The organism is Blautia sp. An81 (assembly GCF_002161285.1).
In the GTDB taxonomy this organism is placed as follows: domain Bacteria; phylum Bacillota; class Clostridia; order Lachnospirales; family Lachnospiraceae; genus Blautia; species Blautia ornithocaccae.
Map to the genome: position 1 here is coordinate 57672 of NZ_NFHH01000001.1, position 338309 is coordinate 395980.

At 44.2% G+C, this 338309-nt stretch carries 328 protein-coding genes, 4 tRNA genes, 5 pseudogenes and 1 other annotated feature (1 of these 338 only partly in view); of the genes and pseudogenes, 49 read left to right on the forward strand and 288 right to left on the reverse strand.

The window, feature by feature from the left end:
- The 12 genes from B5G33_RS00250 to B5G33_RS00305 form a co-directional block, all read right to left on the reverse strand.
- Positions 1-1339, reverse strand: partial view of a peptide ABC transporter substrate-binding protein gene (locus tag B5G33_RS00250; protein ID WP_087416361.1) — the 5' portion only. 347 nt of this gene lie to the left of the window's left edge; only the first 1339 of its 1686 coding nucleotides appear in the window; the start codon lies at positions 1337-1339; its stop codon lies off the left edge, out of view.
- 221 nt (positions 1340-1560) lie between these two features.
- Positions 1561-3234 carry a M3 family oligoendopeptidase gene (locus B5G33_RS00255; RefSeq protein ID WP_087416552.1) on the reverse strand — a complete coding sequence of 558 codons (1674 nt, stop codon included), beginning with the start codon at positions 3232-3234 and terminating at the stop codon, positions 1561-1563.
- 62 nt (positions 3235-3296) lie between these two features.
- Entirely contained in the window at positions 3297-3767 is a 471-nt protein-coding gene (smpB, locus tag B5G33_RS00260; protein ID WP_087273935.1) for an SsrA-binding protein SmpB, read from the reverse strand.
- A gap of 15 nt (positions 3768-3782) precedes the next feature.
- Positions 3783-5990 (reverse strand): ribonuclease R, encoded by a 2208-nt coding sequence (gene rnr, locus B5G33_RS00265; RefSeq protein ID WP_087416362.1) that lies wholly within the window; start codon positions 5988-5990, stop codon positions 3783-3785.
- Between the two features lie 114 nt (positions 5991-6104).
- Positions 6105-6341 carry a preprotein translocase subunit SecG gene (secG, locus tag B5G33_RS00270; RefSeq protein WP_087273931.1) on the reverse strand — a complete coding sequence of 79 codons (237 nt, stop codon included), beginning with the start codon at positions 6339-6341 and terminating at the stop codon, positions 6105-6107.
- Positions 6342-6396: 55 nt separating this feature from the next.
- Positions 6397-7731, reverse strand: a complete 1335-nt coding sequence (eno, locus tag B5G33_RS00275; protein WP_087273929.1) for a phosphopyruvate hydratase — start codon at positions 7729-7731, stop codon at positions 6397-6399.
- A 15-nt stretch (positions 7732-7746) separates the two neighbouring features.
- The gene (locus B5G33_RS00280; protein WP_087273927.1) at positions 7747-8139 is read right to left on the reverse strand and encodes a hypothetical protein; all 393 of its coding nucleotides are present in this window, start codon (positions 8137-8139) and stop codon (positions 7747-7749) included.
- A gap of 303 nt (positions 8140-8442) precedes the next feature.
- Positions 8443-9984 carry a 2,3-bisphosphoglycerate-independent phosphoglycerate mutase gene (gene gpmI / locus B5G33_RS00285; protein ID WP_087273924.1) on the reverse strand — a complete coding sequence of 514 codons (1542 nt, stop codon included), beginning with the start codon at positions 9982-9984 and terminating at the stop codon, positions 8443-8445.
- An 84-nt stretch (positions 9985-10068) separates the two neighbouring features.
- Positions 10069-10812 carry an amino acid ABC transporter ATP-binding protein gene (locus tag B5G33_RS00290; protein ID WP_087273922.1) on the reverse strand — a complete coding sequence of 248 codons (744 nt, stop codon included), beginning with the start codon at positions 10810-10812 and terminating at the stop codon, positions 10069-10071.
- Positions 10802-11494 (reverse strand): amino acid ABC transporter permease, encoded by a 693-nt coding sequence (locus tag B5G33_RS00295; protein ID WP_087273919.1) that lies wholly within the window; start codon positions 11492-11494, stop codon positions 10802-10804. Before B5G33_RS00295 ends, B5G33_RS00290 begins: the two co-directional genes overlap by 11 nt.
- A gap of 34 nt (positions 11495-11528) precedes the next feature.
- Positions 11529-12329, reverse strand: coding sequence for a transporter substrate-binding domain-containing protein (locus B5G33_RS00300; protein WP_087416553.1), 801 nt, complete (start codon positions 12327-12329; stop codon positions 11529-11531).
- 124 nt (positions 12330-12453) lie between these two features.
- On the reverse strand, positions 12454-13929 hold the full coding sequence (locus tag B5G33_RS00305; RefSeq protein WP_242974376.1) for a L,D-transpeptidase family protein: 1476 nt from the start codon (positions 13927-13929) through the stop codon (positions 12454-12456).
- A gap of 316 nt (positions 13930-14245) precedes the next feature.
- On the opposite strand from B5G33_RS00305, the gene B5G33_RS00310 reads away from it, so the two are divergent.
- Positions 14246-15160 carry a radical SAM protein gene (locus B5G33_RS00310; protein WP_087416364.1) on the forward strand — a complete coding sequence of 305 codons (915 nt, stop codon included), beginning with the start codon at positions 14246-14248 and terminating at the stop codon, positions 15158-15160.
- A gap of 253 nt (positions 15161-15413) precedes the next feature.
- On the opposite strand, the gene tpiA is transcribed toward B5G33_RS00310, so the two are convergent.
- From tpiA to gap, 3 genes are all read right to left on the reverse strand, one after another.
- Complete coding sequence (gene tpiA, locus B5G33_RS00315; RefSeq protein WP_087273911.1) at positions 15414-16166, reverse strand: triose-phosphate isomerase; 753 nt, start codon at positions 16164-16166, stop codon at positions 15414-15416.
- 318 nt (positions 16167-16484) lie between these two features.
- Positions 16485-17678 carry a phosphoglycerate kinase gene (locus tag B5G33_RS00320; RefSeq protein ID WP_087273909.1) on the reverse strand — a complete coding sequence of 398 codons (1194 nt, stop codon included), beginning with the start codon at positions 17676-17678 and terminating at the stop codon, positions 16485-16487.
- A gap of 103 nt (positions 17679-17781) precedes the next feature.
- Positions 17782-18801 carry a type I glyceraldehyde-3-phosphate dehydrogenase gene (gene gap / locus B5G33_RS00325; protein ID WP_087273907.1) on the reverse strand — a complete coding sequence of 340 codons (1020 nt, stop codon included), beginning with the start codon at positions 18799-18801 and terminating at the stop codon, positions 17782-17784.
- Positions 18802-19045: 244 nt separating this feature from the next.
- Between gap and B5G33_RS00330 the strand changes: the two genes are divergently transcribed.
- Positions 19046-19846, forward strand: coding sequence for a histidinol-phosphatase HisJ family protein (locus B5G33_RS00330; RefSeq protein WP_087273905.1), 801 nt, complete (start codon positions 19046-19048; stop codon positions 19844-19846).
- On the opposite strand, the gene mnmA is transcribed toward B5G33_RS00330, so the two are convergent.
- From mnmA to B5G33_RS00350, 4 genes are read right to left on the reverse strand one after another with little or no spacing between them, the layout of a single operon-like run.
- Positions 19835-20929, reverse strand: coding sequence for a tRNA 2-thiouridine(34) synthase MnmA (gene mnmA, locus B5G33_RS00335; protein WP_087416365.1), 1095 nt, complete (start codon positions 20927-20929; stop codon positions 19835-19837). The two genes, B5G33_RS00330 and mnmA, sit on opposite strands and share 12 nt — an antisense overlap.
- Positions 20929-21372, reverse strand: coding sequence for a Fe-S cluster assembly scaffold protein NifU (nifU, locus tag B5G33_RS00340; RefSeq protein WP_087416366.1), 444 nt, complete (start codon positions 21370-21372; stop codon positions 20929-20931). The genes mnmA and nifU overlap by 1 nt, the downstream gene beginning before the upstream one ends.
- Before the next feature lie 34 nt (positions 21373-21406).
- The gene (gene nifS / locus B5G33_RS00345) at positions 21407-22603 is read right to left on the reverse strand and encodes a cysteine desulfurase NifS (RefSeq protein ID WP_087273897.1); all 1197 of its coding nucleotides are present in this window, start codon (positions 22601-22603) and stop codon (positions 21407-21409) included.
- A 56-nt stretch (positions 22604-22659) separates the two neighbouring features.
- Complete coding sequence (locus B5G33_RS00350) at positions 22660-23100, reverse strand: RrF2 family transcriptional regulator (protein WP_087273895.1); 441 nt, start codon at positions 23098-23100, stop codon at positions 22660-22662.
- 128 nt (positions 23101-23228) lie between these two features.
- On the opposite strand from B5G33_RS00350, the gene B5G33_RS00355 reads away from it, so the two are divergent.
- Both B5G33_RS00355 and B5G33_RS00360 read left to right on the forward strand, forming a co-directional pair.
- Entirely contained in the window at positions 23229-24545 is a 1317-nt protein-coding gene (locus tag B5G33_RS00355) for a polysaccharide biosynthesis protein (protein WP_087416554.1), read from the forward strand.
- Positions 24546-24617: 72 nt separating this feature from the next.
- Positions 24618-25676 (forward strand): 3-deoxy-7-phosphoheptulonate synthase, encoded by a 1059-nt coding sequence (locus tag B5G33_RS00360; RefSeq protein WP_275532377.1) that lies wholly within the window; start codon positions 24618-24620, stop codon positions 25674-25676.
- A gap of 49 nt (positions 25677-25725) precedes the next feature.
- Here B5G33_RS00360 and xerD read toward each other — a convergent pair whose 3' ends face one another.
- The 59 genes from xerD to B5G33_RS00660 all read right to left on the reverse strand — a co-directional run bounded on the left by xerD (position 25726) and on the right by B5G33_RS00660 (position 85461).
- On the reverse strand, positions 25726-26610 hold the full coding sequence (xerD, locus tag B5G33_RS00365) for a site-specific tyrosine recombinase XerD (protein WP_087273890.1): 885 nt from the start codon (positions 26608-26610) through the stop codon (positions 25726-25728).
- A gap of 185 nt (positions 26611-26795) precedes the next feature.
- The gene (locus tag B5G33_RS00370) at positions 26796-27359 is read right to left on the reverse strand and encodes a stage II sporulation protein M (protein WP_087416367.1); all 564 of its coding nucleotides are present in this window, start codon (positions 27357-27359) and stop codon (positions 26796-26798) included.
- Positions 27360-27467: 108 nt separating this feature from the next.
- Entirely contained in the window at positions 27468-28982 is a 1515-nt protein-coding gene (gene rny, locus B5G33_RS00375; protein WP_242971376.1) for a ribonuclease Y, read from the reverse strand.
- A 174-nt stretch (positions 28983-29156) separates the two neighbouring features.
- Positions 29157-29786, reverse strand: a complete 630-nt coding sequence (locus tag B5G33_RS00380; RefSeq protein WP_087416368.1) for a regulatory protein RecX — start codon at positions 29784-29786, stop codon at positions 29157-29159.
- 11 nt (positions 29787-29797) lie between these two features.
- Positions 29798-30868, reverse strand: a complete 1071-nt coding sequence (gene recA, locus B5G33_RS00385) for a recombinase RecA (RefSeq protein ID WP_204247315.1) — start codon at positions 30866-30868, stop codon at positions 29798-29800.
- A gap of 389 nt (positions 30869-31257) precedes the next feature.
- Entirely contained in the window at positions 31258-31515 is a 258-nt protein-coding gene (locus tag B5G33_RS00395; RefSeq protein ID WP_087267602.1) for a spore coat protein, read from the reverse strand.
- Between the two features lie 12 nt (positions 31516-31527).
- Positions 31528-31713: a hypothetical protein gene (locus B5G33_RS00400; RefSeq protein ID WP_087267600.1), complete on the reverse strand. Its 186-nt coding sequence runs from the start codon at positions 31711-31713 to the stop codon at positions 31528-31530.
- 66 nt (positions 31714-31779) lie between these two features.
- The gene (locus tag B5G33_RS00405) at positions 31780-33750 is read right to left on the reverse strand and encodes an ABC transporter permease (RefSeq protein ID WP_242974378.1); all 1971 of its coding nucleotides are present in this window, start codon (positions 33748-33750) and stop codon (positions 31780-31782) included.
- Between the two features lie 16 nt (positions 33751-33766).
- The gene (locus B5G33_RS00410; RefSeq protein WP_087416371.1) at positions 33767-34534 is read right to left on the reverse strand and encodes an ABC transporter ATP-binding protein; all 768 of its coding nucleotides are present in this window, start codon (positions 34532-34534) and stop codon (positions 33767-33769) included.
- A gap of 100 nt (positions 34535-34634) precedes the next feature.
- Positions 34635-35654: a sensor histidine kinase gene (locus tag B5G33_RS00415; RefSeq protein WP_087416372.1), complete on the reverse strand. Its 1020-nt coding sequence runs from the start codon at positions 35652-35654 to the stop codon at positions 34635-34637.
- Positions 35651-36319: a response regulator transcription factor gene (locus B5G33_RS00420; RefSeq protein ID WP_204247310.1), complete on the reverse strand. Its 669-nt coding sequence runs from the start codon at positions 36317-36319 to the stop codon at positions 35651-35653. The genes B5G33_RS00415 and B5G33_RS00420 overlap by 4 nt, the downstream gene beginning before the upstream one ends.
- A 209-nt stretch (positions 36320-36528) precedes the next feature.
- The gene (gene glgA / locus B5G33_RS00425; RefSeq protein ID WP_087267597.1) at positions 36529-37974 is read right to left on the reverse strand and encodes a glycogen synthase GlgA; all 1446 of its coding nucleotides are present in this window, start codon (positions 37972-37974) and stop codon (positions 36529-36531) included.
- A gap of 124 nt (positions 37975-38098) precedes the next feature.
- Positions 38099-38893: a sporulation transcription factor Spo0A gene (gene spo0A / locus B5G33_RS00430; protein ID WP_087267594.1), complete on the reverse strand. Its 795-nt coding sequence runs from the start codon at positions 38891-38893 to the stop codon at positions 38099-38101.
- 201 nt (positions 38894-39094) lie between these two features.
- Positions 39095-40288, reverse strand: coding sequence for a SpoIVB peptidase (gene spoIVB, locus B5G33_RS00435; protein WP_087416373.1), 1194 nt, complete (start codon positions 40286-40288; stop codon positions 39095-39097).
- Between the two features lie 79 nt (positions 40289-40367).
- Positions 40368-42053 carry a DNA repair protein RecN gene (gene recN / locus B5G33_RS00440; protein ID WP_087416374.1) on the reverse strand — a complete coding sequence of 562 codons (1686 nt, stop codon included), beginning with the start codon at positions 42051-42053 and terminating at the stop codon, positions 40368-40370.
- An 18-nt stretch (positions 42054-42071) separates the two neighbouring features.
- A complete protein-coding gene (locus tag B5G33_RS00445) occupies positions 42072-42524 on the reverse strand; it encodes an arginine repressor (RefSeq protein WP_087267586.1) in 453 nt (150 codons plus the stop codon).
- A 9-nt stretch (positions 42525-42533) separates the two neighbouring features.
- The gene (locus B5G33_RS00450) at positions 42534-43394 is read right to left on the reverse strand and encodes an NAD(+)/NADH kinase (RefSeq protein WP_087267583.1); all 861 of its coding nucleotides are present in this window, start codon (positions 43392-43394) and stop codon (positions 42534-42536) included.
- A gap of 2 nt (positions 43395-43396) precedes the next feature.
- Positions 43397-44203 carry a TlyA family RNA methyltransferase gene (locus B5G33_RS00455; protein WP_087416375.1) on the reverse strand — a complete coding sequence of 269 codons (807 nt, stop codon included), beginning with the start codon at positions 44201-44203 and terminating at the stop codon, positions 43397-43399.
- On the reverse strand, positions 44204-46060 hold the full coding sequence (gene dxs, locus B5G33_RS00460) for a 1-deoxy-D-xylulose-5-phosphate synthase (RefSeq protein ID WP_087267577.1): 1857 nt from the start codon (positions 46058-46060) through the stop codon (positions 44204-44206).
- A gap of 13 nt (positions 46061-46073) precedes the next feature.
- Positions 46074-46964 (reverse strand): polyprenyl synthetase family protein, encoded by an 891-nt coding sequence (locus tag B5G33_RS00465; protein WP_087267574.1) that lies wholly within the window; start codon positions 46962-46964, stop codon positions 46074-46076.
- On the reverse strand, positions 46954-47178 hold the full coding sequence (xseB, locus tag B5G33_RS00470) for an exodeoxyribonuclease VII small subunit (RefSeq protein ID WP_087416376.1): 225 nt from the start codon (positions 47176-47178) through the stop codon (positions 46954-46956). The genes B5G33_RS00465 and xseB overlap by 11 nt, the downstream gene beginning before the upstream one ends.
- Complete coding sequence (gene xseA / locus B5G33_RS00475; protein WP_087416377.1) at positions 47159-48391, reverse strand: exodeoxyribonuclease VII large subunit; 1233 nt, start codon at positions 48389-48391, stop codon at positions 47159-47161. The genes xseB and xseA overlap by 20 nt, the downstream gene beginning before the upstream one ends.
- Positions 48388-48795 carry a transcription antitermination factor NusB gene (gene nusB / locus B5G33_RS00480; protein ID WP_087267564.1) on the reverse strand — a complete coding sequence of 136 codons (408 nt, stop codon included), beginning with the start codon at positions 48793-48795 and terminating at the stop codon, positions 48388-48390. Before nusB ends, xseA begins: the two co-directional genes overlap by 4 nt.
- 86 nt (positions 48796-48881) lie before the next feature.
- Positions 48882-49262, reverse strand: a complete 381-nt coding sequence (locus tag B5G33_RS00485; protein WP_087267561.1) for an Asp23/Gls24 family envelope stress response protein — start codon at positions 49260-49262, stop codon at positions 48882-48884.
- Positions 49263-49373: 111 nt separating this feature from the next.
- Positions 49374-50966, reverse strand: a complete 1593-nt coding sequence (locus B5G33_RS00490; protein ID WP_087267558.1) for a peptide chain release factor 3 — start codon at positions 50964-50966, stop codon at positions 49374-49376.
- A 96-nt stretch (positions 50967-51062) separates the two neighbouring features.
- Positions 51063-51830 (reverse strand): SpoIIIAH-like family protein, encoded by a 768-nt coding sequence (locus tag B5G33_RS00495; RefSeq protein ID WP_087267555.1) that lies wholly within the window; start codon positions 51828-51830, stop codon positions 51063-51065.
- A 12-nt stretch (positions 51831-51842) separates the two neighbouring features.
- On the reverse strand, positions 51843-52322 hold the full coding sequence (locus B5G33_RS00500; RefSeq protein WP_087416378.1) for a stage III sporulation protein AG: 480 nt from the start codon (positions 52320-52322) through the stop codon (positions 51843-51845).
- Positions 52319-52636: a stage III sporulation protein AF gene (locus B5G33_RS00505; protein WP_087416379.1), complete on the reverse strand. Its 318-nt coding sequence runs from the start codon at positions 52634-52636 to the stop codon at positions 52319-52321. Before B5G33_RS00505 ends, B5G33_RS00500 begins: the two co-directional genes overlap by 4 nt.
- 12 nt (positions 52637-52648) lie before the next feature.
- On the reverse strand, positions 52649-53872 hold the full coding sequence (locus tag B5G33_RS00510) for a stage III sporulation protein AE (RefSeq protein ID WP_242974380.1): 1224 nt from the start codon (positions 53870-53872) through the stop codon (positions 52649-52651).
- On the reverse strand, positions 53869-54255 hold the full coding sequence (spoIIIAD, locus tag B5G33_RS00515; RefSeq protein ID WP_087416380.1) for a stage III sporulation protein AD: 387 nt from the start codon (positions 54253-54255) through the stop codon (positions 53869-53871). Before spoIIIAD ends, B5G33_RS00510 begins: the two co-directional genes overlap by 4 nt.
- Positions 54256-54267: 12 nt before the next feature.
- The gene (gene spoIIIAC / locus B5G33_RS00520; RefSeq protein WP_087267543.1) at positions 54268-54462 is read right to left on the reverse strand and encodes a stage III sporulation protein AC; all 195 of its coding nucleotides are present in this window, start codon (positions 54460-54462) and stop codon (positions 54268-54270) included.
- A gap of 50 nt (positions 54463-54512) precedes the next feature.
- Complete coding sequence (locus B5G33_RS00525) at positions 54513-55031, reverse strand: stage III sporulation protein AB (protein ID WP_087416381.1); 519 nt, start codon at positions 55029-55031, stop codon at positions 54513-54515.
- Positions 55025-55996: a stage III sporulation protein AA gene (gene spoIIIAA / locus B5G33_RS00530; protein WP_087267537.1), complete on the reverse strand. Its 972-nt coding sequence runs from the start codon at positions 55994-55996 to the stop codon at positions 55025-55027. The genes B5G33_RS00525 and spoIIIAA overlap by 7 nt, the downstream gene beginning before the upstream one ends.
- 45 nt (positions 55997-56041) lie before the next feature.
- Complete coding sequence (locus tag B5G33_RS00535; protein ID WP_087416382.1) at positions 56042-56653, reverse strand: 4'-phosphopantetheinyl transferase family protein; 612 nt, start codon at positions 56651-56653, stop codon at positions 56042-56044.
- A complete protein-coding gene (locus tag B5G33_RS00540; protein WP_087416383.1) occupies positions 56650-58512 on the reverse strand; it encodes an ATP-dependent helicase in 1863 nt (620 codons plus the stop codon). Before B5G33_RS00540 ends, B5G33_RS00535 begins: the two co-directional genes overlap by 4 nt.
- Before the next feature lie 28 nt (positions 58513-58540).
- Positions 58541-59989: a glutamate--tRNA ligase gene (gene gltX / locus B5G33_RS00545; RefSeq protein WP_087267528.1), complete on the reverse strand. Its 1449-nt coding sequence runs from the start codon at positions 59987-59989 to the stop codon at positions 58541-58543.
- 156 nt (positions 59990-60145) lie between these two features.
- Positions 60146-60904 (reverse strand): AIM24 family protein, encoded by a 759-nt coding sequence (locus B5G33_RS00550; protein WP_087267525.1) that lies wholly within the window; start codon positions 60902-60904, stop codon positions 60146-60148.
- 25 nt (positions 60905-60929) lie between these two features.
- Entirely contained in the window at positions 60930-61349 is a 420-nt protein-coding gene (locus B5G33_RS00555) for an NUDIX hydrolase (protein WP_087416384.1), read from the reverse strand.
- 1 nt (position 61350) lies between these two features.
- Positions 61351-63048 (reverse strand): AAA family ATPase, encoded by a 1698-nt coding sequence (locus B5G33_RS00560; protein ID WP_087416385.1) that lies wholly within the window; start codon positions 63046-63048, stop codon positions 61351-61353.
- A 120-nt stretch (positions 63049-63168) separates the two neighbouring features.
- A complete protein-coding gene (locus tag B5G33_RS00565; protein ID WP_087416386.1) occupies positions 63169-65109 on the reverse strand; it encodes a glycoside hydrolase family 127 protein in 1941 nt (646 codons plus the stop codon).
- Positions 65110-65124: 15 nt separating this feature from the next.
- Positions 65125-65943: a response regulator transcription factor gene (locus B5G33_RS00570; protein ID WP_158229555.1), complete on the reverse strand. Its 819-nt coding sequence runs from the start codon at positions 65941-65943 to the stop codon at positions 65125-65127.
- A complete protein-coding gene (locus tag B5G33_RS00575; protein ID WP_087416388.1) occupies positions 65924-67678 on the reverse strand; it encodes a sensor histidine kinase in 1755 nt (584 codons plus the stop codon). The genes B5G33_RS00570 and B5G33_RS00575 overlap by 20 nt, the downstream gene beginning before the upstream one ends.
- A gap of 16 nt (positions 67679-67694) precedes the next feature.
- A complete protein-coding gene (locus tag B5G33_RS00580; protein WP_087416389.1) occupies positions 67695-68714 on the reverse strand; it encodes a family 43 glycosylhydrolase in 1020 nt (339 codons plus the stop codon).
- 13 nt (positions 68715-68727) lie between these two features.
- Positions 68728-69555, reverse strand: coding sequence for a carbohydrate ABC transporter permease (locus B5G33_RS00585; RefSeq protein ID WP_087416390.1), 828 nt, complete (start codon positions 69553-69555; stop codon positions 68728-68730).
- A 12-nt stretch (positions 69556-69567) separates the two neighbouring features.
- A complete protein-coding gene (locus B5G33_RS00590) occupies positions 69568-70455 on the reverse strand; it encodes a carbohydrate ABC transporter permease (protein WP_087416391.1) in 888 nt (295 codons plus the stop codon).
- A gap of 71 nt (positions 70456-70526) precedes the next feature.
- Positions 70527-71894, reverse strand: a complete 1368-nt coding sequence (locus B5G33_RS00595; protein ID WP_143276484.1) for an ABC transporter substrate-binding protein — start codon at positions 71892-71894, stop codon at positions 70527-70529.
- A 14-nt stretch (positions 71895-71908) separates the two neighbouring features.
- Complete coding sequence (locus B5G33_RS00600) at positions 71909-72682, reverse strand: SDR family NAD(P)-dependent oxidoreductase (RefSeq protein ID WP_087416393.1); 774 nt, start codon at positions 72680-72682, stop codon at positions 71909-71911.
- Between the two features lies 1 nt (position 72683).
- A complete protein-coding gene (locus tag B5G33_RS00605) occupies positions 72684-73577 on the reverse strand; it encodes a sugar phosphate isomerase/epimerase family protein (RefSeq protein ID WP_087416394.1) in 894 nt (297 codons plus the stop codon).
- Between the two features lie 240 nt (positions 73578-73817).
- The gene (locus B5G33_RS00610) at positions 73818-74885 is read right to left on the reverse strand and encodes an NAD(P)H-dependent flavin oxidoreductase (protein WP_087416395.1); all 1068 of its coding nucleotides are present in this window, start codon (positions 74883-74885) and stop codon (positions 73818-73820) included.
- 95 nt (positions 74886-74980) lie between these two features.
- The gene (locus tag B5G33_RS00615) at positions 74981-76723 is read right to left on the reverse strand and encodes an acetyl-CoA carboxylase carboxyltransferase subunit alpha (RefSeq protein WP_087267518.1); all 1743 of its coding nucleotides are present in this window, start codon (positions 76721-76723) and stop codon (positions 74981-74983) included.
- 26 nt (positions 76724-76749) lie between these two features.
- Complete coding sequence (locus B5G33_RS00620; RefSeq protein WP_087416396.1) at positions 76750-78096, reverse strand: acetyl-CoA carboxylase biotin carboxylase subunit; 1347 nt, start codon at positions 78094-78096, stop codon at positions 76750-76752.
- 13 nt (positions 78097-78109) lie between these two features.
- Positions 78110-78538: a 3-hydroxyacyl-ACP dehydratase FabZ gene (fabZ, locus tag B5G33_RS00625; RefSeq protein ID WP_087416397.1), complete on the reverse strand. Its 429-nt coding sequence runs from the start codon at positions 78536-78538 to the stop codon at positions 78110-78112.
- 12 nt (positions 78539-78550) lie between these two features.
- Positions 78551-79018, reverse strand: coding sequence for an acetyl-CoA carboxylase biotin carboxyl carrier protein (gene accB, locus B5G33_RS00630; RefSeq protein ID WP_087416398.1), 468 nt, complete (start codon positions 79016-79018; stop codon positions 78551-78553).
- Between the two features lie 17 nt (positions 79019-79035).
- Complete coding sequence (fabF, locus tag B5G33_RS00635) at positions 79036-80271, reverse strand: beta-ketoacyl-ACP synthase II (protein ID WP_087416399.1); 1236 nt, start codon at positions 80269-80271, stop codon at positions 79036-79038.
- An 8-nt stretch (positions 80272-80279) separates the two neighbouring features.
- On the reverse strand, positions 80280-81020 hold the full coding sequence (fabG, locus tag B5G33_RS00640; RefSeq protein WP_087267504.1) for a 3-oxoacyl-[acyl-carrier-protein] reductase: 741 nt from the start codon (positions 81018-81020) through the stop codon (positions 80280-80282).
- A 9-nt stretch (positions 81021-81029) separates the two neighbouring features.
- Entirely contained in the window at positions 81030-81959 is a 930-nt protein-coding gene (fabD, locus tag B5G33_RS00645; protein WP_087416557.1) for an ACP S-malonyltransferase, read from the reverse strand.
- A 139-nt stretch (positions 81960-82098) separates the two neighbouring features.
- Positions 82099-82332, reverse strand: coding sequence for an acyl carrier protein (gene acpP / locus B5G33_RS00650; protein WP_087267500.1), 234 nt, complete (start codon positions 82330-82332; stop codon positions 82099-82101).
- A gap of 111 nt (positions 82333-82443) precedes the next feature.
- Positions 82444-83625, reverse strand: coding sequence for an FtsW/RodA/SpoVE family cell cycle protein (locus B5G33_RS00655; RefSeq protein ID WP_204247311.1), 1182 nt, complete (start codon positions 83623-83625; stop codon positions 82444-82446).
- 15 nt (positions 83626-83640) lie between these two features.
- On the reverse strand, positions 83641-85461 hold the full coding sequence (locus tag B5G33_RS00660; RefSeq protein WP_087267492.1) for a glycerophosphodiester phosphodiesterase: 1821 nt from the start codon (positions 85459-85461) through the stop codon (positions 83641-83643).
- 169 nt (positions 85462-85630) lie between these two features.
- Between B5G33_RS00660 and B5G33_RS00665 the strand changes: the two genes are divergently transcribed.
- The 3 genes and pseudogenes from B5G33_RS00665 to B5G33_RS22520 all read left to right on the forward strand — a co-directional run.
- Positions 85631-85909, forward strand: coding sequence for a spore coat associated protein CotJA (locus B5G33_RS00665; protein ID WP_242971247.1), 279 nt, complete (start codon positions 85631-85633; stop codon positions 85907-85909).
- Complete coding sequence (locus B5G33_RS00670; RefSeq protein WP_087267489.1) at positions 85906-86178, forward strand: spore coat protein CotJB; 273 nt, start codon at positions 85906-85908, stop codon at positions 86176-86178. The genes B5G33_RS00665 and B5G33_RS00670 overlap by 4 nt, the downstream gene beginning before the upstream one ends.
- Before the next feature lie 3 nt (positions 86179-86181).
- A pseudogene (locus tag B5G33_RS22520) lies at positions 86182-86277 on the forward strand (manganese catalase family protein); the annotation flags it as partial.
- A gap of 147 nt (positions 86278-86424) precedes the next feature.
- Here B5G33_RS22520 and B5G33_RS00680 read toward each other — a convergent pair.
- From B5G33_RS00680 to B5G33_RS00705, 8 genes are all read right to left on the reverse strand, one after another.
- On the reverse strand, positions 86425-86976 hold the full coding sequence (locus tag B5G33_RS00680) for a hypothetical protein (RefSeq protein ID WP_087267483.1): 552 nt from the start codon (positions 86974-86976) through the stop codon (positions 86425-86427).
- Between the two features lie 5 nt (positions 86977-86981).
- Positions 86982-87143: a hypothetical protein gene (locus B5G33_RS21280; protein ID WP_158229556.1), complete on the reverse strand. Its 162-nt coding sequence runs from the start codon at positions 87141-87143 to the stop codon at positions 86982-86984.
- 50 nt (positions 87144-87193) lie between these two features.
- Entirely contained in the window at positions 87194-87916 is a 723-nt protein-coding gene (locus B5G33_RS00685) for a rolling circle replication-associated protein (protein ID WP_087267480.1), read from the reverse strand.
- 146 nt (positions 87917-88062) lie between these two features.
- Positions 88063-88275, reverse strand: coding sequence for a hypothetical protein (locus B5G33_RS00690; protein WP_087267477.1), 213 nt, complete (start codon positions 88273-88275; stop codon positions 88063-88065).
- A 42-nt stretch (positions 88276-88317) separates the two neighbouring features.
- Positions 88318-88512 carry a hypothetical protein gene (locus tag B5G33_RS20965; protein ID WP_140403102.1) on the reverse strand — a complete coding sequence of 65 codons (195 nt, stop codon included), beginning with the start codon at positions 88510-88512 and terminating at the stop codon, positions 88318-88320.
- A gap of 203 nt (positions 88513-88715) precedes the next feature.
- Complete coding sequence (locus tag B5G33_RS21285) at positions 88716-88868, reverse strand: hypothetical protein (RefSeq protein WP_158229557.1); 153 nt, start codon at positions 88866-88868, stop codon at positions 88716-88718.
- Positions 88869-89018: 150 nt separating this feature from the next.
- A complete protein-coding gene (locus B5G33_RS00700; protein WP_087267471.1) occupies positions 89019-89903 on the reverse strand; it encodes a prohibitin family protein in 885 nt (294 codons plus the stop codon).
- Entirely contained in the window at positions 89896-90390 is a 495-nt protein-coding gene (locus B5G33_RS00705) for a helix-turn-helix transcriptional regulator (RefSeq protein WP_242974384.1), read from the reverse strand. The genes B5G33_RS00700 and B5G33_RS00705 overlap by 8 nt, the downstream gene beginning before the upstream one ends.
- A gap of 96 nt (positions 90391-90486) precedes the next feature.
- Between B5G33_RS00705 and B5G33_RS00710 the strand changes: the two genes are divergently transcribed.
- From B5G33_RS00710 to B5G33_RS00740, 7 genes and pseudogenes are all read left to right on the forward strand, one after another.
- Positions 90487-90879, forward strand: coding sequence for a helix-turn-helix domain-containing protein (locus B5G33_RS00710; RefSeq protein ID WP_087267465.1), 393 nt, complete (start codon positions 90487-90489; stop codon positions 90877-90879).
- A 243-nt stretch (positions 90880-91122) separates the two neighbouring features.
- Complete coding sequence (locus B5G33_RS00715) at positions 91123-92202, forward strand: hypothetical protein (RefSeq protein WP_087267462.1); 1080 nt, start codon at positions 91123-91125, stop codon at positions 92200-92202.
- 40 nt (positions 92203-92242) lie between these two features.
- A complete protein-coding gene (locus B5G33_RS00720; protein ID WP_087267459.1) occupies positions 92243-93133 on the forward strand; it encodes a DUF4236 domain-containing protein in 891 nt (296 codons plus the stop codon).
- Positions 93133-93447, forward strand: coding sequence for a DUF4258 domain-containing protein (locus B5G33_RS00725; protein ID WP_087267456.1), 315 nt, complete (start codon positions 93133-93135; stop codon positions 93445-93447). Before B5G33_RS00720 ends, B5G33_RS00725 begins: the two co-directional genes overlap by 1 nt.
- 5 nt (positions 93448-93452) lie before the next feature.
- Positions 93453-93680, forward strand: coding sequence for a type II toxin-antitoxin system MqsA family antitoxin (locus tag B5G33_RS00730; protein ID WP_087267453.1), 228 nt, complete (start codon positions 93453-93455; stop codon positions 93678-93680).
- A 181-nt stretch (positions 93681-93861) separates the two neighbouring features.
- On the forward strand, positions 93862-95304 hold the full coding sequence (locus B5G33_RS00735) for a recombinase family protein (protein WP_087267450.1): 1443 nt from the start codon (positions 93862-93864) through the stop codon (positions 95302-95304).
- Between the two features lie 39 nt (positions 95305-95343).
- Positions 95344-95892: pseudogene (locus tag B5G33_RS00740) on the forward strand (manganese catalase family protein); the annotation flags it as partial.
- Between the two features lie 91 nt (positions 95893-95983).
- On the opposite strand, the gene B5G33_RS00745 reads toward B5G33_RS00740, so the two are convergent.
- Together B5G33_RS00745 and B5G33_RS00750 are read right to left on the reverse strand one after the other, a co-directional pair.
- Entirely contained in the window at positions 95984-96757 is a 774-nt protein-coding gene (locus B5G33_RS00745; protein WP_087267448.1) for a NifB/NifX family molybdenum-iron cluster-binding protein, read from the reverse strand.
- 66 nt (positions 96758-96823) lie between these two features.
- Positions 96824-98005 (reverse strand): iron-containing alcohol dehydrogenase, encoded by a 1182-nt coding sequence (locus tag B5G33_RS00750; protein WP_087416400.1) that lies wholly within the window; start codon positions 98003-98005, stop codon positions 96824-96826.
- 177 nt (positions 98006-98182) lie between these two features.
- Here B5G33_RS00750 and B5G33_RS00755 point away from each other — a divergent pair, with 177 nt between their 5' ends.
- Positions 98183-99331: an aldo/keto reductase gene (locus tag B5G33_RS00755; RefSeq protein ID WP_087267442.1), complete on the forward strand. Its 1149-nt coding sequence runs from the start codon at positions 98183-98185 to the stop codon at positions 99329-99331.
- Between the two features lie 113 nt (positions 99332-99444).
- Here the strand turns inward: B5G33_RS00755 and uxaC are convergent, their stop codons facing one another.
- Positions 99445-100860, reverse strand: a complete 1416-nt coding sequence (gene uxaC / locus B5G33_RS00760) for a glucuronate isomerase (RefSeq protein ID WP_087267439.1) — start codon at positions 100858-100860, stop codon at positions 99445-99447.
- Positions 100861-100962: 102 nt separating this feature from the next.
- Positions 100963-102270: a TRAP transporter large permease gene (locus B5G33_RS00765; protein ID WP_087416401.1), complete on the reverse strand. Its 1308-nt coding sequence runs from the start codon at positions 102268-102270 to the stop codon at positions 100963-100965.
- A gap of 421 nt (positions 102271-102691) precedes the next feature.
- Between B5G33_RS00765 and B5G33_RS00770 the strand changes: the two genes are divergently transcribed.
- Positions 102692-103162, forward strand: a complete 471-nt coding sequence (locus B5G33_RS00770; protein ID WP_087416402.1) for a GNAT family N-acetyltransferase — start codon at positions 102692-102694, stop codon at positions 103160-103162.
- Between the two features lie 77 nt (positions 103163-103239).
- Here the strand turns inward: B5G33_RS00770 and B5G33_RS00775 are convergent, their stop codons facing one another.
- The 5 genes from B5G33_RS00775 to B5G33_RS00795 all read right to left on the reverse strand — a co-directional run bounded on the left by B5G33_RS00775 (position 103240) and on the right by B5G33_RS00795 (position 109345).
- Positions 103240-104202, reverse strand: a complete 963-nt coding sequence (locus tag B5G33_RS00775) for a beta-ketoacyl-ACP synthase III (protein ID WP_087267430.1) — start codon at positions 104200-104202, stop codon at positions 103240-103242.
- A gap of 98 nt (positions 104203-104300) precedes the next feature.
- Positions 104301-105326, reverse strand: a complete 1026-nt coding sequence (locus tag B5G33_RS00780; RefSeq protein ID WP_087416403.1) for a hypothetical protein — start codon at positions 105324-105326, stop codon at positions 104301-104303.
- Positions 105327-105333: 7 nt separating this feature from the next.
- Positions 105334-105870 carry a DUF5662 family protein gene (locus tag B5G33_RS00785; RefSeq protein ID WP_087267424.1) on the reverse strand — a complete coding sequence of 179 codons (537 nt, stop codon included), beginning with the start codon at positions 105868-105870 and terminating at the stop codon, positions 105334-105336.
- Positions 105822-107738 (reverse strand): glycogen operon protein GlgX, encoded by a 1917-nt coding sequence (locus B5G33_RS00790; RefSeq protein ID WP_087416404.1) that lies wholly within the window; start codon positions 107736-107738, stop codon positions 105822-105824. The genes B5G33_RS00785 and B5G33_RS00790 overlap by 49 nt, the downstream gene beginning before the upstream one ends.
- Positions 107739-107767: 29 nt before the next feature.
- Complete coding sequence (locus tag B5G33_RS00795; RefSeq protein ID WP_087416405.1) at positions 107768-109345, reverse strand: ClC family H(+)/Cl(-) exchange transporter; 1578 nt, start codon at positions 109343-109345, stop codon at positions 107768-107770.
- Positions 109346-109544: 199 nt separating this feature from the next.
- On the opposite strand from B5G33_RS00795, the gene B5G33_RS00800 reads away from it, so the two are divergent.
- Positions 109545-109943 (forward strand): DUF1292 domain-containing protein, encoded by a 399-nt coding sequence (locus B5G33_RS00800; protein ID WP_087416406.1) that lies wholly within the window; start codon positions 109545-109547, stop codon positions 109941-109943.
- 83 nt (positions 109944-110026) lie between these two features.
- Here the strand turns inward: B5G33_RS00800 and fabV are convergent, their stop codons facing one another.
- The 39 genes from fabV to B5G33_RS00990 form a co-directional block, all read right to left on the reverse strand.
- On the reverse strand, positions 110027-111217 hold the full coding sequence (fabV, locus tag B5G33_RS00805; protein WP_087416407.1) for an enoyl-ACP reductase FabV: 1191 nt from the start codon (positions 111215-111217) through the stop codon (positions 110027-110029).
- A 110-nt stretch (positions 111218-111327) separates the two neighbouring features.
- Positions 111328-111843, reverse strand: a complete 516-nt coding sequence (locus tag B5G33_RS00810) for a deoxyuridine 5'-triphosphate nucleotidohydrolase (RefSeq protein ID WP_087416408.1) — start codon at positions 111841-111843, stop codon at positions 111328-111330.
- A gap of 108 nt (positions 111844-111951) precedes the next feature.
- Positions 111952-114045 (reverse strand): polyribonucleotide nucleotidyltransferase, encoded by a 2094-nt coding sequence (locus B5G33_RS00815; protein WP_087416409.1) that lies wholly within the window; start codon positions 114043-114045, stop codon positions 111952-111954.
- Between the two features lie 169 nt (positions 114046-114214).
- A complete protein-coding gene (gene rpsO, locus B5G33_RS00820; protein WP_087267405.1) occupies positions 114215-114481 on the reverse strand; it encodes a 30S ribosomal protein S15 in 267 nt (88 codons plus the stop codon).
- A 188-nt stretch (positions 114482-114669) separates the two neighbouring features.
- Entirely contained in the window at positions 114670-116463 is a 1794-nt protein-coding gene (locus B5G33_RS00825; RefSeq protein WP_087416410.1) for an O-antigen ligase family protein, read from the reverse strand.
- 118 nt (positions 116464-116581) lie between these two features.
- Positions 116582-117364, reverse strand: a complete 783-nt coding sequence (locus B5G33_RS00830; protein WP_087416411.1) for a hypothetical protein — start codon at positions 117362-117364, stop codon at positions 116582-116584.
- An 86-nt stretch (positions 117365-117450) separates the two neighbouring features.
- A complete protein-coding gene (locus B5G33_RS00835) occupies positions 117451-118188 on the reverse strand; it encodes a hypothetical protein (RefSeq protein ID WP_087416412.1) in 738 nt (245 codons plus the stop codon).
- Between the two features lie 81 nt (positions 118189-118269).
- Entirely contained in the window at positions 118270-119052 is a 783-nt protein-coding gene (srtB, locus tag B5G33_RS00840; RefSeq protein WP_087416413.1) for a class B sortase, read from the reverse strand.
- Positions 119053-119072: 20 nt separating this feature from the next.
- Positions 119073-120224, reverse strand: coding sequence for an LCP family protein (locus B5G33_RS00845; RefSeq protein ID WP_087416414.1), 1152 nt, complete (start codon positions 120222-120224; stop codon positions 119073-119075).
- A gap of 98 nt (positions 120225-120322) precedes the next feature.
- Positions 120323-121651: a hypothetical protein gene (locus B5G33_RS00850; protein ID WP_087416415.1), complete on the reverse strand. Its 1329-nt coding sequence runs from the start codon at positions 121649-121651 to the stop codon at positions 120323-120325.
- Positions 121648-122385 carry a sensor histidine kinase gene (locus B5G33_RS00855; RefSeq protein ID WP_087267385.1) on the reverse strand — a complete coding sequence of 246 codons (738 nt, stop codon included), beginning with the start codon at positions 122383-122385 and terminating at the stop codon, positions 121648-121650. Before B5G33_RS00855 ends, B5G33_RS00850 begins: the two co-directional genes overlap by 4 nt.
- A gap of 34 nt (positions 122386-122419) precedes the next feature.
- Entirely contained in the window at positions 122420-123130 is a 711-nt protein-coding gene (locus B5G33_RS00860; RefSeq protein ID WP_087267382.1) for a LytR/AlgR family response regulator transcription factor, read from the reverse strand.
- Positions 123131-123413: 283 nt separating this feature from the next.
- Positions 123414-124340 (reverse strand): bifunctional riboflavin kinase/FAD synthetase, encoded by a 927-nt coding sequence (locus B5G33_RS00865; protein WP_087267379.1) that lies wholly within the window; start codon positions 124338-124340, stop codon positions 123414-123416.
- On the reverse strand, positions 124337-125260 hold the full coding sequence (truB, locus tag B5G33_RS00870) for a tRNA pseudouridine(55) synthase TruB (RefSeq protein WP_087416416.1): 924 nt from the start codon (positions 125258-125260) through the stop codon (positions 124337-124339). Before truB ends, B5G33_RS00865 begins: the two co-directional genes overlap by 4 nt.
- Positions 125257-126225: a DHH family phosphoesterase gene (locus B5G33_RS00875; protein WP_087267373.1), complete on the reverse strand. Its 969-nt coding sequence runs from the start codon at positions 126223-126225 to the stop codon at positions 125257-125259. Before B5G33_RS00875 ends, truB begins: the two co-directional genes overlap by 4 nt.
- A complete protein-coding gene (gene rbfA / locus B5G33_RS00880) occupies positions 126206-126601 on the reverse strand; it encodes a 30S ribosome-binding factor RbfA (RefSeq protein ID WP_087267370.1) in 396 nt (131 codons plus the stop codon). The genes B5G33_RS00875 and rbfA overlap by 20 nt, the downstream gene beginning before the upstream one ends.
- Before the next feature lie 21 nt (positions 126602-126622).
- Entirely contained in the window at positions 126623-129298 is a 2676-nt protein-coding gene (gene infB / locus B5G33_RS00885; RefSeq protein WP_087416417.1) for a translation initiation factor IF-2, read from the reverse strand.
- Between the two features lie 14 nt (positions 129299-129312).
- Entirely contained in the window at positions 129313-129663 is a 351-nt protein-coding gene (locus B5G33_RS00890; RefSeq protein WP_191385882.1) for a L7Ae/L30e/S12e/Gadd45 family ribosomal protein, read from the reverse strand.
- A complete protein-coding gene (gene rnpM, locus B5G33_RS00895) occupies positions 129620-129898 on the reverse strand; it encodes an RNase P modulator RnpM (RefSeq protein WP_087267364.1) in 279 nt (92 codons plus the stop codon). Before rnpM ends, B5G33_RS00890 begins: the two co-directional genes overlap by 44 nt.
- A 9-nt stretch (positions 129899-129907) precedes the next feature.
- Positions 129908-131077, reverse strand: a complete 1170-nt coding sequence (gene nusA, locus B5G33_RS00900; protein ID WP_087267361.1) for a transcription termination factor NusA — start codon at positions 131075-131077, stop codon at positions 129908-129910.
- A gap of 18 nt (positions 131078-131095) precedes the next feature.
- Positions 131096-131560: a ribosome maturation factor RimP gene (gene rimP, locus B5G33_RS00905; protein WP_087416558.1), complete on the reverse strand. Its 465-nt coding sequence runs from the start codon at positions 131558-131560 to the stop codon at positions 131096-131098.
- 162 nt (positions 131561-131722) lie between these two features.
- Positions 131723-134593: a serine/threonine-protein kinase gene (locus tag B5G33_RS00910; protein ID WP_087416418.1), complete on the reverse strand. Its 2871-nt coding sequence runs from the start codon at positions 134591-134593 to the stop codon at positions 131723-131725.
- Between the two features lie 29 nt (positions 134594-134622).
- Positions 134623-134790 (reverse strand): hypothetical protein, encoded by a 168-nt coding sequence (locus tag B5G33_RS21290; protein WP_158229558.1) that lies wholly within the window; start codon positions 134788-134790, stop codon positions 134623-134625.
- A 22-nt stretch (positions 134791-134812) separates the two neighbouring features.
- Positions 134813-135589, reverse strand: a complete 777-nt coding sequence (locus B5G33_RS00915; RefSeq protein ID WP_087416419.1) for a PP2C family protein-serine/threonine phosphatase — start codon at positions 135587-135589, stop codon at positions 134813-134815.
- A gap of 12 nt (positions 135590-135601) precedes the next feature.
- Entirely contained in the window at positions 135602-136975 is a 1374-nt protein-coding gene (locus tag B5G33_RS00920) for a DUF6382 domain-containing protein (protein ID WP_087416420.1), read from the reverse strand.
- A gap of 21 nt (positions 136976-136996) precedes the next feature.
- On the reverse strand, positions 136997-138304 hold the full coding sequence (locus B5G33_RS00925) for a WG repeat-containing protein (protein ID WP_087416421.1): 1308 nt from the start codon (positions 138302-138304) through the stop codon (positions 136997-136999).
- 10 nt (positions 138305-138314) lie between these two features.
- Positions 138315-138893: a prepilin peptidase gene (locus B5G33_RS00930; RefSeq protein WP_087416422.1), complete on the reverse strand. Its 579-nt coding sequence runs from the start codon at positions 138891-138893 to the stop codon at positions 138315-138317.
- Positions 138894-138910: 17 nt separating this feature from the next.
- Positions 138911-139546, reverse strand: a complete 636-nt coding sequence (locus tag B5G33_RS00935; protein WP_143276486.1) for a hypothetical protein — start codon at positions 139544-139546, stop codon at positions 138911-138913.
- Positions 139547-139626: 80 nt separating this feature from the next.
- The gene (locus B5G33_RS00940; protein ID WP_087416424.1) at positions 139627-142320 is read right to left on the reverse strand and encodes a DUF5702 domain-containing protein; all 2694 of its coding nucleotides are present in this window, start codon (positions 142318-142320) and stop codon (positions 139627-139629) included.
- Between the two features lie 14 nt (positions 142321-142334).
- Positions 142335-143042 carry a hypothetical protein gene (locus tag B5G33_RS00945; protein ID WP_087416425.1) on the reverse strand — a complete coding sequence of 236 codons (708 nt, stop codon included), beginning with the start codon at positions 143040-143042 and terminating at the stop codon, positions 142335-142337.
- A 75-nt stretch (positions 143043-143117) separates the two neighbouring features.
- Positions 143118-143324 carry a Flp1 family type IVb pilin gene (locus tag B5G33_RS00950; protein WP_087416426.1) on the reverse strand — a complete coding sequence of 69 codons (207 nt, stop codon included), beginning with the start codon at positions 143322-143324 and terminating at the stop codon, positions 143118-143120.
- A 55-nt stretch (positions 143325-143379) separates the two neighbouring features.
- Positions 143380-144243, reverse strand: coding sequence for a type II secretion system F family protein (locus tag B5G33_RS00955; protein WP_087416427.1), 864 nt, complete (start codon positions 144241-144243; stop codon positions 143380-143382).
- Between the two features lie 10 nt (positions 144244-144253).
- Positions 144254-145051, reverse strand: coding sequence for a type II secretion system F family protein (locus B5G33_RS00960; RefSeq protein WP_087416428.1), 798 nt, complete (start codon positions 145049-145051; stop codon positions 144254-144256).
- Position 145052: 1 nt separating this feature from the next.
- On the reverse strand, positions 145053-146291 hold the full coding sequence (locus B5G33_RS00965) for a CpaF family protein (RefSeq protein ID WP_087416429.1): 1239 nt from the start codon (positions 146289-146291) through the stop codon (positions 145053-145055).
- Positions 146292-146304: 13 nt separating this feature from the next.
- Positions 146305-147363 (reverse strand): hypothetical protein, encoded by a 1059-nt coding sequence (locus tag B5G33_RS00970; protein ID WP_087416430.1) that lies wholly within the window; start codon positions 147361-147363, stop codon positions 146305-146307.
- A gap of 177 nt (positions 147364-147540) precedes the next feature.
- Positions 147541-148761 carry a transglutaminase domain-containing protein gene (locus tag B5G33_RS00975; RefSeq protein WP_242974386.1) on the reverse strand — a complete coding sequence of 407 codons (1221 nt, stop codon included), beginning with the start codon at positions 148759-148761 and terminating at the stop codon, positions 147541-147543.
- A gap of 14 nt (positions 148762-148775) precedes the next feature.
- Positions 148776-151025 (reverse strand): DNA gyrase/topoisomerase IV subunit A, encoded by a 2250-nt coding sequence (locus B5G33_RS00980; RefSeq protein ID WP_087416431.1) that lies wholly within the window; start codon positions 151023-151025, stop codon positions 148776-148778.
- A gap of 10 nt (positions 151026-151035) precedes the next feature.
- Positions 151036-152958: a DNA gyrase/topoisomerase IV subunit B gene (locus tag B5G33_RS00985; protein WP_087267357.1), complete on the reverse strand. Its 1923-nt coding sequence runs from the start codon at positions 152956-152958 to the stop codon at positions 151036-151038.
- Between the two features lie 18 nt (positions 152959-152976).
- Positions 152977-153513, reverse strand: coding sequence for a phosphatase PAP2 family protein (locus B5G33_RS00990; RefSeq protein ID WP_087267352.1), 537 nt, complete (start codon positions 153511-153513; stop codon positions 152977-152979).
- Between the two features lie 215 nt (positions 153514-153728).
- On the opposite strand from B5G33_RS00990, the gene B5G33_RS00995 reads away from it, so the two are divergent.
- Both B5G33_RS00995 and B5G33_RS01000 read left to right on the forward strand, forming a co-directional pair.
- Positions 153729-153800 (forward strand) — tRNA-Glu (locus B5G33_RS00995).
- A 104-nt stretch (positions 153801-153904) separates the two neighbouring features.
- Complete coding sequence (locus B5G33_RS01000) at positions 153905-154759, forward strand: PHP domain-containing protein (RefSeq protein WP_087267349.1); 855 nt, start codon at positions 153905-153907, stop codon at positions 154757-154759.
- Between the two features lie 82 nt (positions 154760-154841).
- Here the strand turns inward: B5G33_RS01000 and B5G33_RS01005 are convergent, their stop codons facing one another.
- From B5G33_RS01005 to B5G33_RS01065, 13 genes are all read right to left on the reverse strand, one after another.
- The gene (locus B5G33_RS01005) at positions 154842-156980 is read right to left on the reverse strand and encodes an RNA degradosome polyphosphate kinase (protein WP_087267346.1); all 2139 of its coding nucleotides are present in this window, start codon (positions 156978-156980) and stop codon (positions 154842-154844) included.
- 12 nt (positions 156981-156992) lie between these two features.
- Positions 156993-158537, reverse strand: coding sequence for a Ppx/GppA phosphatase family protein (locus tag B5G33_RS01010; protein ID WP_087267666.1), 1545 nt, complete (start codon positions 158535-158537; stop codon positions 156993-156995).
- Positions 158538-158574: 37 nt separating this feature from the next.
- Entirely contained in the window at positions 158575-159471 is an 897-nt protein-coding gene (locus B5G33_RS01015) for a patatin-like phospholipase family protein (protein ID WP_087267343.1), read from the reverse strand.
- A 226-nt stretch (positions 159472-159697) separates the two neighbouring features.
- Positions 159698-159943, reverse strand: a complete 246-nt coding sequence (locus B5G33_RS01020; protein ID WP_087267340.1) for a hypothetical protein — start codon at positions 159941-159943, stop codon at positions 159698-159700.
- Positions 159944-160027: 84 nt separating this feature from the next.
- A complete protein-coding gene (locus tag B5G33_RS01025; RefSeq protein WP_087267337.1) occupies positions 160028-160678 on the reverse strand; it encodes an SdpI family protein in 651 nt (216 codons plus the stop codon).
- Between the two features lies 1 nt (position 160679).
- Complete coding sequence (locus B5G33_RS01030; protein WP_087267334.1) at positions 160680-160946, reverse strand: autorepressor SdpR family transcription factor; 267 nt, start codon at positions 160944-160946, stop codon at positions 160680-160682.
- A 224-nt stretch (positions 160947-161170) separates the two neighbouring features.
- Positions 161171-161253: transfer RNA gene (locus B5G33_RS01035), tRNA-Leu, on the reverse strand.
- 116 nt (positions 161254-161369) lie between these two features.
- Entirely contained in the window at positions 161370-162647 is a 1278-nt protein-coding gene (locus B5G33_RS01040; protein ID WP_087416432.1) for a diaminopimelate decarboxylase, read from the reverse strand.
- A 128-nt stretch (positions 162648-162775) separates the two neighbouring features.
- Positions 162776-163441, reverse strand: coding sequence for an HAD family hydrolase (locus B5G33_RS01045; RefSeq protein ID WP_087416560.1), 666 nt, complete (start codon positions 163439-163441; stop codon positions 162776-162778).
- A 216-nt stretch (positions 163442-163657) separates the two neighbouring features.
- Positions 163658-165094, reverse strand: coding sequence for a pyruvate kinase (pyk, locus tag B5G33_RS01050; protein WP_087416433.1), 1437 nt, complete (start codon positions 165092-165094; stop codon positions 163658-163660).
- A gap of 48 nt (positions 165095-165142) precedes the next feature.
- Positions 165143-165985, reverse strand: a complete 843-nt coding sequence (locus tag B5G33_RS01055) for a hypothetical protein (protein ID WP_087416434.1) — start codon at positions 165983-165985, stop codon at positions 165143-165145.
- 31 nt (positions 165986-166016) lie between these two features.
- Positions 166017-166958 (reverse strand): magnesium transporter CorA family protein, encoded by a 942-nt coding sequence (locus B5G33_RS01060; protein ID WP_087416435.1) that lies wholly within the window; start codon positions 166956-166958, stop codon positions 166017-166019.
- 175 nt (positions 166959-167133) lie between these two features.
- Positions 167134-168195 carry a lactonase family protein gene (locus B5G33_RS01065; RefSeq protein WP_087416436.1) on the reverse strand — a complete coding sequence of 354 codons (1062 nt, stop codon included), beginning with the start codon at positions 168193-168195 and terminating at the stop codon, positions 167134-167136.
- Positions 168196-168431: 236 nt separating this feature from the next.
- Here B5G33_RS01065 and B5G33_RS01070 point away from each other — a divergent pair, with 236 nt between their 5' ends.
- Genes B5G33_RS01070 through B5G33_RS01085 form a run of 4 tightly spaced genes read left to right on the forward strand, consistent with a single transcriptional unit; the run spans position 168432 to position 173080 of the window.
- Positions 168432-169505, forward strand: coding sequence for an ABC transporter ATP-binding protein (locus tag B5G33_RS01070; RefSeq protein ID WP_087416437.1), 1074 nt, complete (start codon positions 168432-168434; stop codon positions 169503-169505).
- On the forward strand, positions 169498-170313 hold the full coding sequence (locus B5G33_RS01075; protein ID WP_087267311.1) for an ABC transporter permease: 816 nt from the start codon (positions 169498-169500) through the stop codon (positions 170311-170313). The genes B5G33_RS01070 and B5G33_RS01075 overlap by 8 nt, the downstream gene beginning before the upstream one ends.
- Complete coding sequence (locus B5G33_RS01080) at positions 170313-172181, forward strand: extracellular solute-binding protein (protein ID WP_087416438.1); 1869 nt, start codon at positions 170313-170315, stop codon at positions 172179-172181. The genes B5G33_RS01075 and B5G33_RS01080 overlap by 1 nt, the downstream gene beginning before the upstream one ends.
- Positions 172182-172186: 5 nt before the next feature.
- Positions 172187-173080 (forward strand): RluA family pseudouridine synthase, encoded by an 894-nt coding sequence (locus tag B5G33_RS01085; RefSeq protein ID WP_087267305.1) that lies wholly within the window; start codon positions 172187-172189, stop codon positions 173078-173080.
- Positions 173081-173106: 26 nt separating this feature from the next.
- On the opposite strand, the gene B5G33_RS01090 is transcribed toward B5G33_RS01085, so the two are convergent.
- The 7 genes from B5G33_RS01090 to B5G33_RS01120 all read right to left on the reverse strand — a co-directional run bounded on the left by B5G33_RS01090 (position 173107) and on the right by B5G33_RS01120 (position 179996).
- Positions 173107-174333, reverse strand: coding sequence for an ABC transporter permease (locus tag B5G33_RS01090; RefSeq protein WP_087267302.1), 1227 nt, complete (start codon positions 174331-174333; stop codon positions 173107-173109).
- Between the two features lie 18 nt (positions 174334-174351).
- Positions 174352-175944 carry an efflux RND transporter periplasmic adaptor subunit gene (locus B5G33_RS01095; RefSeq protein ID WP_087416439.1) on the reverse strand — a complete coding sequence of 531 codons (1593 nt, stop codon included), beginning with the start codon at positions 175942-175944 and terminating at the stop codon, positions 174352-174354.
- Positions 175919-176668 (reverse strand): ABC transporter ATP-binding protein, encoded by a 750-nt coding sequence (locus B5G33_RS01100; protein ID WP_087416440.1) that lies wholly within the window; start codon positions 176666-176668, stop codon positions 175919-175921. Before B5G33_RS01100 ends, B5G33_RS01095 begins: the two co-directional genes overlap by 26 nt.
- A 149-nt stretch (positions 176669-176817) precedes the next feature.
- On the reverse strand, positions 176818-177285 hold the full coding sequence (locus B5G33_RS01105) for a hypothetical protein (RefSeq protein WP_087416441.1): 468 nt from the start codon (positions 177283-177285) through the stop codon (positions 176818-176820).
- A 362-nt stretch (positions 177286-177647) separates the two neighbouring features.
- Positions 177648-178142 carry a heme-degrading domain-containing protein gene (locus B5G33_RS01110; protein WP_087267290.1) on the reverse strand — a complete coding sequence of 165 codons (495 nt, stop codon included), beginning with the start codon at positions 178140-178142 and terminating at the stop codon, positions 177648-177650.
- Between the two features lie 18 nt (positions 178143-178160).
- A complete protein-coding gene (gene trpS, locus B5G33_RS01115; RefSeq protein WP_087267287.1) occupies positions 178161-179165 on the reverse strand; it encodes a tryptophan--tRNA ligase in 1005 nt (334 codons plus the stop codon).
- A 75-nt stretch (positions 179166-179240) separates the two neighbouring features.
- A complete protein-coding gene (locus B5G33_RS01120; protein WP_087416442.1) occupies positions 179241-179996 on the reverse strand; it encodes a class I SAM-dependent methyltransferase in 756 nt (251 codons plus the stop codon).
- 197 nt (positions 179997-180193) lie between these two features.
- On the opposite strand from B5G33_RS01120, the gene B5G33_RS01125 reads away from it, so the two are divergent.
- Complete coding sequence (locus B5G33_RS01125) at positions 180194-180673, forward strand: S-ribosylhomocysteine lyase (protein WP_087267659.1); 480 nt, start codon at positions 180194-180196, stop codon at positions 180671-180673.
- Positions 180674-180711: 38 nt separating this feature from the next.
- Here the strand turns inward: B5G33_RS01125 and yqeC are convergent, their stop codons facing one another.
- Genes yqeC through B5G33_RS01145 form a run of 4 tightly spaced genes read right to left on the reverse strand, consistent with a single transcriptional unit; the run spans position 180712 to position 183732 of the window.
- Positions 180712-182022, reverse strand: a complete 1311-nt coding sequence (yqeC, locus tag B5G33_RS01130; protein ID WP_087416443.1) for a selenium cofactor biosynthesis protein YqeC — start codon at positions 182020-182022, stop codon at positions 180712-180714.
- Positions 182019-182834, reverse strand: coding sequence for a selenium-dependent molybdenum cofactor biosynthesis protein YqeB (yqeB, locus tag B5G33_RS01135; RefSeq protein ID WP_087416444.1), 816 nt, complete (start codon positions 182832-182834; stop codon positions 182019-182021). The genes yqeC and yqeB overlap by 4 nt, the downstream gene beginning before the upstream one ends.
- 19 nt (positions 182835-182853) lie before the next feature.
- Entirely contained in the window at positions 182854-183471 is a 618-nt protein-coding gene (yedF, locus tag B5G33_RS01140; protein WP_087416445.1) for a sulfurtransferase-like selenium metabolism protein YedF, read from the reverse strand.
- A gap of 18 nt (positions 183472-183489) precedes the next feature.
- Positions 183490-183732 carry a DUF3343 domain-containing protein gene (locus B5G33_RS01145; protein WP_087416446.1) on the reverse strand — a complete coding sequence of 81 codons (243 nt, stop codon included), beginning with the start codon at positions 183730-183732 and terminating at the stop codon, positions 183490-183492.
- A 224-nt stretch (positions 183733-183956) separates the two neighbouring features.
- Here B5G33_RS01145 and B5G33_RS01150 point away from each other — a divergent pair.
- A tRNA-Thr gene (locus tag B5G33_RS01150) sits at positions 183957-184029 on the forward strand.
- Between the two features lie 508 nt (positions 184030-184537).
- On the opposite strand, the gene B5G33_RS01155 is transcribed toward B5G33_RS01150, so the two are convergent.
- The 20 genes from B5G33_RS01155 to gdhA all read right to left on the reverse strand — a co-directional run bounded on the left by B5G33_RS01155 (position 184538) and on the right by gdhA (position 208325).
- Positions 184538-185956 carry a glycoside hydrolase family 32 protein gene (locus B5G33_RS01155; RefSeq protein ID WP_087416447.1) on the reverse strand — a complete coding sequence of 473 codons (1419 nt, stop codon included), beginning with the start codon at positions 185954-185956 and terminating at the stop codon, positions 184538-184540.
- A gap of 16 nt (positions 185957-185972) precedes the next feature.
- The gene (locus tag B5G33_RS01160) at positions 185973-187925 is read right to left on the reverse strand and encodes a PTS beta-glucoside transporter subunit IIBCA (RefSeq protein WP_087416448.1); all 1953 of its coding nucleotides are present in this window, start codon (positions 187923-187925) and stop codon (positions 185973-185975) included.
- A gap of 159 nt (positions 187926-188084) precedes the next feature.
- Entirely contained in the window at positions 188085-189119 is a 1035-nt protein-coding gene (locus B5G33_RS01165; protein ID WP_087416449.1) for a LacI family DNA-binding transcriptional regulator, read from the reverse strand.
- A gap of 47 nt (positions 189120-189166) precedes the next feature.
- Positions 189167-189715 carry a GNAT family N-acetyltransferase gene (locus B5G33_RS01170; RefSeq protein ID WP_087416450.1) on the reverse strand — a complete coding sequence of 183 codons (549 nt, stop codon included), beginning with the start codon at positions 189713-189715 and terminating at the stop codon, positions 189167-189169.
- 64 nt (positions 189716-189779) lie between these two features.
- On the reverse strand, positions 189780-190304 hold the full coding sequence (locus tag B5G33_RS01175) for a GNAT family N-acetyltransferase (protein WP_087416451.1): 525 nt from the start codon (positions 190302-190304) through the stop codon (positions 189780-189782).
- Positions 190305-190333: 29 nt separating this feature from the next.
- The gene (locus B5G33_RS22265) at positions 190334-190507 is read right to left on the reverse strand and encodes a hypothetical protein (protein WP_330396605.1); all 174 of its coding nucleotides are present in this window, start codon (positions 190505-190507) and stop codon (positions 190334-190336) included.
- Complete coding sequence (locus tag B5G33_RS01180; protein WP_330396606.1) at positions 190491-190793, reverse strand: GNAT family N-acetyltransferase; 303 nt, start codon at positions 190791-190793, stop codon at positions 190491-190493. The genes B5G33_RS22265 and B5G33_RS01180 overlap by 17 nt, the downstream gene beginning before the upstream one ends.
- Positions 190794-190813: 20 nt before the next feature.
- A complete protein-coding gene (locus B5G33_RS01185) occupies positions 190814-191443 on the reverse strand; it encodes a DUF3786 domain-containing protein (RefSeq protein ID WP_158229559.1) in 630 nt (209 codons plus the stop codon).
- A gap of 58 nt (positions 191444-191501) precedes the next feature.
- Positions 191502-192008, reverse strand: coding sequence for a GNAT family N-acetyltransferase (locus B5G33_RS01190; protein WP_087416453.1), 507 nt, complete (start codon positions 192006-192008; stop codon positions 191502-191504).
- Positions 192009-192098: 90 nt separating this feature from the next.
- Positions 192099-193178, reverse strand: coding sequence for a S66 family peptidase (locus tag B5G33_RS01195; RefSeq protein WP_087416454.1), 1080 nt, complete (start codon positions 193176-193178; stop codon positions 192099-192101).
- 236 nt (positions 193179-193414) lie between these two features.
- Positions 193415-200467, reverse strand: coding sequence for a VaFE repeat-containing surface-anchored protein (locus B5G33_RS01200; protein WP_087416455.1), 7053 nt, complete (start codon positions 200465-200467; stop codon positions 193415-193417).
- A gap of 456 nt (positions 200468-200923) precedes the next feature.
- Positions 200924-201160 carry a holin gene (locus tag B5G33_RS01205; protein ID WP_087267239.1) on the reverse strand — a complete coding sequence of 79 codons (237 nt, stop codon included), beginning with the start codon at positions 201158-201160 and terminating at the stop codon, positions 200924-200926.
- 213 nt (positions 201161-201373) lie between these two features.
- Positions 201374-201446 (reverse strand) — tRNA-Ala (locus B5G33_RS01210).
- Between the two features lie 187 nt (positions 201447-201633).
- Positions 201634-202578: a D-2-hydroxyacid dehydrogenase gene (locus B5G33_RS01215; protein ID WP_087416456.1), complete on the reverse strand. Its 945-nt coding sequence runs from the start codon at positions 202576-202578 to the stop codon at positions 201634-201636.
- 35 nt (positions 202579-202613) lie between these two features.
- On the reverse strand, positions 202614-203207 hold the full coding sequence (sigH, locus tag B5G33_RS01220; protein ID WP_087267232.1) for an RNA polymerase sporulation sigma factor SigH: 594 nt from the start codon (positions 203205-203207) through the stop codon (positions 202614-202616).
- 14 nt (positions 203208-203221) lie between these two features.
- On the reverse strand, positions 203222-203971 hold the full coding sequence (rlmB, locus tag B5G33_RS01225; RefSeq protein WP_087416457.1) for a 23S rRNA (guanosine(2251)-2'-O)-methyltransferase RlmB: 750 nt from the start codon (positions 203969-203971) through the stop codon (positions 203222-203224).
- On the reverse strand, positions 203946-204395 hold the full coding sequence (locus B5G33_RS01230) for a Mini-ribonuclease 3 (RefSeq protein ID WP_087267227.1): 450 nt from the start codon (positions 204393-204395) through the stop codon (positions 203946-203948). The genes rlmB and B5G33_RS01230 overlap by 26 nt, the downstream gene beginning before the upstream one ends.
- A complete protein-coding gene (cysS, locus tag B5G33_RS01235) occupies positions 204380-205786 on the reverse strand; it encodes a cysteine--tRNA ligase (RefSeq protein WP_087267225.1) in 1407 nt (468 codons plus the stop codon). Before cysS ends, B5G33_RS01230 begins: the two co-directional genes overlap by 16 nt.
- The gene (epsC, locus tag B5G33_RS01240; protein ID WP_087267222.1) at positions 205773-206534 is read right to left on the reverse strand and encodes a serine O-acetyltransferase EpsC; all 762 of its coding nucleotides are present in this window, start codon (positions 206532-206534) and stop codon (positions 205773-205775) included. The genes cysS and epsC overlap by 14 nt, the downstream gene beginning before the upstream one ends.
- A 62-nt stretch (positions 206535-206596) precedes the next feature.
- Positions 206597-206819 (reverse strand) — a binding site (T-box leader).
- A gap of 171 nt (positions 206820-206990) precedes the next feature.
- Positions 206991-208325, reverse strand: a complete 1335-nt coding sequence (gdhA, locus tag B5G33_RS01245) for an NADP-specific glutamate dehydrogenase (protein WP_087267220.1) — start codon at positions 208323-208325, stop codon at positions 206991-206993.
- 286 nt (positions 208326-208611) lie between these two features.
- Here gdhA and B5G33_RS01250 point away from each other — a divergent pair, with 286 nt between their 5' ends.
- A complete protein-coding gene (locus tag B5G33_RS01250) occupies positions 208612-209382 on the forward strand; it encodes an AraC family transcriptional regulator (RefSeq protein ID WP_087416458.1) in 771 nt (256 codons plus the stop codon).
- Positions 209383-209397: 15 nt separating this feature from the next.
- Here the strand turns inward: B5G33_RS01250 and ispF are convergent, their stop codons facing one another.
- The 4 genes from ispF to B5G33_RS01270 form a co-directional block, all read right to left on the reverse strand.
- Positions 209398-209952 (reverse strand): 2-C-methyl-D-erythritol 2,4-cyclodiphosphate synthase, encoded by a 555-nt coding sequence (ispF, locus tag B5G33_RS01255; protein ID WP_242974421.1) that lies wholly within the window; start codon positions 209950-209952, stop codon positions 209398-209400.
- A gap of 13 nt (positions 209953-209965) precedes the next feature.
- Positions 209966-212566, reverse strand: a complete 2601-nt coding sequence (locus B5G33_RS01260) for a heavy metal translocating P-type ATPase (protein WP_087416460.1) — start codon at positions 212564-212566, stop codon at positions 209966-209968.
- Between the two features lie 12 nt (positions 212567-212578).
- The gene (locus tag B5G33_RS01265; protein ID WP_087267208.1) at positions 212579-212839 is read right to left on the reverse strand and encodes a metal-sensing transcriptional repressor; all 261 of its coding nucleotides are present in this window, start codon (positions 212837-212839) and stop codon (positions 212579-212581) included.
- A 98-nt stretch (positions 212840-212937) separates the two neighbouring features.
- Positions 212938-213717: a ZIP family metal transporter gene (locus tag B5G33_RS01270; protein WP_087267205.1), complete on the reverse strand. Its 780-nt coding sequence runs from the start codon at positions 213715-213717 to the stop codon at positions 212938-212940.
- Positions 213718-213964: 247 nt separating this feature from the next.
- Between B5G33_RS01270 and B5G33_RS01275 the strand changes: the two genes are divergently transcribed.
- Positions 213965-214468: a DUF1648 domain-containing protein gene (locus B5G33_RS01275; protein ID WP_087267202.1), complete on the forward strand. Its 504-nt coding sequence runs from the start codon at positions 213965-213967 to the stop codon at positions 214466-214468.
- A gap of 75 nt (positions 214469-214543) precedes the next feature.
- On the opposite strand, the gene B5G33_RS01280 is transcribed toward B5G33_RS01275, so the two are convergent.
- From B5G33_RS01280 to B5G33_RS01305, 6 genes are all read right to left on the reverse strand, one after another.
- The gene (locus B5G33_RS01280; protein ID WP_087416461.1) at positions 214544-215233 is read right to left on the reverse strand and encodes an L-ribulose-5-phosphate 4-epimerase; all 690 of its coding nucleotides are present in this window, start codon (positions 215231-215233) and stop codon (positions 214544-214546) included.
- Positions 215234-216343: a GntR family transcriptional regulator gene (locus tag B5G33_RS01285; protein WP_087416462.1), complete on the reverse strand. Its 1110-nt coding sequence runs from the start codon at positions 216341-216343 to the stop codon at positions 215234-215236.
- A 56-nt stretch (positions 216344-216399) separates the two neighbouring features.
- The gene (locus B5G33_RS01290) at positions 216400-216654 is read right to left on the reverse strand and encodes a PRC-barrel domain-containing protein (RefSeq protein ID WP_087267193.1); all 255 of its coding nucleotides are present in this window, start codon (positions 216652-216654) and stop codon (positions 216400-216402) included.
- A gap of 65 nt (positions 216655-216719) precedes the next feature.
- Entirely contained in the window at positions 216720-217742 is a 1023-nt protein-coding gene (locus B5G33_RS01295) for a sugar kinase (RefSeq protein WP_087267190.1), read from the reverse strand.
- 150 nt (positions 217743-217892) lie between these two features.
- The gene (locus B5G33_RS01300) at positions 217893-218918 is read right to left on the reverse strand and encodes a sugar kinase (protein ID WP_087267187.1); all 1026 of its coding nucleotides are present in this window, start codon (positions 218916-218918) and stop codon (positions 217893-217895) included.
- 40 nt (positions 218919-218958) lie between these two features.
- On the reverse strand, positions 218959-219600 hold the full coding sequence (locus tag B5G33_RS01305; protein WP_087267184.1) for a bifunctional 4-hydroxy-2-oxoglutarate aldolase/2-dehydro-3-deoxy-phosphogluconate aldolase: 642 nt from the start codon (positions 219598-219600) through the stop codon (positions 218959-218961).
- 189 nt (positions 219601-219789) lie between these two features.
- Between B5G33_RS01305 and B5G33_RS01310 the strand changes: the two genes are divergently transcribed.
- On the forward strand, positions 219790-220545 hold the full coding sequence (locus B5G33_RS01310) for an IclR family transcriptional regulator (RefSeq protein ID WP_087416463.1): 756 nt from the start codon (positions 219790-219792) through the stop codon (positions 220543-220545).
- A gap of 176 nt (positions 220546-220721) precedes the next feature.
- Here B5G33_RS01310 and B5G33_RS01315 read toward each other — a convergent pair whose 3' ends face one another.
- From B5G33_RS01315 to aroD, 6 genes are all read right to left on the reverse strand, one after another.
- Positions 220722-221033 (reverse strand): heavy metal-binding domain-containing protein, encoded by a 312-nt coding sequence (locus B5G33_RS01315; RefSeq protein WP_087416464.1) that lies wholly within the window; start codon positions 221031-221033, stop codon positions 220722-220724.
- 23 nt (positions 221034-221056) lie between these two features.
- A complete protein-coding gene (locus B5G33_RS01320; protein WP_087267178.1) occupies positions 221057-221248 on the reverse strand; it encodes a hypothetical protein in 192 nt (63 codons plus the stop codon).
- 20 nt (positions 221249-221268) lie between these two features.
- On the reverse strand, positions 221269-222222 hold the full coding sequence (locus B5G33_RS01325; protein ID WP_087416465.1) for an SPFH domain-containing protein: 954 nt from the start codon (positions 222220-222222) through the stop codon (positions 221269-221271).
- Between the two features lie 201 nt (positions 222223-222423).
- Positions 222424-223137: an RNA polymerase sporulation sigma factor SigE gene (sigE, locus tag B5G33_RS01330; protein ID WP_242971251.1), complete on the reverse strand. Its 714-nt coding sequence runs from the start codon at positions 223135-223137 to the stop codon at positions 222424-222426.
- Between the two features lie 33 nt (positions 223138-223170).
- Positions 223171-224022 carry a sigma-E processing peptidase SpoIIGA gene (locus B5G33_RS01335; protein WP_087267174.1) on the reverse strand — a complete coding sequence of 284 codons (852 nt, stop codon included), beginning with the start codon at positions 224020-224022 and terminating at the stop codon, positions 223171-223173.
- Positions 224023-224251: 229 nt separating this feature from the next.
- The gene (gene aroD / locus B5G33_RS01340) at positions 224252-225013 is read right to left on the reverse strand and encodes a type I 3-dehydroquinate dehydratase (RefSeq protein ID WP_087416466.1); all 762 of its coding nucleotides are present in this window, start codon (positions 225011-225013) and stop codon (positions 224252-224254) included.
- Between the two features lie 133 nt (positions 225014-225146).
- Here aroD and B5G33_RS01345 point away from each other — a divergent pair, with 133 nt between their 5' ends.
- The gene (locus B5G33_RS01345) at positions 225147-226034 is read left to right on the forward strand and encodes a shikimate dehydrogenase (RefSeq protein WP_087416467.1); all 888 of its coding nucleotides are present in this window, start codon (positions 225147-225149) and stop codon (positions 226032-226034) included.
- A 141-nt stretch (positions 226035-226175) separates the two neighbouring features.
- Here B5G33_RS01345 and B5G33_RS01350 read toward each other — a convergent pair whose 3' ends face one another.
- From B5G33_RS01350 to B5G33_RS01515, 34 genes are all read right to left on the reverse strand, one after another.
- A complete protein-coding gene (locus tag B5G33_RS01350; protein ID WP_087416468.1) occupies positions 226176-226667 on the reverse strand; it encodes a MogA/MoaB family molybdenum cofactor biosynthesis protein in 492 nt (163 codons plus the stop codon).
- Positions 226668-226700: 33 nt separating this feature from the next.
- Complete coding sequence (moaC, locus tag B5G33_RS01355; RefSeq protein ID WP_087267163.1) at positions 226701-227177, reverse strand: cyclic pyranopterin monophosphate synthase MoaC; 477 nt, start codon at positions 227175-227177, stop codon at positions 226701-226703.
- Between the two features lie 103 nt (positions 227178-227280).
- Complete coding sequence (gene ftsZ / locus B5G33_RS01360) at positions 227281-228435, reverse strand: cell division protein FtsZ (RefSeq protein ID WP_087416561.1); 1155 nt, start codon at positions 228433-228435, stop codon at positions 227281-227283.
- A gap of 202 nt (positions 228436-228637) precedes the next feature.
- Positions 228638-229501 carry a cell division protein FtsQ/DivIB gene (locus tag B5G33_RS01365; protein ID WP_087416469.1) on the reverse strand — a complete coding sequence of 288 codons (864 nt, stop codon included), beginning with the start codon at positions 229499-229501 and terminating at the stop codon, positions 228638-228640.
- 12 nt (positions 229502-229513) lie between these two features.
- Positions 229514-230773, reverse strand: a complete 1260-nt coding sequence (gene murA / locus B5G33_RS01370) for a UDP-N-acetylglucosamine 1-carboxyvinyltransferase (protein WP_334293379.1) — start codon at positions 230771-230773, stop codon at positions 229514-229516.
- Between the two features lie 72 nt (positions 230774-230845).
- Positions 230846-231937, reverse strand: a complete 1092-nt coding sequence (locus tag B5G33_RS01375; RefSeq protein WP_087416471.1) for an FtsW/RodA/SpoVE family cell cycle protein — start codon at positions 231935-231937, stop codon at positions 230846-230848.
- Positions 231938-231999: 62 nt separating this feature from the next.
- On the reverse strand, positions 232000-233385 hold the full coding sequence (gene murD, locus B5G33_RS01380; RefSeq protein WP_087416472.1) for a UDP-N-acetylmuramoyl-L-alanine--D-glutamate ligase: 1386 nt from the start codon (positions 233383-233385) through the stop codon (positions 232000-232002).
- A gap of 20 nt (positions 233386-233405) precedes the next feature.
- Positions 233406-234365 carry a phospho-N-acetylmuramoyl-pentapeptide-transferase gene (gene mraY / locus B5G33_RS01385; RefSeq protein ID WP_087267149.1) on the reverse strand — a complete coding sequence of 320 codons (960 nt, stop codon included), beginning with the start codon at positions 234363-234365 and terminating at the stop codon, positions 233406-233408.
- A gap of 87 nt (positions 234366-234452) precedes the next feature.
- Positions 234453-236177 (reverse strand): peptidoglycan D,D-transpeptidase FtsI family protein, encoded by a 1725-nt coding sequence (locus B5G33_RS01390; RefSeq protein WP_087416473.1) that lies wholly within the window; start codon positions 236175-236177, stop codon positions 234453-234455.
- 148 nt (positions 236178-236325) lie between these two features.
- Entirely contained in the window at positions 236326-238509 is a 2184-nt protein-coding gene (locus B5G33_RS01395; protein WP_242974388.1) for a peptidoglycan D,D-transpeptidase FtsI family protein, read from the reverse strand.
- Between the two features lie 12 nt (positions 238510-238521).
- A complete protein-coding gene (locus B5G33_RS01400) occupies positions 238522-239004 on the reverse strand; it encodes a hypothetical protein (RefSeq protein WP_087267143.1) in 483 nt (160 codons plus the stop codon).
- Positions 239005-239034: 30 nt separating this feature from the next.
- On the reverse strand, positions 239035-239976 hold the full coding sequence (gene rsmH / locus B5G33_RS01405; protein ID WP_087267140.1) for a 16S rRNA (cytosine(1402)-N(4))-methyltransferase RsmH: 942 nt from the start codon (positions 239974-239976) through the stop codon (positions 239035-239037).
- A gap of 18 nt (positions 239977-239994) precedes the next feature.
- Complete coding sequence (mraZ, locus tag B5G33_RS01410; protein ID WP_087267645.1) at positions 239995-240426, reverse strand: division/cell wall cluster transcriptional repressor MraZ; 432 nt, start codon at positions 240424-240426, stop codon at positions 239995-239997.
- Positions 240427-240672: 246 nt separating this feature from the next.
- Positions 240673-240885, reverse strand: a complete 213-nt coding sequence (locus B5G33_RS01415; protein ID WP_087416474.1) for a Spo0E family sporulation regulatory protein-aspartic acid phosphatase — start codon at positions 240883-240885, stop codon at positions 240673-240675.
- Between the two features lie 132 nt (positions 240886-241017).
- Positions 241018-242115, reverse strand: a complete 1098-nt coding sequence (gene ychF / locus B5G33_RS01420) for a redox-regulated ATPase YchF (protein WP_087416475.1) — start codon at positions 242113-242115, stop codon at positions 241018-241020.
- A 28-nt stretch (positions 242116-242143) separates the two neighbouring features.
- Positions 242144-242794, reverse strand: coding sequence for a thiamine diphosphokinase (locus B5G33_RS01425; protein ID WP_087416476.1), 651 nt, complete (start codon positions 242792-242794; stop codon positions 242144-242146).
- Positions 242766-243449 (reverse strand): ribulose-phosphate 3-epimerase, encoded by a 684-nt coding sequence (gene rpe, locus B5G33_RS01430; RefSeq protein WP_087416477.1) that lies wholly within the window; start codon positions 243447-243449, stop codon positions 242766-242768. Before rpe ends, B5G33_RS01425 begins: the two co-directional genes overlap by 29 nt.
- Before the next feature lie 4 nt (positions 243450-243453).
- Complete coding sequence (rsgA, locus tag B5G33_RS01435) at positions 243454-244332, reverse strand: ribosome small subunit-dependent GTPase A (protein WP_087267125.1); 879 nt, start codon at positions 244330-244332, stop codon at positions 243454-243456.
- 154 nt (positions 244333-244486) lie between these two features.
- Positions 244487-246643: a Stk1 family PASTA domain-containing Ser/Thr kinase gene (pknB, locus tag B5G33_RS01440; RefSeq protein WP_087416478.1), complete on the reverse strand. Its 2157-nt coding sequence runs from the start codon at positions 246641-246643 to the stop codon at positions 244487-244489.
- Positions 246637-247380, reverse strand: a complete 744-nt coding sequence (locus tag B5G33_RS01445) for a Stp1/IreP family PP2C-type Ser/Thr phosphatase (protein ID WP_087267120.1) — start codon at positions 247378-247380, stop codon at positions 246637-246639. The genes pknB and B5G33_RS01445 overlap by 7 nt, the downstream gene beginning before the upstream one ends.
- 1 nt (position 247381) lies before the next feature.
- A complete protein-coding gene (gene rlmN / locus B5G33_RS01450) occupies positions 247382-248428 on the reverse strand; it encodes a 23S rRNA (adenine(2503)-C(2))-methyltransferase RlmN (protein ID WP_087416479.1) in 1047 nt (348 codons plus the stop codon).
- Entirely contained in the window at positions 248416-249780 is a 1365-nt protein-coding gene (gene rsmB, locus B5G33_RS01455; protein ID WP_087416480.1) for a 16S rRNA (cytosine(967)-C(5))-methyltransferase RsmB, read from the reverse strand. The genes rlmN and rsmB overlap by 13 nt, the downstream gene beginning before the upstream one ends.
- Before the next feature lie 52 nt (positions 249781-249832).
- Positions 249833-250765, reverse strand: coding sequence for a methionyl-tRNA formyltransferase (gene fmt, locus B5G33_RS01460; protein ID WP_087416481.1), 933 nt, complete (start codon positions 250763-250765; stop codon positions 249833-249835).
- A complete protein-coding gene (gene def / locus B5G33_RS01465; protein WP_206423765.1) occupies positions 250762-251244 on the reverse strand; it encodes a peptide deformylase in 483 nt (160 codons plus the stop codon). The genes fmt and def overlap by 4 nt, the downstream gene beginning before the upstream one ends.
- A 34-nt stretch (positions 251245-251278) precedes the next feature.
- On the reverse strand, positions 251279-253504 hold the full coding sequence (gene priA, locus B5G33_RS01470; protein ID WP_087416482.1) for a replication restart helicase PriA: 2226 nt from the start codon (positions 253502-253504) through the stop codon (positions 251279-251281).
- The gene (locus B5G33_RS01475; RefSeq protein ID WP_087267104.1) at positions 253505-254974 is read right to left on the reverse strand and encodes a UDP-N-acetylmuramoyl-L-alanyl-D-glutamate--2,6-diaminopimelate ligase; all 1470 of its coding nucleotides are present in this window, start codon (positions 254972-254974) and stop codon (positions 253505-253507) included.
- Positions 254975-255063: 89 nt separating this feature from the next.
- Positions 255064-256203: a Fic family protein gene (locus B5G33_RS01480; protein ID WP_087267102.1), complete on the reverse strand. Its 1140-nt coding sequence runs from the start codon at positions 256201-256203 to the stop codon at positions 255064-255066.
- Between the two features lie 110 nt (positions 256204-256313).
- The gene (locus B5G33_RS01485) at positions 256314-257252 is read right to left on the reverse strand and encodes a tRNA-dihydrouridine synthase family protein (protein WP_087416483.1); all 939 of its coding nucleotides are present in this window, start codon (positions 257250-257252) and stop codon (positions 256314-256316) included.
- 60 nt (positions 257253-257312) lie between these two features.
- Entirely contained in the window at positions 257313-259934 is a 2622-nt protein-coding gene (locus tag B5G33_RS01490; RefSeq protein ID WP_087416563.1) for a YfhO family protein, read from the reverse strand.
- Positions 259912-260895: a glycosyltransferase family 2 protein gene (locus B5G33_RS01495; RefSeq protein WP_087267097.1), complete on the reverse strand. Its 984-nt coding sequence runs from the start codon at positions 260893-260895 to the stop codon at positions 259912-259914. Before B5G33_RS01495 ends, B5G33_RS01490 begins: the two co-directional genes overlap by 23 nt.
- The gene (locus B5G33_RS01500) at positions 260858-262495 is read right to left on the reverse strand and encodes a sensor histidine kinase (RefSeq protein WP_087267094.1); all 1638 of its coding nucleotides are present in this window, start codon (positions 262493-262495) and stop codon (positions 260858-260860) included. Before B5G33_RS01500 ends, B5G33_RS01495 begins: the two co-directional genes overlap by 38 nt.
- Positions 262467-263171 (reverse strand): response regulator transcription factor, encoded by a 705-nt coding sequence (locus B5G33_RS01505; RefSeq protein ID WP_087416484.1) that lies wholly within the window; start codon positions 263169-263171, stop codon positions 262467-262469. Before B5G33_RS01505 ends, B5G33_RS01500 begins: the two co-directional genes overlap by 29 nt.
- A 153-nt stretch (positions 263172-263324) precedes the next feature.
- Positions 263325-265976, reverse strand: coding sequence for an ABC transporter permease (locus tag B5G33_RS01510; protein ID WP_087416485.1), 2652 nt, complete (start codon positions 265974-265976; stop codon positions 263325-263327).
- A gap of 4 nt (positions 265977-265980) precedes the next feature.
- On the reverse strand, positions 265981-266655 hold the full coding sequence (locus tag B5G33_RS01515; protein ID WP_087416486.1) for an ABC transporter ATP-binding protein: 675 nt from the start codon (positions 266653-266655) through the stop codon (positions 265981-265983).
- Positions 266656-267133: 478 nt separating this feature from the next.
- On the opposite strand from B5G33_RS01515, the gene B5G33_RS01520 reads away from it, so the two are divergent.
- From B5G33_RS01520 to B5G33_RS20975, 8 genes are all read left to right on the forward strand, one after another.
- The gene (locus tag B5G33_RS01520) at positions 267134-269035 is read left to right on the forward strand and encodes a hypothetical protein (RefSeq protein WP_087416487.1); all 1902 of its coding nucleotides are present in this window, start codon (positions 267134-267136) and stop codon (positions 269033-269035) included.
- Between the two features lie 2 nt (positions 269036-269037).
- Positions 269038-269943 (forward strand): M48 family metallopeptidase, encoded by a 906-nt coding sequence (locus B5G33_RS01525; RefSeq protein ID WP_087416488.1) that lies wholly within the window; start codon positions 269038-269040, stop codon positions 269941-269943.
- 18 nt (positions 269944-269961) lie between these two features.
- On the forward strand, positions 269962-270234 hold the full coding sequence (locus B5G33_RS01530) for a hypothetical protein (protein WP_087416489.1): 273 nt from the start codon (positions 269962-269964) through the stop codon (positions 270232-270234).
- Positions 270221-270769, forward strand: coding sequence for a zinc ribbon domain-containing protein (locus B5G33_RS01535; protein ID WP_087416490.1), 549 nt, complete (start codon positions 270221-270223; stop codon positions 270767-270769). The genes B5G33_RS01530 and B5G33_RS01535 overlap by 14 nt, the downstream gene beginning before the upstream one ends.
- Before the next feature lie 41 nt (positions 270770-270810).
- Positions 270811-271059, forward strand: a complete 249-nt coding sequence (locus B5G33_RS01540; protein ID WP_087267069.1) for a RyR domain-containing protein — start codon at positions 270811-270813, stop codon at positions 271057-271059.
- Positions 271060-271142: 83 nt separating this feature from the next.
- Positions 271143-274034: a toll/interleukin-1 receptor domain-containing protein gene (locus B5G33_RS01545; protein ID WP_087416491.1), complete on the forward strand. Its 2892-nt coding sequence runs from the start codon at positions 271143-271145 to the stop codon at positions 274032-274034.
- Between the two features lie 70 nt (positions 274035-274104).
- On the forward strand, positions 274105-274911 hold the full coding sequence (locus B5G33_RS01550) for a toll/interleukin-1 receptor domain-containing protein (protein ID WP_087416492.1): 807 nt from the start codon (positions 274105-274107) through the stop codon (positions 274909-274911).
- 704 nt (positions 274912-275615) lie between these two features.
- Entirely contained in the window at positions 275616-276395 is a 780-nt protein-coding gene (locus tag B5G33_RS20975; RefSeq protein WP_143276487.1) for a hypothetical protein, read from the forward strand.
- Here B5G33_RS20975 and B5G33_RS01560 read toward each other — a convergent pair.
- The 3 genes from B5G33_RS01560 to B5G33_RS01570 are packed head-to-tail and all read right to left on the reverse strand — an operon-like array spanning position 276319 to position 281069.
- Entirely contained in the window at positions 276319-277251 is a 933-nt protein-coding gene (locus B5G33_RS01560; protein WP_087416494.1) for a sensor histidine kinase, read from the reverse strand. The two genes, B5G33_RS20975 and B5G33_RS01560, sit on opposite strands and share 77 nt — an antisense overlap.
- Positions 277248-277928: a response regulator transcription factor gene (locus tag B5G33_RS01565; protein WP_087416495.1), complete on the reverse strand. Its 681-nt coding sequence runs from the start codon at positions 277926-277928 to the stop codon at positions 277248-277250. The genes B5G33_RS01560 and B5G33_RS01565 overlap by 4 nt, the downstream gene beginning before the upstream one ends.
- Before the next feature lie 12 nt (positions 277929-277940).
- Entirely contained in the window at positions 277941-281069 is a 3129-nt protein-coding gene (locus tag B5G33_RS01570) for an ATP-binding domain-containing protein (protein ID WP_087416496.1), read from the reverse strand.
- Positions 281070-281313: 244 nt separating this feature from the next.
- On the opposite strand from B5G33_RS01570, the gene B5G33_RS01575 reads away from it, so the two are divergent.
- Positions 281314-282777, forward strand: a complete 1464-nt coding sequence (locus B5G33_RS01575) for an aminotransferase class I/II-fold pyridoxal phosphate-dependent enzyme (protein ID WP_087416497.1) — start codon at positions 281314-281316, stop codon at positions 282775-282777.
- A gap of 24 nt (positions 282778-282801) precedes the next feature.
- The gene (locus tag B5G33_RS01580; RefSeq protein ID WP_087416498.1) at positions 282802-284085 is read left to right on the forward strand and encodes an MATE family efflux transporter; all 1284 of its coding nucleotides are present in this window, start codon (positions 282802-282804) and stop codon (positions 284083-284085) included.
- A 23-nt stretch (positions 284086-284108) separates the two neighbouring features.
- Here B5G33_RS01580 and B5G33_RS01585 read toward each other — a convergent pair whose 3' ends face one another.
- The 3 genes from B5G33_RS01585 to B5G33_RS01595 are packed head-to-tail and all read right to left on the reverse strand — an operon-like array spanning position 284109 to position 287319.
- Positions 284109-285257: an ABC transporter permease gene (locus B5G33_RS01585; RefSeq protein WP_087416499.1), complete on the reverse strand. Its 1149-nt coding sequence runs from the start codon at positions 285255-285257 to the stop codon at positions 284109-284111.
- Positions 285244-286377 carry an ABC transporter permease gene (locus tag B5G33_RS01590; RefSeq protein ID WP_087416500.1) on the reverse strand — a complete coding sequence of 378 codons (1134 nt, stop codon included), beginning with the start codon at positions 286375-286377 and terminating at the stop codon, positions 285244-285246. Before B5G33_RS01590 ends, B5G33_RS01585 begins: the two co-directional genes overlap by 14 nt.
- 12 nt (positions 286378-286389) lie before the next feature.
- Positions 286390-287319: an ABC transporter ATP-binding protein gene (locus B5G33_RS01595; RefSeq protein WP_087416564.1), complete on the reverse strand. Its 930-nt coding sequence runs from the start codon at positions 287317-287319 to the stop codon at positions 286390-286392.
- 201 nt (positions 287320-287520) lie between these two features.
- On the opposite strand from B5G33_RS01595, the gene B5G33_RS01600 reads away from it, so the two are divergent.
- Together B5G33_RS01600 and B5G33_RS01605 are read left to right on the forward strand one after the other, a co-directional pair.
- Positions 287521-288621, forward strand: coding sequence for a sensor histidine kinase (locus tag B5G33_RS01600; RefSeq protein ID WP_087416501.1), 1101 nt, complete (start codon positions 287521-287523; stop codon positions 288619-288621).
- Between the two features lie 13 nt (positions 288622-288634).
- Positions 288635-289255 carry a response regulator gene (locus B5G33_RS01605; RefSeq protein ID WP_087416502.1) on the forward strand — a complete coding sequence of 207 codons (621 nt, stop codon included), beginning with the start codon at positions 288635-288637 and terminating at the stop codon, positions 289253-289255.
- 196 nt (positions 289256-289451) lie between these two features.
- On the opposite strand, the pseudogene B5G33_RS22525 reads toward B5G33_RS01605, so the two are convergent.
- The 6 genes and pseudogenes from B5G33_RS22525 to B5G33_RS21295 all read right to left on the reverse strand — a co-directional run.
- Positions 289452-289592: pseudogene (locus B5G33_RS22525) on the reverse strand (DUF1848 family protein); the annotation flags it as partial.
- Between the two features lie 38 nt (positions 289593-289630).
- Positions 289631-290326, reverse strand: a complete 696-nt coding sequence (locus tag B5G33_RS01615; protein WP_242974395.1) for a DUF5714 domain-containing protein — start codon at positions 290324-290326, stop codon at positions 289631-289633.
- 252 nt (positions 290327-290578) lie between these two features.
- Positions 290579-291259, reverse strand: coding sequence for a vWA domain-containing protein (locus B5G33_RS01620; RefSeq protein WP_087416503.1), 681 nt, complete (start codon positions 291257-291259; stop codon positions 290579-290581).
- An 82-nt stretch (positions 291260-291341) separates the two neighbouring features.
- On the reverse strand, positions 291342-292376 hold the full coding sequence (locus B5G33_RS01625) for a macro domain-containing protein (protein WP_330396611.1): 1035 nt from the start codon (positions 292374-292376) through the stop codon (positions 291342-291344).
- A gap of 45 nt (positions 292377-292421) precedes the next feature.
- Positions 292422-292562, reverse strand: a complete 141-nt coding sequence (locus B5G33_RS21820) for a hypothetical protein (RefSeq protein ID WP_242971242.1) — start codon at positions 292560-292562, stop codon at positions 292422-292424.
- Positions 292563-292687: 125 nt separating this feature from the next.
- Positions 292688-292861 carry a hypothetical protein gene (locus tag B5G33_RS21295; RefSeq protein ID WP_158229560.1) on the reverse strand — a complete coding sequence of 58 codons (174 nt, stop codon included), beginning with the start codon at positions 292859-292861 and terminating at the stop codon, positions 292688-292690.
- Positions 292862-293119: 258 nt separating this feature from the next.
- Between B5G33_RS21295 and B5G33_RS01630 the strand changes: the two genes are divergently transcribed.
- A complete protein-coding gene (locus B5G33_RS01630) occupies positions 293120-294055 on the forward strand; it encodes an Abi family protein (RefSeq protein ID WP_087416505.1) in 936 nt (311 codons plus the stop codon).
- Positions 294056-294219: 164 nt separating this feature from the next.
- Here the strand turns inward: B5G33_RS01630 and B5G33_RS21530 are convergent, their stop codons facing one another.
- The 26 genes and pseudogenes from B5G33_RS21530 to B5G33_RS01755 all read right to left on the reverse strand — a co-directional run bounded on the left by B5G33_RS21530 (position 294220) and on the right by B5G33_RS01755 (position 313782).
- Positions 294220-295464: an FxLYD domain-containing protein gene (locus B5G33_RS21530; RefSeq protein WP_087416506.1), complete on the reverse strand. Its 1245-nt coding sequence runs from the start codon at positions 295462-295464 to the stop codon at positions 294220-294222.
- 706 nt (positions 295465-296170) lie between these two features.
- The gene (locus B5G33_RS22685; RefSeq protein WP_330396612.1) at positions 296171-297712 is read right to left on the reverse strand and encodes a type I restriction endonuclease subunit R, EcoR124 family; all 1542 of its coding nucleotides are present in this window, start codon (positions 297710-297712) and stop codon (positions 296171-296173) included.
- Between the two features lie 7 nt (positions 297713-297719).
- Positions 297720-299390 carry a type I restriction endonuclease subunit R gene (locus B5G33_RS22690; protein WP_330396613.1) on the reverse strand — a complete coding sequence of 557 codons (1671 nt, stop codon included), beginning with the start codon at positions 299388-299390 and terminating at the stop codon, positions 297720-297722.
- Positions 299391-299404: 14 nt separating this feature from the next.
- Entirely contained in the window at positions 299405-299953 is a 549-nt protein-coding gene (locus B5G33_RS01650; RefSeq protein WP_087416507.1) for a restriction endonuclease subunit S, read from the reverse strand.
- 13 nt (positions 299954-299966) lie between these two features.
- Complete coding sequence (locus tag B5G33_RS01655) at positions 299967-301277, reverse strand: restriction endonuclease subunit S (RefSeq protein WP_087416508.1); 1311 nt, start codon at positions 301275-301277, stop codon at positions 299967-299969.
- A complete protein-coding gene (locus B5G33_RS01660; protein WP_242974396.1) occupies positions 301237-301821 on the reverse strand; it encodes a hypothetical protein in 585 nt (194 codons plus the stop codon). The genes B5G33_RS01655 and B5G33_RS01660 overlap by 41 nt, the downstream gene beginning before the upstream one ends.
- Before the next feature lie 37 nt (positions 301822-301858).
- The gene (locus B5G33_RS01665; RefSeq protein WP_087416510.1) at positions 301859-303421 is read right to left on the reverse strand and encodes a type I restriction-modification system subunit M; all 1563 of its coding nucleotides are present in this window, start codon (positions 303419-303421) and stop codon (positions 301859-301861) included.
- Positions 303414-303641, reverse strand: coding sequence for a helix-turn-helix domain-containing protein (locus tag B5G33_RS01670; RefSeq protein ID WP_022150879.1), 228 nt, complete (start codon positions 303639-303641; stop codon positions 303414-303416). Before B5G33_RS01670 ends, B5G33_RS01665 begins: the two co-directional genes overlap by 8 nt.
- A gap of 323 nt (positions 303642-303964) precedes the next feature.
- Positions 303965-304270: a hypothetical protein gene (locus tag B5G33_RS01675; protein WP_087416511.1), complete on the reverse strand. Its 306-nt coding sequence runs from the start codon at positions 304268-304270 to the stop codon at positions 303965-303967.
- A gap of 14 nt (positions 304271-304284) precedes the next feature.
- Complete coding sequence (locus tag B5G33_RS01680; protein WP_087416512.1) at positions 304285-305112, reverse strand: hypothetical protein; 828 nt, start codon at positions 305110-305112, stop codon at positions 304285-304287.
- Between the two features lie 2 nt (positions 305113-305114).
- A complete protein-coding gene (locus tag B5G33_RS20990; RefSeq protein ID WP_204247312.1) occupies positions 305115-305390 on the reverse strand; it encodes a hypothetical protein in 276 nt (91 codons plus the stop codon).
- A 44-nt stretch (positions 305391-305434) separates the two neighbouring features.
- Complete coding sequence (locus tag B5G33_RS01685; protein WP_087416513.1) at positions 305435-305767, reverse strand: hypothetical protein; 333 nt, start codon at positions 305765-305767, stop codon at positions 305435-305437.
- On the reverse strand, positions 305764-306219 hold the full coding sequence (locus tag B5G33_RS01690) for a hypothetical protein (protein ID WP_087416514.1): 456 nt from the start codon (positions 306217-306219) through the stop codon (positions 305764-305766). The genes B5G33_RS01685 and B5G33_RS01690 overlap by 4 nt, the downstream gene beginning before the upstream one ends.
- Before the next feature lie 71 nt (positions 306220-306290).
- Positions 306291-306803, reverse strand: coding sequence for a hypothetical protein (locus tag B5G33_RS01695; protein WP_087266988.1), 513 nt, complete (start codon positions 306801-306803; stop codon positions 306291-306293).
- Between the two features lie 15 nt (positions 306804-306818).
- Complete coding sequence (locus tag B5G33_RS01700) at positions 306819-307217, reverse strand: hypothetical protein (RefSeq protein ID WP_087416515.1); 399 nt, start codon at positions 307215-307217, stop codon at positions 306819-306821.
- A 124-nt stretch (positions 307218-307341) separates the two neighbouring features.
- Positions 307342-308022, reverse strand: a complete 681-nt coding sequence (locus tag B5G33_RS01705; RefSeq protein ID WP_087416516.1) for a PoNi-like cognate immunity protein — start codon at positions 308020-308022, stop codon at positions 307342-307344.
- A 69-nt stretch (positions 308023-308091) separates the two neighbouring features.
- On the reverse strand, positions 308092-308544 hold the full coding sequence (locus tag B5G33_RS01710) for a hypothetical protein (RefSeq protein WP_087266979.1): 453 nt from the start codon (positions 308542-308544) through the stop codon (positions 308092-308094).
- Positions 308545-308560: 16 nt separating this feature from the next.
- A complete protein-coding gene (locus B5G33_RS01715; RefSeq protein WP_087266975.1) occupies positions 308561-309055 on the reverse strand; it encodes a YcxB family protein in 495 nt (164 codons plus the stop codon).
- A 170-nt stretch (positions 309056-309225) separates the two neighbouring features.
- A complete protein-coding gene (locus tag B5G33_RS01720) occupies positions 309226-309459 on the reverse strand; it encodes an Imm74 family immunity protein (RefSeq protein ID WP_087266970.1) in 234 nt (77 codons plus the stop codon).
- A 4-nt stretch (positions 309460-309463) separates the two neighbouring features.
- Positions 309464-310072 (reverse strand): hypothetical protein, encoded by a 609-nt coding sequence (locus B5G33_RS01725; RefSeq protein ID WP_227709045.1) that lies wholly within the window; start codon positions 310070-310072, stop codon positions 309464-309466.
- A gap of 144 nt (positions 310073-310216) precedes the next feature.
- Positions 310217-310408 (reverse strand): hypothetical protein, encoded by a 192-nt coding sequence (locus B5G33_RS01730; protein ID WP_087266967.1) that lies wholly within the window; start codon positions 310406-310408, stop codon positions 310217-310219.
- Positions 310409-310499: 91 nt separating this feature from the next.
- Positions 310500-310817 (reverse strand): annotated as a pseudogene (locus B5G33_RS01735) (23S rRNA (uracil-5-)-methyltransferase RumA); the annotation flags it as partial.
- The gene (locus B5G33_RS01740; RefSeq protein WP_087416518.1) at positions 310804-312540 is read right to left on the reverse strand and encodes a recombinase family protein; all 1737 of its coding nucleotides are present in this window, start codon (positions 312538-312540) and stop codon (positions 310804-310806) included. The gene B5G33_RS01740 and the pseudogene B5G33_RS01735, both read right to left, overlap by 14 nt.
- A gap of 67 nt (positions 312541-312607) precedes the next feature.
- On the reverse strand, positions 312608-312757 hold the full coding sequence (locus B5G33_RS01745) for an SHOCT domain-containing protein (protein WP_087416519.1): 150 nt from the start codon (positions 312755-312757) through the stop codon (positions 312608-312610).
- Positions 312758-313123: 366 nt separating this feature from the next.
- Positions 313124-313363: a helix-turn-helix domain-containing protein gene (locus tag B5G33_RS01750; protein ID WP_087416520.1), complete on the reverse strand. Its 240-nt coding sequence runs from the start codon at positions 313361-313363 to the stop codon at positions 313124-313126.
- Positions 313364-313371: 8 nt separating this feature from the next.
- Positions 313372-313782 (reverse strand): RNA polymerase sigma factor, encoded by a 411-nt coding sequence (locus B5G33_RS01755; protein WP_087416521.1) that lies wholly within the window; start codon positions 313780-313782, stop codon positions 313372-313374.
- A gap of 608 nt (positions 313783-314390) precedes the next feature.
- On the opposite strand from B5G33_RS01755, the gene B5G33_RS01760 reads away from it, so the two are divergent.
- On the forward strand, positions 314391-314756 hold the full coding sequence (locus tag B5G33_RS01760) for a helix-turn-helix domain-containing protein (RefSeq protein WP_087416522.1): 366 nt from the start codon (positions 314391-314393) through the stop codon (positions 314754-314756).
- A gap of 298 nt (positions 314757-315054) precedes the next feature.
- On the opposite strand, the gene B5G33_RS01765 is transcribed toward B5G33_RS01760, so the two are convergent.
- The 5 genes from B5G33_RS01765 to B5G33_RS01785 form a co-directional block, all read right to left on the reverse strand.
- Positions 315055-315387, reverse strand: a complete 333-nt coding sequence (locus B5G33_RS01765; RefSeq protein ID WP_242974398.1) for a winged helix-turn-helix domain-containing protein — start codon at positions 315385-315387, stop codon at positions 315055-315057.
- 186 nt (positions 315388-315573) lie between these two features.
- Positions 315574-316308, reverse strand: coding sequence for an ABC transporter permease (locus B5G33_RS01770; protein WP_204247313.1), 735 nt, complete (start codon positions 316306-316308; stop codon positions 315574-315576).
- An 11-nt stretch (positions 316309-316319) separates the two neighbouring features.
- Positions 316320-317093, reverse strand: a complete 774-nt coding sequence (locus B5G33_RS01775; RefSeq protein WP_158229562.1) for an ABC transporter permease — start codon at positions 317091-317093, stop codon at positions 316320-316322.
- Positions 317077-318000, reverse strand: a complete 924-nt coding sequence (locus B5G33_RS01780) for an ABC transporter ATP-binding protein (RefSeq protein ID WP_087416526.1) — start codon at positions 317998-318000, stop codon at positions 317077-317079. The genes B5G33_RS01775 and B5G33_RS01780 overlap by 17 nt, the downstream gene beginning before the upstream one ends.
- A 71-nt stretch (positions 318001-318071) precedes the next feature.
- Complete coding sequence (locus B5G33_RS01785) at positions 318072-318431, reverse strand: response regulator (RefSeq protein ID WP_087416527.1); 360 nt, start codon at positions 318429-318431, stop codon at positions 318072-318074.
- A 240-nt stretch (positions 318432-318671) separates the two neighbouring features.
- Here B5G33_RS01785 and B5G33_RS01790 point away from each other — a divergent pair, with 240 nt between their 5' ends.
- The 4 genes from B5G33_RS01790 to B5G33_RS01805 all read left to right on the forward strand — a co-directional run bounded on the left by B5G33_RS01790 (position 318672) and on the right by B5G33_RS01805 (position 323676).
- Complete coding sequence (locus B5G33_RS01790) at positions 318672-319421, forward strand: ABC transporter ATP-binding protein (RefSeq protein ID WP_087416528.1); 750 nt, start codon at positions 318672-318674, stop codon at positions 319419-319421.
- A gap of 14 nt (positions 319422-319435) precedes the next feature.
- Positions 319436-321409, forward strand: a complete 1974-nt coding sequence (locus B5G33_RS01795) for an ABC transporter permease (RefSeq protein WP_087416529.1) — start codon at positions 319436-319438, stop codon at positions 321407-321409.
- Positions 321410-321530: 121 nt separating this feature from the next.
- Positions 321531-323096 (forward strand): sensor histidine kinase, encoded by a 1566-nt coding sequence (locus B5G33_RS01800; protein ID WP_087416530.1) that lies wholly within the window; start codon positions 321531-321533, stop codon positions 323094-323096.
- Positions 323074-323676, forward strand: coding sequence for a response regulator transcription factor (locus B5G33_RS01805; RefSeq protein WP_330396615.1), 603 nt, complete (start codon positions 323074-323076; stop codon positions 323674-323676). The genes B5G33_RS01800 and B5G33_RS01805 overlap by 23 nt, the downstream gene beginning before the upstream one ends.
- A gap of 154 nt (positions 323677-323830) precedes the next feature.
- Here B5G33_RS01805 and B5G33_RS01810 read toward each other — a convergent pair whose 3' ends face one another.
- The 17 genes and pseudogenes from B5G33_RS01810 to B5G33_RS01885 all read right to left on the reverse strand — a co-directional run bounded on the left by B5G33_RS01810 (position 323831) and on the right by B5G33_RS01885 (position 335576).
- Complete coding sequence (locus B5G33_RS01810; protein ID WP_087416532.1) at positions 323831-326191, reverse strand: ABC transporter permease; 2361 nt, start codon at positions 326189-326191, stop codon at positions 323831-323833.
- A complete protein-coding gene (locus B5G33_RS01815) occupies positions 326175-326870 on the reverse strand; it encodes an ABC transporter ATP-binding protein (protein WP_087416533.1) in 696 nt (231 codons plus the stop codon). The genes B5G33_RS01810 and B5G33_RS01815 overlap by 17 nt, the downstream gene beginning before the upstream one ends.
- A 60-nt stretch (positions 326871-326930) precedes the next feature.
- Positions 326931-328160: a sensor histidine kinase gene (locus tag B5G33_RS01820; RefSeq protein ID WP_087416534.1), complete on the reverse strand. Its 1230-nt coding sequence runs from the start codon at positions 328158-328160 to the stop codon at positions 326931-326933.
- Positions 328157-328858 carry a response regulator transcription factor gene (locus tag B5G33_RS01825; RefSeq protein WP_087416535.1) on the reverse strand — a complete coding sequence of 234 codons (702 nt, stop codon included), beginning with the start codon at positions 328856-328858 and terminating at the stop codon, positions 328157-328159. Before B5G33_RS01825 ends, B5G33_RS01820 begins: the two co-directional genes overlap by 4 nt.
- Positions 328848-329042, reverse strand: coding sequence for a helix-turn-helix domain-containing protein (locus B5G33_RS01830; RefSeq protein WP_087416536.1), 195 nt, complete (start codon positions 329040-329042; stop codon positions 328848-328850). The genes B5G33_RS01825 and B5G33_RS01830 overlap by 11 nt, the downstream gene beginning before the upstream one ends.
- A gap of 78 nt (positions 329043-329120) precedes the next feature.
- Positions 329121-329378 (reverse strand): hypothetical protein, encoded by a 258-nt coding sequence (locus tag B5G33_RS21535; protein WP_204247314.1) that lies wholly within the window; start codon positions 329376-329378, stop codon positions 329121-329123.
- A 56-nt stretch (positions 329379-329434) separates the two neighbouring features.
- The gene (locus tag B5G33_RS01835; RefSeq protein WP_242974399.1) at positions 329435-329728 is read right to left on the reverse strand and encodes an FtsX-like permease family protein; all 294 of its coding nucleotides are present in this window, start codon (positions 329726-329728) and stop codon (positions 329435-329437) included.
- Between the two features lie 28 nt (positions 329729-329756).
- A pseudogene (locus B5G33_RS01840) lies at positions 329757-330440 on the reverse strand (DNA topoisomerase); the annotation flags it as partial.
- A 74-nt stretch (positions 330441-330514) separates the two neighbouring features.
- Positions 330515-330925, reverse strand: coding sequence for a winged helix-turn-helix domain-containing protein (locus B5G33_RS01845; protein ID WP_087416539.1), 411 nt, complete (start codon positions 330923-330925; stop codon positions 330515-330517).
- Positions 330925-331323 (reverse strand): GntR family transcriptional regulator, encoded by a 399-nt coding sequence (locus tag B5G33_RS01850; RefSeq protein WP_087416540.1) that lies wholly within the window; start codon positions 331321-331323, stop codon positions 330925-330927. The genes B5G33_RS01845 and B5G33_RS01850 overlap by 1 nt, the downstream gene beginning before the upstream one ends.
- Positions 331324-331429: 106 nt before the next feature.
- Complete coding sequence (locus tag B5G33_RS01855) at positions 331430-332044, reverse strand: SdpI family protein (RefSeq protein ID WP_087416541.1); 615 nt, start codon at positions 332042-332044, stop codon at positions 331430-331432.
- Entirely contained in the window at positions 332031-332330 is a 300-nt protein-coding gene (locus B5G33_RS01860; RefSeq protein ID WP_087416542.1) for an autorepressor SdpR family transcription factor, read from the reverse strand. Before B5G33_RS01860 ends, B5G33_RS01855 begins: the two co-directional genes overlap by 14 nt.
- A gap of 33 nt (positions 332331-332363) precedes the next feature.
- Positions 332364-332570, reverse strand: coding sequence for a DUF1648 domain-containing protein (locus B5G33_RS01865; RefSeq protein ID WP_087416543.1), 207 nt, complete (start codon positions 332568-332570; stop codon positions 332364-332366).
- Positions 332571-332614: 44 nt separating this feature from the next.
- Positions 332615-334210 carry a hypothetical protein gene (locus B5G33_RS01870; protein ID WP_087416544.1) on the reverse strand — a complete coding sequence of 532 codons (1596 nt, stop codon included), beginning with the start codon at positions 334208-334210 and terminating at the stop codon, positions 332615-332617.
- Positions 334161-334913, reverse strand: coding sequence for an ABC transporter ATP-binding protein (locus tag B5G33_RS01875; protein WP_087416545.1), 753 nt, complete (start codon positions 334911-334913; stop codon positions 334161-334163). The genes B5G33_RS01870 and B5G33_RS01875 overlap by 50 nt, the downstream gene beginning before the upstream one ends.
- 131 nt (positions 334914-335044) lie before the next feature.
- Positions 335045-335308, reverse strand: coding sequence for a hypothetical protein (locus B5G33_RS01880; RefSeq protein ID WP_087416546.1), 264 nt, complete (start codon positions 335306-335308; stop codon positions 335045-335047).
- A 127-nt stretch (positions 335309-335435) separates the two neighbouring features.
- Positions 335436-335576: a cysteine-rich KTR domain-containing protein gene (locus B5G33_RS01885; protein ID WP_087416566.1), complete on the reverse strand. Its 141-nt coding sequence runs from the start codon at positions 335574-335576 to the stop codon at positions 335436-335438.
- A gap of 524 nt (positions 335577-336100) precedes the next feature.
- Here B5G33_RS01885 and B5G33_RS01890 point away from each other — a divergent pair.
- Both B5G33_RS01890 and B5G33_RS01895 read left to right on the forward strand, forming a co-directional pair.
- On the forward strand, positions 336101-336541 hold the full coding sequence (locus B5G33_RS01890; protein WP_087416547.1) for a plasmid mobilization protein: 441 nt from the start codon (positions 336101-336103) through the stop codon (positions 336539-336541).
- On the forward strand, positions 336513-338138 hold the full coding sequence (locus B5G33_RS01895; RefSeq protein WP_087416548.1) for a relaxase/mobilization nuclease domain-containing protein: 1626 nt from the start codon (positions 336513-336515) through the stop codon (positions 338136-338138). Before B5G33_RS01890 ends, B5G33_RS01895 begins: the two co-directional genes overlap by 29 nt.
- Positions 338139-338309: the final 171 nt, after the last annotated feature.

Genomic DNA, 338309 nt, shown 5'->3' on the forward strand with positions numbered 1-338309 from the left:
ATTTGAAAGGCTGCGGTGTGATCTCTACATCAATACCCAGAACTTCTTTCCACTGTGCCTGGAAGAACTCTGCGTCTCTCTGTCCGCTTGTCTGGTCATCGCAGAGGATAGACAGCTTCAGATCTTCTGCAGAAAGTCCAGTTTCCTGAAGACCCTGCTCAAAATATTTTTTAGCTTCCTCTGCATTATAAGATACTACATCGCCTACAGCGTCACGATATTTTTCACCATTAGCGCCAGCAATTGTAGTAGGTACCAGACCAGTAGCCGGAACAGAACCATTTCTTAAAATATCATCGCACAGGCTCTGTGTATTAATAGCCATACCAAGTCCTCTACGGATATTTGCATTGTCCAGACCTTTGTCTGTTTTCTGTGTATTGAACTGGATATACCAGTTTCCATTATCCACATAGCTTTCTGTCTTGATACCAAGCTGTTCAGCCTGATCCATCTGGTCAGCATTCAGATTGATACAGTCAACCTGTCCGCCCTGGAAAGCGTTCATACGGGTGTTGGCATCATTCATCATTGTATAACGGATGGTTCCAACTGCGCATCTGTCAGGATCATAGAAATCTTCGTTCTTAGTCAGAGTGATGTGATCGTTGTGTGTCCACTCGGAAATGGTATAAGCACCATTTGTTACGATCTTGTCAGCGTCATCTCCATATACATCAGCGCCAATCTCTTCATAAGCTTTCTGATTCACTGGGTAATAGGAAGCGAAAGAGAAAAGATGCTCTGCATATGGAATCGGATTCTCAAAAGTTACTTCCAGAGTATAGTCATCAAGAGCCTTTACTCCTAACTCTGAAGGATCCATAGTTCCTTCATATACTTCATTACCGTTTAACAGGTTGTCGTATACGATAAAGGCGTAGGAAGAAGCTGCTTCCTTACTGCAGATGGTCTGATAAGAGAACACGAAATCGTGTGCAGTTACAGGCTCACCGTTTGTCCATTTTGCATCCTGACGAAGAGTCATCGTATAAGTACGTCCGTCATCGCTGACTTCTGTTGTCTCAGCTAAGTCTGGCTGAGGAGTATCGTTCTCATCCAGCTTGTAAAGACCTACCATAACCTCACGGAGAATATCTCCGGAAGCAATGTCTGTTGTCAGAATACTGTTCAATTCAGGGGGTTCTGCACGAAGGTCCACTACATAAGTATCATCTTCAGCAGTTCCCGGGAAAGCTGAACTAGCTGCTTCTGTTCCATCGCTGGCTGCACTGGAATCTGAACCGGAAGTACTGCCGGAATCAGAGCTTCCACATGCGCCTAAGGACAGAACCATGGCGCTGGCTAAAGCCATTGCTAAGATTTTCTTCATTTTCATCTTAGAATTCCTCCCTTTCTGATGTCTCAATCCTGAAGTCAAAATTAGTCTTCTCTACTTCTTCGCTTTACTATAGAAAACCAAACCATACCAGTCTGCTATAGCGATTGAGCAATCCTCTTTATTATAATTGAATCTGCATTTTTGTCAACCATTTATGACGAAATTGTGTATTTTGTGTGTTTTTACCAAAGACAAATATCTTTTCTTGGCAATATAATTCATACTTCTTTTTCCAGATTTTCCACGATTTTACCTATGGTTCCGTCTGCAAAGGGAGAATCAATTCCTGCTTCCTTGAGAAGCTCTGTATGAAACTTTGAAGCGGACATCCTGCATAATTTCAAATAGCTCTCCCACGCTCTTTTATAGTCTTTGTCCATCCATGCCTTATATTCAAAGGCACAGAGCTGAGCGATCACATAGTCAATGTAGTACAGGGGGAAGCTGTAAATGTGATGCTGTTTCTGCCAGAAACATCCTTTTTCAAAGAAGGGCAGTCCATCATAATCCATATGAGGTTTATAGATTTTTTCCAGCTTTTTCCACACTTCTTTCCGCTCTTTCGGGCTCATTTCCGGATGGTCGTATACTTCATGCTGGAATTCATCTACCATACAGCCGTAAGGCACGAACATCACCGCTTCTTCCAGATGCATTCTGGTGTAGTCCTCTGTAGTGTCTTTATCAAAGAACAGATGGTACCAGGGCTCTGTAAAGAATTCCATAGACATAGAATGGATCTCTGCAGTTTCCATTCCGATATCCGCATGTTCTCTGATAGGATCTGAAGCCGCCAGATAGCCCTGGAAAGCATGGCCGCACTCATGGGTCATAACGTCCACATCGCCGCTGGTGCCGTTAAAGTTTGCAAAGATAAAAGGAGCCTTGTAATCCGGCAGATAGGTCATATACCCTCCCACTGCCTTTGTCTTTCTTCCAAAGACATCCAGCAGTTCGTTCTCCATCATAAAGTCAAAGAATTCTTTTGTTTCCGGGGAAAGCTCTTCATACATCTGCTGACCTGCTGCCAGGATTTCTTCCGGTGTTCCCTTAGGGCTTGGGCTTCCCTCAGGGCCATATACCTGCTCATCGGAATAAGTCATATGAGAAAGCCCCAGCCGCTGCTGCCTTCTTTCATAAAGGCTTTCTGCAAAGGGAACAAAGACCTCTTTCACCTGACGGCGGAGATTTTCCACTTCTTTCCTTCCGTAGCAGTTTCTCTGCATTCGGAGATACCCCAGAGGCGTATATGTCTCAAACCCCAGTTTTTCCGCCTGGAGCGTCCGGTTCTTCACCAGTTTGTCATAGAGCTCGTCCAGTTTCTCTTCTATACTGAGGAAAAATTCATTCTGCTTTTCAAAGGCCTTTCTTCTCACTTCCCGGTCTTTGCTCTTCAAATAGGGAGTAAGAAGAGAGAGATTCAGTGTTTCTCCCTCCCATTCTATTTTGGCTCCCGCCAGCAGCTTTTCGTATTCTGTCACTAATGCGTTCTCTTCCTGCATGAGAGGAATGACCTCATCAGACACAGATTTCATGGCAATTTCGATATTTTTGAAGGCCACAGGTCCGATCTTCTCTTCCAGGACCTCCCTGTACGGGGAAGCAAACAATTCTTTCTGATAAGCCACACATAAATTGGAGTAAGCCGGGGTTTCCTGGTCGTAATAGTCCTGCTCCTCCTGATAAAATTTATCTGTGGTGTCTATGGAATGGCGGATGGAACAGAGGGTAGCCTGGGTGGACACCCGGTCTGTTAATGCATAATATTTTTTATGGATTTCAAACTGCTCCTCTCCGCTTTTGGCCTCTTTTAAGGCCTGGAGCAATCCTGCAAGCTCTTCTTTTGCCTTTTCAAAATCAATCCTCTCATAAGGCATATCCTTAAATTTCATAAATTCTGACTTCCTTTCTCCAGTAGTTTTCTCCACAATATCATATAAAGACCTATAAGGCATCAATAAAGATTTTTCACCTTAAACTCTCTTTCTGCCTCCCGTCTCTGGTCTTTCTTGGCAATATCCTGGCGTTTGTCATAGAGTTTTTTACCCTTTGCCACACCAATCTCCACTTTTACAAGGCTGCCTTTAAAATATACTTTTAAAGGAACCAGGGTATAGCCCTTTTCCCGGATCTTCCCTTCGATTTTCCGGATTTCATAAGAATGAAGAAGAAGTTTTCTCACTCTCAGCGGATCTTTGTTAAATATGTTTCCCTTTTCATAGGGACTGATATGCATGCCCCAGACAAAAACTTCGCCTTTTTCGATCTGGACAAAGGACTCTTTAATACTGCACCTTCCCATGCGCAGGGACTTTACCTCAGTTCCCACCAGCTCGATGCCTGCCTCATAGGTGTCTTCTATAAAATAATCATGATAAGCCTTTTTATTATTGGCGATCAGACGAATCCCTGATTCTTTAGCCATTTTCTAAACCTCCTGTTAATCTGCCAGGACAAAATCCACGGTCCGCTCCCTGGCATCTGCCTGGGCTACCCGGACCTTTACTTTCTGTCCAATAGCAAAACTTCTTTTCTTTTTTTCTCCTGTCAGCGTGTAATGGGCGCTGTCATAGACATAATAGTCATCCATAAGAGAATTTACATGTACCAGACCTTCCACTGTATTAGGAAGTTCCACATAAAGTCCCCAGTCTGTCACGCCGGAGATCACACCTTCAAAAGTCTCTCCGATCTGGCTCTCCATGTATTCTGCTTTTTTCATCTTAACAGTTTCTCTCTCTGCCTCTTCGGCCCGTCTCTCCATGGCGCTGGACTGTCTGGCCACCTCATCCAGGATTTCCTCGTAATGGCTCATCTTAGCCTCTGTCATCTTTCCCCGGAGATTTTCCTTGATGATCCGGTGGATCTGAAGATCCGGATATCGGCGGATAGGAGAGGTAAAATGACAGTAATATCTGGCTGCCAGCCCGAAATGTCCTGTACACTCTGTTGTATACCTGGCCTGTTTCATGGAACGGAGGATCAGACGGGAGAAAAAGTCTTCCGAATCTTTTCCCTCCAGCTCTTTCAATATCTTCTGGACTTCTTTTGGCCGAATCTCCTCTTTGCTCTTCTTTACCTTTACTCCGGCTCTGTGTACCAGTTCCAGTACAGGTTCCATTTTTTCCATATCCGGAGTATCATGGGTCCGATATACAAAAGGAATCCCTGCCTGGGCATACTCCTGGGCAACTGTCTCATTGGCAGCCAGCATAAAGTCCTCGATGATCCTGGTAGCCACATTCTGTTCATAGGGATAAATCCTCACTGGTTTTCCATTTTCATCCAGCTCTATCTTGCTCTCCGGAAAATCAAAGTCTATGGCTCCTCTTTTCTTTCTCCGCTTTCTCAGAAGAGCAGAGAGCTCTTCCATCTGGAAAAACATAGGCAGCAGCTCTCTGTATCGTTCTGCCAGCTGCTGGTCTTCTTTTCGAAGGATTTTTTTTACGTCTGTGTATGTCATCCTTTCATTTACATGGATCACAGTCTCCGCAATCCCATGGGAAACCACTTTTCCCTTTTCATCAATATCCATAAGGCAGCTAAGGGCCAGACGGTCCTCCCCGGCATTTAAGGAACAGATGCCGTTGGAAAGCTTTTTGGGCAGCATGGGAATCACCCGGTCTACCAGATAAACACTGGTTCCTCTCTTTAAGGCCTCCCGATCCAAAGCGCTGCTGTACTGGACATAATTGCTCACGTCTGCAATGTGGACACCCAGATGGAAAAGATTTCCCTCTTTAGAAAGGGAAACCGCATCATCCAGGTCCTTGGCGTCTTCTCCATCTATAGTGACCATAGGCACATCACGGAGATCCAGTCTGCCATAGAAATCTCCCTCGTTAAGAGATTCTCGTATCCTCTCTGCCTGATTCAGTACCTTTTCCGGAAATTCCATGGGAAGTCCGCAGCTTTTGGCCACACTGAGCACATCAATGCCTTTCTCCTCTGAATTTCCTAAAACCTGAATGATCTTTCCTTCGGGAGATCTTTTTCTGGTCCCATAGTCCCGGATCTCCACCACTACTTTATCCTGGTTCCTGGCTCCCAGAAAGTTCTCCTTCTGTATAAAAATATCCCTCAGAAATCTCTGATTATCCGGAACAACAAAGCCGAATCCGGCAGACTCCTGAAAAGTGCCGACGATTTCCCTGGTGCCTCGTTCCAGGATCTTTATCACCCGGCCTTCCCGTCTTTTTCCCGGTTTATTTTCTTTTTTCAGTGCAACCTGCACCTTATCTCCGTGAAATGCCCCGCCTGTCTCTTCCTCAGGAATATAGATATCCTCTCCATTTTCATCCAGAAGCTCTACAAATCCAAATCCCTTTGCATGTCCTGCAAAAATTCCAATAAGATACTTCTGGGTTTCTTTCTTTTTCTTCTCTTTCTTATCTCTTTTTCCTTTTTTCTCTTCTTTTTCCTGTTCCTTTTTGGAACCCCTTACTGCTTCATATTTTCCTCTTTTATTTACAGTGATCTTTCCTTCCTTCAGGAGCATGTCCAGGATTTCATGAAGTTCCTCTCTTTTTCCCGCCGGCACCTGAAGGAGTACGGCCAGATCTTTTGCCCTCATAGGCTGATACTCTTTACAGCATATAAGATCATATACAATTTTTTTTCTTTTTTTAGTCTGTTGATTTTTCTTCAATTTTGCCTCCTAGGGATATCGAACAATAGACAGTACGCCCGGCGAACTGTCTATTGTCGTGAACAAAAAGGCCGCCCCACTAAACCTCTCTCGTTTAATGCAGCAGCCTCATGCTTAAAAATTCAGATTTAATACTAAAGCCAGCACGAAAAACAAAACACCCATGATCCGTGTAGCCTTTACTAAAGCACCTTCCATGGAGCGGCCCTTGTTTTTGCCCCAGTAGGTTTCGGCCATTCCGGCGATGCTTCCAAGTCCCTGAGATTTTCCTTCCTGCATCAGAATGATCACAGTCAGTCCTATACAATCAATAACGAAAAGGATCGTTAATACAATTCTCAATATCTCCACTGTAACACCTCCTACCTGTTAAACATATCAAGTTTAACACATGGCTGGAAGGATTTCAACCGTTTTTCTCAATGTTTTTCCAGGGGCTTATATAGAGGCTGTGACTGCCCAAACGGTCTTCAATGGCCAGAAGCCGGTTATATTTGGCTGTCCGTTCTCCTCTGCAGGGAGCCCCTGTTTTAATCTGCCCTGCTCCCATGGCTACCGCTAAATCTGCAATAAAAGTATCCTCGCTCTCCCCTGAACGGTGGGAGATCACTGGATTCCACCCTGCCTTCTGTGTCATCCTCACAGCCGCCACGGCCTCTGTAAGGGTGCCGATCTGGTTTACCTTGATCAGCACTGCATTACCGGTCTTCTGACAGATACCTTTTTCTATTCTCTTTACATTGGTCACAAAAAGGTCGTCTCCCACAAGCTGTACTCTACTGCCCAGTTTCTCTGTCATCAGTTTCCATCCATTCCAGTCCTCTTCCCACAGACCGTCCTCAATAGAAACTATGGGATATTCCTCCAGAAGTTTTCCATAGTAGTCCACCATTTCCTGGGCAGTCCTCAGGATTTTTTCTCCTGTCATAGAGGATTCTCCCGGGAAATAATATGCTTTTTCCTCTTCCAGATACAGCTCACTGGCGGCTGCATCCATAGCAAAAGAAATATCCTTTCCCGGTTCATAGCCTGCCTCTCTGACTGCAAGGCTCATAAAGTCCAGTATCTCTCTTGCGTCTTTTACATCTGGAGCAAAGCCACCTTCGTCTCCTACTGCGGTGGACAGGTTTCGTTCCTTTAATATAGATTTCAGTTTCTGATAGGTCTCTGCACACATCTGCAGAGCCTCTTTAAAACAGCAGGCCCCTGTGGGCATGATCATAAATTCCTGGAAATCTACCGTATTGTCTGCATGTTTTCCGCCGTTTAGGATATTCATCATAGGCACAGGCATTCTGTCTGTGATACAGCCTCCCAGATACTGATACAGAGGCAGGCGGAGAGCTTTTGCAGAGGCGTCGGCCACTGCCAGGGAGACCCCCAGCATAGCATTGGCTCCCAGATGTTCCTTATTCTCTGTGCCGTCTGCCTCCAGGATCAGTCTGTCAATCTGGCTCTGGTCCAGGGCATTCTCTCCCAGAACAGCGTCAGCCAGCTTGGTATTTATATTGCTCACCGCCTTCTGTACGCCCTGACCTCCATAACGTTTTTCACCGTCCCGGAGCTCAAGAGCCTCAAATTTTCCAGTTGAAGCGCCGGAGGGCACAATTGCTTTCCCCGTATACCCGTCTTTCCCCACAACGCCTTCTCCGACTGTAACTTCCACTTCCACAGTGGGATTTCCTCTGGAGTCCAGCACTTCTCTTCCATATACTTTTCTAATTGGCAAATACCTTTCCATAGCAATACCTCCTGATCATTTTGGACTTCTTTTTTGTTTCCACGCCAGAGCCAGCAGGCATGTCTCACTGATGGTCCACAAAAATATCATCTCCATCCATTGAGCTCTGCCCTCTGCCTCCATAGTCTGTATTTTTTCCGTCTCCTGTTCATCCGGGGTATCTTCCATCCTGAGTTCCAGGGCTGACATCTGTTTTTTCTTATTGATCTGTATTTCTGTCTTATATTTTTTCTGGTCCAATGCATAATATTCCCCGGTTTTTATGTCCCAAACCAGGTATTTTCCTGGAAACTTATCTATGAACCTTCCTCTGACAGCTTTTCCAGCCAGTATTACACAGCACAGGGATAAAAGCAGCAGCAAAAATATCTTTTTGATTTCATTTTTTCTTTTTTTGCTTTTTTTCATACACAGTCCCCTTTCCCAGGGAACAAAAAGGTGCAAACTCCCCGGAAACCGGCTGTTCTCTTTTCCCTGTTCATATTCAGTTTCTCTGTCTGCATTGATTTGGAATTTTGGCCGAATGGCCGGATTTAGAAATTATGATATCTGAAGTGTGATTTTATCTTAGCACTGCCTTCCGCAGAAAACAATACCGGAATACTTTACAAAATCCATTGAATTTTTCTCCTGGAAATTTAGTAAGTATTTTAGATGGAAAAAGGAGCCTTCACACCAAGCAAAAGTGTGAAGGCTCCAGTCCTAAACATCTTATTTTTTGATCAGTAAAGATTTTCCTGTCATTTCAGCAGGCTGCTCCATTCCCATCATCTCGATAAGAGTAGGCGCGATATCTGCCAGGCAGCCTCCTTCTCTTAATGTATAAGAAGGATCTGCATTCACCAGGATAAATGGTACAGGATTTGTTGTATGTGCAGTGAAAGGAGCTCCTGTTTCATAGTCAACAAGCTGCTCTGCGTTTCCGTGGTCTGCACAGATAAACATCTGTCCACCTACTTCTTTCACAGCTTCTACAGCTCTTCCCACACACTCGTCTACAGTCTCAATAGCTTTGATAGCTGCTGCTTCCACTCCAGTATGACCTACCATATCAGGATTTGCAAAGTTGATGATGATCACATCATATTTTTCGGACTTGATCGCTTCTACCAGTTTGTCGCATACTTCATAAGCGCTCATTTCCGGTTTCAGGTCATAGGTAGCAACTTTCGGGGATTTTACCAGGATCCTGTCTTCTCCTTCATTTGGCTCCTCAACACCGCCGTTAAAGAAGAAAGTTACATGCGCATATTTCTCTGTCTCTGCAATACGGGCCTGTTTCAGTCCGTTGGCAGCAAGAAATTCTCCAAAAGTATTCTTAATGGATACCTTGTGGAAAGCTACCTCTGTATTAGGAATTGTAGGATCATACTCTGTAAAGCATACATAGGTAAGGTCCAGTCTCTTCTCTCTCTCAAATCCTGTAAAATCATCTGCGCAGAAAGCTCTGGTGATCTCTCTTGCTCTGTCAGGACGGAAGTTAAAGAAGATAACGGAATCTTTATCCTGGATCCTTCCCACTGGCTGTCCGTCTTTTACGATCACGGTAGGAACAACAAATTCATCTGTCTTTCCTTCTTCATATGAAGCTTTTACAGCGCATACCGGGCACTCAGCCTGAATGCCTTCCCCTTTTGTAAGAGCTTTGTAAGCCAGTTCCACACGGTCCCAGCGGTTATCTCTGTCCATGGCATAGTAGCGTCCCATTACAGATGCAACCTGTCCTACGCCGATTTCTTTCATCTTATCATTTAATTCCTGGATGTAGCCTTTTCCCCCTGTAGTAGGTGTATCTCTTCCGTCCAGGAAACAGTGCACGAATACTTTCTCCAGTCCCTCTCTCTTAGCCAGCTCAAGAAGCCCGTACACATGAGTATTATGGCTGTGAACGCCACCGTCAGAAAGGAGTCCGAAAAGGTGAAGAGACGCATTATTTTCTTTTGCGTTGCGAACTGCTTTTAACAGCGCTTCATTCTTAAAGAAATCCCCGTCCTGAATCTCTTTTGTGATCCTGGTAAGCTCCTGATATACAATACGGCCTGCGCCCATGTTCAGATGTCCTACTTCAGAATTTCCCATCTGACCTTCAGGAAGTCCTACGGCCATGCCGCTGGCATTTCCTTTTACAAATGGGCACTGAGACATCAGCTGGTCCATAACAGGTGTCTTGCCTTCGCATACAGCATTGGCCTCACAGTTATTGTTCAGACCATATCCATCCAGAATCATTAATACGGTTGGTTTTTTACTCATGACGATTTCTCCTTTATCTCAAATTTCTCTTGTTCCTTATGTCCGTTTATTATTTTAACAGAATTGCAGGATTTTTCAATAAATTTATAAGACCTTAGACAGAAATTCCCGCAGTCTTGGATTTTTCGGACAGGCAAAAAATTCCTGAGGCGGAGCGTCCTCCTGTATATTGCCTTCGTTGATAAAAAGCACCCGGCTGGCTACTTCTCTTGCAAATCCCATTTCATGAGTCACCACGACCATGGTCATGCCTGACTGGGCCAGTTCTCTCATAATTTCCAGAACCTCTCCCACCATCTCCGGGTCAAGAGCCGACGTAGGCTCGTCAAAAAGCATTACGTCTGGATTCATAGCCAGAGCCCGTGCAATGGCTATCCTTTGTTTCTGTCCCCCTGAAAGACTGCCGGGATAAGCGTCTGCTTTATCTGGAAGCCCTACTCTCTTTAAAAGCTCTTCCGCTCTCTGAGAAGCTTCTTCAGGAGTCATAAGCTTCAGAGTCACAGGAGCCAGCATGATATTTTCTTTTACTGTCTTATGGGGGAACAGATTAAACTGCTGAAATACCATTCCAATCTTCTGGCGGTGGCGGTCAATATCCACCTTCGGATCTGTAATATCTACATTCTCAAACAGTATTTTTCCCCCGGTAGGTACCTCCAGAAGATTCAGGGAACGAAGAAAGGTAGATTTTCCTGAGCCTGAGGGGCCGATAATGGCAACTACCTCTCCTTTATGTATCTCTGTACTAATACCGTCCAGAACTTTATTTTCTCCAAAATGCTTCTGAAGATTTTCTACCTTTATCAGTACTTCACCTTTAGTGGTCACTTCTGCGCAGCCTCCTTTCCACCTTGCCCATGAAATAGGTCAGCAGCATTACCAGCACCAGATAGAAAATCGCTGCTGAGATCAGCGGTACAAAGGCGCTGTAAGTACGGCTCTGCACTAAAGTAGCTGCTTTTGTAATATCTATTGTGCCGATATAACCAATGATAGCCGTTTCTTTTAAAAGCACGATCATTTCATTGATCAGTGCTGGCAGGACATTTTTAAAAGCCTGGGGCATAATGACCAGTTTCATGGTCTGGCCTGAGCTCAGACCCAGACTTCTGCCTGCTTCCATCTGCCCCTTGTCAATAGACATAATACCGGAGCGGACAATTTCTGCCACATAAGCCCCTGAATTGATTCCAAAGGCAATACCGCCGATAATAATATTATTCAGGGGTATACTGGCAAAAACTACAGAATAAAAAATCAGTATCTGAATCATAGACGGGGTTCCTCTGATGACTGTCAGATAAACCACACATATGGCATTCAGCAGCTTCAGTTTTCCGGTCTGCTCATGGGCAGAACGGATAAGGGCCACCAGAAATCCCAGGACCACACCGATGCACAGGGCCAGAAGGGTTACTAATATTGTGGTCTTTAATCCGTTGATCCACCACTCAGAGGCGCCGTTGTCTACAAAATACCGCTGAAACCCATGCTGGAGATTTTCCCACATAATTTCATATCCTCCTTAGTCAGATATTCTGTCATTATTTTCTTACGATAACAACCTGGGTAGCTTCTGCATAGGTATCTGTAAACTCTACGCTCTCTTCTCTCTCCGGTGTAACTGTCATACCCGCTGCGCCAAAATCTGCTTTTCCTGTATCTACAGAAGTAAGGATAGCTTCAAAAGCCATATCTTCGATTTTCAGCTCATATCCCAGTTTATCACAGATTGCCTGGGCAATATCAGCGTCGATTCCTACAATTTCATCTCCCTCTTTATACTCCCAGGGTTCAAATTCCGCATTGGTAGCCATGGTCAGAGTTCCATTGGAACGGTCCACATCTGCCGGAGACTCATAGGGATGTTCTCCAATCTCATCACCAATATAATTGCTCTGGATTTCATCCAGGGTTCCCTCTTCTTTTAACTCTGCCAGGGCCTCATTAAAGGAATCTCTCAGTTCTGTATTGCCTTTTTTCATACAGATAGCATATTCTTCTGTTTCAAAAATCCCGTCTACGATCTTAAGATCATCATTTGCCTCTACAAACTTCTGGGCAGGAAGGGAGTCGATAACCACACAGTCTACCTTTCCGTTTTTCAGAGCCTGGATAGCGTCTGCTCCCTTATTGAAACGGTTCACCTGGGAATCCTCATTTACAGCTTCTGTAGCTGCTGAGTCTCCTGTGGTCCCGATCTGGACACCAATATTAAGCTCTGCCAGATCTTCTACAGAAGTTACCTCTACAGGTTCTGAAGATGCCTGGTTTCCTCCGGAACAGCCTGCTGCAGTGAGAACCATAGCAGCGGCACAAAATGCTGCGAATACTTTTTTCTTCATCTTTTTCCTCTCCTTTTTATAATTATTCATTTCATCTTCCGGTTTTTCGGAAAACACTGAAATAATCACATGGCAATGCATATTTATTCAGTTTCATGAATTATATCAGCTTTTATAAGAAATATCAATATACCACTACCGGAGTATTTACCTCTATATTTTCATAAATGGTTCTGGCGTTCTCCAAAGGTGTATTAATGCACCCATGAGAGCCATTATAGAGATAAATGTCTCCCCCGAAGCTGCTCCTGGTTGTCAGGTCATGAATACCTACTCCACCGTTAAAGGGCATCCAGTAGTTTACAGGAGTTTCATATTCAATGGAACCGTCAGGGTTTCTGCCTACAAGAGTGGAGGGACTTGCCTTATCTTTCAGTCTCCATACTCCTCCTGAAGGAGTTCCATTTCCTGCATTGGGATTTCCCGTTACCACAGGGGTATCTACAAGAAGCGTTCCGTTTTTATAAAACCACATTCTCTGCTCACTGATGGAAATTTCCACGTAGGTTCCGTCTATATCATTGCCCCCATGCTTTTGTCCGGAATAAAGCCAGGTAGGTTCCACGGCTCCGCTCTGTCCGGCATTCAGCATATTTACCAGGGACTCTGTAGTCTTATCCTGCCACAATCTCCATCCATAATCTCCCTGAGTCAGATGCACTGTGTTTCCATTGGAAGTAACAAAATCCCTGGGCTGTCCAATGGTATTATATTTTTCAGACCAGGCAATGACTGTCTGCTTTACTGTCTCTGTGTCGAAATAATAATTTCCGTCCCCGCCTTTTTTCAGCCAGGATTTCAACTGGTCTCTGGTCACCGTTTCTGTTCCCGTTCCAAAATTCAGGCTGGCCTGGAGGCTTGTAAATTTATTCAGCTGCTCTGCCTCTTTTTTCAGATTTTCATCATCCTGGTATACTGCCGGCTTCACATAACAGTCTGTTTCTTCCAGAGAAACCTCTGTCTGTCGCTGGTCTACTGCAGATTTAATGGCTGCAAGTGTCTTTTCTTTATCCAGAGTCGTTCCCTCTACTTCCGGAATAATTTCATAGGAAGTTCCATTATCCTCCACTCTGGCGTCCTGTACAGGCGTCATGTTGGCATCCTGCATACAGGACAAGGCAGCTACTGCCTGGTTCAGACTTTCTTCATTATAAGAACTGTCTGCATTTACTGTATAATTTTTATCCCCAAAAATCTGTACAGGCCAAAGCCAGGAATTTTGTTCTGCCTTTACCTGCTGGGCTCCGTTATCATCCTGGTAGGACAGCTGGATCGTAGTTCCATCGATAGTCTCTGTCTGCTCTCCTCTTTCTTTAATTGTCAGGGAATAGGTCTCCGCACTGTTTTTCAGAAGTTCTCTGACATATTCCGTATCCTTTCCTCCACAGTCAATACCGTTGATCATGGTCCCGGGATAAAACTTATCCTGATAATAAACTCCTACCCCTGCATATCCTGCAAGAATCACCGCTGCTCCCAGTCCCAGACCAATTCCCAGAGCTTTTTTAGATTTCTTTTTACTCTTCTTACCGTTTCCCTTCTTCAGCTTTTTGTCAGCCTTTTTAAAAGCTTTCAGTTTCTCTTTTTTATTGTCTTTCATTTCTATTTAAACATCCTTGCCTATTTACTTTGGTATATGGAGCTGTGGCGTTAAGCCAAATCAAGAATATTTATACATTTTATTGCTCAGTCTCCGTCGCTTTGAGCCTAAGGTCTCAAAGCTATACTCGACAAATTCGCATAAAATGTATAAAAATTCCTGGCATATCCTTAATGCCGCAGCTCTACTTTTTCACAGGCCCATTCTACTCCAAAAGTCCAAAAAATAAAAGGCTTTTCTTCCTTTCTGTTGAATTTCACCAATTTTTTTACTATCATAAGAAAAGATATGAACATTTTTAAGGGAGAACTTTTTCATGAAATGGGATAATTCTTTGCTGGACATGACCAGCTGCCGGCTCTGCCCCAGAAACTGCGGTGCAGACCGTACCAAAAGAAGGGGATACTGTGGAGAAAAGGCGGTTCTAAGATGTGCCAGAGCCGCTCTCCATCACTGGGAGGAGCCCTGTATCAGCGGTACCCGTGGAAGCGGCACTGTATTCTTTTCTGGCTGTAATCTAAGATGCTGTTTCTGCCAGAACTACAAAATCAGTCAAGAAGGTACGGGAAAGGAGCTTTCGCCGGAAAATCTGGCTGACATTTTTCTCCGCCTTCAGGAACAGGGGGCTCATAACATTAATCTGGTAACTGCCGGACATTTTCTTCCGGCAGTGCTGAAAGCTCTGGAGCTTGCAAAGCCCCGTCTCCATATTCCCGTGGTTTATAACTGCGGAGGCTATGAAAAACCAGAAGTCATTGAAATTTTAAAGGATTATGTGGATATTTACCTGCCGGATCTGAAATATTTTGATCCGGTCCTTTCCGCCAGATATTCAGGGGCCGGAGATTATTTCTCTGTAGCTTCCCGGGCAATCGCCGCCATGATATCTCAGACAGGAAATCCTGTTTTCGATGAAGAGGGACTTCTGAAAAAAGGTGTGATCATCCGCCACATGGTACTGCCTGGCTCCAGGAAAGATTCTTCTGCTATCCTTCACTGGCTCAAAGACAATCTTCCGGAAGGCAGTTTCCTTCTCAGCTTATTAAGTCAGTACACGCCTTTTTACAAAAGCAGCCAATATCCGGAAATCAACCGGCGGCTCACCACCTATGAATATAACAAGGTGTTGGAAGAAGCAATTTCTCTGGGACTTACCCAGGGATTTATGCAGGAAAAAAGCAGCGCCAAAGAAGAATACACCCCTCCATTTAATCTTGAAGGTCTAGAATAAAGTGGGCAAGCCCACTTCAGCTCCCCCTTTCCTCAATCTTGAGGGGCTTGAACACTTTGTGCGCCGCCGCAATACCGCAAGGCGGTAACACACCTTATTGCGGCGTGTGCATCCCGCCCAGCGGGCTTTATATTCTATAGGGCAGTCCGGAGGACTTTCCTATAGAATATAAAGGACTGCCTCCGGAGCAGTGGGGAAATTCCTGCAGGATTTTCCCTTAACTGTCCCGGAGGCAGTTCTTTTTCAATCACTTTTATTTATTGTAGTTTACAATGGCGCCAAAGTCTGGTTTCAGAGCGGCTCCACCTACCAGTCCGCCGTCGATATCCGGCTGAACAAATAAGTCTGGAGCTGTTTTAGCATTTACAGAACCGCCGTACTGAATACGGATAGCATCTGCAGTTGCCTGATCATATACCTCTGCGATACACTCACGGATAGCCTTGCATACTTCCTGAGCCTGTTCTGTTGTAGCAGTCTTTCCTGTACCGATAGCCCAGATAGGCTCGTAAGCGATAACTGCTTCTTTAGCCTGATCTGCTGTGATTCCCTGGAATCCAACTTTTACCTGCTGACGGATAAAGTCCATGGTCACGCCCTGCTCTCTCTGCTCCAGTGTCTCACCGCAGCACATGATAGGTGTTAAACCATGCTCAAAAGCTTTCAGCATTTTCTTATTGATATCTTCGTTTGTCTCACCGAAGTATTCTCTTCTTTCAGAGTGGCCCAGAATTACATATTTTACTCCTGCGTCTACTAACATGTTTGGAGAAATCTCACCTGTGTAAGCGCCTTTTTCTTCAAAGTACATATTTTCAGCGCCAACCTGGATATTAGTTCCCTTTACAGCTTCCACTACAGGAACAATGTCAATAGCTGGTACGCAGAAAACTACGTCTACTTCTTCGTTTGCAACTAATGGTTTTAAAGTGTTTACTAATTCCACTGCCTCGCTGGGAGTCATGTTCATCTTCCAGTTTCCGGCAATAATTTTTTTCCTTGCCATGGGAATTACCTTCTTTCTTGTTCTTTATAACTTGCAGGTGCAGACGGAGGGGTATGTTCACCTTACTAAGTTCGGGCTAAGCTCTGTCTGCGCCTGCGGCTTGCCAATCGGGTATCTTCCCTCTACTAAGCTCAGACTGCGCCCTGAAGGGCTTGCTTCGCTAAGGATCGGGAAGGACCTCGCACCGCTATACAGCAGGAGGGGTATGTTCACCTTACTAAGTTCGGACTGCGTCCTATGGACTTGCCTCACTAAGTGCGGTGAACTAAGTGCGCACTAAGCTCTGTCTGCGCCTGCGGCTTGCCAATCGCTAAGTGCTTACTTATCATTTGCAGCTGCTACGCCGGGGAGTTCTTTGCCTTCCAGGAATTCCAGGGAAGCGCCGCCGCCGGTGGAGATGTGGGTCATCTTGTCGCCATATCCTAAGATGTTTACTGCTGCTGCAGAATCACCGCCGCCGATAATGGTGGTAGCATCTGTTTCAGCCAAAGCTTTTGCAACGGCTTCTGTACCATGAGCAAAGTTTGGCATTTCAAAGCATCCCATTGGTCCGTTCCATACAACAGTCTTGGCATCTTTTACAGCTTCGCAGAACAGCTTCTCTGTTTCTGGTCCGATATCCATGCCTTCCCATCCGTCAGGGATCTGACCGGTAGGCACTACCTGGATATTGCAGTCATTAGAGAAAGCATCACCGATTCTGTTATCTACAGGAAGAAGCAGTTTCACACCCTTCTCTGCTGCTTTTTTCTTCATATCCAGCGCATACTGTAAATAATCATCTTCACAAAGAGATACACCGATCTTACCGCCTTCTGCTTTAGAGAAAGTATAGGCCATACCGCCTCCGATGATCAGAGTATCTACCTTATCCAGCAGGTTATTGATAACAGAAATCTTACTGGAAACTTTCGCACCGCCCAGGATTGCAACAAATGGTCTCTCAGGATTGTTTACAGCATTTCCCAGGAAGTCGATTTCTTTCTGCATCAGATATCCAACTACTGCGGTATCTACATATTTTGTAACACCTACATTTGAGCAGTGTGCTCTGTGGGCTGTACCAAAAGCATCATTTACAAATACATCGCAAAGGGAAGCCAGTTCTTTAGAGAATTCATCTCCGTTCTTTGTCTCCTCTGCACGATAACGGGTGTTCTCCAAAAGGATTACATCTCCGTCTTTCATGGCCTCTACAGCAGCTTTTGCATTAGGACCTACAACTTCCGGATCAGCAGCAAACTTTACTTCCTGTCCCAGCAGTTCAGTCAGACGTTTTGCAACAGGAGCCAGGGATAATTCCGGTTTCGGTTCTCCCTTTGGCTTTCCTAAATGAGAGCAGAGAATAATCTTCCCGCCGTCAGCGATCAATTTTTTAATAGTAGGAAGTGCAGCTACCAGACGGTTCTCATCTGTGATCTTTCCATCCTGAAGAGGTACGTTAAAGTCACAGCGCACCAGCACTCTTTTTCCTTTTACGTTGATATCATCTACTGATTTTTTATTAAGCATTGGAAATGCCTCCTTTTCTTTATATAGCCGAAAAGGGCCCGGTCCATACCGTAGTAGACCGGACCCTTAAATGAGCCTTTATAATACTTTCAGCAGCAAATTATTATTTGTTTAATAATTTACCGAAGTATTTGATTGTTCTAACCATCTGGCTTGTGTAGGAGTTCTCGTTGTCATACCATGATACAACCTGAACTTCTGTTGTTCCGTTGTCCAGAGGCAGAACCATTGTCTGTGTAGCATCGAACAGAGAACCATATCTCATACCAACGATATCGCTGGATACGATTTCATCTTCGTTGTATCCGAAGGACTCTGTAGCTGCTGCTTTCATAGCGTCATTGATCTGCTCTTTTGTAACGTTTCCTTTAACAACTGCTGTTAAGATTGTTGTGGAACCTGTAGGAGTAGGAACACGCTGTGCAGCACCGATCAGTTTTCCGTTTAATTCAGGAATAACTAAGCCGATAGCTTTTGCAGCACCTGTGCTGTTTGGAACGATATTAACTGCTGCAGCACGGGATCTTCTCAGATCGCCTTTTCTCTGTGGTCCATCCAGAGTCATCTGGTCGCCTGTGTAAGCGTGGATTGTACACATAATACCGGACTGGATCTCAGCTAAGTCATTTAATGCTTTAGCCATAGGTGCCAGGCAGTTTGTTGTACAGGAAGCTGCTGAAATGATGTTATCATTTTCTGTTAATGTTTCATGGTTTACATTGTAAACGATAGTTGGCAGGTCATTTCCAGCTGGTGCAGAAATAACAACTTTCTTAGCGCCGGCATCGATATGAGCCTGTGCTTTTGCCTTAGATGTATAGAAGCCTGTACACTCCAGAACAACGTCTACACCGATTTCTCCCCAAGGAAGTTCAGCGGCATTAGCCATTGCATAAATTTTGATTTCTTTTCCGTCTACAGTGATAGAATCTTCGCCAGCTGTAACTTTATCAGCTAACTCATATCTTCCCTGTGTAGAGTCATATTTCAGTAAGTGAGCTAACATTTTGGGAGATGTTAAATCGTTGATTGCTACGATTTCAAATCCTTCTGCTCCAAACATCTGTCTGAATGCAAGACGTCCGATACGTCCAAAACCATTGATTGCTACTTTTACTGCCATGATTTTCATTCCTCCTAAAAGTGATTGATTTTCTGTGAGTTCTTTAACTGTTGTAAGCTACATTGTTAAAGAAACATCAACCTTGTCCATATTGTACTCGTTTTTGTCCAAAAATTCAAGCCTAATTTCATATTTCCTAAGCGTTTTAACTCTAATTTAACCTCTTTCCTCTTGCTAGAGCCCTAAAATTTCCCTTATAATGCTTATATTAGGTAAAAAACATCTACAAAAAGGAGTTGCTTTTATGTATTGTGATTATCATCTTCATTCTTCTTTCTCCGGGGACAGTGAAGTTCCTATGGAAGAAATGATACAAAAAGGAATCCAGCTGGGCCTTCCCGCCATGTGCTTTACAGAGCATCTGGACCCTGATTTCCCCGAAGGGGATTATTCCTTTGACCTGGATCTTCCTGCCTATGAAAAAAAGCTGAGAGAGCTGAAAGAAAAATACCGGGACCGTATCCAGATTTATTTTGGCATGGAAATGGGGCTGCAGCCCCATCTGACAAAGGTAATCCCAGAGATTGCATCCTCTGCTTCCTTTGACTTTCTGATCGGTTCCACCCATGTAGCAGATCACATGGATCCTTATGACCGGACATTTTTTGAAGAAAGGAGCGAATATCAGGCTTATCACCGCTATTTTGAAGTGCTCCTGGAAAATCTGAAGACTTTTTCCTGCTTTGACACCTGCGGCCATATCGATTATGTTGTACGCTACGGTCCAAATCAGAACCAGGATTATACCTACGAAAAATATCAGGATATCCTGGACGCCATTCTGAAAACGCTCATAGAAAAACAGATAGGGCTGGAATGCAACACCGCAGGCTTCAAATATGGCCTGGGACATCCCAACCCTACAGAAAAGGTACTGGCACGCTACCGGGAGCTGGGAGGAGAAATCCTGACACTTGGCTCTGACGCCCATGCTCCAGAACATATTGCCTATAATTTCAAGGAAACCGGCGAGCTCTTAAAAGCCTGTGGTTTCCGATACTATACTATCTTTAAAGAAAGAAAGCCAGAGTTCTTAAAGCTCTAGTGCAGGCCCTAATATAATGCCGCCGCCAGCTACATACTCTCCCCGGTACAGGACTACAGCCTGTCCCGGGGTTACAGCTCTCTGGGGCTCCAGAAAGTCTACCTGCACTCTGCCATTTTCCAGTTTTTTTAGGGTACAGGGGGCCCCTGGATGATTATATCGGATCTTACCAGAAAGGATTTCCCCTTCTTTAATCTCTTCCATTGCCATGTAATTCATCCGGTCACAGACCAGACTTTTCACAAAGAGCTCTTCATTTTCCCCTATGACCACCTCATTTGTTTCTGGCCGAATTTCTGTAACAAACACCGGATGCCCCATAGAAAGATTCAGTCCCTTTCTCTGACCAATCGTATAATGGATAATTCCTTTATGTTCCCCAATAACAGTCCCGTCTTTTTTCACATAATTTCCCCGAAGGATTTTTTGTCCTGTACTTTTTTCGATAAAACCCGCATAGTCATTATCCGGCACGAAACAGATTTCCTGACTATCTTTTTTATGTGCTACAGGAATTCCCGCTTCTGCGGCAATCTGACGGATCTCCTCTTTTGTATATGCTCCTACAGGCATTAGAGTATGAGCAAGCTGTTCCTGGGTAAGATTATACAAAGCGTAGGTCTGGTCTTTTCTGGCAGTTACCGAATTACGAATGGCATAACGTCCGTTTTCCAGCTGTTCTACTCTTGCATAATGTCCTGTGGCAATATAATCTGCTCCTATATCCAGACTCCGCTTCAGAAGGGCCTCCCATTTCACATAACGGTTACAGGCAATACAGGGATTTGGTGTTCTTCCCTCCTGGTATTCCCTTATAAAATAGTCGATGACATTTTCCTTAAACTCTTTCCTGAAATTCATCACATAATAAGGGATTTCCAGCTTCGCCGCCACTCTTCTGGCATCGTCTACAGCGCTGAGGCCGCAGCAGCCCCCGTTTTCTTCCTGAAATTCAGGCTCTTCTTCCTGCCAGATCTGCATGGTGACTCCAATGACCTCATATCCCTGCTTCTTCAGCAGATAGGCTGCCACTGAAGAATCTACTCCTCCTGACAGACCTACTACCACTTTCTTCTTTTCCATCAGTACTCTTCCTCTTCTTCCTCTTCGCCTTCATGGATATCAGACTTTGGTTTAGAAAGTCCTTCGATTTTAATCCCATTCTTTTCTGCATAGTCCCACAGAGCTGCATGAATGGCTTCTTCTGCCAGCAGAGAACAGTGGACTTTTACTGGAGGCAGGCCATCTAAAGCTTCCATTACTGCTTTATTGGTAACCTGAAGGGCCTCCTGTATGGTTTTTCCTTTTACCAGTTCTGTAGCCATGCTGCTGGTAGCTACGGCTGCGCCGCAGCCGAAAGTCTTAAATTTACAGTCCTGGATAATCTGATTTTCATCAATATCCAGGTAAATTCTCATAATATCTCCACATTTTGCATTTCCTACTGTTCCTACTCCGCTGGGATTTTCAATCTCTCCTACATTTCTGGGATTCTGAAAATGATCCATAACTTTTTCACTGTACATTATTCCTTCCTCCATTTTTCTTTTATGAACTTTTTTATTTATTTTCCGCTTTTTCCTGTTTTCTTATAAAGTCTTCATATAAGGGAGACAGATTTCTCAGTTTCGCCACAATCTCTTTAATCTGCTCCAAGGTATAATCTAAGTCCTCTTTAGTAGTGTCTGCTCCCAAAGTCAGTCTCAGAGAGCCATGGGCAATCTCATGAGGCAGTCCAATAGCCAGAAGTACATGGGAAGGATCTAAAGACCCTGAGGTACATGCAGAACCGCTGGAGCCTGCAATCCCCTTCATATCCAGCATGATCAGGAGTGATTCACCTTCAATAAACCGGAAGCTGAAATTGGCATTATTGGGAAGACGTTTTACCGGGTCTCCGTTCAGGCGTACATAAGGCACTTCCTCTAAAACCCGGCGGATAAAGTAGTCTCTCAGCTCCTTCTCCTTCTTTGTCCTCTCTTCCATGGTCTCAGCTGCCATCCGTGCCGCTACCCCATATCCTACGATTCCCGGAACATTCTCTGTGCCGGCTCTTCTCTTTCTCTCCTGAGCTCCGCCGTGTACGAAAGAACGTATCTTTACCCCCTTCCGGATGTAGAGACAGCCAATCCCTTTGGGGCCGTTGATCTTATGAGCGCTGGAGCTTAACATATCAATATTCATTTCATCTACATCTATAGGCACCTGGCCAAAGGCCTGGACAGCGTCTGTGTGAAAAAGAATCCCATGCTCTCTGGCAATCATTCCGATTTCCTTTACTGGCTCAATGGTACCGATCTCATTATTTGCAAACATAATGGTAATCAGTATGGTCTCCGGGCTAATGGCTTTCTGAAGCTGCTCCAGATCTACCAGTCCATTCTCATCTACATCCAGATAAGTGACCCGGGCGCCCTGTTTTTCCAGATATTGACAGGTGTGAAGGACTGCATGATGCTCGATCTTGGTAGTGATAATATGATTTCCTTTATTCTTATAAGCTTCATAAGCTGCCTTTATGGCCCAGTTATCCGCTTCAGAACCCCCTCCGGTAAAGTAGATTTCTTCTGTCTTTGCCCCGATAACCCGGGCAATTTCTTCCCTGGCATTAGTGATAGCTTCTTTGCTTCTCTGTCCCAGCTCATAAATACTGGAAGGGTTTCCATAACTCTCTGTAAAATAAGGGAGCATGGCGTCCACTACTTCCTGAGCGGTTCTTGTAGTTGCTGCGTTATCTAAATAAATCCTTGTCTTCATAGCTTTCCTCTCCTATTTTCACATTTTTCAAAGAGTTCAGATATATGACTGAACTGCTACATATCAGATCCGGTTTTTTCCTGGATGCGGCGGCTTTCTTCCACCAACTGGCTGATCATAATAGAATCTACGGTCTCCTGAATGCTTTTATTCACTTTCTCCCAGACATATCTGGCTACACAAAGGTCCTGCCCCAGGCAGTTGGCGTTATTCTCGTCTCCGCAGGAAACCGCCTCAATACTGCCTTCTAAAGCCCTGAGAACATCCCCCACGGAAATCTCCTGGGCAGGTTTTGCCAGCCTGTAGCCTCCCTGGGCTCCCCGGACGCTGGTCACAAGACCTGCTTTTTTCAGTTTCCTTACCAGCTGTTCCAGGTAACTGTCTGAAATCATCTGTCTGGCAGAAATACTCTGGATGGAAACGGCTTCTTTCTCACCATACAGCGCCAGGTCAATAAGGGCCCGCAGTCCATATCTGCCTTTTGTAGATAGCTTCACTGTTATCGCCCCTTCTTAATTCCGACTATTTTACTCGGATTTCTATTCTGGATGTAGAATATCACCTTTAGCATGTTCTGTCAAGGAGAATTTTGGAATATATTATGGAAAAAGCAAAAGGAAATCTTATGGAAAATAAACACGTGCTTCTGAAAGGAACTCTCCTTCTCACAGGAGCAGGATTTATCACCAAAATCATCGGCTTTATCTATAGAATATTCCTCTCTCAGACAATTGGTGCAGAGGGCATGGGAATCTACCAGCTTATCTTCCCTATCCACACCCTCTGCTTCGCCCTGTCTGTAGGCGGGATACAGACGGCCATCTCCCGCTTTACCGCTGCCAGGGCAGCCTTAAAAGACGAACAGGGCGCCAGGGACATTTTTGTTCTCTCAGGAGCCCTTTCCACAGCCATTGCCCTGGTAGTTTCTGCGGTTCTTTATCAGAATGCTTCCTGGTTTGCCCTTCATATTCTTCTGGAAGAAAGATGCGCTCCTCTGCTCCGGCTCATGGCTTTTTCTATTCCCATGGGCACTCTTCATTCCTGTGTAAACGGTTACTACTTTGCCCGAAAAAAACTGGTCATTCCTGCTGCTGCCCAGCTTCTGGAACAGAGTGCCAGAGTCGGTGTTTCCTATGGCATGTTTCTCATTCTGACGGAACAGAATGTGCCGGTAACTCCTATGCTGGCTGTGGCAGGCTTACTGGGAGGCGAGCTGGTTTCCATGATCTTTTCTCTCCTGGTAATCCTCTGGGATTATCAAAAGCATGGCTACCGTCTGAGGAGTCTCCGCTCTCCTGTAAAAGACCTAAAAGAAATACTGGCCCTGGCCTTTCCTCTGACCTGCAGCCGGCTTCTTGTAAATGTCCTTCACAGCATAGAGTCTGTACTGATTCCTGGTCATCTGCGGCTTTTCGGTATGGACAGCGGCTCTGCTCTGTCTGTTTATGGCGTCCTCACTGGTATGGCCCTTCCTCTTATTCTTTTTCCTTCCGCCATAACCAATGCCGTATCTACAGTCCTTCTTCCCTCTGTGGCAGAGAATCAGGCCGTAGGCAATCGAAAGGCCATACGCAGAGCTATCCTTCTCTCCGTAAAATATTGCCTTATTTTAGGATTCTTATCCACAGCTTTTTTCTTTTTTGCAGGAGATTTCCTGGGACTGATTCTTTTTAAAAATGAATTTGCAGCCACATTTATCAAAACCCTGTCCTTTATCTGTCCCTGCCTCTACCTTTCCGGTACTTTAAGCGGGATTCTAAACGGCCTGGGAGCTGCTAACCAGTCCTTTATCCTGAACACTCTGGGACTGGGTGTCCGGATCGCCTTTGTCTTTTTTGTCATTCCCGAATATGGCATCCTGGGATATCTATGGGGACTTATTGTCAGCGAAATCCTCGTCACAGGGCTTTCTCTCTGCTTTTTAAGGGAATACTTTTCCTGACTGCTGAGAAAAAGTATCGACAACCGGGATTTCTTGTATTATAATTTTTCTGTTAGAGAGACTAAGTAAAATATTTATAAAAATACAAAGGAGAATACTATGAGTTTTAAATTTGTCAGACAGCTGCCTTCTCCGGACCAGGTCAAGGAACAGACCCCTATGTCCGAAGAAATGAAAAAAATAAAGGAGCAGAGAGACCGTCTGATCCAGGATGTGATCACCGGCGATTCTGATAAGTTTCTGGTAATCGTAGGACCCTGTTCAGCGGATAATGAAGATTCTGTATGTGAATATACAAACCGCCTGGCAAAAGTCCAGGAAAAAGTAGCGGACCGTCTGGTCCTGGTTCCCCGGATCTATACCAACAAGCCCCGGACAACAGGAGAAGGATATAAAGGCATGCTCCATCAGCCGGACCCTGAGGCCCAGCCAGATGTTATGGCAGGAATTTTAGCCATCCGTCACATGCATATGCGTTCCATGGAAGAAACCGGCCTGACCTCTGCTGATGAAATGCTTTATCCCGACAACTGGCATTATCTTTCCGACTTGCTCTCCTATGTGGCCATTGGCGCCCGTTCTGTGGAGAATCAGGAGCATCGCCTTATGGTCAGCGGCCTGGATATTCCTGCTGGAATGAAGAATCCCACCAGCGGTGACTTTTCTGTTATGCTGAACTCCGTCGTAGCAGCCCAGGGAGGCCATGACTTTATTTCCAGAGGCTGGGAAGTAAAGACAGAGGGAAATCCCCTTACTCACACTATTTTAAGAGGCGCTGTAAACAAACATGGAAATACCATTCCCAATTATCACTATGAGGATCTCCAGCTTCTTCTGGAAATGTATGAAAAAAGAGATCTGAAAAATCCGGCAGTCATCATTGATGCCAATCATTCCAATTCCGGTAAAAAGTATGAACAGCAGATCCGTATTGTCAAAGAAGTCCTCCACAGCCGTCTGGTGTCCCCGGACATCCAGAAACTGGTCAAAGGCGTCATGATTGAAAGCTATCTGGTAGAGGGCAGTCAAAAAATCGGCCCCGACCATGTATATGGAAAATCCATTACCGATCCCTGCCTTGGCTGGGAAGATACAGAAAAGCTTCTTTACACCATTGCGGAGCTGTGTTAAATTTCCTCAGAGCAAAAAGACTTTCCCTGAACTTTGTGGGAAAGTCTTTCTATTTTCTGGGATGCGCTTTCATGTAAACATCCCGGATTTTATGGATATTCATATTCATATAAATCTGTGTAGTGGAAATATCAGAATGGCCCATCATTTCCTGTACGCTCTTCAGGTCTGCTCCGTTCTGTACAAGATGTGCCGCAAAAGAATGCCGAAGGGTATGAGGTGTGATATCTTGCTGGATTCCTGCCGAAGCAGCGTATCCTTTCAAAACCTTCCAGAATCCCTGCCGGCTCATAGATTTTCCTGAACAGTTTAAAAAGAGATAGTCACTTTCCTGTTCTCCCAGAAGTATTTTCCGAGCACCCTCCATGTAATGCTCCACTGCCTGTTTTGCCGTAGTTCCAAAAGGAATCACCCGTTCTCTTTCTCCGCTGCTGCAAGTCAGATAGCCTAATTTTAAATTTATATCTTTTACCTTCAGGCTGATCAGCTCACTCACCCTGATACCAGTGGCATACAGCAGTTCCAGCATTGCCCGGTCTCTGATCCCCTTAGCCGTATTTTCTTTGGGCTGTTTAAGGAGCAGTTCCACTTCCTCCACCGAAAGAATGTCCGGCAGTTTCTTTTCAATCTTCGGCGCTTTCAGCTTCTCTGCAGGATTTTCCTTCCACCTGTATTTCTGCGTCAAAAACTGAAAAAATGCACGGATAGACGCGATGCTTCTGGATATTGAAGAAGCCGCAAAATTTTTCCGCTCCATATAAAGGACATAAGAATTCAAAACCGTGGAAGTTATCTGTTCCGCGGTTTCGAATCCCCCTTCTGTTAAATACTTTTCTAACTTTTTCAAATCACGCTCGTATGAAACTTCTGTATTTTTTGAAGTGCCCCTGGTTTTATGTAAATAATCAATAAATTCTTGTATCTCGCACTTCATTCTTTCTTTTCCCTTCTGTAAACATAGTTCGATTATATATCAAGACTTGGTAAAAAATCAAACCCTAAATTTAACAAAAACCTTTATGTTAACAGATATTTTGACATTTTCCACAAGATATCGAAACCCCTCTTTTCATTTTCCACTACATGTGGTAAAGAACCATTTGTAAATTTTTTGTGAACTCAAAGAATTTTTTCTAAAATCCAGGCAAGAATTTTTTGATTGACATAACTTTCTGTCCAGATTCCCAGCAAAAGGAGAACCCCTGCCATGGACATAAAGAAAAAATAGGACTTATAGTCCTCCCGATAGCGCTTTTGTCCTGAAAGAGATTTCCTGCTCATCTGCATGATAGAAAAGAAATAGAGGAGCCATCCCGGAATATAGAAAAGGATCTGAGGAACCATACAGAGGATTCCTGCCCCCATCCCTTTAAGTCCCCATTCCGTCAAAAAAAGAGCGGCAAGATTTCCTCCCAAAAATCCTGCCCACAACAGACCTCCTGCTGCAAAAAATGTTCCCAGAACAGTAACTCCGCACACAGCTCCTACAAAGAAAAAACTTCCCCTTTGAAAAAGGAGCTCTTGAAACAGCATGCTTTCTTCCCAGTCAGGAGGCTTATTTAGATATATGGGAAGCAGTCCCGTCTGATACCCCGTCTTTCCCAGAAAAAGAGCCGCTGTCAGAACTCCTGCCCCAAATCCTGCCAAATACAGCAAAAGAAACAGCCGCAGATTTTTTTTCATTCATTTCACCCTATACAGTTTATGTCTTTGGACCTGAAAATAGTCTCTGAATTAGAAAAAGACCCTTACTTTCGTAAGAGTCTCTCTCTATTAGATTCAAAGTCGACTTTATTTTGCGTAATCCACTACTCGTGACTCGCGAATTACATTTACCTTTATCTGGCCCGGATATTCCAGCTCAGCTTCAATCTGCTTGGAAATATCTCTTGCCAGGAGTACCATATCGCTGTCGCTGACATGCTCAGGTACAACCATAACACGAATTTCTCTTCCTGCCTGAATAGCAAAAGATTTGTCCACTCCTTTGAAAGAGTTTGTAATATCTTCTAACTGTTTTAATCTGTTGGTATAAGTTTCTAAAGTTTCTCTTCTTGCTCCGGGCCTTGCCGCTGAAATCGCATCTGCAGCCTGGACCAGACATGCGATCAGGGATGCAGGCTCTACGTCTCCGTGGTGAGCCTCTACCGCATTAATGACTGTCTGGGATTCTTTATATTTTCTACATAAGTCAGCACCAATCTGAATGTGGGATCCTTCCACTTCATGGTCGATGGATTTTCCGATGTCATGGAGCAGTCCTGCTCGTTTTGCCATACGTATATCCGTTCCGACTTCTCCTGCCAAAAGGCCGGCAAGCTGGGCCACTTCAATAGAATGTTTCAAAGCATTTTGACCGTAGCTTGAACGGAACTTCATACGTCCAAGAAGTCTGATCAGTTCGGGATGGATTCCGTGTACCCCAACTTCCAATGCTGCGGCTTCTCCTTCTTCCCGCATCATGGTCTCGACTTCTTTCTGTGCTTTTTCAACCATTTCCTCAATTCTGGCCGGATGGATACGGCCATCTACAATCAATTTTTCCAAAGCGATTCTGGCTACTTCTCTGCGGATTGGATCAAATCCGGAAAGCACCACTGCCTCCGGCGTATCATCAATGATCAGATCCACTCCCGTCAGAGTTTCCAGGGTTCTGATATTACGGCCTTCACGACCAATGATCCTTCCCTTCATCTCATCGCTTGGAAGCTGTACAACAGAAATTGTAGCTTCTGCCACATGGTCTGCTGCACATTTCTGTATAGCAGTTACTACATATTCTTTTGCCTTTTTGTCCGCGTCTTCTCTTGCCCTGCTCTCCAATTCCTTGTAAAGCTTGGCGGTGTCAATTTTCACTTCATCTTCAACAGTTTTCAACAAATAATCTTTTGCTTGTTCGGAGGTAAGACCTGAAATTCTTTCCAGTTCCTGTATTCTCTGTCCCTGCAGTTCGTCGACTTTTTTCTCTTTTTTCCTTAAATCTGCTTCCTTTGCTGCATATTCGGCTTCTCTTTTTTCCAGGGCATCTGCCTTTTTATCGAGAGCCTCTTCCTTTGACAAAACACGCTTTTCATACTTCTGAAGCTCGTTTCTTCTCTCCTTTGTCTCCTTCTCCAGTTCATTCTTGGTACGAAGGTTTTCTTCTTTTGCTTCCAGGAGAGCTTCGCGCTTCTTTGTTTCAGCAGTCTTCAATGCTTCATCTATAATGTTTCTTGCTTTCACTTCTGCGGTTCCGATAGTCTCTGCGTCTTTCTCTGTCTTTTTCTTAACAGAAATATTGGCAGTAACAGGAACTGCGATCAGCAATGTAACAGCTACAGCAACGATTGCAATGATTACATTGATTGCCACAGGAGCACCTCCTTATTAAGTTTTCATTGTACGAATACAACAGTATAATTTTATACTGATTTCACAAAAAAGTCAACATAAAACCAAGAAATAGAATGGGGGTCTATGTATATTTTATACAAGGGAACCCTATGTCAGGTTCCCTTCATCATCTTCAGAAAATTCTCTCAATACACAGAGGATATCTGAAGTAGAAAATCCCCGGCGAAGGAGAAATCCGTAAAGCCTCTGCTTCTCTTTTTCATCCATGGGCCCCTGCCCTCTTCGCTTCTTCTGAACAAGTTCCCGGATCACAGCTTCCGTGTCCGTCTCTTCTTCCATTTCCTGAAAGGCCTGGTCAATATATTCCTGAGGAACACCTTTTCTGCGAAGCTCCATCTGAATCCTGGCTCGGCCTTTCCTTCCGCTCTGGTTCTGAATATAAGACAGGGCATACCTTTTATCATCAATATAGTGGAAGGATTCTACATAGGCCAGCGCCGCTTCTGCAGCTTCCGGAGGATATCCGTTTTTCAGAAGCTTTTCTTCCAGATCTTTTTTTGTCCTGTCTCCCTGTTCCAAAAGATGCAGAGCTCTGAGCTTTGCTCTCTTTGTCAGCACTTCTTCTATAATCTCCCTGTATATTTCCGGGGAAATTTCCCGGTCTTTCTCTATATGGTACCGGAATACTTCTCCTTTATACAGGACAAAAGGCGAATGGCCTTCCACTTCTATCTGATATTTCTGTTTTGTCACAGGTCTGATCTCTGTAACAGTCATCTGCATTCTCCTTATGCTTCTTCTGTATCAAGAGGGAGAGTTTCCTGAGCCGGCGCTTCCTTCCCTGCTGTTTCAGTTCCTTCCTCTACAGCCAGTCCGTAATGCTCTCTCACCTTTTTCTCAATCTCTTCGCGAACAGCAGGATTTTCTTTCAGATATTTCTTTGCGTTTTCACGTCCCTGTCCGATCTTGGCATTATCATAAGCATACCAGGCGCCGCTTTTATTTACGATACCCAGATCTGCTGCCAAATCCAGCACATCGCCTTCTTTGGAAATGCCTTCTCCAAACATAATATCAAATTCTGCCTCTTTGAAAGGAGGAGCAATCTTATTCTTCACGACTTTGATCCTGGTACGGTTTCCTACCATCTCTCCGCCCTGTTTCAGTGTCTCGATCCTTCTTACATCCATACGGACAGAAGAGTAAAATTTCAGAGCCCGGCCACCGGTAGTTACTTCCGGATTTCCGAACATCACGCCTACCTTCTCACGAAGCTGATTGATAAAGATCACGATACAGTTTGACTTGCTGATATGGGCAGTCAGTTTACGCAGAGCCTGAGACATCAGTCTTGCCTGGAGTCCCACATGGGAATCACCCATATCTCCCTCAATCTCTGCCCTGGGTACCAGTGCGGCAACAGAGTCCACGATAATGATATCCACAGCTCCGGAGCGGACCATAGTCTCTGTAATCTCCAGGGCCTGCTCTCCGTTGTCCGGCTGTGATATATACAGGTTATCAATATCTACGCCGATATTTTTGGCATAAGCCGGATCAAGAGCATGCTCTGCGTCAATGAATCCGGCAATGCCTCCTCTTTTCTGCACTTCTGCCACCATATGAAGAGCTACTGTGGTCTTACCGCTGGACTCCGGTCCGTAAATCTCGATGATCCTTCCCTTTGGAACCCCGCCCATGCCCAAAGCGATATCCAGGCTCAGTGAGCCTGTAGGAACTGTCTCCACGTTCATGTTGGCTGCAGAATCTCCCAGTTTCATCACAGAGCCTTTGCCAAACTGTTTCTCTATCTGTCCAAGAGCGGCATCTAATGCCTTTAATTTATCTTCTTTCACCATCTGTGCCATTTTTCTTCTCCTTTTATTTCGCTGTTTCCTTCTACGAACTTATGTTCGCCTATGTATCCAATAATAGTATAGTTTTCAGGGATTGTCAACTGTTTCTTTTACTCTTTACCTGTGTTAAAGCGGTCTTTATCTGGGGAACCGGAGGAATCCGGAAAGAGCCTGAGCTGTAAGGAAGAGGTGCTCTGTACCTTCTCTGAGAATATAGAATGTATTTCTCTGATATGTTTATGAAAATTATAACACGTCCCAAAGGCCCCTGTAAATCCCAGGAAAATCACCAAAAATCCTCTTTTCAATCCTGTTGAAAACTGTGAAAAAAGCCCTCTCCCCCCGAAAAGAGGAAAGGACTTTTTCTTATCCCTATGGTTTTCGGATTTTTCTTACTGAACAGCAGGCTGGCTGAGCACAGAACGCACATGGGCCACTTCTTCAGGCTTTGCACAGGCTGCGGGAACATAATAGCTCTTGGCTCTGGCAATCTGATAGATTTCCTCCTGAGACATTTCGCACTGGTTCCGCATCTGTTTCAGCACCTGTTTTAACTGGGAATTCTCTGTCTGAGAGATCATCTCTCCGTAGCGTACCAATTCGCCGTTGATTCCTGCCAAAGTATCTGCCACCATTGTCTTATCTGTCATCTTCTCTACCTCCTACTGTAAAAACTTCATAAGCTGCTGCTTGCTCTCCAGAGCAGACTGGGCTGATTTCTGGAAAAACTGCTTCACCTGAGGGTCCTGGGCCTCATGGGCGTAGTCCTGCATTTTACAGTGGGTAGTGTCAAAACCACCAATGAGATGACGAAGATTCTGAAGGTCTAATACCGAAATTTCTGTCATGATCTTTTCCTCCTTAAATTTAGTTTCCACAGTTAGTATGACAAAAATCCGGATTTTTATGTGGCATTAAGGATTTCGGATAATCCTTTTGCTGCCAAAATAGGTAAGTAAAAAATAGGCTCCATAAATCAGGATAAAAATCACTGCTGCGGCAAGAACAGAGGAAAAGTAGTCAATCCTTCCCAAACTCTGAAGAGCGATTTTTATAAAAATCATGCCGAAAACAGAGTGGACAGCCGCCAGAAGCAGGGGAATAAAGAAGAATATTCCAATCTGACGGAAAAGGGCCTGATTGATCATTTTCTCGTCTGTACCCAGCTTTCGCAGCATAGCATAGCGTTCCTTATTATCAGAGCTTTCAGAAAGCTCTTTTAACGCCAGTATGGCTGCACTGCAGATAAGGAAAATAATACCCAGATAGATGGATACAAAGGTAACTGAAGCAGAAAGTCCTCCGCTGACTGCAATAATATCTATTTTTGTGTTGATCAGAAGGCCATCTGACATATTGGTCACATCATACTTCATGACTTCCTGGTCAATCTGCTCTTTTTCTTTCTGGGTATCTGCCCGGTAATCCCCTGCCAGAAAACTGCTGCCTCTCCATTCTTCCCGGACCTGATCGTCTGCCAGGATAAAAATTCCGGTATTTCCATGATTCGCCATCATTTCTACAAATCCATAGACGCAGTTTTCGTAAGCTGGCTCATAAGTTTTTCCATTAAGAGAAATGGTCTTTCCGGCCTTTAAAAGCTGGTTTCTCAGTTCTTCTGTGACTTCATAATCGCTGACAATAGCATAGGTATCTTCTTCTACCTCTACAGGCTCCATACCGTACAGAGCAGCCAGACGATTATACTCAGATTCTTTCATAATAGTTTCCTGAATTTCATTCCCCTCAAGATTCACCGCCAGTCCTGAGATATCTACATCTAATCCCGTTCTGTCCAGAGTATCCTTTAAAGTAAGCTCAGGAGTGTTGTAAAAGCTGACTTCCACATATCCATCTTCTAAAAGGGACATGTCAAATCCCTTTTCTTTCAGCTTGGTACTGGCTTCTGCTCCGGAAATATCTGTAAAGTTCACATCCACAGGCGTCAGTTCCCGAAGCATTTTCTGAAAGCTGAAGTTAATCCCCAGACCGCCTCCCAGAACACAAATGGTGAGAAACAGCATCAGACAGATAAGGGTCATAGAAAAAACCATAGTATTTACCTTGCTGTGGATCTGTCGAAGGATAAAAGCGTTCAGATCTCTAAGATAGTATTTCCTGCTTTTCTGAAAAATCTGCAGAAGAAAGCCGGAAAGAGACCAGAAAAAAAGAAAAGTTCCCACACAGCCTGCCAGGATAATGACCAAAATACCGGAAGTTGTGATTTCCTCTGGATGGCTTACCTGATAATACTGATAAGCCAGGTCTGCCACAGCCAGCAGAAATACCACCACACAGCGTATGGGATTTTTCATCCCTATCTTTTCATTTTTCCTTCCTGCTGCCAGAAGTTCCGACAATGTATACCTGGAAAGACTTATAACATTAAACACTGCTACGATCAGGAACATAATGCCAAAATATAAAATTGTTTTCCAGAATGCATCTCCGGAAAAAACAAACTGATAGCCGTCCATAACGCCGTTAAACATCCGGACTACCAGAAGAGACATAAACTGGGCTCCAAATATTCCTATAAGCAGTCCCACTGCCAAAGACAGCAGGCCTATGAGAAAAGTTTCTCCTAAAAGGATCCTGGAAATCTGCATCTTTCCCATTCCCAGAGTCATGTAAATGCCAAATTCTTTATTCCGTCTCTTAATAAGAAAGTTGTTGGCATAGACAATGAGAAAGCCCAGGATAAAAGAAACGAACACAGACACGCCTCCCAGCATCTGGATCATGAAATCTATGATCTCATAGGTAGAGTTTCCCATGACTGACATGGCCTGCTGGGAATCCAGGGAGTTAAAAATATAGAAGATAGCCACACCCAGGATTAAAGTAAGAAAGTAAATGGCATAATCTTTAAAACTTTTTTTCATATTTTTCAGAGAAAGCCTAAAGAACATCGTTCAGCTCACCTCCCAGCAAAGTGACCACCTCGATGATCCTGCCAAAGAACTCCTTCCGGGAATCCTCCCCTCTGTGAAGCTCATTAAACAGCTTTCCATCTTTAATAAAAAGTATCCTGTCTGCATAACTGGCCGTAAAAGCGTCATGGGTCACCATAAGGAGAGTGGCTCCCAGTTTCTGGTTCATATACTGAAAACTTTCCAGCAGCATCCTGGCAGATTTGGAGTCCAGAGCTCCTGTAGGCTCATCTGCCAGCACCAGCTGGGGCTGGGTAATGATCGCCCTGGCACAGGCCACCCTCTGTTTCTGTCCTCCTGACATTTCATAAGGATATTTATGGAGGACCGAAGAAATATCCAGCTCCTTTGCAGTCTTTTCCACTTTTTCTGCGATTTTTTCCGGCTTTACCCGCTGGATGCTGAGAGCCAGTGCAATATTCTCATAGGCAGTCAGAGTATCCAGCAGATTAAACTCCTGAAAAATAAATCCCAGTTCTTCCCTGCGGAATCTGTTCAGATGGTTTCCTCTGAGCCGTGTAATATCCATATCATTAACAATAATCTTCCCGCTGGTAACCCGGTCAATGGTGGAAATACAGTTCAGAAGGGTAGTCTTTCCAGACCCGGAAGCCCCCATGATCCCTACAAACTCTCCCTCCTGTACTTCAAAGCTGATCTTGTCCAGAGCCTTGGTTAAGCTGCCTTTATTCCCATAGTATTTCTCTACATTTGCAACCTCTAATACTGTATGCATGATTCTGCTCCTTTCCTGTTGATACTTTTATCTTACAGGAAAGACTTATTTTCTCCCATGGATTTACCTTACACTTTCCTTTCATTTTTGTAACCTTTCTTTACTGGAAAATCTCTTCTGTCATACTTCCTAAAGGGAAACGTATAATGACCATGCAGCCTCTCCCCCTGGCCGAGACAATTTCTATCCTGTGTCCCATTTTTTCACAGAGTTTTTTGCACAGATACAATCCAATTCCCGTAGATTTTTTCCCGATCCTGCCATTTTCTCCAGTAAAACCTTTGTCCCAGATTCTGGGAAGATCTCCAGCTGAAATTCCTATGCCCGTATCCCTCAGATACAGCTTCACCTGTTCCCGCCCCTTTTCTGCATACCATTCCAGAGTCCGCTCTCCCTCTCCCATATATTTGATACTGTTAGAGAGGATCTGCTGGAGGATAAAAGCCAGCCATTTGCTGTCTGAGAAGACTTCCACATCCAGATCATGGCACTGTATAGAGATTTTTTCTTCCAGAAGGAGTTTTCGATTCTTTTTCAGTACCTCTGACGTAACCTTTCTCAGAGAAATTTTTTTCAGTACATAGTCTTTTTCCACATAACTGCTTCTGGCATAGAAAAGGGCCTGTTCCGCATAAGCATCAATTTTATCCAGCTCTTCTATCATACTCTCATCGTAAAACTGACGGTTATTCTCCACCAGCAGTTTTCCTGTGGCTATGGGCAGCTTGATCTCATGTACCCAGAGTTCAATATACTCTTTATATTCTTTCTGCTTTTGTTCATAACTGCTAACCCGTTCTGCCATAGAGCGTCCCATTTCCTTCATAGCCTGGCAGGCAAGTCTTCCTTCCAAAAATTCCGGCTCGCTTAAAATCTCCGGCAGAAGGTATGCCTTGTCCAAATCCCGGACTTTCTCCCGAAGTTCCTCATAAAATTCTTTTTTCCGTCCATAATCCCAGCAAAGGAGCCCCAGGCCCAAAAGAAAACTTCCGACTCCTGTTATTACCAGGAAATAAAGAGGAATTTGGGTAAGTCCTCCGAAAATAAGGAGAGTAACAAGAAAAAGGGCTTCAATGCATATGGAAAGCCAGTGGTCTTTCAGATAATCTTTATAGTTCATTCCAGAAGGTATCCCTGTCCTCTCTTAGTTTTTATAGCCTGGGCTTTTCCCAGAAGTTCCAGCTTAGCCCTGAGCCTGGTCATATTTACTGTAAGAGTATTATCATCTACAAACAGTTCGCTGTCCCACAGGTCGTTCATGATCTGGTCCCGTGACAGAATTTTCCCCCTGTTTCTGGCAAGACTGAAAAGTATCCTGCTTTCATTTTTGGTAAGCTCTGCTTCCTGTCTTCCGTCACCTATGGTACTTCTGGATACATCCAGCCAGAATCCTCCGCATTCTATCTTGTCATCTTCTCTGTTTCCTGCCATGGTCCGCTTCAGCACAGCTTCTACATGGGCCAGAAGAATCTGGGGATTAAAGGGTTTTGCCATAAAATCATCTGCCCCGTAATTCATACAGAGGAGCTCATTCATCTCTGTATCTTGGCTGGTAATGATCACAATAGGCAAAGAAGTCTTTTTTCTCAAGCTCCGGCAGAGGAATTTTCCATCGTTCACCGGAAGACCTATGTCCAGGAGAAGCAGGTCTCCATGGGCTTTCAGGACACTTTCCTCCAGATTTTCATAGTCCGTAAGTTCTTCCGTCTCATATCCCTCCATAGAAAAAAATCTTGCCAGTTCTGTTCTCAGTTTATCATCATCTTCTATGATCAGCAGTTTCATTATTTCCTCCATGTTTTTTTCTAAAATACCGCAAGGCGGTAACATACCTCATTGCGGCGTGTGCATCCCGCCCGGAGGGCTTTTATACTATAGGAAAGTCCTCCGGACTGCCCTATAGAATAAAAAGAGCTGCCGCCTTTAACAAAGTTCCAGAGTCCTTCACTCTTAACATATGTTAAATGCAGCAGCCCATTTTTAATTTTCTATGGTCAACCTCCGATCAGCCAATTGTACATCTCCTCGTACTGTTTTGCAGAATTATTCCAGGAGAAATCTTTTGCCATGGCCCGATCAATCATTTTATTCCATTCTCTCTTCTTATCGTAGTATACGCCTTCCGCATAACGAATGGTTCCCAGCATCTCATGAGCATTGTAATTTTTAAAGCTGAATCCGGTGCCGGTGCTCTCATATTCATTATAAGGCTCTACGGTATCTTTCAAACCTCCGGTCTCTCTTACAATAGGAAGGGTTCCATAACGAAGGCTCATCAGCTGGCTCAGGCCGCAGGGCTCAAAAAGGGACGGCATAAGGAAAGCGTCACAGGAAGCATAAATCCTGTGGGAAAGTGCATTGTCATAGAAAATATTGGCAGATACTTTGCCCTGATACTTCCATGCAAAATGACGGAACATATTCTCATAACGCTCTTCGCCAGTTCCCAGAACTACGATCTGTACATTATCCTGGCACAGTTCATCCATTACATAAGCCACCAGGTCGAATCCTTTCTGGTCTGTAAGCCTGGATACGACACCGATCATCATAGCTTTTGGATCTTCGTTTAATCCCAGCTCTCTCTGGAGGGCCGTCTTATTCTTTACCTTTTCCTTCCGGAAGGTCTTGGCATTAAAGTTCTTTGCGATCATAGGATCTGTTTCCGGATTCCACTCATTATAGTCCAGACCATTGACAATACCCCTGAGGTCATTGCTGCGGGCTCTCATCAGTCCGTCAAGGCCTTCTCCGTAGAATTCCGTCTTGATCTCCTCTGCATAAGTATTGCTTACAGTGGTAATGGCATCTGCATATACCAGACCGCCTTTTAACAGATTGGCATCTTTGTATGCCTCTAATTTATCTGGTGTAAAGAAGTAAGCCGGCAGTCCTGTCAGCTCACGGATGGTCTTAATGTCCCAGGTTCCCTGGAATTTTAAGTTATGTATGGTCATAACTGTCTTAATTCCCTGATAGAAGGGGCTGTCCTGGAATCCGTCTTTTAAGTATACTGGAATCAGTCCGGTCTGCCAGTCATGACAGTGGATCAGGTCCGGTCTGAAGTCAATGGTAGGCAGAATAGAAAGAGCTGCTTTTGAGAAAAAGGCAAATTTTTCAATATCAAAACGGATGTCTCCGTATGGCTGATATCCTGAAAAATAATATTCATTGTCAATGAAATAGAACTTAATACCGTCATATTCCAGCTGCATAATGCCTACATATTCTCTTCTGTAGCCAATATCCATATAAAAATGGGTAATATACTGAAGCTGGTTTTTATACTCTTCCTTCATGCATAAATATTTCGGAATAATAACCCTTACATCAAAATAGTTTTTGTCGAAACACTTGGGCAATGCGCCTACAACGTCTGCTAATCCCCCGGTCTTTATAAAAGGCACTGCCTCTGAGGCCACAAATAATATCTTTTTCACCTTAAAATACCCTCCTTGCCAGACATTCTGATTCTTTGTCCTTTTCGGACTAAATCTAACGATATTATACCCCATTTTTTATGCAAAGAAAAGTGATTTTTTAAAGGAATCCAGGTATATTGTGTTATTTTTTATATTCCAGCCTGATTTTATCTGCAATCAGGGCGATAAACTCTGAATTGGTAGGTTTTCCTTTTCCTGTACTTACCGTATATCCGAAAAGTTCGTCGATAGTGTCCATTTTCCCCCTGCTCCAGGCCACTTCAATGGCATGGCGGATTGCTCTTTCTACCCTGCTTGGTGTGGTCTGATGCTTTTTCGCTATGGTAGGATATAAGATTTTTGTGATGGAATTGAGCATTTCCATATCGTTTACAGAAAGGATAATGGCATCTCTGAGATACTGATATCCTTTTATATGGGCGGGAACGCCGATCTCATGTATGATATTGGTCACATCTGCTTCCAGATTTCTCTCATAATAACTGGTACTGTTTTCATAGGCATTTACTTTCCGCAGGTCTTTCTTTCTGCCTTCTTTCTCCTGGCGGATATGTTTGATCCTGGACAGAAGCATGTCATTGTCAAAGGGTTTGAGGATATAATAATTGGCTCCCAGCTGGAAAGCGTCCTCTGTAATCTGTTCCTGTCCTACTGCAGAAACGACGATAAAGGCCGGATGCTTTTTCAGTTCAACATCTTTGCTTACCCGTTCCATAACAGTCAGACCGTCCACTTTGGGCATTATAATGTCCAGAAGGACTACATCGGGCTCTTTTTCCTTAATAATATCGTATATTTCGGCGCCGTTGCTGGCATGTCCTACTAACTCCAGCTCCTGGTCTTCATTTATCAGGTTTCCAAGTAAATCTAACATTTTTTCATTATCATCTGCTATAGCGACATTTAACTTCTCCATTACTTATCCTCCATATATTTGTTGCCATATTCTTCAGGAAATGACGGGCGCCCTCTAGAATCGCCATTCCTAAAGACTATTAGTATTATATTATTTGTGGTTTTCAGAATCAAGCTAAATCATACTACAATTAGCGATATATTCTGATAACTTTTCTTCTTTTTCGACATATTTCATATTTTCTTCCCAGAGTGTTTGGATTTATTCCAGCATATTTTCAATGAAAATCCCGTATCCTTTTGAAGAATCCTGAACAAAAACATGAGTTACCGCGCCGATGAGTTTTCCATCCTGAAGGATCGGGCTGCCGCTCATTCCCTGAACGATTCCTCCTGTCTTTGCCAAGAGCTCAGGATCTGTCACCTGTATCTGGAAAGATTTATTGGTATCCTGCTGACTGCTGTATATATCTGTGATCTCTATATCATAATATTCCACCTTTCCCTCTAACTGCATAAGAATCTGGGCTTTTCCTTTTTTTACTTCCTGTTTGTATCCGATCTTCACCTTTTCACCAGAAATCTGGGTGTCAGAAAAAATCTGGCCGAAAATCCCGATATCTGTATTTTTCTCTATGGTTCCGATTTTTTTCTCGTCTTCATATTCAATATAACCAGAAAGTTCTCCCGGAACGCCTTGGGCTCCCCGGATTATAGAAACGATCTGGGCCTGATAAAGTTCGCCTCCCGATACATCCAGAAGTTCTCCTGTGTCTGTGTCGCTGATACCGTGTCCCAGGGCTCCGAATCTGCCTTTCTCATCCACATAGGTCATAGTACCGATTCCCTGGGTATTATCCCTTACCCAAATTCCCAGCTTATAATTTTCTTCCTGGGTAAGCACAGGCTCCAGAGACAGGGGAATCTCTTCTCCCTTTCGATTTACCACCAGCTCTACATTCTCCCCCTGGCAGTCTTCAATTTCTGCAATTAGTTCTCTTTTTCTGGAAACTGTTTTTCCATTTACCTCCAGGATATAGTCTCCTGGCTGGACAATGTTTGCCGCAGGTTCCAGGGCTATACCATTTTGGTTTGTAATCTCTCCCGTATCTACGATGAGCACACCCTGAGTCTCCATGTACAGTCCAACAGGATTTCCTGAAACGCAGACCCACTGATCCTCTACCGTCTCTACCTGTACATTCTTCAGGGGGAGCATTCCCAAGAGCGAGCAGGGAATCTGATAGCTTCCTCTGTCCGACACGTCAATGGTCTCTGGATAGGTTATCAGAGGAATATCCAGAGAATCCCCCAGGCCTTCCTCCTGTCCATACCGGATATAGACCGTATCCGGTATCCTGTCTTTAAGTTCTTCCAGAGAAAGAACTCCCGCAGCTATCAGGTCCGCTAATAAAAATCCGAAAAGAAAGAGACGATAATTACGTTTTTTCGACAAAAAATCACATCCTCTCTTAATTTTATACGAAAAAAGGATACACACTACTGTGTACCCTTTTTATTATGTGACCTTTTGTCTATTTCAATCTTGTATTTTTTTGTTGCTGTGCCAAATCTTTCATTTCTGCAGCATTTTGCAGAACCGCATCGGTTATCTTTGCGCCGCCCAGCATTCTGGCCAGCTCTTCTACAGAATCATCATAAGAAAGTCTGCGGATCCTGGTACTTGTTTCCATATTTTCCACATTTTTCTCTATAAGATAATGGTAATCCGCCTGAGAAGCAATCTGCGGAAGATGGGTAATGCACAGAACCTGATGATTCTCTCCGATAACCTTCATTTTCTCTGCTACCTTCTGGGCAGTCCTGCCGCTGATCCCGGTGTCAATCTCATCGAAGATCAGGGTCTCCGTCTGGTCTTTATCTGCCAGCAGAGTCTTGATTGCCAGCATGATCCTGGAAAGTTCTCCTCCTGATACCACCTGCTGCAAAGGCAGCACCGGTTCTCCCGGATTGGTAGAGATCATGAACGTTATACTGTCTTTTCCCTGGGCTGTATAACTTTCTTTTTCCCTGAAAGAAATATGAAATTCCACATTTAAGAAATTCAGGTCCTGAAGGCTCTGGATAATCTTCTCCTCCAGCATAGAAGCCCAATCTTTTCTGCATCTGGTAAGTTTCTGGGAAGCTTTCTTTAAAAGCATCTCCTGCTCCTCCAGCCTTCTTTCCAAATCTTTTTTTCTGGCCTGGAAATTTTCCAGTCTTTCCAGTTCTTTCTCTTTTTCACCCTGGTAAGAAAGAATTTCCTCAATAGTATGTCCATATTTGGATTTTAAATGATTAATAAGGTCCAGACGGTTCTCCGTTTCCTGAAATTCTTCATCTGAAAAAACAAATTCCGAAAGATAAGAGGACAATTCCCGGTTCAGATCGTTGAGAAGACTGTCCATGTCTTCCATAGAGCTGTAAATATTTTCCAGTTCACTGTCATATTCCCGGATCTGGGAAATTTTCTGCATGGCTCTTCCCATCTGGGCTCCCATCCCTTCTCCTTCATATCCGGTAATCTGATATACGCTGCCAAGGCCTTCCGTTATTTTCTTTCCATTTGCAAGTTTTCTGTAGACAGTCTCCAGTTCCTGGTCCTCTCCTGGCTTCAGCTGGGCCTGGGAAATCTCCTGGATCTCATATTCCAAAAATCCCATTTCCCGCCGCCGCTGCTCTTCATCTATCTGATAGCTTTCCAGCTCTTTTTTCAGCCTGCTGTATTCTATGTAAAAACCTTTTACTCCTTCTTTTTTTTCAAGAATCTCCCCGCCGCCGAATTCATCCAGAATCTCCATCTGTTTCTCCGGATAAAGAAGGGACTGATGTTCATGCTGTCCGTGGATATCCAGTAAAAGAGCTGCGATCTTTTTAATATTTCCTGCCGTGCTGGCCTCTCCATTGACTTTACTGATGCTGCGATTTTCCATAAGCTTTCTGGTTATGATAACCTGACCTTCTTCCGGAAAAACATCCAGCTCTTTTAGTTTTTCCTCTGTACAGGAATCTACCTGAAACACCAGTTCCACCAGGGCATAAGGTGCGCCTTCCCGGATCATGCCTCTGGACATCTTCTGCCCCAGGGCCAGATTCACGGAACCCATTAAGATAGATTTTCCTGCGCCGGTCTCTCCTGTAAGTATATTCAGTCCCGGTCCAAAATCTGCCTGGACCTCCTGGATCAGCGCCAGGTTCTTCACATGTAAATGCACCAACATCTCTGATCCACCCCGTTTTTACTGATTGATGATTTTCTTTATTTTGTTCAAAAGCTGCAATGTTTCCTCAGGACTTTTGCTGAAGCATGCAATAGTATCGTCTCCTGCAATACTGCCCACTACTTCCCGCCAGTTCATATGATCCAGGGCTACCGCCGCTGCGTTTGCCATTCCCACTCCTGTCTTGATCACCAGGATATTCTGGGCCGCGTCCATAGATACAAAAGCTTCTCTCAGAACCCGGATATATTTTTCTCCGTCAGGAGTTTCCTGAGAGGTTACAGCCATATATTTGGATCCTCCTCCTGGCTTTGCAACTTTTGTCAGGTTCAGCTCCCGGATATCTCTGGAAACAGTGGCCTGAGTCACCCGAAATCCGGCCTCATTCAGCCTGGAAGCCAGTTCTTCCTGTGTCTCGATATCATAATGATTGACCAATTCTATAATTTTTGAATGTCTGGCAATCTTCATATCTGCCTCCTAATCTCTCATTTTGGTGCGGAGCACCTCCAAAAAACTGATGTTACTGATCTTAATGATCCTGGTATCTTTTACAGACCGGCGGATCACGATTCTGTCTCCCACATTCATGGCAATGTTGGTATCTCCATCAAAAGATGCCACTGCCTTTCCATTTCCCCTGTGAGTTCCCTGAGCAATCTCCACTCCAATCTCGTCCTCGCCGGGGAAGATAATGCTCCGGGTATTCAAAGTGTGGGGAGAGATAGGAGTCATGAGCATGATATTGGTCTCCGGGGAAACAATAGGGCCTCCTGCTGAAAGGCTGTATCCTGTAGAGCCTGTAGCCGTAGAAATAATAATTCCGTCTGCCGCATAAGCGTTAAGGAATTCCTGGTTGATATAATTTCGGAACCTGGTCACTCCCATAGGGCCATCTCTTCCGATAACAATATCATTTAACGCCACATCCTCTGCCACCATTTTTCCCCGGTGATATACTTTCCCATTAAGCATCATCCGTTTTTCAATGGTATATTCATCTGCCATAAGATGATTCAGGGCCGGTTCAATAGATCCGCTGTCAATCTCTGCCAGATATCCCAAAGTTCCCAGATTAATCCCCAAAAGAGGAATCTGCCGGCTGACCACATCTCTGGCCGCCTGCAGGAGGGTTCCGTCTCCTCCCAGTACAAGCACACATTCCACTTCCTGAGGAATCTGATTTATGTCCGTATAGTGATGAAGATTATCTCTGGTCCCCGTAGATGCAGGACGGATATAGCAGTTCTTTCCTTTGCTCTTTATGTATCCTGCCACCCGGGAAGCAATCTTCAGTCCTTCGTCTTTATCACTGTTTGCAATAATATAAAAATTATCCATAACTATTTATCCAGTTCTTTGTGGGCCTGGGCCACAATTCCATCTATGTCTATATTTCCATCTTCTGGAACCCCCTCCTGCTTTTTCTGGAGGTGAAGAAGATATTCTATATTTCCCTCTGGCCCCTTAATAGGTGAATACTCCAGATTCAGCAGAGCAAAGCCCGTCTCAGAGGCAAAGGCTGTGACTTTTTCTATAACTTCCCGATGAACTGCCGGATCCCTGACTACGCCTTTTTTTCCCACCTTTTCTCTTCCTGCTTCAAACTGAGGCTTAATAAGACAGACTACCTGTCCCTGGTCTTTCAGCAGTTCATAGACAGGAGGCAGCACTTTGGTCAGGGATATAAAGGACACATCAATGGAAGAAAAATCTGCTTTTTCTTCCAGATCCTCAGGCGTAACATAGCGGATATTGGTCTTTTCCATACAGACTACCCGGGGATCGTTCCGCAGTTTCCAGTCTAACTGCCCATGGCCTACGTCTATGGCGTAAACTTTTACTGCTCCGTTCTGGAGCATACAGTCTGTAAAGCCTCCCGTGGAAGAACCAACATCCATGCACACACAGCCATCCAGGCTCAGCCCGAAGTGGGACATGGCCTTTTCCAGCTTCAGTCCTCCCCGGCTTACATATTTTAAGGTATTTCCCCTTACTTCAATCTGAACCGTATCGGGAAACATAGTGCCGGCCTTATCTTCCTTCTGATTGTCTACAAATACGCTTCCAGCCATGATCACTGCCTTGGCTTTTTCCCTGGAAGCCGCCAGGCCCCGCTTTACCAGCAAGACATCCAGACGCTCTTTCATTTATCTGGCCTCCTTGATTTTCTCGTAAATAGATACCGGGTCCAGTCCCAGTTTTTCTTTCAGTTTTTCCGGATTTCCATGCTCCACGAACTGGTCCGGCACTGCAAAAATCAGTACCTGAACCTGAGGATGGTTCATCCGCATATAGTCAGCTACTGCCATACCAAAGCCTCCTGTCTTCACATTCTCTTCCATTGTAACGATCAGGCTGTGGCCGGCTGCCAGAAAGTCCAGCATCTTTTCATCTAAGGGCTTTACAAATCTGGCATTGATCAGAGTCGGGTTCTCCCCATCCTCCTTCAACTGACGGTACACTTTCTCCCCGGTCTTTACCATACTTCCCACCGGAAGAAGGGCTGTCTTTTCCCCTTCAAAAAGAAATTCGCTGCGTCCCAGGACAATGGGAGCCCGAAATTCTTCTAATCCGTCATAAGCCTCACCTCTTGGGTAACGGATAGCAATGGGGCCCTGATATTTCACTGCAAATTTCAGCATATCGGAAAGTTCCCATTTATTCTTGGGAGCCATTACTGTCATATTGGGGATCATAGACAGATAGGTCAGGTCAAAACAGCCCTGATGGGTTTCTCCGTCGCTTCCCACTAATCCTGCCCGGTCTACGGCAAAAATCACATGAAGTTTCTGAAGACACACATCTTCTATAATCTGGTCAATGGCTCTCTGAAGGAAAGAAGAATAAACCGCCACCACCGGTATCAGGCCTCCCAGAGCCAGTCCTGCGGCAAAGGTCACTGCATGTTCCTCTGCAATCCCCACATCAAAGAATCTGTCCGGGAACATATTACGGAATCTTTTCAGTCCGGTTCCATCGGGCATTGCAGCGGTAACAGCTACCACCTTCTCCTCCCTGTCTCCGAACTTTCGCATAACTGTAGAAAAAATATCGGTGTAGTTGGCTTTTCCATTTTTGTTTAAAGGAATTCCATGCTCCAGGTCAAAAGCAGCGGTACCGTGGAATCTGGCCGGATGGCGCATAGCCGGCTCATAACCTCTTCCTTTTTCCGTCTTTACATGAACCAGCACCGGGCCCTGGATTTTCCTGGCCTCCTGGAATACCTGGATCATTCTGGCACAATCATGTCCATTTATAGGGCCCAGATAAGTAATGCCCATATCTTCAAAAAACATCCCCGGAATGAGCAGCCTTTTCATACTGTCTTTCGCTTTGTGGATTTTCTTCACTGTGGCAGGTCCGATTCCCGGAATCCGGTTCAGCCCTTTTTTCACTTCAATTTTCAGGTCATTATACCCTTCCGCAGTGCGCAGGTTTCCCAGATAACTGGAGATTCCTCCCACATTCTTGGAGATAGACATTTCATTGTCGTTGAGCACAATGATAAAATTAGATTTCAGCTGTGAGGCATTGTTCAGGGCTTCATAGGCCATGCCTCCTGTCAGGGCTCCGTCTCCGATAACAGAAACCACCTGATAGTTCTCTTTATTCAGATCTCTGGCACACACATACCCCATTCCCGCTGAGATAGAAGTGGAGCTGTGTCCTGTGTCAAAAGAATCACAGGGACTTTCACTCCGCTTGGGAAATCCGCTCATTCCTCCCAGCATACGGAGATGTTCGAATCCTTCTTTTCTCCCTGTAAGGATTTTATGGGTGTAGGACTGGTGTCCCACATCCCAGATAATCTTATCCTCAGGGAGACAGAGCACATAGTGGAGGGCCATAGTCAGTTCTACTGCCCCCAGATTCGAAGCCAGATGGCCTCCTGTTTTGCTTAAATGCTCCAGAAGAAAGGTCCGGATCTCCCCTGCAAGCTGGGGAAGCTGCTCCAGAGGTATATTCTTTATATCGTTTTCTTTCTTTATTTCATCTAACAGCATGGGCTATGCACCTCTATTTTCTGCGGGTACACAGAGAAAGAAACAGTTCTTTTAAGAACTCCGTGTCCCCTGGCAGCTCATCAAGGAGCTTCAGGGCTTCCTCTGTCAGATTTTCCACTTCCTGACCCGCTTTTTCCATTCCTTCCAGCGTAACATAGGTTGTCTTATGATTTTTTTCATCACTTCCCACCGGCTTGCCAAGCTCTTCCTGGTTTCCCGTTACATCCAGGATATCATCCTGAATCTGAAAAGCCAGGCCGATATATCTGCCGATAGTTTCTATCTTTTCCAGGTCTTCCATACCTGCCAGGGCGGCGCCTGCCATAAGTGAGGCTTCAATAAGGGCTGAAGTCTTATTAATGTATATATATTCCAGCATCTCTCTCGTTAAAGGCTTTCCGTCATTCTCCACATCTACTCCCTGACCCCCTAACATTCCCCGGATCCCGGTCTTTTTTCCCAGGATTTCCAAAGCTCTGGCCGCCCTTCTAAGGGCTTTATCATCTTTTGCCATGCCAAAAGCCCGGAAGGCCGTTTCATAGGCGTAGTTTAAAAGAGCGTCACCTGCCAGAATAGCCGCAGATTCTCCGAAAACCACATGTGTAGTCTTTTTTCCCCGGCGGTATTCATCATTATCAATAGCAGGGAGATCATCATGGATCAGGGAGTGTGTGTGTATCATCTCAATTGCTGCCATAAAAGGTTCTGCCAGTTCTCCCTCTCCGCCGCAGACCTGATACATCTCTCCCAGGAAAATAGGCCTGAGCCGCTTCCCCCCTGCCTCCATGCTGTAATTCATGGCCTTTATGAGATTTTTTGAAAAACCCTCTTCAGCAGGAAGAAATTTCCCGATGACCTGCTCCGCTCTCTCTGTTCTTTTTTCCAACTCATCTCTAAAATTCACTTAGATCACCATCTTCATTTATTTTCAGCATTTTTTTCTCGACTTTGTCGATTTTTCCACTGCACTGCTTTAAAAGCTCCATACCTTTCTGGTACATAGTAAAAGACTCCTCCAGAGAAATTTCTCTGCTCTCCAGCTTTTCCACGATGTCATACAGTTCTTTGAGGGACTCTTCAATGGTGGTCTCCTGTCTGCTATTTTCTGTCTGTTCCATTTTTTACGCTCCTCTCTTCCTGCTTTTTGCTCTTTACCTCCGTCTCCAGAGAACCGTCTGTGACCCGGATGACCAGCCGGTCTCCTACTTCTGCCTGGGTAATGCTGGTCACTGCATGTCTCTGCTTGTCCTCTACATAGGAAAAGCCCTGATTCAGTTTGTCCAAAGGAGACAGGCCTTTCATCCGCTCGATATAAATATCCAGCCTCTGTCTTGCCAGATAAATCTGGTTTTTCATAGAGGCCTCCAGCTTTTCTTCGATATCCATGAGCCGTGTCCTCATTTCCTGGATCCTGTACCGGGGGCTGCCATGTTCCAGCCGGGTCTGATAATACTTCAGATTTTGTCTCAACATCAGAAGCCTGTTTTCCATAGCTCTGTCCATTTTTCTTTGGTAATTCTCCAGAGAATCAAAAAATGTCCGTATATCTGCTACTGCCAGTTCTGCAGCGCCGGAAGGAGTGGGGGCCCGCAGGTCCGCCACATAATCTGCAATGGTGGTATCTGTCTCATGACCCACAGCGGAAATTACCGGAGTCCGGCAGTCAAAGATTGCTCTGGCCACTGCCTCTTCATTAAAGGCCCATAAATCTTCTATGGAGCCTCCTCCTCTTCCTACAATTATAACATCTACGCCCAGTCTGTCCAGGGTCTGAATTCCCTTTACAATGCTCTGAACAGCCCCATCTCCCTGGACAAGGGCCGGGTAAAGGATAAGCTGCACATAGGGATTCCGTCTTCCTGCAATGTTCCGGATATCCTGTATGGCAGCACCGGTAGGAGCAGTGACCACTCCTACTTTTCGGGCGTATTTGGGAATAGGCTGTTTGTATTCCTGGGCAAACATTCCCATTTCTTCCAGTTCTTTTTTCAGGGCCAGAAATCTCTCATAGAGAAGTCCCGCCCCCTCCAGGGTAATCTCTCTGGCATAGAGCTGGTACTTTCCGTCTCTTTCATAGACGCTGACGCTGCCTCCTGCCACCACCCGGTCTCCGTCTTTCATAGGAAAGGCCAGGCCTTTTCTCTGGCCGGCAAACATCACACAGGATATGGTCCCCGTCTCATCCTTCAGGGAAAAATAAATGTGTCCGGAGGTATGATACTTACAGTTGGACACCTCTCCCTTGATATAGATCCGGTTCAGCATAAAATCCTGGTTAAACATGTTTTTAATATAAGTATTGACCTGTCCTACGGAATAGATACTGTTCATAATGCCTCTCTTGCTACTTTTCCCAGAATTCCGTTAATAAAGGAAGCGGAATCCTCTCCTCCAAAGGTCTTGCTGATCTCCACAGCTTCATTGATAGCCACTTTCACCGGAACATCCTCATCATATTTCATCTCATATACAGCCAGACGAAGGATATTTAAGTCTACCTTGCTCATTCTCTTTGTCTTCCAGCCTGTGGATTTTTCGTTTAATATGTTGTCGATCTCCTCCAGATGTTCCTGTACCTTTCCATACTTGTCTTCCATGTAGGCCTGCTCTGTGGGAGCCAGCTCCTCCATAGCATCAAAATACAGCTTTATCTGCTGAGGCATTTCCTCAGCCTCATTAAACTCCCTTAAAAACAGAAGCTTAAAGATATGTTCTCTCATTTCTCTTCTTCCCATGGTTTCCTCCTTCAAAAGAAAAAGGTGCCTCTAAAAAAGACACCTTACCTCTCTGCTCTTTTAGATGTTTACTTGTCAATGAACTACTATTTGGTCTTTTCGATCTCCACGCTGGCAATGCGTACGTTTACATCGGAAACGGTCAGCCCTGTCATATTTTCGATAGCTGCCTTCACTCTCTCCTGAACAGTCTTGCTTGTTTCCAGGATATTGTATCCATATTTAATATTCAAAGCCAGGTCTACACATACCACATCCTCCAGTACGTCTACCTTCACGCCTTTGGAAAGGTTCTTCATACCCAGCTTTCCTACCAGTTCGTTGGTAATATTTCCAGCCATGGAATCCACGCCCTCTACCTCTGTGGCAGCCAGTCCGGCGATGATGGCCACTACCTCATCGGCGATCTGCACTTCTCCAAGAGAGCCGTTGTCATGTATCTTATATACGTTTCTGTCTTCCGCCATAATCTCTACCTCCTAACAGGAAATATCCTGTGATTTATTATACCAAAAGCCATAGAAAATTAAAAGCGGTTTTTTGCTTTTCCCGCAAAAAACCGCTTTTCCTTCCTATTCTCAGTTTTTCGAAAATTCTGCAAGCTTTAAACCTTCATTTCTGTCTAAGGTCATTCCAATGCTCCAGCTGTTGATAAACAGAAGCAGCGGATTTCCTTTCAGGTCCATAACCTTCTTCATATCAGAGGTTCCTGTAAGCTTCTTCACATCCACTTCTTCCTTATTTTCAATCCAGCGGATGTGCTCATAAGGCAGAGACTCCAGACGGATATCCACATTGTATTCATTTTCCAGACGGTATTTCAGCACGTCAAACTGGAGCACACCTACTACCCCTACAATGATTTCTTCCATGCCTCCCATGATTTCCTGGAAAATCTGGATAGCGCCTTCCTGGGCAATCTGGTTGATGCCTTTTACAAACTGTTTTCTCTTCATACTGTCCAAAAGCCGTACTCTGGCGAAATGTTCCGGAGCAAAAGTGGGGATTCCCTCGTACTGGATTTTTCTTCCCGGAGCACAGACCGTGTCCCCAATAGAAAAGATTCCCGGGTCAAATACGCCGATGATATCTCCTGCATAGGCTTCGTCTACCACATGGCGGTCCTGAGCCATCATCTGCTGAGGCTGGGACAGACGCATTTTCTTATTTCCCTGGACATGGTAAACCTCTGCTGAGGCTTCAAACTTTCCGGAGCAGATCCGCATAAATGCAATACGGTCCCTGTGATTCTTGTTCATGTTTGCCTGGATCTTAAAGACAAAGGCAGAAAAATCCGGATCCATGGGATCGATCTCTCCCTCATCTGACATTCTTGGCAGGGGAGAAGAAGTCATTTTCAGGAAATGTTTCAGAAAGGTCTCCACGCCAAAGTTGGTAAGCGCGGAACCAAAAAACACTGGGGACAGTGCTCCTCTGTCTACCTTTTCCTGGTCAAACTCTGCACTGGCTCCATCCAGCAGCTCGATTTCTTCTAGAAGCTGTTCCTTCTGATCCGGATCAATGACTTCATCCAGACGGGCTTCTTCAATCCCTACTTCTTCCTCGATACCTTCCTTGGTACCTTTCATAGTATCTGAAAAAGTCAGGACTTTTCTGGTCTCCCGGTCATAAACTCCCCGGAATTTTTTTCCGGAACCAATAGGCCAGTTTACCGGACAGGTAGGGATTCCCAGTTCTTTTTCAATATCGTCTAATAGGTCAAAGGTGTCATTGGCATCTCTATCCATCTTATTGATAAAAGTAAAGATAGGAATATGCCGCATAGCGCATACCTTAAAAAGCTTTCTGGTCTGGGCTTCCACACCTTTTGATGCGTCAATGACCATGACTGCAGAGTCTGCTGCCATAAGGGTACGGTAGGTATCTTCTGAGAAATCCTGATGTCCTGGGGTATCCAATATGTTGATGCAGTAACCGTCATAGTTAAACTGCAGCACAGAGGAGGTAACGGAAATACCTCTCTCCTTTTCAATTTCCATCCAGTCTGAAACCGCATGACGGGCAGTCGCCTTTCCCTTAACGCTTCCTGCCAGATTAATGGCTCCTCCGTAGAGGAGGAATTTTTCTGTCAGAGTGGTCTTTCCGGCATCCGGATGAGAAATAATTGCAAATGTACGTCTTTTTGATATTTCTTTGGTATAGTCAGCCACTGTTGGCCCTCCTTCTCTATTTTAAAGGTGTTGTTTTCTCCAAAATTGCACACTGACGCTATTGTAGTATACCCTCAGAAAGGTGTCAAGGGCCTTTTACTCATTTGTCCCGGTTCCTTCTTCTAAAGGTGTGATCACAATATTTTCCACAGGAACGCTGGTCTTCCGCTTTACGATATCCTCGATCTGGGCTCTGCTGGCATCTTCCATATAGGCCTGAGGCACAATTACGTCTGCGCTTTCTCCCGTAAGGTTTACTACCACATCAGTAAAGCCCTGGGCCTCTAAAAGCAGTTCTGCTGCCTCTTCCTGCTCTGCCAGGTCTGTCATATTTACCATAGAGTTTACTGCTTCCTGCTTCTGCTCATCTCCCAGATTTTCATTGTTGATGATTTCTAAAAGGGTCTCCTTATTGGCAGATCGGACCTGTTCTCTGCTCACCTTTGCCTGGGCGGCAAAATTAGAAGCGCCGGTAAGTACTGCTTCTCCGGGAGTCTCTGTCTGGGCAGTATCCCCACTGGAAGCGTCTGCAGTGTCCGTTCCCTCCTGAGCTTCTACTGCCTGGCTTTCTGTCTCCTGGGTGTCGGCATCTTCCTGAGTGCCATCTTCTCCCTGAGCAGCCTGGCTGTTTTCTTCCAGCAGAGCCGTCTCATCTGTCAGGTCATAGTCCAGGCTGTCAATCTCTTCTACAATCCCCTCTGTATCAGAGGCTGTCTGGGCAGTATCCTCCCCATCACTCCCCAGGTTTTCCAGGGCGCTGTCCATTCCCAGATGATTGTCTGAGTAATTAATGTATCCCGCCACAGCGATCATAATGGCCAGGGCCGTAATGATAACCTGATTTTTCTTGAAGATTTTTTTCATAGACATTCTCCTCTAATTCATTTTCATTACTTTAATTTTATGGGCTTCTACCTGAAATAATACCTGGACAGCCTCCTGAATATTTTGGATCACTACCGGGTCATCTCCGCCCTGAGCCACTACCAGAACTCCTGTGACCTGGGGATAGATTTCCGCAGATACATAAGGGGTCTGATTTCCTCTGGAATCCCGCTCATAGACGGTCTCTGTCTCATCCTTTTCCACAACCTTTTCCTGGGTGCCTTCGCAGGTAAGGAATACTTCTGCCTTTCCCACTCCCTGAACCTGCTCCAGCACCTCCACCAGCCGTTCCTCCATCTTGGTCTGCCAATCCTGTTCCTGAAGACTCTGGTCTGTCTCCTGGGTATTCTCCTCTGTAATGGTATTTTCATTTTCCTGTCTGGTGGGGAGGGCAATGACCAGCAGTAACAGCCCAACTAAAAGCAGGACTCCCAGATTTTCCTTCTTCATCCATTTTTCCAAAGGTTTCATGGAATCACCTCCTGCCCTTCTATGACTTCCCCTTCATCGTCTTCATTCCAGGACTCCTCCCAGTCCTGGGCTTTTTTCTGCCACTCTTCCCTGTCTGTCCGGGAATCCTGGAATTCTTTCACAAAGCTGTCAATCTCTTCCTCCAGACCGGTAAACTGGAAAGCCGGGGAGAGGATCACCAGGATCAGCAGCAGCCCCATATAAAACTGCACGTACTTTTTGTAGCTGTTTTCCGGCAGAAAATGCATCACCGCAGAGGCCAGTATAAAAAAACAGGCCAGATTCTGTATCCAGGAATAAATACTTTCCGCCATCTCCGTGCCCCCTTAATGAGATATGAAAGATACTGACAAAATAGCAATGGTGATCAACAAAAGGAGTTCCAGGGTAAGCAGCACTTTCAGAAGGAGCCTGCAGCCTTCTCCCATGGCAGAAAGGCAGCCTGTCATCCGTCTGTCAGAAACCGGCTGGAGCAGAGCCGCCAGGAGTTTATAAACAAGGGAGTTCATCGCCAGTTTAATGACAGGAGGAAGGCCCAGCAGCACTAAAACCACAATTCCCATAACGCCAAGGCAGTTGCGGATCAGTACTGCTGTTCCAAGGGCTACTTCTGTGGCCCCGTTGATCACATTTCCTATACCGGGAATGGAAGCCGCCGTCTTTCCCAGCGCATCCCTCTTCAGTGAATCCAGGGCCGGACTGACCATATTCTGGATCAACTCCATACCAATAACCACCGCTGTAATAGTTCTCATGGTCCATTCCAAAATGGTTTTCAGCAGGTCTGCCAGCTTTGAAAGGAAGTCTTCTTTATGCAGATAGTTGATCAGCTCTATGATCACATAGGCCTGGATACCGGGGATCACTGCTTTTAAAAGAAGTACCTGGGTCAGATAGATGACCCCAAAAACCATTTCGTAAAAGACCATTGCAGTGGCTGTCCCGGAAGCTGCCGTCACTGCCAGAAAATAGGATGGCATAAGGGCCTGCATAAAAGCAGTCAGGTCCTCCAGACTCCCGGACAGCTCTGCACTAAGTTCTCCGAAGGAGTGGATCAGAAGCGCCAGGAAAAGCATATATACAATGTAGAAACTGGCTTCTCCTGCCTGACTGCCGGAAAACACATTGGTAAAATTGGCAAACAGCGCCGCCAGGATTACCAGCAGCACTACCTGAAAAAGCACCTCCCGGTCTGCCAGCAGATGCTCATACAAAAATCCTCTGACTGTTTCCAGAACAAAGTCTGGGGTAAATACTTCTTCTCCGGCAAGTATCTTCTCCAGAGCTTGGCGAACACTAAAAGTCTCCTCTCCCAGCAGTTCATTTACTGTCTCCTGCATCTCTCCCAGTTCCAATCCCTTCAAAAGAGCTTCCTGACTTTCCTCCTGTTCCTGGAGCAGATCTTCTTCTGTCTGGGAGTTGTCACTCTGCTCTTCCCGAAGGGCTCCATCAGCTGCCGAAACAGGTATGGAAAAAAGCAGCATAGCCAGCATTGTCAGAAGAATCCCTGCTGGGAGGTCTGTCCTCTTTTGTCTGTTCTTTCTTCTCATGACAGGAAGCCGTGAATGGCTTCCATAAGTGCCAGAAGCACTGGCATAGACAAGACCATAATATAAAGCTTGGTAAAGATCTCTATCTGAGCTCCTATAGAACCATAACCTGCATCTTTGCAGATTCCGGAAGAAAACTGTCCGATATAAGTAATCCCTATGATTTTCAAAAGAGTAGTAAGATATTCGATATCTACTGGGAGATAATCCTGTATTTTCATCACAGAGGAAAAAAGGTAGGAAAGCTTATCCGTCATATAGAAAAAGATCAGGATTCCTGCTGCCAGGCTGAGATAGACAGAATATTCCGGTCTTGTTCCTTTCAGGAAAAGACCCAAAAGCACCCCTGTCATCCCCAGCATGACGATTCTCACCACTTCCATCCTCAATCCCCCTTACAGTGCAAATAATTCCTGTATTGTCCGAAACAGGTCATAAATATAAGGCAGTATCCAGAACAGTACCAGCACCAGACCTGCCAGACTGGTGAGAAAGGCCAGTTCCTCCCTCTGGCTGTGTTTCAGTATCTGACAGAGCACAGATACCAGAATTCCCACCGCACCTATTTTAAACAGTAAACTAACCTCCACGCTCTTTCCTCCCTGCTCTCACTTCCTTCATCCCCCATCACGACTCCTTTTCATACCAGCATGATCGCCAGAAACATTCCTGCCATAAGCCCCAGGGCCTGATACATTTTTTTCCTGGCCGGCCCTTCTTTCTCTGTTTTTAGGATCTCTCCTTTCAATTCCTCCAGATACAGATTTATGGTATTTTCCTGCATGGTAATATCCATATATCCCAGGTCTTCTCCCAGGCGGATAAATTCCTCCAAATCTGTTTTCATCAAGCTGGTCTCCTTTAGATATTTTTCTGCTTTCTGAGAAAAAATCTTGGAAAACCGCTCTCCCTGGTATTCCTTTGCCGCTCTGGATACTTCTCTGAGAAAATCTGAAAGAGGAGGGCGGATCTTGTCCGCCACCCGGACCATAGCCTCTGGCAGAGCTTCCCTGCGGTAAGTGATCTCCCCCAGAAGAAAATACAGCATTTTCTGTATCTCCTCCAGTTCTCTCTGCCTTTTGGTATAACTCAGACTTTTTCCATAACCCATGGCTCCGCAGGAAAGAACCACCAGAAGGGCTCCCACTGCTTTCAGCATAGGATTCCCTGTTTTCGTTTCCAGTCAAAAAGGCTGGTGCCTCTCTCGTCAAAAATGGCTTTTACCCTTCCTGCCCGGTCCTGATGGTGGAGAACAATATACCTCTCAAAGATTCTCTCCCGGACCAGTCTCTGCATAAGGGGCTTTCTCTTAATGTCCTCCACAGAACTGCCATGGACTGTGGCAAAAAGTTTACAGCCGCAGTGGATCACTGACTCAATGGCGTGGATGTCCTCATAGTCTCCCAGCTCGTCTACTGCCACTACCTCTGGAGACATGGAACGGATAAGCATCATCATGCCTTCGGCTTTTGGACAGCAGTCCAGGACATCGGTACGGATTCCCAGGTCATTTTGGGGGATTCCCTGATAGGAACCTCCGATTTCTGATCTTTCATCTACCACTCCCACAGACACTCCTGGCATATAAGGACTGCCGCTGCTGACCTGACGGATCAGGTCTCGGAGCAGGGTGGTCTTTCCGCACCTGGGCGGGGAAATGATCAGTGTGTGGCAGATTCTGCCGTTTTTGATAATATAGGGAAGTATTGGCGAAGCACAGCCTTTTATCTGGTGTGACAGCCTGAGATTCATATAAGATATGTATTTTACGCTTTTGATCCTGTCCCCTTCCAGGACAGTCTTTCCTGCAATGCCTACCCGGTGTCCACCCTGAATGGTAATGAACCCCTGGCGGATTTCCTCTTCAAATGCATACATGGAATAGCTGCTCACATATTCCATGGTTTCTTTCAGATCTTCTGCCTTTACAAAGCAGCCCTGGGATTCCTCCCGTGAGAATTCCCCATCTTTTCTGAGAAAATACTCCTTTCCCTGATAAATCAGTATCAGAGGAGCATTGACACGGAGCCGTATTTCATAGAGCTGCTCCATGTCAAAATGAGCTGCCAGCAGAGCCTGCCGGATATGGGCAGGAAATAGTTTTGCGATTTCTTCCTGTTTCATTGTCCTCACCTCTTTTTAAGATATATATATGAGGACAATCCTTTTTTATGCCTCTTTCTCTCTCGGATATAGGTGCCGGATTTCCAGCTGAAAAGGTTCTTCTGCGGCCACACAGCCGGCCAGATCTTTTTCCAGCCAGAAGAACTGGTGGCAGGCAGGCGCCTTCAGGGTTCTCATATCCTGACGGAGTCCTTCTCCGGAAAGCTTGATGCAGCTTTCCTTGTAGGTCCAGAGTTTGATAAACTCCTTGGTACTGTCTTCAGCCTCCAGAATTTGTCGCTGCTCCTGGGCGTTCATGGTCCGTTCTATCATTCTCTGGGACCTTACGGCCCGTTTTTCCTGAATGTCTACCCCACAGGGCATAGAAGAAATCGCACAGACTCCATAGCCCCCTGAATGACTGATGTTAAAATGAATTTCCGGATGTCCTGCCAGGTATGGCTTCCCGTAGGGGCCTTTTTCCAGTGAAGCATCCAAGGCTTTTAGCAGTTGTTTCCGGTCTTTATTTCTTGAAAACAACCTGTCATAGCCCAATTCCTGAAGGCCACAAAGGAGAAGAAGCCGGCCACAGAGGCTTTCCCGGTTCTTCTCCTCTTTCCATTCTCCAGTCCACTCTTCCACTTTTCCTGCATAGAGATAAATTACTCCCGGTTTCACAGTTCCTTACTCCTTTCCACCAGACCAGATTCCAGAAGGAACCTGGAAGGCTCCAGCTTCTTCTCATGGCGTTCTCCCACATAGAAAAGGGAGAGTTCTTTTCTGGCCCTGGTCATCCCTACATAGAGAAGGCGCCGTTCTTCCTCCACATCGCTCTCTCCTGCTGCTTTCCGGTAGGGAATGATCCCTTCATTTACATCCATAATAAAAACCCGGTCAAATTCCAGGCCTTTGGCACTGTGAAGGGTAGAGATTACTACGCCTTCTTTTTCTGTATTCTGCTGTCTAGCCTGTTCCTTCAGTTTTTCCGTATACTGGGCAATATGAGTAAACCATTCTTCAAAGGTCTTATATCCCTTTGCACTTTCTGCCAGTTCATCCAATACCTCGTAAAGCTCCTCGGTACGGAGTTTTCGATAGGAGGCATAGTCTTTTAGAAACTCTTCATAGCCTACTCCATAGCGGATATAATTAATGGCTCCATACGGCGTCATAGCCTTTAGAGTCTTCAGATCCTCCTCCATACGGTCAATCCTGTCACACATCCATTCCTTATCCTCATAGAACCACCGCAGTTCTTCAAAGGAAACGGTCTCTGTATCCAAGGCTTCTCTGGATATGTAGCGGTTGGGCCGGTTCATGACCTGGAGAAATTCCTTACGGCTTCTGTCTCCCATAGCCAGCTTCATATAAGAAATCATATTTTGGGCAATCCAGTGGTCGAAAAGATTGGGAAGACTGTCCCGCATCTGAAAGGGAATCTGGTACTCCAGCAGAATCTCCACCAGGAATCTGGCGCCGGAATTAGTCCGATAAAGAACTGCCATCTCCTCGTAAGGACACCCCTCTTTTCTGGCCTTCTGGATACAGTCTTTTACATAAAGCTCTTCTTCCCGTCCCTTTTCAAACTTTTTGATCACCGGCACCGGTCCCGGCTGATTTTCTGTATAAATCTTTTTCCGGAATCTTTTCTTATTCCCGGCAATCACTTTTCCCGCCGCCTCCAGGATCTGTGGGGTAGAACGGTAATTGCAGGAAAGAAGTTCTGTCTGGACTTTAGGGAAATCTTTTGGGAAATTCATCATGATCTCCGGTCTGGCTCCCCGGAAGGCATAAATAGACTGGTCGTCGTCACCTACAATGAAGAGATTGTTCTGAGGCGCTGCCAGCATTTTTACAATATCATACTGAAGTTTATTAATATCCTGGAATTCGTCTACCAGGATATACTGAAATTTTCCCTGCCATCCCCGGCGGATATCCTCCCTCTGGTCCAGAAGCTCATAGCAGTAAAGGAGCATATCGTCAAAATCCAGAAGTCTGCCCCGGCGGCAGCGATTTACATAGGCAATATAAATGCTCCGAAAAATCTCATCAGGGCAGTTGGCAGAGTAATAATGTTCCAGAGGAATCCTGGTATTTTTTACCTGGCTGATCTCCTGGGATAGTCCCTGGAAAAAGTCCTTCTCATCTTCGATTTCCAGGTGCTTTCCATAAGCAATTTCTTTAAGCATCTCATACTTTCGCTCTTCACTGAGGATATTTTTCCCTGTGAGGTGATAAGCATGGCGGAGGATTCCGTAAAAAACTCCGTGAAAGGTACCAAAAGTCACCCGGCGGTAATCCGCCTTCAGCCCGGCCTCTTCACAGAGTTTCTCAAATCTGTCTTTCATTTCTCTGGCGGCGGCCCTTGTAAAGGTCACCACCAGAATATTTCCCGGATTTACCTGATAGTTTTCCAGAAGATACTCAACTCTTCTGGTCATGGTAGCGGTCTTGCCGGATCCCGGACCTGCCAGCAGCATCATAGGTCCTTTAAAATGCCTGACCGCCTTTTCCTGGGCACTGTTCATCTTCATAGTCTGCTGCTTTCTTCCTCCTTACAGCTCAGCGAAGTTTTTCCACGGCAGCCTGCAGTCTCTTAAGGCTTTCTTCTTTGCCCAGAACCTCCAGGATTTCCGTAGCTCCTGCAGGAGTCATCTGCTTTCCGGAAAGAGCTGTACGGATAGGCCAGAGGATCTGACCGTTCTTGTATCCATTCTCCTTGGCAAATCCGCAGAGCAGTTCATAGAGAGCATCATTGCTGTAGTCTTCCTGATTTTCCAGCACAGGAATGATCTTCTCCAGCACTTCTAAAGAAAGCTCCGGATTTGTCTTCATCTTTTTATGGGTATACATGGAAACATCGTATTCCGGCACCTGTTCAAAGAAATCGATCAGCTCCGGAATATCCGGGAATACTTCAATCCTGGTCTTCACCATGGCAGCGATCTTCTTAAGGTCAATGTCTCTTGTAATGGTTTTCTGGATATAGGGCAGCGCCATGTCATAGAACTTGTCAAAGTCCATAGCCTTCATATACTCTCCGTTCATCCACCGAAGCTTCTGTACATCAAAGACTGCAGGAGACTTGCTCATATGACGGTAGTCAAAAGCTTCTACCAGTTCCTCCAGAGAGAAGATCTCACGATTATCCTCAGGACACCATCCCAGAAGCGCCACATAATTTACAATGGCCTCTGTAAGGAATCCCTGTTCTACCAGGTCTTCATAGGAAGAATGGCCGGAACGTTTGGAAAGCTTTTTATGCTCTTCATTGGTAATCAGAGGGCAGTGTACATAGGTAGGAACTTCCCAGCCAAAAGCCTCATAAATACGATTATATTTTGGTGAAGAGGAGAGGTATTCGTTACCTCTTACTACATGAGTGATCCCCATCAGATGGTCGTCTACTACATTTGCAAAGTTGTAGGTAGGATATCCGTCAGATTTGATCAGGATCAGGTCATCCAGCTCATTATTAGGCACAGTAATGTCTCCGTAAATATCATCGTGGAAAGTGGTTGTCCCCTCCACCGGCATGTTAAACCGGATGACATAGGGCTCTCCTGCAGCCAGTTTTGCTTCTACTTCTTCTTTGCTTAAGTGAAGGCAGTGCTTGTCATACATAGCCACTTCTTTTCCTTCAATGTTTGTCTTTAAGGATTCCAGTCTCTCCTTAGTACAGAAGCAGTAATAAGCGTCTCCCTGGTCAATCAGCTGCTTTGCATATTTCAGATAGATGCCCTGGGCGTTTCTCTCACTCTGGACATAAGGACCGCAGCCTCCGTCTTTATCCGGACCTTCGTCATGTTTCAGTCCTGTCTCCTCCAGGGTATGGTAAATGATATCCAGGGCCCCTTCTACAAAACGTACCTGGTCGGTGTCCTCAATACGCAGGATGAAATCTCCTCCCTCATGCTTTGCAATGAGATAAGCGTACAGTGCAGTCCTTAAATTTCCCACATGCATCCTTCCGGTAGGGCTGGGGGCAAATCTTGTTCTTACTTTACTCATTCTTTTCTCTCCTTATCTATTGAATACTGTGAAGCCTTATAATTAAACATGGAAAGGGGGTATGCGGTCCGCAACCATATACCCCACTGCACAAATTATACATAACCTGTTTTTCTTTTGCAAGGTTAAAAAAAGAAAAATCATTTCTGTCTTTCTCTATCTCACCGGAGCAAACAATACCTTACCTGTCCCTCGGTAAACATTTACCAGACCTTCTCCGGACACAGCGGAACCCATCAGGGATCTTCCTGACCTCTCCACAGTAAAGTCCAGGCTGCCGCTCCAGGCCACTGCCATGTTGCCGTCGATCTTGATCACATCATCCCGAAGGGTCACTTCCACCAGTTCTTCCTTGGGACAGGGGGATTCCAGACATAAGACTCCGCTTCCTACGATCCCCAGATTAAACAGCCCCTCATTGCCTGCTGCTGCAGAAGAAAGGGTGGAACGCATTACTGCCTTATGCCGGAGATTCGCGTCGCAGGCCAGGAACATGCCGTCATCCAGGACTACTGAACCGTTCCATTCGTCTACATCCAGAAGGATTATGTGCTTATAGGTTGGCTCCAATACCATAACCCCATCTCCTGTATATTCCGGCTTTATAGCCGACTCTCCTGTCACCTTTCCTCTGACTGCCTTCCCAAGCAGATCGCCAACTCCCTTAATCCCTGTGGTGGCTTTTACATTTCCCACCATCCACTGCATAGCTCCGGACTGGACCGTCACATTTGCCTGGCTCAGATCACACATAACCTGGCGCTTCCGCACATTCATGGCATTGCAGAAATAGGCCGCCATGGCGTTGGTTGGAGCTACGCTGAGATCCCGTGCGTATTCGATCACAGTAAAAGGCCCCATAGAGTCCAGTACATTGATATCATCATTGTTGGTAAAATTACTGATGTGGAACATTATCCATCCCTCCCATGTCTTATATTTATAATTCCAATATATTTGCTTCCCGAAGCTGTCTGATCTGCTCCATAATATGTCCGATATTTCCTTCTCCTGCATACTTCTTTGTATCAAAAAAATCACAGTCTATTTCTGACCAGAACAGTTCATTTCCCTCCCCTAACACTTCCCTGTCTTTATTCAGTCTCCCTACATATACTTCCAGATAGCAGTCTGATAAATAATAAGTAAAATCCATAAGATGAGTAAGCACTATATCCTCTTTCGTAATGCCTGTCTCTTCCCACAATTCCCGATATGCACCCTCCAGACCAGCTTCTCCTTTTTCTATCTTGCCGCCGGGAAAATTTATCATTCCCTGATAAGGCGGTTTACGCCTTTTACACATTAAAACTTTATTTTTATCCACATTAAAAGCAATCAGTAAATTGTAACCCTGCACATTAATCTTTCCTTTCCCTGATCAAACATTCTTTTTTATAAAAACTGATCCCATACTTTCGGATGTCCTGATATCCTTCTTCCTGCAGGGTGCCGGCATACTGCTGTTTCTCAATCTGATCTAAAGCCTCCCTGCACTTGTCTTCCATTTCTTCATAGGTCCCGGCAATTTTCAGTTCCAGGATCATAGCTTTTCCGTTCCGGATTCCCGGTGTTTTCATTACAATATCCGGTCTTCCCAGCCCCTGTTCCCGGTTTGAATAGACACGGTACTTTTCTGAAACATTGAGAAGCCCTGTCAGAAATCCGTGATAATAGCTTTCTGAATAATCGTAAAAGCTGATGGTTTCTAAAAGCTGATGGGAGAGAAAGGCTCCTGCTGATTCACAGTCTCCTTTTTCCAGATCCCGGATAAATGGTTCAATATTTGTCTGGCTGGCTTTCTGCTGAAACCATGTCAGAACACTGTTGCGGTAAATATAAAGGATCTCTTCATTTGGTATGGCAAGCCAGAAATAGATATTTCCCTCTTCATAGACTTCTTTTATCTTTTTTAAATAGCCTGTAAAGAAAAGGAAATTCCAGAGGTTGTCTTTGCTCTCTTCAATATCTCCGTAGGTAATATCTTCGTGAACCGGTTTGCGGATAGCTTTTCCCTCCAGCAGTTCTTCAATTTCCTCTCTGGTAGCCGGATCCGCTTCCTGGATCAGCTTCCGAATAATACTGTTGGAAGATGTATTGGACCAGTAGGGTTTTGGAAAGGCAGCATATTTTCTTACTGCTGTTTTAACGTAGTTAATAATGCTCCAGGGATTATAGATTTCCTCATCTCCGAAAGAATAGCCGTCATACCACTCTTTTATCTCCGGCATTTTTCCTTCCAGCCCATAGTAATCGGTCATTTCCCGGACTTCTTTTTCTGTAAAGCCGAAGCTGTCGGCAAAATCAGGACTTGTGATAGAAAAAATATCCAGATTATTCAGTCCTGTAAAAATACTTTCTCTGCTGATCCTGAGACAGCCTGTGATCACTGCAAATTCCAGATAGGGATTGGTCTTCAGGGCAGATTCCAGCAGTGACCGTACAAATCCCGTCATCTCCTGGTAAAATCCTTCAAAATATGCATTTTCCAAAGGGACATCATATTCATCTAAGAGAATAATGGCCTTTTTCCCGGATTCCTTCCACAAACAATAGGACAAAAATTCCAGAGATTTGGCATATTCAATTTTCTCCGCCTCCCGGTTCAGCACTGCCTCAAAACGCTTTTTTTCTCCTTTAGGAAGACTTGGGGATTCCAGCACATAAGAATGTCTACGGTATTCTTTTGCAATCTCATCAATGAGACTGTCTCTTGCCATCTGAAAATCCGGCTGCCTGGCCGACTTCATGGTCAGAGCGATCACCGGATATTTCTGCTGATGGTTCCTGCAGATTTCCTGGCAGCGGGCAATACCCAGATTCTGAAAAATATAGCTGTTATCTGTCTTTAGCCCTTCCTCATTACGCTCCAGCTCAAAGAAGCGCCGGATCATACTGAGATTCAGGGTTTTTCCAAAACGTCTGGGTCTGGTGAAAAGATTTACCTTTCCTCCTCTTTCCAAAAGCTCACGGATCATCAGAGATTTATCCACATAATACAGATTTCTGTCTGAGATTTCCCGGATATCCTCATAGCCTACCGGCAGTATTTTTTTCATGAAATCACCTACCTCACTTAAAGATAGTATAACGGTTCGGAAAAAGTATTACAATAAAAATACTCTAAATAAAATGGTCATTTTTTCAAACCAAATATTATTTAGAGTATCTCTTTTCTCTTATTCTTTTTTTATCCAGACAAGCATTTCGCCTTCACCTCTATTTCCCCAAGAAAAATAAGGGATTGCAGTTAACCAAGTCTCCTGTTTTGTAGTACAGTATTCATAATATAATCCATCTTGTATGCTGCTGGTTTTTCTGACTGCCTCCACTTTCAGCAAAATTTCTTTTTCTCCATTTTCTGTCAGGATTTCTGCTTTATCTTTAATATATAGCTCGCCCAAGCGAGCACCGTTATCTTTTTCTTCAATACAATATAAAAGAGGTCCTCTCATAATTGCAGCTTTTCCCAGATTATATGCGACTTTAGGATTTGCCTGCATAAGCACAGGCATCATCTCCAGAGTAAGTTCTATCTGAAGCTTTTCTCCCTTATAGGAAAGGTACAGATAACCATTGAGCACCTCTGGGTCTTTTAATGGCTTCCCATTGATCTCTGCCTTCCATTGGCGGCACCAACCCGGGATCCGAAGCGCTATTTTCGTTTCTAAATCTCCCAAGACCTGGATACAGACTTTTCCATCCCAAGGATACTCTGTCTTTGTATCAAGCTTTACCGACTTGCCGTTTCTGAAAAATTCCCCGCTGCTCTGGGCAAATATCTGGACAAATACTGTACTGTCATCCTCCCCGAAAATATATTTGCCAAGATCTGCAATAGTCCTTGCAATATTCGGCGGACAGCATGCACAGGCATGCCATTTCGGACGCTGTGGTTTCAGATGATATCTTTCCGGATTTACTTTTGCAAAATACGGATTCATCTCCATTGGATTTGTGTAAAAGAAATGTCTCCCATCTCTTCCCAGTGCTGCCAAAACTGTATTATACAAACTCTTTTCTATAATATCCCCATAGCATCCTTTTCCCTCTGCCTGAAATAATTCCTGGGAGAAAAAAATCAGGCCCAGAGCTGCGCAGGTCTCCGAATAATTTGTATCGTTTGGCAGATCATAATCCCTTGTAAAAGCCTCCCCGGAAACCGTGGCTCCCACACTTCCGTTTATGTACATTTGCCGGCAGACGATATTCTCCCATAATTTTCTGCATACCTGTAATTTGTCTTCATCTTCTTTCTCTTCGGCAAGGTGCGCCATAGCTGTATACATATAAAGGGCTCTTACCGCATGTCCCACAGCCTTTGTCTGTTCCCATACCGGAAGATGAAATTGATTGTATTCTTTATAAGAAAACTGATTATAGACCTTATTCGGCTCTTTTTCAACAGCATTGGTCCAATGGCTGATGCAGTTTCTGTTTTTAAATTCTTCCTCAAAGAAGTCGTTTCGGCCTCTTTCTTCCAGAAAATATTCTGCAAGATCCTGATAGACTTTATTTCCCGTCAAATCATAAAGCTTCTGCAAACCAAGTTCTATTTCCTGATGTCCTGGATATCCATGAAGTTTCCCCTCTTCTTTTCCGAATTTTTCTACAATACAGTCTGCAAACCTGCATGCGATATCGAGGATTTTCCTTTTCCCGGTTCCTTTAAAATATGCGACGGCAGCCTCCATAAGATGTCCGGCACAGTACAGTTCATGGCATTCCAAAATATTGGTCCACTTTTTTTCCGGTTCTTTTATCTGATAATATGTGTTTAAATATCCGTCTTTTTCCTGGGTCTGCTCTAAAAGGTCAATGGTCCAGTCTGCTGCCTCCTCCATTTCTGGATCTTCCCGTATCTGCAGCATATTTCCCACTGCTTCCAGCCATTTATATAAATCACTATCCTGAAAAACGAAACCTTTATGGGGCCCCTGTATCCTGCCAGCGGCTACGGAAAAATTATAGATGGTAAAGCTTTTTTCTGCTCCCTCTATACGGTCGTTCAGGATTTCCCACTGATAGGGAATAACCTCCTGAAAAATAAGCTCCTGATACTCTTTCCAAAATCCTCCTGTGATCTTAATCTGGCTCAGTCCTGCTCCTTTAATTTTCATACCGTCTCTCCCCTTCTAACTCTTTGTATTCCTGCATTTCATTTCATAAATCCTGTATTCATTAGGCGTACATCCTTGTGTTTTTTTAAAAACCTGGATAAAATAGCTTGGATTGTCAAAGCCTGTCATATCTGCAATTTCTTTTACCTTCATATGGGTCTCCCGCAAAAGGAGTTTTGCCTTTTCTATCCTTACCTCCGTCAGATACTGGCTGAAAGAACAGCCTACCTCTTTATGAAACAATTCGGAAAGATAATTCTTATTTAAGAATACATTTCCTGCAACTTCTTCTAAAGAAATATTCTGTTGATAATTTTCTTCTATATATTGTTTCGCTCTGGCGATGGACAGATTTCTCTGTTGGTTCTCCTCTTTTTCTCCTGTCCACTGATTAAGATATTCCTTTTTTAATTTGCTTAATTCCGTTTCTAAAAGTTTTATTTTCCCTTTTTCTCTTTTCTTTTTCTTCCAGAGTCCATACATTTTTGCAACACACTCCGCCAGCTCTTCTTTCTGGATAGGCTTCAGCAGGTAACCGCCCGCTCCGTTTTTTATGGCCTCCTGAACATAAGCGAAATCTGTATAAGCACTGATGAATATACATAAAATATTCTCATCTATTTTCTTAATATGCTCTAATAATTCCAGCCCTGTCATATAAGGCATGCGGATATCTGAGATCACAATATCCGGCTTATATTTTCTGCAAAACTCCAACGCTTCTTCACCATTTGAAGCATATCCTGCGATCACAATGTCCTTATTGATTTCCTGCAGATATTTGGAAACAAGAAAACGAACATCTTTTTCATCATCAGCAATCAGTACCTTCATAATTTTTCCGCACCTCCACCCGAAAAGATATTTTCGTCCCCAATTCCGGCTTACTTTCGATTTCAAGTTTTGCTTTCTGTCCATAACACATTTGCAGTCGATAATTGACATTTTTCAGCCCTATTCCTTTTGTATGATCCTGCCCGTCCTTGCCGCCTGCCTCCAGGATATTCTGTATCTGCCGCAGTTTATCCGCCTCTATGCCCATGCCGTTGTCCTGCACAGATACATATACTTCAGATTCATGCATGGTACATTCTATAATGATAATTTTCCCCTGCTTTTTCTCAGAAAATCCGTGTTTATAGGCGTTTTCAACTATGGGCTGGATTGTCAGCACCGGTATTTTCTGCTTCATAGCTTCTTTATCGATACGATAGAAGATCTGAACAGAATCTCCAAATCTGAACTCCTGAATCCTGACATAATTTTTGACGTATTGGATTTCATCCTTTAAATATACTTCCGTCCCCATATCGGTTAAAATATACCGATACATCATTGCCAAAGCTTCCGTTATTTTTTCTATCTCATAATTTTGGCTCTGTACGGCCTGACTTCGTATCATTTCAAAACAATTTGACAAAAAATGGGGATTGATCTGCATCTGCAGCACAGCAAGCTTAGCTCTTAAAGTTTCATTTCGAGCCTTTGCCGTGGCCTCGATCATAGTATCCAGCTGCTCCGCCATCCCGTTATACTGTCTTTCCAATATCTGCAGCTCTTCAAATTCGCTTAACACCTGCAGCCGTTTTAACTGGCCGGATCGTTCCATCTCTATAAGATTTCCAGTCAAAACACGAAGAGGCAGCGTAATTCTTTTCGACGCTTTGTAGGCGTAACAGCTGGCGCCCATCGCAAACAAAACAATTAGCAATACAGAGGTCTTCATATTTGATTGAAAATTTTTTGTTGCTGAATCATAACTCATATACACTTCCAGCTTCCAGCCGTTTGGCAATTCGTATTTTTTATGATAGCTTTTTTCGTGTATATTTTTTTCTTTTTTATAGTCTTCTGTTATTTGAACAGATTTTCCAATAGCATTTTGGATCGGAAAAGATACCAGATGGTCTTCGCCATCTGAAATATACGCCAATGCAGCTGCATTGGAATTTATCACATCTAATCTGTTCTCCAGCTCTTCATACTTAAAATCTATCTGAAGGATTCCTCTGATGGTATGGATATCATAAATATTATATATTTTTTTAACATAGGAAAATATATACGGTCCCTGCGTATTCCCCAAAAGATAATCCTGCCGGTGGACCGGGACATAAGGCTGTTCGGCATTCTCATACGCCTGTCTGACGCTTACTCCCGATAAGATTTTCTCTGTATCCAGATCACCCTGAGTTGTACAGATCCACGAATCTTCCGGCAGCCAAAAAATATCCTGTATATATGCATAAGAACGGCGGAGGGCCATAAACTCTTCCTCAATTTCCTTATGCGTATCTAGCGCTTTCTTTTTGGGATTTTGTTCCATGCTGGGATAATCCTTTTCCTGTGTCAAAATATCTACTGCCTGATACTGCACAATATCAATCTGGGCAAAAAGATTTTCCAATTCCTTCAAAGCCTGCTTGGATTCCTTTTCAATCTCGCCGATACTCTGCTCCCTTGTATATCTATAATTCTTATAGATATAAAATCCGCTCATGATACATGCAGTCAGAGATATTAATATCATATAGGATATCAGCATACTATTTTTAATTGTTTTCTTCATTCACAATCTCTTTTCTTTATTCTTCCCACAGATTTTCTCTGTTCAGATACGCAGTGCCGATCTGTTCTCTCACAATTTCATCTGGGTTTTCTATATACATGGCACCATTATACCATAGTTTCCATCCTTTCTCTTCCTTTATCACATAAGGTTTGTAAACTGCCTTTTCGTCAAAGCCTCCTCTATCCGGCGCAATAATAGGATTTTTCCCATATCTTTCCCAGTCCTTGATCCCGTCCTTCGATCTGGCTAATCCGATCGCCGCTCTGTCAACGTGTATAAATCCAATATAAAACATATAATAATAGTCTTTCCATTTTAAAACATGGCAGGCAGCTACTTTTTCTCTTTCCCAGGGAATATCCGGCTCATTTTTTAAAATAGGATTGCTCTTATATTTTTTCCAGTGCATTCCATCTTTGCTCTCTGCATATCCTATAGCATCCGGCTCATGGTTTCCTCCTCCTGAGTACCACATTTTATAGAGCCCGCTCTCTTCTTCGTAGATCACATGGGGACACATGATCGCCTGAAGCTCCCATTCCTGATCTGGTACCATCACCGGCTTTGAAAACCTTTCCCAGTGAATGCCATCTGTACTCTGGGCATATCCGATATAGGAACGTCCCTCATTTTTATAAGGATCCATCTGTCCGGAATACCACATTTTATAAATACCATCTTTTTTTATAACTGAGGGTCTGTTCAGTTCATCTCTATCCCATTCAGATTCCGGGTCCGGTTCTAAAACTTTTACAGGTTCTCCCCATTCTAATCCGTCTTTGCTCTCAGAATATGCAATGCATTCTTTAGGCCGCCAGGAAAACCACATCTTATAGATCCCTTCATCCCACATCACCGAAAGATCAAAGCAGGTTCCATATTTGCCTCCCAGCACCGGGTTCTTCTGATACTTTTCCCAGCCGTCCCGGGTTCCATAAGAATACACTTTCAGATTTTCAGGCGTATCCCAGAAAAATCTGTCTTCATACCGCTGGACAAAATATCCTTTCTTTATCTTGTTATCTTTTTCCATCTGTTAATCCTCCTTATCCTTTTATACTTCCTGCCGTCATTCCTTTTACAACCTGTTTCTGGAACAATACAAAAAATACAAGTACCGGCAGCACCAGAATCATAACCGCCGCTGAAATCAAACCATAATCCGATACATACTGTGCTTTCATATTATAACAAACCTGATTTAAAGTAATATAATCCTGCTTAGATATAATCAGCAGGCTCAGAAAAAGATCATTCCATGAATTCAGCAGCACAAACGTACCTACCGTTGCCAGTCCGCCCTTTGATATCGGAAGAATAATTCTCAGAAATGTCTGTACTCTCCCACAGCCGTCGATCATTGCCGCATCTTCTAATTCTGCTGGCAATTCTTTCATAAACGGTACTAAAATATAAATACTAAATGCAAGGTTGGTAACAACAAAGGCCAATATGATTCCTTGCCGTGTGTTTAAAAGGTCGATTCTTCTGAAAATAAGAATAAACGGAATAATAATTGCATTGATTGGAATCATAATCCCTAGAGAAAAATAGTGATAGATCTTTCTGCCTGTAGAAATCCTCGCTATCACATACGAAGCCATTGCACTGAATATCACGGTAAAAATCACAGCAGATACCGCATAAAGAATACTATTTAACATGTGCAGCGGGACTTCCGCAGTCTCCCATGCCAATGTATAATTTTCCCATTTTGGATCTGTGGGCAGCGCAAAAGGTTTTGCAAAAATATCACTGTTTTCCTTCAGAGATGAAATCCCCATCCAGAACAGCGGATAAAGCATTAAAACTGCCACTGCTATCAGGACGATATATTTTATTAGTATTTCCGGTTTTATTTTTCTCTTTTTCACTGTTTCCGCCCCCTAATCATTCCTGTTGATCCATGCAAACAGAAGATTCACTATAACTGTCACACCGATGGCCAGCAGCAACATACATACAGCAATTGCAGTTCCTCTCCCTATAGATGAATCAATAAAAGCTTCCTTATACATATAGATCGATAAGAAGGTGCTGGATGCCCCCGGGCCTCCCTGGGTCATCATATAGGGGATATCAAAGGTTTTTATCGATCCGGTTAAATTGATCACAATACATACCTGAATCATCCCTTTTATATTCGGAATGATAATTTTATGAAATATCTGCACTGTATTCGCTCCGTCAATCACTGCGCTCTCAATCAGTTCTTTGGGAATCGACTGCATGGCCGCCAGAAGGATAATAAAATAATAGCCCAGGTATTGCCATACCCCGGGTAAAATAACGCTGAACAAGACAATCTTAGGATCTGACAGCCAATTCTGCGTTAAGTTTTCCATTCCGATATCTTTCAGCAATGTATTGACCGGTCCAAAAACGGGATTGAAGAACAATGAAAACATCAGTCCTATAATTGTTGCAGAGATTACCACCGGCACAAAATATGCCGATTGAAAAAAGCGAAAACCTTTTACCGTTCGAAATACCATATAAGCCAGTATCAGAGCCAATGGTAACTGAATCAAAATTCCTGCCAGCATGCTGATAAAAGTATTTCCAAGAACCGTACCAAAGTATCTGTCACTAAATAACAGCTCTGAAAAATTTCCTAATCCGACAAAGATTTTTTCAGAAATCCCATCCCATTTAAGCAATGCATAATAGAGAGAAGCGATCGCCGGAAAGATCAAAAATACGGTATACAAAAATACGGATGGCAGCTGGAAGAAAAAGCTGAATAATTTTCGTCTTGTTTTTCTGCTATTCATAGCCTTCCCTCTCTTCTTCTTTTAGAGCCGGCATATTGCACTTTGCTTTATGCCGGCTCTTGAAATAACAGTTAGTTTCCTTTAGCAGCCGCCAGAGAATTATCGATATTTTCAATCACCTGTTCAGGAGTGGAAATACCGGCAAACAGCTCGTCAAATCCGTCCGCAAAATCTGTCCAGCACTCGGTTTTCGGACAGGTCTGGGGGAAGTTCGGGCAGGATTCCTTTCCTTTGGCATAATTAATAATCTCCGACAACATAGGTACGGTTACCTTGCTTTCGTCTATTTCTACATCCATTCTGGCAGGAATCGTACCTCCATTATATAATGCACTTTCCTGCAGATCTGTAGAATAGAGATAATCCATCAGTGTAATGATCGCATCATGTTTCTGGGGATCTTCCCAGGCGCTCTTTGAGATCATATATCCCATATCGCCTCCGGCTCTTGTAAAATTGGAAGTGTCTCTTGTGCCTCCCGGCATTTTCGGCGCATCAATGATCACTGTCTTTTCAGCCATTTCTTCAGACATATTAGGTATCTGCCAGGTCCAGGCATAGATCATCGCCGCTTTTCCCTCATTATAGAGAGCAAACTGCTGATCCCAGTCTCCTATAGACACTGTGTCAGAGGGAAAGAGTTTATTCTCTCTCATAGTATCAATAATGTCCAGGGTATTTCGGATATTTTCTGTATCAATGGTATAGTTATCTGTAAGATTTTCAAAGTCTTTTTCACAATCCGGCATCTGTCCTAAGATTTCCGCCACAAACTCATGAGCAGGATTTCCACCCTTAGAGCCCATTGCAAAAGGAATGATTCCATTCTCATTAAACGTATCCGACATAGCCAGCATATCGTCCAGGGTTTTGGGAAGTTCTACCCCATACTGGTCAAACAGTTCCTGGTTACATAACCACACTCCATATTCCAATCCGGTTGTGATCGTAACCAGTGTGTCATTTGAAGAGGTTCTGCTAAAAGACTCTTCCGGGAATAAATCTCTTTTTATTTCTTTTGACTCGTCTAAGTATTCGTCAAAAGGAATGATCACGTCTGAATCAAGGAGCATTGTAGAATTTCCACCGCTGCCCCAGTAAATAAAAATATCCGGAACTGTATCGCTTGCAATATCTGTCTTAATTTTTGCTTTCAGTTCGTCGCCCAGTATATTTTCATGTTCCAGCTTAAATTCAGAACTATGTTCCTGGGCAAATTGCTCAATTAATTCGTATGTAGGTTTTGTCTTTGGATCAGAGGACGTCACCCAGCTGATCAGGCGCAGGGTCGGCACCTCACCCTCTGCGCTGCCGTCAGCCTTCGTCTCTTCAGCGACATCCCTTTCCTCTCCGTTTCCCTGACATCCTGTAATTGTGCCTAAAGCCAGCATGGTTCCCAGACCCAATCCCATAAGTTTTCTTAACTTTCTATTTTTCATAAATTTTTCTCCTTTCAAAAAGCAGTATAACCTCCATCGATAAGATAATCTGCTCCTGTAACAAAGCTGCTCGCATCACTTGTCAGATAAACAATCAGCGCTCCTAATTCTTCTGCAGCGCCAAAACGTCTCAGCGGCGTCCATTGTTCAAAATTAGAAGTCCCCACCTCTTCAGGCTTCAAAGGGATATCAGACCAGGTGCGGATATAGCCGGGACTTATGGTATTTACTCTTATTCCATATTTCGCCCATTCAATAGCAAGACTCTTTCCCAGCATGATCACTCCGGCTTTTGAAGAGTTATACGCGCACTGACACTGAGGGATATTGGCAATATGCCCGGACATAGATGCGGTAAGAACGATATTGCCACCTCCATTTCCTATCATCGCTTTTCCAGCCTCTCTTGCAGAAATAAACGCTCCTGTCAGGTTCACCTGAACAACTCTCTGGAATTCTTGTACTTCCATTTTTTCAGCCGGGATGTCCTGAAAAGTTCCCGCATTACAAAAAGCGATATCCAGTCTTCCCCATTTTTCCAGCACTTCATTTACAGCCTTTTTCACGTCCTCCTCTGAAGTAATATCGCCGGTGAAAACAATAGCGTTTCTTCCCCGTTCCCGGATCATATTCCCGGTTTCTTCCAGTCCTTCTGTATTCAAATCCATAAGCGCTACATCTGCGCCTGCTTCAGCCAAGGCCAGAGCACTGGCTCTTCCGATCCCATGGGCCGCTCCGGTGACCCAGGCTTTTTTTCCTTTCACAGAAAATTTTTCTTTTATCCCCATATTATATGCCTCCAAATTTTTCTCTGATATAACGGATACCCTGTTTGGCAAGTAAAATACGGTGTTCCACAGATAGATCGGTATCCAGGTCTCTCCACATTCGCATATCATGTCCCTGCTTACCGCCAAACTTATAAAAAGGTTCCAAAATCACGGTTTCCTCATACCCTGTCTCTCTTAACGCATTTCCGATTTCTATCCAGTTGATATGGCTGCAACGATTCGGCACTTTCCGGTTAGGTTCACTTACATGAAAATGTCCGATATAGCCTTTTGCATTTCTGATAGACTGAGCTATATCATCTTCCTCAATATTCATGTGAAAACAATCCAGAAGGAGTTTACAGTATTTACTGTCCACACGGTCGCATATACTTTTCCCTTCCTCTACTGTATTGATCAAGAAATGTTCAAACCGGTTGACGATTTCCAGGCTAAGTGTTACATCATACATTTCTGCCGTTTTTACTACTCTCTTTAACACTTTAACGCATCTCTGTGTCCGTTTTTCCTTCTCCTCAGGCTCGATAGGCGGTCTCGTATAATCTGCCGGCCAATTTCCGTACAAAATCCCGCCGATCTTTTTTCCTCCCAGGATCCCGATTCCTTCGATCGCTTTTTCCAGATATCGGATTGCCTTTTCCCTGACTAAAATATCTTCAGACAAAATATCCCAGTCCTGGGGATATCCAAATGTAAAGATCGGTTCCATCTCATATTCTTTCAGAAGTGCTCTGAGTTCGTATATCCCCTTCTTATCTCCTTCCAGCATAGCCGCTGTAGGAAAAAATTCAAAAGAATCGGCCCCGGTTTGTTTTATTTGCCCAATCGTTTTTTCTATACTCTGAACATCATAATAATTTCCCCAATGGCCAAAATGAATTCCATATTTCATAGGCTACAATTTTCTTTTTTCTCCTTTCATATTTTCTTAATGTACGTACATTTTGTATATTTATATTTTATTAAAAATTTATTTACAAATAAATCCAAATATTTTCATATAAATATCAATATATTCGGCTTTTGCGAATTTGTCGATCATAGCTTTGGAGCCATAGGCTCAAAGGCGAAAAAAAAGCCCCATACGATGTAACGATATTCTCGTCTGTCGTATAGGACTGTTTCCTTTTCTCTATTTTTCCTGACTCGCCTGGCGAAATTCTTCCATAATATCTTTGACTTTTTCGATCTTCTCGCATCGATAGGCGTTCTCCCCGCAGAAAAGCAGGGCTTCCTCCAGATTTCCTTCCGCCGCATTGACTAAAGCTTGGGTGATACAGTAAGGGATTTTTGCCGGATTACAGGTGGTAATGCAGTGATAGCAATGCTGGATTCTACATTTCTCTTTCCGGGTCTTTTCGATAAATGCATTGCGGATGGCCCGCCCAGGCATGCCTACCGGACTTTTCACAATGCAGATATCTTCCTTCTTTGCTTTTATATATGCTTCTTTATAAGCAGGAGCCGCATCGCACTCTTCTGTAGTGACAAACCGGGTAGCCACCTGGACGCCGTCTGCTCCAAGAGACAGCGCATGTTTCAAATCTTCTCCGTCAAAAATTCCTCCCGCCACCATCACAGGAATATCCCTTCCTGCTTTTTCTTCGTATTCTTTATTTTTGCTGATAATAGACAGGATCACCTGGTCATAGGATTCCGGCGTAAAACTATCCAGCTCTTCTTTAGAAAAACCCAGATGGCCTCCGGCCATGGGGCCTTCAATGACCACGAAATCCGGATATCTTTTATACTTTCTCTCCCACATCCTGCACAAGACCGTATAAGATTTCAGGGAAGAAACTACCGGTGCGATCTTTACATCAGAACCTTCTGTATATCCAGGCAGATCCACAGGAAGACCTGCTCCGGAAATGATCACATCTGCCCCTGCCTCTACCGCTATTTTTACATATTCTTCATAGCGCTGGGTAGCCACCATGATATTAAAGCCTACGATACCGCCGTCGGCAATTTCTCTGGCTGCCGCCAGCTCTTTTTTCATGGCCCTGTAGTTGGCCTCAAAAGGGTTTTGATAAAAATCCGGCTCCCGCCACCCGATCTGAGCGGTAGAGATAATACCGATTCCGCCGTTGGCCGCCACAGTGCCGGCCAGACGTGAAAGACTGATTCCCACTCCCATTCCTCCCTGTATCACAGGGATCCTCGCCTCTAAATCACCGATTTTTAATCCTGTACCCATTTAACTCTCCATTTCCAAAAAGAGCTGCCGTATGGTCTTATCCAGAGAATGTATTCTCCGGCAGCAGAAATACAGCAGCTCCTTTCTACAACTATTTACATTTTCCGAAATCTCTCATAACGCTGGGCTGCCAGCTCTTCTCCTGACATGCCTTCTGCTTTTTCCAGAAATTCCATCATTCTGCTCTTCATATCTTTAGACAGCTCTTCCAGGTTATCCCTGCAGGCAGGAATATCTTCTGGGATTACCTGTTCCACAATCCCCAGCTCCAGCAGGTCTTTTGCCGTGATCTTCATCACTTCCGCAGCTTCTTTGGCCTTCTTGCTGTCTTTCCAGAGAATAGATGCAAAGCCTTCCGGAGAAAGAATGGAATAAGTAGCGTTTTCCATCATCCATACTTCATTTGCCACTCCCAGGGCAAGAGCGCCGCCGCTGCCGCCTTCTCCAATTACAATAGAAAGGACCGGCACTTTCAGATCAGACATTTCCAGAAGATTTCTGGCAATGGCCTCTCCCTGTCCTCTTTCTTCTGCTTCAATGCCGCAGAAAGCTCCCGGAGTATCGATGAAACAGATTACCGGACGGTTAAATTTCTCTGCCTGCTTCATCAGACGCAGGGCTTTTCTGTATCCTTCCGGAGAAGGCATACCGAAATTCCTGGTAATATTATCCTTGGTATTTCTTCCCTTCTGAACACCGATAACCGTTACCGGCTGACCGTCTAATACTGCCAGGCCCCCTACAACAGCTCCGTCATCCCGGAAAGCCCGGTCTCCGTGAAGTTCCATAAAACTGTCGAAAATGGTTTCTATATAATCCAGACTGGTGAGGCGTTTGGAATCCCTGGCCGCCTCTACTTTTTCCCAGGCTGTCATCTCTTTTTCTTTTTTTCTTTTCCTGGATTTCTTTTCTTCCTTATTTTCTTCTGGAAGGCTGATTCTCAAAAACTGGCAATAGCCTTTATTCCTCTGATGGAGTTTCACAAGATTTGACAACGTCTGTTTCAGATTTTCTCTTCTTACGATTCCATCGATAATTCCGTGTTCCACCAGGAATTCAGACCTCTGGAATCCCTCAGGCAGCTTCTGCCCAATCGTCTGAGCGATAACTCTGGGTCCGGCAAAGCCGATCAGGGCTCCCGGTTCTGCCAGGATAATATCTCCCAGCATGGCAAAGCTGGCGGTAACCCCTCCTGTGGTAGGATCCGTCAGCACCGGAATGTAAAGAAGGCCGGCTTCGCTGTGACGTTTAATGGCTGCGGATGTTTTTGCCATCTGCATAAGGGAAATGATCCCTTCCTGCATCCTGGCGCCGCCTGAACAGCAGAACAGGATTACCGGAAGTCTTTCCTGTGTAGCCCGCTCAAAAGATTGTGTGATCTTTTCACCCACTACATGGCCCATACTTCCCATAAGGAATCTGGCATCACAGACTCCGAGGACCACTCTCTGGCCGTCAATTTTGGCTTCTCCGATGCGGACAGCCTCTTCCAGATGGGTCTTGGCCTGAACCTGGGCGATTTTTTCTTCGTACTCCGGATAGTCCAGGGGATTGGAGTTGGCAAGGCCGGTACACCATTCGGTAAAACTTCCCTTATCCGCCACCATCTTGATCCTGGTCTTTGCCTTAATACGAAAATACCCGTTACATTTCGGACAGATATAATAATGACTGACTACGTCCTCTTTATATAAAAGCTCCCCGCACTTGGGACATTTTACCCACAGGCCTTCGGGCACGGAAGGAGCCCCTTCCGGTTCCTGCCTCTGTTCTTCGCCTTGTACTTCCTGTGTCTGTACATTGGCAGACTTTTTAAATAAATCCTTTAATCTGGACATCTCCGTGACTCCTTTATCTTAAATCTTTAATCCATGTCATAGTGCTCTGGAATAAAGTGGGTGGTTACATTTCCCTCTACAAAATCTTTTTGATTCAGAATATCGTATTGGAAATCCAGATTTGTCTGGACTCCCTCAATGACCACCTCTCCCAGAGTGCTTCTCATTTTTGCAATGGCAGAAGCCCGGTCTTTATCGTACACGATCACTTTCATGATCATAGAATCATAGTTGGGCGGAATCTGGTAGCCGTTAAATACAGCGGTATCGATCCGGACACCGTTTCCCCCGGGAAGATGGATGTTCTCAATGGTTCCCGGACAAGGCATAAAATTCCTGGAAGGATCTTCTGCGTTAATCCTGCACTCAATGGCATGGCCTCTCATAACAATATCCTTCTGCTCTACAGAAAGAGGCAGGCCTGCGGCAATGCGGATCTGTTCTTTTACCAGATCTACGCCGGAGACAAATTCTGTCACCGGATGTTCTACCTGGATCCTGGTATTCATTTCCATAAAGAAAAATTCTCCGGACTTGTCCAGAAGGAACTCAATGGTTCCTGCACTCTCATAGCCTACGGCCTTGGCTGCTTTAACTGCAGTCTCTCCCATCTTTTCTCTGGTAGCCTGGTCAATGGCGCAGGAAGGGGACTCTTCGATCATTTTCTGATGACGTCTCTGGATAGAGCAGTCTCTCTCTCCCAGCTGGACTACATTTCCAAATTTATCACCTAAAATCTGAACCTCAATATGTCTGGGCTCCCGGACATATCTCTCCAGATACATGGTATCGTCAGCAAAAGCATTTACAGATTCTCTCTGGGCAGTATTGAAGTTTTCCTCAAAGTCTTCCAGACTCTCAGAAACCCTCATTCCCTTTCCGCCGCCTCCTGAGGAAGCCTTTATCATAATGGGGAAACCGATTTCTTTTGCAGCTTCCAGAGCTTCCTGTACATTGTGCACCGGCTCTTTTGTACCCGGCACTACAGGAACTCCTGCCTCCATCATAGTCTTTCTGGCTTCAGATTTGTTTCCCATCTTATGGATGATCTCCGCAGAAGGACCGATAAAGGCCACATTACATTTTTCACACATTTCTACAAATCTGCTGTTTTCAGAGAGAAATCCAAATCCTGGATGGATAGCCTCTGCCTTTGTGGCTACTGTAGCACTTAAAATCCTTTCCATATTCAGATAGCTGTCCTGAGGAGCAGCAGGACCGATGCAGATTGCCTCATCGGCCAGCTGGGCATGGAGAGCGTCTCTGTCCGCTTCGGAATAAACCGCCACAGTCTTGATCCCCATTTCTCTGCAGGCCCGGATGATCCGCACTGCGATCTCTCCTCGGTTTGCGATTAATATTTTCTGAAACATACCTTTCACTCCTTTACCCGATCATAAAGGTCATTTCACCCATTACGGTAACTTTTCCATCCTGGTTTTTGGCCACTGCTTTTCCAATGCCTACAGGACCCTTTTCCTTAATGATCTCCACTTCCAGAGTCAGTACATCTCCCGGTACTACTTTATTCTTAAATTTTGCATTGTTAATGGCTCCAAAATAAGCGGTCTTTCCCTTGTTTTCCGGCTTGCTGAGAATTGCCACTGCCCCAACCTGAGCCAGAGCTTCAATCTGAAGTACTCCTGGCATAATGGGCTCCTGAGGGAAATGTCCTGTAAAAAATGGCTCATTGTAGGTGACACATTTTCTTCCTACGGCTCTTACTCCCGGCTCCATTTCTTCAATGGTATCCACCAGCAGAAACGGATGTCTGTGAGGAATGATCTCCATAATCTCTTTGGTTGTCAGTTTCATTATCTTTCCCTCCTATTTGATCACGAACAGCGGCTGTCCATACTCAACCACGTCTTCGTTGGATACCAGTACCTTTTCTACAGTACCGTCGAACTCCGATTCAATCTCATTCATCAGTTTCATGGCTTCCACAATAGCCAGTACCTGGCCTTTTTTCACCGTATCTCCTTCTTTTACATAAGGTTCCGCATCTGGTGAAGGAGCATTATAGAAGGTTCCTACAAGAGGGGATTTTACTACATTTCCATCTAAAATCTCTTCCTGGGTCTGTTGTGCGTTCTCCCGGGCAGGGACTGCTGCCTGTACAGTTTCTGTAACCACTGCGGCAGGAACTGCTGCAGCCGCCTGGGGTGCGGCAATAACTTTCGTCTGTTTATCTGTTTTCATGGAGATTTTCAGATTTCCCTCTTCCATGGTAAACTGTGTAAGGTTTGACTCGCTGACTGTATGAATTAACTCAATGATTTTTTCTAATTCCATTGTATCTCCTCCGTCAATCACTCATGATATTTTTTAATCAGCAGGCTGGCGTTGTGTCCTCCAAATCCCAGGGAATTGGAAAGGGCATATTCGATTTCCATTTCCTGTCCCTGTCCTGTTACATAGTCCAGATCACACTCTTCGTCCGGCACCTGATATCCTACAGTTTCATGGATATAACCGTTTTCAATTTCTTTCACACAGGCAATAAATTCTACAGCGCCTGCTGCACCCAGAAGATGTCCGATCATAGATTTTGTAGAGTTTACCTTTAATTTATAAGCATGGTCTCCGAATAATTTCTTAATGGCTCTTGTCTCGAACAGGTCGTTATGATGAGTGCTGGTTCCGTGAGCGTTGATATAAGTTACCTCTTCCAGAGGAATTCCCGCTTCATTGATGGCATATTCCATACATTTTGCAGCGCCTTCTCCGTCTTCTGCCGGAGAAGTAATATGGTAAGCATCGCTGGTAGCTCCATATCCTACGACTTCTGCAAGGATCTTGGCGCCTCTCCTTTTCGCATGCTCCAGCTCTTCCAGAACTACCACTCCTGATCCTTCACCCATGACAAAACCGCTTCTCTCCTTATCAAAAGGAACTGAGCAGCGTGCTGGATCCGGGTTCGTGGAAAGAGCAGTAAGAGCGGTAAATCCGGCGATTCCCAGAGGTGTTACACTGGCCTCTGTACCACCTGCTACCATAACGTCTGCGTCTCCTGCCTGGATACTCCTGTAGGCTTCGCCAATGCTGTGGGTTCCTGTAGCACAGGCGGTTACCACATTGATGCTCTTTCCTTTCAGGCCGAACTGAATAGATACATTTCCTGCAGCCATGTTAGAGATCATCAGAGGCACCATCAGAGGATTTACTCTGTTTGGTCCTTTTTCTACCAGTTTTGTATGCTCTCTCTCTACCGCCTGCAGGCTTCCAATACCGGAACCGATGGAACAGCCTACACGGAAAGGATCTTCCTTCTCCATATCCAGGCCAGCCTGCTCGATTGCTTCCTTTGCGGCTGCCACTGCATACTGGGCGAAAAGTTCCATTCTCTTTGCCGCCTTAAAGTCCATATAATCTTTGCCCTGGAATCCTTTTACTTCTGCTGCCAGATGCACTTTATAATCAGAGGTGTCAAATTTGGTAATTTCTCCAAATCCGATCTTCCCCTCTTTTAATCCATTCCAATATTCTTCTACATTTAATCCGATAGGAGTAATGGCTCCCATACCGGTAACAACAACTCTTTTCATATATCCTCCTACATGCACATACCGCCGTCAACGCTGATGACCTGGCCGGTAATATAATCTGCTTTGTCTGACGCCAGAAAAGCTACCATCTCTGCGATATCTTTCGTCTTTCCAAATCTTCCCAGAGGAATCTGCTTGCAGGCAGCTTCTTTAATATCCTCTCCTAATACTTCTGTCATCTCTGTATCTACAAAGCCGGGAGCTACTGCATTTACGGTAATGCCTCTGCTGGCCAGCTCTCTGGCCATAGTCTTGGTCAATCCGATGACCCCTGCCTTGCTTGCTGCATAATTGGCCTGTCCTGCATTTCCCAGGATACCGGATACGGAAGAGATATTGATGATCTTTCCGCTTTTCTGCTTCAACATCTGGCGGGCACTGTGACGGATGGTGTTAAAAGCTCCCTTTAAATTGGTATTGATCACCGCATCAAAGTCTTCTTCTTTCATACGCATGATCAGATTGTCTCTGGTAATTCCGGCGTTGTTCACCAGGATATCCAGCCGTCCATATTCTTTAATGATACTCTGTATCATTTCCTGGCAGGCATTAAAATCTCCTACGCTGCACTGATAAGCAGCGGCCTGTCCGCCGTTTTTCTCAATGGTCTCTACCACTTCTTTTGCTCTGGCTTCAGAGCCGTTATAATTTACAACAACAAAATTTCCCTGGGCTGCTAAAGTCAGGGCAATCTCTCTTCCGATTCCCCTGCTGGCCCCTGTGACTAACGCTACTTTCTTATCCAGCATATCTATCCCTCACATTTCCTGCTGCAGTTCTTCCACAGCCTTTTCAAAGTCTTCCACAGTCTGAATGTTGATCACTTTCACATTCCGGTTAATCTTCCTCATAAAACCACTTAAGGTTTTTCCCGGGCCGATCTCTACAAAAGTATCCACGCCGTCGGCAATCATAGTCTCTGCACATTGCTGCCAGCGTACAGAAGAAGAAACCTGAGCCACCAGAAGGTCTTTGATTTCTTCCTTATTCTTTACGTACTGTGCAGTAACATTGGTGGTGTAAGGAACCTCCACCTCCTGAAGGACCACATCCTTAAGAACCTCTCCCAATTTTTCCCCTGCACCTGTAAGCATTTTGGAATGGAACGGTCCGGAAACCTTCAGAGGTATCACCCTCTTAGCGCCTGCTGCTTTAAGGGCTTCGGAAGCTTTTTCTACTGACTGAGCCTCTCCGGTGATTACAATCTGTCCCGGACAGTTATAGTTGGCAATGGATACGATCCCTTCTGTCTCCTGACAGATTTTTTCAATCACAGAAGCCTCTGTTCCCAGGACTGCCGACATGGCTCCCCCTGTAGGAACTGCCTCCTGCATAAAGATTCCTCTTTTTCTTACCACTGCAAAAGCATCCTCCATAGTCATTGCTTTAGATGCGATCAGTGCTCCATATTCTCCAAGGCTCAGTCCTCCTGCTGCATCGGGAGTGATCCCTCTTTCCTCCAGAGCCTTTAAGATAGCAGCCTCTACCGCCAGCATGGCGATCTGGGTATATTCTGTAATATTGATCTTCTCATTCTCCTCAAAACAGATTGTCTTCAGATCCAGTCCGGAAATCTCTGAGGCTTTATCTATTACTTCTCTGCATACAGGAAATGTCTCATAAAAATCCCTGCCCATACCCACATACTGGGCACCCTGGCCAGGGAAAATAAATGCTGTTTTTCCCATGTTCTTACCTTCCTTATATCTCCAAATATTTTGATTAACAAAGTATTTATCTAAAAGAATAGGAAGCACGCTGTTGCGGCCTCCCATCTTGTTTTTAATTCCTGACAACAGCCGGTTTCAAAGGATCCCGTCTATTGTTTTATTCTTCTACGCCTTTTGTTTTCAGATAGTCAACTACTGCACCTACAGTTGTCAGATCCTGTAATTCCTCGGAAGGAATCTCAACAGAGTATTCATCTTCCAGAGCCATAACCAGCTCAAACAGGTCTAAGGAGTCAGCTCCTAAATCTTCTTTAAAAGATGTCTCCAGAGTAATGCTTTCTGCGTCACAGTTTAACTGCTCTGCAATGATCTCTTTCATTTTTTCTAACATGATTTCCTATCTCCTTTAAATTACATTATTCAATCCCCAATGGGAATTTTGCTGTCATGAATACTTTGATACTCAAAGTATATCTTCTTTCCCTATATTTGTCAACCCTTTTTATTCCGTAAATTTAATTTGCCTGGAGATGCTTAAAGCAATGGCGATTTCCAGCATCAAAAACAGGATTGACGTACCTCCATAACTGATGAAAGGAAGGGTGATTCCCGTTGTAGGAATCCAGTTCAGTACCACACAGATATTCAATATCACCTGAAGGGCAATATGTATCATGATCCCCCCAACTACCAGGGACCCATAAAAATCCGGAGCATTCTCCGCAATAAAAAACAGACGGTACAGCAGGTAGGCAAACAGGATAAGAACTATCAATCCGCCGAAAACTCCCAGTTCCTCACACACGATAGAAAAAATCATGTCATTCTGGGCCTCGGGCACAGGCCCCAGTTTCTGCACACTGTTTCCCAGTCCCTTTCCAAAAAAACCTCCGCTTCCGATGGCGTACAGAGCCTGCATGATCTGGTATCCTCCTTCACTGGAATACTGTTCCGGATTCAGCCATACCAGGATACGCCCCAGACGGAAACTGCTCAGATTTTCTGTGTCGATCACCGCATCCTTCAGCACTGTCTGAAGGACAACCCTGCCCACAACCACCAGAACTGCCAGAATACCGCCCATAATTATAAAGGGCCTGGTCTTTGGATGTGCAATGAAAATCATAATTACGGTAATCGCCCCTATAATAATTCCTGTACTTAAATTTTCTGTAAGCAGGAAAGCTCCCATTGCCAAAAGACCGCCTGTACACAGAAGAAAAACAGAGCCCCGGAGAGTCTTTACATTCTTTCCCATCTTTATGATCAGACAGGGAATAAAGGTAATAGCTGCGATCTTTGCCAGTTCCGAGGGCTGAAACTGCAGGGCAGTCCCCGGAATAACCGTCAGCCATCTTCTGGCGCCGTTTACCTCTACGCCTAAAGGCGAATATTTAACCAAAAGCATCAATATCAAAGAGAGCACATAAATTCCGCCGCTGATATAATAAAGGACATGATAGTCTAATCTGGATATAAGCAGCGCTCCCAGGATACTGGCTATACTGATTATGGCCTGACGTCCAAAAAAACGCATATCGTTTTCATAGTTTACCTGAGAAGTATAGGCACTGGTGCTGTAAAGCATGACCAGGCCGAAACAGGTCAGCAGAATTACAATAGCAACCAGATTATAATCATAATATCTTGGTTTTGCCGCCTGTTTTTTATTTTTTTTTGGCATTATTTACCCTCCCGCTTAAATTCCAAGGGCATACTCCAACAGTTCTGCAAAACCTGTCTTCGTACCGCTCTCCTGATTCTGCACCTTACGGACCAGAACAGGATCATCTGTGATTATATTGTCAACCCCCATGTCCAGCATCCGTTTTATATTCCCCCTGTAATTTACCGTCCAGGCATGAACCTCTTTTCCCAAAGCATGAGCCTCTCTCACAAATCTCTCTGTCACATAATCATATCGGACACTGAAAAAATCTGCAGCTTCAGCCTGGGAAATACTCCCATAGCTCATTGTCATAATATAGCCTGTCCCGATTTCAGGCGCAGTTTCTTTTATCTGTTCCAGGAACTGATAACTCATAGATGTGACCACGCAGTGCTCCTGAAAATCATTCTCCCTGATCACCTGGATCACTCTCTGAACAATCCCCTTATTTTTACCATTATACTTAATCTCTATGTTTAAGTCCAGTCTTCCATAGCAAAATTTTAATACATCTTCCAAAGTGGGGATTTTTTCCCCTTTAAAATCCTCTCCGAAAGAACTTCCTGCATCCAACTGGCTGATCTCCTGGTAGGTCATCTCCCAGACTTTCTTATCTACGCCTGTAATTCTTTCAAGAGAATCATCATGGAGCAGGATCAGTACTCCGTCTTTCGTTTCCTGCACGTCAATTTCTGCAGAGTCTGCTCCACATTCCCAGGTATACTCCAGGGCACTGAGAGTATTTTCCGGTGCTCTGAGAGCTCCGCCCCGGTGGGCGGTAATATTTGCATCTGCGTTCAGACTTTCCAGAACCGTATCGTGACTCACTGCCGTGGCTGCCAGATATCCCCCTTCCATTCCCACAAATAATATGGTCAGAAAGGCGGCTGCTCTGCGCCGCCCCAGTTTGGAAAGCCAGCTGTAGCTGCGTACCAGTCTGCAGAGGGGAACATCCTCATTTTTCTGCCTGTGAAAGCGGGAATAGACTGCATAAACAAAGGCCAGACTGCCTATCATCTGAAGGCCTCCTGCAAAAACTCCCATAGCCATATGAATGTATTCTTTATAGATCAGCACACTTGTAATCTTTCCTTCTTCCGGCCTGAGCAGCATAACAGCTCCGGTTATGCCCACAGTGGTCAGAAGATAAAATGCCGCTCCAATGACAGCCAAGATCAGATAAAGGATAACGCCTCCTCTGAGAATAAGTTTCCAGCGTTTTTTCAGTAGATGGATTCCCTTTCCGATTCCAGCAAGACTTTTTTCACTTTCCAAAAAACAATAGGGAAGAGCGAATACGGAACAGCCGGAGATCAGAAGCAGGATTGCCAGAAACAGATACAGAAGGCCATGGGGAGTCACTGTCTGATAAATCTCTCTTGCCGTAAATTCCAGAAGCCCTACATAGGAAGCCTCCAGCACCAGAAAACAGGCGCTAAGAAAAGGAACGGACAGAGCTGCCCAGAAAATCCACAGAAATTTTCTCTGTCTGAGGAGTCTCAGAACTCCTTTTAACCCTTCTATAAAAAAATCACTTGCATAAAGTTTTCTTTTTGCTGCTGAATGCTGGAAACCCCAGAGCAGCGCCGAGGCCTCTATGAGAAAAAACAACAGCAGTACCGCAAAAGCTCCAAGAAACAGCAGTATGGTCCAGGGACTTTTAATAAACTCCCCGTAATTTTCCGCAGTAAGATAACTGAATCCCTGATGTTTCAGAGAGATATCCACTGCCTTTTCTATAATCTGCATGGTCAGGAAAAAAGTCAGGATACGATAGCCTGTCTCAAAAAGCAGCAGGTTTCCCAGATTGTGTCTGACTGCTTTCCATGTGTGTTTCAAAATTCTTTTCATAAGTCTGTCCGCCTTTTTGGTATCTTTACATTATTTTAACAAAAACAGACTGGCTTATGCAAACAGAAAGACAGACATCCGATTTTCACATTTTATGCAGAGTCTCATAAAATATTACTGTAATATTCGGGCAGATATATTTCTGCTGATAGATCTGAGAGGTTTAAAAATGGATAATTGCAGAATGAATTATACAGCTTCCCGTTCCTGCCGCATCAGCCCCAGGGAAATGTCTCCCTCCTGGGGCTGCCAACCTTCTTCAGGCAGTTCGGATAAGATTGAAGACACCTGCATTTACACCCATGCAGATGAACTTCCCCTGACAATGGCCTATGTGCCCTGTCAGAAATTTTCCAATACTTTCTCTTTGTGTAAAGGCCTGCAGATGGGAACCATCTTTCCGGAACTGTGCAAACCTTTTTGTGGAAAGCGAGGTGGCTGCAGATGAATAAAAATTGCAGATATTCCAGAGAGCAGCTGTTAAATACCATCAACGAGGTCAGCTTTGCAGTAGATGACATAAAGCTTTATCTGGACACTCATCCTGAGGACGAAAAGGCTCTTGAATTTTTTAAGGAAAAAGTAATGGTCCGGAACGAGGCCCTGAAAGAATATGCCGCCCAGTACGGTCCCCTGACCATTGATACTGGAGATGATGCCTGCAGCAGGCAATGGGACTGGGTCCTGGAACCCTGGCCATGGGAAGGAGTGTGCTGAATTATGTGGAATTATGAAAAACGTTTACAATATCCTGTTCATATTAAAACGCCTAATGCAAAGATTGCCAAGATCATTCTTACGCAATATGGGGGCCCTTACTCCCGTAACCTAGAACGGTTTTTCTACTTATTTTAAATGTGAATGAGAATTGATTAAGAAGATGACACAATATGTACTCCCCGGAGGGCTTCCGGGGAGTTTTTTTTGATATAAATATTTATCATGAATAAAATCTTCCTATATTTAGCCCTTTTTATTTTTTATAACAAATTTTTTCACCTCAAACAATATTGCATTACTTGTCCGTTCTGCTAGTTGTTGTTCTTCTAAAAACTTTTGAGTCTCTTTTTCATCCTCAAAGTCCCTATGTTTTAACAGTGTTTCTGTGACATCTAAATTATCTTTTATTTTTTTAATAAGGCTTCCAATATCTTCATACTTGTTTCTTTCATCTTCAATTTCAAGGATAAGCTGAAGTTCTAAAACTTTTCTATTATATTCCAGTAAATCTGAGAAATATTGTCCTTTATTCCCTTTTACTAATGAAGATATAATTTTTTTAGGATACATATCTAAATAAGTAGCTTCATTTATAATTTTATGAAAAAATTCTAACTTTTCTTGTTGTTCTCTTTCCTGTCGATTTGATACTATAGTCTTCCAAAGAACTATTAACGTAATTGCTCCACCAATAATGGCTCCTAAGTATGAGCCCCAAAATCCTATCCAGTCATTGCTTCCTTCTATTTTAGGCCACGGTATCCAATATGAAGACACACAAAACGCCACCACCATAGGGCTTATTGGCCAAAGTCCGCCGGCGTCTCTGTCACCTGGTTCATGACATAATCAATTTCCTGGAGTTCTTTACGGTGCATTGCCGCCGTCTGCCAGTCATTTATTGCTCCGGATATAGATCGGTGTGTCCCCGGTTCGCCACAGCCCAGGTATTTCAATATCATCTTTTCTTCGTCATCTGTAATCCAGAAGGGCTGTCCATACCTTCCGCATTTTATCCTCCCTCCTTAATCAGCGTGTAATAGATAAATTCGTAGCCGTCCGCCGTAAATCCTTCCCTAAGACTGTCTTTATCCAGATACCAGCCTGGGGGAATTTTTATTTCCCGGGAAAACCTATTCCCCTTCATTGGCTGTTTTTTCGGCACAGGGCGAATCAGGTTCTTGCTGGGATTGTAAGATTTTTTCTGAAGCTGTTCGTCTGTATCTCTGGTCTTTTGAAAGTACTTGATGAAGTATTCCGCCAGCCTTCGATATTGCCCATTTCTCTCCATTGGCTTTAACGTTGTATATCCATATGGCCATACATCCCTTATCTTTCTGGCGTCAATAGGGCTGAGTACCATATGTATATGGGCAGCTCCTCTTGTTCCCACTTCTGCGGTCCAGATGTACTTTAGAATCCGTTTTTCCTTTTTGTATACTTTTCTAAGATCCCGCAGGAGTTTCTGTTCCTGCTTATGCAAAAGCTTCGCATCCTGCGGTCTGTCTTCCTTTCGGTAGCTGAAGGTCACATACCAGCACTCTCCATTAAAATTTGCGTTCAACAGCCTTGTCAGTCTTTTTACCAAGTGCCTGTCGTTGATTTTTCTTTGCTGCTCCGTTGTGGGGTTTACCCGGGGCCTTCTCTTTTGTCCCTTTGGCTGCAGCCAATATGTATAAAACTTGGCAATCTCCTTTGTCTTCCCTGCCTTGCATATCATCTTCATGTACGGCATATTCTGTCCTCCTGGTTGAAACAGTAATAAACTTAGCAAGTCTAAAACGGGCATTCGCCCGTTGTTTTTTTTCGGCCATATATGCTATACTTGTCCTGTGATGAGTAGCCTATATGGCTTGCCCGGAGGTTTCGGCCTCCGGGCTTCTATTTTTGTATGAATGGTATTTCAAGGTTTCCGCTCCTGTCCCGCCGGCGGCATCCCATAAAGTGTTCCTTTCCTCCATGGGAGCCGTAGAACTGATCTATGGTGTGAAAGCTCTCCAGCGACAGAGAAGTGATTCCATATCGTGCTTTTATTTCCTCAATCTTGTGAAATACAGGAATTAAATCTTTGCTTAAATCGGCAAATTCTCCCATTGCATTTTCTCCTTACTCGCCTTATAATAAAGGCGTGCTAAACTATTTAACGTCCGTTTGGGTGCCAGCCCGGCGGACCTCTTCTTTTTTCAATGCTTCTTTGTAATCACATACCGCCATGAAGGCTTTAACGCAGAGTTCCATGGTTTTGTTTCGTGGTAGATTACGATTTTTAATATATTCGCTGCATTCATCACGCAGCATTTCCTCCATTTTGAATACTGTTTTGCTTTTCACACTTTTTTCGCCTCCTCTCTTCCCAGTCCCGGGCAACTTCTATCAACCACAGTATTGCGCCAAATATAATTGTTACTCCTAAAATCTGCGTGAATATTCCGTCCTCCGGCGGGATGCGAAATACTGTGTTGAACGCCAGGGCTGTCAATAATGCTGCCTCCGTGATGCTTGTCCTATGCAATGCTTGTCCCTCCTTTCCCGCCTCAGGCGGTCTTTTTCTTAAGCTTAGTTTCAAATCCAACCGCCCTTCCGGCCCGGCAGATTGTCTCGGCTACAATTTTTGCCACCATTTCTTCCGGGAGCTGGTCTTGATTTACCCATTTTCCATTTACTTTAATTTCGCTGATTATTTGCATTGAATCACCTCTGTTTTAGGGTATGTAATGTACGTTGTCCAGGTTCATATCTAAACACAATATGTTCCTGGAAGTTTTCTGCACTCTGCATTTACACGGGGTTGTGACCGCCCTTGCCTGCATTACAGGCGGAGCTTATGCTCCGCTATCCTATTTTTCAGTTGAATCTGTAACTACTGTGTCTGCTCCCTGGACAGTTACCCAGCCATGTTCCTTCCGGGCTTCAGCTTCTGTCATTTTAATAAGTTCGTCTGTAATAGATGCAGCCTTAATCCGGTTCGCTTCAGCTTCAGCCTCTGCATTTGTAATTGTAACCGCCTTATCCGCTTCCGCTTTTGCTTTGTCGGCTTCTCCCTGAGCAATAGCGGTCTGCTTATCCAGTTCCGCTTTCTCTGCGTCCTGCTTTGCCTGTTCTTTTGCCTGTACCTTGGTCTGAAGCTCCTCATCAAGCTGCACATCTATGATCAGAGCGGAGGAAACTTCCATTCCATACTCTTCTCCTAATTTTGCGTTCAAATATTCAGTAATGGCCTGTCCGACCTCTGCTCGTTTGTCTGAGTAGATGTCCATGACAGAAAACTGTGGCGTGACTTCTTTTATGTATGCAAGTATGGAATTTTTCACCTTAGATTCCACGATCTGGTTTCCGTCCATGCCGTTAAATTTTTCATATACGCTGGTCACTTTTTCCGGTATGAAATTATAGTTGACAGTCATATTCATCTTTACCATTCCGCCATCTGCTGGAGCGTCAACATGAGTATCTTTTTCCAGTTTCTTTTCATTGAAATCTGCTGCATTGTTGCTGAGCACAAGCTGCTGCTGCGATACTGGAAAATTTTCCACACGGTTAAACGGTCCTACAAAATGAATCCCTGGACCAAGAGTTTTTTCCTGTACTCCGTTTTGGACTGACCAGACTACCCCAACTTCTCCCTGATCTACGCTTGTCAACGACATAGCTATATAGATCCCTCCAGCGATAGCAGCTATTCCGATAATGATTCCAGCTATTATTGAAGATTTCTTACTCATTCTTATTCTCCTTTACTTTCTTCTTCATTTTTTTGTAAGCTTCCTTTTCCACATCAAAAGCGTTTTCTCTTCTTTTGATGGATATAAATGCCTTATTCCATATCCACCATACTGCTATCCCGGCTATGGCTAGTGTAAGGACGGCAGCTACGAATACAAGAAACCTCATGTTTTCACCTCCTGCTTCTCTTAATATTGTAATTACATGTAATGTGCCACTTTTTGTCTCATTTCGTGACAATTTAAATAAAAAAATTTCTTGTACGCTTCTTTTATAATATTTTGCCAATTTAATTTTTATAGAATCTCTGGGCACTCGTTTTTCAGTTTCATACATTCCAAGTGTAGATGTAGCTATTCCGATATCTTTCGCTACCTCTTCCTGAGTTTTATCTCCTCTTAACTCAGTAAGTTTTTTCCCGAATCCTTCCATTTGCTCCTCCTTTCTTTTGTCACTTTTTGTGACTAGCCATAATATATCACTCATCTCTCATATTGTCAATATCTTTCTTCACATTATGTGACACTTTTCATTTACTTTTACCACGTTTTGTGATAATATGTATATAAGGAGGTTTCAAATATGGGCGATTTCAGTAAAATATTTAAAGCTTTACGACAGTCTAGCGGATACACGCAACAAGAGTTTGCGGATAAAATAGGTATTTCACGAAGCACTATAGGTATGTACGAAACAGGCGCTCGGGAACCCGATTTTGAGACATTAGAAGCTATAGCTGATTTTTTTAATGTAGATATTGATTATTTATTAGGAAGAACTAACAAGACAACCGTACTACCCGAATCTTCCTACTATTTTAATGATGAAGCTAGAGAAATGGCAGAATTCATGTTTAAACATCCAGAATACAAAGTATTATTTGATGCTTCACGGAAAGTAAAAAAAGAAGATATCGAATTTGTTAAAGAAATGATTGACCGTGTAAGGGGTGATTCCAATGACACCGGTTGTTAATGTATCATTAGCCGACCTACCATGTTCTATAAAAGCATATACCGTGGTTTCACCGGATGGTACATACAATATAATTTTAAGTTCCAGGCATACCCACTATCAACATTTATTATCTTACCATCATGAAATGAGCCATATAGAAAATGGCGATTATGATAAGCAGTGCAGCGCTGATTTAGTTAAATTTTTTGCACACGGCTAAACCATTTTAATACACAACCAATTATATAGGGAAGGAATTTTATGAAAAAGAAATTTTTAATTCTCTTATTGATCCTATGTTTTTCTGCCTCAACAATAGCATGCAACTTCCACGAGTTTGCTCAAAAAGGAGACTATTCTCAATCTAATCTCGACCAAGGGGCATCCAATGAAAGAGAAGGCCCCAACCAAACATCAAATACGGTTTTTCAAAGCAATGCATCTGTTTCGCTAGTGGCTAATATCACATCGCCCAAAGTCGGGGATGCCAAAATGTTCTGTAATAAAATAGCTGCTGGTTCGGACGGTGAGCTTGTTCTTTTTAATACCGATGGAACTGTATATAAAAAATTTTCTAATATTCCTGTAAACTGGCTATACCCATCTGAGGACGATATGATTATTGTCAGTGGTAGTTTTAACCATCAAATTCTTCTCACAGAATTTGATGACGATTTTGAAATTAAGAATAGTAAGGTGTTGTTTGATAATACCAACCTTCTTATCGATCCTACCATAACAAAATATAACGATATATGGATATTAACATATATTGAAATCAATGGAACTGTAAATAATTCAAATCCAGATGCTGAAAATGGATTGTACACAGTACATTGTTATACATCGTCGGATCTTTCAGAATGGACACTTGTTTCTGATATTATCTCTTGTAAAAATAATATAGAAGATGGTGATTTAGTTATTAACAATGACATTTTCTATTATATTTTCGAAAAAGAGTCTTATGACAAGGGTCCTTCCTCTTTAGAAGTAATTTCCTCTAAAGATCATGGCGTAACCTGGGAAAACAAAAAAACAATTATTTCAAATGATTCCGATAATGAACTTGCTTCTGTATTTCCAACTTCTTCAGGATATAGTTTATACTATAGCAGTGATGTACAAAATCCCGGAAAAAGTTATGACGGAGCATCTGTTTATTGTGCAAATCTAAAAAATGATTTTTCTATGGAGAATACATATGAGATTCCGCTTGATGAAACTAATGGGATCCTTTTATATGATGTTGTAAGAAAAGATAGGGACTGCTATTTTCTCTATTCTCAAAATTATATAACAAAAAACAATTTATTGCTTAAGAAAATTTCTTTAAAGTAATCCATATTTCGCCATTTTACAAAAGAGGGGGGAATCTCTTATGGGATTAAGGTTTAAAAAAAGTATCAAAATTGCTCCTGGGGTAAAGCTAAATCTAAATAAGAAAAGTACAAGTGTTACTTTTGGCGGAAAAGGGTTTCATCACACTATAAGTTCAACTGGAAAGAAAACCACAACCGTCGGTGTACCCGGTACGGGAATAAGTTATACGGAAACTTCTTCCAAAAGAAAAGCTTCCACTCCACCGCCGCTTCCTCCAGAAGGCACTTCTGGGTTCAATGCTTTGCCAGAGGATCCTAACAACAGGAAACAACGTGGCTGCCTATTTTATTTACTTGCTCTTTTGGCTATTTGTTTTGCCATTGTGTTATATCCCCTTGTATGGATACCGGCTATTGGATTTTTAGTATACTTTCTCATCAGAAAAGATCTGTACGGCACCAAGAGGCGGAATATAGCAATTTCAGGCGCAGTATTTATAACTTCTTTAATTGTTTTTGCTTTGTTTCCGTCATCTTCTGATTCCCCCGAAAGCATATATGCCGATTGGGGAAAAGATACCTTTGATGTGTCAGAAACAACAGAGGTAAAAATAACAACTTCTCTTTCAGATGCCGATATTACTTCTCTTGAACTCTCTTCGAATGAGATTGCAGAGCTTGATTATACTGATGGCAAAGCGGTTATTACATTTAAGGAGCCCGGAGAGGCTGCATTATTCTTTACTACTAACCATGATATAGATAGCAACACGGTAAAAATCTCTGTAACTGACAAAGTGGCTGAAGAGGCAAAAGCCAAAACAGAAGAGGAAGCAAGGATTAAAGCTGAACAGGAAGCTCAGGCCAAAGCGGAAGAAGAGGCAAGAATTAAAAATTTGTCAAACATGAAAACTACCCCGGTGCGCCAGCACCAGGAAGGATGTATATAATGGAACTAAACATTGAAGATTTAAAAAAGATCTGTACTATAGAAAATCTTGAAATCACTCTCCATGCAGCCAAACGCTTGGAGCAGCGTGGTATAAAAACTTCCGATATCATAAATTGTATAAAAAGCGGCACAATAATAGAGCAATATCCTACAGACTATCCGTATCCAAGCTGTCTTATTTTAGGAATGGCCGTTTCAAATCATTTTCTACATGTAGTCGTTGGAAGTGATTTAAGAACCCTTTGGATTGTAACTGCTTATTATCCAGATCCCGCAAAATGGGAATCTGATTTCCGGAGAAGAAAGGAGTAATTGATATGACTTGTTTTTTATGCAAAGGTGATGTAGAAAAATCCACAACCACTTATATGACGGAATATAACGGCTGCTACATCATTATCAAAAATGTACCTTGTACAAAGTGTACTCAGTGTGGTGAAGAATTCCTAAACGGGGTTACTCTTCAGAAAATTGAAAAAATCCTGGAGGGTCTTAAATCCATGCTGACAGAATTTGCCGTTGTTGACTATAATAAAGCCGCATAATACAATAAAAACCGCCCCTGCGCCAACAGGAACGGCTTTACATACATATCCGAAGATATGCGCTTACTTTGGACGGTAATATTGTATCATCTTCGGGGCAGTCATGCAAGCGGAACAAAAGTTCGCTGGCTGTTATTTTTGTACCTATTTTTACATAGTTTCAAAAGAGGAGATGATAAACATGGCAGAACTCCAAGACAACTACACGGACGGCGCCCTGTATATCCGTGTCAGCACAGACAAACAGGAGGAACTCTCTCCTGACGCCCAGAAGAGGCTACTGCTGGATTATGCCAGGAAACATAAAATTCTAGTAAAGGAGGAGCATATCTTCATAGAAAACGGCATATCCGGGAGAAACGCCAGGAAACGTCCGGAGTTTCTAAGAATGATATCCATGGCAAAATCAAAGCCCGTTCCCTTCCAGACTATCTTGGTGTGGAAGTTCAGCCGTTTTGCCCGGAACCAGGAGGAATCCATTGTCTACAAATCCATGCTTAAGAAACAGTGCGGCATTGAAGTGGTAAGCACCTCAGAGCCCCTCATAGAAGGTCCCTTTGGCAGCCTGATTGAAAGGATTATAGAATGGATGGACGAATATTACTCTATCAACCTATCTGGGGAAACTTCCCGGGGAATGACGGAAAAAGCCCTGCGAGGCGGCTATCAATCTTCACCGCCTCTGGGATACAAAGCTGTTGGCGGCGGAGCTCCTTTTTTGATAATTCCTGAGGAGGCCCGGGTGGTCTCCTATATCTTTGAGCAGTACTGTCATTATCACAGGGAGCCCACAGCCATAGCCAGACAAATCAACGATATGGGGATTCACACCAAAAGAGGCGGCCAGTTTGAACGCCGTAATATCATGTATATTCTCCAGAATAAGTTTTATATAGGGGAATTGGAGTGGAACGGGATTTCTTCCCGGGGCCAGCATGAAACCTTCATTTCCCCGGAAATGTTCCAGGAGGCCCAAAGGCGCATTACTAACACTTATTCTCCCAAGAAGCGCCGCAGCGTATCCACCTGCAGGCACTGGCTGTCCGGTCTGGTAAAGTGCTCTATCTGCGGAGCCTCCCTTTCCTATAACACCGGGAAATACCCCTATTTCGTCTGTCATCGGTACGCTAAGGGATTTCACAAGGGAAGCTCAGCAATCGGCGAAAAGCGGCTGATACGCAGTGTAGAGGAGTATCTGAATAAGCTGCTGAAGGGCCAGGATTTTACTCTTTCTTACATAGAACGTGATGCTCCAGAGATTACCGCCCAGGGCCAGTGTAAAAAGGAGCTGGAGAGCCTGGCCATCCGGGAGAAGCGCATTAAGATGGCCTATGAAACTGGTGTGGATACCTTGGAGGAATACAAAGAGAATAAGGAACGGCTCCTGCAGGAAAGGGAACGCCTTGAAAAACAATTCGCTCAGCTCCAGGAAGCTCCTGCCGCCCCGGACGCAAAGGAAGGTTTTCTCAAAAAGGTGCAGACCGTATATGATATCATTGAAAATCCTGAGATAGGAAATGAAACAAAAGGTGTCTTCATCCGCTCTGTAATAGAGGAAATCATCTATGATAAGGAGCAAGATACCTTGACTTTCCATCTCTACAGTCCCCGAAACCCCGCATAAATACTGGGGTTTCAGGCTTCCCATAGGTTACTGATGTAAGGGGGCCCTGACGGCGAGATGGGTGCCTCTATGCGTTATCTGTCCCAGCGTTACACCATGCCCAACCGTATTGCCATGGGAACCCTAAATGACATTGCCACTGAAGAGCTTGGCCATCTGGAAATGGTATCTACCATTGTCCATCAGCTGACCAGAAATCTTTCTATGGAAGAAATCGAGAAATCCGGTTTTGCCGACTACTATGTGGACCACACCGTAGGAATCTGGCCCCAGGCGGCAGGCGGAATTCCTTTTAACGCCTGTGAATTCCAGTCCAAGGGAGATCCTATCACTGATCTTTTTGAAGATATGGCCGCAGAGCAGAAAGCCCGGACTACCTATGACAACATCCTCCGGCTGGTGGATGACCCCGATGTGCTAGACCCTATCCGTTTCCTCCGTGCCAGAGAAATCGTTCATTTCCAGCGATTCGGGGAAGTCCTCCGTTCTGTCCAGGAAAATCTGGACTCAAGAAACTTTTACGCTTTTAATCCAAGTTTTGATATGCCCTGCAAGGCAAGCTGCAAAGACTGCACTTCCAGGAATTAAAAAGCAAAATCCCTCTGCACACAGATTTTCACTCTGTTCCATATGCAGAGGGATTTCTTCAAAACTTTTGTTCTTACATCGGGAATGCTGCTCAGCCGCAGTTTCCGCCGCCGCAGCCTTCTCCCTGGCTGTGATGATGGCCGCATCCTTCTCCCTGGCCGTGGTGGTGTCCGCAGCTTTCCCCGTCCTCATGATGATGGTGGCTGCAAGTAGTATCAGGGTCATAGCTCAAGCTGCCTTTTAAGAAAGCTTCTACCTGTACATCTGCGTCTCCGCAGGCTCCGGGATACAGACGGATACCGGCCTCTGCGAGAGCGTTTCTGGCTCCTCCGCCGATTCCGCCGCAGATAAGCACCTCCACTCCCAGATCTTTTAAGAATCCTGCCAGTGCCCCATGGCCCTTTCCCGCAGTATCCACGATTTCTGCAGAACGGATTTTTCCTTCTTCTATATCATAGATTTTAAATTGTTCCGTGTGTCCAAAGTGCTGAAATACCTGCCCGTCTTCATAAGTAACTGCTATTTTCATCTTATAAACACCTCTTTCTCCCCTGCCGGCTTTCTCTTTATCCTGCTGCTCCAAACAGTAATTGCCTCCGCAGATATGAAGAGCTGCCCCTTCAATAAGAAATCTGGCGATTTTCTTTCTGGTTTCTGTATACATAGCCTGAACAGTGGCCCGCCCTACTTCCATTTCCAGAGCACAGGCCTCCTGAGTCAGTCCCTGATAATCAATGAGCCGCAGCGTTTCATATTCTTCCACAGTCATCAGGATTTCATGGACGCTGCCCTTTCCTTTTTCAGGATAAAATCTGTCACATAAAGGCAGCTTTTTCACTCTTTTGGGTTTATTTGGTCTCGGCATAGGGGCTCCTTTCTTTTATTATTGGTATATGTTTATTATAAGATGATTATTAGTATATGTCAATAATTAATGATTGGCATTTTTTAATATTTCCAGCACATCTTTTTCATGAAGTTCTTTAAATTTTGCCACTGTGAAAGTGTCGTTTCCCGTTGCCCTTCTGGCCATGTCTTCCAGCTCTTCCACGGGTCTTACGCCAATCTCCAGTTCTCCAATAGAAACCGGCATGTGAATGGAGCGGAAATAATCTACCGTTGCCTGGATTCCCTGGCAGGCAGCTTTTACAGGATCTTCTTCCCGGATGTCCCATACAGTCCTGGCATACTTTGCAAAGCGTTCCGGCTCTTCCATATAGACATACCTGGCCCAGGCCTCCCAGACAGCAGAAAGACTGGCACCATGGGCCACATCATATTTCGCGCTTAATTCATGACTAATCTTGTGAGGCGCAAAGTCCTTTTCTGCACCAAGTCCTGTAATGCCGTTGTGAGAAAGACTGCCGCACCACATCAGTTCGCTCATAGCCTGGTAGTCCTCCTGGTTTTCGAAGGCTTTTTTTCCATTTCTGATCACTGTACGCAGTAGTCCCTGAGCAATCTCATCGGTCATTTCATTTCCCTTGCTGTGGGTAAAATATCTGTCCAGGGTGTGCATCATAATATCTACAATGCCGCAGGTAACCTGATATTTCGGCAGGGTATAAGTAAGCTCCGGATTCATAACTGCAAATTTTACCCGGTTAAACTCTGTACTCAGCCCCTTTTTTCTTCCAATCTTCTCATTGGTCAGCACTGCAGAATCACTCATCTCACTTCCAGCAGCCGAAATAGTAAGCACTACGCCTACGGGAATGCTCTTTTTTAGCTCTACCTTTTCTGTCCAGATATCCCAGAGGTCCAGTTCAGGATTGGCAGCTCCATGTGCAATGCCTTTTGCCGTATCAATGGCGCTGCCTCCTCCTACTGCCAGGATAAAGTCTGCCTGGATTTTCAATGCCTTTTTAGCGCCTTCTTCTGCCAGAGAAAGTCTGGGATTTGGCTGTACCCCTCCCAGTTCCTCCCAGAATATATTTTCATCATCCAGTTCTTTTTGGATTCTTTCCAGAAGTCCGCTTCTTCTGGCGCTGCCTCCCCCATATACAAGGAGTACTCTGGTGCCTCCCCACTTTTTCACAGCTTTACCAGTCTGTGCCTCCGCCCCTTTTCCAAATATGATTTCTGTAGGCGCATAGTATTCAAAACTCTGCATGATCTTCCTCCTCCATCTATTTTATCTACCATCGATTATAGAATATATTTTTCCATTCTGCCATACTGCTGATTATTTTTCGAAATTTTTACCATAATTTTTCTGAATCTATGATACAATAGCAGAAAGAAGAAATTTCTTTATGTATTTTAAAGATGAATATCAGGAGGTGCCGATATGGAATATCGCAAAATGGAAAAATTAGGGGTTTCTACCTCTCTTCTGGGATTTGGCTGCATGCGATTCCCCTTAAATCCAGATGGCTCAATCTGTGAAGAAGAAGCCGAAAAAATGCTGGATACCGCTATTAAGGCAGGGGTAAATTACATAGACACTGCCTACCCTTACCACAACGGAAACAGTGAACCTTTCGTTGGCAGAGTCTTAAAAAAGTATGATCGGAGCAGTTTCTTTTTAGCCACCAAACTTCCTATGTGGGATATTCATTCCATAGATGATGTTAAGAGGATTTTCCAGGAGCAGCTGAACCGTCTCCAGACAGATTACATAGATTTTTATCTTCTTCACTGTCTGGACAAGGAAAAATGGGAAAAAACACTGAATCTGGATGTTATATCTTATATGGAAGAAATGAAAAAACAGGGAAAGATCCGCTTCTTCGGTTTTTCTTTCCATGACGATTTTGAAACCTTTAAAACTATCCTTACCTACAGAGACTGGGACTTCTGTCAGATCCAGTACAATTATGCGGATACTGACATCCAGGCCGGAGACAAGGGTTATGACCTTGCTGAAGAGCTTGGAATTCCCATGGTGATCATGGAGCCTGTAAAAGGCGGTTCTCTGGCCTCTCTTCCCAAAGAGGTCGTCGCTCCCTTTGCAGACTATAATCCGGAAGCCAGCACAGCCTCCTGGGCTCTCCGCTGGGTGGCAAGCAAACCCAACGTAAAAGTAGTTTTAAGTGGTATGTCCACTCCGGAACAGGTAGAAGACAACCTTCGGACATTTCACCCCTTCCGCCCTCTTTCCCTCAAAGAAAAAGAGCTGGTATCAGAAGTTTCCAGACGTATAAAACAGAGGACTAAAAACGGGTGTACCGGATGTGCTTACTGTATGCCTTGTCCTTTCGGTGTGAACATTCCAAAGAATTTCCATATCTGGAACGAGCTGGCCATGTATGGAAACAAGGCCAAGGCAGAGCAGGCATATTTCAAAGATCTTTCTGAAAAAGAACGGGCAGATCAATGTCATGAGTGTGGAAAATGCGAAGAAGTCTGTCCTCAGGGACTTTCCATCCGTGAAAATCTAAAAGAGGCCGCCAAAGAACTGAGTGTTCTTAAAGAAACAGTAGAAAATCCTTCATAAAATCCATAGAAAACAGAAAAGAGAAAGGGCCGCAGCAGCAGTTCTTTCTCTTCTCTGTTATAATTATAATTCAGCGGCAAAGCTCCTTCCGGGAGCCGCCCCCTTTCAAGTCCTTATTTTGTTTCCAGATCAAATCCGAAATATCTCACTGCATTGTTGTAGGAGGTACCTTTCACGATCTTTTCCAGATTCTTCATATCTTTCGGATATTCTCCGTTCTCTACCCATCCCCCGATCAGTTCACACATAATTCTTCTGAAATACTCATGTCTCGGATAGGACAGGAAGCTTCTGGAGTCTGTCAGCATTCCGATGAAGTTGCCCAGCAGTCCCAGGTTTGCCAGAGATGTCATCTGTTTCATCATACCGGTCTTATTGTCATTAAACCACCATGCAGAACCCTGCTGGATCTTTCCGATCGCATCGCTGTTCTGGAAGCAGCCGATAATGGTTCCGATAGTCTCATCATCTGCCGGATTCAGGCTGTAAATAATCGTTTTCGGCATCTTTCCTGTGTCGTTGACTGCATTTAAGAAATCTGCCAGCTGATCAGCCGGTGTATAATTACTGATACAGTCAAATCCGGTATCCGGGCCAAGCTTTGCATACATAGCCTTATTGTTATCTCTCTTACAGCCATAATGGAGCTGCATTACCCAGCCTTTTTCCCCGTATTCCGGGGCCAGGAACAGCATAAAAGCTGTTTTAAACTTGGCAGCGTCTTCTTTGGAAACAGGTGCTCCGGCTAAAGCTCCCTGGAAAATCTTCTCTACCTCTTCCTCAGAAGCAGGCACATACATCACGTAGTCCAGACCATGGTCAGAAACCAGGCAGCCCATGCTGTGGAAGAAGTCAATTCTCTTCTTTAAGGCTTCTTTCAGATCTGCAAAGGTCTTGATCTCTACGCCGGAAACTTCTGCCAGCTTCCGGATATATTCCTGATAGCCCGGTTTTTCCAGATTCATAGCTTTGTCCGGTCTCCATGCCGGAAGAACCTGTACGTCAAAAGACTCGTCCTCTTTAATCACTTTATGCCATTTCAGGTCGTCTACCGGATCATCTGTGGTACACAGAAGGGTAACATTGGACTGTTTAATCAGGTTCCGCACGCTCATAGAATCTTCCTGAAGCTTTGCATTGCACAGATTCCATACCTCTTCTGCTGTCTCGCTGTTGAGAACGCCGGTATAACCGAAAAATCTCTGGAGTTCCAGGTGGCTCCAGTGGAACAGAGGATTTCCGATAGCTTTTTCCAGAGTTTCCGCCCATTTCTGGAATTTTTCTCTGTCCGGTGCATCTCCGGTAATGTAATACTCTTCCACGCCGTTGGAACGCATCTGGCGCCATTTGTAATGGTCGCCTCCCAGCCATACCTGGGTAATGTTCTCAAATTTTCTGTCTTCTGCGATTTCCTGAGGATTAATATGGCAATGATAATCCAATACAGGAACCTGTGCTGCAAAATCATGGTACAGCTCTTTGGCTGTCTCTGTGCTCAGTAAAAAATCCTTATCCATAAATGGTTTCATAATACAAACCTCCTTTTATAATAATTTACAAAATTTTTCAGGTATTTGTCAACATATCCTGTAAGATTTACGAAAAGTTCTAAAAACTGGTTTGTACTGACTTTATACGTAGCCCATCAGACTTGGCAGCCACAGACTGAGCTGCGGGATATAAGTTACCAGCATCAGTACGATAAAGATGGCCAGGAAATACCAGAGAAGCTGGCGGAATACGGTCTCGATCTTCACCTTTCCTACCTTAACACCTACAAATAAGGTAGTTCCCACAGGAGGCGTGATGGTTCCGATACACAGATTGAAGATCATCATAATACCAAAATGGATAGTGTTCATTCCCAGGGCTGTGCATACCGGCAGGAAAATCGGTGTAAAGATCAGGCAGGCCGGTGTCATGTCCATAAAAGTACCTACGATCAGCAGGATAATATTGATAATAAACAGGATCACAAATTTGTTGTCGCTGATAGCCAGCAGGCCCTCAGAAACCAGTGACGGGATATTGGTGAAAGCCATAACCCAGGACATAATGCTGGAAACGCCGATGAGGAAAATAATGATACCGGTCATCTCAGCACTTTCCTTGAGGATCTGGGGGATCTCTTTGAGCTTAATAGATTTATAGCCGAACAGAGACAGGAGCAGACTGTACACCACTGCTACCACAGACCCCTCGGTTGCTGTAAAAATTCCGCCAATAATACCGCCGATAACGATTATGATCAGCAGCAGGCAGGGAATTGCTTCAAGGAGAACTTTAATCTTTTCTTTTCCGGTAAACTTGCTGGTGCTTCTGTAGCCTTTTTTCTTGGCGATAAAATAGATCACCACCATACATGCCAGTCCCCAGAGGATACCCGGGATATAACCGGCCATAAACAGAGCCGCCACAGATGTGCCGCCGCTTACCAGAGAAAAGGTAATCATAACATTGCTGGGAGGGATTAAAAGCCCTGTAGGAGCCGTAGCAATATTGGCTGCTGCAGAAAAGTTCGGGTCATAGCCTTCATCCTTCTCAATAGGACCGATGATGGAACCCATAGCAGAAGCTGCCGCTGTACCGGAACCGGAAATAGCGCCGAAAAGCATATTTGCTACAACGTTTGTGTGTGCCAGTACTCCGGGAGCACGTCCTGTAACTAATTTTGCAAGGTTGATCAGACGGACTGCGATACCGCCCTTATTCATAATATTTCCTGCCAGGATAAAGAAGGGAATGGCCAGCAGACTGAACACAGAGATACCGGAGAAAATTCTCTGGGCTCCTGTCAGAACTGCTACACTGGTATCCATAACAGGCAGGATTGCGCAAATGGAGGAAATTCCAAGGGCAACTGCAATAGGTACACCGGCAATCAGCATGATCACCAGCAGTACCAGAATAATTAAACCTGAAAGTAATGCTGTACTCATATTTTATCTCCTTTCCTATTCTTCCTCTGTCGGCCTGCGGTCAATTCCCATTGCCAGGTCAATGACGATTTCCAGGATTTTCTTCGGAACCCCTGTAAGCTTATCTGCAATAAATCCCATGCGCATATGATCTCTTTCTGACGATCCTTCTGTTCTGGAATTCTATTATCAGCATAGAGACAGCAGTGCAAAAGATCTGGTACATGCTGTCTGCACAAACACAGACTTCTGGGGAAAAGATTTAACAGAAATCCCTGGGTTTGAAGAAGAAGTAACAAGAATCCTGGAGAACATTCAGACCCTGGGAACATATGAGGTAATGAAAAACTGTTTATAGGGCCCCATTCTTAATGACTTTTCTTTTGGAAAGTGCTAAAATGGAAAAGAACTGATGAAACTGAAAGAAAAGAGGTAGAAGCCCATGAAAGTACGTATGGCTCAGGAAAAAGATATAGAAAGGATCCACAGCCTGCTGGCCCAGGTGGCTATGGTCCATCACAAGGGAAGACCAGATTTATTTAAAGCCGGAAAAAGCAAGTATACTGACGAAGAATTAAAAGTCCTTCTCCGGGATGCCAGCCGCCCCATTCTGGCGGCAGTAGATGAAAATGACTGTATGCAGGGATATGCTTTCTGTATTTTTCAGCAATATAAAGACCACAATATTATGACCGATATTAAAACTCTGTATATTGACGATCTGTGTGTGGATGAAACTATGCGGGGCCATCATATTGGGCGGATGCTTTATGAGGCTGCTCTGGATTTTGCACGGGAACATGGCTGCTATAACCTGACACTTAACGTATGGAGCTGCAACGAAAGCGCCATGAACTTCTATCAGTCCTGTGGTCTGAAGCCTCAGAAAGTAGGAATGGAGATCATTCTTTAAAAAGCATGAAAAAACGGCATGAAACAGACTTCTGAAATTTTTCAAAGTTCTGTTCCATGCCGTTTTATACTATTTCTTTACCATTCCAGAAGAGAAGCTCCCCAGGTTAATCCTGCGCCAAATCCAGAAAGGATAATCTTGTCGCCTTTTTCCAACATGCCTTTCCTGTTCATCTCATCTAAAAGAATGGGAATACTTGCCGCTGATGTATTTCCATAAAAATGGAGATTCATAGGGAATTTTTCTTCCGGTTCTTTCATTCTCTTTGCAACGCTGTCGATGATCCTGCTGTTTGCCTGATGGAGAACATAATATTTAATCTCCTCTTTTGAGGTTCCTGTCTTATCCAAAAGAGCTTTGATACACTCAGGGACCTTTTTTACGGCAAACTTGAATACCGGCTGTCCCTCCATATAAATATGATCGGCTTTCTGCTCATTAGGGAATAAAAAGTTGCTGGTTTCCCTTGCCTTACAGGTAAGTACCGGTCCCTGCTGTCCGTCAGAATACTGGACCATATCAATCATGCCAGTCTCTTCTGCCTGTATCACCGCAGCTCCTGCACCATCCCCAAAGAGCACACAGGTACCTCTGTCTTCCCAGTCAATGAGTTTTGACATGGTTTCTGCTCCTATGAGCAATGCCTTTTTATAAATCCCGGCTTTCATATAAGCCTGAATCGTATTCAGCCCGAAAAGAAAGCCTGAGCAGGCAGCACTGAGATCAAAGGCCACTGCATTTACTGCTCCCACAGCCTCCTGGACACAGCAGGCTGTATTTGGGAAAAAATAATCCGGTGAACAGGTGGCCACAATGATCAGGTCCAGGTCCTGAGGGTCCGTCCCTGCATCTTCCAGAGCTTTTTTCGCCGCCGAAACAGACATGGAAACTGTAGACTCTTCCCCGGCAATCCTTCTCTCTTTGATCCCTGTCCGGCTGGATATCCATTCATCATTGGTCTCTACCACTCTGGACAAATCTTCATTTGTTACTTTATGGACGGGAACTGAGCTCCCCGTACCGACAATTCTGGCTGTCATAGCTTTACCTCTATTCTGTTATCGTGTTACTTTTCATTTCAAATATTTTGATATACAAAATATTCTTTTTCTAAGTATACAGTAATTCCTTTTCTTTGTCAATTATCCGGCCCAGAATTCTCGTCATTATATATCTTCTGGATTTCCCGTGAAAGCTCCCGGTTCAGATCGTCCAAGTCAATCCCTACTCCTGGCTGCGCTCCGTAATTATTCGTTGGCTTAGGCCTTTCGTACTGTTTCTGACCCACAACATATTCCTGGGTTCTGTCCATATTCAGCTTCTGCCTTTCCTTTTCTCTGGCCTCATAGATTTCTTCCAGGTCCTCATCGTCATAGTCTTCTGCGTCAAAGTGATCCTTCTTAGGCTTGGTTTTCTTAGAATCGGTTTTCTTAGGATCTGCTTTTTCAGATTCTTTCTCTGTATCCTGGTATCTCCTGCTGCCGCCACTTCTGTGATGTACAGTTTTCTTTACCACCTTTTTCTTCCGTCCCGGCAGACCTCTGCTTCCTCGTCTTGTCAGAGGAGCCTCTGAATTTCTCCGGGTCATGTACGGAAGTGACTGTACAAAGGCCCCAAAAGCCGCCAGTACCAGTCCCAGTAAAAGATGAGCTGCACTGGAATCAACATTTACCATAGACAGCAGCAGCCCCATACCGCCGATACCACCGCATAGAGCCGTAATGACGATCACCATCTGACGCTCATATCCCAGTGCCAGAGTTCCTGCAAAAACACCGATCACAAGAGCGATCAGATGATTCATTGTAGAAGGACTTTCCATGAAAGTAATGACCATGAAATATATAAGGCCGGTACACATTACAAAGACGCCCAGTTTATAAAAAACCCATGCAAGAAAGCAGACGATCAGAGCACATCCTGCTCCGGCTGCCAGAGCCAGCACCCAGTCATTCAGGACATAATAGCCTACTGCAGTGCCTCCTGCCCCTCCTGCCAGAAGACCTAGCAGGCATCCCCAGACCTTTCTTAACCGATATCCCATGAAGCAGTTAAGGAGAGCAAAACCTGCTCCGCCAAAAGTAAAAATGATCAAATATTCTTGAGGTATCTGCTGCCACAGGTTATTTATGATTCCCAAAACCTGTTCTAACTGCATTGTCATAATTTTTCTACTTTCCTTTCAAATAAACATGCTTGATATATTTCAGTGTTTCTCTTTCCCCTCTCTCGGCCAGCATCCGAAGGAGCATCTCCAAATCTCGGTTTGTTTTTTCATGGACAAACCACAGCTTGTCTTTGCTTTTCAGGAAATATTCCAATGGAGCAGCATCTGTATAAGTATCCGGGTGGTAGTTTCTGGAAGCGCTGATACGGTCCATGACCATCTCTGCAATATACTTCCTGGGCATAGGCACTCCCCGGATTACTGTGTCACAGTTAATGCCGTAATCTACCCAATGTTCAAAATGATGCTTATTTCTTCCGTAATGGTGTATCCAGGAGGTAGAAAGGCCTGTGGCCTCTCTCTCTGCATTGTTGGGACTTCTGTTTCCCTGATAATATCTGCATCCCACAGAAAACTCTGTCCAGGAATATTTGGACAGGTCGTGAAGGATTCCCTGCTTATAAAGCCCTATCTTAAAACAGTATTTCATTACTAAAAGCTTGTGCCTTGTAATCGTCTTAAAATGTTGCCAGACCCGCATGCTTTCTCATCCTGCTTTCCTGCTAAAATTATAATGGTTCTTGGTGGAATTTCTATGGTTTTCTCTTTCAAAACTTTCTCTTCCGGTTCAAATTCCCTGCTCTCTTCCTGGTCTGTGGCCATAATCTTTCTCCAGGAAATCTCTTTGGCTGCCCCCGGAAGGGCTATTTCATGGGGCATCCAGTGAAAATTACAGGCCAGAAAGATAAAATCTCTGTCCTGTCCCGCATAATCTCCGCAGTACATAACTCCCAGATATCTCTGACTGCTGCCCCGGTCAAGATACCAGGCCTGTTCTCCATGATAGGAAATATCCGGATATCCCAGGGCCTTATAGTCCGTTCCCTTAGGCTCGGTTTCCATATGGAGAAGGGGATTCTGTTTCCGAAAGGAAACAGCCTTTTTTACAAAGTCCAGAAGCTTTCCGTTCTTTTTCATGCCTCTCCAGTCCACCCAGCCTAATTCATTGTCCTGGCACCAGGCATTGTTATTTCCCCTCTGGGAATTTCCCCACTCGTCTCCCTGGAAGATCATAGGGGTTCCCTGGGAAAACATCAGCATAGCAAAAGCGTTTTTCAGCTGGCGGAAACGCAGCTGCCGGATATTCTGTTTTCTGGTAGGTCCTTCCGCCCCGCAATTCCAGGTGCAGTTGTATTCCAGTCCATCCTGGTTGTTCTCCCCATTTTCTTCATTATGCCGCTCTTCATAGGCCACCATATCTCCCATAGTAAAGCCATCCTGATCCGCCATATAATTGATCACCCCGTTATATGGGGGATTTCTTCTGATACGGAATAAAAATTCTCCCATCATATTCTCATCGCCCTTTAACATATGGCGCATGCAGTAAAGGAAGCCTTCATTATATTCTCCCACATTTTTATAGGTCAGCTTCCTTCCTCCCAATACTGCTTCCCCGTCTACATCATGGAAGAAAAGTTTTGTTCCTGAGAGATAGGCGTCTTTCATAAAGACTTCCTGGCAGATTCCTCTTCCCATAAGATGGAAGCCATCTATATGATATTCTCTCTTCCAGTATTTTAAAATCTCCAGAGCCTCTGAAGGAGAAGTCTCCTCCTCAAAGTAAAATTCCATTAAACATTCCAGACCATTCTGATGGAAAGCATCCACCATATGTTTAAACTCCTGTACAGGATTTCTGGTAGCGCAGAAAGCAGACTTAGGTGCATAGTAACAGGCATCTCCCGTATATCCCCAGCAGTTTATCCTGGGATTTTCTTCTTTCTTTCGCTTCTCTTCTGTATATCCGTACAGATGATCTCTGCGCTTGATCCGCATCCTCTCTCTGTATTCATAGGCCGGCATCAGAAGAACAGCTGTAACTCCCAGTTCCTGAAGATAGGGAATCTTCTGCTCAACTGCCTGAAAAGTTCCTTTTTTCCGTACTCCGGAGCTTCTGTGCATGGTAAAACTCCGGACCTGAAGCTTATAGAGTATAGTATCTGCCAGAGATCTTGGTTCTCTCTTTTCTGCTTTCCATACATAGCGGTCTGTTTTCCATCCACAGCACAAAGTCTCTGAAACTTTTTCTCCGAATCCCTGGGTATTGCAAAGATACCTGGCTCTGGGGTCTTGGATCACTTCTCCTTCTATCTGAAAATTATACCTTATCTCTTCACGGATTCCCTTTACTCTTACAGAGAGGATTTCTCCCTCCCTGCTCTCCTCCGGAAAGGGGATTTCCAGAGTATCTTCTCCCTGCCTGTATAAAAGCAGAGAAGCCTCCATTCCCCGTGGAACTTCTAGGGCAAATTCATAGCCTTCTGATGTCTTCCGGACTCCTGGAAAGCAGGAGCATCCCGGAACAGTCTGTACTTTTTCTTTCTTCTCTCTTTCTGTTGTGTTCAAACCGGCACCTCATTTCTTTTATTCATGGATTACTGATCAGTCTTATTATTTTTTTCTGTACATGCCTTTTCCATATAATCATATACAGCCGGCGCATCCAACTCATCAGCCATGGTGACAATGATGTCCCCCGCCATGAGTATGGTTCTCCCTCTTGGTATCAATTCTGCCCCATTTCTCCTCACCGCCACGATCAGGCAATTTCTGGGCCACTCTATCTGCTGGATCATCTTATTGTGGATCGGGCTGTTATGGCAGACTACAAATTCCTGTAAAATCTTTTCTCCTGTTTTTTCTGTTACCTTCTGTCCCCGTCTTTTCAGCAGACTGTTCAGAAGGCTCTCGTAAATCGGTTCTGACCTTACCCAGGAAGCTACCAGATATGCAGTAATAGAAATCAGGGACATAGACAGCATCTGACTTACCTGCCCTGTCATCTCAAATATCAGTATGATTCCCGTAATAGGCGCTCTTACGATAGCAGTAAAATATCCAGCCATGGCAAGAAGCACGAAATTACTGATATAGGAGGGATCCAGTCCCATATATTGGGCGGCAAAGGTTCCATAACTGCCTCCGATAAGGGCTCCTAAGACCAGAAGGGGAAAGAAAATTCCTCCTGGAGCTCCTGAGCCAAAGGAGATTAAAGAAAACACAAACTTCAGGGCCAGCAGGCCTAAAAGTGTCCCCAGGACCATTTCTCCTCCAGCAGCTGTTTCAATAAGGTCATGACCGCTTCCCAGCACCTGGGGAGCGGCAAGTCCCAGAACGCCGGCCAGAAGAAATGGTATTAAAAGTCTGGTCGTCTCATTCAGCCTCTTAGCCTTATAATACAGGCCCTGGACCCACATTGTCATTTTGTTGTAAAAAGCACCCAGCAGACCTAGGATCACACCAAGTATCACAATATGCCAGTAATACCGGGGCTCAATCTCCAGGCCTATATCAAACTGGAATACCGACTGAAAACCTAAAAGCTGTCCGGAAATATAATCTGCCGTAATCGAAGCTGTCATTACTGAGACCAGAACAGAAACCGAAAAGTTTTTGTGTATTTCTTCCAGAGAAAACATAACTCCGGCCAGAGGCGCGTGAAAAGCCGCTGCCAGTCCGGCGCTGGCGCCGCAGGTGAGCAGATATTTTTCCTCTGTCTTTCCTCTGTCCAAAGCCTTAGACACTGCTTTTCCTGTCATTGCTCCGATCTGGATAGAAGGTCCCTCTCTTCCTAAAGAAAGCCCCGCCAATAGAGAAAGAAAGCCTCCCAGGAATTTAGCAGGCAAAACACGCCACCAGACCTGCTCCAGCTTTCCCATCATCTCCCCTTCCACCTGGGGGATGCCGCTTCCTGAGATCATGGGCTCCCACTTTACAAGTTTTCCCACAATACAGGCCATAACAACCAGCAGAAAAAGCCATGCTGCTGCCGCAGCCGGGTATTCACGGGCATATTGAAGGACCTCTGTCATGGCTTTGCCCGCATACTCCAGCAGAACCCTATACAGCAGCACTACCAGACCGGCTATGATCCCTACCAGAAATCCCTCTGCTGTCAGTATTGTCTTAAAATGCTCTGCTCTTCGGATAATATGGGTGGTATCCTTTTTCACTTTTAAGGACCTCCTTATTAAAAGTATCTGTTGCTCTTTGCCTGTAAAGAGCGGAAATCAGCCTTAATCTCATGTATGATCATTTTCATTATACGTGTCCCCATATGAAAATGCAAATTCTTTTAGCCCCAGGCGCCATTGCATTATCAGTAAGTATCTGATAAAATATTAAGGAAATTCAAAAGAGAGAGGTCCAAACATGAGTGAAGAAAGCTATACAACTGATATCGGGGCATGTAAGCCCAGCGACTGTGCTTCCTGTACTGCCGACTGTTCCAGTGCCGGCGGAAGTAACGGCACCATTCCCAGAGTTCCCAATCCTACCATCAAACTGACTCTGGAAGACGATACGGTACTGGAATGTGCCGTTCTCACTACCTTTCCTGTAGAGGGCTTCGGAGAATATATTGCTCTGGTTCCTCTGAACCAAAATGGAAAGAGTCCTGAGGGAGAAACTTATTTATTCCGTTTTTCCGAAGATGGAGACAACCCCGTTGTCAGCAATATTGAGCGGGAAGATGAATACATGGCGGCTGCTGAAGCCTTTCATGACTTTATCGCAAATTTAAAAAGTGAAAAAGACCTGGAGGAAAACTGATTTTTCCTTCTGCCTAAAAGGGACTGTTGCATTAAATATTTAATGCGACAGCCCCTCTTCTTTTGTTTCTTCATGCTCCTCTACTACTGGGCATCAGCTTTCAGGCTGGGGATTTCCACCTGGACTTCCGTATCTTCTGTATAATCAATATTATCAAAATGGAAACCAAACATATGGTAAAAGTCTTCCCAGTATCCGTCAATATCAGAAACTTCTTCTACGTTTTCTGTAGTGACCTTTTTCCAGCACTCCATTACCTGATTCTGGACCTTATCATCTAATTCCCAGTCATCGATACGAATCTGGTATTTTTCATCTGCAGGCACCTGTTCCACCAGCAGCTTATCCTTGAAAAGTCTGGCGATCTGCTGGATACATCCCTCATGAGTTCCCTGTTCCTTCATCACCTTATATAAAATAGCAAAATACAGAGGCACAATAGGAATTGCTGCACTGGCCTGGGTAACCAGAGCCTTATTAACAGAAATATAGGCCTTTACATCCTCATACTTCTCATTAATCTCTCCTGCAGTTTTTGTCAGATGGCGTTTTGCCTGACCGATGGTTCCGTCATAATAGATCGGATATGTAAGTTCCGGACCGATATAAGAATAAGCCACTGTTACTGCATCTTTTTCCAGTACATCGGCGGCTTTCAGCGCATCGATCCAGTCCATCCAGTCTTCTCCGCCCATAACCTTTACAGTACCTTCCAATTCTCCTTCTTCTGCAGGTTCTACTGTCTTGGTAACAATGGTATTTGTCCGCAGATCCAGACTCTTTTCTGTAAAAGGCTTGTCTGTGGTCTTCAAAGTGGATACCCACATTTTCCCCTGGGCATCAGTCCTTCTGGGCGCCGCCAGACTGTAGATTACCATATCCACCTTTCCCAGGTCTTCCTTTATTATGGAAATCGCCTGTTCTTTTACTTCTTTTGAAAACGCGTCTCCATTAATGGATTTTGCATACACCCCTTCTTTTGCAGCCTCTTCCTCAAAAGCGGCTGTGTTATACCAGCCTGGAGTGGCTGTTCTCTTTCCATTAGATGGCTTTTCAAACATAATTCCCAGTGTAGCTGCATGACATCCGAAAGCGGACGTGATCCTGCTTGCCAGTCCATATCCCGTGGAAGCTCCGATTACCAGGACCTTTTTTGGCCCCCCTGTAATCCCCTGCTCTTTCACATACGCGATCTGCTCTCTTACATTCTCTTTACAGCCCTGGGGATGGGCAGTAGTACAAATAAACTCTCTGACCTTAGGTTCAACAATCATGATATGCTCCTCCTGGATTTCTATAATCACTTCTCAATCTCTTCTGCATATTTACTTTGAGTCTCAAAACATTCTAACACACCCCAAAATAATATGCAAGATTTTTGTTCCTATTTTCCTGTGGTACTGCCCATGCCACCGTTGCGTACTGCTGTAGCATCATCGTCCACTGTAATCCCATACTCCAGAAAAATCCCCTGAGCGAATCCTGTTCCCCCCTCTACCTGAACGGTCTTTCCTTCTTTTGAATCATTAGTTATCTTAATAAAAATATGACCTTCATTATCTGAGTAATAATAATCGCTGTCAATGATACCAACTGTATTATTTAACTGAAGACGGTATTTAAATCCCAGTCCGCTCCGGGGATAGATTTTCAATACCCAGTCTGGTTCCATCCAGGCCCGGATCCCTGTAGGCATTTTCAGAGTTTCTCCCGGTTTCAGCTCAAAATCTACCGGGCTGAAGAAATCATAGCCGGCACTTCCTGCAGTGGCTCTTCTTGGAAGACGGATCCCATCATAAATCTCCCGGATTTTTTCTTCCTCTGTCTGCGGAAAGGCGCCCAGCCATCCTTCCCGGAACTGTTCCCAGGTTACCTTCTGGAATTTTGCGATTCTCCTCATATCTTTCTCCTTACTCATGGCTTGTTCAAAGTTCTTTTCTTATCTGATATCTGTTAAAACAAAAGAGCTGCCGCACATAGTTCATTGCAGCAGCCCCTCAATTTTCTTTTAATTCTCTTTTGGCACGTCTTTCATGCTGAAGCTGATGCGGCCCTGTCTGTCTTTACCCAGGCAGACTACCTTCACAACATCTCCCAGGGAAAGTACGTCTTCTACCTTGTCGATGCGCTCTTTCGCAATCTTGGAAATGTGGACCATTCCTTCTTTGCCAGGAGCAAATTCCAGAAATGCGCCGAATTCCTTAATGCTTACCACTTTTCCTGTAAGAATCTGTCCTTCCTCAAAATCTGTGGTAATGATATTGATGTATTTTACAGCCTTATCCATCATGGCCTGGTCTGTGCCGCAGATAGAAACACCGCCGTTGTCGTCAATATCAATCTTTACGCCGGTTTCATCGATAATGGCATTGATGGTTTTTCCCCTCTGTCCAACAACATCACCAATTTTTTCCGGATCAATCTGGATCTGAATGATCTTAGGCGCATATTTGCTTACAGTCTCTCTGGGCTTGTCAATGCATTTTGCCATAACTTCATCCAGAATATATTCTCTTGCCTCTCTGGTCCGGGCAATCGCTTCCTCAATGATCTGTCTTGTAAGACCGTGGATTTTAATATCCATCTGAATAGCAGTGATTCCTTCATGAGTTCCTGCCACCTTGAAGTCCATATCGCCGAAGAAGTCTTCCAGACCCTGAATGTCTGTCAGTACAATATAATCATCGTCTGTCTCTCCTGTTACCAGACCGCAGGAAATACCGGCAACCGGTTTCTTGATCGGAACGCCTGCAGCCATCAGAGACATCGTAGAAGCACAGATACTTGCCTGGGAAGTAGAACCGTTAGACTCAAAAGTCTCGGAAACGGTACGGATAGCATAAGGGAATTCCTCTACACTTGGCAGTACGGGAACCAGAGCTCTCTCTGCCAGAGCCCCATGTCCGATCTCACGGCGTCCTGGGCCTCTGGAAGGTTTTGTCTCTCCTACAGAGTAGGATGGGAAATTATAGTGATGCATATAGCGCTTGCTCACTTCAAACTCGTCCAGTCCGTCCAGTCTCTGAGCCTCAGAAAGAGGTGCCAGAGTGGTAACAGTACAAATCTGAGTCTGTCCTCTTGTAAACATAGCAGAACCATGTACTCTTGGTACGATATCTACTTCTGCTGCCAGAGGACGGATCTGGCGGATATCCCTTCCGTCAGGACGTTTATGATCCTTTAAGATCATCTTCCGGACAGTTTTCTTCTGGTACTGATAAATAGCATCTCCTAAAACAGCCAGCCATTCTTCATTGTCCGCAAAAGCTTCTTCCAGCTTCTCGGTGATCTGGCGGATATTTTCCTCTCTCACCTGTTTCTCGTCTGTGAAGACAGCTTCTTCCATCTCTTCAGGAGTAACGATTTCTTTGATAGCGGAAAATAATTCTTCCGGAACTGCACAGCTCTCATAAGAGTGCTTCTCTTTTCCACATTCTGCAACAATCTTATCAATAAAAGCAATGATTTCCTGGTTCACTTCATGAGCCTTGAAAATTGCTTCGATCATCTGAGTTTCCGGCACTTCGTTGGCGCCAGCTTCGATCATAATAACTTTTTCTCTGGTAGAAGCTACAGTAAGCTGAAGATCGGAAATCTCCTTCTGTGCCAGAGATGGATTAACTACAAACTCCCCATTGATCAGACCAATCTGTGTAGCGGCACAGGGACCGTCAAAAGGAATATCGGAAATGCAGGTGGCAATAGAAGAGCCCAGCATTGCCACAACCTCTGGATTACACTCCGGGTCTACAGACATGACCATATTATTCAGAGTCACATCATTTCTATAATCTTTTGGAAACAGGGGACGCATAGGACGGTCTATTACACGGGAAGTCAGGATGGCATGTTCACTGGCCTTTCCTTCTCTCTTATTAAAGCCTCCTGGAATTTTTCCAACTGCGTACATCTTTTCTTCATATTCTACGCTTAATGGGAAGAAATCGATTCCTTCTCTGGGCTTATCAGAAGCCGTTGCTGTAGATAATACCGTAGTATCTCCATAGTGCATAAATGCAGCACCATTTGCCTGCTTAGCCACACGACCAACATCTACTGTCAGTGTTTTGCCGGCAAGCTCCATTGAAAAACTTTTATACATATCTTTTCTCCTTTTACTTATTGCGGTCCTGCATCTCTCTCCGAAACAACTGAAAAAAGCACTTGGGGCAAATGTTCTTTTCAGTGGTCTCGGCACAGGGCACGCGGACCGCTGTTTTCATGGCGTAAAACAGGGCGGAATTTCTCCCGCCCCGTCAACCCTGATCTGATTACTTTCTGAGACCTAACCTTTCAATTAAAGAACGGTATCTCTCGATATCTTTTTTCTTCAGGTATGCAAGTAAACCACGTCTCTGACCTACCATTTTCAGAAGACCTCTTCTGGAATGATGATCTTTGTGATTCACCTTTAAATGCTCTGTCAGCTCATTGATTCTTGCTGTAAGAACTGCAACCTGTACCTCAGGTGAACCTGTGTCTCCAGGTGTTCTTGCATATTCTGCCATGATAGCCTGTTTCTTTTCTTTAGAAATCATTTTGTTTTCCTCCATATACTTTTAATAATCGCCGGTGATTAAGAAACGGTTGGAGATTCCAATTCCTGAACCACGGCTGTTTCCAACGTTTTGAGTATAGCATAAGGAGATTGGGTTGTAAAGGGAAAAATCTACAAATATTATACTCCACAAAAAGCACCACCATGTTGTACTGCAGACTGTGAAATCTATCCCTTTAACAATTTTCCCCCTGTATACCCTAAAATAAGCCAGAAAAAAGCTGTTGCCGCTACACAGCTGTTATTTACCAATCCAGCAATCTCATAAGCCAGCAATCCAAAGAGAAGCAGATATTCCAAATTTCCTGAGGGTGTTTCCTTTTTAATCAGTCTTCCTGCTCCTTTAAAAAAGCACCAAGCAAAAATATACAGCATACAGAAAAGGGAAATAAGCCCGCTGCTTATAGCCGTCTGCAAATACCAGCTATGGGCCTGTTCGATACAGTAATCTGCGCTTCCATGTACATTCAGCATACCTGCTACTTCCGACTGAGGATAGTAAAAAGGAAAGGTCCCAATTCCCCTGCCGAGAACCACTACATCCCAAAGAAGCGGTATGGAGGAAATCCAGATATAGCCTCTCCCTGTAAAAAGGGAATAAAACTGTTCAAATCCAGTAATAACCGGCTGAGGAATCCTGGAAAGTAGGGAGCCATTAAAATCCACATAGTACAAAAGTCCATCCTGTACATAGAACTCCACCGGGTCCTGATATCCGAAATCCAAAGAGAGAACTCTTCCCACAACTGATAGAGAAATTTTTTCATATTCTCCTGAAAGTCTTGCTCCTTCCAATGTAGCTTCTAATGGAATCTCCGTATTCTCTTCATCGCTGAATCGAAAGTCCTCTATTGTAAGATCTGCAGCGTCTTTCAGAACTTCTACCTGGAAATCTCTCTGCTTTCCTTCCACAGAAAGAATTCCCTGGTTCAACTGTATTTTTTCTACAGTGAATACTTCTGAAGTTTTCTCATATTGACTATTGACCACTGATTCTTTTACATTCCCTAATAAATTTTCCCCTTTGGTAAAGCTGCCTGGGGCTATCAGTAGAATAAGGACACAGACGGTCATGATGATTGCCGCCTGCAGATAGTTTTTCCAAATTTTCTTGGAAAACAGCAGTATTCCTTCTACGAGCAAAGTAATCACAGACGCATAAAATGCACCTGAAGAATCGGATACAAAAACATCAAAAAACAGACCTCCAGCTAAAATCCCGTCCAAGATTCTTGCACCTGTAGATTTTTCGGTCAAAGCGGAAGCAGTCATTACTCCAAATAGCAGTGCGCAAAATCCCCCAAAGAATCCAGGGTTTCCAAAAGTAAGCGCCACACTCCCATTATAATCCAGATAAATATTTTCCAAAAGATGCTGATATCTTTCTGGTGTAAGAAGCTTTTGGACTGACTCTATATTAAAGGCAGGCCCCCAGACAAGTTCGGCCACTGCTCCAATTGTAAGCAGCAGACTCAGCAGCCGGATGCTCCATATCAAAAGTTTTTCTCCCCATTTGCCGGCAAAAAGAAAAAATCCGCCGATAAATAGCACCATATATCCAAAAATTGCAGCCAGGCCCTCATAGTCAATACTCAGGCCCATAAATCCATACTCCCTATACTGGGAAAATATACAGGACAACACATTCAGTAAGAAATAAAGTCCCAAGGCGGCCCAAAGCTTTCTGCCTTTCCAAAGATCTTCCGGAAATTTGTCTGCAAGAATCCAGTAGGCCAAAAATCCCAAACCCATAGCCGCCAACAAAAACAAGGCAAAAACAAATAAAACAACCTCTTTATTATAGTAAAAAAGGTCTACTGTAAATTTTGACTTTTTAGCGAAGTAAATTAATTCCATTCCTTCCGGTCTCGCCACGTGGAAGTAGATCAAAAAAGGGTAGAACACCATAAACAGGGTTAGGATCACTGCCAGGACTTTTCTATAGTTTTCTAAACGTTTCATAATCTTCCTCTGATACCGAAGAGCCCCATTACATCTTATGAGCGATGTATGGGGCTCTTCTTCATGTATAATCACACAAAATATTTACTTCTTTTATAATATTTTTAATAATAAAAAACTAATTACCTGTCTTTGGAGATTTTTTCTCTGCAGTTGTCTTCACAATCTTGGAGGTTTCTCCTTTTACTTTTTCACCTTTGTTAGCGCTATTTGCAGCATTAACATCAATAGTTCCCTTGTAGTTTTCATTCTTATCTAAAACTACAACTTCACCATTAGACATAACCTTAATGATGGCTACTGGGGAAAGGGTATCAAAGTGAGCGGTTACATAATATCTTGAATAGGTATAATTATCGTAATCATATCTATTAACTTTAACCGTACCTTCCATAACTTCCCAGGTTCCATCATCTTTCTGATGAAGGATATATACCGTATCTCCTTCTTTGAGCCCTTCAATATCACCATTTGTATATTTATAGCCTGATTTATATTCTGTATTATTTCCAAATGTCAAATCAAGGTCAACGCCGCCTTCTGGTACTTCTACTTCTTCCCATCTATCATTTACAAGTTCAAGATCGCTTGCAGCAATAACCTTAACCTCCTGGCCGTCTTCTACCGTATAACCTGCTTCGTAAAGAATATCCTTAACCTTTTCTTCATCACTTAAGATTTCCTTAACTTCCTGGCTAAGATCTTCCATACTGTATGCAGTTACCTTATTTCCGTCTTTGTCGGTACCTTCTGACATCCAAATCGAATTGAAGGTTAACGTTTTTCCATCATTAACAATCTGCTCTGGGTCTGTTGGGCTGGATGCGAATACGCCTATACTCATGCTCATGCAAAGTACGGCTGCTGCAACAACTGCAGCTGCTTTTTTTATTTTGCTCATTGTTTTCTTTCTCCTCTCTATTTTGTGTGACATGATTTATTAAAACATTCCATTACAGAATGTCTTAACCTTAAAAAGCAAAGGTCTTAATTACCTGTCTTCGGAGATTTCTTCTCTGCGGTTGTCTTTACAACTTTTACAGATTCACCTTTTACCTTATCACCTTTATTGGCTTCAGTTGTTGTAATTGTACCTGTTTCATTACCATTTTTATCCAAGACTGTAATCTTACCGTTGGACATAACTTTAATGATCGCTACTGGAGAGAAGCTGTCAAAATGCGCTTTTACTTTATAGGTCGTAACGTCACCAGATGTTTCTACGACTGCTGTAGCTTCCAGCACTTCCCAGGTTCCGTCAGCTTTCTGATGCAGGATATAAAGAGTATCATTATTTTTGATTCCCTCTAAATTCGGGTTGGAAAGTCCACTCCACAAATCAGCTCCCAGATAAAATTCAAAGTCTGTACCCCCTTCTGGGATCTCTACTTTTTCACCATTTCTGGGATCGATAAGCTCCATATCAGAAGCTGCAATAACGGTAATATCCTGATCGTCTTTTACCTCATATCCGGCATTTATAAGGATATCCTTTATCTGGCTTTTGTCCTGTAAGATTGCTTCAACTTCTTCACTAAGATCTTTAGATACCGCTACTGCGCTGATACTTGGGCCATCCTCATTATCCAAAGACATTCCGTAAGAAATACCTGGAATCTGGTCCGGATCTGTAGGGCTGGAAGCCAACACTCCCATACTCATACTCATGCAAAGCACTGTTGCAGCAATAAACGCTGCCGCCTTTTTCAGATTTTTCATTCCCATCTTTTTCTCCTTTCTTCTCCTGGGATTTTTTATAAAAATGTCTTGATATACCAGACATTCTTATACACTTCGTAAATCTTCTCAATTTTCCCCCACCAGTGTAGCATTTACCAGCCATCTCTGATCAGGATACTCTCCGATACAAGTAGACAGCGTCAGAATTTTGCTCTCCTGGGTCACCTGCACATCTTGATTTACATTTCCGTCAATGGAACTTCTCAGCTCGTCCAGATATTTCTGGAAGTCATCCTTATCCTGGAAGTTATAATTTCCTAGTATATAACGGTCATCAAAGGCCACTGCCGCAAAAATTTGGTACTTCAAAGTCTTGTCCGGCAGATAAATATAAATATAGGGATTACTGTCAAAAAATGTTCTGTCCGTATATTTATGAAGATCCGCAAACATAGTTCCTTCCTTCATATTATGTCCATATACCACCGTCACCGGATCCGTGAAGGAAGTTGAATTATATTTTTCAGTATAAATAGAACCTGGATATCCTGCTTTCCCATCAATCGTTGTGTTCAGATAATAGTCATCAGCTTCCGTAACAGACTGCAAAATGGGATAATTCACATTTGTCCCCGGTATCTGGATCCAGGCATAGACATCTGGATTTATTTCCTGAAGCGCTTCAAAATCCACCTGGTTTTGAACAGGATCCTCAGCTTGTGTTACAGCCTCTCCCTGGAGTGTCTGATATTCTTCTTCAGCCTCAACTGGATCTGCTTCTTCCACCTGTTCCTGAACAACTGCCTCAGACGCTTCCTGCTGAAAGAAAAAAATCACCCCTGCTGCCGCTCCCAGAACAATAATCAGCGCTACCACTGCAGCTATCACTATTTTTTTTGTCTTTTTCATCTTTCCTTTCCTCTTTTCCCTTAGTTTGCGTTTTCTGCCGGACCGCCTTCTATAACGGTATTTTCCTCTGTATCAGAATCATTTGTCTGTTCTGCCGGAACCTCTTTATAAAACATCTGGATCACCAGCTGTTTCAGAGCATCTGCATCTACATGATATTCTTCATGCTCTCCGCCAGTAATCGTCTCCCCTGGCACCATACTGATATTTTCCAGGTTTATCTCCATATTCAGCAGTTCCGGTACTAAGTACGTGATATCTGCCACAGTTACATCTGTACACATATTTTCTGTAAGACTTTGGAACATTTTCACCGGCAATGTTAAATCCTTCCCTACAGCCTCCTTTGCCTGTTCAAGGTAACAAGTAATATACTGCTTCTGTCGTTCCAGTCTTCCCATACTGCTTTTGGGTATCGTCTCATCTCTCTGCCGTACATAGTCCAACGCCGCCTGTCCTTCCAAATGCATCTGCTGCCCTTCATAAAAGCTTCCATTCCACCAGTGCACAGTTTCTATTGATACCAGATCCACCCCGCCTATAGCGTCATTTAATGCCGGTAGTGCCTGGAAATTAATTGCACAATACCTCTGTATCGGAAGATGAAACAGCAGATTGGACACTGTATCTATCATAAGTTCGCAGCTTTTTTCTGCCGTCTGCCCATAGGCATACTGCAGTGTGATCTGCTCGTTCTCTGTGCGTACAAAATTTCCCTTTGTATCTATAAGCTTTACAGGTACCATGGTTTCCCTTGGAACGGCAAGAAACTTTAATGTATCTTCCTTTGTATCAATGCTGGCAAGGATTACTACATCCGCAAGCCCTTCGCTTCCGGTTTCTCTTTTCTCCTCTATGGGAATATCTTTGTCAATGCCCAGGCATAGAATATTGATCACATCAGAATTATACTGGTATTGTTTCCCATCATATGTAATATAAAATCCTTCCTGCTCTTCTTCAGATATAGAATCTTCTGAAGTATTTTCCCTATTTTCCATATTTGCATCCATTATCTGAACCTGAGATTTCAGACTTCTTTCTCCCTGAAATCTCAAATATAAAAGGCCCAGACCTGCTCCGGCTACAATCAGCAAAATAGTCCCCAGAACAATTGCCGCCGCTATCTTCAGTCTCGACTTTTTTTTCTTATCTATTTTCTGTTCTTCCACAAAACTCACTCATTCCATTTCGTTTATCAGCAGATTACATTCTGCATAGAGATTTAATCTGTGGTAATTATATCAAATCTGTGTCTTTTGTCGCCCTTTTATTCAGAAACTGTCTTCTGATTGTAATATTCTGTACATGGAATCATAACTTTTACATAAAATCCACCTTCATTTTTCTCAGATTTAACTATCCCCTGATGCTTCTTTAGGAAATATCTCAACTTTCCAATCTGAAATCTTCCTTTACATCTGGTCTCCAGTATCAATACCACCTGATTTTTCACCGTTCCGGCAGTAAGAGAAATTTTTCTTTTTTCCGCCTCCACAGTCAGATTCCCTTCGATGGATTTCTCCAATAAAAGTACTAAAATCTCACTTAGCACTTCATAGTTTAAAGAACCCTTTCGGTAATTTCCAAAGAAAAAGCTGCAGAAAATCTGGTTTTGACTGGCCTTCCTGGCATAATAATACAAGACTGCATCAATTTCCCATTCACTGCAATAAACTCCAGCCTTAATACTGTGGTATTCCTGTTTCAATTTTTTCAGATAGTTTTCTGCTCTTTCTCCAGAAAAGGCTTTTTCCTCAAACTTCTCTATCTCCTTCATTTGGTGATCGATGATTTTTTGATTTTCTTCCATTCTTTGAATCTGTTCATCAATGGCTTTTCTGTGCAGTCCCAGGAATTCCTGCTGTTTTTTTAAAGCCCTGTGTTCCATCTCTATTCTCTTCATATAACCCATCCAGCTTATGACTCCTACTGTTCCTGCGCCTGCTGCCATCAGGAAAAACAACAGCCACGTAACCCAGGACATCTGGCTCATCTTGTTTGCATAGCCATTCCACCAGGACATGATTCCCAAAAGAATATACAGCACTGTAAAGGAAATCCAAAATTTCCTGTGCTTCAGTTCTTTATTTCTATATTTTCTCAATCTATCCCGAAAGAAAAAATATAGAGGAAGAAACACTGCATACATCACCAATGGTATAAAGAGGTCCAAAGGCTGAAAAGGTCCTGCACTTAGAAACAGACTATTCCTGCCTTCTACAAAATTTATCATTGCCAGTATGACGCCGTTTAAAGCCACAGTATAGATTTCTGCTGCTATAGAAACAACCATGATTTTTAAGGCATCTCCTGCAAATGTGTAAAAGGCAACTCCCCACAGGATCACAGATTGAAAAGTAATGAAAAATTCATAACAATTGTTCCAGAAAGGATTTTGAGCAATGTAGTCCTGAAAAACAATTCCGCCTAATAGATTTAGCAGAATATTTCTTCCCAGATAGACTAGAGTGAGAGCCAGAAGTGACCTTCTTCTTTCTAAAGCTGTCAGCTGGATAATAAAAGCAATGGATATATTGGACAGTAAAATCAAGGCAACCCGAAAGGCAATCTGCCAGGGAAGCATTTCCATATTCATAGTCTTCCCTTTCCATAAAGGAGAATCCTGTCAGCTACTATCCTATTCTCCCTGTCTGCTTTAATCACTCTGGTTCCCTGATATTTCTCTACAAGACCGGAAATAATCTTCGTACCAATTCCATGTTCTGTCTTTTTATTTTTTTTCGTAACAAAACTGAACTCTTCCTCTGAAGAAATACAATTTTTAACAGTTATCAATATCTTATCCTCTTTCTTTTCCATATAAAACCAGATTCCTCTTCTCTCCCCCTCACGGCACCGCTGATTTGCTTCTATAGCATTATCCAGAAGGTTACATAGAAGTCCTACCATGTCAGCCTCTTCGATTTCCCTGTAAAGACAGTCTTCAGCACGTATATCTGCAGGAATTTCTAACTCCCGGCACTGCCTGGCCTTCATATCGAGAATCGTCTCCACAATCTCGTCCTTGCAAAACTCCCTTTTCTTTAAATCTGCATATTCTTTTTTCAGCCCCTCCATGTAGCTTCTGATCTCTCCCCTATCCTCCCGCGCTTCCAGAAGGCTTTCCAAGGTCTGGATATGTTTTGCTAGATCATGGCGGTACTTGCCAGAAGCCTCTATACGTTTCTGTATCCCTTGATAAAAATCTTTTGCCGTATCCATATACTCAGACAGCAGGCGATTTTCTTTTTCCAGAGCGTTCACTCGCATTCCAACAAGAATCAAAAGCAGGGAAGCCAGCAAAAGGATTGCACTTCCTAAGATCAGCATATAATCCTCCCCCTTCTTGCGGCAGATATAGCTTTTAGAGCATCTGTGTCATAGCCCAGCGCATAAATGCTGTCTTCACAGCCTTTGTATGACTTCTGCTTATCATGATCTTTGTCCCATTTTTCAAAATAAAGCATCCCTTTCCGAGTTCTCGGACAGCTGGCATATATACGATATAACTGTTGTGACAGCGAACAAAATCCATCTTAGACAATTTTTCCATCACACTTCCCAGCTTATCCCATATCTCATAATTTCCCCACACAGTTACAATCCTGGTAATTCTTCCGCTTCGCTCAAAATACAAAATATCTTCCGGAGCAAGAACCACTTCTTTCCCACCAATGGCTGAAAAGACAAGATTTTCTGACTTCTGCTCTATGGTATGCAAAATCTTTCCAAATACCTCTCCGATCCTATCCTGGAACTGTTCTTTTAAGACAAAAAAAGTATGTGCGGTATGATAAGTTTCCGTAGCATAACTCAGATAATTAGTAAGATATATGATCTGGCAGCTTTTCCATTTTTTATTAATTTTCCCAGCCAGAGCAATTCCACTTTCCTCCCCCAGATCTACATCCATAAAAATTGCTTCCAAGGGAGCTCCCTCATAAACCTCCAGATTTTCTCCCTGTGAAAAATACAGCACGTCTATTTTTATATCTACTTTCTTTCCATATGCCTCAATAATCCCTTTTGCTTTCTGATACCATTTACTGTCATCATCACAAATTCCCACTCTCATTACCGGTCTCTCCCACCTTTATACAAGTTTTTTCAAGGCCGATTTCCTTGACATTTTCTTATAGTATACTCCAAGTAAGTATAGCAAATTCTTACCTATTTATATCCGTCCACGCAAAATCTGTCGCTTTTATGTAATATTTTGTTTAATTTTATACCCTAACCTGGCAGGTATCAATCATTATTATATAAATTCTTTTTTAAACTTGTATTTTATCCATTTTTATATTTCCTTAAGTATATATAGAGAAAGAGACCGGATGAATCGCTCAATCCGGTCTCTTTCATTTTTTTTTCTGCTGAAAATATTCTTTTCCTGTTTGAATATCCCTCATCATCTGAATTTTTAATTCTTCCAGAGAAGAAAACTTTAATTCCGGTCTCAGATAGCGGTAAAATTTCACCTCTGCCTCCTGTCCATACAGGTCTTCATGACAGGAAAACAGGTAGGTTTCCACACCCAGAAAGTTTTCCTTAACCGTAGGCTTATAACCTACATTGGTAATTCCCTGGTAAGTTTTCCCCTGAATGACTGACTCCGTAATGTATACCCCATTAGGAGGCAGTTTTTTTATAGAAGGGGGAATCAGATTTGCCGTAGGAATACCAATGGTCCTTCCCAGCTGTCTTCCATGGACAATCTCTCCTTTTGTAAAGTAGATATACCCCAGAAGACGGTTCACTTCTTCCATATGGCCTTTTTCTAATTCTTCCCGGACATAGGTACTGCTGATATCTCTGTTCCCGTACTTCTCTTTCTCTACAATTTCTGTGTAAAAACCATAGACCTTTCCCAGTTCCTGCAAAAGCTGAGGCGTACCTTTACGCTGATATCCGAAGCGGAAATCTGGTCCTACAGCAAGGTATTCTCCATGAAGCCTGTCCACCAGATATTCTTTTACAAAGGCCTCTGGCTCCATATGCATCAGCTCCTCTGTAAAAGGACACTCCGTAAGAATATCTACTCCCAGACCTTCCGCCAGTTCTCTTCGCTCTTCATAAGTAAGCAGAAATTTGGGAGAGGTGTGAAGCATAAAAGATTTAGGAGCCACATCAAAGGTAAATATCACGGTTCTGCAGTCTCTGCTCTGTCGTTCCTTGATGCAATTTATCAGCTTCTGATGTCCCCGATGAAGTCCGTCAAATTTTCCCAGAGTAATGCCGCTTCTGATTCCCTTCTCCAGATGAGGTACCTGTGTGGTATAAATCATGTTTTCTCCTTTCGGATGTCAGAATCTAAGAAGTCCTGGGGCGAAGAAAAAATTGTTGTGGGACGATACTGGCGTCTTTCTTTCTGCCATTGATAAATTCCTATAAAAATCCCACTGCTGTGATATACCCTGACATTCTCGCCGGGGATCTCCCCCTTCCATGGAAGGGGATTTCCATTTTCCAGCATCTTGTCAAATTTTCTGTCTGCCAGAATCTTCGGATAATCTGAAAACATTTCATCCGGCCCAAGGATATACTTTTCCAGTTCCCCCTGGTTTACCAGTTCTTCTATCTGCGAAAGCTTCAGACTGTTTTCAATGGAAAATCTGTCTACTCTGGTCCGAAGAAGACTCTCCATACAGCCTTTGCATCCCAGTTTTTCTCCGATATCATGACACAGAGTCCTTATGTAGGTTCCCTTGGAACAAGTTACCCTGACAGTGACAAAAGGCAGTTCCATGGAAAGGATCTTTATGTCGTAGAAAGTCACTGGTCTGGGCTTTCTCTCCACTTCTTTTCCCTCTCTGGCCAGTTCATATAACTTCTTTCCCTGAACTTTTAGTGCAGAATACATAGGTGGAACCTGCATCTGTTCTCCCTCAAAGCTCCGGATGCACTCTGCCACTTCCTCAGGAGAAACTTCTACAGGACGTTGGCATTTTACTTGGCCTGAAATGTCCTGGGTATCCGTCTCAATTCCCAGATGGATCACTGCCTCATAAGTCTTTCTTTTATCTGTCAGCATCCCGCAGAGTTTTGTAGCTCTTCCCAGGCAGACAGGGAGGACTCCCTGGGCATCCGGGTCCAGGGTCCCTGTGTGGCCGATTTTCTTCTGCTTCAAAATTCCTCTCAGCTTTGCCACCACGTCATGGGAGGTATATCCCTTTTCCTTATAAACATTTAAAACTCCGTTTATCATGATTTCTGACTTCTCTCTTTAAGCTGTTTTGCAATGGGTCTGGTAAGGTTGTTGATCACATCATATACGGACCCCTGCATAGTACAGCCAGCAGCTTTTACATGGCCGCCGCCGCTGAAATAGGATGCCACAGCATTTACATCAACGTTACCATTTGAGCGAAGACTTACCTTAAATTCCTGCGTCTTTACCTCATAGATAAAAATCGCAACTTCCACGCCTTTGGTCACTCGGAGCTGCTGAACAATTCCGTCCAGATCCTTGGGCTCCACTCCGTAAAACTCCATATCTCTCTTCCTGATATATCCCACGATTACCTTGCCATCCATGATCAGGATGCTTTCCATGAGGCATCTGCCTAAGATTTGATTCTGGACATAACTTTTCTCATAGAAGGATTTATCTATGATCTCAGAAAAGTCAATTCCCATTTCCATCAGTTCCGCAGCAATTCTCATAGTCTGAGGAGAAGTACATGTATACTGGAATACTCCTGTATCATGGGCAATTCCCGTATAAATGGCCTCTGCAGTCTCCTTGGTAATCTTTTCTTTTTCCAGAAGGGTATACAAAAGTTCTGAGGCGGAGCTGATCTCCGGTCTGATCACATTGATATCCCCGAAACCTTTGTTACTTATATGATGGTCGATACAGATAGTCCTGCCTGCACTTTCATATCCGGCAATTGCTACTCCTATACGGTTTTTCTCACTGGTATCCAGGACAAAGAAAACATCGTATTTTTTATTTTCATCATACTCTGTCTTAACCTGGTCCAGACCCTGGATAAAAGAGAATCCTGACTTAGGCTCTTCCAGATATACATCTGTCTCAATTTCCGGATAATTGGTCTTTAAATAAAGATATAAACCCATGCAGGCTCCCACACAGTCTCCGTCAGGACGGACATGCCCTGCGATACCTGCAGTCTTAACACCTTTTAATTCACTGGTTATCTTCTCCATCTCCCTGCACCTCCTGTGCATCTTCTTTTTTGCTCACTTCGTCAATGAGTTTCGACATAGCAACACCATACTCAATGGATTCGTCCAGGATGAAACGAATTTCAGGGGTATTCCGAAGATTTATATTTTTCGCCAGCTGTCTGCGAATATACCCCTCTGCGTTTTTCAGCCCCTGAAGGGTATTCTTTTTTTCTTCTTCATTTCCCAGTACACTGATATAGGCTCTGCATGTCTTCAGATCCGGCGCAACCTCTACAGATGTTACTGAAGTCATTGGATGGATGCGTGGATCTTTGATCCCTCCCCGGATCAGATTGGCCAGCTCATGCTGCACCTCTGCATTGACCCGGGTGTTTTTTATACTGTTTTTTCTCATAACTTCCTTCCCGGTTTCTTCCTACCTTGGCACCTCCACCATGATGTAGGCTTCTACCTGGTCCTCTTCTTTAATATCATTGAAACCTTCAAAGACAAGACCACATTCGTAGCCGGCCTTTACTTCTTTTACATCATCTTTAAACCGCTTCAGAGAAGCCAGTTCTCCTTCGAAAATCTGCTCTCCTTCTCTTGAGATACGTACTTTGCAGTTTCTCTGGAACATACCATCTGTCACATAGGAGCCGGCAATATTTCCTATACCGGAAGCCTTGAAGATCTGACGGATTTCTGCGTGTCCGATAACCTTTTCCTCGAATACCGGATCCAGCATACCTTTCATAGCTGCCTCTACATCCTCGATAGCCTGATAAATAACTCTATACAGACGAAGGTCTACTCCCTCCTGCTCTGCAATAGATTTTGCAGTAGCATCAGGTCTTACATTAAATCCGATAATGATCGCATTAGATGCGCTTGCCAGAGATACATCAGATTCATTGATGGCGCCTACGCCTCCGTGGATCACCTTTACTACCACTTCCTCGTTAGACAGTTTTACCAGGCTCTGTTTCACTGCCTCTACAGAGCCCTGAACATCTGCTTTAACGATAATCGGAAGCTCTTTCAGATTACCAGCCTGGATCTGACTGAACAGATCATCCAGAGACATCTTTGATTTAGTCTCTTCCAGAAGACGGTTTTTATTCTCTGAAACAAAGGTTGCCGCAAAGTTTTTCGCTTCTTTGTCATTTTCAGTTACTACTAAAATCTCACCGGCATTAGGAACATCGTTAAGACCAAGGATTTCCACTGGAGTGGAAGGGCCTGCTTCTTTTACTTTTCTTCCTTTATCGTCAATCATGGCTCTTACTTTTCCTGAGCAAGCGCCTGCTGCAATAAAGTCTCCTACATGAAGGGTACCTTTCTGTACCAGGATTGTAGCCACAGAGCCTTTTCCTTTATCCAGCTTTGCTTCGATCACAAGACCTCTGGCTCTTCTGTTTGGATTTGCTTTCAGCTCGGCAACCTCTGCTGTCAGCAGGATCATTTCCAGAAGGTTATTGATTCCTTCTCCGGTATGAGCAGAAACAGGTACAAAGATGGTGCTACCGCCCCAGTCTTCCGGAATCAGCTCATATTCAGAAAGCTCCTGTTTTACTCTCTCGATATTGGCGCTTGGCTTATCAATCTTATTAATGGCAACGATAATTTCTACTCCTGCAGCCTTTGCATGGTTGATAGCCTCGATAGTCTGAGGCATAACGCCGTCGTCAGCAGCTACTACCAGTACGGCGATATCTGTAGCGTTGGCGCCTCTCATACGCATGGCGGTGAAGGCCTCATGTCCAGGAGTATCCAGGAAAGTAATCTTCTGTCCGTTAATCGTTACCATATAGGCGCCGATATGCTGAGTGATGCCTCCGGCCTCACGGTCTGTTACATGAGTTTTTCTGATACAGTCCAAAAGAGAGGTTTTACCATGGTCTACATGACCCATAACGCAGACTACCGGCGGTCTAGGAACCATGCTGCTCTCATCATCTTCTTCATCTTTCAGCAGTTCTCCGATAACATCTACTTTCTCTTCAGGTTCTGCGATGATATCATATTCCAGAGCAATTTCCTGAGCCTTTTCAAAGTCGATCTCATGATTTACGGTTACCATGATTCCTTCCATGAAAAGTTTTTTTACGATCACAGAAGGCTGCATCTTCATCTTATCTGCCAGTTCCCGGATTGTCATTTTTTCTGGAAGTGTGATTTCTTTTACTTCTTCCTTTTTCTCTTCCTTTGGATGAGAAACCGGCTTCTGAAGCTGAAGAGCCTTGGGAATACGCTGAGTCTGACGGCGTCCGCCCTGATTAGGTCTTCTGCTCTGGTTCTGGTATTCATCTCTTCTGTTATCTTTCTTCTTATTTTCTCTGTTTGCCTTCCGGCTGTCTTTTTCTACAAATTCCAGATTCGGTGTTTCAAATTTATTTCCCTGATCTCTTCTGGAATCTCCTCTTCCCTCATTCTTGCCTCCGAAGCGGCCCTGCTGACGATTCTCGCCGGAGAAACGGGAACGGTTTTCTCCATTGTTAAAACGTCCCTGGGAACGGTCATTTCCGCTGTTTTGACGATTCTGGCGATTGTCGCCACGGCTGTCGTTCCGGTTGTTCTGATGATCCTGTCCGCCGCCAAAACGCCCGCCCTGACGGCCTTCTCCATTATTGTTCCGATTGTTAAAGCGGCCCTGAGAACGATTTTCTCCACCTGCCGGACGGTTCTGACGGTTTTCCCCATTCTGTCCGTTATACCGGTTATTATTGGGGCGGTTGTTTCTGTTTTCCTGTCTTGGACCGCCATTTGCATTTCTGCTGCCCTCTCCCTGACGGTTATCCTGGCGTTTATTCTCTGGTCTCTGTTCCTGTCCAGGTCTTGTATTCTGACGGGGCTTCTGTTTTCTCTCAGGCATATGGCTTGCGTTCTGAGGCCGGAACACCTGGATAAACTTCTTCTTTGGCTTTTCTCCTGCACTGGTGGCTGATACATTCCCCTTCTTAAAATTTGCTCTTACCATCCGCGCGTGGTCATCCTCTACTGTGCTCATATGGCTGGTCAGATCTATATTCTTAGATTTCAGAAAATCCAAAACCTCTTTATTGCTTACATTCAATTCTTTTGCGAGTTCATAAACTCTCACTGTTGACATATATTGCCCTCCTTCTATTGTTCATGTCTTTTCTTTTCAATCTTTTTTATTACGGCCCGGGAAAAGTTTTCGTCGGTCAGCCCAAGGGACGCCCGATATTCCTTTCCTATGGCCCTTCCCAACTCCTCCTTTGATCCGATGATGTAAAACGGCACCTGATAATATGTGCACATATCATGAAATTTTTTTCTTGTATTTTCTGATGCATCCTGGGCAATGATGACCAGGAAAGCCTTCTGAGTTTTTACGGCCTTTTCTGTAGCAAACTCACCGCTTACCACTTTTCCTGCTTTTGCAGCCAGACCTACAAGAGATATTTCTTCAGGTATTCTCAATATCTTCAAACTCCTTTTCAAGATGCTCATAGACCGTCTGGGGAATCTCCATTTTCAGAGAACGCTCCAGGCCTTTGTTCCTGACTGCTTTTTTCAGACATTCTCTGTCAAAACAGAGATAAGCGCCTCTGCCGTTTTTCCGGCCTGTGGCGTCCAGGATCACCTGGCCATCTTCTGTCTTCAGCACTCTGAGCATCTCTTTCTTACTTTTCATTTCACCGCAGCCCACACATTTTCGCATGGGGATTTTCCGCACTGCCGCCATATTTTCCCCCTATTCTTCTGAGGCTTCCTCCTCATAGTCTTCATAGTCCGTATAATTATCAGCTTCCGGAATCTCTGTCTCAATTTCCTGGACTTCCTCATATCCGTTTTCATATTCCTGCTCATAAAACTCGAAATCTCCAGATTCTCTTGCCTGAGTCTCGCTCTTGATATCGATCTTAAATCCAGTAAGTCTGGCAGCCAGTCTTGCGTTCTGTCCCTCTTTTCCAATCGCCAGGGAAAGCTGGAAATCCGGAACAATGACCATAGCATTCTTCTCTTCCGGATCTGCCATAACAGAAATAACCTTTGCAGGACTTAAAGCATTTTCAATCAGAATAGCCGGATTATCGCTCCAGTTGATGATATCAATCTTTTCTCCTCTCAGCTCCTCTACAATAGAGTTAACTCTGGCGCCGTTCATACCTACGCAGGCCCCTACAGGATCTACGTCAGGGTCATTGCTCCAGACAGCGATCTTTGTTCTGGATCCAGCCTCTCTGGCAATGCTCTTAATCTCTACTGTACCGTCTTTTACCTCTGTAACCTCTGCTTCAAAGAGACGTTTCACCAGTTCCGGATGAGTTCTGGACACCAGGATCTTCGGACCCTTTGGTGTATCTTTCACTTCCAGAATGTAAACTTTAATTCTCTCTGTAGGCTTAAATACTTCGGTCTTAACCTGCTCGTTTTCTGTAAGGATTGCATCTGCCTTGCCCAGATTAATGCTGTAATTTCTGCCCATTGTCCGCTGAACGATTCCGGTAACCACATCTTTTTCTTTGGCATAATATTCATTAAAGATAACTTTTCTTTCTTCTTCACGGATTTTCTGCAGGATTACGTTTTTCGCATTCTGTGTAGCAATACGCCCAAATTGTTTTGATTTGATTTCCACATTTACGATATCGCCCAGTTCATACTGAGAATTCATCATCTTAGCATCTGCCAGACTAATCTCTGTCACTGGATCCTGAACCTCTTCTACTACTGTCTTCTCTGCAAACACGCCAAAATCGCAGGTTTCAGGGTTAATATTTACTTTAACATTATCTGCTTTTCCAAAATGATTTTTGCAGGCCTGGATCAAAGACTGCTCAATGGCTTCTAAAAGAGTTTCTTTGCTGATGGATTTTTCCTTTTCCAAAATATCCAATGCTTCTAATAATTCTGTGTTCATTTTACTTCCTCCTAAAATTTAAAAATCAAACGCAAGGCGTATCAGGGCAATGTCTGTCTTTTGAAAAGTCTTTTCTTCTCCTTCACAGTCAATGGTCACACTATTCTCATCATATGCAGTCAAAACGCCGTAAAATTCCTTTTCCCTGTTTATGGGACGGTAAGTTCTGATTTCCACCTCTTCTCCCATGCTGCGTTTAAAATCTTTTTCCTTTTTTAAAGGTCTTCCCAGACCAGGGGAACTTACTTCCATAATATAGGCTTCATCAATAAAGTCCTCCTCATCCAGTTTATCAGAGAATTCTCTGCTCACTGTCTCGCAGTCGTCTACAGTAATTCCTCCCGGTTTGTCAATATATGCCCTAAGATAAAAATTTCCTCCCTCTTTGACATATTCCACATCCACTAATTCAAATCCGTGTCGCTCTACAATAGGGGTTATCAAAGCTTCTGCTTTCTGTTCATAGGTTTCTTTTTTACTCATGTCCTCACCTTCTTTCACAGGATTTCCAAAATCCTCCCGGTATACAAACGATAAGAGTGGACCTCTCGGTCCACTCTTATGCTGAAATAACTATCGTGTTCTTACATAGAATAACACTATTTTCTCTATCTTGCAAGGGGTTTTTCCTGATTTCAGGGGTTTTTAAGGGCTTTCAGCCATTTTTATCAATTCTTCGACGCTGTAAATAGAAGACTCCCTTATCTCACCACCAGAATAATCAAATAGCAATTTTTTCCCAGCAACATCACATAGTCCGGGAAGTTCTGCCAATATCTGTCCTTCTGTATCCAGCAATATCCCAAAAGTACCATTATCCTGATCAGAAAATTGAAGCACCACATAATCTCCTGTCTGAACCGCCTCTGTAAGGCACCCTTCACTTTCTATATCTCTGAGTTTTCTATCTGATCTGGCATCATATATCACAGCACCTCCCTGCTCCAGTGGTTCTATATGAAATTCATCTGTATAAAATTCCTGCTGTATTCCTTCTGCCTCTCCTTCTTCTTCCAGCTGTCCGTCTTCTGCTCTGTATTTCTCCATTGTTCCATCTGAATAGGTAACTTCCAGGTAAGCTTTTCCTTCTACATAAACAAAGTATGCCACTTTAACCTCTTTACTATCTGAAAGCTTTTCTTCGCAGAGCAAATTTCCTGACCGATCATACAGTCGAAAACCCTTGTCCGAAAACAACAGAATCTTTTCTCCTTTACCGCATACCTTGGCAAAATCATGGAGATAATCCGGATCATAGAAAAAGACGGCTGTATCTTTATGCTCTTCATATTTTAAAATACGAATATTTTCAGAATCTCCTCCCCCCGCCAGAACCGTTTCACTGGCTGCTGCCGTCAAATACTCCTGCTTCTGTTTTCTATATTCCGCCATCATAACTCCCTGTTCATTAAAGAACTGAATCTTAGTCTCTGTAGTTATCAGAATATTAGAACCGTTAATTGAGAAATGCTGTATCTTATCCTCAGTCGTTGCAATAGCCTTCTGTTCCCCTGTAGCCGGATCTACCTTTGACAAAATATTATCCATTTGTATATAGATTCCCTTTTCATCAGACTGAACACTTAAAGGAGTTTCGCTGTCAAAACCGCCGGTCTGGCTTTTTGTATCCAGATCGATCACAGCAAACATAGAAGTACTGTCATCTGATGCGGAAAAGGCAAAATGCTTTCCATAAAATCCGCCTTCAAAATGAGTATATCCAGAACCTGTATCCAATACCGTAAGACTCTCTGCTTCATTATTCAGATTAATGATGTGTATGCTTCCATCTGCAAAGCTGACTCCAAGAAGAGAACCGTCTGCATTTAACTCCACAAAATTATCTTTCGCATTAGCAAATTCTGAATTTACTGTAGCACTTTGGTGTTTGCCGGTAAAATCCACAATATAGATTTCTTCGCCATCTGAAGCGTCATATATAGTTGCATAAGTTCCATCTCTATAAATAGCCGCAACTCTGGAGCCGTCCGCTGAGACGCTCACAGAGGTGGCCGGATTTCCTGCCCATAATTCTTTCTTCTCTTTTATATCATATGCACGGATACCGCCGTCTCCTGCATAGATCAGGGTCTCGTTATCCAGATATTTTGCCTCCGATAATTCAGAAACCTCTGCTGGAAAATCTGCAAGAATCTCTCCAGTTTCTGTGTCTAAGATCACAAATTCTTTTCCCGACAGCATCACGGCTGAGCTTCCATCGGGCGCTATCTCCATATAAGAAACTTTCTCCGGCATTTTCACTGCCTTATAAGGCTTAAATCCATCTGACAAGTCATAGATGCCCAGCGCTGCCGTAAGGCTTTTCTGCCCTTCTTCTCCATAACCCGGTGTAAAAATACCATCGGGTTTCGGCAAAGCCTCTGACGCATATGTTACAGCAGCATCAATATCCCCCTCTTCTAATGCATCTTGGGAAAGCTGTGCATATTTTTTGCTCTTCTCCACATTTTGTATCCTGGAATAACCTGTAAAAGCAATGAATACCCCTGCTGCCAAAAGCAGCGGGAATACGATTGCTGCTTTTTTCCGATTTTTCTTCCATTGCAGCAGTCTTATATCGTTTTTTCTCAAAGCCAAAAAATCCGCCTGCATTTCCCGGGCTGTCTGATATCTCAGATCCGGATTCGGTGCCATAGCCTTTGTAATGATCCGAACTACTGCAGGACTGAACTCTTTATCTGAGAGGGGTACCACTTCCTTTGCATTTTTAGCCGGCCTTACACCGCTGAGCAGATGGTATAAAGTAGCACCTACGCTGTAAATATCTGACCGCACATCCACAGAAGCTCTCCGTTTTTCTGAAACAGAAGAAGCTGAATGGGAAGAAAAAGAAGAGAGCATTTCTGTAGGAATATCTCCCTCTGAAGTTTCCTCCTTTTCCATAACTTCTGTTTCTTCGTTATCTTCCTCTAGCATTTCAGATTTTCCACTACCGCTGTGAATGGAATAATCATAGCCATAGTGTTCCGGAGAAGCATAGCCCGGGCTGCAGCCTATCAGATTATCCTCTCCTACAGCAAGGGAAATATTAAAATCTATCAGGCAAATATTTCCTTTTGGAGTAAGCATAAGATTCGACGGTTTTATATCACTGTGGATATAACCTCTTGGTGGCTCTCCATGTATCGGACTGTGGAGATAGGCAAGAGCCTCTAAAAGCTGTATCGCCCAGGCGATCACCTGAGGCTGTGAAAAACGTTCTCCTCTCTTTAACGGTTTATCCAGACTCTCCCCCTCTATATAATCCATGGCCGTATAGGTTATTCCGTTTTCTGTAAAATAATCATATACTCCGGGAATGTATGGATGATGAAGTTCCTTTAAAACATCAACCTCCCTGCACAGCAGCTCCTGCCTGGTAGAGGTTTTTCTTTTATCCGCTTTCAGAACTACCTTTATCCCCAGCCTGAGATGCCTCGCCAGATAGATGTTTCCACCTCCTCCGGAGCCTATTTTCCCTATGATCTCATAAGTTGAACCAATAATCTGTAACATAATAGTTTCCCTCTACCTGCTAGAATTTTTCATATCTTTTTTATGTTTTCAAATATCTCTTCTTTTCCAAACTCTTTGTCCAGCTGTTCTTTCAGCCGGACCAATTTCATCTGGGAAAAAACAAAGTACGCAACAGCCCCTGCTGCTGCACAGATAGTAATACCAATCCCCAGAAAGAAAATAATCTCATTGAACATATTCTCTAACCTCTCTGTCCTGTCAGGAAAGAGTCCTTAACAGGATAACCGAAATATTATCCTTTTCTCCCCGTTCCATAAGTTTTTCTGTTATCTCTTTTCCCTTTTCTGACATCTGCTCTTCTGTGTTCAGCTTTTCAGGAGAAAATTCTTCCAAAAGTTCCTCCTCACTGATCTTATGACGGAATCCATCACTGCACAAAAGATATACCGAATCTTTTTTAATGGATCCACTGTGATACACAGGCCGTATCTTTTCTGATGCGCCAAGTCCCTGAATAAGAATGGAAGAAGATCTTTTACTTCTGTATTTTTCTGTCCCATAACTGCCGCCCATAGATTCCAAACTAGCAAGAGTCTGATCTGCAGTCAGACAAGAAATCTCTTCTTTCAGTTCATAAAGTCTGCAGTCGCCTATATGGGTAATGTAATACTGTTCCTGCATCAAAAGAAAAGCTGTGACAGTCGTCCCTATTTTTATCCCATTCTCTTTTCCATACTGCTGAATCTGCCGATGTGCATTCTGAAGCAGATTTTCCCAGGATTCATAGAGATTGTCTTCAAATTCTTCCTCTTCCTGTTCTTTTATTTGGCTGAATACCTCCTCAAACCATAAGGTAAAATGTCTGACTACTTTTTGACTGGCCAATTCCCCTTTCTCCAGTCCTCCCATTCCGTCGCAGACAACCGCTAATACCGCTTCTCCTTTTTCATATTCTCCTTTCAGTACCAGAAGAGAATCCTGGTTCACAGATTTCCTTCGCCCTTTATCTGTATGGCTAGCTGTTAAATATCTCATCCTTTCTCTCCTCTACTGAATGATACGAAATTCCAGTTCTTCATCAGCCAGCTGTATCTTATCTCCCGGAGAAAGTATCCTTAGATCATCGCCCGGGTTCAACTGTTCTCCGTTTATATAAGTTTTATTCTTAGAATCATTATCCGCAATTCCCACCTGTCCCTTTCTCACATACAGAATTGCATGGATCCGCCCGATTCCCCGGTTCCCTGAGATACAGATTTCGGAGATAGCAGGGTTTCTTCCAATCCTGACCATATCTCCCTGTATTTCAAATACTTCCTGGGTGCTAAGACGATATAAAACCATCTTAGGCTGAGGTCCATTTTGGGCTTTATCCAGAAACAGCGTTTCCTCAGAGGTATCGTCCATAAATTCTGTAGGACCGAAGTCCTGTACTTCTGCATCTTTCAGTTCCATATGTACTCTCTGGGCCGGGATTGGTGTTTCCTGGGGTTTATATATCTCTCCCGGGCTTTCTTGCTTCCAGTTCTGGACTTCACTTCCCGGAATGTTCAGCCCAGCAAAAGGAAATCCTTTCTCTGTATCTGTCTCTTTTTCCTCGTCTTTTTTGGATTTTTTCCAGAAAAATCCCTTCTTTTCCGGCTTCTGTTTTTCTGGTTTTTCTTCCTTTTTCCAAAAAAATCCTTTTTTCTTTTTTTCTGTTTCTACTGCTGGTTCTTCCTTTTTCATATCAGATTCCGGAAAAGGGACTTTTTTATCCCTTTCCTTTTCCAGATACGGGTATATCTGGGCCGGCTCATCCTCCATGGGCTGCAAAGGGGAAGGGATCTGCTGCCGGATTTCCTCCTTTTTTTCCCGAGGCTTTATATTCGGTTTCTTTTCCTTAAACCGCAGGAGCTGTTCTTGAAGCCAGAAAAGAGAAGTCCCCTCTTTTCCACTGAAGAGATTGATAAGTCCTGCCACATAGCTACAGTCCTCAGACTGATCGTAGTGCACCTCCAGCAGCAATTTTTTCAAAAAACTTTCCGGCTTCATTTCCTCTCGCACGAAAGGAAGGATAACCATGAACACTTTTGCCGTGTCTGGCTGGATATAGATATATTCCTCCTCCAGCACATAGGAAGACAGATCCAGAAAGTAGTCCTCTGCTTCAAGAAAAGCCTCTATGATCCCCTCCATTACATTCAGCAGTTTTGTTTTTCCTACAACACCGGAAAAATAGTCTTTCAGACTTTCTAGTCCTGTCACGTTATATTTTAAAGTCAGTGCACCATCTATCTGAATACTTTCAAAAGAAAGAAGACTCCCTATCTGGTTATTGGACATCATCTCCATTGTAACCGGATCTATTTTTTCCTCTGGTTTTTTATTGTATATCAAGTATTTTTTTCCTTCCTGCTCTTCATAATTAAATGTTCCCATTAAACTTACCCTCCCTGTGGTTTATTGAAATAAATTCAACTGCAGGAGCTTCCACACGTTCTCTCCCTGCTGTTCTATCATGACTGCAGCTGTTCCTTCTTCCGATATATGCGTGGCCTCTAAAAATTCCGGCTGAATGACCATCGTACCTTCCTCATTAATGTACCCCCATTTCCCGCCAGAAGACACCGGTGCAAATCCATTCCGAAAAGATTCTGCATTTTCATAAGTATAATCGATAACCAGTTCTCCGTCACTGTCTGCAAATCCCCATTTCCCGTCTTTGCAGACAGCCGCATAGCCTTCCTCCGTAAATGCCCGGGCATCATCAAAGGTCAGTTCTCCAATCTGCTCTCCTTTTGTGTTGATCATCTGATAGCCGTCACCTGTTTTCACAAAGATACGTTTCTGGGCAGAACAGAAGCCAAAAGCATCGGTTATCACATCTTCGTAACGTTCTTCACCCTTGGCTTTTCCTTTTTTATTCACCAGAGACCATTCCCCATCTTTCTGTCCGGCTCCGGTCCCTTCTTTTAGTCCGGTCAGTTCCTCCCACTGGAACTTTCCTGCCGGTTCCATATTTTCGTCCAGATAACCATATTTTCCATCTTTTTCTGCCGCCGTTCCGTCTTCAGTATACATTCCCAGTTTTCCATACTCACTGTCCGGGGCTTTCCGGATCTGGTCATCTTCGTCAATATATATCCATCTGTTATCCTCTGTCCTGGCAAGGGCAAACCCTTCTTCTGAAAAAGGATACAATTCCTTATATTCGCAGGGAATAACTTCGCTGCCTGTGGCATCTGTCAGGCCGTACAGACCGTCATCGGAAACCACCATGGAGTTGTTTACGATCTCGCCCATAGTCTCATAGCGGCAATACAACTCTGTATAGCTTCCCTCCAGCTGTGTAAACCATTCCTGGGCATTCTTATTATCCGGATACTCTTCCAGGAAATCCTTCAGATATTTCACCGCCTCTTCCTCATCTCCATTTTCCGTATAATAATCCATCAGAGAATCCATGGCATGTGTATTGTCCTGATACTTTTCTGCCGTATCTTCACAGATAGAAATAAACTCCCGGCTGTCACCGCTTTTCAGATAAGCTTCCGCCATTTTCATATACAATTCTTCACTATCCGGCTCATATTCCAAAGCACTCTCATACTCTGTCACTGCATCTACATAGATCCCCTTTTCTTCCAGTTCTGCAGCCTTTTCCATGTGTTCTTTTGCCTTTATCGGATCATTTACCATATCTGACCCGGCAGAGAACCAGGCCAGCCCCAGCAAAACTACAAAAAGTAAAATTACATACTTCTTCATTCTCTTTCCCTCACATACCCATTGCCAGCGTCAGGATCGTTCCGATCAGCACAAAAGGAGCAAAGGGTATTTCTTCCTTTAACTTAATCTTTTTGAGAAGCAGCATCACAATGCTATAAACTGCAGAAACCATAACCGTCAGAAACACTAGAGGCATAATGACTCCCACTCCAGTATAACAGCCGACCACTCCAAAAAGTTTCACATCTCCCATTCCTACGCCCCCTCTAGAAATAAAATGGGCCAACAGGAACAAGCCCCCTCCCAATAACATTCCTAGTGTGGAGGAAATAAGAAGAGACAATCCCATACCCGGGAATACCAGCCATTCCAGAAGAAGCAGGAAGATCCGTCCTACTAAAAGGAATAGAAGCAACCGATTAGGGATTTTCTTTTTGTGCTGATCGATCCAGGCGATCAGGAACAACACACCTATCAGCAAAAGATACCGGATAGTCTTCAATATGCTGTAAGAAAAAATAGTAAATTCCGCTGCCAAAGTAATCTCTACCACCAAAGCTGCAAAGATAAAAAGCCTAAACTTTTTATCTTTCATCTGGTCACGAAACCAGCAGACCGCTGTTCCCATATCTTAGTTCTCCTTTCCTACCATATCAGCGTGGAAGCACATTGGTAAAATTCATACTGTCCGAAGTCAAAATCCGGAAAAAGCATATTCTTCATCTTATAAGTCACCACAATTTTCACATTGCCCTTTTCACCGGCATCATTGGATATCCATTTAGATTCTGAAAAATCCAAACCAGACATTCCTCCCACAATTCCCAGATTTTCCAGAAATTCATCGGGGTCATCGGTAAGATTTTCAATAGATTTCTCGATACTGTCTTTAGCCAATTTACCTATGGCTCCGGAGGTAACTTCTTGGGCAACCCCAGATTTCACTACGCTAAAAGCCCCTTCCGCCAGAGCCTCCGGATCTCCTGCTGCTTCCGCCAATCCACTTATGGAAGACATTGCCTTTTCCATAGAATTTGTAAATTCCTGGCTTTTTCCATTGCTATCCTGCATTCTCTGGGCGATTTCCGCCTTGGTCAGCACATAGCTGTATGTAGAAACCTGCTTGGCGGTCTGGGTAATGGCATGATGGATCAGCATCTCTGCCTGAACAAAGCGGGCTGCATTAATAATAGTACAAAATGCCATGATAAAGGGAATCAGAAATACCAAAGCCTCTACAGTAAGGGAACCTTTTTCACTTTTCTGTCTTTTTTTCTCCATTCTCATTTTCCTCTCCAAAAGTTCTGCTGCCCAGCTTCCTGAAGCAGACACCAAACTCCTCTCACCTGCAGATTTGCCTGTCAGTATCCTAAGATACTCTGATAAGTAATGGTATAAGAGTCCTCCGGAAATCCCCAGCTTCCATTTCCGCCCCAGTCGGAGATTTTCCGCATAAATGTGGTCCTGGTGCTCACCTCTGCCTTCACAGCCAGCATGGTATAGCTGTTTCGCAGATCAATCTCCGGTTCATTGACCTGGATACAGTCGGCGATCCTGGCAAGGATCCCTACCTCATTTCCAGCCATAGAAACATTTAAAAATACCCGGAGATACTCTGAATAATCAAAAGTTACACCATCTCTATTATTTCCGCCTTTTAATGACCACGTACTTGAATCTTTCAAAATCGTCACTCCATACCCCTGTTTCAGCCACTTCATATCGCTGGCTGTTTCCGCTCCTGCATAAGCAAGTTTTACTACAACCTTCACTAACGGAACCAGATAGGGAGCATATGTTCCTACCGCTGCAGAAATAAATATAGCCTCACTCTCAATCTGATGGTCAGTAAATGCGTAAAAAGAATTAAACAGCAGACGTATCCCAAAGATCAACATCATGGTATTTCTTACATTTGTCTGTGAATCATCGTTTCCCCACAAGATATACTCACATTCTCCCCGATATCCCGGCCTGTCCTGAAGGCTGTATCCGCTAAGGCTAATAATATCTTCTGCCGGACGGGTATGCCCGTCTTCCACATCTATCGTATAATAAGAAAACATCTGCATAGCATATTCGACCACATAAAGATTCTCCAGCGCCTTTGCTATAATGCCGTCAATCCCGGTAAGGAACGAGTTTGCCGCCTGAATAGATTCCTGAAATTTGGATACAATATTCCTGCGCTGGTCAGCATCCTCCATATTGCTTCCGCCGTTTATATCCCCCACCTTATCGTCTGCATTTGGCGCATCATCGCCTGTCAAAGAAGAAATCAGTTCTCCCGCCTCTCCCCAGTTGTAAGTAGGATATCCATCCTCTTTCATAGCTTCTTCTCCTGCCGCAGCACCTTGACTCAACTTGTTATTCACATCATTTGTTTCATTTTCTAATCCGTCACTTTTATTTCCGGCGCAATATTGCTGCAAACTATTATAAAAAGCATCATTTTTAATGCTTTGCTTAACATAATTTAAAGAAAGGGCCGTATGCTCATATTCCTCATTATAGCTTATCCATGCGGGTTCTATCTCAGGCCAGGTAGTCTCTGATCCATCCAACGCATTTCTTGCTGCATTTTCATAGGTTACTTTTTGATTCTCAGCCGGCTCTGTTGCGATAATTTGATTACGAAACTTTTCTTTTTTCAGTATATCTGCAACTTCTTTAAAGTAATTATGATTCATCTTTACAGCGTTGAGCAGTTCCTCTAATTGTTGTACATCCGCTGCCCCATCCGTAGAGAAAAAGCCTCGGTAATCTTCTATCTGCCGGTCCATATCTCCTGATTTTCCCGTTGTTTTAAGGTCATTATTTTTTTGATCCCATACATTGAATTTATCTGAGGCTGTTTTTAGTAAATCTTTTACATCTTCCAACTCTTTTTCTGCTTTTTTTGCAGCCTCTACTGCAGCTCCCGCAAGGCTATTATAACTATTTAAATTAGCTGCATGAGTATCTACTGCTTGGCCGGCTTCGTCACGAAGATTCTTTATAAAATCATCAATATTCCTGGCCTGGGTATTATAATCTGATTCTATTTGCTGCAGATCATTCCTTGCCTGATCTGGCTGAGGTGCTTCCTGTACTTGCTGTTCCCCCTCTGCTCCTTCTCCATTTTCTGCTTCATCCGCATTTTCTGCCGCTTCCTGTTCTGCTTTTTCTGCATCATATTGCGTCAGAAGCTTTCCGATTCCGCCTAAGTTATTTACTGTATTCATATAGAACTTACACACCATATAGGCGTCAAAAGTTCTTCCCTTCTTTTCATTTTCTGACAGACCAGACAGATCCAGTTTTCCTGCTTCAATACAAGCTTCCGCCATAGCTTTCAGATCCGTACTCTCTCCGCTGCCGTTATAATTCTCCAAAGCCTCGGCCATCAGAAAATTTCTGGAAACAATTTCTGTAAAATCCTTCTGGGTATTTTCCAGTTCCTGCCGGATCCTATCGTCAGACGGATAATTTTCAATTATCTGGTTCAACGCATCAAGAGCATCTTTAGCGTCTTTAAATGCATCCTGACAGTCCTGCATAGCTATGCTGAAATCCATCTCTGCGTTCATTGCCTCTACCATTTTCTGAGTGTCCCGCAGCTGCTGAAACTTCTCTACTACCAGTTCTGTCAGACAGACCGGTGCCCGATATTTCATATATTCAATAATCTGCTGTTTCTCCACATCTGTCCGGTAGATCTCCGATCCTATCACATTAATCGCGTCAAAGTTCTTCTTCATAAGGTCCAGTATCTTCTGATAGTCGCTCTCAGAAGGAAGGGCGTTTAAAGACTGTTCAAAATATGATTCCAGATCCGACTTCATCTCTGCAGGAGACTGATCCATGACCAGCAGGCCATATTCATCATGAAGGATTTCATTATACTGGGCCAGTCCGGCATTCATCGCCATTTCTCCGGCGTCTGAGATTACCACCTTTGACAGATAGATCCTGGAAGCGTCTACCGTCATTCCCCCTACCAGGATCGTAGGCAGAAGGATCAAACAGAGGAATACTGAAATGGTTCCTTTACTCTTGTTAAAAAACCGAAACATTTTCTTCTCCTTTATCAGAGTATATAATTCAAAACCTCATTTGTTTTCTCCAGGAACGCATCATAGCTCTCTGAAAGTCCCAGCTTTTCCATAATATAGTCCACCAGATCTGTGGCAAGGTCCACATTCCGTACAAACTCGCTGGGGTTCACAGAATAGCTGTAGGCTGCCGTTCGGATCGCCGGGCTTCCTTCAAAACCAAGATAGGCCAGTACCCCCGGTACTGGTATGGAGTGGGTAATGGTTACCTCTACCTCAGTCCCCCAAAATCCCGTATCGATCTCCACCTCCGGTTCGCTGACGCTTCCCAGGGCAATGAGAGTAGACTGCCTGGCCGCATCTGCAAATTTCGTCATATACTTTCCGCTGTTTTCCTCGGTAATCCCCGCAATATCCAAGATCGTTTTCATCTCCCGGTACATATCTGTGGTTTTTCTGGAATAAGCCTTATAATACTCCTGAACATTATCAGAAGAAGGCATTCCCTCCCCCCAGTCAAAGTCAATCTCATTGTCTGCACCCATATTAAATTCTTCGTATCCCAGATAGGCCTCTTCCCTGGCCGCTACAGCCGCCACTCTCTGGGATTCATACATCATCATATATTCCTGCATATTAAATAATGCCAGATATAATAAAGCCATCACGGTGCAAAGGACAAGCGGCATATAGATAGTTGCCTCCACCATGATGGCCCCGTTTTCATTTTTTTTATGTTTCATATTTTCTCAATTTACCTTCAAAAAGGGGCAGTAAATATTCTCTTTATCCGCTGCCCCGCTTATCCTATACTAGACTTATTCTTGTTCAATAAACTCTGTGAAATTATCCATAACAGTACGAACCGCACCCATTAAACTCTCTCTGAATATTCCAGCCACGAGAATAATAATTGCAATCAAAACTATAACTGCCACCATATTGGAGTCTCCTTTTTCATCATTCATAAAATTTTGCACCCCAAAATATGCCTTCCACAATAACTCTTCCATTTTACTTTTCATAATTTTAATCTCCTTTTTCTAATAGTTTTATTTAAGTGAATGGTTTCCCAATTACTTACATAGATAAAAATACCGGCACCATGATCATGATCAGGATTCCGATAAAGATCATAGCTGTAGGAACCAGAAGCTTGGAATTGGCCGCCTCTCCTTTTCGTTTTACCAGATGTTTCTTTTCTTCCCACATCTCATCAGACATTTCTTTCAGGAAATAGGAAATCTCCGCATTTCCCTTCTGCATATTCTGGATCACCGTGGATGTGAATCTGCGGATCTGTTTGATGGCGCACCGGTCTGCAAAATGACGGTAGGCGTCTATCTCTGCCACTCCGTTTTTCATCTCCTGAACCGTGGCCTGCATTTCTGTATAGATCACTCTCTCTCCCCCAAAAGCCACCTTTTCCCAAGCTTCCCGCAGGATCATACCAGAGTTTACCAGCAGGGTCAGTTTTGACAGCACCTGGGGAATATCTGCCAAGATCTCATCCCTTCGTGCTGAAAGTTTATCATTTAGAAGCTCCTCTATGTACCACATGGCCAGACCTGCCAGCAACACTCCCATGACAACCGCCATAGGCTCATTAGCCATAGCCCCAAGCACTGCAAAAAATACCAGCACAGTAAAGCCATATGTCCATTTTTCCCCATTGATCACATAGAAATAATATTCTGCATACCGCTTTCCCTGAACCTCTGCGATCTCTTTTACCCTTTTTCGTCCCTGTTTGCTCCTGCTGTCAATCTTCAGGAATTTCATCAGGGCAAATCCCACGCAGAACAATTCGGGATACTTAAATTGCTCCGAATCTATGGTTTTAATCATTGACTCGTAAATTTTCTCATATTTCTTTGCCAGCACGATCCATGCAAGTACCAGAACCGTAGCTAAAATCAAAAGAAAAAGTCGCTGTGTATCCATATCCTACCACCTATATCTTAATATCGATTATCTTTTTGCCGATCACATAGGCAAGCCCGAAAATGCCGATGCAGACCACTTTCACAAGGACTGTCAGCGGAGTATTGGAGCCTGCCATACTGGTTCCCAGCCCTTTCAGCATGACCACGATCACTATCGGCATGACCATCATAATATACAACTCGTTTTTAGAGCCGGAAAGCATAGTTTCAATCTCCATCTCCATCTCAATCTTGTCATTGATGATCTCTCTGGTATCGGATACGATCCGCTTCAGGTCACTTCCCTGGCGGTTGCAGACCTCAAACACATTTGCAAAGCTCATTGCATCATCCAGGCCACTGCGCCTGGCAAAATCCAGCAGCAGTTCCTCTATATTGATATTGTTTTTCAGTCCTGTGCATATAATCTGGACCTCCCGGACAATATCTGCATCTTCACCATAGATGGAGATCATATCTCCAACTGCATCTTTGAAAGCCTCTACAGTATTCTCTCCGGCAGAATAAGAGGAAGTAAGAGATTCCAGCAGATCCTTAAACTGGGTCCGCAGTTCATTTAACTGCTTCTTTTGCTTATGCTCCCGATAATATTTTGGAAGAACAGCAGCACATACAATCCCCCCTGCCAGAGCCACTGCCGGAGTATTAAAAAATGCCAGCAAGACAACAAATCCCGCCACAAATCCCAATATCCATGCCAGTAGATAATCCAGCCGAGTCATGTGATATACATGATAATCTTTCCCTATACCAAGAAGGCCCCGAAGCTCTATATATTCTTCTTTTTTCTGTTTTTTCTGAAACATACTAAATAACCTCTTTAATGCCCGATAATCTCAACTTGTGATCATTAATCAAGGGATTTTCCGTCCGTGTCAGTTTTCCGGACACCTTTTCTAAAGTAGACTTTTCATCCTCCTGAAAAATGTAAAGAGGATTAATCTGTATTTTTCCATCTTTATATCCGGTAATTTCACTGATTTCCATAGTTCTTCTTGTTTTGTCCCGAAGTCTGGATAAATGAATGATAATATCCACTGCGGAAGCAATCTGCTGTCGAATAGCCTCCAAGGGCAGCCCTTCCGCTCCCTGAAGTACCATGGTCTCCAGACGACTGAGCATATCTCTGGTACTGTTGGCATGGCCGGTACTCAGAGAACCATCATGTCCCGTATTCATGGCCTGAAGCATGTCCAAAGCTTCTCCGCCTCTGACCTCACCTACAATGATCCGCTCTGGGCGCATACGTAAGGAAGCCCTAATCAAATCCCGAATTGTCACTGCGCCACTGCCTGATGCATTGGCATTTCTTGTCTCCATTCTGACTAAGTTATCAATCCCCTCTATCTGGAGTTCAGCAGAATCTTCTATAGTGATCACACGTTCATCATGAGGGATATAACTGGACATGGCATTGAGAAAGGTGGTCTTTCCCGAACCAGTTCCTCCTGAAATAAAAATATTATATTTTGCCCGAACCAAAAGTTCCAGCACATGAGCCACCTCTGGCGTGATGGAACCAAACTTCAGAAGCTGTTCAATAGTCATGGGCGTCTTGGAAAACTTTCGGATCGTCACCGTAGCCCCGTTCAGGGATATTGGCGGCAATACCACATTTACACGTGAGCCGTCTGGCAGTCTGGTATCCACGATAGGATTGGCCTGATTTACTTCTCTTCCTGCCTGTCCTACAATCTTCTGAATAATATCTTCCAACTGTTTCTCATCGTCAAAACTCTGTTCCAGCTTATACAGAGCGCCTGCTTTTTCAATAAAGACTTCCTTCGGCCCGTTGATCATGACCTCCGTGATCTGCTCGTCTTTTATGATAGAGTCCAAAAGCCCCAGGCCGCGGATAGAGCTGAAAACCCTTTCTGTAATATCTACCCGTTCTTCAATCGTCAGATATTCATCCCGGACTTCTTCTACGATCATCTGTTCAATAGCGTCTTCTAGAGCGTTATTATCCATCTGGTTCAAATTATACCGGTCAAAGATCCGTTTTTTCAGTTTTTTGGCAATCTGTACTTTCTTATCCTCAGTCATGACAACCTCCTGCTCATAGTAAGCTGATGGTATCAAGCTCCTTGATCTTTTCAATCAAAGCTCTTCCCGTAAGTCCTTCGATACGATGTATCCCTCCTGCTACCGGAACGGCTGTCTTGCCTATCTGTTCGCTGCTTTTCGAACTGTAGCGGTTATACAGCAGGCTCATTTTGCTCAGTATCTTTGTGTCTGTCCTACTCTCCAACACACGAGCCACCTCACAGAATCTTTCAAACTTTTGGTTGCCGGAAGGGGTTCCATCAGATACATATATCACCTTATCTGCAAAATCCTCTATAATCTGCATCATTCTGTGGGAAACGTCTTCCGCATAATCAATTACAATCTCTTCATACTTCTTCACCTGAGCGATTCCGCAGATCAGTTCTTCCACCTCCTGGTCTTCCAGTTCAAACATATCATAAGCATTCTTACAGTCCTTAAGAAAATCCACACCAGAAGAATCTGTCTGGATTGTGCTTTCTAGTTTCAGGAGCAAATTGCTTTTTTTGCTTTTCAAAGAATAGATGATGTCTGAAAAACTTAAATTCCCTTCTCCGGAAAAATAAATTTCTGAGCTTCCAAATTTTTCCAGGTTCAGGAAAAAAACTTTTTTCTTTTCTTCTGCACATCTAATAGCATAGGCTGCTGCTGCTGTAGACACGCCGCTACCTCCCTGGGCAGAAGTGAACAGGACAACTTTAGCCGCCAGATCATTTTTCTTTAAGCTGACTCTTCCTGCTCTTTCCGCATAAAGACTAATCATCTGCTTATAGACTGTCTCCGCTTTCTGATATTTCCCGATAGCTGGAATCCCGTTTATTTCTTCTGCAGCAGCATTTTTACTTAAATATCCTACGGTCAGACCCTGGGGAATCCTGCTTGCGTCAAGCTTTATATCCTGATCGACCAGCAACAGTTCCACCGATGTCTCCTTCATTCCCTCATACAGCAACTCCTCATTGGAAAATAAGGATAACGCTACTCTTTCTCCATATTTTCTCTGGAAAGCTTTTGCCAGCCTTCTCATATATTCTGCATCTTTATCAAAAACCGCTACCTTTATTTTCATATTTTCTCCCCTCTTGTCTACTAACCATTTACTTAATATTATACTGTACTTTCTTGGATTCCTAAAGTCTCTGCGCCTTCATTCACCCTACAATTTATTACAAAAAAAAGACCATTTTTACAATGGTCTTTTTTTAGCATTTTTTCACGTTATTTTCAAGAAGCTATTCAATATCTTTTACTGCCACAAAATAATGATCAGGCAGTCGCTCCCTCCATAATAGGTCTGCCAGGAAAAAGACTGCCCTGGAGCCACTGCAGTGCTGTTCTGCACCGCCTCTTGGATGAGGCTTCCCTGGACCAGCTCCTGAACAGCCAGGTCATAGCTGTCCTGACTGGCAAACCGCAGTTCTGTCATCTCAGCTCCCTGAGCCAGATCGTTTTGTATCACCTGATAAATCTGGTTCCAGTCATAGGTCTCATACCAGCGTCCCTTATTTTTGTAATAATTATAACTGTCATCCTGGCAGGGAGGCAGAGGAATGGTATCATCCGGCGTATGAGTGGGAGCTATGGTATCCCAGTTGCAGCACAGATAGCTGTATGAAATATAAGCATCATTCTCTACAGGATTCAGATATCCCGGGTTGCCCCAGGTCACGTCCATATAATAATACTGCTCCCCTATCCTGACCAGATTCCAGGCATGGCTGGAAGGCCTATCTCCCGTTACCGTGCCTGTGACCAGTGTACAAAAGATCCCCATTCTGTTCAGCAGATACTGGGCAGCTTTGGAATACCCCATGCACACTGTCTTCCCTTCCAGAAAAACACTGCGTATATTCTGATTCTGAGGACTGTTTTCCTCATAAGCCACCTGATCGATAAGGGTTTCATATACATATTTAATCTTATCATAAGTATCACCTTGAGGAGCCGCTGCGATCCACTGATCTGCCTTTGCCTCTATCTGCTCCCGCAGAGAGCTGGCCTCCTGGCTGTCCACCTGGTATTCCGGCTGTACCTCCATGTTCTGAACACCCCCTCCGGGAAGTTCCTGGTAAGTATAGCTGCTGGTGCCGTCAGTCCAGAAATATTCCGGGTGGTCTGCCATTAATACCCTCATCACTTTTTCCAGTTGTTCCTGGGAAATAGAGTCCACCGGAATCTTCTCCTGAAAATTCTCGATTCCTGCTGCAAGCTGACGGTATACTGTCTGTTCCTCTCCATTCAGAGTACTGTATCCATAATAATAGGCTGACTGTTCCTCTGTGATCTCACGTTCTGGAATTTCTGCTGTTTCTTCTTCCTCTGGTTCTTCCTGAGAGCTCAGTGTGTTTTGGACGGTTTCCCGGAAAAGATCCACCGATTCTTCCAATTCCTGAGAACTGCATCCCCATAGGCTGGTAAATATAGCTGTACTCAGCACACAAGCTAATATTTTTTTCTTAATCTTCAACACCTCTTCCGCCTTTAGATTCTTACCTTGGTTCCCTTGGTATCCCTTTTTGCCAGCTTCAGTTTATTCAGTGTTATCTGCTTTTCTCTATAGGTAATCGTATGTTCAATCCTGTTTTCCAGCATATAGGCATGTTCTACCAGATCTTTTTCTCCCATTCGGATTCCCCGGACGCCCATGGCATTTTTCTTCTGCACCGGTATTTCCTCTTTCAGGAATTTCAGGAAATAGCCCTCTCTGGTCTGAAGTACCAGATGTTCCATAGCTCCGGCTGGCTGTACCATAACGACTCTGTCCTCTTCTCCCAGTTTGGTAGCTCCTATGGTTCTCTTAGAGACAGCAAATTCACTGCCCTCCACCTGTTTCACCATGCCTTTTTGGGTAACAAAGCATAGCATTTCTTCCTTTACCTGGGACAGAGAGACCACTAAAACGATCTGCTCTGTCTTGCTGTCATAGTTGCTCACATTGTCAACAGGCGTTCCCTTATCCCGAAATTTCCCATAGGGCAGGTCCATAACCTTTACCAGATGCATCCTTCCTGCGTCTGTGAACACACAGATCTTATCTGTATTCATACAGGTAAATACATATTTATTCTCTGCATCTGCCGTCTCTTTATTCCTCTCATAAACCGAGGTGTCCACAGTCTTGGCGTAGCCGAACCGGTCCATGAGAAAGACTACCGGAGCTTCTTCAATTTTCTTTTCCTCATAGACAACTTCTTCTGCATTTTCCACGGCGGTCTTTCTGGGTGCCGCATATTCCTTTTTGATTTTTTTCAGATCATCCATGATCACTGAAGCCATAGAATCATAATTATTCAAAATATCCTCATAAGCAGCGATTTTCTTCAGGGTTTCTTCATGCTCTGCCATAAGGGTTTCTATTTCCAGGCCGATGAGCTTATACAGACGCATATCCAGGATTGCTCCAGCCTGACGCTCTGTAAAACGAAGTTTTGCCGCCTGTCTCATACTGGTCTTTGTTTTGAATTTAATTCCTTCTGTAACTCCATTTACCAGGCAGTTTTTCACCTGTTCCCGGCTCTTGCTGCCTCTGAGGATTTCAATGATCAGGTCGATAACATCGCAGGCCTGGATCAGACCTTCCTGGATCTCCTGATTTTCTTTCTCCTTTTTCAGCAGGCTGGTATACTTCCTGGTAGCCACTTCAAACTGGAAGTCCACATGATGCTCAATGATCTGCCGAAGCCCCAGGGTTTCCGGCCTCTGCTCTGCCACTGCCAGCATATTCACTCCGAAAGTGTCTTCCAGACGGGTCTTTTTATAAAGCATGTTCTTCAGGTTTTCCACATCTGCGCCTTTTTTCAGTTCCAGGACAATGCGTATCCCTTCTTTGGAAGACTGGTTGGAAATATCTACAATATCTGTAGTCTTCTTCGTCTCCACCAGAGCCGCCACATCATTCAGGAATTTTCCTATATTGGCGCCGATCATCGTATAAGGGATTTCTGAGATTACCAGAAGCGTCTTCCCGTTTTTTCCTTTTTCCGTCTCTACTTTTCCCCGGATTTTAATCTTGCCGGTTCCCGACTCATAAATAGCAGGAAGGTTATCTTTATTTACGATAATCCCTCCAGTGGGGAAATCAGGGCCTTTTATATATTTCATCAGTTCTTTTGTAGTGATCTGATTATTTTTCATATAGGCAATAACACCGTCAATCACCTCTCCCAGGTTGTGAGGAGGAATACTGGTTGCCATACCCACGGCAATTCCATCGGCGCCGTTTACAAGAATGTTTGGGATCCGCACCGGCAGCACTTCCGGTTCCTTCTCCGTCTCATCGAAATTAGGGACAAAGTCCACCACATTCTTGTCCATGTCTTTTAAATATACTTCCTGGGTGATCTTCTGGAGACGGGCCTCTGTATAACGCATAGCCGCCGCCCCATCTCCCTCAATGGAGCCAAAGTTTCCATGACCGTCCACCAGAGGCAATCCCTTTTTAAAATCCTGGGCCATGACTACCAGGGCCTCATAAATGGAACTATCACCATGAGGATGGTATTTACCCATAGTATCTCCTACAATACGGGCACATTTTCTATAGGGCCTGTCATAGCGGATCCCCAATTCATACATATCGTACAGAGTTCTTCTCTGCACCGGTTTCAGTCCGTCTCTCACATCAGGAAGAGCACGGGCAATAATAACACTCATTGCATAATCAATATAAGACTTCTGCATGATCTCCGAATATTCTGTCCGGATAATATTTTCATGAATACCTGCCGCCATACTCTACCTCCTAAACATCTAATTCTGCATCTCTAGCGTGTTCATAGATAAATGCCTTTCTGGGCGGTACCTCTGTTCCCATAAGCACTTCTGTTACCTCTGAAGCCATACGGGCATCCTCAATTTCCACCAGGCGCAGCCTGCGGGTCACAGGATTTAAAGTAGTTTCCCATAGCTGCTGGGCGTCCATTTCTCCCAGACCTTTGTATCTCTGGAGTGTAAAAGGGCCTTTATGGGTCTTTCTGTACCGCTCCAGGGCTTTGTCGTCATAAAGATACTCCTCTTCTCCTTTAGAAGGCATGGCTTTATACAAAGGCGGCATGGCAATATATACATGTCCTTCATAGATAAGCTCCGGCATAAAACGATAAAAAAGGGTCAGCAGAAGTGTAGAGATATGGGCACCGTCTACATCCGCATCTGCCATAATGATGATCTTATCATAGCGGAGTTTGGTAATGTCAAAATCATTTCCATAGCCTTCAGAGAATCCACAGCCAAACGCATTGATCATAGTCTTAATTTCTGCATTGGCAAGCACTTTATCAATAGTTGCCTTTTCCACGTTCAGGATTTTTCCCCTGATAGGAAGGATTGCCTGGAAGCTCCTGTCTCTGGCAGTCTTGGCACTGCCTCCTGCAGAATCTCCCTCCACAATAAAGATTTCACAGACATCAGGATCCCTTTTCTCACAGTTTGCCAGCTTTCCATTGGAATCAAAAGAATATTTCTGTTTTGTAAGAAGGTTTGTCTTGGCCTTCTCTTCGGTTTTCCGGATTTTTGCAGATTTTTCTGCACAGGCCAGGATATTTTTCAGCACTTCCAGATTCCTGTCAAAGTATAGAACAATTTCCTCTCCGGTAACCTTTCCCGTAGCCTTAGATGCATCCTGATTATCCAGCTTTGTCTTAGTCTGCCCTTCAAATCTGGGAGCCGGGTGCTTAATGGAAACTACGGCAGTCATTCCGTTCCTGATATCCGCCCCTGTAAAGTTCGCATCCTTCTCCTTCAGGATACCCAGTTCTCTGGCGTAACTGTTCATTACTGTAGTAAAAGTGGTCTTAAAGCCCGTAAGGTGGGTTCCTCCTTCTGCATTATAAATATTGTTGCAGAATCCCAGTACATTCTCACGGAACTCATTGACATATTGAAAAGCCGCCTCCACAGTAATCCCGTCGCACTCTCCTTTAAAATATACCGGTTCATGGATAGGCTGGCTTTTTTTATTCAAGTCTCTGATAAATCCCACGATCCCTTCAGGCTCGTGATAAACGATTTCCTCCGGTTCCTCTCCCCGGTTGTCCTGAAACAGAATCGTCAGCTCCGGATTCAGATAGGCGGTTTCATGGAGCCTGCTCTTAACCTCTGCTGCTGCAAATCTGGTCTTCTCAAAAATTTCCGGGTCAGGCAGAAAATTTACCAGAGTCCCTGTATTTTTTGTTCTTCCTAATTTAGGGAGAAGTCCGTCTTCCAACTGGATCACAGGGACTCCTCTCTCATACCGGTCATGATGGACATAGCCATCCCGGCTGATCTTTACATCCAGATATGTGGACAGGGCGTTTACCACCGAAGAGCCTACTCCATGGAGACCTCCGCTGGTCTTATAAACCTCTCCGTCAAATTTTCCGCCTGCATGAAGAGTGGTAAACACCAACCGCTCTGCAGACATTCCTTTTTCATGCATGCCTACAGGGATTCCCCTTCCGTTATCCTCCACTGTAGCCGAACCGTCTGGCTCCAGAGTCACACGGATATTGCTGCAGTAGCCGGCCAGATGCTCATCCACTGCATTGTCTACGATTTCATATATTAAATGGTTCAGACCCTTGCGGGAAACACTTCCGATATACATTCCCGGACGCTTGCGCACTGCTTCCAGGCCTTCCAGCACAGTAATACTGCTGGCATCATAAGTATTCTTCTTAGCCATTTCCAGATTCCTTCCTTCCTATAAATAATCCCTGTCTGCCTGTGAACTTTGAATCTTTCTTACAAGCAAAGCTGCCAGAAAGCCGCAGACAAGTCCTAACCCTGCCCCTGCCAATACATCTGTAGGAAAATGTACATAAAAATATAACCGGGATATCCCCATCAGCACTGCCAGAAAAACCGCCCAGATACCAAACCTATGTCCCATAAAGAGCAAGGCCCCTGCTGCCGCAAAAGATGCCATGGTATGCCCAGAAGGAAAAGAAAAATCCTCAGGCACTCTTATAAGCATCTCCACAGAATCATTAATCCAGCATGGTCTGGGTCTGGCCACCAAAGGCTTAAGGATCCGATTTGCCAGGACAAAATCAAAAACCAGGGCGATCAGCACAGCGGCTCCCGAAGCCCTGTATTTCTTCATCAAAAAAAGCAGGAGTCCCAGCAGTATCCAGAACCAGCCTGCCTCCCCCAAAAATGTAACAAAGGACATGAGGCTGTTCAGGACAGGTGAGTGTATACTTTGCAGGAAGTCTAAAATTTCAAATTCCCATTCCATAAATCCTTTTCCTCCAAACAGACTTCAGCAATTTCATTATGTCTTTCTTGACAGGTCTTATGTATCATATCTCATTTTTTCCTGATTTTCAAACCCTTTCTGCATTTCCAATATTATCAAACATATGTTCGATTTTGTCAAGAAAAAATTTTTTTCGATTTTTTTCAAAATATGTGTTGACTTTTAATGGAGAATCATGTATTATAATCAAGCACGGTTCGTTGGTCAAGCGGTTAAGACGCCGCCCTCTCACGGCGGAAACACGGGTTCGATTCCCGTACGAACTGCTCTTCGGGAAATACTTGAAAAAGTATTTCCCTTTTTTCATTATAAAAAAGCAGGAGTCAGACTTTGGCAGCCTGCATATATTTCATTTTTCGGGGAGGTTATTATGGAAAAATATATTGATCTGCATGTTCATTCCTCTGCTTCAGATGGGACTCTCACTCCTTCACAGGTAGTTGCCCTGGCTGAAGAAAAAAAGCTGAAGGCCTTTGCGCTGACAGACCATGATACTACCGCAGGGCTGGAGGAAGCGCTTTTGGCAGCTGAAGATACTTCTGTAGAAGTCATTCCCGGCATTGAGCTGTCTACTACCTGGCTGGGCAGGGACGTTCATATTGTAGGACTGGATATTGATTATAAAAATTATTATTTTCAGGAAACTCTCTCCCGCTTTCAGGATTCCAGAGAAATTCGAAACGAAAAAATCATGGATCTTCTCCGGAAAGAGGGCATTTCTATTACCAGAGAAGCTATGGAAGAGTCCTTTCCTGACAGTGTATGGACCAGGGCTCATTTCGCCAGATATCTGCTGGACCGGGGATTCGTAGGTTCCATAAACGAAGCATTTGACCGTTATCTTGGGGATCATTCCAAATGCTACGTCCCCCGTGAAAAAGTCACACCTTTCCAGGCCGTTCAGCTTATCCACGAAGGAGGGGGCATTGCAGTCTTTGCCCATCCTATCCTCTGCCGCCTGGACAAAGACCGCCTGGAAAGTCTGACTGCGGAATTAAAACAGGCTGGCCTGGACGGCATCGAAGCCTACTATTCCACCTATCGCCATTCTGATGAACAAACGGTAATCCAGATTGCAAAAAGGCAGGGGCTGGCTCTGTCCGGCGGCAGCGATTTTCATGGCAGCAATAAACCTCAGATTGAGCTTGGCACAGGAAAAGGCAATCTGAAAATTCCTTATCAACTTCTGGAAAATCTTCGCCGCCGCAATACGCAAAGACGGTAGGATAACCTATAAAAAGAAGACGCTCCTTCTCTGGTCAGCCCTTTTGAAGGATTCTGACTCCTGAGAAAAAGCGTCTTTTTCTTTATACCTCTTCTGGTGCCTCAGCCGGTATAAAAATACGGTCATGGCCGGAACCTGTCTTTGTTTCTGCTATTTTGTGGGCCTCTTCACAAAAATATTCCTGAGAATTCACAAGCTGTTTTCCTCTCTTGTCAATCTTTTCATATGTACCGTCAGGCTGTAAGATATGGGCCTTCACATTATCCGCAAGCTGGATGTGAAGGATATGTTTTATCTCTTCTTTCAACCGGGGATCCTCTACAGGGAACACGATTTCCACACGTTTATCCAGATTTCTGGGCATCCAGTCTGCACTGCCCATAAACAACTGCTCCTTGCCGTCGCTGTAGAAATAAAAGATTCTGCTGTGTTCCAGAAAATTTCCAACAATAGAGCGGACTGTAATATTCTCACTGACTCCCGGTATTCCCACTTTCAGACAGCAGATTCCCCTGATGATCAAATCAATCTTAACGCCTGCTGCACTTGCTGCATATAAAGCTGCAATAATATCCCTGTCACAAAGAGAGTTCATCTTCGCTACAATCCTGGCCTCTTTTCCTTCCAGCGCTCTTCTCTGCTCCATTTCAATCAGATGAAGAAATCGGTCTCTCATCCAGATAGGCGCTACCACCAGTTTATTCCAGCTCTTTGGCTCTGAATAGCCAGACAGCATATTAAATACCGCTGTGGCATCTTCGCCGATTTTTGCTGAACATGTCAGGATACCACAGTCTGTATACTGCTTTGCAGTAGAGTCATTGTAGTTTCCTGTTCCAAGGTGAACATATCTGCGGATTCCCTCTTCTTCCTTCCGTACTACCAGAGTAATCTTGCTGTGGGTCTTCAGGCCCAGCAGTCCATAGATAACATGGCATCCTGCTTTCTCCAGTTTCTTGGCCCAGACAATATTATTTTCCTCATCAAATCTGGCCTTCAGCTCCACCAGAACAGTAACCTGCTTTCCATTTTCCGCTGCCTGAGCAAGAGCTGCGATAATCGGAGAATTTCCGCTGACACGGTAAAGCGTTTGTTTGATAGCCAGCACTTCAGGATCTCTGGAAGCCTGACGTACAAAATCTACCACCGGGTCAAAACTCATATAAGGATGGTGGAGAAGAATATCCTGCCTGCGGATCTGTGTGAAAATATCCTCATCTGTCATCATCTCTTTTACAGGGGCCGGTACATAAGGCTCCACTTTCAGATCATCAAATCCTTCCAGCTTATACATCTTCATTAGGAATGTCAGATCCAGAGGACCATTAATATAATGGATATCCTCCTCCTTCATGTCAAATTCTATCTTTAAGATTCTAAGCAGTCTGGGATCCATCTTCTCTTCAACATCCAGACGGATTACTTCTCCCCACTGTCTTTTCTTCAGCTGTTTTTCAATCTCAGTAAGGAGATCTGCAGCCTCGTCTTCATCGATAGTCAGGTCCGCATTTCTGATAATTCTGTAAGGGCAGGCACAGACCACAGGATTACTCAGAAACAGCTTTCCGATATTTCTCTCTATAATCTCTTCAAGAAGAACTACCGTAGTTTTGTCTTTTTTATCTCCCGGTATCTCAATGATCCTTGGCAGAACAGATGGTACCTGAACCGTAGCAAACTCCAGTTCTTCTTTTTCTTTCTTCCCTTTTTTGGCGATCAGCGCACCAATATTCAAAGTCTTATTCCGTATCAGAGGAAAGGGTCTGGCACTGTCCATAGCCATAGGCGTAAGAACCGGATAGACAGCCTCCTCAAAATAGCGGTCTACAAATTCCTTCTGCTCTTCACTGAAATCTTCATGTTTTTCCACTACCTTCACTCCCGCCTTTTTCAATGCAGGAATAAGAGATCGATTATAGGTATTATACTGCGCCTGGATCAGACTTTTTACCTCAGGCGCCAGAGCTTTCAGCTGCTCCTTTGGGGTCATGCCGGCAATATCCGGTTTGGTATATTTTGCATGGACCATATCTTTCAAAGATGCTACCCGGACCATGAAAAATTCGTCCAGGTTTGATGCCGTAATACTTAAAAATTTCAGTCTTTCAAATAAAGGAATGTTTTTATCTTTGGCCTCAGAAAGTACTCTCTCATTAAATCCCAGCCAGCTTATTTCTCTGTTCCGGTAATATTCCGGCTTTGTATATGCTTTAAAATCCATTGTCCCAGCCTCCTATTTCTGTTTCTTTCTCTTCAGCACCGGACGGATGCTGAATATTTCTTCAAAGAAATCTGCCGCCTCTGTAAGCAGCACCTTCTCAAGAGTCAGATCTGCTTTGGAAGTCACACGCATAATCAATTCCTGCTCTTTTACAGAAACCGTGATTTCTTCAATTTTCTGCTTATGGCTTCTGTCCAGCACATTTGCCACCCGCATAATCGCTGTCAGTTTTGCTACCTGCATATAGTCCTTTCTGTCGATCATTGCCTTAGAGTCTGCCTCATTATAATATTCAAATGGCAGTTTGATAAATCTGACCACATTGGCGATCAATTCTCTCTCTACATGAGAAAGGCCGATGATCTCCGTAGACATGATGATCTCATAGGCGCACTGGGAAGAGTTACTGGAACTGATAAAGTTGCCGCAGTCATGGAGAATAGCCGCAATCTGAAGAAGCAGCCGTTCTCTGGGGCCCATTCCATGTATCTTTTTCATTCCATCGAAAATGGCCAGTGCATTTTTCAGGACGCATTGGGTATGATTTTTCCCACTCATATACCTCTTTGCAATATTTTTAGCGGAAACAATAATATCATTTTCAAAATTATGCTTGCTCTTAATAAATTTATGCTTCTCTGCATAATCGTAAGAAATACCATCATTCAGCTGGGTTCCCGGCAGCCACATGGTCTGGGCTCCCAGTTCTTCTACAAATACCCGGTATATGATCATGGCAGGGATCAGGATTTCCGCATATTCTAAAGAAACATCAAGAGATACTGAAACTTCTTCCGGAGAATGGCTTATTACCCACTGATACTTCTCCATAAATGCCGTATATCCTACTGTACGGTTTTCCTTCATGCTCTGGGTATTCTCAAAAAGCTTATCCAGAAAAGAATCTCCCATAAGGATAATATTATCGATTTTCCGGTCTTTCAGATGCAGCTTTTTAAATCCGAGAATCTGATTATGTACCAGCTCCTCTACCATTTTTTCGTAATGAACAGTTTCTTTTTCTGCGGGATATAGGATTTCTCTTACACGGAGACTGCCCAGCATAAAACGCTGGGTTGTAAGCAGAGCATCCTTATCAAACAGAGAAATCTGCATATTTCCTCCGCCTACTTCGATAATTGCCGTGCCCTTCTGGATCATTTTTGTAAAAGATTCTTCCTTTGCAGCCACGGATTTATACCCAAAAAACCTCTGTTCCGAATTACTGAGTATCTCTACCCGGATCCCTGTCTTCTGATATACCTGCTCCAAAACAATCCAGACATTCTCCGCCTCCTGCAAAGTGCTGGTAGCGCAGGCTCTGTAGTTTTCTACCTGATAGCCTTCCATAATATGAGAAAAGTCCCTGAGAATATGACAAAGCTGTGTAGCCGTATCGAAAGTAATCTTTCCTTTCCCATAGGTGTCTCTTCCCAATTCGAGTCTCTGCCGCACCTCATCTATCTGGCGGATTCCTATTCTGGGGGACATTTCATATATGTCCATACATACGTTATAGGAACCTACATCAATAGCGGCAAATGTTGTAATTCCCATTACTTTTTTCTCCTCCTGTTTCTTCATTCTTTCTGGGTCAGCCCGGGGAACTGTTTCCCTCCTCGGACATTTCAGGACTGCCGAGAAATTCTTGCAGTTTCTCGTATTCTTTCTCCGCTGTACGGTATCCCTCCTGATAAAGAGCCTCCAGCTTTTCTCTGTCCTTTTCCACTCTTCCAATCTCTACTGGCTTTTCAGGACAGATAATAAATACATTTCCCTTCTCTTCCTCCTGATACAGGTAATCCAGTGTTTCGTTATAACGGATATGCCGATCTTTCATTCGTTCCACAAGTTTTGGAAATTCTTTCTGATATCGAAGCCGGATAAGAGGCATCGCCTTGTTCGGCCCCTTTCTATAGCTTCGGTCTCTTGTAAGAACAACCACTGTCTTTTCATTCCCCAGTTCCTGAGATTTTCTGACCGGTATGGAGTCCGAGACTCCTCCGTCCAGATAAGGCTTATTTTTAATCCAGACTGTTCTGGACAAAAGAGGAAGTGAACTGGATGCCCGGACATAATGGATTCCTTTATGCATGTCATCCAGCTTTTTATATTCTGCCTTTCCTGTATGGCAGTTAGTAACTACCGCATAAAAGTCTGTAGGATTCTTGTCATAGGCTTCATAGTCATAAGGATTTAATTCCTCAGGAATTTTCCTGTAGCACATATCCACGCCAAACATGTCTCCTGTCTTCACCAGGCTTTTAAAACTACAGTAGTTTTCATCATCTAAATAGTCTGTATTTGTCTCAAAACCTCTCCTTCTCTGTTTGGAAAGATAACTGCAGGCATGACAGGCTCCCGCCGATACGCCTATGCAGGTATGAAAAAAAATGTCCTTATCCAGAAAAAAATCCAGCACGCCGGCAGTAAAGGCCCCTCGCATGCCGCCTCCTTCCAGAACAAGACCTGTTTTACTGTACCAATTCATAAAGTCCCTTCTTTCTGTTCATTGTTTTTATTGTAACACGAAAATAGGAAGTAAAAAAGTTAAATCCATTTAAAAATCTTATCTTATGATTACCATTTTCCACTTAAAGTCTATCTTTCTCTCTTAAAAGCAAAAGGAGCAGTCGCATTAGTTCATATATCAAGAATAAACGGTATAAATATTCTCGATTTTGAATAATGCAACAGCTCCCTTGCTGTTTGTATAACTAACGATTCTTACTTTCTTGTTTTTGATTGTATATCTCTTTTAAATCTTCAACAGCCATCGCTGGGTCTAAGGTGTGAAATCCCAGATAACAGCTTCTCATCAACGGTCTGTCAGCCTGAGAATAAATCTGTCTGCTACTTTCACCAGTATAAAAATGCCAGTATCGGTACACATATCCCATCCAGTATACCTCCTCCTGGTCATAATTTTCTCCCAAACAGTTTTCTAAGTTCACTTCGTCCATCAAATTCTCCAGGATATATTCTTCCCCTGCCCATTGCATTCGGTCATATCAGTGATGAATACAACAACAGTATGGACATGTGAATCATATTCCTTTTTTAAATAACCAGAAAGAATACCCTACCGATATGGCAACACAGATAAGCAGGATGCCGATCATTGTAGTGAATATAAGCGTATCGCCCAGCCAGATACCTGCAACACCATCTAAGGCAACTAAAATGCCGCCTAAAATAAAAAGTTTTCCGCCTAATCGGTGTGTCCGGTACCAATTTTCTTCACTACATAATGTCCAAGGTAATTTGATACCGATTGTATAATTTTGTCGGAGCTTTGGCAAATAGTTGCCAAGAAGAATAAATAAAGTCCCCATCAAAATGGAAACTGCAGCCGAAATATTTACTTTTATTCCAAGTGCAATCAAATAGGTTATTCCATTCATTAAAATCGAGATAACGGGAACAATCCAGAATATCAACGTCATTGGTTTTTTATGAATATTTGTTTTTTTAGGATCGTTCAAAGTTAGAAAAACTGAAAAAAGATGTATGATTATCAAAATACATGGCAAAAAAAATACTGTTGATGCTTTACTGGACCATCCATTTGCCTGTCCATTTGCACCCCAGTGAGTCGCAATGGAATCTGGAAGTTTACTCCATAAAATCAGTCCGATCAAAATCGGCAGCCCCGTAAGAAATGTAGTTAAAATAATCGTTCTCCTATATTTTTTCATATCAAGTTTCTCCTTTCAAATCTGACAGCCATACCATAATTTCTTCCAGAACAGTCAGATTCAGCTCATAGAATATAAAATTCTTTTCTCGTTTTTCACGTATCAAATCTGCTTGCTTTAGAATCTTAAGATGATAGGAAACGGTTGCTTGAGTCATATCAAAATGCCGTGAAATATCCCCTGCCGAAAGACACCCGTCTTTCAGCATTTCAAGAATCCGTCTCCTTGCCGGATCTGATAATGCTTTAAAAGTTTCTGCAAATCCCAATCTACCACTCCCTCGTATAGATAATTCCTGATTGCAACTATTTAGAAATATTTCTAAATAATATATATACCTTTCAAATCCTTCTGTCAACAGTTATCACCAATACTTTTTGGCAATTTGAATGATTACTGTTCTTTTCTGTTCAACAATATTTAAATGTCCAGTAGTTTAGGATTTTGTGCAAGAAAAAAGCTCTCTAGCCAAAGGCTAAAGAGCTGAATTACTGCCGGCAGCGGGACTTGAACCCGCACGTGGTTGCCCACAACAGATTTTGAGTCTGCCTCGTCTGCCATTCCGACACGCCGGCATCTTTTGCTGAACCGATAGTTAGAATATCACAAATTCAGGAGAATTGCAAGTGTTTTCTGCAATTCTCCTGTAATCCCTAACAGTTCAGCCATGGAGCTGTCCTCGTCTCTATTCTTACTTATTGCAGTCCAGTTCCTTATAGATATCAAAGCAGTCAAAGGTAGCAAAGTAATCCTTTGGTGTCTCCGCTCTCCTGATAAGCTGGGTAGTTCCGTCTTCTTTCAGCAGGATTTCTGCCGATTTTAATTTGCCATTGTAGTTATACCCCATAGCAAATCCATGAGCCCCTGTATCATGGATCACCAGAAGGTCTCCCATATCAATTTTCGGCAGCATTCTGTCCACTGCGAATTTATCATTGTTTTCACAGAGGGAACCGGTAATATCATATTTATGGTCACAGGGCTGGTCTTCCTTGCCCATAACTGTGATATGATGGTAAGCTCCGTACATAGCCGGACGCATAAGGTTTACCGCACAGGCGTCTACTCCGATATATTCTTTATAGATATGTTTTTCATGGATTGCTTTTGTTACCAGGCAGCCGTAAGGTCCCATCATAAAACGGCCCAGTTCTGTGTAGATAGCCACGTCTCCCATGCCTGCCGGAACCAGAACTTCCTCGTAAACTTTCCGGACGCCTTCGCCAATAGCCCGGATGTCATTTGGCTCCTGGTCAGGACGGTAGGGAATTCCCACACCGCCGGAAAGATTGATAAAGCATACCTTAGCTCCTGTCTCTTTCTGAAGCTTTACTGCCAGTTCAAAAAGCTGTTTTGCCAGCATAGGATAATACTCGTTGGTCACAGTATTGCTGGCCAGGAAAGCATGGATACCAAACTCCTCTGCTCCCTTTGCTTTCAGGATACGGAAAGCCTCAAAAAGCTGCTCCTGGGTCATTCCGTACTTGGCATCTCCCGGATTGTCCATGATGCCATTGCTGATCTCAAAGATTCCACCTGGATTAAAACGGCAGCTGATTCTCTTTGGAATAGTTCCGATGGCTTCTTCCAGGAAAGGAATATGGGTAATGTCGTCCAGATTGATCGTCGCTCCCATCTCATAGGCGTACCGAAATTCTTCTGCCGGGGTATCATTGGAAGAAAACATAATGTCTTCTCCTGTGCAGCCTATGGCCTTGGACAGCATCAATTCTGTATAAGAGGAGCAGTCACATCCGAATCCATACTCCCGAAGAATCTGGATCAGGAAAGGATTGGGCGTTGCTTTAACAGCAAAGTATTCTTTAAAACCTTTATTCCAGGAAAAAGCCTCCTTCATAGCCCTGGCATTTTCTCTTATGCCTTTTTCATCGTATAGGTGAAAGGGCGTAGGAAACTCTTTCACAATTTCATCTAACTGTTCTTTTGTCACAAATGGCTTCTTCTCCATGTTTGTTCTCCTTTTTCTATTTAATCTGTATCTCAGCAAAAGGCTTCTCCGCCTGATAAAATCCAGAATTCATTATACGGAAATATCCTTTGATTTTCAAGTCATTCCTGCAATTCTTTATTAACTTTTTAACGCATTGACGCAATCCAGTCTCGAACTTCCAGCAAAGAGTCCATTTTTCCGTCTAAAATATCTTCTACACAGGAGGAATCCTTCAAAAGATCCGGTACCATTACCGTGATCATTCCCGCCTGATGGGCAGAGCGAAGTCCATTGTAAGAATCCTCCAGGGCCAATACTTTAGATGGAGGCAGCTTCAGACCCTGGCAGGCTTTTAAATATATTTCCGGGTCCGGCTTTGCCCTGGAAACCATATTTCCGGTGATCACTGTCTGAAAATATTCCCTGATTCCCTCTTTCTTCAGATTGCCGACTGCGTGTTCCTGGCTGGAAGAGGTGGCCACTGCCATGGGAATCTGCTCTTTTCTCAGAAAATCCAGCAGTTCATGGAGGCCCTTTTTTGTAGGAAGTCCATTGGCCCGTACATATTCCTGAAAGACACTTCTGTACAATTCCTGAAATCTCTCAAAGGGAAAATTTCTCCCATATTTATTCTTAAAGTATTCCTCTCTGGTCTTTCTGTTAAGTCCTAACGTATGATAGATATGATCTCCCAAAGGTCCATAGCCCATCCTCTCTCCTGCAATATTCCAGGAGTACTGCACAATTCTTTCTGAATCAAACATCAGCCCGTCCATATCAAAGACAACGCCCAGTATCTCTCTTCTGTTCATATTTACTCTCCATTTCATTTCCTGCAGCCTCATTTCTTCCCGTACTGCTCCCCGGAAAATCGAAAAAGCCGCTGTACCGGAGCATCAACTCCCGAGCTGTACAGCGGCTCTCCCCTCTGATTCCGGCTAGCAGCAAGCCGGGCGGACATGAGAGCATGTCCATTCGGCAACTGTCGCAAAGGTCAAAGACCCTAATACCTGCATCTTGGTCTTCGATTAAACTACTTCCAGAACATGAAGCATATTGGTGACTCTTCCTTCTGCCTTGGTATTATTCGTTGCAGGGTCACCTGCAGTAATAACTACCGTCTGCCCCTTTCTCACCAAACGTTTTCTTTTAATCGTTTCCATAGCGTTTACAATAATATTCTCTGTAGTATCTTTAATATAACCTTTCAGCGGAATAACTCCCCAGTATAACTGCATCTTATGCTGCACCATCTCATTAGGAGTTACTGCATAGATTGGCATGGAAGGACGGAAATTAGAAATCAGCCTGGCCGTCTTGCCGGACATGGTAGGAGTCACGATACATGCGGCGCCGATATTTCTGGCAGTACGCACAGAGGCAATACCAATAGCGGAAGAAATTTTGCTCTGCTCATACATGGTCCTGTGGTGAATATATTTTTCATAGTCCACATACTGCTCTGTATTCTCAGCAATCTCATTCATCATCTTCAGAGCTTCAATGGGATATTTGCCTGCCGCAGTCTCTCCGGAAAGCATAACTGCATCTGTACCGTCATAAATAGCATTTGCCACATCTGCTACTTCTGCTCTTGTAGGACGTGGGTTGCGGATCATAGAATCCAGCATCTGTGTAGCCGTGATAACCGGCACATAACGCTCATTACATTTTTTTATGATCATCTTCTGGATGTGAGGTACTTCCTGAGCCGGGATCTCTACGCCCAGATCTCCCCTAGCCACCATGATACCATCGGAAGCTTCGATGATTTCATCAATATTCTCCACACCTTCCGCATTCTCAATTTTGGCAATGATAGAAATATGTTCTGCATGATTTTCCTTAAGAATTTTACGGATTTCTTTAACGCCTTTGGCGCTCCGGATAAAAGAGGCGGCGATAAAGTCAATGTCCTGCTGGATACCGAACAAAATATCGTCAATATCTTTTTCTGTAACAGCAGGAAGTTTTACCTTGACATTGGGCACATTTACACCCTTCCGCTCGCCAAGCTCTCCGCCGTTTTCCACGTGACAGACAATATTGCCGCTCTTGATCTGTTTTACCTTCAGTTCAATCAGACCGTCATCAATAAGAATTCTGTCTCCCGCTTTTACGTCCTTAGCCAGGCCTGGATAAGTTACACAGCAGCCGGCTGCATTTCCGGTCATTTCTTCTGTATAGAGAATGAATTCGCTGCCTTCCTTAAGAGTTACCTTCTTTCCGCCTTCCAAAAGCCCTGTGCGGATTTCCGGTCCTTTGGTATCCAGGAGGATTGCCACCGGACGGTCCAGCTCTTCTCTTACATTTTTCAGGAGATTCATACGCTCTCTCTGCTCTTCGTGGTCTCCATGGGAAAAATTAAACCTTGCCACATTCATTCCGTTTTTCACCAAAGATTTCATAACCGTTTTCTTATCCGTATTCGGTCCCATGGTGCAGATAATCTTAGTACTTCTCATCTCTTTTCTTCCTCCTATTTTTTAATGTAAATGTCACTGTGTATTCTGTCACTTTATATGCTGGTGGGTAAACAGGTGATCCTGACAATATTCATAGTTCCCGTTACATTTTGAGCAAAAACGGAATTCCAGATCATCTCCGTCATTTTCTGTTCTTCCGCAAACTGCGCATTTATGTTTGGTGATTCCAGGCGCCATCTTAGGATGGACCGCTTTCTGAAACTGCTGTCTCCGGCGTACCTCTTTTGGCGAAATCCTGCTGAAATTCCTGGTAGACAGGAAAAAGATAATAAAGTTCAGCAATGAAGCAATGATCACTGTCCGGATGGCCCAGCTTCCTCTCACCAGATCATAGAGAATATAAGCTGCATCCAGCCATGCCAGCCATTTGATCTTAATCGGTATGATCATCATAAACAGCACCTGCATATCAGGATAGCTGAGAGCAAACGCCAGGAAAATAGACAGATTGATATAATATGTGGAGAAAGCAGGCGCATACATTACGCTGGAAGGCCCCATAATGAAATATAGAATAAAGGCGCCAATCACGGTAAAGATCATTCCACTGAGAATATACACATTATAACGAAAGGCCCCCCAGGTTCTTTCCAGAGAACTCCCCAGGGAGTAATAAAACAGCAGCATAATCACTACGAACAGGATATTGGAACTTGATGGCGGTATCAATATCCAGGATACCAGCCGCCAGATCTGAAAATGCAGAATATGATAGGGGCTGAGGTACAGATACCCCATCAGATTTACCCCTGTCAAGGCCTGCATATACACAAGAATATAGCCGATGATGTAACAGCCGATGATATATTTGGTAAGATTGTGGATCGCAAATCTTCCAAATTTCCGTTCCATTTTATTTAAGAAATTCATTTTGTCTCCTCAATTTTCTAAAGTTCTGCTTTCAGAATAAATCCTTTTTGGAGAAGATAAACGCAATAATCAGGCTTAGAAGCAGAGCCAGGACAATAACAATGGCAAACCCTGCAGGATTTCCTGCAAAAGGCATGCCGTCAGCATCCAGATTCATACCATAAGCACTGAATATCATGGTTGGTATGGACAGCACAATGGTAACCGTAGCCAGAAATTTCATAACAATATTCAGGTTATTGGAAACAATAGATGCAAAAGCATCGGTCATGCTGCTCAGGATCCCGCTGTACACATTCGCCATTTCAATAGCCTGCTTATTCTCAATAATAACATCTTCCAAAAGGTCCGTGTCATCGGGATACTGCTTGATCCTCTCTACCCGGAGAAGACGTTCCAGAACCATTTCATTTGATTTCAGAGAAGTAGTAAAATATACCAGAGATTTCTCAAGCTCCAAAAGTTCTATAAGCTCTTCATTTCTGGTAGCCGCCTGAAGCTTTTCCTCTACTTCTTCGCTTTTCTTGTCAATGATCCGCAGATAGTGCAGAAACATACTGGCATTTTTATACAGGATCTGCAGAATAAACCGGGTCTTCATATACGTATAAAAATTCCGCACTCTCCCATCCATAAACCTTCCCAATACAGAAGTATCTTCCAGGCAGACAGTAATGATCACTTCGTCCGTTACAATAATGGACAAAGGAATCGTGCCATACCAGTCCTTCTCTCCCCTCTCTTCCAGAATAGGCGTATCCACGATGATCAAGGTATAATCATCCTCCACCTCGATACGGGAACGTTCTTCCTCATCCAAAGGTGCTCTCAAATCATCCACCTCAATATGAAACTGGTTGGAAACCTCGAAAATTTCTGTTGCGGTAGGATCTGTCAGAGCCAGCCAGCATCCCTCGCTGGCTTCCTCCACCTGATGGATCTTCCCATCCATTGTCTTAAAAATTCTAATCATGGTATCTCCCTTCAACTCCTGCCATGACCAGACAGAGCAAAAGGGCGGTGCCTGAGTCGTCAGCAGGAAACATATTCTGTTTTTTGTCTTATCTTATATTTCTCTCCAGGACGACAAGGCCCGCTTTCCATAATTTTGCACTTCCTTTTTTATAGTTTTATAAATATTTCTTTGGTTATTCTCCACATTCGCATTTTGAAAAAATAATGCTGTTGGGGGTTTCTACTTTCATCGGTTTTCCCTTCATGATCAGCAGTTTTTTCTCATAGTCAATAGCAAAAGTGGTAATCGAATTGGATTCATGGTTTACCACTGCCAGATGTTTTCCATCCGGAAATACATCCAGATCCTTGGGGTAATTTCCGCTGATCGGAAGGATAAATTGTGTCTCCAGAAGACCGGTTTCTTCATCTCTCTTATACATGGCTACCGTATCCTCTCCTGCTGTTGAGCAGAAAAGATACTTTCCATCCGGAGAAAAACACAGCCCGGATGTAGCATCATGAATCTGATCATCCTTGGAAGCCAGGGTGGAGACCGTCTGTATTTTTTCAAATACCGGAGATTTTCCGGTTCCGTCGTATTTATAGACTTCAATGGTATTGTTCAACTCAAAATTCAGATAAGCAAATCTTCCATCCGGGCTGAATTTGATCAGTTTCGGACCGGATTCTCTTTTGCATCTCAAAATATCTACCAGTTCCAGGCGCTTTGTCCTGCTGTTAATTCTGTATATCTTCATCTGGTCAATGCCATTGTCCACTGCACAGAGATATTTATTATCCGGTGTAGGACGGACGCAGCTTACATGGGGGCGGAAATTTCTCTCTCCCACGCTGCCCAGGCCTTTATGGAACACGCCATCTACAACGCTTCCAAGACGGCCGTCTTTATGGGTATGCACTACGGTAACTTTTCCGTCATGGTATCCTGCCACAAAAAGATATTTGCCTTCTTCGTCCGTAGACAGATGGCAGCCCCTCATTCCGTCAATATCCACTTTATTGATAAAAGTCAGATCTCCATCCGGCTCAATGGCAAATACTGCCACTCCTTCATCCGCTATGGAATAAAGATATTTTCCATTTAATGAACGTGCCAGATGAGAAGAATTATTTACCGGAACGACTTTTCTCTCCTTTAAAGTCCCTTCCTCCACATTTACATCGTATACATGGATTCCGATACTGCTTCCATGGGTATAAGTTCCGACATACGCAACATATTTCTCTTTCATTTATGCAATACCCTCCTGTATTTATTGTTTTTACCACATGACAAATCTGTATCCCCTGCGGGATACCTAGTGCCATTCTACCACAAAGTTTTTTTTTATACAACTGAAAAACTGACCCAATCTTACCTTTTACCGGTTCTTTCTGAAGAATTTACATTTCCGGTATATTGACAGGAATTCCCCCTCCTGTATAATAGATGTAATGTCGAAATTTCATTATATAAAGGAGATTTGAAATGAATCATACATTAGTCGATTTGATTGATATATCCAAAAGTTTTGGGGATCAGATCGTCCTGGATAAGTTGAATCTTTCCATCCGGGAAAATGAATTTCTTACCCTTCTTGGGCCAAGCGGCTGCGGCAAAACCACTACCCTGCGTATCCTGGGGGGATTTGAAATCCCTGATTCCGGGAGAGTAATTTTCGATGGAGCTGATATTACCAGTCTGCCTCCCAACAAAAGAAACCTGAACACTGTGTTCCAGAAATATGCGCTTTTTTCCCATATGAATATAGAGGAAAATATTGCTTTTGGTCTGAAGATCTCCGGGAAAAGCGCTTCCTATATCAAAGATAAGATCAAATATGCCCTGAAGCTGGTAAATCTGGAGGGCTTTGAAAACCGTCTTCCGGATTCTTTAAGCGGTGGCCAGCAGCAGCGGGTAGCTATTGCCCGGGCCATTGTCAATGAGCCCCGGCTTCTGCTTCTGGATGAACCTCTTGGAGCTCTGGACCTGAAGCTCCGTCAGGACATGCAGTATGAACTGATCCGTCTGAAAAACGAACTGGGCATCACCTTTATCTATGTAACCCACGACCAGGAGGAAGCCCTGACTATGTCCGATACTATCGTGGTCATGAACCAGGGCTATATCCAGCAGATGGGTTCTCCGGAAGATATTTACAACGAACCTCAAAATGCTTTCGTGGCTGATTTTATCGGAGAGAGTAATATTATTTCCGGCGTCATGCTGGAAGACAGGCTGGTGGAAATCCTCGGTGCTAAATTCCCCTGTGTGGATACAGGCTTTGGAAAAAATAAGCCTGTAGACGTTGTGATCCGTCCGGAAGACGTGGACCTTCTTCCTCCTGAAAAAGGCACCATACAGGGTGTGGTCTCCCATCTGATTTTTAAAGGCGTCCACTACGAGATGGAAGTCCAGGCCAACGGATTCGAATGGCTGGTCCACAGCACGGACATGTTTCCTGTGGGACAGCAGGTAGGCATCCATGTGGATCCCTTTGATATCCAGATCATGAACAAGCCGGAATCTGAGGATGAGGAGGCGCTGGGTGTCAATGAATAAGCGAAAACTTCTCACAGGTCCCTATCTGGTATGGGCGGTGGCCTTTATCCTGATCCCTCTGGCAGTGGTCCTCTATTATGGACTGACCAACAGCGATGGGCAGTTTACCTTTGAAAATATCCTGGCTATCGGGACTGTGGAAAATTTTAAGGCTCTCTGCCTTTCTCTTCTCCTGTCCCTTATAAGCACCCTGATCTGTCTTCTGCTGGCCTATCCCCTGGCTATGATGCTTTCTGATATGAAAGTAAGCCAGACCAGCTTTATGGTGCTTCTCTTTATCCTGCCGATGTGGATGAACTTTCTGCTCCGGACCATGGCCTGGCAGACTCTTCTGGAAAAAAACGGCGTGATCAACCAGATCCTCTCTTTTTTCCACCTGCCCTCTATACAGATCATCAATACGCCATGGGCCATTATCCTTGGAATGGTCTACAATTTTCTGCCTTTTATGGTATTGCCCCTGTATAATGTACTGTCTAAAATCGACAAAGACGTCATCCTGGCAGCCAGAGACCTGGGCGCTACTCCTGTGTACACCTTCCGAAAGATCATCTTTCCACTGAGCCTGCCGGGGGTGATTTCCGGTATCACCATGGTATTTGTACCGGCTCTTACTACCTTTGTTATTTCCGACCTGCTGGGAGGCAGCAAGATCCTGCTGATCGGAAATGTCATTGACCGTCAGTTTCAGCAGGGAAGCAACTGGCATGTGGGAAGCGGACTTTCCCTGGTACTGATGATTTTTATCCTGCTCAGTATGTTCCTCACCGGAAAATATGACAAAAACGGAGAAGGAGGTATGTTCTGATGAAAAAAATTCTGCGAAGAACCTACTTTGGCCTGATCCTTTTTCTCATGTACGCTCCTATCCTGACCCTTATCGTCCTGTCCTTTAATGCTTCTAAGTCCAGGACTAAATGGGGCGGTTTCACTCTTTCCTGGTATGTTTCTCTGTTCCAGGACGAGGCCATTATGTCAGCTCTGTATAATACACTGATCATTGCTCTGGTCTCTGCTGTTCTTGCAACGCTTCTGGGAACCGCAGCTTCTATTGGAATCAGCGCCATGAAGCCAAGAGCCAAGACCATTTTTATGGGAATCACCAACATTCCCATCCTGAACTCGGAGATTGTTACTGGCATCTCTCTTATGCTGCTGTTTATTGCCTGCAGAGTGACCCTGGGGTTTACCACCATTTTGCTTTCTCATGTCACTTTCTGCATCCCCTATGTGATCTTAAGTGTCATGCCAAAGCTGCGGCAGACAGACAAAAGCACTTATGAAGCCGCCCAGGATCTGGGTGCCGGTCCAATATATGCCTTTTTTAAAGTGGTATTTCCTGATATCCTTCCAGGGGTAATCTCCGGCTTTCTTATGGCCTTTACCATGTCCCTGGATGATTTTATCATCACCCATTTTACCAAGGGGCCGGGAGTCGACACACTGTCTACGAAAATTTATGCAGAAGTCCGCAAGGGCATCCGCCCGGAAATGTATGCTCTGTCTACGCTCCTGTTCGTTACGGTGCTGGTTCTTCTGATCTTAATTAATTCCAGCCCCAAAGAACCGGCTGATACAAAGGTTACATCCTCTCGCAGAAACCGGAAACAGGTATTCCGCCTGGCGGTTCCTGCAGTTCTTGTCATTCTCCTTATAGGCGGCGGCATAGGCTACAGCCTGAAAAACGCCGGGAATGCTTCCGGTGAAAAACTGATCGTCTATAACTGGGGAGAGTATATTGATCCGGAAACTCTGGATATGTTTGAGAAAGAGACGGGAATTTCTGTGACCTATGAAGAATATGAGACCAACGAGATCATGTATCCCAAAATCCAGTCTCACGCCATTGCCTATGATGTGGTATGTCCTTCTGACTATATGATACAGCGTATGATTGAAAATGACCTGCTGGCAGAGATCAACTGGGACAATGTTCCCAATATCCAGAACATCGACCAGTCTTATATGGAACAGTCGGAAAGTTTCGACCCGGGAAATAAATACTCCGTTCCCTATTGTGTGGGAACCGTAGGGATCCTCTACAATACCACCATGGTAGATGAACCCGTAGACAGCTGGGACATCCTCTGGGATGACAAATACAAAGACAACATCCTTATGCAGGATTCTGTCCGTGACGCTTTCATGGTAGCTTTAAAAAGAAATGGAGATTCCTTAAATTCCGTAGATGTAAATGAACTGAACCAGGCGGCAAATGACCTGATTGAACAGAAGCCTCTGGTCCAGGCCTATGTAGTAGACCAGGTCAGAGACAAAATGATCGGAAATGAAGCAGCTCTTGGCGTGATCTACTCCGGAGAGGCCGGATATACTCAGCGGGAAAATCCGAATCTGGAATATGTGATCCCAAAAGAAGGCTCCAATGTATGGATTGATTCCTGGGTCATCCCAAAAAACGCCCAGAACAAAGAAAATGCGGAAAAGTTCATTAATTTCATGTGCCGCCCGGATATCGCCCTGATGAATTTTGAGTATATCACCTACTCCACTCCCAACAAGGCGGCCAGAGAACTTATTGAAGACCCGGATGTCCGCAACAGCAAAATCCTTTTCCCGGATCAGGAAGACCTGAAAAACTGCGAAACCTTTCAGTATCTGGGAGAAGAAGCAGACAATTACTATAATGAACTTTGGAATAAAGTAAAATCAAGGTAGTCTAAATGGAACGTATTTTTGAATTTACAGTGAGGCCGGACGAGCTCCCCTGCACTCTGGGAGAATACCTCAGAGCCAGGGGCTTTTCCAGACAGATCATCATTCATTTAAAAAAGACCCCCATGGGTATTCAGGTAAACGGCCAGTGGGCCTATGTAAGAACAGTTCTACAAGCAGGAGATCTGGTCACTATCCATTTATCAGAGACCGAATCCTCTGAAAAGATCCCTCCTGTCCCTATGGAGCTGGATATCCTCTATGAGGACCAGGATATCCTGGTGGTAAATAAACCTGCGGACACCCCGGTGCACCCATCTCTCCATAATTATGAAAATACTCTGGCCAACGGAATTGCCTGGTATTTTCAGCAAAAAGGAGAGCCTTTTGTATTCCGGTGCATCAACCGTCTGGACCGGGATACTACAGGACTTCTGATCCTGGGAAAGAATGCTTACAGCGCTTCTGTACTGTCTTCCCAGATGAAAAAAAGAGAAATCCACCGGACCTACCTGGGTGCTGCCCAGGGCATTCCCCAGCCCCCAGAAGGTACTGTAGCTGCTCCCATTGCCAGAGAAAAAGATTCTGCTATCCTCCGCTGCGTAGACTTTCAGCATGGTGAAGAAGCCGTAACTCATTACAAGACTCTCTGTACCGAAAAGGACAGTTCTCTTATCCGCTTTTCCCTGGAAACAGGCCGCACCCACCAGATACGGGTCCACATGAAGTATCTGGGAACGCCCCTTCTGGGAGATTATCTGTATAACCCGGAGTATTCCAAAATAAAAAGAGTGGCTCTCCACTCCTATTCTCTGGAGTTTCGCCACCCTGTAACCAATGAAGAGCTTTATTTTCAATCGCCTCTTCCAAAAGATATGGCAGAGCTGTTTCCCTCCTTTTAAAGAAGGGAAGCTCTGCCATATCTTTTTTAATTCCGTCTCAAGGCCTCTATGGGACTTAACGCCGCCGCTTTTCTGGCAGGATAGATTCCGAAAAAGATTCCCACTGCACAGGAAAAAAGAGTTGCGATCAGCACCGTACTCACACTGATTCCCGGCGTGATGGTCATTTCCTGTCCTGCACTCATAAGAAAGCACAGCCCATAGCCTCCTGCAATTCCAGTAAGGATCCCCATGATGCCTCCGATTACCGTCAGTATAGCGGATTCCGCTAAAAACTGGAGCATGATAGAGGAGGTTTTTGCCCCCAGGGCCTTTCTTATGCCGATTTCTCTGGTCCTTTCCGTTACAGAAACCAACATGATATTCATAACGCCAATACCGCCTACCAGCAGGGAAATCCCTGCCACAAAAGAGATAAAGGCCGTGATCATTCCCATCATGTCGTTCAGCATACTTACCACATCCTGGAAACTCTGTATCTGATAATAGTCTTCTCCAGACGCCTGATGACGCTGCTCCAGCAGGCGCACCACTCTATCTGAAACCTCCTGGGAGTCCAGGTTTTTGTCTGCCTGGATATAAATATTGGTAAAATTCTCCAGATCATCTCCCAGATAATCCTGTGCCGCTGTGTAAGGAATCGACAGACTTACCGGCATCCCTTCATAAGTATAAGTAACAAAGGTACCATTTTCTCTCTGAGTGCTGACACCTACGATCCGGTAAGATTTTGTCAGATCTGAAGACTGAACCTCAATATCCATTCCCACTACATCATCAGAACCGAAAAGCCTTTTGGCATCTGTATCAGAAATCACACAAACATTTCTGGCTTCTGCCACATCAGATTCACGGAAGTAAGCTCCCCGTTTCATCAGCGTGTTATTAATCAAAGCTGCATCCTGTGTCTCCAGGGACAGGCTTACGTCGAACTCGCCCTTTCCTGTCACAGTCTGCCCTGACAGGCCCATACTGATAGTAACTCCTTCCACGCCTTCCACTCCCCGGATAGCTTCCAGATCCTCTGGTGTAATATATGCGCCTTCGTTCATGGCATCTTCACTGCAGTAAATATAAATCTGTCCGCTTCCCACGCCGTCAATCTCCGAATTCATCTGGTTCCTGGTACCCTCTCCAATAGAGACAATGGCAATTACAGAAGCAATGCCAATGATAATTCCCAGCATGGTAAGGAAAGAGCGGCCTTTGTTCGCCAGAATATTCTGCACAGCCATTTTTACATATTCAGCCATATCTCTACTCCTGTTCTTTTACTCAGCAGCTTCTACTGCTGCAACGCTGTCTCCTACCTCATGATTGCCGATATCACGGATTACCTGGTCTCCTGCTTCCAATCCTTTTGTAATCTCTACATAGGAATCTGAGGTAACACCTGTCTCTATGGCTTTTTCAGTAATTTTTCCATCTTCCACCACATAGCAGAAGGAACCGTCTTTTCCGATATTTACGGCCTCTACGGGCAGGAGAGGCACATCTTTTGCCTGAGCTGCCTGGATACTGGCTTGAGCCTCTACACCGATAAAGATATTGTCGTCGGGGTTATCAATATGTATGGTCACGCCAATAAGGGCAGTTCCCTGTTCATTTGGAATTGCGATCCTGCTGATCTTCTCCACCGTTCCCTGATATTCGGAATCTCCAAGAGTGATAACCGCTTTCTGGCCTTCTTTTACCTTATCAAAATCATACTTAGAAATATTGGCCTCTACACAAACCTGTTCTGTACTCTGGAGTGTAAACAACTCCATACCCTGGGTCACAGTTGAACCCTGAGTCACCTGGGCATCAGATATAACGCCCCTGAACTCTGCCTGAATACCTTTTCTTCCTTCTTCAATAAGTTCCTGGATATTCTTTGCCTCCAGCTCAGCCAGATTGTTGGAAATCACCATCTGCTCCTGAGCGGCAGGCGTAAGACTTCCTGTATCTGCCTCGGCTACAGCCTCCTGAGAGGCCAGTTCTGACTGAAGCTGAGCCAGCTCTGATGAAGCAGTCTCCAGCTGATATTGAAGATCTGAAGTATCTGGAACAGAAGCAGTATCGCTTCCTGTTCCTGCTGTATAGTCTGCAGGATTCACTTCTCTCTTGACTGGCTCTGCCGGCGGGTTGTTCAGTGCATATTCATAATCTGACTGTGCAGAAGCAGGCGCATTTTCTTCATTCATCTTCTGCTGCAGTTCTTCCAGTTTCTTTTGATATTCCGGCAGTGTAACCGTATCATATTCTTCTTTTGCCTGCTGATATTCCTGGTCTGCCTGGGCCAATGCAGCTTCATAAGCCTGCTGTGCCTCCTGGGCGGCCTGCTGAGCTGCTGCCTGGGCATCTGCCGCAGCCTGTGACTGGGCATCTGTTATCTGCTGCTGAAGACTGGCAATCTGGTTTTGTTTTTCTTCTATCTGGTTTTCCAGCTCCGGAATCCTGGCCTGAGCTTCTGCCTGCTTTGACGCCGCGTCGGCTGCCTGCTGCTGGGCATCCTCAAGCTGAAGCTGGCCGGACCTCACATTTAATTCTGCCTTCTGGTTCTCACTTTCCAGGTTTTCCAGATTAAAGCCGATAATGGCCTGTCCCGCTTCCACAGTATCTCCTGTTTCCACAGGCATAGTCTGGATTTCTCCGTTTATAGGAGAAAAAAAGGTCTTTTTCTGTTCACTTTCCACATTTCCGGATGCCTCTACTTCCTGTGTCACATTTCCTTTTGTCACCGCAATAGTCTCTACTGTGGGAACACTTTCATTCCCCTGTCCCCTGACACCGATCACCCCAATGATAATAATAGCAACCGCCACAATTCCCAGAGTAATGAGCATAATACCGTTTTTACTCTTCCATATTCCCTTCTTCATGATTCTCCTCCGTCTTTTCATATTCTGTCTCTTCATATTCCGGATTGAGCATATCCGTCTCTATTTTTCCATCCATAATACGTACTACCCGTTTTGCCTGGGAAGCAATCCCGTCATCGTGGGTAATCAGGATAACTGTTCTTCCTCCTGCATGGAGCTTTCTCAAAATCCCCAGGATTTCTTTACTGGAAGCTGAATCCAGATTTCCCGTAGGCTCATCGGCTAATATTACCGGAGGCTTTGCCGCAATAGCCCTGGCAATAGCTACACGCTGCTGCTGGCCTCCTGACATTTCCGAAGGTTTGTGGGTCATTCTGTTTTCCAGTCCCACCATTGCCAGGGATTCTCTGGCCAGCTTTCTTCTGCTCTTCTTATCCATTCCCCTGTAGATCAGAGGCAGCTCCACATTTTCCTCTGCCGTCAGGTTGGGGATCAGGTTAAATCCTTGAAAAATAAATCCAATTTCCCGGTTCCTGATTTCAGACAGCTGATTATCCGTCATTGTAGACACATCTGTACCGTTAAGGTAGTATTTACCTGAAGTAGGCACATCCAGACATCCCAGCATGTTCATGAAAGTAGATTTTCCAGAGCCAGACTGGCCGATGATAGCCACAAATTCCCCCTCATCGATTTCCAGATTAATGTGATCCAATGCTCTTACTTCATTTTCCCCTGGATTGTAAATTTTACATAAGTCTTCAACTTTAATTAAATGTTCCATAGGCTTTTCCTTTCTCCATATGCTGATTTTGCCAAAACTCTCCCAAAATCAGGAAGAACAGAACAAAACAGAATATTCTTTTCTGTCTCGTCCTGTCCCTTTCTTTTCTAAAATAAACCCTCTGTTTTCAGATTTTCCTTTATTACTGGTTACTGGGCTTTGCCGTCCAGCATTGCCTGACGGTTTTTCAGTGCACCCCAGAAGTACAGCAGCGGCAGGATCAGACCAGCTATCATAGAAATAATACTCACTACATTGACTCCTGCGGAAATTGCGGAGTATGCATCATTTCCCAGCTGCCACAGGATCAGAATAATGCCGCAGACAAAGCATATCCCTGCTTTCTGTATCTTATTGCAGTTAACAATTCCGATGATCCCGATCACTGTATTGAGAAGTGACCCGGCTGCGGTAATGTACACACTCATTTGATATGCTTCTACAGTGATCCCGGAAGCGGTAATGGTCTGCTCAAAAAGTTCTCCCATCTCTCCTTCTCCGATTGTGCCAAGCATGGCAAAGTTAACAAGGTTCGTCAGAAATGACAGGACCCCAAAGACCACCATAATGATCCCCACTACCTTCAGCAATGTTTTTCCAGGTGCTTTTTCTTTCATTACATTCTCCCCTCTCTATTGATTTTCCTCATTGTATAATCCTTGGAGAGAAAAGTCAATTTATTTTACAGAAATTTTCGATAACTATCCTAAAATACAGGAAAATCGGCCTATTGTAAAATACCTTTCATAAATATCTATTCAATACCTCTAAGGTAACCGTTTATTTTTAAATATTTTATAATTTTTATTCTATAGAAAGGAAAAAGGAACTGTCGCATTAATCAAAATCGAAAATATTTATACATTTTCTTGCTCAGTCTGCGCCACATTGAGCCCATGGTCTCAAAGCTATGCTCGACAAATTCGCATAAAATGTATAAATATTTCTGACATATGTTTAATGCAACAGTTCCTTTTTCTTATAAGGCCCGTATCCTTGGTACTTCATCTACATGGAGATATCTGCTTACAGCTCTCACAATAATGTCATGATTTACGAAATGGTTCTGATTTGAAACCAGGATCACGCCGATGACTCCTACCTCCTCTATACGTATGGGAAAGCCTCCGCCCATACAGGAATATTCCCTGGTGTTCAGACCGATGTCTTCCAAAGTCTCCTCTGATTTCTTCATCTCGCTGTAGAGAAGCATGGTACTCTTTTCCATTCTCCGTACTGTATTGTACATCTTCGTCATCCAGGACTCATTATTCAGGTTTGTGCTGTTTCCGGCATATTTGAATACGGTATATCCGTTGTTCAGGCGAATCTCCACAGCCGTATCCAGACCTCTTTTTCTGGCCTCTGCCACAATAATATTTCCCAAAGCCCATGCGTCCTCATTGGTGAAATGTCCAAACTGGAGAATTTCCTCCTGCATTGCCAAAACCGTGATTACTTCTTCGATGGTCATATGAAACACCTCCTGATGTTACCGGATCCTGTCCGGGAAACCAACCTTGCGCTGAACCTTTCTCAGTGTTTTATTTGCAAAATACTGGGCTTTTTCTGCGTTCTCTTTAATAATAGAATCAATATAAGCCTTGTCCTTTTCCAGGCGGGCAACCTCGTCCTGAAGAGGCTTCAGGACACTGACTACTGCCTCTCCTACAGCCATTTTCAGCTCGCCGTAGCCTTTTCCTTCAAATTCTTTTACTGCTTCGTCAGGAGTTTTTCCAAGGCATGCACAATAAATATCGATGAGATTTTTCAGCCCCGGCTGCTCCTCTCTGTAGGCAATGCAGGCTTCTGAATCTGTTACCGCACGCTTGCATTTTCTCATAATGGTATCCGGATCATCCATAAGATAGATGCTTCCGTTAGGATTCTCATCGGATTTTGACATCTTTTTGGAGGGATCCTGAAGACTCATGATCTTGGCTCCTACCTTGCCGATATAAGCTTCCGGCACAGTAAATACGTCACCGTAAATATTATTAAAACGAATGGCAATATTTCTGGTCAGTTCCAGATGCTGCATCTGGTCAATCCCCACCGGCACCACATCTGCCTGGTACAGAAGAATATCTGCCGCCATAAGTACCGGATAGGTGAAAAGTCCTGCATTGATATTATCCGCATGCTTCGCAGCCTTGTCTTTGAACTGGGTCATACGGTTCAGCTCCCCCATATAGGTAAAACAGTCCAGGATCCAGGCCAGCTCTGCATGGCCGGATACATGAGACTGGTAATAAATACAGTTTTTCTTAGGATCCAGTCCTGCCGCAATATACAGAGTCAGCAGCGCCCTTGCTCTTTTTCTAAGCGTCGCCGGATCCTGGCGGACCGTAATCGAATGCATATCCACCACGCTGTAAAAACATTCATAATCATCACTTAATTTTACCCAGTTTTTCAGAGCCCCAAGGTAATTTCCCAAAGTCAGATTTCCTGTAGCCTGCATGCCGCTGAATAAAACCTTTTTATCATTGATCATAACTTATGTCCTCCACTGCTACGTTTTCCTTAGAAAATATTTTAACACGTTTCCTGACCGTCAGCAACTGTAGTTTTATTTCTCTCCTTCCACCAGAAACATAGGCGTAGAATAATAATTTGCTCTTTCTTCCCTGCTCCAGACTTTCTCCCACACATCTTCTTCCACTTCTACTTTTGCACATGCCAGTTTCTCCAGAAGCTCTTTGTCCCAAAGAGGACGGTTTATCTGGCTTAAAGGCACTTTTCTGGCAATATCCTCCATGGCATCGATATCTGTGCAGGTATAATGATCCTCCATATGAAGAGCTTCCACTCTCTTTCGGTCCTCCTCATATTCTCTCCGTTTTTTCTCATCAAAAAGGTGGTGATACCAGTTAGCGTCATAGTTCAGAAGCTTTCCGCCTTTTTTCAATACTCTCAGCCATTCCTCATAAGCTCTGGTGGGATTCTCCAGATTCCAGGTAAGATTTCGGGATACTACTGCATCAAAAGTCTGGTCCGGAAACTCCAGGTTCTGGGCATCCATCTGCATCCACTGGATTTTTTCAGCCAGATTTCCCGCATTATGCCGGGCTTCTTTCAGCATTTCCTCTGTATAGTCCACAGCCGTTACCTGATAACCAGCCTGGGCCAGGATAATGGCAAAAAACCCCGGTCCTGTACCGATGTCCAGGATTTTTGTTTCTTCTGGTTTCTTACCAGGAAGATGTTCTCTCAGATTTTCCAGCCAGACCTGCCTTTGGCGGGTGGCCAGTTCTTCCTGATTTACCTGGGAATATCCCTCCGCTCTTTTTGTCCAATATTCTTCTATCTGATTCAGCAATTCCATATTTTTGTTTCCTTCCCTGTATTTAAGTTCTTGATTTATGCTAATTATTCTGGAAGGAAGTATACCATGGATTTCTTTTATCTCACAAGCCCCCTAAGGGGTTATACTTTGACATTCCACTTTCCAGCGTCTATAATAAAGGTATGGCAGAAACACCCTTTATGCCTATTATTAATTACCTAGAAAGGACTGAAAAAATGGAAAAAATCGCAAGCTTCACCATTGACCATATCAAACTGAAACCAGGTGTTTATGTATCCAGAAAAGACCATGTGGGAACAGAAACTATCACCACTTTCGACCTGCGTATGACCTCACCAAATGACGAGCCTGTTATGAATACTGCAGAAGTTCATACCATTGAACATCTGGGCGCTACTTTCTTAAGGAATCATCCGGTTTTCGGCTCTAAAACTGTTTACTTCGGCCCCATGGGCTGCCGTACCGGCTTTTATCTCCTGCTGGCAGGAGACTACGAATCCAGGGATATCGTAGAGCTGATAAAAGAAATGTTTATCTTTATCCGGGATTTTAAAGATGAAGTTCCCGGCGCCTCTCCGAAAGACTGCGGCAACTATCTGGACATGAACCTGGGGATGGCAAATTACCTGGCCAAAAAATATCTGGACGAGGTTCTCACAGATATTTCTGAGGACCGGCTGGTATATCCGGAATAAAAAATATATCATAAACTACAGTACCGGTACAGAGGCATTTACTTCTCTGTACCGGTATCTTTTTTCATATCCCAGTCTTCTAATTCGCCGAGATTTTCGATTTCATAAAAAAATACTTCTTCCATATGCCTTTTGAGAACTCTTTTTCCTCCTGTATCTCCCTGGAGTTCCATCAGTTCCGGCACAAAGCTCTCATGAAAGATCACCGGATTTCCCGGCGTCTTCTGGTAAGACATACAGCCAATCTTTTTCCCGCTTTTCAGGAACGCCTCCAGAAAATCTCCAATAGTCTTTTTCTGAAGGAAAGGCTGGTCTGCCACAAAAAACATATAATAAGCTTCTCTGCCCTGACAGCTAAATCTTTTGCTGGCCTTCAGGCCAATCTGAAGAGAAGAGGAAATCCCCCTTTCACTGTGCGGATTTTCTACGGCAGTGAGTCCCTGTCTCCTGGCTTCTTTCAGGATCTCTTCATACTGGCTGACCAGCACCAGCGAATGGGCGAAGCCTTCTTTCTGGAGTTCTTCTAACTTTTCCATAGTCCACAGGTACATGGGCTTTCCTTTTACCGGATACAGCAGTTTATTCTCCCCGAATCTTCTGGAAAAGCCTGCTGCCAGAAGGATCATATGGATACATTTCTCTCTTTCTTCTCTGGAATGAAGAAACACCGGCACTGACATCTGAGTTTCTATTTTCTCTTTCACTCTTTCCGGCTCATCCAAAAGATCCTGCTGATTCAAGATCACTGCAATTTTTCTTCCCGGATATTGTTTTTTTAAAGGTTCCACATAACCCTTTTCCAGCAGCCTTCCCAGAAGTTCCGAAGTCAGAATCCAGCTTTGTGAGCCAAGGATTTTCTCTGCAAATTTCAGTCTGTGGCAGACCTCCTCCAGAGGCCTCCCAAGAGCAGAAGCTCCCGCCAGAATTAAGATATGCGTAGTATCCTCTCTAAGCACCGGTTCACCTTTTCCCGGGACTTTAACCGGAAATTTTCTGGAACCGTCAGCCTCTGTGAGTATGGCCTGAGCCTGTTCCCTTACCTGTCTGTAATCTTCTTCTGTAAGTCCTTTGATTTTTTCCGGAGTTTCACTGCTGGTTCCGGCGATTACCACACCTGGAGTCTCCAGAGCTTCCCTGACCTTTTCTCCAGGCTGGTCAATAAGGCCCGTTCTCCCCAGAAGTTTTGGGTGCTCCATATGGACAGTGGTAGTGACCAACACTTTTTTTCCCTGGGCAGCCCACTGGTCCGCCAGTTCCAGTATACAGGAGGTTTTTCCCCCAGCTCCTACAAAGGAAACCGCCGTTTTTGACCCTGTTCCCAGTTTTTCCATGATTTCATCCAGTTTCATCTTTCCAGTACACCCTTCTCATAGGCGCTGACCAGTTCCAGAACACTTCCTGCGATACATCTGGCTTTATCTGATATCAGTGCGCAGTGAGCCTGGGATTCTTTTCTGGGATCTACGTCTGCAATCTTAAAATGTTCCGTCACAGGATAGCCCTCCTGGATAATCCCCCGCAGGACCCCTGAAATCTCAGTATAGACAGAAGCAGGTTCTCCCTCTCTTTCTATCCAGCCGATCCGGCTGCCCCTTTCTACCCAGTCTCCAATCTCTTTTTCCTGGTGAAAGATTCCCTGACAGGGGGAATGGATCACTCTTTCTTTTCCATAGCCGCCGATCACTCCAGGTACTCCTGTATTAGGGATTGCCCCTCCCTGGCCGATGATCCTTCCCAGATAATGGCCTCTCTTGGTCTCTATCACATAATCCACGTCTTCTCCAGCAGTAAATCCAGGTCCCAAGGCTATGGTCAGCTCTGACATATCTCTCCTGGTCCCCAGATTTTTTTTCGCCATGATTCCATCTATGAGGATATCCGGATAATACTTTTCAAGGCATTTTCCCTGTGGGTCTACGATAAGCTGGGGCCGGTTCCATGCCACCTGCTCCAGAGCCTCCTCAAAACATTCTGCCCGACTGCAGGTCAGTCCCTCTACTTCCATGGTTCCCTCATAAACAGCCTGACAAAAGGCCACCAGACGCCGGATAGCAGAAGGACGCTCACATTCCAGGATAATCACCGGATAGCCGCTTTTACAGAGTCTGTGTATGGTGGCAGTGGCCAGATCGCCCCCTCCTCTTACAATAATAGGCTTCATAAGTCTCTCCTCTTGTCACTTAAGGTTTTATGATCAGATCCGCCTTGGCCTGAGTCTCCACGATCACGTACATGTTCACAATGGTTCCCACTGCCAGCTTATCCTTCATCTTATAAAAATCAAGACAGGTGCCGCAGGTACAGATTTTTGTTCCTTCTTTTTCCAGAGTTTTCAGATCCTCCAGGACCGGAGAGCCTTCACAGGTCAGGAATGCCCCTTTATTATAAAAGAGAACTGTATCCGGCAGCTTCTCCAGCTGAGTCAGAGAATAGATAAAACCTTTGATCAGAATCTGTCCCAATTCCGGGTCTCCCTCTCCCATTTTATCGGAAGAAATCACCACTACTGTATTCTTTTGTCCCTGAGGTACACAGGAAATATACTCCGGCTCTTTCTCTTCCTGGGAAGTTCCCGCTTTTTTCACCGTGATCTTCACCTCATAATGTTTGTCCCCCAGTTTTGTCATTTCATAATCTGCTTCCTGGGAATTGGCCAGTTTCCGCAGATTCTCTGTAGCTACTTCATTATCTACCTGGACAAAAACCACATCTCCTGCCTGGCTTTTATCCATTTCTTTCTTTGCAAGTATCACTGGCTTCGGACAGGTCATGCCCATAGCATCCACTCTTTTTTCCATAAATTTTCTCCTTTTCGTTTACTCATAGAGATATACCCGGTGGATTCCTTTGGCCTGGATCCCTCCGTCCTGGATTACCTGACGGATCCGCTCCTCCTCTTCCAGTCCCGTGCACCAGGCAATGCCGCATTCTGCAGAAATCTCACTGGGAAGGGGAATCAATCTCCCCGGTATCTGATTGCTCTGACAGTATTTCTCTGCTGCCATAGCCTGGGTGGTCGTCAGAAAAGAAACCACCAGCTTCTCTTTTTTTTCTCTCATATATTTCTCCCAAAATCAGGTACTATTTTTTCTTTTACTATCATAACAAAACCGGGACAAAAATCAAGTTTTATGATAGAATCGAAAAAAGAGAAAAACTGGTTTTTTCCATCCAAAGGCATCTGGCTGAATAGTTACAATTTTTCAAAAAAATAAAAAAATATGTTGACAGAGATATCTCTTTTTGGTAGAATACATAACTGTGATACGCAACAGCACAGTTTGCTGCCTTGGCTCAGTCGGTAGAGCGTCGCCTTGGTAAGGCGGAGGTCGGCGGTTCAAGTCCGCTAGGCAGCTCTAAAGAACCCTTGGATTTCCAAGGGTTCTTTTTTCATCTATTGGAATACCAAAAGATAAGGAAATTGACGTATTCGTCCGTATTTTAATGGCTCAAGAACGGTTGCATCAACGAAACTCTTATTTTGGACCGTAATTTTACCTCTCAAAAACGGTTATATATCCAAAAACTCAAATTTTATCCGTACCAGACTCCTTAAAAATACGGTTCTAGCCTCAAAAATACAATTTTCAACCGTACCAGGGCACTAAATAGTACGGTTCTATCTGACAAAATCCATATTTTATCCGTACTAGGCCACTAAAAATTACGGTTCTAGCCGGGAAAATGCACTTTTCAACCGTACCGGAACTGTAGAACATGAAAATCTCAGGATTTAAAAGGTATATGTCCTTCCCCAAGAAGAATATTTTCCTTTAACATATCAAAATCATCCCCAAAAAGGTTCCCATAGAGCTTCCGTTTTCCATTGCTCTATAGGAACCTTTTCACCATTCCACACTTTCCTTATTTCTTAGCTGCGATTTCCTTAAACACTATCTCCGCCCCTGGGGCCTTTATGTGGATCACGGCTTTTTCAGGATAATACCGGGTAGAAAAGACATACTCCCCATCATTCAGAAACACTTCTGCTGAAGAAATATCTGCAAGGATCTTCACATTCTCCAGCCTTTCCATATCCACCCAGCGTCTCCCTCTGCCTGCGGAAATCCCGGTTTTTTCCTGGTTTTTAAACCACATTTCAAATTGGCCATCCCGGTATTCCAGTACCAGCTCTTCTCCCAGAACAGCCTGGAACCGGTTATTGCAGATACCGGAAATTTCTGCCTGGTATACAGGATACCCTTCTATTTCCATGTGTCCCTGGTCTTTCCTGAGCAGCCGGCACTTCTCTTCCAGTTCCCGGACAGGTCTCTGGCAGGGTATTCCGTCTTTGACATAAATCTCTCTTGGAAATGTAAAGCAGTGCTGCCACCCATTTTCAATGGTCCGGTTGGTATATTCCTGGCAGTCCGGCATTCCCATCCAGCCGATTTGAATGATCCTGCCGTCTTCTGCCTGGAAGCTCTGGGGGGCATAATAATCAAATCCATAATCCCACAGACGATATTCTCCCAGGTGACAGTTTCCGGTGATCTCTCCTTCCACCAGAAAATATCCAGACTGGTACACATTCCGTTCTTCCCACTGACCGCCTGTCAGTCCCTGGACAGAGGCAGACAGAATTTTTCTGTCCCCGATTTCAAAGTAATCCGGACACTCCCACATATAGCCAAAGGACTCCTCTGTTTTTACACGGTTTGCAAGGACCCAGTGGATCCTGTCCCGGGACTGATAGAGAAGGGCCTGGCCTTCATCTCTCTTCGTCCTGGCCCCAAGGAGCATATAATAATTGTCCTTCTTCTTCCATACTTTCGGATCCCGGACATGAAGGGTCAGGTCTGAGGGATAATCTCCATTATCCATCAGCTTCATCTTCCTGCCAAAGTGGATTCCGTCTTTGCTGGACACCAGAATTGTATTGGCCTGGCGTCCTGTGTTTATGTAGTCATAGTCTCCATCTTCCAGTTTTACATTGCCTGTATAGTACAGAAACATTTCTCCGTCTTCGATAAAGGCTGCCCCTGAATAAACGCCGCTGCAGTCAAAGGGCTGGTCTGGATATAAAGGTACTCCCTGATATTCCCAGTCAATCATGTTATGACTGGTGTAATGGCCCCACATCTTCACGCCGCCTTCTGGATCAAAAGGAGAGTACTGAAAAAATGCGTGGTATACTCCCTGAAACTGACACAATCCATTGGGGTCATTCAGCCACCCCACCGGAGGCATAAGATGGATCCTCTGACGAAAAAAGTCTTTTCCATCTGCCAGTTTTTCTGCCGTCTCTGTTAATCTCTTTAAATCTCCTGTCAATGCAGTCATACCATATCTCCTACTACTATTTTTCCAGTTTCATCACAGGACTGTCTTCCCTTACCTCTCCTGGTTCTGCTTTTTCCACAGCAGAAAAATCCTCCGGATTTGTCAGGATGACCATAGTCGCAGCCGGATAGCCGGCAGCCTTGATAACCTCCAGGTCCGCCTCAATAAGCAGGTCTCCTGCATGGACCTTATCTCCGTCAGAAACTTTCTTTGTGAATCCTTTGCCATCCAGCTTCACTGTATCAATTCCCACATGGATCAACAGCTCCCCTCCTGTTTTTGTGGTAAGACACACTGCATGCCCGGTGTCAAAAATATTGCTTACTTCCCCATCGCAGGGAGCAATGATCTTCCCATCTGCTGGCTCTATTGCAACTGTAGTTCCCAGCATTTCTGAGGCAAAAGTTTCATCACTGACTTCTGTAAGAGGGATCACTTTTCCTTTTACCGGGCTGAATAAAATCTCTTCTTTTCCTTCTTCTCCGTCTGGCGTTTCAGAAACTTCAGGAGACATTTCTTCCTTTTCTTCTATTGCAGCTCCTGCCTCACCGCCCTTTTCCTGACTGTGAGAATCTCCCGCCTGAACAGACTTCTGATCCTTATAGAGCAGGAAAGAAACCACAAAAGCTACGCCTACGGCAATAATCATTTCAATAATATACTGAACAGGCTCATCCAGACAGAGAAGAATTCCAAAGATACCGGTAACTCCGGTTCCCTTGGCTCCAAGATGCACGATAGAAGCATAAAGAGCGCCGCATCCGCCGCCGATACAGCCTGCGATAAAAGGTTTAAAGAACCGCAGGTTCACACCAAAAATAGCCGGCTCTGTAATTCCCATAAAGGCACTTAAAGAAGAAGGAAGGGCAAGAGATTTCACTTTCTTATCCTTGGATTTCAAAGCAACTGCCAGGGCAGCTGCACCCTGGGCGATGTTGGCGGCGCTTGCCAGAGGCAGCCAGTAAGTAACTCCATATTGAGCAATCTGTCCGATATCAATGGCTGTATACATCTGATGGATACCGGTTACTACAGTCGGCGCATACAGAGCTCCCATGATCAGACTTCCGATACCAAATGGCAGTGTCAGCATCCACTGGATACCGTCCAGAATGGCGTTTTCCGCCCAGACAAAAACAGGACCGATCACTGTCAGTGTCAGATACCCGGTAACAAAAACACTTACCAGCGGTGTTACAAAAAGATCCAGAACCTCCGGCACTACTTTGTGCAGCTTTTTCTCAATTACAGACAAAAGCCATACAGCGATCACTACCGGAATTACATGGCCCTGGTATCCCACCATGTCAATGTCATAAAGCCCAAAGAAAACGGACTGGGTCTGAAGAACTCCCTCTGTGGCTACCGTATAAGCGTTCTGCAGGGAAGGGTTGATCATGATCATACCGATAACCGCTCCCAGATAGGGATTTGCCCCAAAGGCCTTAGCCGCTGAGAAAGCGATGAGGATCTGCAAAAAGGTGTAAGCTGTGTTGCTGAACAGGCTTGCAAACACATAGATAGAACTGCTGGTATCCATGTTGATGAACCCGTTGTTGATCATAAAATCCAGGGAGTTCATGATTCCCATAAGGAAACCGCTGGCCACGATAGCCGGTATGATAGGTACGAAAATATCTCCCAGGAGCTTAATCGCTCTCATAAACACATTCTGCTGTTTGGCTGCAGCCTCCTTTGCCTCTGCCTTTGTGCTGGCCGTAATACCTGCGATAGCAATAAACTGGTCAAATACCTTATTGACTGTCCCTGTTCCCAGGATTATCTGAAGCTGTCCGGAAGCTTCAAAAACTCCTTTTACTCCCTCAATATTTTCCAGGGCTCCCTTGTCTGCCTTACTGTTGTCAGCAATAACCAGACGGAGCCTTGTTGCGCAGTGAGCAGCAGAAACAATGTTCTTACTTCCACCCACCTTATCCAGAATTTCCTTAGCGGTCTTTCCGTAGTCCATGATGACTCTCCTTTCTCTTTCTTCTTCATGATTATATGTAATCGATTTCATGTCTTTGAATAAATCATAAAGAAAAAAATGTCATTTGTAAAGATGGCATTTTCACTGATATTTCAATATATTTTTTGTATATTTTTCCTTTTCAATATGATATCGATATCATTTATCTTCATTCACAAGCTGGAAGCCCAGCTTCATCTCAATGGGAATCTTTTCCCCTCTTTCAATTACATCCAGCAGCAGCTCTGCCCCTCGTATCCCACTGGTCTTGTAGCCGAAGTGTACTGTGGGGATCCCTCCAGTGACAGCCTTCAAGAACTGGTTATCTCCAAAACCTGTGATCCGCGTGCCGCTGCTGTCCAAAATATATTTCATCCTTGTTCCAGAATTCTGGATACTCTGGGGAATCCGCTCTTCACTGCAGGCGTGAAGGGCCTCTATGGCTCCTGCGGCTATGGTATCTGTGGCACAGGAAATTATGGCAATATCTTTCTTCTTTTCCAAAAGGTCCAAAGCAGCCTGATACCCAGATTCCATAGTAAACTGAGATTTTCTGGTATACCCCTCTTCCAGTTCTACACCTTCTGCCCGCAGACCTGCACGAAAACCGTCTTCTCTGGCAGCACCTACGGCCTTGTCTTCCCTGGTCACTCCGATATAGGCAACTTTCCCTTTTCCTCTGACAGAATCCGCCACAATCTTTCCCATGGCTTTTCCTGCTCCATAGTCATCATGATAAATACAGTTGGCATATTTTGTATACTGTCCCACTACCACTACCGGAACTTTGGATTCTTTCAGGAATTTCTTATGTTCTCCGGTGATCATCGTTCCAATAAGCACTATACCATCTACCGGATAACTTTCAAAAAGCTTCAGATAGGTAATCTCCTTTGCCGGCTGATTATCTGTACTGGCCAGAAGCATCTGGTAGCCCCGCCGGGACAGGACCTGCTCAATCCCTGCTGTTACCCGGCTAATGGATTCTGAGTTGATTTTGGGCACTACCACTCCTACCAGACAAGCTCTTTTTGTCCTCAGGATCCTGGCCTGAGCAGAAGGCTGATAGCCAGTTTCCTCAATTACCTTTTTTATCTGTTCTTTTTTTTCATCACTTACATAACCGCCGTTAAGGTATCGGGATACAGCCGCACTGGATACCCCGGCAAGCTGCGCAATTTCTTTAATGGTCATTTCTCCATTTCCTTCCCCTTTTATTTTTTGTCAGGTCAGGCGGACATTTATCTGCGGCGTTCCGCCCATTCCTCCTCCAGTATGGACATAAGGATATCATCTCCATAATTTTCTCCGTCTTTCACTGCATCCCGGAGCACTCCTTCTCTTTGGAATCCCGCCTTTTCATAGGCTCTTATTGCTCTGGGATTAAAGGAAAAAACATCCAGCTCCACTCTATGAAGGTTGATCTCCTGAAAAGCAAACTCCAGGGTATTTTCTATGGCCCAGGAGCCGATCCCCTTTCCACATTCCTCAGGATGAAAGATGGCGATCCGGAAGTTTGCCTTTCTTAAATCCCAGTCTATTTCATTGAGTACGCTCTCCCCCATAATCTCTCCTTTGGGAGAAAAAATCAAAAAGTCATATCGATTTTTGTCCTCTACACAGTTTTTCAGGAATCCCACCACTTCATCATGGGAAAAATCTGTCCTGCTGCCTGTGAGCCTGGATACCTCCGGATCAAAAGGCTGAAAGTTATTCCTGTAATATTCCTCTGCGTCCTCTTTTCTGGCCAGGCGCAGGCGATAGCCGTCTTTCTCATATACCTTATCCATATTTCTGTCTCCTATCCTGTTCATTGCTATACTCATGAACTAAGTTTCTCGAAACTTTCCTTATTCAAATCTCATACTCATACAGATTAAAGTCCGCCCAGCCTGTATCCTCATAGAAAATATTTAAAGAACCGGCGTATTGAAATCCCACTTTCTCATAGAGCCTTTCCGCCGGCAGATTTCCCTCTAATACGTCAAGACGAAGGGCTTTCAGCCCCATATCCTCTGCAATCTTCACAGCCTCTTCCATCATCCTTGTCCCAAGTCCTCTGCCTGAAAATCCAGGGTGTACCCCAAAGGTATGTACGGTCATAACCTCACCTGGTCCAGCCTGGGTTTTCCAGGATATTTCCTGATATCTCTCATTGCATACCAGATTCAGGATCATACAGGCGGCAATCTTTCCCTCTGCTTCTCCAATATACAGTTCTTTCTTTTCCAGGGCTTCTTTGAGCATTTCTTCCCTAGGATAAATATCTTTTTTCCATCCCGGCTTATATTCTGCATTCTGTACTTCTTCAATAAGGGAATCATAGAAAGCTTTTACTTTCTCTAGCTCTTCTACACTTCCGATTCTTATGGTAAACATGTCTTGTCTCCTTTAAAAATCCACTTTGGTCACATGCCGAATTCTTCCGGGTAGGTCACTGCTCCGTTGACAGGCGCCCCCTCCTCCCTTAGTTTCATCGCCATAAAATTAGGAGAGGGAATTCCTTCAGGAACCTGGATTCCCAGTTGTTCTGCAGGAATATAGCCGAATCTGGGATAATATTTCTCACTGCCCAGCACCAAAGAATAGGAATATCCCAGCTCTCTGGAACTTAGGTTTTACTGACAGAGGCGCCAGCACAAGTACCGTATCCTCTCCCACCTTTGTTCTGGTAAACAGGATGTGCCCGGCCAGTTCCCCATCTATTTCCGCCACCAGAGATAATTCCGGTACAAAAGCAGAACCCTTTCTTAAAGCTTCTACCAGGTCCTGTTCATTGCCGTCTGCATGTTCTGCCGTTTCAAAAGCTTCCTTGACAAGTTTATATACTTCTTCATAATCTTTCTCAATTTCCTGTCTGATCTCCATAGCTACCTCCAAAATTTCTGTTAAAGTTTATTATCTTCTATCTCTTCCTCCAGTCTTTTTATCACATGGCTCATCATAAAATAAATGGTCTCATAATGAACGTAATCCAGGATATTCTCGTCCCACATAAACTTCAGCATTGCCGGAAACTCCTCATCGGAATACCAGAACTGGAAAACCGCCGGCAGGAAGGGAAAAATTCCCAGACGGAAGCTCACATCTCCAACCCTCTCCGGAATACCTCCCAGCCTTTCACAGGCTCTGGCCAGCTCCCTGGTCTTCCCGTCAAAAAATTCTACTGATTTCTGAAAGATATTTCCTACTGTCCCGGAAGAAAATACCGTTCCCTTCAGACTGGTCAGACTGACAAATTTTCCTGAGAGCCGGCAATCCGGCTTTGAATCGCAGAGCACGTCATAGATGGACATAGCCTCATTATAGCTGGTCTGGTCCCAGTTTCCCTCTGCCTTCTTCTGCACCTGTATTTCTCCGGTTTTCCGATTTATCTGATAGGGACTGTTTACAAAAGTTATATAGATATAATCTGCATTACAGGCCAGCTGAAATTTCTCTATCATTTTTTCCTGGTCATATCGGAGAAATCTCTCTGCCATCTGTTCCTGCATAATCTGGTAATTAGACTTCTGCATTTTCATTCCCTCCCTGGTCTCTTTTCTGTTTCTATCTTTCTAAAATCTTCTGAGTTTATTATCCGTCAATGCATTTCCCATAGATACAAAGATCATAAATTTTGTCACCTTTGGTAACTACCTTTTTCATAATACCTTCCAGCATAAATCCATTTTTCTCCAATACTTTTCTGGACGCTGTGTTAGGCTCATAAACCAGTCCAGTAATACGGATAAGATCCAGTTCCTTATAGGCCAAAGGGCATATCTGTTTCACCGCTTCTGTCATGATTCCCCTGGAATAGTATTCTTTTTTCAGCATATAGCCGATTTCTCCGTCTCTTCTGTAAACGTCTTCTTTTTTCTCCACAGAAATATTCCCTACGATCTTCCCATCTGCCAGGATTGCCCGAAAAACGCCTTCTTTTCCTTCCTGCTTCTCTGCCATGTTGATCCACCACTGGGCGTTGTCCTCTGTATATGGGTAGGGCAGACGGTCAGACAAGAACTGCCGGTCTGCATTGTGGCATATTTCCGCCAGTTCCTTTTTGTCCTCCAAAACCCATGGTCTCAATTCTATTTTCATGAGGTATCCTCTCCTTTTCTTTACTCCATTCGTTAATTTAAGCTGGATTCATCTATCCTAAACGTGCTTTCCGAGTTCATAGGCCTCTTTCTATGCTTCCCCGAACATGCTCTCAAGGAAAAGAATCCTATTGTCTTCTGCAAAAACTTCTGCTTCTACTCCGTAGGGAAGGACGCATCTTGGATAGGCATGGCCGAAATTCACATTATATACAATGGATAATTCCGGATTTCCCACAGCTTCCCGGTATACTTGTTTATACTTTTCATAGAAAACTTCGTCCTGAGGTTTTCCCGCCAGGATTCCTGTGATTTCTTCAAAAACGCCTCTTTCTCTCAGCATTGCCAGCTCTTTTGCCAGAAGTTCCGGTGCAGGCTTTTCCTCACAGGTTTCAATAAAGAGGATTTTCCCTCTCCACTCCTCTCTGTCCGGAAAAAGTCCGTATTTTTCACAGATTTCTTTTTCATCTCCGTATCTGGTTCCAGAAAGGGCATCGTAAATGCTCTCTGCACAGCCTCCCAGAAGTTTTCCCCGGAAATGGCCGCTGCCCTGCAGGATCTCAAATCCTTTGGGATCCTCGTGGGCAGTCCTTTCTGTCCCCAGAGCCGCCTCAGAAAAGTCTTTCCGTTCCTCATACCACACAGGGCTCGGACAGATTTCTTTTTTCTCATGTCCGGCAAAATATCCCTGGAAATGTTCCCTGGTATATGGCAGCATTTCCTTTCCCATATCCGCCAGATCGCAGATAAAGCAAGGGCCGTAATAGGTAGTCATTCCCAGTTTATAAAACATCAGATGGTTAATGGTAGTATCGGAAAATCCGGTAAACAGCTTTGGCTTTTCTTTTACCAGCTCTGTAAATTCCTGGTCTTCCAAAAGATAAGGCAGGAGGCGGTAGGTGTCGTCTCCTCCTATGGCGCATATAACGCCTTTTATAGAATCGTCACGAAAGGCTGCTTTTAAATCCTCTGCCCTTGCCTGGGGATTCTTATTCAGATATTCCATGCCCTTTAAAGTATTTGGCATAAAAACTGGTTCCAGGCCAAATTCCCGAAGTCGTTTTATTCCCAATGTTATATTATGACGGCAAAAGTCCTCTCCCAGCATACCGCTGGAAAGACTGACTACAGCTACCTTATCGCCTCTTCTTAATGGCACAGGCTTTCTCATAATTTCCCCTCCTGTAATCAAAATAATCTGTGTCAGATGTACCTATTTTATCACAGACAGGTTCCTGCAACAACCTTCCCTCTAGACATTAAGGGATATTATACATGTAATCTTATTTCTGCTTTGCAGTATTAGGGGAAGAATAGGTGATCTATGCCAGTGCCATTAACGTACTGACCACTGTAGTCTGTATCGTGACTATGCCCCTGATGGCAGCCCATCTATACTTTGTAATTTTACCTGTTTTTCCGGCCTCTTTTCTTCTTTACTGCTGCGGCTGCCACAGCTCCTGAGAGAAGCAGCCCGCAGCAGATTTTCCCAAGAGGCGCCGGGTCTCCGGTCTTTGCCGGTGCAGCTTCAGAAGTTTTTGCCTTAGCAGGAGCTGTTCCGGAAGTTTTTGTATCTGACTCCGGCACAGCAGGCGTCTGAGTCTTATGCTCCGGATACTCTACAGTCTGGCCTTTATCATCAATGTCTGTATGGGCAGCCACCTCTTTATCGCCTACATACAGCCTTTCAAAAACAACGACAGCAGGATTTCTCAGGGCCGCGCTGTCAAAGATAAATTCCACTTCCACAGCTCCATCGGCTTTTTCGGCTGTAAAAGTTTTTTCCGCTGTTACCTGTTTCTCCTTATCCAACACTGGTTCCCCTGTCCTCTTGTCCATGAGGATGCCCTTTACTGTATATTCCTGACCTGGAATCAGATTCTTATAAGTCACCGTATCTGTAAGTGCTGTCTTTTCCTTCCGGATACCCTCCTGACGTCCAGAAGTTTTATCCTTGGCCTGGGTACTCAGAGCCGGATAATGGACGCTCTGGTCCTCATCATTGACATCTGCATGAGTTCCCACTTCCACACCGTTGTACAGGATATCTTCAAAAACAACTACTGTCTGCCCTGCAAGGAGTGTGGAATCCAGCTCATATACCAGTTCAATGCTGCCCTCTGCCTTCTCAGCTGTAAAAGTCTTCTCCGCTGTAATCTTCCTCTCCCCACTGTCCTTTATCGGTTCTCCTGTCTCCTTATTCATGAGGGTTCCTCTTACTGTGTACTCTTTGCCGGAAAGCAGACCTGTATAGGTCACAACATCTACTACCGTTGCTTTCTCACTGACAGTTCCGGTATGCCCTCCTGCAGCACCATCATAAGCATTTGTCCGAAGCTGCGGAATGGTCACTGTCTGGCCTTCATCGTTAATATCCTTATGTTCCCCAATCAGCTTATCGTTGATATAGAGTTCTTCATATACTACTACCTGACGCCCGGCCAGCATAGAAGCATCAAAGGTATATTTTAGGTCTACTGCTCCATTGGCCTCTTTTGGGGTAAACTCTTTTTCTGCTGTCACAGCTTTATCATTGAGCAGCAGTTCTTTTCCTGTCTCTTTATCCATCAGCACGCCTTTCAGGATATATTTCTGTCCCGAAAGCAGGTTCTTGTATGATACGGTATCTATGAGCGTTACCTTACCGGCACTGGCAATATGATCCTTTGTGCTGCTGTCTTTAGCCATAGTTCCAATAACTGGGAAGCGGATACTCTGATCTTCATCTTCAATATCTGTATGGCTTCCCACCTCCTTGTCCTCATAATACAAACGTTCAAAGGCAACTACCGTCTTTCCGGCCAGAACCCTTCCATCAAAAGTAAAGGTAAGCTCCACAGAGCCGTCAGATTTTTCTGCAGTAAAAGTCTTCTCTGCTGTTACAGGCTTTCCATCCGCCAATAATTCTTTGCCGGCAGACTTGTCCATCAGAGTTCCCTTTACTGTGTACTCTTTGCCTGGAATCAGTCCTTTATAGGTAACGGTATCTGCAATGGTCACTTTGCTGTCCGGATTGCTGTTATGCGTTCCCGTTTCCTTATCAAGGGCAATTGTGCCAATCTCCGGGATATAAATAGTCTGGCCTTTGTCTTTGATGTCTTTATGCTCAGCAATGCTTATTTCGCTCTGGTACAGTTCCTCAAATACCACCAAGGCATGTCCTGCCAGAGAGGAAGCATCAAATGTAAAGGTCACATCTACAGTTCCAGAGGGTTCTTCTGGTGTGAAAGTTGTCTCGGCAGTCACTTCCTGTTCTCCCACTATTATAGCTTTCCCGGTTTCCTGGTCCATCAGGATTCCTTTCAGAGCGTACTCTGTTTTGGGCGTCAGATTGTTATAGGAAACTGTATCTACCAATGAGACCTGTCCTGCTGCTGAGAACTGTGTCCCGGATACAGCGTCTTTTACTGTAGTGCCGATTTCAGGGAAGTAAATGGTCTGGGCCTCATCATGGATGTCTGTATGTACTGCATAGACAGTATCATTTCTTTCCAGGTTTTCAAAGACTACAAGGGTCTTTCCAGCCAGATTGCTTCCGTCAAAGGTAAAAGTCACGTTTACAGTACCGTCAGCAGTTTCCGGCTTAAAGCTGGTTTTTGCAGTCACTTCTTCTCCTTCAGGGTCTTTTACCGGTTCCCCGGTCTCCTTGTCCATAAGGGTTCCGGTAAGCTTGTATTTCTTTCCTGGCTGCAGGTTCTTATAGGAAACTGTATCCACCAGAGTAATCTCTTTATCTGCTTTTGCTATATTAGATTTTGTTTCCTTGACCATAACCTTTGTCTCGATTTTTGGGAAATGGATTGTCTGGTCTTCATCTGTGATATCCCTATGCTCTGCAATCAGACTGCCGTTTAGATACAGCTCCTCAAACACAACAACATCTGCTCCGGAAAGCTTCCTGCTGTCAAAAGTAAATTCCATCTCTACAGTTCCATTTACTTTCTTTGGAGTAAAAGTCTTTTCTGAAGTAATGGGATCTCCTTTTTCATCTGTCACCGGCTCCCCGGATCCTTTATTCATCAGAATCCCTTTTAATGTGTATTCTGCCCCCTTATTCAGGTTGGTATATTCTACCGTATCTGCAATAGTCGTATTTTCTCCTGCCGGGGCATAATGCTCTTCTGTATCACTGTCCACAGCAGCAGTGGAAATTTCTACAAGTTCACTGTCATCTGTCAGAGTTCCCAGTGGAATCGTATAGCTGTCCCGATATACGGTAATTTCAATGGATAACAGTTTGTACCCTTCATTAGCCTCACATCTTTGCTCTTCAAGCAGGTAAATATCATAAGGCAGCGCCCCTTTCTCATCATTTACCGGCACTTCTTTTTCTGTGGTTCCAGAAAACCACAGGCCATCTTCCGAAGTCTCTCCCCGGTTGGTGTTCTGGCTGTGGGGATTCCATGAAGAAGAAGTGTCCACCAGACCATTTTTGTCTGATACTATGATATGCGATTCTCCTGTGGTCTTGCTGGTAATCTTAAAGGGTACATTTGCCAGACGTTCCAGGGTGCTGTCAGCTGCTTTGACAAAATTCAGGTCTCCACGTTTTACCTGGTTTTTTATTGCTCCCTCATTGTTGTCCAGGCTTACCCTCCTGCCGTCTTCCCGAATCTGGAAGGTCTTTGGCTCTTTCCCATCCGGCAGGTATCCGTCCGGTTCCTGAACTTCTTCAACCTCATAGGTACCATAAGGCAGCCAGTCTTTTGCAGACGCCCAAAGGCCCTTTTCGTTGGTTTCCACAGTTGCAATGACTTCTCCTGGAGCATATAACTGGCCCGCTACCAGGACTGTTTTTGCAGACCGGTTGGTAATGGTAAATTTAGCGCCGCCCAGGACCGCATTTCCCTGAGGCTTACGTTCATCAGTCTCCAGGCTCCACTTGGCAATGGTAACGCCGCCGCGGATCACTTCATTCTTGATGGCGGTTTCCCCGGTGTTCATCTGCAGGATTCTGCCATCTTCCCGGATTTCAAAATCCCGGACAATAGTTCCTCCAGAAGTATAACCGGTAGGAGGAACGATTTCTTTCAGCTGATAATCTCCATATGGCAGGAAGTCTGCTGCTGTGCTGGTTTTACCATCCTTATCCGTCTTTAAGACCGTGATGACCTCCCCTTTTTTATATTCCTTTCCACCTATAAGGACTGTACGGTCATTCCTGGAAATGAGTTGGATCTGAGATCCCTCCAGACTTGCATCTCCCTGGGGTACACGCTGTTCCAGTTCGCTGTCCCACTTTTCTACAGCAACGCCCCCACGGATTACTTCATTTTTGATGGCTGTATCTGAAGTATTCATCTGAACGACCTTTCCATCTTCCCGGATTTCAAAATTCCGAGTAATGGTCCCCTCCGATGTATAACCAGTTGGGGGATTGCTTTCTTTCAGCTGGTAATTCCCATAAGGAAGCAGGTCTGCCGCTGTGCTGGCTTTGCCGTTCTTATCTATAGTAAGAGTTGCGACCACTTCATTTTTTGTATAGGATTTTCCATCCACTAAGACTTCATGATCGTTCTGAGAAATAATCTGAATCTTTGCGCCTTCCAAGTCTGCAGTTCCCTGAGGTTCTCTCTTATCTTTCTCACTGTCCCATTTTTCTACAGCTACACCGCCGCGGATCACCTCATTCTTGATAGCTGTACCAGATGCGTTCATCTGGACGATCTTTCCATTTTCTCGAATTTTAAAGCTCCGGATAATGGTCCCTACTGATGTATAGCCAGTTGGGGGAACGCTTTCTTTTAGCTGGTAGTCTCCGTATGGAAGAAGATTTGCTGCTGTGCTGGCCCTGCCATCTTTATCTGTTATAAGAGTAGCGACCACTTCACCTTTTTTATATTCCTTCTCCCCTACAATGACCGTTTCATCATTCTGGGAAATGATCTGAATCTGGGCTCCTTCCAGACTTGCGGCTCCCTGGGCAGCTCTTTTGTTCAGTTCGCTGTCCCACTTTTCTACAGCAACGCCCCCACGGATTATTTCATTTTTAATGGCTGTATCCGACGTGTTCATCTGAACAATCTTGCCATTTTCCCGGATTTCAAAGTTCCGTGCAGTTGTGCCGGCGGAGGTATAACCAGTTGGCGGAACACTTTCCTTAAGCTGATATCTTCCGTATGGAAGATAACTGGCCCCCGTACTGGCTCTGCCGTTCTTATCAGTGGTAAGGACAGTAATCACTTCCCCTTTTTTGTAGGTCTTTCCCTCTACCCGGATCTCCTGGTCATTTTGGGAAATGATCTGGATTTTTGTCCCTTCCAGATCTGCAGCTCCCTGGGATTCTCTTTTATCCTTCTCACTGTCCCATTTCTCTACAGCTATCCCTCCGCGGATAAGTTCTTCCTTGCTGGTCACAGATTTGTAGAACACCTCTGACATAGTATCTTCTGCCGTAAGATCTACTGTGTAAGTCTGAGTATCTATCTGATATCCGGGAGACGCTGTTTTCTCTTTTACTGTATAGGTACCCAGAGACAGTCTGCCGCTTTCCGCCTTTCCATCTTTATCTGTGGTCAGTGTCCCCACCACTTCATCACTGCTGTTTCGGATTTCATACACAGCTCCTTCCAGGCTCCCCTGAGCCTGCGCCCTATTTATTTCTGAATCCACTTTCTGAAGCCGGATAACTCCTTTCTGAGGAGTTTCTGGTACAGTTGGCTGATTATATGTAGCTACTGTCTCGGCTGTTCCCTCAGAAGTTATCTGTCGGATAAAAATCTCATGATTGAGCAGGTATCCTGCCGGAGCTTTTGTTTCCTGAACAGTTACCGTTCCCAAAGGCAGTGTTGTCTGTCCATTGGGCATATAATAGAAATCGTCCCCGGAAACTTTCCCACTGTCTTCTAATCTTACTTCACCATTTTCTTTTGTCTTCAAGACCCAGGTCCTTTCTGGATTTATCCCCTGTTGAGCCGGGTCCGTATCATAAAGTCCCTTGTAATATTTCACTGTAAACTCTGCATCTGCCAAAGAAGCTGTGCCCTGAGGTCTATTCTGGTTTGTTTCTGCATCTATTTTGCTTAACAGCACTGTAACCGGATTGCTCTGAGGGATGTCCTGGCAGCTATAGGTAACTGTCTGGCCTGCTGTAACTGTAACTGTTGCCGAAGCTGTATCCAATGCATATCCTTCCGGGGCTTTCAATTCCCGAATATGGTAATTGCCTTCCGGTATCTCATCAACTCTGGCATAACCCTTTTCATCAGTGACTAATGTTGCAACCTGTTCCTCTGTCCCCTGGATATACACCCCATACTCAGCTCCGGCAAGACTGCCGTATGCCCAGTTGCCCTCTGTCCATTCCGGATTTCCAGAGGACTTCTGAAGTTCAATGGATCCGTTCTGGATATCCCAGCAGCCGCCCATGGTCTGTCCACTGCCATCCATATTGAAGTAAAAAGCTTCAAAAGAAGCCGGCGGATCCGGAAGGCTTTCAATATTACTGATCTCCCACAACAATGCTTCTTTTAGTTCATCTGGAGTTCCCAAAAACGCATCCATATCTCCGGTGTAGCAGTATGCAACAATACAATGGCTCATGGCATACTCGCTCTCTTCGTTCCAGTTGTCAGAGCCCAGATTTCCAAAAGTGGAAGTGTATACCTCATACCCAGGACCTCCAAATACATAATACATAGCCTTACGCAGAAGTCCCTCTCCCATAGCTGTGGTTTCGTAATATCCATCGGAAGGTGCCGCTTCTCTGGGTTCCAGGCAATAAGCATAACGGCCATCTATATGGAACCAGTGAGTATAATAATCATAATAATAGACTCTTCCGCCAGCATCCAGATAAATGGTTTCTCTGGGAGCCAAGAGGTTCATTTCTCTGCTGACCTTAAAATTAGGAGGGGTATTGTTCTCTGCTGCTGTTTCACCACTTTCGTTGCTGTTCTCTGTCTGCTCCCTCTGTTGTTCCACCGAAGACTGGTCTTCTTCCGTTTCTGCCGGAATCTCTTCGACCCGTTCATCCATATCCTGGTTGTCCGCAGGTTCTTCTGTTCGTTCTGATAATTCTTCTTTAAAACCAGCCTGGATACTGCCTGTCTGGTCTGTCTGGAACTGAGTTATATACGTCCCCTCTTCTCCTGGCTGGAAAGATGTAATCTCTTCCTTAACTTCCCCTGTATCTGTCATGGTCTTATAAAAAGCTATCTGATATCCAGGCTCCGGTATTACCCTGATATCCAGAGGATTTCCTGGGGAACAGTTCAGAATAAGGGGCTCCTGTATGGTTGCCTCACTGATATTTCCTCCCTCATCTTCTATCTGTATACTCCCTTTCCCTTCGGTGACTGATATCTGGAGTTCTATTTTCTCTTCTGTTTCCAGTTCTTCTACAATTTCCTCAGCCTCTCCAGTCTCTGCCTCGGCAAAAGCCTGGGCTGTTGGAACGAAAGAAGAAATGCATAAAACTGCAGTCAATAGATATGCCATAGTTCTTTTAAATTTTTTCATATCTGGCCTCCTCTCATTTTCCTGTTTTCAGCTGTAAAAAGACACATAAATACTGTCGCTCTTAGGATCCCCTTCCGGGAATATAAGCCCAATGGAATCACCTCCTTCCCACTGACAAAAAAACATAAGGATTTCGATAACTATTGTTTGGAACATATGGTGCGAACGCACCGCAAGAATAGGCCCGAAGGCAATGAAATGTACATTGAACAGATAACAAATTAAACGGTAATTTTAAAAATGGAAACATCCGCGGCTTTGACCATCCGCAAGGATATGAAATAGAATAAAAAATATGTGTTATAAAGAATTGTACAGAATACACATTCCTGACAAAAAGGCCCCTTTGTCCGCATGAGTATCCGTTTATGTTAGTATATACCGGATTTCTAAAAGAATCAACACCTTATATAACCAAAAAAGGCGCCATTTTTCGGCACCTTTTCCTGGGCGGTGTTACCCGCCCTCTGAACCTCCTACTTCCGGAATACCGGCAATAGAAGTTAATATACTGATCACTCCGGCCATCACTGACGCAGACAGAACATATTTCCAGTCTACCTGCCCCAGAGCTGCCGCTGTTCCGATTCCTGCAATCGCTGCCTGGGCTACGGTCTTTACTGCGCGGATTCCTGCTGCTTTCAGCCATTTTCGGTTATCCACAGATACTTTAAACACACAATTTTTCAGCACTGCTCTTCCCCCTTTCTTTCCAGAGTTTTTTCCGGCAAGAGCAGACTTCTTATCAGGGAAGAAAACCAGCTGTCATTTTAGCCTTCCCGGCTGTCCTCCCTGCTATAACAATATGCAGAAATTAAATATCTGTGACCCCATGGACCAACTGTATACAGGTTTTATGTCACTTAGAGCAAAAGAAAAAAGCCCGTAAATACGGACTTTTTGAAGTGGAGCATACGGGACTTGAACCCGTGACCTCCACACTGCCAGTGTGGCGCGCTCCCAACTGCGCTAATGCCCCATGCACCTTATTATAACACGTATTTTCACAAATGCAAGAAAAATTTCTTCAATTCCAAAACTTCATGTCTCAGTTCAGTCATAAAAATTAGGATAGAAAAAAGCTGACCCAAGCTTCCTTGCAGAAGTTTTTTTCTATCCTAAGGCATATGATACTGAGCTGTATGGCTAAATAGGCAATTTCACAACTACTCAACTTTCACCAGATTCCGCAGTTCTTTCCCGGACAGATATCTCCTCAAATTCTCTGCACAGATATCTACTACATTATCCAGGGTTACGGAAAGATGATAGCCTCCTGAAACATGAGGGGTAATAAAAACCTGAGGCATATCCCAGAGAGGATGTTCCGAAGGAAGGGGCTCCGGATCTGTCACATCTAATGCAGCCCCGGCCAGCCTTCCCTCTTTCAGGGCCTGGCACAGGTCTTCCGCCGATACGGTATCTCCCCTTCCTCCGTTCAGGAAAAAGCTTCCCGGCTTCATTAGATCAAAATACTCTTTGTCAAACATACCTCTGTTCTCTTCTGAACTTGGAAGAAAGGATACCACTGCATCAGCTCTGGGAAGAAGAGCCTTGATATCCTCCTGAAGATGAAGTTCGTCTACATACTCCGGGCAGGGGCTGTAGGTTCTCTTAATCCCAATGACATAGGCCCCGAGAGCATGAGCCAGCCGGGCAAAATGTTTCCCGATATCTCCCAGACCAAGGATCATCACCGTAGCATCACTGATAGAAGTGACCGCTCCCTGATCTCCCCATTTATGGGCCTTTTGATCATCCCGATAGAGATGGAGTTTTTTCTGCATTGCCAGCAGCATAGCAAACATATGCTCTGACACTGTCTGTCCGTAAGCGCCGCTGCAGGATGTAAGAAGCCTGTCTCCCATGATTTCTTCTTTTGCATAAACATCAAAGCCTGCGGAATTAAGCTGCAGCCATTCCAGCTTTTTGGCTTTTTTCACTATTTCCGGAGGAATATTTCCCAGAATGATCTCAGCCTGGTCTGCCAGTTCCTGGGTAACTTCCTCTGGTCTGCAGAAAATAATCTCTGCGTCTTTTGCAATTTTTTTCAGCAGTTCCCGATGTTTTTCCTTTATGGGAATCACTGTAAGTATCGTTTTTCCTTTCATAGAGCACCGCCTCTCTTCACAGCAATCTTTCTATATCAAAGGGTTTCCATAAGATCATGGATTTTATTCCGTATCCTTTGAAGGGCATTGTCAATAGATTTCGGTGACTTTTCCATCTGCCGGGCAATCTGATGATAATCCTTTCCCTCCAGATAAGCTCTCAGCACCTGATTCTCAAAGGGACTGAGCCTTTCTTTAATTTTTTCCTGCATCAGATTTGTACTTTCCCTGTCAATAATAATCTCCTCAGGGTTCTGCTGCTTTGTGTCCTCTGTATTTTTCAAAGGGCTGTTCTCTTCACTTAAAGAAATATAGGAATTCAAAGGTCTGTGCTTCTGTCTTCCTGAAATCTCAATTGCCTTATAAATCTGCCTTTCCACACACAGACTGGCAAAAGTGGCAAAGGAAGCATTTTTAGATGGACGATAGTCCCGCACTGCCCGGAACAGTCCGATCATCCCTTCCTGGATCAAATCCTCCTGCTCGCCTCCGATCAGGAACATGGCATGGGCTTTCTTTCGGACCATGCCCTTATATTTATCGATCAAAAACTCTTCCAGTTTCTTTTCTCCGTTCTGTGCACGGCGGATGAGCTCTTCATCTGGAATTCCTTCATACTCTTTTATCATAACTGAAACCTGTACTATTTACTTAATCTCTGCCTTACGATCTCATAAGCAAGAACCCCCGCTGCCACAGAGGCGTTTAAGGAGTCTATATCTCCTTTCATGGGAATTGATGCAATGAAATCGCATGTTTCTTTCACAAGCTTGGACACTCCCTGGCCTTCATTGCCGATTACCAGTCCTATAGGACCTTTCAGGTCCAGGTCATACATCTGAGTGCCTCCCATGTCTGCGCAGACAAACCAGATGCCTTCTTTTTTCAGGCTCTCAATGGTCCTGGCAATATTGGTGACCTTTGCCACAGGCGTATAATTCAGCGCTCCTGCAGAGGTTCTGGCTACCACAGCGGTAAGTCCTGCTGCCCGATTCTTAGGAATGATCACCCCGTGAGCTCCCGCTAAATTAGCAGTACGGATAATCGCTCCCAGGTTATGAGGGTCTTCAATATTATCCAGCACAAAAAGGAATGGGGGCTCTCCTTTTTTTCTGGCAGCCTCCAGAATGTCCTCTACCTGGGCGTAGGCATAAGCTGCCGTCTGGGCGATAACTCCCTGGTGAGTCCCTGTCTTGGACATCTGGTCCAGACGTTCTTTCTTTACAAATTTTACTATGGTATTCTGCTTTTTCGCTTCCCGAAGGATGGTCCTTACAGGGCCGTCCTCACAGTGCTCCAGCACAAAAAGTTTATCTACAGTCCTGCCGGAACGAAAAGCTTCCAGCACTGCATTTCGTCCCTCGATATTACTTTCCTGGAATCTGTTCTCCATCTTCTTCTCCTTCCTGAATCCCCAGCTTTACCAGCTCCAGTATCCTCTCCTGCTGCTCTGTAAGATACAGATACCCCATAAGAGCCTCAAAACCTGTGGCTCTCCGATAATCAGACATAGTAGCGTTTTTTGCCATGGTATAAGACTTGGCATTTCTTCCTCTCCGGAAGATTCCCAGCTCCTCTTCTGTTAAATGGGGTTTCAGCTTTTCAATCATTTCTGACTGGGCGGAAGCCTTCACCAGCTTATTGGCCCTCTGGTTCAGTTTATTCACCTGGGTATTGCCCTGCTCTACTAAAAGAGTACGGATAACCAGCTCATAAACTGCATCTCCGATATAAGCCAGCGTCAGAGGCGAATAAGTCCGGATATCCGGCTCTGTCAGTCCGAAAAGTTCTCTGAAATATCCTAAGCCCTTTTCCATTGTACGCCTTCTCTCGTATCTTTCAGAATGATCCCCATAGCGGCAAGCTGGTCTCTGATCTCGTCTGCCCGTTTGAAATTCTTTTCTTTTCTGGCAGCCTGACGTTCAGCAATGAGTTTTTCCACATCTTCATCCAGCATTTCCTCTTCTTTATCCACCAGCAGTCCCAAAACGTCGCTTAATCTGACAATGGTGTCGAAAAGATACTGGATAAAACCTTTGCTGCTTTCTCCGCTGCCATGAGTATTTGCAAATTTCACCAATTCGAAGATGGCGGCAATAGCATCTGCTGTATTGAAATCATCTTCCATGGCCTCTTCATATTTTTTTACATAACTCTGAACTTCCTCTGCAAGTTTTGCCTCTTCTTCTGTCATGGTATCCCCCTGGGCAGATTTGGCAAGGCGTTTTAACTGGTCTACGCAGGTGATGATCCTGTCAAGAGCATTCTTAGAAGCTTCCATCAGCTCTGCACTGAAGTTTAAGGGACTTCTGTAGTGGGCATTCAGCATAAAGAACCGCAGGACCTGAAGGTCGTATTTCTCACCAATTTCCCGTACTGTAAAGAAATTCCCCAAAGACTTGGACATTTTCCGGTTATCAATATTCAGGAAAGCATTGTGCATCCAGTATCTGGCAAAGATTTTTCCGTTGCAGCACTCAGACTGGGCAATTTCATTCTCATGATGAGGGAAGATCAAGTCCTCTCCTCCTGCATGGATATCGATTTCTTCACCCAGATATTTTTTAGACATCACGGAGCACTCAATATGCCATCCCGGACGTCCTTCTCCCCATGGAGATACCCAGTAAGGCTCTCCTTCTTTTTTCGGCTTCCACAGAACAAAATCCAACGGGTCTTCCTTCTGGTCTTCTCCGGAAACCTGAAGAGAACGGAAGCCAGACTGAAGGTCTTCCAGGTTCTTATGGGAAAGTTTTCCGTATTCATGAAAATTTTTGACCCGGAAATAAACAGTGCCGTTAACCTCATAAGCATAGCCTTTGTCAATCAGGGTCTGGATCATCTCGATCATCCCGTCAATCTCCTGGGTAGCCAGAGGATGGGTAGTTGCCGGTCTCACATTCATATCTGCCATATCTTTTTTGCACTCTTTGATATAGCGGGTAGAAATCTCCTCAGCGCTGACCCCTTCCTCTATGGCCTTTGCTATGATTTTGTCATCAACATCCGTAAAATTCGATACATAATTTACTTCATAACCTTTGTACTCCATATATCTGCGGACTGTGTCAAAGACAATCATAGGCCTGGCATTTCCAATATGGATAAAGTTATAGACCGTAGGTCCGCATACATACATTTTCACTTTTCCTTCTTCCAAAGGAATGAATTCTTCTTTTCTCTTTGTCAGGGTATTATAGATTTTCATTTTCTTCTCCTTTTTTCTTTGCTTTTTCTAATTGCTGTCTGTGCTCTTCTTCAGCCTTTTCTCTGGCTCTGCGGCACAGCTCTTCTTTTTCCCTCATATCCTGGAGCTCATAGCTCATCTTCTGGATTTCAGAGCGCAGACGCTCATTTTCTCTCTGAAGTATATGGATATCATCCAATGTAGGATCTGGCAGATGTACCTGGTCCATATCAATCCTGGGTACCTTCTTGTTCTCTCTTCTTACTACTCTTCCCGGCACTCCCACTACGGTACAGTTAGGAGGCACTTCCTCAAGCACCACGCTGCCGGCACCGATCTTGGAATTTTCTCCGATGGTAAAGGATCCCAGTATCTTGGCGCCTGCACTGACCATCACATTATCCTTTAATGTGGGATGACGCTTTCCAGTCTCTTTTCCAGTTCCTCCCAGGGTCACGCCTTGATACAGAGTTACATTGTCTCCGATAATGGTAGTCTCTCCTATGATCACTCCTGCCCCATGGTCAATAAATAATCCTTTTCCTATTTTTGCCCCTGGATGAATTTCAATACCTGTCTTTCTGGCTGCTCTCTGGGAAATCCACCTGGCCAGGAAATAGTGACCCTTTTCATACAGCTTGTGGGCCCTTCTATATTGGATCATCACCCGGAAACTAGGATACAGCAGTACCTCCAGAGGGGATTTAATTGCCGGATCCCTTTCCTGGATCACCTGAAATTCTTCCTTAATACGTCCGATGAATCCCATTCTCTCACCTCAATTCTAAGTAAATTTTTCTTATAAAAAGAAAATCCCTATATCCCAAAGGATATAGAGACGAATATTTCCGCGGTTCCACTCTACTTGAAGACATCTGTCTTCCGCTTATCTGCCCATAACGCTGGCCTGCGTGCCCGACTGTGTTCTGATGAACAGTCACCGGACCGGCTCCCGAATGCACTTTCCCGGATTTCTCTATAAAAGGGCTTTCAGCCGGCGGCCCCTTCTCTCTGGATAAATCTGTCCGGTACTCTTTTCGTTCTATGCCTTTCCATATCTTCTATTAGTTTATTCATAAAACCGAATTTTGTCAATAGGAAAGAAAAAGGCCGCTGCATGAAACATATATCAGGAATATGATCATTCTCGATTTCTGTTCCGTGCAGCAGCCTCGCTTCTATATCCAAAATGCGGAGGATAATAGAAATCTGATTTCAAATAGTATTAGCAGATACCCTGTGCCAGCATTGCGTCTGCAACTTTCTCAAATCCAGCTGCATTGGCGCCTACTACATAGTTTCCTTCGTATCCGTATTTCTTAGCTGCGTCAGCCATATTGTGGCAGATGTTTACCATAATGCCTTTCAGCTTCTCATCAACTTCTTCAAAACTCCAGCTTAAACGCTCGCTGTTCTGTGACATTTCCAGAGCGGAAGTAGCCACACCGCCTGCGTTTGCAGCTTTACCAGGTGCGAAAAGAATGCCGTTTTCCTGTAAATACTTTGTAGCTTCAAGAGTTGTAGGCATATTAGCACCTTCTGCTACAGCAAAGCAGCCGTTAGCTACTAACTGTTTTGCATCCTCAATGCCCAGTTCGTTCTGTGTAGCACATGGAAGAGCCACATCACATTTTACGCTCCATACGCCTTTTCCTTCATGGTATTCAGCGTTTGGTCTGTAGTTCTTATACTCTGTAAGACGAGCACGTTTTACTTCTTTGATCTCTTTCAGTGCAGCCAGGTCAATACCTTCCGGATCATATACCCAGCCTGTGGAATCAGAACATGTTACTGGTTTTGCTCCTAACTGATAAGCTTTCTCGATAGCATAGATAGCAACATTTCCTGCACCAGATACGGCTACAGTCTTTCCTGCGATATCTTTGCCGTTAATTTTCAGCATTTCCTCTGTAAGGTACAGCAGACCATATCCTGTAGCCTGTGTTCTTACCAGAGAACCACCGAATGTAAGACCTTTTCCTGTAAGAACGCCTTCATAAGCATCACGGATTCTCTTGTACTGTCCAAACAGATAGCCAATTTCTCTTCCGCCTACACCGATATCACCTGCCGGTACATCTGTGTCAGGTCCGATATGACGATATAACTCTGTCATAAAGCTCTGGCAGAATGCCATTACTTCTCTGTCTGATTTTCCCTTTGGATCGAAGTCAGAACCACCCTTGCCGCCGCCGATAGGCAGGCCGGTCAGAGAATTTTTGAAAATCTGCTCAAATCCCAGGAATTTAATAATTCCAAGATATACAGAAGGATGGAATCTCAGTCCGCCCTTGTATGGTCCGATGGCGCTGTTAAACTGTACGCGGTAACCTTTGTTTACCTGTACATTTCCGTTGTCATCTACCCAGGGAACGCGGAACATGATAACTCTTTCCGGCTCTACCAGACGCTCCAGAAGAGCTTCCTTGCGGTATTTCTCTTCATTAGCTTCTACAACCGGCTTTAAAGACTCCAGTACCTCTCTTACCGCCTGATGAAATTCAGGTTCGCCTGGATTTTTCTTCTCAACTAACTCAATTACTTCATCTACGTATGACATGGCTTTCCTCCTGTTGTTTCACTTTTTTTACTCTGTGTTGTATTATAAAGCCTTTATGAATATTTTGCAAGTTTATTTTTCTTTTCCTGCATATTTTTTAATTATATCTGTTATTCCAGATTATTATAGCATCTTTTTTGAATTCTTTTTATCTCTCCGTTTCATTTACTTTACCTCTCTGCATCGGAGCCGTGAGAAATCCTTTCCAATACCGTTTTTCCCGGTGTTTTTTTCTTGTTTCTCAGCAGCCGGAAAGCTATAATATCCTTTAAAGAGGTATTGTTTTATGATCGTATATGAATATTATCATTTTGGAGACCAGCAGGAAATCTCCCTTTATCATATCCGGGAATTCAGCCATTTTGCCCATCTGCACAGGAGCTATGAGCTTCTCCGCCTGAAAAACGGAAAGCTTATGGCCACTGTAGACGGAAGAGAATTTCTTATGCAGCCCGGAGACCTTATCCTGATTCTACCCTATGAGATTCATTCTTATACAAATCTGGGAGGTGCAGAATGTCAGGTAAATGTTTTTTCCCCGGATTATATCCAGGAATTTTATAAGATGACTGCCAAAAAGGCTCTGAACCATCCGGTCTTCCGTCTGGAAGATCAGGTCTTCTCTTCTATGGAGAAGCACCTGTTCATAGACAGTTCAAAGCCTTTATACTGTAAAGCCTGTTTATACTATATTGCCGCCCGGCTTCTGGAAGAATCCGGGCTTTCTCCCCGGACAGCTCCTTCCTCAGACTTGCTCCATCAGATCCTGATCTATATTCAGGACCATTATCTGGAAGCACTGACTCTTCAGGACCTGGCCGTCCATCTGGGCTACAGCCGGCTGTATATCTCCAGATTTATCAACAGCCATCTGAGTCTCTCCTTTACGGATCTGGTAAATCAGCACCGGATAAACTACGGCGCCCATCTTCTGTGCACCACCGACATGCCGGTCAGCGACATTGCCTTCGCCTGCGGCTACAATAGTCTCCGGTCTTTTAACCGGTGTTTTAAGGATATCCTACATGTCACTCCCAGAGAATACCGCAGCCAGTGATTTTCCCTCTGCGGTTCAATCTTCCTGTCCTTCCGGTGCCTGCTGCCGACAGCATCCCTGACAAGAAGGAACGCTTCTGTCATCTCCCATAAGGTCCTGGATACTGGTAAGGGCGCATATGGCATGAGCGGAAATCCCTTCCATACTGCCGGTAAAGCCTAATCCTTCTTCTGTAGTGGCCTTAATGTTCACCTGGTTTTCCTCCAGGTGGAGAGCCTGGGCTACATTTTTGATCATTGTGTCTATATAAGGGAGAAGCTTCGGCTTCTGGGCGATAATGGTAGCGTCTATATTATTGATCACATACATATTTTCTTCCAGAAGTTTTCCCACGCGCTGAAGAAGAAGAATACTGGAAATTCCTTTATACTTTGGATCTGTATCCGGAAAATGCCTTCCGATATCCCGCAGGGCCGCTGCTCCTAAAAGAGCATCCATAATAGCATGTACCACCACATCTGCGTCCGAGTGCCCCAAAAGCCCCTTTTCCCAGGGGATATTTACTCCCCCCAGGATCAGGTCTCTTCCTTCTGTCAGTTTATGGACATCATATCCCATTCCAACCCGTATCATGGCTCTTCTCCTATTCTACAGATACAACTTCGTATCCAGCATCAACTACAGCCTTGGTCAGTTCTTCTTTACTTACAGAATCTGCCGCCTCCACATAGGCTTCTTTTTTCTCCAGATCCACCTCTGCCTTTACGCCTTCAATACCGTTTAAAGCTTTTGTCACTGCTGCCTGGCAGTGAGGGCACATCATACCTTCGATCTTCATTGTATACATATTCATTTCCTCCTTATTTTCAACCGCTTCTGCGGAAGTATTTACTATCTGTTTTTTCCCTGTCTGTCCATTGATTTTTTCTGTTGTCTGAACAATACCGTCCTCTTCCTTCTGGGGCTTTTTCAGCACATGGAAGAATCTCAGTCTAAGGGCGTTGGATACTACGAAAAGGCTGCTTAAACTCATAGCCGCTGCGCCGAACATAGGACTTAATTTCAGTCCCAACGCCGTATAGAACACGCCTGCTGCCAGGGGAATCCCGCACACATTATAGAAAAAGGCCCAGAAAAGGTTTTCCTTAATATTCCGGATCACGGCTTTACTCAGGCTGATTGCAGTCACTACATCCAGCAGGTCGTTTTTCATCAGAACAATATCCGCGCTTTCAATAGCCACATCGGTGCCTGCTCCAATGGCAATCCCCACATCTGCTCTGGCAAGAGCCGGAGCATCGTTGATACCGTCACCTACCATTGCTACCTTCTGACCATTTTCCTGAAGCTTTGCCACTTCTCTTTCTTTATCCTGGGGAAGGACTTCTGCGATCACCGTATCAATATCCAGCTGCCGCTGAATGGCCTTTGCGGTTCTTTCGTTGTCTCCTGTAAGCATGATAACCTGAATTCCCATTTTTTTCAACTCCCGGATAGCCTGAGCACTGGTAGGTTTTACTATATCTGCAGCTCCCACTACACCCAGAAGCTCTTTCTCATCAGCAAAAAGCAGAGGCGTCTTTCCCTCCCCCGTAAGGGTCTCCAGATAATCTTTAATACCGGTGCAGTCTATCCCCTTTTCCTTCATCAGCCGGAGATTTCCTGCATAATATTTCTTTCCTTCAATAACTGCTTCTATACCCATGCCTGCCACTGCGGAAAATTCTAAAGCCTCCGGCAGGGAAATCTTTTCCTCCTCAGCTTTTGCGAGAACTGCTTCTGCAAGAGGGTGTTCGCTTTTTTTCTCCATAGCCGCCGCAATCTTCAGCAGCTCTTTACTGTCTGTCTTTACACCGTGGATATCTGTGACTGCCGGTTTTCCCTGGGTAATCGTTCCTGTCTTATCCAGGACCACACTCTGAATATTGTGGGTAACTTCCAAGGCTTCTCCTGATTTGATCAGAATGCCGTTTTCTGCTCCTTTTCCTGTTCCTACCATAATAGCCACAGGAGTTGCCAGTCCCAGAGCACAGGGGCAGGAAATGACCAGAACGGAGATGGCGCAGGACAGAGCAAATTCAAACTCTGCCCCTGCCAGCAGCCATACAGCAGCAGTGATCAGAGCAATAGTCATAACAATAGGCACAAAAACTCCTGCAATCTTGTCTGCGATCTTGGCAATGGGAGCCTTGCTGGCGCTGGCGTCTTCCACCAGACGGATGATCTGGGAAAAGGTAGTATCATCTCCTACTTTAGAAGCTTTCATACGGAAGAATCCGGCCTTATTCATAGTTGCGGCGATAACTGAGTCTCCCGGCACTTTCTGGACCGGAATACTCTCTCCTGTAATAGCTGCCTCGTCAATGCTGGTAACTCCCTCCAGCACCACTCCGTCAGCCGGAACACTGCTGCCAGGCTTTACCTGAAGGATATCCCCAATCTGGATTTCCTCTGCGGGAATCTCTACCACTGTTCCGTTCCGCTCCGCGAAAGCAGTCTTTGGCGCCATATCCATCAGTTTATTAATAGCCTCGCTGGTCTTCCCTTTTGACCGTGCTTCCAGATATTTTCCAATATTGATCAGCGCCAGGATCATTACCGCTGACTCGAAATACAAGTCATGAAGATACCGGTTCACCAGATCCATATCCTGAACCCCCAGTCCATATCCCATACGGTAAATAGCGAAAACACCATACACCAGAGAAGCTGCAGAACCAACGGCGATCAGGGTATCCATATTAGGAGCCCCATGGAGTAATGTGCTGAAGCCTTTTGTATAGTAAGCCCTGTTAATATAGATTACCGGAATACACAGCAGAAACTGAGTCATGGCAAATCCCACTGCGTTTAATGTACCGTGGAGAAATCCGGGAAGGGGCAGGCCGATCATATGCCCCATGGAAACATACATCAGGGGAATCAAAAAGATAAAAGACCAGATTGTCCTTTTCTTCATATATTCCATATGCTCCTGTACCGGATTTTTCTTATTTTCTTTTAAGCTCTCTCTTGTATCAGAAGCTTTCTTTTTTCCCCGGACACTGGCTCCATAACCTGCATGGACCACTGCATCTATGATTCCCTGCTCCTGGATCACTGCGTCATTGAATTCCACCTGCATACTGTTGGTCAGCAGATTCACGCTGACCTCATTTACCCCTTCCAGCTTGCTGACGCATTTCTCCACTCTGGAGGAGCAGGCAGAACAGGTCATCCCTGTTACATCAAATTTTTCTTTCATAATGATGTCCTCCTACAAAATTTTTCCAAGCATGGCTACCAGCTCGTCTACTTTCTCTTCCCGTTCCTCATCTGTCTTGGCCCCTGTTACACAGCTCTTCAGATGAGCGGTAAGAATCTCTTTGTTGGCCTTGTTCAAAATAGCTTCTGTGGCCATAAGCTGCTGGGAAATATCCATACAGTACCGGTCTTCTTCCACCATTTTCAGGATTCCGTCTATCTGTCCTCTAGCCGTCTTCAGCAGCCGGTTAATTTTACTTTTATCTGCTTTCATCTTATTCCTCCCTACACCCCAGGGGGGTATTATTCTTGACGAAATTAGTATAGCATACAAAAAAGAGAAAAGCAAGGCGCTTTTCTCTTTTTTCCAATTCATCCTAATGCTACATCTAAGATCATCATCAGGACAAAACCTGCTGCAAAGCCTATGGTTCCTACATTGCTGTGTTCCCCTTGGCCGGTCTCTGGAATCAGCTCTTCTACTACTACATAGAGCATAGCTCCTGCTGCAAAGGCCAGAAGGTAGGGAAGAAGGGGTTCTATAAAACTGAATAAAACTATGGTGAGCAAAGCTCCCAATGGCTCCACTGCTCCTGAAAGAGTTCCATACAAAAAGGCTTTTCCTTTTCCCATGGCCTTCTCGCTCTTCAGGGGAAGGGATATAATAGCTCCCTCCGGAAAATTCTGTATGGCAATTCCCACAGACAGGGCCATAGCTCCTGCAAAAGTAATCTGGGTATTATCAGCCATCATTCCTGCAAATACCACTCCTACTGCCATTCCCTCAGGAAAATTATGAAGCGTCACTGCCAGCACCAGCATCGTTGTCTTTTTCAGATTACTCTTTCGTCCTTCGGGCTTCGATTCTCCCAGATGTAAATGAGGGATCAGACGGTCCATTGCCAGAAGAAAAAAAATCCCCAGGAGAAAACCCACTGCGGCTGGCAGGAAAGCAAGCTTTCCCATACTCTTTGACATATCCATAGCAGGGATCAGCAAAGACCACACAGAAGCGGCTACCATGACCCCGGAAGCAAAACCTAAAAGCCCTTTCTGGACCAGAGGCTTCAGCTCATCTTTCATGAAGAAAACACTGGCAGACCCCAGGCAGGTCCCAAGAAAAGGAACCATAATTCCCATAAAAAGTTCCATGTCCATCTCCTTTATTGTCTTTTTCTGTTTTATTGTTTATCAGCTTACCCCATGATATCATACTCCGGAACAAAACGCATGAACTTTTTGTACTTTATGATTAGGATATGCAGTATTTTAAAAAATGACTCAGAAAGGATTTGTAACTTATGACAGAATTTCTGTTTCTCATGCAAAGGTATTTCTCCACTTATGAAAACCTGCTACAATCTCCTTATAAGAAAGAGATTATTCAGGAGGTGCGCTTATGGCAGAAAAAAATTTTTATGAAAATCCCAGAATCCCCAGATATCCCAATACTGGCTTTCAGAAAGCGCTGAATCTTTTTTCTGTTCTTGCGCTGGTCTTTACCTTTCTATATCCGCTGCTGAAATGGAACCAGCTTCCAGATACCATCATTACTCACTGGGGGTTCAGCGGCCAGCCAGACGGCTGGGGACCAAAAGGCTCTGTCTGGGCCGTTCCTGTAGCCAGTCTGGTCCTTTACCTGCCCCTGACCATACTGGAAAGATTCCCCTCTGTCTGGAATGTACCTGTCAAAACTACTCAAAAGAATGAACAGTGGGTCTATCAGAACATAAAAACCATGCTGATTCTCATGAAATTTCTCATGACAGCAGAATTTGCCGTGATTACATACCACTGTGTCCAGGAAAAAAATCTGAGTAATCTGCATACGGCCCTGTTTCTGATCTTCCTTTTCGGCTCCATGATCTTTTTCATCATAAGAAGTACCAGAAAGTCGCCGTAAAACAGCACACCTGGAAATTCCTGCCCTCTCAAGGTAACAGATATTTTCCAGGTGTGCTTTTTTATTCTTTGACTATTATTTCTGTCCGTAATATGCGTTTGCCCCATGTTTTCTGTAATAATGTTTATCCTGAAGCTCCTGAGGCGCCGGCTGTACTCTGGGGTTGATCATCTCACATCTTGCAGCCATCTTAGCCACTTCTTCCAGCACAACGGCATTGTGGACTGCCTCATGACCGTCTTTTCCCCAGGTGAAAGGTCCATGATTCTTGCAGAGAACTGCAGGAACTGCCTCGTAATCCTTATCCTTGAAATAATCCGCAATAAGCAGTCCTGTATTCTTTTCATATGCAGTGTCGATTTCTTCCTTTGTCAGACATCTCACACAGGGAATCTCACCGTACATATAGTCTGCATGAGTGGTTCCGTAACAGGGGATGCCTCTTCCGGCCTGAGCCCAGCTGGTAGCCCATGGAGAATGGGTGTGGACAACGCCGCCGATCTTTTGGAAGGCTTTGTACAGCTCAATATGAGTAGGTGTGTCAGAAGAAGGATTATATTTTCCTTCGATCTTGTTTCCCTCCAGATCCATGATCACCATATCATCGGGAGTCAGTTTGTCATAATCCACCCCGCTGGGTTTAATGGCAAAATAGCCGGTCTCCCTGTCGATCTGACTTACATTGCCCCAGGTAAAGGTTACCAGATTGTGTTTCGGCAAAAGCATATTTGCCTCGTAAACCGCTTTTTTCAGTTCTTCTAACATTTATTTTTCCTCCTTTTTCCTTCTGTCCTTCACAGAATTCCGCAGGATCAGTTCCGGCTGGATAAGCCTGGGAATCTGGCTTTTCTCTTCAGGAACCTCCCGTATCTTTTCCAGCAGCAGCTCTGCTGCCATTTCCCCCAGCTTCTCCTGGGGATGAACAATGGTAGTAAGAGAAACGTCCCCTCCCGCCATCACCGAATTGTCATAGCCTGTCACAGAAATATCATCGGGCACATTTTTTCCCATTTCCCGCAGAACATGAACCACACTTACAGCAATCTGGTCGTTATAGCACACAATACCGTCCACAGAAAGTCCCTGCTCCAGAAGCAGTCTGGTCATCAGTCCCGGTTTCGTCTTTCTGTCCTCAGTATGGAACCAGATCACCCGGTCCGGGTCATAACTGAAGCCGGCTTCCTGCAGGGCCTTAACATAACCTTTATGCCGCTCCTGTCCCTGGAAATCGTCTGCCTTAAAAATCCCCAGCAAATTTTTATGCCCCATGTCCAGAAGAGATTTTGTCACCAGATATCCTCCCTGGCAGTCATCCATGAGAATATGAGGTTTTTCTTTCATCTGAGAATAGACGCCCTGGATAAATACATAAGGAATCTGATACTTGTCCAGCAGTCCATACAAGTTCATATGTCTGCAGAGAATCTGGCTTTTTGCCGGTTCAATGATCAGTCCGTCAATATCCTTGGTCAGGATATCCTCCAGGACCTTGGCTTCTTTTGTCCTGCTGTTGGCTGTATTTTTCAGGATAATGCTGTACCCATTTTCTGTAAGCACCCGGTCCATTCCCTGAATCAATCTGGGAAAAATATAGTCTGAAATATATGTGGTGATCACCGCAATGTTTTTGGATTGTTTCAGGTGTCCCATCCGCTGGGAACAAAAGGTTCCCCTTCCGTGTTCTGCCACGATATATCCTTCCTGTCCCAGGATAGACAAGGCTTTTCTCACCGTATGCCTGCTGATATGATATTTCTCAGAAAGCTGGTTTTCTGAGGGCAGCTTCTCTCCAGCCTTAATCTTTCCGCTGAGGATGGACTCTTTCAGTTCTTCCATCAGCACATAGTACTTTGTTTTTCCGCTTTCCTGTGTCATAACCTGCTCCTTTGGTAATATTCTACAACTTGTACGCACCTATTAACAAGTTGTTCTTATTCCTTTTTAAGGAACTTTTCTTCCTTGATTTCCACCAGGATAATATCCTCTCCTATCTGCCGAATGCAGGAAAAAGGAATCACATATTCACTGGTAGATCCGAAAAATCCGCACATTTTCCCCGGAAGGGGTACGATCAGGGCCTTTATACATCCGGTTTTGCAGTCAAACTCCACGTCCAGCGGACAGCCCAGGGTCCTGCAGGAACAAATATTGATCACTTCTTTTTGTCTAAGTTCACAGACACGCATAAAAAATCCCCTGTGCCATAACCTGTTAATATAGCTTATGTACACAGGGGTAATTCTGTTACCTTTTATCTGTCCATCTCAAGCTGAACGCCGGTATTCTTATGATTTTTAATGATTCTGTCAATCTCCTCCAGGCCACAGGAAGGCAGGTCTCCCGGAATGGTATTCTTCACAGAGCTGGTAGCATTTCCATATTCCAATGCTTTCTGGCAGTCAAAGTCATGGGCCAGCAGTCCATAGAGGGCTCCGGAAATATAGGCGTCTCCGCTTCCGATACGGTCTACTACTTCAATGTTCCGGTATGGCTCTTCCTGATAGAACTTGTCTTCTTTTGCATTATAGATCACAGATCCGAAAGTATGTACCTTTGGACTGTGAACAATCCTCTGGGTAGAGGCCACAATGGACAGGGGATATTCCTTTGCAAAGCTTCTCATGATCTCATACACATCTCCTTCTTTTAAGAAAGTCAGCTTGGCTGTCTCTTCAGAGCAGAAGAAAATATCTACATAAGGCAGGATGCTTTCAATACACTCCTTTGCCTCCGGTCCTGTCCAGAGATTTCCCCGGAAGTTTACGTCAAATGAGATAAGAGCGCCGTTTTCTTTAAAGCGTTTCATCATTTCAATTCCCACTTTTCTGGTATTCTCAGAAAGGGCCAGGGTAATTCCGCTGGTATGGAAACATTTTGTAGAAGAGAACATGGATTCCGGCAGCTCATCCAGAGAAATCTTACAGAAAGATGCATGTCTTCTGTCATATACCACACTTGGCTTTCTTGGATACGCTCCGTCTTCATAGTAGTAAATACCCAGGCGGGCATCTGGGTCCTGGTCATAGACCAGATAATCATCACTGACGCCGCAGAAACGGACACGGTTCTTTGCGTAAGTTCCCAGGGCATTATCCGGCAGCTTGGAAATCACTCCGGTACGCAGGCCCAGAAGAGAAACTCCTGAAACTACATTCAGTTCTGCTCCTCCTACCTGTTTCTGAAAGGTCTCACCTCTTACAATCCTTTCATTGTTCGGCGGTGAAAGCCTCAGTAAGATTTCTCCCAACGACAGCAGGTCAAAGTCCTTTTTCATTTTTTTACACCTCCACTTTTATTTTCCCCGATTATAACAAAAGGATGTCCTGAGAAACAGTATGAAGATATATAAATGTTTCCCAGGACACCCCTTTCTATTAATAAATGTTCCCCAATGGCATAAGGGTTCTCATTTAGCGATATTTAATTATCTCTGAACACGGCCTGAACCGTCTCCGCCTGCCAGCTTCAGCACTTCGTCCATGGATACCATGTTAAAGTCGCCTTCGATAGAATGTTTCAGGCAGGAAGCAGCTACTGCGAATTCGATAGTAGCCTGAGCATCATAACCATTTAAGCATGCGCAGATCAGTCCGCCGCCGAAAGAATCGCCGCCGCCTACACGGTCTACGATATGCATTTTATATTTTTTGCTGAAGTAGTAATCTTTTCCGTCATAGAGCATAGCAGACCAGTTGTTGTCGTTTGCAGACAGAGACTCTCTCAATGTGATAGCTACTTTCTGGAATCCGAAACGATCAGCAAGCTGTTTTGCAACATCTTTGTATCCTTCATGGTTTACAGTACCCTGAGTTACATCTGTATCTGCTGCTTTGATACCGAATACATCGGCAGCATCCTCTTCGTTTGCGATGCATACGTCTACATATTTGCACAGCTCGCCCATAACTTCTCCAGCTTTTTCTTTAGACCACAGTTTGTTTCTGTAGTTTAAGTCGCAGGAAATAGTAGCACCGGCTTCTTTTGCTGCTTTGCAGGCTTCCAGACAGATTTTTGCCACTTCGTCGTTAAGAGCCGGAGTGATACCTGTAAAGTGGAACCATTCTACACCGTCAAAGATTTTCTTCCAGTCAAAATCAGAGGAAGAAGCAGTAGCGATAGAAGATCCAGCACGATCATAGATAACCTTGGAAGGTCTCTGAGAAGCCCCTTTCTCCAGATAGTAAATACCTACTCTGTCTCCGCCGCGTACGATATCAGTTGTGTCAACGCCATATTTTCTCAGAGAATTTACAGCTGCCTGTCCGATTTCGTGTTTTGGAAGTTTTGTAACGAATTTTGCATCAAATCCGTAGTTTGCCAGAGAAACAGCTACATTTGCTTCTCCGCCGCCGTAGGTAGCGCCAAAAGTATCTGCCTGAACAAAACGATAATAGCCTTCCGGGGCCAGTCTCAACATAATTTCACCAAAAGTAACAACTTTCTTTGCCATGATCATATCTCCTCTATAATTTCTATGCTTGTTATCCTGCTTATTTATTTCTGATCTGAGCAGCCAGTTTTACGGCTTCTTCTGTCAGAGATTTAATCTCGTCAAATTTTCCTGCTTTAACCAGGTCCCCTTTTACCATCCAGCTTCCGCCGCAGGCAACGATCTTGTCGCAGCTTAAGTAGTTTTCCAGGTTCTTTGCATTTACGCCGCCGGTAGGCATGAATTTCAGTCCTACATAAGGAGCTGCCATAGCTTTGATAGTAGCTACGCCGCCAAACTGCTCAGCCGGGAAGAATTTTACAACCTTTAATCCTCTCTTAACAGCCTGAGCTACTTCAGAAGGAGTGATAACTCCCGGGAATACAGGAATGTCTTTGCTCAGACAGTAGTCTACAATCTCAGGATCGAATCCTGGACTTACGATAAATTTAGCTCCTGCTGCTACTGCTCTGTCTACCTGGTCAATAGTCAGAACTGTACCTGCTCCCACGAACATATCCGGATATTCAGAAGCCATAATCCGGATGGACTCCTCAGCTGCTGCTGTACGGAATGTTACCTCTGCACAGGGAAGACCTCCCTCTACCAGTGCTTTTGCCAGAGGCGCTGCGTCTTTTGCATCCTCCAGAACTACTACTGGTACTACACCTAACTCTGCAAATCTTTCTGCTGCTGTGCTCATAATACTTCCTCCTTATACTTTTCGTTTCATATTATAAAACGTTGTTTCGTCATGTGGTATGTCTTTATCTGCATTATACTACTGTGACTTAAAAAGTCAAGAGATTTTTTTCAGTTGCCACAATCTTCTGAAAGTGTTACAATAGCGCCTGAATAATATTAATGATTTCACAAACAGGAGTGTTTGATCATGGAAAATAAAAACCCTATCCAGGTAGCAGATCGACTGTTTCTTGTACTGGAAACTCTGGCGGACACAGGCTCCGTCACACTGGCAGATCTCTGCCGCCAGCTGGACCTAAATAAAAGCACCCTCCATCGCCTTCTCAGTTCACTGATCTACATGGGCTATGTAAAGCAGGACGGTGAAACCGGAAAATACAGCCTCTCTCTGAAGCTCCTTGGCCTTTCCAATAAACTTCTGGTACATATGGACATTCTGGATGCAGTACGTCCCAGCCTGAAAGTTCTGGCTCAGGAAACCGGAGAGACTGTCCACTTCGTCCAGTTGGACGGTGTTGAAGCTGTGTATATCTACAAAGAAGAGTCCACTCAGAATTCTGTTCGTATGGTTTCCAAAGTTGGCAGCCGGATTCCTCTTTACTGTTCCGGTGTAGGAAAAGCCATAGCCGCCGATATGGACCAGTCTCAGATACAGTCCATCTGGGAACACAGCACAATCCGAAAACTAACACCTCATACTATTATAGATTATACCCAGTTTCTGGAGAAAATTAAAGAGGCAAGGGAAAAAGGTTATGCCCTTGACGATGAGGAAAATGAGCTGGGAGTCCGCTGTATTGCCGTAGGTCTTCCAGATTACCGGGGAAGAGCCAAATACGCTTTCTCCATCTCTGCTCCGGCTTCCAGAATGACTGACCAACGCCTGGAAGAACTGGCCCAGATCCTTTTGAAAACCAAACAAGAAATATTGAAAAATATGTGATCCTGCGCCTCCTTCCATATCCGGAAATTTCTGAATATTTTCAGCAGAACAGAAAAAGACTGATGCAAAGAACCTTCCGCCGGAACTTTTTCCGGTCAGGGTTCTCTGCAGACAGTCTTTTCTATTGCTTTCTCTTATGCTCCGTATGTACCTTTATACACCATAAAGCGGTTCTGTTATTGAAATTTCACTGCCGTGCCGTAGGCCATGATCTCAGCAGCCCCCTGAGCTACCGTTGCAGAAGAAAATCTGGCACAGATAATAGCGTCTGCTCCCATGGCCTGGGCATCACTTATCATTCTCTGTACAGCCAGATCTCTGGCCGTGTTCATCATCTCATTGTAGGATGTAAGCTCTCCTCCCACAATAGTCTTAAAACTGTTCATGATATCCTTTCCCAGATGTACAGACTGAATCGTATTCCCCTTTACCAGTCCCAAAGTCTCATATTTCTTTCCCTGTATTGTTTCCGTTGTTGTAATAAGCATATCTTTCTTCTCCTGTCAATATCTTATTCTTCCGGTTTCCTGTGTTTCTTTCTATATTTCACACATTCTGTCAGCAGATACTCGATCTGTCCATTCATGGAACGGAAATCATCCTCCGCCCACTGGGCAATCTCATTCCAAAGAGAGACCGACAGTCTCAGAGGCACCTGCTTTTTTGCCTTTTCTTTTCCTTTGCTTTTATTTTCCTGTTCCAGAATGTGTCACCACCTTATCTTTAATATAGGCTGCCGCTGTTTACAATAGGCTGGGCATCCTTGTTTCCGCAGAGCACTACCAGAAGATTGCTGACCATAGCCGCTTTTCTCTCCTCATCTAACTCTACAATGTTATTTTCATTCAGCTTATCAAGGGCCATTTCTACCATTCCTACGGCTCCTTCCACGATTTTCTGTCTGGCATCAATAATAGCGGCTGCCTGCTGTCTCTGAAGCATGGCAGATGCGATTTCCGGCGCATAAGCCAGATGAGTGATCCGCACATCCAGAATCTCGATTCCTGCGTTCTCTACCTTTTCCTGAAGTTCTCCCTGCATAATATCCGCAATCTCCTGGCTGCTGCCCCTGAGAGATTTCTCATCTCCTCCCTCAGCAGCATCATAAGGATATACTCTGGTAGTATTCCGGATAATGGAATCACACTGAATAGATAAATAGTCGTTGAAGTTCTCCACATTCAGCACTGCTCTGGTAGGGTCCACCACCCGCCATATCACTACTGCAGCAATCTCCACAGGGTTTCCCATAGCATCATTTACTTTCTGCCTGTCATTGTTCAGTGTTCTGGTTTTAAGAGATACTTTTCTGGATTTTCCTGTAGTGGCCGGTATATCTTTTACTGTAGGATTAATTGCCGACACAAAAGGATTTACCCAGTAAAAGCCGTCTTTTTTCAGTGTTCCGTAGTAATTGCCAAAAAGCGCCAGCACCAGTGCTTCATTAGGATTGATCACCTTCAGTCCGCACAGCAGAATAAAGAAGATCAGCAGCAGTACCAGCCCTGCCAGTATCATCCAGCCTCCTGTGCCTCCTCCAGTAGCGGAAAGTCTCATAATCCCGTAGAGCAGCGCTGCTCCTCCCAGGACCAGTCCCAGAATCCCCACAAAAAGCATCAGGTATCCGGACATTGCCTTTAATTCTTTCTCTTCCTGAATCTTACCTTGATTACCCATACAATACCCTCCTTTGCAGGAGCCTGCCATCGGAACTTTTTCCGTAGCTCCCCTCTCATGTGATAATTTAATTTTGATATCATTTTGATATCATCATAATACCTTAGGTTTCAATAATTGTCAATAGTTCTTCAAAAAAACCCGCCGGACAGCATTTATAAAATGCCAGTCCTGACGGGCTTTTTATACCGTTATTATGTCTTATTCATACCTGACGATTTCTTTTTTCAGTCTCTTCATGATCCGCTTTTCCAGCCGAGAGATATAAGACTGGGAGATTCCCAGCAGATCTGCAACCTCCTTCTGGGTCTTTTCCCTGCCATCAGGCATGTTAATGCCAAAGCGGAGCCGTACAATGGTCTGTTCCCTTTTTGTCAGCTTCCCGATAGCTTTTCCGAGAAGTTTTCTCTCCACTTCATTTTCAATATCTTTGTAAATTACATCCTCATCGGTTCCAAGGATATCTGACAAAAGCAGTTCATTCCCATCCCAGTCTACATTCAGAGGCTCATCTATAGACACCTCCAGCTTTGTCTTACTGTTTCTTCTCAGATACATAAGGATCTCATTTTCAATACATCGGGAGGCATAAGTAGCCAGTTTGATTTTTTTCACCGGGTCAAAGGTATTAATAGCCTTTATCAATCCTATGGTCCCTATGGAAATCAGGTCCTCTACTCCCACTCCTGTATTGTCAAATTTTTTGGCGATATAGACTACCAGACGAAGATTATGTTCTATAAGGGCAGCCCTTGCATCCTGGTCTTCCCCTTCTCTGAGCTTATCAATCTGCACCTTTTCTTCTTCCGGAGATAGAGGGGCAGGCAGTACCTCCGCACCCCCGATATAATGCATCTCATTTCCTGCCGGCAGTAAAATTCCTGTAAATCTCGAAAACTGAAATCCTTTTTTCATACAAACATCCATCTTCACAAAGCTCCTCCTTAACTAACTGTCCAGAATCTTGGGACTGATAATTATCTCGAATTTTCCGTAAGGAGACAGAGGGGCGTCAGAAAGTCCTATGGCAGCCTGGGACAGACAGATTTTTTTCCCTTCCCAGAAAATAACCAGCCTGTCTGCCGTTACTACAGGGAGAAGTCCCCGTTCACAGCCCAGAGCCGTATAGATGAGAAACCGCGGTTTCAGATTTTCTGCATCTCCTTCCCCGAAATCTTCCATAGCACAAAAACTTTCCAGCGCATCCTGCTGCTTTTTCTCCAGCATACCGGAAAACCTGCTCTTTTCCATAACACACACAGGTTTGCCTGTGTCTGTATCTGTTAGGCAGTTTCCGGTATCCAACAGTCCTTTTAATTCTATTTTCTGTCCTCCTGTTTCCAGGATCACCCGGCACCTGAGGACAGCTTTTCCTTTTAAGTATTTAAAGAGTCTTATGCCTGTATTTAAAATCCAATAAGCGGTAAATGTGATCGTAAAAAAAATCAGGATTCCTTTTCCTGCCCTGGGAGGCAGGGCATACAACAGTCCTCCCAGCAAAAAAGATATGCCCCAGCAGGCCAGAACGCCTGCCAGCAGTTCCTTTCCTCTGCAAGGCCTACAGTCCAGCCAGACCATTGCAAAGGACATTCCAATGGAAAAAATCAGTATATTCACTGTATTGATCTCTTTTGAAAGCCAGAAAAACAGGGAGATTCCAAGGGCTCCCGCCAAAGCTCCCAGCAAAGCCCTCCAGGGTTTGGCAGACCCCCGGAGTATCCGGTTTGTCAGGCAGAGCACAAGAAAATCCATAAATAGATTTACTACGAAAAACACATCTATGTAAAATTCGTAGTACACAAAACACCCCCTAAACCTCTACATGACTCTCTTACTTATCTGGAATAAGCAATGTTCATTATAGAGGTCAGGGGGTGCTGATTTTGTCAAAACCGCTTGGCTGGAGCCAAAATCTTTTCGACAGCCTGCTCCTGTTTTTTTCTTCTTATGTTACCTGGGTTATGTTACCCTTTGGCCCAGAAGGGCCAAAGGACCTCTCTCTAGACCCGAAAGGCTGTATCTAGGCCTATCAGGATAAACTTTCATGGATATTTTTCAGGATATTACGCATATTCTCCGCCCCGGCCTGGCCTGGAGCAGAAGCGTTCCTTCCTGCTGCAAAAGTCAGAGCCGAACCTGTGATTTCTCCGCAGATACGGCTGAGAAATCCGGTCTCTCCCATAGACATGGTGATCAGAGGCCGGTCATATTTATCCGCCGCCTCTCTGGTCACCTCCAGAAGGGAAAGGAGGTCCTTAAACTGGCCGGGCATAACCGCCATCTTTAAGATATCAGCCCCGCTGTCATACATCCTGTCCAGACTCTCGAAAAGAGCTTCCTTGGGCGGCGTCCCTTCAAAATGATGATTGGAGGCCACCACTTTTACGCCTTTCTCCTGAAGCTGTTTTACCAGCTCCCCAGATGACTCTTCCCGGAAAAATATTTCTACATCTGTCAGCTGGACAAGACCTGTCTCAGCTGCCGCATTCAGGAGCTTTACATAATTTTCAAAAAGAATCTCCCGGCAGCCTCCTTCTCCTGCGGTGCGGAAGGTAAAAAGAAGGGGAATTTGTCCCAGTCTGTCATTTATTGTCCTCAACATTTCCAGGACTTTTTCTACTTTCTCTCCTTCTTCATAACAATCTGCCCGCCATTCTGCCAGGTCTGGTTTCTGTCTCTGGATTTCCTCAATATCCAGAAAGATTTCTTCCCTGGTTTCCCCGGTAATGGGAATACAAATTTTCGGGATTCCCCTCCCGATTTCCATATTTCCTATCTTTACTGTTTTCATTATTCTTTCTTCCTTTCTCTCCGCCCTTTCCTTCTTGACAGCAGAGATATATCATCCTAAACTAAAATCAGCGTCCATAGAGATGAAACCAGGCCTCAAAGACCTGGAATATATACAAACAGGAGGTATTTATATGTCTGCAATTACCGGCAATACCCGTCTTACAGGTCTTTTAGGAAGCCCTGTAAAGCACAGTATCTCTCCCCTGATGCATAATTTCAGTTTCCAGTATCTTGGAATGGACTGTGTCTATCTGGCCTTTGATATAAACGAACAAACTCTGGAGAAAGCTGTTGAAGGGCTAAAAGCCCTTCAGGTCATGGGATTCAACCTTACTATGCCCAATAAAAACAAAATCCTGGAATATCTGGATGGCCTCTCCCCTGCAGCCCGGCTTATTGGGGCCGTTAATACTGTGGAAAATCAGAATGGCTGTCTCATCGGCCACAATACCGACGGAATCGGTTTTATGCGTTCCGTAAAAGAACAAGGCATTCAGATGAAAGGCCAGACTATGACCCTTATGGGAATCGGCGGAGCCGCCACAGCCATCTGTGCCCAGGCTGCCCTGGACGGAGTAAAAAAAATCCATATCTTCGCCCGAAGCACCAGCTCTCATCTTCCCAGAATCCAGCATCTCTCTTCTGAGCTGGAAAAAGAAACTGCCTGTCAGATTTTTATTCATGATACCAAAGATCTGGATACTCTAAAAACTGCAATGAAAGAAAGCCGGCTTTTTGTCAATGCCACCTCCGTTGGCATGGCTCCCCACACAGAGGGCTGCATATTGCCGGATTCGTCTTTTCTCTTTCCGGAACTGGCCGTAGCAGATATCATCTATTCTCCCTGGGAGACCAGACTGCTGACTATGGCCAAAGAAGCCGGCTGTATAGCTTTTAACGGCTATTCCATGCTTCTGTGGCAGGGAGCCGAAGCCTTTCACATCTGGACAGGACAGGAAATGCCTATGAAGCAGCTGAAAGACTATCTCCGGCAGAAAACCGGCATCTCCGGCATCTAAACATTAATCATGTACCAAGAATATTTATACATTTTATGCAAATTGTCGAGGATAGCTTTGAGATCATAGGCTCAAAGCGGCACAGACTGAGCAATAAAATGTATAAAGATTCTTGATTTTGATCAACGTGACAGCCCCATGTCAGTTCTGACCGCAGTTTCCTGCGTCGCCACGGAGGATATCGATTCCATGTCCCAATGCTTCTATCACATACTCCAGACATTCCCTTACCGCCTTGGGGCTTCCCGGCAGGTTTACGATCAGGGTCCTTTTTCGGATACCTGCTGCCTGTCTGCTGAGCATTCCCCGTTTTGTCACCTCCATGCTGCAGGCCCGCATAGCCTCTGGAATCCCCGGTACCATCCGCTGGCAAACATCCTGAGTAGCTTCCGGAGTAAAATCTCTGCTGGAGAATCCTGTCCCTCCTGTAGTCAATATCAGATCCGCCATGTCTTCATCTGCAATCCTTGCCATCTCTGCAGCCAGAAGGGCTCTCTCATCTGGAAGGATTTTCTGATATACCACCTGATATCCCTCCCGCTCCAGTATCTCGCAGATAACCTGTCCGCTGACGTCCTCTCGTTCTCCTCTGAACCCGCTGTCACTGGAGGTAATAACTGCTGCTCGTCTCATATTTTTCTCCTTTCATTTTAACGCCGTCTATTATTAAAAATGGAATTCTCCGCTTTTTCCGCCAGTCTTTTCTACCAGATGTATATCTGTGATCTCCATCCTCTTGTCAATAGCCTTGCACATGTCGTAGATGGTAAGAAGGGCTGTGGTGACTCCCGTAAGAGCCTCCATCTCCACACCGGTCTTCCCCTGGCACTTCACCGTACAGTATGCAGTGATCCGATTTTCCTCCGGTGAAAGTTCAAAATCCACATTGCATTTATCCAGCAGAAGTGTGTGGCAGAGAGGAATGAGAAAAGGTGTCTGCTTCACTCCCATAATCCCGGCGGTCCGGGCTATCCCCAGCACATCTCCCTTAGGGACCTGCTTTTCTCTGACCGCTTCCATGATTTCCTTGCTCACCAGGATACTTCCTCTGGCAATGGCTGTCCTGCTGGAGGGTTCTTTTTGAGAAATATCCACCATCCTGGCATTTCCCTGTTCATCAAAATGGGTAAATCCCTGTTCCATATCTGGCTCCTTTCCCGTTAATAACAAAGAGCTGCCGCATTAAACAACCATCAAGAATATTCCTGACATATGTTTAATACGACAGCTCTGTAATCTTACAGCTTTATCTTCTGTTTTTCAGGAAATCCGGAATCTGAATGTCCTTCTGCTGTACAGTGCTCTTAAACTGCGGCTGCTGGAAGGTTGGCTGCTGGAAAGTCGGCATCTGGTAAGATGGCTGTGGCTGCTCCTGCTGTGCCTGTCTTGGTGCCTGAGCCTTTGCTCCTCTTTCAGATTTAGAAGATTTCTTTTCTCTGGATACGCTGGCTTTTCTTGCAGTCTCATCATCCAGACCTGTTGCAATAACCGTGATCCTTACATAGTCAGCCTCTTTGTCATCATAGAGAGCACCAAAGATAATATTTGTATCCTCGCCTGTAAGGTTCTGAACATAGCTTGCTGCATCGTTGGCATCCATAAGAGAAATATCTCCGGATACATTGACGATAACATGAGAAGCTCCTTCGATGGTTGTTTCCAGAAGAGGACTGGATACAGCCTGCTGAACAGCATCCATGGCTTTGTCATCGCCTTTGCCTTCACCGATACCGATATGTGCGATTCCCTTGTCGATCATAACTGTCTGAACATCGGCAAAGTCCAGATTGATCAGAGCCGGCAGGTTGATCAGATCTGTGATTCCCTGAACTGCCTGCTGAAGAACCTCGTCTGCTTTCTTCAGAGCTTCCGGCATAGATGTACGACGGTCTACGATTTCCAGCAGACGGTCATTTGGGATAATGATCAGTGTATCTACACTTTCTTTTAACTTCTCAATTCCTGCCAGAGCGTTGCTCATACGTGTCTTTGCCTCAAAACGGAAAGGCTTTGTTACAACACCAACGGTAAGGATTCCCATTTCTTTTGCAACTCCTGCAACTACCGGAGCAGCTCCAGTACCTGTGCCGCCGCCCATACCGCAGGTTACAAATACCATATCTGCACCCTGGATGGCCTGTTTGATCTCCTCGATGCTTTCCTCTGCTGCTTTCTCACCAATCTCAGGCTTTGCTCCAGCGCCCAGTCCCTTTGTCAGCTTTTCGCCGATCTGAATGATCGTAGGGGCCTTACACAGGGTCAAGGCCTGCTTATCTGTATTCACTCCTATAAATTCAACGCCGCCGATGGCTTCCTCCACCATTCTGTTTACTGCATTATTTCCTGCTCCGCCTACACCGATAACAATGATCTTTGCAGATGATTCAGCTTCATTTGTCATAATCTCTAACACGGTATTTCCTCCTTTAGCTCCCTTGTATGGTCTGAAATGCTATTTCACATTTTCTTCCTATTTTATGTTCCGGCAAAACCGGTATGTATCAGTCTGTATTATCTAGTTGCTCATTACATATAGATATATAATATCTTTTTTTCTAAAATTAATCAACCGCAAATTTCACTTTTTATAAAAAAATCATATCTTACTGCTCCTGTCTGCTCCTGGTATCCGCAGAATCTGAGCCGTCGCTGTACTCCAGTTCATTCCCTGAAGTCCCAGTATCCGTTCCGCTGCCGGTTCCGTCAGAGGCGCTGCTGCTCTCTTCTTCGTCTCCGGAATCCTCCTCCTGGGTGGCGTCATCAAAGACCACTGATTCTGAATCCTCCGTGGTATTCTCCAGATGGAGGATTCCTGACATATCCTCAAGCTGGGGAAGGATCCCCACAAGACGGTTGATCTTTTCATCCATGTTCTCATCATCTCCCAGCCGGACTTCTATATCTCCGTAATACATTACCAGCTGGTTCAGATCATTAAAAGCCAGCCTGTCCGGTTTTTCTTCCATCTTTTCCAGCATTTTTCCCACACTGAGGATGGTATTCAACTTTCTCGTATTAATTCCAGTCAGCCGCTCTCCCTGAACAGCCTCTTTTACATCAATCCCTTCAATCTGGGGCACATTCTCCAGAGGCTCTTCTGTAATGATCTGTATAATGCCCTGACGGTCAAAATTTACACACTGCCCCTGAAATTCAATATAGCCGATCATTTGTTTTTCTTTCACTTGAAGAAGCAGAGTATTCCTGTTCACTCTGGAAATTGTGATACTGTCGATCATAGTCTCATCTTTTGTGCTTTTCTCTGTATTGATAAATCCCGCTAAAACAGAGTTATTCGCAATAGGCGCGTCCAGAACCATATTTTTTATCTGATCATCAGTATAAAAACTGTTGCCTTCTACCTGTACGCTGGTCACCCTGAATCCCAGGAAAAATACCAGAACAAAAATCAAAAGGATTCCCGCTACAGCTTCTATGATGATCCTGTACAGTTTTCTTCTGCTCATAAAGCGTCTCCCCTAATCTTTCTCAGTTCTTGCCCCGAGACAGTTCAAATCTCTAGAGATGTCCTCATATCCTCTCTCTATAAATTCTCGGTCTTCCACATAAGTTTCTCCCTGAGCACCCAGACCGGCTACCACAAGGGCGGCCCCTCCCCGAAGCTCTTCTGCCCTTACAATATTTCCTGAAAGCCTGCCTCCCCGAATCCTGGCAGTCTGTCCCTCCAGATGAATCTGCGCTCCCATTTTTCGGAGCTGCGGAACCACCTTGAATCGGTCTTCAAATATATTCTCTTTTATCTGGCTCCATCCCCAGGCCCGGGTAAGGACTGCCAGAAATACCGATTGAAGATCTGTGGGAAAGCCGGGATAAACACCGGTTTCCATCCACCGGACAGGCCTGTATGCCCTCTGGCTGCATAGAAACAGTTTACCACTGTTATACGCGTATTGTCCACCTATTTTCTCATATGCCCCAAGGAGGGCTCCCATTTCTTTTATGGGAGGTTCCAGAAGTATTCCTTTTCCTCTGGTAATAGCGCTGGCGCACACATAAGTACCTGCGGCAATCCTGTCTGCCGGTATGGTAAATACAGTATCCTGAAGTCTGGGAACTCCCTGTATTGTCAGGCAGGAAGTTCCTATGCCCCCTATCTTTCCCCCAGCCTGGTTCAGAAATCGGCAGAGCCATGTCACTTCCGGCTCTCTGGAGCCTCCTCTTATAACTGTGGTCCCCTGGGCGCAAACCGCCCCCAGGACAGCATTCTGCGTGGCCCCTACACTAGGTCTGGGGAAAGAAATCTCTGCCCCTTTAAGCCCCCTGGTCCTTCCATAGAGCAGCCCTTCTTCTGTCTCCACAAATTCTCCTCCCAGTTCTCTGAGAGCCTTCAGATGCAGGTCAATGGGCCTGGAGCCGATTACACAGCCACCAGGAAAAGGGAGCACCGCTTCTTTGCACCTTCCCAGGAGGCTTCCCAGCAGTACAATAGACGAACGCATTCTTTCACCCAGCTTTTTTTCTACCTGGCAGCAACTAATATTCCGAGCCCAGATTTCCAGAGTGTCTCCCTGCCAGCTGGTTCCTGCCCCCAGGCTTTTAAGCACTTCTTCCATGAGAAGGACATCGGCTATACGGGGGCATCCCTTCAGCACAGTTGTTCCTCTATTTAAAAGAGCGGCTGCCATAACAGGCAATGCCGCATTTTTTGAACCCTGTATCCTTACTTCTCCTTCTAAAGGAATTCCCCCTGTAATCCTAATTCCGCCCAAGCCACACACTCCTCTTAATACATTCCGTTTTGCAAAACACTATCTGGAATTATTCTATGCAGGGCCTCCTGCATTGGTGATTCAATCCTTTCTCCTCCTGCTTACAGACAGGGCAATCCCCATTTCTCCCAGAAGAAACAATACCGAAGTGCCTCCGTAACTGATAAAAGGCAGAGTAATCCCTGTGTTTGGAATCGTATTGGTCACCACCGCGATATTCAATATCACCTGAATAGCCATATGAGCCATGATCCCTGCAGCCAGCAGGCTCCCGCACAGATCCTGGGCATGGGTTGCTGTGACCATCAATCTCCAGATCAGCAGGCCGAAAACCAGGATTACCAGACATCCTCCTGCAAGGCCGGTCTCTTCACATATAATAGAAAAAATCATATCATTCTGAGCCTCTGGCACAAATCCCAGCTTCTGAAGACTGCTCCCCAGGCCCTTTCCGAAAATCCCTCCGCTGCCAATGGCGTACAGACCCTGGATCGTCTGAAATCCCTTCTCGTAGGCCTCGGGATTTCTCCAGATAGCCAGACGCTCCAGCCTGTAGCTGGCCATTCCAAGAAAAATTCCGATAAAAACCACTCCAACCCCGCCGATTCCCACAAAAGGCAGGTATCTGGGATTGGATACAAAAATCAGGATCACGCCGATTCCCAGAATAATAACGGCAGTACTCAGGTTGTTGGTTCCCACCAGTCCTACGATAGGAAGAAGTATTGCCATCCGCCCTGCCATATAAAGGATTCCCCGGTTTTCTTCTTTTCCCTTTGTGATCACCCAGGCAAGAAGCAGTATCACAGCTACCTTGGCAAATTCTGAAGGCTGAAAAGATAACGGCCCCAGAGACAGCCATCTCTTAGAGCCGTTATATTCATCTCCGAAAAGCAGCACTGCCAGTGACAGCAGCAAAGAAACCCCATAGAGAAAAGGAGCCATTTTCACCAGAAAATTATAATCCATGAAAGATACCAGATACATGCCCATAAGTCCCAGGGAAGTGGCAAACAGTTGTTTTTTGAAGTAGTATGCAGAGTCATGAAACTTTACTCTTCCATTGTAGGCGCTGGTGCTGTAGAGAAAGATCAGTCCGCAGACCACCAGAAGAAGTACCAGGAATATCAGAAGACCGTCTGCAGTCTTCTCTTTTTTCTTCCTGCTTTCCAAACAAGCCTCGCCCCTTTTGCACCTGTTCTTTCTAAATATATGGATTCTTTTCCTCTCTTATGTCAGTTTTCTTCTTTCATCATCCTCCGGACATATTCTTTAAATTTGTCTCCCCGCTGCTCATAATTGTCAAACTGTCCCCAGCTTGCACAGGCGGGAGAAAGAAGAACGGCGTCTCCTTTCTGGGCCTTTTGGGCACAGATTTTCACCGCTTCCTCCAGATCATCTGCCAGAATGGTATTGTAAAATCCACATTCATGAGCAGCCTTCTGGATCTTTTCTCTGGTCTGACCGATCAGGACCAGATATTTTACCTTTCCGTCAAAAGCATTTATCCATTCTTCGTATGAGGACTCCTTATCATATCCCCCTCCGATAAGCAGGGTAGGCCGTTCCATAGCCTGTATGCCCTTAATGGCCGCATCAGGATTTGTTCCTTTTGAGTCATTATAGTAAGCCACTCCGTCAATTTCCTCTACAAACTCAATCCTGTGTGGAACTGCCTTAAAGGCCATGACAGTACGGCGGATAATCTCAACAGGCACTCCTGCATACCAGGCCATAGCTGCTGCCGCCATGACGTTTTCATAATTATGTTTTCCCAGAAGATAAAGGTCTCCTGTCTTTACGATTTCTGTCTCCTCATCCTCTGTCTTCATAATGATCCGGTCTCCCTCCAGGAAGATTCCCTGGGGAAGTCTCCTTTCGCTGGAGAAAAATACCGGCGTGGCAGGACATCTTTCTGCAAACTCTCTCAGTTCTTTATCTTCATAGTTCAGGATACAATAATTTTCTTTTGTCTGGTTCACTGCAATGAGCTCTTTTACCCGGATATATTCTTCCATAGTATGATGTCTGTTCAGATGGTCTTCTGTGATATTCAAAATAGCAGACACCTCAGGAGCAAAGCTCTCTATGGTCTCCAGCTGAAAACTGCTGATTTCCGCCACCACATAGCTGTCATCCTTTGTGGAAAGAGCGGCGCCGGTATAGGCATTTCCAATATTTCCCACCACAAAAACGGAATCACTGTAAGCCTTCATGATCTCTCCCAGAAGAGCCGTAGTCGTAGTCTTTCCATTGGTACCTGTGATAGCCAGGACTCTTCCTTTCCCCATCTGGTAGGCCAGTTCTACTTCTCCCCAGATTGTTATTCCCTTTGCTCTTATCCTCTCTACTGGAGGAATGTCCTGAGGCACTCCCGGACTCATCACCGCCAGTTCCAGGCTCTCTATAACATTATCAGGAAGTTCTCCCAGAATAATCTGACAGTCACAGCCTTCCGGCAGTTTTCTTCTGACCTCTTCTTCTTTCAGTTTCTCATTGCCATCATACAGCAGGATCTGGGCTTCCACTTCTGCCAGAAGTTTCACAGCGCCCATTCCGCTGATCCCGGAACCAAAGACCAGGACATTCTTTCCTTTTAAATTTTCTCTCTGTAATTTCATGCTTTTATCTCCTTATCTGCCTATACTCCCATGAGAGCTATCAGACATAAAATAGCTGTAATTACGGAAAACACTGCTACAACTCTTGTCTCAGACCATCCGCACAGCTCAAAATGATGGTGGATAGGAGCCATCTTAAAGAATCTTTTTCCATGAGTAGCTTTAAAATAAGTTACCTGAATTATTACAGATAAAACTTCCACTACATAAACCAGTCCTACGATCAATATGAACAGGGGCATCTGAAGCATGTAAGCAGTACCTGCCACAAAACCTCCAAGGGCCAGGGAACCTGTATCTCCCATAAAAATCTTGGCTGGATAGACGTTAAAGAGCAGGAATCCCATAAGGGCGCCCACCACTGCACAGGTAATAGGTTCTATACCGCTGTTTGTCCCAATAGCCACCACAGAAAAGAATGTGGCTACGATTATAGTTACAGAAGAAGCCAGCCCGTCCAGTCCGTCTGTAAAGTTTACTCCGTTTACTGTGCCGATCACTGCGATAAACAGAACAGGAACAGCCAGGATTCCAAGATTCAGCTCATATTCCGGGAAAAACGGAATCTTCATAGCCAGAGACACGTCGGTAAAATTCACCAGATAAAAAGCAAAAATCGCTGTCACGATGATCTGGCAGGCCATCTTCTGTCCAGGCATCAATCCGTCAGAACGCTTCAGCACTACTTTCAGATAGTCATCCAGAAATCCTATAATTCCAAAACCCAGAGTTAAAAATAATATGGGAATGATCTTCGGATAATTTCCAACGAAAAAAATCGATGTCACCACTGTAGAAAGCAGGAAAATAATTCCTCCCATTGTGGGAGTTCCTGCCTTCTTTAAGTGGGACTGAACGCCTTCTGTTCTCTCTGTCTGTCCCATTTTCAATTTTCTCAGATAAGGAATGATAATGGGCCCCAAGATCACGCTGATGACAAAAGCCAGCAGCACCGGTAAAACCACGTTAAAATCTGCCATAGTACACCTCATTTTTCTATGTATTTTTTGCTCTTCCTAGTATAATGCTTTTTCTCCCGATTTTCAAGACTTCCTCCAGTATCCCTATCAGCCCTCAATTCCCATGTAGGGCAGGATGTTCTGATAAATATCTTTCATCACCGGAGCCGCTATGGTTCCTCCATAATAAACGCCCTGGGGGTCATAAATCACAACAATACCCAGAATCTGTGGATTTTCCGCAGGGGTAAACCCAAGGAAAGAAGAAATATAGCGGTTTTCGCTTCTCGGCAGAGTCTGGGATGTGGCAGTCTTGCCTCCAATGGTCCTTCCCTCTATAGCGGCGTTTTTTCCGGAACCTTCGGACACTACTTTTTCCAGGATATAGCGGACCTCCTCAGATACCTGAGAGGAAACAATTCCCTCCTGGGTCTCATAAGAAAGTTCTTCTATGAGATTCCCATCATTATCTGTCACCCGGACGCCAAAATGAGGCGTCACCCTTTTACCGCCATTAACAATGGAACTGACTGTAGTCGCCAGCTGTATAGGCGTAATCTGAAAAGACTGTCCAAAAGAAATCGTCGCCAGCTCTACCTGACCGATATCCTCTTTTTTATGCATGATCGTTCCCGCCTCTCCCGGCAGGTCGATGCCAGTCTTTTCCATAAGTCCGAATTTTTCAAAATAATGATAATAGGTTTCCGCCCCCAGGCGCAGCCCGACCTCAATAAACACAGGATTACAGGAGTTCATAGCCCCCTCTACAAAGTTTTCAGCTCCATGCCCCGTTCTTTTATGGCAGTGGATCCTTCGGTCTTCTACAATCTTATAGCCAGGACAAGAAAACTGGTCATCCAGGTCTACCACACCCTGGGACAGACCTGCAGCCATTGTAATAATCTTAAAAGTGGAACCAGGCTCATAAGTATCATTAATAGTAGGGTTTCTCCACATCTGATTACAGGCGTCCTGAAATTCTTCCTCTGTCATCTGGGAAGTATCCTGATCTGTATTCAGTGTAAAAGGGTCGTTCAGATTATATTCCGGCACATTTACATTGGCATAGATTTCTCCATTCTGAGGATTCATAAGAAGTATTGAAACTCCCTGGGCTTCCTTTTCCTCCATCACCTTTAAAGCTGCCTGCTGGGCATACATCTGAATGTTTTTATCCAGACTGGTCTGAAGATTATAGCCTTCTACCGGCTCTATCCGGCTTTCCCCCAGTTCAGACAATTCCACACCTCTGGCATCTGTGGTTGTAAGAATTTTGCCGTCTATTCCCTTGAGAACATCTTCATATTTTACCTCCAGACCTACGATTCCCTGGTTGTCTCCCCCGGTAAAGCCCAGCACCTTAGAGGCCAGTTCTTCATAGGGATAGTCTCTCTTATAATCTTCGTCTACTTTTACTCCATCTAATCCATAACTTCGAATTTTATCTCCCACACTTTTTTCCACATTTGTCTCTATCCTCTCTATAGAGGAAACCGTCTCTACCCGTTTTCTGGCAATCTCTTCTGAAATCCCCAGTTCCTTCACCAGCATGGCAATGACCTTCTCCGGCTCTGTAATCTGGCTGTGGATCACAGATATGGTACAGACTGCCTTATTATCTGCAAGGACTTCTCCGTTGCAGTCCAGGATCTTACCTCTGGCCGCCTTAATATCTCTCTCCCGTTCATGGAGTTCCTGGGCCTTTTCCGAATAATAATCCGAGCGGATCACCATAAGGTAAAACATTCTCCCTGCAAGACCAAGGAGCATACAGACAAACACGCCAAAGACTATTACCGTCTTCTTTTTATGATAAGTTCTGTTTTTCTTCATAAGAGAGCCGCTCCTGCTGTCCGATCCCTGCTATTATATGCAGTTCTCCCAAAAAAAAGAAGGAGCCTGCATTAATCGTATGTCAGGAATATTTATACATTTTAAATGTATAAATATTCTCGATGTTGATTAATGCCGCAGCTCCTTCTTATTCTTGGGCAGCAGAACTGCCGCTGTCATCTTCCTGTCCGAAGTTTTCTAATTCCTCTGTGTCATAGACATCTTCCTCATAGGAGGGATCATTTTCATCAATCTCTGCCTCTTCATTGGTAATGCCGTCTGAATATTCATCGTTCAGCTCTGTTTCCTGAGGATCTCCATCTCCGTATCCCTGATCAAGGACTGTGCCGTAAGGATTGGATACGCCGTCCTCAACAATATCTGTAAACTTAGGCACTCCATAAAAGCCCTGCCACAATACAGTCTCCCCTGTAGTTTCCTCATCCTGAGGGATATTCATATACGGAAGTACTTCTGACAGAATGGCCTGAGCCAGATACTGAGCGTAAGTGCTGGAAGCCTGGCTGTCCACGTTGGGCGTATCCACAACTACATAGATCAGCACTTCCGGATCATCAAGGGGTGCAAAACCAATGAAAGATACCAGATAATTGTCCTTTGTATCATCTGCCAGTTTTTCTGCTGTTCCGGTCTTACCGCCCATGGAATAGCCCTGTACCTTAGCAGACTGGCTGGTACCGCTCTCCACACTCATTCCCATATATTCCCGGACAGCAGCTGAAACCTCTTCTGAAATAGGCTCTTTCATAACGGTAGGCGTAATATTCTCCAACACTTTTCCGTCCTGGTCTGTAACAGACTTTACCAGATGAGGCTGATAATAGGTTCCGCCATTGATCGCCGCTGCCATTGCTGAAATTTCCTGTATCATGGTACAGGTAAATCCCTGTCCGAAAGCAGAAGTTGCCAGCTCCATCTCATTCATGTTTTCCTCTGAGAAAAGGATACCGGTTCCCTCTCCGGGGAGGTCAATGCCTGTACGGGTTCCAAAATTAAATTTACTCTGATACTTAAGAAATTCTGCTGCTCCCATTTTTCTGCCGATAGCCATCATACCGTCGTTGCAGGAATTCTGGATAACCTCTCCCAGAGTTTCTACACCGTGAGCATTAGGATAAACTGCGCATCTTACAAAATCTTCTCCAATCTGCTGTCCGCTGTCGCAGTAAAAAGTGTCATTTTCTGTCACTGCCCCGGATTCCAGAGCACTGGCCACTACAATAGGCTTCACTACAGAACCCGGCTCATAGTCTTCGGTGATGCAGAAATTGTTCCACATAGAGAATAGGGCGTTTTTGGTTTCCTCGTCATTCATCTCTTCGATTTTTTCCTCAGTATAGATACCGGACAAATCTCTGGGATTATTTAGATCATAGCTTCCAGAGCTGGCCATTGCAAGGATTTCTCCTGTATCAGGGTCTTCAATGATAACACCTATATTTTCTGCACCCTTTTTCTGTTCTCCCTCCACATTATTGGGACCTGCGGAAAGAGCCGTGTTTAAGGCTTCAATATACTTTTCAGCAATTCCCTGTATAGTAGCATCCAGAGTCGTAGTAAGATTTTTCCCATCTACAGCCTCTACAATGGTCTGAGCCTGGTCTGTGTCTTCACTGAGATAGCCGAATTTTCTGCCGTTGGTCCCGTTTAGGGTACTGTTATAGTATCCCTCAAGTCCCCAGTCTGCAGTATTTCCTGCGTCAGTAAAGCCAATGACATCACAGGCCAGATCTTCCAGCGGGTAAACTCTCTCATAGTCATCCTCAAAATAAATTCCCTGGACGTTGCTCCTCCTGGTTCTTTCCTCCTCAGATAAAGCAGCACGCTCTTCTTCATCTTCTGGAAGTTCATTGGCGGCTTCAAAAGCATTTTTATCATCCATAGAAACCTCTGTCTCCAGGATCTGATACTGGCTGGAGCTGGTTTCTTCATTGTCCAAAAGGCCCTCTATGGTTTCCCTGTCAATATTAAAATATTCTTCCAGGGCTGCAATAGTAGGCTCCCTGTAATCTTCATTATAGTTTACCGCCTGGCAGTCCAGGATCAGGTTATATACCTTTACGCTATTGGCCAGCACCGTACCGTTCCTGTCTGTAATGGTACCTCTCCGGAATGGTATGGTCGTATTGGTATACTGCTGCTGAGACTGAGAAAGAACCTGTCTGGCATAGCGGTTTCCTTCCCTGGCATTTATTACGGTAATTCCTACCAGTAAACCGGCGAAAGCCAGCAGAGTCACTCCAAATACCCCCGCCAGCTTTCGTTTCATTTTCTTTGTTAATTTTCTTTTCTTTGATTCCTGTTTATTCAATCTTCCACCTGCTTAGTTCTCCGGGACGTCCTGATACTGCCTTACATAGCTGTTATTTCCCGGCGTATAGTACCGAATCTGGTCTTCTGTTGCATACTGCATACCCAACTCATTAATGGCCCTGTCTCTGATCTCGTCCAGGTCAACTCCAGTAATCACTTCGCTGTAATATGCATCGTTGTCTTCTTTCAGCTGATTAAGCTCCAGTTCCCTGCTGGCCACCACACTTCTCTGGGCAGTGACCTGAGCAGTAAGCTTTATATAGTGGACACAGGCTGCAGTGGCAAGGGCGCATACCAGACTTAGGAAAACAATATAACCTCTGCTGATGCTGGTGCTTTTTGCCCGGTTCCTTTTTGCCCGTCTGCTTAGTTCTTTCTTTGGCTGTTCAGGTACCTCCTCCAAGCGGCGCGCTGCATTACCGTCATCATAATACCCGGTATATCTCTGCCTTTTTCGATTATCATATTTGTTTCGGTTCCTTGTACTTGCCATGAAACTCTCCCTTTTCCGGACTCTCTGCCTCTACTTACTCATTCGCTCAAATACCCGCAGCTTGGCACTTTTGGAGCGGCTGTTATTTTCCAGCTCCTCCTGGCTTGGAAGAATAGGCTTTCTGGTAATGACTTTTCCTTTTGATTTCTTCCCGCATACGCATACGGGAAAATCCGGCGGGCAGGTGCAGGGGTTTTCGTTTCTCCTGAAAATCGTTTTTACGATCCTGTCCTCCAGAGAATGGAAAGTAATGATACAGATCCTGCCTCCATCATTTAAAAGGTCGATCATATCATCCAGACTGTCTCTTAAAACATCCAGCTCCTGATTCAGCTCAATCCTGATCGCCTGGAAAGTCCGTTTGGCCGGATGGCCGCCCACAGCCCTCATTTTCATAGGGATGGCATGTTTAATGATTTCTGCCAGTTCTCCTGTGGTCTCTATATCTTTTTCCTGTCTTGCCAGGCAGATATGCTTTGCGATATTTTTTGCGAATTTATCTTCCCCATAGTCACGGATAATGCGGTACAGCTCTTTTTCGCTGTAGGTATTCACAATATCCCTGGCAGTCCGGGGATTTCTCTGGTCCATACGCATGTCAAGAGGGACATCTTCCCTGTACGTAAATCCTCTCTCCTTGTTGTCCAGCTGGTAGGAAGATACCCCCAAATCTAAAATAATCCCATCTACTGATGGAATTCCAATCTTCTGTAATTCCTTTTTCATGTTGCAATAGTTGCTGCGGATGATGGTTACATTCTCCCCGAATTCCTTTAACCGCTCACCCGCAGCTTTTATCGCAGCTTCATCCTGGTCTATACCTATCAAGCTCCCCTTGGCAGATAGCTGCTGACATACCGCATAGGAATGTCCGCCGCCTCCCAGTGTTCCATCTACATAAATCCCATCCGGTTTTACCCTTAAATTCCGGACGGTCTCTTCCAGTAATACGGATTGGTGTTTAAATTCCATTTTTTTCTCCTGGCTTTCTCAGATTACAATGCCCATATCCTGCATACCCTGTGCAATGGCATCCATATCTTCATAGTTGCTGTTCTCCAGCCATTTTTCCTTACTCCAGACTTCAATCCTTGTAAGATTACCAGTCAGCACCACATCCTTAATAAGACCGGCAAATTCCCGAAGCGTCTGCGGTACGAGAATTCTCCCCTGCCTGTCCAATTCACACATTGTTGCACTGGCTACAAAGAAACGTAAGAAGGCTCTTGCATTTTTATCATTAAGTGGTAAAGCTTTCAGCTTTTCTTCAAAGTTTTTCCATTCATCTTTGGGATAGATAGACAGACATCCGTCTAAGCCTTTGGTAAGTACGAACTCCTCTCCCAGTTCTTCTCTGAACTTGGAAGGAATGATCATTCTCCCCTTTGCGTCAATCGTATGACTGTACTCTCCCATGAACATATGAATGTCACCTTCCTTCGTGAGGATACGATTCTCCCCTTCGTGCCCTCCATGGTCCAAATGGACTGCTTCTGCCATCAGCCACCCATTTGCTACCACTTTTCACCACTTTCTACCACTTATATGCCCATTCTATACTAAACTTATAGAAAACGCAAGAGGAACGTATGTTTTCTTTCAAAAACAAAAGGCAGAAAAAGCCCCTGCAAATCGTGACTTTCTCTGCCTTTTTCCCTGTTTTCAGTTTCAGCAGCCCTTCCTGTTCCCTGTATCCATATAGGTGATATCCATATTCTCCTGGCTGTCCGGGCTGTTGTTCCTGCTCAGATATTCTTCGATCAGACCGTCCAAAAGACGGCTGATATCCAGAATCCTGCTTTCTGTCATTCTGCCTGCTATGGCGGCATTCAGATCTTCTCTGGTATTTTCAATTTCTCTTTTTAGTTCTATCTGTGTCATTTATTAACTCCTGCAGTTCTTTCTCTCTACCACTAATCTTTCAGTACCACTACTGCGCTCACGCTGGCCGCAGATAAAACTTACATCTCAGCCTCAGGGGACTGAATGTAGGATTTCTGATTTTTACCTGTTTTATACATTAAACCGGAAAAGGATCACATCTCCGTCCTGAACCACATAATCCTTGCCTTCCATGCGGACCAGCCCTTTTTCTCTGGCCCCTGCATAAGAACCGCAGTCCAGAAGATCCTGATAATTTACGACCTCAGCTTTGATAAATCCTCTTTCAAAATCTGAATGGATCTTTCCTGCCGCCTGAGGCGCCTTGGTCCCTACCTTAATAGTCCAGGCTCTTGTCTCATCCTCTCCTGAAGTAAGGAAGCTTAACAGTCCCAGAAGTCTGTAGCTGGCCACGATCAGTTTTTCCAGGCCGGACTGTTTGATTCCCAGGTCCTCCAGGAATTCCTTTTTCTCGTCATCCTCCAGCTCTGAAATCTCCTGCTCGATTTCTGCACACAGAGCAAATACCTCGCTGCCAGTCTCTGCTGCATATTCCCGTACCTTCTGTACATGAGGATTGGACTGAGCGTCATCTGCCAGATCATCCTCTGAAACATTGGCGGCATAGATTACCGGCTTATATGTGAGGAGATTATACTCCTTCATATATCCTTCCTGATCCTCATCTTCCAGCTCAATAGTGGAAGCTGGCTTTCCATCTTCCAGATGAGCCTTTATTTTCTTTAAAAATTCCAGCTCTTTTGCTGCATCTTTATCCATTCTGGCAGTTTTTGTTGTCTTCGCGATCCTTCTCTCCAGAATCTCCAGGTCAGAAAAGATCAGTTCCAGGTTGATCGTCTCAATATCTCTCATAGGGTCAATGGAACCATCCACATGGACTACATTTTCATCTTCAAAGCAGCGTACCACATGAACGATGGCGTCTACCTCCCGGATGTTAGCCAGAAACTGGTTGCCCAGCCCTTCTCCCTTGGAAGCGCCTTTTACCAGACCTGCAATGTCAACAAATTCAATAACTGCCGGAGTCACTTTCTTGGAATGATAAAAGTCACCCAGAAGCTTCAGCCTTTCATCTGGCACTGCAACAATTCCCACATTGGGGTCTATAGTGCAGAAAGGATAGTTTGCTGACTCTGCTCCTGCTTTTGTAAGAGAATTAAATAAGGTACTTTTGCCTACATTTGGCAGTCCCACGATTCCTAATTTCATAATACTGATTCCTCTCTTTACTGTATATTCAATTTCTGTCTTTCGACATGATCATCAAAACCACCCCTGACCGGAAAGTAATCTCTCCGGTTTCGTCTTCAAGCTCATTGCTGACGCCGATTTCCTCTGAATTCAGCAGAGTATAGTCCTCCAGGGGATACTTAAATCCCTTCAGAGTGACTCCCTCCACCCTGTCTCCCATGGAAAAAAAGGAGATATATTTTCCAAACTGCTGGTCCTTTGTGATTTTTGTTCCCCGGTCCAACAGGGTAATCGCATTCTGACTGTCCAGAATCCATGGCTGGCATCCCTGCTCCAGAGGGATCAGAAGGGATTTTAAATTTGCCATAAAATGGTCCAGCCTTCCTCCTGTTGCTCCCAGCAGAAAAATCTTCCGGCTTTTCAGCTTCAGCGCCAGTTCCAGTCCTATTCTGGTATCTGTGGCGTCTTTTTCCGGCTTATATCTTTCCAGCGGTATATCCCGGCTCTCGTAATAGCTTAAAACTTCCGGGGAAATGCTGTCGAAATCCCCCAAAATATACTGAGGGACAATATTGTACTTATAACAGAATTCCAGGCCCCTGTCAATCCCAATGATATATTCAGGCCTGATTCTGTCAAGAAAAGACAGAGCAAAGCTGTCTTCTATCTCACCTCCGCAGATCAGCACTGTGTTCATATTCTTCTATGATTCCTTTCAAAGCTCTTACATTTTCCGGAATATCTTTTCCAAATACGGCAGAACCGGCCACGATCACATTAGCTCCTGCCTCCAGCACCTGATAGATGGTCTCGCGGTTAATGCCTCCATCCACTTCGATATACAGGTCTTTTTCCCTGCTTTCTGCCATTTCTCTCAGCCGGCGGATTTTCTCCGTACAGTAGGAGATATATTTCTGTCCTCCGAATCCCGGATTCACAGTCATTATCAGAACCATATCTGCCAGCTCAATAACATTCTCCAAAACTGAAACCGGTGTTGCAGGGTTAATGGCAATCCCTGCCTTGCAGCCAAGCTCATGGATCATTCCCAGAGTCCTGTCCAGGTGTGTGCATGCTTCAGCGTGAACTGTTATCATGTCAGCTCCTGCCTGGGCAAATTCTTTTATCAGATGGGTCGGTTCCTGGGCCATAATATGCACATCGAAAAAAAGGCTGGTCCTTTTTCTCAGTGAAGCCACCACTGGAACTCCCATAGATATGGTCGGGACAAAACATCCGTCCATAATGTCAATGTGAAGCCATTTTACTCCTGCCTGTTCCACCTGGGCAACTTCTTCTCCCAGACGCCAGAAATCTGCCGCCAGGATAGAAGGGCATAATTGATATTCCATAAAATCAGTATCTCCTTTTCTCTTCTAATTCTTTGTATATTTCCTGATAATTCTCATATCTCCGGGAACTGATCTTCCCCTCCTGAAGAGCTTCTTTTACTTTGCAGCCAGGTTCATGAGTATGCGTACAGCCCTGAAATCTGCATTCCCCCTCATAAGGAGCAAATTCCGGAAAACAATGTCTCAGCTCTTCCTTTTCCATGTCTTCCACATAAAAAGAGGTGAACCCAGGGGTATCCATCAAATATGTCTCCTCTCCCAGTGGTATCAGCTGAGAATGCCGGGTGGTATGCCGTCCCCTTCCCAGTTTTTTGCTGATTTCTCCAGTCTCCATCTGCACGTCAGGGGCGAGAAGATTTGTGAGAGAAGATTTCCCCGCTCCTGAAGGGCCGGCCACCGCAGTGGTTTTTCCCTCCAGTTCACGGCGCAGTTCCTGGATACCCAGTTCCTTCTGGGCGCTTGTGACCAGCACCTGATATCCACAGGAAGAATAAATCTCCACAATTTCTTTTATCTCTTCCTCATCTCCCAGGTCTTCCTTATTCAGGCAGATGATCACCGGCACATTCTGCCGCTCCATAGTGATCAGAAACCGGTCCAGGAGCATGAAGTTAGGGTTTGGTTCCCTGACTGCAAAAATCACCAGGGCCTGATCTATATTTGCCACTGCAGGACGTATCAGCTGATTTTTTCTCGGCAGGATTTTTACCAGATTTCCTGTTTTCTCTTTTTCATCTATGATTTCAATCTCCCCATAGTCTCCTACCAGAGGCTTCATTTTTTCTTTACGGAAAATCCCTTTGGCCCGACATTCATAAATGTTTCCTCCAGCAGAGGCCACGTAGTAAAATCCCCCGATCCCTTTGATAATTCTTCCCTGCATCTTACCTACCTTGTCTTTTCATTATTCTCAGTCTTGTTCATGGTGTCATTATATACTTTTTTTCTCTGAAAGGCAACAAAACAAAAACTGCCCTGGCAGGCATTTCCGGGGTTTTTCCGGTTCTGTCTGCCGGGGCAGTTCTCAAATTGCTTAATTATTGTTCACTGAATTCCAGTGGATAACTCCAAATAGTTGTGTAATTTCCGCTTTCATCCATTACATCAAAGTACAGGGTACCGGTGGACTCACCGCTCTGTCCTGTGATCTGTCCCACAGAATACTCTCCGTTTTCATCAAAGGTCAAAACCTGATCCTGAAGGATCGTAGTACCGCCCTGGGCATCCTCAGAGCCCTGTACCAGTCTCAGTCTCACCATCTGGCCTTCATAATTATCCGGCTGGCCAATCTTCAGATTGCTGACTGTTGCCCATGTGCCAGAACCTTCAGATGTCTCTGTACTTGTCTCTGTGCTGTCAGACTGGGTATCTGTCTCTTCTGGCTCTGTCAGAACTCTCAGTGTAATAATACTTCCTTGTTCAATACGCTGTCCACCCTGGGGAGACATTTCATAAACCTGCCCGTATCCGACGCCAGCGCTTTCACTGTAGCTGTACTCTACATCTGGAATCAATCCCTGATCTGTTACAATCTGTACCGCCTGTGCTTCTTCATAGCCTCTTACATCCGGAATCCTGGTCATAGTATCTCCCTCGCCAACGCTGACGGTGATAGTCACATCAGAGCCTGTATCTACAGTAGCGCCTTCTTCCGGATTCAGAGAGATTACATTTCCCACTGCCACATCTGTGCTCTTCCGCTGCTCGATAACAGGATTCAGTCCTAATTCCTGGAGCTGGGACTGTACCTGGCTGAGGCTCTGTCCGATAAGTCCTGTAGGAATAGTCACAGTCTCTGACACTGCTTCAGCAGGACCGGTGCTCACATAATAGGTTACCTGTGTATTGGGCTCCACCTGGGTATCTGCTGCAGGGTCCTGTCTGCACACCTGACCTTCCGGAACGGTATCGGAAGCTTCTTCTCCTCCCTTACTGTATCCTAAGCTCAGATTCTTCAGGGCAGTCCTTGCTTCATCTTCTGTCATATTTGTCAGATCCGGAACTGTCACCATTTCCTGGGCATTGCCGGTGTCTTCCTGCTGGGTCTGATTTTCCTGGCCGCTTCCGGAACCGCCAACGATTCCTGCTGCAGATGCCACGAAATAAATGAGAATACAGATGATGACTGCACCGATGATCAGGCCGCCAATGGTCATGGCTTTCTCCAGCTTGGTGTTTATGCCGCCTCTTTCATCATCTTCATCATCGTCCTCGTCATCTTCATCCTCGTCGTAATCCTCTTCTCTTTCCTCTTCTTCCTCATAATCAGGAGTACGGGAGTATCCGCTGTTCTGGATTTCCTTCATCTCCTCCGGTGTGATCATGATCGTCTGGGCATGATTGCTGAGAGGTGAAAGGTTAACAAAGTTTCCATTAGGATCTATTAAGGAATGTTTCAGGTCGTTGATCAGCTCTGCCAGTGTGCTGTATCTTCTGTCAGGGCTTTTCTGGGTACATTTTAAAATAATGTCTTCCAGGCTCCGAGGAAGGTCCGGCACATAACGGGACGGCGGGACCATTTCATCCTGAAGATGTTTAATGGCAATGGCCACTGTAGTATCCCCGTCAAAGGGAACCCTGCCGGTAACCATTTCATACATGGTAATACCCAGAGAATAAATATCGCTCTTAAAATCGCTGTATCCTCCGCGAACCTGCTCCGGAGAACTGTAATGCACAGAACCCATGGCATTGGTGCTGATGGTATTAGAGGAAGCAACTCTGGCGATTCCAAAATCAGTAACCTTTACCTTTCCGTCTGTTGAAATGATAATGTTCTGAGGCTTGATATCCCGGTGTACGATATTCCGGTTATGGGCTGCCTCCAGACCCATGGAAACCTGAATGGCAATACTTGTAGCTTCTTTAATGGTCAGTTTTCCTTTTTTGGAAATATACTCCTTCAGCGTAATCCCTTCTACCAGCTCCATCACAATGTAGTTAACGCCCTGATCCTCCCCTACGTCAAAAACGTTTACCACATTGGGATGAGCCAGGCCAGCCGCTGCCTGAGCTTCTCTCTGAAATTTACGGATAAAATTTGTATCTGCGCTGAACTCCGGCTTCAGGACCTTCATTGCCACAAAGCGGTTCAGCTTATGATCTTTTGCTTTATATACATCGGCCATGCCGCCGGACCCGATCCGGCTCACAACCTCATATCGTTCTCCTATGATTACTCCCACATTTAACATACTTCCACCTCTTTTGTGTCTGGCTGTACCAGTACCACTGCTATATTATCTTTTCCGCCGTTTTCATTGGCCAGAGAAACAAGACGCATGCCCATCTCTCTCAAATCACTGCTTGTCTCGGCAATTTTCCAGATTTCTTCGTCAGAAACCATATTGGATAGCCCATCGGAACAAAGGAGAAGTCTGCTGTTCTCCTTTAGATGGATATCAAAGAAGTCCACTTCCACCTCCGGCCCGATGCCGATGACTCTGGTAATAATATTCTTATCTGGATGATGCTTGGCATCCTCCCTTGTAATCAATCCCCTGCGGACCATTTCCTCTACTAGGGAATGATCCTTTGTAATCTGGACAATCTTGTCCTCGATCAAATATAGTCTGCTGTCTCCCACATTTGCTACATAGGCATAATCATCAACGATTGTAACAAGAACCATTGTGGTCCCCATACCCGACATTTCCTCATGGAGATTTGCCTCTTCCAGAACTTTCCGGTTGGCCTCTTCAATGGCATGCCGGATAATAATAATGGGATTTTGATTTTTATCTTCCAGAATTGAATGAAGCAGGATCTGAACTGCATAGCTGGACGCGAAATCTCCTGCTTTATGACCGCCCATACCGTCTGCAACCACAAAAAGATTCGGAAGATTTCCCACCGGCTCCTCAGAAGAAAATATGTAGTCCTGATTCACCTGGCGCTTCTGTCCCACATCTGTTACAGAATATGATTTCATCCTACGAGTCCTCTTTCTTATCAATGTAACTTTTTCTTAATTGTCCACAGGCCCCGTCTATATCGCGGCCCATTTCTCTTCTAATAGTAACATTTATTTGGTATTTTTCAAGTTTATTTTGAAAATTCGCTATAACTTTTTTGTCAGACTGGACGTAGCTCCGCTCTTTTATAGGATTCACCGGGATCAGATTTATGTGGCAGTTCAGGCCTTTTATCAGGTGGGCCAGCTCCTCGGCATCCTCCTGAGAATCATTTTCTCCCCCTACCAGACTGTATTCAAAAGTCAGCCTTCGTCCTGTCTTTTTAAAATAATTCCTGCAGGCCTCCATCAGTTCTTCCAGGGAATATTTTTTTGCAACAGGCATAAGTTCTTCCCTTTTCTGCTGGTTGGAAGCATGTAGAGAAATCGCCAGGGTGATCTGAAGATTTTCCTCTGCCAGGTCATACATTCTGGGTACAATGCCGCAGGTGGAAACCGTAATGTTTCTCTGGCTGATATGAAGCCCGTTTTCGTCGCTGAGCATGTGGATAAAACGGAGAAGATTGTCATAGTTGTCCAGAGGTTCTCCTGTTCCCATCACTACCACGTTAGAGACTCTTTCCTTTGACAGTTTCTGGATCTTATAGACCTGGTCCAGCATCTCTGATGGCAGCAGATTTCTTGTCCATCCGTCTATAGTTGAGGCGCAGAATCTGCATCCCATCTTACATCCTACCTGGGAAGAAATACACACACTGTTCCCATGGCGGTACTTCATCAACACACTTTCCACTACATTTCCGTCAGGGAGCGCAAAGAGGTATTTCTGGGTTCCGTCCAGCTTAGAAGTCTGTACTTCCACAACTTTCAGAGACATAACAGAGCAGTTCCTCTCCAGCTTTTCTCTGAGGCTTACGGAAAGATTGGTCATCTCCTGAAAGCTGTTCGCCTGTTTTTTATGGAGCCATTCATAAATCTGTTTTGCCCGGAAGGGCTTTTCTGAAAGTCCTTCCATGGTCTTTTTTAATTCCGAAAGGCTCTGGGATTTTATATCTAACTGTTCCATTCGTTTTTCCTCTTTAATCTGGCCATAAAGAATCCGTCGCACTTATGGATTCCCGGTAAAAGCTGCAGATACCCTTCCGCCGTAGTCTCTCCCCTGAGCACCGGACAGATATACGGGTCCAGACTTTCCAGTTCGTAGGGATAATGCTCGGTAAACCACCGGACATTCTCTATGTTTTCTTCCTTTCCAATGGTACATGTACTGTAGATCAGAGTTCCTTCCGGTTTCACATAAGTAGAAGCCTGCTCTAAAATCTTCCTCTGAAGGCCAACTAAGTCCCGGATTTTTCCCGGATTCAGCTTGTATTTAATGTCCTTCTTTTTCCCCATAACTCCCAATCCGGAACAGGGTACGTCTGCCAGAACCACATCTGCCTTTTCCAGAGATTCCCGGTCCAGCTGGGTGGCATCTTTCTCTGTAACCACCACATTCAGGAAGTTCTGCCGCAGAGCATTGTCCCGGATCATATCTGTTTTAGTCTGAGACAGGTCTCTGGCGTCCACCCGTCCTGTCCCGTGAAGTTTGTCTGCAATGTAGAGGGTCTTTCCTCCCGGCGCAGCACACAGGTCAATGACATAGTCCCCTTCTTTTACATCGGCAATCTGAGCCGCCAGCATGGAGCTCACATCCTGTATCTGGATGCTGCCTCTGCGGAAAGCTGTCAAAGCCGGAAGATAATCATAGTGCTTCACATAATAGGCCCGTTCCACATAAGGAGCCTTCTCTACAGTTACCTGCTCCTCTTTCAGGTTCTCCAGCACAGCCTCTTCTTCTACCTGATATTCCCGTATCCGGATAGTAGCAGGCTGCTCTTCCAGAAAGGCTTCCAGCATCTTTTCTGTGGTCTCAAAATCATATTCCTTCAGAAATCTTTCTACCAGCCATACAGGCATAGAGTAGAGCACTGACAGATATTCCACCGGGGAATCTTTTCCCGGAAAATGAATGCTCCCGTATTCTCTGGCAATCTTTCTGAGGACTCCGTTTACAAATCCTGTGAGATTATAGAACCCTCTTTTTCTGGCCAGTTTTACTGCTTCATTACATACTGCGCTGTCCGGCACATGATCCATATAAAGAAGCTGGTATACACTGGAACGGAGAAGTTCCCGTATCACCGGTTTCATCTTCTCTGCAGGAACGGTGGAAAACTGATCCAGAATATAATCCAGGCGTATCCGGTACTCCAGAGTTCCTTCGCATACCCTGGTAATAAAGGCCCTTTCCTGTTTTTCCAGATACTGATATTTCTCCAGGGTACTTCGAAGTACCAGATGGCTGTACTGGCCTTCTTTGTCGATTTCCAGAAGGATATTCAGTATTAATTCTCTTAAATTTACTTTATTTGCCATATTTATCCAACCTTTTATCTGCCTTTTTAGGCAGTTGCTTTTCCTGTGTTTCTCAGCCTAAAAGCTCTCCTGTGTTCAGATGAAATCCCCGCAGAAAGGCTCCTGTATCCATACGCTTCTTCCCCTCAAGCTGGACCTCTTTTATCTTCAACAGACCTTTGCCAGTCTTGACATAGAAAGCATCCTTCTCTACTCGAAGGATTTCCCCAGGCCTTCCCTCTTCTTCCTGTTCTTCCACCTGGGCCTGCCAGAGTTTCAGAGTTTTTCCCTGAAGTTTTGTATATGCGCTGGGCCAGGGATTCAGACCCCTGATGAGCTGTTCAATAGACTTTGCAGACTCATTCCAGTTAACTTCTCCCATCTTTTTGCTGATCATAGAAGCATAGGCTGTAGTGCTTTCCTCCGGCTGTTTTTCTCTTACTGCCTTTCCCTCTTCCAGGTCTTTTAACACTTTCACACACAGTCTGGCTCCTGCCTGACTCAGTTTGTCAAAGAGGCTTCCGCCTGTCTCATCTTCTGCCAGAGGAACAACCACCTTGTCGATCATATCTCCTGTGTCCAGTCCCTCATCCATCTGCATAATAGTCACTCCTGACTCTTTCTCCCCGTTTATCACCGCCCACTGGATAGGCGCTGCTCCTCTGTAGGCAGGAAGAAGAGATGCATGGACATTAATACAGCCATATCTGGGAATCTCCAGGATTTCCTTTGTAATGATCTGACCAAAAGCCGCCACTACGATCACATCCGGCGCCAGTCTGCGAAGGGTTTCTGTAAACTCTGTTTCCCGGACTTTTTGGGGCTGATATACTGGGATCTGATGTTTTAGAGCTACCTCTTTCACCGGTGTGGCCATAAGGGTCTTTCCCCTGCCTTTTGGCTTATCCGGCTGAGTGACTACACCTATGAGCTCATGGCCTGCCTGGATCAGGGCTTCCAGAGTTCCCACGGCAAAATCCGGGGTTCCCATAAAAACTATTTTCATTCTTCCTCGTCCTCCTCATAATTGGTCCGGCGCAGTTCTCCTTCCACCAGTTCTGTGTACATTTTTCCATGGAGATGATCGGTTTCATGACAAATGGCTCTTGCCAGAAGCTCGGTTCCTTCCAGGATGATTTCCTCCATATTTTCGTTAAGAGCCTTTACCTTTACATAATTTGGACGGGTAACAGTACCGCTCATGCCAGGAAGGCTTAAGCATCCCTCATCTCCTGTCTGGGAACCAGAAGTCTCTATAATTTCCGGATTGATCAGCACATGGGGGTCTTCTCCTGTGGTGTCAATAACTACCACCTGTTTTAAAATTCCCACCTGGGGAGCCGCCAGACCTACTCCATAGGCGTCATACATAGTATCAAACATATCCTGGATCAATTCCTGGATCTTGGGAGTCATCTTCTCTATCTTTCTGCATTTCTTTGTCAGGATTGGATCTCCCTGTATTCTGATGTTTCTAAGTGCCATTTTTACGGCCTCCTTTTCTTTTTCGTATTTATATTTACACATTAAAATCAAATTGTATATAGATGTTCCGGAATCCCCGATTGACCTCTATATATTTTTCCAGAGCGTTTTTGATCCTTACCAGGACTTCCCGGTCCTGATGGCGCATGTAGAGGACACGGCGGTACATGTCCTGGACTTTCGCCACAGTTTCCGGTGCAGGTCCGATGAGTATCAGATCCTTTCCCTGATATATCCGCTCGATATATTTTCTGCAGTAGTCCATGGCCTGGTTCAGCAGCTCTTCTTCCTTTCCGGCGCCTCTGACAGCTGCCATAGCTGCCCTTGGGGGATAGCCCATCAAAGATCGGTAATCCATTTCCTCCTGGTAGAACCATTCATAATCCTGGGCTGCTGCAGCCTGGATACAATAATTGTCCGGGTGATAGGTCTGAATCACAGCCTCCCCGGCTGCCCTCCCTCTCCCGGCTCTTCCTACTGCCTGAAGGAGCAGCTGGAATGTTTTCTCTCCTGCCCGGTAATCTCCGCTGCACAGAGAAAGGTCCGCTGCCAGTACGCCTACCAGAGTTACCCTTGGAAAATCATGGCCTTTTACGATCATCTGTGTCCCGATGAGAATGTCCGCCTCGCCATTTCCGAAAGCCGACAGAATCTTTTCATGATCATCTTTTTTTCTGGTAGTATCTGCGTCCATCCGCAGGACTTTCGCCCCGGGAAAACTTTTCCGGACCAGACTTTCTATCTGCTGTGTTCCTGCCCGGAATCCTCCTATATAAGGCGATCCGCATACCGGGCACTGCTTCACATCCATAGTCTCATAACCGCAGTAATGGCAGATCAGTCTGCCGTTTCTATGGGAAGTCAGGGACACGTCGCAGTGGGGACATTTCATTACATGGCCGCAGGAACGGCAGCTCACAAAACCGCTGTATCCTCTTCTGTTCAGAAAAAGGATGATCTGCTCCTTTTTCTCCAGTCTTTCCCTTATTTTTTCAGTAAGAAGACTGCTGAATACTGAACGGTTTCCTGTCTTTAATTCTTCCCTTAAATCCACGATTGATACAGCCGGAAGGGCGCTTCCGCCATACCTCTGGTCCAGGCATACCAGGCGAAAAATCCCTGTTTCAGCTCTGTAATAGCTTTCCACACTGGGAGAAGCAGAGCCCATTACCACATAGGCCCCTTCTGCCTTTCCCCTCTGTATGGCAGTTTCCCTTGCATGATAGCAGGGGTTTTTTTCACTTTTATAAGAATCCTCATGCTCTTCATCTATCAAAATCAATCCCAGTTCTGGGAAGGGTGTAAACAGTGCTGAACGAGGGCCGATCATAACGGAGATTTCACCTTTCTTTGCCCGCTCAAACTGATCATACCGTTCTCCCTGAGACATTCTGGAATGGATAAGAGATACTTTTTCTCCGAATCTGGCGTAAAATCTGGACACATTCTGGTAAGTCAGGGCAATCTCCGGGATAAGGAGGATCACCTGTCTCCCTCTTTCCAGAACATGGCTGATAAGTTCCATGTAAACCTGGGTTTTCCCGCTGCCGGTAACGCCTTTGATCAGACATGGCCGGGGAGCATCTGATTCCCATTCTTCCAGGATATCCTTTACTGCCTGCTGCTGTTCTTCACTGAGGACTGCCTTTTCTTCCGGAGAAATTCTTCTTGGAAGAGGCGTTCTGTAGTCTCTCTCCCTTTCAATGGAAACCAGTCCTTCTCTCTCAAAGCTCTTCACTGCTTCTCTGCTGATCTTCATTTCCTTTACCGCAGCGGAATACTCCAATGTCTTCTTCTGGAGCAAGGCCCGCATAAGGCGTTCCTTTGCCCGGTAGTGTTTTCTCACATACTCTTCCAGCAGGCTGTCGCAGACTTTCGGGTCTGCTTTGAGGCAGATATATTTTTTCTCTCTGGCAGCCGCTTTTTCCTTTACAGGAAGAACTGTCTTCAAGGCCTGGTTCATGGTAGAACCATAGTTTCTGGCTATCCACGCTGCAAGAGAGATCAGCCTGGATTCGATTTCCATTCCCTGTTCTTCCACAGCCAGGATCGGTTTTATTCTTGAAACTTCAATCTTTGGTTCCCGGGAAAGGCCTATCACATATCCGGTAATCTCTCTTCCTCCGTTTCCGAAAGGAATCCTGACCCTTTTCCCTGCCTCAACCTGGGCTGCCATTTCCGGGGGGACCAGATACTGAAAGGTCTTATCTAATTTTTCCTGAGAAATATCTACAATAATATCTGCGTATAAATCCTTCATTTATTTTCTGCTGTCTTCTTCCAGGATCTCCTGGATCAGCACTCTCTCATCCATAGGATATTTTTTCCCTTTGATCTCCTGATAATCCTCATGACCTTTTCCTGCAAGCACGATAATGTCTCCAGGCTGTCCATGGTGAATGGCATAGGCAATAGCTTCTTTTCGATCTATAATCTCCACATATTTCCCCTTGGTTTTTCCGATTCCCACTTTAATATCATCAATGATCGCCTGGGGCTCCTCGTTTCTTGGGTTATCAGAGGTAATAATAGTCAGGTCTGCCAGATTTCCGGAAACTTCTCCCATCTCATATCTGCGGAGTCTGGAACGGTTTCCTCCACAGCCGAAAAGACATACCAGCCGGTTAGGCTTATATTCTTTTAAAGTAGTCAGAAGGCTTTCCAGACTCATGGCATTGTGAGCATAATCAATCATCAGCGTAAACTCATTGGAAACCTTTACCATCTCAATCCTGCCCTTTACATGGGCGTTTTTTAAAGCCTTCTGGATATTTTCCACCGTCACGCCGAAATGACGGCATACGGCGATGGCTGTAAGAGAATTATAAACGCTGAACTTCCCTGGCAGATCGATCTCCACAGGAAAATCCATCAGACCCTTCACATTATACGCAATACCCAAAGTTCCCTTTCCGGTAACCAGACGGGTATCCTCTGCTCTCAAGTCTGCATTTGGTGAAAATCCAAATGTCTCTGCCTGGCAGGTATGTCCCTCCAGTATTTTTTCCAGATGGGGATCGTCTCCGTTAAAGATTCCTACCTTGCACTGTCTGAACAGGAGGCTCTTACAGTGGAGATAATCGTCAAAATCCTTATGCTCGTTAGGACCGATATGGTCCGGCTCAATATTCGTAAAAATTCCGATATCAAAAATAAAACCAGCTGTCCGGTGGAGCATCAGTCCCTGGGATGAAACCTCCATGACCACGCTGTCGCAGCCCGCCTTCGCCATTTTTGCAAAATATTCCTGGATCAGATAAGATTCGGGAGTAGTATTGGCAGAAGGTATTTTCTCCTCTCCGATAACGGTCTCGATAGTTCCGATAAGTCCTGTCTTGTGACCTGCATTTTCCAGAATAGATTTAATCAGATAAGTTGTTGTGGTTTTTCCCTTAGTGCCTGTGATTCCGATAGTTTTCAGCTTGTCGGAAGGATAGTCAAACCATGCCGCCGAGATACAGGCCAGGGCGTATCTGGTATCTTCTACCTGGATCACAGTTACCTCTGGCCCTACCTGGACCGGATCCTGGGCTACCAGTACAGAAACTCCCTTCTCCGTCACCTCTGCCCCATAACTGTGGCCATCTGAGACAGCTCCTTTAATGCAGACAAAAAGGGCGTCTTTTTCTGCCTTTCTGGAATCATATATCACGGCTGTAATTTCTTTATCTAAAGTTCCCTGGATACATTGGTACTCAAGTTTTTCTAACAAATCCCTTAATTTTTTCATCGTTGAATCCCCTTTCCATATACTATCTAGGATACCATAAAAGAGGGAGAAGGGGCAACCCCTTCTCCCTGAGGAATATCCACGGAAAATTAAGTATCCTTTCTTAAAACTTTAAGATACTCTTCATATGCAAAAACACGATTTCTGGAAGCATTCGTTGTTTCCTTTAGAATTCCAAGTTCCACTAATTTTTTTACAGCGGTAGAAACAGTGTTATAGCTTAGCCCCAAAGCCGCTGACGTTTTTTTTATTTCAATAATTGGATACTGCTCAATATAATCAAAAAGTGCTCTTAAATTATCCCTTTTACGGTTTGTTTTCGGCAATTTTTCCAGATTTTTTTCATGAAGTTCTGATAATGCTTCTATAGTCACCAGAGAATCTTTTGCAGCCGCTGACACCGCCTCAAGAAAGAATGCCACCCATTGCTCATAGTTACCACTTCTTCTCACTTCTGAAATCCGGTCATAATACTCTATCTGATTTTTCTTTAGAAAGTAAGAAATATATATAACTGGTTTATCCAGCAATCCCTGCACCATTAAATACAGTAAAATAATCAATCGTCCTACACGGCCATTACCGTCTAAAAATGGATGTATCGTTTCAAATTGATAATGAATCAGTGCAATCCTGATCAATGGATCATAATCATCACCTTCATTCATATATCTTTCCAAATCTGACATTGCCCGATTCATATCTTCTACATTAGGCGGTATATATCTGGCTTCCGATAAAGAACAATTTGCTGCTCCGATCCAGTTTTGTGATTTTCTAAATTCTCCCGGATTTTTTTCTTGTCCACGAACACCAGACAATAATTTCTCATGTACCTCTCTGAATAGCCGCCCACACAAAGGTAATTTTTTTATTCTTTGCAAAGCATAAAAGCATGCATCCACATAATTGATGACATCAATAACATCCAAATTAGCAGTATTGTCCAGCTCTGGATCCAACACATCGTCCAATGTACATTGCGTTCCTTCAATCTGAGAAGAAATAAGAGCTTCTTTTCGAACATACATGGAAATAAAAAGTTCAACATTTGGTATCAGTTTTGAGGCTGTATCCAATTTTACCAGTTCTCGATTGGCTTCCACCAGTTTTTTTACCATATCACTATTTATTTCTAATGCCGGATCTGGCGGTAAAGCTGCAGGCTTAAAAGATTTATACTGTGCACTGCCTGTTAAATTATTTACCCATTCTCCTGAACGGTTCATCAAAATCACCTCTTTTTGAAATATACATAAAATTATAGCCTTCTTATTTCAAAAAGTAAACATTATTTGAAATAAATAACTTTTTGGAAGTTTCTTATTTCAATTTCTCTCTAACTGTTTTCCGGCCAGAGCCGGAACAGTTCCTGCACTGCTGCCCGATACTCCGGCAGTCTCTGGGCCTTTTTTATTTTCTTCATAGCCTTTTTGTCCTCTCCAAAAAGGCTTCCCATATAGAACCACAGTTCCTTCATTTTAAACAGCACATTTTTATCTCCGGACATGACTTTTTCATATTCCTGGCATAAAGCGTCATGAAAAGCCAGAAATTTTTCTTTATCCAGCTTCCCTTCCCCTTTGATCTCCTGTACCAGGGCCGGATTTCTCAGAAGCCCTCTTCCCATCATGACCTTTTCCATCTGAGGGAATCTCTTGCAGAAATCTTCGTAAAGCTCTGCCGTAAACAGGTCTCCGTTATAGCAGACGGAAGCTTTAGCCTTTTCCAGGGCCATTGCAAAAACTTCCAGATTAGGAGAGTTTTTGTAGTAATCTGTCTGGATTCTGGGATGGATGATCAGCTCTTTTAAAGGATATTTATTGTAGATTTCCAGAAGTTCCTCAAACTCTTCCGGCTCATCCTTTCCAACCCTGGTTTTTATAGAAATTTCCAGATCCGTTTCCCCAAAGATCTCTCCTAAAAACCGATCCAGTTCATTGGGATATTCCAGAAATCCTGCTCCCTTTTTCTTGGAAACTACCGTTCCTGAAGGACATCCCAGGTTCAGATTCACTTCTTTATATCCGTATTCTTTCAGATCCCGGCACAGTCTCAGAAAGTCTTCCGACCTGTTGGTGAGGATCTGAGGGATCAGGGTATAGCTCTGGTTATTCTCCGGCAGGATATCCCGAAGCTCCTTCGGGGTCATAGTCTTCTTCGTCCCCGGGGAGAGAAAAGGTGAAAAATATTTGTCTATTCCGGGAAAAAATCTGTGGTGGACATTTCGGTAAATGTATCCTGTAATGCCCTCCATAGGGGCGAAATAATACTGCATTTTCAGAGGCTCCTTCTTCTGCTTTTTCTATGAAAAGCTGGTTTTGACTTTCCCATCTTATCACGGCAGTTTACGATTGACAAGGTTTCTTTCCCAGCATCCCGCCAGCAGTCTCCGGCACAGCCTCCCCATCACCAGGACCGCCAGACAGACCAGTCCCCCTCCAGTGAGAAAAAGACCTGCATTTTTCCCCGGTGCCTGATAGGAAATGGAAATGCTGTGTACCCCTTTCGGAATCTTGGCTCCCAGAAAAGCTGTATTTACCTTTTTCTTTTCCACATTCTCCCCATCCACAGTAATCTTAAAATTCTTATCATAGGGAATACTTGTGATCAGATAGCCCTGCTTCTCTGTCCGGACTGCTCCTGTCAGTCTGTCTCCTCCTTCAGAAAACCAGATACCCTCCAGGGGATTTTCACAGAGTTTTTCTTCCCGCAGCTCTTCCAGATTTCCTGTAAAAATCTGGATATCTTCTATAATATAGCTGCCTTTTCCAAAAATAAAAACCGCCTTGTCTTTCTGCTTTTCTGTGGTTACTGTATAAGAAAAATCCTGATTCTTATTTGCGTATTCATAACCCTTTTCTGCCGAAAGCCGGTTGGTCTGTCCTTCCAGACGGATATACATATCTCTTTGGAGATTTTGATTTTTTACATGAAATTTTACTGCCAGAAGATCATCTGTCTCACCCCTTCCGGAAAGCTGTGCAGTTATCTCTGTCTCTTTTAAGGCATGTATCTCATATCCTTTCTCTGTTTTTCTGATCTGGATATTCTGGTTCTCTGTAACCGGCAGTTCCAGGCTGCAGGCTTTCATGGAAGAAATGGGCTTCTTTTTCCCCGGTTTTTCCTGATCTGCTTTTTCTATTACCCCGTATTGCAGCAGCACGCTCTGATTATCCGGAAAAGAAAGTTCCTGGTATTCTTTCTCGCTGATGACTCTGTCCGTAACAAAGGCCAGAGGAAAAGCCTTTTCATTTTCGTAAAGGCAGGTGTCACCTTTCTTTTTCAAAAGAGTATAGCCTGCCGGAGGCCTGTTCCCGGTCACATATCGCACACCCATCAGGTTTAGAAAAATCGGATTATCTGTTGCCGCCTCCATAAGGCAGTTCCGGAAATGCCGGTTCACCTGAAAGGTTTTATTCCGAAATCCGGCATAATCCTGATTGTAGGCGGAGGAGTATATGCTGGAAATGTTTTGCCCTATATCCCGGATCCGGTTCATATCCGCAAATTCCTGGGTGCCTCCTTCCAGTTCCTCCATACGGTACCAGCCTTTGTCTTTTTCCAATGTTTCTTTTATAAGATCTGTTTTTTCTGGCTTTATGATTTCCTCATAGTCCCCTGCCGGGAGCATTTTCTTCCACTGACTATTCATGGCCCACCCGGAGAAGAAAAGGATCCCAACGGAAAACAGCAGAGGCCACGGGAACCTGGGAAATTTTCCATATATCTTTTGAGATAATAAAAAAAAGGCCATGTCAGCCGCTACTGCCAGACCGATACCCCCAATGAGCCATTTCTGGGAAATTCCCTGGGCAGACTCCCTGAACAGGCTGTATCCAATGAGAAAAATCCCCGGTAAAACCTGAATCAGTAAATCTGCCCAACCTGATCTGTCCCTGCCTTTTCTGAGATTTTCTACATACTTCCCTGTTTCCAGACAGACCAATGGAAGAAAAGGAATAAACACTTTATCCTTCACATACAGTCCGCCGTTTAAAAGATATCCGAATACCGGAACAAACAATATAAGCAGAAGTCCTGCGGGAAGGATTTTTTTCTTCCAGCTTTCTTTTCTAAGAAGATTTCCCATAAGGCCGCCCAGGCTAAGATAGGTCAGGCCCACTCCATAAGGACTGTAAAAGAAACGAAGAGGAGATATAGAAAAGAGTCCCATTCCTTCTGTTGTATTTCCCCCACTTTCCCTTGACAGCAGCACCAGCGCCGTAGGAACCAGAAGTATCCCGCACAGGCAGACAGAAAGTATAAGGGGTCCGGTAAAACCTCCTGCTTTTTTTCCAAAGTCTTTCCAGGAAAATTTTTCTGTCTGGGCTATATAAGTCCCTGCGCCATACAACCCCAGTGCCAGAATTCCTCCCACACTGAAATAAAAGCTGGTCAGTATCATTCCTGTGGTTCCCAGGAGCAGCAGACCTTTCTTATTCTTCTGCAGAAATCTGTCTGTTCCTATAAGGGCCAGACACAGAAAGGGCATATAGTTTACAAACATGATCTGATTATAAGAGTGAAAGATCAGCGGTCCAGCCAGGGCAAACATACAGGCTGTCCAAAAGCCCATATTGCCTCCGGAAAATTTCTTTTTTATCCATTGGTAAAACAATACCGCAGAAGCTCCGTAAGCAGCCATACTGCTTGCCATTATGTACAGGCCCATCGGCACAAAAGGCAGCAGATAGGAGAACAGGATCACCGGACTGAAAAGCCCGTAATAAGAAAAATTATAGATATTCTGTCCCCCGCCCAGGTTCCAGGCTATATCAGGAAAAAGATTTCCTGTAGCATAAAATCTCTGCCGGAAGTAATCCGGAAGCACACTGTGCTGGCTGATCCAGTCTACTCTGGAGCCGAAAATCCCGTACTGGAGGACAAAGAGCCAGCACAGTATCAGCGCAGCGGCCAGTAAGATCCCGGCTTCTTTATCTGTCTGTATTTTTTTCATCTTTTCTTCTCCTGCTTCTCTCTTCATAGTCCTCTTCACTGGATTCTTTCAATAGATAAATGGGCCGGTGCTTCGTCTCCAAATACGTTTTCGCCAGATACTCTCCTAAGATCCCCATGCAGAACAGCTGGATCCCACCCACCAGAAAAATAATACAGGCCATGGACGGCCACCCCCGTACCGGGTCCCCGAAGATCAGCGTCCGAAAAGCAATAAATCCGATCATCAGGAAAGAGATCACACAGAAAACCAATCCTATGACCGCAGCCAGAGAAAGGGGTGCCACCGAAAATCCGGTAATCCCTTCCAATGAATAAGAAATCAGCTTTCTGAAAGGCCACTTGCTTTTTCCCGCACATCGTTCCTGATTAGGGAACTCTATCCAGGCAGTACGAAATCCCACCCATTGAAAAATCCCTTTGGAAAACCGGTTATACTCGCTCATCTGCAGCACACTTTTGACCATCCGTCTGGTCATAAGCCGATAATCTCTGGCCCCGCTGACCAGATGAATCTTTGAGAGCTTATTGATCACTTTATAAAAACAGTCTGACAGAAAGGATTTCAGTTTCGGTTCTCCCTGACGGTCTTTTCGGCGGGTAGCCACACAGTCCCAGTCCTCCTGGCAAAGCTTCCTGTACATTTCCGGAAGAAGCCCGGGAGGATCCTGAAGGTCTGCATCCATAATCCCTATATAATCTCCGGAGGCATGGGAAAGGCCGGCATAAATAGCCGCCTCCTTTCCGAAATTTCTGGAAAAAGACAGGTACCTGCATCTTGGATCCCGTTCAGCCAGTTTTCTCAGCTTTATCAATGTCTGATCTACAGAACCGTCATCTACAAAAAGGATTTCAAAGCAGACTTCCTGCATTTTTTCCATAACTTTTTTTATCTCTGTGTAAAAATATTCCAATGCTTCTTCTTCATTGTAGCAGGGTACTACGATCGTAATCTTGTCCATATGCGCTGCCGCCTTTCTCTTCTGTTACCGGGAACTCCAGGATCACTTTAAATAAGTCCCCGTCAATCTCTACATGCAATGTTCCTCCCATATTTGCCGCATAAGCGGAAGCTATGGCAAGCCCCAGACCATGGCCCTGGGTGGTTCTGGCCTTATCTCCCCGGACAAACCGCTCCGTGATCTCTTCCGGGGCAAAATCCATTTCATAGGAAGCGATATTCTTGATTACAGCCTGGATCCGATTTCCCTGTCTTTTCGTTTCCATATAGACCCTGGTATTCTCTAAAGAATACTTCAGGGCGTTCTCCAGGAGATTCTGGACCACCCGGTACATTTTCAGATTATCTCCCAGGAAAGGAAGGGGCTCCTGGGAAAATTTCCGCCGGATATTTCTCCCGCTGGCTGTAATGGCATCTTCCATATCTCCCAGGGTCTGCTCCAGAAGTCGATTCATATCCAGCACCTCCATATTTAGCTGCTCGGAACCACTGGAAGCTTTAGAAAGATCAAAAAGATCCTGGATCATATCCTTTAACTGCTCCTGCTTTGCAGCAATAGCCTCCACATAATCTCTGGCCTGATCCGAAAGTTCTTCCTGTTTCAGCAGGTCCGTATAGCCCACCATAGAGGTAAGAGGCGTTTTCAGGTCATGGGACATATTGGTGAGAAGTTCCGCCTTCAACCGCTCTGCCTGGACCTGTTTTTCCACACTTTTTTTCATGGCAGACTCAATATTTTCCAGAGAATTTTCTGCTTCTTTTAAGAAAGAATGCTCCGGGATCCGGTACTCTTCGTCCAGCTTTCTACCATCAGATACCTCTTGTATCTGATGGTACAGATAACCGGCGTCTCTTGCCAGCGGATTATTGAAACAGACTCTTAAAAGCAGACAAAACACCGCCAGACTAAAGAATCCTGCCGTTAAAGTCCCCCAGTTGGTATACCAGTTCCAGGGCCCTACTGTCAGCCATAAAACTCCAGCCGTAAGGATTCCTCCTGCTCCCAGAAGGATCCGGAACTTGTGCTGAAACTGTTTTTCCAAAGATGTTCTCTTTTGGTACTGCCAGATCTGCTGCCAGATAAAAGAGGTTTTCTTTCCGATTCCAAGACAGATCTTCCTGACCGCCAGAAAAAGAGACGGGATCAGCAGGATCAGATAGAAAGACAGTCTCGTCAGATATTGAACAATATCATAAGAATCGATCAAAACATATCCCCATATGTAGATCTCTCTTCCAAAGGCAGGAAAAGCCCGGAAATAATTTAAAATGCACACAGCCAGCAGGAACACGTTGATTTCTGTCCAGATTTTGTCCGGCTTTGAAATTTTGAAATTGGATTTTAAAGGCCCTCTTTTCAGATAGTCATGAAATATAAAACCAATCCCGATACTGCAGACCACTGTCAGGATTCCCAGAATCACAGCGGCTTTAAAGCAGGAGTCTTTCAGTTCCTGCTCCACGTAATAATAAGCTTCACTTATACCTGCGTAGCATGCATATATATAGGTGAGATTCAGAAAAATCAGGACTAAAAATAATCCGGCTCCCAACAGGATTTCTTCCTGTCTTTTACTTAATCTTTTCAATTTTGTATCCAATTCCCCACACCACCTTTAAATATTTTGGATTCTTCGGCGTGATCTCAATTTTTTCCCGGATCCGCCGGATATGGACCATTACTGTATTCTCCACTCCATAGGCCTGCTCCTGCCAGACCTGAGTATAAATCTCCTCTGCTGAAAAAACATAGCCGGGATGGCTCATGAGAAGTTCCAGAATTTTATATTCTGTTGCAGTCAGGCGCACGGGCTGACCATCTACAGTAAGCTCTTTGGTATTTCTGTCCAGTATCAGACCGCCGTTTCTAAGCTGGTTTTCGTCCTCCTGTACCCTGGCTGCTCCCAGTGCAAAATATCTCCGAAGCTGCGACTTCACCCTGGCCATCAGTTCCTGGGTATTATAGGGCTTGGTCACATAGTCATCTGCCCCCATAGAAAGTCCCAGAACCTTATCGCTTTCCTCTGTTTTCGCTGATAGTATGATAATCGGTATATTATTTTTTTCCCGGATCTTCATCAGAGCTGAAAGGCCGTTGAGTTTCGGCATCATTACATCCAGCAGGATAAGGTGGATTTCCTCTGTCATGAGGCGGTCCAGAGCCTCCATACCATCGTAGGCTTTATACACTTGATATCCTTCCAGTTCCAGCAGTTTTCCAAGGGATTTCACGATCTCCCGGTCATCATCTGCAAGCAATATATGGTAGTTATCCATTTTTCTGATCCTCCCTTTATTTTTACAGGCACATTGTAGCAAAAGAAACTAAGAATTTATTAAAGGTATTCTTACATTTTTCTTAACATTTCTGAAACAGAAAAATCGCCGCACATCAACCGGCAAAGGCTGTTGTGCAGCGATTTTCTTTCTCTATTCACTTTCCCTGAGCCGTTCCACCACGCTCTTTTTCTGGGTCTGTCGATAGGCTGCCAGGGAAATTCCCAGTCCTAAGACCATACACAGTGGTATCATAAGGATAAAGGGCAGAGCCGTATACCGATACTGGAAACACATGATCACATCGTTCAATGCACTTACCAGATAATAGGCCCCCAGGCTTCCAAAAGCCACACTGATCAATCCTGAGATCAGGATATAATACCCGCTTTCCCAGAGGAGCATTTTCTTGATCTGTCCTTTCGTCATGCCGATGCTCTGCATAGTAGCCAGCTCCTGTTTTCGGGAGATAATCCCCGTAAGCATAGAATTGGCATAATTCAGGATTCCGATGATTCCGATCACCGCACACAGAGCATATCCTACTGTGGCCATAGAATTTACCATGCCGGAAAAGTCTTCCTCCAGACTGGACTTTGAAAGATAGCCCATAGAAGTATTTACCTGCTCTGTATAGTTTTCCAGATAACTTTCAAAAGCCGGCTGGTCTTTCTCATCCACTGTATAGGTTTTCGCAAACATAATGGCATTGGGAGATTTTTTCATATCCTCCAGAGGAACCACTACAGTCAGAGAATTAAGAGAAAAAGCATGCATATTCATGCTTGCAGGCAGCGGTTCAATAACTGCCATGACTTCATATTCTTTCTCTTCCGTATTGGTATAATGCCAGTTCACAACTTCCCCATTCTCATTGTATTCGAAAACTTCTTCTGATTCTTCTGTAGTATAGGAAAGAGTGAGCCTGTCTCCTGGTTTATAAATGCTGTCATTTTCACTGCTGTACCGGTCAAACTTCTGTACCAGTACATAATCTCCTGTGGCAAATTTTCCCAGATCTATGGTTCCTTCCACTGCTTTCAGCTTTGGCAGAAGGGAATCTGAGTAGGCGTATCTTTCCTCATCGATCTGTCCCTTACCGGCAATAGCCTCCAGAGCCTGCTCTTTTGTATCCTCGTATTCTGTATTCATCTTCCCAGCCTGATAAAGAGCCTCATACCTTTGCCGTCCGGTCTCGGTAAGGGTATGTTTCATCCCCCGGTCTCCCCACAGCTCTCCGCTTTCTAAAATTCCTGTCTGGCTGTCCGCTCCGGCAAGGTAGTTTTCATCTATGGTATAGTCCATATTCATTGGAGAAGACCTGGTAAAGTCTACACTTCCCACCATATAGTCTCCGGTAAGCCTGGTCTCCAGATACTGGTCCATACGGAAGCTTCCTACTGCAGTCATAACGATTTCCAGAAGAATCATGCTCAATGATACTGACAATACCACAATGGCCGTTTTCTTTTTATTTCTCCCCAGATTTGCCAGAGCCATCCTGGATATTCTCCCGCCCTTCAGCCCTTTCTTTTTTCTCCGTCGTTTCACTGTTCCATCTGTATAGCGGAGAGCCTCTACCGGGGAAACCTTTCCTGCAATCTTTGCCGGTTTCCTGCAGCTGATAAACACCGTTGCCAGGGAAAACAGAGCGCCGAAGACAAAAATCCAGGGACTGAAATAAATCCCGGCAGGGCCTTCATATCCCGAAAGACTGGTAAGAAGGGGAATCAGCATCTGGCCTGCAAAGAACCCCAGGAGCAGCCCTAAAGGAATTCCCACTGCCGAAAGTTTCCACACCTGGCGGTAAACCAGTTTTTTCAGCTGCCTCTTGGTAGTCCCCACCGTTTTCAGAAGTCCATAAAAACGGATTTCCTTTAGAATAGAAAGCTGGAAAATATTATAGATAATCAGGTATCCGGTAACCAAAATCACCAGAAAAGCCCCGGCTAAAAGGACCACAGTCCCCATATCCAGGTTTTCTGTCCGGGAGGTAAGATACGCCCAGTTTACCCCATAGCTGATTACTTTATCAGGGTCTGTTCCTTCTTCCGCCTGTCCTTCCGGCACATAGCCGGCATCCTGGATGATTTTCTGCACATTTTCCTCTATATTCCTGGCATCAGAAAAGAAAATATTACCGGCAGTGAGGCCGCATATCTCTCCTGTTTCTCTGTAATGCTCCACAAAGTCCTGTTCTGTATAACCCCTGCTCAGCTCTTCAAAATAAGCCTGGGACACATAAAGCTCACTGGCATGGCCGATCTCGTTCCCCTGGTACCAGCCGCAAAGTGTGAATTCCTGTTCTGTTTTCTCCCCCATAAATTCAAATTCCAGGGGAACTTTCTCTCCTATTTCCGCCGGTATTCCCAGAGCTTCCAGAGTAAGGGTATCTGCTGCCAGCTCTCCTTTCTCCCTGGGAAGCCTTCCCTCCTTCAGTCTGGAAAAACTCTGGTCCAGCTCTTCTATTCCGCTTGCTACCCGGATTTCTGCCTGGCGCTGTTTTACATTTTCTGCAATTCCCACATAGATGTTATAGGAGGAAGATTTTACCAGAGGATTATCTGTGATCTTTTCATATTGTTCCCTGGTAACATTCTTTAGTCCGGCGTGAAACTTTCCTCCCACTTCCATCATAGTCTGTTCCTGGAATGCCTGCCCCATCCCGATTCCCATGGAAAATACCGCAGTGAATAAAAGACTGGTCAGGCAGATGGCACCTATGGCAAAAAGGTTCCGCATCCGGTTCTTTTTCATGTTTCTGGAGGAAAGCTTTCCGATGACTTTTCGGTTATTATTACGCATCTCCTCACCCCCTGTTTCCTACAATCCTGCCGTCTTCGATCCGGATGATCCGGTCACAGAGCTGAGCCAGTTCCTCTGAATGAGTAATCATCACAATCGTCTGAGAAAACCGGGAGTTGGTCAGTTTCAGCAGTGCCAATACCTCCTGAGAAGTCTTGGAATCCAGGTTCCCGGTAGGCTCATCTGCTAAAAGGATGGCCGGTTTTGAAGCCAGAGCTCTGGCAATAGCCACCCGCTGCTGCTGTCCTCCGGAAAGCTGGTTGGGAAGGTTATAGATCTTATCTTTGATCCCCAGAGTTTCTATAATCTCCTCCACATATTTTTTGTCCGGTTCTTCCCCGTCCAGTTCAATGGGAAGCACAATATTTTCGTAGACATTCAATATAGGAACCAGGTTGTAATTCTGAAAAACGAAGCCGATATTCCTTCTCCGAAAAATCGTCAGCTTTGTCTCATTGAGTCCGAAAATATCCTTTCCTCTCACAAAAACTTTTCCCTGTGTAGGGTAATCCAGGCCTCCCAGCATGTGAAGAAGGGTAGATTTTCCTGAGCCGCTGGTCCCTGCCACAGCTACAAACTCCCCTTCCTCCACAGACATATCCACGCCATCCAGAGCCTTCACCAGACTGGCGTCTTTTCCATAATATTTTTTCAGGCCTACTGTCTTCAAAATTTCCATATAAGCACCTCGTTTCCATATTTTAATGCTTCTTATATTATACATAAGGTTCCTGACATTTCCTGGACATTTCCCGATATTTTCCTGACAATTTTGTCAGTTTTCCTCGTCCAAAGAACCATTCTTTTACAAGGGAAGAAAATTAAACTCAAAATTATAATCAGTAATTACATAAAATTCTTCTTTAATTATTGCTTTTTTTAATATTTATATAATATTTACAGAAATCAATTGACAAAATAACCAAAAATGGTAAAATAAGCATATTAATATAATTATTTTCTACATGCGGGAGATAAAGGTCAGCATGGTAAAAACAGAGCTGTCGCATTAAATAACGATCAAAATATTTAATGCAGCAGCTCTGTTTTTATTCTTGACAATGAGCCAGACGGACATGCTTGCATCTGTGTCTTTGACCACTCTGCATCCCGCAGCAGTCGCCTGTAAACAGCCGAAACAGTGAGAGGAAAGATTCATGGGAGAAGTGCTGGTTTTTTGTCTGACCTGGATCATCGGGTTGGCTATGATGCTTTTTTTGCTGTATTTTGTATCGAAACATAATCTTTGGTTTCGAAAATACGGCCTGACATTATTTATTGTATTTCTTGTAATTGGATTCAGCGTTTATTTTTGGGGATATTTCTGGGGGTTCGCCGTAGATGACAGCAGTTTGCTCCACGCAATCGGCAGCCTATTTCTTGCTTTATTCAGTTCTGGCCGTATCATGGTAATGGAATTGGATATCGGATCTACAAAGGCTTCGGAAAATATAGAGCTGTATCGGGCAATTTATGGTGTAGTCATGTTTTCTGCAATGGTATTGCTGGCGGTCATGGTAGTCGCTAATATAGGTGGCGGCATTATGGGCAGGCTGCGTCTTCTGTTCCTGCAGACTATAGGAAGCAGACACAATGTTTACTTAATTTATGGCGTTTCCCAGGAGTCTGTTTTTCTGGTAAAAGATATCCACAAAAAAGACCCGAACGGAACCATCCTTGTTCTATGCGGCAGAGATGAATATGCAGATGACACGGAAGACAGAAAGCATCTGGAAAACGATATTTACCGGTATGGTGCATTCAAACTTTCTTTTGCATTGGAGCGGCGAAACCTTTTCCTCTTAAAGATTGCCTCCAGATGCAGAAAACATTCCTACATTATCTGTATGCATTCTAAAAGATGGAAAAACATTAAGCTTCTGAATGAAATATGCCAGGCTGAAGGCAAAAAAATTCCGGACAGGCTTCATTTATATGTATTAAGTGAGCGTGAGAGAATACGCAGGATTGCAGAAAATAATATCTATCAGAAATGGGATATTCATTGGGAGGATCCTGAAGAGCTGGCAGCCAGACAGTTAATCCTATCTAAAGAATATCTGACGGTCTTCCCCAAAAGTGACAATATCCTTGGGCGTGTGGAACGTGATTTCAATCTGGCAGTTATAGGTTGGTCCGGTACTGCGGAAGAATTGTGCAGATATCTGATCCCAGGAGTCCAGACAGCCGGAATGCATATACGAATCCAGCTTTTTGGTGCAGAAGCAGCGGAAAAAACTGCCTATTTTCAGGTCAGCAATCCGGCCCTCGGACAGGCAGTACAGCTTGATCTGTGCAGGGAAGAGCCTGACACAAAAGAGTTTTACGAATATTTTATACATACCTCCCATTGCCCGGACGGGATCTTCTTCACAGGGACTGACGCAGCAAAAAACATGGAGCTGGCTCTGCGTCTCGATGACATCCTGCAGCGGTATCAAAAGAAGGTTCCATTATTTGTAAAAGAAAGAAACATCAGTGAAGACAGCGGTATATTAAAAATCGAAGGGATTGCAGGTTTCGGCTGCCAGGAACAGATTTACAGCTATGATATCCTGATCAACGAAAAACTGGATGGAATGGCCAAGGCGGTACATTGTTTTTATAAACAATACTATGGGGAACAGGGAGATGAGGATACCTTCTGGAAAACTGCAAGTATTTACGAAAAATTTTCCAGCCGTGCCATGGCTGTCCATATTCCATGGAAAGTTTGCGCAGCAGGTTATGTGATCGTCTCCGGCCTTCCCGACGGTTCCTACGAACAGGATCTTGAAAAAAATCCTGTTCTTGTAGAAAATCTGTCCATAGGAGAGCATCTGCGGTGGGAAGCCAGCCTTTTCTGCGAAGGATGGAAAAGCGGGACACCGGAGCAGATGCCTCCCGGCTCCAACAAGGATCCGAAAAAACGGCTCCATACCTGTCTTGTCCCATGGGAAAAACTTCCTGAAGTCGGCAGGTACTATGACACTGACTACCAGTACTTGGATACGCACCTGGTAAAATCCATAGGACATATACTAAAAACTGCAGGATATGCAATGAAGAAGGAGGAGTAAATATGCGGAGCATCAATCCCAGAGATTATTACCATCCCCAGGACCAGAAAGCGCTGTGGGAGCTGCAGCAGATTCCCGGATTTTCCGCTGCACTGAAGGCTTTTATGAAAATGTTCAGCGAGAATATGATCCGGGGGATTAATATGTCAAACAAAGTGCAGATCGGCCCCCGGCAGCTGCCGGAACTTTATGCATTGCTGCCGCCCATCTGTGAAGTACTGGGTATCCGGGAACCTGAATTTTATCTGGAACTGGATCCGGCAGCCAACGCATATACCATGGGTGACAGTATTATCTCTATAACCGTTACCTCCGGCCTTGTAGATCTGATGAACGAAAAACAGATCAGCGCCGTACTTGCCCATGAATGCGGACATATTGCCTGCCGCCATGTCTTATATCAAACTATGGCAAGCATGCTTCTGTCTGCCGGGGCCAATATTCTGGGAGGAAATCTTATTACCAGCGGACTTCAGCTGGCGTTTTTCCACTGGCAGAGATGCAGTGAATTCAGCTGTGACAGAGCAGCAGCTATCTATATGGACGGTTCTGAAACCGTAGCACAGGTCATGGCCCTTCTGGCATCCGGAAGCAGGGAAATGGCTGAACGTCTTGACATGGAACTTTATATGCGTCAGGCGGAGGAATACCGGGATTTTATGGACGATTCTAACTGGAATAAAATGCTTCAGTACTATGCTTTAATGAGCCAGAACCATCCCTTCCTGTCGGTGCGGGCGCTGGAGATCAAAGAATGGTGCTCTTCCCCGGTCTTCAAAAACATTATGGATTTCAAATATGAGCGGGAACCTGCAAAAATCCTGGAAAAGAACCTTTGTCCGGCATGCGGCAAACCTGTGGAAGGCGACTGGGGATTTTGCCGGCATTGCGGAAATAAATTGCATTAAAAGGAGGAAGAAAACTTTATGAAACTATTTGATGCAGAGACAGGTTATTTATTGCTGGATGAAGTTGTGGAAAGCAAAGACAGCTTCAAAAAAATCATGGAAGATGGGATCATTACAGATGAAGAAATGGAAGATCAGGTAAATCGGGTGATCGACAGGCTGAAAACAATGGAGGAAATCCTGTCTGACTATGAGAAAACTCTGGTATTGGATGCCATCAGTGAATTGGCGGTACTTTATGAGATGAATGCCAGAAGAGAAAAACAGGAGGGGGATTATGGGAACATTTAATTCAACGAAATTCGTACCGACACAGATGCAGGACTATTCGGAGGTCATCCGGCAGACCGGAGAACAGCTTTCCCAACAGGGCTATACCTTTACTACCGGGGACAGCGCTCTGGGAAATTATTTCAGCATAACTAAAGGCGGTTTATTCAAGTCGGTTTTGGGTATGAAAACTGCACTTAATGTAGAACTGACGCCTGTCTCAGGGGGCGTAAACATCGAAGCAAAAGTCGGGATTTTCGGTCAGCAGATCGTCCCTACCATGATCATGCTCTTTGTGGCATGGCCGGTATTGCTGACACAGATCGGCGGCATGGTCCAGCAGGCAAAACTGGATGATCAGGTAATCCAAATACTGGAGACCAATATCCGGCTACTGGAAGGCCAGGCTTCCACTGCTGGCAGAACAGATACCTCCGGAACCACTCAGGACAGTCAGACGGCAGGCGGCGGCCAGTCTGAGTTCTGTACGCAATGCGGCGCAAAAGTACCTGTCGGTTCCAGATTCTGCAATTCCTGCGGAAGCAAGATAAGATGATTATTTAAGCCTGGAAATCGAAAACGAAGCAGGAGGAGATTATGGGAATTGGATCTAAAGTCTCGGAAAGGGATATAGAATTTATTGCCAAAGGAGTACACGAGGCCTGGCAGCAGGAACGTACCAGACAGGGCTGGAAATACGGAGAAACAACAGACAGGGCTCGCAAAACACATGAATCCATGATTCCTTATGAGGACCTGACAGAAGATGAAAAAGACCTTGACCGGCGTACTGTAAAACAGGTGATCGAAATGTTGGTTTCTCTTGGATACAGAATAGAAAAATAATGACCGAATAAAGACAGGCTTTGGAAATCCTCCCAAAAGGCAAAGCCTGTCTTTGTCACATATAACCGGGAGGAGGACAATCTTTGACCGAGAAGAGAAATATCACTGATTATCATTATGATGCCTTTATTTCCTACAGACATCTTCCAAAGGATATGGCTGTGGCAGATAAGCTCCAGAAACTTCTGGAAAAACATAAAATCGTTATCAAAGGAGAACACAGTACAGAAAAAAGAAAGCTGCGGATATTCCGGGATCAGACAGAACTTCCTACCAGCGGCGACCTGGGAGAGGATATCCGGCAGGCCCTGGCCCAGTCCCGTTATCTTATCCTCATTTGTTCCCCTAATCTGAAAGAATCCCGGTGGTGTATGGAAGAAGTCAATTATTTTAAACAGATATGGGGTAACAGCAATAACCGGATCCTCCCTCTGCTGATCGACGGTGAACCGGATGAGGTCTTCCCGGAACAGATCCGCTGGGAAAACCGGAGGACTATTGGGAAAGATGGAAAAGAGACCCTGCTGCGTGTAGAAGTGGAACCACTGGGGGCTGATATCCGGGGGGAGTCATTAAAAAAGCAGCTGCACCGCTTGAAAACAGAGTACTATCGTATTGCTGCCCCAATCCTGGGATGCCGGTTTGATGATCTATACCGCAGGGCCCAGAGAGCAAGGCGAAGAAATGTTTCCATTGCCGTTGCTCTGATTCTCTGCGCTGCTCTGAGTTTTTCTGCTTACAGCCTGTTTATGCTGGAGCAGATTTCAAGCAGGCAATCAGCCCTTTACGAAAACGAATCTCTGCGTCTGGCCTCGGAAGCCGAAACCGCTGCAGGTTCCGGCAACCATCGTCTGGCCATACTCCTGGCCCAGGAATCTCTTCCAAAAAATTTGGAAAATCCGGAACGCCCAATACTTCCTGAAGCAGAGGCTGCGCTGAGAAGCGCCGTCACCCAGGAAATCGCCGATGAAGGAAAGCTCCCGCTACTATCCCGGGCCGTAGTCCCTTTTAACGTAGTATCCTGGTGGATCTGCAAACCCTATGATGAAGGAAAAAAAGTCGCACTGACAGATTTCGATAATACCTATCTCTATGACACCTATAACGGCGATCTGATCTTTTCCTGTGATACAGAGCAGGTTTATTTCGACGAAAGTGCAGAAAGAGCCTCCAGACAAGAATGCCTGACAGAAGACGATAAAATATCTCTGCAACTGGATCTGTATTGGACAGACACCGGAGAAAACTATTTTTCCGGACAGTATGAAGCCCAGAATCGGGAAGATGCTTCTGTAAATCTTTTTGCCATATGGGAGGAAGATTCCCGAAACTGCTGGGTGGTAAAACAAACCTTCCCTTTAGGACAGAGAAATGGAGACGCCGTAGAATCGGAAATAGAACTGCTAGACAGAATTGATGAAAAGGGGCAAAGCCATACAGAAGAAACGCTTCCGGAAAAGATCCGGGAAATAGGGGAAAATTATCAGCATTCCTATCTCAATACGGATGACTATATCACAGCGCATTACGATTATATACCTGATAATACCGGAAGCACCGGAAATGAAGAAATTGATATTCTGGCAGAGGCGCTTATGTCTAACGGCTATAAAGTGCATGGGGTCAGAGAAATGAAAAACGGAAATGTACTTGCCTTTTCCTGTGGCTTTGCTGATAATTCTGAAATCACGTATAACGGTTATCCGGAAACCGCAGCCGCTGCTCTTTGGTCCAGAGAAGAAGAGCAATGGCTGACAGTCCTTCCCGGATTTGTCTATGAAGAACCGGAAAGCGGACTTCTTTATCAGCATACCTCCGTAGAATTCCGTACCTATTCCTGGATAGAGGAGAACTTTGGAATTGAATCTCTGGCAGCCGAACAATATCTTATGATCAGTGAAGACGGGGAAAAGTACGCAAATGTGGAGATGGAAGGAGAAAACCTCTATCTGTCTGTCTGGGAAGCCGATAACCTGAAGGAACCTGTGATCCGGGTTCCTCTGAAAAATCATAAGGCATATTATATAACTCCGGATTTCTCTCATGTTTTTCTGCAGACACCAGATGACCGCCTTCAATTATGGTCGGCTGAAGGAAACTGCCTGGCAGAACTGGAACCGGAGGTTGCTTCAGAGGAAATCTGTTTGACCGTTGACCGGGATCACCGGCGATTAGCTGTCAGTTACCACATCGGCGAGGGGGAAAACCATATTGTGATCTACAGCGGAGAAACCGGGGAGACTTTAGATTCTTTAGACATCCATGATCTGGGGAATTACGGGATCTCCCATCTGGAGTTTGAAGGAGACTTACTATTAGCAGCTTCTATGTCCAGATCAGCCGTCATTGATCTGACAGGTGAGAAGGATGTCTCTTTCTTTGAAGATTCCAACTATGGAAGCAGAAAGGACGGTATGCTTACCTCGGACGGTTTATTGATCTGTACCTCAGAAACCAATGTAGGAAATTCCCTGGAAGCAATCTATGATCTGAATACAGGGGAAAAGCTTTTCGATTATGCCAGCGTTTTCCAATACGACGAGTCCACCGGCACATTGGCATATATTAATCATGAGAGCCAGGCTACTCTCAGCGGCTCTGTATATGTCGCACATCGGGATGAAAACGGAGCATTCCGGGAACCCATAGAAATCATTTCCCAGAATGCAAATATGGCCTTTGGCAACGGTGGCCAGAATCTGGATGGCAGTTATCTGCTGCTCAATGGAGAAAACTGCTGCGAGATCTACGATACCGATACCGGTGAGAAAGTACTGGAACTGAATTCCGGAGGTTATGGGCTTGCAAACGGATTGATCTGCGATCTGCAGAAAAACGGAAGTAAAAAGGCTTTACAATTTCCTGTCTTATCTCTGGATGAGTTGTACTTAAAGGCTGATCAGATGTTAACCTCAGAAAACGGTATCCGAAGCCTTTCCAGCAAAGAAAAAGAATTATACTATATTGTTGATTAGTCAAAGACCCCGATGCAAACATGCCCCCTTGACTCGTTGCCCGCAGGAATAAAGAGGTAAAACAATAAAAATGGATAACTATAAATATGATGCATTTATATCTTACAGGCATTTACCCCTGGATATGTCTATTGCTATAAAACTTCAAAAACTTCTGGAAAATTATCGTCCTCCAAAAACTCTGAGAAAAGCAGAAAAAGCCAAAATCCACCGTGTTTTTCGGGACCAAAGTGAACTTCCTACCAGTGGAAATCTCGGAAATGATATTCGTGAAGCCTTGATGCAATCCTGTTATCTAATCGTAATCTGTTCAGAGAAAACAAAAGAATCTGCCTGGTGCATGGAAGAAATACGCTTCTTTAAAGAGATCCATCAGGGAAAAACTGACCACATTTTAACGCTTCTGGTTTCTGGAGAGCCTGAAAATGTATTTCCCGATCTCCTCAGGCATGTAACACAGGAAATGGTCATGGATAACGGCGAGATCCTGGTGCAGGAGGAATACATTGAGCCGCTAAGTGCCGATATCAGAGCCGATACTTTGCATAAGAGCCTGAGAAAATTAAAAGTAGAATTTTTGCGCTTGGCCGCTCCTTTGCTAGACTGCGGTTTTGATGAGTTATATCAAAGACACAGACGGCGTAAGAAAAAGCGGATCATCCGTGCCTCACTTGTCAGCACAGCAATCCTGGCCGGTATTTTTATCCTGGCTTCAGTGTCGGTTTTACGTGCCCGTTATCAGGATATTACGGAAAATGTATTAAAAATCCGTTCTGAAATTCAAATGGACAATATGCTGAATGCCCTTCAAAGCATTAAGGAACTTAATGATACTTATCCCGGTCAGCCATATACAGAATATATCCAGGGCTGTTAGAATCTGAATACTTAAAGGCAAATTACAGAGAGGCATTCTCTCAGCTTGGCACAATCGAAACAAATGGCAGACTTCTCGGGAAAACGCAGGACAGCAGCTGTCTGTTTAGTGCGGCTGTGAAAGAAGATGGTATTTTTCATATAGAAATCTTTAACCGGTTACTCCAGCCTCTGGACAATTTTCTCCTGAAAGGAAACGATTATACAGAGGAGTGGTTCTTTTCAGAATATGTGTCAAAAGATAAGGTTCCTGAAATCGCCTATGATGCTGAAAGACAGCAAATCACCATATGCAGAAACGGACAGAATTATATTTACGGTTCAGATGGAGCGCTTTTAGAAGAAAAAGCTGCAGAAAACCTGGATGAAACGGAGAACTCAAAAGAAAAAGCAACCCTTATTGCCTCCATCAGTGAAAATCCTTCAAACGGCCCCCTGTATATAGAATCTCCGGATGCCATATATTATCTGCAGGCTCAAAGTTCTGCAGAGCCGATAAATCTTTTAAAGAACGCCTGCCTGGTACGTCACCCTTTAACATCCGGGAATCCAGAGATTTTATTTCCTGTTTCCGCTCCGGCTGACGGATATGCATTCAGTAAAATTTATATAACACCCGATAAGGCCTATGCTATCATCCTTGCAGAGCGAGGGATTTATTATACCAATATTTACGTCTATAATCTGGATAGCGGAAAACAGTGTTTGTCTATATCTGAATTTCCGGGTACGGCGAGCATCAGCTTTGATTTTTATAGCAATTCCGGCCAGATTCTAATATATAGTGACAGTATTTTGACCCGGGCAGTTCTCAGCGGTTTTACCATTCCCCATGATAACTCCTTGACCCATTATTCAGAATTTTCTTATGAATCCGCCTCTGGCCTAGCACCGGAATATGTTTTTGACCAAGAATCTGGATTAGCGTATATTTTAGATCATGGCGAGGGAGGAAATCGAATATACGCCGTTACCTTAAAAGATATTTCTCTGTGTGATCAATGGAAAAACTTGTCGGCAGTCCATCCGGACTTTGCTGCAAAAACAGAAGAAACTTATAATGAAAATGTAAGCCTTAAACCGGAGGATAATGACTTGATAAAAAATCCATCATCTTTTTCGGAAGAAAGTATTTCCGAATATTCCCTGACCACAAATTTTTTTCAAATCGAAGCTACCGGCACTGTTCACCGCACAGGACCTTCAGAAGCTGCATTTAGCGGCAGCGATATCGTTTTGAATGTTAAAGATTCCAACGGACAGCCATTGATACAATTCACTAATATGGATTTTGCTCACCCTTATTATAACGAATCAGATGCTATCTTTGGCTTCATAAATTATAGAACAAATAAAGTTTGCGCAGCCTACAAATTGTACACTTATCAGGAATTAATTGACTGTCTTTCTATTGTCGAGACATCTGATCTTTTAGAAGGAACAGGGAAAAACAGCTTCCCTGCCCTTCCCTGGAAAACACCGTAATATAACCTTTCTCTTTCTGCAGGATAAGCTGGGCCAGATAAAGACCCAAACCGGTGCCTTCTTCCTGCTCCACCTGGTTGCCACGGTAAAAACGCTGAAAGATCTTATTGAAATCCTTCTCCGGTATCCCCGGTCCCTGGTCCCGGATATTCACCTGTACATACATCTCCAGAGGCCGGACTTCTATTTTTACAGTGCTCCCGGCAGGAGAATACTTCACTGCATTTTCCAGGATATTCCCCATAGCCTCGGCAGTCCATTTGGGATTATGCACCGGAAAGCACTCGGTAAAAGGCCCTGCCTCCAGCTCTATATCCTTTTCTCTGGCCTGGGCATACACCCCGTTTATACTCTTGGCAATGGTCTCTCCCAGGGGAGCGGGACGGCTCTCAAAGGTCAAAATCCCCTGTTCCAGCCGGGAAGCCTTTACCAGATTTTTCATCAGCCACTGCATTTTCTCTGCCTGTTCCTGATTCCGTTTCAGAAATACTTCCTGTTCTTCTTTTGTAAGCTTTTCCTCCTTTAAAATTTCTGTGTTCAGGAGAATATTTGCCAGAGGAGTCTTTAACTGGTGGGAAAGATCAGAAAGAAGAGAAGCTATCTCTCCTTTCTCCTTTCCTGCCTTCTCCCGCTCCAGAGAAGACCGTCTCAGTACCCGGAACAGCTGGCTGAAAAGTTTGGATTCCATCTCCTCCTTACAGTCCTCATCACCTAAAAATCCTGTCTGTTCATAGGTCTGAAGTGCTCTGGAAAACCGCCTTAGTTCCCTTCGGTAATACAGCATCGTTCCCAGACAGCAGGCCAGACAGAGGAGGATACAGACGCCGCAGATTCCATATAAAATCCTCTCTGTCATGGCCGCTCCTCCCATATATAGCCGATTCCGTGAATGGTTTTAATAAATCTTGGTCTGGAGGGGTCTTCCTCGATTTTCTTTCTCAGCCTTCTGATATTTACCTGAAGGGTATTGGGATTTACAAACTTTCCTTCCCGGTCCCACACAGCTTCCAGGATCTGATTCTGGGTCAGCACCTGGTTCTTATTTTCCAGGAAGTATTTCAGGATCTTGAACTCCGTCACACTACATTCCATTTCCTGCTGTGCCTTCCATACCTTGATCAGATCCGTGTCCATCACTATATCCCCGGAGCTTAAAATATGAGATTTCGCCTTTTCTCCTTTTCTTCCCAGAAGCTTTTCCAGGCGAAGCTTCAGAACCGCTACAGAAAAAGGCTTTGTCATATAGTCATCTGCCCCGCTGGACAATCCCATGATCTCATCTGTCTCCATATCTCTGGCCGTCAGCATGAGAATGGGAACCTGGGAGCTTTCTCTGATCTTCCTGCACAGGTCATTGCCGTCCATATCCGGGAGATTCAGATCCAGCAGGATCCCCTGGGGAGCTTCCTGTAAAAAAAGCCGGTATCCCTCCTTTCCGTTCTGAGCCTGAAGAACTTCATAGCCTTCCTGGGCCAGAGAAAAGGCAAGGCCCTGGCGCAGACCCTGGTCATCTTCAATGATCAATACTTTCATTTTCTCCTCCCTCTATACACCCAGTTTTTTATGCTGTCTTACTACCGTTTCATAATCTCCATAGATAAAATAATAATCTGCCTGGGCCTCTCCTTTTGTATATACATAAGTACCATACATGGGAATATCACAGCCCAGCACCGTATGTCCCGCTCCAATGCTGATGCCATATCCCTGATAAGAATAGATCAATGGCATACGCATCTTTTTCCCGCCAAAGCTGATATATCTGGCCTTATGACTTAAAGGTTCCTGGTTGCCTGCCAGGATACCTTTGGCAAAAATCTTTTCTTCTTTTGGCCATTGAAAATAGGCCCAGGTTCTGGAAATTCCATCCAGCTGCCGGGGAATCTCCGGATTTTCCTCCAGCAGTTTCCGCCCCTGTCTGTCAAAAAAAGTCAGGGCTCCTGTCTTCTTTCGGATCCTTACTATAAGCCTGTCTGTAGCAAGCTCCACCGTATCCTTTCCTGCCCTGGCGCTCCAGTTTACCCCGGTTTCCGGCTCACTGTCCCAGTAGCCCTGAGGGAATTTTCCCTCATTTTCCCTGACAAACTGAATCCGGATCACAGTCTCTCCCAGAGGCGTCAGCCGCAGAGTTCCATATGCTCCCTTTAGTGTCAGCCAGGCTCTGCTTTTCTTTACTTCTGTAATCTCCAGTTCCCTGGGATGTATCCTTTCCTGTATCATCAGATTCTTTAGGACCTGGGTATCCGGAATATCTCCGAAATGCCGTGGAGAAGGATTGACTGGAAGAGGTCTGGGTGCCTTCTGGATCAACCGGATATCCTCTGCCGGTTTCTCCTGACACTCTTTTTCTTTGCGGGAAATCTCTGGGCTTTTTGCTCCTGCCTTCCTACTTTCTTCTGAGGTTCCTGCTCCAGCTGCATCCCTCTTTTTTAAAGCCGGAATCTTACTGGAAACATCTCCTTTGGGCTGTCCTTCCTTCTGTATTCTGTCTGTATCCCTGTCCTGTTTTTTCTCCGGATTTTTTTCTGTTTTTTGAGTTTTTCCTTCCAGGAATTCCATATGTTTTTCTCTGGATACTGGTTTTCCGATAAGCTCTGTTAGGTCTTCCCCATGAACCACTGCCAACTCATGAAGGGCTCTGGTAGCCGCCACATAGAGCAGTTTTACATAGCCGTCTTCCCAGGGATATTTCTCCTTAGAGGGGTCATAGAGAAGCACTGCGTCAAACTCCAGTCCCTTGGTATATTCCACTGGAAGGACCATGATCCCTTCCCCGAATTCCGCTCTTTCCAGGTCGCTCTCTGCTAAAGAAAGATGCTCTTTCAGACAGCCGCTGAGCCAGGAGGCTTCCTCCTGGTCCCGACAGATCACTCCAATAGTTTCATGGCCCTCTTTCTGCCAGTTCTGGAGAATTTTCACTGTCTCCCGGACCATTTCCTCCTTCCTGCAGGGAACCAGGGACACTTCTTTTCCATAGCGCTCCACAGGTTCTACAGGATATACCGGAAAGTTTCCATGACGGAGGATTTCCGTGGCAAATCTGGAAATTTCCACAGTATTCCGGTAGCTTTTCTTCAGTATCCCGAAGGTATCACGGGGGCCGGTAAGAAGCAGTTCCTGAAGCTCTTTCCAGTCATTCAGTCCCCAGCCGAAATGTATATTCTGGGAAACATCTCCCATAACCGTATAGGTACAGCCCCTCAGACAGTAGTCCAGGACTCCGTAGGCCATCATGCCGAAGTCCTGGGCCTCGTCGATGATCACATGGCTGGCTTCCCGGATGCCGTCTGTCTCTTTGATCCGTTTATAAATATAGGCCAGAGCCCCCAGGTCGTACAGGTCAAATGCACTTTCCCGGAAAGGCGCTGTTTTCCCTTTTTCCTGCTGTGTCTGGAGGAACTCTCTATAAAAATCATAGACAGATCCCTTCCAGTTTCTTCCGCCGAAATGTTTCCGGTAGGTCCGGAATAGTTCTTTTCTCTCTTCCAGTGTATAGATAGTTCCCACACAATTCAGTTCATTTTCCAGCTTTGCCATAAGAATTTTATTCAGCATACGGATCTTGCTCTGCATAGACATCAGAGGATTGTCTTTCAGATAATTTTCTATGGCTGTCCCGGACATGATCAGTCTCCTGCCTCTTTTCAGACGGATTTCTTCCCGGGGTATCTGCTGCCTTTCATATTCTCTGCAGAAGTTTTCCAGATCCCGGAACCACTCCAGACTCCCCTTCAGGCAGCTGCTTTTGTCATTCTTATCTGCCGGAATGATCTGGTATTTCTCTCCGTCCCATTCTTCATAGAGCAGCCTTACAAAGAGCTGTTCCATCGTCATCTGGGACACCCCGTATACATCCAGATCCGGCAGGACACTGGTAATATAGTTCAGCAGTATACGGTTGCTTCCGATAATATAAAAGTCCTCCGGACGAAAGGTCTCCTCATAATTATACAGAATATAAGAAATCCGGTGCATGGCCACTGTTGTCTTTCCGGAACCGGCCACACCCTGAACGATCATATTGGTCTTTGGGGATTTACGGATGATCTGGTTCTGCTCTTTCTGTATCGTTGCAATGATCTCTCCCAGAACTGCTTTCTTGCTCTTTGCCAGGTATTTGTTCAGCAATTCGTCTGTAGCTACAATATCTGAATCATAAAAATCTTTTAAATGATCATTTTCAATCTCGTAGGTACGCTTCCGACGCAGGTCAATGTTGTAGGTTCCATGCTCTTTTACCGTATAGCTGCATGGTCCCAGAGCGTTCTCATAATAGACAGAAGCCACCGGCGCTCTCCAGTCTATGACCAGGGGGTCTGTACTATCTTTGGTGATTCCCACTCTTCCCACATAATAGGACTCCTCCCAGGGGATCTTAGAATCTTTAAAATCGATCCGCCCGAAATAAGGTTTTTTTCTTGCCCGCTCATATCTCAGAAGCTCCCTCTGGCTCTCCCTTAACTGAGACTGGGTATTATGGAGAAGAGACAGCCCCTCCTTGTCCTTTGGTCCATAGGTCTCTATCAAATCATGGATATCTTCAGACAGAGTCTGGATATTCTTTCTGGTCTTTTCAAGATTTTCCTGAGCTGTGTCCAGGATCAGGGCCAATTGTTTCTCTTCTGCTTCTCTGGACAGCCCTGGAACAGGGCGGAAAGTCTTCTTTTCATTCATATCTGTTGTCTCCTATTTTTTAGTATCATGCGCAGAAATCCAAGGGTTTTGTACTCTGAGGGTACCACCTTCCTGCATAAAATTCAATAGGCTTCTGTCAGCTCCCGTGTGTCTGGGCTGGCTTTGTAAATTGAACTTTTCCTGTTTTTCTCATATTTATTTTGAACTTTTCATTTTTCTATTGAACTTTTAACTAAAATATACTATAATGCACTCAATCTATTGAACTTTCGGAGGAAAAACCATGTTAAAGGGAACTTTTGCAGAGCGACTAAAGACGGCAATGGACCTTCAGGGCAAAAAGCAGGTGGACCTGGTCCACATAGCTTCTGAAAAAGGGGTCAAGCTGGGAAAAAGCCATATCAGCCAGTATGTAAATGGAAAGACCCTTCCCAGAGGAGATATTCTCCACTTTCTGGCGGAAACCCTCCAGGTAGATGAAGAATGGTTAATGGGAAAAGAAAAAGAAAATCAAACCTTGGGAGAAAGAGAAATGAGAGAATTCAAAAAATCATCAAAATTAGACAATGTATTATATGACGTAAGAGGACCAGTAGTAGACGAAGCAGAGCGTATGGAAGACGCAGGCATGCATATCCTGAAACTGAATATCGGCAATCCTGCCCCCTTTGGTTTTAAGACACCAGATGAAGTGATCTACGATATGCGCCGGCAGCTTACAGACTGCGAAGGCTACTCCTCTGCAAAGGGTCTGTTCTCTGCCAGAAAAGCCATTATGCAGTACGCCCAGCTAAAGAAAATCCCGAATTTATCTATAGAAGACATTTACACCGGAAACGGTGTCAGCGAACTGATCAATCTGAGTATGTCCGCCCTTCTGGACAATGGGGACGAAATCCTGATCCCTTCCCCGGACTATCCTTTGTGGACAGCCTGCGCTACTTTAGCCGGAGGAAAAGCCGTCCATTACATCTGCGACGAACAGTCAGACTGGTATCCGGATATGGAAGATATCAAAAAGAAGATCACAGACCGGACAAAGGCCATAGTGATCATTAATCCTAACAATCCTACAGGTGCCCTGTATCCAAGAGAAGTCCTTCAGCAGATCGTGGATATTGCCAGAGAGCATCAGCTTATTATTTTCTCTGACGAGATTTATGACCGGCTGGTCATGGACGGGGAAGAACATGTTTCCATCGCTTCCCTGGCTCCCGACCTGTTCTGCGTTACCTACAGCGGCCTGTCAAAGTCCCACATGATCGCCGGATTCCGTATCGGCTGGATGATCCTCAGCGGAAACAAAAAAATCGCAAAAGACTACATTGAAGGCATCAAAATGCTCTCCAATATGCGTCTCTGTTCTAACGTTCCCGCCCAGTCCATTGTTCAGACTGCTTTAGGCGGCCATCAGAGCGTAAATGACTATACCCTGCCGGGAGGAAGGATCTACGAGCAGCGGGAATTTATCTACAAGCAGCTTATAGACATTCCAGGAATCACCTGTGTAAAGCCCAAGGCAGCTTTCTACATCTTTCCTAAGATGGATGTGAAAAAGTTCAATATTCTGGATGATGAGAAATTTGCCCTGGATCTCCTCCGGGAGAAGAAAATCCTGGTAGTCCACGGAGGCGGATTCAACTGGCGCCAGCCAGATCATTTCCGCATCGTATATCTGCCCCGGGTCGAGGTCTTAAAAGAATCCATGGAAAAAATGGGCGATTTCTTCAGCTATTATCATCAGTAAAGGCTTTTTAGGAGACACAGACTGATGAAAGACCATAAAGAATTTTTTCAATATGTAATTCCCTCCATGCTGGCTTTCGCCCTGTCCGGAATCTACTCCATCGCCGACGGTTTCTTTGTGGGAAATGCTATGGGGGACAGCGCCCTGGCTGCCATTAACGTGGCCTATCCCCTCACCGCCTTTCTCCAGGCCACAGGCACCGGCATAGGCATGGGCGGAGCCGTAGAATACTCCATTGCCATGGGCAGCCAAAAGCCCAGAAGAAGCCGGGAATTTTTCAGCATGGCCCTTTTTCTCCTTCTGGGACTGGGGATTCTCTTTACTTTTCTGCTTATGGCTATAGGAGCTCCGGTGCTGAGACTTTTTGGAGCCACAGGAGAAATCTATACCCTGGGCAGAGAATATGTTTTCTTTATATCTCTGGGAGCTGTTTTTCAGGTTCTGGGCACTGGGCTGGTGCCTTTCATCCGGAATATGGGCGGCTCCGTAACAGCCATGGCGGCCATGATCGCAGGTTTTCTCACCAACATTGTCCTGGACTATCTCATGGTATGGCGTTTTCCCATGGGAATGACGGGGGCCGCCATTGCCACAGACATCGGCCAGGGAGTTACTTTCCTGGTGTGCCTGGGCTTTTTCCTGAGAAAAAAAGAAAAGCCTGTCTTCTCCTTTGGAAAGCATGCTTTTCTACTTATCAAAAAAATATTCCAGGTAGGGATTTCTCCCTTTGGACTGACTTTTGCTCCCAACATCACGCTGATCCTGGTAAATAAAAGCGCCTCTGTTTTTGGAGGGGCCATGGCTGTAACCTGCTATGCTCCCGTAAGCTATATATGCTGCGTGGTACAGCTCCTGCTCCAGGGAGTCAGCGATGGCTGCCAGCCTCTGTTAAGCCTTTCCTATGGTCAGGGGAAGGAAGAGAAGACCCTGCAGCTTCGGAATCTGGCCTACCGCTTTTCTTTCCTGGTCAGCCTGGTATGCGTAGTGCTGCTTTTTCTCCTCCGGGACCAGGCCGGAGCCCTTTTCGGCGCCTCCCGGTCAGTCACCATAGAGATCAGCCGGATCCTGCCGGTTTTCCTGGCAGGGTACCTCTTTGTGAGCATATCCAGAGTGACTACCTCTTACTTTTACGCCACTGGAAAGGACCTAAGGGCCTATACGCTGATCTACGGGGAGCCCGTGCTTCTGGCCCTGCTGCTTCTTTTTGTGCCTGCTCTGGCAAGTATCTGGGGAACCTGGGCCAGTGTGCCTCTGTCCCAGCTGTTAGCCATGATATTGGGAATTCTGTTTATACGTATAAAGTCATAACCCGGCCAGGAGGCAGGAGATGTTTACTCTTCCTGCCTCCTGGCTTTTCCAACAGTCAGAGCCACCGCTACACAGGCCAGAGCAAAGAGAATCTGGATTCCCATTCCCTGAATCAGTGTGGTCTTCAGAGAGTCCGTCAGGGTTTCGTTAAAGCTGAGGATGGAAATATTCTGAGCATACCAGTAAGTAGGGAAAAACTGGCCGATTCTCCGGACCACTCCTGTTAATAATTCCAGAGGAACAAAAATCCCTCCCAGGAAGCAGAATCCCAGACTCAGCACATTGGCCATTCCATTTACCGCAGCCTCTGTCCTGGCCATGGATCCTACAAAAAAGGCTGCTGCAAGGGCTCCCAGCATAATGGTAAATCCATTAAGCAGGATCAGCCATTTATTAGGGCTGCTCCAGAATTCGGAAAAGCAGGTTGCTATCCCGATCCCCTCGCAGAGTATCCAGGAAAAAATCCCCACTGTGAGAAATGCCAGGAGGCTTTGGATATTCTTATTTTTCAAAGTCATGCTGGAGGCCTCCAGTCTCCGACGGATGTCTATATTCTGATATTCCTTCTGGATAAGTCCCAGGACAAAGCAGAGGATACTAAAGTACAGATAGGGCATAAAGCGGAATACATTGTAGATTCCCAGATCTTCCCTGGAACTTTCCAGCTCTACCTGGGCCTGGATATCTGCTGTATCCAGCACATTCTCGGCGGCTTCTTCCTGGGTATATCCCCCAGCCAGATATACTCTGGCACTGTTGATAAAATTATCTACACGGCTATTCACATAATATTCCCACTGACTTCCAGATTCGGTAACAGATTCTACTTTTCTCTCTCCCTGAATACACTCCTCGTAAAAATTCTCCGGTATGATCACTGCATAGCGGATACGTCTGCCATAAACCGCCTCTGCCAGCTCATCCATGTCATCTTCCATTACCGTCACATCATGATACTGCTCCAGATATTTCTCCAGAGCCTGGGACCACAGGCTGTTGTCCCTGTCTACAATTCCAATAGCAAGCCTTTCCTGAGAATAAGCCCCGGTGTTTTCTCCTCTGTTGGAAAGATATACCATAGAAACTGCCACGCCGAAAAAAATGGTGCAGTACAGAATAACTGTGGATACATTTCTTTTTAAAGCGATCAGATATCCTTTATATACTTTCATATCGCATTCTCCTCATTGATAAGACTGCCGCTCCCAGAAGCAGAATTCCGAAAAAAGTCAGCAAAGACAGGCTTCTGAAATATTTTTCTCCATCTTCGTAGATCAGCACGCTGTAAAAAGCATCAGTGATCAGGGCCCCCGGATTAATCCGGTTGATGACAGGCACATATGTCTCAATGGTCTCTTTCACTCCGCTGATCATCAGATCTGCTGCAAAAGAACAGGCAAGACTTTCTGCTACGATAATACCGTTTTTCAGGTTTGTACTCCAGGTTCCCACTGTTCCTATGACCATTCCGATACTGGAAGAATAAAGGGTCGCAACAAAACAGATCAGCAGGATTTCTCCTCCCTGTTCTCCAATGTGGATATCTCCCAGAACTGCGTCCATGTAAAAAAGCAGTACCAGAACTTCTGCGAAACTTATCAGCCAGGAAGAAAGGAGACTGGCGGTAATGGTCTTATAACGCTTTACACATCCTGCCGCCAGCCTGGCCCCTAAGTCAGAGGTATTTGCCTGGACGCCTACTGTATTATACATTCCCATAAAACTTCCATAGAGGCAGGTCATGGCAATCAGGGCAAAGAAATAATTCTGAGTATAATCCAGGGAATCTCCCCGGAACGTCACTGTTTCTGTATAAGTTCCCCACTCTCCCATGGCTTCTGCTGCTGCCTGGAGATTTTCCGGATGTTCTTTGACAATCTGGGCCAGCATATGTTCATTTTTCTCATAAATCTCCAATGTCTGGGAAAGAATGCTGGTGTATGTAGAGTCCTCTCCGATAACCAGCTTCTTCTCCTCCCCTCCGTAGAAAATCCCCAGAATTTCATCGTTTTTCAGAGCTTCCCTGGCCTCCTCCTGGCTCATGGGAATAATCTGAAACCAATCCTGGTCAAAGCTTTCCAGGTATTTCAGAAAAGCCTCTTCTTCCTGGCTGTCCGCATTTTGGTCTGTGACAAAAGCTGCCCGGATATCCTCCATGGCATGTTCTCCTATGGTCCCTCCCAGGGTAAAATGAAAAAGCGTAGACAGGATCAACGGAAAAAGCATGGTCCAGAAAATATTGGATTTCTCCCGGATATTTACCAGGATCTGTCTTTTCATGATCTGAAGCATTTTACGTCCCTCCTAATCTCTCAGCTCTTTCCCTGTGATCTCCAGGAACACATCGTTTAAAGTAGGCAGCTCTGAAAAACATCTGCCGCAGGTAAGATTTTCTTCCTCCATATAGTGGAGAAGGCCCAGAAGATGACTGCCGGTTCCCTGGAAACGCAGAGTAAGGTCTGCATCTTCATAAACAGTGGAAAATACCTGGGGCATATGGCAGATCACTTCCAGCTGCTCAGGTGTAAGATGGATACCTTCTACATGGACTTTCTCCCCGGTCTTAATCATATTTTTCAGCTCTTCCTTAGTTCCCAGGGCCAGACATCGCCCCTTATCCAGTATGGCGATCCGGCTGCAGATCTGTTCCACCTCTTCCATGTAATGAGAAGTATAAATAATGGTAGAGCCCTGGCGGTTCATCTGGCAGATTCCCTCCAGGATCTTATTCCTGCTCTGAGGGTCCACTGCCACCGTAGGTTCATCTAAAATGATCAGTCTGGGCTTATGGGCAATACCGCAGGCAATATTCAGTCTCCTTAAAAGCCCTCCTGACAGCTTTTTGGGCCGTTTTTTCTCATAACCCTCCAGTCCGGTGAAAGCTATGGCCTCCTCCACCAGTTTTTTCCTTTCCCTTTTATCCGGCACATAGAGACCGCAGAAATAATCGATATTTTCATAGACTGTCAGCTCATGAAATACCGCCACATTCTGCATGACAATTCCAATCTGCCGCTTGATCTCATAGCTGTCCGGCTCCATTTCCTGGCCAAAAATCTTAATGCTTCCTTTGTCAAATTTCAAAAGAGCCAGCAGACAGTTGATCACTGTGGTTTTTCCGGAACCGTTTGGCCCCAGAAGGCCAAAAATCTCTCCCTCCTCTATATCCAAATTCAGATGGTCCAGGGCTACGGTGTCTTTATATCTTTTTACCAGATTTCTGATTTCAATCATAGACATGTTCCAGTCTCCTTTCCTGTAAGGTTTCACAAAATCCTGCTGCGGACTGCTCCGCTGTCTGATTCTGAATTTATCATAACAGACTTCACGGCTCCTTCACAGTGTCTCCTGTCAGAATCCTCCATGACAAATGTCACATAGGCAGTTGGGAAAAATCATGATATACTGATAAAAACGGGAAAGGGGGATTGTATTTTGAACCGTCTTACAGATAAGGCTCTGCTTCTTCTCTATTCGCTGGGCTCCTGTCTGCTTCTCCAGACAGGCCCTGTATATGTATGTTTCTTTTTTCTGGCCGCAGCTCTTTCTGCCCTTTTTGAAGTCTGCCCAAAGAAACCCTTTCCTCTTCTATCTCTGGCCCTCTATGGCCTCATAACCCTGATTTTCCCTCAGGGAGTTTTCTTCTTTCCCCTTCTGGCCTATGACTATTTTTCTGCCCTCTTCTCTGCTTCCGGCAGATTCTGGGCTCTGGTGCCTCTGGGAGTCCTGTTTTTCTTCCCTGCCTCTAAGTATTCTTCCTTTGTCATCTATTATCTTCTCATGGGAATCTGTCTTGGAGGACTTTTGTGGTACCGCAGCACTTCTTATGAAAAACTTTCTCAAAATTACAAGAAAGTCCGGGATGATGGAATTGAACATAATCTGTTGTTAAAGGAAAAAAATAAGACTTTGATCGAGAAACAGAATTATGAGATCTACGCCGCCACCTTAAAAGAACGGAACCGGATTGCCAGGGAAATCCATGACCACGTAGGCCACATGCTCTCCCGGGCCATCTTACTCACCGGGGCTATGAAAACAGTCTTCCGCGATCCTTCTGCCAAAGAACCTCTGTCTCAGTTAGAAGACACCTTAAATACTGCCATGAACAATATCCGGGAAAGCGTCCACGACCTTCACAATGAGGCCGTAAACTTAAGAGAAACTGCCGAAAATCTGGTAGCAGACTTCCATTACTGTCCGGTCTCTCTGGAATACGATATAGACAATCCGCCTCCGCCTCAGATACGTTACTGCTTTATCGCCATTTTAAAAGAAGGGCTTTCTAATATTTCTGCCCACAGTCAGGCAGATAAGGCCTGGGTGACTATCCGGGAGCACCCGGCCATGTATCAGCTCATCATCCGGGACAACGGCACTGGAGGAAACTTCTCTCCCGGCAAAGGCATTGGCCTGTCCAATATGCAGGAGCGTGTGGAAGCGCTGAAGGGTACCATTCATTTTCAGGAAAATAAAGGATTTCAGATTTTTGTTACGATCCCAAAGGAAAAAACGGAGAATTCTATTTTAGAATAACAGGAGATGTATTATGAGAGTTTTGCTTGTAGACGATGATTTTTTAATTACCACTGCCCTAAAAACCATTTTAGAGGCAGATAAAGAGATTGAAGTCTGTGGTTCCGGAAAAAGCGGAAAAGAAGCAGTATCCCTGTATGCCTCCCTGATTCCGGACATTCTTCTTATGGATATCCGTATGGAAGAGATGGACGGTCTGGCAGCTTCAAAAGAGATTCTTTCCAGGCATCCCCAGGCCAGAATCCTGCTCCTCACTACCTTTTTGGATGACGAGTACATAATCCAGGCCTTAAAGCTGGGGGCTAAAGGTTATCTTTTAAAACAGGATTACAACAGCATCATTCCTGCTCTGAAAGCAGTATTCTCTGGCCAGACAGTCTACGGAAGCGAGATCACGGCAAAACTCCCGGGACTTCTGAACAATCAAAAAAGTTTTCCCTGGGAAGATTATCACATCGGTCCCAGGGAATTAGAAGTGATCGATCTGGTTGCCCAGGGGCTGAGCAACAAAGAAATTGCTGGCAAATTATATTTAAGCGAGGGAACTGTCCGGAATTATCTCAGCGCCGTACTGGATAAACTGGAACTTCGAGACAGGACGCAGCTGGCGGTGTTTTATCTGAAGAACAAATAACAGTGCCGGCTCTTTTCCAGATAGAGCAATCGGGGTGCCGCAAAATTGCCAAATTCGGTAATTTTGCGGCACCCCGTCATTTCTGCTAATATTTAATTTTTACAATCTCGCCTGTTTTCCAGGCTTCTGTTGTGGCAAATCCAATCTGTGTAGACTTTGTTCCATCGTACACTGTAACTTCCGGTTTTCTTCCGTTCATTACGCAATCGATAAATTCTTCCATCTGATGTATATTCATGGGATTTCTGACATATAGAAATCCTTCTTTCAATCTATTGATAAACCAGTCCGAATAATAGTTAGGCACGTCTGTTCTTCTGCTTACGCTTAGTATCATAACGGCTCCTCAGCATCGATTCCATCTGCTCTTTTAATTCATCGGCAGAATGGACAGCGTTTCCCAATACATTGATTATTTTGACTGCTGTAAGAACATCGGATCTTTTGCATCTCCATAGAGATCCCCAGATTTTCTTTTACAAAATCAACTGCTTTAAGAATGGAAAGATAAGAATCGCGTTTGCAGCACCGGGGACCGCCGATTTCTCCGATGGCTCCTAAAGCGCTGGCCGTCATTTTATGAGAAAGTCCAAAATTTTCTTTTCCTAAAGGTGTAGAACCGGTAACAATGGAAATAAACATTCCTGTACTGATTCCCGCTCCACAGGCGCCCCAGAATCCACATGCTCCTCCTGGAACAGAACTCCCCCGGCTGTTCATCTCTACCAGCGCTTTTTTCAGATCCAGTTCTCCGCCGGAATTTTTATAAGCAGTCAGAAGGGCCATGCCTACCATGATATGGTGTTCCGGTCCATGCATATGACAAAAAGGCAGCGCCATCATTTCATTGAGGATTACAACCGGATTTTTCGACGGCTGACTCATGCAGAGTCCCACAAGGCTGTCAATCCCCTTCATATGACATTCATTGCAGACATAATGACCATTGATACATCTTGTTTTGCTCTTTTCTTTCTTATGGCACAGCTCACATTCCATTTCTATATCTTCCTGAAGATACTCCAGGGGCGCTTTACAAATTAAACATTCTTCTTTCATATCATCTACCATTCTCCCGATTGCCGGAATCCTTTGCTTTTTTTCTGATTTGATTATAGCAAAAGGGCTCTGATGCTTCAATCAGAACCCCTTTATATCTTTAAGTTATAATAAATTACCGCAGACAATAATCCGAATTGCTGCCAAAGATACGTTCCATTACCTCAACCTGCTCTTTTGGGGAAATCAGTAAAGAGGATTCAATCCCAAAACCTGTTTACATCATCGAACTTTTCTGATCTAAAACAGTCATAAGATATCTATTCATATTCTATCCTGAAATTTTCTTCGCTCATATCTTTTACCAAGTCTTTCTCTGCTATTATAATCGGCATTAATTTTCTTTTTCCAATCAACCGACAATGGTGCTGCACTCGCTCTCACGCTGGTAATCGCCTCGCTGATAACCTCGTAATTGAGAGCAGTTCCAATCTGATCACAGTGATAATTTGCAGCCATAGATTCATCAATACCAAATCTTTTCGCTTCTGCCGCCGCATCAATATTAGCTCCAAGGAAAAGAAACTCCCAGCCATAATGCTCCTTTTGACGTTTAATCATACGGCTGACCTTATCATAAGTGTAATGATGACTTGCATTTTCCATGCCGTCAGTGGTAATAATAAAAAGCGTCTTCTCCGGCACATCTTCCTTCCGGGCATATTTGTGGATATTCCCAATATGATGGATCGCCCCACCCACGGCATCTAAAAGTGCTGTACAGCCGCGGACAAAATAGTCCCTTTCAGTAAGGTTTGGCACATCTGCAATGGCAATACGGTCATGGACAACTTCCGTCTGGTTATCAAACAGCACTGTAGATACTACGGCATCCCCTGGTTCCTTACGCTGCTTTTTCAACATAGAGTTGAAACCACCAATGGTATCCATCTCCAGCCCCGACATGGAACCACTACGATCTAAGATAAATACTAATTCAGTCATTTTAAAATCCTCCTGTTTTCTTTATTGTGATTTTAGTATAAGTAAAATAGGAGGATAAATGGTCGAATGGTATGCGACATTTTTATGCGCCGATCAACGGTTGGTCAAATGCAAACAGGACTTCATTTAATTCAAACACATTGTAATTTCCATTTACAAGAAAATACTCCACGATCACATCAAATTTACTGCTATAAGAAAGAGCAAATCCAGCCCGTCCAATAAAATCCTTTGTTTCATCGATATCTAATTCCAAGGCGAAGGCAAAAGCCAGCGCCGTTGTCTTGGATGGCTTGTATTCTGGGTTGTTCCGGATTTTTGAAAATAATTTTCTATCGACATTAGCCTTTTTGTAAATCTCTGAGTCCTTTTTCCCGGTACGGTCAATCAGCTTTAGGAGCGTCTCGGAAAATCCCGCATCCAAATTATTTAGAAGAGTCCCCCAATCATCAACCTCCGTTGGAGCCGGTGCTCCAACAGACATATCAAAGTTCGCTTTTGATGTCTTGGACTTATCAATCTCCCCAAAGATTTGATTACGACCCTTCAGTCGTTCACTTCTTCTCCTTGTTTTAAGCCGAGAAGTATATACACTCTCCGTACCATACTCACCAAGTATTTTGCTACGAATGTAATTTTCATCAATATAACTGCTTACGGATTTGAACAGCTTCTCTGATAGGGCAAAGGCTTCCCTTTCAAACACAACCAGATAGATCTGCATCTCATTTTCCAAAAGGAAAGAGCTGATCTCACGGACAGCTATTTGCAAGGCCAATGGCTTAGGAAAACCATAATTACCTGTGGATATCAGAGGGAAAGCAATGGACTCACACCCATGCTCCTTTGCTAACGCCAGGGACTTCCGGTAGCATGATGACAGTATCTGTTCCTCACCATGATTACCACCATCCCATACTGGGCCGACAGTATGGATCACATATCTGGCATCTAATTCAAAACCAGGGGTGACAACAGCATCACCAAAGCCGATACAGCCAATCTTCTGTCTAGCTACAAGCAGTTCATGTCCTGCCTTTTTATGTATCCCACTGTCAACTCCAAAGCCAATGACTGGATTAGGATTTGCAGTGTTCACCACTGCATCCACCTTCATATTTACAATATCATTTCGTACTATTTCAAAAGGCATATCAATACTCTATCCTTTCCGTTTCACATATTCCAGTTCAATATCATATCCTAATCCCTCAAGCATCTGCACGAAGGTCTTATTTACAACTCTATACTCACAAGCAAATTGATTCGTAATTTCGTTTCTTAATTCGTCAACTTTCCTCATTGTTGTCTCCACAATTTAATAATTTAATAACGTTATTCTATCATATTTTGTCACCCTTTACTATCCGGAAAAAGTACAAGAAAAAAAGCCGATCAGGACTCTTACATCCCAATCGGCCTCTTTTCTTATGCTTCTTCACTTCTACACTCAATCTCCGATCCGTCCAGAAATATCACCAGCAGTGTCTCATCCTCAAATACCCTGATATGATCCAGCGTTTTCAATATGGCAAGCGACTTTTCCAGTCCGCTGGTATCGCCGCCAATCTCCACTGTAATGCCCTTGATCCGGCTCGACATGTGTCACCACCTCCTGAAAATGGACGTAGAAAAAGCCCGGATCACTCCGGGCGGAATCTTTGCATATTTTCTTTTTTCTTCGAATACAATAATCGAAGGACAAAGCCGCTGGATTTGCTAAAAGCCATTGACTTTTGAGTGGATCCGTGCTAGACTCTGTCTTAGTGATCAGGTTTCAGATACTCGTGAGGACTGAGACCGGGGGAGGACCTGCGGGCCCTCCTTTTTTTATTCTGAAAACAGGAAGAGGGGAAAGCTTTGTCAAAACCGTTTCTTACATATGACCAGCAGCTTGATAAACTGCAGAATGAAAAAAAACTTCAAATTCATGACCGGGCAGCCGCAAAAGAAATCCTAAAAAATATCGGATATTTTTCCTTGATCGGAGGATACAAAACACCGTTCATCAACCCCATGACTCGTATTTACCAGAACAATACTTCTTTTGAGGATATCTATGCCCTGTACCGGTTTGATCTTTCCCTGCGTGAACTTGTTTTCAAATATTTGTGTGAAATAGAATGTAAAATCCGGCAGCTTGTTTCCTACCATTTTTGCAGTCTCCATGGCGAACAGCAGACCGCATACCTCACTCCTGGGAATTATAATCATACAAAAAAGAATGCTGCTGATATCACCCGCCTGATCCAGATCTTATCCTACCAGGCAAATAAAAATACGGAACATAATTATGTTGTCCACCAACGGAAGGTTTACCATAACGTTCCTCTATGGGTGCTGACCAACACCCTGACTTATGGACAGATTTCCAGATTTTACGCCTTGCTCCCCTTCCAACTGCAAAGCGGTATCAGCAAAGATTTTCCAGGCGTAAATGAAAAGAACCTGGAACGTTATCTGAAAATCCTTACCCTGTTCCGGAACGTATGCGCACATAACGAGCGGCTTTATTCTTTCCGGACCCAGATTGATTTTCCAGATACAATGCTTCATCAGAAACTGAATATACCAAAAAAAGGGAATCAGTATCTTTCCGGAAAACGGGATCTGTTCGGTCTGGTCATCGCTTTCCGTTACCTGCTCCCCAAACAGGACTTTCTGGAATTTAAACGCGAATTAATCGGCATTATCAATAAGTACATAAAAAACAGCGGGCAGATCAGTGAATCTTCCCTTTTGGATATAATGGGATTCCCTGCAAACTGGAAAGATATTACCCGATACCGCATTTAAGACGGCCTCACAAGCTAGTAAAAGCACTCAAAACCTGTATCCCCGTCCGGCCACGAAAAAAGGACTTGAAATTTGTACTCCAAGCCCTCGTCTTATTTTGGCAATTCTAATGTTAGCACAGCCGATCTGAAAAAACAGTACACCTTTAGTACACTTGTCATTAATTACGAATAATATGTACCAGACTGATAATGTGGAACATATTTAATAGTATAATCATTGGGATTGATTTCTCCATCAAACCATGCACTAACAGATGCCTCTTGGCCTGGTTGCCAAGAGTTAAGTTGATCTGTGTTTCCAGTTCCTACAATTACCTGCTTCTCATCATACAAATTAATCTCTGCACTAAAATACTCAAAAGTACGATCTGTAGTATTTTTCATAGATATCTTGTAGGTCTTATACCCCCATTCGTCTTCCGTTGTTTCGATTTTGAACTGCTCAGTCATTTTTTGAATCGAATCTTTTATATCAATTTGTTCCTGTGCCGCTGATGCATCCACCAAGAGATCATCCAGAGTATCCTGATATTCTTCTTTTACAACTAAGCCATAATCATCTACAAACTTTTTCAATAATATTGTTCTATTTGCGTATGTATCTGCCCATTGTGTACTAAATGTCGTATAATCCACAGTATAGAATTTAGTTGCTTCTTGAGCCTGATTTAAGTATTCTATATATTGCTTTGCGTCCGCCTCAAGCTCACTATTATCAAACGTCTGATCTGCAAAATCTCCAACCTGTTCTAATTCAAGCTCGCAGTACTTGCTGTACAGATCTGGATCTTCCCCTATAAAACCTTGCTCTGCCTGAGCGTCTGATTCAGCCCATCGAGCCATTAATCCCTTCGAAAGGCTTCTCATAAACTGACCATCTATAGATAATTCATACTCACATTTTTCTACCATCTCTGCCGAATCTTCATAATCACCAAGTTCAGCGAAAATTTCTAACGCTTCTTGAAATTTTTCTTCTTCAAACAGTTCCTTTGCAGAATTATAATTTCTAGAATCCGTGGTCAACACATAGTAGGCAATAGCTGCAACTGCAATCACTACTACTGCAACAATAATTGCAATAACTCCTCCTTTAGATAATTTCTTTCTCTCTTTTGGTTTGTTTTCTTCGGATTTAATTTTTTCTTTATTGTTTTCTTCTTTGTTTCCCTCTGAATCGTTTTTCTCCACAGCAAGTTTTTCTACCAGTTCTTCTGTTCCTGTTACCGGACAGCCACATTGAGGACAACTGCTAGCCTTATCGCTGATTTCTCTTCCACATTCTGAACACTTAATTAGAGCCAAAATGCTCCCCCCTTTATCATTTAATATTGAAATAATTATAACCTGAAGGATTGAAAAAAACAACGAAAAACTTTTTTCACATATACAGTCATGCAGTAACACTTTCACTCTCTTCTATGTACAGGCGAGTGAAAGGATATAGCCCCGTCCGGCCACGAAAAAAGGGCCTGAAGTTTTCACTTCAAGCCCCGTCTTATTTTGGCAATTATTATCATAGCTCAGTGGATCTGAAAAAACAGTACACCTTTAGTAAACCAGTTCTGCGTAACCTACCTCTTTTATAAAGGAAATCTGAACACAACAAATACGAACCGCATTCTCGTGAATAAATCCACATTATTTGTTTTCTTCCGGTTTTCCCAGACATTGTATAAAATGTCTTTTAAAACTAGCATAGCCTCCAAATCGTTATATTAAATTGCAAATATGTATTCTACTATCGCGGTTATTCTTTGAAAGATACTGTTCTGCAGCTTCCCTGGTAGGGAAGATCCGGCTTTTGCGTAACTGGATACTGCCATTGTTGTCAAACCGAACAATATAGAAATCTGAGTTCTTACGAACTATGGTTACTTCTCGAAGAATTCGATTACTTTCAATGATGAAGGCTTTGGATCCTATTTCATATTCCATATAATCATTACGCCTCCTAAGCAAGATTAAACTCAAGGGAAAGTGTCTGTTTAATCTCTTCTCGTTTCGTATCAACGATTCCTACTGTAGCGATGATTATATTATACGAACATACGTTCTATTTGTCAATAGTTCCATTTTCCTTACGAACACTAATATATCATGCCTGCAAGAATTAATCCTTCTTTCCATATGGTGTTTTCGGTTCTGCTACCATCGACAGCGACTCCTTTCCGTCAAGATCATAAGTAATCATGTTATGTCTCGGCTCGATAAAAGATGCTGAACCGCCAATACCAAAATATTTTTCAAAAAATGTCTTTAACTTATCAATGACGCCTTGCTTCTTCTTCGCCCTGGTACCAGTGCCGCCGAAGCGTGAGATCGGGGGCAAAAGTTTATCAATGTCAGTCCCGGTTGTCTTGATTTCCCCGTCCCGAAAAGCGTTCTCCATGAACTTCCGGGTGTCCTCCGGGCGCAGCCTTTCTTCCACGATAATCTCATCAAGATCTTGTTCTCGCCGCTGTGCCACGTAGTTATTCCATTCGTCCATGACGTCATCCACCTCGTTGATCCCGGCAATAAAATTCTCGATCAGTTGTTTCTTGCTCCGCAATTCCGGACTGGCGTCTACGGCTTTACGGATCGTGATCAACACTTCCTTATCCTCACAGTGGGTATCGTGGTATTTTTTCACAAGCATCAGGATATAATCAATATTAATCTCTATCTGGTGAATCAGTTCCACTTCAAAGACCACGTCATCCGTGATATCCGTGCTTTCTCTCCGTTTGTGACTCCACTCGTCTCGTAAGTCCTGATAACGCCCCAGATAATCCTGCAGATCACGCTCGGAGATCCTCTCCTTGCCTTTAAAGTCATCAAAGGATATCAGAAGGTTTCGCATGCGGAGAATAGCGCCAAACAAGGCAATAAACTCTTTCTGGTTCTGCTCCCCGGTGATTCGTGGCTCCGACAATGGAAATTTCTGATTCAGTTCTTCTATCAAATCCACGTATCCCGGCATTGGCTTACCGTCTATGGATTCGTACCCGTAATAATAATCTTTAAAACTTTGTAGGAGGACGATTCCTCCCGCATTCTTATCCCCAAAAAGGGAAATGGCGCTATCCACACGCTTTTGCAGGTTTCGGAAGCACACGACATTCCCAAAGGTCTTAATGGAATTCAGGATACGATTGGTACGGGAAAACGCCTGAATCAACCCATGCATCTTCAGGTTTTTGTCCACCCACAGCGTGTTCATAGTCGTAGCGTCAAATCCCGTGAGGAACATGTTCACAACAATCAATAAATCCAGTTCCTTGTTCTTCATACGCAGTGACACGTCTTTATAATAATTCTGGAATTTCTCACTGGAGGTGTCATAGTTCGTATGGAACATTTCGTTATAATCCTGGATAGCTTCTTCCAAAAACTCCCGGGACGGCTGGTCAAGGGCAGAGGTATCTTCGGAATTTTCCTCATCCAGAATACCATCTGCCTCCCCTTCATTTGCGCCATAGCTGAAGATGGTCGCAATCCGCAGCTTTTTGGTCGGATCTTCCCCCATCTGTTTCTGGAACTCTCGGTAATACAACTTGGCCATCGGCACGCTCGCCACCGCGAAGATGGAATTAAAACCACTGATGCGCTGTTTCCTCTTGATTTCTTCCACTTCGTCACGCTTGGCAGATACCACTTCCTTGATATTCACCAGTGTATTATATTATGTAGGTTTTATCGCCACGGTACGTCTTCTGGTCGAAATGCTCCAGGATATAGCTGGTCACAAGCTGGATGCGCTTGGGCGCCATCATGGCCTTCTCCCGGTTAATATCCCAGACCATCTCATCCGTGATTTCTTCCTCAGCCTTCATCGTCTGGACATAATCTACCCGGAATGGGAGTACATTCTTGTCATTGATGGCATCCACAATAGTATAGCTGTGAAGCTGGTCGCCAAACGTCTGCGCCGTAGTAAAGAATTCCGGGTTTTTCGCCCTGCCCGAATTCACGGAAAAGATTGGTGTACCGGTGAAGCCGAACAGATGGTATTTCTTAAAGTGTTTCACAATCGCCGTATGCATGTCCCCAAATTGGCTCCGATGGCACTCGTCAAAAATGATGACTACGTGTTTCGTATACACCTCATGAACAGGGTTCTTCTTGATAAAGGTTGCCAGTTTCTGGATGGTTGTGATAATGATATGGGCTTCCACGTCCTCCAGTTGCTTTTTCAAAACCGCAGTGGATGTATTGCTGTTCGCCGCCCCCTTTTCAAAACGGTCATATTCCTTCATAGTCTGGTAGTCCAGATCCTTACGGTCTACCACGAACAGTACTTTGTCAATATACGGGAGCCTTGAGGCAAGCCTTGCTGTCTTAAAAGAAGTCAGGGTCTTGCCGGAACCTGTAGTATGCCATATATAACCGCCGCCTTCAACGCTGCCATATTTTTTATAATTGTTGGCAATCTCAATCCTGTTAAGGATGCGCTCCGTAGCTGTGATCTGATAAGGGCGCATGACCATCAGCATATCCTCGGACGTAAAGATACAATATTTTGTCAAGATATTTAAAATCGTGTGCTTTGCGAAAAACGTCTTCGTAAAATCGATCAAATCAGGGATCACACGATTATTGGCATCTGCCCAGAAACAGGTAAACTCAAAACTGTTACTGCTCTTGGTCTTACTTGCGCCTTTCTTTTTATGCTCCCGCTCTGCGTTCCACCGGGTACTGTTAGAATAATATTTCGTATTTGCTCCATTGGAGATAACAAAAATCTGGATGTATTCATACAGCCCACTGCCCGACCAGAAAGACTCTCTCTGGTAGCGCTCAATCTGATTGAAAGCCTCCCGGATGGCCACGCCCCTGCGTTTCAGTTCTATATGTACTAACGGGAACCCGTTGACCAGCACTGTAACATCATACCGGTTGTCGTGCTTTGCCCCATCTTTTGTACTAACCACATACTGGTTGATGACCTGCAGACGGTTATTGTGGATATTTTTCTTGTCGATCAGCGTGATGTTCTTAGTCGATCCATCGTCACGGCGCAGATTCTGGATATGATCCTCCTGTATCTTCCGGGTCTTTTCCACGATGTGTTCATTCGGGTTTGCTATGGCATTGTGGAAGAAGTCCTCCCATTCCGTATCAGAAAAGGTATAATGGTTCAATTCCTCCAGTTGCTTGCGGAGATTACTGACCAGATCACTCTCCGTGTGAATCGGAAGGTATTCATACCCTTGCTCACACAGCATGCGGATGAATTCCTGTTCCAAGGCGGCTTCGCTCTGGTAACTGTCGGAACGCTTCTTTACCGGCTCATATTCCGTGACAACGGTATTTTCTGACGTTTCCGCCACGATATTAAAATATGGCACAGCATTTCGCCTCCTTACTTTTTCTGTAGTTCTTCAAAGGATAATAACTTATCCCGATAGTATTCATACTGCTTCCGGCGCGCCTCAATTTCCGCCGGAAGGCCTTCGGACAGGTCGTTGCAAAGGGTATCAAATCGGTCGAGTATATTTACAATCTTATTTTGTTCTTGCAAAGCTGGTATAAGCAGCAGCACATTAGAAAGTGTCTCCCCACTAACATGTGGGACACCTGCCCCTCTTTTCATTGCATTCAAAGCAGGCTCCATATTTTTTAAAACATAATATAAATATTTTGTAGTGACCAGTTCGTTTCTTCCTTCATATCCAAAGCCATCTGTAACATATATTTTCCGATTCCAATAGGAAACAAAGCCAGCAGAAACTCCACTCCTGGCAATAACTACAATTTCCCCATCATGGTTATATTTATTGATATAATAAGCTGGCTCTTGACCACCAAGGATCACTGGAATATCTCCTTTTGTAGTACTTTTCTTGGTGATGTATTCCCCTCTGAATACATTTGCAACTTTTCTGAGCGGTAAGACAGCATAGCCAAACACATACTGAATAAGCCTAATTGCGTTCAGTTCTGTCTGTCTCTCTGTCTGTCTGTCTGTCTGTCTGTCTGTCTGTCTGTCTGTCTGTCTGTCTGTCTGTCACGAGCGTGCTTCCCGTTTCAGCAAATGTCAAGAGCAAATCTCGATAATATTCATATTGTTTTTGACGTGCTTCGATTTCTGCCGGCAGACCAATGTTGAGGTCAGTACATATAAATTCAAAGTTATCAAGAACCTGCACCAGGCGCTCCTGCACATCTAAAGGTGGAACTGGAACCTTATATGCAAGCACCTTTTGAAAATCTAAAGAATCTACTGTTCCTCCTTGCTTTTTCGTTCTTGTTAGAATATCCTGGCCTTTCCCCTGAATGACATGAAATGCATAGCGTGGCAAAACCTCCTTATTCACAACCAAAATTTTGATATCCTGATTAATAGTCGTTTTAAAAGGAACGTATGCAACTGGAAAAGTGTGTTTTAAAATTCCAGATCGAGTCACTATTGCAATACTATTTTCAGGGAACAAAGTCATAGAGGCTTCATTTATAGCCTTTTCTGTAATATGATCCTGGGTATCCGCCAAAGTAGAGACTTTCATATCTTTCGATGAGATCCAAGGAATTGTTCCACCTTCCCAATAACTTGTATTTGCCATAGATGGAGTTTTTCCACCAGACCATTTACCTAAGTCAGCAAGTGGCTTCATTGGATATTCCTTATTATGAGTAAGTAACTTATTCCTGTAAAAATCATATTGCTTTTTCCGAGCTGTAAGCTCGGCTGTAAGCTCGGCTATAAGCTCGGCTGTAAGTAACGTGAAAGAGTCCAGCACGCGGACTATTTCACGTTGTACCTCCAACGGAGGTACAGCGATCTTCAACGCCTTAAAATCTTTTCCTGTCAATTTCGGGATGTTTCCATGGATCAACGAAGTTACATCTATCGTCTGAATATAATGATATAAATAACGCAACATTACTCCTTCTTTCTCTTCAATAATGTGTGCGTGATTATTAACCCATATTTTTCCTTCTGCCCATGTTACCACAGGTGTTCCTGACTTTGTAATGACACTTCCATCTTCACCGACCAAAACAAAAGTACCATCAAAAATGTAGTTTGACACATAATCCTGAATACCATTAGCACCGTAATAAGGATATTCTCCGGCTTCACGAGATGCCTTTGTTACAGGCTTTCGCTTTTTATCAAGCAAATTGCAGCAATCCTCAAGGCAACGTATTTCCACACCATCTGGGCAATATTCTTTTATTAATTCATTTATTCTATTCATTTTCGCCCATATCCCTTCCTTTGTAAAATTCATCACCGCTTTTAGCTAGCTCTGCAAAAACCTTTTCCATGTCTATTGGTGGCAAATGCGATGTAACTTCGTCCCAGTCAATAATTTCATAATTGAAATGAAATTTATCTCTATTATCTCTAAAATAGGATTCTGCCACATTACACAAAATCATACATATTCTTCTAACATTCATCCTATATTCACGTTTCTGTTCATTTCCAAATCTAGTTATCGTACTAGCATCTGAATAAATATCAAATGGTTTAGCTTTTTCAATGACCAATGAAAAATGATCTATAGGTTGATTAGTCCGTAAATTATCATTTTTCATATTTGGATTTCCCTCATGCAACAAAGAACAGCGTAAACTATAAATTACCTCTCCCGACAAATATGGCATATCATCCTTATCTTCTGGATTCTTTTCATATTTTCCTATTTCCTCATCATACCATGAAATATATCTTTTTCGACTACTCCGTTCATCTGGATAAGCAGCCTTTCCACAAATATCTGGTAATGTCAAAGCCGAACTCAGCGCAACAAAATACAATTCGTTTTCCAATGCCTTTCTTATGTCCTGAACAAGACGAACAACCATTTTACACCTCGATTTCTGCAATGATCTTATCGATCTCATCTCGAAGCATCTGCTCCCGAGCCACGATTTCCTTGATCTCCGCATTCAGCTTCACAATATCTATTTTCTCTCTGGTATCTTTGGCTTCCACATAAGTGGATACGGACAGGTTATAATCATTTCCAGAAACTTCTTCATAGGTAGCCAGATGAGTGAAATGTTCCACTTCCTCCCGTTTTGTGAATGCATCGACAATGTGGTCAATATTCTCGGGAGTCAGTTTATTGTTATTCGTCACCTTAATACACTCATCCGTTGCATCAATAAACAGGGTTTTGTTGTCTGTCTTATTTTTCTTCATAACCATAATACAGGTTGCAATAGAAGTCCCGAAGAACAGGTTACTCGGAAGCTGAATGATACAATCCACATAGTTATTATCAACCAGATATTTACGGATTTTCTGCTCGGCTCCGCCACGGTACATAATACCTGGAAAGCATACAATTGCAGCGGTACCGTTTGAAGCAAGCCATGAAAGACTATGCATAATAAATGCCATATCCGCCTTACTCTTTGGTGCCAGAACTCCGGCAGGAGCAAAACGGGGATCATTAATCAGCAACGGATTATCGTCTCCCACCCATTTGATAGAATAAGGCGGATTTGAAACAATCAATTCAAACGGCTCGTCATCCCAATGCTGCGGACTGATCAATGTGTCCTCGCAGGCAATATTAAATTTATCAAATCCCACATCATGTAAAAACATATTAATACGGCACAGGTTATAAGTGGTAATATTGATTTCCTGCCCATAAAAGCCATTTCTTATCGCATCTCTGCCCAGAATTTTTTCTGCCTTTAGCAGCAGGGAGCCGCTCCCACAGGCCGGATCATAAACTTTATTGATCTCTGTTTTTCCCACAGTTCCAAGCCTTGTGAGCAGTTCTGAGACGTCTGCAGGGGTGAAAAATTCCCCTCCTGATTTTCCCGCATTGGAGGCATACATCATCATAAGGTACTCATATGCATCACCAAACGCATCGATGGAATGGTCTTTCACATCACCAAGTTTCATTTCTCCCACGCCATTCAGCAATTTGACCAGTTTCTCATTCCGCTTGGCTACCGTAGAACCTAATTTATTACTATTCACATCATAATCATCGAACAGTCCAGCAAAATCGTTCTCTGCCTCGCTGCCTTTCGCGGATTCTTCAATATGGCGGAACACTCGTTCCAATGTCTCATTTAAGTTTTCATCATTCGCAGCATTGGCACGAACATTGCAGAATAATTCGCTCGGCAAAATGAAAAAGCCTTTTTCTTCCACTAATCCGTCACGTGCTTCTTCTGCATCCTCGTCAGGCATTTTTGCAAAGTCAAAATCAGAGTTTCCTGCTGCTGCCTCTCCACTGTTTATGTAATTACACAAATTTTCAGAAATATATCGATAGAACATCGTTCCAAGAACATAATTCTTAAAGTCCCATCCGTCAACTGCTCCCCTCAATTCATCCGCAATTGCCCAAATAGCACGATGCAGTTCATCACGCTCTTGTTCCTTTTTAGTATCAACCATTCTCTTTTCCTCCGTTATCTTCCGGTATAAATTCCAGAATATCGTCCACACCACAATTCAAAACACGGCAGATACTTTCCACACTTTCAAGGGAAATATACCCGCCTCGTTTCAATCGCGTGATAATATTTGCGGAAAAACCCGCTTCCTGCTGCAGCTGTGCATTCGTCATGTTTTTCTCTATCAATAAATGGAATAATTTCTTATAGCTAACTGCCATATCGCACCTCCATTTTTCTGCCAGAAAATATAAGAAAAGTATATCACGCAAAAGTGAATTTTTCAATTCAGGAATACCTTTTGAAAAAGAAATTTTCTTTCAAATAAACTGTTATTCATAACAAAACGGCATTGCACTTCCAGTTAATTAAAGAAAATGCAATGCCACTTTTTTCTGATTTTGTGAAAATATATCCTTTCGTCAAAATGTATATCACTTGTTTCCTATGTCTATCCCCCTGGGTAAATCAATTTCCCTATACCCATTCTACGGAAACAGAAACACACACCTATTTTCGCTCCAAATCGGCAGAAACCTTTGATTTACTGGGCTTTTCTCGTGAGCAGAGCGACCGTCTCGTCTTTATTCACAATATCCAGACTGTACAAATCCGGATCGCTTTTGATCTGGCGTATGATGGCCGCCCATTTCTTTCCACCTGTATAGTCCTTTGTGCTGTCAGGATTTCCCGGATCTTCAAGCCTTTGCAGCGCATCATCATCAAACTGCTGGAGCAGATCCTCCACGCTGTCATACGGGCCGAGGAGCACCCCGGCTGCATCCGCCACATCGTCTGTAAGATAGGTCAATTGCTCGAGCAGCATGATTTGTTCATCTGTAAGATACATGATCATTTCCTCCGTCAGTAAACCGTAACCTTGCCGGAAGCCGAAATTGCACATTCTGCCTCAGCCGTAAATATGTCCGCTCTCAGCTTGTCCTCATATCCGGTTGCATCGATCAACTCCCACTGAGCTGCATCTGTCAGTCTCAGACAGATCTGTGCCGCCACACCCTGGCACTGGCTTTCCATCCACTGCGCACACTCTTCTGTAAAATCCCGGAACTGCGCCTCCGTACACACGCTTTCAGAAATGAAGATATACGTGACTGCGGATACGGTGTGCAATACATTTTCCTCCGTTACACTTTGTCCGTCTGTACCCTGTCCTAAGTTCCGGATATCGCTGAATACTTTGATCCCGCTCTCCGGAAAAGACTGTACGGCAAATTCTCTCACCCTGCTCTCATAAAGAGGTCTGACTCCGATATTGCCGTAATCATCTTCGTAATGATATTCTCCGTCCTCATATGTCCGATATACGGTCACCACATCTGACGGTGTTCCCGACGCTGGATATGCCTCCAGGTGCTCCTTCTCCAGAGTCCCCGCTTCTGCATAAGACAGATAACAGAATTTCTCCTGATATTTACTCTCCAGATACGAAAGCATCGCCTCGATCGACGTGACCGCGTTCTTCTGAGTGTCGGTAAGTTTATCATAATCAGCCGGCAGTCCCATCTCTTCCAACAGTTCTCTCTGCCTCTGTGTCAGTTCTGTGCTCACCTCTTCATCCTCCCTGTCCATTCCTGTTCCCGCTCCTGCGCATCCGGCTGCTGACCACAGACAGGCTGATGCAAGGAATACAGCAAACGTTCTCTTCCAAAAGGTTTTCCTTCTTATCCCCACTCTCATTCTCCTCCCCTGTAGAATCCTGCGGTACGTTCGTCCGCGGCGGTGAATTCCGTCTCTGCACTGTCAAGGCGTTCCGCCGTCACAGCCGCCAAGGCGCCAAGAGCATTTCCCACGCTTTTAAGCTCGGCGGCCATTGCTTCTAACTCCTTTACGAAAGCACCTTCCCCCTGCTCAAATTCCAGACGGTACGATCTGGAGCTTATCTTTGATGCAAGTTCCCGCATCCTCTCCGCCTGTATCTTCAGCATTGCCCTCTGTACTGTAATCGTCATCTCTGATATCACTGTATTTCACCCCATTTCCGCCTGCCGGGAATTTATAAAAATCCTGCAAGAGTGCTCATGATGTCCCCAAACGATATGTCCGGGTATGTAAAGTTATCCGTGTCCTCAATGTCCTGGATCTCCCTGGCGACAGCCTCCGAAATGTCCGGAAGCACTGCATCCAGCTCTTTCTTTATCTCTGACACCTGCCCTGAAAGCCGTGCAAGCTCCGTGCAGACCAACACGTCGTCGATCCCGATGCCTGCCGTATCAGACAGGATCTTGTTATATTCCCGGATACACTCATCCAGGAACTCGATGTAACGCTCTGTCTTATTCAATGCTGCGGACAGTTCCCCGTCCGCACATACAAGTTCTCTGCTCATTGTTGTGCCTCCCGCGCCGCGCGCTCCTGTTCTTCCCTGGCAGTATCGATCATGCTGTTGATCGAGTCTATGGATCTCTCGAGTGATGATATCCTGTTCTCGCAGTTCTGTATCTTCAGTCTGTACTCCGCAAGCTTCAGCCGTATCATCACATCCAGTCCGGTAAATGCCGCCCCTACGATCTTTGCCCCGAATCCGTTCAGAGTTCTCTGTGAGCCCTCCAGATAAAGCTGTGCTGTACGGCACCTTGAAGTTATGGATGAAAGTTCTGATGTACGGTTCAGTTTTACTGTATTTACATTGTGGAAATTACTCTGAGCCGTATCTACAGCTCCATCAAACCTGCGCAGCGACTCATACGCCCTTTCGTATTCCTGTATCTTCCGTTCCTGCTCCGCGATCTCCTGTTCGCAGGCCGCGCGGCGCCTGATAAGGTCATTTACAATATCCATCTTCTTCTCCTTCCGCTCTCCAGACTACAGTTCCTCAGATAGTCCGGGATGTTCCGGACACTGCTCGCACGCTATAGATACCTTACGATCCGCCCGGTATGTCTGTAATATTCAACCGTGACGCTGCTGCTTCCCGACAGTCTGGTGTAGTCGTCTCCCGATATCTCCAACCGGACACGTTCTCCCCGGCTGTCCGTTCCTGTCAGGTAGTAGTGGAGCGAAAAGATACCTGTATGCGCCTGGGATCTGCTGACCTGTATATCCGTCAATTGCGCCGTCTCCGGTCCGGACACAAGATCCAGAGCCGTGCTCCTCGTAAACAGTACGCCGATCACCACACATGCGGCTATGACAAGGATCCGGGCTGCTTTCACGGAAGCCTGGAACCGCCCTCTGGACTGTATGATCCGCACGATCACATAGATGCATACAGTCCAGATGGCAACTATGTCGCAGATCTCATCGATCATTACAAGAGGGCCTGTCTTCGGCATGAGCAGTCCCGCCGCGACCACGGCAAGTACAAAAATGCATAAAATAATCTCATAAGTCTGTATTTTTCTTTTCACCAACTTGTTATCCATTTGAAACTAGTCCTCTCATCTCTTGATCCACTTGTACTCTCCATTAATCTCCTGATAGGGTTTTCCGTTTATGGATCTATAAAAAACAATATCGCCTTTTAGTACATTCTTCAGTTTTTCTATGGAATCACATATATCTTTCTCAGTAAGATCATTGCTGTAATCAGTCAGTTTCTTCAAAGCAATATAAGCGTCATCGTCTTTCGTTATCCTAACATTAAAACAGTTAAATTCTCCTTCAAATTGAATCATATATGGTTTCGGTATATACTGGAATTTCAACAAAAACCATCCATGATGCTCCCAGGCGTGCTTTTCCTCCTCCAGCAATATTTCGTCTCCAAACTGCCGGTGCATTTCTTTCTTTACACAGGACATTGTCGTATGCCCTGACATATATCTGCCTGACCGCATGCCATAAATCACCTTCTTTTATAAACTTTCGGTATCACAGAAATATTTTATCTCTCGTCATCAAACCGAAAAGAAAACCGCCTGTTTCTTCCGCACGTTCACGGACATATCCGTTCAGGATTGATTACTTATAATGGACCAGATCGTACGGGTAATAGGGCACATGTTCCATGCCTGTATCGTCTATATTCAATATTTTTGCCACAGCCCCGGCTTCAAAACTCCAATACCCATAATATATCTTCTGGCTGCTCTTATGCGCTTCGTAACATCCGCAGTCTTCCCTGTACCAGCAAGACAAGTATTCCTGTAGAGATTCTCTTCTATTATGAGTCAGTACCACCTTCTGCAGCAAAGAAAAATCTTTCGGAAAGATCAGATCAACGTCTTTATTATCAATTCCACTCCCTGTCCATGAGTTCAACAGAAAACCCAAAAGCCAATCGTCAATGTTTGCAGCATCCAGCATAGCTTTCGTCTCTTTTGCCAATACGATATCTCCCTCAAACAAAACTCCCAGTGAGATCATTTTCAGGTTTTTATTATAATTATCCAGTTCCCCTACTTCTCCCCAGCTTTTCAATAATTCTGCATATTCACCTTCCAAAGCCGAAAGTTCGTCCCCTCTGGAATATCTGGCTGTTAATATTCCCAGCTTTAAATCATGTATTTTTGTTTTTACTGCCAGTTGCCTCTCCGGTTTTACTTCACCATTTGCCAGCTTATCTGAGAATCTGGTTATCCTCGCCTGCTCCTCTTGCAAAAATTCATTAAAATATTCTCGATCTTTTATCTGATCTCTCATTTGCAGTCCTCTGTTCCATTCTGAAAAACTTCGGCAGCTTTGACCCTTATGGGCATCAGAAGCATCGTCTCAACAAATTCTTTTTCTCAACTGTCCTCTCCTGACAAAAGCAAGAATAAGCGCGATTACCTGAAATGCTATAGCAAATACAAGTAAAATACAACTAAGTGTCAGGTTCTCCTCTGAAATGATAGAAAACGGTGTCATAACCGCAGAATCACCTGTAAGGCTTCCGCTTGCAAGCATCCACACCCCGATCTCTACTATTGCAGTTATTATTGTAAAAAAAGCAGTGAGAACACATTCTGCTGCTGCAAGAACCTTTCCTGATTTCTTCAGCCGTTCCGAGCGGGACAGATTTTCCGCAGATACTTTATGGCTCAATTTGATCCTGACATTTGCATTGATGTCAACACAAAGGATAATAATTATTTCTACTAGTGTGAATATACCAAACAATCCCACATAAGGATTCACAAATGAACACACTACTGACAGTATTAATGGAATAAGAATATACATGAACACACCTTCCGCTTTATCTGCTCCCTATCTGACTCCTGAGATACTTAATACAATGTTCCGCATCCCCCTGTATAAATCCAGTCTTTTTTACCGGCAGGATAAGATTCCCCCGCAAACATATCACTATCATATCAGGGGTTTCCAACACTTTTTTAATATCCGACAGGGATAAACATTTTTCTTTGTCCTCTATTCTGTAAAGAATATCCTGACCTATTTCGATATGCATCAGAGGTACCGTATTCCTGTAATTTACCTGATATCTTTCTTTTTCTACTTTAATTGCCCTGCTGACCTTGAATCTTATGAGCAGCAGGAGCAGGACCGGCAGAAGTTCCAGAAACAGATAAACAAGATTTCTCCGTATGATCAACATCAAGGAAAAATACAGGAAAACCAGCGCTGTTAAGATATGCGATACTATCAGGTTTTCTCTCCACCACCGTTTCAGATATTCCGGAATACATTCTTCTGTGTATTGAAATTCACTTACAAAAAAGTTATCCATTTCTGATTTTCCCCTCTCTTAATACGCCTGTAGCCCCTGCTAATCTCCTGATAAACTTTCTGTTTATGGAGAACTTTCTGCTTATGGATCTATAAAAAGCTACGGCAAAATGTCGATATCATATCTGATATTTCATGTTTCCGGCAAATGTTCTGCAAAAACATATTTTTTTATTCAAATATAATCTGAACTGTATTTTCACTCATACTTTCCTGCACTTCCCGAATGATTTCTTCTATTTGTTCTTTACTGAGTTTCTCATTCTCATGCGGTGGCTCCCATGTTTTCATAGTGTCTGTATATACTACAAATTTTCTCCCTACAAGCATTTCTCCTTCCGCTTTTATGATATAACCATTTTCCAAATCAAATTTAACATAGTTCATACTACCTGTAATTTTCATTTTCTCACCTCTCAAAAATAACATGCTCTATACCTGTTTTCGGGTCAATTGTTGTTATCTTTGTAACATTAGGATTATTCTTAAGACGTGGCAGCTCAATATTTTCCCATATATTGCCCGGTCTTAATTCTGAACCAATGACCGCTCTTATTTCTCCTGATACCTGTTCGGCATATGCTCCAGATGCCAAGTCCCAGGCTTCCATTGTACTTGGATTATTAAAATCCCATTCCGGCATAACAATTTTTTGTTTTTCAATTGTAGATTCTAATGTAACTCCACCTCTACTTTTAGCGATATTTGCTGCATTCTCAGCTCCACCTATTCCGTCTGTTCTTCCAGACCAGAAAAAAGCCGTATCAGGTTCAGTTTTTAACTTAGGACGTATTGCATCAATATCCAGCAGTGACGAACTGCTGATTTCATCTATACTATTTTTTGATGTAATAAAACTATCGTACGCGGTAGCCTCATTTGCCCTCAATTTAACCACGGCATCCGTATCCACCTTACTGATAGCGATATGTTCATCGAGTTTAATATCCGCTAATTTCCACGCGTCTATATCCGCCTGTGTCAGTCCAGGATGATCTATATGTACTCCCTTTTCCAACTCATCCCAATACTGATTATACCGCTTTGCATCAGCAAAATTCCTCCTGATAGGTTGCGTCTGCTTCCAACAGCGGAGTGATCGTCTTTTCCCTCAGTGTTTCCACAGCTGCCTTGAACAGTTCTTTAAATTCTACGCCATCCATCATACCCTCCCGCAATCGTGTTGTACTTTGAGTTTTTTCAGCGGTGCGCCCGTAACCTTAAAAATCAGTTCGTCAACGCAGTCCGCATATCTGCCTTGCGCAAGGAGCTGATTTTTCAGTTCCACAAGGCTATGTAGCAGGATTGTCCTTTCGTGGCTATCCAGATAAATGTGGAATTTCTGTTCTCTCATACAAGCCACCTCCGTTTCTTCACTTTCATTATATGTAGGAACGGAGAGCAGCTCAAATGTGCAAAAATGTATAACTATTTCCGAGATAGCGTCAGATCATACGAAAATATTCCAATGCCTCTTTTATAGCTTTTTCTTTTTCTGGCGGGCATTTCGGCTGTCTGGAGTTTTCTGATTTCGGTAGGTTATAATTTACCCTCTCAATAATACCGCATTTCTGCTTTACCTGTGCGATATATAAATTACTGACCTTTAATCCCGTATACTCCAGTACATACTTCTTGATTTCCTCATAAGTGGCTTTGCTCTCCGCAGCCGTCAAATCAAGCTCGTCCATTTTCACTTCTACCTCGATATGTTGGTCTGAATGAAGTTTGGACAATAAACATACCGTCTCAACATGTGTTGTCACTAATATTGGAATACACATCCTTCACCTTGTCACTGACATCGGAACACATTTTTTTCGCTTTGTCCCCGACACCAACGGACTTTCCAAAACGCTTCTTTGCATTTCCAATTCCGTTTGTAAATCCTGTTTTATATATGAAAGTGATTTTATAGGGATCTTTTTCTCCATTTTCATCGTAACCGCCAACGATTACCTTTTCAATTATACTCTCAAAGATACCTCTGTCAAATTCCTCCAGCACCTCATTTTGAGACAGTGCTTTCTTAAAATCTGTAATTCTCCTTTGCAGCGAACTTTCTTCATCTGCCTGCTGTTGGAAATACTCCAGCTTAGCTTTTGTATTACTTAAATCTGTTTTGAGACTTACGTCTGTTTCTTCATAAATATCCTGCTCCACAATGCCGCTCAAATAATTATCCAACAGCTTTTTTCTCTTATATGAAAGATTATCAATCTTTTTTTGAAGCTTGTTCAACTGATCCTTTGCAGAATTTTCTCCAAGAGCTTTTTCAGTACGCTTCAAAAATTCTTCCAATACATCCTTATTGTCTCTGCAAAGCATCCGGTATGACTCCACAAAGGCTTCCTCTATTACCTGCTCTGGGATTCCTTTACTATCCGGACAAAAACGCTTACCTTTTTTCGTAGCTTTCACGCACTGCCATATTGTTTTTTTATACTTTGAATTGCTGTGCCAACGTCTGCGTGAAAGATTGGCTCCACAAAATCCACATTCCAGCAAACAGCTAAACGCATACTGACGACTGAATTTTTCTCTTTTTCCAGGTGTAACGCCATGCTTGCGGTTTACGTTTCTGCGCCTTCTGATTTCCTGCGCTCTGGCAAACATTTCTTCTGAAATAATCGGTTTGTGATGATCATGTATATAATACCGATCTTCTTCCCCCAAATTTTGCAACCGCCTTTTTGAGATCGGATCAGCCGTAAATGTCTTTCCCTGTAAAATGTCGCCCTTATACTTTTCGTTATTTATAATTCCCATGACACTAGATGGCACCCAAAGATTTCCTTTAATCGTCATTATCCCTTGTTCATTTAGTTCTCTGGCAATCATAGTGCTTCCGGCTCCCGCTACATACCGCTCAAATATATAACGAACAACTTCTGCCCCTTCTTCGTTAATAGAAATTGATTTTGTTGCCACATCATAATCATATCCAGTACAACCCTGAAAACCAACAAGTTCCCCACGTTTCATTTTCATCTTTAATCCTTTTTTCACATAGGCAGAAGTATTTTCAACCTCCTGCTGCGCCACAGAACTTAAAATTGTCATAAGAAATTCGCCGTCTTTTATGGTATTGATTTTTTCTACTTCAAAATAAATTGCGATATTTCTCTCTTTCAGCATGCGAACATATTTTAAAGTATCCAGCGTATTTCTGGCAAAACGTGGGATACTTTTTGCGATGATTAGATCAATCTTCCCGTCCATACAATCCTGGATCAGCCTTTGAAATTCGTTTCTCTTATCCGTTTTAGTTCCTGTAATAGCTTTATCAGCATAAATGCCTGCAAAAACCCACTCATTGTTATTTTGAATGAGATCCGTATAATATCTCACCATAGAATTATAACTTTTAGTTTGATCCTCATCGTCCGTACTCACACGACAATAAGCGGCAACTCTCAATCGCTCAACACGTTTTCCGGCAGAACCTTTGGAAAAGTCATTTGCCTTAATCAATTCTATTTCCATTTTCCGCTCCCTAATTTGTATCCCTATCATAGTGTTAATTTTATTATATGTTGACACAAATGATTCGTCAAGCGGTAATATTGGAAACGATACCATAATCTTTCATCAATCTTTTCTGTATCAAAGAATACTCATTTTCATCAATCAATTTCTTTGTTAAAAGCTGTTTTAACATAGCCAACTGCATTGTATATCGCAGTAACTTTTTTGTATCCATTTCATTCTCCCCTTTCATCACTGCAAAAGAATCCTGCAGGTGGCTGTCGGGGGAACAGCCTCATTGGTATCTCACCATCTTTTCAGACCGGAGTAGCCTCTCCGGAAGTATCCTCGCCACAAAGTTCCCACACTCTGCCCGCAGCATGATATTTCTTCGCTCCTATCCATCTTCAAATTCCCTATTTGTATATAAACCTAAACTTTACGTCACGATGTCGCAAAGTGAAAATTGATGCTGAATCATCCTGGCGTATCTGCCGCCCGGCTCCACTGTTTCCTTACGTCCTGCAGGATAAAATATTCAGTTTTCAAGGTACAGTACGTTCAGGATCAGAAATAGAAAGGGAATATTCCTGTCCTTAGCTTATAGCCGGATCTTAAAATCCAGAATTTTTGTAATCAGCTTTGTCTCCATCCGCCTTTTCATATATTCATCCGTCACATAGTGAACTCTCCCAAAATCATCCTTGTATTCTCTCTTACACTCACTCTTGATAAATGACTGAAAATAGGAAAGCACCTGATTGATTGCTTCGGCGTCACCTTCGATAGCCGCCTGGATGGTTTCAAACTCCGGCGGTTCTCTATGCTTCTTAGATTTCATATGTAGATTCACTCCATCAATTTTCTCATAAGTCTTAAAGAATCATCTTTGTGATAATGCACGGTACTCTGCACCAATTTCAGGCAGGCAGCGATTTCTTTCTCCGTCATATCCAGGAAATAAAGCATCAGAATAATTTCCCGTTTTTTTATGGGAAGTTTTTTCAGTGCTTTGTATATCCATTCATTACGGACTGGAACCTGCCTGCCCATAACGGTGAAATAATCTGCTATATCATAATCATCACAGCAATACAGAGCGTCTAGGTCTTTCTGCAGAAGTTCTGAAAAATTCACTTCCCGTTTTCTCTGCCGCTCCAATTCATCAAGATAATTCAGTGCCTCACCATGCAGAACTTTAATGCAGTAAGCACAAAATTTTCTCCGCACGATTTCTTTTTCCTGACGGTTCAATTTCAAAAGGGATCACCTCCCTTCTGCTTAAAGCCGTAGTAAAAGACGCCTGATCCTCCCTTTCACAGCGAGGACAGGAGGGAAACTGACAAAAAATCGAAAAAGCGGAAAATTTTTTTAAAAAACTTTTCTCCAACTTCTCCAAAACCTTTCATCAGAATCTTCCTCTGATGATCGGTGGCCCTCGATTTCGAGGTTTGTGGAGAAAGTTCCACAAAATTCGACAAAAAATAACGCCAGGGAGTTTTTTGAGCTTCCTGACGCTGCTTTTTAGCTTTATGCCATATGGAATTTTATACCAGTGAAATAGGTATGATAATACTCTTTGAAGAGTGTACGGTAGCCCATCTGCAGATAAAATTTTTTTAACTGATCACCTAGACCAACCCTTTTTCTTTTCTTCAAAACAAAACCATCCATGTTTCTCCTGACGGCAGAACACAGATGGGAAACGCAAATAAGCCCTGCTGTGAAAAGCCGTTTTTTTTAATTGGCTTTTCACCAAGGCTATAAATTCATTTATATATCGGCATAATATTGCCTATCAAATATGCACGATAAGGTTATGCAAAAACCTTAATCGGCAAGATAGAATATATGTGAGGTGAATAATTATGCCTAAAGACAGGTTACTATATCTGGGCAACTGCATACGGAATGCCAGAATTTCTTGCGGTCTGACGCAACAGGAACTGGCCGATCAATCCAATGTGGCCATCAAAACAGTCCAGATGATTGAAAAAGGACAAATGAACCCTTCCTATGAAATTCTGTATCCACTCATCAAACGTCTGGGAATCTCCGCCAATACTCTGTTCGAGCCGGAAATTTCTGATACAGACGAGAAGATTCAGCGCTTCATCGGAAAGTTCCAGTCCTGCAGTCCTCAGAGCCGCCAGATTCTTTTAAACACACTGAACTATCTGGCTGAGCAGCTCCTGGCTCTCCAGAGCAATCCAAAAAACAAAGATTCTGAATAAAACCAGTAGGGTTAATAAGTTTTTATGCCCTGCTGGTTTTACTCATTTTATATTATTCTATCCTTAAAAAGAAACGGCGGCTAAATTTGTCATTCGTTCAAATGGACTGCAAAGCTGCCGTTCAATCAGAACGGGTTCCTACTTATGGAATCTAAGGAAATTATATCGTTGTCAAATCATGGGGAAGTTTGTCTGCGATAGGAGCGCAGTCAGAATAGTCGTCAAATCTCGACAGAATAAGTCGAGCGGGAAGAAAAAGGAGCCCGGCAGCCGGTGAAGGTCAGCGGGTTCCCGTGTTTTATTCCTTTGGTACGACAAACTTATATCCGGTATGAATCACGGTCTGGATATAAACCGGCTGCGCCGGATCAGGCTCTACCTTCTTGCGGAGCTGGTGAATGATACTGACAACAGAATGTTGACATGTTTCACTGTCCTCATTCCAGACAGCTTCAAAAATCTGCTGCTGGCTGAACACCCGTCCGGGCTGCTGCGCCAGATAAAGAAGGACGCTAAATTCCAGATGGGTCAGTGGTATTTCCGTTTCTCCCCGGAACACCTGACGCTGATAAGGGTGGATTGTGAGGCCGGGGAAGGTGAACACTGGAGCAGTATCATGTTGAACAGTCATAAACTTTGGTTCACCAGATAACAAGGTCAATACTTTATTCAAAACCTGATCCTCGTCATCCTTGAAAGTTAAAATCATTACTTTCCCATGTAAACACCTCCCTTTCAATTTGTGGTATGCTGATTGCATTTAAAATAAGAGCATATTTTGAATCTTTTAATTATCCCCAATATTCTATTTTTAGGATTATTTGCTTTTATTTTGGATAATCAAAATTAGCAATGATAGAAATAGTGTGGACAATAACACAATACCCACAATTTCTGGCCGGAAGTCGGTTGTTGTACTTCCTGTATCTCCTGAATATTGAATAATCGACAATCCTGCGCTTATAGGGTAATAATCCTGAAATCCGTGTCCAGCCAATGGGATTCCTAAGAATCCATACACAAATACAAGAACTGTCCCTACCCAAAAACGGTTTTTAGCAGCCCCGCACCAACAAACAAACGGCAGTATGGAAATACAGATACAAAGTCCCATCCCGCAGATTTGAATGAGTGCCTTTATTACTGCCATACCGTTCAAACCACCGGGATAAAAAATCGCACTTATTCCTGTCGCCAGAAGAAAGCTATAACAACTGTAAAGAATAGATAATATAAGCAAAGCGCCGATTTTCCCCAGCATCAATTTCTTGTAAGAAATGGGGATCGTAAATATTTCTTTCAGCGTATCGTCCGTGTATTCCCGGTTTATCATGTAACCGCCCAGCAGCATCAGTGTAACAGGAAGGAAAAAGCCCATATTGTTCCAAATTACCCCGTTTACCAAATTGGCATACCCATAATCAGTAATAGGGGCGTTTAAGGATTCCTGCTGCAATACGGACAGCAGAGGCGAACACAACAGCGTTATGATCCCTACCCAAAGGATGTTACACCGCTTTAATTTTATAAATTCATCTTTTATCAAACGCATACCATTCACCGCTAATTATCCCATTTTCTAAAGCGATTACAGATGATCCAACCAAATGCCACCGTATATATCAGGAGATATATCACACAGAAGATTGTGCTTACCGAGCTTGGCCCTATATCAAATGGGTAGCTTGCCGTATCTAAATTTTGAAAAAAAGGAAGGAGCCATCTGTTAATTACGTTTACAGGTAATATCATAAAAACATTGGGAGCAGCCGTCCGAATGGTTGCATTAGTAATGATGAATCCCATAACCGCATACAAGAAAGAACATAATACAGAGAAAATGTAATTCCTATTGAATACGACAATAAGGGCAATGCAAGGAAGGGAGGCAACCCATACCATAATTCCCGCAGCAATACAGAACAATAATTTAATTGCAAACTGCTCCACCGTCATGTGACCGATCAACGAAAATACTACCGTTGATACGAACGCCAAAATTGAATAGAGAACAGAAACAACTAATAGCACGATCAGTTTTGAAGAAGCCAGCATATTCATCGAAACAGGAACGATCTTCAATGATTTCAATGTGTTGTTATCGCGTTCTTCAAAAAACAGCATTGCCGCCACAATACAGAGGACAGGGATCAGAAGCATAAGCTGTCCCAAGTTGATAACAGACTTATATAAAAAATCGTACCCTTGCCCGGTTCTTGCCGCCAAGAGGGAGATAGGCGCAGGCAAAATCACCGCAGCCAAAGTAGCAATCAGGATAAACGGACGCCGCCGCATCTTAGAAAATTCTATCTTGAGCATTTTAAGCAATCCCAACACCCCCTGTGATCTCCTTGAAATAATCCTCCAGGGTGTCATGGCAAAGCTGGGAGCCGATAACCGCCACATCCTGCATTACCAAAAATTTATTTATTGCCGCCACATCAAGGGCAGTGTCATAAAGCCGCAAAGTATGTTCATCCTGCATGGCATAATCCTTCACATGAAATTCATGCTCTAAAAGCAGAGAGGCCTTTGACGCATCAGACACTTGGAGCAGGATATACTTGCGGTTTTTCTTTTCCAGTTCTTCCATGCTGCTTTCTTCCAGCAATACACCGTGGTCGATGATTCCGATGTCGTCTGCCAGCAGAGAAATTTCAGAAAGGATATGGCTGGAAATTAAAATGGTCTTACCGCGCTCGACACTTAAATCCTTGATGAAATTGCGTACTTCGGCAATACCAATGGGATCAAGCCCATTGGTTGGCTCGTCCAATATCAGCAATTCCGGATCATGCAGGATTGCGTTGGCTATGCCAAGGCGCTGTTTCATACCAAGAGAATATTTGCTGAATAGCTTTTTGTCCCGATAAGGAAGCCCTACAACCTCTAAGGCGCTTTTTACCGCATTATGGTGGTAGATCCCGCGCATTTCAGCGAAAATTTTAAGGTTCTCTGTACCGGTCAGATTGGGATAAAAACCGGGATTTTCAATGATTGCGCCAATGCGGGGATAAATTTGTTTCTCTCGGCCCTTGATGTTTTGGCCGAACACATCCACTTCGCCGGAAGTAATCGGCGCGAGTCCCAGGATCATCTTCATTATCGTGGTTTTTCCTGCTCCATTGCGGCCAAGCAGCCCGTATATACGGCCTGCTCTAACATGGAGATTAACAGAATTGACAGCCGTTTGTTCTCCATATACCTTTGTCAATCCCCTTGTTTCAATTACAAAATCACTCATGTGATTACCTCACTTCTAATTTTATTGAACAAATTTCCTGATAAGCCATAGACCGACCAGGTAAAACAAAATTATGTTTCTGATTTGACTAATGCCTTTATTCTTTCGATAAAATCACAATCCGTTTTACTGCAAAAATCTCCGCCATAAAGCCTTGCCTTTTGTTTAAGTACATGGTCGTCATCACCGGACATAAGCAGAAATGGAATGGTTATGCCCTCTTGACGGACTTTTTCAAGCAAATCTAATCCTGTGCCATCCCTCATGTTGTAATCAGAGCAGATCGCCTCAATTTCTTTTTCTTTGTCGCCCAACACCCGCAGGGCGTCTTTTACCCCTGTTGCCTCGTAAACCTCAAAATACTTTCCCAGAACAGAGGCCAACAATTCCAGGTAATCTAAATTATCATCTACAACAAGTATTTTTCTCACCCTTGTTTCCTCCTTACCGACAACTATCTATTTGCAATTTTACAGGAACCAGCTTACATTCAGGTGAATTTTAGCTTACAGTTTAGTAAGGAACTCTTGATATAGTTGAGTTCTATTTTATCGCTTTGCAAAGGAGAAGGCATGAGTAATTCACGCAAACAATAACTGCGTGAATTACTCATGCCTTATTCTTTCGAGTTCTTTATACTTAAAGAGGAACTATGAAAGGAGCGAATGTATATGAGTACACTATTACAAGTTATGGATGTAACCAAAATTTATAAGAACCAACCCAAGCCCGGCCTCGATCATGTATCTTTTGAAGTTAAGCAGGGCGAATTCTTAGGCATCATGGGTGCTTCCGGTTCTGGAAAAACAACCCTTCTGAATGTTTTATCTACAATCGACATTCCGACCAGCGGCCATATTATCATGGGTAAAACCCATATTGAAAAGCTGGGACAGGGACAGGCTGCGGATTTTCGCAAAAACAATCTGGGCTTTATCTTCCAGGAATATTATCTTTTAGATAGTCTGACAGTACGCGAAAATATTGCCGTCCCGTTGACTTTGCTTCACAAGCCAGCGCAGGAAATCGACAGGAAAGTTAAGGAGCTGGCTGAACTGTTTGGAATTGACTCCCAGCTAAAAAAATATCCCAGCGAATTGTCCGGCGGCCAACGGCAGCGTGTGGCGGCAGCTCGCGCAATGGTGAAACGGCCTCCGCTGATCTTTGCTGACGAACCTACCGGCGCACTGGATTCCAGCTCCGCCACCGAACTGCTTACTGCATTAACAGAAGTCAACCACACCTTGGGAACCACAATTCTCATGGTTACGCACGATCCCTATGCTGCCAGCTATACAGACCGCATCCTTTACTTCAAAGATGGACATATCATCTCTGAACTGCAACGCCACGATGCTGAACGGCGGCACTTCTATGAGGCTATCATGCAGGAATCTGCCCGCCAGGACGAAAAGCGGTAACTGGGGGTGAGCGTATGAATTTAACGACAATAGCATTAAAAAATCTGAAACGGAACTTTTCTTTTTATTCCCTGTATCTTATGTCCGTTTCTTTCGTTTTGATGGTTTACTTTTGCTTCACTTCTTTTTCCATGAATGAGATTATCATGGAAAAGATCTCATCGGATGGCCGTGTAGAAATGATGTGCAGCGTAGTCGCTGTATTTATCATGGTGTTTGTTGTGTTCTACATGTTCTACTCAAACAATTTCTTCATGCGCCGCCGAATGAAAGAATTAGGCATTTATGCTCTGCTTGGATACCGTAAAGGGGATATGCTCTGCCTGCTGACCATAGAAAATATTTTCGTCTGCCTTGGCGGTACGATTGTCGGCATTTTAGCTGGAAGCCTGTTGCACATCGGCGTAACTGCGGGAATTGTTGCTTTGCTTGATTTAACGATTGATATGGGGGCCATTCCGTTTATCAATCCCCAGGCTGTCGGCTCAATCTTCCTGTTTATCCTTGCTGTGCTGCTCACCCTTACACTTTCCAATGCAGTATTGCTCCTAAAATCAACCCTTTTGGATCTGGTGCGCTTGGAAAAAAAGGTGGAAAAGCCTGTCCGCCCGAATATCGTTTTCTCCATCATCGGAATTGTTTTTCTGCTCGGTGGGTATGCCCTGGCACTGGACATGGTTCGTGGTACTCAATCTGTTTGGACAACGATTGGCTTTTCGCCTATTGCATTGCTGACTCTGGTACTGGTAGTAGTTGGCACAGTATTATCCGTTTATTCCTTTGTCCCCTTTGTATGCCAGTGTGTCAAAAATCGCCACCGTATTCTGTACCGGGAAAATACGATTGTTGTTGTTCCCAAATTTATGCACCGTATCCGATCCAATGCAAAGTCACTGATCCTTTTGATTTTGCTGGTTGCCGGAACACTTTCCGTTTTTGGGGCAACCACGCTTTCGGTTTGGTATCCTTACAGAGCTGTGGAACGGATTATTCCGTCTGCAATCGAATACCGGGTTGAGGACGAACAGCAAAGCAAGCAAGCGCAGGCAGCATTAGCCGAAGAATTAAATAGCCAGGAATATCAGGTACAAGAAACTGACTTGCTAAAAATCACGGCCACATCAGATCACCTTCCCGATGAATACAGCATTAGCGGCGAAGAAGTGCGAACACCCGGATTTGAGTGCATGAGTCTGACCGACTACAATACTTTACTGAGCAGCCAGGGAAAAGAAAGTTCGATTTCTGAGCTTAGTGATGACGAATGTGTTTTGGTGAAATACCGGCCTGACCCTGAAAACTCTGATGTCGGTGCTGTTTATCATCTGAACATTGGTGATGGAGCTACAACAGATGTAACGGTTGTTCAGACCACCTTGGATAATCCGATTGGGTTTGCAAATAGTGTTGCTACGCTTCTTGTCTCCGACCAGCTTTATCAAACCATAGCAAACGGACAGCCTGAACAGATCACGGTTGTCAGCATCAATGGTGGAACGACCCGTACCGATGGGGCTGCCTATACGATTTTGAAAGACGCTATGCCTGAGAACATCTATCTTGCAAGCGCATGGCAACGGCAGACTGAAATCATCCAACAGAACAGCTCTACCTATCTGCTGATCGCATTTGCCACCATTATCTTCCTGATTGCTACCGGCAGCATCCTCTATTTTCAAAACCTGTCTGCCGTCACCTATGATCGGGATGATTACAACATCCTTCAGCGCATGGGATATAATAGGAATATGATAAAACGCTGTGTCCGGCGGCAGATTCAGATTTATTTTGTGATCCCTTATATGATAGGTATGCTGCACAGCATTTTTGCCATTATATGTTACAAATCGGCATTGATGGACGATGTGCTGGGACGGGCAAGTGAGGTTATCCTGCCCATAGCCCTGGCCATTGGAATTTTCTCCATCGTTTACTTTATCTATTATCAGGTAACAAAACACTCTTGCTATAAGGCAGCGATAAACTAATAGTGCTGCAGGCAGCCGGCATCCAGTATGGGTACCGGCTGCCTGCGGTTGTCAGGACCTTTCACTTCCTTGCGGATATGGTGCAAATGAAGTAAAATATATTAGGATAGGAGGTGCTTCTTTGAAACGAAAATATATGGTACTGCAAGGCTTAATGATACTCAATCAGCTATTGCTTATCGCATTTCTATGCGTAATGAATACTATCGGAGCTACAATACCAGCAGAAAATATCGTTCATATTGTACTTCTGACATTTCTGTTTTGGGACGGATACTATATATCCGGTAAAAACGTAAAAGGGAATCCTGTCTTATCACAATTTGCAATTCTCCTGATACTATTTGGATGGCATTTTGGATTGTCGCTATTTGGTTCCTATTCCCTTGCAGATACGGCATCCGTTGTTATTCTTCCGATTTGTTTGTATCAACTGATGAACTTTGTGCAGGCGTTTCTTTTTCAAGGAGCCAATTACAAGGGAAGAAGGATATTCCTGTCCGGGACAGCCATCCTCTGCTTTACAGCAACCCTCAGTTTTTTTATTGACAGAGAATCTTTTTACATTCTCTACAACATTCAATTTCTGGTTTCCTTTGCCTGGTGCATTGCTATATCTGTAATTCATCGAAAAAGAGTATGGTTTGTTTTAAGAAGTCAAAGAAAGCAACTGCTATTTTCAGCAATCTTTGTCCTGCTTCCATTTATCTGCTATGTGATAGCTTTTTCTCGGAAAGAAAACTATGTTGAGCAGATGGGACTATACCTCATCGTCATGCTTACATTTGTCAGTATCCACAGTATCATTTTTCGGACGGATCATCAGCAAAAGCCATTTTTTTCATTAAGCTGGCCCACAACTGCTATTTTTCTTTTATTCTGCATTGCCAGCTTCGTACTAATTGTATGGTTGTTTGGTTTGCCCATTTTAACCGCGATTACGCTGCTTTACTTGCTCGTTTTTTGTGGACTGCTCTATCGCCTGCTGTTATTTTGGAAAGCGAGCAGATCAGAGAATAACACCTCCGAAGCCGTTCCTTCATTTTATGAATACACAATAGCGCAGCTTAAACATGAAGAAGCACTGCGAAAAGAGTTTACCAATTACCTGCACGATGATATTTTACAGGATCTTCTTTCCATGAAGAATCTGGTGCGTAAGGCTGGGCAGCTCGAAATTCAGCAGCTATTGGAAGATACGCTGCGAAAACTCACATCTTCCATACGGTCCCAGATGCAGGCATACCATCCAAAATTATTAAAGAACTTGACATTCAAAGAGAACCTTCAAAGCGTCCTGGACTCTATTACCAATGATAGTGATACCTTGATTGCCCTGGATTGTAAAGACGATATTTTTTTAGTGGAACCGTACACAATGCTGATCTGTCGGTTTGCGAGAGAGTTGGCTGTAAACGCCCTCAAACATTCCCATGCTGCAAGAATTGATGTGAGGCTGCAACAGGAAAATGACATGATTATCCTGCAAGTGTCAGACAACGGAGCCGGATTTTCAACCCCTCCCGAAGATCACTCCATTCATCACGGACTTGCCTCGATTCAGGAGCAGGTATCCTTTTTGAATGGCAAAATGACGATCAAAGAAAATCCAAATGGAGGAACCAATGTCAGCATCTTTATTCCCATGAAAGGAGATGAATCCTATGCGAGTTTTGTTGGTCGATGACCATGCGCTTTTTGCTCAAAGTTTGGCGATTGTATTATCAGACTTCCCATCCATTGAACAGTTTTCAAATATCAAATCCGTTGATGAAATAGAGGCAAAGATTGGAAGGGACAAGCCGGATATTCTCCTAATGGACATCAATCTTGGAAAACTGTCCGAGGAAGATGGCCTGCTCCTGGCACAGAACCTTTTACAAAAATATCCCGACCAAAAAATTGTAATTTTGTCAGGATATGATCTGCCCGTTTACAGAAAAGAAGCTGAAAAGCTGGGGGCAAAAGGTTTTATCAACAAAGATATTGAACCCGAAGAACTGCTGCATATTCTGGAAGCAATAAATAATGGCTCCACCTACTTTGAAAAAGATGGAACCTATATAGAGGAACTAACAGAGACCGAAAAGCAAGTTCTGCTTCTGCTGGCCGGAGGAACTAAAAGGAAAGAAATTGCCGAACAGCTTTTTATGAGTGAGAGAACGGTATCCAATCATTTGCAGCACATATTTGAAAAATTAGGGGTTTCTTCAGCAGTAGAAGCTATCACAAAAGCTATTCAATTAGGGTATATTCCACCACTTTAAGGACGACGCAATGAGATAATCTTCTGGTCAAAATAGTCCGAAGTTTGCTTATGCCTTAGCCGTCATCGCCTTCCAAAGATAAAGAAAGGGACTGCCGCATCTATGATTTCCCATTGATGTGGCAGTCCCACTTATATATACTGTTGAAAAGCTATTACTGTGCGCTGATTGTATCTACAATGGACATCTTCTGCATCTTTTTGATCGGCCCGCGAACAGCCAAAACCACAGAAAGTACCATAATCAATACGATAATTCCAAGTTCCACCCAGGGAATAGCCCAGGGATCTCCCCACTTAGAATTTATCAGCAGGGCAAAGAGGACTCTATTGCAGATCAATCCCAGCACAGTACCAACCACACAGCCGGTTATCGCATAGGTGGATGCTTCGGCAATTACCATTCTGGAAAGCTGGCGGGTACTTAACCCAATCGCCCGGAAAGCGCCGTACTGCTTTGTTCTGGCTGAAACACTCAACGCAATGCTGTTGATCACATTGAATACGGTAATTAACGCAATCAGCGCCAAGAAACCATAGAGGAACAGCCATACACAGTAATAAACGCCTAATGTGCTGCTATTATCCATCCGTTTGTCTACGAAATCAAATCCGGCTCCGTAGGTGCGATGAATCGCATTCACATCTTCATCTGTCGCGTCAGAGGATAACTGCATATCAATGATGGTATAGTTTTCTTCCCCGGTGATCTGACGGAAGGTATCTTCGGAAACAATGATAATGCCGGAATCGCCGGTATTATTGAACGGGCTGGTTGAGAGAAGCCCTGTAATTTGTATTTCCACAGGCTGGCCGCCAATTTGCATTGTAACCGTGTCGCCAACCTGCATACTGTTTTGTGTATCATATACGGTCAGCCCGGTATTCAATTCACTTTGTACCGTTTCCAATGAGCCGGATTGCAAATAGTCAGAAGCCCATTCAAATTGCTGCTGCTCATACGAAACTAAGATGGCGGTCCTTTCTGCCCCATTCACCGTAACAGGCACATCATACGCAAACATCCGGCCATAAACCGCATCCACAGCAGGATTTTCTTTCAGCTCGTCGATAAATGCCCTGTCAACGGAGCAGGAATTGTCCGAGCTTACAATAGATAGATCCGGCGCCCACGGATACAACGGGGTCAGGGTATGGTTCATAAATGTGATCGTTACAGAAAAAGCCAGGAAAAGGACAATGCTCAAGGCAAAAGAACACACCGTCAGCACAAAATTCTTGCGGCTTGCCTTTGCGTGGTGAATACCGAGAGCGGTATCCACTTTGAGGCGCTTTGTATTTGCCGCTTTCCGAATCGGCTGCAAGTCATTCGCATTGCCGGAAACTGCCGCCAGCGGGGAAACCTTTGAGGCTTTCTTTGCGGGAGACCGGGCGGCCAAAAGCACCGTCAGCAATCCTACAATAATTCCCGCCACAATACTTGGCACACTGATACTAAATGCAGGCATCTCTCCGAAAAATTCAGGGCTAAGGAGCCGAAGGATGAAGCATAAGATCCATATGACGACCATACCGCTTAAAACGCCCACAGAAATTGCGAAACGGCACCAACTGAGAGCTTCTTTCCGTACCAACCGCATAACCTGTTTGGGTGTTGCCCCGATACAGCGCATCAATCCGAAAAACTCTGTCCGCTGGGCAACATTGCTGTTCAGGCTGCTTGCGATCATCATAGTGCCTGCAAACAAAACCAGTACAAACAGAACGGCAGCAGAAATATAGACCTGCACCATAAAGGAATCACTGCTCTGTCCAAGCAATCCGAGAAGTTTTGTGTTTTCTGAAACCTGTTCATCACTTAATCCAAATTGAGATTTCAATTCAGATATCCTATTTTGGATATTCCCTGTATTAGAAAACTGGACATAAAAAAATGTATTATTTTCAGATGGCTCACCATCCGCAGCAGTGGAAGTGATCGTACGGTACTTTTCTGTTGTGATAAACACGCCATAAGAATCACTGCTCATAAGATTTGCAGTATTCTCAACAAAACCGGATATGGTAAATGCAAGTTCGTTTCCGTCAGGCAGGTTGACGGCAATCTGATCTTCAATCGACAAGCCAAGCATTTCTTTTGCATTTACCGATACCATAGCCTCGTTATCGTTCTGCGGGAAATTGCCCTCTGCGATTATGTCAGAGAGAATTTTTGTGAACAGCCCTTCATCACTTCCGCAAATAAGTGTTTCTGTTCCATTCAGGGTATATCCCTGATCGCCGCGAAAATTTAAGACATCATAAGCAACAACCGCCTCTATATCAGAGCGCGCAGCGATAACTGCCGCATCTTCATCCGAAATATTGCGTAGTGCAATATGCCAATTTCCCGTTTCCGCCTGCGTTTTCATGATCTGGCTGCGGACAAACATATCTGCCATGCCAAAAATGGTCGTCACCAGAAACACCGCCAGCACGATACAGAAAATGGACATCCGGCTTTGCTTGCGATGGACTTTTGCTGAAATAGGAACAAGGTCAAGATAATGCTTCATCCGTATTCCCTCCTAAATCTGTAAGCACGCCATCTGTTACCCGGAACACCCGATCCACCGAAGCGGTCAGATTTTTATTATGGGTAATCATTAAGATTGTCTGCTGAAAGCGTCTGGAAGCCTGTGTGAGCAGATCAATCACATCCTGGCTGTTTTTACTGTCCAAATTTCCGGTGGGTTCATCCGCCAAGATCAGCTTTGGCTTTGTAATCAAAGCGCGGCCAATCGCAACCCTTTGCTGCTGCCCGCCTGAAAGCTGGTTTGGCAGATGGTGGCGGCGCTTTGTTAGACCAAGCAGCTCCAGGATTTCCTTAACGGCCGCCGGATCAGGTTTGCGATAATCCAGAAGCAGCGGAAACATGATATTCTGCTCCACATTCAGCTCGGAAACAAGCTGGAAGGATTGAAAAATGAATCCGATATTCCGCCGTCTGAAAATGGTGCGTTCTTCCTCCTTCATAGAAAAAAGATTTTGCCCATCCATCAATACTGTGCCGGAAGTAGGAAGGTCTAAAGCACCAATACAATTCAGCAAGGTGCTTTTTCCAGAACCGGATTCACCAACAACGGCAGCAAATTCTCCCTTTTCCAGAGAAAATGAAACATTTTTTAAAGCGTCAACTTTTGCTTCGCCCTTACCATAGGTCTTACATAAATTTTGTACTTTCAAGATTTCCATATCATCAGCCTCCTTTCCTAAAGGATAACAAAGCCAGCTTACAATCAGGTGAATTTAATCTTACGATTCAGTAAGAAAGGAAACTGTGAATGTTGTGCCTTCGTTCAATTCACTTTGAACGGAAAGCAGGCCGTTTTGACCGGTGATAATCGACTTAGCCAACGGAAGCCCCAAACCAATCCCCGGTGTTTCAAGGGAATGTTTACTCCGATAGAAGCGTTTGAAAATATGGTGTATATCTTCTGGTGCAATCCCACTGCCACTGTCAGCAATAAAAATACGAAGTATCGCCGGTGTACATTCCCATGAAATTTGAATCGTATCTCCCGGCTTTGTATGGTCTAAAGCGTTTTTCACAATGTTTCCAATGGCTTCACTCGTCCATTCCAGATCACAAAAAACTGTCTGCTCTGAATTACCTTTCAGGATGATTTGCTTATTCTCCGTTATGGCCCGGTCTGTTAATTCACTGATGGAACGGGAGATCAATTCTGTCACAGGGCAATTCCTTTTTTCAAAGACAATATTCCCTGTGTCCAGACGGGTGATTTTCAGCATGGATTGGATCAATTCTTCCATTCGCTTTAGTGATACCCCGATTTTCTCTGAAAACTCTTTTACGGTTTCCGGGTTTTCCGGTTCATCCGCAATAATTTCCTGATACATTGTAATGGCGGCCAATGGCGTTTTTAGCTGATGGGATATATCAGAAATCGTACTTTTCAAAAATTCCTTTGCTTTATGGTCTGTATCACTTTTGGCTTGAAGCATTGTGGCAAGCTGCTCAACAGAAGCAAAAATATAAAAAATTGCTCCCTCGCTGTTTTGTGGAAGGTGAAAGGAAAAATCACCATTGATATAGTTCTCTATTACTTTCCCGGCCTGCTGATATAGGTTTTTCCTTCTCAGGAAGAAAATAAGCGTTCCGGCAAAAAGAAAAGTAAGCAAAACAGCCAAACCAATCAATACCGTTATCAGCGTGTCCCTTTGAAATTGAGAAAGATAAGGCAGAGAATTAGCTGCTGCTTGGCTTTCAATTCCCAATTCCGTAAGCAATTCGATTCCGCCTTGACTTGTTTCGGTACTTGTCAGGGCATTGGCGATTACGTCTTTCGGAACGCCTTGTTCCAAAAGCGAAGAAGCAATAGCTTCATCATGTGCAATATAGCTGCTTCTGACAGCATCACTCTGATCTATGAAAAACAGACCGCCCGCACATAAAGTCACAAGCGCAAAGATCGCCAAAAAAATGATATATCTGCGTATCTGCTTGTCTTGAAGGAAACTCATACAGACACCTCTTTCCATTGATACCCAAACCCGCGAGCAGTCATTAAATGTTTGGGATGGGAAGGGTCTGTTTCAACCTTCTCACGGAGCCGCCGTATATATACAGATAAGGTATTATCATCCACGAAGTTACCGTTATCATCCCACAGCTCATTCAGGATCATTTCTCTGGTGACAATTTGATTTGCGTTCCGCACCAAAAGGCAGAGCAGACGGTATTCCACATTGGTTAGATCAAGTAGCTGCCCATTCAGCAGAACTCGATTGCTCAAAAAATCTATGGAAATATCGCCACATTCAATCTCCGATCTTTTTTCTCTCTTAGAAATTCCGGCGCGGCGCAGTAAGGCTCGAATACGGGAACACAATTCTCCAAGTTTGAAAGGCTTCGTAATATAGTCATCCCCACCAGAATCCAAGCCTCGAATGACATTTACTTCTTCATCGGAAGCAGTAAGAAAAATGATTGGAATTTGTTCGTTCCTATTGCGGACCATCTCGCATATTTCAAAACCTGTGCCATCCGGCAGGGTAACATCTAAAATCAGCAAATCATATTGGTCGATGTTCTGCAGCAATCTTTTTGCCTCTGATACAGTACGGGCAACCTCAACAGCATACCCGTTCTTTTTCAGAGAATATTGCAGTCCATCTATCAAACTCATGTCATCTTCTAACAGCAGAATATTATTCGCCATTCCCTTTGCGCTCCTTTCCAAGTTTGGTTCTGCCATCAATCGGCTTTTTTGCATCTTTCGGGATTAACCAAACCCGTCCCATTTTTTCGGCTCCAGGAATACGGCCATCAGAACAATAGCTATTGATCTGCCGGGGAGAGATCCCCCATTTTTCGCCAGCTTCCCTTAAAGTCATATAATCCATAGCACATACCTCCAGCATTTATTATACTTCGCTTTCTCGAAGAATACAAGCTATGGAGAATAAAAGTATGCCCAAAAATCATCTGGGGTGCTTTTCCTGCGCTCTTTCCGCAGATGGCCTCAGCAGATAGTCAATATTGGCCTTCACATTCTGCAGTTCCCGCATTTCTTCCCGTACCTGCTTATATTCCGCATAGGCTTTTCTTTTGGCCTCCAGCACTTCGGCATATTCTTCCCGCAAAGCCTTTGAGATATTTTTTAGGTGGAGTTGGCGATAGAGCGCAAAAAAGCCGAGAGACTTTCGTAATGAACCTCTCGGCTTTTTTCGATTTGGCATAGGATAAGGATTACTGAACGACAGTTTTTTACTGTTAGCCGACAGGATTTCTGTACTTACTCAACTCGAAGTCGTTCTACAATGCTTTTCTTGCAGATGCTTTTGTAGAATGTCAGTGGAATAGCAATCGCCACTAAAATCAATAACGGCAAACACACGATTACTGGTACCAATGTGAAGTGATAAATGAAAGCCCACTGATTTTTTACTATTTCAGCCTGACAAATTAGCCATCCTAACAAATTACCCATCGTCACAGTTAAAACTATTGCGCCACCGATATATGTTGCGCTTTCCCAGATCAGCATTTTTTTCATTTGCTTTCCACTCATGCCAATGGCATTAAGCAACCTTCGCCTCCTATTCCTGTCGGAAGGGTTCGCTGACCGCCTCAATTCCATCACAGCCGATCCGTACCAAATAGTATTTTTCTTTCTGGAAAGAGCGGATGGCCTCATCCCTTTGTACCAGCATGAACAGGGTCGGGGTCTGGACACGGCCAACATTCAAAGTATGCCGGTACAGGACAGAAAAAAGGCGGGTGGCGTTGATCCCGATCAGCCAGTCCGCTTTTGCCCGGCACAAGGCAGAATGATACAGGCTGTCATAAGCATGGCCGTCCATTAAAGTCTCAAATCCTTTGCGGATAGCACTTTCCTCCATACTGGAAATCCACAGGCGCAGGAAGGGCTTTTCACATCCGGCCATGTCATAGACAAACCGGAAGATCAGTTCCCCCTCCCGGCCTGCGTCCGTGGCACAGATGATCTCGGAAATATCAGAGCGGTGCATAAGGTCTTTCAGAATTTGAAACTGTTTCTGCTTATCCGGCGTAACAATATACTGCCAATGCTCCGGCAGGATAGGCAAATCCTCATAACGCCATTTCTGGTAGTCTCCATAGTGTGCCGCGTCCGCCAGCTCTACCAGATGTCCGACACACCAGCTCACCAGATACCCGTTGCCCTCGGTATATCCGTCTTTCTTGTCGGTTGCGCCCAGCACAGACGCGATACTCATAGCCACACTTGGCTTTTCCGCAATGACTAATTGCATAATAATTTCCTCCTTTTTTTGCATAAGAAAAGAGCAACCGGGGATTCGATTGCTCTAGGTAAATGTGTGTATTTGATTGTCTATTCCTTTGGTATGACGAACTTATAGCCGGTATGGATCATGGTCTGGATATAAACCGGCTGCGCCGGATCAGGCTCTATCTTCTTGCGGAGCTGGTGGATGATACTGACAACCGCATGGCGGCATGTGTCGCTGTCCTCATTCCAGACCGCCTCAAAAATCTGCTGCTGGCTGAACACCCGTCCGGGCTGTTGCGCCAGATAAAGTAGGACGCTAAATTCCAGATGGGTCAGCGGTATTTCTGTCTCTCCTCGGAACACCTGTCGCTGATAGGGATAGATTGTGAGGCCGGGAAAGGAAATGACCGGTGCTGCCTGTGGTTGCACGGGTCTGATTTCCGGTTCATCAGACAGAATGGATAATATTTTCCGGAAAACTCTTTCCTCATTTTCTTTAAAGGTCAAGACCATTACTTTCCCATGTTATCACCTGCCTTTATAGTCTTTACGGGTTCAATAATCTGCGGGGGTTTTAATAAAATATTTAATAACGATTGTTTGTCAATTCCGATTTTGTATAAGATATTTATTAAATTACATATTTCTTTTTGTGCTAGTGCATATCTTCTGTCCTCAATATTTTCCACTACAAAATACCCTTTAGTCCGGTAAGTATATATAATATTTTCATTCTTCAAAAGATTAAGTGCATTACTAATCGTATTTGGATTGACACAATATTTCTTAGCATACTCTCTGATACTAGGTAATGGCGTATTGCCTTTCATGCGGTTTGAGAATATGTCTATTTTAATATCCTCTGCAATTCTCTGGTATTTGTATTGTTTAGCATACGAATTATTATTCATTTTTTCGATCCGGTTAATAATTTTTGAATAGTTACAATTAGTTGATATCTGTATTTTCCGGCTAACAAATATCAATGATTATTTTTTCACGATTTTGATAGAGCTATTATTTGTGCTTACGGTTGGTATTTACACAAAATAATGAATAAACACACACAATTATAATCCAAAAGCCAACACCAAACATAAAGATTATGTTATTATCGGGAACAAACAAAACAAGTAAGCATTGAATGATACCAAATGGAATGGCTGTATATCCAGCAAATCTATGTGTTTTTTGCCAGCATAGTTTGTCTTTTAAAATCCAAGGCAATTTAAACCCGATACGGCTGCGGTAAGGCATTTGTGGTAACAAATTTCCGACTAATACCATTAAGCCTCCCACGATAAGCACAATGCCTCTCATGTAATTCATCTTTAACCCGCAATATTTAGCTATCGTGACAAAATAGAAAAGAAATATCCCAAGCCCCAAGAAGTTAATCGCAGTTAGAGTAATATCATTTCTTACTTCATTGTCACTTTTGGAGATTTTGTGAGGGAAAAAGGCTACAATGGCTAATAAAAGTAGAATAGCAAAACAAATTCCAATAAAAACCCAACGGGGAGGACTTTGCATAAACAAAGGGATTTCACCGGGGAGATAATTAAAACACAGAGCCGTCCCTATGATGAATATAATCAAGAATATCATATTTAGATTTTTATATAGTTTCATTTTCGTTTCCCTCTTTTCCTGTCGCTTTGTTTGTATCAAAAAACTCCAAAAAAGCGCCTAAAGTTGTTTGCAATACCGAAGCATTAAGAGAATAAGTAACGGACATTCCTGTTCGTTCACTTGTCACTAATCTTGCTTCTTTCAAAATATCAAGATGTTTTGATATGGCAGGCTTTGAAATGGTAAAATTTTCAGAAATTTCTTTTGCTGTCATATCACCGTTTGCAAGTAACTTCAGGATTTGTCGTCTGGTATCATCAGATAGTGCTTTGAATACAGTGGTCATCTAAACTAAGCTCCTTTCTACATAATACTGTATTCATTTTTTCTTGTGTGTAAATTGATGATAGATCAAATACGGAACAGGTGTAAGCAGCAGGATAAAATACTTACTCGCATACCAGCCAGCTTCACCATTTACATCGAAATGAAACGGTATCTTGTCTGGAAGGAAAAATGTTGCCACAAACAATATGACAAAGGTTCCAATCAATAACACCGCGGGGATCAAATTCTTTTTACTCATAGTTTCTTCCTCCTTTTAATTGTCTAACATATTTTGAAAGGTAATTACTCTTGATTAGATGTAATTCCTATACACATAAGTAAAATTAGAACACTTACACTGCATGATAGAAAGGTTATAATGCCTCCGGCAGCGAATCCTTTCTGAAGCATTTTTGCTACCGCAAAGAAATACCCTATTGAAATTGCGATACAAAGTAAAATGGACAAAACCACATTAACATTTTGTTTGATCGCTTCTGTTTCATTCGTCCAGTCTAATTTTGGACGTTTCATGTCTATAAATACTCCGATCAAGTTCCATAACGTTGCAAATAATATGCCAACGAAAGCGATTATTCCTATCTGTATAAAACCATAATTAAAATAAACCTTGAATATTAAGCAATTTATGATAATTCCCATAATTGAGATACTTGTAGAAAATAGGGCTTTCACAAACGCCTGCCACTTTAATGAATAAGGAATGATTTTCGTTATCCAAAAACTTGCCCCCTCTCTGGAAAAACTGCTTGAAGCCACTACATTGATTGCGGACGTAAGTACAATTACCGCAAGCGCAAACAATACTGCATAAAAGGAAAATTCCGGTGCTGATACTAAGGCTCTTATTTGTTCTATGCTCTCTGCGGTTGCGCTGATCCGAAAAGACAGAGGCAATAAAAATGGTGTAATAAAAATTCCAAACAATCCATTTATAACATACGCCGGATTACGGAAAAAAGTTTGATACTCTTTCTTAAGATAGCTTCTCAGCTTTGACGATGAATTGTATTTCACTGCCTTTAAGCGAGTCCGCCCCTCTTTATCATAAATGGCATAATTCTTTCCAATCACAAAATTACTCAAATAGTAATATCCGGCAATGAATACAGCCACAAGTATAATGCAGAACAGCTTTAATCCGGGATGAAAGCTGACATACTGATTATAGAACGGGAATGGTACAATAAAATCATTATCCCAGTTCAGCAAGTCTTGTTCTACGCCGATTTGCCCGTTTGATAATAGAACTCTGATTACACCGCCTGCGAAATACACCGCTATTCCTGTGACTACCAGAATTGTTCTCATACGTTTAAGAAGCATGGCAATTTTCAAGCAAAGTGTGACAAGAACCGCCAGAGGGAACACAACAATATGAGGGAGTATCGCTGCCGCAGAGATATATGTGATGATCACAGAAAATTCTCTCATGTATTGCATTTGAATTATACACATGGGAAACAGCAGTAAAATTTCAATTCCGTAGCAAAACAAGATCACTGTAATGTACTTACCGGTGAAAATGTCGCAGGGCCTTAATGGAAATAATTGCAAGCGTTCTATATCCTTTGAAAAGCAAAAAATATTTATCAGTAGGAAGGCGCTCACTACCGAGAGTATCATCGCTACCGCAAACAGTACAAGCCGTAAAAACAAAGCCTCCAACCCAAGCTCGGATAGTCCAGCATAAAGTTGGCCAAGCATTTGAAAATAGTAATAATAGAACACACCTACAATACTTAAAATAAAGCAAGTCAGCACGATAAAGTAAGTATCGGGGCGTTCTTTCAATTTATACCGGAAGTTCAAAAAGCTGAAATTGATCTTACTTATTGTTTTGCTTAATTGAAAAATCTTTGTCCATCGGTACATCATTAACCACCTCCATATAAATATCCTCCAAAGAAGTATCGGAAGGGTTATCTCGAAGCTCGATTGTTTTCTTAATTGTTCCAGCTTGCATAATAACAATTTTATCACACAAATTTTCACAAATTTCCAATATGTGAGATGAGAACAGAACAGATTTCCCATAAGCCGTTCTGGATTTAATCAATTCCTTTAATACCTGAACAGCTTCTACATCCAGTCCAGTCATCGGTTCATCTAATACCCAAAGCAGGGGATCATTAACCAACGAAGCTATAATAGCAATTTTCTGCTTTGTTCCATGAGATAATTTTTTAATAGGGCTGTTCAGATATTTTTCAACCTGAAACGCTTTTATCAGCGGAGTATAAATTTTATCTCTTGTTTCAGAAGGTACTTCGTACATATCGGCTATGAAATTCAAATATTCTTTTCCCGTAAGATTGTTGTATATGTCATGGTTGTCAGAGACATAGTTAATTTGTTTCTTGTATTGCATGGGATGTAGATTCAGTGAGTAATTGCTAAGGCAGATAGAACCTTTTTCAATCGGTAACAATCCTAATATCAGCTTTAAGGTTGTAGTTTTCCCAACCCCGTTCTTTCCTAACAGACCAACGATTTCTCCATCTAATACAGAAAAAGTAAGATCGGTCAGCACAGGAACATGAGGTTGATAATGAAAAGACAAGCCGGACACTTCTAACACTGGAACCACCACCTTTCACAGCTTTTAACCTTTTGGTTAATTGGTTAATTATAATATATACTTTTCCCTGCGAAATGTCAATAGAAACCATAGGCAAACTAATTCCTTTTCTATTGGTCATTGAGAAGATACTATTTTCCAGAACACATCCCGCCCTGACAGGGATATTTCAACGCCCGGATCAGATAAGCCGGTGTCTTGTATTCCGGCGGCGTGTACCGGCTTTCCTGTACCGGTGCGGTCGGGTCAGTGTGCGGACGGTTAAGGATCAACATTTCCGCTGTCGGTTTCCCTGTTTTGGTGCGGATAAAATGATAGCCTTTTAGCTGCGCCCACTGTTTCTGATAGACCTTACAGGGCAGGTAGATACTGCCGCAAGTCGGGCAGCGTTCCACCTTTAAGATCAGCTTTTTCCCACGCCGGTTCAGAAATACGCCAAGATAAGGAATCTTCTGTGCCGCACAGCAGGCGTTCTTTGGCTTTCCCCTTTATCCAGCGTCAGGCTCTCGCCCTCGCCAATGATCAGATAACGAACATATTCAGTTGACGTACTGCTATCAGCGTTTCATGTTTGCATTTCAGACAGTATAGTGGGAAATTTTCAAGAACCGTATCTTCCCGGATTTTTAACCGGATTTTACAGCCACAGACTGGACATAAAATCCATAAAGTTTAAGTAACCTTCTGTAAGCTGGCATTACCGTATACTGTACGGTACATCCATTAAAGACAATGCCGCTGTCTCCCTAAATAGAAAGACTGTTACTGGAATTACGAGCAATGCCTCCGCTTTTCGCATCCACAACAGCATTGTTAGCACTTTCTAAATTTAGTTATACGGCATTTTATTTCTGCCACAAAAAGTTTTATTAAATAAATCCTCCCATAAACTTCCGCTAATCAGCTTTATGATGGGGACACTTTTTCAGAGCAAGTTTCGCCTGCGTAACTCAAAACCCACTTCTTGGCTTTTGCTTACCCGGCAAACTTGATGGGGATTCCGCTCCCCATACCCTCGGTTCCAGCGCATTTATTTAATGTGTTATTACGGCTCCTGTGAAAGACAGTCGCAGCGTGATCGGTTCCCATCACGAAAAAAAATCATTTTAAAAATATTCATTTCGTTCTCTTTATGCTCTTTAAATCGGCTTATAGTATGAATACAAGTTTTAGCAGAAAGGAATTTTATGGCTAGACCGAGAAAACAAAAGGAACTGAGGCGCACCCACCCCGTCATGCTCCGTTTCACGGACACAGAGTATGAACGCCTTTTATCCCTTGCAGAATCCGCAAGCCTTCCCCTCGCAGAGTATATCCGGAAACAAGTCACAGGGAAACAGGTGAAAATCAAATATGAGATTGTGGCAGATCTGCCGGAACTTAAAAAGCTGATCGCAGAGTTTGGCAAGATCGGAAGTAACCTAAATCAGATTGCCCGCCACTTTAACAGCGGCGGTATCCATTCACAGGAAATGCGAACAAGAATTAACCAGGGGATTTCTGATATTTATGAGATGAAGTACGAAGTTTTGAAAATGACAGGAGACTTCCTCTCCCTCTCTCCGGGAGATGCTTCTGGTCAGAAAGGAGACTCCTTCCATGGCAATCCTGAAGCATATCGCCAGTAAAAATGCCGATTATGGGGAGGCACAGCGTTATCTGATGTTTCAATATAATGAAGATACCATGAAGCCGATCCTGGATGAGAATGGCAGGCTGATTCCCCGTGAAGAATATTACCTGGACGGCATCAACTGTGATCCTTTTACTTTTGATATGGAATGTAAAGAACTGAACGCACAGTACCGTAAAAATCAGACCTATGATGAAATCAAATCTCATCATTACATTTTGAGTTTTGATCCAAAAGATGTGGAAGAAGGCGGGCTGACCGGAGAGCGGGCGCAGCAGCTCGGCCTGGAGTATGCCAGGAAAAATTTTCCCGGTCATCAGGCTCTGGTCTGTACTCATACGGACGGGCATAACAGAAGCAGCAACATCCATGTACATATTGTAATTAACAGCCTGCGGAAACTTGATGTGGAACGCCGGGACTTCATGGAACGTCCCTGCGATTCCCGTGCCGGTTTTAAACATCATCTCACGAATGATTACCTCTCCTATCTGAAACAGGATGTGATGGATCTGTGCCATCGGGAACAGCTCCACCAGGTTGATCTGCTCTCTCCTGCGGAAAAGAAAATAACTGACCGGGAATATCACGCACGGCGCAGAGGGCAGAAAAAAATGGACAAGTTGAACCGGGAAATGACTGCCGGCGGCATCACCCCACGCAAAACAAAATTTGAAACACAGAAAGATTTCCTCCGCAGCGCCATTGAAGAATCTGCCGCTTCCGCTCACAGTCTGGAAGAATTTCAGAAGCTGCTCACTGAAAAATACCATATTTCCCTCAAGGTCAGCCGTGGACGATTCAGCTATCTCCATCCGGAGCGTGGGAAATATATTACAGGGCGAAGCCTGGGAACACGATATGAAAAGGAATATCTACTGTCAGTTTGGGAGAAAAATGCCAGACGCCTGCAGCACCTGCCGCCTGGAGCAGCCATATCCGACGAGCGCTCTGCCTTTGCGGATCAGAATGATCTACCCGCTTTCGTCTTTATCAAATCCGATCTCCGGCTTGTGGTTGACCTGCAAAGCTGCGCTAAAGCGCAGGCCAGTTCTGCTTATGCCCGGAAAGTCCGATTGTCCAATTTACAGCAGATGGCAAAAACTGTCGCATATATCCAGGAGCACGGATATGACACCGAAGATGATCTGAAAAACGCATTTACAGAAGCACAGGCACAGACCGCCGATATGCGAAAAGCGCTCCGCTCTACGGAAAAGAAATTGCGGCAGGTGAATGAACAGATCCATTATACAGGACAATACCTGGCAAATAAATCTGTATACCGCCAGTATCTTAACAGCAGGAATAAGAAGAAGTTCCGCCAGGAACATCAGACAGAAATCACTCTTTATGAAACTGCCCGTAAGGTACTGAAAGGATACTCGGAAGATGGAAAGCTGCCGTCCATGAAGCTCCTGAAAGCAGAAAAGGAAAAACTGACTGCACGGAAAAACAGCCAGTATGACGCATACCAGAATCTCCGGAAATATGTAAAAGAGTTGAATACTGTCCAGGCAAACCTAGCAGCTTTCCTGGGGAAAGACCGCTCCCGGCAGAATGAACAGGAAAAAGATAACGCACGTTCCTGACCTTGTGTCCTAAAAAAAGGAAGATGCCTGCCCCCATGAGCAAAACATCTTCCGAGGGCGTAAAATTTTCTGTGTCTATGGGAAAAATTCTTCTTTGATAAGAAACGGATATGTATAATTGCCTTGTCGGAACTTCTGCTTTTTGGCTGTCGAATTACTTATCTGTTTATA

Coding starts and splice junctions, on each gene's coding strand:
- rsmH (WP_087267140.1), bottom strand. CDS start 239,976: ATGGAATTTAAACACCAATCCGTATTACTGGAAGAGACCGTCCGGAAT.
- B5G33_RS01625 (WP_330396611.1), bottom strand. CDS start 292,376: ATGAAGGTGGATGCAGTGGTGAACACTGCAAATCCTAATCCAGTCATT.
- B5G33_RS01250 (WP_087416458.1), top strand. CDS start 208,612: ATGATCGTATATGAATATTATCATTTTGGAGACCAGCAGGAAATCTCC.
- B5G33_RS00310 (WP_087416364.1), top strand. CDS start 14,246: ATGAAATGGGATAATTCTTTGCTGGACATGACCAGCTGCCGGCTCTGC.
- B5G33_RS00890 (WP_191385882.1), bottom strand. CDS start 129,663: ATGAGCATCTTGAAAAGGAGTTTGAAGATATTGAGAATACCTGAAGAA.
- B5G33_RS00925 (WP_087416421.1), bottom strand. CDS start 138,304: ATGAAGAAGTATGTAATTTTACTTTTTGTAGTTTTGCTGGGGCTGGCC.
- B5G33_RS01155 (WP_087416447.1), bottom strand. CDS start 185,956: ATGACTGCATTGACAGGAGATTTAAAGAGATTAACAGAGACGGCAGAA.
- B5G33_RS01170 (WP_087416450.1), bottom strand. CDS start 189,715: ATGGATAAGGTATATGAGAAAGACGGCTATCGCCTGCGCCTGGCCAGA.
- fabV (WP_087416407.1), bottom strand. CDS start 111,217: ATGATTGTTGAACCTAAGGTCAGAGAGTTTATTTGTACTACTGCCCAT.
- B5G33_RS01710 (WP_087266979.1), bottom strand. CDS start 308,544: ATGTATATTCTTATTCCATTAATACTGTCAGTAGTGTGTTCATTTGTG.
- B5G33_RS00300 (WP_087416553.1), bottom strand. CDS start 12,329: ATGAAGAAAAAAGTATTCGCAGCATTTTGTGCCGCTGCTATGGTTCTC.
- B5G33_RS01265 (WP_087267208.1), bottom strand. CDS start 212,839: ATGAAAGCAGATAAAAGTAAAATTAACCGGCTGCTGAAGACGGCTAGA.
- B5G33_RS00485 (WP_087267561.1), bottom strand. CDS start 49,262: ATGGCGGAAGACAGAAACGTATATAAGATACATGACAACGGCTCTCTT.
- B5G33_RS01165 (WP_087416449.1), bottom strand. CDS start 189,119: ATGACCATTAAAGAAATTGCGCAGCTTGCCGGGGTATCCAGTGCGGCT.
- B5G33_RS00540 (WP_087416383.1), bottom strand. CDS start 58,512: ATGAAGATGAACAGTGCCCAGGAAAAGGCGGTCAGGCATTTTAAAGGA.
- B5G33_RS00395 (WP_087267602.1), bottom strand. CDS start 31,515: ATGACAGATAAGACAATGGTGGCAGATACTTTGGCAGGAATCAACGGC.
- B5G33_RS00985 (WP_087267357.1), bottom strand. CDS start 152,958: ATGGCTAAGAAGAATACTTATGATGCCAGCAGTATTACTGTGCTGGAA.
- B5G33_RS01010 (WP_087267666.1), bottom strand. CDS start 158,537: ATGGGAATTACAACATTTGCCGCTATTGATGTAGGTTCCTATAACGTA.
- B5G33_RS00955 (WP_087416427.1), bottom strand. CDS start 144,243: ATGGATACACAGCGACTTTTTCTTTTGATTTTAGCTACGGTTCTGGTA.
- B5G33_RS00450 (WP_087267583.1), bottom strand. CDS start 43,394: ATGGATAATTTTTATATTATTGCAAACAGTGATAAAGACGAAGGACTG.
- B5G33_RS00815 (WP_087416409.1), bottom strand. CDS start 114,045: ATGTATAAAAGTTTTTCAATGGAGCTTGCCGGCAAAACACTGACAGTA.
- nifU (WP_087416366.1), bottom strand. CDS start 21,372: ATGTACAGTGAAAAAGTTATGGATCATTTTCAGAATCCCAGAAATGTA.
- rpsO (WP_087267405.1), bottom strand. CDS start 114,481: ATGATTTCTAAAGAAAAGAAACAGGCTATCATGGCAGAATATGCAAGA.
- B5G33_RS00700 (WP_087267471.1), bottom strand. CDS start 89,903: ATGAGTAAGAAATCTTCAATAATAGCTGGAATCATTATCGGAATAGCT.
- rbfA (WP_087267370.1), bottom strand. CDS start 126,601: ATGAGAAAAAACAGTATAAAAAACACCCGGGTCAATGCAGAGGTGCAG.
- B5G33_RS00320 (WP_087273909.1), bottom strand. CDS start 17,678: ATGCTTAATAAAAAATCAGTAGATGATATCAACGTAAAAGGAAAAAGA.
- B5G33_RS01290 (WP_087267193.1), bottom strand. CDS start 216,654: ATGCGTGTCTGTGAACTTAGACAAAAAGAAGTGATCAATATTTGTTCC.
- B5G33_RS01765 (WP_242974398.1), bottom strand. CDS start 315,387: ATGACTGTTCAACATGATACTGCTCCAGTGTTCACCTTCCCCGGCCTC.
- B5G33_RS00445 (WP_087267586.1), bottom strand. CDS start 42,524: ATGAAGATTGCCAGACATTCAAAAATTATAGAATTGGTCAATCATTAT.
- B5G33_RS20990 (WP_204247312.1), bottom strand. CDS start 305,390: ATGACGATTACAGTACAGAGGGCAATGCTGAAGATACAGGCGGAGAGG.
- B5G33_RS01020 (WP_087267340.1), bottom strand. CDS start 159,943: ATGGACGAAGTGAACTTAGAAAACTGTTTGGGAGAAAATTATGACCAG.
- B5G33_RS00510 (WP_242974380.1), bottom strand. CDS start 53,872: ATGAGAAGAAAGAACAGACAAAAGAGGACAGACCTCCCAGCAGGGATT.
- B5G33_RS00370 (WP_087416367.1), bottom strand. CDS start 27,359: ATGAAAAAAAATCTGCGGCTGTTTCTTTTGCTGTATTTGGCAGGATTT.
- B5G33_RS01790 (WP_087416528.1), top strand. CDS start 318,672: ATGAGTACACTATTACAAGTTATGGATGTAACCAAAATTTATAAGAAC.
- B5G33_RS01100 (WP_087416440.1), bottom strand. CDS start 176,668: ATGGAACATTTAATTAAAGTTGAAGACTTATGTAAAATTTACAATCCA.
- B5G33_RS01855 (WP_087416541.1), bottom strand. CDS start 332,044: ATGAAACTATATAAAAATCTAAATATGATATTCTTGATTATATTCATC.
- B5G33_RS01890 (WP_087416547.1), top strand. CDS start 336,101: ATGGCTAGACCGAGAAAACAAAAGGAACTGAGGCGCACCCACCCCGTC.
- B5G33_RS21285 (WP_158229557.1), bottom strand. CDS start 88,868: ATGCAAATAATCAGCGAAATTAAAGTAAATGGAAAATGGGTAAATCAA.
- B5G33_RS01485 (WP_087416483.1), bottom strand. CDS start 257,252: ATGCAGTATTATTTCGCCCCTATGGAGGGCATTACAGGATACATTTAC.
- fabF (WP_087416399.1), bottom strand. CDS start 80,271: ATGAAAAGAGTTGTTGTTACCGGTATGGGAGCCATTACTCCTATCGGA.
- B5G33_RS00525 (WP_087416381.1), bottom strand. CDS start 55,031: ATGCTGAAAGCAGTGGGAGCCCTTCTGGTGGTTCTTTCCTGCGGAGCC.
- B5G33_RS01190 (WP_087416453.1), bottom strand. CDS start 192,008: ATGAAAATAGAATTGAGACCATGGGTTTTGGAGGACAAAAAGGAACTG.
- B5G33_RS01720 (WP_087266970.1), bottom strand. CDS start 309,459: ATGAAAATTACAGGTAGTATGAACTATGTTAAATTTGATTTGGAAAAT.
- B5G33_RS00745 (WP_087267448.1), bottom strand. CDS start 96,757: ATGCCGAGACCAAATAAACCCAAAAGAGTGAAAAAGCTGCCTTTATGT.
- B5G33_RS00590 (WP_087416391.1), bottom strand. CDS start 70,455: ATGAATAGCAGAAAAACAAGACGAAAATTATTCAGCTTTTTCTTCCAG.
- B5G33_RS00595 (WP_143276484.1), bottom strand. CDS start 71,894: ATGAAAAATAGAAAGTTAAGAAAACTTATGGGATTGGGTCTGGGAACC.
- uxaC (WP_087267439.1), bottom strand. CDS start 100,860: ATGAAACCATTTATGGATAAGGATTTTTTACTGAGCACAGAGACAGCC.
- B5G33_RS00850 (WP_087416415.1), bottom strand. CDS start 121,651: ATGAATATGGAAATGCTTCCCTGGCAGATTGCCTTTCGGGTTGCCTTG.
- xerD (WP_087273890.1), bottom strand. CDS start 26,610: ATGAAGTGCGAGATACAAGAATTTATTGATTATTTACATAAAACCAGG.
- cysS (WP_087267225.1), bottom strand. CDS start 205,786: ATGAAAATCTATAATACCCTGACAAAGAGAAAAGAAGAATTCATTCCT.
- B5G33_RS00945 (WP_087416425.1), bottom strand. CDS start 143,042: ATGAAACATAAAAAAAATGAAAACGGGGCCATCATGGTGGAGGCAACT.
- spo0A (WP_087267594.1), bottom strand. CDS start 38,893: ATGGAGAAGTTAAATGTCGCTATAGCAGATGATAATGAAAAAATGTTA.
- B5G33_RS01895 (WP_087416548.1), top strand. CDS start 336,513: ATGGCAATCCTGAAGCATATCGCCAGTAAAAATGCCGATTATGGGGAG.
- B5G33_RS00415 (WP_087416372.1), bottom strand. CDS start 35,654: ATGAACTATAAAGATTATCTGAAAGACCACTGGCTTTCCATATGCATT.
- B5G33_RS00600 (WP_087416393.1), bottom strand. CDS start 72,682: ATGGGGATAAAAGAAAAATTTTCTGTGAAAGGAAAAAAAGCCTGGGTC.
- B5G33_RS21535 (WP_204247314.1), bottom strand. CDS start 329,378: ATGCCAAATCGAAAAAAGCCGAGAGGTTCATTACGAAAGTCTCTCGGC.
- B5G33_RS01685 (WP_087416513.1), bottom strand. CDS start 305,767: ATGAGCAGAGAACTTGTATGTGCGGACGGGGAACTGTCCGCAGCATTG.
- B5G33_RS01605 (WP_087416502.1), top strand. CDS start 288,635: ATGAGAGTTTTGCTTGTAGACGATGATTTTTTAATTACCACTGCCCTA.
- B5G33_RS00770 (WP_087416402.1), top strand. CDS start 102,692: ATGAAAGTACGTATGGCTCAGGAAAAAGATATAGAAAGGATCCACAGC.
- rlmB (WP_087416457.1), bottom strand. CDS start 203,971: ATGGAGAACAGATTCCAGGAAAGTAATATCGAGGGACGAAATGCAGTG.
- gpmI (WP_087273924.1), bottom strand. CDS start 9,984: ATGAGTAAAAAACCAACCGTATTAATGATTCTGGATGGATATGGTCTG.
- B5G33_RS01065 (WP_087416436.1), bottom strand. CDS start 168,195: ATGAAAGAGAAATATGTTGCGTATGTCGGAACTTATACCCATGGAAGC.
- B5G33_RS01815 (WP_087416533.1), bottom strand. CDS start 326,870: ATGGAAATCTTGAAAGTACAAAATTTATGTAAGACCTATGGTAAGGGC.
- B5G33_RS01295 (WP_087267190.1), bottom strand. CDS start 217,742: ATGAAAAAGGACTTTGACCTGCTGTCGTTGGGAGAAATCTTACTGAGG.
- B5G33_RS01315 (WP_087416464.1), bottom strand. CDS start 221,033: ATGCTTATTACAACAACGGAAACAATACAGGGAAAGAAATATGAGACT.
- B5G33_RS00355 (WP_087416554.1), top strand. CDS start 23,229: ATGGAAAATAAACACGTGCTTCTGAAAGGAACTCTCCTTCTCACAGGA.
- B5G33_RS01585 (WP_087416499.1), bottom strand. CDS start 285,257: ATGAAAGTATATAAAGGATATCTGATCGCTTTAAAAAGAAATGTATCC.
- B5G33_RS00780 (WP_087416403.1), bottom strand. CDS start 105,326: ATGACAATGCAGTTAGAACAGGTTTTGGGAATCATAAATAACCTGTGG.
- B5G33_RS01025 (WP_087267337.1), bottom strand. CDS start 160,678: ATGAAAAAATATAGGAGAACGATTATTTTAACTACATTTCTTACGGGG.
- B5G33_RS01565 (WP_087416495.1), bottom strand. CDS start 277,928: ATGAAAGTATTGATCATTGAAGATGACCAGGGTCTGCGCCAGGGCCTT.
- murD (WP_087416472.1), bottom strand. CDS start 233,385: ATGAAATTACAGAGAGAAAATTTAAAAGGAAAGAATGTCCTGGTCTTT.
- B5G33_RS01305 (WP_087267184.1), bottom strand. CDS start 219,600: ATGAGCACAGCAGCAGAAAGATTTGCAGAGTTAGGTGTAGTACCAGTA.
- B5G33_RS01715 (WP_087266975.1), bottom strand. CDS start 309,055: ATGGATAACTTTTTTGTAAGTGAATTTCAATACACAGAAGAATGTATT.
- B5G33_RS01390 (WP_087416473.1), bottom strand. CDS start 236,177: ATGAAGAAAAACAGAACTTATCATAAAAAGAAGACGGTAATAGTCTTT.
- def (WP_206423765.1), bottom strand. CDS start 251,244: ATGGCACTTAGAAACATCAGAATACAGGGAGATCCAATCCTGACAAAG.
- B5G33_RS01665 (WP_087416510.1), bottom strand. CDS start 303,421: ATGGTTGATACTAAAAAGGAACAAGAGCGTGATGAACTGCATCGTGCT.
- B5G33_RS01615 (WP_242974395.1), bottom strand. CDS start 290,326: ATGGTAGATGATATGAAAGAAGAATGTTTAATTTGTAAAGCGCCCCTG.
- B5G33_RS00705 (WP_242974384.1), bottom strand. CDS start 90,390: ATGAGTGATATATTATGGCTAGTCACAAAAAGTGACAAAAGAAAGGAG.
- B5G33_RS01110 (WP_087267290.1), bottom strand. CDS start 178,142: ATGACCATCGAAGAAGTAATCACGGTTTTGGCAATGCAGGAGGAAATT.
- B5G33_RS00800 (WP_087416406.1), top strand. CDS start 109,545: ATGAGTGAAGAAAGCTATACAACTGATATCGGGGCATGTAAGCCCAGC.
- B5G33_RS01780 (WP_087416526.1), bottom strand. CDS start 318,000: ATGAGTGATTTTGTAATTGAAACAAGGGGATTGACAAAGGTATATGGA.
- B5G33_RS00655 (WP_204247311.1), bottom strand. CDS start 83,625: ATGCCAAAAAAAAATAAAAAACAGGCGGCAAAACCAAGATATTATGAT.
- mnmA (WP_087416365.1), bottom strand. CDS start 20,929: ATGGAAAAGAAGAAAGTGGTAGTAGGTCTGTCAGGAGGAGTAGATTCT.
- B5G33_RS00565 (WP_087416386.1), bottom strand. CDS start 65,109: ATGAAAATTAAAGGAGCAGGACTGAGCCAGATTAAGATCACAGGAGGA.
- B5G33_RS00400 (WP_087267600.1), bottom strand. CDS start 31,713: ATGACAGAAATTTCGGTATTAGACCTTCAGAATCTTCGTCATCTCATT.
- B5G33_RS01125 (WP_087267659.1), top strand. CDS start 180,194: ATGGAAAAAATCGCAAGCTTCACCATTGACCATATCAAACTGAAACCA.
- B5G33_RS01675 (WP_087416511.1), bottom strand. CDS start 304,270: ATGTATCTTACAGATGAACAAATCATGCTGCTCGAGCAATTGACCTAT.
- truB (WP_087416416.1), bottom strand. CDS start 125,260: ATGATAAACGGAGTTTTAAATGTTTATAAGGAAAAGGGATATACCTCC.
- B5G33_RS00280 (WP_087273927.1), bottom strand. CDS start 8,139: ATGAAAAAAAGCAAAAAAAGAAAAAATGAAATCAAAAAGATATTTTTG.
- B5G33_RS00680 (WP_087267483.1), bottom strand. CDS start 86,976: ATGGTGGTGGCGTTTTGTGTGTCTTCATATTGGATACCGTGGCCTAAA.
- fmt (WP_087416481.1), bottom strand. CDS start 250,765: ATGAAAATAGTTTTTATGGGAACCCCGGATTTTGCCGTGGGAACTCTG.
- recN (WP_087416374.1), bottom strand. CDS start 42,053: ATGTTGGTGCATTTACATGTGAAGAACCTGGCGCTGATCCAGGAGGTC.
- B5G33_RS01045 (WP_087416560.1), bottom strand. CDS start 163,441: ATGAACAGAAGAGAGATACTGGGCGTTGTCTTTGATATGGACGGGCTG.
- B5G33_RS01510 (WP_087416485.1), bottom strand. CDS start 265,976: ATGCGTAATAATAACCGAAAAGTCATCGGAAAGCTTTCCTCCAGAAAC.
- infB (WP_087416417.1), bottom strand. CDS start 129,298: ATGTCAACAGTGAGAGTTTATGAACTCGCAAAAGAATTGAATGTAAGC.
- B5G33_RS00410 (WP_087416371.1), bottom strand. CDS start 34,534: ATGCATACAGTATTAGAGGTTGCAAATGTAGAGAAATACTATGGGAAT.
- B5G33_RS00930 (WP_087416422.1), bottom strand. CDS start 138,893: ATGGGAACAGCGGTCTGCTGGTTTCGTGACCAGATGAAAGATAAAAAG.
- xseB (WP_087416376.1), bottom strand. CDS start 47,178: ATGGAACAGACAGAAAATAGCAGACAGGAGACCACCATTGAAGAGTCC.
- B5G33_RS01670 (WP_022150879.1), bottom strand. CDS start 303,641: ATGGCAGTTAGCTATAAGAAATTATTCCATTTATTGATAGAGAAAAAC.
- B5G33_RS00420 (WP_204247310.1), bottom strand. CDS start 36,319: ATGAAACTGCTGATCATAGAAGATGATGATAAACTGAGAACAGAACTG.
- B5G33_RS01415 (WP_087416474.1), bottom strand. CDS start 240,885: ATGACACAGATAGAACTAAAAAGAGAAATTGAAAATACCAGAGAAGAT.
- rpe (WP_087416477.1), bottom strand. CDS start 243,449: ATGGAATATCAATTATGCCCTTCTATCCTGGCGGCAGATTTCTGGCGT.
- B5G33_RS01490 (WP_087416563.1), bottom strand. CDS start 259,934: ATGAAAAAAATACAGACAGATAAAGAAGCCGGGATCTTACTGGCCGCT.
- B5G33_RS00835 (WP_087416412.1), bottom strand. CDS start 118,188: ATGGGAATGAAAAATCTGAAAAAGGCGGCAGCGTTTATTGCTGCAACA.
- B5G33_RS01845 (WP_087416539.1), bottom strand. CDS start 330,925: ATGGTCTTGACCTTTAAAGAAAATGAGGAAAGAGTTTTCCGGAAAATA.
- B5G33_RS01270 (WP_087267205.1), bottom strand. CDS start 213,717: ATGGAACTTTTTATGGGAATTATGGTTCCTTTTCTTGGGACCTGCCTG.
- B5G33_RS01730 (WP_087266967.1), bottom strand. CDS start 310,408: ATGAGAGAACAGAAATTCCACATTTATCTGGATAGCCACGAAAGGACA.
- fabG (WP_087267504.1), bottom strand. CDS start 81,020: ATGCTGGATAAGAAAGTAGCGTTAGTCACAGGGGCCAGCAGGGGAATC.
- B5G33_RS00405 (WP_242974378.1), bottom strand. CDS start 33,750: ATGAAAAAAAGTTTTAAAGATTATGCCATTTACTTTCTTACTTTAATC.
- B5G33_RS01740 (WP_087416518.1), bottom strand. CDS start 312,540: ATGGAAATAGAATTGATTAAGGCAAATGACTTTTCCAAAGGTTCTGCC.
- B5G33_RS01495 (WP_087267097.1), bottom strand. CDS start 260,895: ATGGACAAGATTACGATCGTAGTACCCTGCTACAATGAAGAAGAAGCA.
- B5G33_RS00575 (WP_087416388.1), bottom strand. CDS start 67,678: ATGAAGAAAACAATTAAAAATAGTATGCTGATATCCTATATGATATTA.
- B5G33_RS01525 (WP_087416488.1), top strand. CDS start 269,038: ATGCGGAGCATCAATCCCAGAGATTATTACCATCCCCAGGACCAGAAA.
- B5G33_RS21820 (WP_242971242.1), bottom strand. CDS start 292,562: ATGAGGAAAGTTGACGAATTAAGAAACGAAATTACGAATCAATTTGCT.
- B5G33_RS00620 (WP_087416396.1), bottom strand. CDS start 78,096: ATGTTTCAGAAAATATTAATCGCAAACCGAGGAGAGATCGCAGTGCGG.
- B5G33_RS01760 (WP_087416522.1), top strand. CDS start 314,391: ATGCCTAAAGACAGGTTACTATATCTGGGCAACTGCATACGGAATGCC.
- B5G33_RS00455 (WP_087416375.1), bottom strand. CDS start 44,203: ATGAAAGAGCGTCTGGATGTCTTGCTGGTAAAGCGGGGCCTGGCGGCT.
- tpiA (WP_087273911.1), bottom strand. CDS start 16,166: ATGGCAAGGAAAAAAATTATTGCCGGAAACTGGAAGATGAACATGACT.
- gltX (WP_087267528.1), bottom strand. CDS start 59,989: ATGAGTAAAGTAAGAACAAGATTTGCCCCCAGCCCTACCGGAAGGATG.
- rimP (WP_087416558.1), bottom strand. CDS start 131,560: ATGAGTAAAAAAGAAACCTATGAACAGAAAGCAGAAGCTTTGATAACC.
- B5G33_RS01805 (WP_330396615.1), top strand. CDS start 323,074: ATGCGAGTTTTGTTGGTCGATGACCATGCGCTTTTTGCTCAAAGTTTG.
- fabZ (WP_087416397.1), bottom strand. CDS start 78,538: ATGAAACTGACAACCAAAGAGATTATGGAGATCATTCCTCACAGACAT.
- B5G33_RS00720 (WP_087267459.1), top strand. CDS start 92,243: ATGGGATTAAGGTTTAAAAAAAGTATCAAAATTGCTCCTGGGGTAAAG.
- mraZ (WP_087267645.1), bottom strand. CDS start 240,426: ATGTTCATGGGAGAGTACAGTCATACGATTGACGCAAAGGGGAGAATG.
- B5G33_RS00970 (WP_087416430.1), bottom strand. CDS start 147,363: ATGAAAATAAAGGTAGCGGTTTTTGATAAAGATGCAGAATATATGAGA.
- rsgA (WP_087267125.1), bottom strand. CDS start 244,332: ATGCAGGGAAGAATTATCAAAGGGATCGGGGGATTTTACTACGTGGCC.
- B5G33_RS01120 (WP_087416442.1), bottom strand. CDS start 179,996: ATGGAATTGCTGAATCAGATAGAAGAATATTGGACAAAAAGAGCGGAG.
- B5G33_RS01860 (WP_087416542.1), bottom strand. CDS start 332,330: ATGACCACTGTATTCAAAGCACTATCTGATGATACCAGACGACAAATC.
- yqeC (WP_087416443.1), bottom strand. CDS start 182,022: ATGAAACTGGATGAAATCATGGAAAAACTGGGAACAGGGTCAAAAACG.
- B5G33_RS00690 (WP_087267477.1), bottom strand. CDS start 88,275: ATGGGAGAATTTGCCGATTTAAGCAAAGATTTAATTCCTGTATTTCAC.
- B5G33_RS21295 (WP_158229560.1), bottom strand. CDS start 292,861: ATGTCGAGCCGGATCAAGGGCATTACAGTGGAGATTGGCGGCGATACC.
- recA (WP_204247315.1), bottom strand. CDS start 30,868: ATGGTGAAAGAAGATAAATTAAAGGCATTAGATGCCGCTCTTGGACAG.
- B5G33_RS01590 (WP_087416500.1), bottom strand. CDS start 286,377: ATGCTTCAGATCATGAAAAGACAGATCCTGGTAAATATCCGGGAGAAA.
- srtB (WP_087416413.1), bottom strand. CDS start 119,052: ATGAAAAAGACAAAAAAAATAGTGATAGCTGCAGTGGTAGCGCTGATT.
- B5G33_RS00915 (WP_087416419.1), bottom strand. CDS start 135,589: ATGAGATATTTAACAGCTAGCCATACAGATAAAGGGCGAAGGAAATCT.
- B5G33_RS00685 (WP_087267480.1), bottom strand. CDS start 87,916: ATGCCGTACATGAAGATGATATGCAAGGCAGGGAAGACAAAGGAGATT.
- B5G33_RS00605 (WP_087416394.1), bottom strand. CDS start 73,577: ATGAAATATGGAATTCATTTTGGCCATTGGGGAAATTATTATGATGTT.
- B5G33_RS00860 (WP_087267382.1), bottom strand. CDS start 123,130: ATGAGAGTGGGAATTTGTGATGATGACAGTAAATGGTATCAGAAAGCA.
- B5G33_RS00580 (WP_087416389.1), bottom strand. CDS start 68,714: ATGGAAAAAGATAACAAGATAAAGAAAGGATATTTTGTCCAGCGGTAT.
- B5G33_RS01575 (WP_087416497.1), top strand. CDS start 281,314: ATGTTAAAGGGAACTTTTGCAGAGCGACTAAAGACGGCAATGGACCTT.
- B5G33_RS01620 (WP_087416503.1), bottom strand. CDS start 291,259: ATGACTGAATTAGTATTTATCTTAGATCGTAGTGGTTCCATGTCGGGG.
- B5G33_RS01180 (WP_330396606.1), bottom strand. CDS start 190,793: ATGGAGATCAGACAGGAAATTGAGAAAGATTATGAAGAAGTATATAAA.
- smpB (WP_087273935.1), bottom strand. CDS start 3,767: ATGGCTAAAGAATCAGGGATTCGTCTGATCGCCAATAATAAAAAGGCT.
- B5G33_RS01260 (WP_087416460.1), bottom strand. CDS start 212,566: ATGAAAGAAAAATTTGATGTAACAGGGATGACCTGTTCTGCCTGCTCC.
- B5G33_RS01090 (WP_087267302.1), bottom strand. CDS start 174,333: ATGGCTGAATATGTAAAAATGGCTGTGCAGAATATTCTGGCGAACAAA.
- B5G33_RS00560 (WP_087416385.1), bottom strand. CDS start 63,048: ATGAAAAAAATACTGCCGGTAGGCTATGAGGATATCCGGGAAATCTCA.
- xseA (WP_087416377.1), bottom strand. CDS start 48,391: ATGAACAGTATCTATTCCGTAGGACAGGTCAATACTTATATTAAAAAC.
- rlmN (WP_087416479.1), bottom strand. CDS start 248,428: ATGGAACAGTTAGATATAAAATCCCAGAGCCTTTCGGAATTAAAAAAG.
- B5G33_RS01345 (WP_087416467.1), top strand. CDS start 225,147: ATGTCTGCAATTACCGGCAATACCCGTCTTACAGGTCTTTTAGGAAGC.
- B5G33_RS00830 (WP_087416411.1), bottom strand. CDS start 117,364: ATGAGCAAAATAAAAAAAGCAGCTGCAGTTGTTGCAGCAGCCGTACTT.
- B5G33_RS01520 (WP_087416487.1), top strand. CDS start 267,134: ATGGGAGAAGTGCTGGTTTTTTGTCTGACCTGGATCATCGGGTTGGCT.
- B5G33_RS00775 (WP_087267430.1), bottom strand. CDS start 104,202: ATGACAGCCAGAATTGTCGGTACGGGGAGCTCAGTTCCCGTCCATAAA.
- B5G33_RS01300 (WP_087267187.1), bottom strand. CDS start 218,918: ATGGCAAAGAAAGTTGTTACTTTTGGTGAAATTATGTTGAGACTGGCC.
- B5G33_RS01185 (WP_158229559.1), bottom strand. CDS start 191,443: ATGCAGAAGTCTAATTACCAGATTATGCAGGAACAGATGGCAGAGAGA.
- B5G33_RS00660 (WP_087267492.1), bottom strand. CDS start 85,461: ATGAAAAGAATTTTGAAACACACATGGAAAGCAGTCAGACACAATCTG.
- gdhA (WP_087267220.1), bottom strand. CDS start 208,325: ATGTCATACGTAGATGAAGTAATTGAGTTAGTTGAGAAGAAAAATCCA.
- B5G33_RS01595 (WP_087416564.1), bottom strand. CDS start 287,319: ATGATTGAAATCAGAAATCTGGTAAAAAGATATAAAGACACCGTAGCC.
- B5G33_RS01850 (WP_087416540.1), bottom strand. CDS start 331,323: ATGAATAATAATTCGTATGCTAAACAATACAAATACCAGAGAATTGCA.
- B5G33_RS01795 (WP_087416529.1), top strand. CDS start 319,436: ATGAATTTAACGACAATAGCATTAAAAAATCTGAAACGGAACTTTTCT.
- B5G33_RS01075 (WP_087267311.1), top strand. CDS start 169,498: ATGAATAAGCGAAAACTTCTCACAGGTCCCTATCTGGTATGGGCGGTG.
- B5G33_RS01275 (WP_087267202.1), top strand. CDS start 213,965: ATGGCAGAAAAAAATTTTTATGAAAATCCCAGAATCCCCAGATATCCC.
- B5G33_RS00725 (WP_087267456.1), top strand. CDS start 93,133: ATGGAACTAAACATTGAAGATTTAAAAAAGATCTGTACTATAGAAAAT.
- eno (WP_087273929.1), bottom strand. CDS start 7,731: ATGGAAAGGTATTTGCCAATTAGAAAAGTATATGGAAGAGAAGTGCTG.
- pyk (WP_087416433.1), bottom strand. CDS start 165,094: ATGAGAAGTACTAAGATTATCTGCACCATGGGACCGAATACGGATAAG.
- B5G33_RS00825 (WP_087416410.1), bottom strand. CDS start 116,463: ATGAAACGTTTAGAAAACTATAGAAAAGTCCTGGCAGTGATCCTAACC.
- B5G33_RS01015 (WP_087267343.1), bottom strand. CDS start 159,471: ATGAATTGGTACAGTAAAACAGGTCTTGTTCTGGAAGGAGGCGGCATG.
- B5G33_RS00810 (WP_087416408.1), bottom strand. CDS start 111,843: ATGAGGAGAATCGCAAAATTCCAGAAGGTAACCTGGGAACAGTTCCGG.
- B5G33_RS01770 (WP_204247313.1), bottom strand. CDS start 316,308: ATGCGTTTGATAAAAGATGAATTTATAAAATTAAAGCGGTGTAACATC.
- B5G33_RS01105 (WP_087416441.1), bottom strand. CDS start 177,285: ATGAAAGAAAAAGCACCTGGAAAAACATTGCTGAAGGTAGTGGGGATC.
- B5G33_RS00305 (WP_242974376.1), bottom strand. CDS start 13,929: ATGAAAGACAATAAAAAAGAGAAACTGAAAGCTTTTAAAAAGGCTGAC.
- B5G33_RS01515 (WP_087416486.1), bottom strand. CDS start 266,655: ATGGAAATTTTGAAGACAGTAGGCCTGAAAAAATATTATGGAAAAGAC.
- B5G33_RS01040 (WP_087416432.1), bottom strand. CDS start 162,647: ATGGAGAAGAAGCCATTTGTGACAAAAGAACAGTTAGATGAAATTGTG.
- B5G33_RS01175 (WP_087416451.1), bottom strand. CDS start 190,304: ATGTTTACCATAAGAATCGGAAGTGTAGAAGAGCTAGAGAAAGTAAAA.
- B5G33_RS01655 (WP_087416508.1), bottom strand. CDS start 301,277: ATGAATTTTACAAAGGAAGGGATATGGGCGAAAATGAATAGAATAAAT.
- B5G33_RS01215 (WP_087416456.1), bottom strand. CDS start 202,578: ATGAAAGGAAAAACGATACTTACAGTGATTCCCATAAAGGAAAAACAT.
- B5G33_RS01285 (WP_087416462.1), bottom strand. CDS start 216,343: ATGACACAGGAAAGCGGAAAAACAAAGTACTATGTGCTGATGGAAGAA.
- B5G33_RS00295 (WP_087273919.1), bottom strand. CDS start 11,494: ATGTGGGAAAATCTCCAGCATGGGTTTCAGCGGTATTTTGTAGACAAC.
- sigH (WP_087267232.1), bottom strand. CDS start 203,207: ATGATAAAAGAGTATGAAGGAATTCCAGATGAAGAGCTCATCCGCCGT.
- aroD (WP_087416466.1), bottom strand. CDS start 225,013: ATGAAAACAGTAAAGATAGGAAATATGGAAATCGGGAGGGGAATCCCG.
- B5G33_RS01445 (WP_087267120.1), bottom strand. CDS start 247,380: ATGAAATCATATTCTGTAACAGATGTGGGACAGAAGCGCCAGGTGAAT.
- B5G33_RS01530 (WP_087416489.1), top strand. CDS start 269,962: ATGAAACTATTTGATGCAGAGACAGGTTATTTATTGCTGGATGAAGTT.
- gap (WP_087273907.1), bottom strand. CDS start 18,801: ATGGCAGTAAAAGTAGCAATCAATGGTTTTGGACGTATCGGACGTCTT.
- B5G33_RS01570 (WP_087416496.1), bottom strand. CDS start 281,069: ATGAATGAAAAGAAGACTTTCCGCCCTGTTCCAGGGCTGTCCAGAGAA.
- B5G33_RS00710 (WP_087267465.1), top strand. CDS start 90,487: ATGGGCGATTTCAGTAAAATATTTAAAGCTTTACGACAGTCTAGCGGA.
- rsmB (WP_087416480.1), bottom strand. CDS start 249,780: ATGGCAAATAAAGTAAATTTAAGAGAATTAATACTGAATATCCTTCTG.
- B5G33_RS01000 (WP_087267349.1), top strand. CDS start 153,905: ATGGAAAAATATATTGATCTGCATGTTCATTCCTCTGCTTCAGATGGG.
- B5G33_RS01505 (WP_087416484.1), bottom strand. CDS start 263,171: ATGGATAACTACCATATATTGCTTGCAGATGATGACCGGGAGATCGTG.
- nifS (WP_087273897.1), bottom strand. CDS start 22,603: ATGAAGACAAGGATTTATTTAGATAACGCAGCAACTACAAGAACCGCT.
- B5G33_RS00715 (WP_087267462.1), top strand. CDS start 91,123: ATGAAAAAGAAATTTTTAATTCTCTTATTGATCCTATGTTTTTCTGCC.
- B5G33_RS01080 (WP_087416438.1), top strand. CDS start 170,313: ATGAAAAAAATTCTGCGAAGAACCTACTTTGGCCTGATCCTTTTTCTC.
- B5G33_RS00960 (WP_087416428.1), bottom strand. CDS start 145,051: ATGTTTCAGAAAAAACAGAAAAAAGAAGAATATATAGAGCTTCGGGGC.
- B5G33_RS01060 (WP_087416435.1), bottom strand. CDS start 166,958: ATGATTAGAATTTTTAAGACAATGGATGGGAAGATCCATCAGGTGGAG.
- B5G33_RS01550 (WP_087416492.1), top strand. CDS start 274,105: ATGGATAACTATAAATATGATGCATTTATATCTTACAGGCATTTACCC.
- B5G33_RS01475 (WP_087267104.1), bottom strand. CDS start 254,974: ATGAAAAAATTAAGGGATTTGTTAGAAAAACTTGAGTACCAATGTATC.
- B5G33_RS01745 (WP_087416519.1), bottom strand. CDS start 312,757: ATGGATACAAAAAAGTTACTGCGATATACAATGCAGTTGGCTATGTTA.
- dxs (WP_087267577.1), bottom strand. CDS start 46,060: ATGCTGTTAGATGAAATAAAGAAAGAAAACGATATAAAGAATATACCT.
- B5G33_RS01070 (WP_087416437.1), top strand. CDS start 168,432: ATGAATCATACATTAGTCGATTTGATTGATATATCCAAAAGTTTTGGG.
- B5G33_RS21280 (WP_158229556.1), bottom strand. CDS start 87,143: ATGATATTGAAATACCTGGGCTGTGGCGAACCGGGGACACACCGATCT.
- B5G33_RS01350 (WP_087416468.1), bottom strand. CDS start 226,667: ATGAGACGAGCAGCAGTTATTACCTCCAGTGACAGCGGGTTCAGAGGA.
- B5G33_RS00735 (WP_087267450.1), top strand. CDS start 93,862: ATGGCAGAACTCCAAGACAACTACACGGACGGCGCCCTGTATATCCGT.
- B5G33_RS01160 (WP_087416448.1), bottom strand. CDS start 187,925: ATGGACTACGGAAAGACCGCTAAGGAAATTCTGGATAAGGTGGGTGGA.
- B5G33_RS00615 (WP_087267518.1), bottom strand. CDS start 76,723: ATGTCCAGATTAAAGGATTTATTTAAAAAGTCTGCCAATGTACAGACA.
- B5G33_RS01325 (WP_087416465.1), bottom strand. CDS start 222,222: ATGGGTAATCAAGGTAAGATTCAGGAAGAGAAAGAATTAAAGGCAATG.
- B5G33_RS00610 (WP_087416395.1), bottom strand. CDS start 74,885: ATGGGTACAGGATTAAAAATCGGTGATTTAGAGGCGAGGATCCCTGTG.
- B5G33_RS01095 (WP_087416439.1), bottom strand. CDS start 175,944: ATGAAGAAGGGAATATGGAAGAGTAAAAACGGTATTATGCTCATTACT.
- B5G33_RS00785 (WP_087267424.1), bottom strand. CDS start 105,870: ATGCGGGTCTGGCAACATTTTAAGACGATTACAAGGCACAAGCTTTTA.
- B5G33_RS00950 (WP_087416426.1), bottom strand. CDS start 143,324: ATGAAAAGTAAAATGGAAGAGTTATTGTGGAAGGCATATTTTGGGGTG.
- B5G33_RS00940 (WP_087416424.1), bottom strand. CDS start 142,320: ATGTTTCGGTTTTTTAACAAGAGTAAAGGAACCATTTCAGTATTCCTC.
- B5G33_RS00330 (WP_087273905.1), top strand. CDS start 19,046: ATGTATTGTGATTATCATCTTCATTCTTCTTTCTCCGGGGACAGTGAA.
- rnpM (WP_087267364.1), bottom strand. CDS start 129,898: ATGGCGGCAGTGCGGAAAATCCCCATGCGAAAATGTGTGGGCTGCGGT.
- B5G33_RS01705 (WP_087416516.1), bottom strand. CDS start 308,022: ATGAGAGATCAGATAAAAGATCGAGAATATTTTAATGAATTTTTGCAA.
- spoIIIAA (WP_087267537.1), bottom strand. CDS start 55,996: ATGAAACAGGAAGAAATCGCAAAACTATTTCCTGCCCATATCCGGCAG.
- B5G33_RS00865 (WP_087267379.1), bottom strand. CDS start 124,340: ATGATTTATACCACACAGGTACCTCATCTGGAGAAGGGAATCAGAAGC.
- B5G33_RS00920 (WP_087416420.1), bottom strand. CDS start 136,975: ATGGGAACATTTAATTATGAAGAGCAGGAAGGAAAAAAATACTTGATA.
- B5G33_RS01750 (WP_087416520.1), bottom strand. CDS start 313,363: ATGAAATCTAAGAAGCATAGAGAACCGCCGGAGTTTGAAACCATCCAG.
- B5G33_RS00505 (WP_087416379.1), bottom strand. CDS start 52,636: ATGGCGGAAAGTATTTATTCCTGGATACAGAATCTGGCCTGTTTTTTT.
- B5G33_RS00380 (WP_087416368.1), bottom strand. CDS start 29,786: ATGACTGTTACAGAGATCAGACCTGTGACAAAACAGAAATATCAGATA.
- epsC (WP_087267222.1), bottom strand. CDS start 206,534: ATGGGATTCATCGGACGTATTAAGGAAGAATTTCAGGTGATCCAGGAA.
- B5G33_RS00965 (WP_087416429.1), bottom strand. CDS start 146,291: ATGACTGAGGATAAGAAAGTACAGATTGCCAAAAAACTGAAAAAACGG.
- B5G33_RS01690 (WP_087416514.1), bottom strand. CDS start 306,219: ATGGATATTGTAAATGACCTTATCAGGCGCCGCGCGGCCTGCGAACAG.
- B5G33_RS01005 (WP_087267346.1), bottom strand. CDS start 156,980: ATGGATTTTAAAGCATATACAAAGCCGGAATATTACCGGAACAGAGAA.
- B5G33_RS01540 (WP_087267069.1), top strand. CDS start 270,811: ATGGGAATTGGATCTAAAGTCTCGGAAAGGGATATAGAATTTATTGCC.
- B5G33_RS01400 (WP_087267143.1), bottom strand. CDS start 239,004: ATGGCAAGTACAAGGAACCGAAACAAATATGATAATCGAAAAAGGCAG.
- B5G33_RS00855 (WP_087267385.1), bottom strand. CDS start 122,385: ATGCTGATCTTAGGAAGTGCAATCCTTTTGCTGGCTTCCCTGCTTTTG.
- B5G33_RS01830 (WP_087416536.1), bottom strand. CDS start 329,042: ATGGATTATATGACTTTAAGGGAAGCTGGCGAAAAATGGGGGATCTCT.
- B5G33_RS01580 (WP_087416498.1), top strand. CDS start 282,802: ATGAAAGACCATAAAGAATTTTTTCAATATGTAATTCCCTCCATGCTG.
- B5G33_RS00570 (WP_158229555.1), bottom strand. CDS start 65,943: ATGAAGGTACTGATTGCTGATGATGAAAAAGATGTTCGTTTTCTTGTT.
- B5G33_RS01535 (WP_087416490.1), top strand. CDS start 270,221: ATGGGAACATTTAATTCAACGAAATTCGTACCGACACAGATGCAGGAC.
- yedF (WP_087416445.1), bottom strand. CDS start 183,471: ATGGAAAAAAGAGTGGATGCTATGGGCATGACCTGTCCGAAGCCAGTG.
- B5G33_RS00875 (WP_087267373.1), bottom strand. CDS start 126,225: ATGGAGAAGATAACCAGTGAATTAAAAGGTGTTAAGACTGCAGGTATC.
- B5G33_RS21290 (WP_158229558.1), bottom strand. CDS start 134,790: ATGTTCAATGAGATTATTTTCTTTCTGGGGATTGGTATTACTATCTGT.
- B5G33_RS00670 (WP_087267489.1), top strand. CDS start 85,906: ATGAATAAAAATTGCAGATATTCCAGAGAGCAGCTGTTAAATACCATC.
- mraY (WP_087267149.1), bottom strand. CDS start 234,365: ATGGCAGATTTTAACGTGGTTTTACCGGTGCTGCTGGCTTTTGTCATC.
- B5G33_RS01365 (WP_087416469.1), bottom strand. CDS start 229,501: ATGAGCAGAAGAAAACTGTACAGGATCATCATAGAAGCTGTAGCGGGA.
- priA (WP_087416482.1), bottom strand. CDS start 253,504: ATGAAGGATTTATACGCAGATATTATTGTAGATATTTCTCAGGAAAAA.
- B5G33_RS01870 (WP_087416544.1), bottom strand. CDS start 334,210: ATGATGTACCGATGGACAAAGATTTTTCAATTAAGCAAAACAATAAGT.
- B5G33_RS01825 (WP_087416535.1), bottom strand. CDS start 328,858: ATGGCGAATAATATTCTGCTGTTAGAAGATGACATGAGTTTGATAGAT.
- B5G33_RS00990 (WP_087267352.1), bottom strand. CDS start 153,513: ATGGAATGGGAATTTGAAATTTTAGACTTCCTGCAAAGTATACACTCA.
- moaC (WP_087267163.1), bottom strand. CDS start 227,177: ATGGAACAGGGATTTACCCATTTTGATGAACAGGGAAATGCCAGGATG.
- B5G33_RS01200 (WP_087416455.1), bottom strand. CDS start 200,467: ATGAAAAAATTTAAAAGAACTATGGCATATCTATTGACTGCAGTTTTA.
- B5G33_RS01145 (WP_087416446.1), bottom strand. CDS start 183,732: ATGAGAGAAAAAAAAGAGAAGCTGGTGGTTTCTTTTCTGACGACCACC.
- B5G33_RS01280 (WP_087416461.1), bottom strand. CDS start 215,233: ATGTTAGAAGAACTGAAAAAAGCGGTTTACGAGGCAAATATGCTTTTG.
- ychF (WP_087416475.1), bottom strand. CDS start 242,115: ATGAAATTAGGAATCGTGGGACTGCCAAATGTAGGCAAAAGTACCTTA.
- acpP (WP_087267500.1), bottom strand. CDS start 82,332: ATGTTAGAAAAAATGAAAGAGATCATTGCAGAGCAGTTAAACTGTGAC.
- B5G33_RS01195 (WP_087416454.1), bottom strand. CDS start 193,178: ATGAGAAAGCCTGTGCCATTAAGAAGAGGCGATAAGGTAGCTGTAGTC.
- B5G33_RS01560 (WP_087416494.1), bottom strand. CDS start 277,251: ATGACAGAGAGGATTTTATATGGAATCTGCGGCGTCTGTATCCTCCTC.
- sigE (WP_242971251.1), bottom strand. CDS start 223,137: ATGAAAAAAGGATTTCAGTTTTCGAGATTTACAGGAATTTTACTGCCG.
- B5G33_RS00255 (WP_087416552.1), bottom strand. CDS start 3,234: ATGAAATTTAAGGATATGCCTTATGAGAGGATTGATTTTGAAAAGGCA.
- nusA (WP_087267361.1), bottom strand. CDS start 131,077: ATGAACACAGAATTATTAGAAGCATTGGATATTTTGGAAAAGGAAAAA.
- B5G33_RS01480 (WP_087267102.1), bottom strand. CDS start 256,203: ATGAACCGTTCAGGAGAATGGGTAAATAATTTAACAGGCAGTGCACAG.
- yqeB (WP_087416444.1), bottom strand. CDS start 182,834: ATGAAGCCTATTATTGTAAGAGGAGGGGGCGATCTGGCCACTGCCACC.
- B5G33_RS01085 (WP_087267305.1), top strand. CDS start 172,187: ATGGAACGTATTTTTGAATTTACAGTGAGGCCGGACGAGCTCCCCTGC.
- B5G33_RS00550 (WP_087267525.1), bottom strand. CDS start 60,904: ATGTTCCACATCAGTAATTTTACCAACAATGATGATATCAATGTACTG.
- B5G33_RS00765 (WP_087416401.1), bottom strand. CDS start 102,270: ATGAGTACAGCATTACTTTCAGGTTTAATTATTCTGGTACTGCTGGTG.
- B5G33_RS00495 (WP_087267555.1), bottom strand. CDS start 51,830: ATGAAAAAAATCTTCAAGAAAAATCAGGTTATCATTACGGCCCTGGCC.
- trpS (WP_087267287.1), bottom strand. CDS start 179,165: ATGATCAATGATAAAAAGGTTTTATTCAGCGGCATGCAGGCTACAGGA.
- B5G33_RS01865 (WP_087416543.1), bottom strand. CDS start 332,570: ATGAGTAAAAAGAATTTGATCCCCGCGGTGTTATTGATTGGAACCTTT.
- B5G33_RS01055 (WP_087416434.1), bottom strand. CDS start 165,985: ATGAATTTCTTAAATAAAATGGAACGGAAATTTGGAAGATTTGCGATC.
- B5G33_RS00980 (WP_087416431.1), bottom strand. CDS start 151,025: ATGGCGGCAGGTATTCATGAAAATATTATCCGGACAGAATATTCGGAG.
- B5G33_RS00755 (WP_087267442.1), top strand. CDS start 98,183: ATGGAATATCGCAAAATGGAAAAATTAGGGGTTTCTACCTCTCTTCTG.
- B5G33_RS01820 (WP_087416534.1), bottom strand. CDS start 328,160: ATGAGTTTCCTTCAAGACAAGCAGATACGCAGATATATCATTTTTTTG.
- B5G33_RS00910 (WP_087416418.1), bottom strand. CDS start 134,593: ATGTTACAGATTATTGGTTCAACTTATGAGATCATAGGGAAAATAGGC.
- B5G33_RS00750 (WP_087416400.1), bottom strand. CDS start 98,005: ATGCAGAGTTTTGAATACTATGCGCCTACAGAAATCATATTTGGAAAA.
- ftsZ (WP_087416561.1), bottom strand. CDS start 228,435: ATGACAAATGAAGCTGAATCATCTGCAAAGATCATTGTTATCGGTGTA.
- B5G33_RS01700 (WP_087416515.1), bottom strand. CDS start 307,217: ATGCGGTCAGGCAGATATATGTCAGGGCATACGACAATGTCCTGTGTA.
- B5G33_RS00665 (WP_242971247.1), top strand. CDS start 85,631: ATGGATAATTGCAGAATGAATTATACAGCTTCCCGTTCCTGCCGCATC.
- accB (WP_087416398.1), bottom strand. CDS start 79,018: ATGGAATTAGAAAAAATCATTGAGTTAATTCATACAGTCAGCGAGTCA.
- spoIIIAD (WP_087416380.1), bottom strand. CDS start 54,255: ATGGAAGTGGTGAGAATCGTCATGCTGGGGATGACAGGGGTGCTTTTG.
- B5G33_RS00500 (WP_087416378.1), bottom strand. CDS start 52,322: ATGAAACCTTTGGAAAAATGGATGAAGAAGGAAAATCTGGGAGTCCTG.
- B5G33_RS01695 (WP_087266988.1), bottom strand. CDS start 306,803: ATGGATAACAAGTTGGTGAAAAGAAAAATACAGACTTATGAGATTATT.
- B5G33_RS01810 (WP_087416532.1), bottom strand. CDS start 326,191: ATGAAGCATTATCTTGACCTTGTTCCTATTTCAGCAAAAGTCCATCGC.
- B5G33_RS01230 (WP_087267227.1), bottom strand. CDS start 204,395: ATGGAAAAGGGCTTAGGATATTTCAGAGAACTTTTCGGACTGACAGAG.
- B5G33_RS00935 (WP_143276486.1), bottom strand. CDS start 139,546: ATGGAGAAAAAAAGACAGAAAAGTGAAAAAGGTTCCCTTACTGTAGAG.
- B5G33_RS01310 (WP_087416463.1), top strand. CDS start 219,790: ATGGAAAATAAAAACCCTATCCAGGTAGCAGATCGACTGTTTCTTGTA.
- nusB (WP_087267564.1), bottom strand. CDS start 48,795: ATGGGAAGAAGAGAAATGAGAGAACATATCTTTAAGCTTCTGTTTTTA.
- pknB (WP_087416478.1), bottom strand. CDS start 246,643: ATGTTAAATGTGGGAGTAATCATAGGAGAACGATATGAGGTTGTGAGC.
- fabD (WP_087416557.1), bottom strand. CDS start 81,959: ATGGGAAAAACAGCATTTATTTTCCCTGGCCAGGGTGCCCAGTATGTG.
- B5G33_RS00730 (WP_087267453.1), top strand. CDS start 93,453: ATGACTTGTTTTTTATGCAAAGGTGATGTAGAAAAATCCACAACCACT.
- B5G33_RS01425 (WP_087416476.1), bottom strand. CDS start 242,794: ATGAACACAGTGCTGATCTGCGGAGGTGAGATAGAAGACAGCTTTGCT.